The sequence below is a fragment of the Pontixanthobacter luteolus genome, assembly GCF_947494915.1.
Lineage (GTDB): Bacteria > Pseudomonadota > Alphaproteobacteria > Sphingomonadales > Sphingomonadaceae > Pontixanthobacter > Pontixanthobacter luteolus.
Window position 1 is genome coordinate 395036 of the sequence record NZ_CANLWR010000001.1, and the last position, 461373, is coordinate 856408.

Below are 461373 nucleotides of genomic sequence, written 5' to 3' on the forward strand. Positions count from 1 at the left end.
AACGCCCGCCGTACCGCCCTCCGATGTCGGCTCGGCGGGAACGGGTGTGGCGGGGATAAATGTCTCCGCATATGCGCGTTTCAGCGATGCCGAAATCGGCTTCAGGCCTGGAAACGCAGCGGATATTGTCGACGTCAGGGCAGCAGAAGCCATCATCAACTGGACAACGTTCGGAAACGGTTCGCCCGGCGGTGAAGTCAGCTTCCTCGGCGAAGGGGCCAAGCTGGGCTTCACCAGTGAACTGTCGCAATACACGGTTCTCAACCGAGTGTTCACGCCCGGCTTCGACAGCGCAATCCGGATTGATGGCAGCGTCAGCAGCTCGGTCGCGGGTGGGGCAGCCGGAGGAAATATCTGGTTCTACAGCGCTGGCGGGATCATCGTAGGATCGACAGGCGCGTTTGATGTTGGCAGCCTTGTCCTGACCACCAGCCAGCTCGACACGATTTCCGGCAATGGCGGGGGCATGCGGTTCAGCGGTGTGAATACGCCTGGCAGCGCGATTGTGATCGAAGCGGGCGCTGATATCGCGGCCACCGGTTCGCTTGCTATCGTCGCCCCGCGGATCGAACAGCACGGCACCGTCGATGCAGGCGGTTCGGTTGCCTATGTCGCCGCTGAACAGGCGCAGTTGACCATCGATAATGGCCTGTTCGATATTGCCGTTCTGGTGGGCAGCGAAGATGCCAATGGCATCGTTCATACTGGTACGACCACGGGCCCGTCGGCAAATGTCAGCGGCGCGCCGCGCGGTATCACTATGGCCGGAATCTCGAAAAATTCGGCAATGACCATGCTGGTGGGCGGCAGCGTCGGCTATCAGGCGGCAAGCGCTGCCTCGGTTGATGCGAACGGGCGAATAGTGCTTTCCGCTGGGGATAGCGATTCCATCAACGTTATCGACGCCGACCTGTCGGGTAATGTGAGCGTCACGGCTGGTCAGTCGATCCGCTTTGGCGCGAGCTCAGGCCAGTCAGCTTCGGCAAACGGCGATGTTTCGCTGAAGGCAGGCGTTGAAGGGAAGTCTGGCGGCACGATTGATGTGTTTTCCAATGGCGATCTGAATGTCGGCGGCAATCTCTCGCTGGATACCAGCGTTTCCGGCAATGGCCCGGTTACGCGCGGCATGGTCGATATATCCGTTACCGGCGCGGGCTCTACTTTGGCAGTCGGCGGTGATCTGGCGGTTGATGCAAGTACATCGGGCGCGGTCGGTGCTGCGTCCGGCGAAGAAGTGCGGATTTCTGCATCCGGCACCGGGCTATCTGGCGGCTTGCTCGTCGGCGGCAACATCGCGATTGGCACCTCGGCTGCGGCGGGTTCGGAAACCGGTGTAACCAGGGCGGGCGGTGTGACGGTTTCCATACAGGACGCTGCACTCAGGTTCTCTACCATGGTGGTGGATAGCAAGGCTTCGGCCAACGGCTCTGCCTTGGGGCAGACCGGTGCGGGCCGCGATTATCAGGGCGGTAGCTTTACCCTGAACCAATCAGGGGATGCCGAAATTGCCGGTGATGCGCTGATCATTGATGCCAGTGCTGCGGGCGTCGATGGTAAAGGCGGCATGGGCGCGGGCGGCAAGCTCGAACTGAACATTGGCGGAGGGGACCTTACCCTATCCGCGATCGACCTGATCAATGCGGGTATCGGCGGAAACGGTTTGCGCCAACTGGATGAAAGTGCGGCACCCGCCGACTATCTTGGTTTCACCGATTCAGACGCGTTCTATTCTGCTTCAGGGCGCGGCGATCTGATCACACCAGTGGAAATCGCACATGCGACCGGCCTGCCTTCCGCAGGTGATGGCGGTGACGGTATCGGCGGCGATATGACCTTCAATCTGACCGCAGGGTCGGCGACCGTTCTGAACTTCACAGTCAATGCAAACGGCATCGGCAGCGAAGGCGCAGCGGGAACCAGCGGCAGTACGAATGGCGGCGCCGGTGGCAACGGGATCGGCGGCACGGCCACCTTCAATGCGATTGGAGGCACACTGAATGTCACCGATACGCTAACGGTGACCGCGACCGGCAATACGCTGGAAATTCGCGGCAATGGCGGCTCAGGCTCCGGCACAGATGGCGGCGCTGGCGGCCTTGGCATTGGCGGCACGGCGATCTTCAATCTGGATGGGGATGCGGTGGTCACTGCCGATATCATCACGGTCGATGCGACTGCGTATGGCGGCAATGGCGGATCGTCGGATGTCTTCTTCTTTACTCTGACTGCGGGCTTCGATCCGGCCAATGATGCAGGTTCGGGCGGGGATGCCATTGGCGGCACAGCTACATTCAACGACATCGCCGGAACGCTCAGTTTCAACAATCTGTTCGTCGCAGCAGAGGCTTTCGGCGGAAACGGCGGGAATGCGCAGACCGGCGACGGGGTGTCATCAATCGGTGGTGCCGGCGGCGATGCCGTTGCAGGAGATGCCTCGATCAATCTCAATCGAGCGCTCGATAATTTGCAAAATTACGTCGCGATTGCCCGGTCGCTTGGCGGCACAGGGGGCAATGGAGATATCGCGGGCGTTGGCGGCGATGCCTTTGGCGGGAATGCGTCGATCAATGTGAACGATGTTTCCGTCCGGGTGAATTCGTTCTTTATCGATACTCTCGCCGTTGGCGGGGCCGGCGGATCATCCATTCTGTTTCAGGGAACAGGTGCAGCCGGCGGCAGCGGTACGGCGGGCACATCGTCGATCAATATCAGCGGCGCTGCGGGTGATTTCAGCACCTTCGGCGTAAACACTATGAGCGCGAGCGGTTTCGGCGGCACGGGCGGTGTCGGCGGGCCCAACACCCTTGATTTCGGAACCGGCGGCATCGGCGGAGTTGGCGGTGATGGCATCGGCGGAACCGTATCCATCCAGGTGACTGACGGGGCTTCTGCCAATCTGGTTTTCGATGACGAGATCGCCGCAAATGCCAGGGCTGGCAATGGCGGGGCAGGCGGCGATGCGTCCTTTACAGTGGGCGGCGTCGGCGGTGATGCAGGCAACGCGACCGGCGGTCAGATATTGATCGATGTGCTGGGCGGCTCGACCCTCGATCTGTCATCAGCATCCGGCACGTTGGCGCTCGGTACTATTGCGAGTGGCGGCAGCGGCGGAGATGGCGGGCTTGCTGGTTCAGCGGGACGGGCATCGCCAGGTTTGAACGGGAACGCTACAGGCGGGCTGATACGGCTTAACACCGCGGGAACTGGCTCGGTATTCAATATCGGCGGCAGCCTGATCGCCGAAGCGCGGGCTTTGGCGAGTCTCGACAGCCGGGCAGATTCCGTGGCCGGATCGGCATTTGGCGGTGACGTGATTGTGCAAGTCGGCAGCGGTGCGAGCTTCGCTGGCACAAGCCTGGTGGCAGATGTGACTGGCCGCGGCGGCGCAGGCGAAAACTCCAATGGTGATGCGGAAGGCGGCCTTGTCACGGTTTCAGTGACGGGCGGATCACTCTCGCTGTCCGATCTGGTGATCGATGCCGGCGCAGATGGCGGTGCCTCTGTCGGGGACACTGGCGGTAACGGGAGCGACGGCGGCGCTGCAACGGGCGGTCTGGTGAACGTATCCGCTGACTCAGCTTCCACCTTCATCCTTGGAAATCTGGATATCTCAGCCAATGGCTTCGGCGGAAGCGGGGCAGACAACCCCTTTGGCGGTATCGGCGGACAGGGCGGGGCAGGGATCGGCGGCGCTGTTTCCATCAACCTTGCAAATGACCCATCGGTGGGTTCCGTTTTCATTGACGCTGAAGGGCAAGGCGGTGCGGGCGGCGCTGGCGGGTTCGGCGCGAATGGCGGCACTGGCGGAACGGGGCGCGGCGGGACAATTGATTTCTCTGCTGCCGGTAGCGGGGCGATGTTGTCGTCGCTGATCTCGCTAAACCTGAACGCCGCAGCATTTGGCGGCACCGGTGGCCGGGGCGGAAATGGCGATACGTCCTCTGTCGGCGGCACGGGTGGGACGGGCGGCCTCGCTTTCGGCGGTGCTGCGCGTTTCGCAGTGTCAGGCGCTGGCGCGAGCTTCGAATTTGATCCCTTCATTGTCCTGATCGGCGCCGATGCGACCGGCGGTGCTGGCGGATCGGGCGGCGACAATTTCCTCGGCTTCACAGCGGGTAATGGCGGAATTGGCGGCGGCGCGACCGGCGGTGAAGTCGCGATTATCGCCGGAAGCGGTAGCTCTGTTTCGTTGATCCAACCATCGACAGACCCGTTCGGCTTGCGGGCAAACGGCACGGGCGGTGCCGGGGGAACTGGCGGTAATCTAGATCTTACCAATGGCGGCACGCAAGGGTCGGGCGGAGACGGCGGAATCGGCACGGGCGGCTCGCCGGTGCTCAGGTCGGTTGGCGGGACGATCTCTGCAGGCGATGTCGAATTGACCGCACTGGGGATCGGCGGAAACGGTGGTTTCGGCGGCGATGATGGCAATGCGACGCTGGGCCCGCAGGGTCTTGGCGGGGGCGGTGTGGGAGGCACGCCGACGATCGAGACTTTCGACGGTAGCCCGGGCATCATCACGCTCGGTAATGTGCTGCTAGACGCGACTGCAATTGGCGGTGCGGGCCTGCTCATCGGAGCAACGGCAGGCGGACAGATTACGATCACCGATGGTTCGGCGGACCCGGCCGGCCTGATCACGATGGGTTCGCTGACCGCGATTGCAACAGGAACGGCGGCAGCGCCGGGCACGCCGTCGCTGACCATCGAAAGCAGTTCAGGACCTATAACGGTGCTGGGCGATGTAGACGCCGATGTCGCTGGTGACATTATCTTCAATTTCGACGGCGATGGACAAATGCTGGTCGGCGGTTCGACCACGCTCAGTGCCGGCGGGGATATCCTGCTCACCCATACGAACAATCCACTGACCGCAACATCAATAGACAGCGCTGGCGTTTTCATCGCTTCGGCTGGTGGCAACTTCGATTTCCAATCCGGATCGATCATCAACGGGTCGGGACTTGTTTCGATCACCGCACAGAGCATCACTTTCTCTGATGTTCTTGCCGGAACCAATATCATCCTGAACGCTACGAATGGCGATATCACCGGCCTCGCCGATATGGTTGCGACCGGTTTTATCGATCTGGATGCAACTCAGGCGATTTCGGTTCTTGATGCGGATGCCGCGACCGGATTTACCGCCGATGCGGGCGGCGATGTCGCATTTGGTACAGTCATCAATTCGGATGGCAATCTGACCGTTAATGCAGGCGGATCGATCAGCGGCGTTTCTGCGATCAACGACGCTCCGGTCGGCAGCGCATTCTTCGATCGAACGGTGCTTACCGCAGGCACGGATATCACGCTTAGCGGAACCGCGCAGTCGGTCGATGATGGCGTTTTCATCAATGCGGGCGGGAATATCAGCGTTGCAGTAATCGACGCAGCTGACAGCATTCAGGCTATCGCAGGCGGGACTCTGTCCGTCGGAACGGCGGCCAACACCAACGCCTTCGATGGTATCTTCCGTGGCACCTCGATCAACCTCGACAATGCTGACATCCAGCAGTTCCTGACCATCGATGCGACGGCAGGCGACATCACCGGTACCGGTGCCATCAGCGGCGGGGCGATCGTCAATATCGACGCAACCGGCGGCATTGCCTTCGGAAGCCTGACCGGCACCGGCTCGATTGATGTCAATGCGGGCGGCGATATCGTTGGCGGTGACGTAAGCGGCGGCGCGCTGACTACATTCGACACGCCGGGCAGCATTACATTGGGTGATGCGTCGGCCAGCGGATTTGGCTTGCAAGTGCGCGCAGGTACGAATGTCGATGTCGGCATTGTTTCGACGACTGGCGGGGTGGCCAGCCTGAACCTCCAGGCAGGCGGAACGGTTGATTTCGTTTCGGCCAATTCCGCGTCCCTGCTCGATATCACCGGCACCGCGATCAATGGAGGCGATGTCCTGGGCGATGATCAGGTCGACGTGATCGGCGACAGCGTAAATGTCGGCACTGTCCGCTCGCTGAGCGGTTTCGTTTTCGTGCGCGGTCTGGCGGGTGACGTGATCGTGGGCGATGTGACGTCCGACAGCTTCGGCGTCACCATCAGTGCGACAGGTTCTGCGACAACCGGTGCACTTATAGGCAGCGGCACGGGGGTCACCACCGGCGGCGATGCGAATATCGCCTCGGCATTCTCACGGTCCAGCCTTACCTGGAATATCGGTGGAGATCTGACAGCTGGCGACATAACCGCCTTGGCGACCAGCCCCGGCATGGGCGTGACCGTGGGCGGCGATGCGATTGTAGGCGATGTCAGTTCCAACGGGCTTCTGAACTGGGATGTCGGCGGAGCGCTGACGGGCGGTAATTTCTTCGGCAACAGCCTGACCACGCTGGATGCCGCCTCGGTCGATCTGGCTTCGGTCGATACGAACAACTCGGGCACGGTCACAACGACATCTGGCGATGCGTTGATTGGCAGTATCTCGTCACGCTTGAGCTTCAATGTCTTCTCCGCCGGATTGGCGGATATCGACCTGGTCCAGCCGACACTGGATTCGCTGATCCGGGGTACTTCGGTGATCGTTGGCGATGTTGCGACAGGGCGCAATCTGCGCCTCGATGCAACCGCAGGTTCGGCAACCATTTCCGGCACCGTTTCGACCGGTGGATTGCTGGATATCGATGCAACCGATTCCATTTTGATCAATTCAGCAACCCCGATCACGGCGGGCGGTATCATCGACCTCGATGCCGGGGTTGATATCAATTTCCAGTCGCTCACCTCGACCGGCACATTCAATGCCAATGCTGGGGGTGACATCACATTTAGCGCTGCCAATTCTTCCGCAGGAATGAATTTCGTCGCTGGGGGGAGTATTCTGGGCGGTGCCATTGATACCGGCGGTGCTGGTGACACGACATTTACCGCAGACGCTGCGGTCGTGCTGGATGATATCGTCACGCGCATTCTCACCATTTCGGCGGGTACGGACCTGACGGTTGGCAATGTGGATGCGATCGGCAGGGATATTCGCGGCATTGCGATCGACCTCGATGCAAATGGCACCGCGAGTTTCGGTGCGCTGACATCCGGCCGCGGCATCAATATCAACGCCGTGTCGATAGCTGGCGGTGATATCGTCTCAGACAATGGCGTGACAATTTCTGCGAGCGACATTGCGGTGGGCTCGGTCGCTGTGATCGAGAATGGCGGTATCCTGCTCGATGCGTTGATGGGCGATCTCGTCTCCGGCGATCTGACCAGCACAACCTTCGGCATTGTAGCCAGATCGACGGAGTCGGTGACAACCGGCAACCTTCTGGTCAACGGCACCGCAAACGCTTCCGACATAACTGTGTCCGCGGGGACGGATGCGAACATTGGCGATGCCACTGCCGGTAACGGCCTCAGCATTACCGCTGGCGGCAATCTTGTGGCTGGCAATCTGTTTTCGAACCTTGTCAGCCCGGGCACGCCGATCAGCGTCGGCGGGGATGCCGCAATTGCTTCCTTCGATGCCTCTGCCGGCTCCGGGGCGATTTCTGTCGGCGGCGCGCTCACCGGCGGCTCCTTCAGTGCCAATGGCGTTCTGACGATCAATGCAGGCTCGGTCGATATCGCTTCGGCGGTATCGGATACTCAGTCCGTTACCATTGATGCTGCATCGGGTGATGCTCTGGTCGGAAATACAGATTCTGCCTTCAGCACTGCAGTTACTGCGGCAGGGCTGGCGCAGGTCGGCAATGCCGTAACGGGCACTGGCTTTACGATCCGCGGGGCGAGTGCGTCTCTCGACTCCGGGTCAATCACCGGCGATCTGGTATGGGAAGCAACCGCAGGCAATATCGATGGCAGCGGGGCGATTTCGGTTGGCGGCGCGATAGATCTGGATGCAACCGGGAACATCGGTTTCGGCTCGCTCAATGCACAAGGTGGAGCGTTCACTGTCGATGCTGGCGGCGACATCGCATTCGGCGGCGCAAGCAGCAACGCCTCCATCATTTTCAACGCAGGCGGAGCCGTGAGTGGCGGTGATTTGACGGCGACCAATGCGGTAACCGTGGGCGCCAATTCGATTGCGCTCGGCGATGTTGCCGCTGGGAATATCGCGCTTACCAGTGCGACGGACCTGCTGTTTAATCTTCTTTCATCGCCCAATGCGATTTCGCTCAGCGCATCGAACGGCCTGATCGGTGCGAACACCGGTGCCGGGGACATTGAAAGCGGCGGCGATGTGACGCTGCTTAGCCAGTCGATTGATGTCGGCGATGTAACTTCTGGCGGGGCGGTGGATGCAACTGCAACAGCCGGTGATGCTGGTTTCGGTGTCGTCGACGCGGCGACATCAATTACCATCGCCGCTGCAGGGACCCCCATGGTTGGCGGTATCATCACAGGCGGAAATGCGAGCATAACGGGCGATTCTGTTACGCTTGGCGCTAGTGATATCGGCGGCAGCCTGCTGCTCGACGCTCAGGCCGGTGATATTCTGTTGCAGCTGGACGGTGCGGAGCAAATACGGGTCGGCGGTGCCACGACGCTCAATGCCGCTCAGGATATTACGGTCGTCCACACCAACAACGCGGCTGGAACAATTTCGCTGGATAGCGGCTTTGGCCTCATTGGCAGCGCGCAAGGCAATATCGACGCGCAGCAGGGTTCGATCCTGTCGGCGATCGAGATCATCCTGCTTTCAGGCGGTTCTTTGACTGCGGACGATTTACGCGCAGCGGCGGCGATTTCCATCCAGTCGGGCGGCAGCGTGTTGCTAAACAATGCACTCGCCACCGGCCCGCAGGGGATTTCAAACCTTCGCGGCATTTCGATCGACGCTGGCCTGAACCCATTCGGCAGTTCGGCATACGATAATCTTGCCAATGTCAGGATTACTGGCGCCGTCGACTCCTATGCCAGTGTTTCGATCCGGTCAGGGGGCAGCACGATCTTCGAGGCCGGATCGTCTACGGCCGCGAACGACCGCATTTTCGTACAGACCGGAGATGACATAATCGTCGGGACAGGTGCCGCGCTTACGAGTGCGCGCAGCCCCCTTAATGCGCCCGACCCAGCCGATCCATTCAACGGGGTGGGGGCGATTGATCTGGATGCAGGTGGTCTGACCAATCTTCTCAGCATTCCGGCAACACCGTTGGCGTCGATCGTGATCGACGGCACTCTGAACGCAAACGGTGCGGCGATCATTGCGACCGGGAATGCGATTGACGGGCTCGACGGCGATTTCATCGCCAGTTCGATTGCGCTGGATATCAACGACGCGCCAGCGGACGGGGTGACGCAAAGTGATGATGCCGGGCTGCTTTCAGCCAACTGCCTTCAGGGCAATATCTGCATCGGAAACATCGAAGCCGACAACGTCATAGAGATCGGCCAGCAGAGCAATAACGACGTAATCCAGTTGATTATCGAGCAAGGCAGCGTCGATGCCAACGACATCCTGATCACGACCCGGAACGACATCGTTATGGGCACGAACGGCATTGCAACCCAGCTGAGCGCCGCCAACCTGTTCAGTGCGACCAGCATTTCCGGCAATGTGAATTTGTTCGATGCCGATATTTCCAGCACGCAGATCATCATTGACGCAGCCGGTAGCCTGCTGGGCAATGCCGCGCTCACCAGTTCCGGCGATATCGGAATTACCGTAGGCCTGGACGTTAACGCTGCCTCGCTTGTCGCTGGCGGCGAGATTACCTCTGCTGCCGATGTCGGCGAGGTGCTGGAAGGCTTCTTCGCTGTCCCGGGCAGTATCCGCGTGGGCACGATTTCGGTCGGCAGTGGAAATCTCGACTTTTCTGCAGGCGGCGACATTGTAGTGGGAACAGTTACCGTTCCGGGCTCGGATATCCTGTTTGCAGCTGGCGGCCTGGCGCAATTGGACGCCGCCAATTCCGCGATCAATATCTCGCTTGATGGCGGCTCGGTCATATTCGGTGATGTCAGCGCTGCTGGAAATATCAGTGCGGTTTCGGCCTCATCTATCGACTTTGGCGCTCTTGTCGCTGGCGGGGCGATCGATCTGGCCGCTGACGGGGCAATCGCCGGAACAGGCATCGATGCCGTGGGCGATGTTACGATGATAGGATCGTCAGCCTTGATTGCCGAGATACTCAGCGGCGGAACGATTTCCATCGGTGCCTCTGCCGGGGATATTGATGTCGCCAATATGATTGCCGACGGCTCTATCTTCCTGGATGCGGACGGAAACATCTTCGCTGACCATGCGGAAGCCGGCGTAGATTTCATCGCGACTGGCGGCGGGGACATTACCACCGGCCTCAATTCGATAATCACCGGCGGCGATATCATCATCAATGTCGACAATATCGTCGATCTGGGCAATTCGAGCGCCGGCGGCCTGATCGATGTGGCTGGCAGTCAGATCGACTACGTATCTCTGACAGCTGGCGGCACGATCGACCTGCTCGCCCGGATTACAGGTAATACCGTGCGCGGTGATGGCAATATCACCGGGGTCACGACCAGTGCAGGCGGCGGGGCAAGCAGCATGACTGCCGAAACCGGCTCGATTGCCTTGACCGGATCGGCGATTATCGGCGGCAGCCTGTCGCTTGATGCAGCTGGCTCGATCAGCCTCACGTCTGGCGACATTCAGGGTGGGGCGCTTTCTGCCGCTGCCGGTCAGAGCATCGCGTTCGATCAGGTGTCGGTCGCAGGAAACGCCGATTTCCTTGCAGGCACTTCGATCGATTTCACATCCATCGACGCTGGCGGCGACGTCAGCATGATTGCCAGTTCCGGCGGCGTGACGGGGAGCAGTATTTCAGCAGCCGGGTCGGTCACAATTTCAGCCGATCAGGCGATCGTCCTCAACACGCTTTCCGCCGCATCAGCTGCGTTGCAGTCGGTGAACGGGGCAATCTCTGTCGATACCGACATAATCCTCGATGATTTGCTGGTTGCCCAAGGTAGCGAGGTATTCCTTCGATCCGCCCATGATCTGGCAGTGCAGGCTGACGCCAATAGTGGCACTGTCGACATTGAAACCACGGGCGATCTTGATGTTCGCGGTTCGACCGCACCCGGAAACATCTCTCTGGTCAGCACGGGCGGTTCGGTCACGGTGTCGCAGCAGGTCAATTCAAGCGGCGGTGACATTGTCATCTCGGCAGTACCGGATGTGACTGTGCTGGCGGACGTTATTGCTGCCGGTAGCCTGCAAATCGATGCAAGCGGGCTGGTCGACATTCAGGCAGTTGCCAGCGGAATTCTGGTCGATATCATTTCTGCCGATATCGCTGTCGGCAGCGACGCAGCGATTGGCCAGAGTGACCGCACGACAGGCATTACTTTCACCGCCAATGCGGATGAAGCCGTTCTGGGCGGAGCAGGCGGTGTGACCGGCGTGTACGAACTGGACAATGATGAATTCAGCCGCGTGTTCAGCGGCGGGATCGTCACCCTCAACGCGGTCGGTTCCAGCACGGGCGGTTCGTTCGTGACCATCGATGATCTTGATGTTGTCGCAGGCGTCGGCAGCGATCTGAGCGGCTCCAATATCGGCCAAGATGGCGGCCTTGTGGTTATCGCCGGTGATATCGCAGTGGAAGGCTCCCTCTCGATTAAAGATGCGACGTCTGCAACCTTCGTGGAACTCGATGCCCTCAACCTGATTACGGTGGATTACGAGGCCGGTAATATCGGCATCACCGATACGGACGGATTGTTCGGCGGCACAGTCTCGCTGATCGCCACATCGGTCGAAGCCATCAGCGATAGCGCGCGTTCGGATATCTCCGGCCTCTCATTGCCGGAAGTCGACGAACGGCTTGGCCAGAATGACGGTTTGGTGCGGCCCGATGGGTTCTTCCAGGCAGGCACAATTCTGTTCGAAGTGGGCGAAAGCTTGCTGATCCAGAACACCGGTGCCGGAACTGCGTTTGATGACAGGCGTGGTTTCGTTGCGGACAGCGTTATCGTGGTGGGGAACAGTAGCACCGATCCGGTCGATATCGTGATCAATGGGATCGTCGCAGACGAAACGGGTGTCGAAGCCCTGGCGTTGATTGATTTGACCGATGTCGACCCCGCTGCGCAATCCACGATCAACGGCTGCCTGATCGCCGATCCTTCGACCTGCGTAAACATCATCGTCGATCCCGAATTTGATGATCCGAACGACAGCCCGATCCGCGAACTGATCGAAGACCAGATCGAACCCGACAGCCCAGCGGGCGACACCATCGTGTCGATGGTAGTGGAATTCAGGACGGATCCCGAACGTTCGCCTGATCCGCTGCTGGATGAGCCGGTAACCGGTGCGGGCAACGAGGATTTCTGGTTCATCGAGGCGGAAAAGTGCGAGCAAGGCGATGCGGAGCAGTGCCCGGCTGAATAGAATGGCGGGACAAGTGGTGGCTTGACCCGGTCGGCCCGCCGTGTGCATGGCACCGGCCATGAAAGACGCCCCGCTGAAACTGTTCAACAGCCTGACCCGCAGCCTCGAAACATTCGAACCCGTCCATCCGGGCGAGGCGCGTGTCTACAGCTGCGGACCCACGGTCTACAATTACCAGCACATCGGCAATATGCGTGCCTATGTGTTCGCCGATACGCTGGGCCGGACGCTCCAATGGAAAGGGTACAAGCTCACCCACGTCATCAACATTACCGACGTCGGCCATCTAACCTCGGACGCAGACGAGGGCGAGGACAAGATGGAACGGATGGCGGCTCGGGAAGGCAAATCAGCGTGGGATATCGCAGCATTCTATCAGGAAGATTTCGAGCGAGACCTTGCGCGCCTGAATGTTCAGCCAAAGCAGCACCCGCGCGCGACAGAGTTCGTCGACGCGATGATTGCCTGGGGCAAAAATATCGCAGACAAACACTGTTACGAACTCGATAGCGGGCTGTATTTCGACGTCTCTACGGTTGACGATTACGGGCGGTTGGCACGCGCGGTGACCGAAGACGGCGAAGGCCGCATCGACACGGTCGAAGGCAAGCGCAACGCCGCTGACTTCGCTATCTGGCGCAAGACCCCGGAAGGGGAAACGCGGCAGATGGAATGGGACAGCCCATGGGGCCGCGGCGCGCCCGGCTGGCATCTCGAATGTTCCGTCATGGGCGAGAACCTGCTCGGCTTTCCGTTCGACATCCACACCGGCGGGATCGATCACCGTGAAATCCACCACCCAAATGAGATCGCGCAGAACCAGGCCTATTGCTGCACCAATGGACTCGATAACGCCGAAAACAGCGGCGCACGCATCTGGATGCACAACAACTTCCTGGTCGAACGATCAGGAAAGATGTCGAAGTCTTCGGGCGAATTCCTGCGTCTGCAATTGCTGATCGACAAGGGGTATCACCCGCTCGCCTACCGCATGATGTGCCTGCAGGCGCATTACCGCAGCGAACTGGAATTTTCATGGGAAGGGCTGGGCGCTGCACTCACCCGTCTGAAGCGGATGCTGATTGCCGCAGAGCGGCTGTCCGATACGCAGCCGGGCGATCCATCCCACCCGAAATTTACCGCCATCCTCGAAAAATTCGATGCTGCCATCTCCGATGATCTGAACACCCCGATTGCCCTGACCGCGCTGGAAGAGGCGTTGTCAGTCAAGAAAGTCGATGCCGGGGTGAAGCGTGCGGCGATCGAACGGATGGATGCCGTTCTGGGGCTGAAACTGTTCAGCCTCGCGCGCACCGACCTGCGGCTCAGGCCAGCAGACGCATCTGTCACAGAAGCCGAAATCGAAGCGGCAATCGAGCGGCGCAAGACCGCTCGGGCGGACAAGGATTTCGCCACATCCGACGCCATCCGCGATGAAATGGCGGCCAAGGGCGTGGACCTGATGGACGGCGATCCGATTGGCTGGGAATGGAAGCTGGGTTGAAGCCGTTCGGTCAAACTAGCGCGTACGCGCGCGTCTGATCCAGCAATTGACCGAAAAACGCGCGTTTGAAAAGGCGTCACCCGGAACAGATACCGGCAGAACTGCATGGGGCGTGAAAGACGGGAACACCACCAATCGGTCATGAAGCGGGATGGTCAATTGCGGCGCGGCATCGCCCCTGATCGGTGCGATTGCCAATTCGCCGCCGGAAAATCCCGACGGTTGCCGGTAAAAATAATAGACCGCACTGAGCAGGCGGTCGGTATCCGAAAACTTGCGTGTTTCGTCGGTGAAGGTGTCGATATGCCGGGTAAAGAAACACCCGTCGCGGTGCGCGGCCATGTCACATTCGATGGTCGGGTCCGCTATTGGCATCAGCCCGGCCAGGCTGAAACATTTCTCCAGATTGTCCGATATGGCGGCGCGAAATTCGCGGCCAATCTCGCCTAGGTCGCCGGGATAGTGCCAGCTGCGCCGCACTGATCGGTCACTGGAGCTTTCCTCGCTGGATGTAGTTACCCGGGTCGGCGCAAAACTGTTTTCTTGCAGCAGGGCAAATTCGAGAAATCGAGCTGACATTTCTGGGCCGAGAAACCCGTCGATTGTGCCGAATTTCGTGAACAGAGAGCTTTCCGTACTCACGCTGGATCTCGCTTCTTACTTGACGCGGACGCCCTGCCGCTGCTCCGGTGTGCTGCAAGCATTGGAGGCTTCCCCAGTATGACTATTGCCGTTCTCAGCAGCCTGATCCGCCCCATGGTAGAGCCGCACCTTCCAGACAGTGTGGAAGCCCACTTTTACACGTCGGTCGCGGAAATGCACGAGCTGGCACCGAAGGCGGAAATCGGCTGGTTCGATCTGGAAGACCAGAAGCCCATGATCGAAGCCGTCAAGCTGGCGAAAAATTTGAAATGGCTCAATTCAATTTACGCCGGGCTCGATTTTCTGCCGCTCGACCTGCTGCACGAACGCGGAACGAAGATCACCAACGGCATCGGCATCAATGCGATCGCGATTGCCGAATATGTCGTGATGGGGATGCTGAACATCGCCAAGGATTATCGCACCATCGTTCGTGCGCAGGATCGTCACGAATGGCTGATGGACGCGCCGGGCAAGATCGAGCTGGCCGGGACACGCGCGCTGCTGCTGGGCTTTGGCGGCATTGGCAAGCAAGTGAAGCCGAGGCTCGAAGGGTTCGGTGTGGAGGTTGTGCCGGTGCGCCGGTCGGGCGGCGGTGGTGCGCTCGGGCCCGATGAATGGCGCGACAAGCTGGGCGAATTCGACTGGGTGATCCTGGCTGTTCCCGCAACCAGGGAAACCGAGGGCATGATCGGTGCGGAAGAATTTGCGGCGATGAAGGAAACCGCAGTCCTGGTAAACGTCGCCCGGGGCACAGTGGTGGACCAGCCGGCGCTCATCAACGCGCTGCAGAAGAAATCAATCGCATCGGCAATGCTCGACGTAACCACGCCGGAACCGCTGCCGTCGGACCATCCGCTATGGGGACTTGAGAATGCCCATATCACGATGCACCTTTCCGGACGCGCGCAGAATTCCATGTTCCGGCGATCTGCCGAACGCTTTGTCCAGAATCTCCAAGCCTACGTTGCAGGCGGTGAGATACATCCCGTGTTCGATCCGGTTCTCGGTTACTGACACAGTGGGCAAGGCAGTGACAGGCTGCCGCGGGTTGGATAGTAATGCTTAAGTCAGGCTGCTCCGGCACGGATCGGGGATGCCAATGGTCGCGCAATTCATCACACGGTGCCCACCCGGGCATCGTCAGGGGGGACGACCATGACCGACACGAAGAAAGCTTCTGATCTTTTCATCGAATGCCTGGAGGAAGAGGGCGTTGAATACATCTTCGGCGTGCCGGGGGAAGAAAACCTCGATTTTCTGGAATCGCTTTCATATTCAAAGACCATCCAGCTGGTCCTGACGCGGCACGAACAGGGTGCTGGCTTCATGGCGGCGACATATGGCCGGCACACAGGGAAAACCGGTGTCTGCCTGGCGACACTTGGACCGGGTGCGACCAACTTCGTGACCGCTGCGGCTTATGCCCAGCTTGGCGGAATGCCGATGCTGATGATTACGGGTCAGAAACCGATCAAGAAGTCCAAGCAGGGCCGTTTCCAGATTCTCGATGTGGTCGACATGATGGGACCGATAACGAAATACGCGCATCAACTGGCCGCTGGGGACAACATTCCCAGCCGCGTGCGCGAGGCATTCCGCCTTTCCGAAGAGGAAAAGCCCGGTGCGACCCATCTGGAATTCCCGGAAGACATCGCGGAAGAACACACATCCGCGCAGCCGCTGAAATCCTCTGTCGCACGGCGTCCGTCGGCCGAGCACAAGGCGGTGCGCCTCGCGGTGGAAGCACTGGAAAAAGCTAAGGCCCCCATTCTGATCATCGGTGCCGGTGCGAACCGCAAGATGACCGGCCGGATGCTGCGCCAATTGATCGAAAAAACGGGCATCCCGTTTGTCTCAACCCAAATGGGCAAGGGCGTGGTCGACGAACGGCATCCGCTGTTCCTCGGCTGTGCAGCACTTTCGGCAGGGGATTTCTGCCACCGCGCAATCGAGGATGCCGATTGTATCGTCAATGTCGGGCACGATGTGATCGAGAAACCGCCATTCTTCATGCAGCAAGGCGGAGCCACGGTGATCCATGTTTCGATGAACACCGCAGAAGTCGATCCGGTGTATTTTCCCCAGATCGAGGTGATTGGGGACATCGCGAACGCGATCTGGCAGATCAAGGAAGATATCGTACCGCAGGGCAAATGGGATTTTGCCAAAATGCTTGATTACCGCAAGGCGGAAGAAGCGCACACGGCACCGCTGGCGGATGATACACGCTTCCCGATATTCCCGCCTCATCTGGTGCAGGAAATCCGCGAGGCGATGCCGGAAGACGGCATCATCTGCCTCGACAACGGGGTCTACAAAATCTGGTTTGCGCGCAACTATACCGCGTATCTTCCCAACACGGTGCTGCTCGATAATGCCCTCGCGACGATGGGTGCAGGCCTGCCATCAGCCATGATGAGCGCGATGCTGTATCCCGACCGCAAAGTCATGGCGATATGCGGCGACGGCGGGTTCATGATGAACAGTCAGGAGATGGAGACCGCGGTCAGGCTTGGCCTCAACATGACCGTTCTGATCCTGCGCGATGATGCATACGGTATGATCCGTTGGAAACAGGCGAATATGGGTTTCAAGGATTTTGGGCTGACTTACGGCAACCCGGACTTTGTCCAGTATGCGGAAAGTTATGGCGCAAAAGGGCACCGGGTCGAAAGCTCGGAGCACCTGAAGGAACTGCTTGCCCATTGCCGCGACACGCCCGGCGTCCATCTGATCGACTGCCCTGTCGATTATACGGAAAACGACCAGATCCTGAATCACGACATCAAGGAACTTTCCGCAAAGCTCTAGGATTGTCGCGTTAAAGGAGGCCGAAAATGGTCAAGCTCAAGGATACATACCCGCTCTACCTCAACAACAAGGCAGCGCAGCCTAACACCGACCTAGAGGTGACGGATAAGTTCACCAACGAGGTGGCGTTCCGTACTGCACTCGCCACGCCGGATGTGATTGATGAAGCGATTGCAGGTGCTGTCCGTGCGGCAGAGCCGATGGCAAAAATGGCCAGCTACGAACGGCAGGATGTGCTGCAGCACTGCGTGAAGCGGTTCCGGGAGCGGTATGACGAGTTGGCCTATTCGCTGTGCGTCGAAGCGGGCAAGCCGATCAACGATGCCGAGGGAGAAGTCGACCGTTTGATCGACACCTTCAAAATCGCGGCGGAAGAATCCGTCCGCAATTTCGGAGAGGTGCAGCCGCTCGACATCTCTGCGCGCGCCAAAGGGTATATGGGCATGTGGAAACGCGTGCCGATCGGTCCGTGCAGCTTCATCTCGCCGTTCAATTTCCCGCTCAATCTGGCGGCCCACAAGATCGCACCGGCGATCGCTATTGGCTGCCCGTTTGTGATGAAACCGGCCAGCAAGACACCGCTAGGCGCGATCATCATGGGCGAGGTTCTGGCAGAAACCGATTTGCCGGAAGGGGCGTTCTCGATCCTGCCCGCCAGCCGCGACGGGGCTGATCTGTTCACGACCGACGACCGGCTCAAGCTGCTCAGCTTTACCGGTTCGCCCGGAGTTGGCTGGGACCTGAAGGCGAAGGCCGGCAAGAAACCCGTGATCCTGGAACTGGGCGGCAATGCCGCCGTTGTGGTCGACAAGGATGCGGACCTGGATCACGCGCTGGAGCGGATCATTTTCGGCGCATTCTACCAGTCCGGACAAAGCTGTATCGGCGTGCAGCGCATCATCATTCACGAAGATGTTTATGACGAATTTCGTGACATGCTGATCGGGAAGACGAAAAGCCTCGTTTCCGGCGATCCGAAAAACCGTGACACATTTATCGGGCCGATGATCTCCGAAGGTGAGGCCAAGCGGCTCAAGGGCTGGATCGACGACGCGGTAGAAGCCGGCGCGACGCTGCTGTGCGGCGGCGAACGCGACGGCAACATGCTGCAGGCTACCTTGCTGGAGAATGTCGATACATCTTGCGACGCATACCGCGAAGAGGCGTTCGGCCCGATGGCGCTGCTGAGCAAGTTCTCCGACTTCGGCAAAGCGTTGAAAGAGGTCAACGATTCCAAATTCGGTTTGCAGGCCGGCGTCTTCACGCGCGACATACACAAGGTGCTCGATGCGTGGGACGAACTCGATGTTGGCGGCGTGGTTGTAAACGACGTGTCATCTTACCGCGTCGACAACATGCCCTATGGCGGGGTCAAGGATTCCGGACTGGGCCGTGAGGGCATCCGCTTCGCGATGGAAGACATGTCCGAAATCCGCAACCTCGTCATTCGCCGCGAGAGCGCGGGCTAGCCGTCCAGCAGCAACAGCAGTTCGCATTCAACCAGCATCCGCGGTTCAGGCAACTGGCTGTGTTCAACACTGGTGATTGCCGCGTCAGCGACCAGCTGGCCGTAAAGGGTGAACTCGTGATCGGGCAGGGCGGCGACGAAGTTTTCGCCCGCTTCGACTGCGGCATCGCCTGCAAAGACCAGCTGCACGGCGTGCCGGGTGCCGGAAAACGTGATGCTGGCCCATCCGCGTTCCTGATGGTGGGTAACCTCGCCATACCCTTCGGCAAGGACCAGCAACGCAGTGCGCAGCCGTTCACCGGGACCGCGCCGTGCCCGGCGTGGTGACAATTCGACCCGCTTTTCTGCAAACATGGTTTCAGCCGACATGAGCATGCTCCTGGTCATAGCTGCGGATGAATTCCTGAACCCGGCGTTCCGTGTCGCTGCGGGGGATGCGACCATTGCGAAGGTCAAGCACGAAGCGGGGATCATGGGTTGCCAGGCGACCGAATTTGGTTGCGGGCATCCCGGTTTGACGAAGGAATTTCTCGATATTGCGGATTAGCATGCGGGTCCTCTGCGATTGGATTGCACGGGTGAATCGCGGGTGCTGAAAGGCAGCGATTCGGCTGAATGCCCGAGTCGTCGCCGCCGAAATCCTACTTGTCTAGGAAAAATACATCGTGTAGGTAGGAAAAAATCGGCAATGAGGACAAACTATGTCGGACGCACGGGATCGCTTACTGGAACTATCGCAAAGCAGAGGCAGCTCTCTGGCTCGGCTGTCAGAGATGATTGGCCGAAATCCAACATACCTTCAGCAGTTTATCCGAAAAGGTAGCCCGCGAAAACTGGAGGAGGAGGATCGGCGAGAATTGGCCGAGTTTTTCGGAGTGGCCGAATCGGAACTGGGAGGGCCGGAGGAAAAATCCTATAATCCGACTCGCCCATTGCCTCTCCAGAGCGATTGGGTCGATGTGCCGCGTCTTCCGCTGAGTGCGTCTGCCGGGCCGGGCCGCGCGGCGGGAGCAGAGATCCCGTTCGACAATTTCAGGTTCTCTCGCAAATGGCTGCGCGAACAGGGTCTGGACGGATCGTATCTCTCCGCAATCGCGGTCGAAGGCGATTCGATGGAGCCGCTGCTCCGCGCCGGGGATGAAGTCCTGGTCGACCGGTCGCCCAAGCCGTTCCGCGACGGTATCCATGTCGTCCGGTTGGACGACAGCCTGTTGGTGAAGCGTGTTGCCTCGCAAGGCGGGGGGCGGTTATCGCTGTTGAGCCAGAACCTGTCCTATCCGCCAATCGAAGTGCGGGCGGAAGATGTCGAGATTATCGGCCGGGTGGTGTGGAAGAGCGGGAGGCTTTGACATGGGGGTACGCTACGATGCGATCGGCCTGGATTACGCCAAGCTGCGTCAGCCCGATCCCCGCATTGCTGCGGCGATCCACTTGGCATTGGGCGGCGTGCAGACGATCTTAAACGTTGGTGCGGGTGCGGGCTCTTATGAGCCGGAGGACAAGGACGTCACAGCGGTCGAGCCTTCATCAGAGATGATCAGTCAACGTGCAGCATCAGCCGCGCCGGCCGTGCAGGCGAGCGCCGAAAGTCTGCCCTTTGCCGATGACAGTTTCGATGCATCGATGGCGATTCTGACCATCCATCACTGGTCCGATCAGCAAGCGGGGCTGGCGGAAATGCGCAGGGTTACGCGGGGGAACATCGTGCTGCTGACCTTTGACCCTGCATTTCGCGGCTTCTGGCTGACCGATTATTTTCCCGACCTGATCACTCTGGATGAAGGGCAGATGCCCGCAATGAATGACTATGAGCGGTGGCTCGGGCCCGTCGAAATCTCTCCTGTGATGATCCCGCATGACTGCACTGACGGTTTTTTGAGCGCGTATTGGCGGCGCCCTGCAGCGTATCTGGATGACCGTGTCCGGCGTGCCATGTCGTCATTCTGGGCGCTTGGCGATGTCAGCGAACAATTGGCGGCGCTGCGTGCCGATCTCGAATCGGGCGTGTGGGAAGGGCGCTACGGTTCGCTGCTGGCGAAGGACGAAATCGACTGCGGTTACCGTCTGGTAGTGGCGAGACCCTGATCTACCGCCGTTGACCTAGCCGTGCATGGGGCACGGCGCTGGGGCTGGCGCGGTGGGGGACTCATACTGGAGCCTGCGGTGGGACTTGCATCATACCTCTGCAGCCGCCACATCACCACCATGACTGAAGCATCCGCAATCCCCCCGATGAAAGCCGCCATTATGCCGGTGACACCGCTGCAGCAGAATTGCTCGCTGATCTGGTGCACCAAGACAATGAAGGGCGCTTTGGTCGACCCGGGCGGTGATCTGGAGAAACTGAAAGCGGGCGTTGCGAAAGCCGGGGTGGAACTGGAGAAAATCCTGATCACGCACGGCCATATCGATCATTGCGGCGAAAGCGGTGTGTTGGCGAAGGAGCTCGGCCTGCCGATCGAAGGCCCGCATGAAGCTGACCGGTTCTGGATTTCACGGCTTGGCGAAGATGGCGCGAAATACGGCATTCGCGGGGAAGTTTTTGAACCGGATCGCTGGCTGGACGATGGCGACACGGTAACCGTGGGCGATCTGACGCTCGAGGTCATTCACTGCCCCGGCCATACGCCCGGCCACGTGGTTTTCTTTCACCGGCCGAGCAAGTTCGCGGTGGTTGGCGATGTGCTGTTTCAGGGATCAATCGGCCGCACCGATTTCCCGATGGGCAACCATCAGGACCTGATCGATGCGATCACGCAAAAACTGTGGCCGCTGGGCGAAGACGTGACGTTCATCCCCGGCCACGGCCCGGTCAGCACCTTCGGTCACGAACGCAAGACAAACCAGTTCGTCAGCGATTACGCCCTGAGCTAAGCAGGTTTAAATTACCCTCGCAGCAATCAGCACCGCAGCTACCGACAGGCCGAGAAGGGTGAGCATCGTGATCGCAACGCCGATCATGCGCGGTTTGCCGACTTCTTCATTGTCCATACCGACCGTGTGCGCCACGCGTCCAAGAACATAGAATGCGGCAACATAGCCGAGCCACTGCGCGCCTTTGCCCGATAATTCGATTCCGGCGATCAGAAACAAAATGAACGGCGCGCTTTCAACGAAATTGAGCTGTGCGCGCATCCTGCGGACCAGATGCGGATTGTCGCCGTCACCATGCGCGATGTGCGCCTTTGCGCGAATTTGCCCGGTGCGGACCATCATCCACAGGGTCAGAATGCCAGCGGCGGCGGCTGTGCAAAGTGTTACTGGTAACAGCATTGGTGGTCCCTCTCTCATGCCCCGAAATGCAAAAACATCGGTGCAGCGGTGCTAGTGAGAATGTGCAATCGTTGCAATGCGCGGGTTGCATGCGCGCCAATATGGGTTATAGGGCGCGTCTTCCCGTCATGGCCGGGCCTGATTCCACGCACTTGTGCGCGGATGTGGCTTCGCCTAGAGCGGCTTTAACAAACTGCAGTTTATCAAGGAACAGGTGCCGCTATGGCTGTCCCTAAGAGAAAAGTATCGCCGCATCGTCGTGGCATCCGTCGTTCGCACGATTCGCTCAAGCCGGAAGCATTCCATGAATGCTCCAACTGTGGCGAGCTCAAGCGTCCGCACAATCTGTGCAACGCTTGCGGCCACTACAACGGACGCGAAATCGTCGCTGTCGGTCTTTAAGACCGTTTTTCGGAGATTGCGCTCATGAGTCTGCCGCGTATCGCTGTTGATGCGATGGGCGGCGACGAAGGCGTGCGCGTGATGATCGACGGCGCTGCCGAGGCGCGCCGCCGACATGACCAGTTCCAGTTCCTGTTGGTAGGTGACGAGGCGCGAATCAAAACCGCTCTCGATCAACATCCCAACATGCGTGGGGCATCCGAAATTCTGCATTGCGATGATGTGGTGGGCGGTGATGAAATCCCCACCCAGGCGCTTCGCCGTGCCAAGACCACATCGATGGGTCTTGCGGTGAATGCCGTCAAGCAAGGTGATGCCGGCGCTGCAGTCAGCGCGGGTAACACCGGTGCATTGATGGCGATGAGCAAGCTTGCCTTGCGCACGATGCCTGGGATCGATCGTCCGGCTCTTGCTGCGGTCATGCCCACTCTCGAAGATGATGATGTGATCATGCTCGACCTCGGTGCGAATACCGAGGCTGACGCACGCAACCTTGTTCAGTTCGCGATCATGGGCGCTGCGTATTCGCGGATTATCCTGGGCCGCCAGCCGCGTGTACGCTTGCTCAATATCGGCACGGAAGAGATCAAGGGTTTCGACCGTCTGCGCGACGCGGCCAGTGAGTTGCAAGCAGCGGCACCGGGGCTGGATTTCAGATTTGATGGCTATGTCGAATCGGACAAGATCAATCGCGGCGAAGTCGACGTGGTGGTTACCGATGGATTCTCCGGTAATATCGCATTGAAAGCGATCGAAGGAACGGCACGGTTCGTTACTGACCTGCTGCGCAACGCCTTCACCAGTTCGCTGCGGTCCAAGATCGGCTTTCTCGTTTCGCGTCCCGCGACCGAATTGCTGAAACACCACCTTGATCCGAACAACCATAATGGCGCGGTATTCCTGGGGCTGAACGGCGTTGTCGTGAAAAGCCATGGCAGTGCAAATGCCGCAGGTGTCGCGAACGCGGTCACTGTCGCCGCGAAACTGCTGGAAGACAATTTGACCCACCGTATCACCAGCGATCTGGCTGAGCTGCAGGCACGCCGCGCAGATGAAAGCGCCGGTGAAAGCGCCGCCGCAAAGTGATCCGTTCAGTCATCATCGGAAGCGGTTCGGCCCTGCCGGGACGTGCTGTCACCAATGCCGAATTGGCAGAGCGAGTGGACACGAGCGACGAATGGATCGTCGAACGAACCGGTATCCGCCAGCGTTACATCGCGGGTGAGGGAGAGACCACTTCTACTCTCGCGACAAAGGCTGCGGAAAAGGCAATGGAAGCTGCCGGTGTCGCGGCGAAGGACATCGATCTGATCGTGTTGGCCACTGCCACGCCCGACCAGACTTTTCCCGCCACCGCCACACAGGTTCAACATAATCTGGGCTGCAATGGCGGGATCGCTTTCGATGTCGCGGCTGTGTGTTCAGGTTTTCTCTATGCCATGGCAACTGCCGACTCGATGCTTCGTACAGGCATGGGCAAGCGTGCTCTGGTCATCGGCGCTGAAACATTCAGCCGTATTCTCGACTGGGAAGACCGGACCACTTGCGTATTGTTTGGCGACGGTGCCGGTGCGCTCGTTCTAGAGGTGCAGGACGTGGACGATGGCGGCCCTGGCATCATCGATACAAAACTGCATGCCGATGGCGCCCATAACCAGCTGCTTTATGTTGATGGCGGGCCGTCAAGCACCGGAACGGTCGGTAAATTGCGCATGAAGGGCCGCGAAGTGTTCCGCCATGCAGTGGTCAATTTGGCCGATGTTCTCAAGGAAGCACTCGCATCGAGCGGCTTCACGCCGGGCGATATCGACTGGGTGGTGCCGCATCAGGCAAACGCGCGGATACTCGATGCGACTGCTCGCAAACTCGGGCTTCCGGCGGAAAAAGTGATCGTCACTGTTGACCAGCACGCCAACACCTCAGCCGCATCCGTACCGCTCGCGTTCGACGTCGGCATCCGCGATGGCCGGATCAAAAAAGGCGACCTCGTGATGTTCGAGGCGATGGGCGGCGGCTTTACTTGGGGTGCCTCTCTCGTCCGCATGTGAATGAAAATGCATTTTCTGGCTAAGATAATTTGCCTGAATGCGATTTTCTGGTTACATATTAAGCCATAAGATAAAAATTTCCGGGTCGCGTCCGGTAAGGGAGTGAGCGAATGTCTCGATCAGTGAGCACACTGACAAGGGCCGATCTCGCCGAAACGATCAATCGCAAGATGGGATTTTCTCGGGCGGAATCGCTCGATCTGGTGGAATCAATTCTCGCACATATGTGCGAAGCCATGTCAGATGGTGAAAATGTGAAGATTTCCGGTTTCGGAAGCTTTATTCTGCGCGACAAGAAGGAACGTGTTGGCCGAAACCCGAAAACGGGTGTCGAGGTGCCGATTACTCCGCGCCGCGTCATGACCTTCCGCGCAAGCCAGCTGCTTAAAGAACGAATAGCCAAGGGATAAAAAATGAGCGCGCAATTCGAGGATGGAAAAGACGAAGGCGCGCTTCGTACCATTGGTGAAGTCAGCAAGGCGCTGGGGATAAAGACTCACGTCCTGCGTTATTGGGAACAACAGTTTCCCATGCTGGAACCGCTCAAACGAAGCGGCGGCCGGCGATATTATCGCAGCGAAGACGTCGAGTTGATCGAAACGATCGACCGGCTGGTCAATCATGAAGGTTACACTCTGAAGGGCGCCAAAAAAGCCATCAGGGATGCCTCGAACAGCCAAGCGAAAACTACGGACGGCACAGAAGCGGTAGATGATTCTGGCGCAGACATTCCCGGCACCGCCGACACAACCGGTGTCGATTCGCGCGCAAACGATGGCGGAACTGCGGAAACGGAGAGCAGTATAGTGACTTCGACGCCCCCTTTCATGTCCAGCGCTGACAGCCCCATCGCGGTGGACGGCGGCGTAGGGGATTTCTTCGGTAAGCCGGCGGAGAGCGAAGCGGAGCAAGACACCGCGTCGCCGCAAGAATCGAATGAGCCCCCGGCGGGAACGCCGTCGCTGACCAAGACCGAGCCCCAAACGCATGCCGACGCCATACCGCGCGCGGAAATTCTCGCGAAATTGAAGGTGTTGAGGGCAAATCTGGCCGACGCACTCGCGGCCTGATCCTACTCCGCAGCGAGCAGATTTTCTGCCGCACCCAGATCCACGCTGACTAGCCGGGATACGCCCTGTTCGATCATGGTCACGCCAAACAGGCGGTGCATACGGCTCATGGTCACGGCGTTGTGCGTGACAATCAGATAGCGAGTGTCGGTCTCAGCCGCCATCGCATCCAGCAAATCGCAGAAACGGTCGATATTGGCATCGTCCAGCGGCGCGTCGACTTCGTCGAGGACGCAAATGGGTGCCGGATTGGTCAGGAACAGCCCGAAGATCAGAGCGATCGCGGTCAGCGCCTGTTCGCCGCCTGAAAGCAAGGTGAGCGATTGCAGCTTCTTTCCGGGTGGCTGGGCATAGATTTCCAATCCTGCCTCAAGCGGATCGTCGCTGTCGATCAGCGCCAGATGCGCCTGCCCGCCATTAAACAGCCGCGTGAACAGGCGCTGGAAATGCGTATCAACTTGTTCGAACGCAGCCTTCAGTCGTTCGCGCCCTTCGCGATTCAAATTGCCGATTGACCCGCGTAGCCGGTTGACGGCCTCGTGTAGTTCCGCCTGCTCCGCCGCGCTGGAACCGTGTTCCTGTTCGATCTTTGCCAGTTCTTCCGTGGCGACCAGATTGACCGGACCAATGCGCTCGCGGCTGGCGTTCAGCTTCTCGAGTTCTTCGCCCTCAAGGCCGGAATTTCCAACCTCATCTGATTCGAAACCGAATTTCTGTGCCAGCATTGGTGGCGGGCACTGGAACCGCTCGCCCGACACGCGGGCCATTTCAGATCGGCGCGCTTCCTCGCTTTCGGCGCGCGCAGCCAGGCCGGCCCGCGCTTCGCGTGCGGTTGCCAGCGCTTCGTTCACTTCGGCAAAGCGGCGGTCGGCTTCTTGTGCGGTTTCCTGGGCCTCAGCCACAGCAGCCTCCGCATCGGCAAGCTCCTGAGTCAATCTGGTGCGCACTGTGTCGCCCTGCTCAATTTCGCGCATCAGGCCTTCCGGCTTGGCCGCGAACACCGCTCGCTCTTCCGCTATCTCTTCGAACCGCCGGGCCATATCAGACAGACGCTGAGCCGCTTCGCCGGATCGGGTCTGCCAATTGGCCATGTCGCTGCGCTGCGCCGCTGTTCGTTCGCGGGCAACGGCGAGCGCCTGATCATGGGCGGCGAGCGTTGCGGTGGCTGCCTGCAACGCGGACCGTGCAGCCTCGTGTTTCGCGCGAGTCGCCTCGAGGGACGCTCGCCCGGTTTCAGGATCGGGCAGGGCGGATTTCCGATCTTCGGCTGCCTTCAGGTCCTCTTCCGCCTGTCTTTGCTGGTCGGCAAGTTCGGACCTCGCCGCTTCAAGCTCTTTCAGCCGGAAAGCGATCCTTTCGCGGGCGGTCTCGGCCTGATCCAGTGCGCGCAGGGCCTGCCGCTCTGCCTCGGAAGCTTCGGCGACATCGCGTTCTGCCGCCACAAGTGATTGCTGCAATTCGGTCAGTTCACTCTGCGCCTCGGCCTGTGCCTTCTTTGCCTGCTCGGCTGCCTTCCGCTTTTCCGGTATTTCCGCTTCGAGTTGTGCAAGCCGGTTTTCAGCCTCAAGCCGCGCGGCTTCTGCAGCGCCTTCCCCGCGTGCCACGAAGCCATCCCATCTCCGCAAATGTCCGCCGAGGGTTACCAACCATTCGCCCGGGCCAAGTTCCCGCCCGTCATCAGTGTCCGTGACATGGACCAGAGCGAGGCGAGCCGCCAATTGATCAGGGCACGCGGTCACATATTTAACGAGGCTGTCGTTCACCGGTTTCGGGGCTGCTCTGCCAGTCCAGAAACGCCCTTCGCTGCCCGCATCGGGGCTGCCGAGAGGTGCCTTGGCATCACGCCCGAGCACCGCGGCAACGGCCCGTTCATAGCCCGGCTTCGCGCGTACTTCGTCGAGTGCGGTGGGCAGCCCGCTACGCTGTGCCCGCTGCCGTTCGCGCGCGTCACGGTCCCGCACGAGCGCGTTCAGTTCCCGCTCGATACCGGCCAGCTCCGCCTTGGCGCTGGCCAGGGCGCTGCCGGTTTCATCGCGGGCTGTTTGCAGCGCCTGTTTGCTGGCGCGCATATCCTCCAGCTTGTTTTTCAGGCGAGCGACATCCTTGCCTGCATCCTCGGCATTGGCTTTTGCCTCCAGAACCGCCTGCTCCGGGTCGCCAGATGATGAAAGGGCAGCTCGTGCTTCTTCCTGCCGCGAGGTTTCGGCACGAACGCGGTCCACGCGGCTGCGGGCCTGAGTGATTTCAGCTTCGGCCACCCGCCATTCTGCCTCGACCCCCGCGTGATCGGCAGTTGCCTTCGCAAGCGCCAGTTCGGCGCTGCGACCAGCGCGTTCTGCATCTTCCAGAGTCGCTGCAAGTACCGGGCGACGTTGTTCATCTGCGGCGAGGGTTTTTTCGTTGCCGGAAAGCTCTTTCTCCAACCGGGCGAGCGCCTGTGCGGCATCTTTGGTCAGCCGGTCGGCATCGCCGCGATCTTCTTCCAGCCGCGCCTTTTGCCGGTCGAGATCGGCGAGCCGCTGCTCAGCCGCTTCCAGCTGAGAAGTGAGCGCGGCCATCCGGTGCCCGTGCGCGCTGGCGTCGTCGCGGCGGTCGGCCTGTTCCTCGCGTGCTTCGGCGAGCACCTTGGCTGCTTCATGCTGCGCTTTCTGGACTTCGGCGCTTTCGCCCTTTGCCACATTCACGCGCTGTTCGGCAGATTCGGCCTGCTTGCGGGCGGCATCTGCAGCCGCGGCGGCATCACGCCAGCGCGCAAACAGCAGGCGGGCTTCGGCCACGCTGATCTGTTCCGTCAGCTTCGTATAGCGTTCAGCCTGCTTCGCCTGTCGCCTGAGCGAAGCCATTTGCGAATCGAGGCCTGCCATCAGGTCTTCGAGGCGTTCGAGATTCTTCTCTGTGGACCTGAGTTTGCTTTCTGCATCGCGCCGGCGAACGTGCAGACCTGCGATGCCCGCTGCCTCTTCCAGCATCTGGCGGCGTTCGGCAGGTTTGGCGGCAATGACTTGTGCGATCTTGCCCTGACTGACCAATGCGGGGCTGTGCGCGCCAGTGGCGGCATCGGCGAAGGTAAGCGAAACGTCCTTCGCCCGCACATCGCTGCCGTTAACGCGGTAAGCGCTGCCGGCTCCGCGCTCGATGCGGCGCATGACCTCCAGCTCTTCGCCGAAATCGTCCTCCGCATGAAGGACGACCTCGGCAAAATCGCGCTGCGGGCGGGTTTCGGTGCCCGCGAAGATCACGTCTTCCATCCCGCCGGACCGCATGGATTTGGGCGAATTTTCGCCCATGACCCAGCGGATCGCCTCAAGCAGGTTGGATTTGCCGCACCCGTTTGGTCCGACAACACCGGTCAGCCCCGGTTCGATGCGCAATTCGGCTGGCTCTACGAAGCTTTTGAAGCCACTGAGCTTGAGCCGCTTTATGAGCATCGCTGGCGCTTTCCCCCCTCTTCGTAGCTACGTGCCCTTAGCGAGCGCCGGCACGTTGCAGCTCAGGTTCGATCTGAGTCCAGGAATTGGCGTCAAGCTTGCGCCCGTTGATGAAGAATGTCGGCGTACCGGTCACATCAAGTTCGTTCGACTGGGTCGTCGAATTCTCAGCGATCTGCTTGTACTTGTCGGCATCTGCGAGGCACTGGCGCGCTTGATCCGTGCTGAGGCCGCGAGCCGCGAAGAAGTCGTAGAAACCGCCGATTTCCGCCAATTGTACAAGTCGCTGATCTTCAGGAAGAGTGAGCGATTGCTCGACCGCTTCGGCGTTGTCGAAGATTGGCTGGAGCACCTGCTGGAGGTTCGTCCAGACCTGATCCGATAGCGGGTGGAAGCTTTCTTTCGCCCCGCAGCGGACCATCGTTGCCAAGGCAAGATCGTGCGGCCCGTGGATCTGGTTGCGCAGTTCGAAACTGACCCGGCCTGTGCTGACATATTCCGACTTCAGCTGTTCTGCGCCGTTGGCCGCGAAGGCAGCGCAGGCAGGGCAGGTAAGCGAAGCGTATTCGATGACCTTGATCGGCGCGTCGGGGTTGCCGAGGATATAACCATCCGATTCCGACACGTTGACGATGTCGGTCCATTGCTGACCAGCCGGAGCCTCGATTGGGGCGATGGGCTCTGATGTAGCCGCGCCGCCTTCAGGCGCGCTGTCACAACCGGCCAGTCCCAAAGTGAGCGGGGCTGCGAGCGTTGCAAATGCCAGCTTGCGGAAAGTCGTGGTCGTCATGTCAGGTTCCTCTTGCGAATGGGAAGGCTATACGATGGGGGGGAAGGGTAAAGCAGGCAGGGGCGCTATCCACAGCTTCTCCCCCGTCTTATCCCTCAATAAAGCGTGTTGAGATGCTGTTCCAGCGGCTGCCAGCCATGCACATTTTCCAGCAGTGCTCCGTTAACCACGAAGCTGGGTGTGCCGCGCACGCCGAAATCGGTCATGTCCTTTTGCGTATTCGAGCTGAGCCTGTCGGCCAGGGCCTGATCGCTGAGGCATTTGTCCAGTTCCGGCCGGCCATAGCCGCGGGTTTCCATCATTTTGTAGAAGCCTAGCGCAGATGCCATCGACTGCCTGCCAGATGCGCTGCCGTTCAGCCATTGGGCCAGTTGGGCATCCGATGCCTTGCGCGCTTCGCCAAGCCATGCGCTCTGCTTGGTCATGAACATGGTGTGGTTCTGCAGGAATTTGCTGTTGTCGCCGCATTGCACCAGCATCGTCGCCGCGAGATCGACGTCGTTGCGGATGAATGACCGCACTTCGAATTTCATCTTGCCCGGCCCGATATAGGCTAGCTGTAGCGGTGCCTCGCCCTGAATGGTGAAGTCGGCGCAGTGAGGGCAGGTGTAGCTGACGAATTCGATCAGGTGGACATCGGCATCGGGATTGCCGATTTCGTATCCGCGATCAGTCTCGACGACATTGGTGTTCCAGTTGCCATTGGCACCAACGCTGAGGAATGCTGCCACCACCAGGCCGGCTGCACGAACAATCTGCTTCACAAAAATCCCCTATCTCTCATTTTCCGCCTGGTTTCCCAGACTGCGGGCAAGCGATTCCAGAACGGTACGGAGTTCCGGGTCACCCACATCGCGCAGACTTTCCCCGAGTTCCATGGGGATCGGCTTCAGCGACGGCGGTGCACTGCTGCGCCTTTCATCAGACGGAGGCTTAACCGAGCCTTGCCGGATTTTGACCTTGGTAACTGCCTGATACCCGAAAAACCGGTTCACCCGCTCCATGATTTCCGGGATCACATGCTGGATCAGCGGGGCATGGGCGGGCAAGACGACAAGCTGCAGGATGCCGTTTTCCTTGTCACCGGGCGGAAAGCGGATCGCCTCGGGCGCGCAAACCTTTGCATGGTGCGGGCCGACAATTTCGGGCCAGCGGGTGACGACAGACGATTGCACAAAGCCGAACCGGCGAAACGCGGTGCGACCGATTTGCGGCATCAATTCGGAAATGGGTTTGGCCGCGCCGCCACGGGGGCGTTCGTATTTCTGGCCATATTTCGCTTTTCCGGCCCTCGGCTTCGCGGATTTCAGTCCGCCAGCTTTTGCAGCGGCACCTTTTGCCTTCGAAGAGTCGCTATCCCGTTCCATCGTGCGGCAGGCCATGCCATAGCCGCGGCGTGACTGCCAGCATGGATATGATCGGAGGGGAGCTGCTCGCATGGTATGACCGCCATGCGCGTGATTTGCCGTGGCGCGCGCTTCCCGGGAAGCCGGCGCCGGACCCTTACCGGGTCTGGCTGTCCGAGGTGATGCTGCAGCAGACAACCGTGGCGGCGGTGAAGCCGTATTTCGCGAAATTCACACAGCGCTGGCCAACCATAGCCGATCTCGCGGCGGCGCCGGAAGAAGAGATCATGGCTGCCTGGGCGGGTCTGGGATATTATTCGCGCGCGCGAAATCTTGTGAAATGCGCACGCGTTGTCGGTGAGGCCGGAGCGTTTCCCGAAACCGAGGCTGGTCTGCGCGAACTGCCCGGGCTTGGCGCTTATACGGCGGCAGCGGTCGCTGCGATCGCGTTTGGTCGGCGGGCTGTAGTGGTTGATGCCAATGTCGAACGGGTGGTTTCCCGCCTGTTTGCGATTGACGAGCCTTTGCCGGGCGCACGCAAGGCCATCCGCGAAAAAGCCGACGCGATCACGCCTGATGCCCGCGCAGGTGATTTTGCGCAGGCGATGATGGATCTGGGATCGGGAGTGTGTTCGTCGCGCAATCCGGTTTGCAGCCTTTGCCCTCTAAATGCGCATTGCGAGGCCCGCAAAATCGGGGAGCCAGAGAGGTTTCCGGTCAAGGCACAGAAGAAACCGAAGCCGAACCGGACCGGGACCGCATTCTGGATTGAGTGCGCCGGTCATGTCTGGCTTGAGACCAGGCAGGGGAACGGCATGCTCGCCGGAATGCGCGCGCTACCCGATGATGGGTGGACTGCACGAAGCGATGGCACTGGGCAGCCGCCCGTAGACGCTGACTGGCAAGCAGCAGGTTCCGTACGCCACACATTCACTCACGCACATCTGGAACTGTCTGTGAAAATCGGCCAGGTCGACGCCGCCCCTGCAGACCGCGAAGGGCAATGGTGGCCCTTAGGCGAACTTGGCGAAGCGGGCTTGCCGACGCTGTATGCCAAGGCCGCACAGCTTGCCTTAGCCGGGCGTTAGCCAGCCCTTGGTCAGATGATGCCGCCACCAAGGCTGAGGCGGATGACCGCGATGATGAACACGATCAGGCAGAAATTGCGTCCACCATTGCTCGATGAAAGTGCGCCGATGCCTGCGCCAAGCACGGCAATGGGCAGGACGATCCAATTGCCCCACCCAAGCAGCGGGATGGCTGAAGGTATAGCGAGAACAAGGGCGACGATCCCGATGAGGATAGAGATGATATTGAACATGTGTGTTATATAAGTAGCACACTTCGCCTGTTCAAGGGTGAAAAGCATGCAATTGACCGTTCAGGATCATTCCCCCAAACAGCTGCAAAATATATTTCCAACAGAGGATCCGGCCATGGCGTTTCGCAATTTCAACGATCAAGAATTTTCCCGCCGTTCTTTGCTGCGGGGCGGCGCATGGCTGGGTGCGGGTGCTGCCCTTTCCGCGCTGCCGATGGGTCGCATGGCATTGGCGCATGGCGGCCATTGGCCCAATGTGTTGGCGACGGTGGAAGACTACGTTGCATCGGGCAAGGTGGCCAATATGGTGGCAACGCTGGGCTGGGGGCAGAACGCGCCTGACGTGATTGCGCGCGGAACGCTTGCCTTTGGCGGCAGCACCGAAGCCGATACTGACAGCCTGTATCGCATCTATTCCAACACCAAACCTGTCACCGGCATGGCCACGATGATGCTGATCGAAGACGGCGAAATTACATTGGACACGCCGCTTTCCGAAATCCTTCCTGCGTTCGCAAACATGCAGGTGCAGAAGGAATATGACGGCAGCATAGGTGAAGAAAACCTCGAACCTGCCAAGACGGAAATCACCATCCGCCATATGCTGACGCATACTGCTGGCCTTGGTTACGGGATCATCCAAAAGGGTCCGATCAAGGATGCATACGAGCAGCATGGTCTGATCCCGGGACAGGTCAGCAGGTTGCCGATACCTGGTTTGGGCCGCGGCAATCCGGTCGACAGTCTTGAGAAATTCGCAGATGGTCTGGCAAAGCTGCCGCTGGTTTATCAACCCGGCACAAAATGGAGCTATTCGGTTGGTCTCGACCTATTGGGTCGGGTGATCGAAGTTGTCTCGGGTATGCCGTTCGATCGTTTCCTGAGCACCCGCCTGTTCGAACCGGCGGGGATGAACAGCACATATTTCCGCGTACCTCAGGCACAGGTCGGCCGTCTGACCACCAATTACGGGATCATGAACGGCACTCCGCTGCCGATCGATCCGGGCATGGCCTCGATCTATCTCGACAAGCCTGCCTTCCCATTCGGCGGTGCAGGGCTGGTCAGCAGCCCGGCAGATTTCGACCGGTTCCAGCGGATGCTCGTTGGCCTTGGCGAGATCGATGGAGAGCGGGTGATGAGCGAAGAGGCTGTTCGCCTTGGCACCAGCAATATTCTGCCAGAAGCTGTCGATCTCAGCGGTACTTGGGTGGCGGGCCAAGGGTTCGGTGCTGGCGGCCGTGTCACCGGGTCAACCTATGGCTGGGGCGGTGCTGCCGGAACCACCGCATTCTGTGATATCGAGAGCGGACTTCGTGCGGGCAACTTCACACAGTACATGCCAGCCGAATCTTATGGCATCCAGCGGGAATTCCCCGATCTGGTGCTGAAGGATCTGGCAGTTCTGCAGGGCGCATAATCCAGTGATGACGAAACCGATTGCATTCACCGGTTCGCGTTTGGACCGGGCTGATAATCTGCGCGCTGATCCCGAGGCGATTGCCGGAATGATGAACTGGCGCGCACGGCTCCTCAAACTCGACGGGCTGATGCCGGAAATCGGAGATGCAGGCGAGCTGGTGTGGGGAACGCTGGCCGACGCAGCAGAAGATGCGGAGCTGGTGTTTCTGGGGCTGGACGATGGGAAGCCATGCTTTGCTGCCGTCCCTGCGCAAGGCGATGCGAGCCCGCGTATGGCGAACCCGAATCTGTGGGCAATCATGGCCACGCTCAGCGCCGATGATCTGGCGATCTATGGCGGCGCGCGCAGTATAACGGACTGGCACGCACGCCACCGGTTCTGCTCTGCATGCGGTTCCGACACGTCGATCGCCAAGGGCGGCTGGCAGCGAAATTGCGGATCGTGCCAGACCCAGCATTTCCCCCGGACAGACCCGGTCACGATCATGCTGGTGGAACATGATGCGAAGCTGCTTCTTGGCCGCGGCCTCGGCTGGCCGGAACGGGCGTATTCGGCGCTTGCCGGCTTTGTCGAGCCGGGTGAAAGTATCGAGGAAGCCGTGGCTCGCGAAGTCCTTGAGGAAACAGGCGTGGTTGCAGGCAATGTGGAATATATCGCCAGCCAGCCTTGGCCGTTCCCCTCGCAACTGATGATGGGGTGCTATTCGACTGCAGAGGCGCCTGAAATCACGCTCGACACCACGGAGCTGGCCGATGCCCGCTGGTTTACGCGGGAGGAAGTGCGTGCAGCGATGAACGGTGATGCAGGCGCGCCGATAAATACGCCGCCGCGTCAGGCAATCGCGCATCACCTGCTGAACTGGTGGCTCAACAAGGACCCGCAATGACCGATCAGACACCGCGCAAAATGACCATCGACATCTATTCCGACGTGATGTGCCCGTGGTGCATCATCGGCTACGGCCAGCTAAAAAACGGGCTGGCTCAACTGGAAGGTGAGATTGAGGCGGAAATCCGCTGGCGGCCGTTTGAACTGAATCCGGATATGCCCCAGCAGGGTGAAGAGCAGGCCGAACACATCGCCCGCAAATATCGCCGGACTGCGGAAGAAACGCAGGCCGTGCGCGGTCAGATGCGCAGCGTGGCGCAGCAGGCGGGGGTGTCTCTCGACTATGACGGTGAAGGCGAGGCACCGCCCGCGATGATGTGGAACACGTTCGACGCGCACAAGGCGCTGTCATGGGCACTCCACACTCACGGACCGCAGGCTCAGCACCGGCTGAAACTCGCGCTGTTCGAGGCGCATTTCAACAAGCGGCGCAATATCGGCCAGCGGCAGGTTTTGCTCGATGTTGTTGCTGAAACCGGCCTGGATCGCACGGAAGCGGAACGGGCGCTGGATGACGAACAGATTGCCCGGCATGTCAGGGCCGAAGAGGCGCAGGCAATGGATCTGAATATCACCGGCGTTCCAGCGATGATTGTTGACGGAAAAATGTTGATCCCGGGGGCGCAGGCACCAGAGGTTTACGCCAATGCGCTGCGCAGGGTGGCCGCGAAATTTCCGGCCAGCGGTTAAAGCCGTTTCGAGGCCAGTTTAAACCAGCCCCAGCTTGCGCAGCTTGTTCTGCAGTTTGCCCGGCAGCACATCGCCGCTCTGTTCGTTCTCGGCCAGATCGCGCGGGGCCTTGTCTTCTTCCATATATCGCCAGCCCTGATGGGCCCTCTTGTACCGTGCCTCAACCAGGATAAGTCGCGGTTCAAGGATGATGTTCCAGCGCCCGTCGTCGCGCTGGCGGAATTCCTTGATCGGGCTGCGGGCGCAGATCGAATGATCATGAATCCAGTAAAGCGATCCGCCCTTCATTTCCTCATGCCGCTTGGGCAAATAGCGCGTGGTCATTACCGCGCCGTCAGGCTGCCCTTCGACCCAGGCGCGCAGCGTGTGAATACTTTCACTGCGATAGGCGATCTTGGTCATGTTTAGCGGCATCAGTTCGCCAGGCCGGCGGCCACCGCCAATCCAAGGAATGCAAAGAAGCCCATCGAATCGGTGATCATCGTAACGAACACCGAACTGGCAACCGCGGGGTCCTGCTTCAAACGTTCGAAAATCACCGGAACCATCACCCCGGCAAGACCGGCGGTCACCACGTTGATGACCATTGCCAGCGCGATTACGGCGCCCAGCATCGGGGTGAATATTGCACCAGTTGCCAATCCGATCAGAACAGCGATGGTCAGCCCGTTGAGGATGGCAACGCGCAGTTCGCGCCACAGAATGCGCATCGTGTTCGCTTCGGTCAGCTGGTTCATCGCGATCGCGCGGACCGCCACGGCCATTGTCTGGGTGCCGGCATTACCGCCGATGCTGGCGACAATCGGCATCAGGATGGCGAGTGCGACCAGTTTCTCGATGGCAGCGCCGAAATAGGCGATGATCAAGCTGGCGATCAGCGCAGTGCCAAGGTTGGCGATCAGCCAAGTGACGCGGGAACTATACGCTTCCCGAATAGGTTCGTTGATGTCGCCGTCGCCCGCACCGGACATCAGCAGGGCGTCTTCGCTCGCCTCTTCGGAAATGATGTGGACGACGTCATCCACCGTCATCTGACCCACCAACCGTCCGCTTTCATCGACCACGGCGGCAGAAATCAGTGCGTATTTCTGGAACATCAACGCGACTTCTTCCTGATCAAGGCTGACCGGGATCAGGGTTTGGTCGCGTTTCATCACGTCGGAGAGGGCGATATTCCGCGGTGTGCGCAGGATCCAGCTCAGCTGACAGGTGCCGACCGGGTGATGCTTGTGATCGACGATAAAGACTTCGTAGAAATCATTGGCGAGATCGACGTTTTCGCGCAGGAAATCGATCAAGCCCCCCACGGTCATATGCTCAGGCACCGCCACAACTTCGTGGCTCATCAGGCGGCCGGCGGTTTCTTCCGGATACGCCAGCGCGCTTTCGATCGCGACACGATCTTCATCGTCCAGCTCGGCCAGAATGGCTTGCTGGTCATCCTCGTCGAGATCTTCGATCAGCTGGACGGCATCGTCGGTGTCCAGCTGTTCGGCGATTTGCGCTACAGCCTCGGCTGGCAGCGCTTCCATCATGTCTTCGCGGACGTAATCGTTGAGTTCCGCGATGACGTCGCTGGACATCAGGTCGGTAATCGCCTCGGCCAGCGTATGCCGGTCATCACGGTCGAACAGTTCCAGCAAGTCGGCGATGTCGGCCGGGTGTAGCGGTTCCACCAGATCGTAGACCCGCGACTTGTCTCCTTCGTCCAGCGCATCGCGCACCGAACGGACATAGTCAGCCTTCAGGGTGTTTTCCTCGTCGAGACGTTCATCATCGATCCGGTCATCGGGACGCGCGCTTTCTTCCGCCGGTTTATCGGCGATCATCAGCTCTTCATCGTCCTGATAAGTCTCGTTCCCCATGCCGCTCGTCTAAGGGGGCGGGGGTGAAAAGCAAGCCCAGCATCCCCCGGGCGGGTGACATCGGCGCATGAGTGTCTATATCGGGCGCAATTCAGAAGGAGATACCAAGAATATGGCCGATCAAAAGCTTACCCTCACTCTCGATTCCGGCGACGTAGTCATCAAATTGCGTCCTGACCTGGCACCGGGTCACGTTGAACGCATTACTGAACTTGCCAAGGACGGATTTTACGACGGCGTGGTATTCCACCGCGTGATCCCCGGCTTCATGGCCCAAGGCGGTGACCCGACCGGCACCGGCATGAGCGGCAGCGACAAGCCTGATCTGAAGGCGGAATTCAGCGCAGAACCGCACGTGCGCGGAACATGCTCGATGGCTCGCACTCAGGTTCCTGACAGCGCGAACAGCCAGTTCTTCATCTGCTTTGACGATGCGCACTTCCTCGACGGTCAGTACACCGTCTGGGGCCAGGTAGAGAGCGGCATGGAACACATTGACGCATTGCCAACCGGCGAACCGCCAGCAAATCCGGGCAAGATCGTGAAAGCGACCGTTTCGTAAGAGACAAGGATCGGGATAGGGCGCACGCCGGATGGTAAAACGTACTATCGCAGCGATGCTGGGTGTGTTGCTGTTAAGCGGCTGCATCACGCCCTATCCCGACCTCACTCAGTCGCGCAGCCCATGCCGGATGGAGCCGGGCGGCTGGTGCGAATTCGTGCGGGAGGCGGCGGTAGAGAGCTATCCCTATGCGATGCTCGCTTCCAATTCATACCAGGATGGTGACCAATACGGAGTCCTGCACCCTGCTTTCCTGAGGCGCGAAGCGAGCGAGAACGACGATAGCGGGCTCGCTTACTCGGTGTTCGACCGGTACCTGATCGAAAATGGGGAGCGGACTGAACTGCTCGCCCGAGTCATCGCTTTTCGCGGCACAGAGTTCGGTTCTACTTCAGACATATTTTCCGGCTCGCTTGGCGAAAGCCAGCGCGAAGGCGCACGCATGGTTTACGCTGCGGAGCGGGCTGCGCTTGATGCCGAGCAATATCAGGACATTCCCATCGAAGTGACCGGCCATTCGCTCGGCGGTGCACTCGCTACTCAGATCTCGATCGATAACAAGAGCGTTCGCGCCTACGTTTTCAACACGTCGCCATTCTTCAGCGGCGATCCGATGCAGAATGACATCAGCAGGTTGGCAGTGGCCGAACGTGGTGAATTTCTGCGCATTCTGCGGCAATATAAAGCTCCGCCTGCTGCCGATGTCTTTGTGATCAACTGCAACCCGTCTGCCAGCGCGGGCGAGAAACACAGCATCCGAAAACTGGCGGACTGCCTAACCTGGATCGCAGCGTATGAGGACCCGCTGGCCTACGGGCTGCTGGAAGCGGACGATGATCCGATTTCAAAACCAGAGGTCGAATGCGGTGAACCAAGCAAACCCCATCCGGGAGCTGGCTTCCTCCGAACCGACCCATGCGTCCATGCGCCGATGACACCGCCCAAGAAAGGCGGCTGACTATTACAGGCCAGCGCGTACCAGCCAGTCGTGAAACAGGCGTACAGGTCGGCTTTCCAGCGCGGTCGGTTTGCAGATAAACCAGTAGCTATAAGGGCTCTCGACCTCTGCATCGAACAGTCTTGCCAGACGGTTATCGGCCGCGCGTTTCATATGGTCGTCGTGCATGATGGCGATCCCAAGGCCTTGAGCCGCAGCCTCCAGCATTAGCTGCCCTGAATCGTAATGATCGATGGCCGCGGGTTCCAGCGCTTCAATACCCAGTTCCTGCTTCCATGCCTCGAAACTCGCGGGCAATTCATTATGGATCAGGAAGGTCTGCTTGGCGAGCTTGTCGATGTCGGGGTTGGTGCCCAGCATCTGGGCCGCTTCCTTGCTGCAGATCGCGTGCACCATGTTGTAGTCTAGACGGACCGCATGAAGCCCGGCTGCCGGGCCGCGTGACAAGATGATCGCTGCATCGAGCGTGTCACCCACCCGGTCTTCCAGATGCGGGCCGGTGTCGATGTCGATGTGCAGCAAAGGGTGGCGTTTGCGCAGTTCACCCAGATGCGGGAACAGGCGCTGGCTGCCGAACAATGGCAGGACGCCAAGCCTCAATCGCAGCAGCGAGATGTTTTCCGACTGGTTTTCAATCGCCAGCGCCAACGCCTCCAGGTGAGGGGCCACGGCGTCATGAAATGCCTGTCCTTCGTCGGTCAGCTGCATTGCCTGTTTTGCGCGGGTGAACAGCTTCTTGCCGGTGAATTCTTCCAGATTGGCTATTCGGCGCGACAGCGCCGACGGGCTGAGGCCAAGCTCTTCGGACGCGGCGCGCGCCGAACCGAGTCGCACGGTGCGCATGAACGCTTCCAGTGCGCGAAGCGGCGGTAAACGGCGGGTGGGCATGTTTTTCTCCTGCTTACGCCGCCAACGCGTGAGCTAGACTTTTGTTGCAAAAAATCGAAGTAAGCCTGAAATCAGTTCGCGTCGGGCGCGTCGGGTGCATCAGGAGCAGGGTGAAGCCGGAGCCGTTTGACGTGGGTATCATCGGCCGCGGTCACTTCGATATGCCAGCCGCTGGGATGTTTCACGATTGTACCGACCGGCGGGACCTGTTCTGCCAGGATGAACGTAAGTCCGCCCAGCGTATCGACCGATTCCTCGACTTCCCCGAGGCGCGGATCGACCCGTTCGGCCACATCGTCCAGCTCAGCGCGGGCATCGCAATCCCACATACCCTCGCCGATCGGGGTGATCAGTTCTTCGGGCAGGTCATCGTGTTCGTCTTCGATGTCGCCGACGATTTCCTCGACCAGATCTTCGATGGTGATGATCCCGTCGGTACCGGAAAATTCATCGACCACGATCGCCAGATGCACCCGGCGCGCGCGCATATCGGCCAGAACGTCCAGTGCGCCGCGCGATTGCGGTACATAGAGCGGCTGACGCATCAGCGTGGTCCAGTCTTTCGGCGGCGGTGTCCCTTTGGCAAGAAACGGGAAGATATCCTTGATGTGGATCATCCCGATCACCTGATCCAGTTGTCCGCGATAGACGGGCATGCGCGAATGGCCGTTTTCGGAAAACACTTCGATCAATTCATTCCAGCTTATGTCAGCCGAAACCGCCACGATCTCGCCGCGCGGGATCGAAACATCATCGGCGTCGTGTTCGCTGAAATGCAGCAGATTGCGCAGCATTTGCCGCTCGACCCCGGACAGGTCGCCATTGGCGCTGCTGTCATCGTCATCCGACGGATTCTCATCCTCATGCTCGTCGATAGCCTCTTCGAGCTGGGCACGCAGCGAGCGGTCGGTTTCTTCACCGCCGAAAATTTTCTTGATGGCGGGCCACAGCCCGTTGCTACTGTCCGCGTCTCCGGCGGAATTGTCGATATCGGGCATGGCCCTTCGTGGGTACTCCTAAGCGTAACCTGTCAATGTCGGTCCCCATATGGGTCCGCTATCCCCATAGATGCAAGAGCCGCAATCTCCAATGCTTCCATTGCATCGGCATCTTCGGGGGAAATTTCGTGGTCATGGCCCGCGAGATGCAGCAATCCGTGAATGATCAGGTGGGCCGCATGATTCTCCAGCGCGATGCCTTTTTCAGCTGCTTCGCGGGCGCAGGTTTCATACGCCATTGCGAGATCGCCCAGCATGACTGGCGGGCCATTCTGATCCAGACCGATCAGTTCCTCTCGTTCCAGCATGGGGAAAGACAGGACATTGGTCGGTTTGTCACGTTGCCGCCATTCGCGGTTGAGCGTGTGAACCTCTGCATCACTGGTGAACAGGAGGCTTGCGGTCAGACGTTCATTGGCGAGTTCCGGTGCCTGTTTGGCGGCAGACATGCTGCAGCGTTCAGCCAGGTCTTCCCAAGAACCGTTGGGCCAGTCTTCAAGATCGATATCGAGGTCCATGGCGCGTCTTAAGCGCCCGTTCCTTCATACGCGTCGACTATCCTGCCCACGATCGGGTGGCGCACGACATCGGCTGCGGTGAAGCGGGCCACGGCGATGCCTTCGACCCCTTCCAGCCTGCCGACTGCATCGGCTAGCCCGCTCATCCGGTCCCCACCGGGAATGTCGATCTGCCTGGGGTCACCGCACACGACCATCCGGCTGTTCTGCCCGAACCGGGTCAGAAACATCTTCATCTGTTCCTTGGTCGTGTTCTGCGCCTCGTCGAGGATCACGAACGCATCGGCAAGCGTACGGCCGCGCATGAAAGCGATAGGCGCGATTTCGATTTCGCCGCTTTCGATACGCCGTTCCACCTGCTCTGGCGGCATGCAGTCATACAAAGCATCATAGAGCGGGCGTAGATAGGGGTCGACCTTGTCCTTCATATCGCCGGGCAGAAAGCCCAGCCGCTCGCCAGCCTCTACCGCCGGGCGCGACAGGATCAGCCGCTGCACGCTGCCGGTGATCAACTGGCTTACAGCCTGTGCCACTGCGACATAGGTTTTACCCGTGCCCGCAGGACCGAGCGCGAAAATCACATCGTCGCGCGCCAATTGCCGCATGTAATGCGCCTGTGCTTTGGAGCGGGGGACAATAGTCTTGCGGCGCGTGCGGATCATGATCGGCGGCGCGTTTTGGTCCGCGTCCACAATGCCGTCGAATGTCGGTTCGTTGGTCATGGCGATGATCGATTCTATCGCACCGCTATCAAGATCCTGCCCCATCGCCAGCCGGTCATACAGGGCCTGCAGGACGTCGCGCGCTCTTGCGACGCTGTCTTCGGGGCCTTCGATATGCAGGGTATCTCCGCGGGCGGAAATGAATACGCCTAACCGGTTTTCCACCTGAACCAGGTTCGCATCGAACTGTCCGAACAGGGGGACCAGCAACGACTGGTTGTCGAACGACATGTCGATCTGGGCGCGGCGAATTTCGCGCTGTGCGACCGGGTCTGGTGACAGAGCCGGATCAGTGGCCCTTGAGGGTTTACGTCCCATGCATTCCTTTCATCTCTTCCTTCCGAATGTAGGATGATATCCGCCGGAGGCAAGCTGGCTGGAAACAATCAACGGTGGAAAGCGTCTTTCAAGTGTAACCGATTTCATCACGGACAAATCACAGGATCAAGAACCATGAAGAACCAGATTTCTAGCAGGGTGTTGGCAGTGTCAGCGATGCTGTGTGCGTTCGGGCTTGCCGGCTGCGCTGAACCTGCGCCAGTGACCGGCGATACGGCGCGACAATCCGGCCCGATCGAAGTGGCAGCGGATACCGATCGTTTGGTCGAAGCGTTCCTGCGATCGGAATATCCCGATACCGCAACCGTGCTCTACAGCTATGGCAGGGCTGATCTGGACGGGGTGGGTGACGATGAATACCTGGTATATGCCGGCGGCCCGATGATGTGCGGCAGCGGCGGCTGCAACCTGCTGGTCCTGAAAACCGCGGATGATGGATTCACCAAGATCGGCAGCCTTACTGTCAGCCAATTGCCTGTCGGCGTTTTGAGCACATCGACAAATGGCATGAAGGATCTGGGCGTCAGCGTTTATGGCGGCGGGCAAGAGCCCGGGATCATGAAGGTGCCGTTTGACGGGGCCAAATATGCGTCAAACCCCACGGTGGAACCCGCGACGAAGGTTGGAAGTATCGATCTGGTAATCATCCCCGAGGGGGAACTGAAGCCGGTCGCTAGCGCCGAATAATCAGGCGACGATTTCACCGGCGAGCGAATTCTGACCTGCCTGGATCAGCTTTACCTCGATCAGGTCGCCGATATCTGCGTCGCCAGTGAAGTGAACCGATTGCAGCCACGGTGATTTGCCCAGCCATTGACCGTCCAGCTTGCCGCGCCGTTCGACCAGAACTTCGCAGGTTTTGCCGATGCTGGCCTCATTGAACGCCTGTTGATCGCGGCGAAGCGCGGCCTGCAAGCGTTGCAGGCGTTCATCCATCACCTGCGGTTCGATCTGGTTTTCCATCGTCGCTGCAGGTGTTCCAGGGCGCGGTGAGTACTTAAAACTGTAGGCCTGCGCGTAACGCACCTGATCGACGACCTTGAGCGTGTCTTCAAACTCGGCATCGGTTTCGCCGGGAAAGCCGACGATGAAATCGCCCGAGAGCGCAAGGTCTGGCCGCGCGGCGCGAAAACGCTCCAGCAAATGCAGATAGCTTTCCGCGGTATGGCTGCGGTTCATGGCTTTCAACACGCGGTCGTTGCCGCTCTGAACCGGCAAGTGGAGATAGGGCATGAGCTTGCCGACTTCGCCGTGGGTGTCGATCAACTCGTCATCCATGTCGGCAGGGTGGCTGGTCGTGTACCGGATACGCTTGAGATCGGGGTCTTTCGCGAGTTCGCGGATCAGGCCGGCCATGCCCAGTTTGCGGCCCCTGTCATCCTCGCCCGTCCATGCGCTGACATTCTGGCCCAGCAGGGTGATTTCCTTCGCACCCGCTTCTACCAGTTTCTTCGCTTCGTCGACCAAGGCGCTGTAAGGGCGCGAAATCTCGGCCCCGCGGGTATAAGGGACGACGCAATAGGTGCAGAACTTGTCGCAGCCTTCCTGAATAGTCAGGAACGCACTTGGGGCCGATTTGCGGCGTTTGGGCAGCGCGGCGAATTTCGCGTCGGCTGGCATATCGGTGTCTGTCGAGCGTTTGCCTGCAACCGCATCGTCGATCATGCCGGGAAGCCGGTGATAAGCCTGCGGACCGACAACCATCGACACGGCAGGCGCGCGCGCCATGATTTCTTCGCCTTCAGCCTGTGCAACACAGCCGGCCACCGCAATCATCGGGGCCTTTTTCTGGGTCTTGCCCTTGGTAAGACGGCCGATGTCCGAATAGACCTTCTCGGCGGCTTTCTCGCGAATGTGGCAGGTGTTTAGCACCACAAGATCAGCGTCTTCGCCCTCGGGCGCTTCGGTAATGCCTTTTTCTGCCAGCATTTCCGCCATACGTTCGCCGTCATAGACGTTCATCTGGCAGCCGAAGCTTTTGACCCGGTAGGTCTTGGGAGACGCGGTTTTTTGCATGAGCGCGCACTTAGCCGCAGATGGCCTGCAATTCAACGATGGTCGGATTTTGCGATGCGCTTTTGTTTCGCTAAGGATTCTCCATGAAAAATGTCAGAAAAATCGCGCTTCTCGCGCTGTTGGCGTTTGCGGTTCCGCTTCACGCTCATGCGCGGGAGAATGCCGCCGCGCTCAGCCCTTCCGAGCAGCTGGAATTGATCAGTTCATGGGAAGGACGCTGGCAGGTTGCCGAAACGCCCGCTCTTGAGATCGTCTTTGAATAAACCGCCCGTGGGAGCGTGATGGTTGAAAGGTGGGAGACAGCCTCGGGGCTGCATTCGATGACCGTTTATCACTTGGACGGTGATGCGCTGGTCGCGACCCATTACTGCCCGCAGGGTAATCAGCCGCGCCTCGAAAGTCGTGCAGGAGCGGACGGACAAATCCGCTTCACATTCCGCGATGTTACCGATCTTGATGCGGGAGAAAGCCACACCCACGATCTGTGGTTTGCCCAGGCCGATGACGGCACCATCCTTCGCTCTGAGGTCTATCGCGGAGAAGGCGGGCTGCAAGAACCGGGACGCTACACGCTTAGCCGGATGCCTTCCGGGGAATAGCCGGCAAGGGATTATTCGATCGGGATATAATCCCTCGGTGCGGCGTAGCGTACAGGCACTACATCGTGCTTGAACTCACGTAGAGGCTTGCCCAGCGAGGTCAGGAGGGCCGCTTCGATGGCGGCTCGGGCGCGTGCGCCAACGGCTTTGCGCCCGCGGAATTCTTCAGGACTGAAGGGTTCGAGAAAATGAAGCTTTACTTCGAAGCTGCCCTTGCGGGCCAGAATTCGTTTCGCGTTGTTGATCCCGCTTTCCTCACCGATCCAGCCGATTTCCTCGCCAACATCGCCGTAATCGATCAGCACCGGCTGGACGAGCACATCCTTGGGCGGCGGCTCCAGCACGCTGAGCATCGACGTTTTGAACGGCAGCAATGACTGGCCGTCAGTGGTGGTGCCTTCCGGAAAGACCGTGACCGACCAATTGTCTTCGAGCGCCTCGCGCAGGGCGTTGATCTGTTCGGCGACGCCCAGCCTGTTTTCGCGCTTTACATGGACTGTTCGGTTCAGGCTGCATAGCCATCCGATAATCGGCACTTCTGCCAGTTCGGCCTTGGCGACGAACGCGGTCCCGCTTGCCCCGGCCAGTGCGAGTATGTCGATCCAGCTGACGTGGTTAGCGATGTAGAAAACGTCGCGTTTCAAGTGCGCGCCGATCGGCTTTACACGTGCGCCCGCGATCCATCCGGCAAAGCGCAAGAACAGCATCGGGAACGGAGAACCGTATTTGAAAATGCGATAGAGATAATGCAGCGGCACAAAGATCAGAAGCAGCAAGAGGAGACCGGCAAGCCTGGATCCGAACCGCAACCAGCCGGCGGCGGAAAGCGGAGTGTCTTCCCCGCGCTCGGCAGCGGCGCGAAGCTCCGCGTTCATCAGTTGGCCTGGTCTTTCGGACGCCCCAGTTTCACACCGTAAAGTTCCATCCGGTGGTCAACCAGGCGGTAGCCCAGTTTTTCAGCGATCTGTTTCTGCAGGGCTTCCAGTTCCGGATCGACGAATTCGACCACGTCACCGCTTTCCACATCGATCAGGTGATCGTGATGGGCCTCTGGTGCCGCTTCGTAGCGGGCCCGGCCATCGCCGAAATCGTGCCGGTCGAGAATGCCTGCTTCTTCGAACAGCCGGACGGTGCGATAGACTGTGGCGATGGAGATCTTCGGATCGATCGCGGACGCGCGTTCGTGCAGCAATTCCACATCGGGATGATCGTCGCTTTCCGACAGGACGCGCGCAATGATCCGGCGCTGTTCGGTAATCCGCAAGCCGCGTTCGGCGCATAGCTGTTCGAGGTCGATACGTTGCTGCAAAATCTATCCCTGATTGCGGTTGAACATGTGAAAAACGCCCCTGACCCTTAGTAGGGCGGGGCGTTCTTCTCAAGCATGACCGGATGATTAAATCACAGCGCTGCTATCGTGCGACCGTTCAGGCGGCTTTTTTCTTGCGTCCGCGCTTTTGACCCGGCTTGCGGCCCAGGCCAATTTTCTTGGCAAGGTCGCGGCGGGTTTCAGCGTAGTTTGGTGCAACCATCGGATAATCTGCGCCCAAGCTCCAGCGAGCGCGGTATTCGTCGATGGTCATGCCGTGTTCGGTCATCAAATGACGTTTCAGCATTTTCATCTTCTTACCGCAGTCGAGACAGACGATGTGGTCTCTCTTGACTGATGAACGGATCGAAACCGCTGGGTCCGGCAGTTCTTCGACAGGGTCCTCATCCTGTCCAAGTCCGGCCAAAGCACCATAAACGGTGGTTATCAGCGAAGGCACTTCGCCCACGTCGACATTGTTATTGCTCACGTGAGCAGCAACGATGTCTGACGTGAGCGTTATTAGCGTCTCCGTCATATCGTCTTGAAAATTATCCATTGGTGTCCTCATCATGTGTGCGACCACAGTATTATCTGCTATTGCAGGTAGACTCTTTATGAACCAACCGTGCATGTCTTTCAAGCGTGGTTACGCGACATCGCTAATAGTATCGTAACCAAAATGGGGCTGTTTTACTTAGAGTGTACGCGCAAATGTAATCGCGTCGATCTTGTCGCCATTATCCATTGAATAGTAATTCTTGCGGGTTCCGATCTGCTCGAACCCATGCGATTCATACAGCGCCCTTGCGGGGTTGTTCGCCCGCATCTCCAGAAAGATACGTTCCGCTCCGCGCTTTCGGGCCTGATTGGCGAAGATATCCAGTAAACGTTTGCCAAGTCCGCGTCCGCGGTGTTCGGGACGCACCGCGATAAGCAATAATTCTTCTTCGCCCGGTGCGATCTTGATCAAGGCAAAGCCGGCTGCGGGTTTGCCTTCTTCAGGCGTCCCGCCTTTCTCCCCAACCAAGGTGTAGTCGGTATGCGGCAATGCCAGCGAGCTGGAGATCTGGCGGCGGTTCCATGCCTCGCCCCATCTGGGTTCAAAGGCCGCCTCCATCACCTCCATGATGCGGTCGATATCGTCCATCATGCGGGAGCTTTTCCACCCGGCAGTTTTGCATCCGGCGCTCTGCCATAGAGCGGGGCGGTGTCTGCCGACAGCAAGCCGTTGGGCAGATGCAAGGAAAAGCGCGCGTCGGGCAGAAACTGCATGGCGTATCCGGTTCCGCGCAGGTCGACCATTTGCTGGGCCTGCGATCCGGCAACCAGCGGAATATCGAAGCGGCTGGCGGCATCGTCCGGCTTGAGCGATGCGTGGCCCGATTCCGGATTCAAGTCAGCATCGAACGGCTGGACGAACCATTCGCCGTGGCCGCCGCTCATGCAGGAAAGAACACGCTGCTTATTGCTTTCTGCGATGGCCATTGCCGCCACCAAGGCCAACGTGGGATAGGATTGTATCTCTGCCTGCCAGGCGAAAGCGAGCGCACGCGCGACCGCGATACCAATTCGCACTCCGGTGAAGCTGCCTGGTCCGCGGGACACCAAGATTCGTTCCGCCTTGCCCTTGCCGGGCAGGGCGGAAATCATCGGGACAAGCCGTTCAGCATGGCCGCGGCCAAGTTCGCGGTGATCGTGCGCGGCAAGCGAGCTGCCATCGAACAGCGCCACAGAGCACGCCTCCGTCGCGCATTCTATCGCCAGTGTTCGCATGATCGCGCCGTCAGCCCCGTCTTGAATTGATTAATTGTCTGGCCGCGTTGGCATGATGCGGCACAAGGGTGCAAGGGCAAAGAGAAAGGGCCCGGTCATGCCGGGCCCGGTGAATTACGCCATGCGGTTGAACTTGCCGAATTCCGGCCGCGGGCTGCGTTCGAAGATGGTCGACGGATCCCCATAACCGAGCGAGCAGATGAAGTTCGATTTGACCTTCGGATCATCACCGAAAAATGCGTCGTTCACTGCATCGGCGTCATAGCCGGACATGGGGCCGCAATCGAGACCGACCGCGCGCGCGGCCAGGATCAGATACGCGCCTTGCAAGGCAGAATTGCGAAATGCGCCTTCCTTGCGGCCTTCTTCGTCACCTTCGAACCAGCTCTTCGCATCGGTGTGCGGGAACAGCCATGGCAATTCTTCGTGGAAATCAATGTCGTAACCGATGATGACGGTAACCGGAGCAGCCTTGATCTTGTCTGCATTGCCTTCCGAAGCGCATTCGGCCAGCTTGGCCTTGCCTTCTTCGGATGTGACCCAGACAAACCGGCCTGGCTGCATGTTGGCCGATGTCGGCGCCATCTTCATCAGATCATAGATATGCCTGATCTGTTCCTCGCTCACTTCCTTGTCGAGCCAGCCATTATAGGTCCGGGCTTCGTTGTAGAGTTGATCGAGAATGTCGCCGCCAAGGACGTTATCATGGAATTGTTTGGTCATTTAAGCCCCTTGAAGTCTGTTGGTCGTGCCTGAATTCAGGCTGCACGGACTTCAACGACTTCCGGCACATAATGTTTCAGCAAACCTTCGATGCCGTGTTTCAGCGTGGCAGTCGAAGACGGGCAGCCTGAACAGGCGCCCTGCATCGTGAGATAGACGATGCCGTCCTTGAAACCGCGATAGGCAATATCGCCGCCATCACCGGCAACAGCGGGCCGGATGCGGGTTTCCAGCAGTTCGTGGATTTGCGCGATGATATCGGCGTGTGCCGGATCGTCTTCCACAACCATTGATTCTTCTGGCGGAACGGAAATGCCAGCCGCGCTTCCGCCGGTGAACAGCGGTGCCTCGGATACGAAATGGTCGAGCAAGATCGATACGACCTGCGGTTTCAGGTCGGACCAGTTCACACCTGGCGCGGCGGTTACCGAAATGAAATCACTGCCGAAAAATACATTCACGACTTCGCCAGTATCGAACACTGCCTGTGCCAGCGGCGATGCTTCGGCGGCCTCGGGGCTGGCAAATTCGCGGGTGCCGCTGGCCATGACCTGCTGGCCGGGCAGGAATTTGAGGCTGGCGGGGTTCGGTGTGGTTTCGGTCTCTATGAACATGCCAGCGATGTAGGGACCGGCGCCGCGACTAACAAGCCGCACCGTGACAGCGTTTGTTGCAGCCTATTCACTATCGCTTCATCCCTGCCGCCTCTATATGCAGGATATGACAAAATTTTTGCGTGCTGCACGCCATTTCGCGCTTCTTCTTCCGCTTCTCTATCTGGCCCCGCAGGCTTCCGCGCAGCAGAGTGCGCAGGAGCAGGGTGTTCAGACTGCGGCAGAGGCGGGGACAGAGGCGGCGGCCCTGTCGTCGCTGCCTGCGCCAAAGGCGGTGCAGATCGGCAGCGAAACACCGTGGATATACGAAGGCAGCGATGTCCCGCGCGATACCGAGTGGCTTTTCGGTGAAATGGATAACGGCCTGCGCTATGCCACGCGCGAAAACGGAGTGCCGCCCGGCCAGGTTTCCATCCGCATCCGGATCGATGCAGGGTCGCTCCACGAAGAAGACAGCGAGCGCGGCTTTGCCCATCTGCTCGAACATATGAGCTTCCGCGAAAGTAAATATCTGGCGCAGGGCGCAGCGATACCGACCTGGCAGCGGCTCGGCGCGTCATTCGGCAGCGATACAAATGCCGAGACGACACCGACGCATACAGTCTACAAGCTGGACCTGCCCGCCGCGACCCCCGCATCGGTTGAAGAAAGCTTCAAACTTCTCGCCGGGATGATGCAGGAGCCCGTGCTTTCGGAGGAAAATCTGGCGCTCGACGTGCCGATTGTCCTTGCGGAAATGCGCGAACGAAGCGGAGCGTCCATTCGCGCATTCGAAAAATCGCTCCAGACGCGTTTTGCCGGGCAGCGCCTGGCCAACCGGCTGACGATTGGCACGCGCGAAACGCTGAACGGGGCAACCGCTGAAAGCATCTCCGCATTTCATGACCGCTGGTACCGTCCAGAGAACGTCGTGATTTCGGTTGCCGGTGATTTCGAGGCGGAAACATTCGCTAGTCTGATCGAGAAATATTTCGGCGACTGGGAAGGCAAGGGGCCGCTGACTCCGGCGCCAGATTTTGGCGATCCTGTCGCCCCCGCCGGTGCCGATCCGGAAAACCCGGTTGGCGAAGTGGCGGTGATTGTCGAACCGGACTTGCCGCGTTCGATGACCTATACGGTCATGCGTCCATGGCGGCCGGTACAGGACACGATCGTGTACAATGAAGGGTTGCTGATGGATGCGCTCGCGCAGGCGCTGATCAATCGCCGGCTGGAAGCACGCGCACGGGCGGGCGGTTCCTATCTATACGCTCAGGTCCGGCAGGAAGATGTCAGCCGGTCTACAGATTCAACCTTTGTCGCTTTTGCCCCGCTGACTGGCGACTGGCAGTCAGCCTTGAAGGACGTGCGCGGCGTGATCGAGGATGCGTTGGCCGCCGCCCCGAGCGAGGAAGAAATTGCCCGCGAGTTTGCCGAATTTGAAAAGATCTACGAAAGCCAGGTCGAACAGCGCACGGTGATGCAAGGTTCAAAGCTGGCCGATGACATCATCAATGCGGTCGATATTCGCGAGGCGGTTGCTGCGCCGGAAACCGTGCTGCAGGTGTTTCGCGGAATGCGTGAACGGATCACACCCGAACGCATTCTTGAGCGGACACGAGCACTGTTCGAAGGCGACGTGATCCGCACGACTTACATAACGCCCGCCGCAGACGAAGCCACCGATGCCGCCGTTCGCGCCGCGATGCTGCAGGAAGTGGCACCGAATTCCGACGTCCGGCTCGCTGCGGAAACGCTGTCGTTCGCAGACCTGCCGCCAATCGGGGAGCCGGGCACGATCGTGTCGACGGGCCCGCTTGGGGTGCTTGGCATCGAGCGGATCGAATTTGACAACGGCACACGCGCCTTGCTCTGGCCCAATGACGGGGAGCCGGGCAGGGTTTCTGTAAAAATGCGCTTCGGCGCCGGGATGCGCGCCTTCGATCAGGAAGACGCGCCGTATATCTCGCTCGGGGAAAGCGCGCTTGTCGGGCAGGGCTTCGGAGAGCTTGGTCAGGAAGAACTCGACCGCATTTCGACCGGCCGGGTCATGGGTTTCGATTTCGCGGTTGAAGATGCGGTGTTCAGTTTTTCCGCTCAGACGCGCAATGCCGATCTGGCAGATCAGCTGTACCTGTTCGCCGGAAAGCTGGCGATGCCGCGCTGGGATGCGAACCCCGTCAACCGGATGAAAGCAGCGCAGCGCCTGAGCTATGAAAGCTATGCCGCGAATGCAGGCGGTATCCTGACCCGCGATCTGGAATATTACCTGCGCAACGAAGATGCCCGGTTCAAGACCTTCACCCCGACCGAAGTGGATACAACCACGCCGGAACGCTTCCGCGAAGTGTGGGCACCGCTGCTGTCGCAAGGCGATGTCGAAGTCATTATTTTCGGCGATTTCCAGCGAGACGCTGCGGTGGAAGCGCTACGCAACACAGTCGGCGCGCTGCCCCAGCGGACACCGATCCCGGCGGAAATCGCCAGCCGCGTGCCGACATTCCCGGCGGCGGGTGAGGGTACGAAGATCATCACTCATCGCGGTGATGCGACCAGTGCAGCCGCAGTGGTGGCGTGGCCAAGCGGGGCCGGTGTCGAACAGCTGCGCGAATCCCGCCAGCTGGAAATACTCACCGACCTGTTCAACAACCGTTTGCTTGATGCGATGCGCGAGCGTGCGGGGGCCAGCTATTCGCCGAGCGTGAACGCCAGCTGGCCAGTCGATCTGGATGCTGGCGGCAGAATTATGGCGCTGGCGCAGCTTAAGCCAGAAGACGTGCCGGTATTCTTCGCCGCGTCCGATGCAATTGCCCGCGATCTGGCGGTGAACCCGCCAACCGCTGACGAGCTGGCGCGCGTGACCGAACCGCTGAAGCAATTGGTGACGCGGATCATGACCAGCAACCAGTTCTGGCTGTACCAGATCGAGGGGTCGAGCAAGGACCGGCGCAAGCTGCTATACCTGCAGACACTGCTGAGCGATTACAGTCAGACAACGCCCGAACGGATGCAGGAGTTGGCGCAGAAATACTTCGCCAATCGGCCCGCATACCGGCTAGCCATACTGCCCGATGGTCAGGAATTGGCTGGCGGAGGCGCGGCACGGGCTGCGGAAATCACCGGGCGCTAATCCCGTCTGGCCAACTGCCGGGCCGGCGAAGCAGCGCTTGGCCGGGCTGAATGTTTCTTGCGCTTGCGGTCGATGCGGCTTTGCTTTTGTATGCCGCGTCGCCTAATTCGCGGGCAGATGGGCGCATTACCGCACCGATATTTTGATGAAAGACAGGTTTAAAGTGGCACAGAACTGGACCCCCGAAAGCTGGAAGGCGCACGAGGCACGGCATCTGCCGCGCTATAACGATGCGCAGGCGCTGGCGGATGCGGAAAAGACCCTGTCCACCTATCCGCCGCTGGTGTTTGCTGGTGAAGCGCGCGCGCTGAAAGCCGATCTGGCCGATGTCGCGCAGGGCAAGGCGTTCCTGCTGCAAGGCGGCGATTGCGCTGAAAGCTTCGCGGAATTTCACCCGAACAACATTCGCGACACCTTCCGCGTGCTGCTGCAGATGGCGGTTGTCCTGACTTATGCGGGCAAGGTTCCGGTGGTGAAGGTCGGCCGCATGGCGGGCCAGTTCGCCAAGCCGCGCAGCAGCGATACCGAGACGAAGGACGGCATCACGCTGCCCAGCTATTTCGGCGATAACGTCAACGGCATCGAATTTGACCCGGCGGTGCGCACCAATGATCCCGAACGCATGGTCCGCGCCTATTCGCAAGCGGCCGCTACGCTCAACCTGCTGCGCGCCTTTGCCAGCGGCGGTTACGCAAACCTGCGCCAGGTTCACAAATGGACGCTTGATTTCATGGGCCGCAGCCCGTGGGCGGACAAGTTCGCGCAGACTGCCGACCGGATTGGTGAAGCGCTTGATTTCATGGAAGCGTGCGGCATCGACCCCGACACCGTGCCGCAATTGCAGCGCACCAGCTTCTACACCAGTCACGAGGCGCTACTGCTCCCTTATGAGCAAAATCTGACCCGTCAGGATTCGCTGACCGGTGACTGGTACGACACCAGCGCACACATGGTGTGGATTGGCGACCGGACCCGTTTCGAAGGCAGCGCGCATATCGAATTCGCGCGCGGCATCGGCAATCCGCTAGGCATGAAATGCGGCCCTTCGATGGAGCCTGACGTTCTGCTGAAGCTGCTCGACACGCTCAACCCTGCTCGGGAAGCGGGCCGGATCACGCTGATCAGCCGCTTTGGCCATGACAAGGTGGAAGCCGGGCTTCCCCGGCTGGTTCGTGCGGTGAAGGCCGAAGGGCATCCGGTCGTGTGGAGCTGTGATCCAATGCACGGCAATGTCATCAAATCGGACAGCGGTTACAAAACCCGCCCGTTCGACCGTATTCTGAGCGAAGTGAAAGGCTTCTTCGCCGTGCACCGCGCAGAAGGCACGCACGCTGGGGGCATCCATATAGAGATGACCGGACAGGACGTGACCGAATGCGTCGGCGGCGCAGTTGCGATCACCGACGAGGCGCTGGGCGACCGTTATCACACGCATTGCGACCCGCGCCTCAACGCGGCGCAGTCGTTGGAGCTGGCTTTCCTGCTGGCTGAAATGATGACGATGGAAGCCGGGCAATCGCAGGCAAATGCAGCCTGATCGCATTTAAATTCGGTTTCGCTCTGAAATCTCGGAAAGAAATTTCCTCTCGGGCCTTTAATAAGTAGCCCTTTCCCGCCAATGTGGGAGGGGACCGGACGCGAGAGGAGGGCCCTGTGCCGCAGCCCGAGACCGCACTGCCGAACGCGGCAGGCGATACGATTGGTGAACAATATCGTGCGACTCGCGCGCTGACACAGGCATTGCTTGAGCCTTTGTCAGAGGCCGATGCCACCCTGCAGTCGATGGAAGATGCATCGCCGGCGAAATGGCACCTTGGCCATACCAACTGGTTTTTCGAGACGTTCCTGCTGCGTGACCACATGCCGGGTTACACGCTGTATAACGAGCGCTGGCCGTTCGTTTTCAATTCCTATTACGAGGCGGAGGGTGAACGTATCGCGCGGTTCTCACGCGGTATGCTGTCGCGCCCCACGGTCCCGCAGATACTGGGCTGGCGTGCGCAGGTGGACGATGCAATCGAACCGATGCTGGATGACCCGCGTTTTGCCGATCTGATCGCGCTCGGTATCGCACATGAACAACAGCATCAGGAATTGCTGCTGACCGACATCAAACACGCGCTGTTTCAGAACCCGCTTGGCCCCGCGATGCTGGACCATGCGGGGGCAATGCCCGCAGCGAATCCGCAGGACGGCTGGGATGCGCACCCTGGCGGGATCGCTCTGATCGGGCACCCCGATGACGGCCCTTCAAGCGGCTTCGCCTATGACAATGAAGGTCCGCGCCACAGGGTTTTGCTGGAACCGTTTGCCCTTTCGCGGCGGCTGGTCACCAACGGGCAGTGGCAGCAATTCATCGATGATGGCGGCTACCGGACTGCTTCCTTGTGGCTATCCGACGGTTGGGGCTGGGTTCAGGAAAATGCGATCTCTGCACCGCTTTACTGGCACGGCGATCAGCATTTTACCCACTACGGCTGGCAAGGCCGTGATTCGGACGCTCCCGTCACCCATATCTCGTATTACGAGGCCGATGCCTTCGCCACTTGGGCAGATGCGCGTTTGCCGACCGAATTCGAATGGGAAGCGGTCGCACGCGGGCAACATGCCGACAGCGCACCGGCGCATGATTCGGCGGGCGGTAACCAACTCGGCTGCCTGAACCATCTGATACCAGAGGGGAGGCCGGGCCTGTTCGGCGATTGCTGGCAATTCACCCGCAGCGCCTATCTGCCATATCCCCGCTTTCGCCCGGCAGAAGGTGCAATCGGCGAATATAACGGCAAATTCATGAGCGGGCAGTTTGTCCTGCGCGGGGCCAGCTGCGCCACGGCGCGGGGCCATTCGCGGGCATCATACCGCAATTTCTTTTACCCGCACCAACGTTGGCAATTCACCGGCTTGCGGCTCGCAAAGGACAATTGATGACTTCTACCAAGGGTCTTGCGCTCGTCGATCTGGACGAAACCGGCATCGACAAGGCTTTCCGCAGCGACGTGCTGGAAGGACTGTCGCAGCCGCAGAAAGCCGTCCCTGCGCGCTGGCTGTATGACGATGCAGGCTCGCAGCTGTTCGAAGATATCACCAAGGTGCCGGAATATTATCCGACCCGCGCCGAGACCGAGATTCTCCGCGATCGCGGGCAGGATTTTGCCGAGGCGATCGGGAGCGGCCGGGCGGTTGTCGAATTCGGTTCGGGCAGTTCGGTCAAGACGCCCCTGCTCCTGGAGAGCATTTCGCCCGCCGCCTATGTCCCGCTCGATATAGCGGGCGATTTCCTGCGTGCGGCAGCGGCGGATCTGTCTGCAAAGTTTCCTGGCCTGCCGGTGTTCCCGGTCGAGGCTGATTTCATGCGGCGGGTCGAATTGCCGGAGGAGGTCGCAGACATGCCCAAGATGGGCTTCTTCCCCGGATCGACCATCGGCAACATGGTCCCTCGTACTGCGGTCGATCTGCTTCGGACCATGCGTGACACGCTGGGTGAAGGATCACAGCTTTTGATCGGTTTCGACCTGATAAAGGACCGGCAAGTGCTGAAAGCGGCCTATGATGACGCCGCCGGAGTGACCGCAGAATTTAATCTGAACCTTGCGCGCAGGATCAACCGCGAATTGGACGGCAATCTGGATGTTGCCAGTCTGAAGCATGAGGCGCGGTGGAACGATGATTTTGCGCGTATCGAAATGCACCTGGTGGCGCAGCGCGACATGGAATTCGAAGTGGCCGGGCGCAAATTCACTCTGAGACGCGGCGAAACGATACACACCGAGAACAGCCATAAGTTCGGCAAGCGCAGTGCCAACACATTGTTGCTCGCTGGCGGCTGGACGCCGGTATCGAGGTGGCTCGACAGCAAGGAACGCTTTTCGCTGATCCTTGCAGAGGCCAGCATCCCGCGCAGCGCGCCATGACCGAACCGAAAATTGCAATTATCGGGGCGGGAATGGCTGGCCTGGCTTGCGGAACCGCGCTCGCCAGCCATGGTTTGCAGCCACATCTGTTCGACAAGGGCAGGGGCCCCGGCGGGCGTATGGCAACGCGCCGCGCAGGTAATGATGGTGAACAACTGCGCTTCGACCACGGCGCGCAGTATTTCACCGATAGCGATCCCGCATTCACGGCCACCATCGGCAAATGGCTGGCCCTGGGAGTTGTCGCACCTTGGCCAGCAGCGGGCAGCAACGCCTATGTCGGTGTGCCGGGAATGAACGCGCCGCTTAAATTCATGGCCAGCGAGCTAGATGTCGACTGGTCGACGCGGATCACATCGCTGACCGCCCAGCAAAACGCATGGCAGGTAGAATTCGAAGATCGGACCGAGACGTTCAGCCATTGTCTGATTGCGCTGCCAGCCGAACAAGCGGCCGATATTCTTGTCGGTGCAGCGCCGCAATTTTCAGCGCAGGCCGCTGCGTCCGTGTCGGAGCCATGCTGGGCGGTGATGGTGTCTTTTGCGCAGCCGCTACCGATAGAGCAGGATGCAATCGCAGACAGGCAAGGGAAAGTCTCCTGGGCGGCGCGCAACAGCGCCAAACCCGGGCGCGGCACGGGCGAATGCTGGGTCTTGCATGCATCACCGGACCATTCGCGCGCCATCCTGGAGCTCGATGCCGATCACGCGGCAAAACAATTGCTGCAAGAATTCTTCGAGCAGCAGGGTATCGAGCCGCAACCAGCCGAGTTTTTGACCGCGCATCGTTGGCGCTATGCCAAAGCGCAGCGACCAGCCGGCGACGGGCCGCTCGCGTTATGGGATGCGGATGCCCGGATCGGTGCGGCAGGTGACTGGCTGGTCAAGCCGAAGGTAGAGGGTGCATGGCGTTCAGGGCGTGCATTGGCTGAAATGGTCATCGCTTCGCTGTGACCGGACCCACCACAGCAGACTGGCAACCTGGCCGGATTGGCCGCCGTTCATGGACCAGTAGCATTCCGGTGCCTATATCGCCCTGATGGATAACCCGGGCGCACTGGCAGAGATATGGAATTCGGCGGCCGCCGTAATCCGGTCGGTTCCGCGATCGGGCATATTGGTTGCGACAATTGCCGCGCTTGCTGGCGGGTGGATCGGATCTATCATGATTCGCCAGCGCGTTCCCACTGGGCGCCTGATACGGACAGCCAGCACTCTCGTGCTCACAGTCATATTGGTGACGATAGTCCTGCAGCTATCCCGCTTCGATCCGCGGCTCGAAATGGCGCTGCCCGATATGGGCTTGCCTCAGCAGGTCGTGGAAGGCGGCGAAACACGGATACCGCTCGCCGCAGATGGCCATTACTGGCTCAAGGCGGAAGTGAACGGGGAGCCGGTCAATTTCATGATCGACACCGGTGCGACGCTGACCGCAGTGTCTTCAAAGGTTGCGGACCGCGTGGGGCTGGAGCCGCGCCGGGGCGGAATTCCGATAACGCTGAACACCGCAAACGGAACGATATCAGCGCAGATTGCGACCATGGATGAACTGCGTTTCGGCAATGTCGCTGCGCGCGGGCTGGATGCCGTTATCGCCCCCAATCTTGGCGACACCAGCGTGATCGGTATGAACCTCCTGTCGCGGCTGAAAGGCTGGCGGGTTGAAGACGGCACGATGATCCTGACCCCGAACAATCCGCAGCCGGTTCTGAAAACCGCAGCACCTTAAAAGTTACCGCGCTTGCAGCAATGAGCGGGCTGGTGCATCACCCTCGCATGAAAAAACTCAGCTTCCTTCCCCGCCTTGCGCTGATCCTCGCGCTTCTGTTGCCTGTCTGGTTCCTTGTCGCATCGCTTGGTGCGAAATTCGGGCTCTGGAGCAAGATGTTTGGCTTTGCGACGATGACCGCAGGCATCGGCCCGATGGCCGCGTTGGCGATTGCCGGGCTGGGTGTCGTGGCACTGATCGTGTCGCTGGTTGTCAAACCGCGCAAAGGTTGGCTGGCATCACTGATCGCCATCGCCATACCGCTGGCGGTGCTGGCCGGTTTCAACCAGCTTCGCACGCAGGCGGGTTCGGTTCCGTTCATCTATGACGTGACGACCGACACGTCCGACGCGCCCGTTTTCTCTGCAGAAATGATGGCCGCGCGGGCGGAGGCTGATGCCAACGAAGTGCTCGACTACAGCCGCCCACTTGGCGAGTACGACAAATGGGCCGAGAACGAGGATCTGTCGGGCACTACCGCAGCCCAGGTGATCGCAAATGGTTATCCGGATCTGGAAACGCTGAGAGTGCCCCAGTCCGCCGAAGACGCTCTGGTCGCAATCGAAGCAGCCATGAAGATGCGCGGATTTGACGGCGTAAAAGTGGATCAGGAAACGGGCACCGTTGAAGGGACCGATGAACTTTTCTGGTACGGTTTCCAGGATGATGTCGTCGCCCGTGTCCGCGAACGTGCGGACGGGGTGCTGATCGATTTCCGCTCCGTCTCGCGGCTTGGCACCAGCGATCTAGGTGTAAATGCCCAGCGGATCGCGGATTTGAGCAGCGCGGTGAAGGATCGTCTTTCCAAGGATTATCCATCGACCAGCGAGATTACCATCGAAATGGATGGCGAATCCGCTGAAGACGATGTTGCGGAAGAGGCCGAGGCCGAAGGCGCCGCAGCAGAATAATCCTCAGCCAAAGCCTGCGAGGGCCGTTGGCGGCAGCGATTGTGATTCAGGAAGAAATGGCTGGGGTGGCAGGGATCGAACCTGCGAATGCCGATACCAAAAACCGGTGCCTTACCACTTGGCCACACCCCAGCAGCCCTAGCAGGTGATCCTGCGTTGGGCGCGCCCCGTATAGCGCGACAAATCTGTAAGGGAAGGGGGCAATCTCAAACAATTGCCACCTTTCCTGACTTCAGGCCGCTTTACCCGCGAAATCGCTGGCAGAGTGGCGGTTGGGAACACGCGTGTTTTCATCGCCCCAACTGCGGTTGACCATTTTTGCTCGCTTGACCGCGGGGCGGTTCATGACCTCATCGGCCCAGCGCCCGACCGCTTCGTATTCGTGGATCGACAGGAAGGTTTTCGCCTCGTTGTAAATCTCGCCAGTCGTGAAGGGCGCCAGCCATGGGGCTGCGGCCATATCGGCGATGGTATATTCGTCGCCCGCCAGATACCGGTTTTCCTTCAGGCGGTTATTGGCGACATCGAACAGGCGCTTGGTTTCCATGGAATAGCGGTTGATCGGATATTCGTATTTTTCCGGCGCGTAGGCGTAGAAATGGCCGAACCCGCCGCCGATGAATGGTGCGCTGCCGACCTGCCAGAAAAGCCAACTGAGCGTTTCCGCACGCGCCGCCGCGTCCGTCGGTAAAAATTTTCCGAACTTTTCAGCCATATGCATCAGGATGGCACCGCTCTCGAAAACCCGGATCGGGGCGGGGCCGGAGTGGTCGACCATTGCCGGGATCTTTGAATTGGGATTGATATCGACAAACCCGCTGGTGAATTGTTGGCCCTCGCCAATATTGATGATCCAGGCATCGTATTCGGCGTCCGAATGGCCGGCTTCCAGCAGTTCTTCGAAAATGATGTTGGCCTTCACACCGTTGGGCGTGGCCAGTGAATAAAGCTGGTGGGGATGATCGCCTTTGGGCAGATCTTCCTGCCGCTGGGCGCCTGCGGTTGGCCGATTTATGTTGGCGAACCGGCCGCCGCTCTCACTGTCATAGGTCCAGACTTCGGGCGGGGTGTAGGTTGGGTCTGCCATTGGAATTCTCCTGCTTGTCCAGCGTGCTGTTCGTTCGAATTGGTGGCCGGGTTACGGAACCGCAAGCAAGGCGGCGGGTTATCTTTCCATGTCAGCCGAGAAGCTCATCTATGTCGACGATAGCCTGCCGGGTATCACGCGCAAGGGCGCCGGCCGCGGCTGGGCATATTATGATTCCAAGGGCGGATTGATCCGCGACCGTGCGGAGAAAACCCGCCTCAACGCGATTGCGCTGCCGCCGGCCTATGTCGATGCGTGGTTCTGCCCAGCCCATAACGGGCATATTCTCGCGACGGGTTATGACGACAAGGGCCGCAAGCAATACCGTTACCACCCTGATTTTCGCGCCCGGAAAGAAAGCGAGAAGTTCGATGGCTGTATCGCCTTCGGGAAACTCCTGCCTCTGGCGCGGAAGAAAGTGGCCGAAGATCTGACATCGGCCGGGATGACCAAACAGCGGGCCATTGCCAGTGTCGTCAGGCTGCTCGATCTGGGCTTCGTGAGGATCGGGAATGACCGGTATACGAAACAAAACAAGAGTTATGGTGCGACAACACTAAGGCAGAAACACGCCGAAATTGACGGCAGCACTGTGCACCTGGAATACCGGGGCAAGTCCGGTCAGGAACGCGAAATCGTGGTCGAGGATGATGAGTTCAGACAGGCGATCGAGGAATTGCAGGACCTGCCGGGTCAGGACCTGTTTCAGTTCGTGGACGATGATGGCCAGCGCCATCCGGTCGGCTCGTCAGATGTAAATGCCTATCTGCGTGATGCGATGGGCGAAGACTTCACAGCGAAGAGCTTCAGGACGTGGCATGCGAGCGTGATGGCGTTCGAGGTGCTCGCTTGTGCGAAAGAGAAACTGACGATCAAGACGGTGATTGAAACCGTCGCAGACAAACTGGGCAATACACCCGCCGTTACGCGCAGCAGTTATATCCATCCTGCCGTTATCGATGTGATCGAGTGTCAGGAAGAATGGCGCAGCCGTCTGGAGCTGCCGCGCAAAACCAAATACCAGTCCCGCGAAGAGCGGGGTCTGATCGCGTTTTTAGAAGAAGCGCCGTCTTGCGAGGAATCACTTGCAGCGTAGTATCCTTTAGGGATACCTTGCCGTCATGCATTTGGCAGGTCAGAAAATCCGTCAATGGAGGGAGGCCCAGTCGCCGCCCCTCAACGCCGAGGAATTCGGCCAGCATTTTGGCGATCCCAAACCGTGGCCCAGCCGCACTGTGTATGGCTGGGAAACCAAGGGCAAGATTGCCCGTCCGGCGGTCCAGATGCGGCTTGCCGAACTGGGAATTTGCCAGCCATCCGATTGGCTCACTGCAGCCGCGCCGTCCCGAAAAACCGAAAGTCCTTCATCGATGAACACTTCTTCGCCCGGCAAAAGCGATGCCCATCCGTTTTTCAATGCGCATTCGCACGGTTTCGTGCGCATCGCGACCAGTACGCCGCAAGTGCGGACGGCGGATGTGGCTTTCAATACGGAAGCGATCTTGACCGAGGCGAGGCGCGCGCACGAGGCGTCTGTGGATCTGGTGGTCTATCCCGAGCTGTGCGTCTCCAGCTACGCGATTGACGATCTTCATCTGCAAGGCGCGCTGCTGGATGCGGTTGAGCAAGCCGTGGACCGGATCGTGACAGAATCGACCTCGCTTTCGCCAGTTCTGCTGATCGGTGCCCCGCTGCGGCGCGGGGGCAAGATCTACAATTGCGCGCTGGTTGTATGCAGCGGCCAGCCGTTGGGCGTAATCCCCAAGAGCTTCCTGCCGAATTACCGTGAGTATTACGAGAAACGCTGGTTTGCCCATGGGCGCAGTGTTCAGGGGCAGGAAATCACTGTCGCGGGGGTCAGCGTGCCATTCGGGACCGACCTTATTTTCAGCGCCTCGAACCTGCCAGGATTCCGCCTGTTCGTTGAAATCTGCGAGGATTACTGGAGCCCGAACCCGCCCTCGACATTGGGAGCGCTGGCGGGGGCGACGATTTTGGCGAACCTGTCAGCATCCAACGTCACGATAGGCAAGTCGGACGAACGCCATATGCTTGCCCGCGCGCAATCGAGCCGGGCGATTGCCGCCTATGCCTATTCCGCCAGCGGACACGGCGAAAGCACGACCGATCTTGCGTGGGATGGTCAGGGCATGATCTATGAATTGGGGGACTTGCTGGCGGATAGCGAGCGTTTCAGCCTGGATTCGCAGCTTTGTATCGCCGATGTCGATTGCGACCGCATCCTGGCCGAAAGAATGCGCAATCAGACATTCAACGATGCCGCAGAGGCGCAGGATTGCCCGGAAAACTGGTTCAGGACGGTGACGTTCGAATGTGCATCGGTCGGCGCTGATATCGGATTGCAACGGCCTATTCGCCGTTTTCCCTTCGTGCCCGGTCGCGCACACAAGCTGGATGAGGATTGCTATGAAGCCTTCAACATCCAGGTCGATGGGTTGATGCGGCGGATGACCGCGACCAAGGCGAAGTCGATCGTGATCGGAATATCCGGCGGTCTGGACAGCACCCATGCGCTGATCGTGGCTGCGAAGACATGCGACCGGCTCGGCCTCGACCGTTCGATGATCCGTGGATACACGATGCCCGGCTTCGGAACTTCGGACCATACGAAATCCAACGCGTGGAAGCTGATGGAAGCGATGGGCATCACGGCGGAGGAAATCGATATCGTCCCTGCCGCGACCAGGATGCTGGAAGATATCGGCCATCCTTTCGCCGATGGCGAACCGGTTTATGATGTGACGTTCGAGAATGTGCAGGCGGGCCTTCGCACCGATTACCTGTTCCGTCTGTCGGGCCACCATAACGGGTTCGTGCTGGGGACCGGGGACCTGTCGGAACTGGCTCTGGGCTGGTGCACTTACGGCGTTGGCGATCAGATGAGCCATTACGGCGTCAATGCCGGGGTTCCCAAGACGCTGATCCAGTATCTGATCCGCTGGTCGATCCAGACCAGCCAGTTTGACCCCGCAACCGATGACGTGTTGCAGGCAATCCTCGATACCGAGATTTCGCCGGAACTTGTCCCCGCTGACGAACAAGGCGGAATGCAGAGCACGGAGGAGAAGATCGGCCCATACGAGCTCAACGATTTCTTCCTGCACCACATCATCCGCTGGGGGCAGAAGCCGAGCAAGGTCGCCTTCCTTGCCTATCACGCGTGGAAGGATGCGCAGCAGGGGCAATGGCCCTGCGACTTCCCCGAAGCGAAGAAGAACGAATACGATCTGGCGGCGATCCGTTTCTGGCTGGAAAAATTCCTCTGGCGTTTCTTCCAGTTCAGCCAGTTCAAGCGCAGCGCGCTGCCAAACGGGCCGAAAGTCAGTTCGGGCGGGGCCTTGTCACCCCGCGGCGACTGGCGCGCACCCAGCGACGCAGTTGCCGATGTATGGCTGGCGGAAATGCGCCGCGGCGTGCCGGAGAGCTAACTCCGCCACGCCGCCCAGCGATTGGCCGGGACATTTGCTGATTGGCCGGGGCATTTGCAAATTGGTCCAGGTCCGGCCTTATACTGCCATCGTATCTACACGCTGGTGCGCTTCGGCGATCTTTTCTTCGCCGCCTTCGCCCATGATCGCATCGGCAGCGACGATCTCCACATCGTGAATACCCAGGAAGCCGAGGAAAAACCGCAGCCACGGGGTCATGAAGTCCATTTCGCTGCCGACCGGGGTGCCGCCCGATGCGATCGCAAGATAGGCTTTCTTGCCTTCAAGCAGCCCCTTGGGGCCTTCCGGCGTATACTGGAACGTCGTGCCTGCACGGGCGACCAGATCGGCCCATGCCTTGACCGTGGCCGGGGCGCTGAAATTGTAGATCGGAACGCCAAAAACGACTGTGTCCGCAGCCTTCAGTTCGTCGATCAGCGTATCGGCGATGGCGGCGAGTTCATGCTGGCTGCCAGTGCGCTCTGCATGGGGGGCAAGGTTGGCAGCGAAACGGTCTGCATCGACATAGGGGATGTCGTTTGCGCTCAAATCACGCGTGACCACGGCGGCGCCGCTGGCGCTGGCAAGCCGCTCTGCCAGCTTGGTGCTCAGGCCGCGAGATACGGATTCGTCGCCGCGAATGCTGGCGGTGATGTGCAGGATATTGGACATGAAATTACTCCGTGTGGGTTGGCCCCGCCCCGATCTGAGGGGGAGGGTGCGGAACGGGGCCTGGGGGTGTTTGAGGGGAACCGGCTAAGCGGCGCGATCAGGCGGCGTCGACCAGCACCAGCTCGCTATCTTCGAGTGCGGTGATCGTGATGCTGTCTTTCCGGGTGATTGCGACGCCGTCCCTTGCGTTGGCCTCCACGTCTTCGATCCGGATCTTTCCGATTGCCGGAACCAGATAAAGGTGGCGGTCGGCAGAGGCGTTGTATGTTACGCTTTCGCCGGCTTTGACAGTGGCGCCCAGAACTCTGGCGTTTGCGCGGATCGGCAAGGCATCGTCATTCGCATGCCCTGATGCCAGCGCCACGAATTTCCCGCTTCGATCGCCCTTTGGAAACTGCGCAGCGCCCCAATAGGGTTCGCCGCCGCGTTCGTCGGGGATGATCCAGATCTGGAACAGCGTCGTGTCTTCATCCTCGCGGTTGAATTCTGAATGGCGGACTCCGCTGCCGGCGCTCATCACCTGAACATCGCCAGCTTCGGTCCGGCCTTCATTGCCCATGCTGTCGGTATGGGTGATCGCGCCGGTTCGGACATAGGTGATGATTTCCATGTCGTTATGCGGGTGGGCAGGGAATCCGGTTCCGGCCTGGATCTTGTCGTCATTCCAGACACGCAGCGCGCCCCAGTGGACCCGCTCAGGATCGTGATAGCTGGCGAACGAGAAATGGTGATGCGCGTCGAGCCAGCCGTGATTGGCCGCGCCCAGTGTGTTGAATGGCCGTAATTCGATCATGGGAAGTCTCCCGTTGTTTTCCGTTACTGGACAGATAGCGATTGCGAGCGGTGCGGATAAGTGAGATAAAAAGTACCGAAATGTTCGAATAATCAGAACAGGGTGTGATTGTGAAACTTGGTGAGCCAACTATCGATCAGCTCCGCGTGTTCCTTGCGGTGGCCGAACAAGGCAGTTTTGGCGGCGCGGCCCGGCAAACGGGCAAGGCGGTTTCGGCGGTCAGTTACGCCATTGCGCAGATCGAGGCGCAGCTGGGCGTTACACTGTTCGAACGGGAAGGGTCGCGCAAACCGGTGCTGACCGATGCAGGCAAGGGTTTGCTGGTCGAAGCGCGCAATGTCGCGGACGAAGTTGACGCCTTGCTGGCAAAAACGCGCAGCCTGCATTCTGGCCTGGAAAGCGATGTCTCGCTGGTGGTGGACGTCATGGTGCCCGGCGAAGTGACCGCTGCGGTCTTGCGTGAATTCCGCACGATGTTCCCGACCGTGTTCCTGCGCCTGCATGTGGAGGCTCTGGGCGCTGTTGCCGCCTGCGTTCTGTCAGGCGATGCGAAGCTTGCGATTGCCGGACCGGTAATCGGCGATCACGATGAATTGGAACGGCAGGCTATCGGACAGGTGGAACTGGTGCCCGTGGCGGCACCGGGCCATCCCCTCACAGATCCCGAAATTGCTCCGGGCGAAAGCCGCAGACATCTGCAATTGGTGCTGACTGACCGTTCGCCGCTGACCGAGGGACGTGAATTTTCCGTTCTCAGTCCGGAAAGTTGGCGGCTGGCCGATCTGGGCGCGAAACATTCGCTTCTTAAGGAAGGAATCGGTTGGGGCAACATGCCGCGCCATGCTGTTCTGGACGATCTTTCCAGCGGCGCGCTGGTCGAACTGGATTTGCCGGAGCGGCCGGGCGGTTTCTATCCGCTCAGCGCGATGTGGCGCCGTGACGCACGGCCCGGCCCGGCGACAAGCTGGCTGATCGACGCGATGCGGGAGAGGCTGGGGGCTTTCTGAAGTCAGTCCGCAATGCAGCGATAATATTCGCTGACGACAAGTTGCGAATCCGGATAACCATCGACCGGCATTGTTTCGAGGTGAAGCGTGCCCTCGGAAACGGGCTTACCTTTACCCTTGCAGGCCCTTTTTGCGAGCTTGCGCAGCATCAAATGCGCTTTTATCTGTTTTCGTATGCTGGCGTTTTCGCCAAGATGAGCTGTCACCTTGATACGGTCGTCATCGACGACCTCTGCTGCTGGCAGTGAAGCCAGCAATAACAGCGCCGCCGCAGCTTCGATCAAAGCTTCATCACCCAGCCGTGGGAGTCGTCCACCGTACCGCGCTGGATGCCGACCAGCTTTTCACGGATCTTGCTGGTGATCTGGCCGGGGCCTCCGCTGCCGATGGTGAACTCTCCGTCACGGCCAGCCACAGTGCCAACCGGTGTCACCACGGCGGCTGTGCCGCAGGCCATCGTCTCCAACAGTTTGCCGCTCTTCGCGTCATCGCGCCACTGGTCAATGCTGTAAGGTTCCTCGCGAACGGTTAGCCCCTCTTCGCGCAGCAGCTGGATCAGGCTGTTGCGGGTGATGCCGGGCAGGATCGTGCCGGTCAGCGGCGGGGTGATCACGCTGCCATCTTCCATCACGAAGAACAGGTTCATTCCGCCCAGTTCCTCGATCCATTTGCGTTCGACCGCATCGAGAAACACGACCTGATCGCACCCTTGCGCGATAGCCTCTGCTTGCGGCACCAGACTGGCGGCGTAATTGCCGCCCGTCTTGGCAGCGCCTGTCCCGCCTGGCGCGGCGCGGACATAATCCTGTGCGACCCAGATCTTGACCGCCGGCACACCCGATTTGAAGTAATTGCCCGCGGGGGAGGCGATCACGATGAACTTGTATTCCTTGGCCGGGCGCACACCCAGAAACGCTTCGGATGCGAACATGAACGGGCGCAGATACAGCGATCCGCCTTCCACGCTCGGGAACCAGTCCTTGTCGATTGCGACCAGCTGGCGGACCGCCTCGATAAACAGGTCTTCGGGCACGTGCGGCATGGCCATCCGGTCTGCGCTGGCATTGAAACGGCGCGCGTTTTCTTCAGGGCGGAACAGCGCGGCACTGCCATCGGCGTGCTTGTAGGCTTTCATCCCTTCGAAGATTTCCTGCGCGTAATGCAGCACCGATGCAGCCGGATCGAGGCTGATGTTCTGGCGCGGGCCGACCACGGCGTTGTGCCACCCTTTACCCTCCACATAGTCGATCGTGACCATATGGTCGGAGAACAGCGTACCGAAGCCGGGATCGGCCAAGGCTGCATCGCGCTGAGCAGCAGGTGTCGGCGAGGGGTGGGGAAGCGTCTTGAAGTCCATTCCGTCCGGTTAATCGCGCAGGTCCGGCAGGGCAAGCGCTCTGTGATTGAACCAGAAGAAGATTGCGTTTTGCGAACGGTGAGGGCGCAAAGAGAATGCCGGAAATGAGAAGGGCGGCCCTCGCCCGTAGGAGGTGCCGCCCTTAACATGGTCAGCGGCCGGAAGTGCCGCCCACGAGTACCTTTATCGGTTAGGAATGCTTACCGATAATGCCTCGCGTGGAACTTTACCGACCCCCTTGCTGAACCATGAGACATCGGATCACCTCCTTTCGCGCTTGAAAGCCAGAACCCGCGTTTCACCGGGGGTCCAAGACCGCGTTCGCCGCTGATCTTGGGTGTAATCTGAGTCTTTTCAGCCGCGAACACAAGGCTTGTATTATTCTTTTTCCACGTCAGAATAATGCGCTCCGCCGACGGGTGTCAGCGGCAATCCTCCACCACCCGCGTAATTTCCGGCCAGGCAGGCAGGTAAAGCGTTTCAAGCCCGCCTGTTTCGACAGCGAAGCGGCCGCGGCTGAGCGCAATCGCATCCAGCAATCGGTCGTTTGCAGGAACCGTCGCGGCAACCAGCGCCCTCTGCCCCGGGACCGGCTGGGCAATCAGCAATCGTTGCGCGGTTTCCGTACGGATTCGCATCGGCGTGCTAGCGGCATTTGTACCCCGCCGAGCGAGCGATATTGTGCGCTGCATAACGTCGCACCGAATGATGAACGGCGCGGTGTTTTCTGTTCCGCTTTGGGCGAATACCGCCATGGTCTCATCCGGGTCCTGACCATAGGTCCAGTCACCCTCTGTCTGCGGAGCATCAAGCCAATTGTCGTAAGTTGGCTGCGCGATTGGCTGCGGCGCGGCGCGGGCTGGCACGGGTGCCTGTGTCGCGGCCGGTATAGGTGACGGCTCAGGTTCCGGCACAGGTACACAGCATGCGGCAGTAAACAGGGGCAGGGCGGCAAGGGCACGCAGATACTTCACAGCTTCTCCAGACAATCTCGGTTTTGTCGGTTGATACGGTTTCTTATCCCTACAATGCGCGCTAACGGCATTTGGGTCCATAGAACTGACAGAGGTCATGCCGAAAAAACGCCGTCTCGATCAAATGCTTGTCGACCGGGGCCTGGTCGAAAGCCGCACCCGTGCGCAGGCGCTGGTGATGGCCGGACTGGTTTTCTCAGGTGAGACCAAGCTGGCCAAGCCTGGTCAGCAATTGCCGGAAGATGCGCCGCTCGACGTTCGCGGGCGCGATCATCCCTGGGTCAGCCGCGGCGGCATCAAGCTTGCCCATGCGCTGGAAGAATTCGGTCTCGATCCGGCTGGCGTCACGGCGATGGATGTGGGCAGCTCGACCGGGGGCTTCACCGATGTGCTGCTGCAAAACGGCGCGGATCACGTTATCGCGGTGGACAGCGGGACCAATCAACTCGCGTGGAAGCTGCGGCAGGATGATCGGGTGACCGTGCTTGAGCAGACCAGCGCGCGGATCCTGACGCCGGAAATGGTGGGGCGCAGCTATAGCTGGGTGGTTTGCGACGCATCGTTCATATCGCTGCGCAAGGTTCTGGAGGTGCCGCTCAAGCTGGCCGATGCCGCGTGCCAGCTAGTCGCGCTGATCAAGCCGCAGTTTGAAGTCGGCCGGGAAGAGGTTGGCAAGGGCGGCGTCGTGCGCGACGATAAATTGCATCAGCGGGTCTGCGACGAAGTTCGCGACTGGCTGGCAGGTGAAGGCTGGCAGATTGACGGCATCACACGCAGCCCGATCACCGGGCCGGAAGGGAATGTAGAATTCCTGATTTCGGCGCGCCGGTCATCCTGACAATCCCGCATCGCTATCCCGCTGCGGTACAGCGCAAAGCGGGGCATTGCGGCATGGGCCATGCATCGCCACTATCCGGCAAAACCGAATCGATTTGGGAAACTTGATGACCGTACTCGCTTCCAAGGGCCAGTTGAGGGCCAGCTTCTTGCGCTGGGCATTGTTCACTGTCCCGGCCATAGTCTTGCTGGGGTTTCTTTCAGGCCAGTTCGGCGGAAGCCCGAATTCGCTCTGGTTTCAGGGCCTGATCAAACCGGACATATTCCCTGAACCCAAATGGTTCGGGATCGTGTGGACCATCCTGTATGTGATGATCGGCATTTCGCTCGCCCTGATCTGTTCGGCCTGGGGCGCGCGCGGGCGAACCGCCGCCCTGATCGTGTTTGCAGTACATTTCGCACTCAACCTTTCGTGGACGCCGGTTTTCTTTGGTGCCCATCAGCTCAGCATCGCGCTGTATGTGCTGGCTGCAGTGGTCGTGACGTTGCTGGTGGTCATGGTGCTGTTCTGGCGTGTCCGGCGGCTCGCGGCACTATTGCTGATACCGTACCTTGCATGGGTGTGCTTCGCCACGCTGCTCAATTACGAGTTCCTGCGACTGAACCCCGACGCGGATGGGCAGGACCCAAATCGCGCGGTCCAGCGAATAGAGATCTAGACTTGTAAGCCGGGCACGAAAGCGCCAAATAGCGCCCATGCAAAGCCAGAATCCGATGATCGCCGATTTCGTCAAACTCGCCAACAGCGCGGCGGGCACCTTTGCGGGTATGACCCGTGAGGCCCGCGAAAGTGCGCGTGAACGTTTGAAAGAAGCAATGGGCGGAATGGATTTCGTCAGCCGCGAGGAATTCGACGCGGTGAAAGACATGGCTGCCAAGGCCCGCGAAGAAAACGAGAAACTGGCTGAACGGCTGGCGGCTCTCGAAGCGAAACTGGCCAAGTAATTTGCGCAAGGTCCGCGGCCTCTTGCAGGCGCGGCCGACCTCCGACAAACCAGCGCAATGAACCTGCGCGCCTCTGCCATTTTCTTGTCTGCTCGCCCGCACGGCGAAACGGCGGTGATCGGGCGCTTCCTGACAGAGCATTACGGGATGGTCGCCGGGTATATTGCCGGTGGACGCGGGCGGCAGCTGCGCCCCGTGGTCATCCCCGGCAATCTGGTGGAGGTCGAACTGCGGTCGAAATCCGACAGCCAGTTACCGTTCGCGAGACTGGAATTACTCCAGAGCCGCGGCCCCTGGCTCACCGAACCGTTACCCGCTGCGGCAATCAATTATGCCGCAGCGCTAACCGCCACGGTCCTGCCCGAGCGAAACCCCTATCCGGCGCTTTACGAGGCAATGTCCGGGCTTCTCGACGCAATTTGCAATGCTCCGTCCGCGCGCGGCTGGCTGGGGGCGATGGTCGTTTACGAAACGCTGCTGCTGCGCGATCTGGGATATGGCGGCGGGGCTGCCCCGGTATTCGCGGATTTCGATGATGCATTTGCCGCATTCGACCGATTGTTTAAGCCGATAGAGAAACACTTGCTTGTCGGGACATACGGCGATGTTATGTCCGCGCGGAACCTGTTGAGGGCACGCCTTGCCAGGATTGCGGGACACACTGACACATGAAAATTGCGATTTTTCCGGGTGATGGAATTGGCTCTGAAGTAACGCGCGAAGCTGTGCGCGTGCTTGAGGCTCTGAAGCTGCCCGGATTGACGCTGCTGGAAGGTGATGTCGGCGCGGCGGCCTATCACAGGCATGGCCGCCCGCTGCCTGCTGAAACGCTGGATATGGCAAGGGCCAGCGATGCCATATTGTTCGGCGCTGTCGGCGATCCGTCATGCGACAATCTGGAGCGGCATCTTCGACCGGAACAGGCTGTGCTGGGCCTGCGATCCGAACTTGGGCTGTTCGCCAATTTGCGCCCGGCAACCGTATTTGCAGGGCTGGAGGACTTGTCCGGCCTGCGCCCCGAACTGGCGCGGGCAATCGATCTGTTGATCGTGCGCGAGCTGAACGGCGACGTGTATTTCGGCGAAAAGGGTATGCGCGAAACCGCCGACGGCCAGCGCGAAGGGTGGGACATGATGTCCTACAGCGAAGGCGAGGTTCGCCGGATCGCCCATTCCGGTTTTCTCGCCGCGCGCAAGCGGGGATCGAAACTGTGCAGTGTCGACAAGGCCAACGTACTTGAAACCAGCCAGCTGTGGCGCGACGTGATGATCGAGGTCGCTGCTGATTACCCCGACGTCGAGCTCACTCACATGTATGTCGACAACGCCGCGATGCAGATGGTGAAGAATCCGGGGCAATTCGATGTCGTCGTTACCGGCAATCTGTTCGGCGATATCCTGTCTGACCTCGCAAGCATGTGCGTCGGCTCAATCGGGCTTCTCGCCAGCGCTTCTCTGGGCGAGCGGCAGACCGAATACGGTACCTTCGGACTGTACGAGCCGATCCACGGCAGCGCGCCCGATATTGCCGGGCTGGGGAAGGCCAATCCAATGGCGACGATCCTGTCGGTGGCGATGATGCTGCGCCATTCCTTCGGAGACGAGGATCAGGCATGCAAAGTCGAGACGGCCGTGGCCCGGGCGCTTTCCGATGGCGTGCGCGGCGGCGATCTGGGAGGCGATCTGGGCACAGAGGCAATCGGGGATGCGGTGCTGGAGCGGCTGTGACGCTGCAACTGGCCATTATTCTGCCAACCCTGAACGAGCGTGAGAATCTCGCTCCGCTGATCGATCGTATTTCTGCCGCAATGGGCGATACCGGTTGGGAAGCGATTATCGTCGATGACAACAGCGAAGACGGAACCGCTGACGAGGCGCGCGTGCTCGCCCGTTCTGACCCGCGCATCCGTGTCATCCAACGAATCGGGCGCCGCGGTCTCGCATCTGCCGCAATCGAGGGGATTTGCGCCACTGCGGCCCCCTATGCGGCGATTATGGATGCCGATCATCAGCATGATCCTGCGCTGCTGCCGCGAATGCTGACGTGTGTGGCGGGCGGTGACAGCGATGTCGCGATCGCTTCCCGCTATGTTGAAGGTGGCAGCACGGCCGGCCTTTCCAGCGCCCGGCGGGAAAAGGCATCCGGTCTTGCCAACTGGATGGCGCGCCGGATCACCGGCACCGAACTGACCGACCCGATGAGCGGGTATTTCTTGATGGAAAGCGCCCGCTTCCGCGCAGCCGCACCGTCGCTTTCAGGTATCGGGTTCAAGATATTGCTCGATGTTCTCGCCACGTCGCGCGGTGCGCTGTCGGTGAAGGAATTCCCGTTGGAGTTCGGCCGGCGAAGGGCAGGCGAAAGCAAACTCGACCGGGCGGTTGCGTTTGAGTTTCTTGTCGGACTTTACGAGAGATTTTTCGGCAAAATCATTCCCACCCGGTTCGCCATGTTCGGCACTGTCGGCGCGCTGGGTGTTCTTGTGCATATGGCAGTGCTTGCAAGCCTGTTTCCCGGAATGACCGCGACATTCTGGAAGGCGCAAACGCTGGCCGTGCTAGTGGCCATGAGCTTCAATTTCTGGCTCAACAACTGGCTGACCTATCATGATCAGCGGCTGCGCGGGTTATTGGCGGTGCTGGCTGGCTGGGCCGGGTTCTGCCTGACCTGCGCGGTTGGGGCATTCGCAAATGTTGCGGTAGCTACGTTGCTGGAATCGCGCGGGCTCCACTGGGTACTGGCCGCGTTGACGGGAATCGTGATCGGCGCGGTGTGGAATTACGCGCTGTCCAGCCGCTTCGTATGGGGCCGCTTTTAACGCCAGCCCTCCAGCCACATCCATGCTGTGAAGCTCTGCTTGCCCGGCAATTCCGCTGCGCTGAGAATGGGATGGAAATACACGAACACCGCTACGCTCGCACCAAGCACTGCAAAGGCGGGCCACTTCCAGCCTCTCTCCTTCAATTCTGCCAGCGCCAGGGCCAGCGCGGCCAGAAGGAACGCGCTTGGCAAGAAATAGTGATAGTAAAACTGGATCGGCTTGTTGACGACGATCCACATGCCAAGACTGACTGCGAACATGAGCGCAACTGCCAGCGCGTCCCATCGCTGGCGGGTCAGCCCGGTCCAAACGCTCCATGCCAGAGCGGGCAGGCCAAGCAGCATCGTCAGCGGATTTCCGATCAGCAATACACCGCGCTGTGCCCCGTCGACCGCTTCATATAGATACCAGATCGCGCGTTTGTTCAGCACCCAATCCATCCAGTTCGACTGGTAGGGATGCGGGGTGACGACTGAGCTTTGCATCTCCAGGATCGTGCGGTGAAGCGCGATGAAACCGCCCGGCTCCAGCGGCTGCTCAGGCGCGAAAAACGCTGGCAGATACGTTGCCGAGTATACTGTTAGCGGCACAGCGCCCAGCCATACGGCAGCTTCGAGCAAGGAAATGCCCGGCACCGGCAACCCGCGCTGGCTTGTCAGCAGACGCCGGCGGCCCGCGCTTGCCCTGAGGGCCAGGAATGCAAGTCCGGGGATCATCGCCAGGATCACCACATTCCATTTGGACGCCATTGCAAGACCCAGCGCAACGCCAGCGGCCGCAAGCCTTTTTCGGCCAGTCTCCGGCTCTCGCATCGCGGCAACGCATTGCCACAATGCAAACGCGAAAAAGCCAACCATGAATATATCAAGCATCGCGATCCGCGAATGGACGAAGAGCGCAAATCCTGTGGCAAAGAGAATGCCGTAAGCGATCGAGGCAAACCGCGAGAAGCTGGCGAACCACAGCGCCCGCATCGCCGAATACAGCGTGAGCGTGCCGAATATCAGCGAGGGCAGGCGCCAGCCGGTCGGGTTGTCGCCGAAGACCGCAATACTGACAGCGATAATCTGTTTGCCCAGCGGTGGATGTTCGCGGTTCAGCCAGGCGCCCGATTCCAGCCATCCGCGAGCTGCGGGCAAGTAGTGAACCTCGTCAAAATAGGGTATGCTTGGCACGGTCAATCTGACGAGGCCGAGCAGAAAAAAGCCAAGGCAAAGCAGGGCTGTCCAACCGACTGGATCGGAATCGGAAACGTGTCGGTGGTTCATCGCACTCGATTAGTGCGCGCCACAGAATGCCGCAAGACTGCTTGTTTGACGCAATCATCCAATAACCCTTTGCCCGCTGAACGTAACAATCGGGCGATAACAATTACGCGGCGAGAAGACCGCATTCGGGAGAGCATCGAGCGAAACGCGCATCCAATGCGCTGTGAAATGAGGGTAATAGCCGTGATTAAGCCGTTGATGTGTCTGGCAAAGGGGCACAGTGTGAATCGCAATAGAGTGTGGCACGATGGCCGGAATTACCGCAGCCGCTGCACGGTTTGCTCGAGACCTCTGCTCCGCGATCACGGCAACTGGCGCAAATTCGACCTTCAGGAGGACGCCAGCGAGGCGCGCGAATTGCATCCGAGAACCGGCGAGATCGCATGATCGGTGCGGTGTGGGAATGAGCATCGCGAAATTGTAGGCGCGCATCCGGTTGCGGCCTTGCAATAGGAGAGTTTGCAGCAGGTGCGGCAGCCAGACCTCTTGCAGCCGCTGAAATTTAGTTTGCTTGCGGGGCCGGTCGCTGCCGCTTAAGCCGCGCAATATGAAAAAGACCACCGGCACAGATCGCAAAATCACTCAGGCATGGCGCCCCGCAACGCAGGCAATCCGCGGCGGAACATGGCGCAGCGAACACGGCGAAACCAGCGAAGCACTGTTTCTGACTTCGGGTTACACCTACGATGACGCAGCAACTGTTGCGGCCCGGTTTGCTGGTGAGCAGGACGGGATGACCTATTCCCGGCTGCAGAATCCAACCGTGGCCATGCTGGAAGAACGGATTGCGCTGATGGAAGGCGCAGAAGCATGCCGTGCGCAGGCCAGCGGGATGGCTGCGATGACGGCGGCGCTGCTGTGCCAGCTATCAGCCGGCGATCACTGCGTCGCGGCTAGGGCTGCGTTTGGTTCGTGCCGCTGGCTGGTGGATCACCTGCTGCCGCGTTTCGGCATCGAAACCACCGTTATTGACAGTGCGGACAATGCTGCCTGGGAGCAGGCGATCCGCCCCAATACAAAAGTGTTCTTCTTCGAAAGTCCGGCCAATCCGACGCTCGACATTGTCGATCTGGACTTTGTCTGCGGCCTCGCCAGTTCGCGCGGGATTACCACGGTTGTCGACAACGCCTTCTGCTCGCCTGCGTTGCAACGGCCAATGGAATTCGGGGCCGATGTAGTCGCATATTCCGCGACCAAGCTGATGGACGGGCAGGGCAGGGTATTGGCCGGTGCTGTGTGCGGGACCGATGAATTCATCAATGAAACCCTGCTCCCGTTTCAGCGCAACACCGGGCCGAATTGCGCGCCGTTCAACGCGTGGGTCGTCCTGAAGGGGCTCGAAACGCTCAGTCTGCGGGCGCACAAGCAAAGCGAGAATGCGCTCACGCTGGGGCAGTTTATGGAGGACCGGATTGCGCAATCGGGCGGGACCATGCTGCATCCCGGACTTGCGAGCCATCCGCGCTACGATCTGGCCGTGAAACAGATGGATGCCTGCGGGCCGATTTTCAGCTTTGTGGTGGAAGGGCGGAAACAGGCACATGCAATCCTTGATGCGCTGAACCTGATCGACATTTCCAACAATATTGGCGATGCCCGCAGCCTGATGTGTCATCCGGCGAGCACCACCCATGCTGGAATGAGCGCCGAGGAAAGAACGGAGATGGGCGTCCAAGAAGGGATGCTGCGGATCAATGTCGGGCTGGAAGATGTGGAAGACCTGATCGAAGATATGGACCAGGCGATGAAAGCTGCGGGCCTTTAGGGAGTTGTCGACGTGAGCAAGACCATTGAAATGATTTTCGATATTGTCAGCCCGAACGCGTATTTCGCGTATTACCCGCTGAAGGATACCGCCGCGAAACACGGCGCGGCGATCGAGATTACCCCGATCTTCCTTGCCGGAATGCACAAGCTGACGGGAAATGCTCCGCCGTTCATCCGCGACGCAGAGGTTAAAGGCAAAAACGAGTACGCGATGCTCGAAATGAACCGGTTTATTGCAAATCACGGCATGACCGATTGGAAAATGAATCCGAAATTTCCGTTCAATTCGGTCATGCTCCAGCGATTGCTGTGTGCAGTCGATAATGAAGAGCGCCTCAAGCTTCTCGATATTCTGCTGCCTGCGGTGTGGCATGACGGGGTCGATCCAACCGATCCAGAGGCTATCGGCCCGGTGTTGATGGATGCAGGCTACGAAGCGGCAGAACTGCTTTTGAAAACGACCGACCCGGCAGTGAAACAGGCTTTGATGGATAACACCGACAAGGCGGTCGAGCGCGGTGCATTCGGCATCCCGACCTTTTACATTGGCGAGGAAATGTTCTTCGGCAAGGAACGCCTTGGTCAGATCGAGGATGAACTCGCCGGCTAGCCTTCCAGCGGGGATCCGGCGTTTTCCAATTAAATTTGGAGCGCACGGGCCACGGTGATCGCGCGTGAAGTCTGTCCGCCGCCGGTGAGCATATCCATATTGCGCCGGGTCCGACCTGGCTCGCGGCACGACAGGGCGACCGCTTCTAGCGCCAGCCCTTCGTCCAGCGTCATTTTCGGGGCGCAGCAATTCGCAATAATGAAGTGCGGTATTACCCGATATCAGTAGACGACACCTTCCAGCCCCTTGCCGCCATCGGCGATAAATTCACCGATCCGGCTTTCGAGAACAGGCAAGGGCACCGATCCCATCGCTAGGATCACGTCATGAAATTTTCGAATGTCGAAATCGTCGCCCAGCGCCGCTTCCGCCTCGCCCCGCAAACGGCGGATCTGCATTTCGCCAAGCTTGTAGGCGAGTGCCTGACCCGGCCAGCTGATATAGCGGTCGATCTCGGTACCGACCTCGTGCCGCGACAGGGCGGTGCGGTCTGCAAGATATTCAACCGCCTGATCACGGCTCCATCCTTGCGAGTGAATACCGGTGTCGATCACTAGCCTGGCTGCGCGCCACATTTCGTAGGAAAGCCGGCCGAAACGTTCATAAGGCGTCCGGTATATGCCCATCTCCTCGCCGAGGAATTCGGTATACAGCCCCCAGCCTTCGCCCATGCCCGAGAAGTAAATGCTTCGCCGGAACTCGGCGGTTTCCCCTTGCTCGCGCTGAAACGCCGCCTGAAAGCTGTGGCCCGGCGCACATTCATGGATTGTCAGTGCGGGAATGTTGTAGAGCGGCCGCGACGACAGGTCGTGCGTGTTCATCAGGCAGCTCTCATATCCCCCGCGGCCCGCAGTGTAGAACGGGGCAATGGCGTCAGGCACAGGTCGAATGGTGAAGCGGTGCCGCGGCAGAAAACCGAAATATTCGCCCAGCTTCCCGTCAACCCGCTTCGCCACATAGGCCGATACACCCATCAATTCCTCGGGCGTACGGGGGATGAATTGGGGATCTGTGCGCAAGCGCTCGTTGAATTCCGAGATGCTGCCTTCGAAAGCCAGTTCCTGCATGATTGCGCGCATGGCCGCTTCGATCCGCGCCACTTCATCAAGGCCGATTGCATGGATCTGGTCAGCTGTCAGGTCGAGCGTCGTGTACTGTCTGATTTGCTGGGCGTAATACGCCTCTCCGTCAGGGAATTTCTCCGCCGCGATTGTGCCGCGCGCATTGGGGAAATAGTCGTCGCGAAGAAACTTCAGCAAGTTGGCGTATGACGGCGCAATTGCCTGTTCAATTGCGGCGCGCCCTGCTTCCTTCAGCCGCTTTCGGTCCTCTTCAGCGAAACGATCGGGCATCTGTTCGAATGCGGTCCAGAACGGGTTCTGCGAATAATCTTCCGCAGCGTAGGGGACTAGCGACGCATCGCGCCCCTCCAGCGTGATCCTGGGGACTGAGAATCCGCGTGCAAGCCCGGCTTTCGAGTTGGCAATTTGCTCATCGAAATAACGCGGCACCTGCCGCATCCGGGCGATATACGCGTCATATTCCTCGACCGACTGAAATCCGGTGCGCGGGTTGAGATAACTCCAGAAGTTGGAATCGCTGTCGAAGGGCATTTCCCATTCGGCAAAACGGGCATCTCCGATCTGTTCGGTGAGCACGCTACGAAGGACGGCTGCGTTGACCTGTTCTTCGGGTGACAGCGATGCATGACCAATCTGATCAAGCCGTGCCAGAAAGTCGGACACCGCGGCGGCGCGGCGGCGCATTTCCGCCGGTTTGACCGAAGGCAGCGTCCCGCCGCGTGTGTAGTCACCGTCTTCGGATTTGGTAAATCCCCACTCCGTCATCCTCCAATCGTGATATTCACCGTAAAGCATCTGGAGCGCCGCATCGGCATCGGTTTGCTGCGCGCTGGCGGCTTCGGATGCCCGCTCCTGCGAGTAGGCAAACGGAGCGGCGGTCAGATAGAGTGCTGCTGCAAGCGAGGCGGAAAGTGACTTCATGAACATGGTCTCCCTATCCGGACTGTCTAGCGGCGCCAGAACGACTTTCAAGCGACAGGGCACAGTCGGTCATCCTCCCCTGCCGCTGGTGGGCGGTTGTGCATCGCAGCATAAACGCCTAGATGGCGGGCGAACTATTGGCGGGCACTTCGCGCGCATCCAGCAGAATTTGGACTGATTATGACTGTAGACCGCAGCTTCGCGGCCACTTTTCGGCGTGACTGGCTCGCGCAGCCCAAGGCGGATATCCTGGCGGGTATTGTCGTTGCGCTGGCGCTCATTCCAGAGGCTATCGGCTTCTCCCTGATTGCCGGTGTCGACCCGAGTGTCGGCCTGTATGCTTCGGTTGCGATCGCGATGATCATCGCGCTTACCGGCGGCCGTCCGGGGATGATTTCCGCCGCGACTGCCGCAGTGGCCGTGGTGGTCATTCCGCTGGTCCGGGATTACGGGGTGGAATACCTATTCGCGGCGACAATCCTCATGGGTATTTTCCAGGGTATCGCCGCGCTGCTGCGGCTTGACCTGGTGATGCAGTTTGTCAGCCGCAGCGTGATTACCGGCTTTGTAAACGCTCTCGCAATCCTGATTTTCCTCGCCCAGATACCTCAGCTCGATCCGACGGCAGAAGGCGTCACCTGGTACACCTATGCATTGGTGGCTGCTGGCCTTGCGATCATTTATGGCTTCCCGCGCCTGAGCAAGGCTGTGCCAAGCCCGCTGGTCGCGATCGTTCTTCTGACCATGGTTGCAGTGTTCTGGAACCTGCCGGTCAACAATGTCGCCGGTGAAGGCAAATTGCCCGACGGCCTGCCGACATTCGGCATTCCCGATGTCCCGCTTAGCTGGGAAACGCTGCGGATCATCGCCCCCTATTCGCTGACAATGGCTGCCGTGGGTCTGCTGGAAAGCCTGCTTACCGCGCAGATCGTTGACGATATGACGCACACGGAAAGCAACAAGCAGCGTGAAAGCTGGGGTCAGGGCGTCGCCAATATCGGCGCTGCGTTCTTCGGCGGTATGGGCGGCTGCGCAATGATCGGACAGTCGGTGATCAACGTCGCATCGGGTGGCCGCGGCCGTCTGTCGACATTTGTCGCAGGTGCTTTCCTGTTGTTCCTGCTGACCGTGCTTGGCCCCTATGTTGGCAGCGTGCCGATGCCTGCGCTCGTTGCAGTGATGATCATGGTGTCCATCGGTACTTTCAGCTGGAATTCCATTCCCAATCTGCGCCGCCATCCGCCAACCTCGTCAGCTGTCATGCTGGCCACGGTGATCGTGGTCGTGTGGACGCACGATCTTGCGATGGGCGTGCTTGCCGGGGTCCTGCTTTCGGGGATATTCTTCGCCGGCAAGGTTCGCACCATGTTCGACGTCGAACGCGTGCGACGGCCGCACAGTGCAGTGTACAAGGTTACCGGGCAGATTTTCTTTGCCAGCGTTGACCGGTTTATCGATGCTCTGGGGCCGGAAAGCCAGTTTGAAGATGCCGCCCATCATGTCGTAATCGACGTGTCCGGCGCGCATTTCTGGGACATTTCCGCCATCGAGGCGCTTGAAAAAGTCGTCGACAGGATGCGCCGCAATGGCCGGCATACTCGTATCGTCGGGCTGAATACGGCCAGTGCGGACCTGTTTGACCGCTTCGCACTGGAGGACCGCACCGGCCTGGAAATCGGCCTCGCTCCGCACTGATCTTGCTGGCCGGTTTATTCCGGCAGATAGGCCTGTTTGGTTTCCGTCAATGTGACAGGCGGAACCGGCAGGAAACTGATGATCGGATCGACACGGTAGCTGATCGATACCTCGCCGTAATCCGCACCATTGCTGGTGCCGCGTTCGAATGTGAGTTCGGTGATGTTGTCTGCCTTCATCGCGACGAGCTCGTCACGCACCTCGTCCAGTACCTCGGTTTCGGTTGCGTCGGGATTGACCTTGGCAAGGCGGATGCCTTCGCCAGCGGCATGACGAAGCGCGCCTGATGTGTGCAGGGTAACGCCCATCTGAACCATGCCGATCATCAGCGTTGCCAGCACTGGCAGTGCAAAGGCGAAATCAATCGTGCTTGAACCATCCCGGTTCGTCAGAAGAGTTCGCATCACTGGAACCTTACCAGGCTGTCGCCGCTGACCGAAACCGCCTGATCGAACGCCTTGACGCCAAGAACCCTGGCAAAGCCGCTCCAGTCGAATTCAGTATCCACATCGCTGGTGATGTTGATGTTGACGAAGCGGGCCGGAACCTGCCCCGATGGGCAAACCGATGTGAAATCGGATTGCTTCGTGCCGTTGCATTCAAGGAATATCTGCACCGTCACATCGTTTTGCGAAACTCCGGCTGCTTCTGCGGCCTCGGCTTTCAGCGTGGCGCCATTGCTGGCCAGCACATCGCGGCGCGCCAGTGCGAAATCGGTTGTTCGCTGGGCTGCCTGTTCGAAATCGATCTTGGTGCCGATCAGCCGTGATGCATCGACCATGCCGAGGCTGAGGAGGACGAGAAAGGGCAGGGCGAGGCCCAGTTCCATGGCTCCGAAGCCGGCGCGGTCATTGCGCAGACGCTTTGCGAGTGAGAGGATGCTCATGCGGTTTACTCCACTACCCGGACAATGCGCGAGCGCGTGTCCAGATTATCGATATCGCTCGGGCAATCATTGTCGAGCGAACTTGTCCCGGAGAAATTCACCCGCTGTGCCACCAGTAGGAGACAATCGGCATGCTGGCCGGCATTGCCGTTGAACCGAACATCACCGTTCGGAAAATAGACGATGCCGTTGAAGTTCAGATCCGATCCGCCGTTGATCGTCGTGGTGGTGTCCGAACCCATCGGGTCCTGAAAAATCAATACGCCGTGCCAGTCAGCATCCTGCGCCTCGGTAGGAGCGGTAAGGTCCAGCTCCGCGCCGCCATTGATCGACATGGTGGCGACGTTCGCGCTGGTCGTTCCGGTCAGAATGAAGGTTACGCCTTCACCAAATACGCGCGCCTGCGAATTCACCGAAAGACTGCCGCGGTCGATTATGTAGACGCCCGGGTTCAGCGTAACGTCGCCCTTTAGCGCCATCCCGTTGCAATAGCGGCCCGGGTTGAGCGTGACCGTCTGGTTCGGCTGGATATTGAGATTGTTTGCAGTGCACCCCGCCGGTGCTGAGGGAGATGTAAGGTTGCGCGATGCGAGCGGGTCCCTGACGGGCAGTCCGTAAGGCAGCAGGTCGGTGCCGGACGGAATATTGGTGTCGTCATAGCTGATCCCGCCAACGCTGCTGATCGGGTCGGAAACCAGATAGCTGCTTCCGCCCAGGGTTACCGCCGAATTGCCGCGAGAATTGGCCGCAGCGCCGCAGCCAAGGTTCACATTGGCATTACCCTGAACATCGATCCCGACGCCGCTTTCCGCCAGTGCGATGACGCAGTGTTCAGCGCCAGCAACAATCGCTGCGACGGAGCGCACGCGGATGGTCGGCGGAGCAGTGACGAACAGGCTGGAGAACGGGAGCGACTGGCTTGTAGTGGCAATCACTTCGACTGCGCCGGTATCGCCTGCGAAATTCCCACTGGCCGGAGGGCTTGTCAGGCTGGATATGGTGAACGCATCGACAAAATTGCGGTCGATGGCATCGGTCGCGGGGGCGGTGATCGCGGCGCCGCTGCGAAGGCTGTAGGCCCCGGCCATCGCGCCCGAATCCACAGCTTGCTGCAGCTGGCGTTTCCACAGATACCATTGCACCGTGTCGACACCCATGCCCGCCGCACCGACCATGGAAGTCGCGCCGATTGCGGACACCATCAGCACGTTTGCGCTCTTGTCTCGAACCAGTCTTTGCAACTGTTTCAGCATAATGCTGCCCCTTGCTCTTGCCCCTGAAATTGCGCGTCTGCGCACTCCTGTGTGGTTACAATCCGGTAAAGAGCACCCGAATTGCTAAATATTTCGCAGCAGCAATGGTTCACCGGATTTTAACCATCCCGGGCCGTGGTTAGTGCGCGGGCGACGTCAATAATGCGCTTTGGCGCTTTGCTGTGGATCGTGGTGGTTAATCGCGAACCGGATCAGGTTCACACCCTGCCGCAGCGCTTGCATCGCAAAGCAGCAACGTTTCTGCCGAGTTGTCTCCAATGCTGAGGGTTGCGCGAGTTTTTCGAGCCATCGCTGTCGAAATCGGCCAATCCCCCTGATCGGCGGCAATCGAAATGTGCGGTGCGAAACTCTTGTTTGGTTACAGTGTCTTGCCACTGGCGGTGAGCTATGTTTAGTCTCGTGCCATTGAATTTCGGGGGAACTATGATTGGCGGGTTGAATAAATGGCTTCTCGGCGCTGTGCTGCTGAGCGGTTCACAAGTGGTTTGGGCGCAAGAACAAGAAGCCGCTCAAGTCTCAGCCGGGCAGGCTGAGGCTGGGGCACCAGACCAGTCGACTTCTTCAGCCCAGCCAGCAGTGCAGACTGATCCGCCGGCTGCAACGCAGGAGGGTCGGCCGCCGATCATCCCGACAGAACTGTTTGCCCAGTACAACAATTTCAATGGGGCGAAGCTTTCACCCGATGGCAGCTCGGTGGCATTGCAGACCCGCGTGACTGGGAACCCGGTGATCGTAATCATCGATGCCGCAACAAAGCAGGCAACCGGGAGATACGGCCTTGGAGAAAAGGCTCAGATCGAATGGTTTCGATGGGCGGGAAACCAGAAAATCCTGGTCTCGATTTCGTTCATTCACGATTATTTTGGCGACGAGATGCGGTATACGCGGCTGTATGCGCTTGATCTGCAATCGGGAACGACGGCGTTCGTCGGTCGGAGGACCGGTGCGGTAATCGGTGACGATGTAATCTTCGTTGCAGAGGATGGCTCCTACGCATTGGTTTCGATGCAGCGCACGCCCTATGACTATCCCTCGGTTTACCGTCTCGAACTGGAAGAGAATGGTGACGAAGATGACATCCAGAGCCCGAAACAGGGAATCTGGAACTGGTATGCGGACGAAGACGGTGTGGTGAGAATGGGCACGGGCTGGTACCGTAAACGGCTCAGGGTCTATTACCGCAAAGGACCGGATGACAGCCTGAAACTGATCGGCAAGATCAAGGCTGGCGACGAGGACGAAAAGTTCTGGGACATTTCCCAGATCGTCAGCGGGTCCGACGAAGGTTACGTTCTGCAAGAAGGCGATGATGGCCGCATCGGCTTGCGGCTGTTCAATTATGCTACCCGTGAAGTGGTCGATACGTTTTACGAACATCCTGAGTGGAACCTCGATTCGGCCATACTCCGGGACGGTAAACCGGTTGCGGCCTATTACACTGACGACCGTGACCGGGTCGTATGGTTCGATGAAAAGACGGACAAGCAGTACAAAGCCATCGGTAAAGCTTTGCCGGAAGATGAAGTCTGGGTGACTTCGCGCGCAAAGGACGATTCGCGGTTGTTGATATGGGCTGGTGGGGAAGCCGATCCAGGGGCGATTTACATATACACTCCTGAAGAAAAGCGGATCGATCAATTTGCAGAGATGCGCCCGAAACTGAACTTCCGGTTGCTTGCCAAACCAAAGCCTGTCGAATTCAAAACGCGTGATGACAAGACAATGCGGGCATACCTTACCCTGCCACGCGGGCGAGATGCCAAAGGATTGCCTTTGATCCTGCTGCCGCATGGCGGGCCTTATGGTGTCCGGGACAAACTTCGGTACGACGACGATGTTCAGCTCCTCGCCAACCGTGGATATGCGGTGCTTCAGCCGAACTTCCGCGGCTCTGACGGATACGGCAAGGAATTCTCCGAACTTGGCAAAGGCCAGATCGGGCGAAAGATGCAGGACGATATCGACGATGCAATGGATTGGGCGGTCGCAGAGGGCATTGCCGACCCGTCCCGTGTTTGCGTCGTGGGAAGCAGTTACGGCGGTTACGCTGCAATGTGGGCGGTAATCCGTAATCCGGAACGCTATCGCTGCGCGGCCAGCTGGGCGGGGGTGACCGACTGGGACAGCATGCTCAAATATGATCGCCGCTTCCTCAGCCGAAAAGGCAGCAAGAGCTGGCGCGCGAGGATCGAGGGTGAAGACGGATTCGATCTGGATGCGGTATCGCCGCTGGAAAATGCGGGCCGCATTAACCGCCCGCTGCTGATCGCGCACGGTGAAGACGATAGCGTTGTACCCTTCAGCCAGTTCAAGAAGATGAGTAAGGAAGCGGCGAAGGCGCCGATGCCGCCAGAAACCCTTGTGATCGAAGATGAAGGGCACTCGTTCTCGTCATCAGAGAACATCAAGGCGTGGTATGACAAGTTGATCGGGTTTCTTGAGACGCACAATCCCGCAGATTGACGGGCGGCTGGCGGGCGCGTGATCGTGACAGCGCTAAGGCCGCAAAATTTCCCACAAGCGGGCAATTGCAGTTCGGCGCGGGTATGGTTACCTTGGGTTAGCCATGAAAGAGCTTTTCCAGCACGCTGCCATAACCGACGATATCGCTGTTCGCGTTGCGGTTAATTTTCTGCCCGAACAATCGCACCCGGAGGCGGGTAAATGGTTCTGGGTCTATCATATCCGGATCGAGAACGGTTCGGACCGCACCGTGCAGCTGCAGTCCAGACACTGGCGCATCACCGATGCTCGCGGGATGGTCAATCATGTCGACGGCGAAGGGGTGGTCGGAGAAACCCCGGTCCTGAAGCCCGGCGAGTCGCACGATTACGTGTCTGGCTGCCCGCTTACGACACCGAGTGGTACGATGGAGGGGTTTTACACTTTCAGCACCCCGCAAGGTGACCAGCTTGAGGTCCGGATTCCGTTCTTCCCGCTGGCTGCTCCGGCTACGGCTGGCTGAGCGTCACACGAAACAAAAAGGGCAGCGGTTTCCCGCCGCCCTCCCTTTTTAGCACGTCGCGCCCATCAAGGCTGTGCGGCAGTGACCATCTTTCCGACGCTGTCCCACTCTGGCCTGGGCGACCAGTTGCGGTTCGCGCCGAGATAGGATTCATGATCCAGTTCGAGGAGGCCGATGATGGTTTCGGCGACGATCCTCGCGCCCACCGGCCCCAGGCCTTCGCCCTTGGTTCGGTTGCCGCCCGTTTCAGCGCGCCCGATCTCCTGCGCTTCGACCAGCAGATATAGCCAAAGCGGAATGCCCTCGCGCGGCAAGCCAAAGCTTTCCACCTTGTCGCGAACCTTGTCGAGCTCACTATCGGGTCGTCCCATATGGATGGCAATCTTGTCGCCGCCGGGAAGCAGGAAAGTATTGCCGCGCAACAGATTGCGGGTGGCCAGCGAGTTGACATCGTCGGGATCGATGAACGGCAAGGCTAGCAGGATCGGCGCGAGCTTCGCATCAAGTTTGTCCGCTTTCTGCACTGATCGATTTGCTGGCGTGTCGAACAATTCATGGAAATCCACCACCGCATCTGCGCTGGCCAGCGGTTTGAAGCCGCCGCCCAATACGCTGCCGAACAGATCGTGCTGTGCGCCGCTTTTCTGGAGCTGGATTTTTTGCGGGATCATCGAATGGCCGAACCGGTATGCTGCCACCGAAAACTCGACCGGGATGTAGGGATGACCGCCGCAGTAATATTGCCGCCCACAAGCCAGGATGTCGTCCACCACGGGCGCACCACAAATCGAATTGAGAAAGTCGTTCACGACATTCCATTGATAATGCCAGGTCGTCTCGATGCGGGCTTCTTCGAACAATTCGCCGCGGCTCAACCCTTCGTGTGTATGCAGGTCGTCGCAAACGTGGTTGTGAAAGCGGATCATCGCCAGTTGCAGCTGGCTGATCACGCGGTTTTCGTCATTGCGGGGGTCGCCGATGATCGCCCGGCCATTTGCCGCGCGGGCAAGGTCGCTATCGGCAAGCCCGCCGGTGCCGCTGTCAGCCCCGGTCAGCAGTTTCGCCCCGCGAAAATCGTCGTCTTCGTCGGTGTAGAGATATGGCTGCGCTTCCGGCCCAAGCCCGTAGATGCAGTCGAGGTCCAATGTCGGAGTGCGCACATTGGGAACTTCGCCCGGATCGTCCACAACCCGCTGGAAGCTGGTGGACGCATCAAGCGTGATGTCGTGATCAACGAACTGGCCGAAGAATATCTGGCCGACGTCAACTCCCTTCGTCCGCGATTTTTTCGTCCCTGCATCCATTGGGCCTCCAGCGGCCCCAACGGCCTGAAGTTTCGCAGGATGAACATAGGAGGGTGGAATGTCAGGGAACATGCGCCCGAACCGGTCTTCCCGAGAAGGAACTCCTTGCCCCCGGATGCAATACTTTTGCAATCCGACGAGTTCCATCATGCCGTGGTGGTCTGAACGAGACATATTTCTCTCCTATGTTTAATTTCGAATTAACTACGTTATCGTGCGACTCCACTTTTATTACTTTTGCGATTCTTTATTTTGGATTCGTTTTATAATAATAGGAAAAACTCGACAAAGCCAAATTCTTGTCGGCGGCCCGTCTTGCAAACCGGTTGTGTTGCCAATTCGTGCCGGGGATTGGTGCATCGGCAAATCGCACGGTTGCAGCAGGCGCAACCTGCGCCTAAATCGCCTACACTATGAAGCGCACCCATCTGCCACTTAACGCCCTGCGCGTTTACGACGCCGCGGCCCGGCATCTCAGCTTTACCCGTGCAGCAGATGAGCTTGCGGTCACGCCGGCGGCGGTCGGCCAGCAAATCCGCGCGTTGGAAGATCATCTGGGCACGGTCTTGTTTCGCCGCACCAGCAAGGGGCTGGAGCTTACACCAGAAGGCTGCGCCGGACTGGATGCGCTGCGTGAAGGTTTCCTGAAATTTGAAGAGAGCGTGCAGGCGATGCAGGCCGGTCAGGCGAGCGACAGCTACACCATCGCTGCGCCCCGCGAATTCTACGCACAATGGCTCGCTCCGAGGCTTGCGGCATTTCGCAAGGAAAACTCGGAAACCCGTTATCATCTCGTGGAGGATGAGAACGCCGATTTCACCGAGGCAAATCTTGATGTGGCGATCCGTCTGGTCGACGGGCCCGGGGATCTAAATGGGGTAGAGCTTGCCCCGGCAAAGCGGGTGGTTGTTTCCACCGATGGCGCGCCCGATGACTGGATCGACTGGCCAGGTGCCCCGCTGCCCGATGGCGCGGCGCCGACGGTCGAAGTCGGTAATGCCGGTCAGGCCCTATCCAGCGCGATGGCCGGGATGGGCAAGGCGATCTTGCCCTATCTGCTGGTTTCCGAGGCTGTCGATGCCGGGAGGCTGGACATTCTGGAGGGGCCGGACGAGGGCCGCAGAGCGTACTGGATGGTGGCACCTGCGCCGCAATGGCGCCAGAAGAAGGTCAAATCACTGGTCGAGTTTCTGACCGGCGGCTGACCGTTACTCTCCCTCGACGCGGTCTTTCTCCGTGTCTTCCTCAAATTCCTGCATCACCGTATCTGCATCGCGCATATCTTCGCTCGTTGCATCTTCGGCCTCTTCGTTCTTGGCACGGGCGCGGTCCCAGTCGAGGCACATGCGTGCCAGGATCGGGCGGTGGTCCGAACCGACGGGGCCAAGGACCTGCATTTCGTCGATCAGGAATTCATCTGTCACGAACAGGTGATCCAGCGGCCAGCCAAGCCATGTCATGTCGGCGGGGAAGGTGGCGTAAGTGCCGCGCCCGATACGGGGGTCGATGAACTGACCAATTTGCATGAACAGGCGGGTCGTGTCGGACCATGCAACATCGTTGAAATCACCGATTGCAATGACCGGCATTTTCGCGCCGCGTGCTTCGCGCGCAGCCACTACCAATTCTGCGTCGCGTTCTTCGGTATCCTGACCGGGCTGGGGAGGGCGGGGGTGCAAACCAACCAACCGGAATTCCGATTCGCCAAGTCCGATCGTCGCCATCACGGACGGCGTGTCTTTCTGGGCAAGGTCGCGGATCGCGGCGTCTCGCATTGGAAGGCGGCTAGCGAACATCAGGCCGTATTTGTTATCTAGCGGCTGCGATAGTACTTCGGGGTAGCCTGACAGTGCCGGCTGGACAGCATCGGCCCACGCCTGATCGGTTTCCATCAGCAAGACGATGTCGGCATCAATCCGCTCGATCAGGTCGATCGTGCGGCCATATTCACGATTATCCTGCAGTACATTTAGGGAGAGGACGGAAAAACACTGGGCCGTCGCAAGAGTTTCTGCATCCGCGCGGGCAACCTGTGTCGCGGCGATCGGGCTATACGGATATATCCGATAAGCCTGATATGCCGACAAAGCGATCAGTGCCAGCGGGAACCATGGCCGCCAATGGCGATCGAAAATCCATAACAGACCGCCGATAATGAGCATGGCAAAAAGGATTTGCAAACGGGGGAAATCCCACGCCCGGATCCACCACTGATTTGAATCGGTCGTGCTTAGAAGCACGCCGATGATCAGCAATGCGGCTAGAGCGCGCAAAACCCATATTCCGGTCGTCTTCAGTCCCGAACGCGTATCGCGGCTCATGCAATTCTCCCCTGTTGCCTACTAGACGCCGAACCACGGAACTGGTTCCGCGATGGGGGCCGGGGATCAGCCCAATACGTTGAAGACTTCGGCGATGCCAGGCGGGTCGCACTCAAGCCGCAGGCGCTCGACTGCTTCGGCGATGTCAAAGGAGTATGTGTTGACCGCGCCGTCGCGGGCAGTCAGCTGCCCGCCAAGCGATTTGGTAAAGTCGATTGCGCTGGCGTTTTCGGACAGGGTGTTGGCGGTAAAATCGGTCAACCCTTCGCCCGCAGCATCAAGAAGAATGGTGGCAGTCAGAAGTTTGCCAAGGCCCAAGCCGTGAAATTCGTCGAGAACCGCGACCGAGAATTCGGCGCATTCGGGGTGATCTTCCGAACGGAAGGCGTGAACTGCGCCGATGGCAGGCTTGCCTTCTCTGTCCGATGCAATCGCACCCCAGGCCAGATGGTCATGGCCGTCAACATCCAGAAGCCTGTCTATCACCCAGTCGGGCGGGGTGCGTGCGCCGGAAAAAAACCGCAGATAGAGCGAGCGGGCAGACATTTTGCCAAGGCCCTCGCGCATCAACATCAAATCTCCGGGCCCGGGGGTTCTGATGCAAACCGGTGTCCCGTCCTCCAGCCTTGTGTGGATGGTTGCAGAAGAGGGCAGGGCCGAAGTCATGGTGACATCAGGTCTAGCACGCATCGCACCATCAGCAGAGTAAAAAGCAAGCCGCAGACAGTGTCTTGGCGCATGTATCTGAAGACTAGGGACAATCCCTGATTTCGCAGGAAGGGCAACAAACGGACACTCGCTCCGAACCCAGAGTAATGGAGTAAAACCAGATGAGACCGATTGCCGTCGCCCTCACACTCGCAATCGCTGCCACGCTTCCGGCAGCGTGCCACCACGATGTTTACGGCCGTGGTACGCTCGTCTGGTCGAGCTATCCCTATTATGGATGGTATGATGGATATTCCGGCACGTTCTATGACGGTTACTGGGGCGTAGACGGATATTTCTGGTACCGTTTGACGCCGCAGGCGCGGCGCTATCGCAAGGACGAACGGCGTCATTTCCGCCGGGAGAACAGGGATGGCAATCCGAACTACAAGCGGTTCGAACGGCGCATGAACCCGCCGCGCGATGGCACGCGCATGCCGAACTATCCGCGGGGCAAGAACCGTCCTGGCAATTGACTGGCGGTACCTGGAATTGCAATGCATCCGGCAAGCGGGCCGAACGTGGAGGGCTCCCGTTCCTCGCGCTTGACGGATGCAGCGCAAGTCCGTAAAGGCCCGTCATCCGATGTGCGCATCCTCCACCGAGTTTACGCCACACCGGGTAGATAGAGCTGAACATTGCCGGTTTAGCCTCGGGGGCCTGTCGCTTATGCGATGAGGCTCTTTTCTATTGAGCGAACACCGTCCTTCCGGATGCGTTCGTTTCGGGGCGGCCGTCAAAGTAACCCGGAGCCGTTCGGCCCAGGTGGAGTGTTTCAGCTCGCGCGGATTTGCCGTCTGCCTCTTTATATGGGGTGTACGCGGCGCGCGCGAGTTTTTGCATTCTTACCGGTCCGCTGGCTTCACAATTCAGGTGAAGAGTACTTCATGCCGACTATTAACCAGCTGGTCCGCAAGGGCCGCGTTCCGCAGAAGGCCAAATCCAAGGTCCCTGCGATGGAACAGAACCCGCAGAAGCGCGGCGTTTGCACCCGTGTTTACACGACTACTCCGAAGAAGCCGAACTCGGCGCTTCGTAAGGTTGCCAAGATCCGTCTGACCAACCAGCGCGAAGTCATCTCCTACATCCCGGGCGAGGGCCACAACCTGCAGGAGCACTCCGTTGTGCTTATCCGCGGCGGCCGTGTGCGCGACCTTCCCGGTGTGCGTTACCACGTCCTGCGCGGCGTGCTCGATACGCAAGGGGTCAAGGATCGCAAGCAGAGCCGTTCGAAGTACGGCGCCAAGCGTCCGAAGTAAGGTTTAGGCGCGGTGCCAGCGCGTTCTTCGATCCGGTTGCCTGACATCAGGTGGCTGGCGAAGCAGGCTGGATCCGCAGGGCGGCCCTGAACAGGGTTGCTGCACTCCGAAGGAGTTTTATAATATGTCACGTCGTCGTCGTCCCGAGAAACGGGTCATCCTGCCCGATCCCAAGTTTGGTGATCAGGTCCTGTCGAAGTTCATGAACAACCTCATGCTCGACGGTAAGAAATCCACTGCCGAACGTATCGTTTACGGTGCGCTCGATACGGTCGAAGCGAAAGCCAAGGCCGATCCTATCCAGCTGTTCCATGATGCGCTGAACAACATCAAGCCGCAGGTGGAAGTACGCAGCCGCCGTGTTGGTGGTGCAACATACCAGGTTCCAGTCGAAGTTCGCCCCGAGCGTGCCCAGGCCCTGGCTATTCGCTGGCTGATCGGTGCGGCTCGTGGCCGCCCTGAAACGACCATGTCGGCACGCCTTTCGGGCGAGCTGATGGATGCGTCGAACAACCGCGGCAATGCTGTGAAGAAGCGTGAAGACACGCACCGCATGGCAGACGCCAACCGCGCGTTCTCGCACTACCGTTGGTAATCGGATCGGGCAGGGCGTGCTCGCCATGTGGCGGGCCGTCTTAAACTGGTCACAAACGTAACTATATAGGGAACCAAGGGCTGCATCAGGCAGCCCGCCCTATCATTCCTTGAGGTATCATCATGGCCCGCGAATATCCGCTGGAACGCTATCGTAATATCGGGATTATGGCGCACATTGACGCCGGTAAGACCACTACGACCGAGCGCATTCTTTATTACACCGGTAAGTCTTACAAAATCGGCGAAGTGCATGACGGCGCTGCGACGATGGACTGGATGGAGCAGGAGCAGGAGCGTGGCATCACGATTACCTCCGCTGCTACCACCACCTTCTGGTCGGCCGAAGATGGCCAGGGCCCGAAGCACCGGATCAACATCATCGACACCCCCGGGCACGTTGACTTCACCATCGAAGTCGAGCGTTCGCTCCGCGTGCTCGACGGCGCGGTTGCAGTTTTCGACGGCGTTGCCGGCGTTGAACCGCAGTCCGAAACCGTCTGGCGTCAGGCTGACAAGTACGGCGTTCCGCGCATGTGCTTCGTCAACAAGCTCGACCGTACGGGTGCAGACTTCTATTACTGCGTGCAGTCGATCATCGATCGTCTCGGCGCGAACCCGCTGGTCCTCTATCTCCCGATCGGCGCGGAAAGCGACCTGCAGGGCGTAGTCGACCTCGTGAACAACCGCGGCATCGTCTGGGAAAATGACGGTCTCGGCGCGACGTTCAACTATGTCGACATCCCTGAAGACATGGCCGACAAGGCTGCTGAATATCGCGAAAAGCTGATCGAAACTGCTGTTGAGCAGGACGATGACGTGATGGAAGCATACCTCGAAGGAAACGAGCCCGACGCAGCAACGCTGAAGAAGCTCATCCGCAAGGGTACCATGGCGCGCGACTTCGTTCCCGTGCTGTGCGGCTCGGCGTTCAAGAACAAGGGCGTTCAGCCTCTGCTCGACGCCGTTGTCGATTACATGCCTTCGCCGCTCGACGTACCTGCGATTAAGGGTGTTCTGCCTGATAGCGACGAAGAAGATACGCGCCCGTCCAGCGACGACGCGCCGTTCTCGGCTCTCGCATTCAAGATCATGAACGATCCGTTCGTCGGTTCGCTTACCTTCACGCGCATCTACTCTGGCCACCTGGCCAAGGGTAGCGTGCTCAACTCCGTCAAGGAGAAGAAGGAAAAGATCGGCCGTATGCTGCTGATGCATTCCAACAACCGTGAAGACATCGATGAGGCATTTGCCGGCGACATCGTCGCTATTGCAGGCCTCAAGGAAACCACCACCGGCGACACGCTGTGTGATGCTTCCAAGCCGATCATTCTCGAGCGTATGGAATTCCCCGAGCCGGTTATCGAGCTTTCGGTGGAGCCGAAGACCAAGGCCGACCAGGAAAAGATGGGCGTAGCCCTGAACCGTTTGGCTGCCGAAGATCCTTCGTTCCGCGTTACGACCGACCACGAATCGGGCCAGACGATCATCAAGGGTATGGGCGAGCTTCACCTCGACATTCTCGTTGACCGTATGAAGCGCGAGTTCAAGGTCGAGGCTAACGTCGGTGCTCCGCAGGTTGCTTATCGTGAATCGCTCGGTCGTGAGATCGAAGTCGACTACACGCATAAGAAGCAGTCGGGTGGTACCGGTCAGTTCGCACGCGCCAAAGCCAAGTTCATCCCTGGTGAACGGGGTCAGGGCATTGTGTTCGAAGACAGCATCAAGGGCGGTAACATTCCTAAGGAATACATCCCGTCCCTCGAGAAGGGTATTCGTGAGCAGGCCGATAGCGGCTATCTCATCGGCTTCCCGATCATCGACTTCACGATCCACGTCTATGACGGCGCGTATCACGATGTTGACTCCTCCACCGTGGCCTTCGAAATCTGCGGTAAGGGCGCGATGCGCGAAGCAGCGGAACGTGGCGGCATCAAGCTGCTCGAGCCGGTGATGAAGGTTGAAGTCGTAACTCCCGAGGATTACCTCGGCGATGTTATCGGCGATCTCAACTCGCGTCGTGGCCAGATCCAGGGCACCGATACCCGCGGTAACGCTCAGGCGGTCGAGGCATTCGTGCCGCTGGCCAACATGTTCGGCTACGTGAACGAGCTCCGTTCGTTCAGTCAGGGCCGGGCCAACTACTCCATGCAGTTCAGTCACTACGACGAAGTGCCGCAGGCGGTTGCGCTCGAAGTTAAGGAGAAGCTTGCTTAAGGGCGAGCGAGTGTCTAAGGGCGGCGCCTGTCTTGGCGGGTGCCGCCGATTCCCACATTTGTATTAGTCATAGACTTAGAGGTTATTGAAAATGGCGAAGGAAAAATTTGAGCGGAATAAGCCGCACGTAAACGTCGGCACCATTGGCCACGTTGACCACGGCAAAACTACCCTGACTGCAGCGATCACCAAGGTCCTCGGTTCGGCTGTTGATTTCGCAAACATCGACAAGGCTCCGGAAGAGCGCGAGCGTGGTATCACCATCTCGACCGCTCACGTTGAGTACGAAACCGACGCGCGTCACTACGCACACGTCGACTGCCCGGGTCACGCTGACTATGTTAAGAACATGATCACCGGTGCTGCCCAGATGGACGGCGCAATCCTGGTTGTTAACGCAGCTGACGGCCCAATGCCGCAGACCCGCGAGCACATCCTGCTTGCACGTCAGGTCGGCGTTCCGGCTCTGGTCGTTTACATGAACAAGGTTGACCAGGTTGACGACGAGGAAATCCTCGAGCTCGTCGAACTGGAAGTTCGCGAACTGCTCAGCGAATACGGCTTCGACGGCGACAACATCGCCATCGTTAAAGGTTCGGCTCTTGCCGCTCTCGAAGGTCGCGATCCTGAAATCGGTGAAAACTCGATCAAGGAACTGATGGACGCTGTTGATGCGAACATCCCGCAGCCTGACCGTCCGGTCGACAAGGACTTCCTGATGCCGATCGAAGACGTGTTCTCGATCTCGGGTCGTGGTACCGTTGTTACCGGCCGTATCGAAACCGGCGTTGTGAACGTTGGCGACGAAGTCGAAATCGTCGGCATCAAGGACACCACCAAGACGACCGTCACCGGCGTCGAAATGTTCCGCAAGCTGCTTGATCGCGGTGAAGCTGGCGACAACGTTGGTGCACTGATCCGCGGCGTTGCCCGTGAAGATGTCGAGCGTGGCCAGGTTCTCGCGAAGCCGGGTTCGGTTAATCCGCACACTGAATTCAGCGCAGAAGTCTACGTCCTTTCGAAGGACGAGGGTGGCCGTCACACGCCGTTCTTTGCGAACTACCGTCCGCAGTTCTACTTCCGCACCACCGACGTCACCGGTGAAGTTATTCTGCCTGAAGGCACCGAAATGGTCATGCCTGGCGATAACGTAACCATCGACGTCAAGCTGATCGCTCCGATCGCTATGGACCAGGGTCTCCGCTTCGCTATCCGCGAAGGTGGTCGTACTGTTGGTTCGGGCGTTGTTGGCGCAATCAAGAAGTAATTCGTTACTTTCCAGAAAGCGCTCGGCGGCCAATCGGTCGCCGGGCGTTTTCTTTTGCAGCCCAAGTCCGAAACCGACGGTAAAAACACGTGTCGGGGGTTGCAACGTCGGGGTGTTGGCCATATAGCGCGCCTCAACGAACGAGATTCGTCTCACATTCGGAATTAGTTTTGATCAGTGGCCCTGCTCTCCCTCGGAGACGGGAGAGGGCGGGTCTCTGGTTTTTGTTGTTTGCTCTTTCTCATTGGTAGTTGGACATGGAAGCCCAGAATATTCGCATTCGCCTCAAGGCGTTCGATCACCGCGTACTCGACCAGGCAACTGGCGAGATTGCAGACACCGCTCGCCGTACTGGCGCGCTTATTCGTGGCCCCATTCCGATGCCGACGAGAATTGAGAAGTTTACCGTGAACCGCGGCCCGCACATCGACAAGAAGTCGCGCGAGCAGTTCGAGGTACGCACTTACAAGCGGCTGCTCGACATTGTTCAGCCGAACGCCCAGACCGTTGACGCGCTTATGAAGCTCGACCTCGCTGCTGGCGTAAACGTGGAAATTAAGCTCGCTTAACTTTCCGGTCCCGGTTCTGCCGGGGCGAAGACTTAGGGATACCGCCGGATCTGATCCGGGTCTGCGTCCCCCGTCTCGCAAACCCAGGGCTTTTCCTGGGGGAGCACTCAGCCCGGACGGGGCGACGCATCACAAAATGGGCTGGCACGCACCCGGGGATGGGCCTCTGGTGCCTCTGTGTTAGGAGTTTTGACGATGCGCACTGGCGTGATCGCAAAGAAGGTTGGGATGACCCGCCTGTTTCAGGAGGATGGACGTCACGTTCCCGTGACGGTTCTTGCTCTTGAAGATTGCCAAGTCGTTTCGCACCGCACCGCTGACCGCGATGGTTATTTCGCGCTTCAGGTTGGTTCGGGCGAAGCCAAACAAAAGAATGTTGCAAAGCCTCAGCGTGAGCACTTCGCGAAAGCCGAAGTTCCGCTGAAGCAGAAGGTTGCTGAATTCCGTGTCGACTCCGAGGAAGCTCTGCTTCCTGTTGGTGCTCGTATCTCGGCTGAGCACTTCGTAGCTGGCCAGAAGGTCGACATCACCGGTCACACGCAGGGTAAAGGCTTCGCCGGCGCCATGAAGCGTTGGGGCTTCGGTGGTCTGCGTGCTACTCACGGTGTCTCGCTCTCTCACCGTTCGCACGGTTCGACGGGTAACCGTCAGGATCCGGGCCGCGTGTTCAAGGGCAAGAAGATGGCTGGTCACATGGGTGACCGTCAGCGCACACAGCAAAACCTTGAAATCGTTCGTACCGACGCCGATCGCGGTCTTCTGTTCGTCAAGGGTTCTGTCCCTGGCCACAAGAACGCATGGCTCGTCGTTCGCGATTCCGTGAAGCTCAAGATGCCTGAAGATCTGCCGTTCCCCGGTGTGATGCGTCGTAACGAAGCGGAATTCGCTTCGGAAGATGCAACCCCTGGTCTGGTTGAGAGCGCAGCTGAGCACGAAGTGACACCCGAAGTGACTGCCGAGCAGCAAGAAAAGCTGATGGCTGAGCAGGAATCGGGCGCTGATACTGAAACCCCGAAGTCGGATGAAGGCAACACGCCTGCAGACGACGCTGGCAAGGAGGGCTGATCCGATGAAGGTGAAGGTCCAGAAAATCGACGGCGGCAAGGCGTCCGGCGAAGTCGAGCTCAATGATGCCGTTTTCGGTGTCGAGCCGCGCGCTGACATCCTGCACCGTGTTGTAACATGGCAGCTTGAAAACCGCCGTGGCACTGCACGTCCGACGCGTGAACGTTCCGACGTTAACCGCACGGGCAAGAAGTACGGCAAGCAGAAGGGTGGCGGCGTTGCCCGTCACGGTGACCGCGGCGCCCCGATCTTTATCGGCGGTGGTAAGGCTCACGGTGCTCGCAAGCGTGAATTCGAGCAGTCGCTCAACAAGAAAATCCGCGCTCTCGGCCTGAAGATGGCTCTGTCGAGCAAGGCGAAAGGCGGCCTCGTGGTCGTTGACAGTCTGAAGCTCAAGGACGCCAAGACACAGGTTCTCAAGGGTCACCTCGACAAGCACGGTTTTGCCGGCAAGGTCCTGGTGATCGACGGTGAGAGCGTCGAAGACGGTTTCCGCAAGGCAGCTGGTAACCTCCCGGGCGTCAACGTGCTCCCGGCACAGGGTGCCAATGTCTATGACATTTTGAACCACGACACGCTGGTCCTTACGACCGACGCTGTTGAAAAGCTGGAGGCGCGCTTCAATGGCTAAGAAGCAAGAAATCGACGCGCGTCACTACGACGTTATCCTCGCTCCTCACATTACCGAGAAGTCGACCCTGCTGTCTGAAAACGACGCAGTTGTCTTCAAGGTAGCGAACGATGCCACTAAGCCGCAGATCAAAGAAGCGGTCGAGGCTCTGTTCGACGTGAAGGTCAAGGGTGTGAACACCTTGGTTCAAAAGGGCAAAGTCAAGCGCTGGAAGGGTCGTCCTTACAAGCGTAGCGACTTCAAAAAAGCGATCGTAACACTGGCAGACGGCGGCTCGATCGACGTCACCAGCGGTCTCTGAGGCGTAGAGAAGAACTATGGCACTCAAGAATTACAAACCGACAAGCCCCGCCCGTCGCGGCTTGATCCTCGTCGACAAAACCGGCCTGTACAAAGGCAAGCCGGTCAAGTCGCTTACAGAGGGCAAGCGCAAGACCGGTGGACGCAACAACAAAGGTCATGTCACCTCGCGTGGCATCGGCGGCGGTCACAAGCAGAAATACCGCTTTATCGACTTCAAACGTCGTAAGTGGGATATGGAAGCAACCGTGGAGCGGATCGAATACGATCCTAACCGCACAGCTTTCATCGCTCTGCTCAAGTACACCGACGGTGAACAGGCTTACATCGTTTGCCCGCAGCGTCTCGCTGTTGGTGACACGGTTATCGCCGGCGAAAAGGTCGATACGAAGCCTGGCAATGCCATGCTTCTGGGCCAGATGCCGGTCGGCACCATCTGCCACAACGTGGAGATGAAGCCGGGCAAAGGCGGTCAGATCGCACGTAGCGCGGGCACCTATGTCCAGCTCGTCGGCCGTGACCGCGGCATGGTTATCGTTCGCCTCAACTCGGGCGAGCAGCGTTACCTGCGCAGTGACTGCATGGGTACGGTTGGCGCGGTTTCGAACCCCGACAACCAGAACCAGAACCTGGGCAAGGCCGGTCGTCGCCGCTGGATGGGCATCAAGCCTCTGACACGTGGTGTTGCGAAGAACCCGGTCGATCACCCTCACGGTGGTGGTGAAGGCCGTACTTCGGGTGGCCGTCATCCGGTTACCCCATGGGGCAAGCCGACCAAGGGTGCTCGCACTCGCAAGAACAAGCAGACGGATAAGATGATCATCCGTTCGCGTCACGCCAAGAAGAAGAGGTAACCGAGATGGCTCGCTCCGTCTGGAAAGGTCCGTTCGTAGACCTCCACCTGCTGAAAAAGGCAGAAGATGCACAGGAAAGTGGTGGCAACAAGCCGATCAAGACTTGGTCGCGTCGTTCCACTGTCCTGCCGCAGTTCGTTGGCCTGACGTTCAACGTCTATAATGGTCAGAAGTTTATTCCGGTGTCCGTGAATGAGGACATGGTCGGTCACAAGCTCGGTGAATTCGCGCCAACGCGCAACTTCCCGGGCCACGCTGCCGACAAGAAGGGTAAGCGCTAATGGGTAAGGCAAAATCCCCGCGCCGTGTTGGCGAAAACGAAGCACTGGCTGTTGGCACCACCATCCGTGGTTCCGCGCAGAAGCTTAATCTTGTTGCTGAACTGATCCGCGGCAAGAAGGTCGAAGATGCACTTAACATCCTCACCTTCTCGAAGAAGTCGATGGCTCGTGACGCTCAGAAGGTTCTGTCTTCGGCAATCGCCAATGCCGAGAACAACCACGACCTCGACGTCGACTCGCTCGTCGTTGCAGAGGCCAGCGTCGGCAAGTCGATCACAATGAAGCGTTTCCACACACGTGGTCGCGGCAAAAGCACACGGATCCTCAAGCCGTTCAGCCGCCTGCGTATCGTGGTTCGCGAAGCAGAGGAGGCGTAAGCCATGGGTCAGAAGAGTAATCCGATCGGCCTGCGTCTGCAGATCAACCGCACCTGGGACAGCCGCTGGTACGCCGAAGGGCGCGACTACGCACAGCTGCTCAAGGAAGACATCGAAATCCGCAAGTACATCATGGACACGGTGCCCCAGGCAGCGATTTCCAAGGTGGTGATCGAGCGTCCGGCAAAGCTTTGCCGCGTTTCGATCTATGCAGCCCGTCCCGGTGTTATCATCGGCAAGAAGGGTGCGGACATCGAGAAGCTGCGTTCCAAGCTGGCAACCATGACCGACAGCGAAGTGAAGCTGAACATCGTTGAAATCCGCAAGCCGGAAATCGACGCGAAGCTCGTCGCTCAGGGCATTGCCGATCAGCTGATCCGCCGTGTTGCTTTCCGCCGTGCCATGAAGCGCGCCGTTCAGTCCGCTCTGCGTCTGGGTGCCGAAGGCATCAAGATCGTTTGCGGTGGCCGTCTCGGTGGTGCTGAAATCGCTCGCGTCGAATGGTACCGTGAAGGCCGTGTTCCGTTGCATACACTGCGCGCGAACGTCGACTATGCCGAAGCCGAAGCGCTGACCGCATATGGTATCATCGGCATCAAGTGCTGGATCTTCAAAGGTGAGATTCTGGCGCACGACCCGACCGCACAAGACCGACTGATGATGGAAGCTCAGACTTCCGGCGTCCGTCCGGCTCGCTGATAGAATTCGAGAGTAAGCAACATGCTGCAACCGAAAAAACATAAATATCGCAAGGCCTTCAAGGGCAAGATCCACGGCGATGCGAAGGGCGGCACCACGCTGAACTTCGGCTCCTATGGTCTGAAAGCTCTTGAGCCCGAGCGTATCACTGCACGCCAGATCGAAGCTGCGCGTCGTGCGATTACCCGCCACATGCGCCGTCAAGGCCGTTTGTGGATCCGTGTATTCCCCGACGTGCCAGTGTCGAAGAAGCCTGCCGAAGTCCGTCAGGGTAAAGGCAAGGGTTCGGTCGAATATTGGGCAGCTCGGGTTAAGCCCGGCCGCATCCTGTTCGAGCTGGACGGCGTTCCCGGCCCACTGGCTGCTGCTGCTTTCGAGCGCGCTGCCATGAAGCTGCCAATCAAGACCAAGGTCGTTGCCCGTCTGGGTGACACCTCGCACCTGGAGGGTTGATCATGAGCAAGATCGAAGATCTCCGCACCAAGTCCGATGACCAGCTTGACGCTGACCTCACCGAACTGAAGCGCGAACAGTTCAACCTGCGTTTCCAGGCTGCAACTAACCAGCTGGAGCGTCCTGCGCGGATTAAAGAAGTCCGCCGCGCGATCGCCCAGATCAAGACGCTGCAGACCGAACGGTCCGCAGCGACTGCGAAATAAGGAGGCCACGATGCCTAAACGTATCCTCGTCGGGACCGTAACCTCCGACAAGACTGACAAGACCGTGACCGTGAAGGTCGAGCGGAAGGTGAAGCACCCCCTTTACGGGAAGATCATCCGTCGTTCGAAGAAGTATCACGCTCACGACGAAGAGAATGCTTACAAGATGGGCGACACCGTCCGGATTGAAGAAACCAAGCCGATTTCCAAGACCAAGACCTGGAAGGTTATCGACACGGTTCAAGCGAGCAAGGGTGTCGCTGTTGAAGCTGACATCGAAGTCGAAGCGGCTGCTGGCAGCACTTCGTAAGACGTTTTTTGGAACTGCAGGACTGGTTTCTGCAAGCCGATTGAGAAGGAACTGAATCCATGATTCAGATGCAATCTAATCTAGACGTCGCGGACAACAGCGGCGCTAAGCGCGTCCAGTGCATCAAGGTGCTGGGCGGGTCGAAGCGTCGTACCGCGAGCGTCGGCGACGTAATCGTCGTTTCCGTCAAGGAAGCGCAGCCACGCGCAAAGGTCAAAAAGGGCGACGTTCACCGGGCTGTGATCGTCCGTACCCGCAAGGACGTTCGTCGTCCCGACGGTAGCGTGATCCGTTTTGACGGCAACGCGGCTGTGCTCGTCAACAAGAGCGAAGAGCCAATCGGCACTCGTATCTTTGGCCCCGTGGTCCGCGAACTTCGCGGCCGTGGGTTCATGAAGATCATCTCGCTCGCTCCGGAGGTGCTCTAATGGCCGCCGCTAAGATCAAGAAAGGCGACAGCGTCGTCGTACTCTCGGGCAAGGACAAGGGCCGTACCGGCACCGTCCAGAAGGTCATGCCGAAAGAAGGCAAGGTCGTCGTCGAGGGCATCAACATCGCTGCCCGTCACCGCAAGCCCAGCCAGGAAAACCCGCAGGGTGGCATCGATCGCTTCGAAGCGCCGATGCACCTCGCAAAGGTTGCCGTGGCTGATCCGAAGGATGGCAAGCCGACCCGCGTCCGTTTCGAAGAACAGGACGGCAAGAAGGTCCGCGTTGCTGTAAAATCCGGAGAGAAAATCGATGGCTGATTACACACCTCGCATGAAGCAGCGTTTTGACGACGAGATCGTCAAGGCGATGACTGAAAAGTTCGGTTACAAGAACCGTCTCGAAGTCCCCAAGCTGGAAAAGATCACGCTCAACATGGGCGTTGGCGAAGCCAGCCAGGACAAGAAGAAGGTTGCGACCGCTGCTGAAGAAATGGCTCTGATTGCCGGCCAGAAGCCGGTTATCACGAAGGCAAAAAAGTCGATCGCACAGTTCAAACTGCGCGAAGGCATGCCGATCGGTTGCAAGGTTACCCTGCGCCGTGAACGTATGTACGAATTCGTAGATCGTCTTGTGACGGTCGCGATGCCCCGCATCCGTGACTTTCGTGGTCTGAACGCCAAGTCGTTCGATGGCCGCGGCAACTACGCGATGGGCCTGAAAGAACAGATCGTCTTCCCCGAAATCTCGTACGACAAGATCGAGACCGTTCGCGGGATGGACATCATCGTAACTACCACCGCGAAAACCGACGAAGAGGCACGCGAACTGCTGCGTCTGTTCGGTTTCCCGTTCCCTGCCGAAAAGCAGGACGAAGAAAAGGCTGCGGCGTGAGCCGCTAAGGAAGAGAGCTTAAGTCCATGGCGAAACTGAGTTCCATCAACAAGAATGAGCGTCGTAAGAAGCTCGTCAAGAAGTACGCGGCGAAGTACGCGAAGCTTAAGGCGATTGCTGATGACAAGTCGCTCGACGAGAGCGAGCGTATGATCGCACGCCTCCAGATGGCTGAAATACCCCGCAACGCGAACCCGACCCGGGTCCGCAACCGCTGTGCAACCACTGGCCGCCCGCGCGGCTACTACCGGAAGTTCGGCCTCAATCGTATCGAACTCCGGAATCTTGCCAACCGTGGCATGATTCCCGGCGTTACGAAGTCGAGCTGGTAAGGATCTGACAGATGGCTATGACCGATCCACTGGGTGATATGCTCACCCGCATCCGCAACGGCCAGCGCGCGAAGAAGGACTCCGTCCTGTCGCCTGCGTCGAAGCTGCGTGCAAATGTTCTCGAAGTGCTTCAGCGCGAAGGCTACATCCGTGGCTATTCCGAAGACGAGAGCGGCAAGCACCCCGCACTGCGGATTGAACTGAAGTATTTCGAGGGCGAGCCTGCGATCAAGCATGTTGCCCGCGTTTCCAAGCCTGGCCGCCGCGTCTATTCGGGTTCGAAAGAACTCCCGATCGTACGTAACGGTCTGGGCATCACCATCGTCTCGACACCTCGCGGTGTGCTTTCGGATAACGAAGCGCGCAACGAAAATGTCGGCGGCGAAGTGCTTGCGGAGGTCTTCTGATGAGCCGCATTGGTAAGAGGGCTGTTGCTATTCCGGGCGGTGTTACCGCCAATATCGAGAATGGCACACTCAGCGTGAAGGGGCCCAAGGGCACCCTGTCGATGGGTCTGGCCGAAGACATCGAATACAAAGTCGAAGGCGACGAGATTTCGGTACTGCCGGCGAACAAGTCGCGTCGTGCCCGGGATTTCTGGGGCATGCAGCGTACGCTGGTCTCGAACCTCGTCCAGGGCGTCACCGAAGGTTTCAGCAAGACGCTTGAAATCACCGGCGTTGGTTATCGTGCACAGGCGCAGGGCCAGAAGCTCAAGCTTCAGCTCGGCTTCAGCCACGATGTCGACATCGACGTTCCGCAGGGTCTGGATGTGAAGACACCGGATCAGACGACTGTAATCATTAGCGGTATGGACAAGCAGGCCGTTGGCCAGCTTGCCGCCGAAATTCGCCGCTGGCGCAAGCCTGAGCCGTATAAGGGCAAGGGTATCAAGTACCAGGGCGAATACGTCTTCCGCAAGGAAGGGAAGAAGAAGTAAGATGGCAAAACTATCTCTCTTTGAACGCCGCCGTCGCCGTGTTCGTACGGCACTGCGCAGCCGCGCTGGCGATCGTCCCCGTCTGTCCGTGCACCGCACCGGCCGTCACATCTACGCTCAGATCATCGACGACAAGGACGGACGCACTGTTGCATCCGCTTCGACTCTCGGTGCGAAGAACTCGGGTGCGAACGTCGATGCTGCTGTAACGGTCGGCAAGGATATTGCTGCTGCTGCCAAGAAGGCCGGCGTCACCACTGTCGTGTTCGATCGCGGCGGTTTCCTTTTCCATGGCCGCGTCAAGGCGCTGGCCGATGCCGCCCGTGAAGGCGGGCTGGAGTTCTGATCATGGCTGACGAAAAGAAAACGCCTGAAGCCGAAGCAGCCAAGACCGACGAAGTGAAGGTCGAAGCAGCAGCGGTTGAAGAAGCAAAGGTCGAAGCTACTCCGGAAGCTGAAAAGGCTGCCGAGACTGTCGAAACTCCGAAGGCCGACGCGCCGCCGGAACCGACTGCTCAGGCACCTTCGGGTTCCGATGCTGCACCTCGCGAGCGTCAGGGCCGCGGTGGCCGTGACAACAATCGTGGTGGCGGCGGTGGCCGTGGCCGTGGTGGTCGCGACAACCGTCGCGGTGGACGCCGTGAAGAAGAAGATGATGGCATCATCGAAAAGCTGGTCCACATCAATCGTGTCTCGAAGACGGTTAAGGGTGGTAAGCGCTTCGGTTTCGCCGCTCTCGTAGTGGTCGGTGACGGCCAGGGCCGGGTTGGCTTTGGTCACGGCAAGGCACGTGAAGTGCCGGAAGCCATCACCAAGGCGACTGCAGCTGCAAAGAAGAAAATGATCCGCGTCGCTTTGAAAGAAGGTCGCACGCTTCACCACGACGGCAACGGCCGCTTTGGTGCAGGCAAGGTCACTGTACGTTCGGCTCCGGCCGGTACCGGTATCATCGCAGGTGGTCCGATGCGTGCAGTCTTCGAAAGCCTCGGCGTTGCCGACGTTGTGACCAAGTCGGTCGGCACGTCCAACCCGTACAACATGATCCGCGCCACTTTCGACGCGCTGGCCAACCAGACTTCTCCGAAGTCGGTCGCTCAGCGCCGGGGCAAGAAGGTCGCTGACCTTCTCGGCCGTGGTGGCGCAAGCGAGGCAGAGGCAGAAGCCGACGCCGCAGCTGTAGCGGAGTAAGACAGATGGCTGACAAGAAAACCATCAAGATCAAGCAGATCGGTTCGCCGATCCGCCGCCCTAAAGACCAGCGCCAGACGCTGATCGGCCTGGGTCTGAACAAGATGCACAAGGTCGTCGAACTGCAGGACACCCCTGAAGTTCGCGGCGCGGTAGCAAAGCTGCCGCACCTTGTTGCAGTCGTCGATTGATCTAAACTCAATTGATTTAGGCGGCCCGGTCTTGTACCGGGCCGTTTCCATTCAGCGCGAACAAAAGCGAAAGCGAGTGCACACTCATGAAACTTAACGATCTCAGAGATAACCCAGGCGCACGTAAGGTGCGTACCCGTGTCGGCCGTGGTATCGGTTCCGGCAAGGGCAAGACCGCTGGCCGAGGCCAGAAGGGTCAGAAATCCCGTTCGGGTGTTGCCGTAAAGGGCTTCGAAGGCGGCCAGATGCCGCTTCACATGCGTCTTCCAAAGCGCGGCTTCAACAATCCGTTCGGCAAGGACTTTGCCGAAGTGAACATCGGGATGATCCAGAAGTTCATCGACGACAAGAAGCTCGACGCCAAGAAAGACATCGATCACGCAGCCCTCAAGGCTGCCGGTCTCGCTCGTGGCGGCAAAGACGGTGTTCGTCTGCTCGGCAAGGGTGAAATCAAGGCAAAGGCCAAGTTCATCGTGAACGGTGCATCCAAGGGTGCCATCGAAGCGGTTGAAAAGGCTGGCGGCTCGGTAGAAGTTCTTCCTGCTCCGAAGCACGATGGCGGCCAGGGCGACAAAGCGCCCAAGGGCAAGGCTTTCGAGCGTAAAGACGGTAAGAAGTCCAAATAATCAGGTTAAATAGGGGGCGGGGGTTCGACATCGTGCGCCTCGCTCCCTATGTATCCTCCTCAAGTCGGGCCAACCACATTGAGGACCCGGCGTTTGACCAGGATTTGTAAGTTCTCATGGCATCACGCGCCGACAATATCGCGAGCAATCTAAGCCTCGCCAATTTCTCGAAAGCCACCGAGCTCAAGAACCGTATCTGGTTCACAATCGGTGCGCTGATCGTATTCCGTTTCCTCAGCTTCGTTCCGCTGCCCGGTATTGATCCCGTGGAGCTTGCGGCATTCAACGAACGCACGCAGGGCGGGATCCTCGACATTTTCAACACCTTCACCGGTGGTGCGCTCGAAAATATGAGCCTCATCGCGTTGGGTGTGATGCCGTATATTACGGCATCGATCGTGATCCAGATGGCGGCGTCGCTGCATCCCGCACTCGCGGCCCTCAAGAAAGAAGGGCAGACCGGACGACAGAAGCTGAACCAGTACACGCGCTACGGCACCGTGCTGCTATGCTCGATCCAGGGTTTCTTCATTGCGCAGAACGCTGTCACTCAAGGGTTCGCGGTAACCGGCGATCAGCTATTTTACATCGTCGCGATCATCAACCTCGTTGGCGGCACCATGTTCCTGCTGTGGCTGGGTGAACAGATCACCTCGCGCGGGATTGGCAACGGCGTTTCGCTGATCATCATGGCGGGCATCGTCGCCCAGTTCCCGAGTTTTGTCGCCAACATGTTTGAAGGCGGCCGTACCGGTCAGATTGGCCCGGCAATTATCGTTGGCTTCGTGCTTATGGTGGTCGGCCTGATCCTGTTCATCTGCTTCATGGAACGTGCGCAGCGCCGTCTTCTGATCCAGTATCCCAAGCGGGCCAGTGCGCGCGGCATGATGCAGGCAGATCGTTCGCACCTTCCGCTCAAGCTCAACACCGCCGGTGTTATCCCGCCGATTTTCGCCAGCTCGCTCTTGCTGCTTCCGCTGACGATCACTCAGTTCGCCGGTACCAACCTGGACACCAGCACCAGCGCAGGCGGCTTCATGCAGCAGGTGCTTCAGTATCTGCAGCACGGACAGCCACTGTACATGACGCTGTATGCTGTCGGCATCATCTTCTTCTGCTTCTTCTACACCGCGGTTGTCTTCAACCCCGAGGAGACTGCGGAAAATCTGAAGAAGAATGGCGGTTTCATCCCAGGCATCCGTCCGGGCAAACGCACGGCCGATTATCTCGATTATGTACTGACCCGTATCACGGTCGTTGGTGCGCTGTATCTGACACTCGTCTGTGTTCTTCCGGAATATGTGATCGCCCAGACAGGCGTGCCATTGTTCCTGGGCGGGACGAGCCTGCTGATTGTCGTGAACGTAACTGTGGACACGATCAGCCAGATCCAGTCTCACCTTCTTGCGCACCAGTATGGTGACCTTATCAAGAAGGCCAAGCTGAAGGGGCGGCTGCGCTGATGGCGCGGCAATCGCCGGCAACACAGACACTAAGCTAACAGGGGTTTCTGCGTGAACATCATTCTTCTGGGGCCTCCCGGGGCTGGCAAAGGAACCCAGGCTAGCAGCCTAGAATCGCGCCACGGCATGCTTCAGCTGTCGACCGGCGACATGCTGCGTGAAACCCGCAAGGCGGATACGGAACTGGGGCGTCAGGTTGCTGACGTGATGGATTCCGGTGCGCTCGTCTCAGACGAGATTGTTTCGGCAATGATCGACGCAAAACTGGCAGACATGCCAGAGACCACGGGCGCAATCTTCGACGGTTACCCGCGGACCGAGGCGCAGGCACTTTCGCTGGACGAGATTCTTTCCAAGCATGGCCGCACGCTCGATCACGTTATCGAGCTTGAGGTAAACGAAGACGCGCTGGTTGACCGGATTACCGGACGCTACACCTGCGCTAAATGCGGCGCCGGTTATCATGATCGCCACAAGCTGCCTGCGACAGAGGGTGTTTGTGACAAATGCGGCTCGACCGAGTTCAAGCGGCGCGCCGACGATAATGAGGAAACGGTGCGCACCCGGATGCAGGAATACCGGGCCAAGACCGCCCCGATCCTGCCAATCTACGAAGCGCGCGGCATTGTCAGCCGGGTCGACGGAATGGCGAGTATCGAAGATGTCACCGCAGCGCTCGACGGGATACTGAAATAGAGCTGGTCTGACGCAGGCTTGGCCTGAAACAGGATTGAAGCTGGTCCAACACCCCTTTTCAAGCATTGCTCGCCATGGGATAGGGTGCGCATGCAAGGGGTTATCATGACACGTTTTCTGAAAATTGCGGCTTTGGGCGCGCTGGCCTTTTCTGCGCCGGCGCAGGCAGAGGTGATCGCTGAAACGCAGGGCGCCTTCGTCACTCGCGACAGCCAGACGGTTTCGGCGGATTTGCGCGAGACCTGGATGCTTCTGATCTCCCCCGCTAAGTGGTGGAATTCCGCGCACACATTCTCCGGCGAGTCAGCGAATATGACCCTCACCCCGCAGGCTGGCGGGTGTTTCTGCGAGCGAATTCCGGCAAAGGAAACTGCATCCACCATCGGCCTTGCGGGAAGCGTCGAGCATATGTCGGTCGTGCTGGCTATCCCGGATCAGGCGCTGCGCATGGAAGGCGCGCTCGGGCCGTTGCAGAGCGAGCCGGTCAAGGCCGTGTTGACCGTCACCCTGTCCGAAAGTGACGCCGGGACAAAGATTGATTTCGAATATGCAGTTGCGGGTTTCATGAGGTTCGAAACGGCTGCCATCGCCAAGGCGGTGGACGGCGTGATCAGCCAGCAGCTGAACGGGCTTTCTGAACAACTGGGGCCTGTCGCAGCCGCGCCTGAAGCGGAAGATGAAGCCGTCGCGGAAGACGGGGCTGAAGCTGCGGACAGCGGTGATGCTGACGAAAACCCTGCCGAGGAAGCTGCAGAAGATCCCCGCATTTCGGTGGATGAGGCGTTTGGCGATCTCGACCCCGGCAACTGAAAGTGCGCGAAATGCTTGGATGAAGCGGATCGTCCGCTAAGGTGCCTTCCAGGAGATTGATGCGAGTCGCCGCAAGACGCAGACAGCATTCATTTCTAGGTCGCAAAATTCTGGTTTCCGGATCGATCGATCTGGACGCGATAGGGGGAGAGTAGCGACCATGGCTGTATCTGATCACGTAGACCTTTCGACTTTCATGGAAGGCGTGAAGAAACGCAATCCGGGCCAAACCGAATTCATCCAGGCGGTCCAGGAGGTCGCGCAGGACGTTTTCGACTTCATCGACGACAAAGAGGAATATCACGCGGCACAGATCCTGCGGCGGATTGCAGAGCCAGACCGCGTGGTCAGTTTCCGCGTGTGCTGGGAAGATGACAACCATTGCATCCGTGTGCAGCGCGGTTGGCGCGTCCAGAACAACAATGCGATCGGCCCTTACAAAGGCGGCATCCGGTTTCATTCCAGCGTCAATGAAAGCGTGCTGAAATTCCTCGCATTCGAGCAGACCTTCAAGAACTCGCTCACCGGCTTGCCGATGGGCGGGGGCAAGGGCGGTTCCAACTTCAACCCCAAGGGCAAGTCCGACAGCGAAGTGATGCGTTTCTGTCAGTCGTTCATGACGGAACTCTACCGGCATATCGGGCCGGACACCGATGTCCCCGCTGGCGATATCGGCGTCGGGGGGCGCGAAATTGGCTACATGTTCGGCCAGTACAAACGCATTACCAACCGCTGGGAAGGCGTTTTGACCGGCAAGGCAATCGAATATGGCGGCTCGCAGATGCGGCCTGAGGCGACCGGTTACGGCGCGGTTTATTTCCTGCAGAACATGCTCAAGCATAAAGGTGAGGATGTAGAAGGGAAGACCGCTGTCATCTCCGGCTCCGGCAATGTCGCCACACACGCGGCGGAAAAGATCGTCCAGCTGGGCGGCAAGGTTCTGACCCTCTCGGACAGCGGCGGCTTTATTTACGATCCCGACGGCATCGATCAGGAAAAGATCGACTGGGTCAAAAACCTGAAAAACGTCCGGCGCGGGCGGATCAGCGAATATGCTGATCACTTCACCAATGCCTCCTTCCACGAAGGCAAGCGGCCATGGGATGTGACCTGCGACGTGGCGCTGCCGTGTGCCACGCAGAACGAACTCAACGAGGCGGAAGCGCGCGAGCTGGTATCCAATGGCGTTCAGGCGGTTTCGGAAGGGGCCAACATGCCCACCACGCTTGAAGGCGTTCATGTGTTCCACGATGCCAAGATCATGTATGGTCCGGGCAAGGCCGCCAATGCTGGCGGCGTCGCTGTTTCGGGCCTGGAGATGAGCCAGAATTCGGAGCGCATCAGCTGGAACCAGGAGCGCCTCGGCGACATGCTGACCGAACTGATGGAAGGCATCCACGGCAAATGCGTTGAATATGGCGACACAGGCGATGGCTATGTCGACTATGTCAAAGGGGCCAATATTGCAGGCTTCAAGAAGGTTGCCGACGCGATGTTGGCATTCGGTGTCGTCTGACACTTGCGAGCTGGTTTGAAGCGCCGGATTTTTGACCGAACGGACCATCTGGGGTAGGGGGCTTGCATTATCCGGACGCAGCCCCATCTGGTGTGCCTGGCCCGGGTTTGTTGTGCCTTAGAAGGTGTTTGCCTGTTGACCTAACAGGCGAATCCATTTAAGCGCGCCCTCATTCGGCAGTTTCGAATCCGTCCGGCAGGCAGCAGCCTTCATTCTGCGCCATCCGGACTTTTTGCGTTAGCAAGTTCGAGGCGGCTGAATAAACAACGCTATGAGATAGAGGCACGCCCTTTTCCGATACGCGGAAAATCAGTGTGATCCTCTGTGGAGCATGGAGAAGTAAGTGGCTCGTATTGCCGGGGTAAACCTCCCCACAAACAAGCGTGTAATCATCGCGCTCACCTATATTCACGGGATTGGCCGCACAACGGCTGTCCGCATCGCTGACAAGCTTGGCATCGATCACGCCCGCCGGGTGCAGGATCTTTCGGACGCTGAAGTCCTTTCGATCCGTGAAACGATTGACGCCGATCTTCAGGTCGAAGGTGACCTGCGTCGCGAAACTGCGATGAACATCAAGCGCCTGATGGACCTTCGGTCCTATCGCGGCCTTCGTCATCGTAATGGCCTGCCTGTTCGCGGCCAGCGTACGCACACCAATGCCCGTACCCGCAAGGGTAAGGCGAAGCCCATCGCGGGCAAGAAGAAGTAAGCGCGTTTTCCGCAGCTTACACAGTCTTCTTCCAGAAAATAGGAAACCGAAATTATGGCACGCGAACCAGGTCGGGTTAGAAAACGCGACAAAAAGAATATTTCGAGCGGCGTCGCGCACATCAACGCCAGCTTTAACAACACCATGATCACCATCACCGACGCGCAGGGCAATGCTATCAGCTGGTCCAGCGCAGGCGCGATGGGCTTCAAGGGTAGTCGTAAATCGACACCTTATGCTGCTCAGGTCGCAGCAGACGATGCTGGCAAGAAGGCCGCCGAACACGGCGTCCGTACGCTGGAAGTTGAAGTGAAGGGTCCGGGATCGGGTCGTGAGAGTGCACTGCGCGGCCTTGCTGCTGTAGGTTTCACGATCACTTCGATCCGTGACGTAACGCCGATCCCGCATAACGGGGTCCGGCCTTCCAAGCGTCGCCGCGTCTGATCTGAACCTGCCTGGCGGCCCTGCGGGGTCGCCAAGTTTTTCCGGACCGGACGCGTTGGGGTTAGGCACTCAACGCTTCGGTCCAGCCCGCATCTGAACCAGGGGAATTTCATGTCCGTCAACACCAAGAACTGGCAGGAACTTAAGAAACCCAACACCCTCGAGATCAAGGAAGGCGGCGACAAGGCTCGCAAAGCTACCTTTATCGCAGAACCGCTAGAGCGCGGTTTTGGCCTGACACTCGGTAACGCGCTTCGTCGCGTTCTGCTGTCGAGCCTGCAGGGTGCCGCTATCACCTCGATCAAGATCGAGAATGTCCTTCATGAATTCTCGTCGCTCGCCGGCGTTCGCGAAGACGTGACCGACATCGTTCTGAACGTAAAGCAAATCGCTCTCAAGATGGAAGGCGAAGGCCCCAAGCGCCTGCAGCTTTCCGCAACCGGTCCGGCCGAAATCAAGGCTGGCGATATTGCCGTTTCCGGCGACATCGAAGTGATGAACAAGGATCTCGTGATCTGTCACCTCGATGAAGGCGCGACCTTCAACATGGAACTCACCGCCGACGTTGGCAGTGGCTATGTTCCAGCTGTTCAGAACCGCCCGGCCGACGCGCCGATCGGCCTGATCCCGGTCGACTCGCTTTATTCGCCTGTCCGTCAGGTCAGCTACAAGGTCGAGAAGGCCCGTGTTGGTCAGGAACTCGACTTCGACAAGCTGAGCCTGAACGTCGAAACCGATGGCACTGTCACTCCTGAAGACGCGGTGGCTTATGCTGCGCGCATCCTTCAGGACCAGCTGACGCTGTTCGTCCACTTCGAAGACGGTATTCCTCAGCCGCAGAGCGCGATGATCGGTCACGCTGCTGCACCGCAGGAAGACGATGCCAACCAGCTCAACCGCTACCTTCTCAAGAAGGTCGACGAGCTGGAACTGTCGGTACGTTCGGCCAACTGCCTCAAGAACGACAACATCATCTATATCGGCGATCTGGTCCAGAAGACCGAAGCCGAGATGCTGCGTACGCCGAACTTCGGCCGCAAGTCGCTCAACGAGATCAAGGAAGTGCTTTCCAGCATGGGTCTGCGTCTCGGCATGGACATCCCCGGATGGCCGCCAGAGAACATCGAAGAAATGGCCAAGAAGCTCGAACAAGAGCTGCTCGGTTAAAAGGTTCCGGCGGCGCACCTCAAGCGCCGCCAGCTTTGGGGTACCTCAAACGGCCCCTCATCGAACTGAAGGAAGAATATAATGCGTCACGGAATTTCGCAGCGTAAGCTGAGCCGTAAATCGGGCCACCGTAAGGCCCTGTTCCGCAACATGTCGGCTGCGCTGATCAAGCACGAGCAGATCATGACCACGGCCCCTAAAGCCAAGGAACTGCGTCCTTACATCGAAAAGCTGATCACGCTGGCAAAGCGTGGTGGTCTTTCGAACCGCCGCCTCGCGCAGAGCCGCCTGCTTGACGAAACACAGCTCAAGAAGCTGTTCGACGTCCTGGCAGAGCGTTATTCTGATCGCGAAGGTGGTTACACCCGCATCATCAAGGCCGGCATTCGCGCCTCTGACAGCGCTCCTCTCGCAGTGATCGAACTGGTCGACCGCGACGTGGACGCCAAGGGTCAGGATAGCGGTCCGGTCATGAACGCTGTCGAAGAAGAACTCGAAGACGCGTAAGAGCGAACTTCAAACCAGATCACCAAAGGGGGCCGGGCGGTAACGCTCGGCCCTTTTTGTTTGCACCAGTTAAAGCCGCCTGCACTTTGTGTTGACAATCCGACCGTTCAGGCAGACATTTCTGTCATGACAGAAATTAATGCCGAGTCGCGTTTGTCGCCTGCCATCGCCAAGTTCGTGCTTCATTGGGGCGACCTTGGCGGCCAGTGGGGCGTCAATCGCTCAGTCGCGCAAATCCACGCGCTGCTGTTTATTTCCGACGCACCGCTAACTGCGGAAGATATAGCGGAAAAGCTCTCGATGGCACGGTCAAACGTTTCCAATTCGCTGCGCGAACTGCTTGCATGGAAGTTGATACACCGCGTGCCCATGCTGGGCGAACGGCGCGATCATTATGCGGCTGAGGGTGACATCTGGGAAATGGCCACCCGCATCGCCCAAGGGCGCAAGGAACGAGAGATCGATCCTGCAGAAGCGGCGCTGCGCGAATGCAATCAGGAAGCCCAGCACGATCCTCAAGTCAGCGCGGAAGCGCGGCAAAAACTGGAAGGTATGCTTAGCTTCGTAACCACCATGTCGAGCTGGCACGACGAAATGCTCAGGGTGCCAAAGCCGGCATTGATGGCACTGATCAGGATGGGTTCGGGAATAACGCGCCTGATCAACTGGGGAAGCAAATCAAAAGACAAATAGGCTCTTGAGAATTGGGGAAGAGCGATGGTGGCAAGAAACAGACAGCGTTGGATCAGTCGAGGTCAGCCGGAGGTACTCCCCGGGGTACCGTCGAAAGCCGCATACGATGCAAGATTTCGCCGTTTGTTGCCTGCAAGCGACTGGGCGCAGCTCCCGGAATTGGTGCGGCGGCGCTTCTCCAAGCGTCTGGGTGCATCACAAACCGCACTGTATAAGGGCCATGTGGTCGAAACCCGCCATTCGCGGCTTGGCTGGTTGCTGGCGCAGGTATGCCGGGTAATCGGGGCACCGCTGCCTCTTTACCGGGATAACGATGTTCCCGCTGTCGTAAGCGTGAGCGAGGATGCGCAGAGCGGGGGGCAATGCTGGACCCGCATATACGGACGCAGGGACGGTTTCCCGCAGGTCATACACAGCGCAAAACGCTTTGCCGGGCCGACCGGGCTGGAGGAATATCTGGGACGGAAACTGGGCATGGCCTTGTCGGTCAGTGCAGGGGTAAACGAACTGGTGTTTCGCAGCGCGCATTATTTCCTGATGCTGTTCGGAAGGCGTGTGAAGCTGCCGCACTGGATGGGGCCGGGCAGAACCGTGGTGCGGCACCGCGATCTGGGAGAGGGGCGGTTTGCCTTTGATCTCGACGTGATCCACCCGCTGTTCGGAGAACTGGTGCACCAACATGCGGAGTTTCAGGATGTCTGAGATGCCCAAATCGCTACGAGTGCTCATAATCGGTGGCAGCGGCGTTTTCGGGAGCAGGCTTGCGGAACTGGCGGCGCAAGAACCCGGAGTTTCGCTAACCCTCGCCGGCCGCAATGTGGACCGGCTTGGAAAGATCGCCAACGCTTTGGTGCCGCAGCCTTCGGTGCTTCGGCTGGACCGGGATTTGATCGAACCGGGCGACCTGGAACCGTTCGACCTGGTGATCGATGCAGCAGGTCCGTTTCAGGCATCAAGGCCGCAAGTCATCGCCGCAGCGCTGGGTTCGGGCACCCCCTATGTCGACCTTGCCGATGGTCGGCGGTTCGTAGCCGATTTTCCTTCTTTCGATGATGCCGCCAAGCGCTGCGGAGTGCCGCTGATTACAGGGGCGAGTTCGATCCCCGCACTATCGCACGCGGTGCTGGACCGCATGGTGAGCAGGTGGAGCGTGGTTGAGGACATTCGAATAGGGATATTCCCGGGCAACCGCGCGCCGCGCGGCCTGTCGGTTGTGCAAGCGATCCTTTCCTATGTTGGAAAGCCGGTAAAGGCATTCCGGGAAGGCGAATGGCAGCAAGTCCCTGGCTGGGGCCTGACCCACAGCGAGCAAATCCCGGGAGGCGGAAAACGCTGGGCCAGCGTATGTGATACACCTGAACAGGATTTGCTGGTCCAGCGTTACAGGCCGCGCCGATCAGCTGAATTTTTCGCCGGGCTGGAATTGGGCCTGCTCCACCACGGTCTCGCGATGCTGTCCATGCCTGTCCGCTGGGGCTGGATCGCCAGTCTGCGCCCGTTTTCGAAAGCGATGCTGGCCGCGGCCAAACTGTTCCTGCCATTCGGGTCGGATAAAGGCGCGATGATCGTTTCCGCAAGCGGAGAGGACCAGATGGGGCGGCCGATCAATGCACGGTGGAGTCTGGCTGCAAGTGGCAATCGCGGACCTTTTGTGCCTGTGCTTGCCGCGCTTTGCATGATCCGCAGGTTTCGCGATGGATGGCCGCCTGAACCCGGCGCGCATGTGTGCGCCGGGTTGCTGTGCCTTAGCGAGTTCGAAGATGATATGGCCAAGCTGGGGATCGTGCACCGGTTCGAGGAAACGCATGGCAAGCCGGCGGATGTTTTGACAGGCGGGGCGAAGGCCGCTTAACTCCTTCGATGATCCGTCAAACCCTCGCAGCCAGCGTGCTGCTTATCGCCGCAAGTCCTGCCGCTGCCCAGAGCCAGCAGGAAGCACTGGATGCCCGTTATGACCGGGCGCTTGCCGCCGGATACAAGGCGCTGTTCCTGTGCGGCGCGATCGCCAATGCAGACCGCGTTGGCCAGGACCGCCTTGCAGAGCATGTCGAGCATTGGGAACTGACCGGTATTCAGGCGCCGCTTGATGACATAATCCGCACGCTGCCGCATGAAATTGTTACCGATCCGAACGGTGTCGTCGATCATGTCACGGTCACCTGGGCCGACGACATGCCGCCGCGCGTCGCAGAATATCGCGGCCGTGCCGGCTGCGCGATCATGCCGCCCGGCACGGTTCCCGAAACCGACAGTAATAGTTTTCCCAAGTACGGGGACGCGTTGATCCGCAATTGGCACACCCGCATCAATACTCCGGTACGCAGCCGTCTGGAGGCCGCATTCACGGACGATTACGGAAAGGGTGCGCGCACCACATCCGTTATCATCGATCAAGGAGGGCAGGTGGTCGATGAAATGTCCGCCGAGGGGTTTGGCCCGTTCATGCCGCAGCGGACCTGGTCGGTTGCCAAGAGCATCGCTGCAACACTGGTCGGCATGGCGGTTCAGCGGGGCGAAGCGGATGTGCACGCGTCGGCAGGTCTCGGTGCGGGTGAAGGCGATCCTCGCGCGGCGATCACCATTGACCATCTGCTGCGGATGGCATCGGGTAGATATTCGGACACCGCAGGCAACCGGACCGACCCGATCTATTTCGGGGGTGCAACGGTTGATGAACGTGCGGCGAACTGGCCGCTGATGTACAAGCCCGGCACGGTTTACCGCTACGCCAATAACGATACGCTGATGGCTGTTGCAGCGATCAAAAGCAGCGTGACCGCCCCCACTGTGACCGAGCAGCTGTGGGATATCGGCATGACGAATACGACGGCAGAGGCTGACTGGCAGGGCAACTTCATCCTTTCCAGCCAAGTGTGGGCCAGTCCGTTCGATCTGGTGGAGCTCGGCAGGCTTTACCTGAACGACGGTATGCGGGGTAACAGTCGCGTGCTGCCCGAAGGGTGGAGAGACTACGTGTCCGCCCCATCGGGCCCGCAACCCGAAGGCCGGGCGTTTGGTTATGGTGCCGGGTTCTGGCTGTTTAACAATTCACCGGGTGTTCCAGCCGATACCTTTGCTGCGATGGGCAATCGCGGACAGTACGTGGTGATCGTACCGAGCCGTGACGTGGTGATTGTACGGCGCGGAGAAGATCCGGTCGGAAGCAGGTTCGATATCGCTGCATTCACGCGGGATGTGTTGGCAGATCTGGACTAGTGTCGGCGCGTTCACATAAGTAGGCACTTTCCTGAACATTTGCTGCAAGGGTGAGTCAGGGTCCTCTCACAGGGAATCATCTAAACCACGTTTGAAGCCGGGGCACTACCGTTCCGGAAACAAGCGAGGAACTTCTCATGAAGACCATTTCCAAAGCACTTGCAGGAACCATCGCCGCAGGCGCGATGGCAATGACTTCTGCAGCACCCGCTGCAGCACGCGACCGCCACAATGATGGCATTTCCGCCGGCGAAGTAATCGCCGGAGCGGTAATCCTTGGCGGTATCGCTGCTGTCCTGTCGAGCGGCAAGAACGACCGATATCGCGACCGCGACTACCGGTATGACGACCGTCGCGGGTACAACCGCAATTACTACCGCGGGCAGGGTAGCCGCCAGGCAGTCGAAAAATGTGTCCGTGCAGTCGAGCGTGACGCACGCCGCGCAGGCTACCGGTTTGCCGACGTTACCCAGATCCGCGATGTCGACCGTGAACGGCGCGGCTGGGAAGTGAAGGGCCGCTTGGTCGTCGATGGCCAGCGTGGCTACGGCTACCGTGACAATTATCGCTATAACGACCGGCGCAATGGCTATCGCGATAGCCGCTATCGCGGGGATACCGGCAAGTTCAGCTGTGATATCCGCAGAGGCCGGGTCGTAGATATCGACTACAGCGGCATTCGGGGCCTGCGTTGATCGCCAGCCCGCCCAATTAACCACCGGCAGACGGTTCAGGCTGACGCAAGCCTGGACCGTCTAGTCATGTCCAGCACAGTGGCGGCCGGGTGCTGCCCGTTTCAAATCAGGGGGTATTGATTATGACCCGTTTCAAGACTTTTTCCGCCGCAGCGGCGCTTACCGCATCGCTTGCAATGGCAGCTTCTCCGGTTGCTGCAGCGAATATCGGTGTACAGCCGGCCGCCGTTTCGATCCCGGTCGATGATGGCTGGAGCGAAGCGGAGGAAAGCGGCGATTATTACCGCCGATACCGCCACCGCCGGCACCGCGGCGTTGATGCCGGAGACGTTATTGCCGGTGTTCTGATACTGGGCGGGATTGCAGCTGTTGCCAGCGCTGCTTCCAATAACAGCCGGAATGAGCGTCGCTATCCTGCGCCTCCGCCCCGTTACCCCGATAACGATCGCCGTTCAAACAGCGGTCAGGGTATCGACCGCGCCGTGGACATGTGCCTAAGCGAGATCGAACGCGACGTGCGGGTCGATAGTGTCGACAGCGTGGACCGTTCGGGTGATGGCTGGCGTGTGACTGGCCGGATATACAATGGCGAAGGTTTCACCTGCCGTATCGGCAATGACGGCGCCGTCGATGGTATCACGTATGGTGGACGCTCGGCTGCTCTTGGCGGGGCAATAGAAGATCGCCAATGGAGCGATGATCGCTACACTTCCGCACGTGCGCGCAGTGATAGCGGCAATGCGCCGGTCTATTCGGATGACAAACTGCCCGCATATCCGGGCGGACCAATCGACGGCGATCAGGACGAAGACGGCGAAACCTACGGCGGCTAAGCGGCCCTAGATATCGTCAAGACCTTCCCTGCCTTCGCGATATGAGGGCAGGGCAAGGTTCCAGCGGATTGCCGCGCTGCGCAGCAGGAAACCGGCCGCAGCAGCCACAACCCAGGTCACGCCGTCGGGCGCGTTCGCCAATGTGCCCGCGACACACAGGCCAGCCGACAGGGCGGCAGCGGTGACGTAAAGTTCTGGTCGCATGATGATTGATGGCCTGCCTGCTACAACGTCACGGATAATGCCGCCCGCACAACCGGTTATGATCCCCATCAACACCGCAGGTATTGGCGGAATGCCATACGACATCGCTTTGGCAGAGCCGAGTACGGCATAGGCGGTCAGCCCCGCACCATCGGCATAATCGAGCAGTTCACCATCCCACCAGCGGGTCGGAGTCAACCACGCGATGAGCGCGGTCCCGAGGCATATCACCGCGACCCATGCGTCGGCGACCCAGAACACCGGCGCGTCGATCAACAAGTCGCGGATCGTGCCGCCGCCAACGCCTGTGACCAGCGCGAAAAAGCCCATTGTCACGAAGGTCTGCCGTTCTTTTGCAGCCAGCAGCGCCCCCGATAGCGCGAATATCGCCACCCCAAGCAGATCCAGCAGGTTGATGACCGGCGTCAGGATTGCCTCATCAACGGGCATGTCAGGCCTTCACCCCGGCCTTGCGGCGGCGAAACATAAGAACGCAGCCCAGCAGTGCGCCGATCACTCCGAGCAAGGCAAACAGGATCAGGATTGGGTGCGAGGTGTCCTCGCGTGTTTTCAGGTCCATGATGTGAAGGCCCCACATGAAATCAAACACCCGCCACCAGCGCGTGCGAACCGCTGCGATTTCGCCGGTTTGCTCGCCGATGTAGACGTGTGTTCCATCTTCCAGCACGATTTGCCAGGCAGGCATCGGCCGGCGAAAATCGAATGGCACCTGATCGGCAGGGAACAGGGTTGAGCTAACGATTTTTTCGCCGCCGATGATCTGTTCTTCGGCAATCGCCCGGGCTTCGATTTCGGTTACCGCAGTTATCAGCGTTCCGCCCGGTCCGTAGCGCTGTGAAGTGCCGTCCATGTATTCGATGATCGTGACCGGCTGTCCGCCCAACATCATGGTCCGGACGGATTTGACGGGGCGTTCCGGATCATCAGGTAGTGAAACCGCGATATTGGTGTCTGCGGGAAGCGCCTGTTCCGCCACAGGCTGGCGCAAGTGATTGCCGCGCACTTCATCGATCGGCTTCGCGACCATGAACAGGCCGGTCAGCGTCCACATCAGGATTGGCACACCGACCAGCCAGCCAAGCCAGATGTGCCATTTTGCAAACCGCTGCATCCAGCTTTTGCGTGCCATGCGATTCCCCATTGCGGTGCCTAGCGGTGAAGTGTTTCACCAATGGCACGCGCCGTAGCAATGCAGTCCAGATCGGACCAGCGCGGACCAATCACTTGTACCCCGCTGGGCAAGCCGGCACTCTCGCCAACCGGCAGAACCGTGCTGGGGAGGTTGGGGAACGTAGAAATCCCGGCCCATGCGAACACCTCAGCAAAGTCGCGGGTCTTTCCATCGATAGTGACTTTGCGGTCCCTGACCGGTGTGTCGTCATGTTCGAACGCGACAATTGGCGCGGGCGGGGCGATAACGAAATCATATTCGGCAAACAGATTTGCCCAAGCAATTTCAGCTTGAGCCTGTGCATCGAGCAAATCGAACCAGTCGGTGGCGGATGCGCGTTTTCCGTCGGGTCCGGGCGCGCCGCGCGCCATGGCGATGCCGAGCATTTTCATATAGCTGCGATGCTGGGCGGAAAGATCGGGCAGCAGGGCGCTGACCTCGTCGATCTGAGCACCGGCGCGGCGCAGTTCAGCCACCGCTTCCATCATCGGGCCGCGTACGGACGCATCGACCGGACTTACGTCCTGATCCGCCACAAGCAGAAAACGACATTCCATGAGGCTTTTGCCGCTCTCGCTCAGCGGCAGCGTTGCTGTCAGACGAATCAGCGCGTCCAGATCGGCAGCGTTGCGGGCGATTGGCCCGGCAATGGAAAGGACTCCATCATGGGCATCCTTTCCCGCCATGGCCGGATGGTCGTGGCCCTGCTTGCTGATCAGGCCCCAGCTAGATTTGTGGCCCCACACACCGCAGAAATGTGCAGGCACGCGAACCGATCCGCCAATGTCCGTCCCATATTCGCACGGCACCATCCCGACTGCGACCGCTGCTGCGGCTCCGCCAGAGGATCCACCCGGGCTGCGCGCGGTGTCATGCGGATTGCGTGCACGGCCATAGACCGGGTTGTTTGACTGCCAATCCGACAGGTCCGGCGGGACGTTGCTTTTGCCGAGCAGGATTGCACCAGCCGATTTGAGCTGCGTGACGACCTTTGCATCGCGCTTCGCAATGTTGCCCGCGAATTGTTCATGGCCCCAAGTCGTTGGCAAGCCGGCAACGTCGAAACTCTCCTTGATCGTCATGGGCACGCCGAACAGAGGCTGCGCGTTCCCGGGCGAGCTGCCCGACAGAGATTTCGCTGTTTCTCGCGCGCGGTCGAAATCTCGCACCGGAACGGCATTGATCGCTTCGTCCAGCTTTTCGATCCGCGATATGGCTGCGTCGACCGCTTCCAGCGGCGACAATTCGGATCGTGCGATCATCGCTGCGAGTTCAAGAGCGCCGGGTTCCTGTGTCAATTTCGGGTATGCCATGGTCCTCTCCCCATTTGTCGCGCCATCGTGGCATGACTTGCCTTGCGCGCAAAGCGGGGAAATTGAGAGGCTGTGTCAGCTGGCCCGAGCGGCATCCCCGATGCGAGGGATAAGCCCAAGTGCCAACGCATATCCCAAGATGGGCGCGGCACCGTATCCGATGAGCACGCTCGGGTAATGGGATAGCACGGACATGATCGAAAAGCCGAACAGGGATCCCGCCAGTGCGGCTCTGCTGCGCCGGTCCTGGGGCAATGCAAACAGCATCAAGCAGAAACTTGCCAGCAAGGCCGCAATCAGAAGGAGGGCAACCAGGGATCCCGTCTGCGCCAGGGTTACCAGCACCCTTTCGACAAACGGTTGCGGCGGCAATTCCCCGCGCAGGGCCATGACGATGCTGGCAAGGAAACCGATGATGCAGGTCACGCCAATGCGCCAGTCACGCGCGGCATCGTGCAGGCCAACCGCGGCAAAGACTACGGCAAAACCCAATGCAGCATCGGGTTGCAGCATCGCTGCCAGCAAGGCCGCCAGAAGCATGGGCGGGGCAAAATCATCGTCCTGCGCGGCAAGCACGGCGATCGCCGGAAACAGCAGTGCGCCAGCGTTGAGCGTAAACGGACCGGCTGGAAGCCAGCGCGCAATCCCGTTCACATAGGGGCCGCTTATCAAAGGTATGAACAGCGCGAATAGCAGAGCGCAAATGAGAGTTCGGCGCAGTCTGGACCCTGCTGGAGCGCGCCCCACCATTATCCAGATGCCGCCCATGATGAGCGCAACGCTGTTCGTGATGATGTAGGTTTGCGGAGCTCCGGCAATCGCCAAGTAGATCAGCCCGGCACCCACCGGCAGGAGGAGCGCAAGCAAGGCCGGAATGCGGTGTCCTGGCCTTGCTTGCATATCCTGTGCCTTAAATGTGGATCGGCTTGCCGGTGACCGCCATCGCCGCCTCTTTCAAGGCTTCGGCGTGGGTCGGGTGGGCGTGGCAAGTGTAAGCAATGTCTTCCGACGTGGCGCCGAATTCCATCGCCTGCGCCGCTTGTGCAATCATCGTTCCGGCCAGGCTGGCAACGATGTGCACGCCCAGAACACGGTCGGTTTCCGCGTCGGCAACGACTTTCACAAAACCGTCGGTGTCGCGGTTCGCCTTCGCCCGGCTGTTGGCCATCATCGGGAATTTCCCGACCTTGACCGTGTGGCCAGCTTCCTTCGCCTCTTCTTCAGTCATTCCGACATCGGCGAATTCCGGCATCGTATAGACTACGCCGGGAATGACCGCGTGGTTCACGATACCGGTTTGTCCGGCAACATTTTCAGCGCAGGCGATGCCTTCGTCTTCGGCCTTATGCGCCAGCATCGGGCCGGGTATTACGTCACCGATTGCCCAAACGCCGTCGACCTTGGTGCGGAAATCGTGGTCCGTTTCGATCTGCCCACGTTTGTTGGTTTCGAGACCAATCGCGTCGAGGCCCAATTTGTCGGTGTTGGGACGGCGGCCGATCGATACCAGCACATGGCTCGCGTCGATGGTTTCTGCGTCTCCGCCAGCGGCTGGCTCGACAGTCAGGGTGACTTTCTTGCCCTTGACGGTCGCGCCGGTGACCTTGCTCTTCAGTTTCAGGTCCATGCCCTGTTTCTTGAAGATCTTGCCCGCTTCCTTGCGCATGTCCTTGTCCATGCCCGGCAGCAGCATGTCGAGATATTCGACCACGGTCACCTTCGCGCCGAGGCGCCGCCATACAGAACCGAGCTCGAGACCGATCACGCCGCCGCCGATGACGACGAGATGTTCGGGAACTTCGGAAAATTCGAGAGCGCCGGTCGAATCGACGATCCGGCCCTTGTCATTGTCTACCTCGACACCGGGCAGCGGGGTAACGCTGGAACCGGTGGCGATGATGATGTCCTTGGCAGTGACGGTTTCGCCGCCAACGGTAACCGAATGCGCATCCTTGAAGGTCGCATGGCCCTTGATCCAGGTAACCTTGTTCTTCTTGAACAGGAATTCGATACCGCCGGTCAGTTCACCGACTGCCTTGGTTTTCTCGGCCTGCATCGCGCCCAGATCCAGCTTGGCTGTCGCTTCGATGCCCCAGGTTGCAAAATGCCCGCCGGTCGCTTCCTCGAACAGTTCGGATCCGTGCAGCATCGCCTTGGACGGAATGCACCCGACATTGAGGCACGTGCCGCCCAGAGTCTCGCGGCTTTCCACGCAAGCAGTCTTCAGGCCAAGCTGCGCCGCGCGAATGGCGGCGACATAGCCGCCGGGACCGGCGCCGATAATCAGACAATCGTAATCGTATTCAGCCATAATTCTTTCCTCAGAGATCGATCAGCATCCGTGTCGGATCTTCGATCGCTTCCTTGATAATCTTGAGTGCGGTCACAGCTTCACGCCCGTCAATCAGGCGGTGGTCATAGCTGAGAGCGATGTACATCATCGGGCGCACGACCACTTCGCCGCCCACCACCACAGGGCGGTCTTCGATGCGGTGAAGGCCGAGAACGGCGCTTTGCGGCGGGTTGATGATCGGTGTCGACATCAGCGAGCCAAACACGCCGCCATTGGAAATGGTGAAGGTGCCGCCCGACATGTCGTCCATCGTCAACGAGCCGTCGCGTGCGCGCTTGCCGAAATCGGCGATGTCTTTCTCGATCTGGGCGAAGCCCTTCTTGTCGACATCGCGAACGACAGGAACGACGAGACCATTCGGCGCGCTGACTGCGACCGAGATATCGACATAGTCGTGATAGACGATTTCATCGCCATCGATCTGCGCGTTGACCGATGGAACATCCTTCAGCGCGAGATGGGCGGCCTTGGCGAAGAAGCCCATAAAGCCAAGCTTGATGTCGTGCTTCTTGGCGAACAGATCCTTGTACTTCGTCCGCGCCTCGATGACAGCGGTCATGTCCACATCGTTGAATGTGGTCAGCAGCGCGGCTGTATCCTGTGCGCTTTTCAGACGTTTCGCGATGGTCTGACGCAGGCGTGTCATTTTAACGCGCTCAGTGCCGCGAGCACCGGCCTGCGCGGGTGCGGGGGCTTCGCTGGCAGTGCTGGCCGCTGGGGCCGGAGTATCGCCCTTGGCCTTCGCCGCGGCGATCACGTCTTCCTTGGTCAGGCGGCCATCCTTGCCGGTGCCCTTGACGGTGGAGGGGTCAATCCCGTGTTCCAGAACCGCGCGGCGGACCGCAGGCGAAAGGGTCTGCGAGGAATCGCTGGACGCCGCGTCGCTGCGCTCTTCCTTGCCTTCATCGGCTTGCTGTTCCTTGCGCCCGGCTTCCTCGCCTTTCGCCGCAGGGGCAGCGCGAGCGGTCACAATCGCAATAACTGCGCCAACTTCGACGGTATCGCCGACTTCAGCTTTCAGTTCCTGCATGACGCCGGCAATCGGGGAGGGGACTTCGATCGCGACCTTGTCGGTTTCCAGGCTGGCGATTGGTTCATCCACGGCAACCGCGTCGCCGGGCTGTTTCAGCCATTCGCCGATGGTACCTTCGGTGACGGATTCGCCGAGAGTGGGGACTTTGATTTCAGTAGCCATGTTTGTTTTCCTCAGCCCTTCTTCGATTTGTTGGGGCGTGAAATTGTAACTTTCGCTGTTTCGCCGACATTGGCGAGATCCAGAGCGAGGCTGGTCAACGCGTCCTGCTGCGCCTCGTGACGTTTGGCGAGGCCGGTGGCGGGCGATGCCGCGACTTCGCGTCCGGCATAGATCGGCCGCAGGTTTTTGCCGGCAGACTGGGCGGCTTCCTCGATCAGGCGATCAACGAAGAACCACGCGCCGTTATTTTTCGGCTCTTCCTGACACCAGACGATTTCCTTGAGGTTCGTCATCCGCTTCAGCCGAACCGCGAGGGGGTCGCCGGGGAAAGGATAGAGCTGTTCGATACGCACGATCGAAACATCTTCAACACCGTGCTTGTCGCGCTTCTCGATCAGGTCGTAGGCAACCTTGCCCGAACACAGCACGAGCCGGCGGATTTTCTCATCTGGGATTTCGGCCGTATCCGACTTGATCCGCATGAAGTGATGCTCGCCCATGAATTCATCGGCACTGCTTTTCGCCATCGGATGACGCAGCAGGCTTTTGGGGGTCATGATGACCATCGGCTTCCGGAACGGGCGCAACATCTGGCGGCGAAGAACGTGGAAATAATTCGCTGGGGTGGTGATGTTGCAGACCTGGATATTGTCGTTCGCACACAGCTGCAGGAAGCGTTCAAGCCTTGCGGATGAATGTTCCGGCCCCTGGCCTTCATAGCCGTGCGGCAGCAGCATCACGAGGCCATTGGCACGCAGCCATTTGGCCTCGCCGCTGGCAATGAACTGGTCGATCATGATTTGCGCGCCGTTGGCGAAATCGCCGAACTGTGCCTCCCACAGAACCAGTGTCTTGGGGTCGGCCATGGCAAAGCCATATTCGAAACCGAGCACGCCGTATTCCGACAGCGGGCTGTCATAAACCTCGAACTTGCCGTGCGGCAGCTGGCACAGCGGGATGTATTTCTCCTCGCTGTTCTGGTCGATCCAGACGGCGTGACGCTGGCTGAAGGTACCGCGGCCCGAATCCTGGCCGGAGAGGCGGACACCGAAACCTTCGGTCACGAGGCTGCCGAATGCGAGCGCTTCGCCGGTGGCCCAGTCGAACCCTTCGCCGGTTTCGAACATATCGGCCTTCGCCTTGAGCACACGGCCGAGTGTCTTGTGGATCTCGTGATCGCCCGGAACGGTGGTCAGCGTGCGGCCCAGGCTGTCGAACAGTTTTTTGTCGATCGCGGTTTCGACGTTGCGGCGGGCGTTTTCCGGGTCGGCGGGTTTGTTCAGACCGGCCCAGCGTCCGCCGAACCAGTCGGCCTGGTTGGGCTCGTAAGTCTTGGCAGCGTCGAATTCGTCCTGCAGCAGGCTTTCGAATTCTTTGCGCAGCTGCGTATCCGTGCCTTCTTCGATTACACCTTCGCCGATCAGCTTGTCGGAATAGATCTGGCTGACTTTGCGGTGCGAACGGATCGCGTCATACATCAACGGCTGGGTGAATTTCGGTTCGTCACCTTCGTTGTGGCCAAACCGGCGATAGCACCACATGTCGATCACGATATCGCGTTTGAAGGTCTGGCGATATTCGACCGCCAGCTTGCATGCGAAAGTCACTGCCTCTGGATCGTCGCCGTTGACGTGCAGGATGGGTGCCTGAACGCCCTTTGCAACGTCGGACGGGTAGGGTGAACTGCGCGCGAATTTCGGGCTGGTCGTGAAGCCGATCTGGTTGTTGATCACGAAATGCAGACAGCCGCCGGTGTTGTAACCGTTGACGCCGGAAAAGCCGAGGCATTCCCATACGATGCCCTGGCCGGCAAAGGCGGCATCGCCGTGGATCAGCACAGGCAGCACTTCGGCGTGTGCCGCAAGGTCGTCGCGGATCGCCTGCTGTGCGCGGGTCTTGCCCAATACGACCGGGTCGACCGCCTCCAGATGCGAAGGGTTGGGGACCAGCGACATGTGCACATCGATCCCGTCAAACGCACGGTCGGTGCTGGTGCCGAGGTGGTATTTCACATCGCCCGAACCGCCGACTTCGTCAGGCGTCGCACTGCCGCCGGAAAATTCATGGAAGATCACCTTGTAAGGTTTGCCCATCACGTTCGCGAGAACGTTCAGACGGCCGCGGTGGGCCATTCCGTAAATGATCTCGCGCACGCCGGCACTGCCGCCATGTTTGATCACGGCTTCCAGTGCCGGGATCATGCTTTCGCCTCCATCGAGGCCGAAGCGCTTGGTGCCGACATATTTCTTGCCAAGGAAGTTTTCGTATTCCTCGCCCCGGATCACCGATGCCAGGATCGCCTTCTTGCCTTCCGGGGTGAACTGGATGGTGTCTTCGGGGCTTTCGAACTTGTCCTGCAGAAACCGCCGTTCTTCAGTGTCGGTGATGTGCATGTATTCAAGGCCGACATTGCCGCAATAGGTCCGCCGCAACACGTCATAAAGGACGCCGACCTTGACCCATTCGTAACCGAAGACGCCGCCGACATAGACTTCCTTGTCTTCCTGCCCGGCGAACCCGTGCCATTCCAGCGTCAGGTCTTCGGGCGTGTCGCGGTGGCTGAGGCCCAGCGGGTCCAGGTTCGCCGCAAGGTGGCCGCGCACACGGTACAGCCGCACCAAGAGCATCGCCCGGATGGAGTCTCCGGCAGCTTCCTCGACCGCCTTGGGGTCGGTCGATTTGCCCGCTTTTGCTGCGGCCTTTTCAACCACGATTTTCATTTGCGTCGGATCGAGCGCCTGCGTCAGGTCCTCGTCAGACCCGGCCATCGTGTCGAGCCATGACGGGTTGCCCCAGGATGGGCCCGCCTGTGGTTCGGTTGCCGGATCACCGGGAGAGAAATCGTGGTTTTCGTTACCCATTGGGGTCACCTTTGCCGCCGGAAGTTCCGGCATGGAAATTCAGGTGATGGGGCGCTCCCGGGGAGGAGAAAGCGCCCGCATCAAATCAGGCCAGTTCTTTCAGCATCGCGTCGAGCGTTGTGCCGAGTTCGCTGGGGGAGGGGGATACGCGAATGCCCGCAGCTTCCATTGCTGCGATCTTGTCTTCCGCGCCGCCTTTGCCGCCCGATACAATTGCACCGGCGTGGCCCATGCGGCGGCCGGGAGGCGCCGTGCGGCCGGCGATGAAACCGACTGTCAGCTTGCTGCGGCCCTTGGCTGCTTCGTTCTTGAGGAATTCGGCTGCTTCTTCTTCTGCGCTGCCGCCGATTTCACCGATCATGATCATCGATTTGGTTTCTTCGTCATCCAGAAACAGGTCGAGCACGTCGATGAAGTTGGTGCCGTTGACGGGGTCACCGCCAATGCCGACTGCGGTGGTCTGGCCCAGGCCAACCATCGTGGTCTGGTGCACGGCTTCGTAAGTGAGCGTGCCCGAGCGGGAGACAACGCCGACGCTGCCCTTCTGGAAGATCTTGCCGGGCATGATGCCGATCTTGCATTCTTCAGGGGTCAAAACGCCGGGGCAGTTGGGGCCGATCAGGCGCGATTTGGAGCCTTCGAGGGCTGCTTTCACCTTGACCATGTCGAGCACCGGAATGCCTTCGGTAATGGCGATGATCAGTTCAACCTCGGCATCGATCGCTTCGCAAATTGCGTCCGCTGCGAAGGGAGGCGGAACGTAGATGCAGGATGCGGTCGCGCCGGTTTCAGCCACGGCTTCGCGCACGGTGTTGAAGTTGGGCAGGCCGATATGCGTGGTGCCGCCTTTGCCGGGCGTCACGCCGCCAACCATCTTGGTCCCGTAATCGAGCGCTTGCTGGGTGTGGAACGTGCCGGTTTCACCGGTCATCCCTTGGGTGATGACCTTGGTGTCTTTGTTTACGAGAATGGACATTTATTCGGCTCTCTCTTCAGAATTTACAGCAGCGCCATCAGAGCGTGAGGGCGATCTGCCTAAGATCATTATGTAAGGCGAAGGGGTAGGCAAGTGGTCACGCAAAGCAGAGGTCACTGGCAGATAGGAAATCGATGTCTCGCGGTGGCCCGGAAAAAGCCCGGGGTCCCAAATGGCCATGTGCATTCCTGGTTCGTCGATCACCTTGGTCGGGATCGCCTTCGCGCCCAATCCGGCGAGTTCTTTGCCGCGGAAGTCATCTGTCGGCTCGAAAGTCACCACATGGCAATCTAGCACATGCGCGCCGCCAGCTTTGGTTCTGCTCAACATCGTAAAGACGTGAGGAACGGCTGGTTTCGCGAATGCTCCGGCTTCGAGGTCGTAGCCCTCGCGATCCGAATGCAGACTTGTCATTGCAGCAAGTCCGTCATGCCCCTTTATGTCGGCAGGGCTCCATCCGTTCGCTTCCAAGGCCGAAAGGACATTTGCCTCAGCCTCCAAGTCCGCGCAGTTCTCGACAAAAGCCTGCACTACCGCAGCCACCGGAACATTTTCCGCCCCTTCTGCAAGCGCAGCACTGGCACCGGTGAACGATGCCAACACAATTGCGACTGCAGAAAACATGGGGCGGAAGTGCTTATGCAAGCGAGCTATCCAGCCCCTTGCACGCTTCGAGCAGTTCCTCGACCGCATCGACGCTGACCTGGAAGCCCTTCTTGGCTTCGTCGTTCAGTTCGATTTCCACGATCCGCTCAACGCCGCCGGCACCGATCACGATGGGAACACCGACATACAGGCCGTCTACGCCGTACTGGCCTTCGAGATAGGCAGCGCATGGCAGAACGCGCTTCTTGTCCTTGAGATAGGCTTCCGCCATCTGGATCGCGCTGGTCGCAGGGGCGTAATAGGCAGAGCCGTTGCCGAGCAGTTTGACGATTTCGCCGCCGCCCGAACGGGTGCGCGCTACAATCGCGTCCATTTTCTCCTGCGTGGACCAGCCCATCTTGATGAGGTCCGGCACGGGGATGCCTGCAACGGTCGAATATTCCAGGATCGGAACCATGGTGTCGCCGTGGCCGCCCAGAACGAATGCAGTGACGTCTTCCATCGACACGCCGAATTCGTCAGCGAGGAAGTGACGGAAGCGTGCGCTATCCAGCACGCCTGCCATGCCGACCACCTTGTTATGCGGCAGTCCGGAAAATTCGCGCAGTGCCCAAACCATCGCGTCGAGCGGGTTGGTGATGCAGATCACGAATGCGTCGGGGCAGTTCGCCTTGATGCCTTCGCCAACGGCCTTCATCACTTTCAGGTTGATGCCGAGCAGATCGTCGCGGCTCATGCCGGGCTTGCGCGGAACGCCAGCGGTAACGATCACTACGTCAGCGCCAGCGATGTCGGCGTAATCGGTTGTACCCTTGAGATTGGCGTCGAAGCCTTCGACGGGGCCGGACTGCGAAAGGTCCAGCGCCTTGCCCGCAGGCATGCCCTCTGCAATGTCGAACAGGACGACATCGCCCATTTCCTTCATCGCTGCGAGGTGGGCGAGAGTGCCGCCGATCATACCGGCGCCTACGAGGGCAATCTTATTGCGGGCCATAAAGGGAAGAGTCCTTCAATCCATGCGGGACCGTTCAAGAACCGAACCGGATGGCGCACCCACGTCCCGCGGGAAAGTCACGCCCGGCCATTACGGTTGCCGAACTAGGCCGCTGAACAGCCGAATGCAACCGCCAATCCCGGAGAGCTGCCAACTATCTTTGCAAATAGTTCGCAATTGCATTAACACTCTGTTGAGCGCGCAATAGCAGAGCCGGGACGGCCCGAGTTCAACTAATGGATTCATGGCAGCCGGTAAGGTTCCCGGCGTTCGGCTCAAGTTGTGGGTGGTGCGGCGTAATGTGCCCGTCAGGCGATGGCCTGGCGTGCCTGTCCGTCTTCGTCTTCCTGAGCCAGCAGCATGGCGGCCAGATAGTCGGGCACGGCGCGGCTGAAATAGTAACCCTGACCCAGCGTACAGCCGGCACTGCGGACCGAGCGGACCTGTTCGATCGTCTCAAGCCCCTCGGCGACGATCTCCATTTCCAGCTTGGAGCCGAGTTCGGCCACCGCGTGGATAATCGCGTCCGTTTTCTTGCCGACATCGGGGCCAGACACGAAGCTTCGGTCGACCTTGATCTTGCTGAACGGGTATTTCTGGATGTAGCCGAGCGAGGAATAGCCAGTCCCGAAGTCGTCCAGTGCGAAGCGAACACCGATGGAGGACAATTCGGCAATGAAGCTTTCCGTGGCACCGTGATCGTCGAGGAACAGGCTTTCGGTCACTTCCAGTTCGAGGCGTGACGGGTCGAGCTTCGCCTCGCGCAGGGCGTTCATGATGCCCAGTGCGGCACCGGGTGCCTTGATCTGCAGCGGCGAAAGGTTGACCGCTACCGTAACATGGTCCGGCCACTGCGCGGCGGCTTTAGCAGCCTGCGCGGTAATCCAGTTGCCGAGCGTGACGATCACGCCGGTTTCCTCGGCCACGGGGATAAATTCGTCCGGGCGCAATTCGCCTTTTTGCGGGTGGAACCAGCGGATCAGTGCTTCGAATGTGCGGATCCGGCCAGTTTCGAGATCGACAATCGGCTGGAAGAAAATCGACAGTTCGTCGCGCTGGATTGCAATCCGCAATTCAGCCTCAAGCTCGCGTCGGCGGGCAAGATCGCGGCTCATCGATTTGTCGTAGAAACAGGTCTGTTTCCGGCCGTTTACCTTGGCATGATAGAGCGCCAGATCGGCGTTTTGCATCAAGGTATCGGCATCGACCCCGTCGTCGGGCAGCAGGGCGATGCCAATGGAAGCGTGGATTTCCATCCGCTCTCCATTGATACGAACCGGACGCATGATTTCCGCGTGAATTTCACTTGCCAGACGCTCGCTTTCACGGCGGTCGGCGACTTCGCAGAAGACGATGAATTCATCACCGCCGAAACGCGAAACGCTCGCGCCATCGGGTGACACCTCGGTCAGACGGGCAGCGATTTCTGTCAGAACCTTGTCCCCGACCGGGTGACCGAGCAGATCGTTCACTTCCTTGAACCGGTCGAGATCCAGCCAGAACAGCGCCAGCATCTTGTCGTCGGCCACATCCATCAGCTTTTCGACCATGTCATGGTTGAGCCCGGCCCGGTTGCTGAGGCCGGTCACTACGTCAGTGCGTGCAAGGACGCGCATTTTCTCTGCCAGCCTTGCGCTGGTTTCGGCCGAGCCGATGGAATCGCGCAAAACCTTGAAGACGTTCATGGTGATGGAAGCCATGGCCGGGATCAGCAGAAGCATGTTCAGGGCCAGGAACAGGAACGGCAACGTCCCGATAATCAGTGCTGCCACGAACACCGGGAACACGACCAGCAGCAGCTGGCCCAGTGCAATGACAGGGCGGCCTGCATTGCGGGCGCAGATTCCCACGCCGTAACACATGGCGTTGGCGATCATCAGGACTTCCACCGCCGCGCCGGCTTCCATGACCAGCGTCATGGCGGCAACGCAGCCAATTACGAAAGCATAGCTGAACGCGCCGACTTCGTAGACCACCTCGAGCTGGCGCGTACTGCGCCCTTGGTCGTCGGGGGAAAGGCCGAGTGCTGCAACAACGCGCGCTATCGCGATCACGCTGAGGATCATGCTCGCGATAAAAATCGAAGGGGAATCGCTGACATATGCCGCAATCGCGGTAGACACGATCCCGTTTATGGCGCCGATCGCAAGGCTGGTTGGCTGGGTGTACAACGTACGCACGAGGGTACGCCGGACGCGCTCCGAAAGCGCATCGTTACGCCGATGACGTTTGAGGAGTTTCTTGAACCCCGTTACAAGCGCAGTCGTTGCCATGACGTCTGCAATAGACAGAACACGTCACCGTTTAGTTAACGCCCGGCTAACGAGGCGCAAACGGCGCTAACACTGTAATGATATTAGAGAAATTGCTGCTGTTTGGCGATCGCGTCTGCCATACGCCGGTCGAGCGTACGGCAAACGCCGAGCCAATGCTCGTAGGTTTCCCGGTCACCGGCGAAAAAGGCATCCTCTGCCAGCTTGCGCGCTTCGGCTGCTGCGGCAAGGCCGTGCTTGGCAAAATGGCGCAAGGCAGAGTGCAGCAGATGGTCGCTCCCGGCGGTGTCACCATTGTCATTTGCAGGCGAAACCGCATCCCGGCGGGTTAATGCGCGCGCAACGGGCGACAACGCGGCAGTTCGGGCAGCGGCAAAGTGAACGGTCATCGGGGCTGAAACCTTGAATTGTTTGCTTGGGCGTTGGCAGCCCTTTACGCCCAAGGCGCTAAAGCCTGGTTCGAAATCAAGGTTTCGGAGGCGTTAACCTGCTGGCAGAGCGCATTTTTCTCACCCTATTTCGGCTCGTTGATCCAGCGCCCGCTATTGGCGTATTCGGGTTTGATGCCGCTGCTCTCAGGCAGGTTCTCCGCCTCGAACAATGCTTCTCCGCCGCGCTGGGTCACTTCGCGCGAATAGGTTGGTGCAGGGGTTTTCGCGCGCTGCCCGGTATTGTTTTCAGCGAGCGCTTTAAGCCGCGCCTGTTCATAGGCCTTAGCCAGAGCGACCGGGTCAGCCGCTTCGCTGGAACCGGCATCTGCCGCTTGCGCGGTTTTGGATGCACGCGACGAAGCCGCAGGTTCTACCCCGGCATAGCGGGCAGTGAACGCGTTGGGTTTCCCGGCGAGACCTTTCCAGCGATAGAAACGGTGCGCGCCGATCGTGCCGATATGATCGAGGCTGGGCGCCCAGTACGGATAGATCCAGACTGTGTGATAGTGCGTTGCCAGGCCGACCGGATTGTAGACCGATCCGGACAAGGCATCCTGCGCCACCCGCTGCGCCCGGGCCCAGGCACCTGCGCCCGGTGTGCGCTTCATCGAACCGTCGCACGTAAAGCTGAACTGGCAGCCGGTTTTGCGTTCCGAACCCTGAAAAACAACGCCGCACACGCTGTTGGGATAACTGGGGTGGGCGACCCGGTTCAGCACCACCTGCGCCACGGCGCGCTGGCCGCCGATCGCTTCCGATGCGGCCTCGTAATAGATCGCGTTGGTGAGGCATTGCAGCGCACGGGCCTTGCTCAGACCTGCTCCGCTAGAGAGGAACGCGCGTGCAGCCGGACCTGCATTGCGCGATGCGGCCAGTTCGGCTGCCTGCGTTTCGCCTGTACCCGACATGTCGAACAGAGCCAGCGACTTGTCACCCAGATCGGGGACATATCGCGGAGCGTCTTCGAGGTAATAAAACGCAGAGCCGGGAAAACTGCTGCCGCCCTGTTCGAACGGCATGGGTTCGATGTTGGCATATTCAGCGGCCGTTTCCGGTGAGCCAAGTTCGCTCCAGTCAACCGGCGCAGCAAAAGCGGGCACGCCAATGGCCGCTGCCAGCACAGCGATCCTGCGTCCGCGATGCCGGGTTCCGATCAGCGCGCCCAACCGGTCCCACGCCCGCGCGGCCAGGGGCTTGCGCTTGCTGCGCATACGCGCCTGAAAGCGGGCGGTGCGCTGTTCGGCAGAAAAGGCGGGCTTATCGTTCAATCGGCTTCCTGGATTACCTTGCGCAAACGGCGCGCTTTGCGCGTACCGACAGGCTCGGCGCTGCGCCACGGATCAATCCGCACCGTCCCTTAGCGGTACAGGCTGCAAGACGCAGTTAAGCGCCGTGCTGAATAATTGATTACCGAGCAGTCAGCAGCATGAAGGCTCTGGTTGCATGGCTGACCGCGGCGGAGTATCGGGGCCGCGACGTCATGGGTTGCCGCGCGTAAAGCGGGCCTAAGAGGGAAGGATGTGCGGGGTGTGTCCCCAAATCATCCGCTGCCCCCGCAACTGTGACCGGGGAGCGCTGTCTCCACAATGCCACTGGCCACGCTCGCGCGGCTGGGAAGGCGGAAGCAGCGCAGCGATCCGGGAGCCAGGAGACCTGCCGATGATGGTCGTTCGAGCCGGCGGGCGGGGTGTACCGAGGGCAGGTGGGAAAGTGCGAATTCGCGCGCTTCCTCCGTCATGAGCGACTTCGCTTGTGATAGGAGTAACCATGCGTAAATATCTGTTTATAGGCGCTTCCTTGTCGTCTGCTGGCTGGGCGATGGCCGCGCCCGCCGCAGCCCAAGAAGTCGGCGAGGGGTGTAGCGGGGTTGTCTACGAAGATGGCCAGCCGGTGTCGTTTGTGCAGGGCTTTTGCCGCGCCGCAGAAGATGTGATCACGGTCACGGCAACCGGCACTCGTTCGGAAATCGAAGATACCGGGCAGGCGGTTACGATTGTCAATCGCAGCGAGATCGAGGATATCCAGGGCGCTGATCTGACCCGCGTGCTGGAGCGTGCGCCCGGCGTAACCTTCAGCCGCAATGGCGGGGCCGGAAGTTTCACAGGTGTGCGTGTTCGCGGTGCAGAGGCAGAACAATTGCTGGTGGTTGTCGACGGGGTTCGCGTGGCCGATCCCGCGTCCCCGGCAGGCGGATATGATTTTGGCAATTTGCTGTCGCAAAATGTTGAAAAAATGGACCTGCTGCGCGGTTCGAACAGTACGATCTGGGGGTCTGACGCAATCGGCGGCGTGCTGGCGGTAACCACTCGCAATCTCGACGGTGTCACCGCAAGCGCTGAATACGGATCGCGCGAAACGCTCTCTGCATCTGCCACGGGCGGGGTGTCAGGCGACTGGGGCAGCTTCGGAGTGGCTGGCAGCTATTACGATACCGAAGGATTCTCTTCGGCGGCCAGCGGCACGGAGGATGATGGTTTCCAGCAATGGGCGATCGCATCACGCGGGCGGGCCAATGCAAGCTACGCGGTCTCGCTGTTTGCCGGCGGCAGTTACAGCGAAGGCGATCTGGAAATTGACGGGACCCCGGCACCATCCTTTGTCCTGACAGACACTGACGAATTCCAGAAAACCCGGCAATATTCGGCATTTGCAGGGGTATCTTACGACAGCGGACCGTTGTTCCTGAAAGGGGCCTATTCGCTGGCTGATACCGAGAGGCGCAATTTCAATCCGGCGTTCGGCACTGCCCCCGGCTTCACCAGCGACGGCCATTCGGACCGGGTCGAACTGCGCGGTGAATGGCGTGCGATCGGCCCGCTGATCGTAAGCTTTGGCGGGGAAAGCGAATGGACCAGCTACATCACCAATTTCGATGCACTGCGGCATGATACAAGGATCAGCGGCGCCTACACGCAGCTGGGGATCGAGTTTGGCGGTATTTCGGGCCATCTGGGTGTCCGGCATGATGATCATGCGCGTTTCGGCGGCGCGACCAGTTTCGGCGCTGATCTGAGCTATGAAATCGTGCCTGACATCCGCCTGCGCGCCAGCGTGGGCGAGGGGTTCAAGGCGCCGACATTGTTCCAGCTGTTTTCCGATTTCGGCAATCAGGCTCTTGAGGCCGAACAGAGCACCAGCTTTGACCTAGGCATTGCCTGGAACGACCGAAACGACCGGTTTTATGCCGGGGCTACTCTGTTCAAACGCGACAGCGAAAACCAGATCGAGTTCGTCTCCTGCTTTGGATCGACCGACCCGATCTGTAACGACCGGCCATTCGGCACGTATGACAATGTCGGCAGGGTCCGCGCGCAGGGGCTGGAAATGGAACTCGGGGCAAACCCGTCCGACCGGTTCGGCGTTCGTGCAGTGTATTCGCTGACAGACACCGAAAACCGCACACTGGGCAGCGTCAATCAGGGCAACGCTTTGGCCCGCCGCCCGCGTCATGCCGTCACGGTTTCCGCCGACTGGTTGACGCCAATTGCGGATTTCACCCTGGGCGGTGATGTGCGCATGGTGAGCGACAGTTTCGACGATGCGGGTAATTTCAACCGCCTTGACGGATACCAGCTGGTCACCTTGCGGGGGAGCTTGCCGATAGGAAACAAGGTGGAGCTCTTCGGCCGGGTCGAAAACCTGTTCGACCAGCAATACCAGACGGCGCTCGGCTACGGCTCTCCCGGACGCGGCGCGTTTGCCGGGGCGCGGACGCGGTTCTGATGCGGCTGGCCCCGCTTTTGCTTGGCATGATGCTGGCGGCGTGCGCGCAGCCGGCATCTGTCAGCGGGGACGCGGCTAACGCTGCGCCGAAGATTGTCAGCCTCAATCCTTGTACCGATGCCATTCTTGCCGAAGTTACGGAGGCGGGTCAGCTGCTGGCGATCTCGCACTACAGCCATGATCCTGCGGCGAGTTCCATGGACCTGAAGCTCGCGCGGCAATTCGCGGTAACTGGCGGCACGGTGGAGGAGATCATCTCGCTCCAGCCGGACATCGTGGTGGCGGGCAGTTTCCTTGCTCCGTCCACTCGCACCGCGCTGGACGATCTGGGTATTCGGGTCGAGACCTTCGGCATGGCAGCCGATGTGGAACAGAGCATCAACCAGGTCCGCACGCTCGCCGGAATTGCCGGGCAAACGTCGCGCGGGGACCAATTGGTTGCGCGTATCGAGGCTGCGCTGGCTGCCGGGCAGGGGGATGCAGACGGGCAAATACCCGCAGTGCTGTGGCAACCGTCTGGTATCGTGCCGGGCGAGGGGACGTTGATCGCCGACCTGATGCGCCGCGCCGGTTTCTCCAGCCATAGCCAAGCATTGGGCATGGGGCAGGCGGATTATCTCTCGCTTGAACAGCTGCTTGTAAGCCCGCCGCGCGTGTTGCTGATCGCAGGGCAGGAACGTTCGCAGGCGCATCCCGCGCTCGACCGGCTGAGCGAGGTGCACCGGGCCAGTCTGGCTGCCTCAATGCTGTATTGCGGCGGGCCGACGATCATCGCGGCGTCGCGCAGGCTCAAGGCCATACGGGACGAGGTTTCATGAGCCGGGCCAATGCCATGCTGCTGCTGTTGCTGCCCGGAGCATTCGTCCTGTCGCTGTTTGCAGGCCGGGTCTGGCTCGATTTTTCCGCCACGCCGAACGCCATGGTTATTATCGCTGAACTGCGGCTGCCGCGTGCATTGCTGGCGGTGATCGTCGGTGCTGGGCTGGGTTCCGCAGGCGCGGCGATGCAGGGATATCTGCGCAATCCGCTGGCTGATCCGGGTCTGTTCGGCATTGCCCCCGGCGCCGCGCTGGGCGCTGTCGCCAGTTTCTGGTTCGGTTACGCGGCCAGCGCGTGGCTGCTGCCGCTGTTCGCACTTGCCGGGGCCTCCGCCGCGATGGGGCTGCTCGCGCTGATCGCGGGGCGCACGGGCGGGATTGCCCTGTTCACATTGGCCGGCATGATGATCGCGAGCCTTGCAGGGGCGTTTATGAGCCTCGCCATCAGCCTAGCCCCCAATGCCTTTGCGATGAGCGAAATCGTGACTTGGCTGATGGGCGCGCTAACCGATCGCAGCTGGCGCGAGGTCTATCTTGCCGCGCCGCTGACCGCCGCCGGGATCGTGTGCTTCTGGATGGCCCGAAAGGACCTCGACGCGCTGATCCTGGGCGATGCCGCAGCACGGTCGATGGGGATGCGGCCGGGCGTTTTGCAAGCGTGGCTGATCGTCGGCGTCGGGCTGACCGTGGGCAGCGGCGTCGCTGTGGCCGGGATTATCGGTTTCGTCGGGCTGATCGTGCCGCATCTGGTGCGCCCCTTTACCGACCGCCGCCCGTCTTCGCTGATCATACCGAGCGCGCTGGCCGGGGGGCTGCTGGTGCTGGTGGCGGACAGCGCGGTGCGCATCCTGCCGCTGGTGACCGAGCTGCGGCTGGGGATCGCGCTGAGCCTGATCGGGGCGCCGTTCTTCCTGTGGCTGCTGCTGAAAATGCGCCGCGGCCATGCAAGGGGAATGCTGTGAGCCTGGGCGCTGAAAATCTTGGAATTCGCGGCCGGCTGGAACCACTTTCGGTCATGTTCGAGGAGGGGCAGGTTACTGCCATCTGCGGGCCGAACGGGGCGGGCAAGTCGACCCTGCTGGCGGCGCTTGCCGGATTGATCGAGCCAGCCTCAGGCAAGGCGATGCTCGATGGGGGAGACCTGAAGAACCGCCTCCCGCGTGAACGGGCGCAGCAAATCGGTTATTTGCCGCAAGACGGCGAGACGGCGTGGGATGTATCGGTTCGCAATCTCGTCTCGCTTGGCCGGCTTCCTTATGGTGACGAGGCGCCCGAGATGGTTGATGCGGCGCTTGAAGCTCTCGGTCTCAAAGCCCATGCGAACAGGCCGGTCTCAACACTTTCAGGCGGTGAGAAAGCGCGCGCTTTGCTGGCCCGCGTTCTGGCCGGACAGCCGCGCTGGGTCCTTGCCGACGAACCGCTCGCCGCGCTCGACATTGGTCACCAGCAGGCCTTGCTCAGCTATCTGAGGCAGACAGCCGCCGCCGGAACCGGGGTGATCATGGTGCTCCACGACCTATCGCTGGCGATGAACCATGCAGACCGGGTGCTGGTGCTGGACCGCGGCAAACTGGCCGCTGACGGTGCACCCGAAAACGCGCTCGCCACCAGAGTGGTCGAGCGCGTCTGGAATGTCTCGGCAAATTGGGCGGGTAGTCCGGGCGAACGCGCGCTGATGGTGCGCCCGCCCGGATCAGCCTGATTTACTTCGAAACAGTATTCGCCGGCAGCTTGCCATCCGAAGTGGTGGCAGCATCGGCAGCAGAATCGTCTCCGGTCAGGCCGCGCGCAACCAGCATCGGGGTCACGTCCGGCTGACGACCGGCGAAGTTTTCGAACATCTTGAAATAGTCCATTGTTCCGCCGCGGCTGAGGACGGTGGCACGGTAGTGATCGCCGTTCTCACGGGTCAGACCGCCATTGTCCATGAACCATTGACGGCTGTCACGGTCCAGCATCTCGGTCCACAGATAGCTGTAATATCCAGAGCTGTAGCCGGTCGGGCTGGAGAAGATGTGGTTGAAATAGCTGCTGCGATAACGCGGCGGCACCAGGCCGATTTCAAGGCCTAGTTCTTCCAGCGAGTTACGTTCGAACGCGTCGACATCTTCGGGCGTCTTGATCGCAGCGGCTTCTTCTGCGCTCAGCGCGTGCCATTTCATGTCGAGCAGAGCCGCTTCGACGACTTCACCGAAATCATAGCCCTGGTTGAACTTGGCCGCGCGTTCGATCTTCTCGATCAGTTCCGCCGGAATGGTTTCACCGGTTTCGTAATGCTTGGCATAGTTCGAAAGGATTTCGGGGTGGGTCGCCCACACTTCGTTCACCTGGCTGGGATATTCGACGAAATCGCGCGCCGTGGCGGTGCCCGAAATCGAGGCGTATTTCTGATCCGCGAAGAAGCCGTGCAGCGCATGGCCGAATTCATGGAACAGGGTGTTCACATTGTCGAAGCTGACCAGCTGGACTTCGCCTTCGGCAGCCTTAGGAATGTTGAGCACGTTGTAGATCACCGGCTTGGTGCCGTTGAGATAGCTCTGATCCACGAAATTGCTCATCCATGCGCCGCCACGCTTGGACGGGCGCTGGAATGGGTCGAAATAGAAGATGCCCAGTTCGCTGCCATCACGGTCGAACACGGTGTAGGTGCTGACGTCAGGGTGATAGACCGGCAGATCGGTGCGTTTCTGGAATGTCAGACCGTAGAGTTTTTCTGCAGCGAAGAACACGCCGTCTTCCAGTACCTTGTCGAGCTGGAAGTAAGGCTCAACCGCGCTTTCGTCGAACGCGTATTTTTCAGCCTTCACCTTTTCGGCATAGCGATACCAGTCCCATGGCTTCACTTCGAAATCGCCGCCCTCGGCAGCGATCTTCTCGTTGAGCAACGCAGCCTCGCGGCGCTGGGTTGCGGCCAGTGCGGGAACCATCTGTTCCATGAAATCAAGCGCAGTCTGCGGCTGTTTCGCCATGCGGTCATACATGACGTAGCTGGCCCAATCGGGCTTGCCGAACAGCGCGGCTTTCTGGGCGCGCAGCTGGGCGATCTCGGCGATCAGCATACGGGTGTCGTATTCACCCGGCTGGTCATTACGGTCAACGCTGAGGCGGAACAGCTTTTCGCGGGTCGCGCGGTTTTCCAGCGCCGGCAGCGATGGCTGCTGCGTGGTGTTCTGCAGCGCGATAGCATATTTGCCTTCCATGCCCTTCTCAGCAGCCAGCTTTGCAGCAGCTTCGATCGCGGCAGGCGACAGGCCGGCCAGCTCTTCTTCGCTATCGACGATCAGCGCGCTGGCAACGGTGCCTTCGCGCACGCGGTTGCCAAATTCATTGGTCACTTCTGACAGCTTGGTGTTGATCGCGCGGACCTGATCCTTCTGCTCTGCGGTCAGCATGGCCCCCGCCTGGACCATACCTTCGTAGGTGTCTTCCAGCAGGGCCGCGTCTTCAACCGTCATGCTCATCGCAGCACGATTGTCGTAAACCGCTTTGACCCGGGCAAACAGCACGGGGTCCAGCGTGATCGCATCGGAGTGGGCCGAAAGCTTGGGACCCATCTCGGTCTGGACGGCATTGAGCGTGTCGTTGGTGTTGGAACCGGTCAGCGCGAAGAATACGCGGGCCACGCGGCCCAGAATTGCGCCGGATTGTTCCAGTGCGACAATCGTGTTCTCGAAAGTCGGTGCATCTGGATTGTTCTTGATCTGATCGATCTCGGCGCTGTGAATTGCCATCGCCTGTTCGAACGCCGGACGGTAATCATCATCCGAGATCTTGCTGAAATCGGGCGCTTCGAACGGCAAAGTGCTTTCAGCGGCGAAATAGCCTGTCGCTTCGGGCACGGCATTTTCTGCAGGAAGTGCGGCGGTGTTGGCACTGGCCATTTCGTCGCCTCCGTTGGCTTGTGAACATCCTGCGAGCAATGCGCTCGCAGCGACTGCGGCCATAAGTTGGGCCTTCATCTGACTCTCCATATTTTCTGGGTAGGTGCAGCAGGGATGGATTCCCCGCGCGGTCCATTGCAACCCCTGATAACTGACATTGCTTGAACCGGAGATTGACCGAAATTGCAAACTAAAGGCGGAAAGTCGGTCGAGGCAGGAACGCCGTTTGTCGAACGGGCGGGGGCGCCCTGCTGAATTACGCGCGACCGGCAAACGAGCTGCCAAGTTCTGTTTAACCAGCATTTTTCGCGGCTGGACAAGGCCGGATTTGGCCGCCAAATGAGCCTCCGTTTTTCTCCATGGGGTCGCATCCATATGTTCAGGAACGTTTTTCCTTGCCTTGCCGCTGCGGCGATTTGTGCAATTTGTCCGCCGCTTGCGGCCCAGGAAAACTCCGGGGGCGCTGCTGCTGAGGCAGCAGGCGTTAGCGCGCCAGCCGCGCAGGACGTTTACACGCTGAGCCCGGCGGAACTGTTCGAATTCGCAGAACAAGCGCGTGCTGCCGGGAATTTCGATCTCGCGGCGAAGGCTTACACCGCTCTTACCGAACTGCCGGATATGCCGCTGCGGAACGAAGCGCGTTTTCGGCACGCAATGATGCTTGCCGATCAGCAGCAGGACTATCGCGGTGCGGCTGTGCTGCTGCGCCAGATACTCGACGAACAGCCCGATACCGCGCGTGTGCGGGTAGAGCTGGCACGGATGCAGGCGATGATGGGCAATCTTGGCGCGGCAGAAAAGGAACTGCGGGCGGCGCAGGCGGCGGGCCTCCCGCCAGAGGTTGAGCGGCTGGTTCGTTTCTATGCCAGCGCGCTCAATGCCCGCAAGTCATTCGGGTTCAATGTGGATTTCGCGATCGCGCCGGACAGTAATATAAACCGCGCGACCCGGTCCGATACGCTTGGCACGATCATCGGTGATTTCGAATTGTCCGATGATGCGCAGGAAAAGTCGGGCGTCGGTATCGCTGCCCGCGGGCAGGCCTATCTCAAGACCGGATTGGCGAAAAACGCAGAGGTGCTTGTTCGGGCCAGCGCGAATGGCCGGTTCTACGAGAATGGCGAGTTCGACGATTATATCGCGGCAATCCAGGCTGGTCCGCAGATTTCCATCGGCAAAGACCGTCTGGACATCGCCGCCACGGCCAGCTGGCGCTGGTTCGGGCGCGATCCCTATACCGTATCGTATGGTGCGACCGCGAATTACCGTCACCCGCTGGGCAAACGGGCGCAGCTGAACGTGCAGGGCGCGGCGATCCGCACGAAAGACCGTCTCAACGATCTGCGTTCGAACGATCGATACCAGCTTGAAATCGGTCTCGACCGTGCATTTACCAGCAAGTTCGGCGGCGGGATTAGCCTATCGGGCTATCGCGCGGTCGCCAACGATCCGGGGTACTCAACCGCAAGCGGTAGTCTGAATACCTATCTGTTCCGCGAATTGGGCCGGACAACGGCGGTGCTGCGCGCAGGCTATGACCGTCTCGAGGCCGACAAGCGGCTGTTCCTGTATCCCAGGCGGCGGGTCGATGACCGGTTCAGCGCGAGCCTGTCCGGCACGTTCAGGGATTTGAGAATTGGAGCGTTCGCGCCGCTCGCCAAAGTGAGCTTCGAACGGAATTTCTCGACCGTGGAAATTTACGACTATCAGCGCCTAGCAGCGGAATTCGGGGTGGCTGCTGCATTCTGATTGAATGATGACGCTATGGTACAATGAGACCTTTGCTTTCCAGACTATGACTGACCGAATTACCGTGAATGCGGGGCAGAGCGTTCGGCGCACATGCCATCCTTTCCGGTCTATGATTGCGGGCGGACCTTGCGCCGCCCAGGGTTCTGGGGAGCAAAAACCATGAAGAATTACAGGGTCGCACTGCAGGCTACGGTCTGCGCAATGTCGCTTACACTGGCTGCTTGTGGCGGCGGAGGCGGCGGAACAGTCAGTACGCCGCCCCCGACAGGCGGTGGTGGTGGTGGCGGCACGCCAACGCCAACCCCGACACCAACCCCGACTCCCCCACCGAGCAGCGGCAATTCGGACCTGCTCGGCACATTGCAGAGCGAGAACTTCACCAACACCGCGACGCGCGCATCCCTAACTGTCAACGGCACGAACCGCACTGTGTCGCAGCAAGCGATCACCGCGCAGATCACCTACAACGCCAACGACAGCAGCTACCAGTTGGTGACACCGACCGGCACAATCACCTTCTCCGCCAGCGATATCGACAATGCGCAAAGCAACACCGGGTCGATTGTTTATGTGAAAACCAATGGAGACCGGACGGATTCGCTGACCCTGACGCGGCCGGGCACATCCGGCCCGATTACCTACCAATATGTCGGCAGCGCGTTTTGGCAGCGCACAGAAGTTGGCACGACATCTGGTGCGGGTTCGATTGATTCGATTGTCTACGGTGTGGAAACCCCCAATGCAGACGTGCCGCGCACCGGATCTGCTGACTATGCTATCGACCTGATTGGCGCGATCACCACGGGCGACAATGTCTCGGGCCTTGCGGGTACCGGTACGGCCAGCGTTGATTTCGCCAGCGGCAATTTGGTGTTTATCGGCAGTCTGACGCTCGCACCGTTCCAGAACGGAGCCAGCTCTTTCAGTGGACAGGCAAGTCTTTCTGCCAGCGCCAACAGTTTCAGCGGCGTATTCACCCTGCAGGATTTCGGTCAGTTCGACGGTGCAATCGCCGGGCGCCTGTTCGGCCCCGGGGCAGAGGAAATCGGAGCTGCATGGTCCGCCCAGAACGGCGACAATAGCCGCGTTGCCACCGGCACCATCATGGGCCGGCGTGATGAAACGCCGCCCAATTCCCAGTTCAACCCGAACGGCAACATCCTGACCAACAGCCAGTCGTTCTCGATCCAGGAACGCGTGCTCGATTTTGCACTGAACGGATCGGTTGGCGGGCAGCAGCCAGCTGGCAGTTTCTCTGCCCAGAACGTGACGCAGAGCGCGTTGCTGCTGCGCTATGACGCAGACCGTAACGAATTCGTGTTCAGCGCTGACGACACCACGGCGGTGTATTCGGTACAGAACCAGCGGTTCGAAACGCTCGGCCCGCAGGACACCGCGAGTTTCGATTCTGGCGGTCTGACCTATGTCCAGGCCGGTGCCTGGCGCCTGTTCAGCCCGGATCAAAACCCTGACTATCGCTATTCCTTCTTTACCTACGGCTTTGCGACACCGGCGGGTGATGTGCCGACCACCGGCAGCGCGGCCTACCGTCTCAGCTTTGGCGGAACAGCGGTCGATAACGACATCGCCAATCCGGTCCGGATCAGCGGTGATGGTGTCCTTCGTGTCGATTTCGGCTCGATGACGCTCGACCTGTCCGGCGGGCTGACCTTCGAAGAACAGATTTTCTTGTCCGGTGTACCGCAATTTACCGGCTCGGGTTCGCTTTCCGGCACAGGCGCAATCGGATCGAGCGCGCGCGATTTCTCCGGCACCTTGGCCTTTGACGGGCTGGGCAATTACACCGGCACATTCGACGGCTTGTTCTACGGCCCGAATGCACAGGAAGTCGGCGCGACCTGGGAAGCGAGGGATGGGACCGACCGCGCCGCCGGAACATTCATCGGTGAAGAAGATGACAGCATCCTCTCCAGCGATCAGACGCTGGCCGGTGCGACCGAGCCGCTCGACATGGTGGGCCGCCGCCTGCGGGCCGGCATTTACGAAGGCGAAGCCAGTATTTCCTTCGATCCGGCCAACGGGCAATTCGTTTTCCGAACAGAAAACTTTGCCGCGCCGAACGAGCAAGAGGTTATCACGCTGTCCGATGCGAATATCGTGGCGGCCGAATCCACTGCTTCGCGGACCTATTACCGGACGACCGGCAACACTGCGGTCGAAGGGTTCATCTTTACACCGGGTGCGAGCAATCCCGTACTTGAACTGACCTATTCCTCGTTCGCGCAGCTCAACCTGCGGGAAAGCAGCGCGCAGGGTGACCGTAACGAAAGCTACTACTTCGTGTTCGGTGTCGAAACGGCTGCGGCGGCGCTGCCAAAGGCGGGATCAGCAAGCTATTCGGGCATCGTGTTCGGTGACGGCGAAAACTCCGCAACCGGCTATGTCGGGGAAATAGGCGGAACCAGCTCTCTAACGGCCGATTTTTCCGCTGGTTCTCTGGTGATGACGCTGGACATGAGCCAGGCTGATGCGGCCAATACATTCATCGGCACTGCGATTTTCGACGGTAGCATCGCCACCAATGGCTTCTTCGGTTCGACGCAGCAAAACGATCCGTTCCGCGGCAGCATGAGGGGGCATTTCTTCGGCAGAGATGCCGCGGAATATGGTGCCGTGTTCGACGTGCTGCGTGATGACGCAAGCGGCCGGTCAACTTTCAGAGGCGTGTCGGTCGGCAAGAAAGACTGATCTTCGCGTATCCGGATTGCAAAAAAGAGGGGAAGGCATCGCTGCCTTCCCCTTTTTTTGTTTCCAGTTTAGGCCGCCTCAGGCCGTCATTCGCGGATCTTCATACGAACCGTTCAGGAAGATATTTGCACGTCTTTCGCTGCGATAGATCAAGCCTTTTGCGGTCGCGCCGCCTGCGGAATGATAGTGCAGTTCATCGGCTATGGATTGATGGTCGCCGGCTGAAATAGCCTCGTTCAACTTTGGGCTACGCTCTTGCGAGACGCTTCCCTGTCCCACGTTGAACACAAGATCGACCAGCGCATCGAATTCGTGTTGGAAAAGCGGAAGATCGCCGACAAGGTCGCTAACTGTTTTTTCGGCATGTTCAAGATCCGCTTCGAGCAGTTCCATGACCCGTTCGTCCGAGATGGTATCGCCCAAGCTGAGTCCATCCGACGCGGTCACGAGGTGGCCGACGCCAACAGTCAAATTGCCCGCAACATCGCGGTACACGTCGTGCCGGACGCCTTCCTCCTCCATCATGGCGCGCTTGAGTTCCGCACTGGCTCTCATGGAGTCGGTTTGCGTGCGTGTCTCGATCATCCATGCCTGCTGCGCCGAGCTGCTAAACCGGGGTTCTACCGCGCCACTTGCTGCGGCCTGTATCCCGGCTGCGCTGACGGACATCGCGAGCGCGATCTTGCGCTTGCGCATATGAACCCGTTCGCCTTTCAATGTGCGGGCCAGCTTGGCTTGCCGGCGGCGCCTGCGGCGGTCTTTCAGCCGGGTAATAAGCGGTGCGATACCTTGCCGGCGGTTCTCGAACCGTAATCTGGGCAGGATTTGCGGGGCTGGTGATCTGGTCTTTGACGGATAGGCGATCACGCATTCTCTTCGATGGTGATGTTTGCATCGTCCAGAAGCGGTGCGCTGAATTCTGTGTCCCGATCCTGACCGGAATCGGCTTGCGGTTCCTCCGGGTTTTCGGATGGGCTTCTGTACGGGGTGATATAGCCATATGGCATCTGGGTGTACCTTTCTATTGGGCGTTGCGTCCAGTTCTGCGACCTGATGGGCGAACCGGGAAAAACGCCGCGTTTACATTCATCTAATCAACGGGCGGGCGGGGTTATCGGTCCACGCTTCAGCGTTCGTCAGCCACGCTTCAGGCGTTGGCGCACTGATCGGTTGCGTCATTGCCGGACCGATTCCTTGCCCTGAATGGAAGCAAGTTAACCCGTCAAGCGCTCAGCCGAGCACTTGAACATTTGCAGAACATCGGGTTAAAGAGCGCGGTATTCACCAGTCCACTGGACTCTCTCTCACCCAATACCCACTTGGCAGGTCATGGCTCTCACAAAAATTTCAGTCCGCGGTGCTCGTGAGCATAATCTCAAGGGTGTCGATATCGACCTGCCGCGCGATGCGCTGATCGTGATTACGGGGCTGTCGGGCTCCGGCAAATCCTCGCTCGCATTCGACACGATCTATGCCGAAGGGCAGCGGCGCTATGTCGAGAGCCTGAGCGCTTATGCGCGGCAATTCCTGGAAATGATGCAAAAACCCGATGTGGAGCACATTGACGGTTTGTCGCCGGCCATTTCCATCGAGCAGAAGACCACTAGCCGCAATCCGCGTTCGACCGTGGCGACTGTAACGGAAATCTACGACTACATGCGTCTGCTTTGGGCGCGCGTGGGTGTTCCGTACTCGCCAGCCACGGGCGATCCGATCGAGGCGCAGACCGTGTCCAACATGGTCGACCGGGTGATGGAACTGCCCGAAGGCACGCGGCTGTATTTGCTTGCGCCGGTCGTGCGCGGCCGCAAGGGTGAATACCGCAAGGAACTGGCCGAATGGCAGAAAGCGGGCTTCACCCGTGTGCGGATCGACGGGGAGCTTTACCCGATTGAGGAGGCGCCCGCGCTCGACAAGAAGTTCAAGCACGACATCGAAGTGGTGGTGGACCGGCTGGCGGTAAAGGAAGGGCTGGAAACGCGCCTTGCCGACAGTTTCGAAACCGCGCTGAAGCTGGCCGACGGGCTGGCCTATGTCGACCTAGCCGATGGTACGGTGCCGGGGCGCGAGGACGAAGACGCTTCCGGCGGCCAGATGAAAGGCGCCGGGCTGCCCGCCAACCGGATCGTGTTTTCAGAGCGGTTTTCCTGCCCGGTCAGCGGTTTTACGATCGAGGAAATCGAACCGCGGCTGTTTTCGTTCAACTCCCCTCAGGGCGCGTGTCCGACGTGCGATGGGCTGGGGGAAAAGCAGTTGTTCGACCCGCAGCTGGTAGTCCCCAACGAAGAACTCAGCCTGAAAAAGGGCGCGGTGGTGCCGTGGGCGAAAAGCAATCCGCCATCGCCCTATTACATGCAGGTGCTCGGCAGTCTGGCGAAGGCCTATGAATTCGATCTGACCACTCCGTGGAAAGATCTGGAGCCGGATCAGAAGATGATCATCCTGCACGGGACCGGCGGCAACCGCGTGCCGCTGACGTTCAAGGACGGGCGCAAGGAATACACCGTTCACAAGGCGTTCGAAGGGGTGATCGGCAACCTCAATCGCCGCCTTCTGCAAACCGAAAGCGCGTGGATGCGCGAGGAACTGGGCAAGTTCCAGACCAGCCAGCCATGTGAGACCTGCGGCGGCGCACGGCTCAACCCGAAAGCGCTGGCGGTGAAGGTCGGTCCGAAAGACAACCCGACCGACATCGCCGAACCGACCCGGATGAGCGTGTCCGATGCGAAGGACTGGTTCCTCGCCCTCGACAGCAAGCTGAACCCCACGCAGAGCCAGATCGCCAAGGCCATCCTGAAAGAGATCAACGAACGGCTGGGTTTCCTCGACAATGTCGGGCTCGATTACCTCAACCTCGACCGGACCAGCGGTACGCTGAGCGGCGGGGAGAGCCAGCGCATCCGCCTCGCCAGCCAGATCGGCAGCGGGCTGTCGGGCGTGCTGTATGTGCTCGACGAACCCAGCATTGGCCTGCACCAGCGCGACAATGACCGGCTGCTGGAAACGCTCAAACGCCTGCGCGATCTGGGCAATACGGTGATCGTGGTGGAGCATGACGAAGACGCAATCCGCCAGGCCGATCACGTGGTCGATCTGGGCCCCGGCGCCGGTGTGCGCGGGGGCGAGGTGGTGGCGCAGGGCACACTCAAACAGGTGCTCAAATCCAGGAAGTCGCTGACCGCCGATTACCTGACCGGACGGCGCGAGATTTCGGTGCCGAAGCAGCGCCGCAAGGGCAACGGCCACCAGTTGACCGTGCACGGCGCGCGGGCCAACAACCTCAACAACGTAACCGCCGCCATCCCGCTGGGCACGTTCACCTGCATCACCGGCGTATCGGGCAGCGGCAAATCCAGCTTCACCATCGACACGCTCTATGCCAGCGCCGCACGCACGCTGAACGGCGCGCGGGTGATCGCGGGCGCGCACGACAAGGTCACCGGCCTCGAATATTGCGACAAGGTGATCGAAATCGACCAGTCGCCCATCGGCCGCACCCCGCGCAGCAACCCGGCGACCTATACCGGCGCCTTCACCAATATCCGCGACTGGTTCGCCGGCCTGCCGGAGGCGCAGGCACGCGGTTACAAACCCGGCCGGTTCAGCTTCAACGTGAAGGGCGGCCGGTGCGAGGCGTGCCAGGGCGACGGGCTGATCAAGATCGAAATGCACTTCCTGCCCGACGTGTATGTCACGTGCGAGGAATGCGGCGGCAAACGCTACAACCGCGAAACGCTGGAGGTGAAGTTCAAGGGCCTGTCCATCGCCGACGTGCTGGACATGACGATCGAGGATGCGGAGGAATTCTTCAAGGCCGTGCCCCCGATCCGTGACAAGATGCACATGCTGAACGAGGTTGGCCTCGGCTACGTCAAGGTCGGCCAGCAGGCGACCACCCTGTCAGGGGGCGAGGCGCAGCGGGTGAAACTGGCTAAGGAACTGTCCAAACGCAGCACCGGCCAGACGCTCTATATCCTCGACGAGCCGACCACCGGCCTGCATTTCGAAGACGTCCGCAAACTGCTGGAAGTGCTCCACCGGCTGGTTGACCAAGGCAATTCAGTCGTGGTGATCGAACACAATCTGGACGTGATCAAGACCGCCGACCACCTGCTGGACCTCGGCCCCGGCGGCGGCGTTCGCGGCGGCGAGATTGTCGCGCAAGGCACGCCGGAGGAAGTTGCGAAGGTGAAGGGAAGTTACACCGGGCAGTATCTCAAGCCGATGCTGGCCAAGAGTGCGGAGCGGGAGGCGGTGGAGTGAGTTTTGACCCCGACGCGTTGCTTGCCGCGATGCCAAAGCGCGAAATTCGCCCTATTCCCGAAGGAGTGCGCATTTTGAAGACGCGCCCAAGAGCGGTTCCGACCGAGAGCGCGATGGGGCAGCCACAAGAATACAACGGCTTCACTAAGCGCGAACGCTACCGGATAGCGGACCTTTCCGTATGGCTGGCGAAGGTCGGCGCGACTGATCGTCCAAGGACATGCGACATTTGCGGTGGAGAAGCGCGAGACGAGCATGCCGAGAACTACTATGACCTGAGCGGCTGGATCGGACTGTGCATTCCGTGCCATCGCAACGCTTTGCACAAGCGCTTCGATAAGCAGTCAAAGTGGTTTGATCTATTAGACCGCCATCAACTTAACGATAATCATTGGGCGCGCCTCTTGTCTATGCAACCGTTTGATATAGCGGCTCTTATGCGAGACAGAGGCATAGTGGAACCCTGTCGGGAAGACTTCGCTTAACTTGTAACGGTTTGCCGAGTGTTGGCGCGCTTGCTTACTTCGGCCAAGTTTCCAGATCATAAACCCAACTGTCGAAGCCCGGACACTCTTCTCGGATTTTTGGAATGCCGATTGCAGTAGCGCCTTGATTGCCGAACAGCAAATGCACCTGTTCGACTGGAAGAACCCCTGAAGGCGGGGCAAGCCGCCGGGAAACCCGATCTTAACTTTGCCAGCGCATCCTTCCCGGCGTAATATCGGAGCTGCTTGGGAGGGCACACACGATGAAATGGCTGGTATTAGTCGGGGCCGCAGTGATCGGCTTCCTGGTTGCCTTCAGTTTTACCGCGAGCGACGAGATCGGGGCGGAGGTGGACAAGCGGCTGGACGAGGATTTCGTCTCGCGATGCGTCGCCCGCGCACAATTCCCCGCTGAGCTGGAGGCCAAGGCCCCGCAAATCTGCGGCTGCATGAAACGCGAATTCGACAATCGCGGCCTCAAGCTGACCGACGCCTTTGGCGAAAAGCAAGCGGAGATGCAGAAGATCACACAGCGGTGCGCGCGGAACGCGATGTGAGGGCCGTTTGGTGCCGGTTATGGTGAGCGAGCACAATCTCGACGCCATCAAGACCGCCGACCACCTGCTGGACCTCGGCCCCGGCGGCGGCGTGCGCGGCGGCGAGATTGTCGCGCAAGGCACGCCGGAGGAAGTTGCCAAGGTGAAGGGAAGTTACACCGGGCAGTATTTGAAGCCTATGTTGGCGAAGAGTGCGGAGCGGTAGCGAGAGGCGGCGGAGTAACGTAATGTCCAGTTGAACTGGTGGTCTTAAGCGCGCACGGAGAGGCCATAGAGATTGCCATCTCGCGAACCCCGCAAGTGTTCTCTTAGTGCACGCTTTTATTGGTTGCTTCAGATTTGAAGCTTTCTGGCAAATTCTGAGGGGCGCTGTCGGATGGCTCTATCAAAGCTTCGCCGAAGATTTCATGAAATGCTTCTCGGACCTTTTCATCCTCGCGAACCCAATCGAAAACTGGCCATTCCCTGATATCATTCTTTTGGATGTCGCCGGAAGAGACTGCATTGGGAAGTAGTTTGCACACCTCCTCGACGTCTTCATTTAGAGACGCCAAACAGATTTTAAAATCAAGAGATGTGGCACTCCAATCAAGCTCTTTGAGCACCGAGTGACATTTTTCTCCTTCACCCTTCTTTTTGTAAGCATTGGCCAGATTTACATACATCTGGCGAAGTGCTGCATCAGAGACGCCATCTCTTGGCTGACGGTGAAGCGCGAAATCGAGAAGTTTTATCGCTAACAAGAACCGTCTCTTGGTTATATGGGTATATGCTGCGAATGACAGCGCAGAAAAGGCTTCACTCGGATCTTCCCCTAATTTGCGCCACGCCACAAATGAAAGGATCGTGAGAAATTCCGTGAGTATGTCTACCGATTTATGTAAATATGAGGTAGACAGCTTGAGGTGAATTCCTAACTCAAGGTCTTTGGCGGGATACTTGGCTTGCCTGATCTTCTTTAAATATTCTTCCGAAGCAAATCCGTTGTTGTGCGCATAGGCGTTTCTCCGTTCGAAAATCTCTATGAAGTTTGGCCATCGCTCATAATGACTCACAATTTTTGTCTCTATGAGATTTTCTAAATACTCTGCTTGTTTCTTATGTGATCCTCTCAGAAGATTGCTGATTTCGTCGTCAATCAGTCGCGAGCGCGTTGTTTCCAGGTCGCTGAGGTTGAACAATTCGCGATAGGAAATAGTTTTCTCGCTGGATTCCAGCTTTGCCGGATTCAAAGTTAAAAGCTGCCTAGCAAAGTCGCCAATAATGCTGTCGAACGTCGCGACCAAAGAAAGAAGTATCGACGAAGGTAGTATCTTCATTCCTTCGTCTACTTCTTTCATATCGAAAAGATGCTTTTGGATATAAGTGAGGTGCTCTTGGGTAATCTCGTAAGTTTCATAATCTTCGCCCGATTCAACTTCATTACCATGCTCTTTCACTAAACCATAAATCTGGCCTTCAAGCCCTGCTGATTGTAGCCCGTAGCGAAAAATGGTCGTTAATTCTATGAGTTGATGGTACGGTGAGATTGAACCATCAACCGAAGATAATGTTGAGTAGCAGACTGTCTCGACAGTTAATTCGGAGACATTCTCTTCTTCGGTGTTCGTCTTATCGTCCTCACTCTCGTCTTTTTCATGGTCAGTGCTTACGAAGAGAAATTCGTCATCAGCTCTTTCGGAAAATGCTTTAGCAGTTTCTAAGTCGGTGCCGGTCTTTGCGCCGATGAGACGACCATTCTTTCCCCTCTTAAAACAAATGAACATTTTGTCTGACTTTGCCACAAAATTAGCCTCGCATTACAAGCCCTCAAATCTGACAAGGGCGACATTGCATCGCAAGACACAAAATTGCTCAATCCCCGAAAACTCCCGCGCGTTCTGTACTTATACTGTCCTACATCTCGCTCCCCGGATAAGTAACCTGGTTCACTCCAAATTCAGAGGTGAACCATGAGCGCATTTATTTGTTTAGCGTCAAGCGCCGGCGCTCACGTCCGTTCTCTTGGCTTTCGGCCTGACCGGCCGGGGGGGCCGGGGGCAGTATACTTAACTACGCACCCGCCTTCCCTCTGCCCATCGACCAGTTCTCCTGCATCCGTACCTTGGGGTTGGGGGCGCACCAGATTTCGCCGCTTTCGTCCAGCGCGGTGACCCAGATGAGATTGTGTTCCGGCCCGTAGTCGATCACCGCCAGCGCCAGCCCCTTTCCACGGTCGATGACGGTCACGGGCAGCGGCGGATTGAGTTGGGTGAACATGGGCGTGCGATCCTGCGGGGCGAGGGGGCAATTCCCTGTCGCACATAGCCAAACGCACCATCGCGATTTTCGGCACCCGAATTCCGCCAGTAAGTGCGCGCTGTCCTACACTCCCATCGCTGTATAAATAGCCCGGTTCCCCTGATCACAAGTCACACAGGTGAACCATGAACGCATTTATTTGTTTAGCCTCAAGCGCCGGCGCTCACGTCCGTTCGCTTGGCTTGCGGCCTAACCGGCCGGCGGGCGGTCGCCCTTGCGGCGCTCCGCGCCGGGCAGCGCCAGCAGGAAGCGTGGGAGGTGTCGCATGAACGCTCTCACTACCATCACTCCCGCCCCCACCGCTGGCCCGCACGGGGCGGGGGGCACTATTCTTACCGCCCGGCGCAAGGCGGACTTTCTGGGCAGTCTCCAGCTGTCGGGCAATGTCCGGCTGGCGTGCCGTGCGGCGTCGGTCTCTGCGCAGACGGCCTACCGGGCGCGGCGGGCTTCTGCAGCTTTTGCGCGGGCGTGGGATGCGGCTTTGCTGGCGGCGCGTGATCATGCCGAGCAGGTGCTGGCCGACCGCGCGTTGAACGGGGTGGAGGAGCCGGTGTTCTATCACGGGGAGGAGATCGCGCGGCGGCGGCGCTATTCAGACCGGTTGCTGCTGGCGCACCTTGCGCGGCTCGACCGGCTGGCTGAACGCGCCGAAGTGGCGGCGGCCTTGCCCCAGCTTGACGAACAGATCGCCGCCTTGCGCCAGGGGGAGGAATTGCCGGAAACCGGGCCGCACACCCTCTCGGAAAATCATCATCAGGACAGTGTTCCATGTGTTCCAAGCTGTAGGGTTTCCCCTCGGCAAACCAGCGCGCCGGCGTTGGGGGCGGGGGTGCAGGCACAATGCCCCGATTGCGGCGGGGCGTGCGCCAATCCGCGTGCCAATCTGGGGCCGCGTGACTGCCAGTGGCTGGGCAACCGGTTGCAGCGGATGGAAAATGCCCGCCCGCGCGGCGCGGCGGCCCCTCATGCCATGGCCTTGTCCCCGGAAACGCAGCCGGGCGATGTCGAATATCTCCAGCTCGAAGCGTTCGAGGCCGGGGTGGGGGAATGGTGGACCCTGTGCAGCGAGGATGATCTTGCGGCGCGGCTGCGGGGCGGGGCGGCCGCGTCCGGCTAGCGGGCGGTCCAATGCGCGTGTGTCGCATTTCGCCAATAACAAGGTGAATATCAGCTTACCATGGTCCCCGGTCGCGAGTCGAAGATGAGGTGACTTGCCGGGGGGACAACACAACAGCGCAACGTCACCTGTCTGCACTCGCATGATAGGAGGACACTATGAAAAAGACTATTTTGGCCGCATTCGCGGTATCAATGACTGCAGCAATTGGCACCGCGCCGGCGGCGGCGAAATCCGATAATGCCGCGCTGGTAATCAACCAGTCGAGCTGCGGCGGGATTGTGGAGGTCGACGGTCAGCCGGTCGCGATCCAGACCGATGACGGCGCGACACGCGTCATCACCAGCAGCGGCAACGCCATGCTGGTGTGCAACATGGATGTTGTCGACGGTCCGGAACTGACGAAAGCGGTCAAGCTGGAAGGCTTTGGCTGCAACTTCGAAGGCGGCTTCACCCGCGACACGCGCATGGTGATCACGCCCAGCGGCAAGGCAACCGCCGTTTGCCGCGTGCGCCCGGAATAAGTGCAGGTCGGCTGGCCGGGCGGTAATGCCTGGCTGGCCGCACTCACCCCGTGCACAGGCTCGAAACACTGAACAAGGCGGCAGTGTCCGCCAATGAGGCTGCCAGCCCCGCTGCCAATGCGCGGCGCAGGGTGAATGCGGCCATGCTGGGCGGTGTGGCGCTGGCCGCGATGTGCTGTCCCGCTGCGGCTCTGGCGCAGGAGGCGGTTGAGCTTCCGCAAGGGACGCAGGCAGAGCCCGAACAGTTCGAAGTAACGCCCTCCGCCGAAATCGGCGCGGCGTGCGGGACCGGCGCAGGCTTGCAAATTGGCGCTGGCGGCGGATTGGGGCAGACGCTCTGCCCGTATGCCGACACCTCGGCGGGGCTGGATGTCGCGAGCCGCTTTGACTTGCCCGGCGGCGATATCCGCGTGAGTGCCGCGTTCGCCCGCGGAACCGACGAAAGCCTCACGCTCGACCGGCAGATGCAGTCATACCGCCCAGGCTTTGTGCGCGAAGGCACGCTGGCCTCGCTGGGCATGAAAAGCTCGCTGTTTGACGAAAACCTCAAGATCGAAAGCGAAATCGGGTGGAGCCGCAATTGGGAAACACCGATCGCTGCCACCGTGCAGAGCCCGGCGCGTGAAAACCAGACGACCGGATTTGCTCAGGCGCACAAGATCGATGCAAAGCTGATCGACGGGCGCAAACTGGGCTGGACGGTTTCCGCCGAAATGCGTCGGGCCAGCGATGACTACCGCCTCGACCACGTATCACGCTTTGACCGACTGTTCGCCGCGCCGGGCTCGAGCGACCGGATACGCACCACATTCCGCGCTGGCGATGTCAAGGTGAAGGCGTCGTTCAATTCCAGCCGGTTCCAGTTCACCCGCTCGCAAAGCAGGAAGCTAAGCCTGAGTTATGCCGGTGTCGGAATAGGCTTTTCGCAAAGCGACCGCGCTTCGATCCCGAATGAATTTGTCACGATTTCGCAGTCGCGTTCGCGCTCGCAGCGGATCAATCTGGAATTCGACCTCTATAGCGTGGCACCGCTGCTGGCGATGGAGGATACCGGGTTTAAGTCGTTCCTGCCGAAGCATTTTTCGGTTGGTTTCGAAACCCGGCACGGCATGCGTTTCGGCTCTGCCTCGCCGGCGACATCGGTTCGCAAAAGCCTGGACGTAATGGGCCTGTGGACCACGCCAATCGGCGATAGCCTGGTCAACTTCACTTCGGAAAATACCGCCGACCAATTGCGCGGCGATAGCAGCAGCACACAGTTTCTGGTCTCTCACAGCTTCAATCTGGGTGATTGGGCCATCTCCGGCGATGCCTTCGTGGTGGATCAGCGATCTTCAGTGGGTTCCGGGGACCAGAGCGCATTCTACAGCGCCAGCGCTTCTTACCGAAGTAAGGGCGGGCCGAAAGTGGAATTGCGTTTGGGGCAGGATCAGCTGCAATTCGGCGATGGCGGAAATGATTTTACGCTGAGAGATAGCAGCGTTCAGGCCGAATTGCGCATCGACATGTCACCTGTCCTGCAGCGCAAATTGCAGCGTGATGATATGCATCTCGCGCTGGAGATGCAGGTCAACCTGAACAATTCGGACTATGAAGTTCGCTATCTTGACGAGGTGATCGACGCCGGGAGCGACGGGTTCAGCCGCAAGGGAGTGATGCTCACTTTCGCAATGGATTTGCGATAGCCTGGCGAGGCTTAAGGATTCAGAACTTCCAGTTCCACGGTACCGTGTCCCCGTTTGATGAGGCCGATCTCCGTCGCTGCAGCACGGCTGAGATCAATCGTTCTGCTACGTGCGAAGGGCCCTCGGTCGTTTATCCGGACGGTGACTGACTTGCCATTTCGAGGGTTTGTCACGCGCACCTCGGTCCCAAAAGGCAACGTTCGGTGCGCGGCTGTGAGAGCGTTCATGTTGAAGCGTTCGCCATTGGCTGTCTTGCGGCCATGAAAGCGACGTCCGTAATAGGATGCAACGCCCGAACCAAGGGAACGTGCGTCCTTCGCTTCCTCTATCTCTAGCGGCGGGTCGATTTGAGTGAGGTCAACCACGTTGCCTGATGGGTCGGGTGCTGGCGGGAGGTCTTCGAAGCGGGCGAAGCGATCTTCGAAAATCTCGTCGGAGACCGGGGAGAAACCCGGGTCGGCCATTGCCGGGCCGCCGAGCGAACCACAAACCGCTAAGGCGGTGACGAGCGATGCGGCGATGAAGCGGCCGGCGGCGCTCTTCTTTGTCAGAACCCTCTGCATGTGGGGCTTTTACACTGCGGGGAATACCAAATCTGCCTCAAAACAGGCAATTTGTCGCGTTTTGGGCTCCATCCGGCGACTCTTGGCAGCCCGAAAAGCAAATGGGGCCGGTATTGCTACCGACCCCACTCTTACCGAAGCGTGGGCTTTCCTGATGACCGGTCTTGCGACCTATCTTCTGGAAAGCACTTGGCTTCCGATGTTTTCCCGGACCTACTTTCAGCCTTCCGGCCTGCCTTCGGTTCGGTTCTGTCACCGGCGCTCGCACCGGCATCCGGTTCCTTCCGATTTCGCATTCCATCCGAAGATCGTCTGCGTTTTCTTCCGGTTCCGCAGCCTTCAACCCCATAATGGTTCGCCATCTCAAACGAGAATACCTTTGCCGAAGCTCTGGCATGCTCTTCGATTTTGAACCGGAGTTTCCGGCCCGCAGCGGCTTGCTATCGCGTCTCTTTCAAACGGTGTACTTGCTTCCGGTCGAAACCTTCTGCAGGTATCCCTCAAGAGCCGCGCGGACAGTCGCCGCTACCTCAGAATGGTTTGAAATTTTCTTCGTTTTCAGGTCGTTAGACCGTCAACCGAGGAAGCTTTCTTGCCCTTCCGATGACTTAAAGCTGCTCCTCGAAAACGAGTCGCGCAAGAGATCACTGGCCGAGTTATCCACTTTGTCCAATATTCCCTGTGGACATGGGTGGAAAACTCAACAGCTCGTCGCAAGTTTACCTGTCTCGCTTGGCGAGCAACCGCAAACGCAGCGCGTTCAGCCTGATGAAGCCTTCGGCGTCCTGCTGGTTATAGGCGCCGGCATCGTCTTCAAACGTGACGTGCCGTTCCGAATACAGCGAGTTCGGAGATTTCCGGCCGACAACGTCTGCGTTGCCCTTGTAGAGTTTGATGCGAACGGTGCCGCTGACTTTTTCCTGGCTGAGGTCGATTGCCGCCTGCAGCATCTCGCGCTCGGGACTGAACCAGAAACCGTTATAGATCAGCTCCGCATATTTCGGCATCAGCTCGTCTTTGAGGTGAGCTGCGCCGCGATCCAGAGTGATCTGTTCGATACCCCGGTGGGCACGTGCGTAGATTTCGCCGCCCGGCGTTTCGTACATCCCGCGTGACTTCATGCCGACAAACCGGTTTTCGACCAGGTCGAGCCGGCCAACACCGTGTTTGCGGCCGAGATCGTTCAGTGCGGTCAGCAATGTAGCCGGGCTCATCGCCTCGCCATTCAGTGCCACGCCATCGCCGGCTTCGAAATCGATCGTAATGTATTCCGGAGTGTCCGGCGCGTTTTCCGGATTGTCCGTCCGCGAATAGACGTAGTCGGGTGTTTCCTCCCACGGATCTTCCAGCACTTTGCCTTCCGACGAAGTGTGAAGCAGGTTCGCATCGGTGGAGAAGGGGCTTTCGCCGCGCTTGTCCTGCGGAACCTTGATCTGGTGCTTTTCTGCCCATGCGATGAGCGCGGTCCGGCTGGCCAGATCCCATTCGCGCCACGGAGCGATTACAGTAATGTCGGGATCAAGCGCATATGCGCTCAGTTCGAAACGCACCTGATCGTTGCCTTTTCCGGTCGCACCGTGGGCGATCGCATCAGCGCCGGTTTCACGTGCGATTTCGATCAGACGCTTCGAAATCAGAGGGCGCGCGATGCTGGTGCCAAGCAGATAATCCCCTTCGTAGCGGGCATTGGCGCGCATCATCGGGAAAACGAAGTCGCGCACGAATTCTTCGCGCAGGTCTTCGATAAAGATATGCTTGTCGGGGATGCCCATCGCACGGGCTTTTTCGCGGGCCGGTTCGATTTCCTCACCCTGTCCGAGATCGGCTGTAAAGGTAACCACTTCGCAGCCACGCTCAACTTCCAGCCATTTGGCAATTACGCTGGTGTCGAGGCCGCCACTATAGGCCAGAACCACTTTTTTTACGTCGGACATTGTTCAACCTTCATGCAATTTGGGCTGGCGGGTATCAGCCCCGCCACCGCGCTGCAATGAAGAAGCGCTAAGGGCGGGTGAAGCTATGGGGCCATGCGCTTTCGATCGCCACAAATCCAACAGCTTGGAACACATGGAACACAGTCCAGAAGCAAGTTTCCCACCGCTGCGCGCACTCGTGATCTGCAATCTGAATGGCTTGGCGGAGACGGCATTGCTGAAGGTGTTAGCGCAGGACATACGCTGCACGTATCGCCTTGATCAGGAGTAGGAAAACCGGATTTGCTTGCTATATCCCGCGGTGCGCTGCGGAATTGTTGGCGCGCCAGAGGGGGTTTAAGCATATGGCGGGACTTTGGGCCAGGGCGCGGGCGATGGCCGAGCAGGCACCGCCTGAACGCAACCGATATGTCGATTTCCTGCGGGCGTTCTCTATTCTGGCAGTCGTGATCGGACATTGGCTGGTTGCGGCACCGTATCTTGATGAAAGCGGAGCGGTGCAGGGCGGCCATTTGCTGGGCATCTTGCCGTGGAGCCAGTGGTTGACCTGGGGTTTTCAGGTCATGCCGATCTTCTTCCTCGTTGGCGGATATTCCAATGGAGTCAGCTGGGCCGCGACCCGCGCGAAAAACGGTCACTATTCGGATTGGTTCGCCAGCCGCGTGCAGCGCCTGATCAATCCCGTGTTTCCGGTCTTGCTGGTCTGGGGCATTATCGCGTTTTTCGGCACGCAATTGGGAATCGAGCGCGCGATTGTCCGAATGGCGACCGAACTGGCGCTGATCCCTGTGTGGTTTCTGGCGGTTTATCTGCTGGTGACCGCCTTGGCACCGCTCACATATGCGTTCTGGCGCAAGGCGAGATTGTGGAGCTTTGCGTGGTTGGCGGCGTGCGCTGCACTGATCGATATTCTCACGCTGTTCTACGGCGTGCCCTATGTCAATTTCCTGAACTTCCTGTTCGTTTGGGTGGGAATCCACCAACTTGGTTATGCTTGGCGCGAGGGAAGGTTCGACAGCAGGGCCACGGCGCTTTTGTGGTTCCTTGGCGGGTTGGCGCTGCTCTTGCTGCTCGTTGGCATTGGCCCGTATCCGGTCGCGATGATCGGGGTTCCCGGGGCGGAAATTACCAATTCGATGCCGCCCACAATCGCTTTGATGGCGCTTGGTATCATGCAGACGGGCCTCGCGCTTTCTTTCGAAAAGCCCGCACGGCGGATGCTTGATAGAATTGGCATCTGGACCGGGGTGGTCCTGATGAACGGGATGATCATGAGCATCTATCTGTGGCATCTGACCGCATTTGTGCTGGTGATGATTGCTGCCTGGCTAATGGGCGGGGTTGGGCTCGGCGTTGAACCCGGCACCGCAGATTGGTGGCTGGCACGGCCAATCTGGTTTGCCCTCTATATTGCGGTGACGCTGCCGCTGATCATGATTTTCGTCAGGTTCGAACGGGGTAGCGGGCCGGCCAAGCGGGATTATCCGGTGCCGCACTGGCGGCTGGTCCTGGGGCTGTTGTTGATCTGCCTTGGTCTGGCGATGATCGCAGCGATCAGCATCGCCAGCCCGGATGGTGTGACCGGGGTCAGGCTGTGGGTGGTGGCCCTGCCATTTCTGGGCGCGGCTTTCGTCGGTTTCGGACCCGTCTACCGGATGGTCAAACGAACCAGAGCGTGATCTCAGGCAGCTGAATTCGCTAGCGCAGACCGCGTCCGGTATCGCCGTTGCAGGGCATCTAGCCCCATCGTGAGAAAACGCCGGGCATTTCGGTCATAGAAGCGTTCGAGCAGCCATGCCGCGATGACGCATCCGGCCAGAACCCAGATGGTTGCAACCTGATATCGCTGCGCCAGGCGGAGCAACGGGAAGTGAATGACGTAGAATGCGTATGACATCGAACCGAGCCAGATGGCGGATTTGGGCTCTGGCACCTGAATGCTCGCACCCAGTATCGTGATTGCCGGAAATACGAAAAATATGGCGATAAGGTCGGGCATGACAGGGCCTGCCGGCATCATCAGCAAGGGGACAGGCAGCAGGGCAAGCGCATAACCCCAGCCACTGGTTCTGATCCTCTCAGGCTTGAAGAACGCGCCAATTCCAACCCCAAGGGTGAAACCGAACATCACCCGCGCCACACCGGGCCAGAACGTTTCCCACCGAAATCCGAGATTGGCGTCGCCATGGAACTGCACGCTGGATGCAAGCGCGATGCCCCCGATCAGCACAAATGCAATGCCGATGGGTTTGCCAAACCGGAAGAGCAGGGCGAATGCGATGCTGGCGAACACCTCTAGCAGAAGCGACCAAAGCACCACGTTTTCGAAATAGAGCAGATTGGTCCCGGTCGGAACCAGCAGCAAGACCCACCACGACCCGCCTTTGACGAGCAGCCCGATCGCCGCGCCCGCCAGCATCAGCGGATACAGGCGAATTATCCGGCGAATAATAAAATCACCGATCTGATTCCAGTCCCCGAGGCGGTCCGAATAGGCCCGATAAAGCACGAATCCGCTCAACATGAAGAACAGATCAACCGCCAGATATCCGCGCGGAACCACTCGCTCTGCATGGAAAAGCAGCACGGCTATCGCGGCGAGACCGCGAAATAAATCAAGGGTGACAAACCTTTGCGGCAAGTGAACCGACTTTCCTCATGCGACCTGTTATACGAGCGCTTTTTTCAGCCGGCACATTTGGGGCCTGGCTGCGGCTCGAGTGATTTCAGGAGTAGCCGGTCTTAGTTAATTTTCCGCATTGGGAAGGGCGCGGGCAGGCTGGGTCAGCAACGCGCTTTCGGCCTGAGCCATGTAATCGCGGGTCAGCGGCAATGCATGGCGGCTACGGCAAAACTGGATCTGGTAATTGCACATCCCGCCCCCCTCGAACGCAGCGGTGGCACCGGATAGGTAAAACAACCACATGCGAAGAAAGCGCTCGTCATACATCTGGGTAATGCGGTCGCGGTTCTGCAGGCACCGCGCATACCATTCGCGCAAAGTCTTGGCATAATGAAGGCGCAGCGTCTCGATGTCGCTCGCGATCAGGCGGTATTTCTCGCTTGCCGCCAGGGTCTCGGACAAGGCCGGGATATAACCGCCAGGAAATATGTATTTGCGCGTGAAAGCATCGGTAACCCCGGGGCCGCCCATGCGTCCGATAGTATGCAGCAGCATCACGCCATCGGCCTTGAGCAGGTTCGCGCAGCAGCGGAAAAACGTGTCGAATTGCGGCCGCCCGACATGTTCGAACATTCCGACTGAAACGATCCGGTCGTATTTCTTGCCCCGTTTCGGCAATGTCCGGTAATCCGCCAGCTCGAAAGTGACCAGGTCTTTGACCCCTGCCTGTGCTGCCCGCAGTTTTGCAAGCTCCAGCTGCTCCTCGCTCAGCGTGATCCCGCGCACATAGACATTCGCGTGACTGGCCAGATAGATTGCCATTCCGCCCCAGCCGCAACCGATGTCGAGCACTTCCTGACCGGGCGACAGGGCAAGTTTGGAGGCAATGTGAGCCAGCTTGGCGGTCTGGGCCTCGTCCAGGGTCATGTCGTCCGATGGCCAATAGGCGCAGCTGTATTGCATATGTTGCCGGTCGAGCATGAGGCGGTAAAGGTCGTTGCCGATATCGTAGTGATGCGCGGCATTGCGCTTCGCCGCACCTGACCCGTTCAGCGATTCCATTGCGAAACCGAGCCTGTTGCGCAGGCGCCGCAAAGTGCTTGGCTTGCCCAAAGCCCCGCCGCGATCCCATGGTGCATTCGCGCGCAGCAATTGGACAAGGCCCATTATGTCACCGCGGTCCACATTCATGCGTCCGGCCATGAATGCTTCGGCAGCGCCGAGACGGGGATCAACGATAATGTCACGCGGCACCTTATGATCGGTCAGATGGATCGCGATGTCGGGGTAGTCAGGGTTGAGCTGGCCGAAACTGGCAGTATCTTGGTCGGCAAAGGTCACGTCCAGCCGCCCCATGGTCACGCTCTTGTTCAGAAAGGCGGTCATCAACTTCTTCGACATCGATGCGGATCCTTTGGCGGCGGCGCATTTGCTGTGATTTGAATGCGTTGGTTAACGCCGCAATCGATGTGCTGCGCTCCGGTCATTTACGTAGCCATCGTGTCCGGGAGGTAGGGGTTGCTGCAAATACTAGGCGCGCTACTCTGCCGAACGGGAAGAGGAGCAGGGAATGAGCGACGCCAAAACCGCACCGACCGATGTAGCGCCTGAAGAGTACATCGCCGCAGTGCAGCCTGACGCGAAACAGGAAGATGCGAGGCGGCTGGACGAGATATTTCGCCGAGTTACGGGCGAAGCTCCGCGAATGTGGGGCCCGTCGATCATTGGCTATGGCAGTTACAGCACCAAGTATGCCAGCGGGCGCGATGTCACATGGATGCGGGCCGGGTTCAGTCCGCGCAAGGCAAAGCATTCGCTGTATCTGATGGGCGGTTACTGCGATGAGCAGGCCGGAAAACGCCGCGACGAACAGCTTGCGCGGCTGGGAAAACATTCGCGCGGCAAGAGCTGCCTTTACATCAACAAGCTGGCTGATGTGGACCAGAGCGTTCTGGAAGACATTATTGCAGAGGATTGGGCAGTCATGAACCGCCTCTATCCAGAATGACCGGTCAGATACCCGCGTACCACTGATATCCGGAGCGATCTTCCCAATAGCCGCCTTCGCCGTCGCCAATATCATCGAGACTATCGACCAGTTCGATCGCGGTAAGATATTTGGCGTGCTTGTAACCCAGCTGGCGTTCGATCCGCATCCTTAGCGGCGCGCCGTTTTTGACCGGCAGCGGCTCTCCATTCAGCGCGTGTGCGACGATGGTTTGCGGGTGATAGGCATCGACCATGTCGACGCTCTCGTAATACCGGCTGCCCGCTAGCGTGTCCGCACAGCGAAAAACAACGAATTTCGCACTGTCCTGAACCCCGGCAGCCTCCAGTATCGTCGATAGCTGTGGGCCGGTCCATTCACCGATCGCGCTCCATCCCTCGACGCAGTCATGGCGGGTGATCTGCGTCCTTTGCGGCAGACGGCGTATGTTATCGAGGCTGAGCGACATCGGGTGGTCCACCAGTCCGCGAACCTCAAGCCGCCAATCCGCGAAGCCGGTATCAATTGCAGCCGCATATTCAGGCGTGTCGACGGTGCGTGATCCGTTGCCGCGAAAATTCGGCGAAATATCGGCTTTCGTATATTCGCGGGCGAGGGCCATCCTGTCTGATAGTGAGCGATGGATCTTGCGGTGCCATTTCTCGGCTGAATCGAGCATCGAACCGCCGATTTTGGTGTCGGCCACTTTCGAACAGGCGCCCAAAAACAACAGGCCCATTCCCGAGAGCACGCCGCGCCTACCGATAGAACCGTTCATGGCGTATCCTCCGGTCCGGCTGTTCCGCCGGTGATCATGTCACGAAGCTGCCCGATCGGGCCGGACAGGATGACCAGCAAAACATGGACGAGGAAGAATGCGAAAATCGCCCACGAAAATATGAAATGGATTGAGCGCGCACTCTGCCGCCCGCCGAACGCATCGACCAGCCATGGGGCGCTCGGTTCGAAACCCGGGCTGATCGCCAATCCGGTCAGGATCATACCGGGTAAGAACACCCCCAGCACGAGGCCGTAGGCAAGCTTTTGCAGGAAATTATACTTCCCGCTTGAGTGATCGAAATTCAGTTTGAGGTGCTGCACGATGTCGCGGCGAATGGCCGCTGGTTTCCATTCGCGCCGCGTGGTCCTGATATCGCGCCAGAAATGCCCGCTCACCAGCATGGCGGCCCACATCACCAGCAGCCCGAATGCAAACGGCCATGCCATCAGGATGTGCCAGTCGCGCGCCGCCGCAAGGTCGTAATAGCCCGGGATTGTGGCCCAGCCGGGAAAGCGGATGACAGAGGCCCAGGCATCGGTGGGCTCGAACCCGTAATTGCCCCAGTAAAGATACCGGTGCGCGTTCGAAATGTTCAGGCCTGACATGAACAGCACGATCACGCACACCACGTTCAGCCAGTGCCAGATGCGGGTTACCAGGCCGTGGCGCTTGCGTCCCGGCTGCATCATTCGGCGCGCTCTTCGCGGGCTAGGTAGATCACATCGCGCGGCTGGTTCAACAGATGCTGCCCGCTGTCGATAAACAGCGTCTGGCCCGAAGCGAGATGGCCTTCCGCCAGAAACAGCATGGCATCGGCAATTTCCGATGCGCCGGTTTTCCGTTCAAGCAGGTTCATCACATGCGAGCGTTCTGTTTCTTCTTCGGTCTGATCGTGGCTGGCCAGGATCGCCCCGGGGGCAAGGCCATAGACACGGTCATCAGGGCCAGGCGCACCTTGGGCCAGCATCGGGATGGTGGCAGAAAGGGCGTGCTTGCTCATCGTATAGCTGAAGAAATCCGGATTGGGATTTTCTAGCTTTTGATCGGTCACATTGATCACCCTTCGCCCGGCATCTGACCGCGCATATTCCAGGAATGCCTGTGCCAGCCTTGCCGGTGCCTTGGCATTGATCCGCATAACCCGGTCATACGTTTGGGAATCGAGGGCGGTTACATCATCATTGCGAAATATCGCGGCCGAATTGACCAGCACACGCCAGTCACCCAGCTGCTGCGACAAACGTTTGATCAACGCAACCCCTGCGTCGCTATCGGCCAGATCGCAGTGGATCGCCTCGGCTGACGGCAGCTCACTGCTCAGGGCCTCGGCCTCTTCAGCCGAGCTTCCATAATGGATGACCACATGCCATCCGGCGTTCCCGAATGCCCGTGCGATTTCCGCGCCAATGCGTTTGGCTGCTCCTGTAATCAATACGGCGGGCCGGTTCATGGAATTCTTCCACCATAGTTTGATTGCCGTGGGAAGGGGGCAAACGAAAACTCCCCGCAGCGGGCAAAGCCGCCGCGAGGAGCAATTCGTTCACAGACGGGCCTGAAACGGCCAGCCGGACTTAGCGGCAGCGCAGCTCGCCACGGTCAATCTCGCGCCCGATCAGGCCGCCGCCAACCGCACCGATGATTGCACCAAGGGTCTTGTCGCCCCGGCCGGCCAGTTCCGAACCAGCCAGCGCGCCGACGCCTGCGCCGATAATCAGACCGGTCGTGCCGTTGTCGCGCTTGCAGTAATAGCGGCCATTGTCGCCGCGCCATACCCGGTCGTTGCGGCTCAGGCGGCGCGGTTCGTAGTAACGCCCGCGGTCATCATAAATGCTGGCGCGGTCCTTGGCGCGTTTGCCATATGCCTTGGCGTGCGCGGGTGGATCGGCCAGAGCCGGGGCAGATATGGGCAGCGTCAGCGATGCTGCGGCGATTGCGATCATTGTCTTTTTCATTGCATGGCCTTTCCGGTGATATGCTTGTGCCTATCGTAACGGGCGGGTTGGCAATCAGGTCCACAACGCCAGATGAACGGCGCTGCTGTGGGCGGACTCTGCGCCGAAATGAGCCGCTAATCCGACCAGTCGTGAAAGGAAGGGCGGCTCAATGCGCGATCCGCGCGGCCATTTTCTCGCGTAATTTGGGTGTCAGTGTTTTCAAATCCGCGAGTTGTTCGATGTCGCTATCGCCAAAAGCATTGGGATTGCCCCAGATCGCTGAAAAGGCGCGTTCCACAGTCCAATCACTGCATCCAGTCACTACCCTTCGGAGTGCGTCCCCCGCCTCGGCGGTCCCGGCTTCGATCACGCGGAAATACCAGCCGCATCGGCCCGACTTCAGGATGGTGGCAACCATGTTTTTCTGCCGGAACCGGTGCTCGATTTTCCAGCAGGGTTGGCGGGGCTGGCTGATTTCAAGGAGCGCGCTACCCAAGCGGAACCGGTCGCCAATATGGACCGCATCTTCGGTCAGTCCGCTGACGGCCAGGTTGCTGCCGAATGCACCAGCATCGTTCAGCAATGGATGGTCGCCGATTTCACCGCGCCAGAAATCATTGTGGTCCAGTGGATACAGGTGAACCGCCATGTGCGGCCCGCCATGCACCTTGGTGTCGGCCTGCTCATCCGCTTCCAGCCCGAGTTCGGTGATATGCTGCGGCCCGGTGAGGGGGAGCTTGGCGATCGCGCTCATTTCTTCGCCGCGAAAGGGGCGGGATTTTCCGGCGAGCAGATGCGTGACTTCAACTTCCATCGTCTTGTCTCCCCTCTTTATCCTCCCCGTGGCGTGCGGCGTCAGATTTCGTTCTTGCACACCGTCAGGGCCAGCCAGTCACGCTGGACCCCGTCGCAGCCTCCGCCTTCATAGCGTTCGGTTTCTGCGATGATAAAGCCTGCATCCTGGTAGCGGCCCACAAGCCAATCTGCATCGGGCAAATTGGTCCACCGGCCCAGCTTGTCTCGCCCTTCGCCGGGATGGTCAGCATCTCCGAGCTTGAAATTGGCGAAGTGCCAGCCGCCTGGTTTCAGCGCCGTCAGGATTGATTGCAAAATTTGGGGAAGGCTGGCTCTCGTCGCATGGAGCAGGCTGGCATGGGCCCAGATCGCGTCATATTCAGATACGGCACTAATCTGATCGAAACGCAGCTGGCGTGCATCGATGCCAAACCGCTCTTTCGCTTTTTTGATCATTGCTGCTGCGCCATCGGTCGCGTCGACATCGAACCCACGTTCGGCCATCCGGCTGGCATCGCGCCCGGCGCCGCAGCCTAGTTCGAGAATTCGTGCGCCTTCGGCCAGCCGATCGAGGAATGGGTCGAGGTGGCGGTGGTGAAATTCGCCGGTAGACGCTGTGTAGTAAGGCGCCTGACGCTCGTAATAGGCGAGAGTCGCCTCGTCGCTCACTCGCCGGACTGAGCCTCGGCCGATGCGGCCTCCTCAGCCTCACGGTCGCGCTGGGCGCGGCTCTTTTTCTCCGCGCTGGTTTTCAGCTGGCCGCAAGCCGCATCGATGTCGCGTCCGCGCGGGGTGCGCACTGGCGCGCTGATCCCGGCCTCGAACACGATGTTGCTGAAGCTCCTGATCCGGTCCGGGGCGGAACATTCATACGGTGCGCCGGGCCAGGGGTTGAACGGGATCAGGTTTACCTTGGCAGGAAGGTCGTAATGCTTGAGCAGGCGGACCAGTTCGTGCGCATCTTCGTCGCTGTCGTTCTTGTCCTTGAGCATCACATATTCGAAGGTGATGCGGCGGGCATTGGACGCGCCGGGGTAGGCTGCGCACGCCTCCAGCAGTTGTTCGATCCCATACTTCTTGTTGATCGGTACGATCTCGTCGCGAACTTCCTTGGTCACGGCGTGAAGCGATACAGCCAGGTTCACGCCGATCTCTTCACCGCAGCGTTCCATTGCTGGAACCACGCCGCTGGTCGACAACGTGATGCGGCGCTTGGACAGGGCAAGGCCTTCACCGTCCATCACCAGTTTCAGCGCATCGCGCACATGATCGAAATTGTAGAGTGGTTCGCCCATGCCCATCATCACGATGTTGGTCAGGAGACGCCCGTCAGCACGGTATTCGGTTTCGCTTTCGTCGTCGCCAATGTCCATCCGGCCCTTTGGCCATTCGCCCAGTGCATCGCGTGCCAGCATGACCTGGCCGACAATCTCGCCGGGGGTCAAATTGCGCACCAGCCGCATCGTGCCAGTGTGGCAGAAACGGCAATTGAGCGTGCACCCGACCTGGCTGGAAACGCACAGCGTGCCGCGTGTTTCATCGGGGATGAAAACCATTTCGAACTCGTGCCCATCGTCGGTTTTAAGCAGCCATTTGCGGGTGCCGTCGGACGAATGCTGAGCCTCGACAATGTTGGGCCGGCCAACGACGAAACGCTCGTTCATCCACGGGCGCATGGTCTTGCCGATATCGGTCATGGCGTCGAAATCGGTAACGCCGCGGTGGTAGAGCCAGTGATAGACCTGCTTCGAACGCAGCTTTGCCTGCTTCGGGTCCAGACCGGCTTCTTCGAACAGTTCGCGGATGCGCGCCTTCGGCAGGCCAAGCAAGTCGGTACGTCCGTCGCTGCGCGGGGTGATGTCGCGCGCGACAGGAACGGGATCAACTTGCCCCGGAATCGACATGAGTGCTGTATCGGCCATGAGAGGGCGCCATATAGTGCGGCTGGGACGGTTTTGCCAGCTTTGCGATAAGCGGGCGATCAGCGGATGCTGGCGCAGCCTACTGTGGCGGCATCCATCGCGGTTGCAGCGCCGTCCATATCGTATGTATTCGAGAAATTCCGGCCGCTCGCATCGCGGCTGCGGACGGTCATGCGCCGCGAAGACCGCATCGCCGCGACGATGGCTGCATCCATGGTCTTGTCGCGCGCCCAGGCATTCGCGCCGGAACCGGTAAGCTCAAAACTGCTATCGCCGACGCTGAGCCTGATCGGCGCATTTTCAGCAATGTTCCGGCTGAGCCGCAGATGCACCTGGCCGCGTACATTACGTTTTGGCCATGTGCCGATACTTGCATAGGGCTGCTGGTCGCGCTGCAGCGTGCTGGGGGCGGCTTTGGCAATGGCATAGCAGCGCGGCACACCGGGGTCCCGGAATGCACCCCAATCGGCAAAAATGCCCAGGCTGTCCCTTGCAGAAACCGGAGCAGCCAACGCCGCAATGGCCAGCACGATCATGACGCGGTGGTTGATCACGAAGCGATAGTGTCCAACTTCGCGGGATAGTCAATCGCGACGACTTCCCATTCCTTGTCCCCTGCCGGCAGCTTGACCGTGCGCAGGTCGCCCAGCGCCGCCCCGCGTAGCGCGCGCGCCATGGGTGAACTCCATCCTATCAGGCCATCGCTGGCGTCCTGTTCGTCGTCACCGACAAGGGTCACAGTTCTGCGATTGTCGTCCTCGTCCGCCAATTCCACCACGGCCCCGAAAAACGCGCGTGTCTTGTCCGGCTGGTCTGCCGGATCAAGCACACGCGCGTCTTTCATCCGGCGTGAGAGGTGCTTTAGCTCGCGGTCGATCTCGCGCATCCGCTTGCGGCCATACAGGTAATCGCCGTTTTCGCTGCGGTCGCCATTACCGGCGGCCCAGCTGACGATCTCCACGATCTCGGGCCTTTCGGTGCCGAGCAGATGGTCATAGCGCGCCTTCAGCGCAGCCATTCCGGATGGCGTAATCGGATTGTTGCCGGGTTTCACCGAGCTATCTCAGTTCAGATAGGTCTCTAATTTGCGCGGCGTGCCATAGCGCGCCTTGTCAGGGTAGAGATGTTCATAGACGACTGCGTTTTCGAGCACCCGTTGCACGTAGTTCTTGGTTTCGTAGATCGGAATCTGTTCAATCCAGGTGATCCAGTCGACACTGCCGGTCCGCGGATCGCCATTCCTGCGCAGGAACTTGTTCACGTTGCCCGGACCCGCATTATAGGCCGCAATCGCCAGCGGATAGGCGCCATCATAATAGGCGAGCATCCGCGCAAAATAGGCATCACCAAGCTGGATGTTGTAGCTTGGGCTGTCGATCAGATTGGCCGACATGTATTGCATACCCAGCTTTCCGGCCTGTTCGCGGGCGGTGCCCGGCATCAGTTGCATAAGCCCTCGCGCACCGGCGTGGCTGATGGCGTTCTGGGCAAACTGGCTTTCCTGCCGCGAGATCGCGTGAACCATCGTCCAGTTCGTGCCCGGAGGCGTCTGGAGTGTGGGGAAACCCTGGGCGACAAATTCATCATGACCGTCTGCCGCAGCCGCTTCTGCAACGTTTACGGCAAGATCGCGCCGTCCGGTTTCGCGGGCCAGATCAGCCACCAGCGCATGCTCAGCCAGTGTATCGGCCTGCTGTGCAACCGCGCGGTAGAACTGGATACCGGTGCGCCACGGGGCACCGCGGGAAACCTCACGCACTGCATTGGCCAGCGGAGATGCGCTGAATGCAGCGGCTTGTTCTCTGGTTGGTGCAGCGTTGGCGTTATTTGCAAGGGCAGGGACATCGCGGCCCAGCTTGTTCAGCGCAAGCAGGCCATAGAAACGGTCGGGATAGCTCGCGGCCATTTCGTAATACCGGTTGGCGCCGTCAATATCGCCCGCACGCTGTGCAGCCAGACCTGCCCAATAGAAACCTTTCGACCGGGTCTGCGGCGTTTGTGCGGCAGCACCATAACGGTAGAACAGCGGTGCTGCAGAATCCGGATCGCCCAGCTTCCACATGGCGTCGGTTCCGCCAAGCCACATGAGCGACGTGTAATCGTCGCGGATGCGATAGCTCAGCGTGCTGATGTCGGCGCCCTGTACGAACATATCGTCGACCTTAGCCGCGATTTGCTGTGACTGGCGCGCATTGCCGGTACGGGCAAGGCGCAGCATCTCAGTCAGCAGGCTTTCGGAATCGAACGGAATTTCGCTGAAGCTTTGCCGGCTCGCAAGAAGGTTCACCGCAGTGCTGCCCTGTCCCGAGGCGCGGAGATGGCGGATGCGGTTGTAAAGATAGCCCGGGTCGCGGGCGGCCTCTGCCGGAACAGCGATGCCCACACTATCGGGCTCTTCCCGTTTCAAATAGGCAAGGCGCGCCATGTAGAGGTCTTGCTTGCCCGGCGAAACCTTGGCGATCTGGCGCCGTGCGCTCTCTACATCACCCTGCCAAAGCAGCGCATCCATCCGCGCATCGTGGTCGGCCTGTGTGAACTGCGATCCGAAAAGCCCCTCCAGATAGGCGGAGGATGGTCCGGACATTTCACCGCCGCGCCACGCCTCTAGCGCAACTTCGCGGGCTTCCGTTCGTCCAACGGCAGAAAGGGCAAGTGCGTACCGCGCCTTCGCGCTGTTGGTCAGCGGCGGCATTGCGTCGAAATAGGCGACCAGCCGTTCCGAGCTGACAGGTTCGTTGTCCAGCGCATCTTCTGCACGGATGCGCAATTTCGCTTCCTGCGGAAAACCGGGATAGGCGAGCACGAAACCGGCATAGTCATCGAAACCCATCCGGTCGTTGCCGATCAGGAATTCCCACCGGTCGATAGCCTGGGCCATTCGGGTTGGTGCCTTGGCCACCATTTCTGCGCGGGCTTGATCCCAGCTGCTTGCAGGCTGGGCAAAAGCGGGGGCAGACGCGGTCAGCGCCGGAACGGTGAGAAGTGCGATTAGAGGCAGTCGTTTGAGGTCCATGCTGGACATAGTAGGGGGCGGCTCCTTATCAGGCGCTGAATGAAACGCCTGTGCGCAGGGAAAGTTCGAATTTTCTTTCGATTCTTTTGCGCCTTTAGATGGGATTACGCAAATGTTCTCGGGTTCAATTCCGGCTCTGGTGACACCGTTTCGCGATGGATCGATTGATGAGGCTGCTTTTCGCAGGCTGGTCGACTGGCAAATCGAATCCGGCAGCAAGGCATTGGTGCCCTGCGGCACCACCGGCGAAGCATCGACGTTGTCCAATGCAGAGCATCACCGGGTCATTGAAATTTGCATCGAACAGGCGGCTGGCCGCGTTCCGGTGATCGCGGGTTGCGGCAGCAATGATACGCGCAATGCCCTGTTGCATATGAACTTCTCACAGAAAGCTGGCGCTGCGGCGGGGCTGTGCGTTGCCCCATATTACAATCGGCCAAGTCAGGCGGGTTTGATCGCGCATTTCAGCTTCCTCGCAGAAAACAGCGACTTGCCGATCGTTCTGTACAATGTGCCGAGCCGGACGGTCACCGATATCGAGGATGAGACCGTTGTTGAACTGGTCAGCAAATATCCTGACCGGATCGTCGCGATCAAGGATGCCAGCGGCGACCTTTCGCGCGTGGCCGACCACCGAATGGGTCTGGATGCGAATTTCTGCCAATTGTCGGGCAATGACGAGTTGTGGCTGCCGCATTCCGCAGCGGGCGGGGCAGGCTGCATTTCGGTAACCGCCAACGTGGCGCCCGCCCTTTGCGCCGAATTTCACGAGGCAATTGCTGCGAATGACCTGGTGAAGGCGCGCCAGATCAACGACCGGCTGTTTCCGCTCCATTATGCGATGTTTTCCGATGCCAGCCCGGCGCCGGTCAAATATGCGCTGACCCGCGTACATGACTGGGTGGAATGCGATGTGCGCCTGCCGCTGGTGAATGCCAGCGATGCCAGCCGCAAGGCAGTTGACGAAGCGCTCGAACATGCGGGGTTGGTTTAGTGGGGACTGCTCCCTACATGCGCACCCATCATGGCACGTCCCAAACCTGAAACCTTCGACAAGCATAAGGTGGTCGCCGAAAACCGGCGGGCGCGGTTCGATTATGCGGTCGAGGACAAGTTCGAAGCGGGTCTTGCTCTGCAAGGCACCGAGGTAAAGGCCCTGCGCGCCGGCGAGGCGACGATTGCCGAAAGCTATGCCGAGGCGAAGGATGGCGAAGTCTGGCTGATCAATGCCAACATCCCCGAATACAGCCACGGCAACCGGCTCAACCACGAGCCGAAGCGGCCACGCAAGCTGCTGCTCAACCAGCGCGAAATCAACAAGTTGATGGGCGCGGTCGAGCGGAAGGGCATGACGATGGTGCCGCTATCGATTTATTTTAACAAAACCGGCCGTGCCAAGGTCGAGCTGGGCCTCGCCAAGGGGCGCAAGGCGCAGGACAAGCGCGAATATATCAAGGACCGCGACTGGAAGCGCGACAAGCAGCGCGTGCTGCGCGAAAAAGGCTGATCCGCGCGCTGGTCTTTCCGGGTTCAGGTACCCATATCGCCTGACATGACCGCTTCGCCGAAAATCCCATCTGGACCCTTGCGCTTGCGCGGGACCGGGCGCATTGGGCGCCCGCACAAATGGTAAATTTTCGCTCCAAGACTTTCCTTGCGGACATTATCCGCAAATACACGCCGACGCGTGAGGAAATGGCGCGCAACAAGTACCTTGCGCCGATCGCACATCGTTTTCTTGCGCCGGAACTGTGGCGGTTTACGCGCCGTTCCGTCCCACGCGGGGTGGCGCTGGGCGTTTTTGCCGGCTTCATCATTCCCGTCGGACAGATATTCCTCGCCGCGTTCCTGGCCTTGCCGGCGCGTGCAAACGTACCGCTTTCCGCGCTTGTGACCTTCATCACGAACCCGTTTACCTTCCCTCTCTGGGCTGTCGTTGCCAACCGTATCGGCAGCTTCATCCTGAAGATTGACAAGGTGGCAACTGGCGGGGCCGCTGAAACCGAGATGGCCAGCGGCCGTTGGGCGTGGCTGATCGAATTGTTCGAAGGCGCGGGCGTAACTGTCTTGGTGACGATCTTCGGTTTTGTCGTGCTCGCGGTTATCGGTGCGGCGCTCGGATATCTGATCGCGGGCCTCATTTGGCGGTTCGTAGTTGCAAGAAAGCGCAAGAAGCGGCTTAAAAGGATGGAAGCACGGCTGGACGAACGTCTTGGGGCTTCAGAAGGATGACAAAATCGGGGGAGGCGCAATTGCTGCGCCAGGCTGACGGCACGCTGGATAACCGCTCACTGGTTTACATCGCGGGGTTGGCGCTGGCCTTTGTAATCAGCACCGCAATCTTGTGGCTCGCCAGCGGCAGCACCGTGCTGGCCGCGGTGTATGGCGGCGGCGTGCTGACGCTGATCGCTGCGGTATTTGCCTTTGGCCGGCTGCAGACTGCACCTGCCAGTGAAGAGCTCGCGCCGCCCGACTGGTCGGTGACCGTCGCAGCAATCGAGCAGGACGGTGTCGCGGTCGCGGTGACCGACCGTGCCAACCGCCTGACCTGCGCCAACACTGCATTCAGCGATTGGTTCGGCACCGGCATTGCCCCGCCGAACCTTCCGCTTGACCGTCCATCGCTGGAGGCGCTGACGCGAACCGCGCGCGAGGCATGGCGCGATGGCAAGGCCGATGCTTCGGACCTTGTTCGAACCGACGGTAATCTAGGCTGGCACGCGCAGGCTGAACGCGCCGGGCGCGGCGATGACTATCTTATCTGGCGGTTCACCAGAGTAGATGGCGCGGATACATCAGGCGCGGTGCTCGACTGGATTGGCGGGCTGACCGGGCAATTGCTTTCCCGCGCCGGGATCGAGGCTGCACTTGTCGGAAATGACGGCATAATCATTGCTGCCAGCGCGGGATTTGCCGACCGTGCGGCAGGGGATGCTTCAGCCACTCTGGCCGGTCAGGAATTCGTGACCTATCTGCGCACTGACGACCGCGACCGGATCTTTTTCGCGCGAGAGGGGCGCAAAGGGCCGCCGCAGCAACTGGTGCAGGTGCCGCTGCACGACCCGGCTGTGCCGTCTCCTGCACTTTCGGCCGGGGGGCGCGATGCATCGCTGATGCTGCTGATCGAAAGCGGCGTTGGCATCGGTGCCGGCGGCGAACCTGCCAACACCGCAGCGACCCCGCAATTGGAGGCGCTGCTGGGTGCCTTGCCGCTAGGGCTCGCGATGACTGATCGGGACGGGCGCTTCCTGTTCGGCAACAATGCTTTTCTGCGCGCCGTGGACCGCGACGGTCAGGGCGTACCGCAATATCCCTCCGACCTGGTGGTGCGCGAAGACAAGACGGCGCTTTCCGACGCGGTTCGCCGGTTCGGCAAGGGGCCGGCCAGCAATGGCGATATGGCGATCCGCCTGAAAACCCAGCCCGATGACCCGGTTTCGCTGGGCCTCGCCGGTGTGCGCGGATTGGGAGAAGCGGCAGTATTGCTGAGCCTGACCGATTCCACCGAGGAAACCCGTCTCAAACGCCAGGTCGCGCAGGCTACGAAAATGCAGGCCGTTGGCCAGCTGGCGGGCGGCGTGGCGCATGATTTCAACAATGTCCTCACCGCGATTATCGGTTACTGCGACCTTATGCTGTTGCGTCACACGCCGGGCGACAGCGATTATGACGATATCCAGCAAATCCGCGCGAATTCGAACCGCGCTGCCAGCCTGACGCGGCAGTTGCTGGCCTTCAGCCGCCAGCAGACGCTGCGGCCGCAAGTTCTGCAATTGCCGGATGTGCTGAGCGAGGTGAGCCAATTGCTGCGCCGCCTGATGGGCGCCAAGATCACCTTCAAGGTGCGCCATGACCGCGATCTGGGGCCGGTTCGTGCGGACCCGCAGCAATTGGAGCAGGTGATCGTCAATCTGGCGGTCAATGCACGCGATGCGATGCAGGCCCGCGGGGATGGCAGCGGCGAATTGTCGATGGTTACGCGCCGTGTGATGGCCAAGGACGTGCGCAAGATGGGTTCGGAGATTATCCCGGTGTCGGATTACACCGTGCTCGTCGTGACCGACACAGGGGGCGGCATTCCGCCAGAAGCGCTCGGCAAGATATTCGAACCGTTCTTCACAACGAAGGAACAGGGCAAGGGCACCGGCCTAGGTCTGTCGACGGTCTACGGGATCGTCAAGCAATCCGGCGGGTTCATTTTCGCAGACAACATTGCGGGCGCCGATGGGCGGCTCAGCGGTGCCCGCTTTACGATTTACCTGCCGGTCCACCACGGCGCAGTTCCGCAAAAAGCAGAAGCCAACCCTGAAAAACCGGCCAGCGAATGGTCCGGCGGGGGACGCGTATTGCTGGTAGAGGACGAAGACATGGTTCGCGCGGTTGCAGAGCGTGCGCTTACCCGCTCCGGATACACCGTCACCACTGCAAGCGATGGTGAGGAAGGTCTGGCCGCGATAGCAAATGGCGGCGAGTTCGACCTGATCCTGTCGGATGTGGTGATGCCCGGAATGGACGGCCCAACCATGGTAAAGGCACTGCGCAAGACCAATCCCGATATGCCTGTGCTGTTTATGTCCGGATATGCAGAAGAACAGCTGCGCCGCGAGATTAATGTCGAAAACATGCATTTCATAGCTAAGCCATTCAGCGTGCAGGAAATTAGCGAGTGCGTCGGGTCTGTCATGGGCAAGATTTCCTGACCAGAACCGAAAATTATTGTTGAGCGGCCTTGCATTATTTGAGCTCTTGCGAGAGTTTCGTGTCAGGCCAGCGCCGCTTCTAGCGGAAGAATTGGCAATCATCGGGTTGTGATCACCACTACTAAGGGGGATTAACTCGATGAAGAAATTGAAGATCACTTTCGGCGCGGCAGCATTGTCGCTTTCCATGACATTACCGGCAACTTCTGCGAATGCGCAGGCGTCTGAACCTTTCATCGGCCAATTGGCGATGGTGGGGTTCAATTTCTGCCCTCGCGGCTGGGCCAATGCGGATGGCACTTTGCTGTCAATCAACCAGTATCAGGCACTGTTTTCGCTTTTGGGCACGCAATATGGCGGCGATGGCCGGACCACGTTCGCGCTGCCTGATCTTCGCAGCCGTGTCCCGATCCACACTGGCACCGGGCCGGGCCTTTCCACCTATCCGCAAGGTTCGCGTGGCGGAGTTGAGCGTGTCGTACTGACCGGCGCCGAAGTCGGCCCGCATACCCACACAGCGTTGCTAAGGGCTGAAGGTCAAACTGTGGCTGATTCCAGCAACCCGGCTGGGAATACTCTGGCGCGCGGCGCGCAGATATATTCGAATAACAGCGCGCCCGACGCGGCGGATGCGCTGCACCCACAATCGATTGCCGTGGCAAATGGGGGTGGCGGACAGCCGCATTACAATGTCCAGCCCTATCTGACGCTGCGCTGGTGTGTTTCGCTGCAAGGCATATTCCCATCGCGCAACTGACGCAGATTCTCAGACTAACACTCGTCACAACCAGTTTTCAGGAGACGGTCAGATGACCTTCAAGAAACTATCGATGATTGCCGCAGCAACTGCTTCGTTGGCTTTGCTGCCTACCACCCAGGCAAACGCGCAAGCAGGAGGCACCCAGTTCATTGGCCAGCTGATGCTAAATGGATCGACCTTTTGTCCGCGTGAATGGGCAAATGCGGACGGCCAATTGCTGCCGATTTCGCAGAACACGGCGTTATTTTCCCTGCTCGGGACGATTTACGGCGGCGATGGCCGGACCACTTTTGCGCTGCCGGATTTGCGCAGCCGCGTGCCGATCCACACTGGCACCGGGCCGGGCCTTTCCACCTATCCGCAAGGTTCGCGCGGCGGAGTTGAGCGTGTCGCACTGACCGGCGCCGAAGTCGGCCCGCATAGCCACACAGCGCTGCTAAGGGCTGAAGGTCAGACTGTGGCTGATTCCAGCAACCCGGCCGGAAATGCCTTGGCTCGCGGCGCGCAGATATATTCGAATAACAGCGCGCCCGACGCGGCGGATGCGCTGCATCCACAATCGATTGCTGTGGCAAGTGGGGGCGGCGGACAGCCGCATTACAACGTCCAGCCTTATCTTACGCTGCGTTGGTGCGTCGCATTGCAAGGCATCTATCCGTCACGCAATTGATCACGCGGAATTGGTAAAAGTGAGGGGCGCATTGAGCCATGCGCCCCTCATGAAATTGTTCCGACTGAGCGTTTCGGTTCGGAGCGCGCACGAAGTTTGTTCGGGTTGTATGAAACCGACAAAATGCTGCCCGCGCCTTGTGGTTTGCGGGTCCTCCAGTACAAATGTCTGACGAGATCGGGGAACTCGGCTTCGATCTTTTATCGATTTGATGGGGGAACATCATGAAACGAATAGCAAAACTGGCTGTAATCGCGTCAGCGCCAGCAGCCCTGATGAGCACTGCAACTCCGGCCAGTGCGGGTGTAGACGAATATCTTGGTGAGCTGATGCTTGTCGGCTACAATTTTTGTCCCCGGGGCAGTTTTGAGGCGAACGGTGCGTTGCTGCCCATCGCGCAGTGGCAGGCGCTGTTTTCCCTATACGGCACGACATTTGGTGGTGACGGGCGTACCAGTTTCGGTCTTCCCGATTTGCGCGGCAGGTCACCGATTGGCCAAGGTTCAGGCCCCGGTCTTCCCACTGTTCGGTGGGGTGAAAAGAGCGGTTCGACCAGCTTCACTCTGAACATTACCCAGATGCCTTCGCACAATCACACTGGCGAAGTTCGGTCCGAAAACGCGGTTCAGGCGGACACCGGCAATCCTGCCGGCAACGCCATCGCGCGTTCGACCCTGACGATCTATTCGAACAATTCCCCGCCAACCGCTGCAGGTGCGATGCATCCGGGCACTTTGTTCATCAACAACACTGGCGGAAATCAGCCCGTTAACAAGCGTAGCCCGTATGTTGGCATGCGTTACTGCGTGGTGAATTCGGGCGTCTTCCCGTCGCGCAATTGACGCGCCGCAAAGGCACTCGCTGAACGCACAGCCCGCAGCTTGGTTCTGGCGGGCAACCAATTGATAAGGTATTTTCCATGAAGAACATTCTTAAAATCGCAGCACTGGCCGCAGCACCTGCTGCCTTGCTGTCCGCGCCAACACCGGCCGCAGCGGGCACCGATGAGTACATCGGTGAACTGATGCTGGTCGGATACAATTTCTGTCCGCGTGCAAGCGCCGAAGCCGCAGGGCAGTTGTTGGCGATCAGTTCGAACACTGCGCTCTTCTCGCTCTATGGGACGATCTATGGCGGCGATGGCCGTACGACTTTTGCCCTTCCCGATTTGCGGGGCAGGGCAGCAATCGGACAGGGTTCGGGTCCAGGTCTTCCGACCGTTCCACAGGGTTCACGCGGCGGTTCGACCAGTTTCACCCTGAGTGTTGCACAGATGCCGTCGCACAATCACACAGGTGAAGTCAGGTCCGAAAACGCGGTTCAGGCGGACACCGGTAATCCTGGCGGCAACGCTCTCGCCCGGTCAACTCTGACGATCTATTCGAACAATTCCCCGCCGACCGCGGCAGGTGCGATGCACCCGGGCACCTTGTTCATCAACAACAATGGCGGAGGTCAGTCTGTCAGCAAGCGCAGCCCGTATCTCGGCATGCGCTACTGCGTCGTAACTCAGGGTATCTTCCCTTCGCGCAACTGATTTAGTGAACTGGTAGGAGGCGCGGCGATGTTCGCGCCTCCACATTCTTTGCATTATATCAATTCGGTTTTGAGCTGGACGGCAACCTGCTGCCCAAAACCCCTTTGCTTGCCTGAACGGAGCGCTTATGAAATTTCTAAAATCAATCATACATGTTGCGGCAATTGGAACCGCCGCCCAGCTTGGGGCAGCACCTGCCGCAGCGCAGTCAGAAATGTATCTTGGTCAGGTATTCATGTTTACCGGCTCATTCTGCCCGGCGGGCAGCGTGGAAACCAGCGGACAGGCATTGCCAATTGCTCAGAATGCTTCGCTGTTCTCGGTCATGGGAGTTCAGTTCGGCGGTGATGGCCAGACCAGTTTCAACGTGCCCGATCTGCGCGGCCGTATGCCGATGCATGCAGGCGCGGGCCCGGACCTTTCCGGGCGCAGCGTCGGTGAGACCGGAGGGGCTGAGAACTTTCAACTGATCACCGATAACATCCCTGCGCATTCGCATCCGGCCCAGCTACTTTCCAATGCGACAGTGGCTGCCGATTCCGGAAACCCCAGCGGAAATGCCCTCAGCCGTTCGACCGATGCCGATATCTACACCAATGTAGAAGCACCGGTCGCCGCCAATGCGCTGCACTCTGGCTCGGTAGTGATTGGCAATACCGGTGAAGGGGAACCGGTTATGGCGATCAGCCCGTACACGGTCCTGCGTTTCTGTGTCGTCACACAAGGGCCGTACCCGCCGCGCCCCTAACGTTCAGGTGGCAATCAGGAAAGGGCGTGCAGCTTTGTTTGCATGCCCTTTTTTGTGGGAGGTCAGTCGATTGACTACGGCCCGGGAATTGGAGAAGGTGCTGCGATACTACGCGGGCTTGACCCGCAAACAGGGGAAGGGATCGAACATGCGGACTGCACGGAAGTTTAGCTGCGGAATTGGCCTGATTGGTTTGATGGCAGCTGCGGCGGGTGCTGCGCAATCGGTCCCCGATCCAGACGAGACCGCACAGGGCGATGTTTCGGTCACGATTTACCAGAATGGCCAGTCGCTGGTGCAGGACATCCGGCAACTCGATATTGCACGTGGCCGCAGCCGGATCGAGTTTCCCGATGTGTCGGCCCAGATCCGTGCTCAAACCCTGAGTTTTGCCGCGCGCGACACTGCTATCATCGAACAGAATTTCGACTTCGACCTGCTCACCCCCGGCAAGCTGATGGAAAAAGCCATTGGCCAGACGATCACGCTTGTACGCACCAACCCTGCAACCGGCGCAGAAACACGCGAGAGAGCAAAGATCCTCTCCACGGCTGGCGGCGTGGTCGTGCAAATCGGCAACCGGATCGAGGTGCTGCGTGATGACGGTTTGCCTGTCCGCGCGGTGTTCGACCGGGTGCCGCCGAACCTGCGCGCCCGCCCGACGTTATCGGTCAATGTCGAAAGCACCCGTTCCGGTGTGCGCCCGGCAGCGATCCGCTATCTGACGCCCGGCCTTGGCTGGACCGCAGACTATGTTGCGCTGTTCGATGATGGGGACAGCACCATCGATATGCAGGGCTGGGTCACGCTGACAAACACGACCGGTACGACGTTTCACAACGCCGACACATTGCTGGTTGCCGGTAGCCCCAATGGCCGGTTCGGCGGCGGGCGCAGCCAGCGCAATATGGTGCGTGCCGGGACTGAGTCTTCGGGCCGCGAGCAGGTCGGAGATTTCTATCTCTATCCAATCGATGCACGAACGACGATTGCCAATCAGCAGACCAAGCAGGTCAGTTTCCTCGACGTGCAGGGCGTAACGGCGAAAAAGGTCTATCGGCGGACGGTTAATTGGCTGAGCAATGACAGCAATCCGCAGAACGTTTCGAGCGAGATATCCTTCAACACGTCTAGCCAGGGCGGGCTGGGCGATGCCCTGCCAGCAGGCACAGTCCGTTTCTATCAGCGCGACAGCCAGGGCACTCCGCAATTTATCGGCGAGAACACCATTGGCCACACGCCGACCGGCAGCGAGCTTTCGCTTCGCACCGGCGATGCGTTTGACATATTTGTTCAGGCCGAGGTGGAAAAACGCGAAGAAATAACCTCTGGCGAGTGGATCAAGACCCGGCGTTATGTTGTCTATCAGGACGGCAACGAAACCGCGCGTCTTGATGAAGAGAGGCCCGAAAAGTATTGGCAAACAACCATGCGTTACACGATCACCAACGCGAAGGATGAGGCTGTCGAGCTCGATCTGGTGCAGGCTGGACTCGATCGCGGCTGGTGGTCGCGCGACTACCGCATCGTCAGCGAAGACGAATCCGGGGTCCAGATCAATGCCGACCGGCGAAAATGGGTCGTGCCGGTTCCGGCCAATGGTGAACGCGAGTTCCGCGTAATTTTTGCAACCCGGTATTAAGGGCACAGAGCCGTGGCCCGGACATTGTCTTTCCTGGCATCATCTTTCCTCGCGCTGCTCGGCGCCTTGGCGCTTGTGGTCGCATCACCGGCTGGCGCGCGCCAGATAGTCGAAGCGTCAGAGCCCTCCGATATATCGGTCACCATGTACCGCGATCCCGACCGGGGTGCGGATGAAGCGATGGACGGTGATTGGCCGGAAGGCTTCGCCATGATTTCGGAGGTCCGGACGGTAACTTTGCCGCAAGGGCAATCGACTATCCGGTTCGAAGGCGTGGCAGAAGGGATGGTTGCGGTCACCGCGATTGTTACCGGTCTGGCGGGCGGCACGATCGAGAAGAACCGCAACGCGGACCTTCTTTCCCCTGCGGCGCTGCTCGATGGCACACTGGGCAACCGGGTCCGGATCACGCGTACAAACCCTGCGACAGGTATCAGCGCCTCGCAATCCGCCATCGTCCGCACGCGTGCCGATGGCGGCCTCGTGCTTCAGACAGGCGATGGCTTCGAAGCAGTGCGGTGTTCGGGCCTGCCGGAAAAGCTGACTTTCGATAAAGTGCCAGCGGGCCTTTCCGCGCGCCCGGTTTTCAGCATCGACACGCGCGACGATACGGGCGGCACATATCAGGTCACGCTGACTTATCTGGCTTGGGGCTTTGACTGGGAGGCGCATTATGTCGCCACGCTGGACAGGTCAGGTGCCAAGGGCGCGGTTGGCTTGCGGCTGCTGTCGTGGCTGACGCTGCTCAATGACAACGGGCAGAGTTTTAATGACGCAAACCTGATGGCGGTCGCCGGGACGCTGAACGTTGAAAGCGATTTTCAAAGCCTCTCAGATCCGCCGCAGGCGCGCCCGATGCGTCTGACCTGCTATCCGCTGGGCAGCACCGGTGATGGCACTCCGATCCGCCAGATGATCCCGTCTCCGCCTCCTCCTCCTGCTCCGCCAATGTATGCATCCGATACAATCGTGGTGACCGGATCACGTGTCCAACGCAAGATGATGGAATCTCCCCTCGCGCTTGCAGCAATCGGGATGCAGGCGGGCGAAGAGCAGTTGGGCGATCTCAAACTGTACCGCGTGCCGGAAAGGGTGAGCGTTTCAGCGAAGGGCCTGAAGCAGGTCGCGTTCCTGAATAAGGACAAGGTTCGCGGGGAATTCTTCTACCGGACAGGCTGCGCACCCTTTGACTATTTTGACGACGAGCTCGAACCGGCAGAATTGATGTTCTTTACCAAGAACGATGATGAGCATGGGCTGGGTGTGGCAATGCCGATGGGCGGTTTCACCCTGTTCGAACCATCCTCTGCCGGTGATCTGTTGGTCAATGAACAGACGATCCGCGATTATGCCAAAGGTCAGGAGATCGAACTTACTCTGGCGCAAAGCACCAATGTGTTTGCTGAATGCTCTGCGACGACACGAGGCGACCCTGATACCGGCAAATGGCATAATATGAAGGCCAAGATTTCCAATGCCAATTCAGAGCCGGTTCGCCTCCGTCTCGTGCTGGGCGCAGCTGGCCAATGGGAAACCCGCCGAACACCTGCGAAGGTCCGGATCAAGGACGGTGCGCAGATTATGGAAGTGCGCGTGCCGGCGGGTAAAACCCGTGAGTTCAGCTGGCAGATCCGTGCGCCCGGTGCCTGACGCACCTTTGCAATTTCTGACCTGAAGATTTGTAAAGTGCGGTAGCCCGGGCGAATAAGCACCGCCGGGCGGCTCGGAAAACGGCCTTTCACAATAAAAATTCGTTCCCCCCTTGTTCTACCGGAACAAAGTGGGTACATACTCCAACAGTTGATGAGTTTATCACCGACCTAGGCAACCGATGGAGCGCATGTCATGGCAGCAAGTCTAAAGCTGGTAGAACGTAAGGAAAAGAACGTGGACCGTCAGAAGGCGCTCGACGCGGCACTCGCACAGATTGACCGCGCATTTGGTAAGGGTTCGGCGATGAAGCTGGGCTCGAAAGAGGCGATGAACGTCGAATCGATTTCGACCGGTTCGCTTGGTCTCGACATTGCTCTTGGCATCGGCGGTTTGCCGAAGGGGCGGGTCATCGAAGTTTACGGGCCGGAAAGCTCGGGCAAGACCACTCTCGCGCTGCATGTCTTGGCAGAAGCGCAGAAGGCTGGTGGCACCGTTGCATTCGTCGATGCAGAGCACGCCCTGGACCCGGTTTATGCCAAGAAGCTTGGCGTCGATATTGATGAGCTGATCATTTCTCAGCCCGATACCGGTGAGCAAGCGCTGGAAATTACCGACACGCTGGTCCGGTCGAACGCGATTGATGTTCTGGTCGTCGATTCGGTTGCGGCGCTTGTGCCCCGGGCCGAGATTGAGGGCGAAATGGGCGACAGCCATGTCGGTTTGCAGGCCCGCTTGATGAGCCAGAGCCTGCGCAAGCTGACCGGCTCGATCAACCGTTCGAAGTGCATGGTGATCTTCATCAACCAGCTGCGCATGAAAATTGGTGTGATGTACGGTAACCCGGAAACCACCACCGGCGGTAACGCGCTGAAATTTTATGCTTCGGTACGCCTCGACATCCGCCGCACGGGTCAGATCAAGGACCGCGACGAAGTCATTGGCAACTCGACCCGCGTCAAAGTGGTCAAGAACAAGGTCGCACCGCCATTCAAGCAGGTCGAATTCGATATCATGTACGGCAAGGGTATTTCCAAGACCGGCGAGATTCTCGATCTGGGCGTCAAGGCCGGACTGGTCGAGAAATCGGGTTCGTGGTTCTCCTATGACTCGGTCCGCATCGGACAAGGGCGTGAGAATTCGAAGAATTTCCTCGATGAGAATGTAGAGATGCGCGACAAGTTGGAAGCTGCGATCCGCGGCCGCACCGACGAGGTCGCCGAAGAGATGATGACAGGCCCGGACACGGAGGCCAGTGACGAGGACTGATCACAATCTCTTCAAGCGGACGACCAGTTGGGAGCTAGATCTCCAGCGTCCGGGAAAATGGATAACCGGTGCGGTGCCTTTCTGGCCCGCGCCGGTTTTTCTTTGTTGAGATACGCAATTGAGGCATCGAGCGAGTAAGATCATTCGCAGCGTTACTTTCCGTTAGCGATGCCAGTGGGTTGACGCGGAAGATAAATCGCTGTGCAATCGCCGCAGGAGAATGTTGATGTGGCGGGGCGCTAAGAAATGACCAGCAAAAGCGATTGGCAGACGCGAGTAGGCGTCTCTTGGGCCTCTGAATGGGAGCGCACCGACCGAAGCTTCGGCGTGCTCACCGACCAGCTGATGGCCAAGCTGAGCGAACGCCCGATCATGCGCGCTCTCGATATCGGATGCGGAGCCGGCGAGATGTCACTGGCGCTTGGCCGCGGCCATCCGGGTGCCGAAATTGTCGGCGTCGATGTCAGCGAGGAATTGATCGAGGTCGCCCGCCATCGCGGATCGCGGCTGGGCAATGTGTCCTTCGAATTGGCCGATGCGGGAGAATGGCAACGCGATAATTTTGCGCCCGACCTGCTTTTTTCCCGTCATGGGGTGATGTTCTTTCCCGATCCGGTTGCCAGTTTTTCACACCTTGCAAGCATCGCGGCCCCCAACGGTAGGCTGGTGTTTTCTTGCTTCCGCGCGCTGGAGGACAATCTGTGGGCAGAACGTATCGAAAGCTTCTTGCCACCGGGCACAACCTATCCGCCAGATCGCTTTTCACCTGGTCCATTCGCATTCGCGGACCAGTCGCACGTTGATGGCGTGCTGCGCGATGCCGGCTGGATCGACATCAACTTCATTCCGGTCGATTACGCCTATATTGCGGGCACTGGTCCGGATGCGGTGGAAGATGCAGCAGAATTTTTCCAGCGTATCGGGCCTGCGGCGCGGGCATCCCGCAATCTGGACACGCATGACCATGCCCATTTTCTGGCCCGCATGCGGCGCTTCCTCGCGAACAATGTCGTAGATGGTATCATTGCCCTTCGTGCTGGCGCATGGATCGTCAGTGCCCGGCTTGCTCGTGGATAAGGTGGCCGATTTTCGGAACGCGGAGCAAACCGGGCGTTTATCGGCTTGTCGCTGATGCGCTGAGACCCTAATTGCAGGCCATGCAATCGACCAACGACATTCGCCGCTCTTTCCTCGATTATTTCGGGGGCATGGACCATGCCGTCGTGCCCAGTGCACCATTGGTTCCGTATAACGACCCTACACTGATGTTCGTGAACGCGGGTATGGTTCCGTTCAAGAACGCTTTTACCGGGCTCGAAACACCGCCGGCACCGCGTGCGACAAGCTCGCAGAAATGCGTTCGCGCAGGCGGAAAGCACAACGATCTCGACAATGTCGGTTACACGGCGCGGCATCATACGTTTTTCGAAATGCTGGGAAATTTCTCTTTCGGCGATTACTTCAAGGAACAGGCGATCGAGAATGCCTGGAACCTGTTGACGAAAGAATGGGGCCTGCCAGCGGACAAGCTGACTGCCACCGTCTATCATACCGATGACGAGGCGTTCGACCTGTGGCGCAAGATTGCCGGACTGCCCGAAGAGCGCATCATCCGGATCGCGACCAATGATAATTTCTGGTCGATGGGCGATACCGGTCCATGCGGACCGTGCAGCGAGATTTTTTATGATCACGGCGAGCATATCCCGGGTGGCCCTCCCGGATCGCCCGATGAGGATGGCGACAGGTTCATCGAGATATGGAATCTCGTTTTCATGCAATTCGATCAAGGCGCAGATGGAGAACGCTCGCCTCTGCCGAAACCATCGATCGACACGGGCATGGGGCTGGAGCGGATCGCTGCGGTCATGCAGGGCGTGCATGACAATTACGATACCGACACATTCAGAAGCCTGATTGCTGCATCCGAAAGCCTGACCGGCGTAGCCGCCTCTGGCGAACATCAGGCGAGTCACAGGGTCATCGCAGATCATTTGCGGTCGACCGGTTTCCTGCTCGCCGACGGGGTTTTGCCATCGAATGAAGGTCGCGGTTATGTTTTGCGGCGCATTATGCGCAGGGCCATGCGCCACGCTCACATTCTGGGCGCGAAACAGCCGCTCATGCACCGCCTGGTGCCGGAACTGGTTGCCGAGATGGGACAGGCCTATCCGGAACTGCAACGCGGCCAGGCTTTGATCGAGGAAGTGCTGGAGCGTGAGGAAACACGCTTCCGCCAGACCTTGGATAAAGGTCTGCGACTGCTGGACGAAGCCACCGGCGACATGGCCGAAGGCGACGAGCTGGACGGGGAAACTGCGTTCAAGCTCTACGATACGTTCGGCTTCCCATATGACCTTACCGAAGATGCCCTGCGCACACGAAATATTGGCGTCGATCGCCCCGGCTTCGATGCCGCGATGGAGCGTCAAAAGGCCGCCGCGCGCGCCGCATGGAAGGGTTCTGGCGACACAGCTTCGACGGAAATCTGGTTCGACATTGCGGAACGCGAAGGCAGCACCGAATTCACCGGATATACCGCGACCACGGGCGAGGGCCGGGTTGTCGCGCTGGTCAAGGATGGGGCAGAGGTGCAATCCGCTGGCGAAGGCGAGACGGTGACCGTGCTTACTAACCAAACGCCATTCTATGGCGAAAGCGGCGGCCAGTCCGGTGACGTTGGCAGCATCTGGACACCAGAAGGCCTGAAGACATCTGTTTCCGACACATCCAAGCCACTCGGCCGGTTGCACACCCACCAGGCCACAATCGACGCGGGTGAAATCGCCGTCGGTGATACGGTCCATCTTGATGTAGATGCTGATCGAAGAGACCGGATCAGAGCAAATCATTCTGCCACGCATCTCATGCACGCCGCGCTCCGCAATCGCCTTGGGGAACACGTTACGCAGAAGGGGTCGTTGGTTGCCGAGGACAGGCTTCGCTTCGACTTCTCGCATCCCAAACCTATGACTGCGGAAGATATCGCTGCGATCGAAGCAGAAGTGAACGCAGAAATTCGCGCGAACGACCCGGTCCAGACCAGATTGATGAGCCCTGATGATGCGGTCGAGGCAGGAGCTCTTGCCCTGTTCGGTGAAAAATACGGCGACGAGGTCCGCGTTCTTTCCATGGGGCGCAAGACTGATGGAGAACGCAATTTCTCGGTCGAGTTGTGCGGCGGAACGCACGTGAACGCGACTGGCGATATCGGTGTGTTTCGCATCGTGTCGGAATCGGCGGTATCGTCAGGTGTGCGGCGGATAGAGGCGCTAACCGGTGAAGCAGCGCGAAACTGGTTGGTCGACCGTGAAGAGGCACTGAAAGAAGTCGCCGGCACGCTGAAAACATCGCCTGACGAAGTGGCCGGCCGGGTCGCGGCGCTGGTTGATGAGCGCAAATCGTTGGAAAAGGAATTGGCCGAAGCCCGTAGGCAGCTCGCGCTTGGTGCGGGTGGGGCCGGCGCTGGCCCGGCTGACGAAGAGATCGCTGGTACGAAGTTTTCCGGTCAGGTTCTGGATGGTCTCAATCCAAAAGAGCTGCGCGGACTGCTGGATGAAGCAAAGTCGAGGCTTGGCTCGGGTGTCGCTGCCGCAGTGGCAGTGAACGATGGGCGCGCGACATTTGCAGTTGCGGTCACTGACGACCTAACCGGCCAGTTCGATGCGGTTGCACTGGTCCGTGCCGGTGTCGAAGCATTGGGCGGGAAGGGCGGCGGGGGCCGCGCCGATATGGCCCAGGGCGGCGGACCAGACGGAAGCAAGGCCGAGGAGGCGCTTGCTGCCGTACGGGCCCAATTGGCTGCCTGAGATCAGCCGGAAGCGTTTTCGGTTTCCGGCTCGCTACCACGAGAGACGTCGTGGCCAATGTTGCGGTCCTGACGGCCACTGCTGCTCACGCTGCCGTGGCTTTCGTCCTGAACGTTCTGAGGTTTGAATTTCTCGTCGTTCGAAACCGGCTTCGATGGGTCTTGCTTGCTGCTCATTGAAAATCTCCTTCGATTTTTCAACGGACTGGAGCAAGATTGGTTTCGAGATAGTCAGCTTTCGGCGGTCGAAGTCCTGAGTTTCGGCTTGTAATCCAGAGCGCCCTTTTCTTCGATCTGGGCGCGAAATTCGTCCCGCTTTTCGTGAATTGACGCGATTACCGGACCCATCGCAACGCCGATATCGACCAGCACAGCCTCTGACAATTGAAGCGAGCTTTCCAGCGTTTCCGGCACTGCGTGGCTGGCGCCGGCGCGGTAAAGCTGGGCTGCGTGCTCCGTGTCGCGGGCGCGGGCTACGATCAGTAGATCAGGGTGCTCCTTGCGCAGCTTGCGCGTGAGTCGTTCAGCCAGAACCGGTTCGTCCATGGTCAGGACCACTGCGGGGGAACGGTCCACGCCGAGCCTTGTCATCGCGTCGCCGCGGGCCGCATCGCCAAAGGTCGCCCGGTAGCCCTTGCGCTTGGCCGATTCGATCAGATCGGCATCGGCATCAATGGCGATATAGGGCTTGCCGTGAGCATCCAGCATTTGTGCAATCAGCCGTCCGACACGCCCCGCGCCGATGATAATCACAGGCGGAGTCGTATGGTCGACATCTTCTAGTTCTGGCGCTGGTTCAACCCGCCTCGCGATCACACGGCCCAGCCGGGCAAGCAGCGGAGTGATGGTGAGGCCGATGGCCGTTACGATTTGCCAGAACTGCGCGGTGCCCGGCTGGATCAGCATGGCTGAACTCGCCGCAGCAAGGACGATCAAGGTCGTTTCCGACGGGCTGGCCATCAGAATACCGGTTTCTGCCGCAGTGCTCCTGCGCGCGCCCATCATCCGCAGCAGCGACCCGGTGACAAATGCCTTGAAGGTCAGCACGCTGACGACCGCGACCAGAATTGGCCACCAATTGGACCAGATCGTGGTCAGGTCGATGCTCATCCCGACGGTGATCAGGAAGATACCAAGGGCGAGCCCCTTGAACGGCTCCATGATCCCTTCGACCTCGCCGTGATATTCGGTCTCGGCAATCAGCAGGCCAGCAATGAGCGCGCCGACGATGGGCGAGAGGCCAACCACGGAAGTCGCTAGACTGGCACCGATGACGACGAGCAGGCTGGCGGCGAGAAACAGTTCCGGGCTTTTGGTGCGGGCAGCTTGCGCAAACAGCCGGGGCAGGGCCACACGGCCGATGACGAGCAAGGCAGCAACCACCAGTCCGCCCTGCCACAGGGTAGTGATCATTCCTTCCCAACCTTCGCCCTGCGCATTGGGTGCCATCGCACCGAGAATGAAGATGATCGGAACGATCATGATGTCTTCGAACAGGAGCATGGACAGCGCAGCGCGCCCAACGGGTGACGATGTGCCGGAAATCGGCAAGACGATTGCCGTTGACGAGAAGGCGAGGGCAAAGCCCAGCGCCAGCGCGCCGGTCCAGTATTGGCCCATCATGGCCAGCGCAATCGCCAGCATGGAGCCGATAATGAGCAGTTCCAGCGCGCCCAGGCCGAACACCAGCTTGCGCATTTGCCACAGGCGCTTGAAGGACAGTTCCAGCCCGATGGTAAACAGCAGCAGGATTATCCCGAATTCCGCGTAAGGCTCCAAAGCCTCAGGGTCGGTTATAGTCACGTAAGAGAGCCAGGGTGCGTCGAAGACCAGCTTACCCAGCCCGAATGGCCCAACGGCAATCCCGATCAGGATGAAACCGATCACCGGAGTAATCCGGAAACGCGTGAACACCGGGATGACAAGCCCGGCAGCGCCGAGAATCACCAGCGCGTCACCCATTGACGAAGTATCGAGTTCCCCAGCCATTGCTGCAGCTTACCGTGCGCTTCTGCCTATGTCACCGCAAAGCTGCGGCTTAGCCACCGCCTGCTGAGTGTGTTCCGATCGGTGCGCGGCGCGGCTTCGTGCGGCCCGGGTGATCGCCAGCCTCATCCCATTCGATGCGGTAAAGGTCGAACCTTCTGTCTGCCAGGTTCCGGACCGTTCCTTCGGCCCGCGCCCAGCTAAGATCGGCGAGGTTGATATCGCTGATGGTCAGCGTTTCCACATTCTCGCTCGCTTCCGCCGCGATGCCATCGCGCGCAAACGGGAAATCGCACGGGGTGAGGATGCAGCTCTGTGCGTACTGGATGTCCATGTTCGCGACGTTGGGCAAATTGCCGACATTGCCGGACAGGACGACGAAGCACTGGTTTTCAATCGCGCGGGCCTGGCCGCAATAGCGGACCCGCAGGTAACCCTGGCGGCTATCGGTACAGAACGGCACGAAGATGATGCGCGCGCCTTCGTCGGCTAATCGGCGCGACAGCTCGGGAAATTCGCTGTCATAACAAATCTGGACGCCAATCGGGCCGCAATCGGTCTGGATCACATCAATGCTGTCACCGCCCTTGATGTTCCACCAGTAACGCTCGTTCGGGGTGGGGTGGATCTTTTCCTGTTCGTGCACCGATCCGTCGCGCAGGCAGACATAGGCTACGTTGTGAATATCGCCGTCTTCCATCCGTGTCGGGTGCGATCCGGCGATGATGTTGATGTTATATCGCATGGCGAAATCGGAAATATCGGATTTCAGGCGCGGCGTGTATTCGGATAGACGCTCGATCGCCTCGACCGGGGACAGTTCCTTCTTCTCGAAACTGAGCAGCATAAGCGTGAACATTTCCGGAAAGACAATGAAGTCTGCCTCGTAGTCGCTTGCAACATCGACGAAATATTCGATTGCACCCATGAACTCGTCGTAATCCTTGACCGCACGGGCCTGCAATTGACAGGTCGCAACACGGACAGCCTCGACACCGCGGGGAAGGCGTTTTTTCACTGGTTGGTCGCGGTCCACGTAAGGGTTGCGCCATACCATCATCACTGCATTGCCTTCCGACCTCTTGTCTTCGGGCAGATAGTTTTCAAGAATGCGTTCCGGCTCGAAACCATTGGCGAGTTGGAAACGCAGGACCGGATCGTGGATCTTGGCGGCCAGCACCTGATCCAGGTAATCCTGCGGACTTTCGGCGCGGTTGGTCTTGCGCCTCCGCGCCCGTGAATAACCGGGCATCCTCCCGCCGAAAACGATCCCGGTGAGGTCTTTTTCCTCTGCCAGTGCGCGGCGTTCTTCATACAGTCTGCGCCCGATGCGGACGCCGCGAACCTTGGGGTCTACGCACATCTCGTAGCCATACAGCCAGTCCCCGGTCGGATCGTGGCGACTGCCATAACCGTTGCCGGAAATCTCGTCCCAATTATGGTCGGCGAACACCACCGGTTCGGGAAGCTGCATCGACGCGCAGTATCCGACAACCTCGTCATCCAGCAGCGCGATGAAGCAGCCTTCGGGGAAGTTGTTGATCTGGCCCCGGATTTCGCCCTGGGTGTAGGGGGGCAGCTCTGTATAGGCTCGGCGGATCAACGCAGAGATTCCTCGCACGTCCTTCGCCCGGGCGTTGCGGATTTCCAGACGACGCTTGCCAAACTTTTCGGCTGTTTTGCGGGGCTTCTTGGTGCTTGGCGCTGATTTGCTGGTGGTCACAGAATTCTTTCACTTTTGGGCTGTCTGATACCGAACCGCCATTAGCAGACGAATGTTCCCGCGCACAGCGAAGCCGGGCGCTCGTTTGGTCCGCGCACAAAAAAGGCGGGCACCGGATCATCCGGTACCCGCCCTCTGATTTGATGGCAGTGGTGCTTAAGCAGCCATTGCCTTTTCGAGGTTGTTCACAATCGCCTCGAAGAACTGTTCCGTGGTCAGCCAGTTCTGCTCCGGGCCGATCAACAGCGCGAGATCCTTCGTCATCTGGCCGCTTTCGACGGTCTCGATGCAAACGCGCTCGAGCGTCTCGGCAAATTCGACGACTTCTGGCGTGTTATCGAACTTGCCGCGATACATCAGGCCGCGTGTCCACGCGAAGATCGATGCGATCGGGTTGGTCGAAGTGGCCTTGCCTTCCTGATGCTGGCGATAGTGGCGCGTCACGGTACCATGGGCGGCTTCTGCCTCTACCGTCTTGCCGTCGGGCGTCATCAGAACCGAGGTCATCAGACCCAGCGAGCCAAAGCCCTGCGCGACGATGTCGGACTGAACGTCGCCGTCATAGTTCTTGCAGGCCCAGACGAACTTGCCGCTCCATTTCAGAGCTGCTGCGACCATGTCGTCGATCAGGCGGTGCTCGTAGGTCAGGCCGTGCTTGTCGAAATCAGCCTTGTATTCCGCCTCGAACACTTCCTGGAACAGATCCTTGAAGCGGCCATCGTATTTTTTGAGGATGGTGTTCTTGGTCGAGAGATAGACCGGCCATTTGCGGTCAAGCCCGTAGGCGAAGCTTGCGCGGGCGAAATCGCGGATCGAATCGTCGAGGTTGTACATCGCCATCGCGACGCCGCTCGATTCGAATTCGAACACTTCGAGGTCGATGTTCTTGCCGTCTGCACCTTCGAACACGAGGCGCAGCTTGCCGGCACCGGGGATGAGGGTGTCGGTCGCACGGTACTGGTCACCAAATGCGTGACGACCCACGACGATCGGGTCGGTCCAGCCGGGTACGAGGCGCGGCACGTTGTCGATTACGATCGGTTCACGGAAAACCACACCGCCCAGAATGTTGCGAATCGTGCCGTTTGGCGAACGCCACATTTTCTTGAGGCTGAATTCCTCAACGCGGGCTTCGTCCGGGGTGATGGTCGCGCATTTCACGCCGACGCCGTGTTCCTTAATCGCATTTGCTGCGTCCACGGTAATCTGGTCGTCAGTTTCGTCGCGCTTCTCGATCGAGAGATCGTAATATTTCAGATCGATATCAAGATATGGCAGGATCAGTCGCTCGCGGATCCACTGCCAGATGATCTTGGTCATTTCGTCGCCGTCGAGTTCGACAACGGGGTTTTTCACGGTGATTTTCGCCATGTGCTTCCTGCTACCTTTTCAAGAGTTGGCCGCGCTTTAGCAGAGGAGGCACTAGAGGCAAGGTTAGGCAGCCGAAAACACGAAAGGCGCCGCACATGCGACGCCTTTTGAGATGATGGTGGGCGTAGAGAGAGTTGAACTCCCGACCCCTGCAATGTCAATACAGTGCTCTACCACTGAGCTATACGCCCGCACCATCAAAATGCTGTCGAAACAGCAGGAGCGCCCTCTAGCCGCACCGAACAGGCCGCGCAAGAGGGTGAAAGGGATAAATTCGCGTTAGAGGCTGGCGGCTGCCGCATCCTCGAAAACGCGCTCAACCTCCAGCACGAGATCGCGCAGGTGAAACGGCTTCGAAAGAACCTTGGCGGTCGGCTGTTCGCGGCTTGCTTTCAGCGTCACCGCGGCGAATCCAGTGATGAACATCACTTTGGTCCGAGGGCTTACCTCGTTGCAGCGCTGGGCCAGTTCGATCCCGTCCATTTCAGGCATCACGATGTCCGACAGCAGCAGGTCGAAATGCTGTGTTTCGAGCAGCGGTACGGCCTCGGTACCGCGATCGACGGAAACCACCTCGTATCCGGCTTTTTCCAGAGCGCGTGCAAGGTAGCCGCGCATGGCTTCTTCATCCTCGGCCAAAAGGATTCGCAGTGCAGATGTATCCGTCATTCGAGGGCGTTTAGCCCAATTGGCTTAAGAAATCTTTGGCATTCGGCCAATTGGCCTGCTTTGACACAAATGTTTTGATGGTTCAGCACAGCGACCTGAAAACATGACCATCGAGGTTTCGGCCTGGCCGGCCCGCGATGCTTTTAGTCGAACCGCGCGAAAGGTGCGAAAAACAGTGATTCCAGGGACGAGAAAAGCTGCATTTTCGCTTTCCATGACCGACGATGTTCCGATTCCGGTTGTAGTGGCCGTGCCGCACGCCGGGCGTACTTATCCAGAAAACTTGGTTCAGCGGATGAGGCGTCCCGAATATTCGCAGGTGCGGTTGGAAGATCGTTACATCGATCATGTCGGCACTGCGGCTGCACGCCAGACGGGGGCAGGGCTGTTGCTGGCTCATGCCCCGCGCGCCATGCTCGACCTCAATCGGGCCGCCGACGACATGGACTGGGAAATGGTTGCTGGCGGTGCGAGCAGCCCCGCAAAACACTCAATCGCCAATCGCCGCGCACGAAGCGGACTGGGCTTGGTGCCCCGGCGTCTTCCCGGACTGGGGGAGATCTGGACAGGTCAGATGGAGCGTGCCGAACTGGATGCGCGGATCACCAACATTCATTCACCCTACCACTCGGCATTGGCGGAGATGCTGGAACGGGTCAGAGACAAATGGGGCGCGGCCTTGCTGGTTGACCTTCATTCGATGCCGCCTCTGCGCAAGATGCATGAGGATGATCGCGCGGCACAATTCGTTATCGGTGACCGGTTCGGGGCCAGCGCAGACGACCGGATTGTCGCCGCCGCACTTCAGAACCTGGCAGATCAGGGCGCCATTGTTGCCCATAACCGCCCCTATGCCGGCGGATACGTACTGGATCGGCATTCGTCCCCGGGACGCGGGATTCACGCCATACAGCTGGAAGTTTGCCGTTCGACCTATCTCGATGGTTCTTTGACTACGACAACAGACAAGCTTCCTGAAGTCGCATCGGTCGTTGCGTCACTTGTGCGGGTTCTGGGCGAACTGGTTGCCCGACTGGGCCGTTCAGGCGCGCTGCCGCTCGCCGCCGAATAAGCCTTTCAGACAAGAAAAAACCACCTCGTGCAAATCGCACGAGGTGGCCAAGGTTCAGGGAGGGGGCACGCCGTGGCGTACCCATCCGGATGGCTATGAGGGGGGAGTGCCATCCGAATACTGTCCAAATAGTAAGGGGGCCGAAGCTCTTCAACCCCGGCCCACCTTCAAAATTGTATCAGTTTGTCGTGCGCTCAGGCGCCTGCAGCGGGTTCAGTCGCAGTCGGTAATTGCGGGCCTTTGCCCTGGCCGGTTTGGCGGGCAAAGATCGAACGCATCAGGTCGAGCGACATCATGTGGGCCTGCGACAAGGCAAGCATGCCGTTCTTGTTCCATTCACGAACCAGATCACCGCGAAGATCGGCGAACTTTTCCTGATTGATCATCTGGAAACCGCGATAAATGAACGGTTTGTCGGGACTATCATTCAGCGCAATCGAGATTTCGCCATCCATTAGCAAATCGTGCTTTTTCAGTTCGTCGACGAAAGCCTTGGTGCGCTGGCCTGCGCCTTCGAAATGTTCGCAGAACTGTAGAATACCCTGAGTGGTTTCAGACGGCTTGCCCTCGCTGTCGAACAGAGCTGTGCCTTCTTCGTACTCGCCCACCGCACCAACGGTCGGGTCGAAACAAAGCGACAGTTCTTCACTGTCGGGCTTCAGCTTGGCCAGCATGAACGGATAACGGCGAATGTAGGCAGGAAGGTAAATCGGGTCGGTCACCTTGCCGCTGTCGTCGACAAATACGTTTACACCTTCATTCAGGCCCATGAGGGCCAGTGGAAGTGGATTTTCGCCTGACGAAAAGACGATCGGAAAATAGCGCTGCGCCTGAACAAACTCATCGACGGTCAGCGGGATTGCGTGCGCACTCTTCAGCCACTCGGCGGAATCCATCGGACGGCTCTTCCAGTTCGCGTGATCGCGGCTGTTGAGCGGCATGAGGTCTTTATAAAACAGGGGCAGTTGGGGCTGCGGCGCGCTCGCCATGGACATTCTCCGGTAGATCTAATCAAGAAAACAGATGTCTGGTGGACGACCAGTATTCGAGCGCCCTCCCATGTGAAGCGCGCGCTTTAAGGGTTCGTGCCCGAGCGCGCAAGCGGAACAAGTTTTCCGGGATTGAACAGACACTGCGGATCAAGCGCATTCTTGATCGTTTGCATGAGCGAGATCGAAACCGGGTCTCCAAGTCGTTCCAGTTCGGCAAGTTTCATTTGTCCGATACCGTGTTCAGCGCTTATCGATCCGCCCCATTCGGTAACAAGATCATGGACGAAGCTGCTGATTTTCTTGCCTTCTGCTTTTTCCCATTGCCCGGGAACCGCGTTAGGCGGGGCGATCACATGAAAGTGGACGTTGCCATCGCCAAGATGCCCGAATGCCACAGCCTTGGTATCTGCGAAGCGTTCCTGAACCGCGGGCAGGGCGGCCGCGACAAAGTCCGCCATTTTGTCCACCGGAACTGAAATATCGTGTTGCATCGCCGGCCCGATTGCGCGTTCGGCAGAAGAAATCGAATCGCGCAAATGCCACATCTGTTCGGCTTGGGTTTCGCTGGCTGCGATGGTTGCGTCTTCAATCAGACCGAGTTCCAAAGCGCTTCCCAGAATGGTCTCTGCCAAATCGGGCAGAGCATCAGCCTTGTCCTTTGGCGCGGCGAGTTCGATCAACGCGTTCCACGGGTGCATTTCTGCCAGGGGAGCCTTCTGCTCGGGTTGATGGTTGAGGACCGCCTGTAAACTGTGCTGCGGAATGACTTCGAATCCTTCGAGTTGTTCGTTAGCCTGATCCTGGAAGTGCAGTAGCAATTTGCGCGCATCCAGAATGCTGGAGAGGCCCGCCCACATGACGGCGCGGCCGCCGATTTCGGGGAGCAAACGCAGAGTTGCCGCAGTCACAATCCCCAATGTGCCTTCCGATCCGATCAAAAGCTGCTTCAGATCGAACCCTCGATTGTCCTTTTTCAGCGGGGTGAGCGAATTGAAAATCTGCCCATCGGGCAGCACCGCTTCCAGTCCGGCGACCTGCGCGCGCATGGTCCCGTGGCGCAACACCTGTGTGCCCCCGGCGTTGGTCGAAATAAGCCCGCCAATGGTGGCTGAGCCCTTACCGCCGAGCGTCAACGGGAAACGAAGCCGCTTCGCCTCTGCGGTTTCGTGCAAGGTCTGCAGGATCACACCCGCATCGCAGGTCACACTGCGTTCTTCTTCGTTGAGCGCGCGAATCGCATTCATTCGGCGCAGGCTGAGTATGATCGACTTGCCGCCTTCATCAGGGGTGGCGCCGCCAGACATTCCGCTGTTTCCGCCTTGCGGCACAATCGCGATGCCATGCTTGGTGCATACCCTGACAAGTGCAGCCACTTCTGCGGTCGATGCAGGAGAGGCCATTGCCAGCGCCGAACCGGAATATCGGCCGCGCCAGTCGGTCAGCCAGGGTTCCATGTCCTCGTAGTTGGAGGTCAGGCCCTTGGGTCCGAGTACAGAACCTGCTTCGCTCAGGAAGTGATCGAACTGGTGAGGATTCTTTTCTGCCATGCTGCACTCTATTGCACAGCGGATACAGTGCGCACCACCATTTGCATGGTTTGCGTTTCCAATTAAGCCAACATTCAAGCTTCGCAGGTATAGAGGGCACACACACCGTCCTGCCAGTAAGCAAACATGGGGCGGATTGGGGAGTTACCTGACTGATTTATGCCAAGCCTGACCGTCTTGATAGCGCCATTGGTGCTTTTGCTGCCCGGTGCAGCCAGCGGTGAAGCTGCGGGTGATCAGCAGGCGCTTACGCCTCAGGCTCAGAGCGGCCAACCGGTATTCAGCGATGACTGGCTCGGGCTGGAGGATGCAGGCGCGATGCCGATCCAGCGACAGGTTCGAATCCAGCAGCGGGTTATCATCCGGGTGTCTCCGCGCAGCCCCAGCGTGCGTCAGAACCTGATGGCGGACCTGCCCCAGCGTGAACGCCCTACAAAAGTCGTAGAACGCAAGATTGGCAAATGCGTTGATATGAGCAGCATCGCCGGCGTTCAGCCGACGCGCGATAACCGGCTGATGCTATACATGCGCGACCAACGCATGATTGCGGCAAATTTGGAAAAAGCGTGCTCTGCGCGTGACTTCTATTCCGGCTTTTATGTCGAGCCTAGCAAAGATGGGCGGCTTTGCATCGACCGGGACAAGCTGCAATCGAGGACCGGGGCGAAGTGCGAACTGAGCCGAATCCGGCAATTGGTTGCTGACTAGGCAGGCTCGCCGCTCTGGCTCCATGCCGCTCCAGTGCGGCAATTCTTGACTTTTCGCCGCCTTGCGCGCAGAGGCTGCGGCGGTTTTACGCTTGGGCACAGTGCCTTGGCGGAAACGGGCACCATGCCCTCGTTTATCCGGATAATCTATGTCATTTGCCGATCTCGGCCTTTCCGATGAGTTGTTAAAAGCGGTCGAAGAGGCCGGCTACACCGAACCTACGCCGATTCAGGAGCAGGCTATCCCTGCCATCCTGATGATGAAGGACCTGATTGGCATCGCCCAAACGGGTACGGGTAAAACCGCAAGCTTCGTCTTGCCGATGATCGACGTGATGGCTGCTGGCCGCCGCCGCGCACTGATGCCGCGGTCGCTCATTTTGGAGCCGACCCGCGAACTGGCTGCACAAGTTGCAGAAAACTTTGAAAAGTACGGTGCAAACCACGATCTGAAAATGGCGCTGTTGATCGGCGGCGTGCAGATGGGCGACCAGTTGAAGGCGCTGAACGAAGGTGTCGATGTCCTGATCGCAACTCCGGGCCGATTGATGGACCTGTTCGAGCGCGGCAAGATCATGCTCAACGGCTGCGAACTGCTGGTAATCGACGAAGCGGACCGGATGCTCGACATGGGCTTCATCCCTGATATCGAATTCATCTGCGACAAGCTGCCTGAAACCCGCCAGACGATGCTGTTTTCGGCAACCATGCCGCCGGTTATCAAAAAGCTGGCTGACAAGTTTCTGACTAACCCGAAACAGATCGAAGTGAGCCGGGCCGGTAACACGAACGAAAATATCACTGCGTTCAGGGTCAACGTCAAACCGCGCCAGAAGCGCGAAACGCTCGAATGGCTGCTGCGCAACGATCATGTCGATACGGCGATCATCTTCTCGAACAAGAAGACGACCGTTCGCGAATTGAACAAACAGCTTCAGCAAAGCGGGTTCAAAAGCGGCGAGATCCACGGGGATATCGATCAGGCGACACGTCAGAAAGAACTCGAAGGGTTCAAATCGGGCGATATCAATATTCTGGTGGCCTCGGATGTTGCTGCACGCGGCCTCGACATCAAGGGCGTCAGCCACGTATTCAATTACGATACGCCGTGGCACCCCGATGATTACGTCCACCGCATCGGCCGCACAGGCCGGGCAGGGGCAAAAGGCCGGGCTTTCACCTTTGTGACAGACGCCGACGCAGAAGCGATCGACAATGTCGAGAAGCTGACCAAGAGCAAGATCAAGGTCTTCGGCAAGGATGATGTCCGCGTAGAGCTGACTGAAGCGCCCAAACCGCCGCGTGCGCCAAAGCCGAAGAAGGACGATGTTGGCGCTCCGAAGGAAACACGTTCGAGAAAAAGAGCTGACAGCGACGATCGCGAAGCCAAAGGCCGCAAAGAGGCACGGGACGAGCAACCCAGAAAGCCGCGCCGCGACAAGGCAGATCGCACTGATAAGCCGAAGTCACGCCGCAATTACCGCGACGAGGATTCCGAGCCGGTACCCGCGGGCGAGTGGAATGGTCCCAAACCTGATTTCCTGAGTGTAGGGTTCGACTGACAGCTTAATCAGCTTCAGGATTGAAATTCTGCCGCCTTGGCTGGCGTGATGCATGCCTGCCAGTCGCAGCATGGCGACTGCGCAAGCAGCATGTATCAATCCGCTAGCGTCACGAAACTGTCGATGACCCGCTTGGTCCCAGCCTGTTCGAAATTGATTTCCAGCTTGTTGCCTTCTTGCGACATGACCGTGCCGTAGCCGAATTTGTCGTGAAACACTCTTGCGCCCAGCGCGATGTCCTGACGCGGTTTGGCGGCAAAGCTGGCAGCACTGCGGCGAGGCTCCTTAACCACGGCCGGCTGCTTGCTGTACCCACTGGAAAGCGCGCGCTGGAAACCCGGACCGCGGGTCTGGCTGCGCGCATTGCTGACATGGGCAAACGGATCGTCTGCTTCCGACCAGTTTGCGCGCCACAGCGACGCGCCGCCGGTCATGGTGGTTTCCTGATCGATATGTTCGTCAGGCAGTTCTTCGATGAACCGGCTGGGTATCGAACTGGTCCATTGGCCGTAAATGCGGCGGTTGGCAGCGTGCAGGATGGTGCAGCGCCTGCGCGCCCGAGTGATCGCAACATAGGCGAGCCGGCGCTCTTCCTCGAGACTGGCCAAGCCGCCTTCGTCGAGGGAGCGCTGCGAAGGGAATACACCTTCTTCCCAGCCGGGCAGGAACACGTTGTTAAACTCAAGCCCCTTCGCCGCGTGCATCGTCATGATGGTAACCTTTTCCTCGTCTGGAGAGGCATCATTGTCCATCACAAGGCTGACATGCTCGAGGAAGTCGCCAAGCGTTTCATATTCTTCCATCGCCCGTGCGAGCTCTGACAGGTTCTCGATCCGGCCAGCCGCTTCGGTTGAACGTTCGGCCTCCAGCATGGCGCTGTAGCCGCTTTCGTCGAGAACTGTCCGCAGCAGTTCCGACGGTGTGACATTCGGTTCCATCTCGCGCCAGCGGAGGAAATCGCGCATCAGCGCGGCGATGGTGTTTCCGGCACGCTTGGGCAATTCGTCGCTGTCAGCGAGTTGCAGAGACGCAGCAGCCAGGGGCAAGTTCGCCGCCCGCGCATATTGATACATTTTTTCCAGCGTTTTCGCGCCGAGCCCGCGTTTAGGCTGATTGTATATTCGTTCGAATGCCAGATCGTCTGCCGGCTGAGCAATCACCCTCAGATAGGCGAGCGCATCGCGGATCTCGGCCCGTTCGTAGAAACGGAAACCGCCGATAATCCGGTAATTCAGACCAATCTGGATGAAGCGGTCCTCAAATTCGCGCGTCTGATATTGTGCGCGAACAAGGATTGCGATCTCGTCGAGCGGCGAACCTTCACGTTCTAGACGCTCGATCTCTTCGCCTACGCGGCGAGCCTCCTCTGGCGCATCCCAGACACCGATCACGCGCACTTTGTCGCCGTTGGGAATTTCGGTCCACAAAGTCTTGCCCAGGCGCTGGCTGTTGGCATCGATAAGGCCCGATGCAGCCGCCAGAATCTGAGGGGTGGAGCGGTAATTCTGTTCCAGCTTGATCACTTTGGCGCCGGGAAAATCGCGGTCGAAACGCAGTATGTTGGCAACTTCTGCACCGCGCCAGGAATAGATCGACTGGTCATCATCGCCGACCACGCAGATGTTCTTGCGTTCCTGAGCAAGCAGTCGCAGCCACAGATACTGGACTGCGTTCGTGTCCTGGTATTCATCGACCAGGATGTATTTGAAGCGTTTGCGGTACAGATCCAGCACATCGTGGTGCTGGCGGAAAATGTTCAGCACATGCAGCAGCAGGTCGCCGAAATCGCACGCGTTCAGCGCTTTCAACCGGTCTTGATACTTGCGGTAAAATTCCTGGCCGCGTCCGTTCGCATACGCCTCGTTATCGACTGCATCGAGATCGCCGGGATTAAGTCCGCGGTTCTTCCATTGATCGAGCAGACCGGCCAGCTGGCGCGGCGGCCAGCGTTTCTCGTCCAGCTCCGCATCGCGGATCAATTGCTTGATCAGGCGCAGCTGGTCGTCGGTGTCGATGATGGTGTAATTGCTTTGCAGGCCAACCAGTTCGGCATGGCGGCGCAGCATTTTCGCAGCAATTGAATGGAAGGTGCCAAGCCAAGGCATGCCTTCCACCGATGGTCCAATATGCTGCCCGACGCGCTCACGCATTTCGCGTGCGGCCTTGTTGGTGAACGTGACGCACAGAATTTCACTCGGCCACGCCTTGCGCATGGCGACCAGGTGCGCCAGCCGCGCGGTCAATGCAGCGGTCTTGCCGGTTCCAGCACCGGCCAGCATCAGGACCGGTCCTTCGGTGGTGAGAACAGCATCCTTCTGGGGCGGGTTCAGACGTGCCGCATAGGCGGGGATATCGCCATTTTGGGTGGGCGCAGAAGGGGGAAGATGGTCGGTCATGGAATGGTGAACAGCTAGGGAACATCGACCGCAACTGCAAGTGTCCAGATGTGCCCTGACTTTCCCTGTTCGGAACCGATTTGGCCCGCCTCCGTTGACCCACCATCAAACGAAATTACCCAAGAGGTATTGAAATGAAGAAGTTTTTTCTCGCAGTAGTGGCCGTTGGCGTAACGATGACAAGCGGCAGTTTCGCTATGGCCAACCATCACGGCACCGATGCAAAATCTCCTGAAATCGTTGAGCGCAACGCCCGGGGCGTGGCCACCAAGGTGAAGATCGAAGGCAAGGTCTATGCAGTATGCATGGACGGAATGACCGATGGCTGCATCAATCCGCGTGCGGCGGGTCTCAAATGGGGCAACCGTCCGCTAGATTACTGGCCGGGCAAGCCTGCCAGCCAAATGGACTGAAGGTTCGTCGCGCACGCACCGGCTTTTGTTCGGTGCTGGTCGCAGACAGAGGGCGGTCGTGCCATGGCGCGGCTGCCCTTTTTCATGCGCTGTCACAGGGCGGTGAGCATGTTAAGCTTTGCGAACAGAACAAGTCCATCTGGCGCAGTATATGATCTACCGCCGGCTTAGGCTTCACTCAGGCGCAGAAGCGTGATTTTTGCCTTGCCGACCTTGCGTTCGACATCGATCTCGAAATTCTTGACCGAAACGTCTTCTTTCAAGCCTGTTTCAAGTGCGATCCAAGTTGCCTCGTTGATCCAGCCCTGTCGTTGCATCTTGTCGAGGGCCACCATGCCCGCACCTGTATCATAGGGCGGATCAAGCATGATCAGGTCGAGCGGTTGCCGCGCAGATCCCAGACCCATGACTGATGCTGCCCTGACGTCCGATTTTTCGCGGGCGCCGAAGGCGGCGATATTGGCGCGAATGGCTTTGAGCGCCTGTTCTTCCTGTTCGACAAACAGGCAGTGCGCCGCGCCGCGCGAAAGCGCCTCCAGCCCGAGCGCGCCAGACCCTGCAAACATATCGCCCACTGAAAGACCCTCAAAGGTGCCGAGGCGGCTTGTGAGCATGCTGAACAGGGTTTCGCGCGTGCGATCCGCAGTCGGACGCGTCGTTTCCCCTTTGGGAGCGGTAATTTTGCGGCCACGCCATTCGCCAGCGATAATTCTCATTTTCGCTTGGTCTCACGTGCGAGCTGCTTGCGATAACGTTCCACGTCGGACTGTTTGATCTCGGCAACCGTGCCGCGTTTGATATCGCCCAGAATGAAGGGACCATATGCCGTGCGCATGAGCCGGTTCACTTCGAGACCGAAATATTCGAGCACATTGCGAACTTCGCGGTTCTTGCCTTCGGTCAGAGTCAGCTCGATCCACTGGTTACGCCCGGTCCGGCGCTCGAGATTGGCGTCGATCGGGCCGTAGTTGACGCCTTCGATCGTGATGCCGTCCATCAGGTCTTCCAGCTGCGCCTGGCTGATGTCACCAAATGCGCGGGCGCGATAGGTGCGCGGGATCCCGCTGCTGGGCAATTCCATCGCCCGCTTGAGTTCGCCGTCATTGGTCATCAGCAGCAGCCCCTCGGTATTGAGGTCGAGCCTGCCGACAGGCATCACCCGTGGCGCGTCCTTGGGCATGGCGTTGACAAGCGCATCGTAAATCGTCCCGCGGCCGCTGAAATCACGCTCTGCAGTGAGCAGTCCCGGGGGCTTGTGGAAACAGAACAGGCGTGCCGCTTCGGGCTTGCCCACTGGCTTCCCGTCAACCGTCACGCCCTTCAGGTCCGGAATGATCGTGGCGGCTGTTTCCAGAACCTTGCCGTCGATGGCAACGCGGCCATCGCCAATCATCCGCTCCACCTCGCGGCGGCTGGCAACGCCGGCACGGGCCAGCAGCTTCGCAATCCGGTGCCCTTCCGGCCGATCGCCACTGTTCGACGAATCTTCGGATTTGGGCGGGGTGGGGGTGATTTTGACCATGGCGCGCGGTTAGGCGTTCAATTCGCCGCGCGCAATGCTTCCTGCACCGTTTCGTGGAAGCGCAGGATGCCCGTTTCCAGCGTGCCCAGCGTAATCTGCGGCACTGCCCCTGTCTCGAGACCCTGCTGGCCCAGTTCGGCGGCACGGAAATCCTCGCTCGCAAAGACCCCGCCGTCGAGCAGCGCCCAGCTTCGTTCCCAATGATCGCGGGCCTTTTCGGTCGCGGGCTTTTCCGGGATCAGCATAAAGTCTTCGACCAGTGTCCGGTTATGCGCCTGCGGCATCAGAACCATCACATTCACATAGTCAGGGCTGGGGATGATGATGGTGGCGGGCAACAATTGATAGGCAAAGGTGATCACCCGCCGCAGCGCTTCCATGTCAGTCAGATCGACATGGTCCAGTTCTTCCTTGCGGCCAACGGCAGAGCGCGCGTGCGGGCCGATATGATCGCCCGACGTTATGCCGTCCTTGAAGAACGGCCCGATCGTTTTCGCGTGCAGCCGCGTCACATGGTAACTTTCAAGGAAGGCATCCATGATCAGTTTCCAGTTGCCGGCGACATCGTGGGTTTTCCGCCGGAACAGGTGCAAATCGTCCATCCCGAATGCAGCGAAATCTTCGCCCAGAGTTTGGGCGTCGCTGAAATCAGCGCCTTCAACGGGCGAGAACCAGATTAGCCCGCCCGCTTCAAAGCTGGGCAATTCGATCAGCGAATGTTCCGACTTCTCGAAGCCGGGAAATGTGTCGGGCCGGGGAAGGGCCAGCAGCTTCCCGTCCAGCTTGTAAGTCCAGGCGTGATACGGACATACCAGCCGTTTCGCGCACTGTATTTCCGTGCCTTCCACCAGCCGAGTGCCGCGGTGGCGGCAGACATTCAGGAAAACATGCGCCTTGCCCTCTGCGTCGCGGGTGATCAGCAGCGGGCGGCCTGTCTGGTCGTGCGGCACAGCCATTCCGGCTTCCGGTAGCAACGCGGAGGGCGCGATAACCTGCGGCAGCCGGCCGAAAAGAGCGGTTTTCTCACGCTCCCAATGATCCGGATCGGTATAGACCGACGCTGGCACATGGGTGACCCCTTGTGTTTCGCGTTCTTCCTCCCTGACGATAGCCTCGGCCAGCGCCAACTGGCTGTCGGTGGGGCGGAATTTGCGCGGCTTGGTTCCAATCTCGTTCATGGCATTTGCCTCTATTGGCTTTCCTATTCGGCGAACCTAGCTAGTGTCGCACGAAATCGCGATAAGACAAAGAGGACGCAGGATTCATGGCCGCAGCACAAGCGAACGATAAGCCGGGTTGGCGCAGGGTTCTGGCGGCGCTCGGCAATCGCAAGGCCGGGTTCATGCTGCTGTTCGGTTTCGCGGCCGGCCTTCCTTATGCGCTGTTGCTGGGCACCTTGTATGCGTGGCTTTCGGATGCAGAAGTTGATCTGGAAACGATGGGCGTGTTCTCGCTGATCGGTCTTGCCTATGCCTTCAAGTTCCTGTGGTCCCCTGCGCTTGACCGGGTGGATATCCCGCTGCTGCGGCGGCTGGGAAAACGCAAACAGTGGATCGTCACCGCGCAGATCATGCTCGGGATTTTCCTCGTCGTGCTGTCGACGCTGAACCCGCAAACAGCGCTCGGCTGGTTTTCGCTGCTTGCCGGTTTGGGCGCGTTCGCTTCGGCCACGCAAGACGTCGTGATTGACGCCTGGCGCGTCGATGTCGCCGATGAAGTCGCGACAATCGATATCCTGTCGACTGTGTATCAGATGGGGTACCGGATTGCGGCGCTGGTCGGCGGCGCGCTCGCCCTGTTTCTGGCAGAACGGACCAGCTGGCCGACAGTCTACCTCACCATGGGGGCGATCCTGCTGGTTGTCGGTATCGCCGGCCTGTTCGCGCCTGACACAGACGCATCGGTAATCGAAACCAACGAAAGCGACCCGCATGGCCTGCGCGAGGCAGGTCAGCTTAGCCCACGCATTCGCTTCATGGCGCTCGGCGCGGTCGGCCTGTTGTGGGGCTGGGCGCTGATTACGGTTGGCGTATTCATGGTCCGCTCGCTTGCCAGCGATCCCGGCGCGCGGCCGGATTCGGTGGCGTTCATTTCCACCATGGGGCCGCTGGTGGTTGTGGCGACTGTGGTCGTTCCATCGCTGATCGCGGCATGGCTGGTACGGATCGAGAGAAAAGGCACCAACCTGCTCAAGCAGGCGGCACCTGCGACCTCGGCAGCGGACCGGATGCTCGATCACCTTTACCGAGCACTTGTTCTGCCGCTGACCGATTTTGTCGGCCGGTTAGGCTGGGCGCTGGTTATCGTATTCGCTCTCGTGCTGACTTACCGGATTACCGACGCAATCTGGGGCAGCTTCGCTTATCCCTTCTACCTCGGCGAATTGCAGTACACGAAGGATGAAGTTGCTGTTGCTTCCAAGTTCTTCGGCGTCGGTGCGCTGATGCTCGGCCTCGCGCTGGGCGGTTATCTCCTCACCGTTTTGGGGCGGATGATGACGCTGACGCTTGGCGCGTTTCTGGCCGCTGCGACCAACCTGCTTTACGCCGATCTCGCGCGCGGGGGCGCGGTGATGCAAGCGGTGAGCGATGCCAGCGGCTTCACCTGGCTTGTCTCGGAGCTTGGCGGCGATCCGCGGCTGGCGAAATTGATGATGGCCATCGCGGGCGAGAATATCGCTGTGGGGATCGCTGGTGCGGCCTTCGTCGCCTATCTCTCCAGCATTGTGGCAAAAGGCTATAGCGCGGTGCAATACGCGCTCCTTTCCTCACTAACTCTTTTGGTGGGCACGTTGGGTCGCGGTGCGCTGGGCAAGATGATTGAGGATCAGGGATATTTTGACGTGTTCATCCTGACGACGCTGATCGGTTTCTTTGCGGTCGCGCTGTGCCTGGTCGAATGGTGGCGGCAGTCGCGGCTTGGCAAGGCTGCGGGTGTTGTTGCGCCCGGCGGCTGATCAGGAAAATCAATGAATAAGGGACCGAAATGCCCGGAATGCGGTAAGGCAGCGCCGCTGCGCCTGCTCGTCTGGGGCTTGGGGAAACCCTATGATTGCGAACGCTGCGGAACATCGTAGGTCGTCGCCAGAGCGCACGAGGCATCTTATGCAATCGGCGCGTTCGTACTGTGGACTTTCGCGAGCAGCAAAATGCCGTCAATTACGGGCAAAATCGCGCTGTTTATCGGGCTGTTTCTGGCGGTCGGGCTTATCAGCTGGCTGACGATGAAGCCGCGTAGGGTCGATTAATCCAGCCTTTCCCGGTTCATCCGCAGCACGTCTCCGGCAAGATAGAGCGACCCCGCAATCAACACCGGCAACCCGTCGTCAGGCAATGCGTTGAGCGCATCTTCCAGCGAAGCGGCCTGCATGATGTCCGCGCCGTATGAGGCAGCTGGCTGGTATTCATGAGTGGAAATCGGCACCGCAGTCACGCTTGCGATGGATGGGGCAAGCGGGCCCAGAATAGCCTGCGGGTCTTTCCCTTCTATCATGCCCAGAAGCAGATGAACCCGCTGCCCGGCAAAATGCGCAGCCAGCGCCTTGCCGGCATCCGGGTTGTGTCCGCCGTCCAGCCATACTTTGCGGCCACTGCAAAGCGGGCCGGGTGCAAGCAATTGAAGTCTGGCAGGCCATTTCGCATTTCGGATACCCGCCGCCAACGCGCCGCTGGCTACGTTCACCCGGTCCTGATGACGAAGCATGGCAATTGCCAAGGCCGCATTGTCCCCCTGATGCGGGCCCGGAAGTTGTGGCAAAGGTAAAACCAGCTCGCCATGCCGGTCTGCGTAATGCAGCGCGGTTTCGCTGATGCTCGAATGCCAATCCCTGCCGCGCATGGATAGCGGCGCCCCGGCGGCGAGTGCGGCACGTTCGATTTCCAGTGTCGCTTCTTCAGGATAACTCTGCGTGATCAGCGATGTGCCCCGCTTGGTAATGCCTGCCTTCTCGAAAGCGATACGGGCGAGCGGCACTTGCGGCACGCCTTCCTCCGGTGCGAGCAGAAATCGCTCGTGATCGATCCCGAGAGCCGCGATCCCGCAGGCCGCCAGCGCCTCCGGCTCCAGAACGTTGGTTGCGTCGAACCTGCCGCCGAGGCCGACTTCCACCACGCACGCATCGGCTGGCGTCCGGCTGAATGCGAGGAAGGCGGCGGCGATGGTGACTTCGAAGAAGCTCGGGTTCAGCCCTTCTGCTACATCGAGCACTTCCTCCAGCAGCGCGGCCAGCGGATCGTCGGCAATCAGTTCGCCCGCCAGCCGGATACGCTCGTTATAGCGCACCAGATGCGGGCTGGTGGTCATGTGAACGCGCTTGCCATCCGCCTCAAGCATGGCGCGCAAAAAAGCGCAGGTGGAGCCTTTGCCGTTGGTCCCGGCAACATGAAAAACAGGCGGCAGACTGCGGTACGGATTGCCCAGCCGGTCCAGCAGGCATCGTATCGTATCGAGCCCAAGGCGTCCTTCGGGCAGCGACAGACCCGCCAGCCGGTCAAGCTGGGCCTGAACCGCCGGATGATCCGACTTGCCGAAATCCTTCATGGGCCTGTCAGGCGGCTTTCGCGCCTTGCAGATAATCGAGCAGCGTCGCCAGCGTTTCGCGCAGTTCATGGCGGTGGACGACCATGTCGACCATGCCGTGCTTGCGCAGATATTCTGCGCGCTGGAACCCCTCGGGCAATTTCTCGCGGATCGTATCCTGGATCACGCGCTGGCCCGCAAAGCCGATCAGGCTGCCCGGTTCCGCAATCTGGACATCGCCGAGCATTGCGTAACTGGCTGTAACGCCGCCCGTGGTCGGATCGGTCAGAACGACGATATAGGGCAGGCCGGCCTCTTTCAGGCGGCGTGTCATCACGGTCGCCTTGGGCATCTGCATCAGGCTGAGAATGCCCTCCTGCATCCGCGCACCGCCAGCAGCTGTGACCACGATATAGGCGCAGCCGCGGGTCAGCGCGCGTTCGGCGCCCTGACAAAATGCGGTGCCCACGGCCATGCCCATGGAACCGCCCATGAAGTGGAAATCCTGCACGCCGACGACAGCATCGTGGCCTTCGATCTGGCCGGAACCGACGCTGAATGCATCGCGGTGCGGGTTCTTCGCACGCGCTTCTTTCAGGCGGTCGGTATATTTCTTTGAATCCTTGAACTTCAGCGGGTCTTCCTTGACCTCCGGCTGCTCCAGCAGGTCGTAGCCCATGTCGAGAATCAGGTTCAGGCGTTCATCCGCGCCAATCCGGCCGTGATAATCGCAGCGCGGGCAGACCTTGTGATTGTCGGCAAATTCCTTTGCAAAGAGCATCTCCTGACATTGCGGGCATTTGACCCACAGATTGTCATTGGTTTCGCGCTTTGCGCCAAACGGGAGCGAGTTGCGGACGCGGGTGAGCCAGTTCATTTCTATTCCTTAGCGAGCCGAATGTACGGCATCTGCGAGAGCCGAAGTCAGCTCCCTTAGCGCGGCCGGAGCATCTGCGCCATATTTGCCGACAAGTTCCACCAGTGCAGAGCCGACGACAACCCCGTCTGCAACCTTGGCAATGGCGCTGGCCTGCTCGGATGTACGCACACCGAATCCGACTGCGATCGGCAAATCGGTTGACGCCTTGAGCTTGCCGACTGCTTCTTCGATGGATGCGGTGGCCGCCTGCTGTTTACCGGTAATACCGGCGACGGACACGTAATAGACGAAACCGTCCGACCCCTGAAGCACTGCGGGCAGACGTTTGGCATCGGTGGTCGGGGTTGCAAGGCGTATCGGGGCGATACCCTTGGCGCGCAGGGCAGGGCCGAGCGCTTCGTCTTCCTCCGGCGGGATATCGACGCAGATCACTCCGTCCACCCCGGCCTTGGCGCATTCTTCCGCAAACCATTCCGGCCCGCGGCGGATCATCGGATTGGCATATCCCATCAGGATCAGCGGCACGTCCGGATGACGGAGGCGGAACTGTTCGGCCAGCGCGAAGATATCGGCGGTGGTTGTCCGGCGGGCCAAGGCGCGCAAATTCGCAGCCTGAATTGCCGGACCGTCGGCCATCGGATCGGTGAACGGCATACCAAGCTCGATCACATCCGCGCCGCCCTCTACCAGAGCATCGAGATTGGCAGCCGTGTCGCCGTCGCCAGCGGTGACGAAGCAGACGAGGGCGGGCGAGGAGAACGCCTCTGAAATGCGGGTCACTTGCGAATTCCGAAGACTAGAGTCCAAATAAAGAAGAACACACCGAAGACGATTCCATATTCGAGCGGGCTCATCACGACGCCTTCAGCATTTCGGACCAAACTCCACGCCCAGAAGCCCAAGAACGCAAGAAATCCCGTGATTATTGCGCGCCAGGCTGCCCGTTTGAAATTCAGGCTCATATCTCCACCCCAAGCGCCTCAGCGACAGTGAAGATGTCCTTGTCGCCGCGTCCGCACAGGTTGGCGAGGATGATCTGATCATCGCGCATTGTTTTTGCGCGCTCGGCCACTGCATGGATCGCGTGGCTGGGCTCCAGCGCGGGGATGATACCCTCGGTACGGCACAGCAGCTGGAATCCTTCCAGCGCTTCCTTGTCGGTCACGCTGGTATATTCGACCCGGCCGGTATCCTTCAGCCATGCGTGTTCGGGGCCGATGCCCGGATAGTCCAACCCTGCGCTGATCGAGTGGCCTTCGGTGATCTGGCCGTCTTCGTCCTGCAGCAGATAAGTCTTGTTGCCGTGGAGCACGCCGGGCGCACCGCCGAGCAGGCTGGCGGCGTGTTCATCACCGTCGAGGCCGTGCCCGCCGGCTTCAACGCCGAGCATCTTTACATCTGCGTCGTCGAGGAACGGATGGAACAGGCCAAGTGCATTCGATCCGCCGCCGATGCAGGCCACCAGCAGATCGGGCAGGCGATTGATGCGGCTGAGCATCTGTTCGCGCGCTTCCTTGCCGATCACGCTTTGGAAATCGCGGACCATTTCGGGATAGGGGTGCGGGCCTGCTGCGGTGCCGATGATGTAGAATGTGTCATGCACATTGGCGACCCAGTCGCGCAGCCCTTCGTTCATCGCGTCTTTCAGGGTCGCGCCGCCGCTGGTTACGGGGATCACTTCCGCGCCGAGCAATTTCATGCGGAACACGTTTGGCGATTGGCGCCGGACATCTTCCGCGCCCATGTAGATGACGCAGGGCAGGCCGAAACGCGCGCATACGGTCGCGGTGGCAACGCCGTGCTGGCCCGCGCCGGTTTCCGCGATGATCCGCGTCTTGCCCATGCGAATGGCGAGCAGGATCTGCCCGATGCAATTGTTGATCTTGTGCGCGCCGGTGTGATTCAGTTCGTCACGCTTGAACCAGATTTGCGCGCCGCCAACCGCCTCGGTCAGGCGTTCTGCGAAATACAGCGGGCTGGGCCGGCCGACGTAGTGTTCCAGCAGGTCGTCGAACTGCGCCTTGAAAGCCGGATCGGCCTGGGCAGCGCGGTATTCACACTCCAGATCCAGGATCAGCGGCATTAATGTCTCGGCCACATAACGGCCGCCATAGTCACCGAAATGACCGCGATCGTCGGGCTGGTTGCGGAAGGAATTGGGGGCGTTCATGGCCCCCGATTGGCAGAGCATTGCGGGCCTGTCCAGCATTCACAGGGCGCATTATTTCTTTACGCCCGATGAACCTAATGTTGCACAAGCGCCACATAATCAGAAACTTAGACTAACCAATAATTTGTCAGTTGAAGTTCATTTTTCGCTGACTATTTGACCTTTCCCTGCCGTCGACCCCCAATTTCGGCGGCATGATTGAAAGGATTTAATATGCGTAAGACTGCAATTGTACTCGGTGCGATCGCTGCGGTAGCAGTAGCTGCTCCGGCCTCGGCCAACGAAGCTCGTGTTGAAGCTCGCGGCGGTATCGCCTGGGCAAACGGCGAAGAAGAAGCTGTTGCCGGCGTTGCTGCTGGTTATGACTTCGACCTCGGTGCTGGCGAAGACAGCTCGCTGTTCTTCGGCGTTGAAGGTTCGGCTGACAAGCTGCTGGTTGATGGCGCAGACGTAGTCTGGGGCACCACCGCACGTCTCGGCGCCAAGGTTGGCACCGGCGGCAAGATCTACGCAACCGGCGGTTACACCTTCGGTGAAGGCGAAGACACCCCGCACCTTGGTGCTGGTTACGAGCAGACGGTTGGCGACAGCGGTCTCTACCTGAAAGCTGAATACCGTCACTTCTTCAGCGATTTCGTTGACGTGAACACTGCCGTAGTCGGTGTTGGCGTAGCTTTCTGATCCTGGTCAGAAATACGATGGAAGGGCGGTCCGTTCGGGCCGCCCTTTTTGTATCGGCTGCCGGGCAGGCGTGAGGGGTTGGAAAGCTCAGCCTGCTTTCGCTGCGGCACAGAACGCAGCGATTTTCGCAGCGTCCTTGATACCGGGCGCGCTTTCCACGCCGGATGACGTATCCACCAGCGGCGCCCCGGTTTGCGCAATCGCATCGGCAACATTTTCCGGTGTCAGTCCGCCGGCGAGGCCCCAAGCGGCGGTATGCTCATGATCTGCGAGCAGGCTCCAGTCGAAACTGGTGCCATTCCCGCCGGGCAATGCTGTTGCCGGCGCATCGAACAGCAACCGGTCGACCTTGCCGACATAGCGCGCCGATTTCTTCAGCGTCGGCTTATCTTTCACGCCGAGCGCCTTCCACACTTCGATGTTCACCTGTTTGCGCACCAGCGCGCACCATTCTGGCGTTTCCGTTCCGTGAAACTGGATCACCTCGGGCTTGATCGCCTCGATCGCGGCGGAAGTGGTTTCGATGTCGGCATTGACCAGCAGCAGCACCACTTTGGCGCGCCCCCTTGCCATTGCGCGAAGCCGTGACGCGTCAGGCAACTCGATGTGCCGGGGGCTGGGCTGATAATGAACCAGTCCGACATGTGTCGCGCCCGCATCCAGCGCGGCCTGCATGGTATCGGGCGACGAAAGCCCGCAAATCTTGATCAATTGTTCGCGCATGGTGAGAGGCTTTAAAGCGTTGCCTCGATATCGCGTGCCGCCTGAACCGGATCGTCGGCACGGCTGATGGGCCGACCGATCACAAGCACGCTGGCGCCATCGTCGCGCGCCTGTCGCGGGGTGACGACGCGCTTTTGATCACCCACTGCCGATCCGGCGGGACGCAACCCGGGGACCACGAAGAAACCGTCTTTCCATTGCTTGTGCGCCCCGCCAACTTCCTGTCCGGAGCAGACGATGCCGTCGATACCTGCGTCGTGCGCCAGTTCGGTCAGGCGCATGACGTGATCGTGCGGTGTGCCGCCGACCCCGGTACGCTTCAGATCCTGCTCGTCCAGACTGGTGAGCATGGTTACAGCAACGACTTTGGTGTGTTCCCCCGCCGCTGCCTTGGCATCTTCCAGCATCGCGCGCCCGCCACTTGCGTGCACGGTTACAATCGACGGTTCGAGGACGTGGATCGCCTGCATCGCACCAGCGACAGTGTTCGGAATGTCATGCAGTTTCAGATCGAGAAAAATGGGCAGGCCGACCTGCGCTATCTCGTGGACGCCATGTGAACCGTGAGCGCAGAAGAACTCCAGCCCCAGCTTCAGCCCGCCAACATGATTCTTGACCCTCGCGGCGAGGGCTTTTGCCGCATCGAGTTGCGGCAGATCGAGCGCGAGATAGACGGGATTTGTCATGGCTTGGTGGTGCTATCCGCGGTGAATGCAGGGGCGGGTTCGACCGGCGCGGCAGCGGTGCCGGACGGTGAAGCCGCCTCAGTTGTCGTCGTAGCCGGAGGAGAGGACGGCGAAACCGCAGCCGATCTGGCGGCGTTTTCCAGCGTCTTGATCCGCCGGTTCATGCGCCATTTGGTGCCGCGGTGGAGCAGCCATGTCGGGATCATGCCAAGCAGGAAGGAGATGATGACCAGCGCGGGCACCTTCGTTTCCAGCACCAGATTTTCCCAAATCGTGACTTCCACCGGCTTCCAGTTGAAGAAGGAAAACGCCAGCAGTCCCACAAACAGCAAGACCCAGAGGATGGTGCGAACGACCTGCATTTCAGTACTCCGTCAGATTTTCGGCAGATGCTAGGCTGCTGAGCCGCGATTGGGAAGGGTGAGCGGGTTGCCCGCCGATCAGCCGAACACGCGGCTGAAAATGTGGTCAACTTGCTTGAAGTGATAGTCGAGGTCGAATTTCGCCTCGATTTCCTCATTCGAAAGCGCCGCTGTCACTTCCTCATCCGCTTTCAGCAGATCGAGCAAGGCGAGCGCGCCATCCGATTCCCAAACCTTCATCGCGTTACGTTGAACCAGACGATACGCGTCTTCGCGGCTGACCCCGGCCTGCGTCAATGCCAGAAGCACGCGCTGCGAATGGATCAGACCGCCCATGCGGTCCATGTTCTTCTGCATCCGCTCAGGATAAATCAGCAGCTTGTCGATTACCCCGGTCAGCCGCGCGAGCGCAAAATCGAGCGTGATCGTCGCGTCGGGGCCGATGAAACGCTCGACCGAGGAATGCGAGATATCGCGTTCGTGCCACAGCGCCACGTTTTCGAGCGCTGGCATGGCATAGCCGCGAATCATCCGCGCCTGACCGGTGAGGTTTTCGGTGAGGATCGGGTTGCGCTTGTGCGGCATCGCGCTCGAACCTTTTTGGCCGGGTGAGAAATACTCCTCAGCTTCCAGAACTTCAGTGCGTTGCAGATGGCGGACCTCGACCGCGACACGTTCGATCGATCCGGCAATTACCGCCAGCGTGGAAAAGAACATTGCGTGCCGGTCACGCGGGATAACCTGAGTCGATATCGGTTCGATTTCCAGGCCGAGTTTTTCTGCGACGTGCGCTTCAACGCTCGGGTCGATATTCGCAAAAGTGCCTACGGCGCCGGATATCGCGCAAGTGGCGATTTCCGCACGCGCGGCGATAAGGCGTTTCTTGCAGCGATCGAATTCTGCATAGGCCTGCGCCAATTTCAGGCCAAATGTGACCGGTTCTGCATGAATGCCATGGCTGCGGCCAATAGTGGGCGTGTACTTATGCTCTTCCGCGCGGCGCTTGATCGCGGCCAGCAGGTGGTCGAGGTCTTCCAGCAGAATGTCGGCAGATCGGGCCAGCTGCACCGCCAGCGTCGTGTCCAAAACGTCGGAGCTGGTCATGCCCTGATGCATGAAGCGCGCCTCGTCACCGACCTGCTCGGCGACCCAGGTCAGGAATGCGATCACGTCATGCTTGGTGACCGCTTCGATGGCATCGATGGCGGGAACGTCGATTTCCGGGTTGGTCGCCCACCAGTCCCACAGGGCCTTGGCGGCACTTTTCGGGACCACACCCAGCTCGCCCAGTTTTTCCGTCGCATGCGCTTCGATCTCGAACCAGATGCGATAGCGGGCCTCCGGCTCCCAGATTGCGGACATTGCAGGGCGGGAATAACGGGGGACCATGATCGACTCCGGTGATGTTGCGGGCAGTTACGCGGCGGCTAAGGCGCGGCATGGCGATTGGCAAGGGGAGCGGGCCTGTTTGCACACGGCAGATCGTCTGCGCGCTTTAAATCAGACCTTTTGCCCTCAGCGAGGTGTGTCCTTCGCGGCCAATAATGACGTGATCATGTACCGTAATGCCCAGCAACCGGCCAGCCTCCGCAATGCGATTCGTTATCTGGATGTCGGCGCGGCTCGGCTCGGGATTGCCGCTCGGGTGGTTGTGGACCAGTATCAGTGCGGTTGCACCGATATCGAGCCCGCGGCGGATAACCTCACGCGGATGAATGGCTGCCTCGTCTATCGAACCGTCGCCGACGTGATGATCGAGGATCAGGCGGTTCTGTGCGTTCAGGAACAGCACGCGCACCCGCTCCACCGTCAGATGCGCCATGTCGATGGTCAGGTAATCGAGCAGTGCCTGCCAGCTTCCCAGCACAGGTTTCTGGGACACCTCGTTGCGGGCCATCCGCCGCGCCGCCAGGGCCACGCTCTTCAAAGCGGCAGCGCTTGTTTCGCCTACGCCCTTTACGTCCTGCAATGCCCCGGCATCGGCGTTGAGCACGCCAGATAGCGATCCGAACCGATCGATCAGCGCCTTGGCCACCGGCTTGGTATCGCCTTGCTTGATCGCAGCGAACAGCAAATATTCGAGCACTTCGTAATCGGCGAGCGCTTCTGCGCCCCCTTCAAGCATCCGTTTTCGCAGACGGCTCCGATGGCCCGCAGCGCCATGTTTTCCTGCGTTTTCGCTCATTTGCGGGCCATTCCACCTTTCAAGTGCTGCCATGCTGCATTGCCTTTGCAGTCGCTTGCGCGCAAGTAGCAAGCAATGCCGCAGCTCCCCGAACAGGAAACTGATACGCAAGACGACACGGCTATGGACAAGCCGCGAAACCTGCTGCGTAAAATCGCTGCGATTGCACTGGTTATCCTGCTTGTGGTGGTCGGGTATACGTGGACGGTGCGCGAACAGATTGCGCGTGACCTGATTGCCGAACAGCTCGCAGGGATCGGGGTGCCAGCGACCTACGATGTAACGGAAATCTCGCCCGAGCGGCAGGTTCTGACAAACATAGTTGTCGGCGATCCCGCGCGGCCCGACCTCACCATCGAGCGTGCCGAAATAACCTTGTCTTATGGGCTGGGCGTTCCGGAAATCGGCCGGATTACACTGGTCAGACCGCGCCTCTACGGATCGTACACCGACGGAGAGCTCTCGCTCGGCAGCCTCGATCCGGTCATCTTCGCCGAATCGGAAGAACCAGCGGGTCTGCCAGCCTGGGATATCGACCTGATTGACGGGCGGGCACTGTTCGAGACCGATTTTGGCCCGGTCGGCGTGAAGGCTGAGGGGCAGGGGCAGCTGGATAACGGGTTCACCGGCATGATCGCCGCCATCGCTCCGCAGGCTGATATCGCCGGGTGCAGGGTTGCGCGTGCAACCGTCTACGGCGACCTGACGACCACCAGCGGCAGGCTAACCTTGTCGGGGCCGGTGCGAGCAGCTGCTCTGAATTGTCCCGAATATTCCGGGTCAATCAAGGATGTGTCCATCGCCACGGATATTACGTTTGATGCAGATATGGCCGGTTTCGATGCCGATGCCTCAATTGCGTCAGGTGCCTTTGCCGGGCCGGGTATAGCCGCAGCCGGGATCGCGGGCCCGCTGACCGTCGCCGTGCGGGACGGGACGATCAATTCGCGTTTTAATCTCGCTGCAAAATCTGTCGCAAACTCCAATGTCCGCGCCGGTGAATTTTCACTGGAAGGCGGGCTACGCGGACGTGATCAATTCGCGTCGCTGGATCTTGATGCAGAATTGTCGGGTTCGCAGATAAATATCGGCCGCGGCTTCACCGCTACCTTGGCAGAATATGAAAAATCCGCCGAAGGAACCCTGGCGGCTCCCTTGTTGGCGAAAATTCGTTCTGCCCTTGGCCGAAAACTCGTCGATTCCAGCTTCACTGCAGCGATCAACTCACGCAAAACTGGCGATATCATTTCGTTGTCTCTGCCGCAGGGTTCGGTGCAGGGTAAATCCGGTGAAACTCTCTTGTCGGTCAGCCAGGTGCAGATCGCCAGCACGGCAGAGCGCACGCCGCGTATGTCAGGTAATTTCCGCTTCGGTGGCGGCGAACTGCCGGTTCTGGTCGGGCGTATGGAGCAGGCAAATGGACGGTCCATTTTTCGCCTGAAGATGGCCGAGTATTCGGCGCAGGGAAACTCGCTTGCCATACCTGAACTGGTGGCAACGCAGGATCGCAGCGGGGCACTCGGATTTTCCGGTAGCGTGCAGGCGACTGGTCCATTGCCAGGCGGGGAAGTGCGCGGCCTGCGTTTGCCGGTTAGCGGAAGCTGGAGCTCTGCGGGCGGCTTGTCCCTCTGGCGGGGGTGCACGCAGATCGGCTTCGATACGCTCGCGTTCGCCAATCTCGAGCTGAGAGGACAACAGATCGCGCTTTGCCCGGCGAGTGGCAGGCCGATTGTCAGCTACGGCACCAACGGTCTTAATTTCGCCGCCGGTGCTCCGTCATTGAATATAGCGGGCACGCTTGCCGACACAGAGATTCGCATTTCGAGCGGCGCAGCAGGATTTGCTTATCCCGGCGCGGCATCTGTAAAAGATCTGTTGGTGTCGCTCGGTCCGCAGCAGGAGGAAAACAGGTTCGCAATTTCCGAGCTGAAGGCCGTTTTGGGCGAGGATATAACAGGGTCGTTCTCAGGGGCCGAAATTGCGTTGTTTGCGGTACCGCTCGATCTGAAAGACACCACAGGGGAATGGTCTTACACGGGCGGTGTATTCGAAATTGGCGGCGCTTCATTCGAATTGGTCGACCGGTCCGAAGAACCCCGGTTCAACCCGCTCATGGCGCGGGATGCGGCGCTTTCACTGGAAGACAGCGTTATTCTGGCCGACGCGCTGCTGCGCTATCCAGGCAATGAGAGCGAAATTGCCGAAGTCTCGATCCGCCACGACCTGACTACCAGCACCGGTTTTGCCGATCTGAATGTGCCCGGCGTGCTGTTCGACGAAGAATTACAGCCCGTCGATCTGACTCCGCTGGCGCTTGGTGTGATTGCCAATGCCAGAGGCAGCATCACCGGCACCGGACGGATTGACTGGAATTCGGACGCAGTGACCAGCTCCGGCCGTTTCTCTTCCGAATCGCTCGATTTTGCGGCCGCGTTTGGCCCCGTCACAGGCGCGGCTGGAACGGTTGAGTTCATCGATTTGCTCAGCCTAACTACCGCCCCTGATCAGAAAGTGCGGGTGGCCGCGATCAATCCAGGCATCGAGGTGAATGACGGCGTGATCGGTTTCAGCCTGCGTGATGGCCAGTATCTGGGCGTGACGGGCGGCGAATGGCCGTTCATGGGTGGCACGCTGACCTTGCGCCCCGTCGATCTCAATTTCGGGGTCGCGGAACGCAGGCGATATGTACTCGAAGTGGAGGGGCTGGAAGCGGCTCTGTTCGTCGAGAATCTCGAACTCGGTAATCTCGCCGCAACCGGCACTTTCGACGGGCAATTGCCGCTGGAATTCGACGAACTGGGCTTTGGCGAAATCAAAGGCGGCTTGCTTATAGCGCGCGCGCCCGGCGGTAACATTTCGTATGTTGGCGAACTGACCTATGAAGACTTGTCAGCCTTCGCGAATTACGCCTTCGAAACGCTGAAGAGTCTCGATTACGACGATATGCGGATCGAGATGGACGGCCCACTGACCGGCGATATTGTCACCCGTATCCGGTTCGACGGCGTGCGGCAGGGTGCAGGGACCAAGCAGAATTTCATCACCCGCCAGATCGCCGATCTGCCGATACGCTTCAACGTGAACATCCGCGCTCCGTTCTACAAACTGGTGACCACGCTGAAATCGATTTACGACCCGTCCACCGTGCGCGATCCGCGCGAACTGGGCCTGCTGGAAGATGACGGTAAACGCTTCATTCCTGCGGGGGCACCTCTGCAACCGGCAGAGCCTGTCTTGCCGCCGCCGATCAATCCGGTGCTGCAAGGCCGGGCGATCAAACCAGATGACATATCAGACAACGCACTGGGCGATGAAGAGCCCATTCAGACATCAGACAGCGAGGATGTGCCATGACGCATTGTAAATTGACCTTGTCCGGCGCGGCTGCGACACACTGCGTCATGCAGTATAAGCGCAGAGCAGGGGCAGGGGGCCGCATCGGTGCGGCGATATTGTTGGCGGGTTCGACCCTGCTGGGAGGGTGCATCAATGTGAATGCCCCGTCCGAGCCGATCGTGATCGAACTCAACATCAATATCCGGCAGGAAGTGATTTATCGACTGGCGGAAGATGCCAGCAACACGATTGAAGAGAATGCGGATATTTTCTGATAAGATCCGCAGCACAAGGATGAGCAAATGAAGAAGTCAGTTTCTATCGCAATTGCAGCTGCCCTGGCACTGGGCGGCATCGCGGGAACGGCTTACGCCCAGCGCGATCCGGCCTATGCTTCGGCGCGCGCTTCTGGCCAGATTGGCGAAAAAATGGATGGCTACCTCGGCATCGTGGGCGGCTCCAATCCCGCGCTGGAAGCGATGGTGAAAGATATCAACATCAAACGCCGCGCGGTCTATGCGGAGAAGGCGCAGGCCGCCAACGCAACGCTGGAGGAATACGCCCTGACCGCAGGCTGTCTTGCGATCGCGCGGACGGTTCCGGGGGAAAAATATCAGGCACCTGACGGAACGTGGCAAACCCGCACCAGCGCACCGCCGCTGCGCGACAGCCGCTGCCCGTAAGCCCGTATCGGGGCACGATGTCCAAAAACCTGACATAATCGACCGATTGGGACCCCACACCGGTTGACTCGATTATACCCCCCGCCTAAGGGGGCCTCGCCCTTGGCGGGCAGCTTTTTGCCCGTGCCGCGCAACCTCAATTAAGGAGCAAGGCATGAGCGACGAGAAGCCCGTACGGGAACCCATCGCCGAGGATGCGCGCATTGATGCGCTCGAAGCGCGGTTAAAAGCCGCGAGAGAGCGCGAAAATGAACGCAACCGGCCGCAGCAATCGGGTACCGATGCGAATTATCGCAGTGGAAACCGGGTGCTTGCGGATTTGCTTGGTGGGATTCTCGGCGGTTTGGTGATTGGCGGAACCATTGATTATTTCGCCGGATCATCGCCCTGGGGTCTGTTGGTGGGGTTGTTCCTCGGAATAGCCGTCGCCTTCAGGAACATTTTCCGAATGGCGAACACGCAATCGGACGACGCGCCCAAGGGCGACTGAGTTCGAGAAGCTAGTGTTCTTTTACGCGTAGGGACGTTTCAGACGTGGCAGCCGAAGAAGGCAAAGTCGATCCGATGCACCAGTTCACCATCGAACCCTTGTTGGGTTCGAATGGCTGGGAGCTCGCAGGATTCAATATCGCGTTTACCAACAGCGCGATGTGGATGGCGATCACAACTGTTCTGCTGACGATTTTCGTCGCGGGCGGCATGAAGCGCGAGCTGGTGCCTGGGCGCTGGCAGATGATGGTGGAAACCTTCACCGGCTTCATCGACGACATGCTGGAAGCGAATATCGGCAAGGCCGGGCGCAAATACGTGCCCTATATCTTCTCGCTGTTCATGTTCATCCTGTTCGCGAACATTCTGGGTCTTCTTCCGCTGGGCGTGATCGGTCTTCACCCGTTCACCTTCACCAGCCACTTCACCGTGACCGGCGTTCTCGCCATTATCAGCTTCGCGATCGTTCTGGTCGTTGGATTCTGGAAGCACGGTCTCAAGTTTTTCACCCTGTTTGTGCCGCACGGTACGCCGCTGGCGATGATCCCGGTCATTTTTCCGATCGAGCTGATCTCGTTCCTGGTGCGTCCGTTCAGCCTTGCGCTGCGTCTGTTCGTTGCGATGATGGCTGGTCACGTTCTCCTGAAAGTCCTGTCGAGCTTCGTGATCGACGGAACCAACGCCGGTGCAGGCTTTGCCGCTCTGGTTGGCGTGCCGAGCTTCATTCTGATGGTCGGCATCAGCGCGCTGGAAATTCTGGTCGCTGGCATTCAGGCCTACGTTTTTGCGCTGTTGACGTCGCTGTACATCAATGACGCTGAAAATCTTCACTAAGTTACTGATCAACTTTTAGAAATTTACCTAAGGAGCAATACAATGGAAGCAGAAGCAGCAAAGCTCGTTGGCGCGGGTCTCGCAGCTATCGGTGCCGGCATGGCCGCTATCGGTGTGGGTAACGTATTCGGCTCGTTCCTTGAGAGCGCGCTTCGTAACCCTGGCGCAGCAGACGGCCAGCAGGGCCGCCTGTTCATCGGCTTCGCCGCAGCTGAGCTTCTCGGCCTGCTGGCGTTCGTCGTCGCGATGATCCTGATCTTCGTCGCCTAACATATCAATCGGTGGGCGGGGACGGCCAAGGCCTGTTCCCGCCCGCGATTGTTTCTATTCGTCGACACCTTTTAAGCGTCGGGACCTGATCCAATGCCTCAGATAGCGCAAATCATGGAAACCTATTCCAGCCAGATTTTCTGGCTGCTGGTGACCTTTGGTTTTGTCTTCTTCGTCGTAGGTCGCGGTATGGTTCCGCGGGTTATGGACACCGTATCCCAGCGTGACAGCCAGATTGCTGGTGATCTCGCTGCAGCTCAGGCTGCTCGTGACAAGGCCGATGATGAAGAAGAAGCCTGGCGCAAGCGTGAGAATGAAAATCGCGCCCAGGCCCAGGCAGTAATTGCCAAAGCGAAAGCCGATGCTGCTGCCAAGAGCGAGAAGAAGCTCGCGGCTGCACAGAAGCGTATCGATACGAAGCTTGAGAAAGCCGATGTCGAGATCGCCGAAGCGCGCAATGCCGCAATGACCGAAGTCGAGAGTGTGGCTGCAGAAGCCGCTCAGGACATCGTCAAGCAGCTCGCCGGCGTCAAAGTGACTGCAGCCAATGCCAAGTCGGCAGTCAAGAAGGCTATGACCAATGTCTAATGCACCCGAAGTCTTCACCACGGTCGATATTCCAGAGTCGTTGGGTCCGACGCTGTGGGGCATGGAACCGTACCAGATCGTTTCGATCTCTATGCTGGTCCTGATCCTGGTGATGGTGTGGAAGAAAGTCCCGGGTATGATTACCGGCGGGCTGGATGCCAAGATCGCCGCAATCCGTGAGCAGCTGGACGAAGCCAAGAAGCTGCGCGCTGAAGCAGAAGCGCTTCGCAACGAATATTCGGCCAAGATCGCCAATGCTGAGAAAGACGCAGAAGCGATGATGGAGAACGCTCAGAAAGAAGCGGACTCGATCATGGACAAGGCCGAGCAGGACAGCAAGGCAATGGTGGAGCGGCGCAAGAAAATGGCGGAAGACAAGATCGCTGCCGCAGAGCGTGACGCTGTCGATGACGTGCGCAACAGCGCTGCCATGGCCGCGACCGCTGCTGCACGGGAGCTGATTGCCAAGAAGCATGACGCAGACGCTGATAGCAAGCTTGCGGACCAGGTCATCGCTGGTATCTAACTGGCAAGACTAAGTGTCGACGAAAAAAGGCGGCCTCTCGGGGCCGCCTTTTTTGTGTCATGTGCCGGGAGTAAGTACCACTTTGCCTACCAATCCTCGCCGAGCCATAGCCTCAAACGCCGAACGCCATTGAGACAGTGGCACGATCCGATCGATCGGAGGCGTAATCAGACCGGAACTGGCAAGTCGCCCCACTTCGTCCGCAATCCGTTTGCCGCGCTCGGGAAAGCGCCGCGCATATTCGCCCGCGCGCACGCCGACGACTGAGAAACCCTTAATCAGGGGAATATTCGTGGCGATATCGGCGATCCGCCCGCCCGCAAATCCGACCACCAGCAATTTGCCGCCGAATGTCACGCAGCGGGTGCTTTCATCAAAAACGTCCCCTCCAACGGGATCGCAGACGAGATCACATAGTTTGCCGCCGGTGATTTCTGCCACCTTCTCGCGAAAACGGCCTTCCGAAACGATCACCGCATCGGGAGCGTAGAGCCTTTTGATCGCAAGGACTTTGTCCGGAGAGCCTGTTGCCGCGATGACTTGGGCGCCCAGTGCTTTTGCGAGGTCGATCGCTGCGAGCGCCACTCCGCCGCTCGCGCCGTGAACCAGAACCCATTGCCCTGCGGTGAGGCCGCCCAGTTCCACCAATGCGGTGTAGGCGGTATTATACGCCGCGCCGAGCGCCGCCGCCTGGGGATAGTCGAGCCCTTGCGGGGCGAGCCGCAAACTGGTCTCGGGCACTGAAGCGTATTCTGCCATCGCGCCGGTCTTCGCGCCACCGATAACCCGGTCACCTGCGGAGAACCGGCTTTCCTTCCCCGCTGCTACAACTTCGCCTGCAAGCTCCATACCGGCGGTGAAAGGCGGCTCTGGCTTGAACTGGTAATCACCCTTGGTCATCAGCAAGTCGGGGAAGTTCAGCGATGCCGCGTGGACCTTCACGAGGACTTCGCCAGCCTTTTGCGCTGGCACGGCGATGTCGACTAATTCGCAGCCGGAAAGGTCGTCGCTAAGCGATGTGACTTGCAGCGCCTGCATGGTGATCAAAAACTGTCCTTGCCTGCACGCAAGGCGGCAAACGTTTCGACCGGATCTGCGCCGCCCCATTTTTGCATTAGCGCCGGATTATCCGCCCGCAGGAAGGGATTGGTAGCTAGCTCAAGTTCGAGCTTTGTCGGCACTGTCGGTTCACTCTTCGAGCGCTTGCGTTCTATCTCGGTTGCATATTCGGCCAGAGCCGCATTGTCCGGATCGGCGTGCAGAGCGAACTTCGCATTGGCGGCGGTGTATTCATGTGCGCAGTAGAGCATCGTTTCCGGCGGCAGAGCCTTGATACGCTGCAGGCTGTTCCAGAACTGTTCCGGCTCGCCTTCAAACATCCGCCCGCAGCCCAGCGCGAACACGGCGTCGCCGACGAAGGCCGCGCCTGCTTCGGGCATGTGAAAAGCGACATGGCCGTTCGTATGGCCGCCAACGTCGATCACTTCCGCGTTCCAATCGCCCATCGTTACGGTGTCACCGTGCGACACCACCCGGTCGATCGGGCTCAGCTTCTCCACTTCCTGCGGTGCGATGATGGCGCAGCCTGTGGCATCCTTGATCGCCTTGTTCCCGCCGGCATGATCAGGGTGCCAATGAGTGTTCCAGATTTGAGTGATCGTCCACCTTTTGGCCTTTGCCTGTTTCAGGTATTCCTCGCCATCGGGTGTGTCGATGCACACGGTTTCGCCGCTGGCTGGGTCGTGGACGAGATATCCGTAATTGTCGGACAGGCACGGGAACTGATGGATTTCTATCATCCCGCGATCCTACGCAGGGATGCGCGGCGAGGGAAGGGGGCGCGGCTGACTGGCACCGTTCGGGCCAGACACGGAAAAGCCCGCCAACTCTTTCGAGCGGCGGGCTTTCCCAATTTAGTCAAAGCTGTCGGAGAAAGACTTAGTCTTCCTTGCCCTTCAGAGCTTCGCCGAGAATGTCGCCCAGCGATGCGCCCGAATCGGACGAACCGAACTGTGCCACTGCTTCCTTCTCTTCAGCGATCTGACGCGCCTTGATCGAGAAGTTAGGCTTCTTCGAACGGTCGAAACCGGTGACCATTGCGTCGATCTTGCTGCCGGTCTGGAAGCGATCGGGACGCTGTTCGTCACGGTCACGGCCAAGGTCCGAACGCTTGATGAAGCCGGTCGCGCCATCGTCGCCAGCCTGCACTTCGAGGCCGCCATCGCGAACTTCGAGGACAGTCACGGTGACTACGTCGCCACGCTTCAGGCCGCCACCAGCGGCGCCTTCTGCCGATGGTGCACCCTTTTCAAGCTGCTTCATGCCGAGGCTGATGCGTTCCTTGTCGGTGTCGACATCGAGAACGACTGCCTGCACTTCTTCACCCTTGCGGTGGAGAGCCAGAGCGTCTTCGCCCGAGATGCCCCATGCGATGTCGGACATGTGAACCATGCCGTCCACATCGCCTTCGAGACCGATGAACAGGCCGAATTCGGTAGCATTCTTGACTTCGCCGGTGACAGTCGAGCCAACGGGGTGCTTGTCTGCGAATTCTTCCCACGGGTTGCCCTGGGCCTGCTTGAGGCCGAGCGAGATGCGGCGCTTTTCGCTGTCGACTTCGAGAACGACAACATCGACTTCCTGCGAGGTCGATACGATCTTGCCCGGGTGGACGTTCTTCTTGGTCCAGCTCATTTCCGAAACGTGGACCAGGCCTTCGATGCCCGGTTCGATTTCGACGAATGCGCCGTATTCGGTGATGTTGGTGACAGTACCCTTCAGCTTCGCGCCAACCGGGTATTTCGCACCGACGCCGTCCCATGGATCGCTTTCAAGCTGCTTCATGCCCAGGCTGATGCGCTGGGTTTCGCTGTTGATGCGAACGATCTGGACAGTAACAGTCTGGCCGATTTCGATGACTTCGCTCGGGTGGTTGACCCGCTTGTAGCTCATGTCGGTGACGTGCAGCAGGCCGTCGATGCCGCCGAGGTCAACGAACGCACCGTAATCGGTGATGTTCTTGACGACGCCGTCAATGACCTGGCCTTCAGCCAGTTCGCCGATCAGTTCGCTGCGCTGTTCAGCACGTGTTTCTTCGAGGATCGAACGACGCGAAACAACGATGTTGCCGCGGCGACGGTCCATCTTGAGGATCTGGAACGGCTGTTCGATATCCATCAGCGGAGTGATGTCGCGAACCGGACGGATGTCGACCTGCGAACCGGGCAGGAAGGCCACGGCGCCGTCGAGGTCGACCGTGAAGCCGCCTTTGACGCGGCCGAAGATGCGGCCGTTTACGCGAGCGCTTTCGCCGAATTCGTTTTCGAGCTTGTCCCATGCAGCTTCGCGGCGTGCGCGGTCGCGGCTGAGCATTGCTTCGCCGTCTGCATTTTCAACGCGGTCGACAAACACTTCGACTTCATCACCGACCGACAGGCCGTGATCGTCTTCACCGCGGGAGAATTCTTTAAGGTCGATGCGGCCTTCGCTTTTGAGGCCCACGTCGACAACGGCCTTGCCGTTTTCGATTGCAGTGACAGTGCCTTTAACGACGCGGCCTTCGAAACCACCGTCTTCTGCACCGCCAAGCTGTTCGTTAAGAAGCGCTTCAAAATCCGAGCGCGTAGGATTGGCTGAAGTTGCCATAGGTTAGGGTTTTCCTAATACTGTATTTTACCGGCCACCAGGTTGTTTCCCGGGGTCTTTTCTCCACCGCGGCGGAATTGCCTTGGTGGGCCAAGAGGGCCGAACTCTTTGCCGTGCCGAATGCAGCAGCAAAGGCCTGCCGGACAAAAATGCCCGCCAGACGAGCGCGCGCCTAGTGCAGGGGCCGCGCAAAAGCAAGCTTTTTACGCCTGCAAGTCCTACAGAATGGAACACATGGAACACTGTACAGGTGGAAACATTTGGCGGTCTGTTCTGCGTCCGCTGCACCGCGCGAAGATCAGGTGTAACGAACGGACAGGCCGGTGGGGCGGGAAGGCTGGGCATCGGCGCAGTTAGGCGCGCGATACTGGTGTAGGACAGCGCAATGGCCCGCTGTGGTTATTCGGCGCGGGCCTGTGCAATGGCATCGAGGGCAGCGGCGAAAGCTTCTTCGATGCCAAGCTGCGATGTGTCGATGACATAGGCATCGCTGGCAGCCACGAGCGGCGCGTCCTTGCGGTTTGTGTCCCGTTCGTCGCGCCGGCGCAGATCGGCGGCTATCTCTTCCAGAGTGATGGAAGCTCCGCGTTCCTGCATTTCCTTGAACCGGCGCTGGGCGCGGGCATCGACGCTGGCTGTGATAAACAGTTTCACGTCGGCATCGGGTGCGATGACTGTGCCGATATCGCGCCCGTCGAGCACAGCACCGCCATCTTGCAGGGCGAATGCACGTTGGCGCTCGAACAATGCCTGACGAACGGCGGGATGAACCGATGCCCGGCTCGCGAGGCTGCCGGTCGCTTCATTGCGCAGGACCGGGTCTTCGAGCAGTTCGGCCGGGAAATCGACCGCAGCCAGCGCATCAGCGGCATTGTCGGGATCGCCGCCATTAAGCAAGGTCTGGCGCCCGACTGCGCGATAGAGCAATCCGGTGTCCAGATGCGGCAGGCCAAAATGGGCGGCGATGCGTTTCGAAATCGTCCCTTTGCCTGACGCGGTAGGGCCATCGATGGCGATGATCATTTCGATTGTCTCCGTGCCACGATCGCTTTGGTCAGGCCCCAGATCGCAACGCTGATCCAGATCGCTTCCAGAACCAGCGATGGCAGGTTGGTGTGTACCAGCAAAGATACCGCCAGCAGTGTTGCGCCAACCAGATTGGTGCCGTGCAGAATGAATGGATCGGGCGAATCCTTGGCCGTCAGATAACCATAGGCAGACACGATCATGATCATGCCGACGAACCCGACCAGCGTGGCCCAGTCGAGCGGAGGCAGAGCCATTTCAGTCACGTGCGGCCTGCGCCAGCAAGGTTTCGAATGCGGGGAAGCTGGTGGCGATCGGGCGGGTGTCGTCAACCTCGACCCCGGCGCTGCTCGCGATACCTGCAACAGCCATGCTCATCGCGATCCGGTGATCGAGGTGGGTGGTGACCGGTTCTCCCGATGTGCCGGGCAGGGGCGCGCCGCCAGTGCCGGCGATGATCAGGCCATCCCCTGTTTCCTTAACCCGTGCGCCTGCGGCGGTAAGCGCAGCGGCCATTGCTGACAGGCGGTCGCTTTCTTTCACCCGCAATTCTTCCAGTCCGTTGGTGGTGGTCACGCCGCTGGCACAGGCAGCTGCCACGAACAGGATGGGGAATTCGTCGATCATGCTCGGCGCGATCTGGGGGTCGACCTCGATACCTTTCAGTGCGGAGTGTTTGACGCGCAAATCGGCGACAGGCTCGCCGCCGATTTCGCGCTCATCCATCAATTCGATCGAACCGCCCATCTGTTGCAGCACGCCAATCAGGCCGGCGCGCGTGTCGTTCAGTCCGACATTCTCGATTGTCAGATCGCTGCCGGGGGTGAGCAGGGCTGCGACGATGAAGAATGCGGCTGATGACGGGTCGCTGGGCACAGTGATGGTCTGCGGCTTGAGTTCAGCCTCGCCGCGAATACGTATGTGCCGCTCGCCTTCCACCAATTCCACGCTCAGATCTGCGCCGAATCCTTTTAGCATTCGCTCTGTATGGTCGCGGGTGGGGACAGGTTCGATCACCGTAGTCACGCCCGGAGTGTTCAATCCGGCAAGCAGCACCGCGCTTTTCACTTGCGCAGAGGCGACCGGCAGTCGGTAAGTAATCGGTACGGCAGGAAGGCTGCCTTTCATCATCAGGGGCAATGTGCCGCCGGGGCTTGCTTCGAAGCCGGCGCCCATCTGGCCCAGCGGATCGATTACGCGGCCCATTGGCCGACCGGAAAGGCTCGCATCGCCGGTGAAGGTTGCGGAAATCCCGTGACTGGCGACCAGTCCCATCAACAACCGAGTCGAGGTTCCGCTATTGCCCATGTCCAGCGCCTGATCCGGCTGCAACAGCCCGCCAACGCCTACGCCGTGGATCGACCATTCGCCGTCGGACGTTTTCTCGATTGCCGCGCCCATCGCGCGCAGCGCATCGGCGGTTGCCAGCACATCGTGCCCTTCCAGCAGACCGCTGACGCGGGTTTCGCCGACCGCCAGCGCGCCAAACATCAGCGCGCGGTGGCTGATCGATTTATCGCCGGGTACGCGGATGGTGCCGGTCAGCGCTCCCATCGGTGAAAAACGTTTCGGGGTAGGGGTGTCAGGCAATGTTGGGCTTTCGAACTGGGTGTCTCTGAACAAGCGGGGCTTTGACACTGCGATTGCCCTATGGCAAGGCGCGCCCGCACTGATTCAGGCCTTGTTTTCTCCAAGCGCCGAACCCAATAAGCATACAGCAGTTTTCGCTCCGGACTAATCGTTCGGACAGCATTTAAGGATTTACAATGGTCAAGCCAGAATGGGGCACGAAGCGTACTTGCCCGAAATGCGGCACCCGCTTCTATGATCTGGGCAAGGATGATCCCGCCACCTGCATCGAATGCGGTGAAGAATGGGATCCGGAGCCCGTCCTCAAGACGAAGCAGCCGATTCCGTTCGAAGACGCTGACAAGAAGAAGGGCGCAGAAGCAGACAGCGATCTGGCCGATGACGATGATGATCTGGGCGATGTGGACGAGGAAGAAAACCGTCCCGATTCCGACGTCGACCTCGGTGACGACAGCGAAGACCTTGCCGTTTCCAAGGGCAAGGGCGACGATGAAGCGCCCGAGAGCTAATTACGTACTTGCAATAGGGGGGCGTCCTGAATAAAGGGCGTCCTCCCGCACTTCGGTGCAGGTGACATCGATGGTTAAGGGGCCTTAGCTCAGCTGGGAGAGCGCAACACTGGCAGTGTTGAGGTCAGCGGTTCGATCCCGCTAGGCTCCACCATCGAAAACGAATTCAAGTCGGTTTTCTCAATGAACTCCGCACGCTGGCCAACGAGGTTTCGTTCGCCGGCGTTTTTGGCATTTGGCGCTGTGGCCCCCATATCGGGGCTGAACAGTAAAGAGGAGTGAGCGTATGTTCGACAGTCTGTCTGATCGCCTGACCGGCGTATTCGACGGCCTGCGCGGCCGCGGCGCGCTCAAGGAACAGGACGTTCGCGATGCAATGCGCGAAGTCCGTATCGCACTTCTCGAAGCTGATGTTGCCCTGCCGGTTGTCCGGCGTTTTGTCGACGCGGTGACCGAGAAGGCCATCGGGTCCGAAGTCCTTAAATCGGTTACCCCCGGCCAGCAGGTCATCAAGATCGTTTCCGACGAACTGGTGCAAATGCTGGGCGGCGAAGAAACCGTCGGCCTTGACCTTGAAGCCAAACCGCCGGTCGTCATCATGATGGTCGGTCTGCAGGGTTCGGGTAAAACCACTTCGACTGCCAAGCTCGCAAAATTCATCCGCGAGAAACACGGCAAGAAGGCTCTGATGGCCTCGCTCGACGTCAACCGTCCTGCGGCCCAGGAACAGCTTGCCGTCCTGGGCGAGCAGATCGAATGCGCGACGTTGCCGATCGTTGCCGGCCAGCAACCGGTCGACATTGCCCGCCGCGCGCTTGAATCCGCGAAACTTCAGGCCGCCGACGTGCTGCTGCTGGACACCGCAGGCCGTCTGCACGTCGACGAAGCGCTGATGGCCGAGATGAAGGCCGTGTCCGCGATCTCCGCCCCGCAGGAAGTCCTGCTGGTGGTCGACAGCCTGACCGGCCAGGATGCCGTGAACGTCGCGAAAAGCTTCACCGATGAAGTGCCTCTGACGGGTGTGATCCTGACCCGGATGGACGGCGATGCCCGCGGCGGTGCGGCGCTGTCGATGCGCCATGTCACGGGCAAGCCGATCAAGTTTGCTGGTACCGGCGAGAAGCTCGACGCGCTGGAGGCATTCCACCCCAAACGCGTTGCCGACCGCATTCTGGGCATGGGCGATGTCGTCAGCCTGGTCGAAAAAGCCGCGGCGACGATCAAGGAAGAAGATGCCGAAGCCATGGCCAAGCGCATGGCCAAGGGGCAGTTCGACCTGAACGACCTGCGCACGCAGCTGAAACAGATGACCCAGATGGGCGGTCTGGGGATGCTCGCGGGCATGATGCCGGGCATGAAGAAAGCCAAGGCCGCACTCGCGAACAGCGGAATGGACGACAAGGTTCTGGTGCACATGGATGCGATCATCGGATCGATGACGCCCAAGGAACGCGCCAACCCCGCGCTGCTGAATGCGAAACGCAAGAAACGCGTTGCCGCCGGATCGGGCCTGCAGGTGCAGGACGTGAACCGGCTCCTGAAAATGTATCAGGAAATGAGCCGCGCGATGAAACAGATCAAAAAGATGGGCGGCCTGAAAGGGCTGGGCGCGCTGTTCGGCAAAGGCGGCATGGATGCCGCGATGCCGGGTCTTGGCGGGCCTGGTGGAATGGGCGGCGGAATGGGCGGGGGCGGCCTCCCTCCCGGACTACCCGGCCTCGGCGGACCCAAGAAGCGATAGAATTTCAGAACACCATAACTTCATTTTAATTCAGAATATTAAACTCGAAAGGTAAAATACCATGGCAATTGCACTCCGTCTCTCGCGTGGTGGCGCGAAAAAGCGTCCTTACTACCGCATCGTGGCTGCTGACAGCCGCAAGCCGCGCGACGGTAAGTATCTGGAGCAGATCGGCACCTACAACCCGCTGCTCGCCAAGGATGATGAAAAGCGCGTAACGCTGAACGAAGACCGCGCCCGTTACTGGCTCGGCGTTGGCGCACAGCCTTCGGACCGTGTTGCACGTTTCCTCGACGCTGCCGGCGTTCGTGAGCGCGAAGCACGCAACAACCCGAACAAGGCGAAGCCGGGCGAAAAGGCGACTGAACGCGCTGAAGAAAAGGCTGAAAAAGCTGCTGCAGCTGAAGAAGCGAAGAAGGAAGCTGAAGCCGCTGCCAAGGAAGAAGAAGCTTCCAACGAAAACACTGCAACCGGTTCGGTCAAGTCGGAAGAAACCGCTGAAGCTGTTGCCGATGCGGCTGAAACCACTGACGGCGACACCGCTGAAGACAAGGCAGCAATTGCCGAGCAGACTGCAGAAGCCGGCGTTCCAAACGACCAAGCTGACGACACTGCTACCGAAGACAAGGGCGAGTAATCTCTCCCATGCAGGACAAGCCCGTCACGCTCGCTGCCGTAACCGGTGCGCATGGCGTGACGGGCGAAGTCCGTCTGAAACTGTTCGGCGAAGGCATCGCCCAGCTGAAACAGTATAAGAGCTTCAACGACGGGGCTCTCACTCTCAAGAAAATCCGCGACGACAACAAAGGCGGCGCCGTTGCGCGCTTTGCCGAAGTGACCGACCGCAATGCGGCGGAAAAACTGCGCGGTACGGTCCTGACAATCCCGGTTTCGGCATTGCCCGAACTGGGTGAGGGCGAATATTACCACGCCGATCTGCTGGGCCTTGCCGCCCATTCCGAAAGCGGCGAACCGCTGGGGACGATCTGTTCCGTCGAAAATTACGGCGCGCAGGATGTGCTGGAGATCGAACGACCTTCGGTTGACGGAAAGCCCGGCAAGAAGTTCATGATCCCGATGAACAAGGCAGCGGTTGTCGAATGGGACGACACACGCCTTGTGGTCAGCGACGATTTCGCCGACATATAGGCCATGAGCCACACCCTGCCCGTCGCCATTATCCAGGCCGCGCCGATCCCGCTCGCGATTGGAGATGGTATCACCAAAGCGGTGGAACTGGCCGAACGCGCGATCAAAGATGGTGCGAAACTGGTGGCTTTCGGGGAGACTTTCCTCGGCGGCTATCCGGTATGGCTGGATGAGGCACCCGGCGCGGCTTTGTGGGACCATTCCGGCACGCGGGCGCTGCACCGGATCATGCTCGAAAACGCGATTGTCGCGAATGACGAGCGACTCCTTCCGCTGCAAGAGCTGTGCGACGAACATGATGCCTGCATCTCTATCGGCGCGCATGAGCGGGTACGGCAGAGCCTTTACAACAACCAGTTGATGTTCCGTCCGGGTCAGGACCCGTTGCCGCACCGCAAGCTTGTGCCAACCCACGGCGAACGGCTGATCTGGATGCGCGGCGATGGCTCGACGCTGGGCGTGCATCAGGCCGAATGGGGCAATGTTGGCAATCTGATCTGCTGGGAACACTGGATGCCACTCGCGCGCGCCGCGATGCACAATCTGGGTGAGGCGGTCCATGTCGCGGCATGGCCGACTGTGCGTGAGGAATATGCGCTAAATTCGCGGCATTATGCGTTTGAGGGCCGGTGTTTCGTGCTGGCCGCTGGCTTGGTGCAGACGAAAGAGCAGGTGCTTGACGGATTGGAGCGTGCTGGCGGCGATGCTGATGCCAAAGCACTGCTCGAAGCCATAGATGCCGATGTATTGAACAAAGGCGGCAGCTTCGTCGCCGCACCGGATTCGCGGGTTATCGCGCAAGCAGGAGAGGGCGAAGAAACGCTCCACGCCGAATTGAATCTGTCGGAAATCGGAGGCAATCTGGCCTCGCTCGACACGGACGGCCACTATTCGCGGCCCGACGTGTTTGAGCTGAGCGTAGATACTCTGGCGAAGGACGGGGTGACATGGAGCTGATTTATAGCATCGTATATTACGCAAACACGCCACTGGTGTCGGCTGGATTCGTGCTCTTTGTTTTTCTCCTGACTCCAAACCTAGGAGCGTCGGCACGAGCAATTGTAGCCAGTTTTGCTGCATCTTTGATCAATGTTGGCCCAGGTCTCTTGTACAATTTGACCGAAGATCCCGGATCAGATGCTCATCCAGTATTCTACTTTGCGCTTTTCTGGACTCCATCCTTCCTATTTGCACGGCTCGTTAGCTGGCTGCTTTCCCGAAAGCTTGCCCCATCGGACGCGGAGCCATTCGAATGACCTTCGCCGCCACCATCCTCACGCTTTACCCCGAGATGTTCCCCGGGCCGCTGCGCCTGTCGCTTGCCGGCCGTGCGCTGGAGGAACAAAAATGGTCGCTCGACACGATCCAGATCCGCGATTTCGCGACCGACAAGCACAAGAACGTAGATGGCACGCCCGCTGGCGGCGGAGCGGGAATGGTGCTGAAAGTTGATGTTCTGGCGGCGGCGGTCGATCATGCGAAGCGGGTGCAGCCCAAGGCTCCGATCCTCGCCATGACCCCGCGCGGAAAACCGATTACTCAGGCGCGCATTCGCGAACTGGCAGCAGGGCCAGGCGTCACAATCCTGTGCGGCCGGTTCGAGGGATTTGACGAACGGATTTTCGAAGGGCGGGAGATCGAAGAGGTCGCTGTCGGCGACATTGTTCTGTCGGGCGGAGAGCCTGCGGCATTGATGATACTTGACGCTTGCATTCGCCTGCTTCCCGGCGTAATGGGCGCGGCTTCTAGCGGTACCGAGGAATCCTTCGAAGAAGGGTTGCTCGAATATCCGCAGTATACCCGACCTCAGGAATGGGAAGGGCGCACGATCCCCGAAGTGCTGCGATCGGGGGATCATGCGAAGGTCGCAGACTGGCGCAAGCAAATGTCTGAAGATCATACACGGTTACGCAGGCCGGACCTTTGGGATCGCTACAGTGGCGATCGGGACCAGCCTGCCTCTGGCGCGCGGCGAAAAGATAAGGACCAGGGCAAATGAACCTGATTCAAGAACTCGAAGCCGAAGCAATCGGCGCACTGGGGAAGGACATCCCCGAATTTCGTGCTGGTGACACCGTCCGCGTTGGCGTGAAGGTTGTCGAAGGTACGCGTGAACGTGTCCAGAATTTCGAAGGCGTTGTCATCGCCCGCTCCAACCGCGGCATGGGCAGCAACTTCACCGTTCGTAAAATCAGCTTCGGTGAAGGCGTGGAACGTGTGTTCCCACTCTATTCGCCGATCGTGGACAGCATCACCGTGGTTCGCCGCGGTATCGTGCGCCGCGCGAAGCTGTACTATCTGCGTGGCCGTACCGGTAAGAGCGCTCGTATTGCCGAGCGCCGGATGAACGCCCCCAAGGCGTAAGTCTCGCAATATCGAATTGAAGAAGGGCGGTTCCTGCGGGAGCCGCCCTTTTTCGTTGGCGAACCCTTGCCTGACATGGCACGCGCGTTAGGACACCGGAATCCGAAAGAGAGAGGTCGTCCCTTGATATGCGTTTACTGCTCGCTGCTGCCGCTTCGCTTGCCCTTGTCGCGCCGATGCACGCCGGAGCCCGCCCGATGAGCGCGGAGAGGGGCGATCCGAAGGACGGTGCGGCAAAGCTCAGCTTCGAACGCGTGTTCGCGTCACCATCGCTTGACGGGTCCAGCCCGCGCAAGGCGAAGCTTTCGCCAGACGGCCGGTATCTCACCCTGCTGCGCAATCGGGAGGACGACCGGGACCGCTATGATCTGTGGGCCTATGACCGCGAAAGCGAAGAATGGGCCATGCTGGTCGATTCGGAAAAGCTCGGTTCCGGGCGTGAACTGTCCGAAGATGAAAAGATGCAGCGCGAGCGTGCGCGTGTCGGCAATCTGAAGGGCATAATCGATTATCAATGGACCTCGGACGGGGCGGGCATTCTGGTTCCGCTGGACGGCGATCTCTACCTTGCCGATCTGAACGGCGAAGCGAGCCGGCTGACCGATACCGAGGAAAGCGAACTCAACCCCGCGCTGAGCGAGACCGGCAAGTACGTCTCCTTCGTGCGGGAACGGCAATTGTGGGTCGGAGAGGTCGGCGCGGCGGCCAATCCGGTCACTCCCAAAGAAGGCGATACGATCCGCTGGGGCGAGGCGGAATTTGTCGCACAGGAAGAAATGTCGCGGCTCACCGGGTATTGGTGGAGCCCCAACGACAGCCGTATCGCGGTCCAGCGGACCGATGAAAGCCCTGTCGGCATCGTCACCCGCGCTGCAATCGGCGCGACCGGAACGAAGGTGTTCGATCAGCGCTATCCGGTCGCTGGCAGCGACAACGCGATCGTGGAACTGTTCGTGATGAACCCCGATGGCAGTGACCGGGTGCAGGTCGATCTGGGATTGGACCGAGACATTTACGTCGCCCGCGTGGACTGGGCACCTGATGGAAGCGCGCTCTACGTTCAGCGGCAGAACCGCGCCCAGACGGTGATGGACATGCTGCGGGTCGATCCGGCGACGGGCGAAAGCGCGGCTGTGTTCACGGAAAACGCCGCGCGCGAGGATTACTGGATCAATCTGTCGGACAATTACAAATTCCTGAAAGGCAGCGATCCGCGTTTGCTGTGGTGGAGCGAGGTCGATGGTTTTGGCCACCTCTATCTGCGGGGCATCCCTGAAGGGGAAACTGTGCAACTGACCAGCGGTGATTGGGTGGTCAGTGCGTTGGTGGGTGTCGATCAGGACCGGAATATCGCCTATTTCACTGCGAACCGTGACGATCCTCTGGAACAGCACGTATATTCGGTCAGTCTGACGGGCGGGCCGATCACCCGTCTTACCGAACGCGGCTATACCCACAGCGCGACTATGGACAAGGACGGGCAGACGCTCCTGGTGACCCGTTCCGGCCACAATCAGCCCCCGCAAACCTATATTGCCGACGCAAAGGGCGACCGGCTTGCATGGGTGGAAGAAAACGCACTCGGGCCGGATCATCCTTACAGTGACTTCCTCTCAGGTCACCGTCCCGCCCGGTTCGGTACGATCAAGGCCGCAGACGGAATCACGGACCTGTTCTGGAAAATGGTCACGCCAGAGATGGAGCAGGGCAAGCAGTATCCGGTCTTCTTCTATCACTATGGCGGACCCGGTCCCCAGATCGTGACAAAGGGCTGGGACGGTGCGCTGCAGCAGGCGGTTGTCGATGCGGGCTACATCTGGTTCGAACTCGACAATCGCGGAAGCGCCAATCGCGGGGTCGACTTCGAGCAGCCGCTTTACCGCGCAATGGGCGGGGTCGAGGTCGCCGATCAGAAGGCTGGTGCCGAGTACCTCAAATCGCTCGATTTCGTCGATCCGGCCAAGATCGCGCTCTATGGCTGGTCGTATGGCGGATACATGACGCTAAAACAGATGCAGGCCGATCCGGGGCTGTATGCGGCGGGCATTTCGGGCGCTCCGGTGACCAAGTGGGAACTGTACGACACGCATTATACCGAACGCTTCATGGGCGATCCGCGCGAGGTGCCGGAAGCTTACGAGAAAGCCAGCGCCATTCCCGATGCGACCAGGATCAGCGATCCTTTGCTGCTGATCCATGGCATGGCGGATGACAATGTCGTGTTCGAAAATTCATCCGAACTCATCGCTACCCTGCAAGAGGGCAACGTGCCTTTCGAGATGATGCTTTACCCTGGTTACACGCACCGCGTGGCGGGTGAGAATATCAGTCCGCATATGTGGAATACGATCTTCGCATTCCTCCAACGGCACGGCGTTACTCCGCCCGAATAGGTTCTAGCTGAGCCATTCCAGGATGAGCGCGGCGACCCTGTCCGGAGCCTCAACCTGTGGGTAGTGGCCGATTTGCGGCAGCAGGTATGCGTGCGCTTCGGGTACGCATTCCACCCACCGGTTGAAGGCGTGCTCGCCCGACACCGGATCCTTCGCACCGTTAATCAGGCCGACCCGTTTCTCGGCATTTTCCAGCGCCGTGATCCAGCGCGTTTTATGTTCCTGCCTGTCGCCGATGTAATGAAGCAGCTTGTGGAAAATGCGGTTGCCGTCCTGCTCCGCGATCAGAGACCAGAATTCGTCCAGTTCCTGTTCGCTGGGTTTGGTGTCGGGGCCGAACACAGCTGAGAAGCTTTTTCCGAAACCTTCGCGTTTCAGCAATCTGCTGACCAGAAAGCCAAGCGGCGATACGCCCAGCTTCTGGATCGGGCGGGCGCGGTGCTGGTCGGGGAATATCCCGCCATTCAGGAAGACCATGCGGCCAAGTCCCTCTGCGCCGGATTGCTCCTGCTGGCGTGCGAGCATCTCCTGCCCGACCGATACGCCGTAATCATGCACCACTGCATCGAATTGATCGACACCGATATGCTTGAGCAGGGCCAGCTGCATGTCGGTCTGGCGGTGGATTGAATAGCCGGATTGCGGCTTGTCCGAGAGGCCAAAGCCGATCATGTCGGCGGCGATCAGCATATGGCTGCGTGATAGCCGGTCCCACACCGGTGCCCAGTCCCATGAAGCGGTGGGAAAGCCGTGCACCATTAGCAGCGGCTTGCCTTTGCCCGCAGTCCAATAGGCGATCTTCAGCCCTTCAAACTCGAAATGCTTCGCGCTTTGGCGCCATTGATCGATAGACAGAGTGATTGTTGCCTCCAGTGTGACAGCGCAATCCCCCATTGCTTGCTTCCGTCTAACACGAATGCTGCTAGAGGGGCAGCGTAGAATTTCGATTTAGGAGAATAGGTTTGGGTTATCGGGTGGCAGTCGTCGGTGCGACAGGCAATGTCGGACGCGAAATGATGGCAATCCTTGCAGAGCGCGAATTTCCGATTGATGAAATCGCAGCTGTTGCCAGCTCACGCTCGCACGGGACCGAGGTGGAATTCGGCGACACCGGCAAGATGCTCAAATGCAAGAATATCGAGCATTTCGACTGGTCCGGCTGGGATATCGCCCTGTTTTCCGCAGGCAGCGGCCCGGCCAAGGAATACGCCCCGAAAGCGGCGGCAGCAGGCTGCGTGGTGATCGACAATTCGTCGCTCTACCGGATGGACCCGGACGTTCCGCTGATCGTGCCTGAGGTGAACCCCGATGCGATCGATGGTTACACCAAGCGGAACATCATCGCGAACCCCAACTGCTCGACCGCGCAGCTGGTTGTCGCGCTCAAACCGCTGCACGATGCCGCCACCATCAAGCGCGTCGTCGTATCGACGTATCAGTCTGTTTCCGGTGCAGGCAAGGCCGGCATGGACGAGCTGTTCCAGCAGAGCCGCGCGATTTTCGTCGGTGACCCGCTGATGCCGGAAACGTTCACCAAGCAAATCGCCTTCAACGTCATTCCGCACATCGATGTGTTCATGGATGACGGCTCGACCAAGGAAGAGTGGAAAATGATGGTCGAGACGAAGAAGATCCTCGACCCCAAGATCAAGCTGAACGCCACTTGCGTCCGCGTGCCCGTATTCGTCGGTCATTCGGAAGCGGTGAATATCGAGTTTGAGAACGAAATTTCTGCCACGGAAGCACAGGATATCCTGCGCGAGGCGCCGGGCATCATGCTGATCGATAAGCGCGAAGACGGCGGGTATGTAACCCCGGTGGAAAGCGCGGGCGACGGTGCGACCTATATCAGCCGCGTGCGCGAAGACCCGACGGTCGAGAACGGTCTGGTACTCTGGTGCGTATCCGACAACCTTCGCAAGGGTGCGGCGCTGAACGCGGTCCAGATTGCCGAATTGCTGGGCCGGCGGCACCTGAAGAAAGGGTAGGCCATTGCGGCTCACCTTCGGAGTTCTTGCAGCGTTTGTCTTGTCTGGTTGCGGAGACCAGCGCGACGAACGCCTGCATAATCAGCCCGAGCCGAAAAGTGAGCGGGTGCAGGCGGTCGATATAGAACAGGAAACCTTTGTTCTGTCCGGCGACGGACTAGCCGCGGCATGGAGCACATCCGGCCTCCCTTTCGGTGCGGCAAGGACCGAGGTGGATGCCCTGCTTAGGCCCGTGCTCGGGTCCAGCCTTTCAAACTCGACCAATTCGGAATGCGGCGCTGGGCCCATAGCGAGCGCAAGCTATCCCGGCGGTTTGACCGTCAACTACCAGGAAGACAGGCTCGTTGGCTGGTTCCTTGCAGATGCTGAACAGGCCGGCCCGCTGCGGGTGGCAAGCAAGTTTGGAACCGAAAACACCGTGAGCGACCTCAGGTCCGGGCTGGACGGGTTCGAGATGGTCGACGGCAGCACTTTGGGGAATGAGTTCACTTCAGACATGGGCATCGGCGGTTTTCTGGACGAAAACGCGGTCGACATCGATGCATTCTATGCCGGGACCAATTGCTTCTTCCGCTGAACAGCGCAAAAAGGGAGGCATGACCTTACAAGCCCAGCTCTATTTCTCGTTCCGCTCGCCCTACAGTTATCTGGCGATTGGCCGTTACCGTGCTTTGGCCGACATGTTCGATGTCGAAATCGATTTGCGGCCTGTATATCCGCTGGCCGTGCGCCAGCCCGATTTCTTCGAACGCAACCATCCCAACTGGCTGGGCTATACCATGCGTGACATGATCCGCGTGGCGCAATTCCACGGCATTCCATTCGGCCCGCCGAAACCCGATCCTATCGTGCAAGACATGAAAACCCGCACGATTGCGGAAGATCAGCCGCATATCTACCGCATCACCCGTATGGGCCAGGCCGCCGCGCGAGAGGGTAAGGGGCTTGTGTTCGCAGACGAAGTGGCCCGCTTGATCTGGGGCGGGGCAGAAGGCTGGAACAAAGGCGATCATCTGAAAAACGCCGCTGAGAAGTCGGGTCTCGACTGGGATGCGCTGACCCGGACAGTTAAAGAGGATGCCGAGGCTCTGGATGCGGAAATCGCCGCCAACCAAGAAGCCCTCGAAGCCTCAGGCCATTGGGGTGTCCCCACGCTGGTATTCGATGGGGAGCCGTTCTTTGGGCAGGACCGGATCGAGATGGTCCTGTGGCGCATGAACGAAAAAGGGCTTGCCGAACGATGAAAGGCGGACTGACCGGCGGGTGCAATTGCGGCGCTGTGAATGAAAGTTACAAGCTTGAACTTGCGGCCCATTTCCGGGTTCGCAGCAAGCAACCGTGGCTGCAATTGCCCGAGGAAATTGCGCAAATGGAAACCCAGCCTGAAGACGCGGCTGGATGGACTGAATCTTTGGGAGGTCCGATTTGACCGCTGCTCTGTCTACCCGGGTAAACGCCTTCGACGGCACCCAGCTTGCCGTGCACCGTATGGCCCCGGAAACAGGCGGGGGCAGGCCAGTCGTCTTGTTGCACGGTCTGTTCTCAAATGCAGACATGAACTGGATCAGGTTCGGCCACGCGCAAAAGCTGGTCGATGCCGGGTTCGAGGCAATCATGCCCGATTTGCGCGCTCACGGGATGAGCGGTGCGGCGCATGATCCGGCAAGTTATCCGGAAGACGTATTGGCCAGGGATGTTCACACTTTGGTCGAGGCTCTGGAACTGGAGGATTACGATCTTGTCGGATTTTCTCTCGGCGCGCGAACATCGGCGCGGGCAGTGATTTCGGGACTTGAGCCGCGCAGACTGGTCTTGTCAGGCATGGGGCTAGAAGGGCTTTCCGGCTGGAACAACAGAGCTGCCTTCTTCATCGATGCAATCGACCGTTTCGACGAGGTAAAGCGCGGCGATCCTGCATTCATGGCGGTCAGTTTTATGAAAACCATGAAGGTGGACCGGGTTGCGGCGCGTCTGCTCTTGCAATCGGTGGCCGATACCTCGTCGGACGAGCTGGCCAAATTGGCCATGCCGACCATGGTTTTGTGCGGGGACAAGGACAATGACAATGGTTCAGCCACGCGCCTGACAGAGGTTCTGCCCGATGCACGTTATGTCGAAATTCCGGGTACCCACATGAGCAGCGTCACTGAAGGCGCGCTTGGCGATGCGCTGGTCGATTTTCTGACATGAAACATTCCAAGCTGCGCGCCGCATTCCTAACGCTATGGGGACTTGGTCTGGTTCTGTTTGGTGTCACGATAATTCTGGGGCTGCCGCTGGCGGTTTCAGCCGTTCCCGGCGGGATACTGGATCATCAGGCGGCAGGAACCGCCGCTGAAGTGGACCGAATTCAGCACGAATGGCGGCTGGCAGCATTGTGGAACCGTGCAGCGCTGGCGATGATGTCCGATCTGGTGTTCATTGGTATTTACGGCATCGGCAGCGTTCTTGGCGGGCTCTATTTCTTCCGATCCGGGCGCGGCGCAGTTCGGTGGATTGGCGGGGCAGTGCTGCTTGCGGGGGGAATATTCCTTGCAACCGACTACATTGAAACGATCAGCCAGTTTTCACAGCTTATGCGGTTTGAAGGCGATGATGCGAAAGCCGCGCTTGCAGCAACTGTTCGTCCCGTAAAGGTTGCCGCGTGGATTGCCACGTTTGCTGGCATCCTTGCGGCCCTTGCAATTCGTCGATTTCAGCGCCGAGCCAGTTGATTAAACCTCGCGGCAGGTTCACAATCGTCTCAACTGAAACCGGTTTGAGAATTGGGGACTTTTGACATCATGAAATTCGCATCCGTCGCGCTATCCGCGCTCGCTATCTCGCTCGCCACTCCCGCCATGGCAGATCACCATGCCGAAGCACCCGAGATGGCTGAGCAGACTGCCTTTCCGATGACGCCCGAAGGGGCGGCCGAGTTCGTGGCAATGGCCGAAAGCGATATGTTTGATTACATCGTCGAAGCGAGCAAGATTTACTGGATCAACGCCACCTATATCACGCAAGATACCGATGCGCTGGCTGCTGCCTCCGGTGCAGAAGGCACCGAAATGTCAGTCAAATATGCGCTGGAAGCTGCGAAATACGCGACCATCGACGGGCTCGATGCAGAAGTTTCACGCAAGCTCGACATGCTTCGCAACGGCATTGTCCTGCCAGCACCGACGACAGAGGGCGCTGCGGTTGAACTCAACGAAATCGCGACCCGGCTCAACAGCCAGTACGGCAAGGGCAAGGGTACGCTGAACGGCGAGGAAATCAACGGTTCCGACATTGAAGCCGAAATGGGCAATGTCGAGCGGACACCAGAAGAGCTCGCCGAAATGTGGGGCAGCTGGCACACCAATGTCGGCGCGCCGATGAAAGACGATTACGCCCGCATGGTCGAGATCGCCAATGAAGGCGCGGCGGAGCTGGGCTTTAGCGATGTCGGCGCAATGTGGCGATCAGGCTATGATATGCCGCCGCAGGAATTCTCCGCCGATCTGGAACGCATGTGGCAGGAGGTTAAGCCGCTTTACCTCTCGCTTCACACCTATGTCCGTAACAAGCTGAACCAGCATCACGGCGATGCTGTGCAGCCTGCGACCGGCCCGATCCGTGCCGATCTGCTGGGCAATATGTGGGCGCAGGAATGGGGCAATATCTATCCGCTAGTCGCGCCGGAGGGTGCCGGCGATGTCGGCTACGACCTGACCGATCTCATCGAGAAAAAGGGCTACAGCGAAGTCGACATGGTCAAAGTGGGCGAGCAATTCTTCAGCTCGCTCGGCTTCGAACCGCTGCCTGATACCTTCTACGAACGCAGCCAGTTCACCAAACCGCAGGACCGCGAAGTCGTGTGCCATGCAAGCGCGTGGGATCTCGACAACAAGGACGACATCCGGATCAAGATGTGCATCAAGAAGAATGCCGATGACTTCATCACGATCCATCACGAACTGGGCCACAATTATTACCAGCGCGCCTACAAGGAACAGGACTTCCTGCATCTGAACGGCGCAAATGATGGCTTCCACGAAGCTATCGGTGACATGATCGCACTGTCGATCACTCCGGAATATCTCGTGCAGATCGATATGCTCGACCGGGAAGACGTGCCTGGCGCCGACAAGGATATCGGTCTCCTGCTGCGTCAGGCGATGGACAAGATTGCATTCCTGCCGTTCGGCCTGCTGGTCGACAAATGGCGCTGGGGTGTGTTCGATGGTTCAATCGCGCCGGAGCAGTACAACGAGGCATGGCACGGCCTGAAAGAAGAATATCAGGGCATCACTCCGCCGGTCGACCGGCCTGCGGATGCGTTCGATGCCGGCGCCAAATATCACATCCCCGGCAACACGCCTTACACACGCTATTTCCTCGCCCGCATTCTGCAATTCCAGTTCTACAAGGCAGCCTGCGATCAGGCCGGATGGGAAGGGCCGCTGCACCGCTGTTCGTTCTATGGCAACGAGGAAGTCGGCAAAAACCTGAACGCGATGCTCGAAATGGGCGCTAGCAAGCCTTGGCCTGATGCGCTGGAAGCCTTCACCGGCGAAAGGCAGATGAGCGGCAAGGCGCTGGTCGAATATTTCGCGCCGCTGCAGGCATGGCTCGACGAACAAAACGAAGGCCAGCCTACCGGATGGTAAGGCGACCCTTGCGGGATGCGGGGGCAGGGCGCTGCATTGCGGCAGCCCTGCCAGCCGTGCTGCTGAGCGCGTGCGCCCCGGCGACGCTTGTACCTGCGCATGATGCGAATGCTTCGCGCGATACGCTGTATGTGACCAATAAGCGCGGCAACGATTTGTCGGTCATCGATCTGGAAAGCGGCAAGGAAATGCGCCGGGTGGAAACCTGCGCCAATCCGCATGAGTTGGCGCTATCTCCCGATGGCGTTCACCTTGCTGTCGCCTGCTATGCAGGTACCCGCGTCGATATTCTTGCCACTGCCGGTCTTGAAAAAGCTGCGAGCATCGAATTGGGCGAAAATGCGCGTCCCCACGGGATCGTCTGGCATGACAATGGCGATATCTACGTCACCGCAGAAGGCCGCAAGTCGATCTTCCGGGTGAAAGGCCCGGTCGACCCGAAGCCGGAAACGTTCGAATTTTCTACCGGCAAGGACGGCAGCCACATGCTCGCCGTATCGCCCGATGCGCGTCATGCATGGACGATGGATTTGGGCAGCGGCACGATCACGCTGGTCGACCTGATCACGCGCCGCGCGCCGCGCAGTGCCATGGTTGGGGTAGAACCGGAAGGGATCGATCTGTCGACCGATGGAACGGTCCTGTGGGTTTCAGCGAGAGGCTCAGACACGGCGCTTGAGCTGGAGCCGATGACGCTGAACGTGCGCCGCGAAATCAATGTAGGGCGTTTCCCATTGCGGCTTGCGATACGGCCCCAGGGCGATGTCGCCGTCACTTCGAACCTGGCCGACGGCTCGCTGACTGTGATCGACGTCGCAACGGGCGAGCCTGTCCGTACGATTGCCGTTTCAAGCCCGGAGGAGGCGCAAACCCGGTTTCAGGTCACGATCCTGTGGTCGGATGATGGACAGCGCGTTTACGTCGCTGAAACCGGTACAGATACCGTGGCTGAAATCGACTATGCTTCAGGCACCTTGCTCAGGCGCATCAAGGTAGGCGACGGCGGGGACGGTTTGGCGATCCTGTCTGCGGGGGCACATGGCGCAGATTGATCCGAAAAAAGCCGTGGTCGGCTGGCGTGAAATGGTTTCATTGCCGGACCTTTCAGGCCATCGGATACCGGCAAAGATCGACACCGGCGCACGCACGTCCAGCTTGCACGCAACCGACATCGAACGCTTTGACCGCGACGGACACCGCTGGATCCGCTTCCAGCTGGACGTAGGCGGTGGGCAAAGCGAGGCGGTTACCGTAGAGGTACCGCATGCGGACCGGCGCACCGTGACCAGTTCCAATGGCGAGGCGCAGGAACGCTATGTCATCAAGACGGACCTGCAGATCGGGTCCGAACGGTTTGCGGCCGAATTCAGCCTTGCTGATCGCAGCGACATGAAATTCCCGATCCTGATTGGCAGAACCGCGCTGCGCCGCCGGTTCCTCGTCAATTCAGGCAGAAGTTACCTCCAGTCCAGCGCGGAAGAGCGCCAAAGGATTCTCAAATGAAAATTGCAATGCTCGCTCGCAACCCGAACCTTTATTCGCACAAGCGGCTGGTCGAGGCGGCCGAGGAACGCGGGCACACGCTCGACATCCTCAACACCACGCGCTGCACCGTCAACATTGCCAGCCACCGTCCGACTGTCATGTACAAGGGTGAAACGCTGGGCAAATATGATGCGGTTATCCCGCGTATCGGTGCGTCCATCACGGCATACGGTCTGGCGGTTCTGCGCCAGTTCGAGATGGGCGGAGTGTGGCCGCTCAATGAAAGCGTTGCCATCGGGCGGAGCCGCGACAAATTGCGCAGCACGCAGATCATGGCAAAATACGGTCTGGGTTTGCCGCTGACAGCCTATGCCAATGATCCCAAGCAGGCTGAGCAGATTATCAAGGCGGTCAACGGCCCGCCGGTTGTGATCAAACTGCTCGAAGGTACACAGGGCATCGGCGTGGTGCTGGCCGAAACGCTGAAGGGCGGGGCGTCCATTATCGAGGCATTCCGCGGCGCGAATATCGCCATCATGGTGCAGGAATTCATCAAGGAAGCGGGCGGATCGGACATTCGCTGTCTGGTCGTGGGCGGCAAGGTTGTCGCCGCTATGAAGCGGCAGGGCGCAGAGGGCGAGTTTCGCAGCAACCTCCACCGCGGCGGCAGCGCGCAATTGATCAAGATCACGCCGGAAGAACGCAGCACCGCTGTGCGCGCGGCGAAGGTAATGGGCCTGAACGTGTGCGGCGTCGATCTGCTGCGCAGCAATCATGGCCCGGTGATCATGGAAGTAAACTCCTCACCCGGCCTGGAAGGCATCGAAAACGCGACCGGCAAGGATATTGCTGGTCAGATTATCGAATTTATCGAGGGCAATGCGAAGGCGGGTAAGACCAAGACGAAGGGTAAGGGGTGAGGTTTTACCTTTTTCTTTCAGCGGTAATTGTCTCCGCAATTCCTTTTGCAGCGCAGGCGAATGCGGGTTCTGATCGCGCCAGCTGGCTTCAGCTAGTGTACGAGAGATCATCGGTGAGTTCCGATGGCGGCTCAAACAGCAGCTCCAGCGGCCAGCAGTCTTTGATCGAAACAGTCATGCGGAACACTGATGACGGTGTTGTGCTCCGGTATGATTTGCCGCGCGATGAGGCGGGAAATACCAGAACAAGATTTTGGTATTTTCCGGCGGATGTTCTGGAAAGGCCTGACGGATCGCTCGAGTTGCTTGATGTCGACAGCGTCAAATCCCGAATCGACCAGTGGTTGACGCAACGGAACATTCCGCGAGAAGCATGCGGCCTTTGGCCCCACGGTGGCGGGTTCCCTTATCGGGTCGATTGTGATCCGGATTCGATATTGGACCAGATTGAAGCATTCGACCTGCGTATGCCACGTCTGGAAGCCGGTGCTGAATTTTCACACCCTATGGCGAGCTCTCCCGGCATATTGGAGCGATTGGCTGCGGCGCGAACAGGTTACTTTGTAGCTCTGTCGATTGATCAGCAGAAAGCCCGCGCGGAAGAAGCAAATAATGCCTTGATCCTTGCCCAAATGCTCGACGAAGATCTATCGCGCGAGCAAGCAGAAAGTGACGCTGCACAGACCGATTTCCAGGGTTCGATCCGGATGGAGTTTGATCTGGAACCTACAGGGTCGGTCATAAAGATGTCGATGCGCACGAATGCTGTCGTCACAAATCCTGACGGGACTCGCGAAACGAAGACATCGTTGGTGACGGTTGAGCGCCACGATGTGGAAGCCGCCAAGGCACAGTTTGGGTATTAGTTTGAGATCTACCTAAACGGCGGTTCGTTAAACGCGCGCAATTTCCGTGAGTGCAGGCGGTTGCCTTCTTCGCGCAGAAGGTTGCAGGCGGTCACGCCGATCTGGAGGTGGGCGCTGATCGCTTCCTCGTAGAACTTGTTGGCTTGGCCCGGCAACTTGATCTCGCCGTGCAGCGGCTTGTCCGAAACGCATAGCAGCGTGCCGTAGGGAACGCGGAAGCGGTAACCCTGCGCGGCGATGGTGGCGCTTTCCATGTCGATGCCGACAGCGCGGCTGAGCGACAGCCGCTTTGCGCTGGTGGTGTAGCGCAGTTCCCAATTGCGGTCGTCCGTGGTGACGATGGTGCCTGTGCGCATCCGCTTTTTCAGGTCCGCGCCGTGTTCGCCGCTGACCTGCTCTGCCGCGCCGGCCAGCGCCTGCTGAACCTCTGCAATTGCGGGCAGGGGAATTTCGGGCGGAAGTACCGGGTCAAGCACGTGATCGTCACGCAGATAGGCGTGGGCCAGTACGTAATCGCCGATCTTCTGCGTGGGCCGCAGGCCGCCGCAGTGGCCGATCATCAGCCATGCCTCTGGCCTCAGGACCGCGAGGTGATCGCAGATGGTTTTTGCGTTGGATGGGCCGACGCCGATATTGACCAGCGTGATACCGCTGCGGCCTTCACCTACCAGGTGGTAAGCAGGCATCTGGTGCTTGCGCCATGCCGTATCCGACAGCTGGCTAGCGGCGTTCTGCGTGGCTTCTTCCAGATACAGGCCCCCGGCACCGGCCAGCGCCGTATAGCCGTTTTTGCCCAGCTGTTTGCCGGCCCAGTCAACGAATTCATCGACATAGCGGTGATAGTTGGTGAACAGGATAAAACGCTGGAAGTGGTCGGTTGCGGTGCCCGTGTAATGCGCGAGGCGCGCCAGCGAGAAATCGGTCCGCAGCCCGTCGAACAGTGACAGCGGGATAGTTCCGCCGCTTTCGTCGATCTCGATCCCGTCGGCCAGTTCATCGCCGATGTCGGCCAGTTCTGTCGAGGGGAAATGGCGGGCGATTTCCTGCGGGCTGATCCCGGCCAGCTGCGCCGCGACATCGCCGTCGAGCACATAGGGAAACGGAATTTCCTGCTTGGAAGGGCGTGCCTCCAGCTCGATGTCGTAATCGCTGCCGATCAGTTCCAGTTGCTCGCGCAGATAGCCGGCAAACATCGCCGGGCGCGTCACAGTGGTTGAATAGGTGCCCGGCGCGTTGAGGCGGCCGAATGCGCGGCTGCGGTCTTCGGGCTGATCGCCGCCCATGAAGCGCATGACCAGTTCTGGATAGGAATAGCTTCCGTCCTTGCGGCGTTCCTTCGAGGGCAGCGAGCCATCGCGCCCAAAGGCCATCACGTCAGCGCGCAGACGCGCGACGGAGGCGGCATAAAGTCGTTCGAGTTCGGATAGGATAGTTTCAACTGTTTTCATCGCTGGGAGATAGCTCCTTCTGTTCTGTTTTTCAAAGCCAGCCGGATTTTACCCTGCTGTTACAAAAAAGGCGCGGGTCCCGAAGGAGCCGCGCCTCTTTGTTGTCTTGCCAAAGGCAGGAAGATCAGTCTTCGGACTTTTCTTCTTCGACTGCTTCTTCCTCGGCTCCGGCTTCAACGCCTTCGTCGAGCATGTCGGCAGGGATTTCGCCCGGCTCAAGGCTCGGGTCACGGTTGCTGGCATTTGCTGCAGCCGCTTCCTCGATTTCCTTCTGCTCGTCTTCGAACATCTGGGCCAGAACGTCGACGCCCTGGCTCTGCAGTTCGGCTTCGTCGTCACTGCGGGCAACGTTTGCCTTCACGATGACTTCGACTTCCGGGTGCAGACGCACGATCACGTCGAACATGCCGATCGTCTTGATCGGCGCGCTGAGGATGATCTGCTTTTTGTCAACGTTGTGGCCCTTTTCGGCCAGACCGTTGAAGATGTCGCGAACCGATACCGAACCGTACAGCTGGCCGGAGTTCGACGATGCGCGGATCAGAACGATCTCGGTGCCGTCGACTTCGGTGCCGGCTTTCTCGGCTTCGGTACGCTTCTCGGCGTTTTCTTTTTCAAGACGCTCACGGTTTGCTTCGAAGACCTTCTTGTTGGCTTCGTTAGCACGGAGGGCCTTCTTGTTCGGCAGCAGGAAGTTGCGTGCATAGCCGTCTTTGACGGTTACGACGTCACCAATGGTGCCGAGCTTCTCGATGCGTTCGAGGAGAATGATATCCATGTTCTTTCTCCCTTACTTCACGATGTACGGAAGCAGGCCGATGTGGCGTGAACGCTTGATCGCCTTGGCGAGTTCGCGCTGCTTCTTTGCAGAGACTGCGGTGATACGGCTAGGGACGATCTTGCCACGCTCGGACATGAAGCCCTGCAGCAGACGTACGTCTTTATAGTCGATCTTCGGGGCATTCTTACCCGAGAACGGGCAAGATTTGCGGCGGCGGAAAAACGGGCGTGCCATCAGTTGCGCTCCTCACGATCGGACCGGCGCTTCTTGTCGCGGTCGTTCTTGCGCATCATTACGGACGGGCCTTCTTCATGCTCGTCGACCTTGATGGTCATGTAACGAATGACGTCTTCGTTGATACGGGTCTGACGCTCGAGTTCGGCAACAACGGAGCCGGGGCCCTCGATGTTGAGCATTACGAAATGCGCCTTGCGGTTACGGTCGATCTTGTAGGCAAGATTCTTCAGGCCCCAAGTTTCGGTCTTGGTGACTTTACCGTCATTAGCTTCGATAATCTCGGTGGCCGTAGCGGCCAAAGCGTCGACTTGAGACTGGCTCAGATCCTGACGCGCGAGAAAGATATGCTCATACAGAGCCATCTTCGCTTCCTTCACAATGTAATGCCGATCGCTGGCTGATCCGCACCATTGCGGGGCCCCTCCGGCTTTCTTCAACACCGCCACTTTCGCAGCGGATGGGCGCACATAGCCGGACTGGTCCGAAAAGCAAGTCCGAAAGCGCGACGAACACCGCGCGGACACATTCTGGCGGGTAGCAAAAGCGCCGATCAATCCCGGGCCCAGGGCCAGAACTGGCTCCGGAAATGGTTAACAAAATCAGCGCAGCATGTCCGATCAATACAATAGGTATTCCTACGAATCGGGCAGAGGGGAATTGTTCAAGGGTTCTACGACGGGATTTCACAGGCAATGACGTTCAGGATTGTCGCATTCGACAGGGACGGAATCGGTGCTGCCGGCACTGCATATCTGATGCACAAGCTTGACCCGGAAGGGCAGCTGGTTGGTGCAGCAGATATGTTTGCCGGCAATGCGATGGGCGCGATCACTGCGCTGGCCCTCGCAAATGGTGTCGAAATCGCCGAGATCATGAAGTTCTATCGCCAGAATGCCGAGGCCATGTTCGGTAACATTGCGGAGAACGCGAAATATTGTCACCAGCATATGATCGCCGAACTTGGAAAACTGTTCGGTGCAGCGCGCTTGTCCGAAATGCCGCGCTCCGGTGCAAAACTGATGGTCAGTGTCGAGCGCCAATCCGACCCTGAGTCGAACCAGTGGGCTACGATCGAGATAGGCAATGGCCGTCATGACCGGTTCGGCGAAATGTTGCTGAGCGATCTGGCTGCTGCGGCATGCAGTGCGCAGGGCTATTTCGAACCCCACATTCTCCAGCCGATGGATCACCCTGCGCGTGGGCGTTTCCGGACCTCGCAATCGTCGGAATGCAATCCGTCCGCTGCCGCGATGTGCTATGCCGAGGAACATTTCGGTATAAGTCAGGACGAATTCGAAGTGCTGTCGATCGGGCTAGAGAACGAGGGGCGGGCACAGAACGATAGTCAATCCGGAGAAGGAGAGCGTAGCTGGGCCTGGCCGTTCTCACGCATCACCCGCTCGATGTTCCGTAAGGCAGGCCTCCACACAGTTGACAGCAATTGCCGAGTTTCTGCCCTGGGCGAAAAATATGTCCGGCTTCAGGCGCAGGCGTCAAAGCCATGTGGGTTTGATGATTGGCAGGAACTTTCGGCAGTATTCGACGCCATCGATAAGTATTGCAGCACGGAAGAATTCAGCCGCGCGCGCCGCCGTTTGCGCGCAAGCTGGTTGCCGGCAAAATCAGCAATTCCTGTCCCACGACGGAGCCTGCATCAAGAATTCCGCTAAGATAAGCGGGTGGCGAAGCAGGGAACTGCCTAGCTTGCCGGGACCAAATCGGCTTTAAGCCGTTCTTCGATAAACTGGATTCGGAGAACAATGTGCCCGGCGGACTGGTAGCCCTTCTAGACGACGTTTCAATTATCGCCCGGACGGCGGCTGCTTCCATCGATGATATCGGCGTTGCTGCAAGCAAGGCCGGGACCAAGGCCGCCGGTGTCGTGATCGACGATGCCGCAGTGACCCCGTCCTATGTGACCGGGCTCAGCCCGGCGCGTGAACTGCCGATCATATGGAGCATCACCAAGGGCAGCTTCCGGAACAAGTTGCTGATCCTGCTGCCCGGTGCGCTGTTGCTCAGCGAATTTCTGCCTTGGGCTATCATTCCGATCCTGATGCTGGGCGGCGCCTACTTGTGCTATGAAGGCGCGGAGAAAGTGATCGAAAAACTTGGCGGTGCCAAACATGGCAAGACCGTCGAGGACCCGATCACCGATCCGGTCGCATTCGAAAAGCAGCGAATTGCAGGGGCGATCAGGACAGATCTGATCCTGTCGGCTGAAATCATGGCGATCGCACTGAACGAAATCGATCTGGACGATATTTTTCAGCGCGGTATTGCGCTTGCCGCCGTGGCAATCGCGATCACGATTGTGGTGTACGGCGCAGTCGCACTGATCGTGAAGATGGACGATGTCGGGCTACATCTCGCACAGCGATCCTCAGTCGCGGCGCAAAATATCGGCAAACTGCTCCTTGCGGCGATGCCCAAGCTGCTGATCGCGCTGTCATTCATCGGGACCATTGCGATGCTCTGGGTGGGCGGCGGAATTATCCTGCATGGCCTGAAAGAGCTGGGCATCGAAGGCCCGGAACATGCGGTCGAGCTTGCGCAGCACGCGGTCGAGGGTGCGACCGGCGCATTATCCGGCATTCTCGGCTGGCTGACATTCGCAAGCCTGTCTGCGATTGCCGGGCTGGTGCTCGGAGCAATCCTGGTGTTCATCCTGCACAAGGTGATCAAGATGGGCCATGAAGAGGTTGCTCACTGATGCAGGATTGGCGTCCGACGCTCTATACTTGCCAAGGGTCTCGGGGCCTTCGGGCGACATGGGCGGCGGCAGAGGCGGGGGCGGACCTGGACCTGCACATGTTGCCATTTCCGCCGCGCTTTCAGGCGCCAGAATACCTCGAAATCAACCCGCTGGGCACGATCCCGATGCTGGTTGATGGCGGTAGCAAGATGACGGAAAGCTGCGCAATCGCGCATTACATCGCGGTAAAAAGTGGGGCTGATGCGCTGGTGGTTGGCCCGGACGAGCCGGACTATGCCGAATATCTCGATTTCACTTACCATGCCGATGCCACCATCACGTTCCCGCAGACGGTTTACCTTCGCTTCGCGCGCTTCGAGCAGGGCAAGGGGCTTGAGGAGGCCGGGCACGCATATGCCAAATGGTTCGGTAAACGGTTGGTGAAGGTTGAACAGCGCCTGGAATCGCGCGAATTTCTGTGTGCAGACCGCTTCACCGTTGCCGACATTTGCGTCGGCTATGCACTTTACCTCGCGAACCGGATTGGCCTTGCTGAGTATCTCGGCCCGGGTGTTGTAGACTATCTGACAGCCATGACCCGGCGTAGCGGTTTTCAGAAAGCCTTGGCTCTGGAAGAATCAGCGTCGAAGGATGCCGGAACCGGCCCTGCCATCGGCTAGAGGGCTTTCAGCAGGCTTTCCGCAAATCCGGTCAAGGTATCGTCGCGTGCACCCATAATCACGATCCGGTCGCCCGGCTTGGCGATCGACTGGATCAATTTGGCGCAATCCTCGCGCGTCGGGACATGATCAGCCAGTCGCCCGCCATCCTCGATCATTTCAATGATCCGTTCACTACCGACGCTGCGGTCCACCGTGCCGCCGAAATAGACGGGATCGCACATGATCGTGATATCTTCCGGCCCCAGTTCGGCCACGAAGGTGTCCGCCAGTTCATGCCCCATTTGCCGAAGCGGGCCGTATCCGTGGGGCTGGAAGAACGCGATCACGCGTCCAGGATGGCTTTTCAGCGTCCGCAGCGTTGCCGCGCATTTTTCAGGGTTATGGCCGAAATCGTCGATCACGGTGATACCGGATTCGCTCGTGCCGATGACGTTGAAGCGGCGGGCCAGGCCAGCAAATCCGGCCAAAGCAGTCACAGCTTTGGCAACCGGGACGCCAGCAGCGATTGCCCCGGCAATAGCAGCCAGCGCGTTGGATAGATTGTGCCTGCCGGGCATGTTCAGGACGAGGGGGTGCTCGCTTCCATCATGCCGGTCGATCACGGTCGCCGCCTGGCGCACAGGTCCGTCCGCGATGCTGCCAGGAACGATGCCGATTTGCGCCTTGTCCTGATCGATCCCGAAAGTCAGTGCCTTGATTGCACGCGGCAGTAACGCCAAAGCTTCGGCATTGTCAGCATTGATGACCGCGACCCCGCTGCGGGCGAGGAAATCGCCGAACAGGGCGCGCAGTTCCTCCATGCTTTTGTGATCGAGGCTGACGTTGAGCAGTATGCCAACTGCGGGACGGTAAAGCGCAATCGACCCGTCGCTTTCGTCAACTTCGCTTACAAAAGCGCCGGGCCCGCCGACGATCGCGCTGGCGAATGGACGGTCTTCGCTGACGAAATTCTTCATCACCGCGCCGTTCATGACCGTGGGATCGCCGCCCGTTGCGTGCAGGATCCACCCGAGCATTCCCGTTACGGTGGACTTGCCGCTGGTTCCGGCGATGCCGATCCCCGCACCCGACGTGTTGAACAGGATCGACAGCAATTCCGCGCGTGTCATCCTGAGGCATCCAAGCTCTGCGGCGCGCACCACCTCAGGCACTGTGTCTTCGACCGCGGCGGAAGCGACCAGGATCTGATCGCTGCAGGTAATACCGCTGCCGTCCTGCGGAAACAGAGTGAAACCCTGCTTCTCAAGCGCGGCAAATTTTTCCGGCGAGCGGCCCTGGTCGCGGCTGCGATCAGAGCCCGATACGCTGGCCCCGCGCCCTTTCAGAATTTGCGCCAAGGGCAGCATTCCGGACCCGCCAATGCCGCAAAAAAAGAAAGGACGGTCCAGCAGTTCTTCGTAAGTGGGGAATTCGCTCATGCAGCGTGCGGTATGCAGTTGTGTGACGGCTTGCAAGCTGGCTAGATGCATCAATGATACGAATTGCGATTTGTGCACCGGGCAAACGGCTCGAGCAGGATAGGGCGGACGCTGTGCGCGACCTGCTGGCCAGTGATGACCAGGTAGAACTGGTGTTTCACCGGCAATGCTTTGCACGGCACGGCCATTTCGCAGGTGATGACGCGGCCCGGCTGAATGCTTTTCTGGAATGCGCGAATGATCCGTCTTTTGACGCGGTCTGGTTTGCGATGGGCGGATACGGTGCCAACCGCATTGCTGCGCAGGCAATACCGCAACTGACGCACGCTGCGCATTCGAAGAGCTATCTTGGTTATTCCGACAATGGCTATTTGCTCGCCGCGCTTCACAAGGCTGGAATCGGCCAGAGCGTTCACGCACCTCTGGTTGGCGACATCAGGCGGACCGGCGGGGATCGGGCGATATTGAGGGTCATTGACTGGTTGAAGGGCGGCACAGGCGGGCTGGAACCTTCACTGGACAGCACCCCGGCGGCGGCGTTCAACCTGACGACGCTGGCCATGCTCGTCGGCACGGAATTGATCCCCGATCTAAGCGGCCATGTGGTCATGGTCGAGGAAGTGTCGGAACATCTGTATTCGGTCGACCGCCTGTTTTTTCATATCACGCAGCATCTGCGCGGTATCGCCGGGCTGCGGCTTGGCCGGATATCCGAGGTGCCCGAAAATGACCGCCCATTCGGGGCCAGTCCGGAGGAAATAGCGCGGTATTGGTGCGAAAAGGGCGGTATTCCCTTCCTAGGCAATGCGGAGATCGGCCATGACGCGGACAACACAATCGTGCCCTTCGGACTTGCGAGATCCGCCAACGCCGAATAGGCGCGAGGCACGAACATCGGCGCGCCTTACAATCAATCGGCAGCGCGAAGAGGGGATCTGAATAATGCGAGCTTTTGTATTTCCCGGACAAGGCAGCCAGAAAGTCGGCATGGGCACTGAACTGGCTGCGGCCAGCGCCGCCGCGCGCAGCGTGTTTGAAGAGGTCGACGATGCATTGTCGCAAAATCTCTCCACCATCATGCGTGACGGGCCGGAAGAAGAATTAACTCTGACCGAGAATGCGCAGCCGGCGATCATGGCCAATGCCATCGCCACTCTGCGCGTGCTGGAGCAGGATTTCGGCATTTCGCTGGCTGACAATGCTGGCTGCGTGGCTGGACACTCGCTGGGCGAATACAGTGCGCTTTGTGCCGTCGACGCGTTCTCGCTTGCCGACACAGCGCGGTTGCTCAAACTGCGCGGCAAGGCGATGCAGGCGGCAGTTCCCGTGGGGGTCGGCGCAATGTGCGCACTGCTGGGCGCCGACGTCGAGAAGGCGCAGGCGCTTGCAGATGCAGCCGCTGAGGGTGAGGTATGCGAACTGGCGAACGACAACGACCCGACGCAGGTCGTGCTTTCCGGCCACACTGGCGCGATTGAACGCGCGGTCGGACTGGTGAAAGATCACGGCATCAAGCGCGGCGTTCCGCTGCCCGTCTCCGCGCCGTTCCATTGTTCGTTGATGCAGCCTGCAGCCGATGCCATGGCAGAGGCGCTATCCGAAACGCCGCCACAGGATCTGGCCGTGCCGCTCTATGCCAATGTTACTGCCTCGCTGGTCGATGATCCGGCGCAGGTTCAGGAATTGCTGGTGCAGCAGGTGACCGGGCGGGTGCGCTGGCGCGAGAGCGTGATGGCGATGCGCGCAGCCGGTGCTGAACATTTCGTGGAACTCGGCGGCAAGGTTCTCGGCCCGATGATCGGGCGGATCGACCGTGAAGCCAAAGTCTCCAGCGTCATCACGATGGAAGATATCGAGGCACTTGCCGGAGAACTGTCATGAAATTCGGACTTTCCGCGGCCCTGACGGCCTGCATTGTAGCTCTGCCGGCCACGGCCCATGCGGCCGAAAACCTCGATTGCGCGATTGTCGTCAGCGGCGATGCTGAAGCAGAAAAACTGGACCGCTACGTCGAAGAATTCAGTTCTGAGACCTTTGACGAAGACCTGATGTCGCAAGGCGTAATGGAAGTATTGGCAGGTCAGATCGAAGCATGCGCAGCGGAAAATTCGTGGTCCGAGCAAGCGTCGGAAATGGCGTTCCTGTATTCGATGTCCTTGCTGAACGAACGCGGCATGCGTCAATCCGCACCGATCGCTGCTGACATTCTGCGCCAGATCGACAACGATATTCCCGCATCCGAGAGAGATCGTTTCTGGGCGATTGCACAGACAATCGCCGGGGATATCACTGAACTGGGCGAGGCGGTAATGCCTGACGACGATGACATCGTTTTTCTGGGCGAAATCCTCGAGCGGCTTGACCCCGGCGGCAGCGAGAGCACCGATGAAGATGTTGGCGCGCTGATGACCATGATCATCCTCAAGCGGCAGGCCAAAAACCTGTTTGCAAATTTCTAACTGGAGTACCGATCCCGTGTTCAATCTTTCAGGCAAAACCGCACTCGTCACCGGAGCCAGCGGAGGCATCGGTTCCGCAATCGCCATCGCCCTCGCAAAGCAAGGGGCACGCCTTGCCTTGTCAGGCTCCAACGGCGACAAATTGCGCGCCTTCCGCGAACAGCTGAACGATGAGATTGGCGGGGATCACGTCGAAATCACTTGCGACCTGTCGAACACGGAGAGCGTCGAACATCTGGTTCCGGCGACCGTCGATACGCTGGGCAAGATGGATATTCTGGTCAACAATGCCGGGATCACGCGCGACAACCTCGCCATGCGGATGAAGGACGAGGAATGGGATCAGGTGATGAAGGTCAACCTCCAGGCGGCCTTCCGCCTGATGCGTGCGTCGGCCCGTCCGATGATGAAGGCGCGGCAAGGGCGTATCATCAGCATTACCAGCGTGGTGGGTGCCACCGGCAATCCCGGCCAGATGAACTATGCAGCGGCGAAGGCGGGGCTTGTCGGAATGTCCAAGAGCCTGGCTCAGGAACTCGCAAGTCGAGGCGTGACGGTAAACTGCGTCGCGCCGGGCTTCATTCGTACAGCGATGACCGACGAATTGCCTGATGCGCAGAAGGACGCGCTGAATGCACGTATTCCGATGGGCCGTATGGGCGAAGGCGAAGATATCGGCGCTGCGGTTGCATATCTGGCGTCTGACGAAGCCTCCTATGTTACCGGGCAGACGCTGCACGTGAACGGCGGCATGGCGATGCTGGGCTGAGCGAACGGGCGGCAGAGAGGTTTTATCCCCAAGGAATCGGGGTTTCCCCCTCTATAACCTTGCCCCGAGGGTCTCCACCGCTAAGGATAATGATGACTTTACCGGCGCAGGCTGGCGATTCCGGCCACCCGCGCGCAATAGGGAATTGAGACGCGATGAAGGCCACAATCGAACGCGCTACGCTGCTGCGCTGTTTGTCCCACGTTCAGTCGGTGGTCGAACGCCGCAACACCATTCCGATCCTGTCGAATGTGCTGATCGAGGCTGATGAAGCCGGATCGGTCAAAGTGATGGCGACCGACCTCGACCTGCAAGTGATCGAGAACATGAGCGCTGCCTCTGTCGAAAGCGCTGGCGCGATCACGGTATCTGCTCACCTGCTGTTCGATATCGCCCGCAAGCTGCCGGAAGGCAGCCAGGTCGGTCTGGAAACGGCTGAAAACCGCATGGCGATCAAGGCGGGGCGCAGCCGCTTCTCGCTCCCGACCCTGCCGCGTGATGATTTCCCGACAATCGTTGAAGGCGATCTGCCGACCAGTTTCGAGCTTCCGGCGAAGACGCTGGCGGAACTGATCGACCGCACGCGTTTTGCGATCTCGACAGAAGAAACCCGTTATTATCTGAACGGCATTTTCCTGCACGTGGCGGATGATGACAAACCTGTTCTGAAAGCTGCCGCAACCGACGGTCACCGCCTCGCGCGGTTCACCATCGACCAGCCAGAGGGCGCCGAAGGCATGCCTGACGTGATCGTCCCGCGTAAGGCGGTGGCTGAGCTGCGCAAGCTGCTGGAAGAAGCGCTGGACGGGAACGTGCAAATCGACCTTTCGGCCAGCAAGATTCGTTTCACGCTGGGCGGCGAGGGCGGCGTTGTTCTCACCTCCAAGCTGATCGACGGGACTTTCCCCGATTACAGCCGTGTCATTCCCACGGGTAACGACAAGCTGCTGAAAATCGATCCGCGTGCCTTTTATTCAGGTGTCGACCGGGTTGCGACCATCGCGACCGAGAAAACTCGCGCGGTCAAGATGGCCCTCGAAAATGACAAGGTCATCCTCTCTGTCACGAGCCCGGATAACGGGACTGCGACAGAAGAAGTCGCTGCGGAATACGGTTCGGATGGGTTCGAGATTGGCTTCAATGCCAATTACCTGAAGGACATTCTCAGCCAGATCGACAGCGATCAGGTTGAACTGCACCTGGCCGATGCGGGCGCGCCGACCCTGATCCGCAAGGATGACAAGAGCCCGGCACTTTATGTCCTGATGCCGATGCGGGTGTAAGCCGTTGACAAAGCCGGTCCAGATATTCGGACCGGTCGTTTCGACTTACGTCAGGATCATCCAGATCGTCTGCGAAGAGGCAGGCCTGCGGCACGACGTTGTGCCGACACCTGCCAATTCGCCTGACAACCGCCATCCTTTCGGCAAGGTGCCCGTGGTCCATCTGGACGGGCACAAGATGTACGAGACGGCTTCGGTAGTGAACTATATCGATAGCGCGCATAATGATGGCGCTTTGCAGCCCTCCGATCCGCTGATGCGGTCGGTGAGCGAGCGGTGGATCGGTATTGCCAATTCCTACCTCTTCCCGCTGTTCGAACACGGGCTGGTGATGCCATACATCATGCACAGATATGCCGGCGAACCGCTCGATACCAAGCGGATTTCGGATAGTTTGCCTGGCATCGCGAAAACCTTGTCATTTCTGGATGTTGAATTGCAACGCGATGGTGCGTGGACCAGTTGCGGTTTCTCGATGGCGGACATTTTCCTCTACACGGTGCTGCGCGGTGTGCAGCTGACACCCCACGGTGCGGCCGGGATCGCACAGATGGAACGTTTGCCGCAATGGATGGAAGAGTGCCACACGCGCGCATCGATGGCCGCCACCGCGTGGCCGATGGAAAGCGGTTCTACTGCAAGTTAGGCAGATTGGCCCTCGCATGACGGGTTTCTAAACGCTACGCTCTCTGAAAATTCCTAGGAGAGACCGTATGAAGCATTCCGTCCATGTTAACCGCGAGAAGCTGACCGAAGCAAAGACGGTTGAACTGCCCAAGATGGATTTGCCGGACGGTGCCGTTCGCCTGAAGGTTCAGAGCTTTGCAGTGACTGCAAACAATGTGACCTATGCCGTTGCGGGTGACCGGTTCGGCTACTGGAATTTCTTCCCTGCCGAGGGCGAATTCGGCATCGTTCCGATGTGGGGGCATGCGGTGGTCGAGGATTCTGCCCATCCGGATTTCAAGGTGGGGGAACGGGTGTACGGTTACCTGCCGATGGGAACACACCTGACCGTTATGCCGGGCAAGGTGAGCAAGCACGGTTTCATGGACATGGCGGCGCATCGGCAGCCGATGAGCCCGATCTACAATCAGTATAGCCGCCTGGATGCAGACCCCGAGCATGATCCCGCGAAAGAGAATGAGCGTATGATCTTCGGCCCGTTGTTTAAAACCGGCTTCCTGATCGAAAGCTTCATGCGGCGCGAAAACTGGCATGGTGCAGAGGCCGTTATCCTGACCAGCGCATCATCGAAAACCGCGATGGGGCTGGCAAGCGTTGCCAAGAACAGGTCGCCGAAAATTCGCCGGATCGGACTGACATCGAAGGGCAATGTCGGCTTCGTCGAGCAATCCGGATTGTACGATGAAGTGATCGCCTACGACAATCTGGACAAGATCGCGCAGGTTCCGTCGGTATCGGTTGATTTTGCCGGCAATGGCGAATTGCTGGCACAATTGCACAATCATCTGGGCGAAAACCTGAAATATTCCTGCCTCGTCGGTGCCACCCATATCGAGGCTCGCGGCGGCACCATGGACGGATCGGGGAAACTCGCCGGACCCGAACCGATCCTGTTTTTCGCCCCGGATCACGCCGTTGCGGCGGTCAAGGAACTGGGCCCGGAAGGCTTCGGCAAGGAAATCGCCAAAAGCTGGCAGCAATTCCTGAGCGATGTCGGTACCGCGATCGAGATGGACGTGCGCGAGGGCATCGATGCAGCGCGCGAAGCGTTCGTCACGATGCTGGGCGGATCGGTCGACCCCGCCAAAGGGATCGTGATCCACCCCTGATTGAACGTTCTAGATGTCGACCACGATCTTGCCGAAATGCTTGCCGCTTCCTTGATGGCGGAAGGCATCGGTCAGGTCGGCCATTGCGAAGTGATCTGAAATTACCGGAGCGATCCCGTTGGCTTCGATAGCAGCAATCATGTCGATCTGGTGCTTGCGGCTACCGACGGTCAGGCCCTGAACTTTCAGGTTTTTTGAGAACAGCAGGGCGGTCTGCACCGGACCGGCAAAGCCGGATAGAACCCCGATCAGTGCCACATGACCGCCGATGCGGGTCGCCAGCATTGACTGGTCCAGAGTGCCCGATCCGCCCACTTCGACCACGCAATCTACCCCGCGTCCGCCGGTCAATTCCATCGCTTTCGGTCCCCAGGCTTCGGTTTCCCTGTAATTGATGACCTGGTCTGCCCCCAGCGCCTTGACCCGTTCCAGTTTCTCGTTCGACGAACTTGTGGCGATCACATTCGCGCCCGCCGCCTTGGCCAGTTGCAGCGCGAAGATTGACACACCGCCGGTGCCCTGAACCAAAACCGTGTCGCCGGGCTTCAATGCATAATCAACGAACAGCGCGCGCCATGCGGTCAATCCGGCGCAGGTCAGCGTTGCTGCCTGCGCGGCATCGTATCCCTTGGGCGCGCGGGTGAACCAAGTCGTCGGCGCGACAACCACTTCGCGTGCGTAGCCGTCGATCCCATCACCCGGCACCCGGGTGAAGGCGCTTTGCGGCGGGGTGCCATCGAGCCAGTCCGGGAAGAAGGTTGAAACAACCAGATCGCCGACCTTGTATTCGTTCACACCGTCTCCGACAGCTTCGACGATCCCGGCTCCGTCAGACATCGGTATCCGCCCTTCAGCGGTGGGGATCATCCCCTTGACCACAGCATAGTCGTGATAATTCAGCGATGATGCCTTGAGCGCTACGCGAATTTCGCCGGGGCCGGGGGCACCCGGATCGTCCATCTCCACGAGCGTGAGTGTATCGAGCGTAGAGGGCGCGGAACCTGTGCGAATGGCTTTCATCGTCGGTCTTTTCCTTCTCAAACCAGTGGGTGTCGGGATGGGCGTATTGTTTGCGTGATCAAGTCGTCAGACGGCTTAATCGTCAGCGATTGCGTAGTGGAAGTAGCCGTGATGCTGCGCACGGTGTCGGGCTTCCATCCTGCTCTCGGTGTCCTTTTCGGTAGGGATGATGCACCAGCCGCCACCTCGGCCCAGCACGGTATCGATTCCTTGCGCGAGCACCTCGGGGCCGGGCTGGGCACGCCAGAGATCGCCCGCCGCTTCCGGCGCGCTACGGGCACCACCGTATCGATCCGGACGTGCCTGTGCGGCGTTCCAGATTTGCGTGTTGAGCATACCCGGGCACAAAATCGTTACACCGATGCCGTCCTCGGCCAGTTCAGCGCCAAGCGCCTCCCCGATTGATGCCGTCATCTGCTTGGTCGTTGAATATAGCGTGTAAGGCCCGCTGACCGGCGTTACCGATGCCGAACTGGCGGTCACTCCGACATGCTTCGCGCCGGTTTTTGCGCGCAGCACGGGCAGCCATGCCTGAGCGGTATTGATCGGTCCGTAAACGTTGACGCCCATCAGCCAATCGATCGTTTCCGGCTTGGCCTTGCTGACCGTATCGGCGGTGCCAACACCTGCATTTATCCAGAGAAGTGAAGGCTCCACGCCCTGGGCAATCAGCTTTTCAGCGACCGCGAATGTTTCATCGCGGTCGGACACATCGCAGCCCCTTCCGCGGCTACCATCACCGCAGAGCCGTGCAGTCTGCTCGGCTTCGAAAGCATCGATGTCGATGGCGCAGATCCGCATGCCCTTGGCCGCGAAATGCTGGGCAAGGAACCGGCCAATTCCGCGCCCGGCACCGGTTATGACAGCCCAGTCGCCTTTGGAAGGCGAATAGGCAGTCATTCGGCGGCTTCCGCCAATTCTGCCCGCTGCGGCCCCCGGATCAGGCCGCCCGGTGTTTCGCCGGTCCACTTGCCATCCTTGAAAGTGACGGTGCCGTTCTTGATCGTGGCGACATAGCCGTCAGCTTTCTGCAGCAGGCGCTTCCCGCCTGCTGGCAGATCGAATGCGAGCCACGGCTTGCCCAGCTTGATCCTGTCGAAATCGATGATGTTGATATCGGCCAGATAACCAGGGGCAAGGATACCGCGATCTTCAAGGCCATAAAGGCGCGCCGTATCCCAGCATTGCCGCTTGATTGCATTTTCCAGGCTGATGCGGTCGCCGCGCTTGCGATCACGGACCCAGTGTTCCAGCATGAAGGTCGGGCTGGCGGCGTCGCAAATCGTCCCGCAATGCGCGCCGCCATCGGACAGCGAATTTACCGTGTCGTCGGCGTGCTGCAATGGATGCAGGAAGTCGAGATTGCCGTCGGCATAATTCAGGATAGGCAGGTATATAAAACCCCTGCCGTCATCGGCGCAAAGCATGTCGTACGCATATTCCTGCGGGTCTACGCCCTTTGCATTCGCGCGTGCGTTAACGCTGGCTGTTTCATCCGGTTCGTAATCGAAATCAGGATCCATTTCGTACTGCAAGGCCCAACCTTGGGTGATGACCATCAGCACGCCGAGGATATCCTTGGGAGCTTCCGAGTAATCGTTCGCCTCCGAAAGCAATTGCCGCTTGAATTCAGGGTCGAGCAGCTTCGCTTTCTGCTGTTCCCAGGGAAGGTCGGCTATCTGTTGCCAGCTTGGCCGGTAGACGAACGGATTTACGGTGCCCTGCCATGCCATGATGATGCCGTTTCCCCGCAAGGCGATCTGGGCCACGATGTTTGCACCATTATCGTTTTCCGCTCGCATCGCCGCGATCTGTTCCTTGAGCGGCATTTCCTTCGCGATCGATTCCAGCGCGGCGAAAGTCACCGGCAGACCGGTTTCGCGGCTGAGTTCGCCCATCCAGCCGAATTCATTCCAATCGCGCTGGAGGTCGCTGGCCATTTCGAACACACCGTGCCCGGCGCGGCCCATCGCGCGTCCGATTTCGACGAGTTCCTCTGCCGTGGCTGTCGTGCCAGGTACCAGTTCACCATCGATCGATTTGTGCAGAACCGTACGGCTGGTCGAAAATCCCAGAGCGCCTGCCTCAACGCCCTCTTGCACGATTTCCGACATACGCTTGATGTCTTCATCGGTTGGTACTGCGCCGGGCTGTTCGCGGTCTTCCAATACGTAGGCGCGAACAGCGCCGTGCGGCACATGGGTGCCGACATCGACAGCGCGGGGCATTTTTTCCAGCGCGTCGAGATATTCGGGGAAGGTTTCCCAGTCCCAGGTCATCCCTTCGGCCAGCGCGGTTCCGGGAATATCCTCAACCCCTTCCATCAGGCTGATCAGCCATTCGTGCCGGTCAGGTTTGGCCGGGGCGAATCCCACGCCGCAATTGCCCATCACCACGGTTGTGACGCCGTGCCAGCTCGACGGGGCCATTTCCTGATCCCAAGTGGCCTGGCCGTCGTAATGTGTGTGGATGTCGACAAATCCGGGGGTCACGATCATTCCGGCAGCATCAATCTCTTCGGCCGCGTCACCGCGAATATCGCCAATTTGAGCGACTAGCCCATCCTTGACGGCGATATCGCCAATAAAGCGTTCTGCGCCGGTTCCATCGACGATTGTGCCGCCCCGGATGATCAGATCGAATGATGCCATGGTCTCTCTCCCATTTTTATTTGCAACTGTTTTAGCATATCAGATCGCGGCCCGCTATACGGGACAGATGGATCAGGAATTCAGCTGGCAACCCGCGCCCGATAGCGGAATCACGATGCAGTGGGTCGATGCGAACGGCCTAAGGTTCGAAGTCGCTGAGGCGGGAAACGGGGATCGGCTGGCGCTGTGCCTGCATGGTTTTCCGGAGCTGCATTACAGCTGGCGTCACCAGATTCCAGGGTTGGCGGAATTGGGTTACCGGGTGTGGGCACCCAATATGCGCGGGTATGGCGCAACTACCAGGCCTGAAGATGTCGGCGCTTACCGGCTGGATGTGCTGGCCGAAGATGTCGCCGCGCTGATCGACGCAAGCGGTGCCAGCGAAGTCACCTTGATTGCCCACGACTGGGGGGCACTGGTCGCCTGGCATTTCGCCATCAAGAAACTGCGCCCGTTAAAGCGGCTAATTATACTCAACGTTCCGCATCCCAAATGTTCGGAGCGCGAACTGCGTAAATGGCGGCAATTGCGCAAGAGCTGGTACATTTTCTTTTTCCAGCTGCCGTGGCTGCCCGAAAGGCTCCTCTCGCGCAATCGGGCAGAGCCGATCGTTCAGGCGTTTCGGCGCTCGGCCATCAACAAATCGCGTTTCAGTGACCGCGAGCTCGCCCCCTATCGCGCGGCGGCGAATAAGCCGGGTGCGATCCGTGCAATGCTCGCTTACTACCGTGCACTTCTGCGCTTTCCCGATGTTCGGGAAATTGGAGATGGCAAAGTGAACACGCCCACATTGGTCCTGTGGGGCGAACAGGATGTCGCCATCGACATCCACTGTCTCGACGGGTTGGAGGAATTTGTGCCTAATCTGACCGTGCGCCGTTTCCCCGATGCATCGCACTGGGTCCAGCAAGACGTGCCTGATGAAGTGAACGCTGAATTGAAGGCCTGGCTCAGCTAGTTTGCCGCGCTGATCATTGCCTCGATATCGATAAATTTCTCGCGCGGTGATCCTTCACGTGCGGCGGCGGCCTCGGCTTCTTCGATCTTCTTCCAGTCCTGGAAGGTTACCACGTCAAGGCCGCGTTCCTTGACGAGTTCGTCGAACCCGCTGCGTCCCTTGCGCTTCGCGGGCCCAAGCAGCCCGGCATCAATATCCTCTGCGATCTTTTCAATCAGGCCGAACCCGTCCGGACGGTTTGTTCCGATCGTGCCTGATGGCCCGCGCCGTGCCCAACCGACGCAGTAAAGGCCGGTCAGAATACGTCCCTCGTCATTGGCGAAGCGGCCGGCCCTATCGTCGAAGGGTACCCCTGTAATAGGCGAGGTGCGATATCCGATGCACGCGACGACGACGTCTGCGGGGATCGAATAGCTTTCGCCGGTTCTGACCGCGCGGCCTGCTTTCACTTCGGTTCGCTCCACCCGAACGCTCTCGACCTTGCCGCTACCTTCCATCGCAACGGGGCTGGCGAAGAAATCAAACTCGATCTCGATCTTCTTTTCCGCGTGCATGTCTTCCGGGATCGCTGCAAAACTGCGTAGTTGGGTGACAGATTTCCTCAGGCCAGGCTCCAGCAGGGCATCTTCTGCTTCATCCGGCAAGTCTGAACGGTCGACGCGGGGCGAGGCCCGTTCCAGATTTCCAAGCTCGCCCAATTCCTTCGGCGTCATCATGATCTGATGCGGCCCGCGCCGGCCAAGGATGGTAATCTTTTCAATCCCCGAGTTGATCAGTTTCTGGAGCGCGTGGCCGACGATGTCGCTGCCTGAAAATTCCGTTTCGGTTTTGGCCAAAATCCGCGCCACGTCGAGCGCGACGTTGCCCATGCCGATGACCACCGCGTGCTTTCCCGACAGATCGGGATCGAGCCGGGCGAATTCGGGATGGCCGTTATACCAGCCGACGAAACTGGCGCTCCCATAGACATTGGCGAGGTCTTCGCCCGGAAGGCCCAGCATCTTGTCATTGGGCGCGCCGGTGGCCAGCACGACAGCATCATAAAGTTGCTGTAACTCGGCCACTGAAACGTCTTTACCGACGGTAACATTGCCGACGAACCGAACATTCTCGGTCAACGCGGTTTTCTCGTACCTGCGTGACACGCCCTTGATCGACTGGTGATCGGGCGCGACACCCGTCCTGATCAATCCATACGGGACCGGCAATTGGTCGAACACATCGACGCGGACATCATCGCCCCATTGTTTCTGCGCCGCTTCGGCAGTGTAATACCCTGCCGGCCCTGAACCAATAATCGCGATGTGCGGCATAACTTCTCCCGTTTATCGGCGCGCTTTGATCATGCCGCAGCTGACAGGTCATCTCCGTGAGGTGCATCAAGGAAGTTCTTGATTTCAATCACGCTTTCATCCTTGTGGCTGAGCAGGAACAGATGCCCGCCGCCTGCCATCACCACCAGTTCGCTGTTGGGGATCAGGCTTTTCAGGAACTTGCCGTTGATCAACGGGACAATTTGGTCATCGTCGCCCATCAGGATCAGCGTTTCCTTGCGCATGAAGGGCAGGGCGGGCGCGCTGGTCCAGCCGATCATGGCGAGAAGTTGGTACATATATCCGCGCGGACTGGGGGGTGACAGGCGGTCGATATGCTCGTTCTTGCCTTCGTCCACACCGAGCTCGTTGCCCAATGCTCCGCCGTATAACGTCTTGAAATGTTTCGCCATGTAGTCTGCGTCGACATAGCGGCGAGGGTTCGCCATCTTGGTCAATGCAGCGGGATTGCCGGGTACCATCAGCATTCCGGCGCTGGTTGCAACCAGGATCAAACGGCGGGTTCTGCCCGGGTGCTGGATCGCGAAGTGCTGGGCCATGCCGCCGCCCCAGCTGATGCCCATCACGTCCACAACATCGAGATTGTAACGGTCAAGAAGCTGGGTAGCGGTCCACGCCATCGTGATGGTGTTGTAGGGAATGACCGGATCTGGCGAACCGCCGACACCGGGCATATCGAACATTATGAACCCGCGATCGCTCATGGCTTCGGCCAAAGGTGCAACGGCTTCAATGTTTGCACCAATACCGTTGAAAAACAGGATCGGCGGATGGTCGCTTGGTTTGTCAAGGTTCCAGCGTGCAACTCGCAGCTTTCTGCCGCCCACGCTTTCCATCGTCACTTCGGCCGAGGCCATAGGATCGCTCAAGCAAAATTCCTTTGATAATTCAGAAAGATAATTCTTAGACCTCTTCGGAAACGTAAAGTCCCGGTGCAGGATCAAGTGGCTTGTACTTGGTATTGCCAAGCTTCTTGGGAGCCGCTTTCTTCTTGCCCGAGCGCTTGGTTACCCATTCTGCCCAGTATGGCCACCAACTACCCGCAACTTCCTCTGTTCCCTGAAGCCATTCATCCGCAGTTGCTGGCAGCTTTCCGCCGCCTTTCTGGACGAAATACTTGGCCTTGGGATTGCCGGGAGGGTTAAGGATCGCCTGCATGTGCCCGGATTGGCTGAGGACGTAGGTCACGTCCTTGGAGCCGAACAATTGGGTCGAACGATAGGTCGCCTTCCACGGGGTGATGTGGTCAGTTACACCGCCCAGAATGAACAGGTCGCTCTTGACCTTCGAAAGGTCGACCTTGTGATCCACCATTTCGACTTCGCCCTTGCGGGTGAAGGCCAGTGTTTCGAATGCCGTCAGGAAATCGCCCATCAGGCTCGCGGAAAGGTTGGTCGCGTCGGCATTCCAGAACAGCACGTCGAATGCGGGCGGGTCATCGCCGAGCAGGTAGTTGTTGATCACGTAATTCCAGATCAGGTCATTCGGCCTGAGCCAGGCAAATCCGCGCGCCAGATCATCTCCCTTGATCACGCCCTTCTTCGCTGCACGGCGGCGAGCCAGTGCCATGCCGTTTTCGCTGACCAGCGATCCGGCTTCGATATCGTTCTGCTTGGGGTGAAGCACGCACACCATCAGGGTCAGCGCGCCGAGCAGGTCGTCCCCGTCGGCAGCCATCTTGCTGGCGACCATCGCAGCGGTTTGCCCGCCCGAACAACCGGCCGATACGTTAACTTTCTTTGACCCTGTGATGGCTGCGGCCGCTTCCATCGCTTCGCGGCAGGAACGGACATAGTCGGCCATATCCCAATGGCCCTGTTCCTTGGTCGGGTTACGCCACGAAATCACGAATGTTTGGATGCCGTTGTCGACCTGCCATTTGACCACGGATTTTTCCGGGCTGAGGTCGTTGATATACATCTTGTTGATCTGCGGCGGGATCGTCAGCTGCGGAATTTCGTAAACTTCGTCAGTCGTCGGAGCGTAATGGATAAGTTCCATCATCTCTGTCCGCAGAACCACAGAACCTTTTGAAATCGCGACATTTTCGCCCAGCTTGAACGGACGCTTGTCGACCTGGCTGACCATCCCCTTGTTATGGACCATGTCGTTATAGGCGTTCTTCAGGCCCTTGATGAGGCTGAGCCCGCCGCTATCGACGAGCCGTTTTTGCGCGGTCGGGTTACCGATCAGGGTGTTGGTCGGTGCCAACCCGTCGATAATGATGTTGGAAATGAAATTGGCCCGGTCCCGCTCAAGATCGTCAAGTTCGAGATCGTCGAGCCAGCTTTTCATGCCTTTCTGTACGGCGAGATAATACTGCGCGCCGGCCCTCAGGAACGGATTATATTGCCATGCGGGATCACGGAAACGTTTGTCCTTCGGATCGGGCGCAAGATCGGATTTGCCGGTCATGATCTTGATCATGTCCTGGCCCATCTCTTGAGCGTGCTTCATGGACCGAACCGGATCAGAGGCAGTTTCCCGTAATAACAATGCGATAGCGCCGACAAAATCTTCTCTGGCGAGGCCAATCATTGGCCCCAATGCGGTTGTCGACTGGGCTGCTTCGTCTTCAAGCTTCGTGCCGTTGGCCATGTGCTCTCCTGATACTCTGTTCTGTTTTGCATTTCATGCACGGCAGCCGCTGTCTTGGCAAGCGAACGGATGGCGGCTTTGGCCCCTCTCGTAAATCGTCCGTCTGGTTAACGGTTTTTCAAAACGGATTTGGCATGGCCGAGGCATGGGCGTACTCCAACCGCAAAAGCGGCCTGAAAATGGTGAACAAACGGTGCGTGAAAGCGCACCCGTTCGCGTGCGCCCTGCCAATGCGGACCACAGCAGCGCAAAGCCGAATAACGAGCAGAAACAAGCCCACACTGCCGACCGCCGTTCAGATGGTGAGCGGCGTAATCCCCTGCGGCGGAGCAAACAATCTCCCCCGCGGCAGGAATCTCTCGACCCCCCGATAATTCCCGGCCCCTGGTGGTTTGTATCTCTGGCGCTCGGCTTGAGCCTGTTTATTGCAATGGGCATCACTTGGTCGTTGCCATCGCGCGAAATTCTGGTTTCGATCAGTCCGGCGGTTGGCATCAGTGTTCTGTCGCTAAAGCTGGCCAAGATTGAACGGGCAGGACGAGAGACGCCGAGCTATTACAAGCCCCTTGCCTGGGCTACAATCGTCGCGCCGATAGGACTTTTCGCCGCATCGCTCGTTCTGTGGAACCAGCACGCCGGGCTGGGTTGGCCATGGATTGTGGCCGGTATCCTGACAATGAACACTTTGTGTTTCAGCTTGCTGACCGACCGCCCGGTACAGCAAGTCAGCTGCCTGCTGACGTCATGGGGTACAATTGCCGTGCTCGTAGGCAATGCCGATGCTATCGGCGCGCTGATCCTCGCCTCCCTCACGACGATGCTGATCGGTCATTATCAGATCAAAGTGAACCGGGCGCGGCTGGCTGTGCAGCAGGTTCGCGCCCGAGAACAAAACCGCGCCGAGGATATTCTGCGCGATTACGAAGAAACAGGACAGGGCTGGTTCTGGGAGACTGATCGTCGGGGTCTGTTGACCTATGTTTCGCCGTCTGTCGTACGGGTCACTCAAAAACCTGAATCGAGAATACTCGGCAGGCCGTTTGCCGATCTGTTCGATCTGGGCGATGACAACCGCGATGGCGAACGGACCCTGACCTTCCATCTCTCAGCGCGGTCTTCTTTCCAGGAACTCGGCGTGCGTGCAGCCACGCCCGGCGAAGAACGCTGGTGGTCCATTAACGGACGCCCGGCCTATGACAGCTTCCACAACTTCGTAGGTTTCCGCGGTTCGGGTACCGATCTGACCGAGAAGAAGCGCAGCGAGGAAAGCGTGACCCGCCTGGCGCAGTACGATTCGCTTACCGGGCTCGCCAACCGGTTCCAGATGCAGCAGACGCTGGAAAAGATACTTTCTGCCCCGCAGGAACAGCAGCGCGAATGCAGTGTTTTCCTGCTTGATCTGGACCGGTTCAAGCACGTCAACGATACGCTTGGTCATCCGGCTGGAGACGCTCTGCTCAAGCAAGTTTCACAGCGGTTGGAACGGGCGGTTGGAAGTGATGGCCGCGTCGGCAGGTTGGGCGGCGATGAATTCAAGGTGATCATTGCCGGACGAACAGAGAGAGAGCGTCTCGCGCAGCTCGCCCAGCAAATTATTCACTCGCTTTCGCAGCCCTATTCGATCGAGGGCCAGCGCGTGGTTATCGGTGCATCTATCGGTATCGCCGTCGCGCCTGATGATGGCCTGACCAGCGAATCGATAATCCGCAATTCCGACCTTGCCCTGTATGCGGCTAAGGACGGCGGACGCGGGCGGTATCACTTCTATTCCAACGACCTGCATTCTGCAGCAGAGGAACGCAGTGCGCTGGAGCAGGATCTGCGTGACGCCATCGCCAATGGCGATCTCCAGCTGTTTTATCAGCCTGTTGTGAATGCAGGGGATGATACGCTGAGCGGTTTCGAGGCCTTGCTGAGGTGGAACCACCCGAAGCAGGGCTGGCTGTCCCCTGCGCGGTTCATCCCGATTGCAGAAGATACCGGCCTTATCGCTGCAATTGGCGAATGGGCAATTCGGACGGCTTGTGACGATCTTGCCCGGTGGCCCGAACATATTCGGTGCGCGGTCAACGTCTCGGCTTTGCAGTTCTCGAACCCGCAATTACCGTCGATCATCACGAATGCGATTGCGCGCGCACGGATTGATCCGTCCCGCCTCGAACTGGAGATTACCGAAACGGTATTCCTGAACGACGATGAAGGCACCGATGCGATGTTCACGGCGCTGAAACGCGTAGGCGTACGTCTTGCTCTCGATGATTTCGGTACCGGCTATTCATCGCTTGGCTATTTGAAGAAAGCTCCGTTCGACAAGATCAAGATCGACCAGAGTTTCGTCAGGGGCGCGACCGAGCCTGGTAGCCGCAATGGTGCGATCATCACCTCGATAACGAGCCTCGCCAAGTCACTGGGGATGGATACGACCGCAGAAGGAGTGGAAACGCTGGATGAGCTTGATCTCGTCCGGTCCCTGGGTTGCAGTCATATTCAGGGCTACATCTATTCAAAGGCTGTGAGCTGCGCCGAAGCGACCAAGTTCGTTCTTGCCGGTGGCCGCCTGACTGCGCGCGGACCAAGATCTTCACGTGCGCCGCGCCAGACGATGCTGCGCAAAGTCATGCTCGAAAGCGGCGGCCACTATTACAACGGCACTATCCGGAACATGTCGGTCGGGGGTGCCATGATTGAAGGGTTGTGGAATGTCCCACCCGGCACGGAATTCAACATAGCCTTTTCCGAAAGCGTGATCCTGACCGCACGATCGATTTGGGGACAGGACGACCGGATGGGTGTAAAATTCGCCAAGCCGGTCGACATGGAAAAACTTGGCGCGATGAAGCCGACAATCCATCGTTCAGCACAACCGATTGAAGAAGAAGCGAGACGTTCCGCATGATCCGGCTATTGCATCTGCAAGGCAGTCGCCATGGGTAAGAACGGGTTCCTCGGCCGGTTCAGCGTGGGTGCTGGCAGCGGGCATGGCCTGATGCCCATGGGCAGGGCCGACGCCGCGCAGCGACTTGCGCTGCTGGACAATTTTGAAGAGCTGGGCCTCGGATGGTTCTGGGCGACCGATCCGCGCGGCCGCTTGGTATATCTGTCCGAGAGCGCGGCACGGACTCTCGGAAAAGAGAGTTCGGAGATTATCGGAACGCAGCTTTCCAGCATGTTCGTGTCGGGCAAAATAGACGATCAGGATAAGGTCGAAAGGCCGTTGCCGTTCCTCATCAGCGCGCGCCAGTCATTTGCTGACCTCTCGGTTTGCCTGTTGGTGGATAGCGGGCGAGAAACCTGGTGGGCGATTTCGGGGAAACCCCAGTTCGGCAGTGGCGGCGAGTTTCTCGGATATCGCGGCGGCGCGAAGGATATAACCGCCGACCGCGAACGAGACAGAGACGCATCGCGGCTTGCGAAATTTGATACGCTTACGGGCCTTGCCAATCGCCATACGATGGAAAAGCGCCTCAGCACGACGTTGACCGCTTACCAGTCCGCCAAACGCAGCTGCGCGCTGATGATGCTCGACCTCGACAGGTTCAAGCAGGTGAATGACACACTTGGCCACCCGGCCGGCGATGAATTGCTGAAACAGGTCGCACAGCGGCTTCAGACAATCATCAAGGACAAGGGTGAGATTGCGCGTCTGGGCGGCGATGAATTCCAGATCATGCTTCCGGATATGGATGATCGCGGCAAGCTCGGTGATTTAGGCCAGCGGATTATCCAGATGATCTCTCAGCCTTACTCAATCGACGGTACAAGAGCGATTATCGGCACGTCGCTGGGCATCGCCATCGCCCCGTATGACGGGCTTGCCTCTGAGGAACTGGTGAGCAGCGCAGACCTGGCGCTCTATGCTGCCAAGGGCGGCGGACGCGGGCAATTCCGCTTTTACTCTAGCGATCTGAAAGACGGGGCGAGGGCGCGAAAACAGATCGAGGAAGATTTGCGTGACGCCTTGCAACACGAGCAGTTGCAACTGCATTATCAGGCGCTGGTCAAGGCGAGCACCCGTCAGGCGAAGGGTTTCGAGGCGCTGATGCGCTGGCACCACCCGGATCGCGGCTGGATCAGCCCGGCACAATTCATTCCGATTGCAGAAGAAACCAGCATTATTGCCGAAATCGGGGAGTGGGCACTGAAGCGCGCATGCATGGATGCAGCGCAATGGCCGGATGGCATTACTGTTGCAGTCAACGTGTCGGCCGTCCAATTTTCCGATGAAGACTTTCCGTCGATTGTAGAGCGTGCGTTGAGCCAGTCGGGCCTTGATCCGAAGAGGTTGGAACTCGAAATTACCGAGAGCGTCTTCATGTCGGACCCGTATGCGACGAAGCGGATGTTCGCCCAGCTCAAGGAACTGGGCGTGCGGCTGGCACTTGACGATTTTGGTACCGGATATTCCTCGCTCGGCTACCTTCGTGACGCGCCTTTCGACAAGATCAAGATCGACCAGAGCTTTGTCCGGGGCGCAACCGAACAGGGCAATAACAATTCTGCAATCATCACCGCCATCGTCAGCCTTGCCGGCGCTCTCAACATGGAGACAGTCGCAGAAGGCGTGGAGGCGATGGACGAGCTGGAACTCGTCACAGCACGCGGTGCAGATACGATCCAGGGTTACATTTTTGCCAAGGCAATGCCGCAAAGCGACGTGTTGGAAAGACTCGGCTCGGGATCGCTGGAATTCGAACCGGTCGGCCCGGCACGGCACCGTGCAGATCGAAAAACGGTATTTCGCAAGATTGGCGTGATCCATGAGGATCACCGCTACGATGCCGTTCTTCGAAATTTGTCGAAAACCGGTGCCATGATCGAAGGGCTGCTCGACGTGCCAACGGGCACCAAATTGGTGCTTGATCTTGGCGGGGGGCAATTGGCAGTTTGCACCGTGCGCAGATCGAACGGCGCATCGCAGGGTCTGGAATTTGAAATGGCGTTGGTAAGCGACGGGGCAGACGGATTGTGCACGCGTCACCGTGTCTCCCCTTACGCCTTGGCCGCTGCGGGTATGCCCTTGGCCGCGCTGCCAGCTGGAAACTACCCTTTGATCAAGAACCAGCATGCCGATGGGACACCGTCTATACCGGCTTTCATGCAGATCGATTTGTCGAAAGCCAGCTACGGAAGCTGACGCTTTTGCTCATCCGCTACCAAAAAGCGCGGACGAGCACGCAATAAAGCTGACATTGCTTTGCTTCGTCGCTATTTGCGCGGGCGATGACTGAACTTTCCAAAATCCGCAATTTTTCCATCATTGCCCATATCGACCATGGCAAGTCGACGCTGGCCGACCGGTTGATCCAGTTCACCGGCGGGTTGACCGACCGCGAGATGTCCGAGCAAGTGCTTGATAACATGGACATCGAGAAGGAGCGCGGCATCACCATCAAGGCCCAGACCGTGCGCCTGCACTACACCGCGAAGGATGGCGAGACCTATCAGCTCAATCTGATGGACACGCCCGGCCACGTCGATTTCGCATACGAGGTTTCGCGCAGCCTGGCCGCGTGCGAAGGCGCGCTGCTGATCGTCGACGCCGCACAAGGGGTCGAGGCGCAGACGCTGGCCAATGTCTACCAGTCGATCGAGCATGACCACGAAATCGTGCCCGTCATCAACAAGATCGACCTGCCCGCCGCCGAACCCGAAATGGTCCGCAAGGAAATCGAGGATGTCATCGGCCTCGACGCGTCCGAAGCGGTGCTTGCCAGCGCAAAATCGGGCATCGGGATCGAGGATATCCTGGAACAGGTGGTCAAGAAGATCCCCCCGCCCAAGGGTGACCGCGACGCCCCGCTCAAGGCCAGCCTGGTCGACAGCTGGTACGATCCGTATCTCGGCGTCGTCATCCTGATCCGCGTGATCGACGGGGTTGTGAAGAAAGGCCAGCAGGTCAAATTCATGCAGGGCGGGACAGAGCACCTGATCGACCGCGTCGGCTGCATGCGCCCGAAGATCGAACAATTGCCCGAACTCGGCCCCGGCGAAATCGGTTTCATCACCGCGCAGATCAAGGAAGTCGAACAGGCCCGCGTGGGCGACACCATCACCACGGTGAAGGGCGGGGCGACCCAGCCGCTGAAGGGGTACAAGGAAGTGCAGAGCGTGGTGTTCTGCGGCCTGTTCCCGGTCGACGCCGCCGATTTCGAAAAACTGCGCGAATCCATCGGCAAGCTGCGGCTGAACGATGCCAGCTTCACGTTTGAAATGGAAAGCAGCGCCGCGCTCGGCTTCGGCTTCCGCTGCGGCTTCCTCGGCCTGCTGCATCTGGAGATTATCCAGGAACGCCTCAGCCGCGAATACGATCTGGACCTGATCACCACCGCGCCCAGCGTCGTGTACCGCATCCAGCTGAACAAATCGAAGAACGACGATGCCCGCACGATAGAGCTGCACAACCCCGCCGATTATCCCGATCCCAGCCGGATCGAGAGCATCGAGGAACCGTGGATCAAGGCGACCATCTACACGCCCGACGAACATCTCGGCGCAATCCTGAAACTGTGCCAGGACCGGCGCGGCGTGCAAACCGACCTGACCTATGTCGGTGGCCGCGCGCAGGTGACATACGAATTGCCGCTGAACGAAGTGGTGTTCGATTTCTATGACCGCCTGAAATCCATCAGCCGCGGCTATGCCAGCTTCGATTACGAACAGATCGGCCTGCGCGAAGGCGATCTGGTGAAAATGAACATCCTGGTGAACAACGAACCGGTCGACGCGCTATCGATGATCGTCCACCGCAATGTGGCCGAGGCACGCGGACGCGGAATGTGCGAACGCCTGAAAGACCTGATCCCGCGCCATTTGTTCAAAATCCCGATCCAGGCGGCCATCGGCGGCAAGGTAATCGCCCGCGAAACGATCAGCGCCATGCGCAAGGACGTGACCGCCAAATGTTACGGCGGCGATATCTCGCGCAAAAAGAAACTTCTGGAGAAACAGAAGAAGGGCAAGGCCAAGATGCGCGAATACGGCAATGTGAGTATTCCGCAGGAGGCGTTTATTGCTGCGCTGCGGATGGGGGAAGAGTAGGACAAACTCATCCAAAATAGTGGAAAATCTGTTTTATTCGGTTGAGTGTTGAACGCTTTGAAGTAGAACATTATCAGAACAAACCTGAGGGTTGATATGCGAATTGTCTCACTTTTCAGCGGCGCTGGCGGTCTCGATTTGGGGTTAATCCAAGCAGGGCATGAGATCGTATGGGCTAACGATTTCGACGAAGATTGTGTCAAAACATATCGGAAGAATATTGGCGACCACATCGTCCATGGTTCGATTGAGAATATTCCGTCTAGCGAAATCCCCGATGCCGATGTCGTGGTCGGCGGCTTCCCATGCCAAGGCTTCTCACAAGCCAATATGCTCCGCTTTGAAGAGGATGAGCGTAATCGGCTTTACTTAGAATTCTTCCGCATCATCAAGGACAAGCGACCAATGTGGTTTCTTGCCGAAAATGTGCGCGGTATTCTGAGCCTTGCTGGGGGTAAAGCAATTGAGAAAATCGAAAGCGATTTCGCGGCTGCAGGCTACCGTGTCCAAAAGCGATTATTCAGTACGGCCAACTATGGTGTGCCGCAAACCAGAAATCGCGTCATCATTGCAGGAACGCGAAACGATTTGCCACTGTCGTTCGATTATAAATACCCAGAGCCAACACATTCGAAAAAACCTGTCGGCAATCAACTGCCTTGGGTGAGTATCGGAGAAGCATTGGCACATTTGCCCGAACCCGAAGCTGCGCCAGAAATTCCTAACCATGAATATTCGAAGTATAAGGTTACTAATCGTAATTTCACAGGACACCGCACCACAGATGCAACAAAGCCTTCTCCTACCATTTTAGCACGGGGGAACGGGAAGGGAGGGGTGTGCGCTATCCAGCACCCCAACAACCATCGGCGTATGTCGATACGCGAACAGGCTATCATCCAAACCTTCCCTGAGGATTTTGAATTTGTTGGACGAATGAACTCTTGCTACCGACAGGTAGGCAATGCCGTTCCAGTGCTTTTTGGCAAGCACTTGGGCGATGTTTTGAACGAGTATAAGATTAGCGATAGGCTGGCATTATGAAAATAATTTCACTTTTTAGTGGGGCAGGAGGTCTCGACCTTGGCCTCATTCAGGCTGGACATGAAATTGTCTGGGCGAATGATATTTTTATTGATGCTGTCGAGACCTATAAACTCAATATCGGAGATCATGTTGATATTCGCGATATATCCGATATTCCGTCTAGCGAAATCCCCGATGCCGATGTCGTGGTCGGCGGCTTCCCATGCCAAGGCTTCTCGGTCGCGAATTGGGGAAGAACGGTCGGCGATAGCCGTAACCGCCTTTATCGAGAAATGGTGCGGGTCGTGTCCGAAAAGCGACCGCGATTCTTCGTTGCGGAAAACGTCAAGGGTCTAGTGTCACTAGGTAAAGGGGCGGTTCTCGAAAATATCATAAAAGACTTCACCGAGGTGGGATATCGCACCTGCTGGAAAGTTCTAAACTCCGCCGACTACGGCGCACCCCAGAAGCGGATGCGTTTTGTGATGCTAGGGATTCGAGAAGACTTAGACGACAACGGCGTTAGTTTTCCTCCTAAGGCTACACACCAGTCTCCTGACGCAAAAGAGAAGCAAGCTGGTCTAAAAAAATGGCTGACAGTTGGTGAAGCGTTAGCGCACATTCCTGAGCCTGAAAATGCCCCGCACATTCCGAACCATGAATACTCGAAGTATAAGCTGCGCTTTAATGGTCATTTAGGACATCGCAGAATTGACCCCAACTTACCCGCTCCAACGGTTACAGGTCGTGGCGACGAAAAGGGCGGAGTAGTCGTATTGCACCACCCCAATAATCATCGGCGTATGTCCGCGAGGGAGTTGGCAGCGGTTCAATCTTTCCCCGATGACTTTGTGTTTAAGGGAACAAAAACTTCTGCCTATCGGCAGATAGCGAACGCCGTTCCCCCTAAATTGGGGCTAGCCATCGGCAAAATGCTGGCGGCCAATGAAGCTTTAGCCGAGTGCGAGTTCGAGGCCGCTGAATGACCGCCCCTGCGAAACCCTTTGATACCTATGCATGGAAGTGGTTGAGTTTTGCTCCTACTGAAAATTTACTGCAGGTTCCTGTTTTTCTTGGAGTTTTGCGTGCGTTGTCGCGTCACGAAGGTGCCGCTAAGAGTTCCAATGAAGTATGTCAGGAGCTTCAAATGCTGGAAGTCCAGCTTGACCGCTTTCTAATAAACGACCGTGGACAGAGAATTACTTTAGCTCGGGATGAACGCCGTAACCTCTTCAGAAATTCTGGTCAGTATTGGACCGGCACAGGGTTGTTGAAGCCACTTCGCGGAGTTGTAGAGTTAACACCGCTTGGTCGCAGAGTGGCAAGTGGCCAAGTCACGAGTGATGAGTTTGCAGCACTCATGGTTCGGAACACTGTGCTACCCAACCCACAAACCTATTCCGACGCAGAAATAGCGAAGTGGAGAGAAGCGGGCCTGCGGATAAAGCCGTTTGAGCTGATATTATCCATCATGGACAAGCTGGGGCGTTCTTCGGGGCTTTCACAAGCATATCTCACGCCGAACGAGCTTATCGAAATAGTCATCCCTTTGGCGGGAGCTAAAGCATCTCCCGATAAGATCACGGAAGCGGTAGCGTTGTATCGCATTGGGCAGCTCGACATTTCCGATTTCCCCGATTGTGCGCCAGAGGCAAATGACAAAAGATTGGCAAGGGAATTTCTGCTTTTCCTCGAAAACTTCGGCATTTGCCAGGCAGATGAAAACGCAAGCCGCTATGAACAGCGCTTCATGCTCGATGCGGTCTTTGCTCTGGCAATAGCTCCCGATGAACAAGTCTCGTTCCTCGAAGATAGCCAACGCACCGACGACGAAGTGGACACTTCTAGGGATTCCGAAATTCCAATTATTATTGAACGGCGGCGTGTGGCGACCAGTCTTATCCGACGCCCCAATCAAAGCCGTTTTAGAAAAGACGTGTTGCGAGCTGCTGAAAATCGGTGTGTTCTGACACAAGAATCAACATCCGATGTAATCGAAGCCGCTCACATTATCCCGGTGGGGCATGGTGGCACTGATGCCGTAGGCAATGGGCTATGTATGCGGGTGGATATTCATAGGCTTTTCGATAATGGTAAAATACGCATCGCTCCTGATGGTGCGGTCAAACTCAATGAGCAAATTGCCGAAGCACTAAGCTACCGGGATTTGCCGCAAAATATCAATTTCCCTAAGAATGTCGGCTTGGAAAATATCGAGTGGCGAGTGAAGTATTTGTAGAAGCCCAAACTCACTCCCACCCATCATCCTTGATCGACCGCCAGCGCGGGTTTTCCTCTGCGGGCACCTCCAACGCCTTGCGTTTGCCCCAGCCGGGCGGGGGTAGGGTGGGGGTTTCCTCCGGTCTGCCGCCTCTTTTGCGCAATTGCACGGCGCGTTCGATCTCGGCTTGTTCTGCGGCGATATCCGCTTCGCTGGCGAGGTGGGCGGGCATCTGAACCCCGCGTTTCAGGTCGCGGGCGCGCAGTTCCTCGTATCGGCGGTAGGTTTCGCGGGTTTCGGGCGACAGGGTTTTCCATTCGGCGGCGCGGCGGGCCTCTATGCTCTGGCGCAGTTCTTCCAGCTTGGCATCGATGATCTGGCGGGCGCGTTGGGCGGCCTCCATCCTGTGCTGCGGGCTGGCGGGTGCCTGATCCGCATTCTGGCCTGCGTGCTGCTCAGCCTCCCATTCCTTGCGCCATTCCTGCCGCCACTGTTTTTTCAGCCGCTTCAGTTCCATCTTGCCGACCGCGTTCAGCGATTTGGCGCTGCCTTCCGCGAACCGTTCAGGCGCGCGGTTCCTCAGCATGAACATCAGCAGCCGGTCGTTCACCACGCGGCGGGTGCCGACCAGCTTGCCATAGGAATAGACCGGCACCTCCACCCCGTTCAGTGCGCGGTCCATCGCGGTGTCCTCTATCCGCTGCACGCCCAGATCCAGCGCGGCCTGCCATGCGGCGCGGAAGCTTTCGGCGCCCGGCTGGCGGCGCAGATAATATGCGCCGGGCTGGCTCATATCCACCGCCTTGCACGCGGCGTGGACGCTGCCGGTGTCGGCCAGCGCCTCGATAAAGGCGCGCTGGCGCTGTTCGGTCCAGCCGTCATGCCGGTTGCCCTGGCGCGGGACGGGGGTGAAATCGGGCAGCTGGCCGGCATTGTGAAGGGCGAGGGGCGATGTGCGGGAGGTGCGGGGATCGGTGCGGCGCGTCATGCGCGGGGGCAAAGCACGGCGCGCAGTGTGTAGGACAGCGGTTTGTGCAGGCGGGCTGATTTCCACGTCTTTGCGCGCGGGCGGCCCAGACTTCACTTGGCGTTCAGAAAGCCAGTGGCTATAGGCAGCGCATGATTACGACATCGCGCCGCTCGCTCAAGTTGACCCTCACTGCAGCCATGGTTGCCGGTTCCACCCTGCTCAGCGGGTGTGCGGCGTTTGGCGGCGGCGGGGACGACGGCACCGATACAGCCTATGTCGCGCGCGATGTGGAATCGCTGTATTCCGAGGCGAAGCGGCGGCTGGAAAGCGGCAACACCAAACTCGCCGCGGCCCTGTTTGACGAGGTGGAGCGTCAGCACCCTTATTCGCCGTGGGCCCGCCGCGCGCAGCTGATGAGCGCGTTCTCCTATTACTCGGCCCGCGATTACAACAAGGCAGTGGCAAGCGCGCAGCGTTTCCTGTCGATCCATCCGGGTAACAAGGATGCGCCCTATGCCTATTACCTAATCGCTCTCAGCTATTACGAGCAGATCAGCGATGTGCAGCGCGACCAGAAAATCACCGAGCAGGCGCGTGTCGCGCTGACCGAAGTGAACCGCCGTTTCCCGCAGAGCGAATACGCCGCCGATGCGCGCCTCAAGCTTGACCTGGTGAACGACCACCTCGCGGGCAAGGAAATGGAAATCGGGCGGTATTACCAGCGTTCGGGCCGCTGGCTCGCGGCGCAAATCCGGTTCCAGAACGTGGTCGACAATTTCCAGACCACCAGCCACGCACCCGAAGCGCTCTACCGTCTGACAGAAAGCAGCCTCGCGCTGGGCATCCCTCAGGAAGCGGTGAAATATGCCGCTGTTCTCGGTGCAAACTATCCGGGCAGCGAATGGTACGACAAGGCCTATGACCTTGTGCAGGACGAGGCCCCTGGCGCAACCGCCGGCTAAATAGCCGCACACGCCCGTTTTTATTGCATTGCAGGCGCCGCGAAAGGCGCCTGCTCGCTTGGCTCAGGTCGGCGCGCGCAGGCCGGTAACGGCCCGCATTTGCGGCAGGTTGCCCCCGGTTATCGACAGGCGCTGCCCGCGCGCTTGCATTTGCCCCTTGGCCCGATAAACACGACCCCAGAGGACGCGTCTGCATTCTTATGACGCTGGGGTCGCATTGAACTATAAAATTCGAGAATCGCTCTTTGGCCTGATTTGTGCCGCCGCGCTTGCGTTTGTGCTTGGTGCGGCAATTTTTGTGCCAGGCGCATCTGCACAAGTGGTGCCATCGGTCCTCGAAGAACTGCGGCTGGTTACGCAGGACGAAGGCTCCGCCAAATTCATCCTGCGCTTTTCGCCCGCCGAACCGCGCGTCGCCACCGTCGACCGCGACCCCAATCGCCCGGAGCTGGTCATGGCGACCACGCTCAAGACCGGCCGAATTGCCTCGCGCCAGACCTATCGCGGGCTGGTGCGATCGCTCCAGTTCGAGACGCAGGGAAGCAGCCTCGTATTACGGTTCAGCACTGCATTGCCTTCCACGATCCGGGCAGAACGTATGGGCGCAAACTCTATTCAGGTCAGCGTCGACCGGGTTTCCGAGGAAGAAGTGCTCGGCAGCCGGCCGATCGGTTCTGCCGGCGAGGATGTCGTTCCGCAGCAGGAACTCAGCCGCGGACCGATCGATGCCTATCAGCCGGGCGATGCCTATGAGCTGGTGTTCCTGAAATATGCGGATGTTTCCGAAGTGGTCGGGCTGCTGGCCGAGGGTGTTGAGATTTCGCCCAACGATGTCTTCATCCGGCGCGAGCCGGGCTTTGGATCGCCTGCCGCCAACCAGCAAACAAGCTATATCGGTGCCCCGCAGCAGGCAGAGCGTGAAAGCGTTCCCTTGGGGAAGAATTTCGGCAACGGCCTGGCGGTCGACCGCCGGCTGAACGCGATCTGGATAACCGGCACGCCGGACAGGATCGACCGGGTGAAACGTCAGATCGAGCTTATCGACGTGCCCGTAGACAGCGTGATTCTGGAAACACAATTTGTCGAACTGACCGAAACCGGGGCGCGCAATCTGGGGCTCGATCTGAACAATCAGAACGGCCAGATCGGCGTTGGCACGCTGACGACTGGATCATTCCTCCCGTTTGGCATCGATCCGAACGATGTGCTGCCTTCGGGCGTGCTCCAGGCTGCGATTTATGCGCAGATCCAGAAGGGAGAGGGGCGCATTGTTTCCCGTCCGCGCATCGCCGCACAAAGCGGTTCGACGGCAAAGATCATCACCGGAGACGCGCTGCCCATCCTGACATCCATCCAGCTTTCGGGCGTCAACGGCGTTTCGCAGCAGGTGCAGTATGTTAATGTCGGCGTGACCCTGCAGATCGCGCCGCGGGTCAGCAGCGACGGTTACATCACGTCCAAGATTTACGGCGTCGTTTCCAGTGTGACCGGCTTCTCGCAAGGCTATCCCACCATCAGCCAGCGCGAGGCAGAGACGAGCGCTTCGGTACGCGACGGGGAAACTTTCGTCATCGGCGGGCTGACGCAGGAAAACGTCCTGACCACCAAATCGAAGGTTCCTCTGCTGGGGGATATACCGCTGGTGGGAAATCTGTTCCGGAACGAACGTTCGACCAGCACGAAGACCGAACTCTATATCGTCATAACCCCGCGGATTGTGCGCCACCGGCGTTTCGAAGATCAAAGGTCAACGGGCGATTCAGTTGAACAGGAATTGGAGCCAGAGACGGCCGGATATTGAAGCAGTAAGTCGCTGCCCTCCTGAAAAATACAATATTTCCGATTGATCCGCCTCTGGTGAAGTTTAGCCTTGCTTGGCATTTGCCGATATACTGGCATCGTTACTTGTCCGTAAACTATTGCCTCGATTGATTATTCACGGTTTTCCAAATTAATTTGGAATTAAGCGTAATTTACACTCGACAGGGAAATATTCTTCGATACGTTCACTGACTTCAGCCGTTCCGGGTCGCGGGCGGTTGTAGGGACTGAAAACGTACTGGAGGGTACAATAATGAACTTCAAAACTCTCGCCGTGGTCGCGGCGTTGCCGCTAGTTGCGATGGCTACGCCGGCGCAGGCTCAGAAGGCGGGCGACAAGATCGCCAACAGCTATATCTGCGTATTCAATGGCAAGGTATCTCGCGGCAACGCCCGTGCAGAAGCGCAACGTTCGGCACAGGCCGAACAGGCCCAGCTCAAGCATGTCTACAGCGTCGCCCTGCGCGGCTTCGCGGTCAATGCCGCGCCGCAGGCGGTTGCCAACATGCAGCGCAACAACGCCAACATTGCCTATTGCGAGCAGGACCAGGTCGCCACGGCGATCCAGTTCCGCGGCCAGAAGGGCAAGCCGGGCGGCGGCGGCGGCGGTAGTCAGCCGGCGCAGGAAACTCCGTGGGGTATCGCCCGCGTTAACGGCGGCGGCGCAGGTAACTTTGCAACCGCATGGGTAATCGACAGCGGCATTCAGCTCGATCATCCCGATTTGAACGTCGATCTGGCTCGTTCGGCCAGCTTCCTCAGCCGGGGCGATGCGAATGACCAGAACGGTCATGGAACCCATGTTGCCGGCACCATTGCTGCGATTGACAACAATATCGGCGTGATCGGTGTTGCGCCGGGTGCACCGGTTGTCTCGGTTCGCGTGCTTGACCGCCGCGGTTCGGGTTCGTTCTCAGGCGTCATCGCCGGGATCGATTATGTCGCGCAGTATGGCCGTCCGGGCGATGTTGCCAATATGAGCCTTGGCGGCGGTGTCAGCGATGCGCTGGATACGGCAGTCGTCAACGCAGCAGCTGGCGGTGTGCGTTTCGCACTGGCTGCCGGTAACGAAAGCGACCACGCAAACAACCATTCGCCAGCCCGTGCAAATGGCCCGAACGTGTTTACCGTTTCGTCCTTTGCGATTGGCGATAACTGGTCCAGCTTCTCCAACTTCGGCAACCCGCCGGTTGATTTTGCTGAGCCGGGCTCGTCGATCAAATCGACCTGGACCGGTAGTGGTTACAACACCATCTCCGGCACCTCGATGGCCACCCCGCATCTCGCAGGCATCTTGCTGCAGGGCGCGGTTGGTAACGGTGGCCGCGTGAACGGCGATCCAGACGGCAATGCCGACACGATCGGTGTCGTAAACTAAGTTAGCCGAAAAGCTGAATTGATCGGGGCGGTCCATGCGAAAGCGGGCCGCCCCTTTCTTATGTCAGGCAGCTAGTCTGACCGGGCGAAAAGATTGTTTGCAAACCGTCCTTGGCATCGTGACGCGCGGTTTTCATTCGGCTACAGCTTGCAGGGTCTATGCTGACCCAGCTTTCCATTCGTAACATCGTGCTGATCGAGGCGCTGGACCTGCAATTTGCGGGCGGTCTTGGTGTGCTGACCGGTGAAACCGGGGCTGGCAAGTCGATCCTGCTAGATGCTCTTGGCCTCGTGCTCGGCAACCGTGCCGATAGCGGTCTTGTTCGTGCCGGCGAAGAACAGGCCAGCGTAACGGCCACGTTCGAATTTGCAGCGGTACCCAAATCGATATCGCAGGTGCTGGACGATGCCGAGGTAGAGATCGAACCGGGCGAACCGCTGATACTGCGCCGCCGGGTCAAGGCCGATGGTGGTTCCAAGGCATTCGTAAACGACCAGCCGGTTGGCGTGGCACTGCTGCGCGAAATGGCGGGCGCGTTGGTCGAACTGCATGGTCAACATGATGATCGCGGCCTCGTAAACCCACGCGGGCACCGGATGCTGCTCGATCGATATGCCGGGGCAAACACCGGCGCTGTCGCGGCAGCATGGGGCGAATGGCGACAGGCGATGTCTGCGCTGGAAGAAGCCAAGGCTTCGATCGTCCAGGCAAAAGAAGATCAGGATCTGCTGATCGCGCATCTCGCCGAACTGACCGAACTGCAGCCCGAAGTGGGCGAGGAAGCGCGCCTGGCCGGATTGCGTGCCGACATGCAGAAGGGCGAGCGGCTGCAGGGCGAACTGGAAGATTTGCGCAAGGTTTGGGACGGGTCCAACTCGCCGCTTGCCTCGCTGCGCAGTGCCGCACGCAAGCTGGACCGGATTGCGGAAGAACATCCGCTGTTGTCCGATGCGCTGGCCTCGCTCGATCGTGCGGTGATCGAGGCGGGGGAGGCAGAGGAAAAGCTGACCGAAGCCGGTTACCAGCTGATCCACGATCCAGCCGCTCTTGATGATGCGGAAACACGGTTGTTCGAACTGCGGGCGGCAGCGCGCAAGCATCGCTGCGACGTCGACACGCTGCCCGAACTGGCGCGTGAAATGCGCGCCCAGCTTGACGCCATCGAAGGCGGGGAGGCTGGCATTGGCGCGCTTGAAAAAGCGGCTGGCGCAGCGGGCGATGCCTACCGCGAAAAGGCAGGCGCATTGCACGAAGCGCGGGTTAAAGCTGCGGCCAGGCTGGACAAGGCGGTTGCTGCAGAACTGGCGCCGCTGAAACTGGATGCCGCACGGTTTAAAACTTCGGTTGAACAATTGCCGGAAGAACGCTGGGGCGCGAGCGGGATGGACGGGGTGGAATTCCTGATCGCGACCAATCCGGGTGCCGATTTCGCCCCGCTGGGCAAGATTGCATCGGGCGGCGAGCTGTCCCGCTTTATCCTGGCGCTGAAAGTCGCGCTGGCGGAAAAAGGCGGCGCGGCGACAGTGATCTTTGACGAGATCGACCGCGGGGTCGGCGGCGCGGTGGCCAGCGCTATTGGCGACCGGCTGGCACGGCTGGCGTCCGGTGGGCAATTGCTCGCCGTAACGCACAGCCCGCAAGTGGCCGCCCGGGGCGGTGAACATTACATGATTGCGAAGTCATCCGAGGGCACCGTTACCCGGACCTCGGTCGGCTTGCTGGATGCGGGTCAGCGCAAGGAAGAAATCGCGCGAATGCTGTCGGGTACCGAGGTGACCGATGAAGCACGGGCGCAGGCAGACAGGCTTTTGGAAGGGGTGTAAATGCCGGACATCACCGAAGCCGAAGCCGCCAATGAACTCATGCGTCTGGCCAGACAAATTGCGCGGCATGACGAACTGTATCATGCCAAGGATGCGCCGGAAATTTCCGATGCGGAATATGATGCGCTGGTGCGCCGAAATGCCGAACTGGAGGCGCAGTTTCCGCATCTTGTGCGGCCCGACAGTCCCTCGCAGAAGGTCGGGCACCAGATCGCAGCATCACCGCTTAGCAAGGTCCGCCACGAAGTTCGCATGATGAGCCTCGACAATGCATTCGCGGACGAGGAAGTGGCGGAGTTTGTCGCCCGTGTCCGGCGGTTTCTTGCATTGCCAGAGGACGCGGCGATCGCCTTCACAGCGGAGGACAAGATCGACGGGCTATCCTGCTCGCTGCGCTACGAAAACCGCAAGTTGGTGCGCGCGGCGACCCGCGGGGACGGGCAGGTTGGCGAAGATGTGACGCCCAACGTTGCGCATATCTCCGACATACCGCAGCAATTGCCTGCCGACGCGCCTGACGTATTCGAAATTCGCGGCGAGGTTTACATGGCGCGCGCCGATTTTGCTGCACTGAATGCGGCGCAGGAGGCAGCCGGGGGGAAATTGTTCGCCAATCCGCGCAACGCAGCTGCCGGTTCGCTGCGCCAGAAAGATGCCAGCGTCACGGCGAAACGCCCGCTGAAATTCTGGGCGCATGGCTGGGGCGATGTGTCGCAAGTGCCGGGCGCGACGCAGGTCGATGTGGTGGAGCAGCTGGCCAAGTGGGGCGTGCCGGTTTCACCGCTGTTCCAGCGCTGCGAAACTCTCGACCAGATGTTCGCCGCCTACGCTGCGATTGCGGCGGCGCGCGCTGACCTGCCTTATGAAATCGACGGAGTTGTCTACAAGGTCGACCGGCTCGACTGGCAGCAAAGGCTTGGTTTTGTGACCAAGTTTCCGAGGTGGGCCATTGCCCGCAAATTTCCTGCCGAACAGGCCGAAACCACGCTCGAAACCATCGACATCCAGGTTGGCCGGACAGGGAAGCTGACCCCGGTCGGCCGCCTCGCGCCGGTGCTGGTCGGCGGGGTCACGGTGACCAACGTAACGCTGCACAACAAGGACGAGATCGAGCGACTGGGCGTTCGGCCCGGTGACCGGATCAAGGTCCAGCGCGCCGGCGATGTTATCCCCCAAGTGGTCGAGAACCTGACCCGCGATGAACAGCGCGAACCCTATGTCTTTCCCGACCATTGCCCAGAATGCGGCAGCGAAGCCGTGGCGGAGGAGGGCGAGGTCGATGTGCGCTGCACCGGCGGGCTGATCTGCCCGGCACAGCGGACCGAGCGGCTGAAGCATTTCGTCAGCCGAGCGGCGCTGGATATCGACGGGCTGGGCGAGAAAACCATCGACCAGTTCTTTGCGCTTGGCTGGCTGGAAAGTCCGGCAGATATATTCCGCCTGCACCAGCGCAAGGAAGAGATTCTCGCGCTTGAGGGGTGGCAGGACAAGTCTGTGGAGAAACTGTTGGCATCGGTGAAAAACCGCCGCCAGCCCGATGCTGCGCGGCTGTTGTTCGGCCTCGGCATTCGGCACGTAGGCGCGGTGACCGCACGCGATTTGCTGAAATATTTCCACGAATTGCCCGCAATCCGCGATGCCGCGCAGAAAGCCCGCGCCGGTGACGAAGAAGCCGCCAGCCTGCTGACCAGTATAGACGGGATCGGCGGCGCGGTGGTCGAGGCATTGGGCGATTTTTTCCATGAACCGCATAACGTTGCGGTTTGGGAAGACCTGCTGAGCGAAGTCAGCCCGCCGCGTTACGAAGTTGAAACGCTGGACAGCCCGGTGGCCGGCAAAACCGTGGTGTTCACCGGCAAGCTGGAAACCATGAGCCGGGACGAGGCCAAGGCACAGGCCGAACGCTTGGGGGCGAAAGCTTCCGGTTCTGTCAGTGCCAAGACCGATCTGCTGGTTGCCGGACCCGGCGCGGGCAGCAAGCTGAAAAAAGCGCAGGATCTCGGGATTGAAACGATTGACGAAGCAGGCTGGGCCGAAATCGTAAAGGCCGCAGGCTGACGGATATTGTCGCAAGGGGGAATACATGCAGATCTCAGAAGCACAGAGCGATCTGAGCCGCGCCTATACGGGCGGCGGACCGGGTGTAATCATCTCGGGCCTGATCTGGACGGCGGCCTGGCTTGCTGAAACGCGCGCCGGGATCGCGACCGGATTTGGAGTGCTCTTTTTTGGCGGGATGCTGATCTATCCTGCGGCGCTGCTTGTGAACCGCGTGTTTCTGAAGCGCGCGAAGGAATTGGCAGGCAATCCGGGCGGGCCACTGGTGATGGAATCGACCATCGCGATGATCGCCGGTCTGTTCGCGGCGTGGCTGTTTCTGAAATATGACCCGGCGCTGGTCATGCCGCTGTCGGCGATCATGGTCGGGACGCACTATTTTGCGTTTAGAACCGCCTATGGAGACAAGCTGTTCTGGCTGCTTGCTGCGCTTGTCACGGTCGCAGGCTTTGCAGGGATTTACAGCTTCGTACCGCTTCCCGGCGGAGTGACATTGACGGTCGCGATTATCGAAGTGCTGTTCGGCGTGTTCCTGACATGGCGCAATCTTCGATGAGGCGGAGGGCGCGAAACAGCTGATCGCTGATCTCGCGTCCGAAAACCGCTGCAAATGCCGTGCCGGCAATAGCTCAAGCGTAAGAGCATCTGGCGACGACCGGCTGGAAAGTATTGGGGGCGGGCGGATTTGGAATGCAAGTTCCAATGATCCCCTGTTTAAAGCCAGACTTGGGATCTATGGTCACGCAGAACTTGCCGAAGGTTCGATCCTTGGCAATCCGGGATGAAAGGGCTGAACAGCTAGTGCTTACCGAAACACATCCGCAGGCGCTCCGAATTGCTGGCTTGCTACGCGAACGCGGGGAGAAGATCGCTGTGGCCGACGGGGCGACAGGCGGGCTGATTGCGGCCTCGCTGCTAACCGTGCCGGGTGCGCTGGATTTCTTTGTCGGGGGCGGGGTGGTCTATTCCTTCCGCGCGCGGGACGTGCTGTTTGCCCAGCCGCGCGAAGCCTATCAGGGGATGCGCGGCGCGAGCGAGGAATACGCATTGCTACAGGCGCGGTCCATTCGCGACAATTTCGGGGCCGATTGGGGCATCGCCGAAAGCGGTTCGGTAGGGGGCAGCACACACCCGACTGGCGCCCCCGCCGGGCGCAGCTGTGTCGCCATCGTCAGCCCGGATGCAGAATTCGTGTCAGTATCCGAGACCGGCAGCAACGACCGGATTGCCAATATGGAGGATTTCACCCGCGCCGCATTGGCTGCGCTCGAGAAAGCACTGGCTGGCTGAACGGCTGACTGCCGGGCGGGTTGAAGGACCCGCCTCAGTCGTTGGGCATCAGGTGAATCTCGCGAATGGCCGAGGTTTCTGGCTGCTCGACCGCGAACATCACCGCGTTTGCGACATCTTCGGGCTGGAGTTTTTCCGGCTTTGGTTCGTCGAAGAACGGCGTGTTGACCATTCCCGGCGAAATCACCGTGCAGCGCCCGCCGAATTCGCGCATTTCCTCTGCCAGATTACCGGCAAATCCGTGCACGAACCATTTGGTCGCGCTGTAGATCGAGCCTTTGAAATGTTCGCGGCCCGCCTTGGAGCCAGTGACGACGAAATGTCCCTTGGTCTTGCGCAGTTCAGGCAAGGATGCGTGAGCCGTATAAAGCACCGCGAGAATGTTCAGGTGGATCATGTCGTGCCATTCGTCGGGATCGCCCTTTTCCACGCCGGGTGTGTTTACCCCGGTGCCAGCATTGGCAAACACGGCATCGAGGCCGCCGAATTTTGCAACGGTCTGGTCCACTGCGTCTTTCACCGCAGCCCGGTCTGTCACATCGCATTCGACAGCCAGCGCGCAATCGCCGATTTCATCCGCCAGCTGGTCAAGCTTGTCTTTCGAACGGGCGAGCAGGGCGACGTTCCAGCCTGCTTTGGCAGCGGCGCGTGCGGTGGCGGCGCCGATGCCGGTGGATGCGCCGGTGATGAGAAGTGTCTTGGTCATGAAAAGCTCGCTGGTTTGATGTGATCGGTTACATCATCAAACCCTGCGGGCGGCTGCGGTTCCTGATCCTGTGCTGCGAAGGCGCGGGGGAACCTAGTTTACGGCGGCTTCGCCCGTAACCGTTTCGCCCTGGCGGCTGGTGACCTTGCGGAATTCTTGCCTGTAGCGCGGATGCTCGGTTCCCATCCAACGGTCCCACCATGTGAAATACAGCCCGAAATTGTAATTGCCGCTGGAATGGTGGAGGTCGTGATGCGTGGTCGTGTTCCACCACTGAGTGACGCGGTTATCGACCCAGCCGCGCGGATAAATCTCGATGCCCGCATGGCCAATCACGTTGCGGATGATCATGTGCCACAGGAACAGGAAGATCGCGAAACCGACATAGGTGATGCCCAGCAAGCTGGTTGCGAGCAGGAACAGGGGCACGAAGGCAGCCTCCGTAATCGCCTCCCAAGTGCTGAAACTGTAGGCTGCCCACGGCGTGGGGGTGCGCGATTTGTGATGATGCAGGTGGGTCGCCTTGAACAGCTTACGGTGATGCAGGCCGCGGTGCATCCAATAGAAATACGCATCATGCGCGATCACCATCACCGCGGTCTGCCAAGCCAGGGTGAGAATCGAGAATTCCTGGATCGTGAAGTTGACCAGCCCGTATTCGCGCATAACCAGCGTGCTGATTGTGGTCACTCCGAAGAAGAACACCGTGCGGATGGAGGAGAAGAACTCGCGCGTGTAATCCTGCCGTTTCGCCCGGCGGTTCTGGATACGGCGGACTTCCAGCCAACGCCCGCCTGCCCACAGGATCGCGGTGAGCACGCCCGCCGCGATCAGGTACCGCGACAGGTCGAAATACATCGCGTGCATCATGTGCTCGCCGATTTTGCTTAGAAGTGTCTGCTGCGCCGCGTTCATTGATTGCTCCTGCAGGCATCCTGCGCGGTTAATCCTGAAAACTCAATGAAGAACGCCGGTCTGGCAGTTGCGGCGACGTTCATCGTTCCAGCGGCGGAACCCATTTCATCACCCCGGCGGCAAAGGGTGTCCACCAACCGGTCCTGATGCCGGCCTGCGCCAGAGTGTCGCTGACCCACTGATTGCAGGTGTTGCCGATGTGATAGGTGCCCGGTGCATCATAGAACACGTCCTGCCCGCCATAACCGGGATATCGCCCGCGCTCGGCAACAGGCAGGACGTTCTTCTCCACCGCGCCGACAAGGCGCGCATATTGCGCGCGGCTGATGGTCAGCGGGCGAATGTTGGATGCAGGGGCGGGGCGCACATAATGGGCGATATGCAGCAAACCATCACCGCCGGTTGCCGCGCCGATGACCGTGGACGGCGTTATGTCGGCCCATGTGGGCGTGTTTAGGAAAACCTCGCGCTCTCCCCAACTAGCAGAGACGTGGGTGTAACCGGCCAGATCGAATTTCAGATCGCTGGTCGGGAAATGGGTGCGCCAGTTCTTCTGATCGGTGATCGCCGGCATCACGATTGCGGTGTGGACACCGTTGGTCTCGATCAGGATTGTCACCCCGTCATCGGCCTCTTGCCAATCGGCGTTGCGGGGGACGGAACTGCCGATCCAGGCGCTGGCCATGAACAGCCCGGCCACCAGCGCAAGCCAGGCGGCGGAGTTGCGCGCTATGCCTAGGGCCGTTTTCAGCCGGTTGTCCGCTTGCGCAGCCACAATATTGACCAATCCCCGTTTACCAGCCGCTTGGCGAGGCGGAAGCCTGCGCGCCTGTAAGCCCGCCGCACGGTTTGTTCCTGTTCGGTCAGCAATCCGGCCAGCAGGATATGCCCGCCAGCAGGCACGCTGGCTGCAAAGCCGGGGGCAAGTTCCACCAGCGGCCCGGCCAGAATGTTCGCGATCAGTACATCGTATGGGCCGCGCGCCTGCAGCAGCGGATGCTCCATCCCGTCGGCTATGATCATGGTCAATTCGCCCGCGCGGTGCCCCATGACAAAACCGTTCGCTTCCGCATTGCTTTCCACCACACCGGTGCAGACCGGATCGATATCGCTGGCGGTCGCGTGGGCGCGGGGCCACAGATCGAGCGCGGCAAAGGCCAGCAGTCCGGTGCCGGTGCCGATGTCCGCCACATTGCGCGCGGTTACGCCGCTGCTTTTCATCAAGGTAAGCATCGCGAGACATCCGGCGGTCGTTTCATGCTGTCCGGTGCCGAAAGCCTGGCTGGCGGGGATCACGAAACTGGTCAGGTCCCCGTCTTCGCTGGGCGGGTGATCGGGGGTGTGGACGTGGAACCGGCCGGCGGTGATCGGTTCGACCCCCTCCTGACTAAGCGTCAGCCAGTCCTGATCGTCCAGTTTCTCGACCGAAAGTGCGGGGGCCTGACCGGCGAACAACGCCTTGATCGCCTGTTTGTCGGCGGCGCCGGGCCTGCGCGGATACCACGCCTCGAGCATCCAGTCGTCGGGTTGATCGTCTGCGATTTCGCATCCGGATAGAACCACTTCGGGGTCCCAGTCGAGCGCGTCGTCATGCGCCAGCAAAGCGCCCTGGATCAGCGGCTTCTTGCCGTACGCGGTGACCTTCCAGCTATCCGCCATTTGGTGCGCCCATTTCGCTGTCCAGCCGTTCATCGAGGCGCGTATTGATGCTGTCGGCATAGCGCTGGCAAGCTGACGGATCGACAAGCCCTTTGCCGCTTTCGATCTTGCGCACCATGTCACTTGCGGATGGATGCGGGGTCAGCAGAATCTCGCAATCGAGCGCGGCGACACGGCCCAGCGCTTGCCGGTAATTGCCAAGATAGGCTGCGTGGTCGCTAAATTTGTAACCCTCGCGGCTGACGGGGGACAGGCTGTCGGCATAGACGATCGACCGGCAATCGCTCCCCTCGCATGATCGCCATGCCCAGCTGAGCGCGCCGGGGCTGTGGCCCGGCGTTTCGATTGCGGTCAGTTCAAGGCTGCCCAGCGTGATGACCTCGCCGTCCAGAACCAGAGTGTTGGCTGCGACCGGGGTCATCGGCTCGTGAGTGCCGTATTGCGGGTCATCCTCCGAAATGATGCCGCTGCCGAGCACCTCTGCCGCTTCCAGCGAGGTTACGACGCGCGCATTGGTCAGTGCCTGTATTGTCGCATGGCCGCCGACATGGTCGAAATGTTCGTGGCTGTGCAGCAGAATATCGATTGCTGCCGGATCGATGCCGAGCGAACGGATATTCGCCGCGATGAGATCTGCGCCCGCCTCTGTTCCGCTGTCGATCAGAATGTGGCCCTCGTCACCCGTGATCAGGATCGCCGAGATCCCGCAGGTACCCACATAATAGGTTCCGCCGTGAATCTGAAACGGTGGGGCGGGCTTGTCCCAATTGTCCCACCGTTCGCATTCAGCCGCCCAGGCGGCCTGGTCAGCGGGAATCTCCGTCAGGGCAGGAGAGTTGATCGCCGATGCGTTAGCGCATGAGGCGAGCAGGGATGTTCCTGCCAGAAGAGCGAGCGAGGCGAGTTTAGCGTACATAGCTGGCACCATTGGCATCGATTGTGGTCCCGGTCATGCTTTCCGGTGCGTCGAGCGCACAATAAACCGCGATATTGGCGATTTCGTCAGGCTGCGCCACACGGCCTAGGGGTATGTCTGCGAGCAGGCCGGGGCCGCCGCGGCTCTCCAGATAGTCGCCGGCCATCGCGGTGTCGGTAAATCCGGGCGTGATGGCAAAGCTGCAAATCCGGTCCTTGGCATAGGCGCGTGCGATGGTCTTGTGCATCGCCAGCATTCCGCCCTTGGCAGCTGCGTAATGCCAGTGTGTCGGGCTGTCGCCGCGGTGGCCAGCGCGGCTGGCGATGTGCACGATCCGGCCCGGAACGCCGCGTTCCTGCCAGTGGCGCACGGCAAAGCGCGAAAGCTGCGCGGATGCAGTCAAATTGATGCGCAGTGTTTCCTCCCACGCGTCGAGCCATTCGATATCCGAACAATCGAGCGGGCATCCCTTGAATAGTCCGGCATTGTTGATCAGCACATCGATGGTGCCGCCGGATTTTTCCAGCGCTTCCTGCCACAATATCTGCGGTGCAGGCGGCTGGGCAAAGTCCGCGCCGATGGTGCCGGAACCCGATGCCTTGCTGGCGTGGCCGACAACGTTGATCGATTCTGCAGAGGGTCTTGCTTCAAGCTGGCTGCGGATCGCCGCGCCGATGCCGCGGCTCGATCCGGTAAGTAAGATGTGCGTCATGCAAACCCTATCCGAAAATTTGCAAGGGAAGTCCACGCTGTCTGCCTTGTTTCATGCACACATTGCGCTAAGGGGATGGGCTCACGTCGCGCTGCACAGGCGATGCGCGGGGCAAACAGGGACTTACCGGATAGGCTTATGTCGAACAGACCACTCTCACCGCACCTCTCGATCTGGAAATGGGGCCCGCACATGCTGGTCTCGATCCTTCACCGCGTTACCGGTGACGGGATGGCGATTGTCGGCCTTGGCATCTTGCTCTGGTGGCTCGGTGCGCTGGCCAGCGGCCCGGAAGCCTATGCGACTTTCCAGGGCTGGGTCTGGGCCGATTTCGGCGCGCTGAGTTTTAGCGGTGCAGAGATCCTGTCCTCGATCGTGAAGATCCTGCTCAAAGTCGTGCTGATTGGCCTGTCCTGGGCATTCTTCACGCACCTTTGTTCCGGTCTGCGCCACTTCGTGCTGGATATCGGCGCGGGGTATGAACTGGACGCAAACCGCATGTGGTCCATCGCCAGCCCGATCATCGCCATTCTGCTGACCGCCGCCTTCTGGGCCGCGATCATCCTGCTCTGAGGAATTGAACCATGGGTAACGGAACCTCCATCGGTAAAGTGCGCGGGCTCGGCTCTGCACACGAGGGCGCGCATCACTGGCTGGTCCAGCGCTTCACCGCGATCGGCAATGTCGTGCTGAGCATCTGGCTGATGGCCAGCTTCATCCTGCTGCCTGACCTGTCTTACGAGACGGTCAGTTCCTATCTGGCGGGACCGATCCCGGCGACTGCGATGGTGCTGCTGATCATCAGCGTATTCTGGCACGCGCGCCTCGGTCTGCAGGTTCTGGTCGAAGATTACGTTCACACGGCGGGCAACAAGTTCGGCGTGCTCGCACTTCTCAATCTCGCAACGCTTGGCGGAGCCGCATTCGGTATCTTCTGCGTTGTCCGTCTCGCTCTCGGAGGAGCCGCATAAATGGCTGACGCCGCATCACAAGCACCGGCTTACAAGATCATCGACCACCTCTATGACGTCGTCGTCGTGGGGGCTGGCGGTTCGGGCCTGCGCGCCACCATGGGCAGCGCGGAAGCCGGTCTTAAGACCGCCAATATCTCCAAGGTTTTCCCGACCCGTTCGCACACGGTTGCAGCGCAGGGCGGCATTGCTGCCTCGCTCGGCAACAACACGCCGGACCATTGGTCGTGGCACATGTACGACACCGTAAAGGGTGCCGATTGGCTGGGCGACCAGGACGCAATCGAATATCTCGCGCGGGAAGCGCCAGCGGCGGTTTACGAACTGGAGCACGCAGGCGTTCCGTTTTCGCGCAATGAAGACGGCACCATCTATCAGCGCCCGTTTGGTGGCCACATGCAGAACATGGGCGAGGGGCCTCCCGTCCAGCGCACCTGTGCCGCAGCCGACCGTACCGGTCACGCCATGCTGCACGCGCTGTATCAGCAGAGCCTGAAATACGATGCGGACTTCTTCATCGAATACTTTGCGCTCGACCTGATCATGAACGAAGGCCGCTGCGTCGGCGTGATCGCGATGTGTCTGGACGATGGATCGATCCACCGTTTCCGTGCGCAGAACGTCGTGCTGGCAACCGGCGGTTATGGTCGCTGCTATTTCACTGCGACCTCCGCACACACCTGCACCGGTGATGGCGGCGGCATGGTGCTGCGCGCCGGACTGCCTTTGCAGGACATGGAATTCGTGCAGTTCCACCCGACCGGTATCTACGGCGCAGGCGTGCTGATCACCGAGGGTGCCCGCGGCGAAGGCGGTTACCTCACCAACTCCGAAGGCGAGCGTTTCATGGAACGCTATGCCCCGTCGGCCAAAGACCTCGCATCGCGCGATGTCGTCAGCCGTTCGATGGCGCTGGAAATGCGCGAAGGACGCGGTGTTGGCCCCGATGGCGATCACATTTATCTGCACCTCGATCACATCGATCCGAAGGTTCTGGCAGAACGTCTGCCGGGCATCACCGAAAGCGGCAAGATTTTCGCCGGTGTCGACCTGACCCGGCAGCCATTGCCGGTAACCCCGACAGTCCATTACAATATGGGCGGTATCCCCTGTAACTATCACGGTGAAGTCGTGACCATCGGCGCAGACGGAAACCCCGATACGGTGGTTCCGGGCCTGTTTGCTGTGGGCGAGGCTGCCTGTGTTTCGGTGCACGGCGCAAACCGCCTCGGTTCGAACTCGCTGATCGACCTCGTGGTGTTCGGCCGCGCGACCGGTCACCGCCTGAAGGAAATTACCAAGGCTGGCGCGGCGCAGGCCGAACTGCCCAAGGACAGCGCCGACCTGGCGCTTGGCCGTCTGGATCATTTCCGTCACGCGGATGGCGGATCGCCAACTGCGGAAATCCGTGCCGACATGCAGAAGACAATGCAGAAACACGCTGCCGTTTTCCGTGACAGCGCGCTGATGTCTGAAGGCGTCAAGCAGCTCGCCGACACCTACAAGAAGATGGACGACATCAAGGTGTCGGATCGTTCGCTGATCTGGAACAGCGACCTTATCGAAACGCTGGAACTCGACAATCTGATTGCTCAGGCAAGCGTGACCATGTCATCGGCTGAAAACCGCAAGGAAAGCCGCGGCGCCCACGCGCACGAGGATTTCCCCGATCGCGATGATGCCAACTGGATGAAGCACACTGCAGCCTGGTTCAACGGCTGGGGCGGTAAGGGAGGCGAGGTCAAGATCGACTACCGCCCGGTCCACGAATACACGCTCACCGACGATGCGGAATACATCAAGCCGAAGAAGCGGGTATACTGATCCTTGGCTAATCGCTTGTCTGATGCTGCCCACACGGCAAACATGTCGTGAAATCGGGCAGGAAGGCGGCGCTTGAAAAACGCCTTGCTGGATACTGGCGGATGGAAGTCGCGAATGCCGTGTTCATTCCGTCAGCAATGCTGTTTGTTGCTATCTCGGAGGACACCCGGATCGGGCTCTTGTCGGGCATCGCAATCATCCCGATGTCCGTGCTGCTGCTGCTAGGCGGGTTTTACTGGCGCGGCAAAATGTTGAAGATGCAAGGCAGGCCCGGCCCTCTTCGCCAGGTCCTTGCATGGGCGGACAGGCTGCAATGGATCCTGCTAATCTTGGTGATAGCGGCAGGTATCGCGGTCGCGGCGGCGTGGGTATCACCTGCCATTTCAGCGTCGCTTGCTGATCGCATATGCGCCACGATAGCCGCGGTTCTGGCCGGGCTCGAATACATCAATTACTACCACCGGCAGCTCCAGCATTTCGATCATTTTTCAGATTTGAAAAAGCTTTTCTCGGGCCAGGGCTTTCGCCCTGCGCAAATGGCTGTCGACCTCAAGCGTTTCCGCATAGCAGGCTAACACCTCATGTCGTTCGACGAGCGGCAATGTGCGTTCATCCAGGCTTCATGTTTACAGACGTAGTCGTAATGGCTACAGATGTAATCGAAGAAGGGAGACGGTTACGTGGCGTTGCCGAAAGATGAAAAGCCCGAACGGATAAGCGAAGCCGAACACGCGGTGATGGAGGTGCTGTGGGAACGCAGCCCGCTGACCGCGACCGAAGTTTGCGATGTGGTCTGCGAGCAGCGCGACTGGAGCCTGGCGACAGTGAAGACGCTGCTATCACGTCTGGTGGCGAAACAGGCTGCGGCAACAACCCCCGACGGGCGCCGCTTCCTCTATTCACCGGCAATAGAGCGCACCGCCTATACCGGCGCAGAATCGCGCAGGCTGGTTGACCGGTTATTTGGCGGCAGGGCAGCGCCCCTGTTTGCACAGCTGGCCGAGGCTGAAGCGCTGAGCGAGGATGATCTCGCTGAAATGGAAGCTCTGCTGAAGGAGCTGCGCAAATGACCGGCGAATTTCAGTCGTTTCTGTTCGACACGCTCGTTTGGACCGCTGCGCTAATCGCTCTGGTCCTTGTTCTTCGCAGGCCGGTGGCGCGGTATTTCGGCCCGCACGCGGCCTATGCCTTGTGGTTTCTGCCACTGGCCCGCCTTGTCCTGCCGCCCATCGTGCTGCCCGCATGGCTGGCACCAGCCGAACCGCTGCCGGCGGCAGAAACGTCGCAAGGCAGTTTCACGTTTATTCCGGCCGGCCCGGCAGAGGCATCGTCTACGTTGGCAGCGGCCTCCGCACCGATTGACTGGTCGCTGCTGGTGCTGGGCATCTGGCTGCTCGGGGCTGCGGTGTTTCTGGTTGTCCGCTTCGGATTCTATTTCCGGATGCGTGATGAATTGCTGGAAGATGCGCGCCCGGTGGGAGAGGCTGGCCGCATCCGCCTTGTCGAAACGCCTGCGACCAAGTCCCCTGTCGCATTCGGCGTTTTCGACAAGGTCGTGGCGCTCCCCACCGGTTTCATGGCGCGCAGCAATCGCAGGGAACGCGATCTGGCGCTGGAACACGAGTTTGCCCATCACGGTGCGCACGACCTGCTGGTGAACGTGATGATCCAGCCGCTGTTTGCGCTGCACTGGTTCAATCCGCTCGGCTGGCTTGGCTGGCGTGCAATGCGCCGTGATCAGGAAGCCGCCTGCGATGCCCGCGTCATTGCGTCTCGCGGGGAGGGCGAAAAAGCCGCCTATGCCTCCGTGATCGCCAGTTTCGCGGCCAGCGCCAATGCGCCGCGTCCGATTTCACTCGCTGCACCGATGGCCTGTCCGGTCATTGGCGAAAAAAGCATAATCCATCGTCTGAGGAGCCTGACTATGTCTGATATTTCAACCCGCCGCCGCATCGCAGGGCGTGCGCTGATCGGTGCCGCACTGGTGGCGCTGCCGCTTACTGCATCGGTCAGTTACGCAGAATCGATAACCACGCCGAACCCGCCGCCTGCGCCGGTCGCACCGGCTGCGCCAGCGGCCCCGGCGATTGGCGGGATCGCTCCGCCTGCGCCGCCGGTTCCTCCAGCACCTCCTTCGGCGCTGGCTCTGCAAGCCGGACCTGAGGCGGCAGATGATGGAAAGCACGTTTACGTGATCCGCGAAGTTGAAAAGGACAAGAACGGCAAGGACGTCGGCCGGGAACGCAAGGTTATTCGCCATATCGAAGGCGATCATGAACTCTCCAAAGAAGAACGTGAGGAAATGATACGCGAATTGCGCGAAGAGCTGAGCGAAGTTGATGTCGAGATCGAAGAGGCGATGAAGACCTATCGCGAAGTGATGATCGAACTGCAGGACGAGAAGGGCGACATGACCAGGATCGAAGCCGACTGCAAAGCCGGCGGCGGTGCGGGCGAGGTCACCGGCAAGGATGGTCACAAGATCGTAAAGCTGTGCACCAGCGAGATCATGGCAAATGCGCTGACCGGCCTGAAAGAAGCGCGCAAGGCCATCGCGTCAAACCCGGAAATGCCCTCTGAAATGCGCGCGGAAGTGCTGAAAGCGCTTGATGAGAAGATCAAGGCCTGGAAGGCAAAAAGCTGACCGCAGCATCAGCAGGAATCAAAAAGGGCGGGGGTCTGACCTCCGCCCTTTTTGTTTGACCGGACTGAACAGATACAGCCCGCAATCACTGCGACTTCCAAATCTCAGAACGGGTTGTTCGGATCAGGAGTGGTCACTGCCTCGGTGTTCGCATCGTCATCATATGCAACCTCGTCATCGCGGTCGATTGCGATTTTCATGAACGCAGGGCGCGCGGGATAGGGGCACTCGCGCGCTTCACCCAGACCTTTCAGAAACCCGCGGCGGATTGCGCCGGCAAGGATTGCTTCCTGAAAATCGCGCTGCCGATCGGCTGCCCCGGACACCTCGCGGATAATGCCGCGAAACGGGATGAGCGAGCCGACCGCGCTTTTTGCGACCTTGCCGACCGTCAGATCGCGGCGGTCATCGATGGCAATATCGAGATCGTCGCCCAGCACCCGGTCGAGCCGGGTCACTTCGTCCCTGATGGCATCGCAGTCGATCAGCTTCTCGCTCGCGTAAGGCGCGATCACAGCGTCTTTCAGAGCCTCCGGAACCTCGTCCTTCATCAGGTTGAGATCCTGGATTGGCGTTGTTGCAACGTCGCGCACATCAGGACTGCGGCCGGTTACGACCTCGTCCTGATCCTGCGCGGCAGCAGGCGCGGCAAGGAACGAGCTGGCGAGCAATGCTGCCGCCAGCCCGCGCTTAACTGAGTTCGACAATCCGGTCACACTGTGTGTCATCTGCGCTCTTAAGTCCTAACTGTAGTGCCTGCATCCGTTGCTGGCTGGTTCCGTGAGTGAATGCCTCTGGATTGACCCGTTGGCCTGAATTGCGTTGCAGCGTATCGTCGCCAATGGCGCTCGCCGCTTTCAGCCCTTCTTCCATATCACCCGGTTCGATCAGGTTGCGGTTCTTGCCCGCCCATACGCCAGCATAACAGTCGGCCTGCAGTTCCATCAACACCTGAAGCTGGTTTGCATCGCGCGGATTGCGCTGCTGCAAACTGCGGATCTGGGCGGAAACGCCGGTCAGCGTCTGGATGTGATGCCCGTATTCATGGGCAATCACGTAATAGCGGGCGAAATCGCCTCGAGCGCCAAGCTGCCTGTCCATCGTGTCGTAGAACCGCGTGTCGATATAGATGCCCTGATCGGCAGGGCAGTAAAACGGGCCCATGCCGCTGCTGGCAGCGCCGCAGCCGCTGGTGAAGCGGTCCGACGTGGCAAACCGCAGCATCGGCTGCTGAAACGGCACGCCTGCCTGTTGGAACACTGGCTGCCAGGTGGAATTGAGCGAGCTCAGCGCGTTGCATGTTTCCATCGAATACTGGTTCGAGGTGCAGATTTCCTCTGCCGACTGGCCGGAGCCTTGCTGTTCGATCTGGCCGGTCTGGTCCGCGCCGCCGAGTGCGCCGATCGTCTGCATCGGGTCCACCCCGAAAACCAGCGCTGCGATGATTGCGATCACGATCGTACCGCAGCCGACCTTTCCGCCGCCGCCGCCGGGAAAGCGGCTGCCGCCGGTGGTGCCGACATTGATGTTGTTCGTGTCGAAGCGATTAAGACGCATTGAATTCCCCTCAAGTCGGCATCCGGTGCCGATAGTGCTGGACAGCCGCGGTGCTGGCCGCAAATGTCCGTTCGAACTTATTGTCCCTATTTACAGAACCCGCGGAGTTTTCAAATGTTCCTTTCCGGCAAACGTGCGCTGATTACTGGTTCAACCTCTGGCATCGGTCTGGCCATTGCCCGTGCATTTGCCGCCGAGGGTGCAGAGGTCGTCCTCAATGGCTTTGGCGATGCAGATGAGATTGCGAAACTTTGCGATGAACTGGGCGCCTCGCATGTCGGGGCGGACCTGCTGACGGCGGAGGGCTGCGCGGAATTGATGGAGAAGGCTGGCCCGGTCGATATCCTGGTAAACAATGCCGGGATGCAGCATGTTTCGCCGGTCGATGAATTTCCGGTCGACAAATGGAACGCGATCATCGCGCTGAACCTGACTGCCGCATTCCACACCTCGCGGCTGGCTGTGCCGCACATGAAGCAAAAGGGCTGGGGCCGGATCATCAACACTGCCAGTGCGCATTCGAAAACCGCATCGCCTTTCAAAAGCGCCTACAACGCGTCGAAGCACGGGATCGACGGGTTTACCAAAACGATCGCGCTGGAACTGGCGCAGACGGGCGTCACCGCGAATTGCATCAGTCCCGGTTATGTCTGGACCCCGCTGATCGAAGGGCAGATTCCCGATACGATGAAGGCGCGCGGATTGAGCCGGGACGAAGTCATCAATGACGTCCTGCTGGCGAAGCAGCCGACCAAGAAATTCGTTCAGCCTTCGGAAATCGGAGCGCTGGCAGTGTTCCTGTGCCGGGAAGAAGCCGGAAATGTTACCGGTGCGAACTGGAGCATCGATGGCGGCTGGACCGCTGAATAGGGGCGATACGAGAGCATAAATGGGGGCGATATTCCGTCTGGTTGCCGGCATGGCTGCGCTGTCCGCATTGTCGGGCTGTGTTGCCACGCGCACTGCCGGGCCGGATCCACTGGCGGCGGAAACTATCGAAGCCGATCTGCGCGATCATATCTCCATCCTCGCCAGCGATGAATTCGAAGGGCGCAAGCCCGGCACGGAAGGGGAGCGCAAGACGCTGCGCTATCTGGCCGAAGCGTGGCAGGCGGCCGGTCTCGTTTCTGCAACCAATGATCCGGCACATCCGTGGTTCGCCCCGGTCGACCTGGATTTGCGAGCGCCTGAAAGCAGCTCTGCCAGATTTTCGCGCAGGGGCAGATATCTCGCCTATCCCGAAAGCCGCCTGAAACTATTTACCGCCGCTCGCCGCGCCTTGATCGAAGATGCGCCCGTGCTGTTCGTCGGCCCGCTTGGCGGATCGCTGGAACAACCCGAGTTGACCGGTCGCGTTGCCGTGCTGTTTGCCGAAAACGATGCCCGTGCCGGCCAGCGTGAAGCGTTGGTGGCAAACGGGGCCGCTGCGGTGCTCACCATCTTCACTGACAACGCCCAGTTCGAAAACGAAGCGTTGGCGCGGGCCAATGGCGGGTTCCGGCTGACCGGCGAAAGCGACGGCGCGGTAGTCGATGGCATCATGGCGATGGACGCGGCAGAGGCGCTGTTTGGCGGTGAACGGGTCGCGGCGCTGCTGGAGCAGGCGAGAAGGGCGGATTTTCGCCCGATGCCGCTCGACCTCAAGGCTACATTGGAGGCGCGCTCCACACCCGGCACGGTCCGGACGCATAATCTGATTGCCAAATTGCCGGGTTCGGACCCCACGGCTGGGGCAGTAATGCTGCTGGCCCACTGGGATCATTTCGGGACCTGCGGCGATGAAAGCAGCACTGACCGCGTGTGCAACGGCGCGGTCGACAATGCCAGCGGTCTCGCGGTTCTGACCGAGCTGGCCAGACGGCTGGCAAAAGGCGTGCGGATGGACCGTGATGTGTATTTTGTCGCCACGACGGCAGAGGAATGGGGCCTGCTTGGCGCGCGCGCTTTCACCCGCGATCCGCCGCTGCCGCTCGAATCGATTGTTGCTGCATTCAATATCGACACCATTGCCCTCGCTCCCGCCGGAGGGCCGGTGGCGATTGTCGGGCAAAATCTGACTACGCTCGACAGGGAAGTGGAAGGTGTCATCAACAGTGCCGGACGCAAGGTCGAACAGCGCGACTATGCCGCGCGCTTTGTCCGGCGGCAGGATGGCTGGGCGCTGTTGCAAAGCGATGTGCCCACGTTGATGATATCCAGCGCGTTTGCGCGGCCCGACCTGATGCAACGCTATACGGCAGAACGGTATCACCGCGCCAATGATGAAATCGGCGCGCTGGAGCTTGGCGGAGCAGCGGAGGATGTCCTGCTGCATATGGCTCTGGTGCGTCATTTCGCGTCGAAGGTATCGCACCCCTGAGTAGAGGCGGGCGCCGGGTCCAGAGTGCAGCTTTGATGAAACAGCTGCCCCGGAATAGGCACGAAGGCGGATAATTCGCTCGCCCCCTCTAGCGAGTGTCACAATCCATCGTTACATGGACCGCCACTAAAACGCTCCCGGCGATTCCCGGGACACAGCGCGAATGGTTCGCGCAACAGATTTGAAAGTGGCGATTATGGATATCCCCCTCGGCCTGACATTCGACGACGTTTTATTGCGTCCGGCCGAAAGCGACATTCTGCCCAGCATGGCAGACACCAGCACAATGCTGACCCGCGAAATCGGTTTGAACATTCCGATCCTGTCGGCGGCGATGGACACGGTGACAGAGGCGGACATGGCGATCGTCATGGCGCAGCTGGGCGGCATTGGCGTGCTGCACCGCAATCTTGAAATTGACGAACAGGCTGCGGCAGTGCGGGCGGTAAAACGCTATGAAAGCGGCATGGTGGTCAACCCGATCACGATTACGCCTGAGGCGACGCTGGGCGATGCGCAGGCGATCATGACGCAGCACAACATCAGCGGCATCCCGGTTGCAGACCGCGACGGCAAGCTGGTGGGCATCCTGACCAATCGCGATGTGCGGTTTGCGGAAAATCCGCAGCAGCCGGTTCGCGAACTGATGACGACCGAAAATCTGGCGACCGTCCCGCTCGGCACCGGCGAAGAAGCGGCGCGGCGCCTGCTGCACCAGCGCCGGATCGAGAAACTGATCGTCGTTGACGAGGCGTATCACTGCATTGGCCTGATCACGGTCAAGGATATCGAAAAAGCGGTCAACTATCCCGATGCAACCAAGGATGCAGCTGGCCGCTTGCGCGTTGCCGCAGCCACCACGGTTGGCGACAAGGGTTTCGAACGGACAAGGGCGCTGATTGAAGCGGAATGTGATGTCGTGATCATCGACACTGCGCACGGCCACAACAAGGACGTGGCGCGGGCGGTCGAGCGGGCGAAGAAAATTTCCAGCTCGGTCCAGATCATCGCCGGTAATGTTGCCACGGCAGAAGCGACCCGTTCGCTAATTGATGCTGGCGCGGATGCGGTGAAGGTCGGGATCGGTCCCGGGTCGATCTGCACAACCCGCGTCGTCGCCGGTGTCGGCGTGCCGCAGCTGACCGCGATCATGGAAAGCGCGGAAGAAGCCGCGAAGTCGGGCGTCCCGATTATCGCCGATGGCGGTCTGCGGACCTCTGGCGATGCGGCCAAGGCGGTTGCCGCGGGTGCATCGACCGTGATGATCGGTTCCATGCTGGCAGGCACGGCAGAGGCACCTGGTGAAACGTTCCTGTATCAGGGCCGCAGCTACAAGAGCTATCGCGGAATGGGCAGTGTCGGCGCAATGGCGCGCGGCAGTGCCGACCGGTATTTCCAGGCCGACGTGTCCGCGCTCAAACTGGTTCCGGAAGGGATCGAAGGTCAGGTGCCTTACAAGGGACCGGCAAGAGACGTGGTTCACCAGCTTGTCGGCGGGATCAAGGCTGCCATGGGCTACACCGGTTCGGCGACGATCCCTGACCTGCGCGAACGGGCCAAATTCGTCCGCATCACGGGTGCCGGGCTGAGTGAAAGCCACGTCCATGACGTTGCAATCACCCGCGAAGCACCGAATTACCCGACACGGTAAGGCAGCTGCATGATCGAACTTATTCCCCTTATGGTCCTGATCCTGGGCTGGCACCCGGACAGACCCGGGGAAATCGATCTCCAGCGTCCTGAAATTCTTTTTGAAACAGCCGCCGAATGCGAAAGCGCGGCAGGAAAAATGGTGCACCAGATGAACGAACGCGCAGCCAGTCAAAGCGGTGCCCGATACGAATTCAGATGCCTGCCGGCGCCCCGCGCTGACGAGTTTGAGGAATTGTTCCGCAGCCAGCCAGAGCGCGGAGAATGACGCCCGCTGCACGCGTCCAGTCAGCGATTGGTATTCTCGACAATGTCATCGATGCAGCCCAGAACCGCGGCGCTCCGGCTGACCGGATCATTGCGGAATGGGCCCGCGGCAATCGTTACGCCGGTTCGAAGGACCGCCGGGCGATCCGCGAACTGGTTTATGGCGCGATCAGGGCATGCGGCCCGGTTCCGCTTAGCGGGCGCACGGCCATGCTGCGCCTTGCTGAACTCCAGCCGGAAATAGCCGAATTGTTCGACGGGTCGAATTACGGCCCGCCTGCAATCGGCGAGGGTGAGGGAGCTGCCACTGGCGGCGCCGCGCCCCCATGGGTCGTGCGGCACCTCGCCAAATCCGACATCGCCGGGCCCGAAGCGGAGGGGCTGCTTGGGCGCGCTCCACTCGACATCCGGATAAACACGCTGAAAGCCGCCCGCGATACGATCGAATTGCCAGAGGGCGGTGAGCCGCTGCTTGCCCCGAACGCCCTGCGTTACGAATCCGGCACGCAGGTGGAACAATGGGATGCCTACCGCGACGGAAAGGTGGAAGTTCAGGATCACGGCAGCCAATGGGCCTGCACCGCTGTGCGCGCTCAGCCGGGCCAGACCGTGATCGATCTGTGTGCCGGGGCAGGGGGCAAGACACTGTCGCTTGCTGCGTCGATGGAAAACACAGGCACGCTGATCGCCAGCGATACAGACCGTGGCCGCCTCTCGCGCCTTGCCCCTCGCGCTGAAAAAGCCGGGGCAGGGATGATCCAGTCGGTCCTGCTCAATCCGGGCAAGGAACTGGAAGCACTCAGCGAATTTCAGGGCAAGGCGGATACCGTGCTTGTCGATGCACCGTGTTCCGGCACTGGCACCTGGCGCCGCAATCCGGAGGCGCGCTGGCGGCTGGGCAAGGCCGAATTGCTACGGTTTGCAGAGATCCAGTCGCGGCTGCTTTCGATCGCCGCGCAGCTGGTGAAGCCAGGCGGGCGGATTGTCTACGTGACCTGTTCGCTGCTTGATGAAGAAGGCAAGGACCGCATCGCGGCATTCCTCGCTGCAAATCCTGGATGGAGCGCAGACAAGCTGGAATTGCCGATTGGGCGTGCCCACGGTGAGGGAACCCGGCTCACTCCGTATCACGACGGTACGGACGGATTTTTCATCGCTAGCCTGACTTCTCCATGTTAACTTGATGAGCCATGGCAGACACCGAAACACGCGAATCGCCTGCCTTTAAGGAGTTACTGATGCGCTTTGGACCAGCCGCACTTTCACTTTCGCTCGCTCTCGGCCTTACCGCCAGCATCGGGCAGGCAGACGACCGTGCACCCAATCCGCGCGCGGCAATGTTGATTTCTGAAGGAAAGTCTGCGCTGGCAGCCGGTCAGCCGCAAAAGGCGATCGACGCGTTCGAGGCTGCCCTTGCTGTCGATCCGGCACACACGCCGATTTACCTCGATCTGGCAGAGGCCGCCCGCCGCGAAGGGCTGCAGGGCAAGGCGATCCGATATTACCGCGATGCGCTGAAACGCGACCCTGAAAACCTCGCCGCCATTTCGGGCGAGGGCGAGGCTCTGGTCGAAAAGGGCGCAATCGAAAAAGCCCGGCTCAACCTGTCAAAGCTGAAATCGCTGTGCGGCAATGGCTGCGAGGAAGCGGAAGAGCTTGCCACGGCGATCTCGCGCGGGCCGCAGCCTCAGGTCTTACGGGCAGAGGCGGTCATGCCCGACGCGCAGGTTACGCAAAACTAAATGAGGCTCAGGAGCGCAGGCCGCTGATCGGCCCGTGCTTGCCTCGCTGGCTGCCTGCTGTGCGCCTTACCTGTCAGATCAGGTCGCGAAATTCGTCCAGCACGGTCCGGTATACATACCGTTTGAACGGTACGATGACGTCCGGAAGCAAATCCGGTTCCAGCCATTTCCATTGTGCGAATTCGGGCGGATCGTGCGCCTCCAGATCGATATCGGCGTCGCTGCCGGAGAACCGCGCGAGGAACCACACCTGTTCCTGTCCGCGATACCGGCCCTTCCACAGCTTGCCGATCAGATCATCCGGCAAATCATAGCGGATCGGTTCACGTGTTTTCTTAAGCAAGGTTACCATGCTGCCGGAAACGCCGGTTTCCTCTGCCAGCTCGCGCAATGCCGCCTGCTCCAGGTCTTCCCCCGGATCGACCCCGCCCTGAGGCATTTGCCAGAACCCGGAGGTGTGATCCGTTCCGTGCCGGCTGTCGAGCCGTTCTGCCACGAACACCATGCCGCTGGCATTGACCAGCATCACCCCAACGCAGGGGCGATAAGCTGTCGGCAGGGAAGTCAGGTCATTCATGAATAATGGCGCTCCATCATGTTTTTCATAGCTGCGATCAGATCGTGAGTGTCTTTCTGCGCGCTGGGTATCGCCTTGCGAAGATTGGTGAAACCGTGAATGTTGCCGTGAAATTCCAGATAGGTAACATCTGTGCCCAAGCCAATAAGCTTGGCCGCATATTTGCGGCCTGAATCGCGCAGCGGATCAAGGCCCGCAGTGCACAGCACGGTTGGTACGCGGGCCGGGCTTTCTTCCAGCATCGGGAAATTGCGGACATCGTCCTCCGCGCCGCGATATTGCTCGTGGAACCACGCCATTGTCGATGCGGTCAGCAGAAATCCTTCAGCGAAATCGGCGTGGCTCTGATCACTGGTGACTTCGCTTGCCACAGGATAGATCGGCACCTGCATCACCACTGGAACATCTGCCGGATTGGCCGCCAGCGCATTGGCGGTCACAATTGTCAGGTTCCCGCCGGCACTGTCGCCCATCGGGATCAGGCCGGTTGGTTTGCGGCCCAGTTCGTCAGGCCCGCTGGCCACCCAGCGCGTTGCTGCTTCGCAATCGTCCGGCGCGGCGGGGAAGGGTGCCTCCGGTGCTAGTCGGTAATCCACCGCGACCACGGGTAAATCCATCTCCGCTGCGATTTCGGTGCACAGGGCGTGATGCGATTCAAGATTGCCGATCACGAACCCGCCGCCGTGATAGAACATGATGACCGGGCCGGGCTCCCTGTTTTCGCGGGCATCATATAGCCGCAGCGGAATGTCGCCTGCCGGACCGGGGCAGGTAAGGTCCTTGATAACGGCAAGATCGCGCGGATCGGCTTCCACCAGCGCGCCCATCGCGATGTATCCCGCGCGGCCTTCGTCCAGCGGAACCTGTTCCATCGGCGGCCCACCCATTTGTTCCAGCATCACCAGAAGCGCTTTGACATCATCGCGCACGAATGGTTCGGTGCCGCTCATTATCTTTCTCCCGATTTGTATCTGGTTGCAGGGTCTAACGCTGATGCAGAGTTTTTCCACTCGACTTTTTGCCAATCTAGGAGAAAAACTTCATTGCGGGAGCAGGTTCCGGAGCATAGGTGCCCCACAGCCTATACGGGCCTGACGAAATAAGGCGCGCAGATAACGCGCACGAAAAGGAATATTGATGGCTACTCAAGCCGCGGAAAACCCCACCACAGCACCCGATGCGGTCGTCGTACGTTTCGCCGGAGATTCCGGTGACGGGATGCAGCTGACCGGCGGGCAATTCACGCTTTCTACCGCGCTGGCTGGTAACGATCTGGCGACCTTCCCCGATTTCCCGGCGGAAATCCGTGCGCCGCAGGGCACGCTGTTTGGTGTGTCGGCGTTCCAGATCAATTTCGGCAGCCGCGAAATCAACACCGCCGGCGATGCCCCCGATGTTCTGGTTGCCATGAACCCGGCGGCGCTGAAGGTGAATATCGCCGCGCTCAAGCCAGGCGGGCTGGTGATCATCGACACGGGCGAATTTACCAAGCGTAATCTCGACAAGGCGAAATACGATGTCTCGCCGCTGGACGACGGCAGTCTTGCCAAATGGGACGTTCTGGCATTCGACATTTCTGCACTCACGATCGAGGCGGTCAAACCGTTCGGTCTGGGCAACAAGGATGCGCTGCGGTCCAAAAACATGTGGACCCTTGGCCTTGCGCTGTGGATGTTTGACCGCGACCGCGGCCCGATCGAAGATTGGCTGAAGGCGAAGTTCAAGAACAAGCCTGAAATTGCCGACGCCAATATTGCCGCGCTGAATGCGGGCCATGCTTACGGCGAAACCGCCGAGCTTTCGGGCCCTCTGCACAAGGTGCACATCGATCCGGTCAAGAGCGAGCCGGGCCTCTACCGGACCATCACCGGCGCGGAAGCGATTTCGCTGGGTCTGGTGGCAGGTGCGCAGCTGGCTGAGTTGCCGATGTTCTTTGGCGGCTATCCGATCACCCCGGCCAGCGCGATTCTGCATCATCTTGCGCGGCTGAAGGAATTCGGTGTCACCACCTTCCAGGCGGAAGATGAAATCGCCGCTATCTGCGCCTCTATCGGTGCAAGTTATGCCGGCCAGCTGGGTGTTACCAGTTCGTCCGGTCCGGGCATTGCGCTCAAGACGGAGGCTATGGGCCTTGCGATCATGACCGAATTGCCGCTGGTCATCGTCAACAGCCAGCGCGGCGGCCCGTCCACCGGCCTGCCGACCAAGACCGAGCAGAGCGACCTGTATCAGGCCGTATATGGCCGCAACGGCGATGCGCCGATGCCGGTCGTGTCCTGCCGCAGTCCCGGCGATGCGTTCGAATGCGCTATCGAGGCGTGCCGTATCGCGGTCGAGTACATGACCCCGGTCATGCTGCTGACCGATGGCTACATCGCAAACGCGGCAGAGCCGTGGAAAGTCCCCGATCCTGCGGGTTATGAGCCGTTCCCGGCCAAATTCCTGACAGAGAAGAACGGCGAGGAGCTGCTGCCATACAAGCGCGACGGCAAGGGTGCACGCCCGTGGATCAAGCCGGGCACGCCCGATCTGATGCACCGCATCGGCGGGATCGAGAAAGCGGTAGATACCGGCCACATCGATTACGCGCCGGACAACCATCAGGCGATGACCGATGCCCGCGTTGCCAAGGTGCTGGGCGTGAAAGTGCCGGATCAGGAAATCGATCTGGGCGAAGCGGGCGGCAAGCTGGCCGTGGTCGGCTGGGGTTCGACCTATGGTCCGATCCATCAGGCCGTAAACCGCGCACGGCGAAAGGGCCTCGACGTCAGCCAGATCCATGTTCGCCACATCTGGCCGTTGCCGGGTAATCTGGGCGAACTGCTGAAGAGTTATGACCACGTGCTGGTGCCGGAAATGAACACCGGCCAGTTCAAGACTGTGCTGCGCGATCAGTATCTGGTCGATGCGCAGCCGCTGACCAAGACCAGCGGCCAGCCTTTCGCAATTGCCGAACTGGAAGACGCCATCGGCAAATATTTCGACGATATTCCCGGAAATCAAGGCGGAGAGGTTGCGGTCAATGAAGCCCAGCTTCCCAGCCCGGAGTTGGACGCATGAACGCACCCGTAAAGATCGAGACCACGCTGAAGGATTGGGAAACGGATCAGGAAGTCCGCTGGTGCCCCGGATGCGGTGACTATGCCATCCTGAAGGCGGTGCAGCGCACTTTGCCTCAGCTTGGCGCGGACCCGTCGAACACCGTGTTTATCAGCGGCATCGGCTGCTCCAGCCGGTTCCCTTATTATATGGAGACATACGGCTTCCACACGATCCACGGCCGCGCACCAGCGATCGCAACGGGTGTGAAGCTGGCTAATCCGGATCTCGATATCTGGCTGGTGACAGGCGACGGCGATGGTCTGTCCATCGGCGGTAATCACATGATGCATGTCCTGCGCCGCAACGTGAACATGCAGATCATGCTGTTCAACAACGAGATTTACGGTCTGACCAAGGGGCAGGCATCGCCGACCAGCCGCGAAGGGACCAAGAGCCCCTCGACTCCGATCGGTTCGTATGACCGCCCGGCCAATCCGTGCGCCTTCGCCCTTGGCAGCGGCGCCCGTTTCGTCGGCCGTGGGTTCGATGTTTCGAAAAATCTGCCCGATGTTCTGAAGGCAGCGCACGCCCACCAGGGCGCGGCATTTATCGAGATTTTCCAGAACTGTATCGTCTATAACAAAGACGTGTTCGAAGATTTCGCTGCGCCCAAGGGTGCAGGCGACCGGCAGCTGTGGCTGACCCACGGCGAACCGATGCTGTTCGGCGATCCGAAGACCGGTTTCGACAAGGGTATCGCGCTCGACCGTGACAAGATGGCGCTAACCGTGGTCGATGTCGCGGATGGCGAATGGGAAGCTGCAGGCGTGTTGGTGCACGATGCAACCAATCGTCCGATGGCGCATCTGCTGGTCGAAATGCCGTTCGGCCCGTTCCCGATGGCGCTGGGCGTGATCTATGACGATCCTGCGCCGACCTTTGAAGCAGCCGTAATCGAAGAACGCTCGCGTGCATCTGCTGGCAAGGAAGCGAACCTCGCCAAATTGCTGGGCAAGGGCCAGACGTGGACTGTCGATCCGAGCGAGGGCCACCCGACCGATTGATCGGGTGTGATCGTTGGATAATCTAACCCACTCGCTGGTCGGGGCCTTGCTGGGGCAGGCCGGGCTGAAACGCAAAACCGGGCTGGCGATGCCCGCGCTGATTATCGGCGCGAACCTGCCCGATGTGGATGCCGCGTGCTTCTTCTGGCTGGAGGGTGTGGAGCATCTCGGTTTTCGTCGCGGGATAACGCACGGGCCGCCCGCGCTGATCCTGCTGCCGCTGTTATTGGCGGGGCTGCTATGGGGTTTCGACCGCTGGCAGGCGAAGCGCGGAAAACGGCCCGAAAGCCGCCTGCCGGTGAATTTCAAATGGCTGTATCTGCTCAGCTTCATCGGATGTCTGACGCATCCGGCGCTCGACTGGCTCAATGTCTACGGCATCCGCCTGCTGGAGCCGTTCTCATCGCGTTGGTCCTACGGCGACACGCTGTTCATCATCGATGTATGGCTGTGGGCGCTGATGGGCGTTGCCACATGGTTCTCGCTGCGGCGGGAGAAGCGGAGTGGGGAGTGGAAACGTCCGGCGCGCCTCGCGATAGCCGCAGCGCTAATTTACATCGGGCTGAACGGCGCATTTTCCAACATCGCCTGGCGCGGTTCGCATTCCCATTATGCATTCGGCGCGGATGCCGAAGTGATCGTTAGCCCGCTGCCCATCGCTTTCTGGCAGCGCGAAGTGATCGTGCGAAAACCCGAAGGGGTATGGCAGAGCGCAATATACACTTTCGCTCAGGGGACAACGCAGCTAAAACCCGTCTCGACCTCGGTCTGTGTGCCTGAGACTATCACGCGCAATTCGGAGATCGACGCTTTCCTGTTCTGGTCCCGTGCACCTTTCGCCGAACGAATTGAAGATGGCTCGGTCGTGTTGCGCGATGCCCGCTTTTACGACCCGCGCGCCCGGGACCGTTTCACCGCCGCTCTGCCCGATGTGAAATGTGAGGAACTTCCTGCGCGCTAGACGGGTTCTGGTCGCATGACCAAACCGCAAATCGTGTGGCTTCGCCGCGACCTTCGTTTTTCCGATCAACCGGCACTGTTCGCTGCGGCTCAGGCCGGGCCGGTCATCCCGGTGTATGTGCTGGACGATGAAGCGGCGGGCGACCACGCCTATGGCGGCGCATCGCGTTGGTGGCTGCATCATTCGCTGGAAAGCCTGTCCAGAAGCTTTGGCGCGCGCAATTCGCGCGTTGTCTTGCGGCGCGGCGATGCGGTGGAACAACTCGTCAGGATCGCCGAAAAAACCGGCGCGGAAACCGTCCACGCCAATCGCCATTACGAACCCTGGTGGCGCAAGGCGCAAGGCAGACTGGCGGACAGGCTCGACCTGCAATTGCACGATGGATGCTACCTGTTCCCGGCTGGCCATGTGACGACCGGATCGGGCGACCCCTATAAAATCTACACCCCGTTCTCGAAGGCCATCCTGCAACAGATGCCGCCGCGCGATGACTTGCCGGAGCCGGAGACGCTGCATTCGCCTGATAAATGGCCTGACAGCGATGATCTGGCCGATTGGGGCCTGCTGCCGACTAGGCCCGACTGGTCGGGTGGTCTGGATGATTTTTGGACCGTGGGCGAAGATGCCGCGCATGAACGGCTGGAATGGTGGGACGATCACGTCGCCGATTACGACGAAGGCCGCAATCTGCCGTCGAAAGACGGATCATCGCGCCTGTCGCCGCATCTGCATTTCGGGGAAATCAGCCCGGTGCAGATATGGCACCGGTTCAAGGACAAACGCAGTCAGGGCTGGAAAACCTTCGAGAAGGAGCTGATCTGGCGCGATTATGCGCAAAACGTGATCTGCCAGTTTCCGGCCTATCCGAAGGAAAGCTACCGCGATGGCTATGACAGCGGGATATGGCGAAACCCCAATCGCGGACATCTGATCCAGGAAGATCTGGAGGCGTGGCAGCAGGGGCAAACCGGTTATCCCATCGTCGACGCCGGTATGCGGCAGCTGTGGCAAACCGGCTGGATGCACAACCGCGTGCGGATGATCACGGCGAGCTTTCTTGTGAAGCATCTGCTGATCGATTGGACCCACGGCGAACGCTGGTTCTGGGACTGTCTGGTCGATGCCGATTACGGATCCAACGGTGTGAACTGGCAATGGGTCAGCGGCACCGGCGTCGACAGCAATATGTTCGTCCGGATCATGGCGCCGCTCAGCCAGTCGGACAAATTCGATGCAGCGGGCTATATCCGTGAATACGTGCCTGAACTGGCAGATTTGCCCGATGCGAAAATCCACGATCCGGAAGAACATGGCTGCAAGCCCGAGAATTATCCTTCCAAGATAATCGGCCACAAGGAAGCCCGCGAAAGGGCGCTTTCCGCCTACCGCGAAATGAAGGGTGATTAGCGGGGGCGGCTCTTGCCCCTGCATCGGCAGCGCGGCATAGGGCGTGCATGACTTCGCAGGATATCGGAAGACCGCAGGGTATCGGCAGAGGGCGCGAGCTCATCAAAGGCGGTTCGCGTTTTGAACGCAAGCCGGGCCTGTTAAGCCGCCTGATCGCTCCCGGCTTTCACAAGATAATCGACCGGATTGATCGCGGGCTGGTGACAGGATCAATCACCGGCAAGCTGCCAGATGGCACCACCCGCGTACTTGGCGGACGTGCGCCGGGAATTGATGCGGAGATTACGCTGCATGATTGGCGGGCGCTGATACGGCTGGCCACGAACGGATCGATCGGCTGGTATCAGGGCTGGGAAGCCGGCGAATGGGAAAGCGCGGACCCCGTCGCAATTTTCGCGATTTTCAACCAGAATGCGGTGTCGCTGGGTGAAACCGGCCGCGCAAAGGGTCCGTTTCGCTGGGCAGCATCGTTCACCCACTGGCTGAACCGGAACAGCAAGGAAGGTTCGCAGCGCAACATCCATGCGCATTACGACCTCGGCAATGATTTCTACGCCGAATGGCTGGACCCGACGATGAGCTATTCCTCGGCAATCTTCGCCGCAGATGGCGATCTGGAGGCGGCACAGCGGCACAAATGGGATGCGCTTTCCGCGCGGCTTGGCAATCCGGAAACGCTGCTGGAAATCGGGTGCGGCTGGGGTGCGCTGGCCGATCATTTCGCCGTTCAGGGCGCGGACGTAACCGCGATCAGCCTGTCGGACGAACAGCTTGCATGGGCGCGCAAGCATCAGAATTCGGCGATTGAATTTCGCAAGCAGGATTACCGCGATACCGCTGAGCAGGTCGATGCGATTGTCAGCGTTGAGATGGTGGAGGCGGTGGGCCGCGAATACTGGCCCAGTTTCTTCGACTGTATCGCGCGCAATCTGAAACCGGGCGGCAGGGCGGCGATCCAGTACATCACGATGAACGATGAACTGTTCGATGCCTACGCCGCCAGCGCCGATTTCATTCAGGCCTATATTTTCCCCGGCGGGCTGCTGATCCGCAACAGCGAGTTTCAGCGGCTCGCAAGCGAGCGCGGCCTCGAATGGCGCGATCAGAAAGATTTCGGTCTGGATTACGCTGAAACGCTGAAAATCTGGCGCGAACGTTTCGACCTTGCAGCCAGGGAAGGTCGCTTGCCCGCCGGGTTTGACGAACGGTTCACACGGCTGTGGCGGTACTATCTGATGTACTGCGAAGGGGGCTTTCGCGGTGGCGGCATCGATGTGAGCCAGGTTACGCTGATAAAGAAATAAGCCGGCTTTGGGGAGGAACAGGCAATGAAGAAATGGATTATCGGGCTGCTGGCGGTGCTGGCAATCGGCGCTGGGGGCTTCTGGCTTTCGCTCGACAAGGATACGCGCAGCGTTCTGGCAAACATGCCGACCGACAGGAATGTCCTGTTCTGGTCGGTCGATGAACGCGATGCCGCATTCCGTGCGCTGGATGCGATACCGGTGTTGTCAGAAGCCAGAGTGATCGAGGCCGGCGACACAGTCTATCCGCTGCCCAAAGGCGATCCGATCGATCTCGATTTCGATGTCGATGCCTATATGGAAAACCAGCGCACGTCCGGCCTCGTCATTATTCATGACGGCAAGGTGGTGATGGAAAAATATGGTCTGGATTTCGGGCCCGAAGGCAAATGGACCAGTTTCTCCGTCGCCAAGAGCCTGACCTCGACGATGGTTGGTGCAGCGGTGAAAGATGGTGCGATCAAGAGCCTGGACGACAAGGTCAGTGCCTACATCAAGGGCCTGGAAGGATCGGCATATGACGACGTGACCATCCGTCAGCTGCTTACCATGACATCCGGTGTGCGATGGAACGAAGACTATACCGATCCGAAATCGGACGTGGCCCTGTTCAATGAACACAAGGCTGAAGACGGTCTCGATGCTACGGTCAGCTATATGCGCAAGCTGCCGCGCGAGGCACCGGCGGGCGAGAAATGGGTCTACAAGACCGGAGAGACCAATCTGATCGGAGTTCTCGTCAGCGAAGCCACGGGTAAACCGCTGGCCGAATATCTGTCCGAGAAGGTCTGGAAGCCGTTCGGGATGGAACAGGATGCGACCTGGCTTCTGGGATCAACGGGCCATGAAATCAGCGGCTGCTGCATTCAGGCATCGACTCGCGATTTCGGGCGATTCGGTCTGTTCATCCTCGGCGGCGCGATTGCGGATGGCAATAGAGTCGTGCCCGATGACTGGCTGCCAGCGGCGACAACCAAGCAGGCTGATATCGGCGCGCCGGGCCGTGGCTACGGCTATCAATGGTGGACCAATGATGACGGCTCGTTCGCGGCGCAGGGCATCTTCGGCCAGGGCATCTTCATTGATCCTGCCCGCAAACTCGTGATTGCATCGAACAGCAACTGGCCCACGGCGACCGATTACGACGGTGTCGGGGCAGAACGTGAGCGGTTTTACAAGGCGGTTCAGCAGGCGCTGACCCCTGCGCCCGAACCGATTGCCGCAAATTGAGCTGAAAACATGAGAAGCGAGCCGCCCGGGTGACCGGCTCGCTTCCGTGTTCCGCACCTTGGGCAAAGCTGCGGACGTTTGATTGTGTTTGCTTACAGCGTGCTGCGATACACCGTGGACGGGCTGTAACGCTGCAGGATGTTATCGTGCACGATCGGGCTGAGCAGTTCCATGAATGCGCAGCCGACGATCGAATTGTCCCACCAAACGACCTCTGCCTGAAGCGATTCGAGGCCGGGGAGGGATATCCAGCACACCTGACCCGGATGCATCCTGCTGATTGCTGCGGCTGAAAAACCGGAAATCGACAGATCGTGGACCACGGTTTGAAACGCGCGCCCCCCTGATGCACGCAGCTGTGCCGGGATGATCATCTTGGTGCGCGGCGCGCAGCGATCTTCCTGCGCTGCCATTTCGTAGCTGTCGTGGCTCTCTACCAACATTCGGGTACCCTTGCGACTTGAGGACTTGTTCAAACCTTACCGGCGGATCTCCGGTCAGGCTTTGCACAAAGTGGCTTAAGCTGGTTACGCGCAGGTTATGCAGAAAGGTTAAGAGGGATTTACCACCCGTTCGCGGTGGCGGGTTGCGAAATCATCGAGCAGCATCTGCACAATGCGGTCGCCGACCACGGTCGGTGACTTGACCGTTTTCGGGTCTTCGCCGGGATATGCCTTGGCCCGCATTCCGGTGCGAGTCGCGCCCGGATCGACGATCGCGACGCGCACATTGCCGATTTTCTCGACTTCCTGGGCATAGCTGTCGAGCAGCGATTCGAAGGCTGCCTTGGTCGAGCCATAGGCCGCCCAATATGCCCGCGCATCCGACCCGACACTGCTGGTCAGGCCGATAACGCGACCGGCATCGGCACGTTTCAGCATCGGATCGAAACTGGCCAGCAAAGCCTGCGTTGCCAGCACGTTGACCGTAATGGCCTGGCTAAACTGTTTCTGATCGATCTGTGTAACCGGTGTGAGCGTCGGCAGGTAAGCTGCCGAAATCACGAGGAAGTCCAGCTTGTCCCACCGCCCTGAAATGGCAGAGGCCAACCGGACGATCCCGTCAGCTTCGGTCAGGTCGACCGGCGCAATCGTCGAACTGCCGCCAAGATCGTGAATCTCGTCCTCGACCGCTTCGAGCGCTTTTACATCGCGCCCGGTCAGGATTACGTGCGCGCCAGCCTTTGCCAGCGCCTTTGCCGCTTCTGCACCGATCCCGCGGCTGGAGCCGGTGACCAGCGCCAACTTGCCTTCGAATGGCTTGCCAGATGTCATACCGAAACCTTGTCGAAGCTCAGCTGCGCATCTTCCTGATCGCGTGCGTTCAGATCGGTCAGCGGGGTCGGGTAATCGCCGGTGAAACAGGCATCGCAATATTGCGGGCAAGCTGAATTGCGCGGTTTTTCCCCGACAGCGCGGTACAGCCCATCAATGGAAACGAATGCCAGGCTGTCTGCCTTGATGAAGCTGCGCATGGGTTCAACATCCATGCGCGCGGCCAGCAATTTTGAACGTTCCGGCGTATCGACGCCGTAGAAGCAGCTGTGCGCCGTTGGCGGGCTGGCGACGCGGAAATGCACTTCGCTGGCGCCGGCATCGCGCATCATCTCGACGATCTTCATCGAGGTGGTGCCGCGCACGATCGAATCGTCGATCAGGACGATCCGCTTGCCTTCAACGAGGCCGCGATTGGCATTGTGCTTGCGCCTGACGCCGGAATGGCGGGCACCGTCGGATGGCTGAATGAATGTGCGCCCGACATAGTGCGAGCGGATGATGCCGAGTTCAAACGGTATGCCCGATTGCTGAGCATATCCGATTGCCGCCGGAACGCCGCTGTCTGGTACCGGTACCACCAGATCGACGTCGCAAGGGCTTTCGATCGCGAGCTGTTCGCCAATCGCCTTGCGAGCCGAATAGACCGAACGGCCATCGAAAATGGAATCGGGCCGGCTGAAATACACGTGTTCAAAGATGCAGGGGCGGGCCGGGTGATCGCCAAACGGGCGGATCGACTTGATTTCCCCGTCGAAATCGACGTGAATCATCTCGCCCGGTTCGACCTGACGAACAAATTCCGCGCCGGTCACATCAAACGCGACGCTTTCGCTGGCGAACAGGATGGTATCGCCCATCTTGCCCATAACCAGCGGCCTGATGCCCAGCGGATCGCGGCACGCGATCATCCCCTCGGGGGTCATCACGATCAGCGAATATGCACCTTCGACAAGGCGCAGCGCGTCAATCAGGCGCTCAATCATCGAGGGATAGCGGCTGGTCGCCACCAGGTGGATGATCACTTCGGTGTCGGAGGTCGACTGGAAAATAGCGCCGCGGCGGACCAGATCGTCGCGCAGTGTCTGCGCGTTGGAAATGTTGCCGTTATGGGCAACGGCAAAACCGCCACTGGCCAGATCCGCATAAAGCGGCTGGATATTGCGCAGGCCCGATCCGCCGGTCGTGGAATAACGCACGTGACCTGCGGCCATGAAGCCGGGAAGCTGTGACAGCGCCTCTGCGGTCGAGAAATTCTCCGCCACATGGCCAATGCCGCGCACGGTGAAGAAGCTGTTGCCGTCGAAGCTGGAAATCCCGGCGGCTTCCTGTCCGCGGTGCTGCAAGGCATGGAGGCCAAGCGCGGTGACTGTCGAGGCGTCTGACGCGTTGATTGCGCCGAAAACGCCGCACTCCTCGCGAAGTTTGTCGCCGTCGTCGTCCAGAAACGGGTGAGTAAGGTTCATTTGGTGACCGCCCGATGCGTGTTCGAAACATGCGCCGAGTATCGCGCATCACGGGGCGCTCAATGGCGATGTTACGGGCTGATTACAAGGCCCGAATACACCGGCTCTGTTGACCTGAACCTGTGAAGTCCCGGTTTAATGAAGGGATTTCATTGCAGCGACAGGAAAGCCACCCTAAACATCCGCGCAACGATCAACGGGAAAAGCTCAGCACCTTGCTCCTCTCACCATTCGAATGGACTATCACGCGGCGCTATATGATGCCGGGCAAAGGGGAAGGCTTTATTGCCCTCGTCGCCGGTATCAGCGTGGGCGTGGTCATGCTCAGCGTCGCATTGCTGGTTGTGGTGATGAGCGTGATGAACGGTTTCAGAGGCGAATTGCTCGACCGTTTTGTCAGCCTGAACGGCCATGCGATCATCCAGGCCTACGGCGGGCGGCTGCAGGACTGGGAAGAAATCCTGGAAGAGGTTCGCGATACGCCCGGCGTTGTCAGTGCATCCCCGCTGATCGAGCAGCCTCTGCTGATGACATTCAACGGTCGGGTGGAAGCGGTGAATGTGCGCGGCAATACGCAGCAGGATATCGCGAAGCTGGGTGAAAATCTGGTGCAGGGCAATCTGTCGGCAATTACACCCGAATCCGGCAAGGTCGCGATCGGTTCGCGCCTCGCAATGAATTTGGGCGCGCGAATTGGTGATACGGTGACTGTGCTCAATCCGCAGGGTAGGGCAACCCCGTTCGGGACAGTGCCCCGCCAGGTCGGTTATGAAGTTGCTGCGTTGATCGAAACCGGGGTTTACGATTTCGATCAGGTATTCGTGATCATGCCGATCAAGGATGCGCAGACATTGCTGCTGACCGGCGATTCCATCGGTCTGATCGAAGTCGAAACCACGGATGCGGAGGATGTTGGGCGTATTCTTGCCCCGCTGGAGCCGAGGCTGCAGGGACGGGCGGTCATCAATGACTGGCGTACAATCAATTCAAGCATTTTCGAAGCGCTTGAGGTGGAACGGGTCGCAATGTTCTTCGCGCTGTCGATGATTGTCGTGGTGGCGGCGTTCAATATCCTTTCCTCGCTCGTCATGCTGGTGCGCGCCAAGACACGCGATATCGCGATCCTGCGAACCATGGGCGCGACGCGCCGCAATATCCTGAAGATATTTGTCACGACCGGCACGGTTATCGGGGCATTCGGCACGCTTAGCGGCCTGGCCCTTGGCTTTTTGATCCTGTATTTCAGGCAGGGTATTTCGGGCGGCATACAGGCGATGACCGGCGCCACACTGTGGGACCCATCTGTCAGGTTCCTCACCGAATTGCCCGCGCGGGTCGATCCCGCCGAAGTGATCGGGATCTGCCTGCTGGCAATGGGCCTAAGTTTCCTCGCGACGCTGTATCCGGCGCTGAAGGCATCCGGCACTGATCCCGTACAGGTGCTTCGTTATGAGTAACTCGGTCGTGAAACTTACCGGCCTGACACGGTCCTTTGAACAGGGCGGTGTGCGGATCGATGTTCTGCGCGGGGTCGATCTGACCATTGAGCCGGGCGAGATCGTTGCGCTGCTCGGCCCGTCTGGATCAGGCAAGTCGACAATGCTGCAGGCAGTCGGGCTGCTCGAAGGCGGTTTTGGCGGCAAGATCGAAATTGCGGGTATCGATGCCAGCGCTCTGCCGTCAGATGGCCGGACAGAAGTTCGCCGCAATCATCTGGGCTTCGTTTACCAGTTCCATCACTTGCTGCCCGATTTCAGCGCGGAGGAGAACGTAATCCTGCCGCAGCTGGTCCTCGGCAAACCTCAGGCGGAATGCGAGACGCGGGCACGCGAATTGCTGACCGCACTGGGTCTTGGCCACCGGCTCGACCACCGGCCCAGCCAGCTATCAGGCGGGGAACAGCAGCGTGTCGCGGTTGCGCGCGCGCTGGCCAACAGCCCGCAGCTGGTGCTGGCAGATGAACCCACTGGCAATCTGGACGAAGCGACCGCCGACAAGGTGTTCGATGAATTTCTCGCGCTGGTTCGCGGGCAGGGCAGTGCAGCAATTGTCGCCACGCATAACGAGCGGCTTGCTGGCCGAATGGACCGCGTTTTGCGCCTGCACGACGGAAAATTGGAATAGCCGGACCTGAACAGGGTTTTGTTCGTTGGTCTGATGAAGGAGTATTTCCATGACAGACCATCCATCCACTTACCGCGCCGACCCTGAAAACGTCGGCAAAATCGACTGGGACGACCGCGCATCTTTGCACCTTAAAGATGACGGTGACGGTGTGCTCGACAGCATGAAGCGCCTGCGTAGCGGGACGTTTGCAGAATTGATCTCGCAAGTGATGGCCATGCCGGCGGAAGATCGTGAAAAATACGTGATCGAAAAGGCAGGCGACCGTGAATTCAGTGCCGGCGAGATTGAAGGGCTGTCAAAGCGGGATGACTTTCCCGCCTGACCGCAGCCTGTCGGCGCAGTTCAAGCGTTGGTAGTTTCCCGCTTGCCCGTTCCGCTAGGTCGTGGACTGAGAGGGGCAGGAGGGGAATGCCATGATTACATCGATACTCACCGCCGTTCTGCTGCAGTCAGCGCCGCCCGCTACGAATACAAACCCGCCATCTCCGCCGCCGCCCTGCGCCAGCGAGGAACATGGCGGGTTCGATTTCTGGGTCGGAACCTGGGATGTCTATCCGACCGGCTCTGACAGCATGGTCGGGCAAAGCCGAATAGAGCGCACGCATAATGGCTGCGCCGTGATAGAAAACTGGATGCCAGCCAACGGGCGCACAGGATCGAGCCTGAACCACTACGATCCGGCGTCCGGACAATGGCATCAGAAATGGGTCGGTTCGGGCGGCGGCGCTGTTGAATTCACTGGCGGTGTTACCGGCGGCAAGATGGTGCTGACAGGAAACTGGCCAAGCCCGCAAACGCCGCATCAATTGATCCGCATGACATATACTGCCAATGACGACGGCAGCGTGCGGCAGTTTGGTGAAGGATCGACCGATCACGGGCTGACCTGGTCGGCCAGTTTCGACTTTATTTACAGGCCCCGACAGCGGGGCGGACAGGAAATATCCGAATGACAAAAATTGGCGATTTTCAGGTCAAGAAGTCCGACGGCAGCGACCTCGACCTTTCCGACAAGCAGGGCAAGGTTCTGCTCGTGGTCAACACCGCAAGCAAATGCGGGTTCACCCCTCAGTATGACGGGCTTGAGGAACTCCACAAGAAATACGCTGATCAGGGTTTCGAAGTGCTCGGGTTCCCGTGCAACCAGTTCGGCGGTCAGGAACCGGGCAATGCCGAGGAAATCGACCAGTTTTGCAAGGTCAATTTCGGAGTAACTTTCCCTCTGATGCAAAAGGTCGAGGTTAACGGTGACAAAGCCAGTCCGCTATTCGACTGGATGAAATCGGAAGCGCCCGGGTTAATGGGCAGCAAGACCATCAAATGGAATTTCACGAAGTTCCTGATCGACCGCGAGGGCAATGTCGTCCGCCGTTATGCGCCGCAAGACGCGCCGGCAAAAATCGATAAGGATATCGCCAAGCTCCTGTAACCTTTCAATCGGCTGGCCCGTATTACCGGGCAAATTGCAGGAGGGCTCATGCTCGTCGCTATCAATCAGTGGTTTCTTTCTCTTGGCGCCGAATACGGCGTGAATCCGTATATTTTCGGCGCGATCTACGTTGGCGCGATTCCGTTCTTCCTCCTTTCGATTGCGTGGCTGATCCGCCGCGCAAAGGCGCATCGCTCAACCGTCGTTCCCACGCTATGCGCGGGCTTCTGTTTCGTGTCTGCATATCTCTATCTGGCGATTGCAGGGCGCAATATCCCCGTATGGGTATGGATATTCCTTGCCGCGCTGGTGGTGTACGGCGCGTGGTCGACGATCCGCGACACGCGCAAGAAAATCGCTGCTGCAAAATCCGAGGCTGGCTGACCGAATTCTGGCTGCCCGCATCCCGGTGGCTGCACACGGGTAAAACTCTGTGGAGAAAACGGGGCTGCCGGCCCTTCCGAATCGCGCATAAAATCTTACTTTGCAGGGATGCCATTTGCTCCCTTCGTTCCCCTGCGGATTTTATCGTCCTACTCCATGCTGGAGGCGGCGATCGATCCGAAGCAGATTGCGAAACTGGCTAAGGAACGAGGGTTTCCCGCAATCGCAATTTGCGACCGCAACGGGCTGTACGGCGCAGTCATGTTTGCCAAGGCGTGCTTCGATGAAGGTATCCAGCCCATCATCGGAACGCTGCTGGGCGTCGCCCGCGACGCGGAAGGCAAGCAGGTCGATTACCTGCCGCTGTTTGCGCAGGATGAGACGGGTTATGACAACCTTTGCCATCTGGTCAGCAAGGCTCACCTGGATCGCCCGCTCGAGCATGAACCACACGTCCGCCTGAGCGATATTGAAGGGCACACTGGCGGTCTGATTGCGCTCACCGGTGCAGCCGAGGGTGCGGTCTCACGTTTGCTGGGCGAGGGGCAGCAGGAACATGGCGAGGCGATGCTCGACCGGCTGCAAAAGCTATTTCCGGACCATCTTTATGTCGAACTCGCGCGGAAGAATAACCCGGTGCAGGATGCGGCTGAAGATGCCCTGATAGAGCTTGCCTATCAGCGCGATCTTCCGCTGGTGGCGACCAACCCTGCATTCTTCGCTGAACCGCATGTCTTTTCTGCGCATGACGCCATGCTATGCATCGCCGCGTCCACGCAGATCGATGCGGAGGAGCGGCCGCGATCCAACCGCGAGGCATTTGTCAAATCGGCGAAGATGATGGAGGAGCTGTTCGCAGACCTTCCTGAGGCGACCGCCAATACGCTGACGATTGCCCGCCGCTGCGCCTATGCGCCGCCCAATCGAGATCCGATTTTGCCCAGCCTTGCAGGCGATCTGGAGGGGGAGGCTGCGAAGCTGGCGGAAGACGCGCGCAAGGGTCTCGAAATGCGGCTTGAACCCTATGGGGAAATGTCGGCCGAAGAACGCAAGGTTTATGAAGACCGGCTGGAATTCGAAGTCGACATCATCGTCAAGATGGGTTTTCCCGGATATTTCCTGATCGTTGCCGACTTTATCAAATGGGCCAAGGATAATGGAATTCCGGTGGGGCCGGGTCGTGGTTCCGGTGCGGGTTCGCTGGTCGCGTGGGTGCTGACCATCACCGATCTCGACCCGATAAGGCTGGGGCTGCTGTTCGAACGTTTCCTCAACCCGGAACGCGTTTCCATGCCCGACTTCGATATCGATTTTTGCGAAACGCGGCGCGGCGAAGTGATCCGTTATGTGCAGAACAAATACGGCCAGGATCATGTCGCGCAGATCATCACCTTCGGTAAGCTGAAGGCGCGCGCCGTGCTGCGCGATTGCGGGCGGATTTTGCAGATGAGCTACGGACAGGTGGACCGTCTGTGCAAGATGGTGCCGAACCATCCGACCGATCCGTGGACCTTGCCGCGTGCGCTGAACGGCGCTGCTGATTTCAAGCGCGAATACGACAATGACAACGAAGTGAAGCGGCTGGTCGATCTGGCGATGCAGCTGGAAGGTTTCCCGCGCAACAGTTCGACCCACGCGGCAGGGGTCGTGATTGGCGACCGCCCGCTTGCGCAGCTGGTGCCGCTATACCGCGATCCGCGATCAGATATGCCGGTAACGCAGTTCGACATGAAGCATGTCGAAAGCAGTGGCCTGGTGAAATTCGACTTTCTCGGTCTGAAAACGCTTTCGGTTCTGCGCAAGGCGACAGACCTGCTCGAGAAACGCGGGATCGAGGTCGATCTGGGCTTGCTGGCCTGGGATGATCCGGCGGTTTTCGACTTACTTAAGGCGGGTAATACGGTCGGCGTGTTCCAGCTGGAATCCGAAGGGATGCGGCGAACGCTGACCGCGGTGAAACCGACCAAGTTCGAAGACATTATTGCGCTCGTCTCGCTGTACCGCCCGGGTCCGATGGATAACATCCCGCTGTTCGGCAAACGCAAGGCTGGCGATGTCCCGATCGAATACCCGCACGAAAAGCTCGAAGGCATTCTGGCGGAAACATATGGCATCTTCGTGTATCAGGAACAGGTCATGCAGGCCGCGCAGATCCTGGCCGGATACTCGCTTGGTGATGCAGACCTTTTGCGCCGTGCAATGGGCAAGAAGGTCCAGGCGGAAATGGACGCCCAACGCGTGCGCTTCGTCGACGGGTGCAAGGAAGTGTCCGGTATCGAGAAAGCCAAGGCCAACGAACTGTTCGACTTGATCGACAAGTTTGCAGGCTACGGTTTCAACAAATCACATGCTGCGGCTTACGCCTTGCTCGCTTACCAGACAGCGTGGCTGAAGGCGCATTATCCCGAGGAATTCTACGCCGCATCGATGTGCTTCGACATGCACCAGTCGGAAAAACTGGCCCTGTTTGTTGACGATGCCCGCAGGCACGGGATCGAAGTCGCACCGCCGGACATGAACCGCTCCGTCGCTGAATTTACGGTTGAACGCACAGATGACGGTTACGCTGTGCGCTATGCCCTCGCAGGGATTCGCAATGTCGGTGAAAAAGCGATGGAGTCCATCGTTGCGGAACGCAGTGCGAATGGCTGGTTCGACAATCTGAAAGACCTGTTTGAACGCCTACCGACCGGCTCGATGAACCGGCGGCAGTTAGAAGGTCTGATCTGCGCCGGCGCGCTCGACCGGCTGGAGCCGAACCGGGGTATGCTGTTCGAAAATGTCGAGTTGTTGCTCGCCACCGCCGAGGCAGCAACGCGCGAACGCGAGAGCGGACAGGGAGGGCTTTTCGCCGGTGAAGACGCATCTTCCGATACGCTGCGGCTAAAAGATGCGCCTGAATGGTCACGCCCTGAGCGCATGGCGCGCGAACGCGAAAATTTCGGGTTCTATTTCAGCGCCCATCCAGTGCAGCAATACTGGACCATTGCCTCTGCAAACGGCGCACGCACCTTTCAAAGCCTGATGGAATCGGGCGCGCCGCCGGGCGGACGCCAGCAGGCGGTGATGGCTGCGATGGTGGAAAGCGTGAACAAGGGCAAAACGCGCCGCGGCAAGGATTTTATCCGCGCTGATTTTTCCGATTCCACCGGGCAGTTCAGCGCCGCCTGTTTCGAAGAATCGCTGGTTGAGAATTTCCAGAAATGGGCCGCGGAAAGCACCTGCATTCTGCTGAACGTGGAACTCGATTCGCCGAGCCCCGATGAACCGCCACGGGTAACCGTGCGCGGCGGACGTCCTCTGGAAGAAATCAAGGGCGGGTCGCGCATGTTGCTGCGGCTCGACCTGCTTGATGCCTCGGCGCTACATGACCTGAAACTGGAACTGACAGCGGGGACGCCGGGCCACGGCGAAGTGCTGATCAGGCTGAAAACCGGCACCGAGAATGAACCGCTCATGCGTTTGGGGCGTGATTATGCACTGGACGGTGAACTGGCTGAACGCGTGGCGCTGATCGAAGGGATCGATCAGGTCGAACTGACGACGCGGCGCGGTGCCTCACACCTCCGGCTGGTCGCCTGATTTTTCTGTCATGCCGGGCGCTGGCCGCGCAAAAACCACGGAAAATTTCGCAAACAGGAAAATGATGCAGGGCACCAGCATCGTGTTCCAGATGTCGTGAACGCTGCTGCGGAGAAACGCATAGCCTTCGTATGTCAGGTTGTATGCGATGTCGGCAAATTCGCCCGCGATAGCCACGGCCAAGACCAGCAAGAGCGGGCGCAATTGCCATGCTTTCCAGCCAAAGAGTGCGCAACCAGCCAGGAACACGCCCACCGCAACATAAATGTGCAGCGCATCCTTGGCGAGGCCGGTCCAGTCGACCAGCCAGATTTTCAACTCGTTTATCAATTCCATTGAGCGGCTTTAGACCGATTGCCTTGACTGGCAAGCGCGGGCATGAAGGCACAAACATATTTGGAGAGGATGCTTATGTTGGGAGCCATGCAGGACTGGACCATGCGGATCACACACGTGATCGATCACGCTGCGCGTGAGGCAGGGGACCGCGAAATCGTGTCGCGTTGGGCAGATGGCAGCGAGACGCGAACGAACTGGTCCGCTGTCCGCACCGATGCGTTGAAGATGGCGCAGGCGCTGCAAGCGCTCGGCCTGCAAAAAGGTGACAAGGTCGCCAGCATGGCGATGAACCATTCGCGCCACCTGGTCAGCTGGTACGGCGTCGCCGGAATGGGCGGCGTGCTGCACACGGTCAATCCGCGTTTGTTCGACGACCAGCTGGAATACATCGTCAATCACGCCGAAGATAAAGTGCTGATCTACGATGCTGCGTTCCAGCCCATCGTCGACCGGATGAAGGATCGCTGGACCACCGTCGAACATTACATCTGCTTTGATTCAGGTGAACATGCCCCGGCTTTTGAAGACTGGATCGCAGAGCAGGACGGCGATTTCCAGTGGGTCATGGGTGATGAACGCGACCCGTGCATGATCTGTTACACCAGCGGGACAACCGGCAACCCCAAGGGTGTGCAGTATGAACACCGCTCGACAACCCTTCACGCACTCGCAGGCCTGCAACCCTCGACCTTCAATTTCAGCGCATCTTCGGTGATGCTGCCGGTCGTGCCGATGTTCCACGCGGCCAGCTGGGGTCTGCCCTATGCCGGCGCAATGGCAGGGATCAAATTCGTGTTCTCTGCCGTAAACGATCCGGCTGTGCTGCATGAATTGATGGAACGCGAAGGGGTGACCGACAGCGCCGGTGTGCCGACCGTGTGGCTGGCCCATTTCCAGTATTGCGATGCGCAGGGGATCGATCTGCCGAAACTGAAAGCGGCCACGATTGGCGGTTCTGCCTGTCCGCGCTTCATGATCGAACGGCTGATGAAGAACGGCACCCGCGTGCAGCATGCATGGGGGATGACCGAGACCAGCCCAATCGGAACGGTTGGCGGCCCGACGCATGATTGGGACCAGCTGACTTTCGACGAGAAGGTCGACAAGACCGCGATGCAGGGCCGCCCGATTTTCGGCGTGGAACTGCGTACGGTGGATCTGGACGACACGACCACCGAATTGCCGCGCGACGGGAAGACTTCTGGTGCGCTGCAAATTCGCGGCCCGTGGGTTGTAAAGCGCTATTATAAGGCGGAAGAAGACGCGGCGAGCCCTGAGGGCTGGTTCGACACAGGCGATGTGGGCATCATCCATCCGGACGGAACGCTGCAACTGACCGACCGCACCAAGGACGTGATCAAGTCGGGCGGTGAATGGATCAGCTCGGTCGAGCTTGAAAACGCCGCCGTTGGCCATCCCGACGTTGCCGAGGCGGCTTGTATCGGTATGCCGCATCCGAAATGGGATGAACGGCCAGTGCTGTTCGTGGTCCGCAATAGCGGCTCTGACGTTTCGGCCGACGACATCCTCGGGCATCTGGAGGGTCAGATCGCCAAATGGTGGATGCCCGATGCGATCGAATTCGTGGACGATATCCCGCACACCGCAACCGGCAAGATCAGCAAGAAAGACCTGCGTGACCGCTTCAGCGATTACAAACTGGCCGACGCTTGACGCGTGAGCAAGCTAATCCTGTTGAACAAGCCGTTCGGTGTGCTTTCGCAGTTCACCGGCGGCAAGGATGGCGTGGATGACACGCTGGCGCATCTGGTCGATGTGCCGGACGTGTATCCTGCTGGCCGGCTGGACAAGGATAGCGAAGGGTTGCTGCTGCTGACTGATGACGGGCGGCTGCAGGCACGTATCGCAGAGCCGCGATACCGGGTGGAAAAAACCTATCTCGCGCAGGTGGAGGGGGAGCCTGACGAGGCGGCTCTTGCGGCTCTGCGAAGCGGGGTCATGCTGAAAGACGGGATGACAAAGCCGGCAAAGGTGGAGCGGATTGATCCGCCAATTCTGTGGGACCGCGACCCGCCAATCCGGGTGCGCAAGAATGTCCCCGACAGCTGGATATCGCTGACCATCTCGGAAGGCAGGAACCGCCAGGTCCGGCGGATGACAGCGGCTGCAGGATTGCCTACGCTGCGTCTTGTCCGTTGGAGCGTTCGCGAATGGACCGTCGAGGGTCTCGCCCCCGGCGAATGGCGTGAATTGCAGGTTTGAGGAGACCCGACATGGCACATTACATCGACCCCACCAAAACCGGCTTTCAGGCATTTAAGGAGCTGGCGCGGGATGAGCCGATCGAAATGCTCAACCTGCTCCTGTTTCGCGAAAAGGCGGAATATCCTGAAGGTCACGAACATGCGGGGAAAGGCTGGTCGGGCCGCCGTGCTTATGAGGAATATGGCAAGACCAGCGGTCCGATATTTCGCCGGGTCGGCGGCAGCATCGTCTGGCGGGGCACATTTCAGGCGATGGTGACAGGCCCTGAAAGCCGTGAATGGCACGACGGATTTGTTGCGCGCTACCCCAACAGCGCCGCCTTCTTCGAAATGATCAAGGACCCGGAATATCAGCTGGCGGTAGCAAACCGCACGGCGGCACTCATTGACAGCCGCCTGATCCGCTTCAAACCAGGCACAGCGGGTGAGGGGTTCGGGTGACGAGTGAAGTCGCTTCGCAGTAACGCGTAACCGCAACCCTCAAAGCAACCGCATCTGTCCGCCGGTTTCCGGCCGTCTGAAAGCGGAGCAGTCCAGTTCCAGTTTGGCGCCGCTGATGCCAGCCTTCTTGCAGGCAATGCGAAAGCGGGTGCGTAGCAGGTCAGCCCATACGCCGCTGGGTTTCATCCGGGTAAAGAATTCGGGATCGTTATCGCGGCCTGCGCCGTTCTTGGAGCGGATCGAGCGGACGATGCTCATCACTTTGCCCGCGCGGTCGGGGTAATGCACACTGAGCCATTCGCGGAACAGCGGAGCCACCTCGTGCGGAAGACGCAGGGGTATCCAGCTTGCCGACTGGACACCCAGCGAACCGGCGCGTTCGAGGATGCTTTCCATGAATTCGTCGGTGATCGCCGGGATCACCGGGCTGACCGAACAATGGGTCGGCACGCCGGCCTGTTCAAGCGTGCCGAGTGCCGCCAGCCGTTTCGTAGGGGCCGCCGCGCGCGGTTCCAGCAGGCCGGACAGTTTCGGGTCAAGAGAGGTCACGGAAATCGACACTGCCACCAGCTTGTGCCGCGCCATTTCGGCCAGAATGTCCAGATCGCGCAACACTCGGTCGCTTTTGGTCGTGATCGTCACCGGATGCCGCGCGTCGAGGCAGATTTCCAGCACCTCCCGTGTGATCCGGTACCTATTTTCAATCGGTTGGTAGGGATCGGTGTTAGTCCCCATCGCGATCCATTGCGGCTTGTATCTGGGCTTTGCCAAAGTTTCCCTTAGCAGCCTGGCCGCATCGGGTTTGGCAAACAGTTTGGTTTCGAAATCCAGACCCGGCGACAGGTCGTGATAGGCGTGGGTAGGGCGGGCAAAGCAATACACGCAGCCGTGCTCGCAGCCGCGATAGGCGTTGATCGACCGGTCAAACGGAATGTCGGGCGAACTATTGAAGCTGAGGATCGTCTTGGGAAATTCCTCGGTCACGGTGGTGCGCAGCTTTTCCGGCGGCCCGTCGAGCGTCTCCACCGCGTCGCGCCAGTCACCGTCCGTTTCGCGCTGTGCCAGACCGAACCGGTGCGGGACGAGCGCCGATTGCGCACCTCTGCCTTTGGTGTATTCCATGACTGGAACATACAGAGAACAAAGCGGGTTGTCGATCTGGATCAGTCAAAGCGCGGTCGAATGTCCGCTCTCAGGCATTTGCTCAAAATCAGCGATTGGCCAGTGATGGGTGGGAAGCGGACGTTAGGTTCGTCCCCAGTTAAAATGAATTTTCAGGCACAGACCCAGCGGCGTCATCGACCGCAGCTCCTGCTGAATCTGCCGCCCCGGTCGGTCCACTCCTAGATTTCTTAGTTTCTAAAGAGCGGCTCGTCTCAATCTTTCCCGTTCTCGCATCAACAATGATGAAACGCGCCATCTCAAGTTCTTCCCAGATAATGGCGCTAAAGTTGTTGTCGTCGAGCGGCTGCGTTGTGTCGAGGGCATCAATGCCACGAGCGATTGTGGATCGATTGAGGTCGGGAAAACTTACGAACACGAAATCGAAGACTGGTCTTTCACCACGCATTCCAGTCTTGATCAACGCGACCCGGCCAATTTCACCGATAGCCTTCTCTTGATAGACTAGGGCGGTTGGATCATCAGCAATTCGCACTACATTTCCTGTATTCATCGAAACATAGCGCACATCACGAACGGCATCTGGGTCGTCGGGAACGTCGGATTTGTAAACGGTTATGGCTCCTTCCGATGTTTCAACCTCCTCGCCCCTTACGAGAGACTCTTCGGTTGGGGTCTCCCATTCTCTGTAGTCATCGAATTCTTGAACATCTCTCCAAGTATAAAATGAAATTACCGCTGCTGCCACGACCACCCAAGTCAAGACAATCGCTAGTGCGACTTGATTGTAACGCCGGAGTAAACGAGCAAAGCGCATTTGGTCACCTCAAACGGGGTTCGATGTTTGTGTTCGCACGATGCTGGAGATGGCGCAATTCTTAAACCATTGTTGCCGGTTCCCCTAGACAAGAACGTCCGCAATCGGGTCGTTAGCCGAATGTCTGCTTTTGGCGCGACAGCAGTACAAGCGGTCGGTATTCTAGCCGGCGGCGGCACAAGGGCATACGTCGCCAGATTTGCGGAAAGCGGACGCTGCTTGCATGAGCCACATTTATCTTTGCCTGATGCCTTAATTCATCCATAAACGGCATATGCCAAAGAAGCAGGCGCATAACATGGTGTTACGGCGGTTGGGCCAGAGCCTGCGTGAGCAAGACTGGTTCGAGGCTGGCATTGAGTTTTTCATAGTCATTGTTGGTGTGTTTCTTGGCCTCCAGGCAGCCAACTGGAATGAGAAGCGGCTCGCACGCGAAGATGAAAGAGCCATCATAGAACGCTTGCACGAAGAGACCGACAATCTGCTCGAAGCTGTTCGGGCCGAAGGTGCTGGCTTGCAATCACATGCTGACGATTTGGTGAGCGCGCAGCCCATGTTGTTTTCAGCCGAGCCGGAACGAGCGTTGACGCAGGGCGAGTGTCTGGCGATCCTGTCATCTCATGTTTATCGCAAGCCTCTCGACGAGCTTCCTATCCTGGATGAGTTACTGTCGACTGGCCGGTTTGACCGGCTGCAGAACAGCGATCTGAAGCAATTACTGCGCGCCTATATACAGTTTCGTGATCGCGAGCGCGGGACCCATGAAGAGCGGACCAATGAGTTGTTTCGTCTCTACAGCCGCTATCCAGAACTTGTCCGTGTAGGGGTCACCGCAATCGGCAATGAACAGGGGGCGTCGGGCCGTTTCGAGCTGCTGAGCGCGAACGATTATAGATGGAACCAAAGCTGTGACGCCAGGGCAATGCGACGAAGCCAGCCGTTCCTGAACGATCTTTTCGACAATATGGCACGCAGCGGCAATGTCCTGATTGCTAACAAAAAGCGGGAAACGATGCTGATACAACTGCGCGAACGCTTGAGCGATTTGCTGAATTCCTGACCTACCTATCGCTTTGATCTGCGATGCGAGGCCGACGCGGGCCGGGACGAGCGCGGATTGGCGCCTCTAGCTCCGACCCGATTCCTCTCCTGTTCTGTCACGCGAACAAACGTGGAGCATGACAATTGAACCGACGGCCCGGAAAATTCCGGTCAATCGAGCAGCCCGATGGAGCGAAGGCGATTTTCTTCCTTGTTGCGCGATATTTCTAGAGTGAGTTCGCGCGATTGCGCCAGCGGCGGATGGTGGCCGACGGCTGAGATTGCATCCTGCGGTTCACGGGTGTCGAGCCAGGTCATGGCTTGGGGAAGGGTTTCTGCTGCCTCGCGCACCAGTTCGCGGCAGGCAGCTTCATCCTCTATGATCAGGGTATAATCGAACCCGCCAAGAGTGGCCCTGAATTTTTCGCCATTCAACCGCCACATATCGATCATCCGGCTGACGGATGCGCGGTTGTCGAACGGCAGGTGCAGCATCTGGATTTCTTCGGTCGGTATCCGCTGCTCGTCCCAGTGAGTGAGCGGACCGTTCCTGCACCAGCCGACCGTGTAGCCGAAGCTTCCGCCATATTTAGCCGTCTGAATATCGAAGAAATGGATTTCCGTATCGGTGATGCGTTTGAATTCCGGGTATTTCCCTTCAAATCCGTATTTCGCCAGTTCGGGTTCGATAATCTCGCGAATGGCCTTGCGCACAAATTTGTTGGAAGGGCGCTTAGCCATGGTCAGACCTCTTGAAGGCGGGGCATCAGGTCGACAAAATTGCAGGGGCGGTTGCGGCTGTCGAGCTGCTCTTGCAAAATGCCGTCCCAGCCGTCTTTTACTGCGCCGTTGGATCCGGGCAGGGCAAAGACATAGGTCCCGCGCGCCACGACGGCGCAGGCCCGGCTTTGAATGGTGCTGGTGCCGATTGTCGTGAAGCTCAGCCAGCGGAACAGCTCACCGAACCCGGGAATATCCTTGCCGCCAATGCGCTGCAGTGCCTCAGGCGTGACATCGCGCCCGGTCAGGCCGGTGCCGCCAGTGGTCACGATTGCATCGATTGCCGGATCATCGATCCAGTTTTCGATTGCGCGAACCAGCGTATCGGCATCGTCTTTGACGATAGTGCGCTGGGCCAGATTATGGCCTGCGTCTGCTATCCGCTGTGCAAGAATATCACCCGAAGTGTCATCGGCTTCGGTGCGCGTGTCGGACACCGTCAGCAGCGCGATATTGACGGGTTTGAAAACCAGGCTTTCGTCGACCGCCATCGTGCGCGGTCAGTTTGAAGAGCTGAGGCGGACCCCGGTGCTGCCCGACAGTTCCGGGAAGGTGGGCCACATTCCCTGTGCCAGCGCCTTGCGCGTTTCGGATGCGCCGCCAGCCTGGCGTTCGTACATCCAGTAATTGCGCATCACGATCGAGACATAGCCGCGTGTCTCCCAGTAAGGGATGCTTTCCATGTAAAGCAGTGCATCGCCCTGATCGCGGATTTCGCTGTTCCACCGCGTGACCGGGGTGAGACCCGCATTATACGCAGCCATGATTTTCGGCAGCAGTCCCTGTGTGGCGCTGCTATCGCGCAGCATGGCGAGGTGTTCCTGCCCGAACGCGAGGTTGATTGCCGGTTTTGACAGGTCGCGCGCATCGCCGCGCACGCCCAGCTTCGCCCGGTGATCGCGGGCTGCGGCCGGCATGATCTGCATCAGGCCGCGCGCCCCGGCAGGGCTGACAACGGCCGGGCGGAAATTGGATTCCTGCAGCGTGTGTGCATAGGCAAGTGCGGGGTCGACTTTCCAGCCATTCACCGGTTGCCAGCGCGGCGCGGGATATCTTAGCGCAGGCTCTGCACTGGCACCGCGCGGCGCATTGTGTGCCATCCACAGCTGCGTCGACGGAACGCCCAGTTCGCGGGCAAGCCGCGACAGGGCACCGTATTGCGAGGCATCGCCGATGCGTGCCTGATGCCGCAGCACTTCGTCGGCCAGATTGTCCTCGCCGATCTCTGCCAGCGCGACTGCTGTGCGGACATTCGCCTCCCCGCGAAGGCGCTGCCAGTCCTGCAGGTCGAAATCGGCGTCGGAGTGCGATTTGGGCAGGGCCTGACCCAATTGTTCAAGCGCCAGCATTCCGTATAGGGTTTCATCGAGGCGCGCTGCTGCGCGCAGCTGCTCGGTGGCTTTTTCCGGTGCGCGGCACCGCACCAATGCCCGGCTGCCCCAATATCGCGCAGCGGCGGTCAATTCCTGATTGGTCGAACCGATCGCGGCCCGTTCGAAAGACGCTGCCGCCGTCTCGCAATCATTCAGACGCCATGCCGCAAGTCCGGCTACCCAATTGCCTTCTGCAACCCACGGGCCGCTGGCATCGTTCACCGTCAAGGCCATGGCGAGAGCGGATGGGTCGTTATTCTCGATGTAATAGCTGAACGCCACACGCTGGCGCCATTCGGCACGGGCAGCACTGCTGAGCGAGGCGTCGATCCCGTCGAGCAGTTGCCGTGCACCGTCAGGATCGTCGTTCTTGATCCGATCAAGAATGCCCGCGCGGATCGAACCGGGCATTGTGCCATCGTCTATCGAACGTGGGCGGATCCTCTTGGAAGAATAAGGCTGGCGCGCAAAGCTTCGTTCGCGGGGGAGATTGTATGTCGCGTTTAGCCCGCGTTTCTCGCCCAGCTTGGTCAGTTGTTCTGCCTGAGGCAGGTAATTGCCGCTCGATAGCCAGTTGGAAATCTGTTCCGGCTCGACGCGCGGGCTGTTGGCATGGAGGTAATATTCTGCCTTCGCGACATCGTGCAGCGGACCGTCTGTGCGTTCTGCAAGCAAGGCATCGACGCGCGACCAGCGCTCATCATCGATCGCGGCGAACAGTTCGCGGTAATATTGCCGGTCGCTGTTGCTGAGCAGTTCGGGAACATTGCTCGATGCGGCGCGCGCCCGGAAATATTCAGCTGCGCTGCTGTTGGCGAGCGCGGGGGTTGCAGCACCGCAAGCGGTTGCAGCGGCGGCCAGTGCCAATGCCGTACGAAGTTTGCCGAAATCTTTCACGTCAACCATCCGTCCATTCGAGCCAGCGTTGCCAGAACCTCTGCCTGCGCGGTGCCGACCGCAGCAATTCGGGCAGGGACCCGACACCCAGTACAGGGATGCTGTCACCGTCATGGTTGAAATTGTGTAAAAGAGCAGCGCCTTGCGCCGTATCGTTGCCAAGAAGCGGTGGAATGTTGCGCCCGAAGGTCAGAATCCGTTTCGGCGCGACCAGTCCGACGTGATGCGCGAGCAATTCGCCGATGCCAGAACCGCGTAACCCGTCCCAATCGGGCATGGGCGTGTGGCGCCGCAGAACCGATGCGATGTAGATTTCATCCGGCGCAATCCCGGCAGCGCGGAGCATGCCCGTAATCAAGCGGCCTTGCGGACCCGACAGCAGGCTTTCGCTGTCATTTTCCTCCGGCTCGGCAACGATCACCATCAGTTCCGGCTTCGCGGACCCGCTGGGCGAGACTGGCGGATAGGCGCCGCCATCGTCGATCGACGGGTGGGAGGCGAACCATTGCTGGAAAGCTGGGAGTTCGGCCGGCCAAGAATTTTTGTCGCCCCCGATTTTCTTCGGCGGGGGCGGGGCAGGTGCCTGTTTTCGTGGTCTGGCTGGCTTGTTCTGGGCGCTGCCTTCTGCGGTTTCGGACTGGTTTTCAGTCAGCCACTCCGTAGCGTCATCGCCATAGTCATTGTCGACGCCGGCCTCTCTCCACCAATCGAGGGCGGCGGCAAATTCTTCGGCCAGAGTGGCACCGGATGGCGAAGGTTCAGCGTGGTCCATTTCTAGTCCGGGTCTTGACCTGCCTCGCCGCACTATTCAAGGGTTTCCGCACGTTTTGACACCACTGTACACGCGCAATTTGCGCAGAAGGACATAGACGGAATGAGCACCGAAACCACTGCCGAACCAATTGAGCGGGAATCGATGCCATGCGACGTAGTAATCGTCGGCGGCGGAGTAGCAGGTCTGGCGGCGGCAATCCGCCTTAAGCAGATCAACGAGGATCTCGAAGTTGTCGTCCTTGAAAAAGGGTCGGAAATCGGCGCGCACATCCTGTCGGGCGCGGTGGTCGATCCCAAGTCGCTGGATGAACTGATCCCCGAATGGCGCGACATGGATTGCCCGATGGCGGAAACGCCGGTGACGGATAATTGGCACTGGGTTCTCACCAAGGGCAAAAGCTATTCGATGCCGCACATCATGATGCCGCCGTTCATGTCGAACGACGGCTGCTACACCGGATCGCTTGGCAGCCTGACCCGCTGGCTCGGCGAACAGGCCGAAGGCATGGGGGTGATGGTATTCCCGGGCTTCCCGGCAGCAGAGGTGATGTTCGACGATAATGGCGCGGTGCGCGGCGTCATCACGCAGGATATGGGCGTTGCGGAAGATGGTTCGCACAAGGGCGATTTCCAGCCCGGTATGGAGATCGAGGCGAAATACACTCTGTTTGCAGAGGGTGTTCGCGGCAATCTGACAAAGCAGATGAAGGCGAAATTCGACCTTGAGGCGGATTGCCAGCCGCAGGTCTACGGCCTCGGCATCAAGGAATTGTGGGATATCGATCCTGCCAAACACGTACCGGGCCGCGTGATCCATACGCAGGGCTGGCCGCTGTCCGAAAGCGAGAGCTGGGGTGGGGGCTTCCTCTACCACCAGGCGAACGGTCAGGTGGCGCTCGGCTTTGTCACCGCGCTTGATTACAAGAACCCGTATGTCTCGCCATTCCAGGAATTCCAGCGTTGGAAAACCCATCCGGCGATCCGTGAATATCTCGAGGGCGGCAAGCGTGTCGCCTACGGGGCCCGTGCGATTAACGAAGGCGGTTGGCAGTCCGTGCCAAAGCTTGCATTCCCGGGCGGCGCGCTGATCGGATGTGCCGCCGGTTTCGTAAACGTCCCCCGGATCAAGGGCAGCCATACCGCGATGAAGAGCGGGATGCTGGCCGCAGAAGCCGCCGCTCAGGCAATCGCGGGCGGGGCAGAGAAGACCGAACTGGCCGATTACGACGCGAATGTGCGTGACAGCTGGATCGCCAAGGAATTGAAACTGGTGCAGAACGCCCAGCCAGCGGTCGCCAAATTCGGCGGCGATTTTGGCACTGTAATTGCCGGTATCGATATGTGGATGCGCCAGCTCAAAATCGGCTTGCCGATTTCGATGAAGCACGAGCCGGATTATGAAATGACTGGCCGCGCGGACCTGTATCAGCCGATAAACTATCCCAAGCCGGATGGTGAAATCAGCTTCGACCGCCTGACCTCTGTCGCATTCAGCTATACCAATCACGCAGAAGACCAGCCCAACCACCTGAAGGTGAAGGATTGGGAACTGCAGAAGGAAAGCGAGCTGAAAGTCTATGGCGGCCCGTCGACCCGTTATTGCCCGGCTGGGGTTTACGAGTGGCTGGAAGACGAGGGTACAGGCGAGATGAAATTCCAGATCAACAGCCAGAACTGCGTTCACTGCAAGACCTGCGATATCAAGGACCCGAACCAGAACATCAACTGGACCACGCCCGAAGGCGGCGGCGGGCCGAATTACCCGAATATGTAGTCGAAGTGGGGGAGCTGAAGCCTGCGGGTCGTGATGGATATCTGAAGCCAGGCGCAAGGGTGCGCCGTGATACCGGAATGGATGATGACCTTTCTTCGGAATTTGGCATAATTGTTCATTGCTTGTGGGCGGAAGAAATCGGGTGCTACGACTGCCTCGTTGGGATGTTTGGGGAAGGTTTCCCCGACCGAGAGCCTGAAGAACGTCCGGTCATTTTTCGGTACGCAGCTATCGGGATGACCGAACTTCCGGCTAGCTGAGAAAGCACACTATTCTTGCCACTCACAGAAACAGCCTATGCCAAGATCAACCTCGCGCTGCATGTCCGCAGGCGGCGCGAGGATGGCTATCATGAGCTTGAGACACTGTTCGCATTTGTCGATGCGGGTGATGTTCTGACCGCGCGGCTCTCCGATCAGGACAAGTTGACGGTCGTTGGTGAATTCGGCGGCCAACTGACTGATCCGTTTGATAATATTGTCGCAAAGGCATTGGGGGTATTGCCCCGGCCAAGCGGTCTCGACATCACCATGGAAAAGAATCTGCCTGTCGCGGCGGGGCTGGGCGGCGGTTCTGCAGATGCTGGCGCGGTGTTCCGGATCGTGCGCGAATTGCACGGATTGCCCGATGATTGGCAGACGCGCGCGGCGAAGCTTGGCGCGGACGTCCCGGCCTGTGTCGAGAGCGTGACCTGTATCGGTCGCGGAACCGGCACTGAACTGGAACCGGTCGAAAGCGATCTGACGGGAACGCCTGTCTTGCTCGTCAATCCGCGTGTTCCGCTTGCCACCGGCCCAGTGTTCAACGCGTGGGATGGTGAGGACCGCGGCCCGATGCCGCTTGGCACGGTATCCGATATTGCCCAGCAAGGCCGCAATGATCTTGAGGAGCCAGCGGTCCGGCTGTGTCCGCCAATCGCCGAAGTCCTGACGTCGCTTGCCGGAACAGACGCGTTTCTGAGCCGTATGTCTGGTTCAGGGGCCACGTGTTTTGCACTATACCGACATCATGACGCCATGCGTGAAGCCGCAGAAAAGCTGGCTTCCGATTATCCGCAGTGGTGGCAAATGTCCGGCAATTTAAGGTAGGGTATTCCAGCAATGATGATCGACGATCTTCCATATCGCCGCGTAGGCGAGCCGAAAGTTGGCGGCATCGTGTGCGTTGCCGATCATGCTTCCGCTTATGTGCCAGACGATATTGAGCTGGGCGTTGCACCCGAACTGCTGAAAACGCACATTGCGTACGATATCGGGACCGACGGGATCGCCGACCGCATGGGCCGCCGCCACGGGATCGCCGCGCATATCGCTACGGTCAGCCGGCTGGTGTGCGATCTCCACCGCACAGAAGATTCGCCCGCAGTGCTGCCGACATCCAGCGACGGCCACCTGATACCCGGAAATATTGGCGCAAACCTGGATTCCCGGCTGGAGCGTTTTCACCGGCCTTACCACGAGGCGCTGGCCCAGTGGCTCGATGATGCAAATCCTGAACTTATCGTTGCCTTGCATAGCTTTACGCCGAAACTTGAAAGCAAGATCGAGGACCGCCCGTGGGAAGTCGGGTTGCTGTATAATCAGGATGACAGCGCTGCACGCCACGCGATCCGCCTGTTTGGAGAGGAAGGACTGACCGTCGGCGATAATGAACCATATTCCGGCAAGGAACTGAACGCGACGATGGACCGTCACGCAGAGGCGCATGGCCGCAAATACATGACTGTCGAAATTCGTCAGGACCTTATCGGCACAAAGGCTGAACAGGCCCGCTGGGCGGGGCTGATTACCGACGTAGCCAACCGTGTAGCGCTGGCTCTCAAGGCAGAGGGCTGACACCGACCTCGCCAAGTACGCACGAGCTGCGTTCTGATCCTCCGCCAAGCCGATATGGCTCTGGCGCAAGAAATTCTGTTTCGTATCGGACTTCTGCTGGGTTAGGTTAGCTGGCAAGGCGTCTGGAAACAGACCAAACCCGTCGGAGCCCAAAATGCCAGCCTATAGATCCCGCACTACCACACACGGCCGCAACATGGCCGGCGCGCGCGGATTATGGCGTGCGACCGGCATGAAAGACGGCGATTTCGGCAAGCCGATCATCGCGGTTGTGAACAGCTTTACACAGTTTGTCCCCGGACATGTCCACCTCAAGGATTTGGGCCAGATGGTCGCGCGCGAAATTGAGGAAGCGGGCGGTGTTGCCAAGGAATTCAATACGATAGCGGTCGATGATGGCATTGCGATGGGGCACGACGGAATGCTGTATTCACTGCCGAGCCGCGACCTGATCGCTGACAGCGTGGAATATATGGTCAACGCGCACTGCGCCGATGCGATGGTTTGCATTTCCAATTGCGACAAGATCACGCCGGGCATGCTCAACGCAGCGATGCGGTTGAATATTCCCGCGGTGTTCGTTTCCGGCGGACCAATGGAAGCGGGCAAGGTCATGTTGAACGGCAAGACCAAGGCGCTCGATCTAGTCGACGCGATGGTTGCTGCTGCCGATGAAAGCTACACTGATGAACAAGTAACCGAGATTGAGCAGAATGCCTGCCCGACCTGCGGTTCGTGCTCGGGCATGTTTACCGCCAATTCGATGAACTGTCTGACAGAGGCGCTGGGCCTTTCGCTGCCCGGCAACGGTTCGACGCTGGCGACCCATGCCGACCGCAAGAGCCTGTTCCTGCGGGCTGGGCGGCTGATCGTGACGCTGGCGAAACGGTATTACGAGGAGGACGATCAAAGCGTCCTGCCGCGCTCCATCGCCAGCTTCTCTGCGTTTGAAAACGCCATGTCGCTGGACATCGCGATGGGCGGATCGACCAACACCGTCCTGCACCTGCTGGCCGCAGCGCACGAGGCAGGCGTCGATTTCACGATGGAAGACATCGACCGGCTCAGCCGCCGCGTTCCTTGCCTGTCAAAAGTCGCACCGGCCAAGGACGATGTTCATATGGAGGATGTCCACCGCGCTGGCGGGATCATGTCGATCCTGGGCGAACTTGAGAAAGCCGGGCTGCTCAACACCGCGTTGCCAACCGTTCACAGCCCGACACTGGCCGACGCGCTGGACGATTGGGACATTGGCCGCACACAGAACAACAAGGTGCGCGAATTCTTTGCCGCTGCGCCCGGCGGCGTGCCGACGCAAACCGCCTTCAGCCAGAGCAACCGCTGGCCCGATCTCGATACAGACCGCGAGAACGGCGTCATCCGCAGCGCAGAACATGCTTTCAGCAAGGATGGCGGACTGGCTGTGCTGTCGGGCAATGTCGCGCTCGACGGGTGCATCGTGAAAACCGCCGGCGTTGATGAAAGCATTCTGACATTCTCAGGCCCGGCGAAGGTTTATGAGAGCCAGGATGATGCGGTATCGGCAATCCTGACCGGTCAGGTGGTCGAAGGCGACGTGGTTGTTATCCGGTACGAGGGGCCACGCGGCGGGCCGGGGATGCAGGAAATGCTTTACCCGACCAGCTATCTCAAATCGAAGGGGCTGGGCGCTGCCTGTGCCTTGCTGACCGATGGCCGTTTTTCAGGCGGCACATCGGGCCTGTCGATTGGCCATGTGTCGCCCGAGGCAGCGGAAGGCGGGGCCATCGGCCTGGTAGAGGAAGGGGATATGATCGAAATCGACATCCCCAACCGGACCATTAAACTGGCAGTCGCCGACGCGGAACTAAAAAGCCGCCGGGAAACCATGGAAGCCAAGGGTGACGAGGCATGGCAGCCGGTAAAGGCGCGCCAACGGGCCGTGTCGCAGGCGCTTCAGGCCTATGCCGCAATGACGACCAGCGCAGCGCGCGGTGCTGTGCGCGACGTTTCCCAGTTGAAGCGGAAATAATCGAGGTGCGGGGCCGTATTCCTGCCGCCGCCGTGCTGTTGTCGCTGGCCTCTGCCTGCTCCCCCGCTGCCGAGCAGCCTCAGGCGGAAGACGGCGCACAAATGATCGAATGCGCGCTTGGTGAAGGCAGCAATTTCGGCCCGGACTGCCTCGTTGAACGCGCTGAAACAGACGGCAAACGGTTGCTGATCGTCAGGCATCCGGCGGGCGGATTTCGCCGTTTTGAACAGACAGACGACGGCCGCGGCATGGCAGAGGTGGACGGCGCCGATACTTCAATCCGCAGGATTGATGGTGAGATGCTTGAACTGACTGTCGCAGAAGATCGCTACCGTTTTCCGGTCCGGTTAAGGGGCGTCCAGTCGAGGGGCATGGATGGCAGCGCCGAATAACCAGATACTCACCGTCGCCCAGATGCAGGCGGCGGAACAGGCGCTGATTGCCGGCGGCACTTCGGTCGATGCACTTATGCAGATTGCCGGTCAGGGTGCGGCCGAATGGATATGGCGTATCGCAGCAGGGCGCAGCGTGACCGTTTTGTGCGGCCCGGGCAATAATGGCGGCGATGGCTACGTTATCGCTGAAACGTTACGCCGGCGGGGCCTGAAGGTTCAGGTGGTCGCGCCAAAGCCGCCGTCAACTGATGCGGCGAAGAATGCGCGCCAGGCGTGGCAGTTGCCGGTTGCCAGTTCTGGCAAGGGTGTGGACGGCGCGATCCTGGTGGATTGCCTGTTCGGTTCCGGATTGTCGCGCCCGCTGTCTCCCGAGCTTGCACTGCTTTTGCGCGATCTCGCTGGACGGCATGCCTACCGTGTTGCGATCGATTTGCCGTCGGGTGTTTCCAGCGACGATGGAAAGGCGCTTAACGACCACCTCCCGGAATATGACCTCAGCCTGTCGCTCGGGGCATGGAAATACGCGCACTGGACGATGCCGGCTTGTGCCAGAATGGGGGCGCGGCGTCTGGTGCCGATTGGTGTGTCCTCTGTGCCCGGCGCAGCAACGCTGATTGATCGGCCTGATCTCGGCCCACCTGCCAGCGACGCACACAAATACCGGAGAGGCCTTTGCGCTGTCATTGGCGGAGAGATGCCTGGGGCGGCGGTACTCGCGTGCATTTCGGCGATGAGGGGCGGGGCTGGTTATACAAAACTGCTATCCGAAAGTACCGATACTCAGTTGCCGCCTGATCTCGTCCGCGATGCGTCACCGCTTTCGGAGGCGGTTTCGGACCACCGGATTGATGCATTGCTGGTGGGGCCGGGCCTTGGCCGAAGCGATGATGCAGCAAATCGCCTTCGTACGGCGCTGCAGGCGGGATTGAGAACAGTTCTCGATGCCGATGCTCTGATGCTTCTGAAACCAGACATGTTGGGCAAGGACGGCACTTATATTGCCACGCCGCATTATGGCGAACTGGACAGGCTGTGCCACAGCTTTGCCGTTGTGGCGTCATCCAAGAAAGACCGGGCTGGTGCATTAGCCCGGGCAAGCGGCATGGTGGTGATTGCCAAGGGACCGGATACGCTGGTTGCCGCCCCCGATGGACGGATTGCGCTGGCACGCCCTGCAAGCAGCTGGCTCTCTGTTGCCGGATCTGGCGACGTCCTTGCAGGGATTGCGGCAAGTCGGCTTGCCGCCGGACGAAACCCGTTTGATGCCGCGTGCGATGCGGTGTGGCTGCACGGTGAGGCGGCAAGGTTGGCGGGCGGTCCGTTTACCGCGACAGAGCTTGCCGGGAAGGTGGCATCGGCCTACGCGGCCTGCCTGTGAACGAAATAACAACCCAGATTATTCGAATCGCCGCGAAAGGCGATGGCGTCACGGCGGATGGCAGGCATGTGCCCGGTACTGCGCCTGGCGACCTCGTTGCCTCTGACGGCAGCATTGAGCGCGGCCCGCATCATGTGGAGCCGCCCTGCCGCCACTTCGGCAATTGCGGTGGCTGCGAACTCCAGCAACTGGACGAAGCCAGCCTGACCGACTTTGCGACTTCGCGCGTGGCCAACGCAGCGGAGGGGCAGGGCATCGCCGTTGGCGAATTGCTGCCCACCCATCTGTCGCCGCCGAAAAGCCGCCGCCGCGCGGCCCTGCATGGATTGAACGCCAAGGGGAGACCGCAGATCGGTTTCCGCGAGGCAGGCTCTCACCGGGTGGTTGGCCTCAGCGAATGTCACATTCTGACCGAGCCGCTGTTCGCGGTCGTCGAAGCGCTACGAGCAGTGCTGGCGCGGCGCAAGGGCCGCTACGCAATCGATATTGAATTGACGCAAGCTGATCAGGGCGTCGATTGTTCGATCAAGAACCTGACCATTGAGGGTCTGCAAGAGACCGAGGCAATTCTGGATTTTGCGCGCGACCACAAACTTGCGCGGCTGACCCTTGATCAGGGATACGGACCTGAGACCTTGTGGGAACCCGAACCCATCACGGTAACGCTTTCAGGCGTTCCGGTTGCTTTCCCGAGCGGCGGATTTCTTCAAGCCACGGCTGATGGAGAGAAAGTACTCGTCTCTGACGCGAGAGAGTGGCTGCGCGGAGCATCGACGGTTGCCGATCTGTTCTCGGGCCTGGGGACCTTTGCTTTTGCCCTGTCCGCGAATTCAAAGGTATTGGCGGCCGAGGCGTCTCGCGACACCCATATGGCGTGCCAGATGGCGGCAAGATCCAGCGGCCGCCCGGTTCATGCCATTCACCGCGACCTGTTCCGCAATCCGTTGCAAGTGGATGAACTGAACCGGTTCGCCGGCATCCTGCTCGATCCGCCGCGGGCCGGGGCGCGCGACCAAGCCGATCTGATCGCGCAAAGCGAAGTCGAGCGTGTGGTCTATATCAGCTGCAACCCGTCAAGCTGGGCCCGCGATGCAAAACGCCTGATCGAGGGCGGTTACCGGCTGGAAAAACTGCGGCCAGTGGGCCAATTCCGCTGGTCGACCCATGTGGAGCTGGCCAGCCTGTTCGTGCGCTAGCGCCGACTGATCTCAGCCGCGCAGCACCGCAAGAACTTCCCGCTCCAACCATTCGCGTGCCTGCGGTTCGGCATAGGAATGCCCGGCACCTTCACAGCGCCGCACTTGATGATCATCCAATCTTTGCTGCCAGTGGCTTTCGAAGATTTGGGCCGTCCGGTCTTCTTCCGCCAGGAAAAACACCGCCGGTATTTGCGACGAGGCAAGACCTTCGGCCATGTCCTGCGCGAGGCTTGTCGGCTTCGCCTTCGGTTGAAGAGCCTGCTTCAAACCATTGGCAAGTTTGGAGAAGTTCACTTTTCCCGTCACCAGGCGCAGAATTTCGCGAGGGTTCTTCAGCTTCTCGGCATAGCGTGACCTTGTGGCCTCGGGCGTCAGGTCTCCGCTGTCTTCCTCTATCGTCCACGGATTCGACAAGATCAGTGCATCGCAGCCTTCGCCTTTGGCCAGCATAAGTGCGCTCGCTGCATCACAATTTCCAAACGCGACTACGCGGTTCATTTGCGGGCACATCGCGCGGAATGCTTCGATTGCTGCAACGATGTCCTTGCGGCTCTTTCGGAATCCCCGGTTTTCCCCGTCGCTGTCGCCAATTCCCCGGCGATCAAAGCGGAAAACTGGAAACCCGGCCCTGCATACAGCTTGCGCCAATTGTGCCTGGCCAGAAAATGCACCGCTCCTAATTTCATTGCCGCCCGATACGATCAACAATCCGGTCGATCCCGGCGCAGTGTCGAGAGTGCCGGCCAAGGTGCTGTTCTGGCACTCGAATGTCAGCGAAAGCCGGCTCATGATACGGCCACCCCGACCGCGACAATCGCAGCGATTGCATCGGCCTGTTCATGGTCCTCGTCCGGCTCGGCCCTGAGCCACAGGCCGCCGCCGGCGACTTCTGCCTGGGCAATCTCGGTCTGCGCGCCTGTGCCGGGTTTGTCCGCATCAGCAAGCGCTGCGAACAGTTCCGGGCCAATGCGCCAACCAGCGAGATTGATGCCGTCCTGACGGCCTGACGCCTCGATCCCGGCCAGGGTTTCTTCGCGTCCGGCCTCGCGCGCTGCGATTGACCGCGCGCGCATCATTGATCTGATTAGTGATTTTCCGCCTTGCGGGGCATATTGCCAGCCAGCCACGTCACTCGGCGCGAGCAGCGCACCGCTGCGGAATGAGAGAACATGCGTCGCATCGAACAATTTGCCTGCTTCGGCAGCGGCGTGTTGCCAATTTGCGAGTGTCTGGGTGTGCAGCGGCTGCAGACTGTCATTGCAACCCGGGAGGTCCGGCAAGAAGCTGTCGACGCCTGACATATCGAGCCGCCGCATGATTTCTACCGTCAGGCGGCGCAGCTTGTTGGCTTCGTCAAACAGCGCAGGCAGAACCAAAAGGCGCTTTTCCCGCATCTGGTTGAACACCAGCGCAGATTCCTCACTTGTGCCGCCGTCCGGCAGCGGCGCTTGCCATTGTGCAAAGCTGCGCACGTCAGCCGGCGACGATCTTTGCCTCGGCAAAGGCGAGCAGCCCGCCATAGGTTTCGAGCATTTCACCGTCGACATCGTCATCTTCGATGATAATTTCGAGCCGATCTTCCATCTCGGTCAACAGACCTGCAACCGCCATGGAATCGAGTTCAGGCAAATGCCCGAACAGGCCTGTATCGGCATCGAAGGTTTCAACGTGATCGGCATCCAGACCGAGCACGTCGCAAAGAATACCGCGCAATTTATCGTCGATTACCTGCCTGCTTGGGGCAAGGCCCGAAGCTTTGTCGGCAGAATCTTCGTTACTATCTGTCACGGGCTCGCCGGTCATTGCGTGCATTTCCCCTGCAATTGCGCGGCTGCCCTTAGCTTTGCCGGGGTGCAGGTGCAACCCGCCGGATTGCGCGCTTGATCAGGGCGGACCAACTGGCGCCCTGGCGCGGGTCGAGGCAGTCGATCCGGTAGCGCGGCCGATCTACCTCCATCCAGTCGCGCTTGTATGGATCATCGCCGGTTCCGAAATCGACCAGATCGACGCCGTCCTTGTCGATCACATGCTCGAACAGAGCAGCACTCAGCGTGGTTCCGGCAGACAGGTTCTTATGCTCTTCGAGATGCGCCAGCTTGTGGATATAGGCCGTGCCGGTTTCGACCGTCCAGAACTGCGCGGCGACAGCTTCGCCGTCTTTTCGCGCTATGGCGAGCCGCAGGCGCCCGGCATCGCCTTCCTGATGCGCGAATGCCTTGAGCAGAACGGGATCGCCTTCTTCCGGTTTCCAGCTGTGATTGTAGACTGCTTCATATTCCGACCATGCTGCCTTGTCGAAGCGGGTGAGTATTTCCCATTCCACCTTCTTCGCTTTTCGCTTGAGCGTGGTGCGCATTCTTCCCGGCCTGCCGGCCCAGTATTCTGCAAAACTGCGGCCATTGACCGGCAAAACATGGTTATGATCGCAGCGTTCGCGCGATACCTTCCAGCCGGCATTGCGAAACGCCAATTCGATCGATGATGCACTGCCGTCTTCGTCAGGAACGGGCCACATCGTCACTCTGTGCGATTTTTCGCGTAGCCCCGCGGCGATATGCTGGAGCAATTCGGGATCGTCCGAAAATAGCGGGCGCCAGCTGAAACTGTACCAGTTCACCAGACTTTCAAGCCTGCCGTTCGCCCGGGCCAGTGGCAGGGCTGCAGTCTGGAGCGGGCCGGCCGCAATTGCGACGCAGGGTTCTGCGCCTGCAATGGCCAAATGCGCGAACCATTCCATCTTGTCGAACGGAGAAAGCGCATCTTCCATCGTCCCTTGCAAGACGTTAACCGTGTCGTGATAGCTGACGCTGATCAAAACCGAATTTCCCTCATTGGAGCCTTGATGCCCGAATTGCCAAATCCCGAGCCGAAACCGCTCGATCATCTGACCGAATGCGGTGCAGATTCCGATCCGGCTTTGGTGCTGCGGAACCATACGCTTAGCTATAAGGACTTAAAGGACCGTGTCGGGCGTCTTAGCAGCTGGTTAAGGGATCGCGTGCCTGCGCATGGCGCGCGGGTCGCCAGCTGGGCATCCAAGGGTGAGCTAACGTGCCTGTTGCCGCTTGCAGCAGCGCGGGCCGGGCTCGTCCATGTGCCGATCAACCCACTGCTGAAACATTCGCAGGCGGCACACATTCTGGCCGATAGCGGCGCATCGTTGCTGCTGGGCACCGCCGCCAGGCTGGCGTCACTTCAAGCGGGAGATGTGCCGGACCAGTGCGAAATGCTTGATGAGAGCGAAGTCATCGCCGCACTCGATTCGGTCAGCGGCCCCATGCCGCCTTCACAGCAGAACCCGGACGATCTTTGTGCGATCCTGTATACCAGCGGTTCTACCGGGCGGCCAAAAGGGGTCATGCTCAGCCATGCGAACCTGTGGCTGGGCGCGGTGAGCGTCGCGGCCTATCTTGGCCTGCAGAGCGACGATGTGACGCTCGCAGTGCTGCCGCTATCGTTTGATTACGGACAGAACCAGCTGCTCAGCACATGGTTTGCCGGCGGTTCAGCGGTGCCGCTGGATTATCTCTTCCCGAAAGACGTTGCACGTGCGTGCGCGAAATACGGCGTCACGACGCTGGCGGCGGTTCCTCCGCTGTGGGTGCAGCTAACCGAAGTGGACTGGCCAGAGGAAGCCGCCTCACCGCTTCGCCGCCTGACCAACAGCGGCGGCGCTTTGACCACGGAGCTGGTCGATGATCTGCGGCGGATAATTCCCGGAGCGGACCTGTTTCCTATGTACGGACTGACCGAGGCGTTCCGTTCGACCTACCTCGAACCGGCCAAGGTGAAAACGCACCCGACCTCCATGGGCACAGCCATTCCTTTTGCCGAGATTATGGTCATCACCGACGCAGGGATGGTCGCGAAGCCCGGTGAGGAAGGCGAACTGGTCCATTGCGGGCCATTGGTGGCACAAGGATACTGGCAGGATCCGGAACGCACTGCAGAACGGTTCAAACCGGCACCGGCAGGGTCGCAGTATGGCGGCATGGCGGTATGGTCTGGCGACAGGGTCAAACGGGACGACGACGGGCTGCTCTATTTCATCGGCAGGCGCGATGCGATGATCAAGAGCGCTGGCAACCGCATCAGCCCGCAGGAAATCGAGGATGCAGCGCGGGCAACGGGGCTGGTTGCAGAGGCTGCTGCGTTCGGCATCGCAGACCAGCGGCTGGGGCACGCTATCCATCTGGTGGTCAGGGCTGCAACCGATGCAACTGACCCTCAGGAAAAGTTGGCGAAAGCGCTGGCGAAGGAACTGCCCAATTTCATGCAACCACACGTGATCCATTGGCGTGACACCATGCCGCTGAACCCGAACGGGAAACTGGACCGGACCGCCATTAAAACGGAGATCGAGGCATGAAGCCGCTTGGCCCAATCCCGCAAGGATACGAGACAAAAGACGGACAGCTGGCGATTGGCGGCAAGACGGCACGGGAATTGGTGGCAGAAGGCGGCGACACGCCTCTGTTTGTATATTCGCGTGAATTGCTGGACCGGCGCATGGCCGATCTGCGCGCCGCAATGCCGGATCGGATCGGCATCAACTACGCGATAAAGGCAAACCCGTTCGCCCCGGTGCTCGAACATATGGCTGGTCTTGTCGACGGGTTCGATATTGCATCCGGGGGCGAGCTTACAATGGCGCAAGCTGCTGGCCTTGACCCTGAGAAGATCAGTTTTGCCGGACCGGGCAAGCGCGATGCAGAGCTTGAGGCGGCAATCCGTGTCGGCGTGACCTTGAATGTGGAATCCGAAGGTGAAGCCCGGCGTGCGTTTGCAATCGGCGAACGCATCGGGGCAAACCCGCGCATGGCGCTGCGGGTCAATCCCGATTTCGAACTGCGCGGATCAGGCATGAAGATGGGCGGGGGCGCAAAGCCCTTCGGCATCGACCAGGATCGGGTTCCAGCCCTGGCAAAGGAACTGATCGGTGCGGGCGCGGAATGGCGCGGCCTGCACATTTTCACTGGCAGTCAGGCACTGAGTGCTGACGCGATCATTGAAGCGCAGGCAAATGTCTTGGAGCTTGCCGCTCAACTTGCGGATGAAATCGGCGAAGCCTTGCCAAAACTCAATATGGGCGGCGGGATCGGCATCCCTTATTTTTCCGGCGATGAACCGGTCGATATCACCGCTGTTGGCCGCGCGCTGGGCGATCGTATCGCAGATTTACCACCTGCGCTTGGCGATACTGACCTGTGCATCGAGCTGGGCCGCTACCTCGTCGGGGAAGCCGGTGTTTACCTGACAGAGATCGTTGACCGGAAGGAAAGCCATGGTTCGACCTATCTGGTGACCGATGGCGGATTGCATCACCAGCTGGCGGCGTCGGGCAATTTCGGCACGGTCGTGCGGCGGAACTATCCGCTTGCTATCGCTACGAAATTCGGTGCCGAACCAGCTGAAGAGGCGAACGTAGTGGGGTGCCTGTGCACACCGCTGGACCGGCTGGCCGACAAGGCGCATTTGCCGGTGGCCGAGGTTGGCGATCTGGTGGCTGTATTCTGCGCAGGCGCATATGGCGCTACCGCTTCTCCGTCGGCATTCCTTGGCCAAGGGGCGGCGCGCGAGATTCTCGTCTGATCGCGGCTCAAGGGCGGCGTTAACCTTTGCAGACAGGCTGTCCCGCTTTGGGACCAGCACATACTAAACGCCGTCAAACGCAAAAAGGCTAACGGTATATTCACCCTTTTTAGCGAGGAAGCATCCCACATCTGCGGGTGCGGAAGGTCAGGTAGCTCCTGCCTTGCGCGATTTGGCCCGTTCACAAGGCAAGGGATGCGCATCGATGCCGAATACAAAGTTTACCAAGCTGCTCGCGGGCAGCGCCATGGCTGCCCTGACATTGGCAGGCTGCACATCGAGCGGAGGCACTCAGCTTCCGCCCGCGTCGTTTGTGTCGATGCAGGAAGGTCCGGGCGAGGATTACATCATCGGCCCGCTCGACGAACTGACGATCCACGTCTGGCGCAACCCCGAACTGGGGGCTGAAAAGATTCAGGTCCGTCCGGATGGACGCATCACGACACCTCTGGTTACCGACATGCCGGCCACCGGCAAGACGCCGTCGATGCTGGCGCAGGACATTCGCCTACAGCTGTCGCAATATATTGAAGAGCCGCTGGTCTCAGTCATCGTGACCAAGTTCCAGGGCTCCATCAGTCAGCAGATCCGCATTATCGGCGCAACCGAGAAGCCCGCATCGCTTCCCTACCGCGCGAACATGACCGTGCTCGACGCAATGATTGCTGTCGGCGGGCTGTCGGAATTTGCTGCTGGTAACCGGGCCAAGCTGATCCGTTTCGACAAGAGCAAGGGCCGCCAGCAGGAATATGCGCTGAAACTGGGCGACCTGCTCAAGAAAGGCGATAGCCGTGCGAATGTTCTCCTGATGCCGGGCGATGTGATCATCATCCCGGAAAGCATGTTCTGAGGGGCACGTCAGCGAAATGAACGAAGTCTTCGAAGAACTGCGCGCAGCGATATTCACGGTCTGGCACCGGCGCTGGCTGGCGCTTGCCGTGGCATGGGGCGTTTGCGTCCTCGGCTGGCTGGTCGTGGCGATGGTCCCCAATTCCTATGAATCGCAGGCGCGCATCTATGTCCAGCTCGACGATGTCCTGGCCGACCAGCTGAAAATTGCCGGCGGCACGGAACGCGAGATTACCCGCATCCGCCAGACGCTGACCAGCTCAGTCAATCTGGAGAAGGTCATTCGTTCGACGAAGCTGGGGGATGACATCCAGACCCAGCGCGATCTGGAATCGGCAATCGAGGGGCTGACCAAGAAAGTCTCGATCAAGTCGGAAGAGGACAATCTGTTCGAGCTCAAGGCTGAGATCGGCGTTGGTGACCTGTCCGATTCAGAGAATGCTGCGCTGGCGCAGACCGTCGTTCAGAAACTGATCGACATCTTCCGTGAGGAGAACCTTGCCGGAAACAGGGGCGACGTTGCTGAAACACTCGTCTTCCTCGACCAGCAACTTGAGGATCGGAAGCGTGAACTGGAGGCTGCCGAACAGCGCCGCTTGGCTTTCGAAACCGAAAATCCCGACCTGATCGGCGGCACCGGCACATTGTCGGGCCGGATCCAGTCGATGCGCAGCGAAGTGCGCGGCGTCGAGGCGGATCTGGCCGCTGCGCAAAGCGCGCTGGCAGCAATCAACGGGCAGCTGTCCGGCACACCGCGCAACCTTGCCGGCAGTGCAGGGGGCGGCGCACGCGCTGCACTCTCCAACGCGCAAGGCCAGCTTGCGACCATGCAAGCCGGCGGCAAGACTGATAGCCACCCGGATGTCGTCGCGATCAGGAAACAGATTGCGATCCTCCGCGATCAGGCGCGTGATGAAAACCCAAATGCGACCGGTGCGACAAACCCCGCATACACTTCGCTTGTGTCGATCAAGGCCGAACGTCAGGCAAATGTCGAGGCATTGTCTGCCCGCAAGGCATCCTTGCAGGCAGAGCTTTCATCGCTGGTCGGTAGCCAGGCAAGCGAACCGGCAGTTGCTGCCGAAGCAAACCGAATCAGCCGCGATTACGAAGTGCTGAAAGACAAATATGACGAGCTGCTGCAGGACCGCGAGGAAATGAAGCTGCGCGGCCAGGTGGAAAACGAGCGCAGTTCGTTCAAGTTCGACGTGATCGACCCGCCAACTACCCCGCGCGCGCCCTCTGCGCCCAATCGGCCGCTGCTGCTAATCGGCGTGCTGCTGGCAGGGATTGCTGCTGGCGTCGGTGCGGCCTTTGCCATCGGACAGCTGCGTTCGACCTTCGCCACTTCGGCAAAGCTTGAACGGGCGCTCGACCTACCGGTGCTGGGCGCGATCTCGCTGACGATGACCGATACCGCCCGCCAGATCCGCGCAAAACGCATGAAGTATTTCTACGCTGGCTCTGCTGCGCTCGGGGGCCTGTGTGTCCTCTTGCTGGCAGCAGAATTCCTCCAGCGCGGCATGGTGGCTTGAGGAACAGGATATGACCGAACACACGAATATCCCGCTTCCGGGCGACGAGCCCGAAGATGGCAAAAAGGGTGAAGGCAGCGCCGAAAGTTCGCTGTTCGAACGGGCCAGCGGCGCGTTCGGCTTCGATCCGTTCAAGCCGTCTCCGATCAAGGGGAAACTGCCGGAACGCGAAATGAAGCGCGCAAAGGTCCGCGCAGCGCAGTCCGCAGCGACAGAGAAGAAGGCGGCCGAGGCACAGCAGCCACAGTCTGCACCGGCTGAGTCCGTTGAGCAGCCCACTGCAATGCCGGCGCAGGCGCTGCCCGTTCCGGTTCCGCCATCGGATATCGTGGTCCATCAGGACGTTGGATCGATTGCCCTTGCAGGCAAGAAATTCCCCGTCGACCGCGAGTTTCTTTACGAGCAGGGCCTGATCGTACCGGAAGGTGCCGTCACCGCGCTGATCGAGGAATTCCGGATCGTGAAGCGCCAATTGCTGAAAGCTGCGCAGGACCGCGGCACGGCATTGTCGCGCAGGGTACTGATCTGTTCGCCCCATCCGGGTGAAGGCAAGACATTCTGTGCCGCCAATCTCGCCATCGCCATGGCAGCCGAACGCGATAGCGAAGTTCTGCTGGTCGATGCGGATTTTGCGAAGCCTTCGATCCTGTCGACGCTTGGCCTGCCAAAGGGTCCGGGCTTCATGGACTGCCTGGCCGATCCATCGATCAAGCCGGAAGATCTCGTCATCGGAACGGACATTCCCGGCCTGTGGGTGCTGCCGGCGGGGAACCAGACAAATTCGGACAGCGAATATTTGTCCAGCGACCGGACACGCGAAGTGCTCGACCGGCTGACGATCGGTGCGCCCAACCGAATGGTCATCTTCGATACTCCGCCTGCGCTTTCGGCATCGCCAGCGGCGGAACTTGCCAAACACGTGGGCCAGGCACTGCTGATCGCACGTGCCGATAAAACCGGACAAAGCGCATTGGAAGATGCGTGCCAGCTGCTGTCGGCTTGCCCTGACATCAAGCTGCTTCTCAACGCTGCCCAGTTCAGCCCCAGCGGGCGGAACTTCGGCTCATATTATGGATATGGGGGCTAACCCGCCATGAAACGAATTGTCTTCACGAGCATGGGCGCTGTCGCCGCGATTGCTGCGGCATCACCGCTCGCCGCGCAGGATTACGGCGAAAGCGAAGGCCGCGATGAATCGCGCAGCATTGGCGCGGGAGCAGGTAGGGCGACGGTCGAGCCGTATATCGAGGTCTCGCAGATCGCAGTTGCCGAACTGTCGCCGGGCAATGACGTGGTAACATACACGCAGCTTGCTGCGGGCGTCGATGCGACTGTAACCGGACGTAATACGGGCGGCTCTGTCTCGCTGCGTTACGAAAAGAACATCGGATATGGCGACAACGCGCTCGATAGCGACACGCTCAGCGGTGTCGCGCGGGGTTATGCCTCTATCGTCCCGCGGACGCTGACGGTCGAAGCTGGCGCGCTGGCTGCACGCACGCGCGTCGACAGCAATGGCGGGGCATCCCTGAACCCGCTGATCGGCGAAGAGAGCGAGAGCAATATCTACTCGGTCTATGCAGGGCCAAACCTGCATACCAGCGCAGGCGATGTAGAGATCAACGCCAATTACCGCGCTGGCTACACAAAAGTTGAGCAACCGGATTCATTGGTCGTGACGCCAGGTGCGGACCCGGTCGATGTTTTCGATGACAGCCTCAGCCAGAGCGCAGGCATCCATTTGGCTACACGCCCGGGTGAACCGCTACCGGTAGGGCTTGGCGTTGGGGCCGGATGGAATCAGGAAGACGTTTCCAACCTCGATCAGCGCGTACGTGACATGTATGTCCGCGGCGATGTGACCGTCCCTGTCGGGCAATCGCTCGCGGTGGTTGCCGGTGTCGGTTACGAAGACGTCGAGGTATCCAGCCGCGATGCTGTGCGCGACGTAAACGGTGATCCGGTCATCGGAGATGATGGCCGGCTGGTTACCGACAAAAGCCAGCCGCGGATTATTGCTTACGAGACCTCGGGAATGATCTGGGATGCCGGTGTCATCTGGCGCCCCAGCACGCGCACCGCGTTCGAGGCGCATGTCGGTCGCCGCTACGATTCGACCACCTATTACGGCAGCTTTGCCTGGGCACCGGACAGCCGCAGCGCAGTCAATGTTTCTGTCTATGACACCGTCTCCGGGTTCGGCAATCAGCTGAACACTGCACTTGCGAACCTGCCTGCGGAATTCACCGCCAATCGCAATGCGCTGACGGGTGATCTGTTCGGCTGCGTCGCCGGAGCCGAAGCGGATGAAGGATCAAGCTGTCTCAACGGCGTGTTCTCGTCTGTGCGCGGTTCGGTGTTCCGTTCGCGGGGCGTGGCAGCCAATTATTCGACGACTGTCGGGCGTCTCAGCACCGGGCTGGGCTTCGGATATGACCGCCGGAAATTCATCGCTGCACCCGGCACCGTTCTCGCGGCGGCCAATGGTGTGATCGATGAAAGTTATTACGCGGCCTGGTATCTCTCGGGCAGTATCGACGCACGGTCGGCTTTCTCGACCAATGCGTATGCGACATTGGTCGAAAGCGGGTTCGATTCCGGCGGCGATGTAATGGCGGTTGGCGCGTCTGCTTCATACAGCCGAAGCCTGACGCCGCGGCTTTCCGCGCGTGCGGCAATCGCGCTTGATCACATCGATAGCGATGTCTCGATCGAAGATATCACCACCGCGTCGGCGCTTGTCGGCCTGCGGCTCGGATTCTGATTTAGGGGAAATGAAGAATGTTTGATGATTTTTATGGGCTGACCGGGCGACCGTTCCAGCTGACCCCGGATCCGAACTTCTATTTCGAAAGCGCGACGCATCGCAAGGCGCTGTCCTATCTCGGTTACGGGATGGCACAGAGTGAGGGCTTTATTGTCATCACCGGCGAGGTCGGCGCGGGTAAATCAACGCTGGTCGCGCATCTGATGCAAAAGATCGACCGGGAACAGATGACGGTCGGGCAGGTGGTCACCAGCAATCTCGATGGAGAGGAACTGGTCCACGTTGTCGCGCAGAGTTTCGGTCTTGAAGTCGAAGGGCACGACAAGGCATCAGCCCTCGGCGCGATCGAGAATTTCCTGCACGACGAAGCGCGTGAAGGACGGCGGACGCTGTTGGTCGTCGACGAATCCCAGAACCTTTCGGTCGAGGCACTGGAAGAATTGCGGATGCTGTCGAACTTCCAGCTTGGCTCACACCCGCTCCTGCAATTGCTTTTGCTGGGGCAACCGGAATTCAAGCAAATCCTGGCCGAAAGCACGGAGCTGGAGCAGCTGCGCCAGCGGGTCATCGCGGCGCATCACCTGCAATCGATGGAACCGGGCGAGATCGAGCCGTACATCAAGCACCGTCTCGAATGTGTCGGCTGGACCGGGAACCCCGATTTCGACCAGCGCGTGTTCAAGGAACTTTACGAAGCAACCGGCGGCATTCCCCGGCGCGTGAACCAGGTGGTTACCCGCCTGCTGCTGCTGGGCGCGGTCGAGCAGCGTACCCGGATCGACAACACCATGCTGAGCGCGGTGTTGAACGAAATGAGGGACGATAACACCTTTCCCGAGGCAGCACCGAAACCTCTTGAGAAAATTGCACCTGCGCCGGCGCCGGGCCCGATCAAACACGTTGCAGCCGCTCAGGCAGTGCCGCGTCCGAAGATCGAGGAATTGCTGGCCGAGCGTGATCTGCAAATCAACGAATTGCAGCAGGCTGTGGTGGAGCTTTCACGCGCCAGTTCGGCCAACGGCGATACGCGCGGACTTATGGACGAAGTCGCCCGGCTGGAAGCAAAGCTGGAGGAACAGGAACGTTCTGTGCGCCATGTTCTGACCATGCTGATCGAATGGATGGAAAGCGGGCAGCTCCCGCGTGAAGCGGCGTAAGGGGCCAGACCCGATGAAGCATTCGGCAATCGAGCCCGCTCCGATCGTCAACGGCCTGTCGGTCGATGTCGAAGACTGGTTTCAAGTCGGGGCATTCGAAAACGTTATCAACCGCAGCGACTGGGATGACCTGACGCTGCGGGTGGAAAATAACGTGCTGCGCATCCTTGATCTGTTTGCAGAAGCTGATGTTAAGGCGACATTCTTCACGCTGGGATGGGTCGCACAGCGCAATACGCATTTGATGCGCAGGATCGTGGAGGCCGGCCATGAATTGGCGAGCCACGGATACGACCATGCCCGGGTCTTCAATTTCACGCGTGCTGAATTTGCGGAAGACATCGCGAAGGCGCGGATGATCCTCGAAGACGCAAGCGGGGCAAAAATCACCGGTTACCGTGCGCCCAGTTTCTCAATCGATCACCGGACCCCGTGGGCGTACAAGGAACTGGCTGAGCAGGGCTATACCTATTCGTCCAGCGTGGCGCCGATCACGCATGATCATTACGGCTGGCGCGAAGCACCGCGTTTCGCGTTCAAGCCGCTGCCATGGTCCGATCTTATCGAAATTCCGGTGACCACAGCGATGCTCGGCGGCAAACGCGTTGCCGCTGGCGGCGGGGGCTTTTTCCGGGTTTTACCTTATGCGTTTTCGCGCTGGGCAATCCGGCAGGTGAACCGCACCGATCAGCGGCCGGCAGTGTTCTATTTCCATCCGTGGGAAATCGATCCGGACCAGCCGCGGGTGCCAAACGCCTCGGTCAAATCGCGGCTGCGCCATTATACCAACCTTGAGCGCATGGCGCCAAAGCTGGGCGAGTTGGTGCATGAGTTTGCCTGGGGCCGGATGGACGTAATCGCTCACCGCGAAGCTGCCTTGGCACAGGCCTTTGCCTGATGAACGCACCGTTTGCCCTTTCAAGCGAGACAGTCTCGATAGCCGATCTGCGCGATCCGGGAGAAGTGTCGCGGATCGAGGGCTTTGTTGCCCAGCAGGAAGGCAGTATCTTTCACCGGCCTGCCTGGCTTGGCGCGGTGGAAAGCGGCACTGGACACAAGGCTGCGGGAATCGTCGCTGAAAAATGCGGGAATATTACCGGCTGGCTTCCGCTTAGCGACGTTCATTCGCCGCTGTTCGGCCGCGCGCTGATATCCAGCGGTTTCGCGGTTGGCGGCGGCCCGCTGGCGGTCAGCGATGCCACAGCGCACCGTTTGTGCCGCGCCGCAGAGGAGCTTGCACTTCGCACCTCAAGCAGCGCCATCGAACTGCGCGGGCCCGGCGCGCCGCCTGAGTGGCATTGCCGGAATGATACGCATTGCGGTTTTGAAACAAGGCTCGCTGAAGATGATGAGGCGCAATTGCTGGCTGTGCCGCGAAAGCAGCGCGCGGAAATTCGCAAGAGCCTGAAGACCGAATTCGAGGTTGTAATCGGCTCGGACGAGGCCAGCCGTGCGGACCATTACCGTGTCTATGCGGCGAGCGTTCACGCGCTGGGAACACCGGTATTCCCCCGGTCTCTATTCGACGCGGTTCTTGATGCATTTGGTAGCGCGGCCGATATCCTGACCATCCGCCATCACGGGTTTGCCGTTGCAAGCGTGCTGTCGCTTTATCACTGCGGCGCGGTGATGCCGTATTGGGGAGGGGGCACATTCGCTGCGCGCGGTCTCAGGGCCAACGACCGGATGTATTTCGAACTGATGCTGCACGCCCGTCGCAAGGGCTGCGACAGTTTCGATTTCGGACGGTCAAAGACCGGTAGCGGGCCGTATTCCTACAAGAAGAATTGGGGGTTCGAACCGCAACCGCTGACCTATTGCAGCTGGACCGCGCCCGGGCAGGAACCGCGCGACCTCAGCCCGGCGAACGATGCGTACTCTGCAAAAATCGAGCTTTGGAAACGCTTGCCGCTTGCGCTCGCCAATCGAGTGGGGCCGTTCATTGCCAGAGGGCTGGCATAGTGGGCGATATTCTGTTCCTCGCCCACAGGATGCCGTTCCCGCCTGATCGCGGGGACAAGATCCGCTCGCACCATCTGCTCAAGGCGCTCGCTGAATTGTCCGATGTTCACGTGGGCTGTTTTGGCGATACCGACAGCGATTTTTCCCATGAGGGTGAACTTGCCGCGACCGCGAAAAGCCACTGTCTGGTTCGCAGATCCAAGTCGATGGCTTTCAGCGGTATCGAGGCGCTTGCAAGCGGCAAGCCGGTTAGCCTCACCGCCTTTGCCCACAAGGCGCTGAGCCGATGGGTTGCCAGCACGATAGAGCAGCACCCGATCGACACGATTTTCGTGTTCTCGGGCCAGATGGGCCAATTCATTCCAGACAGCTTCAAAGGGCGGGTGATTGTCGATCTGTGCGATGTCGATTCCGCCAAGTTCGAAGCTTACGCAAAAGAAGGATCTGTGCCGCGCAAATGGATCGACGCACGCGAAGGCAGAAAGCTTTCGGCGGTCGAAGAAGCTTTGGCCCACCGGGCGGACGCAACGCTGTTCGTCAGTCAGGCTGAGGCCGACCTGTTCCGGTCGAGGCTGCGTAATTCTTCCTGTGTGAACATAGCTGCGATACGCAATGGTATCGATACCACGTTCTTCGATCCTTCTGCTGTAACCGCCAATGCAGAACTTGCGCGAGTATCCGGGCCGAACTTCGTGTTCACCGGTCAAATGGATTACGCCCCGAATATCGCCGCTGCGGAAAGGGTGATTGCCAAGTTGCTTCCAGCAATCCGCCAGAAGCATCCAGGTGCCGCGTTCCATGTGGTCGGGCGCGCGCCGACCGACAGGTTGATGCGTCACGATGGCAAGGCCGGGGTCAAGATATGGGGTGAAGTTCCCGATGTCCGCCCGTTTCTGGCAGCTGCGGATGTCGTAATTGCGCCGCTGGAAATCGCGCGCGGAATTCAGAACAAGGTGCTGGAAGCGATGGCAATGGCGCGCCCGGTCCTGCTTTCGGCAGAGGCAGCAACCGGTATTGATGCGAGCGATGGCAAACACTTCCGGATCGGGACCTCCAACGACGCGTTGATCGCGGCTGCGCTGGATATGCTGGCCAACCCTGCGGCAACTGCCGAGATGGCATCTGCTGCGCGGGAATACGTCGCGCAGCACCAGAGCTGGCCGGCCATGCTTGCGCCGCTGTCCCTTCTATGTGAGGTGAGCGCCCAAGGAAAAGCGCGTGATGCAGCTTGATGGGCTGATCCAGCGCGAGGGTGGAAGGAAGCTGATTTCCTCCATTCCTGCGTGTTGGCAGGGGCCGTTGGTCCGGCTTGGTATTGTGTGGGCGGCAATTTTCGCGCTGACGTTCCGTGAATGGCAGGCGATGGCATCCCAGTGGTGGAATATCTCGACCTACAATCACATTCTGTTCGTGCCTCTGATCGTCGGGTGGCTGATCTATTCCCGGCGCGATGAACTTGCCAGAATAACGCCGCAGGCATGGCTTCCCGGGCTGCTGATGCTTGGCGCTACCCTGTTCGTGTGGCTGGTGGGTTCTCTGGCCGGAGTTAACACGGTCAGCCAGCTCGGCGCGGTTCTTGCGCTTCAGACGAGCATTGCCGCACTTCTTGGCCTGCGTGTCACAGTGGCCACTCTGTTTCCCTTGCTGTATCTCATTTTCCTGGTCCCGTTTGGCGACGAGTTGGTGCCGGCACTCCAGATGATCACTGCGGAAATGGTGATTACCCTCACGCAGTGGAGCGGCGTTCCCGCTGTCATCGACGGCGTTTTCATAGACACGCCAGCCGGCCTGTTCGAAGTGGCGGAAGCATGCTCCGGCGTGAAATTCCTCATCGCCATGATCGCGCTTGGGACGCTGATCTGCTATTGCTGCTTCAACAGCTGGAAGCGCCGAATAGTCTTCATGGTTTCGGCCATCGGATTGTCGATTGCTGCGAACAGCATCCGCGCCTGGGGCACGATTTTCATCGCGCAGTCGCAGGGCATCGAATTCGCCGAGGGTTTCGATCACATTTTCTACGGTTGGATTTTCTTCGCTCTGATTGTTGGTGGTTTGCTGGCCACTTCCTGGCGCTGGTTCGATCGCGATCCGGACGATCTTGGAATTGATTTACCCGGTGCACCGCAATCAAGCTGGTTTCGGCAGTTGTCAGTCGGAGCAATGTCAGGAAACAGGGCTGCCGTGTTTGCAGGCCTGTTGCTGGCCATCTTCGCATTCTGGCACACGGCTGGCTCGCGCGTAGAGGCGGCTGTTCCGGACCAGATCAGCCTGCCCGAACAGGTGGCAGACTGGAAACTGGTCGATTATTCTCCGTCTGTGGCGTGGCAGCCGCGCGCGAGCGGGGCGGATCACCGGCTGCTGGGCCGCTACCGCAACAATTCCGGACAGCACGTCGATGTATTCCTCGCGCTGTATTCCGCGCAGGAAGATGGGCGCGAAGCAAGCGCCTATGGCGAGGGCGCGCTCGATCCGGGCAGCGACTGGCGCTGGCTTGCACCCGGCACCGCGCGAACAGATGCCATCGCCGATTTTCTTTTCGTCTACGGCAAACACAAACGGCTGGCGGAAACATCCTACAGAACCGGCAACCTGCTTACCGGCAGCGCTGCCAGGTTGAAACTTGCGAACATGTTCGACCGGCTGACCCTGCGGGCGAGGCCGACAATGATGCTGATCGTTTCAGCCGAAGAACGTGAAAACCGCGAAGCCGCTCAATCCATCTCCGATTTCCGCCGCTCTGTCGGTGATCAAGGTGAATGGATGGACCGTATCGCGCGGCTGCGTTAGGGCGCGCGATATGTGCGGAATCGCCGGCCTTTTCCATTGCGGGACACCCAAGCCGGTCGATCCGGCACGCGTCAGCCGAATGTGCGACGCGTTGTTTCATCGCGGCCCGGACGGGTCCGGCATTTGGACCGGTCAGGGTGTAGGGCTGGGGCACCGCCGGCTTGCGATTATCGATCTTGAGGGATCGCCGCAGCCTATGCACGCGCATGATGGGAACGCGGTAATCGTATTCAACGGGGAGATTTACAATTTCCGCGAGCTGCGACGCGAACTCGAAGGGCACGGCGCAAAATTCCGCACTGATGGCGACACCGAAGTCATATTGGCCGCATGGCAGCGATGGGGCCCCGATTGCCTCGAAAAGCTGCACGGCATGTTTGCCTTCGCGATTTACGATCTGAACCGGAAAGAGCTGTTTCTGGCCCGTGACAGGCTGGGCGTGAAGCCGTTGTTCATGGCGCATTTGAGCGACGGCAGCCTCGCATTCGCGTCAGAATTGAAAGGGCTGCTTGCCCATCCGCTGCTTCGCCGCGAAATCGATCCGCTGGCGGTAGAGGATTACATGACCTGGGGGTACGTGCCGGATCACCGATCCATCCTCAAGGGTGTCGAAAAACTGCCTGCCGGTCACTTCTGCTTGCTGCGCCACGGGGAAACACCGGCGCCGCCGCGTCAATGGTGGGATGTCGATTTCAGCCAACGAAAATCGGGCAAAACCTCCGATCTTTCTGCGGAATTGCTGTTCAGGATGCGGGAAGGGGTGACATCCCGGATGGATGCCGACGTCCCGCTCGGCGCATTCCTGTCCGGCGGGGTGGATTCGTCGAGCGTGGTTGCGCTTATGGCTGAATCCAGCCGCGACCCGGTAACTACCTGTTCGATCGGGTTCGACGTCGCTGCACTCGATGAAACCGGCTACGCAGAGAAAGTGGCCGCGCGTTTCGGTACCGACCACCACAGCCGCATCGTCGACCCTGATGATTTCCAGCATATCGATGCCTTGGCCGGTATGTTCGACGAGCCTTTCGCGGACGCTTCGGCATTGCCGACATGGCGTGTCTGCCAATTGGCGCGGGAACACGTCACCGTTGCATTGTCTGGCGACGGCGCAGACGAGGCATTCGCCGGATATCGCCGGCAGGTTTTCCATGCGCGCGAAGAACAGCTTCGTTCGGTCTTGCCTTCAGCCTTGCGGAAACCGCTGTTCGGCGGCCTCGGCGCGATCTGGCCAAAGGCTGACTGGGCACCCCGGCCGCTGCGGGCGAAGTCGACCTTTCTATCGCTCGCCCAGGACGGTGCGGAAGGGTATGCACGGTCGCTCTCGGTCATCCCGCCGGAACTGCGGTTCGCCTTGTATGGCGACGATCTGAAGCGGGAACTTGGCGGCTACAGGGCAGAGGCACCGCTGATCAGAATGATGCGCGATGCCCCGGCCCGTTCGGGTCTGGACCGGGCGCAATATGCCGATCTCAAATTCTGGTTGCCAGGGGATATCCTGACCAAGGTCGACCGGACCAGTATGGCAGTCAGCTTGGAAGCCCGTGAACCGCTGCTGGACCACCGTCTAATCGAATTCGGTGCGCAGTTGCCGCACCGTGCCAGAGTCCGCGGTACGCAAGGCAAATGGCTGATCAAGCACACAATGGAACGCTATCTGCCCGAGGATATCCTCTACCGGCCGAAGCAAGGTTTCGTGACGCCGATTTCGGACTGGTTCCGGGGGCCGCTGGCCAGCGAAGCACGCGCAATCTGTTCTGCTGGCGGCCTGGCCGACACCGGCTGGTTTGATGAGCACGCGCTGGCGAAACTTGCCGACGATCACATTTCAGGGAAGTCGGATCACGGACGTATCCTGTGGCAATTGTTGATGCTCGGGAAATCGATAAAGCGTCTCGGCATTGGCCTGTAAGACTCGGAAAAAGAGTCAGAAATGCATTTTCCACTGCGAATTGCGAACCAGTCCAGAAAAAGGACATGAAAAATAATCGGTTGCCAAGCGAGTCGCGGCTCATGTAGCAAGTAGCTGATGAGGACCGAAACCACCCAATTATAGGGGTCGCTAATGGATCGGATCGAATCAGGGCTTGAACGAGGCGGGGGCGAATTGGACAGTATATCCTCTTCAGCAATGCCGTTAGGCGAGGGCGACGACCATCTGGTTGTCGAGAACTCGATCTATTCAGGCATTCCCGATGAGCTGTTTTCCCTGCAAGAACTCGACGTTCTTTATCAGGAGGAAACGCAGACGCTCTGGTCCTATATGCGCCCCAGCGGCAGGCCCAGCTTCACCCGCGCACTTCTGGGCGATTTCGAAAACTGGCAGAAACTGATCGCCAAGGGGTTCGGGCCGGGCAAGGTACCGCTCAAATTTCTCGTCTTAGGCAGCAGGGCGCCGGGAGTGTTCTGTTTTGGCGGCGATCTGTCGCTGTTCCAGCAATTGATCCGCAATCGTGACCGGGCGGGGTTGGAGCATTATGGCCACCGGTGCTGCGAAATCCTGTTCAATAACATGAACACGCTCGACATCCCGATGCTGACCGTCGGGCTCGTCGAAGGGGCCGCGCTTGGCGGCGGGTTCGAGGCCTTGCTTTCTTTCGATTACATTGTTGCTGAACGCGATGCGACCTTCGGGCTGCCGGAAATCATGTTCGGTCTATTCCCCGGAATGGGCGCGCATGCGTTTCTGTCTCGCAAGCTAGGCAGCGCGATGGCCGACCGCCTGATCGTTTCGAACGAAACCTATACCGCTGAACAGATGTACGATCTTGGTCTGGTTCACCACCTTGCCGAGAAAGGCGAAGGGCTGAGCGCGTGCAAGGAATTCATCAAGAAGTCGGAACGGCGCCATGCCGGAATGGTCAATGCGCGCAAGGCGATGAAGATTGCCTGGAAGCTGGAGCTTGCGGAATTGAACCGGATCACGGACCTGTGGGCCGATGCCGCGCTGCAACTCAGCGAACGCGACCTGAAAGTGATGAACCGCCTCGCATCGGCGCAGCAAAGACTGGCTGACGCCGCTTGATCAGTCGCCCATGCCATGGCCCAGGGCCATGTATTCATCGCTCTGCATTTCCATCAGGCGGCTGACCGTGCGTTCAAATTCGAAGCTGCCGTCACCTGACTGATAGAGGTTTTCCGGCACTGCTGCGGCCGTCACGAACAGCTTGACCCGGTATTCGTACAGCGCGTCGATCAATGTGACGAAGCGTGCTGCTTCGTTGCGGTCGTCAGGCCCCATCACCGGGATACCAACGATGATTACGGTGTGGAATGTGCGCGCGATGGCGAGATAATCGCTCGCGCCGCGTGCTTCCTTGCACAGCCGTTTGAAGCTGAAAACTGCAACCCCCTTCAGGGCGCGGGGCACGTGCAGGGTGCGCCCGCCGCCCAAGTCTATTTCAGACGAAGGCACATGGGCGCCGTCGTCCGGATCATAATCGGTCAGGCGGAAGAAAGCCTCGCGAACCTGGGCTGTGGCATCGTCTCCTAGCGGGGTGTGCCATGTATCGAGCCCGCCGATACGGTCGAGCCGGTAATCGGTGGGGCCGTTCAATGGAATTACGTCCAGCCGGTTTTCAATCAGGTCGATGAACGGCAGGAAGTGTTCCCGGTTGAGCCCGTCCTTGTAAAGATCATGCGGTGGGCGGTTGGAGGTGGTGACAATGGTCACACCTTCATCGACGATCAATGCCCGGAACAACCGGCTCATGATCATGGCGTCGGCGCTGTTGTTAACGACCATCTCGTCGAAACAGAGGCAGCGCAGGTTCTCACCCAGTTCGCGCGCGACATTGGGTATGGGGTCGCCCGGGTCGGCCTGCCTCCACGAACGCATCTTCTGATGCACTTCCTGCATGAAGGCGTGAAAGTGAACCCGGCGTTTTTCCTTGATCGCCAGAGCATCGTGAAACAGATCCATCAGCATGGATTTGCCGCGGCCTACACCGCCCCACATATAAATGCCGCGCGGCTGCGCAGGCTTCTTGCCTAAAAGTTTGCCGATGAAGCCGGTTTCGGCGCGATCGGCCAGTTGGTGGCGCAAAGCCGCCAGCTTGCGTGCCGCCGCCGCCTGTTCCGGATCGGGGCGCAGTTCGCCGGCGGCAACCAGTTCGTCGTAACGCGACATGGGCGAGCCGCTCATTTCCTGGGCGAGGCCTTGCGTACCAATCCGGAAAATGCCGCGACCAGATGATCTTCCTGGACCACTTCCCCGCGCATGAACATGAGCCTGCCGGTTTCGCGCATCACCTCCACCACCGCATCCAGGGGCTGGTCCATCCGGCCGGCTCCAATGAACTGGGTCGATAGTTCCAGCGTTACCGCCATCCCGGCCTCGCTTTCGCGCAACACGTGCATGGCGGAAAACAGCGAGATATCGATCAGGGAAAGGGTGATGGCCCCGTGGATCATATCCTGAAGGTTCGAATGCCTGCGTTCGGGCAGCATGCGCAGGCGGCATTTATTGCCTTCCTGACGCACCATCATAGGGCCCATCACTTGCGTGTTGAACCGGGTGTTGTCCTTCATATCCCATGTGTACCAGCCGGGCTGGTCGGGGACGGGCTTATACTCGAAGAAGTCGGGCGGGGCGCGCATCTGCTCAGCCAATTGCGGCTTAGATCGTACGCTCGGCCATCATTTTCTTGGTTTCGGCGATTGCCTTTGCCGGGCTGAGACCCTTCGGGCACACATTCGCACAGTTCATGATCGTGTGGCAGCGATACAGGCGGAAGGGGTCTTCCAGTTGATCAAGCCGCTCGCCCGTCATTTCATCGCGGCTGTCTGCCAGCCAGCGATAGGCCTGCAGCAGAATTGCCGGGCCAAGAAACTTGTCGCTGTTCCACCAATAGGATGGGCAGCTGGTCGAACAACAGGCGCACAGGATGCACTCGTACAGGCCGTCCAGCTGTTCACGCTGTTCCGGGCTCTGTAGCCGTTCCTTGCCGCTTGGCGTTGGTGTTACCGATTGCAGCCAAGGGCGGATCGACGCGTATTGCGCATAGAAATGCGTGAAATCCGGGACGAGATCCTTGACCACTTCCATGTGCGGCAGGGGCGTAATCCGAATTTCGCCCTTCATATCTTCGATTGCGGAAGTGCAGGCGAGGCCGTTCTTACCGTTCATGTTCATGGAGCATGAGCCGCAAATCCCTTCGCGGCAGGAACGGCGGAAGGTCAGCGTCGGATCGATTTCGTTCTTGATCTTGAACAGCGCGTCGAGAACCATCGGGCCGCACTGGTCGAGGTCGATCTCGAACGTGTCGTAACGCGGGTTTTCGCCGCTTTCCGGATCGTAGCGGTAAATCTTGAATTTCTTCACTCGTGCGGCGCCGTCGGCCTTGTAGTCACGGCCCTTGCCATTGATGCGTGAGTTCTTGGGGAGAGTGAAGGTCGCCATAGTCTGAAAAATCCTGATCTCGCTTGCGCCGCCTACTTACCTATTATGGCCGTCAACACAAGCGGCCTGCGGTTGATTTCCGATGTAGGAAACTTGCGCATCGGCTGCACCCTCAAAGAATCCAACATCGCTTGCGGATTTTGCACCGTGTCCGGCGGCATCCACCCAAGCAGGGAACAATGCGCCGGCACAGGGCGTCTATCGGGCATGACTGATGATCAACAAGCGAACGTAAACGAGTTCAGCTGCGCGGCAATTTTCGGCGCTTCCGGAGGGATTGGCAGGGCGCTGACTGAGAATCTGGCAAATAACGGCGTGACCGTGTGGGCCGGATCGCGAAGCGGCAATGTCCCGCAGGAAGGTGACGTGCGGCCTTTCGCGTTCGACCTTAATGACGAAGCGACTATCGAGCAGGCTGCTTCTCTGATGCAGTCCCGCCCGCCGCAATTGATCATCGCCGCGACCGGGGTTCTGACATTGGCCGATGGAACCGGGCCAGAGCGCAGCTATCGCGGCTTGCGCCCTGACATCATGGCGCAGGTGATGGCCCTGAACACCATTGGCCCGGCGATGATCGCCAAGCATATGTTGCCGCTGCTGGACCGCCATGAACGCGGAGTGTTCGCAGCAATTTCGGCGCGGGTGGGTTCCATCAGCGACAACGGGTTGGGGGGATGGCATTCCTATCGCGCCTCGAAAGCGGCCCTCAATATGCTGATCAAGAATTTCGCGATCGAACTGCGGCGTACCCACAAACAGGCAGTGGTTGCGGGGTTGCACCCCGGGACAGTCGATAGCGAGCTATCGAAGCCGTTTCAGGGAAACCTGCCTGAAGGACAGTTGACCGATCCCGCGGAGGCAGCGCAAAATTTGCTTGCTGTCCTGCGCGGCCTGACACCCGATAATTCCGGCGAAGTTTTTGATTTTGCGGGGAAGAGGATCCCCAGCTGATCAGCCCATCAATCCGTTACGGCGCAGACTATCGGCAAGGATTGTCTCGATCAGTTCTGCCTGCGTCCAGCCTGCAAGTACGGCAGAGCGGCCATAAACCTTTTCCGACCAGAGATTGCAGTTCAGGTTCACTTCGATGAAGTGCACTTCACGCGTTTCGCGGTTCACTCTGAATTCGAAACGCCCGTAATCGAACGGACGGTATTCGCCCCACAATTTGCGGGTGTAATCGTTGATCACTTCAGTCAATTCAGGATCATCGAATGCGTCGAGTGAGTACTTGTTGGTGCGGTCGACCAGATCGCGCTTTTCGTAATATGTTCTGAGATGCGACGGGTCCGCCTGCTCGAAAATCATGTGCGGCATGATCACAGGGTCGCCAATCGTGATGACCGGCACCTCCACATCGCTGCCGACAAGAAACGGCTCGACGATTGCATCGTGCTTGTCCGCGTGAATTTCGTCGATTGCCGATTTTACCCCGGCCCAATCGGTCGCATCATGCACGCCCCAGCTGGCGGATGAAGCATTCGGCTTGATCACATAGCGTTCTGCCTGCGGACACGCAGCCGGATCGATCGGCGCTCCCCGGCGATAGATCGTCCAATCCGCAGTTGGCACGCCGGCTACGACAGCGGCACGTTTTGCTAGATGCTTGTCATCAGACAGGCCGCGCAGGATCGGGCTTGCGCCAAGAAACGGAATGCCGTGCCGTGTGCAAAGGAGCGGGCCGAGCATTTCGGAGTTGAAAAATCCGGCCCGGTTCAGCAGCGGGAACACGAAATCGACCTCCGGCTTTTCGAACAGCACATCAAAACTGTCCGCCAGCATGAGGTCGAGGCCGAGGCTTTTCAAAATCTCCCGCGTTTCAACATGATAGAGCGCGTGGTTGCCATCGTCAGGGTGCAAGCCGCCATCCCACTTCGCATGTTTGGCGATAAAAAGGATACGCAAACGCTCTTTAGTTGCGGCGTCGATCTTGAGTGGTTCTAGCTGCGGCAAAACTCGATTAACCTCTTTTGCGGTGGTGCCGTCCCTTAGTTCTGCTAGGGGCCGTGGCCAAGTACAATTGTCGGGCCGATCCCTGAATGCTTGCTAAATATCCTGACCTCCATCCTGATTTTTCGGCCACTGATGATGTGCGCGATCTTGTTTCGCTGCTGTCCTCTGGCGGTGATGCCCGGATAGACCTCGATCCGGAAACCGGGCTCAATCGCTACATGTCCGCCCCTTATCCGCGGCGCGCGCTGGCATTTGCATCTTCCACCGCAAACGATCTGTCAGCCGACGCATTTCGTCATCTCCTGGCGCTGCGCGGCGCAGGAACTGTGGCTTATCGTGAACACCTCGCTGATCTGAGCCGCCGGATCAGGTCGGCTTATGATCTGGGCGAGGGGTGTGATGTCGTGTTCGCGCCGTCGGGAACCGACCTTGAATACGTTGCGCTGGCCGCTGTGCGCGGACGTCAGCCGAACGGAATCCACAATATTTTGCTCGGCGCAGATGAAGTGGGCCGGGGCTGCGTTCATTCGGCACATGGCAACTATTTTGCCCCGGAAACTGCATTGGGCAGGGATACCGAGCAGGGTGCCGATGTCGAAGGATTGGAAAATGTCAGCCTAGCCGACATTCCGGTCCGGTGTATGCAGGGGCAGGCGCGCACAAGCGCAGAGATGGCCGAGGCGATCCGTGTCGAGCTCGAGCTTGCCCGGCAAATGGGCCGTCATGCGCTGGTCCATGTTGTCCACGGGTCGAAAACCGGCCTGATCTTGCCCGAGCTAAGCGAAATTGACAGCCTGCGTTCCGAATTCGGCGATGCCTTCACACTGGTTGTCGACGCGTGTCAGGCGCGGATCATGTCTGACGCCGTTCAGGCCTATCTCGACCGCGGGGCGGTTGTTTTCCTCACCGGGTCCAAATTCATGGGCGGCGCGCCCTTCAGCGGCTTTGCATTGGTCCCTGATGCGACTGTCGCTCAAGCAGCAGAGCTTCCCAAGGGGTTTCGCAACATTTTCCGGCGGGCTGAATGGCCTGACAGCTGGCTCGGTGCAAGCGATCTGGAAGACAGCGAGAATCCAGGTCTGGCGCTTCGTCTGGAAGCCTCTGTGTTCGAACTGGAACGCTTTCAGCAGCTTTCCCTGGATCAGATAAAGCGGGTGATTTTCGCTTTTCAGCGGGCGTTGGAGGCGAAATTGATCCAGCCGTTCGGGTTCGAGCTCGTCCAGCCCCATAGTGATAATGATGGGGCGGAGGCGCGGGGACATCCGCTGGAAATGCTCACGCTGGCAACCCTCGATGTCAGCTCGCATCCTGCGTCAGAGTTCTTTGAAGGGGCAGAAAAACTGCACCGCAAACTCGCGCTGTCGGGCTTGAGGTTGGGGCAGCCTGTAAAGAGCGTGCGAACCGAAGAAGGCAAATGGGGCGGGACCTTGCGGGTCGGCCTTTCAATGCCGCAGATGGTCAGGCTCGCGGCATTGAGCGACGAGGCGCTCGAAACGGCGCTTGCGGAAGAGATTGGCCAGATCGGCGATGCCCTGAACGCTGAGCGGACGGTTAGCTGACCGGTTTCTGATGCGCGCTCAGGCTGCGGCTAAACGCCTGCCAGCTTTGCCGTGTCGAGGATTGCTCCGACAAATCCTTCGGGATCGTCTTCCTGAATGAAGTGACCCCCGCGAAGCGTCCGGTGCAGGTCATGCTTTGCCCCGGGAATTCGTTCCTGAAACGGGGTGAAGCCGCCCCTCGTGATGGGGTCCCTGTCGCTAAAGCAGCAGGTGAAAGGCTTTTCAAACTTTTCCAGAACTTTCCACGCTTCGAGTTGTGCGGGCACTTCGATGTTATCGCCCAGCGGGACCAGAGCGGGGAAAATGCGTGCTGCGGCCTTGCTGGCTCGGGTGTCGTAAGGGGCGTTGTAGGCCTGCACGACGCTGTCGGGCAGATCGGTCGTCGTCGCTCGCTGGATTATTCCGCCGATCGGGAAGACCGGACTCATTTTTGCGAAGGCGCGCCATTTGGCAAATGCTGGAGGTGGTTCCTGCCCCGCAGGCAAACCTCCGTTGGACAGGACAACCGCTGCGAACCTTTCCGGCATCGCGGCCACAAGCCTGAGGCCGATCAGCGAGCCCCAATCCTGGCAAACCAGAATAACGTTGTTAAGCCCCATCGCCTCGAACCATTCGCGCATCCACGCGACGTGACGCTGGTAAGTGAATTCGGACTTGGACGTTGGCTTGTCCGATTTGCCGAAGCCAATCAGGTCCGGCGCCAGGACACGGTAGCCAGCCTCCACCACCGGGCCAATCATCTTGCGGTAGAGGAAACTCCAGCTCGGTTCGCCGTGCAACATGAGGACAGGCGTTCCGCCTTGCGGACCTTCGTCCAAATAATGGAGCCGCAATCCGTCTTTCAGGATGTGATAGCGAGGATCGAAAGGATAGCCGGGAATATCGGCAAAGCGGGCATCCGGCGTCCGGTGAACCTTTGACATGGTAAACATCCTCCCCTTCCAGTATCATGACTTCGTGCGAGGCAGTTGGGAAGTGCAAAATGGGCCTACAGTCATGGTGGGATGAACACGGTGTACCGCGGGTCATAAAGTTCGCTTGCGGTGCTCCACAGATTATGAAGCTGCGTTCGCAGTTAGTCCCGATGGCTACAGGCGATGTCTTTGAGATCGGCTGCGGCGGGGGTATCAACCAACAATTCTACAATGCTGCTGCGATCGATTCTTATTGCGGAATAGATCCCGGCGCGAAGTTACTTGAATACACCAGACAGGAAGCGGAGAACAAAGGCTGGCAGGCCGACATCCGCGACGGGATCGGTGAAGACATTCCGTTTTCCGATGAAAGCTTCGACACTGTGGTGTGCACATTCACGATGTGCTCGGTGCAGGATCAGGCTCAGGTTGTGCGCGAAATGCGCAGAATTCTGCGTCCAGGCGGCAAGCTGCTGTTTCTGGAACACGGCCGTGCACCAGACCAGAGTGTGGCGAAATGGCAGGATCGGATCGAGCCGGTATGGAAGCCGATCGCAGGCGGCTGCCATCTGACCCGGCCCATCACCACCGCAGTGCGCGAGGGTGGATTTGAAACGGAGAGACTTGGCGAAAAATACGTTCCCAAAACGCCCAGGCCCGTCGGTTGGGTAGAATGGGGTGTGGGAACAAAGTTTGGTTCCTGAGCCCGCAACGGCGGGCTTAATCCTTGAACCGGTTGCGGCGATCCCATTCCTTCAGACCGGTCGTTTCAACCTCGTTAAGCAGCCACTTTGCGAACCAGTTTTCCGGAAGCAAGGCGACTGAACGATCCAGCAATGACCGGATCTGACCTTCGCTTGCGGCCGCCGATCTACTGCGCATGATTGCATATGCAAGTGCTGAGCAGCCATGCGCAAGTCCAGCATCGCACGCGTCAGAATAGAGGCCAGCCACCGGCAGCAGGCGGGCTTTGACATTGCCACCTTCGTACGGGCTGCCGCCGCCGAAATACTCATTCGGTGAATACATCGGACACTGCAGGCCGTCACCATCATTGCAGGCAATCGCGTACAAAGCATTGGCGCGGACCATATCCCGAGGAACGCCGTAACCGGTCCGGTAGTGAAATCCGAGATTGGTACAGCTGTCGAGATCTACATATCCGCAACCGATGTTGAGCCAATGGTTGGCGCGCACCGGATCTTCGATCTGCACCATGTTTCCATGACCATCAAATACCGCTGACAGAGTGAAGCAGGCACTGCCAGCGCTTCGCTCTCCTGAGACACAGGAGGCATCGAGGAGCGAGATACCTGCCGGGACATTTTTCTCTAATCCTTTGCCGTGCAGGTAATGCCCGGCAAGGTTGGCGCATGACCGCATCGAGCCAAGATCGCAGCCACGGTGAAGAAAACGAATTTGTTTGGTGAAATCCGGGTCGCTGCCAGAACTGGCAGCCTCAAGCGAACGGTTGAAGCACGCTTTCCCGCTACCGAGGTCGCAAGCCTTTTCGAACAGCTCACTTGCGCGCGCGTTGCTTCGTTTGACGCCTTCTCCATCACGGTAAACAACCCCGAGGTGGTAGCAGCCAGTCGCGTTATCTTCTTCACAAGCGGAGCGCCAAAGCTGGGTTGCTTCCCTCAAATCCCCGGCCATGTAGGCGTCTAGCCCAGGATTGTCAGAAGCTGAGACGCCCGCCGCCGGGATCAGGGCGGCTGCAATCGCAATTGCAGCATGCCTGAGGCGGCGGGCGCTCAATTTATTCTCCGAAGGTGCGCTGCCACCAACCGCCGCGTTTTTTCGCGGGCTTGTCGGTTTCTGCGGCAGGTTCCGGTGCCTGAGCCTTCTCTGCAGTGACGGGGACTGAAACAGCCGCAGCGTCCTCTGCCGGCTGCTCCTTCACCTTCTTGGCAGGTGCCTTGCGGGCAGCAGCTTTGCGGGCAGGAGCCTTCTTGGCCGGCTTCTCATCTGCTTTCTCAGCATCATCAGCTGCGGGAGCCTCGATATCCGCCTTCTTGCGACGCGTGCGCTTCGGCTTGTCTTCAGCCGGTTGCTCGTCCGCCGTTTCGTCGGATTTCTTTTTCCGGGTCCGCTTGGGCTTCGGCTTTTCTGCTTCAGCCGGCGCTTCCGCCGAAGCTTCAGCAGAGGCCGGAGCGGCCTTCTTTCTGCGTGTCCGCTTGGGTTTCTCTTCTGCTGCGGCAGCTTCTGCGGTTTCAGGTGAGCCATCCGGGCCCGCAACGACAGCCATATCCTGTTTGACCTGCTCGGAAACCTCGGCGAGGTTTTCCGCGTCGTCTGCAGTTATGTCATTGGATTGTTCGCTATCACCGCGACCACGGCCCCCACGGCGACCCCGGCCTCCGCGCCGACGGCGCTTCTTCTTGGGCTTGCCATCTTCGTCGTCTTCGCCATCGGAACGGTTCTCGTCATTGTCATCATCGGATGCGACCTGATCGGAATCGTCGTCGCCGTCATTGGCCTTGTTACGGCCACGTCCGCCGCGCCGGCGGCGCTTCTTCTTCGGCTTGCCTTCGTCGTCATTATCGCTTTCGTCGAAGTTTTCCTCGACTTCCTCTTCGTCCTCTTCGTCATCGACGATAGGATCGAACTTTGGCGCTTCGGTAGGACGAGGGCCAGAGCTTCTGACGGACATCTTCGCGCCTTCGTCTTCCCCTTCAGGAATGACTTCGACGGTCACGTTGTACCGGTGTTCAATCTCGGCAAGATCTGCGCGCTTGGCGTTTAGCAGGTAGACAGCGGCCTCGGTGCTCGCAGCAAGCTGGATAACCGTTCCCTTACCCTTTGCCGCTTCATCCTCGATCAGGCGAAGGGCGGAGAGGCCGGCGCTCGATGCGGTGCGCACCAGGCCTGTGCCATCACAATGCGGGCATTCGCGGGTCGACGCTTCGAGCACACCTGTACGCAAGCGTTGGCGGCTCATTTCCATGAGGCCGAAGCCGGAAATCCGGCCTACCTGAATGCGGGCGCGATCGTTCTTGAGCGCGTCCTTCATGGCGCGTTCGACTTTGCGGACGTTGGAATTGTATTCCATGTCGATGAAGTCGATCACGACCAGACCGGCCATGTCACGCAGGCGCAACTGACGGGCGATTTCCTTCGCCGCTTCGATATTCGTCGCAGTCGCGGTCTGCTCGATCCCGTGTTCCTTGGTGGAACGGCCGGAGTTGATGTCGATCGACACCAGGGCTTCCGTGGGATTGATCACCAGATAGCCGCCCGATTTCAACTGGACCATCGGGTCGTACATCGCGCGCAGCTGATCTTCGGCACCGTAGCGCTGGAACAGCGGGACCGGATCCGAATACGCTTTCACCCGGCGTGCGTGGCTGGGCATCAGCATCTTCATGAAGGATTTGGCGGATTTGTATCCGTCCTCGCCTTCGACAATCACTTCTTCGATCTCGCGATTGTAGATGTCGCGGATCGCCCTCTTGATAAGGTCGCTGTCCGAATGGATCAGGGCAGGGGCACTGGAACCCAGCGTGTTGTTGCGGATTTCGCCCCATAGACGGGCAAGGTAATCGAAATCGCGCTTGATTTCGGTTTTGGTGCGGCTGAGGCCGGCGGTGCGAACGATCAGACCCATCGATTTCGGCAGGCTGAGGTCGCCGACAATCTGCTTGAGGCGCTTGCGATCCTGCGCGCTGGAAATCTTGCGCGAGATGCCGCCGCCGTGGCTGCTGTTCGGCATCAATACCGTGTAGCGGCCGGCAAGGCTGAGATAGGTGGTAAGGGCAGCGCCCTTGTTGCCGCGTTCTTCCTTCACGACCTGCACCAGCAAGACCTGACGGCGCTGGATTACGTCCTGAATTTTGTAGCGGCGGCGCAGGGCCATACGCTTTGCGCGAACTTCGTCGACTTCTTTCGCACGGCTACGGCCCTTGTTTCCGCCCTGACGGCGGCCTTTGCCATTGCGTCCGCGGCGGCCGCGTCCACGGCCACCCTTGGATTTGCCGTCGTCATCGCCGTCCGATGATCCATCATCATCTTCGTCGTCATCGTTATCGTCGTCGCCATCTACATGGCCTTCTTCGATGGTGGCGACTCTGTCTTTTTCCGAAGTGTCGATTTCTTCCATGCCGTCTTCGGCAAGGTCTTCAGCCAAGGATCCAGCAGATTCGTCGTCAGCGTCGTATTCATCGCCGGGGACGTTGCCTTCATCTTCTTCCTCAGCGCGAAGGCGTGCTTCTTCTTCCGCTGCTTCGGCCTCTTCGGCGAGCAGCTGCTCGCGATCTTCCTTCGGAATCTGATAATAGTCAGGATGGATTTCGTTGAAGGCGAGGAAGCCGTGACGGTTGCCGCCGAAGTCGACAAATGCCGCCTGCAGCGAAGGTTCAACCCTCGTTACCTTTGCAAGATAGATGTTGCCTTTGATCTGCTTGTGTTCAGCAGATTCAAAGTCGAATTCCTCAATCCGGTTGCCTTTTAGTACCGCCACCCGGGTCTCTTCCGAGTGGCGCGCATCGATTAGCATGCGCGTTGCCATTGAATTTTCTCCATGCGCGACCGGGCGGCCCGGATTTCAGGACTTTGCCTGATGCCGTTCCGCCTATTGGGAGGCGCAAATATGTGTGTAGTCCGCTCGTTCTGTGTGACGATGCGGTGATGAAAGACCGGCTCGGGCGCTTATTCGCCCGCTTTACTGAATTGAGCCGGAGTGATGTGTCTGCGGAGCAGAGATCGCGCATTGTGTGCGCCGCCCGGTCCGCCCAAATCACGGCGCGGCCTTGCGGCAGCAACGTGTGGGTCGGGGAGAGGCTTCTCATGTCTGCATCAACCTGTAGTAATGCCGAAGCGGGGCCCCGGCGGTAATCGGCAATTATCATGTCCAAAACGCTGATTTCATCCGCAATCGGACTTCAATCGGCGTGAACAAGGCGAACCCTTGCCAACGCGTTCGTGCTAGCACCGTGGGTTTCTTGTCGCAACCATATTGCGCAACTTGCCCGCAACACCGTAACGATGGCGCGCAATGTCACTGCGGATGCAAATATGGTTAATTTTTCTTGCCCCGGTTCTGCTGGTCGGCGGGCTGTACGTATTCGGCCTGACATTACCTGTGCCGCACCTCGGACGCGACTATGTGGTGCGTTTGTTGCTGCCTGACTCCGGGGCCGAACTGGATTTGCCCGAAGTCCTCGGGCCTCAGGACATGTCGCGCCCATTGGTTGTGATCGACGCCGGCCACGGGGGCAAAGACCCTGGTGCCAGCGGTGCCGGCTACCGCGAAAAGGACGTGGTGCTCGGCCTCGCAGAAGCGCTGCGCGACCAGTTGATTGAAGAAGGCGGCATCCGTGTGGCTCTAACGCGCAGCGACGACACGTTTCTGGTGCTGGAAGAAAGGCCTGAAATCGCTCGCCGCCTGAATGCGGATCTCTTTATCTCGATCCATGCCGATTCCTCTGGCGAGGTTTCTGGTGTGCGCGGCGCGAGCATTTACACCCTGTCGGAAGAAGCCTCGAGTGAAGCGGCTGCGCGATTTGCAGAACGGGAGAACAGCGCCGACAGATTGAACGGTGTCCGCATCGAGGGGCAGAGTCAGGAAATCAGCGATATTCTGGTGGAACTTGCCCAGCGGCGCGTTCAGCAAAATTCGGCCGAATTTGCGGGCCTGATCGTGCGCGAAGGGATCGGTATTCTCCAATTTCATCCGCAACGCAGAAGAGCTGCCGCGCTGGCAGTTTTGCGTGCGCCTGATGTTCCTGCGGTGCTTTACGAATCGGGGTTCATCACCGATCCTGACGATGCGGACCGTTTGACGTCGGAAGAGGGCAAGAAAGGCTTTGCCGAAACCATGGCCCGAGCGATCAGGATTTACTTCGCCCGGCAGTCGGCAACGTAATCACCGGTCATCTGCGAGATACATTCTGGTGCGAGACAGAAATGCCGTGCTAAAGGCTGAAGCCAATTATGGTCGACACATCTAAATTCGAATCCATCAGCTACCGTATCCGCCGCGAAGCGAGCGGGGTGCTGAATTGGTTCAAGAGCAATTGGCGCGAGCGCCGCTGGTTCCGCTGGAGTGCCATCGGGCTGGGCAGTTTGCTGGTCCTATGGATCATTGTGTGGGCGTTGATCGCGCGGACATTGCCTGACGCGAATACGCTTCTGGATTACGAACCGCCGCTTCCTACAGTTGTCCGCGGTGTCGAGGGCGAGATCGTACACTCCTATGCACGTGAACGGCGTGTGCAGCTGCAATATGCCGATTTCCCCGAGACATTGATCGAGGCGTATCTGGCGGCAGAAGACAAGACATTCTTCAGTCATGGCGGGATCGATGCGGGCGGTTTGATCGGTGCTGTGTTCGATTATGTCAGCAAGCTGGGTTCTGGAGAGCGTGCGGTAGGCGGGTCGACCATTACCCAACAGGTTGCGAAGAATATCCTCCTCACCAACGAATATTCGGTGACCCGCAAGATCAAGGAATTGATGCTGGCCCGCAGGATTGAGGGCGTTCTGACCAAGGAGCAGATCCTTGAGCTGTATCTGAACGAGATCCCGCTTGGGCGGCGCAGCTTCGGCGTGCAGGCAGCATCACGGGCGTATTTCGACAAGGATGTGGGCGATCTGGAACTGCACGAGATGGCATATCTGGCGATCTTGCCCAAGGCGCCGGAAACCTACAGCCGGCAGAAAAACTTCGACCGGGCGATGGAACGTCGCAATTTCGTCCTGACGCAGATGGCTGCGAATGACTTCATTACCGAGAGCGAAGCCAACGCCGCGAAGGCGCTGCCACTTGGCCTTGTCATGCAGCGGTCCAGCAGCCAATCCGTCGATGCCGGTTACTTCCTTGAAGAGGTGCGCCGCAAGCTGATCGAGGAATTTGGCGAGACCGCCGAAGAGAGCAAGAACAGCGTCTATGCGGGCGGCCTTTGGGTGCGAACATCGCTCGATCCGGAAATGCAGATTGCAGCCCGCGATGCGCTTCGCCGCGGCATGATGCGATATCACGGCAACCGCGGATGGGGCGGGCCCATTGCAACCATCGACATGGATGAAGGCGGCTGGAGCAGCCAGCTTGCAAGCTCCTTCCTCGGCATCAATTACGAAGGCTGGCGCATCGGCGTTGTCACCAAACGCAGCGGAAGCAATGCGACCATCGGTTTTTCGGACGGCGAAGAAGCCCCGCTGAGCAACCTGCCCAATGCATTGAAGGCTGGCGATGTCGTTGCAGCCCAGAAATCCGGTGCCGGTTATCTGGTGCGGAGCTTGCCCGGGGTGTCGGGCGGCTTTGTCGCCCAGGACCCGCAAAGCGGGCGGGTGCTAGCCATGCAAGGCGGTTTCGACAGCAGACTTGGTTCGTTCAACCGGGCGACTCAGGCCAACCGGCAGCCAGGCTCCACCATCAAGCCATTCGTTTACGCAACAGGGCTGGACAACGGGATGACACCGGCCAGCGAGGTGCCTGACCAGACTTTCTGTTATTATCAGGGCTCTCAGCTGGGTGAAAAATGTTTTCGCAATTCCGGCGGTGGTGGCGGCGGCGTCCATACGATGCGTTGGGGGCTTGAACAGTCGCGGAACCTGATGACCGTCCATATCGCTATGGAAGCGGGCATGCCCAATGTTGTGAAGACGATCAAGAATCTCGAGATTGGCGATTATCAGCCATATCCGGCGTTCGCCCTTGGTGCGGGTGAGACCACGGTCATGAAGATGGTCAATGCCTATTCCGCGCTGGCCAACCACGGCCGCCTGAACGAACCGACACTGATCGACTATGTTCAGGACCGGCGCGGGAAGGTGATTTATCGCGCTGACAAACGCGATTGTACGGGCTGCAACATGGCCAAGTGGGACGGGCAGCCAATGCCCCGCCTGAAGCCGACCGGCAAGCAAGCGCTTGATGCGCGCACCGCATATCAGACTGTCCATATGCTTGAGGGCGTCGTCCAGCGCGGCACCGGAACGGTCCTCAGGGATCTTGGCGTACCAATGTTCGGCAAGACCGGAACCACGACGGGGCCAAAAGACGTCTGGTTCGTAGGCGGCACACCAGAAGTGGTCGCTGGCGTATACATCGGATACGATACCCCGCGTAATCTCGGGGGGTATGCGCAGGGCGGAACAGTCGCCGCGCCGATCATCCGGCAATTTTTCGGCGAAACAAAAGACAGGCTGAGCGGAGATCCGTTCGTTGCCCCGCCGGGAGTACGGATGGTGAGGGTCGACCGCATTTCAGGCAAACGTGTGTTTGACGCATGGCCGGGCAAAGAACCCAAGGCCAGCGTGATCTGGGAGGCTTTCAAGCCCGATACAGAACCACCACGGATCACGCGGCGCGACGAAATTGAAAGCAAGCGGAAGGAAATCCTGGCCCTAATTCGGCAGGGAAGTCAGGCCGCGAGCATTTCGCAAAACACTGCCAATCGCGAAGAAGTGCCGGAAAACTTCGCCGAAGAACAAGGCGGTATCTACTAATCAGCGGCGGCATCGCGCGGCGACATGCCCGGGCGCGCGCACCGCTGAACTTTACAATCCATGTCCGTCCGCTAAGCGGGCCGCGACTTTGCGGAGAAAAAATTATGCGTGCCGAAGGGCAGGCTCATATCGACCGGATCGAAGCTGCGCTTCAGCTTGTGCGCCAATCGCTTGATTGGGAGCGCGCTTTGCGGCGTCTCGACGAACTCAGTGCGCGGGTCGAGGACCCGACCCTTTGGGACCGTCCCAAGGAAGCGCAAACGATCATGCGCGAGCAAAAGCAGCTGCAAAGCGCGGTCGACACCGTGCGCCAGATATCTTCAGAGATGTCCGATGCTGTGGAATTCATCGAGATGGGTGAAGCCGAAGGAGACGAGGAAATCGTCAATGACGGGCTAGCCAGTCTGGAAAAGCTGGCGGACCGCGCCGATGCCGACAAGGTTCAGGCACTGCTCGCGGGCGAGGCTGATGCCAACGATACCTACATCGAAATTCACGCTGGCGCGGGCGGCACAGAAAGCCAGGATTGGGCCGAAATGCTCCAGCGCATGTATTCGCGCTGGGCGGAACGCAAAGGCTACAAGGTAGAATTGGTCGATTATCATGCTGGCGAGCAGGCCGGGATCAAATCGGCCACGCTGCTGGTCAAAGGCGAAAATGCCTACGGCTATGCCAAGACTGAAAGCGGTGTTCACCGTCTCGTCCGCATCAGCCCGTACGACAGCTCTGCCAGGCGCCACACCAGCTTCAGTTCGGTATGGGTGTACCCGGTGATCGACGATGATTTCGAGGTCGAAATCAACGAAAGCGACCTGAAGATCGATACTTACCGTGCGTCCGGCGCGGGCGGCCAGCACGTGAACACGACCGATTCCGCGGTTCGTATCACGCACCAGCCAACCGGGATTGTGGTCGCCAGCCAGAATGACCGCAGCCAGCACAAGAACCGCGCAACAGCGATGAACATGTTGAAAGCGCGCTTGTTCGAACGCGAGATGGCTGAGCGCGAAGCGGCAGCAGGTACCGAATACGAATCCAAAACGGATATCGGATGGGGCCACCAGATCCGCAGCTACGTGCTGCAGCCCTATCAGATGGTGAAGGACCTTCGCACGGGCGTGACCTCAACTGCGCCGGACAATGTTCTAGACGGCGCAATCGACGAATTCATCTCTGCCGCGCTGGCCCAGCGTGTGACCGGTGAAACCGTCGATGTTGAAGATGTCGAATAGGGTCTGCCCAGTGGCCTTGTGTCTGCCGCAGGGATTTGCACCAGCGGGCCGACGTGCCTAAGAATTCGCGGATGAAGTCTGCCTATCTCATCCTGCCGCTGATGTCTGCAATCGCAGCGCTTGGCGCGTGCAAGCAGGCGCAACCGGACCGGCCTGAAACTGCGAGGCAATTTCCGCTGCCTGACCGGCCCGTGTCCGATCTGGGGGCGAACCAGTTTTCGACTGAAACTGCCCGCGATGCAGCGGGGGAAGCGCAGAAAGTCATGGACCTGGCCGAAATCGAGCCGGGGATGACTGTCGCTGATATCGGTGCGGGCGAGGGGTATTACACCGTGCGCCTGGCCGAACGTGTCGGCAGTGAAGGGCGTGTTCTTGCGCAGGACATCGACGAGGATGCACTGGAAAGGCTTGGGAACAGGGTCGAGAAAGAACGGCTCGACAACGTTTCGATAAAGCTTGGTGCGGGGGACGATCCCCGTTTGCCGGAAAACAGTTTCGACCGGATATTCCTGGTCCATATGTATCACGAGGTTCAGGAACCCTACGCGTTCCTTTACCGTCTGTGGCCCGCCTTGAATGAAGGCGGGCAAGTGATAGTGGTCGATGTAGACCGGCCAACTGATCAGCACGGAATCAATCCGCTTTTGCTGTCATGTGAATTCAAGCGGGTCGGGTTTGAACTGGTGGCATTCAAGGATGCGCCGGAACTGGCAGGGTACTATGCACAGTTCAAAGCAGCGGCTACGAGGCCAGAACCTGAAGACATAAAGCCGTGCCGTGGGGATACAGCGGGCGCGGGAAACGCGGCGAAATAGGTCGCAATTCAAGGAAATGATTTACGATGGCTTTTAAGGGTTTGAGCCCGATTGTGTATGGCGGACGCGAAGTCTGGCCCGTGATCGAAGGCGGCAAGGGCGTTTCTGCGACCAATCACGCGAGCTCCGGTGCTTGGGCTGCTGCCGGCGGTATCGGTACTGTCAGCGCGGTGAATGCAGACAGCACAGATGAAAATGGCGATGTGATCCCGCAGGTCTACCCGCAGAAAACGCGCCGGGAACGCCATGAACAACTGATCCAATACGGTATCGATGGCGGCACTGAGCAGGTGCGCAAGGCCTACGACATTTCCAACGGGCAGGGTGCGATCAACATCAACGTCCTGTGGGAAATGGGCGGCGCGCAGGCGGTGCTCGAAGGTATCCTCGAGAATACCAAGGGCCTTGTAACTGGGGTCACCTGCGGCGCAGGGATGCCTTACAAGCTGGCCGAAATCGCGGCCCGCTATAATGTCAGCTATCTGCCCATCATCAGTTCGGCACGCGCATTCCGCGCATTGTGGAAGCGCAGCTATAACAAGGTGCCCGACCTGATGGCTGCGGTGGTTTATGAAGATCCGTGGCTGGCCGGCGGTCACAACGGGCTTTCGAACGCGGAAGACCCGCGCGAGCCGCAGGACCCGTATCCACGGGTGAAGGCATTGCGTGAGACGATGCGCAAGGAAGGCGTTTCCGAAGACTGCGCAATCGTGATGGCGGGCGGCGTTTGGGCGCTGCGCGAATGGGAACACTGGATCGACAATCCTGAGCTGGGCAAGATTGCGTTCCAATTCGGCACCCGGCCGTTGCTGACAGAAGAAAGCCCGATCCCGCAGGAATGGAAAGACATGCTGCGGACAATCGAGCCGGGCGATGTGTTCTTGCACAAATTTTCGCCAACCGGATTTTATTCGTCCGCAGTGAAAAACCCCTTCCTGTTCGACCTGATGCACCGCAGCGAACGGCAAATCGCTTTCTCGAAAGATCAAACTGCCGATCAAAGCGTACAGCTCGGTTTCGGCGGCAAAGGTGCGAAGCTTTGGGTTGCACCGTCCGATCAGGAACAGGCCCGCGTTTGGATGGGCGAAGGGCATACAGAAGCCCTCAAGACGCCCGATGACACGCTAGTTTTCGTGACCCCGGAAAAACGCGATGTAATCCGCAAGGATCAGACCGATTGCATGGGCTGTCTGTCGCATTGTGCGTTCTCGTCTTGGAAAGACCACGATGATTACACGACCGGGCGGCTCGCCGATCCGCGCAGTTTCTGCATCCAGAAAAATCTGCAGAACATCGCGCATGGGGAGCCGGTAGACGAGAACTTGGCCTTTGCCGGTCACGCCGCATACCGCTTTAAGCAGGATCCGTTCTATTCGAACAATTTCACGCCGACCGTGAAACAGCTGGTCGACCGGATCCTCACGGGCGACTAGCGCGCCCCGATAACTGAATGAATAACTGGCCCTGGCAGAATATCATGTTCTGTCAGGGCTTTCTCATTCTCTGGTCCGTTGCTGAATGAACCAAGCGATACCGGACAGCCTGAATTCAAGTGCGAGTCTTAGATCGGCGAGGCCGGTACGGCCCGGCCCGGAATAGCGAGGAACGAGAGCGTCCAGACGCGGCTCAATCCATTTCCCAGGCGCGTTCGCCATGGCTGGTGATGTCCAGACCTTCGCGTTCCTCATCGGCGCTTACCCGCATCGGGATTGCCACGGAAACCATCAGGGCCAGAATTGCGCTGACAACCGCGCTGAACAGTGCAACCCCGCCGACTGCGACAATCTGTGCGATCAGCTGGCTACCCATGGTCATACCCTCTGCATAACCGGTGCCGCCAAGATCGCTGCTGAGGAATACACCAAGCATGATCGAGCCGATGATTCCGCCAACGCCGTGCACGGCGAAGACGTCGAGCGAATCGTCAATGTGCAGCTTCTGCTTCACCAGCTGGATTGCGCCGTAGCAGACTACTGCTGCCGCGATACCAAACAGGATCGCAGCGCCAGGCGATACGAAGCCTGCGGCGGGGGTAATGGTAGCCAGTCCGGCAATCGCGCCGGTTGCCCAGCCGACGCTGGTCGCCTTGCCGACTGTGAATTTTTCGACCAGCAACCAGGTGAGCGCGGCAACGCTGGCTGCCACATGGGTGTTGATGATTGCAGATGATGCGTCGTCGGTGGCCGTCAGCGCCGAACCGCCATTGAAGCCGAACCAGCCGACCCACAGCAATGCCGCGCCCGCCATGGTCAGCGCCGGGGCATGGGGCAGCATCAGTTTCTGCGGAAACCCGTCACGCTTGCCGAGCAACAACGCGATGACCAGTGCCGAGACGCCGGCCGTCGTGTGGACGACAATGCCGCCAGCAAAATCGAGCGCTCCGAAAGCCGATGAAAGGATGCCGCCGCCCCACATCCAGTGGGCGACCGGCGCATAAACAACCAAGCCCCACAATGCGCAGAATGCCAGCACCCAGCCGAACCGCGCACGGTCCACCCATGCGCCGACCATCAGCGCAGGCGTAATCACCGCGAATGTCATCTGGAACAGCGCGAAGGTGCTTTCCGGTATGGTCAGCCCCTCGCGCACGTTGCCGAGATTGCCGAGCATCCAGTACATTCCATTGCCCAGCCAGCCATTGGAAACCTGCCCGAAGGCGAGGCTGTATCCGATCACCACCCACAAGACAGACGCGACCGCAGCGACCGCGCCGCACTGGATCAGAACAGACAGGAAGTTCTTGGCGCGGACCAAACCGCCATAAAACAGGCCGAGACCGGGCAGCGACATCATCAGTACCAGTGCGGCCGATGTGAGGATCCATGCGGTATCACCGCTGTCGCTTACAGCAATCTGCCCTGCATCCTGTGCGGAGACGGGCAAGGGCAGGGCGGCAAGCGTCAACAAAGGCGCGTAGAACGCCGCCTTGAAGCTGCGGAAATTCGGCATCGGTAGTCCCCTCTCGTTCCGGCGGTGCCGGACCAGAGGGCTGCTTATGATTTTTTCCGACTGAAAAACAACCCTGCGACGCAACGATTGTTCACAAGAATTGCTTTGATGGATCAAACCAGCGCGTCGAGCACCTGATCTGGCGGCCGGTGACCGTCTGTCCAGAAGCGGATGTTGGCGATGACTTTTTCGCCAGAAGCCTCCCGGCCTTCTGCCGTGGCGCTGCCAATATGCGGCAAGGTCATGACATTTGCGTGCTGGATCAGGCGCGGATCGACATTCGGTTCATCCACATAAACATCAAGCCCGGCGCCGGCGAGATGACCGCTTTCGAGGGCAGCAATCATCGCTTCCTGATCGACCAGATCACCGCGCGCGGTGTTGATGATACATGCGCCCGGCTTCATCAAGGCGAAGCGCCGCTCATCGAAAAAGCCGATCGTTGCCTCAGTCGCCGGGCAGTGTAGGGTGACGATATCTGACATTGCGATCAGATCATCGACATCTTCGACATATTTCGCGCCCAACATGCTTTCTATCGCAGCGGGGAGCGGTTTACGGTTGTGATAGGCGATCTGCAATCCGAAGGCTTTTGCCCGGTGGGCGACAGCCTGCCCGATCCGCCCCATGCCGATTATGCCGAGGGTTTTTCCCGATAGCTTACGGCCGAGCAAGCGCGACGGCGCCCATCCGGTCCACTGTCCGCTGCGGACCAGTTCGACCCCTTCGCGAATGCGGCGCGGGACACCGATGATGCCCGCCATGGCGAGATCTGCGGTGTCATCTGTGAAAACGCCTGGGGTATTGGTTACCATGATCCCGCGGTCACGCGCCGCTTTCAGATCGATATGGTCGGTACCGGCGCCGAAGCTGGCAATCAGTCCGAGCTTGTCACCAGCCTGCGCTATAAGGTCTGCGTCAATCTTGTCGGTGACTGTCGGTACCAGAACATCGCAGTCCTGCATTGCCGTCGCCAGCTGTTCACGAGTGAACGGGGTGTCATCGGTATTGAGGCGAGTGTCGAACAATTCGTCCAACCGCGTTTCCACCGAAGGCATCAGGTGCCGGGTAACGACCACGCGAGGTTTCCCCTCAATCCTGCGGCCGACTGAGTCCTTGCTGGTAATGTCACTGTTATGAGGCATGGTGTGAGCGCTAGGACGCAAGCGGGTAAATCGTCAAGCGACAAGAGATGATGGCTTGATGATGTGCCGCCAAAGGCTCTAACAAGACCAGATGCTTAGCCGGATTCTCCTGTCACTTGTGCTGTTCGCTGCATTTTGCGGTTCGCCGCTGCGCGCACAAGACCGTGACGTGCCTTACTGGGCGACGATCAAGACAGAAGAACTGAACATGCGCGTCGGCCCCAGCCGTGATTACCAGATCGACTGGGTCTATCGCCGCAAGGGATTGCCGATCAAGGTTGTCCGGGTTTCGGAAGGCTGGCGCCTGATCCAGGATATGGATGGCACGCAGGGCTGGGTGACATCCACACTGCTCAGCCCGCAAAGAGGCGCGCTGGTGGTTGGTGAAGGTACCACCGCGATGCGAGTGGAACCTGCCGAAGAGAGCCAGCTGAAATGGAACCTGGAGGCTGGCGTCGTGGGAATTCTGGGCGATTGTGAAGCAGGCTGGTGCGAGCTCGATGTGAAAGGCCATACAGGCTGGGTCAGGCAGGAGCGGCTCTGGGGTGCAAGCGTACCGTAAGGTTTCTTCAAATCGCATGCAAAAAGGGCGGCCCGAAGACCGCCCTTTTCATTATTCATCCCTGCACAGCTGAGTGTGCTGGAAAGATGCCGATTACGGGCGCTTCATCACGGTGACGGTTTCACCAGCGTCCGAAGTTGCGACCCAGCTGCCATCGGCTGCAGGCTCACCATCGGTCCAGCAATCAGGCGCCGATCCTTCTTCTGCTGAATTGAAGCACGTTTGCCCATTGGTCTGGACCATGGTTCCGCGCTCGACCTCGGTGCCGCCGGCACTGGTCGTCGTGTAATTGCCATCTGCATCGATGGTCGTCGTGCTGACAGAGCCGTCAGACGCGGTCACATCATAGGACCCGGCCATGCTCTCTTCAGCGGCCGCTTCTTCCGTCGCGACGACAGTTTCCTGTTCTGCAGGTGCCTCGCCTTGCGAACAAGCTGCCAGAATGGCGCAGCCAGCGATTGCGATAAGTTTCTTCATAAATCCCCTCCTTCGATTGGAATCCCGAAGAGTTATCACTGAATCGCCAGCTTGCCGAATCCTTTGGCAGGCAGATTGGTCAGAGCATCTCGACCGCGACCGCCGTCGCTTCGCCGCCGCCGATACAAAGGCTGGCCACGCCGCGTTTCTTGCCTTGCTGTTTCAAGGCATTGAGCAAAGTCACGATAATCCGCGTCCCGCTAGCGCCGATCGGGTGTCCCAGCGCGGTTCCGCCACCGTTGACGTTGATCTTCTCGTGCGGGATGCCGATGTCGCGCATGGCGAACATGGCGACACAAGCAAACGCCTCGTTCACTTCCCACAGGTCTACATCGTCGGCGCTCCAGCCGGCGTGCTGCAGCACCTTTTCGATCGCGCCGATCGGGGCAACTGTGAATTCCGAAGGTTCCTGAGCATGCGCAGCAGTTGCTATGATCCTGGCGACGGGTTTCTTGCCCGTTTCAGACGCGATGCTTTCACGGGTGAGAACAACGGCTGCTGCACCGTCAGAGATCGAGCTGGACGTTGCCGCCGTAATCGTGCCGTCTTTAGCGAAGGCTGGGCGCAGAGTAGGGATCTTGTCCGGTCGGCCGCGGCCAGGCGCTTCGTCGGTATCGACCGTCACTTCGCCTTTGCGGGTCGAGAAAGTTACCGGGACCACTTCATCGGCGAAGGCGCCCGTTTCAATCGCGGTGTTTGCGCGCTTGAGGGACTCAATCGAATACGCATCCATTTCTTCGCGGGTCAGCTGATATTCGTTGGCGGTATCCTGAGCAAAGGTGCCCATTGCGCGGCCTTCTTCGTAGGCATCTTCGAGTCCGTCGAGGAACATGTGGTCATACGCAGTGTCATGGCCAAGTCGCGCGCCAGAGCGGTGTTTTTTCAACAGATATGGCGCATTGGTCATGCTCTCCATACCGCCAGCGACAACGGTTTTGACGGAGCCGGATGCAAGCGCTTCGGCGCCCATGATTACCGTCTGCATGCCGGATCCGCACACCTTGTTTACAGTGGTTGCTTGCGCAGACTTCGGAAGCCCGGCCTTTATCGCAGCCTGGCGGGCAGGTGCCTGGCCCAGACCCGCAGGAAGCACGCAGCCCATGTAAACGCGGTCGACCTCTTCGCCCGATACACCTGCACGTTCGACCGCAGCCTTGACCGCAGTCGCGCCCAGTTCGGTGGCGGAAACATCGGCCAGTGCGCCTTGCATACTGCCCATCGGGGTGCGTGCGTAAGATAGGATGACGATCGGGTCGTTTGCGGAAAACTGGACCATGAATTTGCCTTTCATTGAGGTGTCTATTTGCCGCCGAGTTAGTGCGGGGGTGCCGCCAAATCAATCGGCTTGGCGCTCTGCGCCGCCGAACCGGCAAACACTTTGCTTGTCATTCCTGCCAAGCTGGTGAACAATCAGTGGCAAATAGATACCAATGGAGAGTGATAATATGGCCGGTGATCGCAAAGACGAACTGGAAGCAATCCTCAAAGCTCAGCGTGATGCTTTTACTGCGGCACGCCCGGAGGGGCTGGACAAACGCAAGGACCGTATCAAGCGCGCGATTGCTCTGCTCGTCGATCATGGTGAAGATTTGTGCCAGGCAATGAACGAGGATTTCGGCAATCGCAGCCGTGACCAATCGATGATGACCGATATCGTCGGCAGCGTGAATTTCGGCAAATATTGCCTCAAGCATCTCGACAAATGGGCCAAGCCTGAAAAGCGCAAGCCGACGTTCCCGCTCGGGTTGCTCGGGGCCAAGGCGGAATTGCGGTTTGAGCCAAAGGGCGTGATCGGCATTCTCAGTCCGTGGAATTTCCCCGTACAGCTTTCTTTCAATCCGCTAATGCAGGTTCTTGCAGCCGGCAATCGGGCGATGATCAAGCCATCTGAGTTTACTGAGAAAACGTCTGACATGATGGCTGAATTGGTTGAAAAATACTTCGCCCAGGATGAAGTCGCCGTAATTACCGGCAGCCCGGAAGTGGCGCAGGCGTTTTCGTCGCTTCAGTTCGATCATCTCGTGTTCACCGGATCGACCGCTACGGGCCGCAAGGTGATGGAGGCTGCGGCACGCAATCTGGTGCCGGTAACGCTGGAACTGGGAGGCAAGTCGCCGGTCGTGCTCGGCCATAGCGCCGATCTGGAGAAGGCGGGCGAACGCATCGCAATGGGCAAGATGATGAATGCAGGGCAGATTTGCCTCGCGCCCGACTACATGATCGTCCCCGAGGACAAGGAAGAGGCAGCCGTCGCCGCCGTTCAGCTTGGGGTGCACAACCAGTATCCGACCTTGCTGGACAATGACGATTACGCCTCTGTCGTGACCGACCGTCATTTCGATCGCTTGCAAGGCATGGTGGCCGACGCACGCGAAAAGGGTGCCGAGGTGATCGAGGTTAATCCAGGCGAGGAAGACTTTTCCAACACCAACAGTCGCAAGATGCCTCTGACGATCCTGCGCAACGTCAATGATGATATGCAGGCCATGCAGGAAGAAATCTTCGGACCTGTTCTGCCGGTGAAAACCTATAAGAATGTTGGAGAGGCCATTGATTACGTGAACGACCATGATCGTCCGCTGGGTCTCTACTATTTCGGGACCGACAAGGCAGAACGTGAGCAGGTTCTCCAGCAGACAATTTCCGGCGGCGTCACCGTCAACGATGTTATCTTCCATGTCGCGATGGACGACCTGCCGTTTGGCGGTGTGGGGCCATCGGGAATTGGATCGTACCACGGACCTGAAGGCTTCAAGGAATTCAGCCACGCGCGTTCAGTCTACAGCCAGCCCAAGATTGACGTAGCCGGAATCGCCGGGTTCAAGCCGCCTTATGGCAAGGCGACAAAGAAGGCGATTTCGACCCAGTTGAAGAAATGAGGGTTTCGGCGCTGCTGCTCGCACTCGCGGCGGCAGCCTGTACCTATCAGCCACCGGTTCAGCCGGGCATCCCGGTCGATAGGGCGGCCCCGGTTTGGCGTGCGGTTTCAACCAACACAGGAGCGGTTTCCGGTGAGGCCGAACTTGCTGAGCTGGCGCTGGCATATCCTGACAGCGCATCCGTCCATTTGCGGCTGCTGCAGGCATATTTCGGTGCAGAGAATGCGGCAGGGACGGTGCGAGAGGCGTTATGGCTGGCCGTGCGCGGATACTCTTTTAGCGAAGATGCACGCGGCAGGATCCTCGATTTAGCGGGTGAGACCGCCACAGCTGACAGGTTGAGCAGATTACTTGCGCAAAACGCCGTGCGGATAGAAAAGAGTGTTGCGACGGCATCCGTGCCAGATGACGTGTTACTGGTTGAAGGTGTGGCGGTGGATCCGCTGACCGGGGGCCTGATTGTGTCATCGGTAGTGTCACGAACTCTGGCAAGTCAGTCTGCTCCTGGTGTCTGGAATACTGTGTCTCCATCCGATGCCGGCAATCTTAGCGGTATGGTCTTTGATGTTCCGCGTGGAATGTTCTGGGTTGCATCGGGTGACCTGGGCATGATGCCGCAGGGGGATGAGCCATTTCGCGGCATTTACGGTTTCCGGCAGGGTGAACCGGACAATCCGATCCAGATCGCAGCGCCAGACGGCGTGAATCTTTCCGATGTGACAGTGGCCGCTGACGGTACGGTGTATGCTAGTGATCCGGTTGGCGGCGGCATCTACATGCTCGCGGGTGGCCGGATTTCAGAATTTGTTGCACCCGGCACCTTTCGCTCCCCGCAAGGTCTCGCAATCTCTGTTGATGGGCGCAGGATTTTCGTCAGCGACTACAGATACGGCATAGCTATTGTAGACTTGCAGACAGGTTCAGTCTCTCGTCTAGGATCGGCCCGGCCGATGATCCTCGATGGAATCGACGGAATCTGGCGTGTCGGTAACAGCCTGATCGCAATCCAGAACGGGATGATGCCGATGCGGATTGTGGAAATCTCTCTTTCGCCAAATGGCAATTACGCGACCGCTTTGAAGGTGCTGGAGCAGAACCATTCGGAGTGGTCAGAGCCGCTCGGTGGGTCAATTTACGGGGGCGCTCTTTACTACGTTTCCACGGGGCAATGGGATAAATTCCAGGCCGGCGGAACGCTGAAAGACGGGCTCTCGCCAATTCCCACGCAGGTGCGCCGCCTGCCCCTTTGATCGAAACGCAAGCTTTCTCGCCAAATTTGCAAGCGGCTGACCCTTGCACCTGCGCTCTGAGAGGCCTAGAGGCGGGCACGAATTTGAACCCTAGGATTCATGCGTGTTCGACCCATTACAATATCTTCCGATCCTGATTTTCCTGTTCATTGCAGCGGGATTGTCGGCTCTGTTCGTCTTTTTGCCGATGGGCGTTTCGCGTCTGACGGGCTCACACAGTCCCGATGCTGAAAAGCTGAGCGAGTATGAGTGCGGCTTCCCCGCATTCGAAGACCCTCGCAGCCAGTTTGATGTTCGCTTCTATCTTGTCGCGATCCTGTTCATCATTTTCGACCTGGAGGCGGCATTCCTCTTCCCGTGGGCAGTCAGCCTCGAATTCACCGGTTGGGCCGGCTGGATCACCATGATGACCTTCCTGCTCGAACTGATCATTGGTTTTGCATACGCGTGGAAAGTAGGAGCTCTGGAATGGGAGTAGATAACGCCATGACCGCAGCTCACATGCCAACGGCACAAGGCGGCGAGGTTCGCCAGCCAAACGCGGATTATTTCAACGCGCTTCAGACCGAGGTTAATGACAAGGGATTCCTGGTCACCAGCACCGAAGACCTGTTTGAATGGGCGCGTACCGGTTCGCTCTGGTGGATGACCTTTGGTCTCGCTTGCTGCGCAGTCGAGATGATCCACGTTAATATGCCGCGTTATGATATGGAGCGGTTCGGCGTCGCCCCGCGCGCGTCACCGCGCCAGTCCGACGTTATGATCGTTGCCGGCACTCTGTGTAACAAGATGGCTCCGGCTCTGCGCAAGGTCTATGACCAGATGTCCAATCCGAAATATGTCATTTCGATGGGCAGCTGCGCAAATGGCGGTGGTTATTACCATTACAGCTACAGCGTGGTTCGCGGGTGTGACCGTATCGTACCGGTGGATATCTATATTCCCGGTTGTCCACCGACGGCAGAAGCTTTGCTCTATGGCGTGATGCAGTTGCAGCGGAAGATCCGCCGTAGCGGCACGATCGAGCGTTAAGGGCGGTAACCAACATGGCTGTACTTCACTCCGCCCCCAAATTCGCCGCGAATGACGGTGTTCAGGAAACCCTCGCTGCGGCGATGGGTTCGATGCTGCTTGATGCGCGCGAAACGCACGGCGAAATCTCCTTCACCGTCAAGCGTGACAGCATCGAAGATGTCCTGCGTCTACTGCGCGATGACCACGCTTATCAGCAGCTCATGGAGATCGCTGGTGTCGATTTTCCTGGCCGCGAAGAGCGTTTCGAAGTCGTCTACATGCTGCTTAGCGTGACCAAAAACCACCGCGTGATGGTCAAGGTCAGCGCTTCTGAAGATACGCCTGTACCGACAGTAACGACGCTGTGGCCGAATGCTGGCTGGCTCGAACGTGAAGTGTTCGACATGTACGGCGTGCTGTTCGACGGAAACACCGATCTCCGCCGAATCCTGACCGATTACGGTTTTGAAGGACACCCGTTCCGCAAGGATTTTCCGCTTACCGGCTATACCGAACTGCGTTATTCCGAAGACGAAAAGCGCGTTGTCTACGAACCGGTGAAACTGGCACAGGATCTCCGTCAGTTCGATTTCATGAGTCCCTGGGAGGGCGCAGATTACGTTCTTCCAGGTGACGAGAAAGCGGATACCCCGCCGGTTGACGAGCCCAAGACAACTGAGAGCCCCAAGCAGACAGGTGCTGGGGCCAAAGCAGATGCCAAGGCGGCTGATAAAGTCAGCGATGGCGCGCCAGACAAGGAAAAGGGCGGCAAGGCTGCGAACCCTCCTGAACCGACAGAGGATCGCCCCGCCAAGAAAGCCCGCAAGGGCAAAACGACCGACACCAAGGCTGCTACCAAGCCGAAGGGAGGGGCCAAGTAATGGGCGTCCAACTCGAAGAATCGCCGACTACCGGTGATGAGGTCATCTCCAATTACACCATCAATTTCGGCCCGCAGCACCCTGCGGCGCACGGCGTTTTGCGGATGGTCATGGAGCTCGATGGGGAAATCATCGAACGGATCGATCCCCATGTCGGATTACTCCACCGCGGCACCGAGAAACTGATCGAGCACAAAACCTACCTGCAGGCGCTGCCGTATTTCGATCGTCTCGATTACTGCTCGCCGCTTTGCCAGGAACATTCCTACGTTCTCGCGATCGAGAAGATGTTGAATGTCGAAGTGCCCGAGCGCGCCCAGTATCTGCGCGTTCTGTTCGCCGAGCTGACCCGTATCTGCAACCACATGCTGAACATTGGTGCGCATGTGATGGATGTTGGTGCGATGACGCCGAACCTGTGGGTGTTTGAGCTTCGCGAAGATTGCATGAACTTTTTCGAACGGGCTTCTGGCGCGCGCATGCACGCGGCATGGTTCCGTCCGGGCGGTGTGCACCAGGATGTGCCGCTGAAACTGCTCACCGACATTGGTGACTGGGTCGATGGCCGCCTGCCGGAACTGTTCGGCGACGCGATGAGCCTGGTGCTCGACAACCGCATCTTCAAACAGCGTAACGTTGACATCGCGCATGTCGGCAAGGAAGACGCGCTGGCCTGGGGCTTCTCGGGCCCGATGATCCGTGCTGCCGGTATCCCCTGGGATTTGCGCAAGTCGCAGCCATACGATGTTTATGACCGAATGGATTTCGAAATCCCGGTTGGGACGAATTCGGATTGCTATGATCGCTTCGTCGTTCGCGTGAAAGAAGTCTACGAGAGCGCCAAGATCATCAAGCAGTGCCTTGCGGAAATGCCCGAAGGGCCAATCTGCTCGGACGACCGCAAGGTTTCCCCGCCCAAGCGCGGCGAAATGAAGCAGTCGATGGAAGCGCTCATCCACCACTTCAAGCTGTACACAGAGGGCTTCCATGTCCCTGCGGGCGAAGTCTACGTGGCGACAGAGAGCCCCAAGGGCGAATTCGGCGTCTATCTGGTCAGCGACGGATCGAACAAACCGTATCGCTGCAAGATTCGTCCGACAGCGTTCAGCCACCTTCAGGCGATGGATTTCATGTCGAAAGGCCACATGCTGCCGGATGCGACCGCCATTCTCGGCGCGATCGACGTGGTGTTCGGGGAGTGCGACCGGTGATTGCGGTGTCTCCAGTTTTCCTCGGTCTGACCAACTCATGCAGAGAGCAGTCTAATGGCTAATCGTCATCTCGCACCCGATACGCCTGAACTCCGCGCGCGCTGGGGCTCTTTCGCTTGGACGGAAGAGAACAAGGCGAAGGCGGACTACCATATCGCCAAATATCCAGCTGGCCGGCAGAAATCTGCGGTTATGCCGCTGCTAGATCTGGCGCAGCGCCAGGTCGGCGCGGAAACCGATACGCAGGGCTGGTTGCCGCTGCCGGTGATGGAATACATCGCCGATTATCTCGATATGCCGGTAATCCGTGTGGTCGAGGTTGCGACCTTCTATTTCATGTACAACCTTGTTCCCGTGGGCAAATTCCACGTGCAAGTCTGCGGAACCACCCCCTGCATGCTGCGCGGCAGCGATGATATTATCGCCGCTTGCAAGAAGCGCGGCATGGCCAAAGGCGAAGTTTCGGAAGACGGCCTGTGGACGCTGACCGAGGTCGAATGCATGGGCAATTGCGCCACAGCGCCAATGGTTCAGATCAACGACGGCAATTACGAAGACCTGACTGTTGAACGGCTCGATGCCGTTCTCGACGCGCTGGCCGCCGGTAAGGAGCCGAAGGAAGGCACGCAGGAGCCGGGGCGTCATACCTCCGAGCCGAGCGGCGGCCCGACCACTCTCAAGGATATGGTCGACGCCAATCATGATTACCGGAAGGAATGGTGATGGAGTTCGTACGGACCCGCAAATTATCGCGCATCGCCATGTCGCTTGGCAGTCTGTCGGTCATTGCCGGCGGCCTTACGATGTATTTCGGACCGGACGGCCTTGGTGACGGGATGATGATTGCCGGCTTTGCACTGCTGATTGGCGGCGTGGCTGCGCTCGCATCGACACCGGTTGGAGAAGACGAAGGTGATTGAGCGCACCGTGAATTCTTGCACTCGTAACGGGGTATTTTGCTGATGGGCAGCGTACTCCTGTTTGCGGCTGCTGGCCTGCTTGGCTTCCTCCTCGGCGCATATCTTGCCGCTGCAGGTGACAAACAAGTGGGTGTTGCGCTGATGGCGGCAGGTCTGGTTTTCCAGCTCCTTTCGCTGCGCCAATTGAAAATGCTGAAGAAAGGCGACGGCAATGCTCGCTGACAAGGATCGCATCTTTACCAACGTTTACGGTTTTCAGGACTGGGGCCTGAAAGCTGCGCAGAAGCGCGGCGACTGGGACAATACCAAGGACCTGATCGGCAAGGGTCAGGACGCGATTATCGAGGAAATCAAGGCTTCGGGCCTTCGCGGGCGGGGCGGTGCAGGCTTCCCCACCGGCCTCAAATGGTCGTTCATGCCCAAGGAAAGCAAAGATGGCCGTCCCAGTTTCCTAGTCATCAATGCCGACGAGTCCGAGCCCGGTTCGTGCAAGGACCGCGAAATCATCCGTCATGATCCACACAAGCTGATCGAAGGCGCACTGGTTGCCGGTTTCGCGATGCGTGCGCGGGCCGCCTACATCTACATTCGCGGCGAGTATATCCGCGAAGCGGAAACGCTGCAGAAGGCGATCGACGAAGCTTATGCCGCCGGATTGATCGGCAAGAATGCCAGCAAGTCGGGCTATGACTTCGATGTGTTCATGCACCGCGGTGCTGGCGCTTACATTTGCGGTGAAGAAACTGCGATGATCGAAAGCCTCGAAGGGAAGAAAGGCCAGCCGCGCCTCAAACCGCCATTCCCGGCCGGTGCGGGCCTTTATGGCTGCCCGACCACGGTAAACAACGTCGAAAGCATCGCGGTTGTGCCCACAATCCTGCGCCGCGGCGGTTCGTGGTTCGCTGGCTTTGGCAATGAAGGCAATCACGGGACCAAGCTGTTCCAGATCAGCGGCCACGTTGAAAAGCCCTGCGTCGTCGAAGAGGAAATGAGCATTCCTTTCCGTGAACTGATCGAAAAGCATTGCGGCGGCATTCGCGGCGGATGGGACAATCTGCTGGCGGTTATCCCGGGCGGTTCTTCGGTTCCGCTGGTTCCGGCAAAGGACATCATGGATGCGCCGATGGATTTCGATGGCCTGAAAGCTGTCGGGTCGGGCCTCGGCACGGCTGCGGTCATCGTGATGGACAAGTCGACCGACATTGTCCGGGCGATTTCGCGCCTCAGCTATTTCTACAAGCACGAAAGCTGCGGCCAATGCACGCCGTGCCGCGAAGGCACAGGCTGGATGTGGCGCATGATGGAGCGTCTGCGCACCGGCGACGCGGCAATCGAGGAAATCGATATGCTGCAGCAGGTTACCAAGCAGGTTGAAGGCCACACGATCTGCGCGCTAGGCGATGCCGCAGCGTGGCCGATCCAGGGTCTGATCAAGCATTTCCGCCCCGAGCTGGAGCGACGAATTCATGAACACAATGCCCAATTTGCGGAGGCGGCCGAATAATGCCTAAAGTCACCGTAGACGGACAGGAACTCGAAGTACCAGAAGGCGCAACCGTCCTTCAGGCTTGCGAGCTTGCGGGTAAGGAAATTCCGCGTTTCTGCTATCATGAACGGCTGAGCATTGCGGGCAATTGCCGCATGTGTCTGGTCGAGGTTAAGCCCGGGCCGCCCAAGCCGCAGGCAAGCTGTGCGCTCCCCGCGACCGAAGGTCAGGAAATCCGCACCGACAGCGAAATGGTGAAGACCGCGCGCGAAGGCGTGATGGAATTTCTGCTAATCAATCACCCGCTCGATTGCCCGATTTGCGATCAGGGCGGCGAGTGCGATCTGCAGGACCAGTCAGTCGCCTATGGCCGCGGCGGTTCGCGTTACAATGCGAACAAGCGCGCCGTGACTGAAAAATACATGGGTCCGCTGATCAAGACGGTGATGACCCGCTGCATCCACTGCACACGCTGCGTGCGTTTCTCGGAAGAGATCGCCGGCGTGGACGAAATCGGCGCGCTGTATCGCGGCGAAGACATGCAGATCACGACCTATCTCGAACAGGCCGCGCAGCATGAGCTGAGCGCTAACGTGATCGATCTGTGCCCGGTCGGTGCGCTGACCTCGCGCCCTTATGCGTTCGAGGCACGTCCCTGGGAACTGAAGAAAACCCTCAGCATCGACGTTTCCGATGCGGTCGGTGCGAATATTCGCCTCGACAGCCGCGGGCGCGAAGTCATGCGTGCGTTGCCGCGCGTCAATGATGACGTGAACGAGGAATGGTTGAGCGATAAGGGCCGCTACATGGTCGACGGCCTGACCAAGCGCCGGCTCGACAAGGTGTTCATGCGCAAGCGGGGCAAGCTGACCGAAGCAAGCTGGGAAGAAGCGTTCCAGGCTATCGCCAAGGCCAAGCCGGGCAAGTCGATTGCCGCGGTTGCGGGCGACATGGTCGATTGCGAAACGATGTTCGCTGCCAAGGCGCTGCTCGGCGCGATGGGCAGCAAATTGCTCGAAGGCCGCCAGACGGGCATGGACTACGATGTGTCCAATCTTGCTGCGGTCAATTTCAATTCGACTATCGCTGGCATCGAAACTGCCGATGCGATCCTGATTGTTGGAAGCAACATTCGCTGGGAAGCGCCGCTGGTCAATGTCCGGCTGCGCAAGGCAGTTAAGAACGGCGCCAAGATATTCATCGTCGGGCCGCACTGGGAAACAACCTTCCCGGCAGAATTTCTGGGCGAAGACCTCTCGGTTCTCTCCAAACTGCCCAAGGCGGCAGCTGATGCATTCAAGGGTGCAGAACGCCCCGCGATCATCATGGGCGGCGCGGCACTGGCCAAGGGTGCGCTGGGTGCCGGACTTGCCTTCGCAGACAAATTCAAGCTCGCTCGCGATGGCTGGAACGGCTTCAACGTGATGCACTTTTCCGCTGCGCGCATGGGCGGGCTGATGCTCGGCTACGCGCAGAAGGGCGGCATGGCCGATATCGCCAAGGCGAAGCCGAAGGTCGTGTTGTCTCTGGGCGCTGACGAAATGGATTTCGAACCGTTCGCAGATAGCCTGAAGGTCTATATCGGCCATCACGGCGACAAGGGCGCACACGCGGCGGACATCATTCTGCCGGCGGCATCCTACGCTGAAAAAGACGGTACCTATGTGAATACAGAAGGCCGTGTGCAGTTCGCCGAGAAGGCCGTTTTTGCGCCGGGTGACGCACGCGAAGACTGGACGATCCTGCGCGCGCTTGCCGATGCGCTGGGTGTGGATGTCGGGTTCGACAGCTTCGTGCAGCTTCAGTCCGCGATGATCAAGGCTGTGCCTGCGCTGGGTGAAGAAGGCCTCGCCGATTACGGCGCGCTGCCTAAAGTGGACAGCAAGGCCAAGGCAGAGGGCGAAATTTCTGCCTATCCGATCAAGGATTTTTATCTCACCAACCCGATCGCCCGTGCGAGTGCGGTGATGCAGCAATGTTCGGCTGAACTGCTGCACGGGGATGAATTGAAGGAGGCGGCAGAATGACAGGCTTGCCCGATCTGCTTCGCCGAATGCCATATATTATTTATGGTGCTGCTGCGGTGGTTTTTGTTTGGAATCTGGCCAATCAATGGTTCGGGATGGTTGACCTTGGCATGTACGGTACTCCGGGCATGGAGAGCGTGGCCGCGTTTCAAAAGTCGGTTGCATTGTATGGTGCGTTCGTTGAGGCAATCTACCTCGTTGCAAGCGGCGCAATGATCCATGTTCTCATCAAGATACATGACAAGATGAAAGCGACGGCAGAATGACCGAATTCTTCCAATCTCTCGGCATGAGCTACGAATGGGCGTGGGGAACCGCGACCATTTCCGGTGTTCTGCTGATCGCTTTGCCGCTGATGCTGGCCGTGGCGATGATCATCTATGTCGACCGCAAGGTATGGGCGGCGATCAACCTTCGGCGCGGTCCGAACGTGGTTGGTCCGTTCGGTCTGCTTCAGTCTTTTGCTGACGGCCTCAAGGTATTCCTCCAGGAAACCATTGTCCCGAGTGCGGCGAACAAGGGGATTTTCCTGCTTGCGCCGATCATCACCTTCACCGTGGCGCTGGTTGCATGGGCGGTGATCCCGTTTGATGCAGGTGTCGTGCTGGCCGATATCAATGTCGGATTGCTCTACATCCTCGCGATCAGTTCGCTGTCGGTTTATGGCGTGGTCATGTCGGGTTGGGCATCCAATTCCAAATACCCGTTCTTTTCCGCCATGCGTGCCGCCGCGCAGATGATTTCCTACGAAGTTTCGATCGGTTTCATCCTGGTGTGCGTGGTGCTCTACGCCGGCACATTCAATCTGAGCGGCATTGTCGAGGCGCAGCGCGGTCACGGGTTCGGCATCGTCAACGCTTATGTGTTCAACATCCTGCTGTTCCCGATGTGGATCATGTTCTTCATCAGTTCGCTGGCGGAAACGCAGCGCGTTCCGTTCGACCTCACCGAGGCGGAATCGGAACTGGTGGCAGGTTACCAGACCGAATACAGCTCGATGTCGTTCGCGCTGTTCTGGCTGGGCGAATACGCGAACATCCTGCTGATGTGCTCGCTTAGCACGATCCTGTTCTTTGGTGGCTGGTTGCCGCCTCTCAATATCGATCTGATCCCGTGGTTCGACATTCCGGGCATCGTCTGGTTCCTGCTGAAGACGTTCTTCTTCTTCTTTATGTTCAGCTGGGTGATGGCGACCGTTCCGCGCTACCGTTATGATCAACTGATGCGGCTTGGCTGGAAAGTCTTCCTGCCGCTGAGCCTGCTGTTTATTTTCCTGATTTCAGGCTATCTTATGCTTACGAGGTACGCGGCATGAGTTCCGTCGCCCATCTGATCAAATCATTCACCCTGTGGGAATTCGTCAAGGCGCATATGCTGACCTTGAAGTATTTCTTCAAACCCAAGGTGACGATCAACTATCCGTTCGAGAAGAACCCGCTGAGCCCGCGTTTTCGCGGCGAGCATGCGCTGCGCCGCTATCCCAACGGGGAAGAGCGCTGCATTGCGTGCAAGCTGTGCGAGGCGGTGTGCCCGGCGCAGGCGATCACTATCGAGAGCGAACCGCGTGAAGACGGCAGCCGCCGCACGACGCGCTACGACATCGACATGACCAAATGCATCTATTGCGGTTTCTGCCAGGAAGCGTGTCCGGTGGATGCTGTGGTTGAAGGACCAAACTTCGAATACGCAACCGAAACACGCGAGGAACTGCTGTACGACAAAGCGAAATTGCTGGCGAACGGGGACAAGTGGGAGCGGGCAATTGCCGCAAACCTTGAAGCCGATGCGCCGTATCGCTAACCGCCGCGGCTAACCGAGAAACTGGGGCTATGATACAAACCTTCGCCTTTTACCTATTCGCGTTTTTCGTGATCGCCAGCGGCGTATTCACGATAACTTCGCGCAATCCGGTCCACTCAGTCCTGTGGCTGATCCTTGCATTCTTCAACGCTGCCGGCCTGATGGTGCTGGTTGGCGCGGAATTTATCGCGATGCTGCTGGTCATTGTCTATGTCGGCGCGGTCGCGGTGCTGTTCCTGTTCGTGGTCATGATGCTGGACATCGATTTCGCGGAATTGCGGGGCGGCTTCATCAAGAACTTCCCGCTGGGCCTTGCCATCGCGCTGGTGCTGCTGGCCGAGCTGGTTCTGGGCATTGGGGCCTACCGTGCCGGATCATTGCAGCTGGGGGTCGCGGATGGAACGGCTGCAGGCTTGGCCGGTGAAAGCAACACGGCCAACATCGGTGTGCTGCTCTACAGCGATTACATCTTCCTGTTCGAAGCGGCCGGTATCATCCTGCTGGTGGCGATGATCGGGGCAATCGTTCTGACTTATCGCGAACGCCCGGATGGCGCACGCGGACACCAGAATATTACAAAGCAAAACATGCGCCGGCCTGAGGACGCAACAATCATGACGCGTCCGGAGATCGGCAAGGGGGTCGAGCTATGACCGGTATCACTGGAATCGGGATCGAGCATTATCTCGTAGTCGGCGCGATCCTGTTCGTGCTCGGCGTGCTGGGCATCTTCCTCAACCGCAAGAACATCATCGTCATTCTTATGGCGATCGAACTGATCCTGCTGTCGGTGAACATACAGCTGGTCGCATTCAGCGCCTTCCTGAACGACCTCGTCGGCCAGGTTTTCGCGATGTTTGTGCTGACCGTTGCTGCGGGCGAGGCGGCCATCGGGCTCGCCATTCTCGTGATTTACTTCCGTGGTCGCGGCACGATTGCCGTCGACGACGTCAACCGGATGAAGGGATAAGCACTCGTGCACAATTGGATTATCCCAATCGTCTTCTTGCCGCTGCTCGCCGCAATTATCGGCGGGCTTGGCAATCGCGCCCTCGGCAACACCGTGGTCAAGACAATCACCACCGGCGCACTGTTCATTTCGTGCGCGCTTAGCTGGCCGATCTTCTTGGCGTTCCTTAACGGGAGCATGACCGCCGATGTGGTCCCGGTACTCCAGTGGGTGCAGTCTGGCGATCTCACGTTCGACTGGGAATTGCGGGTTGATACGCTGACCGCGGTCATGCTGGTCGTGATCACCACGGTTTCCGCGCTCGTACACCTGTATAGCTGGGGCTACATGGATGAAGACCCGGATCAGCCGCGCTTCTTCGCCTATCTCAGCCTGTTTACCTTCGCCATGCTGATGCTGGTGACGGCCGACAATCTAGTGCAGATGTTCTTCGGTTGGGAAGGGGTCGGCCTCGCATCCTATCTGCTGATCGGTTTCTGGTTCCGCAAGCCGAGCGCAAATGCGGCGGCGATCAAGGCCTTCGTGGTCAACCGCGTTGGTGATCTTGGTTTCATGCTGGGTATTTTCGGTACGTTCCTGGTGTTTGGAACGACCTCAATCCCTGAAATTCTCGAAGCTGCGCCCGCGATGAGCGGCGCGAGCATCACTTTCATGGGCTACCGCCTGATGACCATGGATATCTTGTGTATCCTGCTGTTCATCGGTGCGATGGGCAAGTCGGCGCAGCTTGGCCTGCACACCTGGCTTCCCGATGCGATGGAAGGCCCGACGCCTGTTTCTGCGCTGATCCACGCGGCCACCATGGTCACCGCCGGTGTCTTCATGGTTTGCCGGCTGTCGCCGATGTTTGAAACGGCTCCGACAGCCCTGATGATCGTTACCTTCATTGGCGCTGCAACCTGTATCTTTGCAGCGACAATCGGCACGACCCAGTGGGATATCAAACGGGTGATCGCGTATTCGACCTGTTCGCAGCTCGGTTACATGTTCTTCGCCGCCGGTGTCGGTGCCTATGGCGCATCAATGTTCCACCTCTTCACGCACGCTTTCTTCAAGGCGCTGCTGTTCCTTGGCGCTGGTTCGGTCATCCACGCGATGCACCATGAACAGGACATGCGGTATTACGGCGGCCTGCGTAAGAAGATCCCGCTCACATTCTGGGCGATGATGTTCGGCACGCTGGCGATCACCGGTGTCGGTATCTACGATCTTCATGCCGGTTTCGCCGGTTTCTGGTCAAAAGATGCGATCATCGAAGTTGCCTATGCCCGCGGCACAGGCGTTGCGACCTTTGCGTTCTGGATGGGCGTGTTCGCTGCACTGCTGACCAGTTTCTACAGCTGGCGTCTGATGTTCCTGACGTTCTGGGGCAAGCCGCGCTGGATCGAGAGCGAGCATATCCAGCACACAGTGCACAAGACACCAGAAGAAGCAGGCGAGGACACCACGGGCGGCTATCATCCGCACGAAAGCCCGCTGACTATGCTGATTCCGCTGGGTGTACTTTCGATCGGCGCCATTGCGGCCGGTCAGATGTTTGCCGAAAGCTTCCTCGACAGCGCTGCATTCTGGAACGGTTCGATCTTCTATAACGAGCCTTTGATCCACGCCATGCACGCAGTGCCTTGGCAGGTGAAATACGCTGCGTTCTTCGTCATGGTCCTTGGCCTGTTCGGAGCCTGGCTTGCCTACATCAAGGACACCTCGATCCCGGGCAAGTTCGTGGAACAGTTCCGGCTCGTTCACCAGTTTGTCTACAACAAGTGGTACTTCGACGAGCTGTATAACTTCCTGTTTATCCGGCCTGCCTTCTGGCTTGGCCGCAAGTTCTGGGTCATTGGCGACCAGGGCATCATCGACCGGTTCGGACCGAACGGCGCAGCTTGGGTTGTCGTCAAAGGGTCTGCCGCTGCGAAGAAGCTGCAGTCCGGTTATCTCTATAGCTACGCGCTGATCATGCTGCTTGGCCTGATTGCCGCGATCACATGGGTCCTGATGTAATGGACGGCTTTCCGATCCTCACCGTAATGCTCGCAGTGCCGCTGATCGCGGCGATTGCCTGTCTGTTTCTGGATGCGGTGAGCGCCCGTTGGACGGCGCTTGGTGCAACGCTAATCAATCTCGGCCTCGGGATTGTGCTTTGGCTTGGATACGACATCGGCGGTGCGCAGTGGCAGTTTATCGAGCGTGCCGAATTGTTCGCGGGCTTCAGTTACGCCCTCGGTATCGACGGCATCGCATTGATGCTGATCGTGCTGTCTGTCTTCCTCATGCCGATCTGCATCCTCGCAAGCTGGGAAGCGATCCAGAAGCGAGTTGGCGAATACATGGCTGCGTTCCTGCTTATGGAACTGCTGATGATCGGCGTGTTTGCCGCGCAGGATATGTTCCTGTTCTACATCTTCTTCGAAGCCGGCCTGATCCCGATGTATCTGATCATCGGTATCTGGGGCGGGGACAACCGGATTTACGCCAGCTACAAGTTCTTCCTCTACACCCTGCTCGGGTCGGTTCTGATGCTGATCGCGATGCTGTGGATGGTGAACCAGGCGGGAACCACGGACATTCCCACCCTGATGAATTACGACTTCCCGCCGGCTGCACAAACGTGGCTGTGGCTCGCGTTTTTCGCCAGCTTTGCAGTGAAGATGCCGATGTGGCCGGTCCATACCTGGCTTCCGGACGCACACGTGCAGGCGCCGACGGCTGGCTCCGTCATCCTTGCCGGCGTGCTGCTAAAAATGGGTGGTTATGGTTTCATCCGCTTCAGCCTGCCGATGTTCCCTGAGGCAAGCGCGCAATTTGTGTGGCTGATCTTGGGCCTGTCGATGGTCGCAGTGGTGGTCACCAGCCTGATTGCCCTTGTGCAGCACGATATGAAGAAACTCATTGCCTACAGCTCGGTCGCCCACATGGCGATCGTGACTGCGGGTCTGTTCGCATTCAACGTGCAGGGCCTTGAGGGCGCGATGATCATGATGCTCAGCCACGGTCTGGTATCAGGCGCGCTGTTCCTGTGCGTCGGGATTATCTACGACCAGCTGCACACGCGTGAGATCGACCGTTACGGCGGGCTGGCGATCAACATGCCGAAATATGCGCTGTTCTTCCTGCTGTTCACCATGGCCAGCATCGGCCTTCCCGGGACCAGCGGTTTTGTCGCTGAGTTCCTGAGCCTTGCCGGTGTCTATGAGGTATCGAGCACAGCAACCTTTGTTCTGACCACCGGCATCATTCTGGGCGCAGGCTATATGCTGTACCTTTATCGGCGGGTTGCGTTCGGCGAGCAGAAGAACGCTGATGCGGCTGCGATGAAGGATTTGTCGGTTCGTGAATGGTTGATGCTCGGTCCAATCGCTGCGGCAGTGCTGTGGATGGGTATCTACCCTGAAAGTTTCCTCGCACCGATGCGGGCGGACATTGCTGCGCTCGATGCGCGCATTTCGCGCGCCGCGCCGCAAGGTGATGCGAAACTTGTTGCAGGCGAACCACGCGAAGGGATCGCCAACGAAATGCCTGAAACAGAGCATAATGCCGAAGGGGCGCACTAATGGAATTCGCTAACTCCTTCTATTTCACGGCGCCAGAAGTCGGCCTGACCGTTAGCGGGTTGATCCTGCTGCTGGTGGCTGCCTTTGTCGGTCAGAGGACCACCCGCCTGATCACCATTCTGGCGGTTGCCGCACTGTTCGGGGCCGCCGCCTTCACCGGTAATCTCCTGACCAATTCTGCGCTCGAGCTGGGCGCTGATGCGTGGGGCGGTCTGTACCGCATGGATGCGTTCGGCAGCTTCGCGAAGATCCTGATTTACCTGGCGACGATCGGTTGTTTGATCGTGACACCCAAATTCTTCGAACAGACCGCGGAATACAGAGCGGAATATCCGATCCTGATGCTGTTCGGCGCGGTTGGCATGGGAATGATGGTTTCCGCATCGGACCTGATGACGCTTTATATCGGTCTCGAACTGAGCAGCCTGTCATCCTACGTCCTCGCCAGCTTCATCCGCAGCGACATGCGTTCGGCAGAGGCGGGCCTGAAATATTTTGTTCTCGGCGCGCTGGCGAGCGGTATCCTGCTCTACGGTATGAGCCTGATTTACGGGTTCACTGGTTCAACCAGCTATACTGGCATCCGGACCGCGCTGGAGGGCGGGGTCTCGGCAGGTTCCATGTTCGGTATCGTATTCCTGCTGGCAGGTCTGGCCTTCAAGATTTCGGCGGTCCCGTTCCACATGTGGACGCCCGACGTTTACGAAGGCGCGCCAACACCGGTCACTGCGTTCTTTTCCACCGCGCCAAAGGTGGCCGCGATTGCCATGACGATGCGCATGGCGCTCGACCCGTTTGGTGGGCAGATTGAAATCTGGCAGCAGATCGTGATCTTCGCAGCGCTCGCATCAATCATTGTCGGTGCGCTTGGTGCAATCGGACAGGAAAATCTGAAGCGTCTGCTTGCGTATAGTTCGATCAACAATGTCGGCTTCATCCTTATTGGCCTTGCTGCCGGTACGGAGCAGGGCGCATCGGCGATGCTGGTTTATCTGGCGATCTATGTTGCGATGTCGCTGGGCAGTTTTGTCGCGCTCCTCATGCTTCGCGATAACGATGGCAATCAGCTGGAAACATTTGCCGACATTTCCGGCCTTTCGGTCACACGCCCCGCGCTCGCTTGGTGCTTGCTCGCTCTTATGTTCAGTCTGGCCGGCATTCCGCCGCTGCTCGGTTTCTGGGGCAAGTTCGTGGTATTCCAAGCGGCTGTCGAAGCGGACATGATCCTGCTCGCAGCAATCGGCATCGCGGCCAGCGTTATCGGCGCGTTCTATTACATCAAGTTCATCAAGGTGATGTTCTTCGATAAACCTGCCGATGTCGTTGTGGCTGAGAAGAGCAGCGCCCGCTGGGTCGTTCTGGGCCTTTGCGTCCTGTTCATCTCTCCGCTTGGATATCTGGCGACCTTGAAGCTCGGCGAATTCGCTGATCGAGCCGCGTCCGCGCTATTTTTCATCATCTGATGATCGCAATTGCGGGGCTGCCAGTTTGATCGAGTATCTGGCTGAAACCGGCTCGACGAACACTGATCTGGCCGACCGCCTCGTCAGCGGCACCCATGTTCCGGAAGGGGCGTGGCTTGTTGCAGACAGGCAGGTGTCGGGACGCGGACGGCATGGCCGCGAATGGTTCGACGGCGCAGGGAATTTCATGGGCTCGACCGTGGTCCATTTGGCCAGCTCCGATCCGCCTACCCCGACGTTAGCGCTGCTGGCCGGTCTGGCGCTGTACGAGGTTTGCGCGAACCTCGTGCCTGATCCGGCTGCGCTCTCGCTGAAATGGCCCAATGATCTGCTGATCGGCCGCGCGAAGCTGGCAGGCATTTTGCTCGAGAGGCAAGGCCAGTCGGTAATTGTCGGGATCGGAGTGAACCTTGCCGCGGCGCCGCCGATTGAGGGGAGGGAAACGATCTCTCTGGCAAAACTCGGTCCGGCGCCTGACCGCAACAGGTTTGCTGAGCTGTTGCAGCATCAGTTTGCAATCGAATTGGAGCGTTGGCGGTCTTTCGGGCTCGATCCGGTTCTCAAGCGTTGGCAGATTGCGGCCCACACCGTCGGCACGGCGCTTACCGTTCGAGACGACGGGGCGCGTGCCATCGGCGGCACGTTTGATGGTCTTGCAGAAGATGGTTCACTTTTGCTTCGCTTGGCGGATGGCACGATACGTGCCATCCACGCCGGCGACGTGATGCTAGGTTGAAGGATACAAAATGCTGCTGGTTGCCGATGTCGGAAACACGAATGTCGTTTTCGCCCTGTTCGACGGGGCCGAGATCAAGACACGCTGGCGAATTGCGACCGATCCACGGCGGACGGGGGATGAATACGCTGTCTGGTTGCTGCAATTGATGCAGGTGGAAGGCTACAGCCGCGAAGACATCACCCATATCATCTTTGCGTCGGTGGTTCCGCGCGCCGACCATAATCTCACGGTATTGTCTCAAAAGTATTTTGGGATCACGCCGCTAATCGCGGGTCAGGGCGATGCAGAGTGGGGATTTGAGATCGATGTTGACCAGCCCAACTCCCTGGGTGCCGATCGTGCGCTCAACTGTGTTGCCGCCCACGCCAAATATCCGGGCGATCTGATCGTTGTCGATTTCGGCACCGCGACAAAGTTCGAGGCGGTCGATTTCAACGGCACTTACAAGGGCGGGATCATTGCCCCGGGGATCAACCTGTCGCTCGACGCGCTGGTTGGCAAAACTGCGAAGCTTCCGCGCATCGCAATCCGCGCCCCGGAAACAAAAAGCGTGATTGGCCGCAATACAGAAGACCAGATGCTGATCGGCGTGTTCTGGGGCTATGTTGCCATGATGGAGGGCCTGATCGAAAAGATGCGGGCCGAGTTTGGCCGCCCGGTAAAGGTCGTTGCGACCGGCGGGCTCGCGATCCTGTTCAACGATAACACCGAGATTTTTGACATAGTGGACAATGATTTGACGATTCAGGGATTGGCTATTCTGGCCCAGCGCGCGGCAGACAAGCAGGGTGCTGCGTGAAGAAGGATTTCACTCCGGAAAAAGAGCTTCTTTTCCTTGCCCTTGGCGGGTCGGGCGAAATCGGCATGAACGTCAACCTCTATGGCTGCGATGGCCAATGGCTGATGGTCGATCTGGGCATGACATTCTCGGGCAATGAGTATCCCGGTGTCGATCTGGTATTTGCCGATCTCGAATTTATCGAGGAACGGGCAGACGATCTGGTCGGTATCGTGCTTACCCACGCGCATGAAGATCACATCGGCGCGGTGCCCTATTTCGCGGCCGATCTGGGCGTTCCGCTTTACGCAACACCGTTCACTGCCGAATTGGTCCGGCGCAAACTTGAAGAAGCCGGCCTGCTGGACACAGTGGAACTGAACATTATCGAGGGGGCGGACAGCTTTGCTCTCGGACCTTTCGATATCGGATACGTCCCTCTCGCACATTCCATTGCTGAGGGGCACGCGCTCCTGATCGACACGCCCTATGGCCGTATTTTCCACACTGGCGACTGGAAGCTGGACGAAGAGCCGATAATCGGTGATCCCACGACAGAAGAAGAACTCACTGAAGTAGGTGACGAAGGCGTGCTGGCGCTCGTCTGCGATTCGACCAATGTCTTCAACCCGAATCCGAGCGGCTCCGAAGGCGCGGTGTATCGCGGCCTGCTGGAAGAGGTTGGCAAGCACAAGGGCAGGCGTGTTCTGGTAACAACCTTCGCCTCCAACGTCGCGCGGCTGCACACCCTTGGCGAGGTCGCAAAAGCATGCGGGAGGCAAGTTTGTGTCGCAGGCCGTTCGCTCGACCGGATCATCGATGTGTCGCAGGACAATGGCTATTTGCTCGATTTCCCGGACCCGGTGGATTTTGACACGGCTATGGGCCTGCCGCGCGGTGAGGTTATGATCATCGCCACCGGCGGGCAGGGTGAGCCGCGGGCTGCCCTGTCACGAATAGCGGAATCGAACCATCCGCTCGAACTGGTCAAAGACGATGTTGTTCTGTTCTCCAGCCGACAAATTCCCGGCAATGAAATTTCCATCGGTAAAATTCAGAACCGGCTTGCCGATCGCGGTATAGTGATGGTTACAGACCGGCAGAGCGAAATCCACGTATCCGGGCATCCTGGCAGACCTGAGCTGGAGGCGATGTATAGCTGGCTTCGGCCTGAAATTCTGGTCCCGGTACACGGCGAGATCCGCCATATGAAAGAGCAGGCGCGTTTGGGCGCTTCATGCGGAATCCCTCACAACGTCTTTCAGAAAAACGGCGACATCGTAAGGTTGGCTCCGGGTGATCCGGGCAAGATCGCCGAGGTCATTTCAGGACGGCTCGTCCTTGATGGTGACATCATTGTTCCCGCCGATGGCGATTCGATCGTTATGCGCCGCAGGATTGCCTATAACGGGATCGTGATTGTCGCGCTCGACAGCAAGGGCAGAGCGGTAATCGACAGCGCGGGCCTGCCGCTTGATGAAGACTACGCCGACTTTGTGGTCGAGGCGAAAGCCGACATCGCTGCCGGACTGAAGCGGTTGAAAGGCAGCGCGCGCCGTGATCCTAAAGAAATTTCGGAAGCCGCCCGTCTCGCAGTCAGGCGTGCCGCCCAGCGCTGGAGCGGGAAAAAGCCGCAAGTCAAAGTCTTGCTGACCGGGGAATAGTTCGATGCAGATTACATCTATCATCGCAATCTATGCGCTATTCTGGGTGATGACAGCGTTCGTCATGCTCCCATTCGGCGTGAAAACGCATGATGAAGCGGGCATACCGAAAATACCCGGTCAGGCCGACAGCGCGCCAGCCAATTTCCGGCCGGGCAGGCACGTGATCATAGCGACAGCCATAGCTGCAGTGCTGACCGCACTGTTCGTGCTCAACTACATCTATGGCTGGATCGGCGCGGACTTCCTAAACCTGTTTGAGGACTTGCTCAGCACGCCCTCCTGAGTTGCTCAGTCGCGCAGCCGTTCGATTGCCTGCGCAAGCGCGACATACAGTTTACCCATGTCGGAACTGAGCAAGGTAACGCCAAGCGCATTACCATCGCGGGTCGACAGCATGGTACGCAGCATAGCTTCGAAATCATGGATGTACCGGCTGACGTTCTCGCGGAAATCAGCGTCATCGTCGTAAATCTGGGCGATGTCGCGCGCTTCCGTGTTGTCGAGCAGCCTGACCGCACGCCGGGTGAAGATGCCGCGGTCACCGCGCAAATATGACGCCCAGGCCGTGTCGCTGACATCGGTAGTGACCGCCTTTGATATATCGATTGCGTTTGAATTGAGGCTTTCGGTGATTAGCGCAACGCGGCGAGCGAAATCGTTACCAACTTGCTCTTCGGCCTGCTCACGGGCGCGGGCGACACGGGTCTCCAGATTACCGGCCAATTCATCGATCTTCGCCAGCTGATCGCGAAGCTGGCGGGCGACATCGCGTCCTGCATTGCTTGCATTGCTTGCCGCTTCCTCAAGCTGCTTGAGCGATCCGCGAGCAGCGGTGTCGATCGTGCGGCCCATGGCTTTACTGGTTTCGGCGGCGACAAAGCCGGCAACGTTTTCTGCGCTCTTGCGCGCCTCGGTCTCGATAATCTGCGGAGTGGTCCGGGCTGCTTCTTCGAGCGCGCTGATCGCGGACCGCAACTGGGTCTGTGCATTGCGCGACAGCAAGTCGCTCTCTTCATTGACACCCGACAGGCTGCTTCGCAAATCACCGACAATGCGGGTGGTTTCGGCAGTGGTTTCGACCAATTTTGCCCGCAACGTATCTATTTCAGCGATAGTATCGCGGCCGGTTTCCTGAGCTGCAATGACGTAGTTCGAAAGCTCTTCGCTCTTTCCGCCGGCAGCATCCACGATTGAACCAAGCTCGACAGCGCCTTGCTTTGCCTGCTCAAGCCGAGCTTCGGCCTCCGCGATAGCGTTCGGCAGGTCTTGCTGACTATGCTGTGTACTTGCCTGGATAAGTTCCAGCAGGCGCACGCTGCTATCGGTGAGGGCAGCAACCGCTTCGTCTACTCCGAAGAGAGTAGAGCGGCTGCGTTCGAGATTGCTCGCCAACGCATCGGCATTCTGCGCGACACGGGTCTGGGTATCGTCGCTGATCTCCGCAACCTCGCGTATTGCGGTACGGAGACTGTCGATGCGAGCGGCAATGCCTTCGCTGCGCTCTGCCAGCGTATCGGCATCGGCCAGCTGTTTTTCGCGCCGCTCGGCCAGTTCGTGGTCAAGCGCGGCGAGCTGTTTGCCGAGCGCCTCGATGGCTTTCGCTTCATCGGCTTCCATCGTCTCGCGGCGGGAATTGATCTTCTCCGTCAGCACGGAATCGCGGTGCGCGATATTGGCGTCGATTGCCTCTGCTTCGCTTGTCAGGGCCGCCAGTTTCGCATTGGCGGATTCCAGCGCACGTTGATCGATGCCCTGAATTTCGTCGATCGCATCGAGCAGTTGCTTTTTCAGCGTTTCAACGCGGTTCTGCCAAAGGTCGAGCGCCTTTGTCTCGGTTTCCTGAACCGAATTTCCGACGGTTGCAGCTTCATCGCGCATTGAATTGAGACGCAGGCGGAGAGATCGAAGGGCCTCTTCTTCCTCTTGATCCAGGCTCTCGCGAGTGGCCTTGAATTCCTCGGCCAGCGCATCTGCGCGGCGGCGGATCGCGGCGATGGCTTCCACCTCGCGGCTATCCAGTTCACCGCGAAACTCGTCACTCTTATCGCGCAGCGCACCGAAGCGTTCGTTCGCGATGGTTTCCAATTGATCGGTTTGCGCTTCGAACCCAGCTAGGGCACTGTTGATCTTCTCTTGAATGGAGCCAACCTGCGTTTCGCTTGCTTTGCCGAAATCATTGAGACGTTCGAAACCGATAACCAGTCCGGCGATTTGTCCGTGGGCAGTGCGGCCTGCAGTTCCGATCTGGTTCGAAACATCCTTCGCCGAATTGGCAATGACGGGCAGTTCGTCACGCAATTTACTCATGTTTTCGAGAGCGATATCGCTCACGCTTGCGATCGTATCGATCTGGCCGCTGTTCTCAATGATCAGCGACTGGAGATGTTCTGCATTGGTCGACAGGCGTTCGCTCGATACACGGCCGAGCGATTCCAATTCCCGTGACTGCGACGAAAGAAATTCGCGTGCGAGGCTGAGTTCCCGGTTAACCGTCTTCAGGCGCTCTTCCAGCAAGGCGGACTCGTCTGACAGGGTGCGCGCAACCGCGCCAAAGCGAGCAGCCTCGTGGCGGCTGTTGCGGATCGCGAGCATCCACAGGGACACTACCAGCAATACCGGAATGGCCCATGCGGTGATCCACCCGGTCCATTGCTGCGGCGTTCCGCCTACCAGAATGTCAGACTGGTTTGCCCAACCGTAAAAACCGGTCCAGCCTGCGATCGCCAAGACCGCGAGGGTGGGCACCAACCATCCAAATCGCGGGCCAGCAGCATCGGGATCCTGCCACTCTTCATAATATTCTTCTTCAAGCACGAGGCTATCTTCCGTCTCCATCGAGACAGTGTCCGACTGCGCATCTTGCGGCTCTTCGGGGCCAATGGCCCGGATATGGTTTCCCCCGGTCATTCTTGGAATCTACCACTTTTCCACAGGAGTGAAACCCCATCTTAACCCTGACGCGATTAGTTAATCTGCTTATGTTGTATGAAAACGGCAGTCTTGACGCGACTTTAGCAGCAGCAGCGGGGGAAGATCCGGCGCTGATGGCTGAATTACGCGGTGCATTCGCAGACAGTGTCGAGCGGCAGGTTGACTTGCTGAAACGATCACGATGCGACGCGAACTGGAACATTGCGGCTCTTCGGCTGAAGGGTGTGGCAGCCGGCTTTCACGCGGATGAGCTTATCTTGTTAGCCGAGGAGGCAATTGACTCCGCGCCGGGCGAACCCACGGTGATTCGCAAGATCGAAACCTTCCTCGGCAATTTTCGCACCACATAACCCGTGGACCAGGCTTCACGCTTGGTTGTTGACCCTTAACGCTCTAAACCTGCCCTCTTGATATTAAGAGGTTGCTGGTGCGCGTTGCATTGCTTTCATCGCTGGAATTGCTTGGCGCAGAGGACGAGGGCCGGCGTGCATTCATGCGCATTGGCGGCCGCAGCGTATTGCAGCGACAGATGGAATTAGCGCTCGCATTCGGCTGCGAGCGGATTGCGTGCCTGTCGGACAGCATTTCGCCTGAATTGATGGACTTGCAGTCATTCGCGGAAAGTCGCGGAACTCAGTTTCAGATCATCCGCGATGCGCGGCCACTGTCCGGGATGGTCAAGTCAGACGACAAGCTGTTGGTGATTGGTGACGGAGTGGTTTTCGACCAGTCCGTGGCTCATGAAGTTTTAGGGGAAGGGCGCAAAGTACTGACCTTGCCCGCCGACCGTGGCGTGCCGTTGGGTTTCGAACGGTTGGACCGTGACCGCGCCTGGGCCGGTGTGATGATCGCGGCAGGAGCCCTCGTTGAGCGGTTGGCAGATATGCCGCGCGATATCGATCCGGTTTCGACTTTGCTCAGGCTTGCCTTGCAATCGGGATCAATCACAGCAGAAGTTTCTGCCGAGATGCTCGCCGATGATAGCTGGGCGCTGGTCAACTCCTCAGGTTCGGCGGCCAAGTTCGAAAAACGCTGGCTTGCGAAAGCTGTCAAACCGGCATCGTTCGCTGCACCTACCAGTTCGATCGCAGACCGCACCGCCTTGTCAGTGCTCAAGCGGCATACCCGCCCGCAAAAGGCTGTTCGTGCGGGGGCGGCAATCTCCATTGCGTCCCTGATAGGCGCAGCGGCCGCCGGTTGGGCTGGATACCCCGTCGCCGGTCTCGGAATAGCCGCCATAACCTGGTTCTCGGGCCGTTTCGCCGGCACATTGTCGTCGATAGTCAGCGACGGGCTTGAAGCGACACGGCTCAATCGGTGGTCGGCCCCGGGCCTGTCGGTGGTGGTGGATGCGTTGATAATCATGTTGGCGCTTGCGACAGTTCCCCCATCCAAGAAGATTGCGGCATTTTTTGCGGTGTTCATGCTGCTCGGCTTGCTGCGTGTTCTGGCGGCGAAGACCAATGATTTTTCGGGTCCGAATCTGCGGGATTTCTTCCAAGACAGGGGGCTACTGCTGGCGATCCTGTGCACGGCGGCAGCTTTTGGGAATATTACCCTTATTTCTCAGGCGGTTGCAGCAATTCTCATGCTTTTTGCATTGGTGCGATCTTTGCCGTCGAGGATAACGCAGGTTTAACCATAGTGGGCTAAGGCAGCGGGATGAGCGATACAACCGCAAACCACGAAGCCGGAATTCCGGTCGAAAACGTACTTCGTGAAGAGCTCGCCCATGGCGATGCCGTGCTCGGTACAACTGCGCCTATTCTTGGGCATCTTGTCCTGAGTTCGGCAAATTCGCTCTTCAGTGACGAGATCGTTGCGCAGGTTCGCGGCATGGCCGCCAGCATCGCTTCTCAATTGCTTTCCGCACAGGCGAAAGCGGTCAATACAGAAGCCCTTGATGCCTATATCGAGCAGCGGCGCGATCCGTTGGTTGAAGCGCTCCTTTCCAAGAACGAGTTTCTGTTTCACCTGCATGCGCTGACAGTTGAACGCCAGTTGGCTGCACGGTTAGAATCGCGAAACGCAATCGATCTGGTGCTCTCACCGCTGTTGCAGGCATTGGTGTCTTCCGATGACGCGAATACATCGAGCACGGCAATGTCGGTGCTCGCTGCGCAGTCTCGTTTTATTCAGCATCAGCGGCGCATGGAATTGCCGCTGAATGAATTGCCGGGCGACATGTTCCATGCAGCGATCCAACATTGGCGCGCGCTGGATAACGGTGAGAATGAAGAAACCGCAGACCAAGTGGAAGAGCAGCTCAGAAGCGCATATAATGAAGGCGACGGACGGGCTGGATTGCTTGCGCGTCTGGTGTCAGGGATGGGCAGCGGGAGCCGGGCTGCGCTATCGATCAGCCATGCGGGGGTCGCAATTTTCTTGACTGCAGTCGCGCTCTCGACCGGTCAAAGCCGCGACCTCGTGGCAATGTCCACCTCGGATCGTCAGCTCGGACGGCTCGCTCTCGCACTACGAGCAACCGGATTAAAGCCGAGCGAAGTCGAAGAGCAGTTTGTGCATATCCATCCGGAAATATCGCTCCCGGAGGGTTTCGACATGCTTCGCGTGGACCGCGCAGCGCAGTTGCTTGCATCGTCAGACGGCTTTGGGGCCGCTTGATCCGATGAACAAACTTTCCGGAAATTTCATCGCCCGCGCGCGCACAGATGAGGCGGACAGGTTGGTCGAGGCTCAGGAGCCTCTGGCATCGCTCCAGCAGAATTGCGGCGGAGAAATTCCGGGCGACCTGGCGATTCCCGAACTGCGCGAACTGGTTCTGAAAGTCCGCCAATCCAACCTTAAGCTCGCACGTTCAATTAGCGCGTTCGATGGCGAAGATGTTGTCACTGCGTGGGTTGAAGTCACCCCTGCACGCAAGGACGGAGACGGCTGCTATATCGGTGTAGCAAACTGGCAGACCAGTCCGGTGCCCGAACAGAGCGAGGCGGCCAGTGCGGCCCGCAGACAGGCGGTCGACGAGTCAGTGGCCGAACTAAACGCTCGGCTCGATTCAAAACAGAACATTCTGACCGTCGAAAGTGAAGCACGTGATCTTGCTGATCTGACCGCTAGGATGCGTCATTCGCGCGGTACCCCATGGACCGATTTCGTGGAATTCCCGTCGAATACGCATGAGCAGCCTATGCATTGGCGCCTGCTGGACGGTGCGCAGTGCACTGTCGAAGGGTCCGACCGTATCTGGACGGCAAGTCTTGTTCCACTCGGGCGGCCCGAGCCGGGCAGTAGCGGTTTCGACCTGTATCTGGTTGCGGATCGTCCGCTCGTCGACCGGCGAAAGCCGCTCGCGGAGCCAAAGCCGGATACTATGCATTCGATCGGGCGAGATCTTTCACCGGTTCTGCGTCAGCCGATCGCTCGCATTATCGCCAATGCAGAAACGATCCGCTCTAAAATGGCGGGGCCGCTGTCGGAAGAATACAGCGGATATGCCGCCGATATTGCGACCGCAGGGCAGCACCTGATGTCGTTGATAGAGGATCTCGCCGATCTGGAAGTTGTCGAGTCAGAAGACTTTACCACCGCGCCGGATCAGATTGATCTAGCCGATGTGGCGCGACGCGCTGCGGGTATCCTCGGGGTGCGGGCAAAAGAACGGTCGATTTCGCTGAAAGCGCCGGGTCCGGAAATTTCGGTTCCTGCGACAGCTGAGTTCCGCCGCGCGCTGCAGATTCTGCTCAATCTGGTGGGCAACGCCATCCGCTATGCCCCTGAGGGTTCGGAAGTCGAGATTTCAGCAAGGCTGACCAAGTTTGGCGCGCAGGCCAGCGTTTCCGACGAAGGGAAGGGCCTGTCGGAGGAACAGCAAGCTGTCGTGTTCAAGAAATTCGAACGGCTTGGCCGCAGCGGAGACGGCGGTTCTGGCCTCGGTCTGTACATTTCGCGCAAGATTGCCCGCGCAATGGGCGGGGACCTGACAGTAAAAAGCGCGCCCGACAAAGGGGCGCGCTTCATACTGGATGTGCCGCCTGCCGAAGCAGGCTGACACTTCCATTCTGTTCTGATTACCGGTTGCCTACAGGCACGTAGTCGCGCTCGGTCGGGCCGGTGTACAGCTGACGAGGGCGACCAATAACCTGGCCTGGATCGGAGATCATTTCGTTCCACTGGGCGACCCAGCCGACTGTACGTGCAAGCGCGAACAGTGCGGTGAACATGGTCGTCGGGAAGCCGATCGCCGACAGGATGACGCCGGAGTAGAAGTCTACGTTCGGGAAGAGCTTCTTCTCTCTGAAGTAATCGTCGTTGAGCGCCATTTCTTCGAGGGCAAGAGCCGTTTCAAAGACCGGGTCGTTGACCTTGAGCGCGTCGAAGACTTCACGAACGGTCTTCTGCATCACTGTCGCACGCGGATCATAGTTTTTGTAAACACGGTGACCGAAGCCCATCAGACGGAACGGATCGTTCTTGTCCTTGGCACGCTCGATATAGTGCGGGATGCGGTCGGGAGTCCCAATTTCGCGGAGCATATTGAGCGCTGCCTCGTTCGCACCACCATGTGCCGGGCCCCAAAGGCAGGCAATGCCGGCCGCGGTGCAGGCAAACGGGTTGGCGCCGGAAGAACCTGCGAGACGGACGGTGGAGGTCGAAGCGTTTTGCTCGTGATCGGCATGGAGGATGAAGATCCGGTCCATCGCCTTCTCGACAGCAGGAATAACTTCGTATTCCTCAGCAGGAACGCCGAAAGTCATGCGCAGGAAATTGCCGGTGTAGCTGAGCGAATTGTCAGGCTGCAGGAAAGGCTGCCCGATCGAATATTTGTAGGCCCACGCCGCGATTGTCGGCATCTTTGCGATCAAACGGTGGCTGGAAATCTTCCGGTGCTCAGGGTCGGAAATGTCCGTGCTGTCATGATAGAAAGCCGAGAGCGCGCCAACCACGCCGCACATGATTGCCATCGGGTGCGCATCACGGCGGAAACCCTGATAGAACTGGCGCAGTTGATCGTGCAGCATCGTGTGACGGGTGATCGTGTAGGTGAAATCATCCAGCTCATCGCCCGACGGCAGTTCGCCATTCAGCAGCAGATAGGCAGTTTCCATGAAGCTGGAATGTTCAGCCAGCTGGCCAATGGGATAACCGCGGTGCAGCAGCACGCCTTCGTTACCATCGATATAGGTCAGGGCGCTTTCACAGCTAGCCGTCGACTTGTAACCGGGATCGAAAGTGAACGCGCCTGTCTGGCCGTACAGTTTCCTGATGTCGATTACGTCCGGGCCAGTGCTGCCCTCTAATACCGGGAAGTCGTAGGTTTGACCGCCGAAATCCAGTTTTGCCTGTTTATCCGCCAACATTATTCTCCTTAAACCGGGTTTCCGTGTGCGCCTTCACGACGCGGCTTGCGCGTCTATCCGCGCGAGCGATTCATCTCGTCCCAACAGGACCAGCACATCGAAAATCCCGGGTGACGTGGTCGTTCCGGTAAGCGCCGCTCTCATAGGCTGCGCCAATTTGCCGAGGCCCAGTTCGAGCTCCTCTGCAAGTGCTTTCGTAGTGGCTTCGAGAGCCTCGATTGTCCAGTTGTTTTCCGACTTGAGGCGCGAGGACAGCTTCCCGAGCAACAATCTTGCGTCGTCCGTCAGCAGCTTCCCCGCCTTTTCAGTCATTTCCAATGGCCGTTTGGCGAAAAGAAATGCCGATCCCTCAACCAGATCATTGATATTCTTTGCGCGGGTTTTGAGCACCGGCATGGCCTGAGCGAGCAGAGCGGCGTCTGCCTCATCGCCAATCTCGTCAGCGACCAGTTCGGCGAGCCGGGTGTCGTCCGCTTCGCGAATGTAGTGCCCGTTCAGGTTTTCAAGTTTCTTGAGATCGAAACGCGAGGGGCTTTTCCCCACTCCGTCCAGGGTGAAAAGTTCGATAGCCTCTTCGCGGGTGATTTCTTCCTTGTCACCATGACCCCAGCCAAGGCGCAGCAGATAGTTGAACAAAGCCTCAGGAAGGATGCCCATATCGTCGCGGTAAGCCTCAACCCCCAGCGCGCCGTGGCGCTTCGACAGTTTAGCGCCGTCGCTGCCGTGGATCAGTGGGATGTGGGCATAGGTCGGATCGCTCCATCCACCTTCAATCGCATCCATTGCGCGATAAATCGGCAATTGGCGAAACGCATTGTTCAGGTGATCATCGCCGCGAATGATGTGCGTGCAGCCCATGTCGTGATCATCGACCACCGCTGCCAGCATGTAAGTGGGCGTGCCATCAGCGCGCAGGATGATGTAATCGTCAACTTCCTCGTTGCGTACAGTGACCCGGCCCTGGACCAGGTCCTCAATAGCGGTTTCACCCTCGGTCGGGGTTTTCAGACGTACCGTGAAAGGTGCATCCTGCGGTGCTTCGGACGGGTCTCGGTCACGCCAGCGGCCGTCATAGCGCAGGGGCTGCTTGGCTGCGCGCTGTTCTGCGCGCATTTGCTCAAGCTCTTCCGTAGTCGCATAGCATCGATAGGCATGGCCGTTTTCGAGCAGCTTGTTTGCGACTTCAGCATGCCGGTCAGCGCGCGATGACTGGAAAACCGGTTCCTCGTCATAATCCAGGCCGAGCCAGTTCAGACCATCCAGGATAGCGTCGATTGCTTCCTGTGTGGAACGCTTGTGATCGGTATCCTCGATACGCAGCAGTGCCTTGCCGCCGTGGTGGCGTGAGAAGAGCCAGTTGAACAATGCGGTTCGCGCGCCGCCAATGTGCAGGAAACCTGTGGGCGATGGTGCGAAACGGGTCACCACCGTGTTGTCTTTGGCCGCGCTATTGCTTGCCATAACCGACTGTTTCCTTTCAAATAGTCCGCATGGCTGCCAGCGAAGTTCAAGTACCCTTTGATGATGAGTCAAATGAGCCGCCGGACGATGCCAATGCTGCAGTGCAGCGCCAATGGCTTAGCTGGCCGCAATTGTCCAGCATTGCAGCTGTTTTGGAACAATTTCTCAATCGCGCGGGCTTTGAGAAAGGCCCGTGGCTAACCGTCTGTTTCGCTATCGGTATCGCGCTGTGGTTCCAGTTGGAAAATTTTTGGGAATGGGGCGCTGTGCTGATCCTATGCTCAGGCGCAGCCATTGCCGCAACCTGCTGGGGTTGGAGGCACGAACGCCATCCGGTTTTGAGGCAATCTGCCATAGCGATCCTGCTGATGATCGCACTGGGATTGAGCGTGGTTTGGGCGCGGTCGGAGATCGTGGGGGCTGACGCCATCGAGCGCCCCCAAGTTACGGTTTTGACCGGAAGGATATTGGAGCGCGACGAACAGCCCGCGCGGGACCGGGTCAGACTGGTGCTTGCCACGCGCGATCCGGCATCAGGAGATGCTCTGAAAATCCGAGTAAACGTGCCGCAAAGTGCAGATCAGGCTGACTTGCTGGAAGGCTCTGTGGTGAGGCTGCGGGCGCGATTGATGCCTCCTGCGCCTCCGATGCTTCCCGGAGCGTACGATTTTTCGCGCACCGCATGGTTTGCGGGGCTTGCAGCGACCGGATCGGTTCTCGGCGACATTGCGGTGGTCGAGCCTGCGAATGAGACAGATGCCTTGGCCAGCACGCAGCGCCAACTTGCCAGTCATGTACGGAGCCAACTGGACGGATCGGCCGGCGCAATCGCTTCGGCACTGGCCAGCGGGGACCGCGGCTCGATCAGCGATGCGGATGAAGAGGCGATGCGCGATGCCGGGCTGACCCACCTGTTATCAATCAGCGGCCTGCACGTCAGCGCCGTGATCGCTGCTGCCTATCTGATTGCTATCAAACTATTAGCGCTATGGCCGTGGCTCGCACTTCGCGCGCGGCTTCCGCTCGTGGCAGCAGGTTTTGCTGCGCTAGCGGGTGTCGGATATACTTTGCTTACAGGTGCGGAGGTCCCGACAGTCAGAAGCTGCGTCGGGGCAATACTCGTGCTCGCGGCGCTTGCTCTTGGCCGTGAACCCTTGTCGCTGCGAATGGTCGCGGCAGCAGCGCTGTTCGTGCTTTTCCTTTGGCCTGAGTCTCTGGTTGGACCGAGCTTTCAGATGAGTTTCGCAGCGGTGCTGGCCATCGTCGCATTGCACAATTCCGCCCCGGTACAGGCCTATCTGGCTCCGCGAGAGGAATCATGGTTTTCCAGAAGTGGGCGGCGAGTGGTGATGTTGCTGGTTACCGGAATGGTGATTGAAATCGCGCTGATGCCGATCGTGCTTTTTCATTTTCACAGGGCCGGGGTCTACGGTGCATTTGCGAATGTTGTGGGCATACCGCTAACGACTTTCTTCTCCATGCCGCTGATCGGGCTCGCGCTCTTTCTCGATATTTTCGGGCTGGGCGCGCCGGCATGGTGGGCTGCAGGCAAGTCTCTGGATATTCTGATCGGTATTGCGCATTTCACTGCGTCGCAGCCCGGTTCTGTCAAGCTGATGCCCGAAATGGACGGAGGCATCTTTGCGTTGTTTGTGTCTGGCGGGATTTGGCTGGCGCTGTGGCGCGGGCGCGTCCGGTTGCTTGGTTTCGTCCCAGTGGTTCTGGCGGCAATGCTGTTTCTCGCAAGCCCAGTCCCCGATCTGCTTGTCTCCGGTGATGGCCGGCATGTGGGGGTTGCAGGCGAGGGCGACCGCTTGCTCGTTCTGCGCGAGAGCAGAAGCGATTATGCCAGAGACAACTTGCTGGAGCTGGCGGGGATGGACGGCGAGCCGGTACCTCTCGGTAAGTGGCCTGATGCAAATTGCAGCCCGGACTTCTGCGTCCTGCCCGTCACAAGAGAGGGGCGGACGTGGCAAGTCCTGATGGCTCGCAGCAACATCCGTATCGAGGAGCGAGCACTTGCCGCAGCATGCGACCGGTCGGACATTGTAGTAGCCGACAGATACCTGCCGCGATCATGCAAACCCAAATGGCTCAAGGCCGACAGACGGATGCTTGATCAAACAGGAGGTCTGGCAATCAATCTAACCAATGGGACCTATAACAGCGTGGCCGATGCGCAGGGCGACCATGGCTGGTGGCGAGGGGGGGCGGGACTGACCCGCTCCCTCATGCCGGTTGAATGAAAACTCAGTGATACCGGCGAAGCAAGCCGGCAAGTTTGCCCTGAACCTGAACCTGACCAGGCTGGTAAACCTGCGGCGAATGCGACGGGTTTGCCGGGTCAAGCCGGACCATTCCGCCATCGCGGTGCAGATATTTCAGAGTAGCTTCCTCATTATCCACCAGTGCCACGACGATCTCGCCATCCCGCGCAGTGTCGGTGCGTTTGACCAGTGCGAAGTCGCCATCGAAAATGCCTGCTTCGATCATGGAATCACCCGAAACTTCGAGAGCATAATGATCGCCTGGGCCAAGCAGTGCTGCTGGAACAGGCAGGCTGCTCTGCCCCTCCAGCGCTTCGATCGGTGCGCCAGCCGCAATGCGACCATGGAGAGGAAGCTCGATCACATCGTTCGCCGGTGCGGGTTGCGGCGCAGGAGCCGACCTTGTCCGTGATACGACATCATTTGCTGGCGCGGCTGCGGCGATGCCCGGCACCGCATCTTCAGGGTTCTTGAGAACTTCGAGGGCGCGCGCTCGATTTGGCAGCCGCCGAATAAATCCGCGCTCTTCCAATGCGGAGATAAGGCGGTGGACACCGGATTTGCTCTTCAGGTCGAGCGCTTCCTTCATCTCTTCGAAAGAGGGGGAAATTCCCGATTCTTCCAGACGTTTCTGGATGAACAAAACCAATTCGTGCTGCTTAGCCGTCAGCATGGCGCATGCTCCTCTGTCTCCCTTGTCGATCCGCTCGCTCAAATGCGAACGAATGCGGAACAATTAGGCAACCTTCTTGCTCTGGTCAAGCAATTCCGCCATTTTTGATGAAGTAGACCGGAACATCCGTTCCCGCTTTGAACGCCGGGGAATGCTCCGGCCTTTCAATCAGGATGTCTGAGTTGGCGAGTGCGGCCAAGGCGCCGCTGTCCTGATTTGAAAGCGGATGTGCCATGCCGTCTTGCATCACACCGCGTGTGAATGTGCGGCGGCCAACTGTCGCAGCAAGCGGCATCGCGCATGGGACCATCAGCGGTTTCGGAATGCATGCGTCTGCGCCGAGCATTTTTCGGATTGCGGGCAGCATAAACAAGAACCCGGTCACAAAACTGGACCCAGGATTGCCCGGCAACCCCAGGATGATTTGTGTGCCCCGACTGGCAACCATCAGCGGCTTGCCCGGCTTCATCGCGATCCGCCAGAAGTCGATCTTTCCGCCAACGGCATCAAGAGCTGGCCGGACCAGGTCATGATCGCCAACGGAGGCGCCCCCGCTAAACACCACCAGATCATGTTCGCTGACAGCCTCCAGTGCATCGGCCAGCGCTGACAGCTTGTCGGCCACAGGTTCGCCTCTGGTAATGCGGCAATGTTCGCCAGTTGCCAGCATTTCAAGCATGAGGCCGTTTGTCGCAGGAATGAGGTGAGGGGCGCAATCGCCGATCTCTGCTGTTAGTTCATCACCGCATTCGATTATCGCCACAAGCGGCGGTTTTCGGACCGTGACATGGGCCACTCCGGCCATGGCCGCGAGAGCCATTTGCGGGGCATCCAGGCGGGAGCCTGCATCCAATAGCGTCTCGCCTGATCGAAAATCCGACCCTGCATCGCGGAAACATCCAGGATCCACGGCTCGCGCGGTGCTCAGTGTCTCTGCATCAAGCTTGGCGTCTTCAACGAGGACAATCGCGTCTGTGCCGGACGGGGTATGCGCGCCGGTCGATATTCTCGCTGCCTGTCCCGCAGCGATCGGCCTCTTATACGGTGAACCGCAGCGGCTTTCACCGATTACTGTCCACGGGCCGTCACCGCAGACTGCAAAACCGTCCATCGCGGACAGCCGGGCTGCGGGCTGCGTCCTATTGGCGACCAGAGGCGCGGCAAGATAATTGCGATGCGCCTGCGCCAGTGGCACGGTTTCTGCCGCGGTAGGGTGGATGAGGTCCAGAAGGCGTCGTTGCGCCACATGTAGTGGCAGCAAGTCGCTCATTCCTGTGCCTTCCAATCGCCCGATTTTCCGCCGGATTTCTCAAGCAATCTGACCCCGCCGATGACCATCGTCTTGTCCAGGGCTTTTGCCATATCGTAGATCGTCAGCAGAGCTGCTGAGGTGGCGGTCAGCGCTTCCATTTCGACCCCGGTTTTTCCGGTCAGCCGGACTTCGGTGCGAGCGAAGATTGCGTCATCGAGAAACCGGAAGTCGATATCGACCGAACTGATCGGCAGCGGGTGGCACAGCGGTATGAGGTCGCTGGTCTTCTTGGCGGCCATAATGCCAGCGATACGCGCGGTTGCCAGAACATCGCCTTTCGGTGCGTTTCCATTCCTTACCGCTTCGAGAGCCATCGGAGACATGGTAATTCTGCCTTCTGCGACGGCGGCGCGCCTGGTTTCGGCTTTACCCCCCACATCAACCATATGCGCGCTACCGCTTTCGTCGAGATGGGTGAGCTTGCTCATTGCCGTTCCTTATCCTTCCAGCAACGTGAGGGTGGCGGCGGTGACATCTTCCTGACGCATCAGGCTTTCACCGACGAGGAAACAGCGTACCCTCGATTTTGCGAGGCGCTGACAATCTTCATGGCTGGAAATGCCGCTTTCCCCCACCAGAAGCGAGCCTTCAGGGGCGAGCGGGACCAAGCGTTCTGTGACGGCCAGATCTGTAACGAAACGCTTCAGGTCGCGGTTGTTTACACCGATCAAACGCGATTTCAGATTGGCGGCGCGTTCCATTTCCGCTTCGTCATGCACCTCGACCAGGACATCCATACCATGCTCGATCGCAGCGTGCTCTATTTCAGCCATCTGGCCATCTTCCAGCGCAGCGACGATGATCAGGATCGCGTCCGCGCCAAGGGCGCGCGATTCCGCGACTTGCCAAGTGTCGACCATGAAATCCTTGCGCAGTGCGGGCAAGGAACACGCTGAGCGGGCCGCGACAAGATAATCCTCGTGACCTTGGAAATAGGGCGCGTCCGTCAGCACCGAAAGACATGCCGCGCCGCCAAGTTCATACTGTTTTGCATGTTCGGCAGGGCGGAAGTCTTCGCGGATCAGTCCTTTTGAAGGGGATGCCTTTTTGATCTCGGCGATCAGTCCAAATCCGGCCGCAGACCTTGCTTCCAAGGCGGCGCGAAAACCTCGCGGCCTTGTTTGTTCTGCGGCGCGCTGTTCAAGCTCCGTCAAAGATATCGCAGCCTTGCGTTCAGCAACTTCGCCGCGCTTTACCGCGCATATTTCTTCGAGTTTGTTCACTTCGCCATCTCGATCCAGCGCGCCAGCAGTGTTTTTGCGCCGCCGCTGTCGAGCGCTTCTGCGGCCATGGAGGCGCCTTCTGACCAGTCTTCTGTCCGGCCCGCCACCACCAGTGCGGCAGCGGCATTGAACTGGACAGTTTCACGATAGGCGCTGTGGTCGCCATCCAGCAGCGCGGCCAGCGCCTTGGCATTGTGTGCCGGATCACCGCCGCGGATCGCCTCGAGCGGCGCGGGGTCCAAACCCGCCAATGCCGCATCGACGCGCTTCATGGCAAACTCGTTACCGGTTACATCGGCCAGTTCGTTCCCGCCGGCGAGGCTCAATTCATCCAGCCCCTCATCGCCCGAGACGATGAAAGTGCGCTCGGTTCCCAGTCTTGCGGCGGCTTCGCCATAGATCGACACATAGCCCGGGCGCGCGATACCGATCAGCTGGCGCTTCACGCCCACAGGGTTGGACAGCGGACCCATCAGGTTGAAGATGGTACGGCGGCCCAATTGTTTGCGAATTGGCTGGATACGCACCATCGCCGGGTGATGGTTGGGGGCAAACAGGAAACAGATACCGATTTCGGCCAGTGTCTTTTCCGCAGTGCGCCCCGCTGCGGCCATATCCAGCCCGAGGACTTCCAGAGTGTCGGCGACGCCGGAAAGCGATGAAATCGCGCGGTTGCCATGCCGTGCTACGGGTACGCCGCATGCTGCGACGACCAGCCCGACTGCGGTCGATACGTTAAGCGTGTGGTGGCCATCGCCGCCTGTGCCGCATACGTCGATCGCGTTGTCCGGACCGGCCACGGGAATGTAGCGAGCCCGCAGCGCCCGCGCGGCCCCGGCAATCTCGTCCGCCGTTTCACTGCGTTCGGTCATGGCAAGCAGGAAACGGGCGATTTCCTCGTCGCTCGCTTCGCCGTCGAGGATCCAGCCGAACACCTCTTCGGCTTCTGCTTCGTTCATATGCGGTACGGCGAGCGGCAGGTGCTTCATGAAAGGTCCTTCGGCATCAGGCCGCAAATACGCATGAAATTGGCAAGCAGGGCGTGACCGTGCTCGGTCGCGATGCTTTCCGGGTGAAACTGCACCCCGTGAATGGGTAGCGTCCGGTGGCGGAAACCCATCGCACAAACACCGTCGAGCCCAGGCGTTTCGCTGGTGGCGTTGACCACAAGGCTGTCTGGGATATCCTCGACAATCAGAGAGTGATAGCGGGTGGCAGTATAGGGTGAAGGCAACCCTTCGAACACACCGGTACCGTCATGACTAACCGGCGAAGTCTTTCCGTGCATCAGTCCGCCGCGCACAACAGAGCCGCCGAAATGTTGCCCGATCGACTGATGGCCCAGACACACGCCCAGCAGAGGTTTACTCGCCTCGGCGCACGCGGCAACAAGGTCCAGGCTAATCCCGGCCTCGGATGGTGTGCAGGGACCTGGTGAAATCAGGAAACCTTCAGCACCGGTCGCGATTGCCTCGCTCGCGGAGAGTGCGTCGTTGCGCTTCACTTCGACGTCCGCGCCAAGTTCCATAAGGTAATGGACGAGGTTGAAAGTGAAGCTGTCGTAATTGTCTATGACTAGGATCATGATCTGTCTGCCGCTACTCGCGGTGCTCAACGACAATCAAGGGGCCGATGGCTGCACCATTGTCCAGCCGCTTGCTTGCCGGGTCCCATAATTGGGAAACGTTCCCGTCAAGGAACAGGGCATTGGGCGTCTTGATCTCGTCCCGGAAATATCGTGCAAGAATACCGAAAGACACCGCTCCATCGGAGATGACGAAGTGCGCACGGCCTTCAGTATCCACTCCGACACCGTTCCGAACGGCCTTGGATGGGCCATCCTCTGCAATCTCAGGGTGCAATTTTCCAGCCACAACCAGCATCGGTCCGGATTGTGTGCCGAAGGCGGGCCGGTCACCTACATTTGAATAGAAATCGTTGGCCGTGCGGACTTCCCATTTACCAGCGGTGCCGAAGAAGACGCCATTGGGCTTGAGGTGGAAATTTCCGGGGCCATCGGCACGGTTCAATTCCTTCAGCCTGTCTCCGCCTTCGACGTAATAACCGATTGGCTTGCCTACCTTGTCAAACATTCCGCCATTCACGGCAAAAGCGACAAGGGCGGCATCCGCCGGGCGTCCAGCGGCAAGATTGGGGAGGCTGCGATACGGATCGCCGCCGTCTGGACCAAGATCCACGGTAATACGGTGTTTGGAAGGGTCTGCGATGCAATGGGTGAATGAAGCGCCTTCAAATGTCGTGCGTTCACAGTCCGACGATCTTGCAGTGGTGCCGGTTGTCTGCACGCTTTCATCTGCGACACCGCTGCCGATTTCTGTCCGCATCACAGGGGTGCCCTCTGGCTCCTGCTCGCAAGCAGAGAGCAGCACGGCAGATGCAAGGGCAAGAAGCGCTCTCATTGCCCGAACCCCGCTTCCTCTGCCACGCGAGCAGCCTCGCGTGCGGCGGCTATCAGTGCACCGGCTTTTGCCTCGCATTCGCGCTGCTCGTAAGCCGGGTCGCTATCGGCGACGATCCCTGCGCCGGCCTGAACATTCATCACGCCGTCTTTCACGACAGCAGTTCGCAGGACGATGCAGCTGTCGACCGACCCATCAGGCGCGAAGTATCCGACACCGCCGGCATACGCGCCGCGGGTTTCCGGCTCCAGTTCCGCGATAATTTCGCAAGCGCGGATCTTGGGCGCGCCGCTGACTGTTCCAGCCGGGAACCCGGCAAACATGGCATCGATCGCGTCATGTTCCGGGGCCAGATTGCCGACCACATTGCTTACGATATGCATGACGTGGCTGTACCGCTCCACCGTGAAGCTGTCGGTGACCTCCACACTACCCTGCGATGCGACGCGGCCGACATCGTTTCGACCCAGATCGAGGAGCATCAGATGTTCGGCCCGCTCCTTTGCATCGGCAAGCAGGCTCTTTTCGGCTTCCCGGTCAGCTTCCGGGTTTTCACCGCGAGGCCGGGTTCCTGCAATTGGACGGATCGTAACCTGGCCATCGCGGACGCGGACGAGAATTTCAGGGCTGGAGCCGACAACCGCAAACCCCGGAAGATCCAGGAAATAGAGGAACGGTGATGGATTGACCCGGCGCAGCGCACGGTAAAGCGCCAATGGCGGAAGCGGGAAGGGGCAGGTAAAGCGCTGCGCCAGCACAACCTGGAAAATATCACCCGCTTCGATGTACTCTTTTGCACGCAGGACCATCCGGGCATATTCGCCGCTGGCCATTGTCGGGGTCAGCTCCATTTCAGGGAGATCGACGGCAGAAACGGTTTCCCTGGCGGGTAAATTCAGCCTGCTCAGGATATCGTCGATACGGTCCGCAGCGCGTTCCAGCGCGCGCTCAATGTCTGAACCGTCCGCCCATAGCGGCGCGATTGCGAACAGCTCTTCAGTCAGGCCATCGAACACCAAAATTGCGGTCGGGCGTACGAACAGCATGTCCGGCAGGCCCAGATCGTTGTCCGGTGCGCGTGGCAATTTTTCCACCAGGCCGATGGTTTCATATCCAAAATAACCGACCAAGCAGGCGAGGGCGGGTGGCAGGGCATCGGGCACATCGATGCGGCATTCTTCGACCAGAGCGCGCAAGGCTGCGACGCTATCATCGCGTGCATCTGCAAAAGCATCGCGGTCATGCTTCCAGATGCGGTTGATCGATGCCGACGCGCCCGACGCCTTGAAAATCAGATCAGGGTCGAGTCCCAGCAGGCTGTAACGCCCGCGAATTTCGCCGCCTTCTACGGATTCCAGTAGGAAATCCCCGCGCCCCGGTTCGATCAGCTTGACCGCAGCGCCGACCGGCGTTTCGGTATCGGCGATGATCTTGCGCCAAACGAGCGCCGGCTTCCCCGCGCTGAGCTGAGCTCGCGCGGAATCGCTGTTCTCAAGGTCTGCTTTGCCGGCGCTGCTCATCGAAAGGTCATGAACAGATCAGAGATCGCCGCTGAGCTGCTTGCGCAGAGCCTCGATCGCCGCTTCGTTCTTGTCGATGCCCATTTCCTTGCTGATCGCCGTACGCAGCTGAGCGCCGTATTCGCGCCCGCTCTGGATGCTCAATTCGCGCTTCGTCTGCTCGAACAGCGGATCGTCGGTTGCGATCGTGCCAGCTTCGATGTCGTTAAGGTGAATGACGAACCAGCCGCCGTCCCGCGGGGCTTCAAGGCGTTTCGTGGTGCCTTCCGCCATGCTGAAGAACAGCGCGAGAGGTGCAGGCACCTGGCCGCCCATCTGGGCCAGCTGAGCGCGGGTCAGTTTTACCGCATCGGGCCGGGGCAGGGTTGTCTCTTCTGCCTGCGCCGCATCGGCAAGAGTATCGCCGCCTTCAACCCGCTTGAGAATGCGGTCAGCGGCAGCTTTCGCTTTTTTCGTGCCTTCGGAGAGTTTCCATGCGCCTATCACGCCTTGCTTGATTTCAGCGAGAGGGGCCGCAGCCGAATCCGTGATGTCGGAAACTTCAAAAACCAGATATGTCTGGCCGGGTACGATCTCGGCCAATTGTGGTTCGCTCTCATCCATTTGAAACGCCGTCTGCAGGGCAGGGGCCAGAACGTCAGGGATACGTTCTTGTGCAGTGCTGCCATAGACGATCCCCGCACCGGTCACCGGTTTAGTTGATACCAGCTCCAGGCTCATATCGTCAGCGACTTCGCTGAGCGCAGCGCCATCATCGATGCGTTCTTCGATCTCGGCAGCCAGATCGGCTAGTGCACGGCGGCGTTTGTCCTGCCGCAGTGCCGTGAGAATTTCAGGGCGTGCCTGTTCAAGGTTACGGCCAGCCTTGCGGTCGATCTGGTCGACCCGCGCAACATGGAAGCCGAGCCCGCTGCGTGCCGGAGCAGCGATGGCGCCCCGATCCGCGGTGAATACTGCCTGGGCGACTGCTGCCGATGCCTGCGCCGAAAGGTCAGCCCGGGTTACCGGTCCGATCTTTGCTGTCTGAAGGCCTGCTTCACGTGCGGCGGCTTCCAGCGAACCGCCTGCACTTACGCGTTGCTGAATCGCGGCTGCAGCCTGCTGGGTCGGGACGATCAATTGAGTCACGGTACGTGTCTCGCTTGGCGCATAGACCGAGCGGTTTTCTTCGTAATAAGCAGCGATTTCTTGTGCCGTTGGTTCTGCGCGGTCGCCCAGGGCGTCGCTGCTGAACGTTGCGTAGCGGATCACACGGCGTTCCGGACGGATATAGTCACCGCGGGTCTCTTCGTAGAATGCCTTCAGCTGCGCATCGGTCGGATCATTGGTCGGCGCGAATGCTGCCGCTGGGATAATGCTGATCGCACCTTCACGGCTCTCGCGAAGCAGCGATGCATAACGCACGGCAAATTTATCCGGGGTTTTTGCGCCGAAAGAGGCGGGAACGAGCAACTGACGAGCAAGCAGGCCAGCGCGAAGATCATCGCGGAAGAATGCTTCGCTCATGCCGCGCTGGCCCAGTGCAGCACGGTAGGTTTCTTCGTCGAAATTGCCGTCTGAACCGCGAAATGCCGGGATGTTGATGATTTCGCTGTTCACCAGATTGGTGCCTGCCCTCAGACCAAACCGTTCTGCAAATGCCGAGATGGCAAACCGCTCGGTCAGTTGATCCAGCACAGTTTCCAACCCGTCCTGCTCGACAAAGGATTGCATCGACAGTGTCGGGTTCTGCTGCCGGGCGTTATCCACAGCGGCTGACGCCGCACGGGACAAATCCGAAGCACTGATCTTATCGTCGCCAACTACGGCCACTTGTTCGCCCGAAGCGACCCCGCCACCGCCAAGCGTCGATACATCCGCGCTGGCAAAGGCGAAGGCGATAACCGCCAGAAACGCTAGGGTCAGGAAGATGCCCAGCTTGGACTGGAACATTTTGCGAATGAGGGAAATCATGCTTGGGTCTACATCCAGATTGAGAGCCGCCGATCTCGCATGCGGCTCTGGGAACAGTTTGGCCAAAGCCTTTATCGGCCCTGCGACCTCGCGGCAACAGGTTGCCAAGTCTTTTGACCTAAAGGAAAACTCCGTCTAGCGAACCTTGCGCTTAGCCCCATATAGTAGCGTGACCGATTCACCTTTACCCCCATATTCAAGTATTTCAGGAACTTAGCATGGCCGAGCGGCCCTATATTGTTGGCAATTGGAAAATGAACGGGACCCGTGCGATGCTTTCCGAAGTGCGCGCGATCGACCGTTCGTCGCAGCGACTGATGAAAGTGGAGGTCGCATTGGCCCCTCCGTACACACTGATTCACGCTGTCCATCGCGAAGTTGAACAGATCGGTGTGGGGGCGCAGGACTGCCACCCAGGCGTCGATGGTGCCAATACCGGCGACATCTCCGCATCGATGGTTGCAGACGCAGGCGCGAAATTCGTGATCCTCGGTCACAGCGAACGCCGCGAAAACCATAACGAAAGCAGCGAACTGATTCGCGCGAAAATCACCGCTGCCGTCGAGGCCGGAATGCGCGTAATTCTCTGCTGCGGCGAGAGCGAAGCCACAAGAGATGCTGGCGATGCCGAGGCGTTTGTCACAAAGCAGATCCGGGAATCGCTCCCCGATGTGCTCGACAATCCTACTGACCAGCTGACCGTTGCCTATGAACCGATCTGGGCGATCGGCACGGGCCGGACCCCCACACTGGATGATATTGCAGCGATGCATAGTTCGATCCACTCGACACTTGTCGAATTGTATGGCGAAGATCACGCAGCGCAGGTTCGCATTCTGTATGGCGGTTCGGTCAAGCCGGACAATGCAAAGGAATTGCTTGCAGTCGATGGTGTGGGCGGGGCTCTGGTGGGCGGCGCCAGCCTGGCGGCCGAAAGCTTCCTCGGCATCGTCCTTGCTGCCGCCGAGGCGCAGGACCAGTAACGATAGAGCAGCGCCTTGCCCTCGGGCTGTCTGGCGCTTACATGCTGCGGCAATCAACCAAGAGTAATCAAATATGTCCCTGTTTCTGTTTCTCACCGTCGTTCAGGCACTGATTGCCTTTGCGATGGTCATAGTCATCCTGATGCAACGCTCGGAAGGCGGCGGTCTGGGTGTCGGCGGGAGCCCGAACGGGATGATGAGTGCGCGCGGCGCTGCCGATTTCCTCAGCCGTTCGACAAAATGGCTGGCGATCGCGTTCGTGGTTTTGTCGATTGCCCTTGCAGCGATTGCGGTGGAATCCAGCGGCACGGGTGAAATTACATCCACCGTTGATCGTTCGGTTGCCGCTGGCGAAGCTGCACCGGCTGCCGCTCCGGTCGAAGCGCCTTCGGACGACCCGCTCGCGGACCTCGATAACTAATCTTTTTCAATAACACTTGTGGATGGATGCGCGCCTGCGCAGCAATGTGCTTGCGCCGACTCCGATTCCAGTCTTAAGGCCCAACTCCCATGGCGCGGTACATATTTATCACCGGCGGCGTGGTCTCCTCGCTCGGCAAAGGTCTCATGGCAGCAAGTCTTGCAGCATTGCTGCAGGCGCGCGGCTACAGTGTACGGATCAGGAAATTTGATCCCTATCTGAACGTCGATCCCGGAACCATGAGCCCGTATCAACACGGCGAAGTCTACGTTACCGACGACGGTGCGGAGACCGACCTGGATCTTGGTCACTATGAACGCTTCACGGGCGTGTCTGCCCGGCAGAGCGACAATGTGACCAGCGGGCGGATTTATCAGGACATTATCGCGAAGGAGCGCCGCGGCGATTACCTCGGCGCGACCGTACAGGTGATCCCGCACGTAACCGACGCGATCAAGGAATTCGCTGTCTCGGAGACAGAGGGGCTCGATTTCGTCCTGTGCGAAATTGGCGGAACGGTCGGGGACATCGAATCGCTGCCGTTTATGGAGGCAATCCGTCAGCTGCGGAACGAACTTGAACCGTTCCAGACGCTGAGCGTCCACGTGACGCTGGTGCCCTATATCGCCGCAGCGGGCGAGCTGAAGACCAAGCCGACACAGCACTCTGTGCGTGAACTGGCATCGCTTGGGATCAAGCCGGACGTCCTGCTTTGCCGCAGCGAACACGAAATACCCGAGAGCGAGCGGCGCAAGATCGCGCAATTCTGTAACGTGCGGCAGGAAGCAGTGATCCCGGCCCTCGATGCGCCGTCGATCTATTCCGTCCCGCTGCAATACCATCAGGAAGGTCTGGATACAGAGGTTCTCCGCGGTTTCGGGATTACCGACGCACCCGACCCGGACCTTTCGCGCTGGGATGATGTGACCGATCGGTTCTTCAATCCTGAGGGCGAGGTTACAATCGGCGTTGTAGGCAAATATGTCGGCCTGCAGGATGCGTATAAATCGCTGAATGAAGCGCTGATCCACGGCGGCCTTGCAAACCGGGTCAAGGTCAACATCCGCTGGATTGATGCAGAAGTCTTCGAAGAAGATGATGCTGCGATCGCTTCAAAGCTCGAGCCGCTGCACGGAATCCTTGTGCCCGGCGGGTTCGGTGAACGCGGAAGCGAAGGCAAAATTGCGAGCGTGCGTTTTGCACGTGAACGCAATGTGCCATTCTTTGGCATCTGCCTTGGCATGCAAATGGCATGCATTGAAGGCGCCCGTCTTGCCGGACACGACAAGGCATCTTCAACCGAGTTCGGCCCGACCGAGGAACCGGTGGTCGGCATCATCACTGAATGGATGGGCAAAGAAGGGCTGGAGAAACGCGCCGAGGATGGCGATCTGGGCGGTACCATGCGCTTGGGTGCCTATGACGCGAAACTTTCCCCCAACAGCCATGTCAGTGCTATTTACGGCGGGAAGACGGACATCTCCGAGCGGCATCGGCATCGCTACGAAGTCAACGCAGCTTACCGCGAATCACTTGAAGGTTGCGGACTGGTATTCTCGGGAATGTCGCCCGATGGGCTTCTTCCAGAGATCGTCGAACGGCCTGAGCACCCTTGGTTTGTCGGTGTGCAGTTCCACCCGGAACTAAAATCCCGGCCCTTTGAACCTCATCCACTGTTTGATGGGTTCATTGCTGCTGCGGTTCGTCAATCCCGTCTCGTGTAAATCTGGTTGCCGATTAAAACCCAAAAAACAAAGGCTTCCTATTCTCAAGATTTCGGATTGACCTTCATTTGGGTAATTTCAGGCAAGTCCAAAGCGTCCAAAATTGCGACGTGCACCACAAATCCGGGTCAAGACCCTTTATTTTCCTAGTGAAATCAAGCAAGGGTGACAGCGCGCGCTTCAATATGGGGTCGAAAGCGCTGCACGGTGGGTTATCCGAAATTTGGGCTTGTCCCGGATTTGATCGTCTTCTGCGACCCGGACGGTCAAATCCGGACGAGGCGACGCTTGTCGTCGCGGGGGTGGACTTTCGGGTCTGCCCCCAATTGATTCTGCACAATGAAAAGGCCCGCCATGCTTGACGCAGGACGGGCCTATATCAATTCGGAATGCGGCTGACTTAAGCGGCGTCCGCCTCGTCGCCATCATTCTTGACCACTTCCAGCGAAGCCTGGTTGTTCACCGAAATCTTTTTCGGTTTCATCGCCTCAGGTACCTCGCGCAGCAGATCAATGACGAGCAAGCCGTCTTCCAGCTTCGCGTCATCAACGCGGACATAATCGGCCAGTTCGAAACGGCGTTCGAAACCGCGGTTTGCGATCCCGACATGCAGCATGTCACCGCCATCTGCCTGTTCGTCTCGCTTCTTGCCCTGAATGGTGAGCAGGTTCTGCTGAGCGGTAATATCGAGGTCAGCTGGCTTGAAGCCCGCCACTGCAAGTGTGATGCGGTAATTGTCTTCGCCGCGACGCTCGATGTTGAAAGGGGGATAATTGTCGCCACCGGTCGTACGCGCCTGATTTTCAAGCAAGTCGAAAAGGTGGTCGAAACCGACGGTGCTGCGGCGGTAGGGTGTGAAATCAAATCGTGACATTGTATCAAATCCTCTGTTGAGCAATTTGCCAGCCGGGGACCCGTTTGAAACGGCGACCCCGAAGGTTGAAGTTCCGGCCCGTTGCGGCGCCGGAAACATGTATTATCTAGGGTCAAACGCAGCGCGTTCAAGAGGCTGCGCAATCGGCCTGACGGCCAGGAAAGAGTTTCACGATGACCGCACCAAAAGTCGATATATATACGAAGTTTACTTGCGGCTATTGCCACCGCGCCAAGCAGCTGCTTGCCAGCAAAGGCGTGGATTTCACTGAATTCGACATCTCGATGGGCGGCCCGGACAAGGCAGCCATGCTGAAGCGTGCCCCCGGTGCGCGAACTGTGCCGCAGATATTCATCGGTGACCGGCACGTTGGTGGTTCGGACGAGCTGGCCGCGCTGGAGCGTGCAGGGGAGCTGGATGCCCTTCTGGCGGGATAGAAACCTATGCACCGCATTTCGATCCTTCAGATGACTTCGGGCATCGACCCGGAAGAAAATGGCTCTGCAATTGTGGCAGCTGTCAAGGCGACCGCAGAAGGTGGCGGCAAGATGCTGTTCACGCCGGAAATGTGCGGGTTGCTGGATCGGAATCGGAAAAGGGCCGCAAAACATATCGTTAGTGAGGGGCAGAACGGCGTCTTGACGTCAGTCTGTCAGGCGTGTGCGGAGCACGGTGTCTGGGCGTCGCTCGGTTCACTGCCGGTTCTGGCCGAGGGCGGAAGGTTCGCCAATCGTGCATTTGTGATTGATGCCGACGGCGAAATCCGTGGCAGATACGACAAGATCCATATGTTCGACGTGGACCTTGAGACCGGAGAAAGCTGGCGGGAATCCAACGCGTATCAGCCAGGAAATGCGGTTTCGACGGTATACACACCGCTTGGGAAACTGGGTCTGACAATCTGTTATGACATAAGGTTTCCTGCATTGTTTCAAGAACTTGGCGGACAAAGATGCGATCTGATCGCAATTCCGGCAGCGTTCACGGTCCCGACGGGGCGGGACCATTGGCATATCCTGCAGCGCGCCCGAGCGATTGAAGCGAGCGCGTTTGTGGTCGCAGCGGCGCAGGTTGGCCAGCATGAGGATGGGAGGGATACATACGGGCACAGCCTGGTGGTCGATCCTTGGGGCAAAGTGATCCTCGACATGGAGCAGCGAGAAGGGTTGGAGTTTGCAGAACTGGACCTCTCCAGGATCGAAGAAGTCCGCCGGCAGCTTCCCAGTCTTGCCAACCGCCGCGATATCCCTAGGTCTGACGCACCATGATTGTATTCGATCTCCACTGCGGCGAAGGGCACCGGTTTGAAGGTTGGTTCAAATCGACCGGTGACTTTGTTGAGCAGGGCAAAAATGGCTATCTGATGTGCCCGGAATGCGGGAGCACCCAGATTGCAAAGGCACCGATGGCGCCGGCCGTGCCGGTGAAGGGTAATGCACGAGCGCCTGATCAACCAGCTACCGGTCAGTCGACTGGAAATGACAATGTTGCGCTTTCAAACAATAAGTTAGACCAGAAAGTTGTCAAAGTTCTTGAAAAGTTGGCGACGGCTCAGGCGCAGGCTCTTAAGGACAGCAAATGGGTGGGCAAGGACTTTGCGGACAGATCGCGTGCCATGCACTACGGCGAACAGAAGCAGCAACTGATCCACGGGGAAGCGACGGCGGAACAGGCGCAGGACTTGATCGATGAAGGGGTTGCGGTTGCACCATTGCCGTTTCCCGTCACTCCGCCGGAAGATTTGAACTGATTGCATCGTGCGTCTGAGAGCCTTAGAGGCAATTTTGGTCGCGCCCGTAGCTCAGTCGGATAGAGCACCAGATTCCTAATCTGGGGGCCACAGGTTCGAATCCTGTCGGGCGCACCATACCCTGCAAATCATCTCTTTAGAGCACCTGGCCAATCGGGCGGCCTGAGCGATCTGCGCGTGCGTTTTATGGCCGTTCTGCCGTTCGCGCTCGCTGCAGTCGGCGGTCCATGTGCGCAATCTAGCCTCGGTCCCTCAGTGGGTTCCGGATTCAGAGAAAATGCAAAGCGCTGATTTCCGGACAATTTATCCGGCATTCTGCAGCAGTGTTCAACCCAAGCATGGTTAACGCAATATTTGCCTTGTCCGTTAGGCCTCGCAGCGCGCCTGAACGCTAGATTAACCGCAGAATACCTAGGTTGAGGGTCTGACAATCTTAGCGAATGCTAACCAGTTGCTAACCTTCGTGTGGCAAATGCCCCCTATGGCAAAAGTACTTATTACGTCCGCAAGGGTTATTTCAGGCTCGATCCTCCTCGCAATCGCCGCACCGGCGCTGGCTGAAGGTGTGCCTGCCGGGACCCTCATCGAAAACACCGCGAGCGCGACTTACGACGCAGGCGGCGGCGAAGAGACAATCGATTCCAACACCGTGGTGCTTAGGGTCGATGAGCTTCTTGACGTCGCGGTCGCATCGCTTGATCCAGGGCCGATCCCTGCGACGACCGGTGACGCGGTGCTGACATTTTCGGTCACCAACACGGGCAACGGTCCAGAAGCCTACTTCCTGACCGCCAACCCGGCGCAGGCAGGCAACGATTTCGATCCGACGGTTGATGGCATAGCTGTCGATACCAACGGTAACGGCGTCTACGATCCGGGTGTCGACGAAATCCTCGTCGGTCCGGAAACAACCGCGATCCTTGATCCCGACCAGATTCTTACAGTGTTTGTGTTGCTAAGCGTTCCGGCGGCTGCGGTCGACCTTGATCAGGCTGATGTGGATCTGCTCGCTGAAGCGGTGACAGGCACCGGCACCCCAGGCACGACGTTTGCCGGGCAGGGCGAAAACGGCGGCGATGCCGTGGTTGGCCCCAACGGTGCAGATGATAATGCCATCGGCACGATCATCGTCGGCATCACTACAGTCGACTTGGTCAAATCAGCTTCTGTACTCGACCCGTTCGGCGGAACCACCGTCGTGCCCGGGTCGGTCATTACATATACAATAGCAGCCACGGTTACCGGCAGCGGTTCGGTTAACGGACTGCTGATCACCGACCCGATCCCGGCTGACACGACTTACGTCGCGTCCTCCCTCGCACTCGACGGCTCTGCACTGACAGATGCTGCCGACGCTGACGCCGGTGAGGCATCGGACGCGGCGGGCATCTCCGTAGACATCGGGACCGCTGCTGGCGGCACAGATTACTCCGTTACTTTCGACGTAAGCGTCGACTGAGAAGGAATAGAACAATGAAAACAGGTCGTATTTTCGGAATTTTTGCGGTCGCGGCCGCACTCGTATCCTCGCCGGTTTCTGCTCAGGCAGAACAGCAGGCGATGGTTATCAGTGGCGATGTAAAGGTCGTGAAGACTGTCACCGCTGATGATGGAACAGAGCAGACGGAACTGGCGGACACCAGCGTGGTGGTTCCCGGTGACAAGCTTCTGTTTCGCAACAACTACCGCAACCAGAGCACCGAGCCGGTTGAAAACTTCAAACTGACCAATCCGCTTTCGAGCGCGGTCGTGTTTGCGGAAGACAACGATCCGGCGCTCGAAGTTTCGGTTGATGGTGGCTCCACCTGGGCTGCGCTCGCAGAACTGACGGTAACCAATGAGGACGGTACAACGCGCGCCGCACAGGCTGGCGATGTTACCCACCTGCGCTGGACACTCAAGATGATCCAGCCGGGCGAAACCGGACAAGTCACCTTTAACGCATTCGTTCGCTGAGAAGCGGAGGGAAGCCGCCTAGTCCCGTGGGCGGTCGGGGAATCACGGGTCGCATAAGAAGGACCAATAACATGAAACGTACCAAGCAAATGCTTGGGGCGGTGAGCGCGACAGCACTCATTGCCTTAAGCGTAAGCCCGGCCTACGCGGCCGGGACGACGGCAGGCGACCCAATCGCCAACACCGTCACCGTCGATTACCAGGTCGGCGGGTTCAATCAGACCGCAGTTCAGGATACAGATACCTTCACGGTTGACCGCAAGGTTGACGTGACTGTGACTGAATCGGGCGATATCGGACGTACCGCTGTATCGCCTAATCAGACTGAGGCTGTGCTTCAGTTCGATATCCAGAACCTGTCGAACGACGTTGTCGACCTTGATCTCTCGACCGCTCTCGCAGCGGGCAACGATTTCACGCCGACTAACATTCAGATCTGGCAGGATAACGGCGACGGAGTGTTCGATTCCGCCACCGATACTCTCGTCACATATCTCGACGAGATGGCTGAGGACGAAATCCGTACTGTCTTCGTGACCGCTGACATTCCTGTTGGTGCGAACACCGGCGACGTGGCTGATATCACGCTCACAGCCGATGCACACGCAGGCGGCACAGCTGCTTCGCTGGGCGCTGAACTGACCGATACTGCCGGTGCAAATACCGCAGGTGTCGATACAGTTCTGGCTGACGGCGCAGGTGATACCGACGCGGCGAACGCCGGCGACTTCTCTGACACTGACGGCTTCGTCGTCACTGCAGCAGCCGTCACGGTTTCCAAAACCAGCGTCATCATCAGCGATCCGGTAAACGGCACCACCAACCCGAAAGCAATTCCGGGTGCAGTGGTCGAATACTGTATCGCAGTTTCGAACGGCACCGGCGCGGCAACTGCCACAGGCGTTACCGTAACCGATAACCTGCCGGTCGACCTCGAGATCGACGACGTGTTTGGTGTTTTCATCGATGGTACGGTGGACGGAACTGGCGCTTGCCAGGCTGACGGTGTTGATAATGCCAACAGCAACTTTGTCGACAATGCTCCGGGCACGCAAGACCAGGTAACGGGCACTCTCAGCGATATCGCTGCAGACGTAACCCGCACCTTGTATTTCCGCGCCACGATCAATTGATCTGCTGATTATTTGATCACCTAGCATGGTGCGTTTCATCCCTTCCTTGCGCGATTGTGCAGCAGTGCTCTTGGTAGCACTGCTGCATTTCGTCGTGCTTGGAGGGAGTGCGCACGCGCAGACAATTACCAATGTGGCGCGGGCCGACTGGAGCGATCCAGCCGGGCCGCGCACAACGGTTTCAAATCCGGTCGAACTGGCAGTTCTGCCGCCGCCGGTTACGATCATCACCTATGTTCCCGCACCGATTGACGGGGACATCATCAACTACAACCCGCCGTTTTGTAACGGTCAGACCGTTCGCGGGCTGTCCAGCACCCAATCAGGCGGAGTTTCGCTTCCGGTAAACCCGTCGAGCACCGTTCGCCCTGGCCAGGACCTGCTGTTCCGTGTCAGTGCTCCGCAAGCAAATACAGACGCTGGCGCTGTCGATAGCCTTGTCGCCGTCATCTACGGTAGCGATGGTGACGAAGAAGAGATCACCATTTACGAAACCGGCGAAAACACCGGCATTTTCATCGGGCAGATCCCGACCATCAGCGTTCCGCCCGCGGCAATCGTTCGGAATTGCGTGCTTAGCGTCCGCGCTGGCGATGCGATCAATATCGCCATCCGCCGTATCGGCGACAGCGACATCCTGATTTCAACCATTGTTGACGTTCTGGCAGATCCCTTCGGCGTGGTTTTCGACAGCGAAACAGGCGAAGCCGTGAATGGCGCGCGTGTCACGCTGGTCGACGCAGTGACCGGCCAGCCAGCGACCGTGTTCGCTGAAGACGGTGTCACGCCGTGGCCATCGACAGTTATCTCCGGCCAGCCGATCACCGACGCTGCCGGTAACGTTTATCCGATGCCTCCGGGTGAATACTGGTTCCCGCTGACCTTCTTGGGCAACTACCGCATCGTCGTAGAGCCGCCTTCGCCATACACCGCGCCTTCGGTTGCGACACCGGCGCAGATTGCCCAGCTCACCCGTCCAGATGGCGGCATATTCCGTATTCTTGACGCGTCTTATGGCGGGACATTCGAATTGAATGATCCAACCCCGGTTCGGATCGACATTCCGCTCGACCGCCCTGGCATCGCCGTCAGCCTGCAAAAGACCGCTTCGCGCAACACGGCCCAGCCGGGCGACGTCGTTTTCTATTCGATCATTGCCCGCAATCAGGATTCCGGCCGCATCAAACGCGATGTCACTCTGGTCGATACGCCGTCGCCCTGGCTCCGCCTCCGCAAGGATTCAATCCGCGTTGATGGTGCAGAAGCTGGCGATGTTGTCACCACCGCTGCTGACGGGCGCCAACTCACGATCTCGCTGGGTGATATTGCAGGCGGCGCACAGAAACGCGTTACCTATGCCATGGTCGTGCGGCCTGATGCCCCTCCGGGACAGGCAGAAAACCGCGCAACCGCAACCGACAGCCGCGGCAACACTGTTGCTGCAAGCGCGTATGTCGATATCCAGCGCGAAACCATTGCCGGACGCATGACCCTGATCGGGCGTGTCACCGCCGGAACGTGCGACCTTCGTGATGACCGTGTCGGCATTCCGGGTGTCCGCGTAACGCTCGAGGATGGCAGCTTTGCAATTACTGACATCGACGGGCGCTATCACTTCGAAGGCCTGGTGCCGGGAACCCACGTGGTTCAGGCTGCCGAAAACACGCTTCCCGAAGGCGGCAAGTTCGTTGACTGCTATCGTTCTACCCGCAGCACCGGCAGCACGAATTCGCGGTTCGCGATCGGGCAGGGCGGATCGCTGCTGGTTGCAGATTTCCATGCCGACCTTCCGGTAAGCTGGAAAGCAGAAGACCCGCTCGCTGTGGCGCAGCTCGCTGAAGAGCAAGCGGCAGAAGAGCTCGGCAATGTGGATTGGCTTGAACAGGGCGATGGCCCTGATGGCTGGCTCTTCCCTGAAATTGATTACAATCCGCGTACCCCGGCAATCCGCGTCGCCATTCGCCATCGCAAAGGCCAGAAGGCCGAGCTGTTCGTAGATGGCAAGCCGGTTAGCGCGACAGCATTCGACGGCATCAAGAGTGCCAGCGACGGCCCTTACGCTGTCAGCCTGTGGCGCGGTGTGCCGTTGGAAAACGAACAGACCAAGCTCACCGCCAACATCATCAACTCGCTTGGCGGTGTCTCCAAAGAGCTTGAGCGCGATGTGTATTTCACGTCGACCGCTGCCCGTGCCGAACTGGTGCGTAGCGAGTCCGTGCTGGTCGCCGACGGTACGGCCAAACCTGTCGTTGCGGTTCGCATCACCGACCGCAATGGCCGCCCTGTTCGCGCGGGCATCTCAGGCGAATTCATCATTAACGCGCCTTATCAGAGTGCGTCCCAGATCGCGCAGCAGCAGCTGCTCCAGCTTTCAGGCGGCGGCAACACCGGTGCCCGTTGGATGGTCGAGGGTTCGGACGGCATCGCCCGGATCGAGCTTGCCCCAACCATGGTCAGCGGTTCGGTCCGTCTCGACTTCCGTTTTGCTGACGGCGAAGTTACGCGTCAGCAGGAACTCGAAGCATGGCTGGAACCAGGCGATATCGAATGGACGGTCGTCGGCCTCGCCGAAGGATCGATCGGCGCGCGCACGGTTGCGGACAACATGGAACGCAGCGGCCGCTTCGACAGCGATCTTGGCGACAAGGCACGCGTCGCGCTTTATGCGAAAGGCCGTGTCCTGGGCAAATTTCTGCTGACACTGGCGTATGACAGCGCCAAGCAGCGCGACGATCAGCGTGTGCTGGGCCAGCTTGATCCGAATGCATATTACACTGTGTTTGCTGACACTTCGAGCCGCCGTTTCGACGCTGCATCGCGTGAGAAACTGTATGTCCGGATCGAAACTTCGACTTTCTACGCGCTGTACGGCGATTTCCAGACTGGTTTCGACCAGACCCAGCTGGCCCGCTACAACCGCACCGCAACCGGCTTCAAGGGTGAGGCGCGGGTGGGCGCAATCCAAGCACAGGCTTTTGCCGCCGAAATTGCCACTCGTTATCGCCGCGATGAAATCCAGGGTGCAGGCATCAGCGGACCTTACCGTCTGAGCAGCCGCCGGATCATCGCGAACAGCGAACGCATCGCAATCGAAACCCGCGACCGTTTCCGTTCGGAAGTTATCGTTGATCGCCGCGAGCTGACCCGTTTCATCGATTATGACATCGATCTGCTATCGGGCACGATCACATTCAGCGAACCGGTGCTGAGCCGCGACTTCGACCTCAACCCGCAATTCATCGTCGCGGATTACGAAATCGACGAGCTATCGGGCGGTGAGCTGAACGCGGGCGCCCGCGCGACATGGACCGACCCGTCGGGCAAGATCCGCATCGGCGCCACTGCAATCAGCGACAAGGGCGACGAAGCCCGCACCAATATCGGTGCTGTCGATGTTCGTGCCCGTCTTGGTGACACTACTGAAGTTCGCGCTGAACTGGCCATGAGCCGCAGCGAGGGCAAGACATCGACCGGATGGATGGTCGAAGCAGAACACCGCGCCGGCCCGGTTGATCTTCTCGCCTATGTCCGCTGGCTGGATGCAGACTTCGGTGTCGGCCAGGAAAGCGGCGCAGAACGCGGCCGCGCGAAGGTTGGCGTCGATGCCCGCTATGAATTCAGCGAACACCTGTCGGTTGTCGCAAGTGCATGGCGCGATGAAAGTCTGACCGACGACCGCAAGCGTCACGCGGTGCAGGTTCAGGGCAACTATCGCTCGGGTGACACCGACCTTCAACTCGGCATCTCGCACTTCAACGACCGTCTTGATGATGGTTCGCGGAACAAGTCGACCTTGCTCGAAGGCGGCGCGACTCACCGGTTCCTGAACAACAAGCTCGAACTCAGCGCCAGCACCAGCGTGGCACTCGACAAGGCTGAGTCGGTGGACCTGCCAGCGCGCCACCGCTTGACCGCTCGCTATGCTGTTATAAACGACGTTAAGCTGGTCGGCCTCTACGAGATCGCCGATGGCGAGAGCATCGACGCCCGCACGGTTCGTGCAGGTATCGAAGTTGCACCGTGGCAGGGCGGACGGATCGTCACCTCGCTGGGCCAGCAAGCTATCGGTGAATATGGCAATCGCAGTTTTGCGGCCTTTGGTCTTGCGCAGTCTTTGCAGGTTTCGCCAACGCTTATGCTTGATGCCACCGTCGATGGCAGCCGCACCTTGGGCGGCGGTGTCGCCGTTACCGACATCATCAACCCGGCGCAGCCGATCGCTAGCGGCGGACAGCTGGGCCAAGACGGATCGATTGTCGAAGACTTCACTGCGGTGACCTTCGGCGCTGCCTATCGCAAGGACCGCTGGAGCGCGACGGCACGGGCTGAGTATCGCGACGGTGAATTCGCCGATCGCAAGGGCTTTACCTTCGGCGCGATCCGTCAGCTGGGCGAGGGCAGCGTTGTCGGCTCCGGCTTCACCTGGACCAAGGCCGATGGCGACAATTTCGCATCGACTGAAATCTTCGATGGCGCGGTGGCTGTTGCGCACCGACCGGATAATTCCGAAATCGCGTTTCTCGGCAAACTCGAATTCCGCAGCGATCAGGTTACCAATGCCGTGGCCGGTGAAACTGGCCCTGCTGGCCGCACTGCGCTGACCGTAACCGGCGATGCCAAATCGCGCCGCATTATCGGCAGCCTTTCGACCAATTGGTCGCCGCGCGGATATGACGATCTCGGCAATATCGAAGGCATCGAATATCAGAACCGCCGTGATGAATTCGGTCTGTTTGTTGGCGCGCGGTATAACTTTGACCAGTTCGAGGGTTTCGATCTGGCTGGCTTTACCGCGCTGGCCGGCCTCGATGCCCGCTTTGGCATCGGCGAGAAGTTCGAAATCGGCGCCACTGCAACGGTCCGCGCCAACCTGACCGACAATGTCACAAGTTTCTCGTTCGGTCCGAATGTAGGCTTCTCGCCTGCCAAGGACACTCTGATCACGGTCGGCTACAATATCAGTGGTTTCCGCGACGATGATTTCTCGGCCGCTCGCAACACTGACAAGGGCATTTATGCAAGTGCCCGGATCAAGTTCGACGCCGATACATTCGGCTTCCTGGGGCTGGGCCGATGAGCGGCGCGGCTATAACAAGTTCATCAGAAGTTAGGGCCGCATTAACCATGCCGTTCTATCAATTCCGCATGTTCTGGCGGCAGGTTTTTGTTGGATGCGAGATTGTATCGGCGCGTATGCGTGCGGTCGCCGCTCATTGCGCCTTTTGGCTGCTGTTTGCCTTCCTTGTGATTGTTTCCAGCCCGGCTGCAGCGCAGTCTGTAACTGTCAGCAACACGACAACCGGTACGATAGACGGCACCACCACATGTTCACCAGCTGCGCCGCTTGTTCGCACATTCACAGTCGGCAGCAGCTTTGTACTCAGCGATGTGAATATCGGCGTCCTTGCCACACATTCGTGGAGAGGCGACATTCAGCTGACCTTGCAATCCCCGGCGGGAACGCGTGTGCAGCTTACCAATGGTGATACCACGAATGTCAACGGCGACAATTTCAACGTCCTGCTGGACGATGCGGCGGCAACGCTTGTCAATACAGACGGAAATTCCGTCAATCACTCTACCACTGCCCCGCCATATCAGAACACTTTCCGTCCGCGGAATTTGCTCAGCGCCTTTAACGGGCAGAATTCTGCTGGCACGTGGCGGCTTGAAATTTGCGACCTTTTCCCGGGTGCTGACAACGGCACGTTCCGGAACGCAACGCTATACCTGATGGGCCCGAGCGCTGACCTGTCGCTTTCCAAGTCCGTGAGCAATGCGACCCCGACTTCCGGTTCTGCGATCAGCTACACTCTTACCGTTTCAAGCGCCGCCTCGTCTTCGGGCACCGCAGCGGGCGTGCAGGTGCGGGACATTCTGCCGTCCGGTTTCACCTTCACAGGCGCGAGCGGGACCGGCGATTACGACGACGATACAGGGATTTGGATAGTTGGAAGCGTCCCTCCGTCGAGCAGTCGGTCAATCACCATTAGCGGCAACGTAAATGCATCGTCCGGGGCAACCGTAACCAATACGGCCCAGATTATCGCAAGCTCGCTTCCAGACCCGGATTCCACGGTCAACAATGGGGTGACCTCGGAGGATGATTACGCAACCCGCAGCTTTACAGTCAGCGGAACCCGCGTTGCCGGCACCCCGCCAACTGTAGTGTGCCCCAACGGTTCGGTGATCTTCGACTGGAATACGGTCGCATGGAACGCGGGCAATACGTCGGGCAGCTATCCGCTTGGGCCATTTGGAAATATCACCTTTGGGATCACCAACCCGGGCACTTGGTACAACAGCGCGACCTATGGCGGCCAATCACCTGCACGTCAGAACGTGATCAACGGCGGTTTCGGGACGGGCGAGTTTGCACTGTCGCAAATTGTCGATCTGCCAACCAGAACGTCAGAAGTTGTCACAACGATCAATTTGCCCGCTGATATGAGCCGCGCACAGTTCCGCATATTTGACGTTGATTTCAACGCCAACCAATTTGCCGATCGCGTCGAAGTGGTGGGTTATCTCGACGGGGCGACCGTCATTCCGGTGCTCACCAACGGCACTGCAAACTATGTCATTGGTAATCAGGCATTCGGCGATGGGGCCTCTGCGGATGCAGAGGCGAACGGAAATGTCGTCGTCACGTTCCAGAGCGCGGTCGACACGATTGTCATCAGGTACGGCGACTATGCAGCAGCGCCGAACGATCCCGGTCTGCAAGGTATCGCGCTGCATGACATCTCGTTCTGCTATCCGGTGTCGAACTTGAACGTGACGAAAGTTAGCTCGGTCATTTCTGATCCGGTCAACAATTCGACGAACCCCAAATCCATTCCGGGCGCCTTGTTCGAATATAATTTTACCGTCGGCAACCCGAACACATACCCGGTCCAGAATATCGTTCTGAGTGACATTTTCCCGGCCGACGTCAAGATGTGTATTGCTAGTATCGGCGGCAGCGGCCCAGTTGTATTTACCGATGGATCGCCAGCATCTGGCCTCAGTTACAGCTTTACGTCACTGACAAGCGACACAGATTCGTTGGAGTTCTCAGAGGACGACGGATTGACCTGGGGCTATTTGCCCATGGACGATGGCGAAGGGTGTGATGAGAATATCGACGCCTTGCGCATCCGGCCATCGGGAAGCTTGAATGCTGGCGGTACGGCCTCGTTCCGCGCGCGTTTCAAAATCCTGTAGAGGCCCGACTCAATCGTCGCGGCGGCAGACGTGATCAGTCGCCAAACTTCTTCCATCCGACATAGGACAGGGCAGCGCCCGCTCCTGACATGAGAACGAGCAATGCTGTGGTGCCGGCCCAATCGAACCGGTCATACACTGCGGTTCCGAGGAAGCTGCCGACGCCCCCTCCGATGAACATCATCACCACGTAAATCGTGGTTAGCCGGGTGCGCAGTTCGGGTGCCAGCGACAAAAACGTCATTCGACCAGTCACATCTACGCCCGGCCCGACAAGGTTGCCAATCACTAGCGGAATGCAAATGCCAATCAGAGAAAATCCAAGCGGATAGAGCAGGGCGAGGCCTGCAACCTGGATCAATCCGAAAGTCAGCCGGGCCTTTCGCGGCCCGACCATATCGGCCCATCGCCCAAGGCGAGGTGTGGACAGGATGCTGACTGCGGCGATGCCTGCAAGATAGCCGACGGTATCGACGCCATGTCCCATTTCGGGGCTTGTCAGATGCAATGCCAGACCCAGCCACAAGGCGATGAATGCGCCGAAGTTGAGCCCTTGGATCGCGCCTGAAAGGATCACTTCGCGGTGCGACTTGGCGAGCGAGCCGAGTGAGGAGAGTAGCTGGACGTAGGTGGAACTTGGCCGGGCAGCATCGGACCGTTTCTCTAGCAGGAACGGCAGCAGCGCGGTCACAATCACCATGAAACTGGTCGCGATCCAGTAGACGGTCCGCCACCCGTACAGTTCCGTGATTATGCCTGCGCCAACGCGGGCCAGCAAGATTCCGAAAATCACGCCGGCGGTGAGCAGAGCAGTAACCTGGCCGAGTTTTTCCGGCGGAACACGTTTCGATGCGTAGGCCGGCAACAGATATGGCGCGATCGTGAAAAACCCGAGCAATGTCGATCCGGCAACGAACAGAGTGAAGCTTGTGCCGAACGTCATGAGCATCAGCGAGCCAGTTTGGCCGCTGACAAACAGGATCATCAATTGTCGGTTCGAGAACCAGTCACCGAGAGGAAGCAGCAACAAGATGCCAATCGCGAGCGCAATCTGGTTAAGAGCAGGGACCAGCCCGATACGCGCGTTGCTGACTCCGAAATCGGCCGCCCCCTCCCCGATGATCGGGTGGATGTAATACGCATTGGCGGTCACAACTGCTGCGACAAAAGTCAGCGCATATTGCTGGCTACTGGTGAGGTAGCGCGTTTCGGCAGTCATGACGCGTCGCTTTCAAATCGCATGAGATGATTTCGCTAAGGCAAAATCGGGGCCTTCACCAGCCCCATCTCACAGCCGCCTGCTGATCGCGGGGGACTTGCCTCAGGCAGCTTCGCCGGGGCTCGTACCCATCGGCACGCGCTCCTTGAAAGTGTGCGTGATGTAAGGGAAGGGGATTTCAATTCCTGCATCATCGAGACCGCGCTTGATGGCACGAATAACCGCATCGCGGCTTTCATGACCATTGCGTGGTGACGATCCAGCCCACCAGCGAACGTTGAAATCGACCGAACTCGAATTGAACTCGCAAGCAAACACATCGATGCCTTTTTCGTTATCGACGGCATCCACGCTTTCTACAGCTTTGCGGATCACATCCGCCGCCTGATCCAGGTCAGTGTCGTAGGATACTCCGGCGAGCACTTCATGGCGTCGCTGCGAAACGTCGGTCAGTATCTCGACCGGGTTCTTGAACAGCATTGAATTTGGGACGAGCGTGACTTCGCCCGAAAGCTTGCGGACATAGGTTTCGCGCAGCGTAATGTGTTCAACCTTGCCGGTGATCCCGTCGCATTCGATTACGTCACCGATACGCATTTTCTCGCGCAACATGATAAGAACACCCGCAAGGAAATTCTCGAAGATATCCTGAAATGCGAAACCGATCGCAACTGCGCCGATGCCGAGACCCGCGATCAAGCTTGCCGGGGTCAGGCCTGGCATCATGACCGTCAGGGCGATCATCAGACCCAGAATCCAGATCGCCAGTTTCACCAGCGTATCGACCAGGTTTTTGAGGCTCGGCCGCATCTCCGTTTTGCCGATCAGTCGATCAGCAATCTTGACCGCAAATTTTGCGAAGATCCACGTGATCACCAGAATGACGAGCGCAATCGCCATGTTCGGCAGAGCGCGCACGATACCTTCGCCCATCTCGACCAACTGGTCCTGAAGGGTCGCGAAAGTGTTTACGGTTGTATCGAAGTTTTCGCCCGGAGCGACTGGTACGGTTTGCATGGAGTCCCCTGTTTAGACCCCTAACGCAAGTGCAACACACATGGTTCCGACAAGGTTTTCCGGCGGCGAATTTTGGCCGTCGATCCTAGCTTGCCGGCCTACTGGATGGAGGTCGAAAGCCCTCCAATGTGGCTATTCAGCCTTGTTTCCATGTTCCGATCGGGCGATTTCATGAAGCCAGTCCGCATGGCGAGGGGCCTTCTTGGTCTCGCTCCATTCGTCCAGCATCGGCATCGCGACTTTTTTCAGCTCGGCATATTGATCGTCGGTGCCGATATCTGCCGCGAGTTCGACCCGGTGACCGTTCGGATCGAAGAAGTAGATCGATTTGAAGATGCCGTGATGCGTTGGCCCCAATACATCAATGCCAAGGTTTTCGACATGCGCTTTGGCTGCCAGCAATTCCTCTTCCGAGCCTACGCGGAACGCGAGGTGCTGAACCCAGGCCGGCGTATTTTCATCACGGCCCATTTCTTTCTGATTGGGCAGCTCGAAAAACGCCAGGATGTTGCCGTTACCTGCATCGAGGAAGACATGCATGTAGGGGTCGTATTCACCGGTCGACGGGACATGATCCTCCGAAAATGCGGAGGTGTATTCCATGCCCAAAACCTTGCCGTACCATTCGACAGTTTCTTTGGCGTCTTTGCAGCGATAGGCGGCATGGTGCACGCCGCCCAGCTTGATGGGGTGGGGCGAATGATCATTCATTCGGCAGGCTCCATATTGTCGACCTTCAAGGCACCGCGGTTGATCTGGTCGCGTTCCATGCTTTCAAACAGAGCCTTGAAGTTGCCTTCGCCAAAGCCATCATCGCCCTTGCGCTGAATGAATTCGAAGAAAACAGGTCCGACCTGTGCTTCTGCAAAGATCTGCAGCAGCAAACGGGGCTGGCCGCCTTCCGTCGTGCCGTCGAGCAGAATCCCGCGAGCCTGCAGTGCCTCCGGGTCTTCGCCGTGGCCGGGCAGGCGTTCTTCGAGCATTTCGTAATAGGCGGTGGGCGGGGCGGTCATGAACGGAACGCCGAATTCTTTCAGCCGGTCCCAGCAAGCCACAAGGTCGTCACAGATCAACGCAATGTGCTGAATGCCTTCGCCGTTAAACTCGCGCAGGAATTCTTCGATCTGACCTTTGCCGCCTTCGCCTTCTTCATTCAGCGGGATGCGGATCTTGCCGTCAGGAGCCGTCAGGGCTTTCGAGGTCAGGCCGGTGTATTCACCCTTGATGTCGAAGAAACGGATTTCCTTGAAGTTGAACAGGCGCTCGTAATAATCCGCCCAATACGCCATGCGCCCGTTGTACACGTTGTGCGTCAGGTGATCGATAATCTTGAACCCGGCGCCTTCAGGATGCTTGTCGACGCCCGGTAGATATTCGAAATCAATGTCATAGATCGACAGACCTTCACCGTTTTCATCAGCATAGCGGTCGATCAGATACAGGATCGCCCCGCCAATACCGCGAATGGCCGGAATGCTCAGTTCCATTGGGCCGGGTTCGTTGGCAACCGGTTCTGCCCCCTGAGCGATCAGGTGATCATAGGCCTTGCGGGCATCTTTGACGCGGAAAGCCATGCCGCACGCGCTGGGGCCGTGTTCGCGGGCAAAGAACCATGCTGCAGAGCGGGGCTCGTAATTTGCAATCAGGTTGATACCGCCCTGGCGCCACAGATCGACGTCCTTGCTGCGATGGGTCGCGACATGCATGAAGCCCATGGCTTTAAAGACCGGTTCCAGCTGGCCCTTCTCCGGTGCGCAGAATTCTACGAATTCAAAGCCGTCTAGGCCAGCGGGGTTTTCAAAGAGATCGGGCATCTGGTCATCCTGAAATTGGTTTCAATAGAAACTATATAGCGGATACGGGCATGGTTTGTCAAAGTTCCGGCACGCAATCGGTGCCCTTCGGTCCATCGCAAAATTCGCGTGCAAGCAAGTTAACGCTTGAAACACTGAATCAACTATGATTCTAAGAGAATTATGACGGTTGAAGGACACAAGATCTCGCTCCCCAAGGAGCAGGTGACGCAGGGGCTGGCTTTGGCCGTGCTTCTGTTGCTTACCGGTCTTGCCATTGCAGGCCCGAGCGGACTGCTTGCATGGAGCGAGAATTCGCAGCTCCTCGACCAGCGCCATCAACAGATAGCCACTCTGACGGAAGAGCGTGACGCACTTCGCAACCGTGTCGATCTTCTCGACCCGGCCAATGCCGATCCCGACCTGGTCGGCGAAGAGCTGCGCAAGAACCTGAATGTCGTGCATCCTGACGAAGTCGTGCTGACTCTGCCCGCGCAGGACTGAATTTCCTTTACGATTTCGTATGCAGCGCGGTCTTGGGCCGTTGCGCTTGCGTCTGTCATGCGCCTATAGGCTGGTGAAAGGCATAAAGCCCTAGAACCGCCTCCCCAGGTAATAACAGTCGAGGATTTTCGCTTTGGCAAAATCGCCCCGGACCAGCAAAGCAACTGCAAAGAAAGCGCCAGCCAAGGAGCCGGCCACGAAAAAGCCAAAGGCCGCTGAGGCGGTGGCAACAGATGGGGATTTTGTCCTCCATAGTTTGCAGGATGCGCACGAAAAGAACCCTCGCTACGACGCGAGCGTCGAAGAGATGATGGAGTTCTATGAGCAGATGCTGCTCATCCGGCGCTTCGAGGAAAAGGCAGGCCAACTGTACGGCCTCGGCCTGATCGGCGGTTTCTGCCACCTCTATGTCGGACAAGAAGCCGTCGCGATCGGCCTTCAAAGCGCGCTGGACAAAGACAAGGACAGCGTGATCACCGGTTACCGTGACCACGGGCACATGCTCGCCTATGGAATCGATCCGAATGTGATCATGGCTGAACTGACGGGCCGGCAGGCTGGCATTTCGAAGGGTAAGGGCGGGTCGATGCACATGTTCTCGACCGAGCATAAGTTCTATGGCGGTCACGGCATTGTCGGTGCTCAGGTTGCGCTTGGCGGCGGATTGGCGCTGGCCCATCAATACAGCGAAGACGGTGGCTTCTGCCTCGCCTATTTTGGGGACGGTGCGGCAAACCAGGGGCAGGTATACGAAACCTTCAACATGGCGGCTCTCTGGAACCTGCCGATCGTGTTCGTGATCGAGAATAACGGTTACGCGATGGGCACAGCGGTCACCCGCAGTTCCGCCGAAACGGAATTCTATCGGCGCGGCACAGCGTTCCGCATCCCGGGCATGGACGTAAACGGTATGGACGTTCTGGCTGTTCGCGCCGCGGCGGAAGTGGCGTTCGACCACGTTCGGAGCGGCAAGGGGCCGGTACTGATGGAACTGAATACCTACCGTTACCGCGGCCATTCGATGTCAGACCCTGCGAAATATCGCACCCGAGAAGAAGTTCAGGAACAGCGGGATCACCACGATCCGATCGAGGCGATCAAGAAAGCCCTGATGGAAAACGGCAAAACCGAAGACGAGCTGAAATCAATCGACAAGGCGATCCGTTCGCGGGTCGCCGATTCCGCTGATTTTGCCGAAAACTCGCCAGAGCCGGAAGCGGCCGAACTCTACACCGATGTGCTGGTGGAGGAGTATTGAGCCATGGCTATTGAACTGAAAATGCCCGCGCTTTCTCCGACAATGGAAGAAGGCACCCTGGCAAAATGGTTGGTGAAAGAAGGCGACGAAATTGCGCCTGGTGACATTCTGGCCGAAATCGAAACCGACAAGGCAACGATGGAATTCGAAGCCATCGATGAAGGCACTGTTGGCAAGATCCTAGTTGAAGAAGGCACTGAAAATGTCGCTGTCGGCACCGTGATCGCGATGCTTGCCGGCGAGGGCGAGGATGCGAGCGACGTATCAGCTGCCTCAGCCGAGGCTCCAAAGGCAGCGGACGCAGCGGATGGTGAGGGCAAGGAAATTGGCCGCGAACCCAGTGAAGCCGAAATCACCAAGCCGGTGAAGGCTGAGCCGAAGAGAGATCCTGAAATTCCGCATGGCACGAATATGGCGATCGTGACGGTGCGCGAAGCCTTGCGCGATGCAATGGCCGAGGAAATGCGTCGGGACGAGCGAGTGTTCGTCATGGGTGAAGAAGTTGCCCAGTATCAGGGCGCGTACAAAGTCACGCAGGGTCTGCTCGACGAATTCGGGCCGAAGCGTGTGATCGACACGCCGATTACCGAATACGGTTTTGCCGGTATCGGTGCAGGCGCGGCGATGGGCGGTCTGCGCCCGATTGTCGAATTCATGACCTTCAATTTCGCGATGCAGGCGATTGATCACATCATCAACTCCGCCGCGAAAACGAACTACATGTCCGGCGGCCAGATGCGCTGTCCGATCGTGTTCCGCGGCCCCAACGGCGCAGCAAGCCGTGTTGGCGCGCAGCACAGCCAGAACTACGGCCCATGGTATGCGAGCGTTCCAGGCCTGGTGGTCATCGCACCGTATGATTCGTCCGATGCGAAGGGGCTGATGAAAGCCGCCATTCGCTGTGAGGATCCGGTCGTGTTCCTCGAAAACGAGCTGGTTTACGGACGCAGCTTTGAACTGCCTGAACTGGACGATCACGTCCTGCCCATCGGCAAGGCGCGGATCATGCGCGAAGGCAGCGATGTCACGATTGTCAGCTATTCCATCGGGGTCGGGCTTGCTCTGGAAGCGGCCGAGGAACTAGCTGGCGAGGGGATCGATGCGGAAGTGATCGATCTGCGAACGCTGAGGCCGCTGGATAAACAGGCAGTGCTTGACAGTCTGGCGAAAACGAACCGTCTTGTGATCGCGGAAGAGGGCTGGCCAACATGCTCAATCTCTTCGGAAATCATCGCGATTTGCATGGAGGAAGGCTTCGACCATCTCGATGCACCGGTTACCCGTGTGTGCAATGAAGATGTGCCGCTGCCCTATGCCGCCAATCTGGAGAAGCTGGCGCTTATCGATACGCCGCGGATCATCGAAGCGGTGAAAAAGGTCTGCTACGCCGACTGAATTCATTGGTCGCGGAACTGGCGGCGGACTGGAATTGTCCGCCGGCCAGGTCAGCGTGTAGGCGGCCTTCCTCCACTGGTTGCACCCCCGCCGCTCGATGCTCCGCCCGTGGTTGATCCGCCAGACGAGGTTGTCGAACCGCCCGACGTGGTGGTTGAGCCGCCTGACGTGGTGGTCGAACCGCCCGATGTTGTGGTCGAACCGCCCGAAGTTGTAGAACTACCGCTGCTGGTGCTGGTACTGCCGCCGGACGAACTGGAGGTGACGCCCCCGCCAAAATCCCATTCCCAGCCGCCACCTTCCGAGCGGGCTTCGGGCACGGATTTGTATCCGTCGTAGGTGTCACAACCTGACGCGGCGTCGGGGTTTGCCGGATCATACTGGTATATCTGAGTCAGATCGCGGCTGTCGCGAACGTTGAAGGCAGAATGCACCTTGATCAGGCGGTCGCTGATAAATGCATCGGTCACCAGCGGTTGATATTCGTAGAAAACTTCGACGAAAACGACAGCTTCGCCTTCCATTGCGATCACTTCCTGACCGGCCGGGCCCATGCCGGTGAAGCTAGGGTCGCCTTTGCCGGTGCCTTCATCACCATAGCCGGAGTTCACGTTCATCCGACCCTTGCAGCGCTGCCAGTGGATATACTGCTGGGTGCCTGTGGGGTCATCCGGATCGACTTCGAGACTGCTGATGATAACCCGGCCGAATTCATACAGGTCGATCGCTTCACCCGCCTGAATGTTGGAGCCGAGAAGCAGATCGTTCAGATCGGTTTCGTAAATCTTGCGGTCGGTCAGTGTGGATGTGTCGCCGATCCGCGAAGCGTTGTCGGCAATATGCATTGCGGTCTGGCTGATCTGCATATGCGTGACAGCCAGGTTCGCGGTCTCCAGCCCCCACAGACCAGCCGTCAGCATCATAGGCGCAGCCAGCGCAAATTCGGTCATCGCGACTGCTGCGGTATCGCCCTTGAGGCGGCGGAGCATACTGGTCATCGTACTCATACGCAGTTCAAGGTTTCCGTGGTGTCGGTATCAAGCGAATATGGCTGGTTGCGCAGCACGCTCGAGGCTTTGGTCGACACGGTTTCCGACACGCCGATGAACGGTGCCAAGGGGAACATTCTGGGATAGGTGACCGTGACTTCATACAAGACCGCATCGCGCGCGCCGCCCATGCCGGCGGTTCCACGATCCGCGTCCCATCTGCCGTTTTTGTTGGCGTCTTCGTAAGGTTCGCCATCATTGCAGGTGGAATCGCCGTTAAGGTCTGAATAGTCTTCCGGCTGCTGAACGTCGGTGAAATTCGCGTAGGCCGTGCGAGAGAAGCTGAGGTTGGCATTAGGCACCACATCGCGGACGGCGGCAGTCACCCTTGCATCAATACCGCTGGCAACAGCCCCTTCGATGGTTGAGCCCCGAGCTGCCTGCTGGATGGCACCATGCAACATCGTGTTCGAATACATGTTGTAGGACAGATCGAAGAGCCCGATCAGCATCAACGACAGCACTGGCGCGATCATTCCGAACTCGACAATCGATACGCCGCTTTCATTCTGGCGCAGGTCTTGGAGGCTGCGCCGTATCATTGCGACAATCTCAAATCGCCAACCGACTTTGCGATAGCGGTGAATGCGTCATTCAGTTCGGCCGCGTTCGATGCTTCGAAATATCGGCCTGCACCGGCACAGTCGATCATCGCCTGATTGGCGTTGGTGCCGAATGCGATCACCCAGACCGTGACGTTGCGCTTGCGCACTTCCGAACAGGCCACACCGAAACGGGCTTCGATGGTTTCCGCCAGTGTCAGTGACGCGTCGCTGTCCCACCGGCGCTGATCCAGGCCATCGACCCCGTATGCGCCATAAGCGAGATCGTAAGGCTCGGTCTGTCCATCGGTCAGAAACACGAGGTGGCGGCTTTTGGGCTCACCGGGCTGATCGGCATTTTCAGAGGCAAAGATGCCGGTTGGGGAAATCAATCTGGCGCCCCAGATCATGCCAATGTCGTGATATGTCGCGCCCATCGGTGCCAGCGTCGCGAGATAGGAATCCACTTCCTCAGCGGTCATTTCCTGCAGCTTTTGCGCCTGAGCCGGACAGTTTGAAAACCACCAGCTTCCCGACTGCGCGTACTCCTCGTCAGTGCGAACCTTGCGCGTAGTGAAATCGCCGGACCCGTTGTTGCGGATCGACCTAGAGTAGATGATCTCAGGATAGCGCGGTTTCCACTGCGTGTCGGGATCGCCTGCCGTCGGGACGAGATCTATGTCAAGGTCGAGGTTCTGGCTGAAATCTACGTTAGTATAGTCGGTGATCTGTGTGGTTGCGCGTTCTTCGATGCAGCCTGTGGTTTCCGAACGCCAGTTGGAGACGTCCTTGGAAAACTGGTCATATTCATAGATGATCTTGTCAAACGCAGGAACGAATGTGACCTTTTCGTAGGTCTCAACATAGTCCGTATCGATCGATTTTTTCACTTCGCAAGTCGTGCCGTTGCGCCAGGTGCCATAGCGCGTGCCGTTCTGGACACGCCGCGTATATTCGATCGTTTCGACGCCGGGCGGATCGATTGCGACATCGGTTGCCGTGGATTCGACTGTATCGGTATAGGTCCAATCGTTCGAAGGCTGCGCGCCGTCACACCGGTAATATCCCTCTTCATCGGAACGAACCGGCGGAACCCACGTGGCTTCATAGGTGGAGACAATAGTCCACGGCGTCCGCTCTCCGCTCACATACTGCCAGTTGCGCCAGATGGTCTTTGCAGCGACCGGCATGCGCAAACCGGTGTCTTCGCGTGTCTGGTAAAGCCATTGACTGGCAACCCAGCTGTCTTCCAGCAGATGCCCGACATTCACATTGGTCGCATAGGGTACAAAGCCGTAACGGACAACGGCAGCAGGTGCCTTCGCTCCTTCGATTTGGCCGTGGAAGCTGCGTATAGTTTGCTTAAGGGCGTCGATCCGTGACTGAGAGTCACCATCATTGGTTTTGCGCATCGACCCGGTGACATCGAGCACCATCATAATGTCGAGCGCGGTGACATTCAGCACGGCCTCGCATTCCACATCAACCGGCACGTTGTCGAACCCGAATACGTTCATCACACTGGTCGGAACGTCTGCCGATGCGGTGCCGGAAATCGCGAAATCGCCTTCCAGCGTCATGGTGAAATCGCGGTTGGCGCTGCCATACATTCCATCGCGGAAGTTCGTATTGAAGAAACGCTGGCCCATATCAGCTGTGCCCGCCGGAATCGTTCCCGTCACCGTCGGTTCGGTGCCGAACTTTTTACGGGCCGCCAGAACACCGGCGTCACAGGCCTGCTGCAGCCGCGCAGAAACCAGATACGCGCGGCCCATATCGACGCCGCTACCAACCAGCCCGAGCAGGGGCAGGATTGCCGCAGCCAGCAAGGCAAGCGTGTTGCCTGAGCGATCTTTGGCCAGCCGGCGAAGCACGCCGGAAGCCCTCGCAAAAGGAACATCTCTAGAGATCATTGCACTGCCATTACGCCGCCTGAGTAGCGATGCGGTGAATTGGTATGGTTAATTTGCGGTCAACTAATCCGATGTTTGCGGGGGGCAGAGCGGATTTAGAGATTGTTAAACCCTTGCCCCTATTTCGGCAGGGTCATGACAAAAGGCCGAAGTTCCATGAAGTACAGAGCAGATCCAATGCCGCAAGGTGTATTGCGGCTACTCAACGATAAGCGCGGTAACATCATGCCCATCGCTGCAATCGGTATGATTGCGATGGCTGGCATGGTCGGCGGCGGCGTCGATATCTCGCGCGCTTACATGGTCCAGAACCGTCTCCAGAATGCTTGCGATTCCGGCGTGCTCGCCGGGCGCCGCGCAATCGGTGACAACGGTTTCAACACTGCGGCCAAGAATCAGGCGGAAGATTACTTCGACACCAATTTCAACCAAGCGAATGAGGGCACTCGAGATACGAGTTTCGTCCCCACTGCGGCTGAAAATAACAACCGCGTGAACGGCATCGCGAAAACCACAGTCGATACGGTTGTGATGAACCTGTTCGGCTTTTCCAAGCTTGATCTGTCGGTCAATTGTTCGGCCTCGATGTCGATCGGCAACAGCGATGTTGTGATGGTGCTCGACACCACTGGATCAATGGACTGGACCTTGCTGGGCTACACGACATCCGACGAATCTGAAAAACGCATTTCCCACCTGCGTACGGCGATGAAGAATTTCTATGATACAGTAGAGGCATCACGCACGGGAACAAACGCACGTGTGCGTTATGGTTTCGTGCCGTACAGCACCTCTGCAAATGTCGGCCACCTGATCACTGATGTCAGCCCGGCATATCTGGTCGAGAACTGGACGTACCAATCACGCGAACCGCAATTTACCACGGAAGAAAACCAGACCCTCGTTGGATATGAAGCGCCGGTTTATTCGAGCGAAACCAGCTACAGCGATATCGACTATGGTAACTGGCGTTATTATTCCACCACCAGGTATGCGAAGACAAAAGACTGCCAGAATGCGCTGCCTTCCAACACTTCGTGGAACAATGACGGCGGCACAAGCAGCAGCACACTGACCGAGATTAACAGTTCGGGGCAGCGAGTGACATCGACGACTGTGTCGCAGCCTCAGGAACGCACGATCTACGATTGCTATCGGCAGAGCCGTGGCCGGTACTACATCATCCGTCAGGACCAGGAACGCGATTACAACGAAACCGACTACGCGATCGAGGATCCGATCTATACCACCACGTCTGTCTCCGTGTTCGACAAATGGGAATACAAGGAAGTATCCTACAACACCGCCGCCTACCGCGCGGGAGCTGCGGTTAACGTGCCAATGGGGACCGATGGCGCAAACGTGGCGACGACCTGGAAAGGCTGCGTTGAGGAAGCTTCCACCAAGGAGCAGGACAACTTCCATTATTCGAAGAACAGCGGCCTTGATCCGTCGGATGCTTACGACCTCGATATCGACCTGGTCCCGGATGCAAGTGACGACGACACGCGTTGGCGTCCGCTGTGGCCGGAAGTCTCGTATTACCGGACAACTGACTCTTCGGGGCGCTATTATTCCGCCAGCCCGCGTAGTGATTATGGCACGAAAACCTATGCCGCTTGTCCGGTAGAGGCACAGCTTCTGACCGAAATGAGCGAAAGCGAATTCGATGCGTATGCAGACTCGCTCCAGCCGGAAGGTTCGACCTATCACGACATCGGCATGATCTGGGGCGGACGGCTTTCCTCGCCTGAGGGAGTTTTCTCCGCCAATGTGACTGCGGCACCTGCCAATGGCAGTGCAGTATCACGCCACATCATCTTTATGACCGATGGTCAGATGTCCACCAGCAGCGGTGCCTACACGGCATACGGTATCGAATGGCATGATCGCCGGGTGACCGCGAATGGCTATGCCGACCAGAACCGCCGCCACGCGAAGCGTTTTCTGACTGTGTGCGAGCAGGCCAAGGCAAAGGGTAT

The 461373-nt window shown here is 59.2% G+C and carries 434 protein-coding genes, 4 tRNA genes, 2 pseudogenes and 1 riboswitch (2 of these 441 only partly in view); of the genes and pseudogenes, 274 read left to right on the forward strand and 166 right to left on the reverse strand.

The genetic code is table 11. The annotated features are described in order from the left end of the window. Together PO778_RS01880 and cysS are read left to right on the forward strand one after the other, a co-directional pair. Positions 1 to 12337: the 3' portion of a hypothetical protein gene (locus PO778_RS01880; protein WP_271438417.1), read on the forward strand. 392 nt of this gene lie to the left of the window's left edge; the window shows 12337 of its 12729 coding nt (coding positions 393-12729); the start codon falls outside the window, past its left edge; it ends in the stop codon at positions 12335 to 12337. A 58-nt stretch (positions 12338 to 12395) separates the two neighbouring features. Continuing rightward, positions 12396 to 13841 carry a cysteine--tRNA ligase gene (cysS, locus tag PO778_RS01885; protein WP_271438418.1) on the forward strand — a complete coding sequence of 482 codons (1446 nt, stop codon included), beginning with the start codon at positions 12396 to 12398 and terminating at the stop codon, positions 13839 to 13841. A gap of 15 nt (positions 13842 to 13856) precedes the next feature. On the opposite strand, the gene PO778_RS01890 is transcribed toward cysS, so the two are convergent. Next, a complete protein-coding gene (locus tag PO778_RS01890) occupies positions 13857 to 14483 on the reverse strand; it encodes a 2OG-Fe(II) oxygenase (protein ID WP_271438419.1) in 627 nt (208 codons plus the stop codon). A gap of 78 nt (positions 14484 to 14561) precedes the next feature. Here PO778_RS01890 and PO778_RS01895 point away from each other — a divergent pair, with 78 nt between their 5' ends. The 3 genes from PO778_RS01895 to PO778_RS01905 all read left to right on the forward strand — a co-directional run bounded on the left by PO778_RS01895 (position 14562) and on the right by PO778_RS01905 (position 18766). After that, positions 14562 to 15500, forward strand: coding sequence for a D-2-hydroxyacid dehydrogenase (locus PO778_RS01895; protein WP_271438420.1), 939 nt, complete (start codon positions 14562 to 14564; stop codon positions 15498 to 15500). A 141-nt stretch (positions 15501 to 15641) separates the two neighbouring features. Further along, complete coding sequence (locus tag PO778_RS01900; protein WP_160729424.1) at positions 15642 to 17297, forward strand: acetolactate synthase large subunit; 1656 nt, start codon at positions 15642 to 15644, stop codon at positions 17295 to 17297. Positions 17298 to 17323: 26 nt separating this feature from the next. Further along, entirely contained in the window at positions 17324 to 18766 is a 1443-nt protein-coding gene (locus PO778_RS01905; protein ID WP_271438421.1) for an aldehyde dehydrogenase family protein, read from the forward strand. Here the strand turns inward: PO778_RS01905 and PO778_RS01910 are convergent. Continuing rightward, a complete protein-coding gene (locus PO778_RS01910) occupies positions 18763 to 19134 on the reverse strand; it encodes a hypothetical protein (protein WP_271438422.1) in 372 nt (123 codons plus the stop codon). The two genes, PO778_RS01905 and PO778_RS01910, sit on opposite strands and share 4 nt — an antisense overlap. On the opposite strand from PO778_RS01910, the gene PO778_RS13675 reads away from it, so the two are divergent. From PO778_RS13675 to PO778_RS01930, 4 genes are all read left to right on the forward strand, one after another. Further along, positions 19133 to 19312, forward strand: coding sequence for a hypothetical protein (locus PO778_RS13675; RefSeq protein WP_438944371.1), 180 nt, complete (start codon positions 19133 to 19135; stop codon positions 19310 to 19312). The two genes, PO778_RS01910 and PO778_RS13675, sit on opposite strands and share 2 nt — an antisense overlap. 310 nt (positions 19313 to 19622) lie before the next feature. Continuing rightward, positions 19623 to 20114 carry a S24 family peptidase gene (locus PO778_RS01920; protein WP_333908172.1) on the forward strand — a complete coding sequence of 164 codons (492 nt, stop codon included), beginning with the start codon at positions 19623 to 19625 and terminating at the stop codon, positions 20112 to 20114. 1 nt (position 20115) lies between these two features. Continuing rightward, positions 20116 to 20850 carry a class I SAM-dependent methyltransferase gene (locus tag PO778_RS01925; protein ID WP_271438424.1) on the forward strand — a complete coding sequence of 245 codons (735 nt, stop codon included), beginning with the start codon at positions 20116 to 20118 and terminating at the stop codon, positions 20848 to 20850. A 147-nt stretch (positions 20851 to 20997) separates the two neighbouring features. After that, entirely contained in the window at positions 20998 to 21639 is a 642-nt protein-coding gene (locus PO778_RS01930; RefSeq protein ID WP_160730587.1) for an MBL fold metallo-hydrolase, read from the forward strand. Between the two features lie 6 nt (positions 21640 to 21645). Here the strand turns inward: PO778_RS01930 and PO778_RS01935 are convergent, their stop codons facing one another. Continuing rightward, positions 21646 to 22038, reverse strand: coding sequence for an MAPEG family protein (locus tag PO778_RS01935; protein ID WP_160729430.1), 393 nt, complete (start codon positions 22036 to 22038; stop codon positions 21646 to 21648). 222 nt (positions 22039 to 22260) lie between these two features. Between PO778_RS01935 and rpmF the strand changes: the two genes are divergently transcribed. The 5 genes and pseudogenes from rpmF to PO778_RS01960 all read left to right on the forward strand — a co-directional run. Then, positions 22261 to 22440: a 50S ribosomal protein L32 gene (gene rpmF, locus PO778_RS01940; RefSeq protein WP_160729431.1), complete on the forward strand. Its 180-nt coding sequence runs from the start codon at positions 22261 to 22263 to the stop codon at positions 22438 to 22440. A gap of 24 nt (positions 22441 to 22464) precedes the next feature. After that, entirely contained in the window at positions 22465 to 23526 is a 1062-nt protein-coding gene (plsX, locus tag PO778_RS01945) for a phosphate acyltransferase PlsX (protein ID WP_160729432.1), read from the forward strand. Next, positions 23523 to 24488 carry a beta-ketoacyl-ACP synthase III gene (locus PO778_RS01950; RefSeq protein ID WP_160729433.1) on the forward strand — a complete coding sequence of 322 codons (966 nt, stop codon included), beginning with the start codon at positions 23523 to 23525 and terminating at the stop codon, positions 24486 to 24488. The genes plsX and PO778_RS01950 overlap by 4 nt, the downstream gene beginning before the upstream one ends. Before the next feature lie 110 nt (positions 24489 to 24598). Further along, positions 24599 to 24898, forward strand: a complete 300-nt coding sequence (locus PO778_RS01955; protein ID WP_160729434.1) for an integration host factor subunit alpha — start codon at positions 24599 to 24601, stop codon at positions 24896 to 24898. 3 nt (positions 24899 to 24901) lie between these two features. Further along, positions 24902 to 25154 (forward strand): annotated as a pseudogene (locus tag PO778_RS01960) (MerR family transcriptional regulator); the annotation flags it as partial. Between the two features lie 406 nt (positions 25155 to 25560). Here PO778_RS01960 and smc read toward each other — a convergent pair. The 4 genes from smc to PO778_RS01980 all read right to left on the reverse strand — a co-directional run bounded on the left by smc (position 25561) and on the right by PO778_RS01980 (position 31143). After that, entirely contained in the window at positions 25561 to 28986 is a 3426-nt protein-coding gene (gene smc, locus PO778_RS01965) for a chromosome segregation protein SMC (RefSeq protein WP_271438425.1), read from the reverse strand. 37 nt (positions 28987 to 29023) lie between these two features. Next, positions 29024 to 29776 (reverse strand): thioredoxin domain-containing protein, encoded by a 753-nt coding sequence (locus PO778_RS01970; RefSeq protein ID WP_271438426.1) that lies wholly within the window; start codon positions 29774 to 29776, stop codon positions 29024 to 29026. A gap of 95 nt (positions 29777 to 29871) precedes the next feature. Continuing rightward, the gene (locus PO778_RS01975) at positions 29872 to 30540 is read right to left on the reverse strand and encodes a DsbA family protein (RefSeq protein WP_271438427.1); all 669 of its coding nucleotides are present in this window, start codon (positions 30538 to 30540) and stop codon (positions 29872 to 29874) included. A 9-nt stretch (positions 30541 to 30549) separates the two neighbouring features. After that, the gene (locus PO778_RS01980) at positions 30550 to 31143 is read right to left on the reverse strand and encodes a DUF721 domain-containing protein (protein ID WP_271438428.1); all 594 of its coding nucleotides are present in this window, start codon (positions 31141 to 31143) and stop codon (positions 30550 to 30552) included. 41 nt (positions 31144 to 31184) lie between these two features. Here PO778_RS01980 and PO778_RS01985 point away from each other — a divergent pair, with 41 nt between their 5' ends. Continuing rightward, entirely contained in the window at positions 31185 to 32210 is a 1026-nt protein-coding gene (locus PO778_RS01985) for an A/G-specific adenine glycosylase (RefSeq protein ID WP_271438429.1), read from the forward strand. Positions 32211 to 32221: 11 nt separating this feature from the next. Here PO778_RS01985 and PO778_RS01990 read toward each other — a convergent pair whose 3' ends face one another. Further along, positions 32222 to 32443, reverse strand: coding sequence for a hypothetical protein (locus tag PO778_RS01990; protein ID WP_160729440.1), 222 nt, complete (start codon positions 32441 to 32443; stop codon positions 32222 to 32224). Positions 32444 to 32558: 115 nt separating this feature from the next. Between PO778_RS01990 and PO778_RS01995 the strand changes: the two genes are divergently transcribed. The 3 genes from PO778_RS01995 to PO778_RS02005 are packed head-to-tail and all read left to right on the forward strand — an operon-like array spanning position 32559 to position 35444. Continuing rightward, a complete protein-coding gene (locus PO778_RS01995) occupies positions 32559 to 33863 on the forward strand; it encodes a serine hydrolase domain-containing protein (RefSeq protein WP_271438430.1) in 1305 nt (434 codons plus the stop codon). 7 nt (positions 33864 to 33870) lie between these two features. Next, positions 33871 to 34752: an NAD(+) diphosphatase gene (nudC, locus tag PO778_RS02000; protein WP_235903573.1), complete on the forward strand. Its 882-nt coding sequence runs from the start codon at positions 33871 to 33873 to the stop codon at positions 34750 to 34752. After that, complete coding sequence (locus PO778_RS02005; protein WP_271438431.1) at positions 34749 to 35444, forward strand: DsbA family oxidoreductase; 696 nt, start codon at positions 34749 to 34751, stop codon at positions 35442 to 35444. Before nudC ends, PO778_RS02005 begins: the two co-directional genes overlap by 4 nt. An 18-nt stretch (positions 35445 to 35462) precedes the next feature. On the opposite strand, the gene PO778_RS02010 is transcribed toward PO778_RS02005, so the two are convergent. Next, complete coding sequence (locus PO778_RS02010) at positions 35463 to 35858, reverse strand: DUF1489 domain-containing protein (protein ID WP_160729444.1); 396 nt, start codon at positions 35856 to 35858, stop codon at positions 35463 to 35465. Beyond that, complete coding sequence (mgtE, locus tag PO778_RS02015; RefSeq protein WP_160729445.1) at positions 35858 to 37309, reverse strand: magnesium transporter; 1452 nt, start codon at positions 37307 to 37309, stop codon at positions 35858 to 35860. Before mgtE ends, PO778_RS02010 begins: the two co-directional genes overlap by 1 nt. A 112-nt stretch (positions 37310 to 37421) precedes the next feature. Between mgtE and PO778_RS02020 the strand changes: the two genes are divergently transcribed. Beyond that, positions 37422 to 37871 carry a peptidylprolyl isomerase gene (locus PO778_RS02020; protein ID WP_271438432.1) on the forward strand — a complete coding sequence of 150 codons (450 nt, stop codon included), beginning with the start codon at positions 37422 to 37424 and terminating at the stop codon, positions 37869 to 37871. Between the two features lie 31 nt (positions 37872 to 37902). Then, complete coding sequence (locus PO778_RS02025) at positions 37903 to 38829, forward strand: alpha/beta hydrolase family protein (protein WP_271438433.1); 927 nt, start codon at positions 37903 to 37905, stop codon at positions 38827 to 38829. A gap of 3 nt (positions 38830 to 38832) precedes the next feature. On the opposite strand, the gene PO778_RS02030 is transcribed toward PO778_RS02025, so the two are convergent. The 4 genes from PO778_RS02030 to PO778_RS02045 form a co-directional block, all read right to left on the reverse strand. Continuing rightward, positions 38833 to 39717: a LysR substrate-binding domain-containing protein gene (locus PO778_RS02030; protein WP_160729448.1), complete on the reverse strand. Its 885-nt coding sequence runs from the start codon at positions 39715 to 39717 to the stop codon at positions 38833 to 38835. A gap of 71 nt (positions 39718 to 39788) precedes the next feature. Beyond that, entirely contained in the window at positions 39789 to 40715 is a 927-nt protein-coding gene (locus PO778_RS02035; RefSeq protein WP_271438434.1) for a hemolysin family protein, read from the reverse strand. A 32-nt stretch (positions 40716 to 40747) separates the two neighbouring features. Further along, positions 40748 to 41233: an rRNA maturation RNase YbeY gene (gene ybeY, locus PO778_RS02040; protein WP_271438435.1), complete on the reverse strand. Its 486-nt coding sequence runs from the start codon at positions 41231 to 41233 to the stop codon at positions 40748 to 40750. Between the two features lie 8 nt (positions 41234 to 41241). After that, the gene (locus PO778_RS02045) at positions 41242 to 42273 is read right to left on the reverse strand and encodes a PhoH family protein (RefSeq protein WP_271438436.1); all 1032 of its coding nucleotides are present in this window, start codon (positions 42271 to 42273) and stop codon (positions 41242 to 41244) included. Between the two features lie 135 nt (positions 42274 to 42408). On the opposite strand from PO778_RS02045, the gene PO778_RS02050 reads away from it, so the two are divergent. Then, the gene (locus PO778_RS02050) at positions 42409 to 42981 is read left to right on the forward strand and encodes a COG3650 family protein (RefSeq protein ID WP_271438437.1); all 573 of its coding nucleotides are present in this window, start codon (positions 42409 to 42411) and stop codon (positions 42979 to 42981) included. Here the strand turns inward: PO778_RS02050 and miaB are convergent, their stop codons facing one another. Continuing rightward, on the reverse strand, positions 42982 to 44310 hold the full coding sequence (gene miaB / locus PO778_RS02055; RefSeq protein WP_271438438.1) for a tRNA (N6-isopentenyl adenosine(37)-C2)-methylthiotransferase MiaB: 1329 nt from the start codon (positions 44308 to 44310) through the stop codon (positions 42982 to 42984). A gap of 83 nt (positions 44311 to 44393) precedes the next feature. On the opposite strand from miaB, the gene PO778_RS02060 reads away from it, so the two are divergent. Then, positions 44394 to 44573: a hypothetical protein gene (locus PO778_RS02060; protein ID WP_271438439.1), complete on the forward strand. Its 180-nt coding sequence runs from the start codon at positions 44394 to 44396 to the stop codon at positions 44571 to 44573. Positions 44574 to 44630: 57 nt separating this feature from the next. After that, the gene (locus PO778_RS02065) at positions 44631 to 44909 is read left to right on the forward strand and encodes a hypothetical protein (RefSeq protein ID WP_271438440.1); all 279 of its coding nucleotides are present in this window, start codon (positions 44631 to 44633) and stop codon (positions 44907 to 44909) included. An 11-nt stretch (positions 44910 to 44920) separates the two neighbouring features. Here PO778_RS02065 and PO778_RS02070 read toward each other — a convergent pair whose 3' ends face one another. The 7 genes from PO778_RS02070 to PO778_RS02100 form a co-directional block, all read right to left on the reverse strand. Further along, positions 44921 to 45784, reverse strand: coding sequence for a lysophospholipid acyltransferase family protein (locus PO778_RS02070; RefSeq protein ID WP_160729455.1), 864 nt, complete (start codon positions 45782 to 45784; stop codon positions 44921 to 44923). Then, positions 45784 to 46218: a Fur family transcriptional regulator gene (locus PO778_RS02075; protein ID WP_160729456.1), complete on the reverse strand. Its 435-nt coding sequence runs from the start codon at positions 46216 to 46218 to the stop codon at positions 45784 to 45786. Before PO778_RS02075 ends, PO778_RS02070 begins: the two co-directional genes overlap by 1 nt. Positions 46219 to 46336: 118 nt before the next feature. Further along, positions 46337 to 46777: a Ros/MucR family transcriptional regulator gene (locus PO778_RS02080; RefSeq protein WP_271438441.1), complete on the reverse strand. Its 441-nt coding sequence runs from the start codon at positions 46775 to 46777 to the stop codon at positions 46337 to 46339. Between the two features lie 138 nt (positions 46778 to 46915). Next, entirely contained in the window at positions 46916 to 47371 is a 456-nt protein-coding gene (gene rimI / locus PO778_RS02085) for a ribosomal protein S18-alanine N-acetyltransferase (RefSeq protein WP_160729458.1), read from the reverse strand. Beyond that, positions 47368 to 47994, reverse strand: a complete 627-nt coding sequence (gene tsaB, locus PO778_RS02090; RefSeq protein ID WP_271438442.1) for a tRNA (adenosine(37)-N6)-threonylcarbamoyltransferase complex dimerization subunit type 1 TsaB — start codon at positions 47992 to 47994, stop codon at positions 47368 to 47370. The genes rimI and tsaB overlap by 4 nt, the downstream gene beginning before the upstream one ends. 114 nt (positions 47995 to 48108) lie before the next feature. Beyond that, complete coding sequence (locus PO778_RS02095; protein WP_160729460.1) at positions 48109 to 48717, reverse strand: malonic semialdehyde reductase; 609 nt, start codon at positions 48715 to 48717, stop codon at positions 48109 to 48111. A 35-nt stretch (positions 48718 to 48752) separates the two neighbouring features. After that, on the reverse strand, positions 48753 to 49331 hold the full coding sequence (locus PO778_RS02100; protein WP_160729461.1) for a NifU family protein: 579 nt from the start codon (positions 49329 to 49331) through the stop codon (positions 48753 to 48755). Positions 49332 to 49437: 106 nt separating this feature from the next. Between PO778_RS02100 and PO778_RS02105 the strand changes: the two genes are divergently transcribed. The 7 genes from PO778_RS02105 (at position 49438) to PO778_RS02135 (ending at position 59029) form a co-directional block, all read left to right on the forward strand. Further along, positions 49438 to 52440: a M16 family metallopeptidase gene (locus tag PO778_RS02105; protein WP_271438443.1), complete on the forward strand. Its 3003-nt coding sequence runs from the start codon at positions 49438 to 49440 to the stop codon at positions 52438 to 52440. A gap of 163 nt (positions 52441 to 52603) precedes the next feature. Beyond that, positions 52604 to 53977, forward strand: a complete 1374-nt coding sequence (locus tag PO778_RS02110; protein ID WP_160730588.1) for a class II 3-deoxy-7-phosphoheptulonate synthase — start codon at positions 52604 to 52606, stop codon at positions 53975 to 53977. A gap of 116 nt (positions 53978 to 54093) precedes the next feature. Further along, the gene (egtB, locus tag PO778_RS02115; protein ID WP_438944372.1) at positions 54094 to 55365 is read left to right on the forward strand and encodes an ergothioneine biosynthesis protein EgtB; all 1272 of its coding nucleotides are present in this window, start codon (positions 54094 to 54096) and stop codon (positions 55363 to 55365) included. After that, positions 55365 to 56351: an L-histidine N(alpha)-methyltransferase gene (egtD, locus tag PO778_RS02120; RefSeq protein WP_271438444.1), complete on the forward strand. Its 987-nt coding sequence runs from the start codon at positions 55365 to 55367 to the stop codon at positions 56349 to 56351. Before egtB ends, egtD begins: the two co-directional genes overlap by 1 nt. Then, complete coding sequence (locus tag PO778_RS02125; RefSeq protein ID WP_271438445.1) at positions 56348 to 57304, forward strand: NAD(P)/FAD-dependent oxidoreductase; 957 nt, start codon at positions 56348 to 56350, stop codon at positions 57302 to 57304. The genes egtD and PO778_RS02125 overlap by 4 nt, the downstream gene beginning before the upstream one ends. An 85-nt stretch (positions 57305 to 57389) precedes the next feature. After that, the gene (locus PO778_RS02130) at positions 57390 to 58079 is read left to right on the forward strand and encodes a retropepsin-like aspartic protease family protein (protein WP_271438446.1); all 690 of its coding nucleotides are present in this window, start codon (positions 57390 to 57392) and stop codon (positions 58077 to 58079) included. Between the two features lie 47 nt (positions 58080 to 58126). Next, positions 58127 to 59029: a DUF1499 domain-containing protein gene (locus PO778_RS02135; RefSeq protein ID WP_271438447.1), complete on the forward strand. Its 903-nt coding sequence runs from the start codon at positions 58127 to 58129 to the stop codon at positions 59027 to 59029. A 57-nt stretch (positions 59030 to 59086) separates the two neighbouring features. Here the strand turns inward: PO778_RS02135 and PO778_RS02140 are convergent. Together PO778_RS02140 and yghU are read right to left on the reverse strand one after the other, a co-directional pair. Beyond that, positions 59087 to 59161 (reverse strand) — tRNA-Gln (locus PO778_RS02140). A gap of 100 nt (positions 59162 to 59261) precedes the next feature. Beyond that, on the reverse strand, positions 59262 to 60116 hold the full coding sequence (yghU, locus tag PO778_RS02145) for a glutathione-dependent disulfide-bond oxidoreductase (RefSeq protein ID WP_271438448.1): 855 nt from the start codon (positions 60114 to 60116) through the stop codon (positions 59262 to 59264). Between the two features lie 88 nt (positions 60117 to 60204). Between yghU and PO778_RS02150 the strand changes: the two genes are divergently transcribed. Continuing rightward, positions 60205 to 61212 (forward strand): DNA topoisomerase IB, encoded by a 1008-nt coding sequence (locus PO778_RS02150; RefSeq protein WP_271438449.1) that lies wholly within the window; start codon positions 60205 to 60207, stop codon positions 61210 to 61212. A 274-nt stretch (positions 61213 to 61486) separates the two neighbouring features. Continuing rightward, positions 61487 to 63565, forward strand: a complete 2079-nt coding sequence (locus PO778_RS02155) for an NAD(+) synthase (protein ID WP_271439327.1) — start codon at positions 61487 to 61489, stop codon at positions 63563 to 63565. Between the two features lie 78 nt (positions 63566 to 63643). On the opposite strand, the gene PO778_RS02160 is transcribed toward PO778_RS02155, so the two are convergent. After that, the gene (locus tag PO778_RS02160) at positions 63644 to 64237 is read right to left on the reverse strand and encodes an FMN-dependent NADH-azoreductase (RefSeq protein ID WP_271438450.1); all 594 of its coding nucleotides are present in this window, start codon (positions 64235 to 64237) and stop codon (positions 63644 to 63646) included. Positions 64238 to 64334: 97 nt separating this feature from the next. Next, on the reverse strand, positions 64335 to 65030 hold the full coding sequence (locus PO778_RS02165; RefSeq protein ID WP_271438451.1) for a pirin family protein: 696 nt from the start codon (positions 65028 to 65030) through the stop codon (positions 64335 to 64337). A 110-nt stretch (positions 65031 to 65140) separates the two neighbouring features. Between PO778_RS02165 and PO778_RS02170 the strand changes: the two genes are divergently transcribed. After that, the gene (locus PO778_RS02170) at positions 65141 to 66037 is read left to right on the forward strand and encodes a LysR family transcriptional regulator (protein ID WP_271438452.1); all 897 of its coding nucleotides are present in this window, start codon (positions 65141 to 65143) and stop codon (positions 66035 to 66037) included. Positions 66038 to 66039: 2 nt separating this feature from the next. On the opposite strand, the gene PO778_RS02175 is transcribed toward PO778_RS02170, so the two are convergent. The 3 genes from PO778_RS02175 to PO778_RS02185 form a co-directional block, all read right to left on the reverse strand. Beyond that, entirely contained in the window at positions 66040 to 66321 is a 282-nt protein-coding gene (locus PO778_RS02175) for a hypothetical protein (RefSeq protein WP_271438453.1), read from the reverse strand. Continuing rightward, positions 66318 to 67394 (reverse strand): branched-chain amino acid aminotransferase, encoded by a 1077-nt coding sequence (locus tag PO778_RS02180; protein WP_271438454.1) that lies wholly within the window; start codon positions 67392 to 67394, stop codon positions 66318 to 66320. The genes PO778_RS02175 and PO778_RS02180 overlap by 4 nt, the downstream gene beginning before the upstream one ends. 422 nt (positions 67395 to 67816) lie before the next feature. After that, positions 67817 to 68368, reverse strand: coding sequence for a hypothetical protein (locus tag PO778_RS02185; protein WP_271438455.1), 552 nt, complete (start codon positions 68366 to 68368; stop codon positions 67817 to 67819). A gap of 97 nt (positions 68369 to 68465) precedes the next feature. Between PO778_RS02185 and PO778_RS02190 the strand changes: the two genes are divergently transcribed. The 6 genes from PO778_RS02190 to PO778_RS02215 all read left to right on the forward strand — a co-directional run bounded on the left by PO778_RS02190 (position 68466) and on the right by PO778_RS02215 (position 72965). Then, positions 68466 to 69206: a TlyA family RNA methyltransferase gene (locus PO778_RS02190; RefSeq protein ID WP_271438456.1), complete on the forward strand. Its 741-nt coding sequence runs from the start codon at positions 68466 to 68468 to the stop codon at positions 69204 to 69206. Positions 69207 to 69312: 106 nt separating this feature from the next. Then, positions 69313 to 69864, forward strand: a complete 552-nt coding sequence (locus tag PO778_RS02195; RefSeq protein ID WP_271438457.1) for a TspO/MBR family protein — start codon at positions 69313 to 69315, stop codon at positions 69862 to 69864. Between the two features lie 37 nt (positions 69865 to 69901). Then, positions 69902 to 70150 carry an accessory factor UbiK family protein gene (locus tag PO778_RS02200; protein ID WP_160729476.1) on the forward strand — a complete coding sequence of 83 codons (249 nt, stop codon included), beginning with the start codon at positions 69902 to 69904 and terminating at the stop codon, positions 70148 to 70150. A 57-nt stretch (positions 70151 to 70207) separates the two neighbouring features. Then, positions 70208 to 70822 (forward strand): DNA repair protein RecO, encoded by a 615-nt coding sequence (gene recO, locus PO778_RS02205; RefSeq protein ID WP_271438458.1) that lies wholly within the window; start codon positions 70208 to 70210, stop codon positions 70820 to 70822. Further along, the gene (gene leuB / locus PO778_RS02210) at positions 70819 to 71877 is read left to right on the forward strand and encodes a 3-isopropylmalate dehydrogenase (RefSeq protein ID WP_271438459.1); all 1059 of its coding nucleotides are present in this window, start codon (positions 70819 to 70821) and stop codon (positions 71875 to 71877) included. The genes recO and leuB overlap by 4 nt, the downstream gene beginning before the upstream one ends. Continuing rightward, the gene (locus PO778_RS02215) at positions 71874 to 72965 is read left to right on the forward strand and encodes a glycosyltransferase (protein WP_271438460.1); all 1092 of its coding nucleotides are present in this window, start codon (positions 71874 to 71876) and stop codon (positions 72963 to 72965) included. The genes leuB and PO778_RS02215 overlap by 4 nt, the downstream gene beginning before the upstream one ends. Here the strand turns inward: PO778_RS02215 and PO778_RS02220 are convergent. Beyond that, on the reverse strand, positions 72962 to 74236 hold the full coding sequence (locus tag PO778_RS02220) for a phospholipid carrier-dependent glycosyltransferase (protein ID WP_271438461.1): 1275 nt from the start codon (positions 74234 to 74236) through the stop codon (positions 72962 to 72964). The two genes, PO778_RS02215 and PO778_RS02220, sit on opposite strands and share 4 nt — an antisense overlap. Before the next feature lie 54 nt (positions 74237 to 74290). Continuing rightward, entirely contained in the window at positions 74291 to 74803 is a 513-nt protein-coding gene (locus PO778_RS02225; RefSeq protein WP_271438462.1) for a hypothetical protein, read from the reverse strand. Between PO778_RS02225 and PO778_RS02230 the strand changes: the two genes are divergently transcribed. Together PO778_RS02230 and PO778_RS02235 are read left to right on the forward strand one after the other, a co-directional pair. Continuing rightward, positions 74784 to 76001 carry a trans-sulfuration enzyme family protein gene (locus PO778_RS02230; RefSeq protein WP_271438463.1) on the forward strand — a complete coding sequence of 406 codons (1218 nt, stop codon included), beginning with the start codon at positions 74784 to 74786 and terminating at the stop codon, positions 75999 to 76001. The genes PO778_RS02225 and PO778_RS02230 overlap by 20 nt on opposite strands. 12 nt (positions 76002 to 76013) lie before the next feature. After that, a complete protein-coding gene (locus PO778_RS02235) occupies positions 76014 to 76613 on the forward strand; it encodes a 2-hydroxychromene-2-carboxylate isomerase (RefSeq protein ID WP_271438464.1) in 600 nt (199 codons plus the stop codon). 29 nt (positions 76614 to 76642) lie between these two features. On the opposite strand, the gene PO778_RS02240 is transcribed toward PO778_RS02235, so the two are convergent. Both PO778_RS02240 and PO778_RS02245 read right to left on the reverse strand, forming a co-directional pair. Then, complete coding sequence (locus PO778_RS02240; RefSeq protein ID WP_271438465.1) at positions 76643 to 76786, reverse strand: hypothetical protein; 144 nt, start codon at positions 76784 to 76786, stop codon at positions 76643 to 76645. Positions 76787 to 76834: 48 nt separating this feature from the next. Then, the gene (locus PO778_RS02245) at positions 76835 to 78622 is read right to left on the reverse strand and encodes a DUF885 domain-containing protein (RefSeq protein WP_438944373.1); all 1788 of its coding nucleotides are present in this window, start codon (positions 78620 to 78622) and stop codon (positions 76835 to 76837) included. Between the two features lie 174 nt (positions 78623 to 78796). Between PO778_RS02245 and PO778_RS02250 the strand changes: the two genes are divergently transcribed. Then, positions 78797 to 80311: a SulP family inorganic anion transporter gene (locus PO778_RS02250; RefSeq protein ID WP_160729486.1), complete on the forward strand. Its 1515-nt coding sequence runs from the start codon at positions 78797 to 78799 to the stop codon at positions 80309 to 80311. Between the two features lie 14 nt (positions 80312 to 80325). Here PO778_RS02250 and PO778_RS02255 read toward each other — a convergent pair whose 3' ends face one another. The 3 genes from PO778_RS02255 to PO778_RS02265 are packed head-to-tail and all read right to left on the reverse strand — an operon-like array spanning position 80326 to position 82450. Continuing rightward, positions 80326 to 80715: a TadE family protein gene (locus tag PO778_RS02255; RefSeq protein WP_160729487.1), complete on the reverse strand. Its 390-nt coding sequence runs from the start codon at positions 80713 to 80715 to the stop codon at positions 80326 to 80328. After that, positions 80715 to 81197 (reverse strand): TadE/TadG family type IV pilus assembly protein, encoded by a 483-nt coding sequence (locus PO778_RS02260; protein ID WP_160729488.1) that lies wholly within the window; start codon positions 81195 to 81197, stop codon positions 80715 to 80717. The genes PO778_RS02255 and PO778_RS02260 overlap by 1 nt, the downstream gene beginning before the upstream one ends. A 5-nt stretch (positions 81198 to 81202) precedes the next feature. Continuing rightward, a complete protein-coding gene (locus tag PO778_RS02265) occupies positions 81203 to 82450 on the reverse strand; it encodes a pilus assembly protein TadG-related protein (protein ID WP_271438467.1) in 1248 nt (415 codons plus the stop codon). 444 nt (positions 82451 to 82894) lie between these two features. Here PO778_RS02265 and PO778_RS02270 point away from each other — a divergent pair, with 444 nt between their 5' ends. Continuing rightward, positions 82895 to 84934, forward strand: a complete 2040-nt coding sequence (locus tag PO778_RS02270) for an alpha/beta hydrolase family protein (RefSeq protein WP_271438468.1) — start codon at positions 82895 to 82897, stop codon at positions 84932 to 84934. Between the two features lie 103 nt (positions 84935 to 85037). Further along, entirely contained in the window at positions 85038 to 85436 is a 399-nt protein-coding gene (apaG, locus tag PO778_RS02275; protein WP_160729491.1) for a Co2+/Mg2+ efflux facilitator ApaG/CorD, read from the forward strand. Positions 85437 to 85501: 65 nt separating this feature from the next. Here apaG and PO778_RS02280 read toward each other — a convergent pair whose 3' ends face one another. Next, entirely contained in the window at positions 85502 to 86740 is a 1239-nt protein-coding gene (locus tag PO778_RS02280; RefSeq protein WP_271438469.1) for a peroxidase family protein, read from the reverse strand. Positions 86741 to 87153: 413 nt separating this feature from the next. Between PO778_RS02280 and PO778_RS02285 the strand changes: the two genes are divergently transcribed. Next, a complete protein-coding gene (locus PO778_RS02285) occupies positions 87154 to 87945 on the forward strand; it encodes a LysR family transcriptional regulator (protein WP_271438470.1) in 792 nt (263 codons plus the stop codon). Positions 87946 to 87948: 3 nt separating this feature from the next. On the opposite strand, the gene PO778_RS02290 is transcribed toward PO778_RS02285, so the two are convergent. Both PO778_RS02290 and PO778_RS02295 read right to left on the reverse strand, forming a co-directional pair. Further along, positions 87949 to 89061, reverse strand: a complete 1113-nt coding sequence (locus PO778_RS02290; protein WP_271438471.1) for an endonuclease/exonuclease/phosphatase family protein — start codon at positions 89059 to 89061, stop codon at positions 87949 to 87951. Positions 89062 to 89127: 66 nt separating this feature from the next. Then, the gene (locus PO778_RS02295; protein ID WP_235903577.1) at positions 89128 to 89628 is read right to left on the reverse strand and encodes a GNAT family N-acetyltransferase; all 501 of its coding nucleotides are present in this window, start codon (positions 89626 to 89628) and stop codon (positions 89128 to 89130) included. Positions 89629 to 89891: 263 nt separating this feature from the next. On the opposite strand from PO778_RS02295, the gene PO778_RS02300 reads away from it, so the two are divergent. From PO778_RS02300 to PO778_RS02495, 40 genes are all read left to right on the forward strand, one after another. Then, a complete protein-coding gene (locus PO778_RS02300) occupies positions 89892 to 90245 on the forward strand; it encodes a hypothetical protein (protein WP_271438472.1) in 354 nt (117 codons plus the stop codon). A 411-nt stretch (positions 90246 to 90656) separates the two neighbouring features. Further along, positions 90657 to 91028: a 30S ribosomal protein S12 gene (gene rpsL / locus PO778_RS02305; RefSeq protein ID WP_160729495.1), complete on the forward strand. Its 372-nt coding sequence runs from the start codon at positions 90657 to 90659 to the stop codon at positions 91026 to 91028. Positions 91029 to 91152: 124 nt separating this feature from the next. Then, complete coding sequence (gene rpsG / locus PO778_RS02310; RefSeq protein ID WP_160729496.1) at positions 91153 to 91623, forward strand: 30S ribosomal protein S7; 471 nt, start codon at positions 91153 to 91155, stop codon at positions 91621 to 91623. A gap of 122 nt (positions 91624 to 91745) precedes the next feature. Next, a complete protein-coding gene (gene fusA, locus PO778_RS02315; protein ID WP_160729497.1) occupies positions 91746 to 93839 on the forward strand; it encodes an elongation factor G in 2094 nt (697 codons plus the stop codon). Between the two features lie 91 nt (positions 93840 to 93930). Next, positions 93931 to 95106: an elongation factor Tu gene (gene tuf / locus PO778_RS02320; protein WP_160729498.1), complete on the forward strand. Its 1176-nt coding sequence runs from the start codon at positions 93931 to 93933 to the stop codon at positions 95104 to 95106. A 257-nt stretch (positions 95107 to 95363) separates the two neighbouring features. Beyond that, on the forward strand, positions 95364 to 95675 hold the full coding sequence (gene rpsJ / locus PO778_RS02325; RefSeq protein WP_006831877.1) for a 30S ribosomal protein S10: 312 nt from the start codon (positions 95364 to 95366) through the stop codon (positions 95673 to 95675). A 195-nt stretch (positions 95676 to 95870) separates the two neighbouring features. Then, positions 95871 to 96740, forward strand: a complete 870-nt coding sequence (rplC, locus tag PO778_RS02330; RefSeq protein WP_160729499.1) for a 50S ribosomal protein L3 — start codon at positions 95871 to 95873, stop codon at positions 96738 to 96740. 4 nt (positions 96741 to 96744) lie between these two features. After that, positions 96745 to 97371: a 50S ribosomal protein L4 gene (gene rplD / locus PO778_RS02335; RefSeq protein ID WP_271438473.1), complete on the forward strand. Its 627-nt coding sequence runs from the start codon at positions 96745 to 96747 to the stop codon at positions 97369 to 97371. Continuing rightward, positions 97364 to 97672, forward strand: coding sequence for a 50S ribosomal protein L23 (locus PO778_RS02340; RefSeq protein ID WP_160729501.1), 309 nt, complete (start codon positions 97364 to 97366; stop codon positions 97670 to 97672). The genes rplD and PO778_RS02340 overlap by 8 nt, the downstream gene beginning before the upstream one ends. Positions 97673 to 97688: 16 nt before the next feature. Further along, positions 97689 to 98525, forward strand: coding sequence for a 50S ribosomal protein L2 (gene rplB / locus PO778_RS02345; RefSeq protein WP_160729502.1), 837 nt, complete (start codon positions 97689 to 97691; stop codon positions 98523 to 98525). Between the two features lie 5 nt (positions 98526 to 98530). Then, on the forward strand, positions 98531 to 98806 hold the full coding sequence (gene rpsS / locus PO778_RS02350) for a 30S ribosomal protein S19 (RefSeq protein ID WP_160729503.1): 276 nt from the start codon (positions 98531 to 98533) through the stop codon (positions 98804 to 98806). After that, a complete protein-coding gene (gene rplV, locus PO778_RS02355; protein WP_160729504.1) occupies positions 98806 to 99183 on the forward strand; it encodes a 50S ribosomal protein L22 in 378 nt (125 codons plus the stop codon). Before rpsS ends, rplV begins: the two co-directional genes overlap by 1 nt. A 3-nt stretch (positions 99184 to 99186) precedes the next feature. Further along, positions 99187 to 99882, forward strand: a complete 696-nt coding sequence (gene rpsC, locus PO778_RS02360) for a 30S ribosomal protein S3 (RefSeq protein WP_160729505.1) — start codon at positions 99187 to 99189, stop codon at positions 99880 to 99882. 21 nt (positions 99883 to 99903) lie between these two features. Further along, entirely contained in the window at positions 99904 to 100335 is a 432-nt protein-coding gene (rplP, locus tag PO778_RS02365) for a 50S ribosomal protein L16 (protein ID WP_160729506.1), read from the forward strand. Positions 100336 to 100337: 2 nt separating this feature from the next. Continuing rightward, the gene (gene rpmC, locus PO778_RS02370) at positions 100338 to 100541 is read left to right on the forward strand and encodes a 50S ribosomal protein L29 (protein WP_160729507.1); all 204 of its coding nucleotides are present in this window, start codon (positions 100338 to 100340) and stop codon (positions 100539 to 100541) included. A gap of 10 nt (positions 100542 to 100551) precedes the next feature. Further along, on the forward strand, positions 100552 to 100851 hold the full coding sequence (rpsQ, locus tag PO778_RS02375) for a 30S ribosomal protein S17 (protein ID WP_160729508.1): 300 nt from the start codon (positions 100552 to 100554) through the stop codon (positions 100849 to 100851). Positions 100852 to 100910: 59 nt separating this feature from the next. Next, a complete protein-coding gene (gene rplN, locus PO778_RS02380) occupies positions 100911 to 101279 on the forward strand; it encodes a 50S ribosomal protein L14 (RefSeq protein WP_160729509.1) in 369 nt (122 codons plus the stop codon). After that, complete coding sequence (rplX, locus tag PO778_RS02385) at positions 101279 to 101599, forward strand: 50S ribosomal protein L24 (protein WP_160729510.1); 321 nt, start codon at positions 101279 to 101281, stop codon at positions 101597 to 101599. The genes rplN and rplX overlap by 1 nt, the downstream gene beginning before the upstream one ends. Next, positions 101592 to 102173 carry a 50S ribosomal protein L5 gene (gene rplE, locus PO778_RS02390; protein ID WP_160729511.1) on the forward strand — a complete coding sequence of 194 codons (582 nt, stop codon included), beginning with the start codon at positions 101592 to 101594 and terminating at the stop codon, positions 102171 to 102173. The genes rplX and rplE overlap by 8 nt, the downstream gene beginning before the upstream one ends. 26 nt (positions 102174 to 102199) lie before the next feature. Then, on the forward strand, positions 102200 to 102505 hold the full coding sequence (gene rpsN, locus PO778_RS02395; protein WP_160729512.1) for a 30S ribosomal protein S14: 306 nt from the start codon (positions 102200 to 102202) through the stop codon (positions 102503 to 102505). Positions 102506 to 102516: 11 nt separating this feature from the next. Then, on the forward strand, positions 102517 to 102912 hold the full coding sequence (gene rpsH, locus PO778_RS02400) for a 30S ribosomal protein S8 (RefSeq protein WP_160729513.1): 396 nt from the start codon (positions 102517 to 102519) through the stop codon (positions 102910 to 102912). Next, positions 102912 to 103445 (forward strand): 50S ribosomal protein L6, encoded by a 534-nt coding sequence (gene rplF / locus PO778_RS02405; protein ID WP_160729514.1) that lies wholly within the window; start codon positions 102912 to 102914, stop codon positions 103443 to 103445. Before rpsH ends, rplF begins: the two co-directional genes overlap by 1 nt. Position 103446: 1 nt before the next feature. Further along, positions 103447 to 103791 (forward strand): 50S ribosomal protein L18, encoded by a 345-nt coding sequence (gene rplR / locus PO778_RS02410; RefSeq protein WP_160729515.1) that lies wholly within the window; start codon positions 103447 to 103449, stop codon positions 103789 to 103791. Next, a complete protein-coding gene (gene rpsE / locus PO778_RS02415; protein WP_160730594.1) occupies positions 103791 to 104633 on the forward strand; it encodes a 30S ribosomal protein S5 in 843 nt (280 codons plus the stop codon). Before rplR ends, rpsE begins: the two co-directional genes overlap by 1 nt. 5 nt (positions 104634 to 104638) lie before the next feature. Continuing rightward, entirely contained in the window at positions 104639 to 104824 is a 186-nt protein-coding gene (gene rpmD, locus PO778_RS02420; protein WP_160729516.1) for a 50S ribosomal protein L30, read from the forward strand. A gap of 86 nt (positions 104825 to 104910) precedes the next feature. Further along, entirely contained in the window at positions 104911 to 105450 is a 540-nt protein-coding gene (gene rplO, locus PO778_RS02425; protein ID WP_160729517.1) for a 50S ribosomal protein L15, read from the forward strand. Between the two features lie 116 nt (positions 105451 to 105566). Beyond that, on the forward strand, positions 105567 to 106913 hold the full coding sequence (gene secY, locus PO778_RS02430; protein WP_160729518.1) for a preprotein translocase subunit SecY: 1347 nt from the start codon (positions 105567 to 105569) through the stop codon (positions 106911 to 106913). A gap of 51 nt (positions 106914 to 106964) precedes the next feature. Then, entirely contained in the window at positions 106965 to 107609 is a 645-nt protein-coding gene (locus tag PO778_RS02435) for an adenylate kinase (RefSeq protein WP_160729519.1), read from the forward strand. A gap of 105 nt (positions 107610 to 107714) precedes the next feature. Beyond that, the gene (locus tag PO778_RS02440) at positions 107715 to 108419 is read left to right on the forward strand and encodes an SRPBCC family protein (protein ID WP_160729520.1); all 705 of its coding nucleotides are present in this window, start codon (positions 107715 to 107717) and stop codon (positions 108417 to 108419) included. Positions 108420 to 108579: 160 nt separating this feature from the next. After that, positions 108580 to 109935, forward strand: coding sequence for an NADP-specific glutamate dehydrogenase (gene gdhA, locus PO778_RS02445; RefSeq protein WP_160729521.1), 1356 nt, complete (start codon positions 108580 to 108582; stop codon positions 109933 to 109935). 343 nt (positions 109936 to 110278) lie between these two features. Then, complete coding sequence (gene rpsM, locus PO778_RS02450; protein ID WP_160729522.1) at positions 110279 to 110647, forward strand: 30S ribosomal protein S13; 369 nt, start codon at positions 110279 to 110281, stop codon at positions 110645 to 110647. 54 nt (positions 110648 to 110701) lie between these two features. Next, a complete protein-coding gene (gene rpsK, locus PO778_RS02455; protein ID WP_115366457.1) occupies positions 110702 to 111091 on the forward strand; it encodes a 30S ribosomal protein S11 in 390 nt (129 codons plus the stop codon). Between the two features lie 111 nt (positions 111092 to 111202). Then, a complete protein-coding gene (locus tag PO778_RS02460; RefSeq protein ID WP_160729523.1) occupies positions 111203 to 112258 on the forward strand; it encodes a DNA-directed RNA polymerase subunit alpha in 1056 nt (351 codons plus the stop codon). An 81-nt stretch (positions 112259 to 112339) separates the two neighbouring features. Then, positions 112340 to 112765 (forward strand): 50S ribosomal protein L17, encoded by a 426-nt coding sequence (gene rplQ, locus PO778_RS02465; RefSeq protein ID WP_160729524.1) that lies wholly within the window; start codon positions 112340 to 112342, stop codon positions 112763 to 112765. A gap of 126 nt (positions 112766 to 112891) precedes the next feature. Then, entirely contained in the window at positions 112892 to 113458 is a 567-nt protein-coding gene (locus tag PO778_RS02470; protein ID WP_271438474.1) for a GbsR/MarR family transcriptional regulator, read from the forward strand. A gap of 162 nt (positions 113459 to 113620) precedes the next feature. Further along, complete coding sequence (locus tag PO778_RS02475; RefSeq protein ID WP_271438475.1) at positions 113621 to 114160, forward strand: DUF4166 domain-containing protein; 540 nt, start codon at positions 113621 to 113623, stop codon at positions 114158 to 114160. After that, positions 114153 to 115310: a saccharopine dehydrogenase family protein gene (locus PO778_RS02480; protein ID WP_271438476.1), complete on the forward strand. Its 1158-nt coding sequence runs from the start codon at positions 114153 to 114155 to the stop codon at positions 115308 to 115310. Before PO778_RS02475 ends, PO778_RS02480 begins: the two co-directional genes overlap by 8 nt. Positions 115311 to 115318: 8 nt before the next feature. After that, positions 115319 to 116674, forward strand: coding sequence for a serine hydrolase domain-containing protein (locus tag PO778_RS02485; protein ID WP_271438477.1), 1356 nt, complete (start codon positions 115319 to 115321; stop codon positions 116672 to 116674). Positions 116675 to 116811: 137 nt separating this feature from the next. Then, on the forward strand, positions 116812 to 117369 hold the full coding sequence (locus PO778_RS02490; RefSeq protein ID WP_271438478.1) for a hypothetical protein: 558 nt from the start codon (positions 116812 to 116814) through the stop codon (positions 117367 to 117369). A 122-nt stretch (positions 117370 to 117491) separates the two neighbouring features. Continuing rightward, positions 117492 to 118202 (forward strand): hypothetical protein, encoded by a 711-nt coding sequence (locus tag PO778_RS02495; protein ID WP_271438479.1) that lies wholly within the window; start codon positions 117492 to 117494, stop codon positions 118200 to 118202. A 6-nt stretch (positions 118203 to 118208) separates the two neighbouring features. On the opposite strand, the gene PO778_RS02500 is transcribed toward PO778_RS02495, so the two are convergent. From PO778_RS02500 to PO778_RS02560, 13 genes are all read right to left on the reverse strand, one after another. Next, the gene (locus tag PO778_RS02500; RefSeq protein ID WP_160729531.1) at positions 118209 to 118856 is read right to left on the reverse strand and encodes a trimeric intracellular cation channel family protein; all 648 of its coding nucleotides are present in this window, start codon (positions 118854 to 118856) and stop codon (positions 118209 to 118211) included. Position 118857: 1 nt separating this feature from the next. Beyond that, complete coding sequence (locus PO778_RS02505) at positions 118858 to 119556, reverse strand: PepSY domain-containing protein (protein ID WP_271438480.1); 699 nt, start codon at positions 119554 to 119556, stop codon at positions 118858 to 118860. A gap of 20 nt (positions 119557 to 119576) precedes the next feature. After that, positions 119577 to 120911 carry an amidase family protein gene (locus tag PO778_RS02510; RefSeq protein WP_271438481.1) on the reverse strand — a complete coding sequence of 445 codons (1335 nt, stop codon included), beginning with the start codon at positions 120909 to 120911 and terminating at the stop codon, positions 119577 to 119579. Between the two features lie 75 nt (positions 120912 to 120986). Then, a complete protein-coding gene (locus PO778_RS02515; RefSeq protein ID WP_271438482.1) occupies positions 120987 to 121811 on the reverse strand; it encodes a hypothetical protein in 825 nt (274 codons plus the stop codon). A 10-nt stretch (positions 121812 to 121821) separates the two neighbouring features. Next, a complete protein-coding gene (gene lpdA, locus PO778_RS02520) occupies positions 121822 to 123222 on the reverse strand; it encodes a dihydrolipoyl dehydrogenase (protein ID WP_160729535.1) in 1401 nt (466 codons plus the stop codon). Between the two features lie 10 nt (positions 123223 to 123232). Then, entirely contained in the window at positions 123233 to 124459 is a 1227-nt protein-coding gene (gene odhB / locus PO778_RS02525; RefSeq protein WP_271438483.1) for a 2-oxoglutarate dehydrogenase complex dihydrolipoyllysine-residue succinyltransferase, read from the reverse strand. Positions 124460 to 124470: 11 nt separating this feature from the next. Beyond that, positions 124471 to 127320 (reverse strand): 2-oxoglutarate dehydrogenase E1 component, encoded by a 2850-nt coding sequence (locus tag PO778_RS02530; RefSeq protein WP_271438484.1) that lies wholly within the window; start codon positions 127318 to 127320, stop codon positions 124471 to 124473. 85 nt (positions 127321 to 127405) lie between these two features. Next, positions 127406 to 128296, reverse strand: coding sequence for a succinate--CoA ligase subunit alpha (gene sucD, locus PO778_RS02535; RefSeq protein ID WP_271438485.1), 891 nt, complete (start codon positions 128294 to 128296; stop codon positions 127406 to 127408). Then, positions 128297 to 128920, reverse strand: a complete 624-nt coding sequence (locus PO778_RS02540; RefSeq protein WP_271438486.1) for a hypothetical protein — start codon at positions 128918 to 128920, stop codon at positions 128297 to 128299. A 13-nt stretch (positions 128921 to 128933) separates the two neighbouring features. Then, entirely contained in the window at positions 128934 to 129896 is a 963-nt protein-coding gene (gene mdh, locus PO778_RS02545; RefSeq protein WP_160729540.1) for a malate dehydrogenase, read from the reverse strand. Positions 129897 to 130204: 308 nt separating this feature from the next. Continuing rightward, positions 130205 to 132076, reverse strand: coding sequence for a putative bifunctional diguanylate cyclase/phosphodiesterase (locus PO778_RS02550; RefSeq protein ID WP_271438487.1), 1872 nt, complete (start codon positions 132074 to 132076; stop codon positions 130205 to 130207). A gap of 176 nt (positions 132077 to 132252) precedes the next feature. Continuing rightward, positions 132253 to 132558: a hypothetical protein gene (locus PO778_RS02555; protein WP_160729542.1), complete on the reverse strand. Its 306-nt coding sequence runs from the start codon at positions 132556 to 132558 to the stop codon at positions 132253 to 132255. Between the two features lie 125 nt (positions 132559 to 132683). Next, on the reverse strand, positions 132684 to 133868 hold the full coding sequence (locus tag PO778_RS02560; RefSeq protein ID WP_271438488.1) for a cell wall hydrolase: 1185 nt from the start codon (positions 133866 to 133868) through the stop codon (positions 132684 to 132686). Positions 133869 to 134065: 197 nt separating this feature from the next. Continuing rightward, positions 134066 to 134275: riboswitch (cobalamin riboswitch) on the forward strand. A 92-nt stretch (positions 134276 to 134367) separates the two neighbouring features. Here PO778_RS02560 and PO778_RS02565 point away from each other — a divergent pair. Genes PO778_RS02565 through PO778_RS02580 form a run of 4 tightly spaced genes read left to right on the forward strand, consistent with a single transcriptional unit; the run spans position 134368 to position 138843 of the window. Continuing rightward, positions 134368 to 136323, forward strand: coding sequence for a TonB-dependent receptor plug domain-containing protein (locus PO778_RS02565; protein ID WP_271438489.1), 1956 nt, complete (start codon positions 134368 to 134370; stop codon positions 136321 to 136323). Beyond that, positions 136323 to 137141, forward strand: coding sequence for an ABC transporter substrate-binding protein (locus PO778_RS02570; RefSeq protein WP_271438490.1), 819 nt, complete (start codon positions 136323 to 136325; stop codon positions 137139 to 137141). The genes PO778_RS02565 and PO778_RS02570 overlap by 1 nt, the downstream gene beginning before the upstream one ends. Then, on the forward strand, positions 137138 to 138103 hold the full coding sequence (locus PO778_RS02575; RefSeq protein ID WP_271438491.1) for a FecCD family ABC transporter permease: 966 nt from the start codon (positions 137138 to 137140) through the stop codon (positions 138101 to 138103). The genes PO778_RS02570 and PO778_RS02575 overlap by 4 nt, the downstream gene beginning before the upstream one ends. After that, positions 138100 to 138843, forward strand: a complete 744-nt coding sequence (locus tag PO778_RS02580; RefSeq protein ID WP_271438492.1) for an ABC transporter ATP-binding protein — start codon at positions 138100 to 138102, stop codon at positions 138841 to 138843. The genes PO778_RS02575 and PO778_RS02580 overlap by 4 nt, the downstream gene beginning before the upstream one ends. A gap of 1 nt (position 138844) precedes the next feature. On the opposite strand, the gene PO778_RS02585 is transcribed toward PO778_RS02580, so the two are convergent. Next, positions 138845 to 141100, reverse strand: coding sequence for a M3 family metallopeptidase (locus PO778_RS02585; RefSeq protein ID WP_271438493.1), 2256 nt, complete (start codon positions 141098 to 141100; stop codon positions 138845 to 138847). 261 nt (positions 141101 to 141361) lie between these two features. On the opposite strand from PO778_RS02585, the gene PO778_RS02590 reads away from it, so the two are divergent. Continuing rightward, positions 141362 to 142771, forward strand: a complete 1410-nt coding sequence (locus PO778_RS02590; RefSeq protein ID WP_271438494.1) for a surface lipoprotein assembly modifier — start codon at positions 141362 to 141364, stop codon at positions 142769 to 142771. Positions 142772 to 142933: 162 nt separating this feature from the next. Then, on the forward strand, positions 142934 to 145483 hold the full coding sequence (locus PO778_RS02595; protein ID WP_271438495.1) for a transferrin-binding protein-like solute binding protein: 2550 nt from the start codon (positions 142934 to 142936) through the stop codon (positions 145481 to 145483). A gap of 78 nt (positions 145484 to 145561) precedes the next feature. Here the strand turns inward: PO778_RS02595 and PO778_RS02600 are convergent, their stop codons facing one another. After that, positions 145562 to 146350: a lysozyme gene (locus PO778_RS02600; RefSeq protein ID WP_271438496.1), complete on the reverse strand. Its 789-nt coding sequence runs from the start codon at positions 146348 to 146350 to the stop codon at positions 145562 to 145564. Continuing rightward, a complete protein-coding gene (locus PO778_RS02605) occupies positions 146347 to 146490 on the reverse strand; it encodes a hypothetical protein (protein WP_271438497.1) in 144 nt (47 codons plus the stop codon). Before PO778_RS02605 ends, PO778_RS02600 begins: the two co-directional genes overlap by 4 nt. 322 nt (positions 146491 to 146812) lie before the next feature. Between PO778_RS02605 and uvrA the strand changes: the two genes are divergently transcribed. From uvrA to PO778_RS02625, 4 genes and pseudogenes are all read left to right on the forward strand, one after another. Then, positions 146813 to 149746 (forward strand): excinuclease ABC subunit UvrA, encoded by a 2934-nt coding sequence (gene uvrA / locus PO778_RS02610; RefSeq protein ID WP_271438498.1) that lies wholly within the window; start codon positions 146813 to 146815, stop codon positions 149744 to 149746. Then, complete coding sequence (locus PO778_RS02615; RefSeq protein WP_271438499.1) at positions 149743 to 150231, forward strand: hypothetical protein; 489 nt, start codon at positions 149743 to 149745, stop codon at positions 150229 to 150231. The genes uvrA and PO778_RS02615 overlap by 4 nt, the downstream gene beginning before the upstream one ends. A 263-nt stretch (positions 150232 to 150494) precedes the next feature. Next, positions 150495 to 150788, forward strand: coding sequence for a hypothetical protein (locus tag PO778_RS02620; RefSeq protein WP_271438500.1), 294 nt, complete (start codon positions 150495 to 150497; stop codon positions 150786 to 150788). A 16-nt stretch (positions 150789 to 150804) separates the two neighbouring features. Further along, positions 150805 to 150993 (forward strand): annotated as a pseudogene (locus tag PO778_RS02625) (excinuclease ABC subunit A); the annotation flags it as partial. A 103-nt stretch (positions 150994 to 151096) separates the two neighbouring features. Here the strand turns inward: PO778_RS02625 and PO778_RS02630 are convergent. Both PO778_RS02630 and PO778_RS02635 read right to left on the reverse strand, forming a co-directional pair. Then, on the reverse strand, positions 151097 to 152572 hold the full coding sequence (locus PO778_RS02630) for a hypothetical protein (RefSeq protein WP_271438502.1): 1476 nt from the start codon (positions 152570 to 152572) through the stop codon (positions 151097 to 151099). A 268-nt stretch (positions 152573 to 152840) separates the two neighbouring features. Next, positions 152841 to 153047 carry a hypothetical protein gene (locus tag PO778_RS02635; RefSeq protein WP_271438503.1) on the reverse strand — a complete coding sequence of 69 codons (207 nt, stop codon included), beginning with the start codon at positions 153045 to 153047 and terminating at the stop codon, positions 152841 to 152843. A gap of 307 nt (positions 153048 to 153354) precedes the next feature. On the opposite strand from PO778_RS02635, the gene PO778_RS02640 reads away from it, so the two are divergent. The 3 genes from PO778_RS02640 to PO778_RS02650 all read left to right on the forward strand — a co-directional run bounded on the left by PO778_RS02640 (position 153355) and on the right by PO778_RS02650 (position 156415). Further along, the gene (locus PO778_RS02640) at positions 153355 to 154206 is read left to right on the forward strand and encodes a hypothetical protein (RefSeq protein ID WP_271438504.1); all 852 of its coding nucleotides are present in this window, start codon (positions 153355 to 153357) and stop codon (positions 154204 to 154206) included. 158 nt (positions 154207 to 154364) lie between these two features. After that, entirely contained in the window at positions 154365 to 154730 is a 366-nt protein-coding gene (locus tag PO778_RS02645) for a hypothetical protein (RefSeq protein WP_271438505.1), read from the forward strand. 50 nt (positions 154731 to 154780) lie between these two features. After that, a complete protein-coding gene (locus PO778_RS02650) occupies positions 154781 to 156415 on the forward strand; it encodes a hypothetical protein (protein ID WP_271438506.1) in 1635 nt (544 codons plus the stop codon). 11 nt (positions 156416 to 156426) lie between these two features. Here the strand turns inward: PO778_RS02650 and PO778_RS02655 are convergent, their stop codons facing one another. Together PO778_RS02655 and PO778_RS02660 are read right to left on the reverse strand one after the other, a co-directional pair. Beyond that, positions 156427 to 156978, reverse strand: coding sequence for a septal ring lytic transglycosylase RlpA family protein (locus PO778_RS02655; protein WP_271438507.1), 552 nt, complete (start codon positions 156976 to 156978; stop codon positions 156427 to 156429). Positions 156979 to 157697: 719 nt separating this feature from the next. Next, a complete protein-coding gene (locus PO778_RS02660; RefSeq protein WP_271438508.1) occupies positions 157698 to 158912 on the reverse strand; it encodes an argininosuccinate synthase in 1215 nt (404 codons plus the stop codon). Between the two features lie 374 nt (positions 158913 to 159286). Here PO778_RS02660 and PO778_RS02665 point away from each other — a divergent pair, with 374 nt between their 5' ends. Continuing rightward, entirely contained in the window at positions 159287 to 160591 is a 1305-nt protein-coding gene (locus PO778_RS02665) for an acyltransferase family protein (RefSeq protein ID WP_271438509.1), read from the forward strand. A 2-nt stretch (positions 160592 to 160593) separates the two neighbouring features. Here PO778_RS02665 and PO778_RS02670 read toward each other — a convergent pair whose 3' ends face one another. Then, on the reverse strand, positions 160594 to 161553 hold the full coding sequence (locus PO778_RS02670; RefSeq protein WP_271438510.1) for an acyltransferase family protein: 960 nt from the start codon (positions 161551 to 161553) through the stop codon (positions 160594 to 160596). A gap of 105 nt (positions 161554 to 161658) precedes the next feature. Then, complete coding sequence (locus PO778_RS02675; protein WP_271438511.1) at positions 161659 to 162936, reverse strand: SAM-dependent methyltransferase; 1278 nt, start codon at positions 162934 to 162936, stop codon at positions 161659 to 161661. Positions 162937 to 163105: 169 nt separating this feature from the next. On the opposite strand from PO778_RS02675, the gene PO778_RS02680 reads away from it, so the two are divergent. Next, positions 163106 to 163543, forward strand: a complete 438-nt coding sequence (locus PO778_RS02680; protein ID WP_271438512.1) for a DUF1801 domain-containing protein — start codon at positions 163106 to 163108, stop codon at positions 163541 to 163543. Between the two features lie 4 nt (positions 163544 to 163547). Here PO778_RS02680 and PO778_RS02685 read toward each other — a convergent pair whose 3' ends face one another. The 10 genes from PO778_RS02685 to PO778_RS02730 form a co-directional block, all read right to left on the reverse strand. After that, a complete protein-coding gene (locus tag PO778_RS02685) occupies positions 163548 to 164300 on the reverse strand; it encodes a molybdopterin-binding protein (RefSeq protein WP_271438513.1) in 753 nt (250 codons plus the stop codon). Beyond that, positions 164297 to 164992 carry a cytochrome b/b6 domain-containing protein gene (locus PO778_RS02690; RefSeq protein WP_271438514.1) on the reverse strand — a complete coding sequence of 232 codons (696 nt, stop codon included), beginning with the start codon at positions 164990 to 164992 and terminating at the stop codon, positions 164297 to 164299. Before PO778_RS02690 ends, PO778_RS02685 begins: the two co-directional genes overlap by 4 nt. Further along, positions 164989 to 165753, reverse strand: coding sequence for an SDR family oxidoreductase (locus tag PO778_RS02695; protein WP_271438515.1), 765 nt, complete (start codon positions 165751 to 165753; stop codon positions 164989 to 164991). The genes PO778_RS02690 and PO778_RS02695 overlap by 4 nt, the downstream gene beginning before the upstream one ends. A 121-nt stretch (positions 165754 to 165874) precedes the next feature. Continuing rightward, complete coding sequence (locus PO778_RS02700; protein WP_160729564.1) at positions 165875 to 166255, reverse strand: glycine zipper 2TM domain-containing protein; 381 nt, start codon at positions 166253 to 166255, stop codon at positions 165875 to 165877. Positions 166256 to 166403: 148 nt separating this feature from the next. Continuing rightward, a complete protein-coding gene (locus PO778_RS02705) occupies positions 166404 to 167051 on the reverse strand; it encodes an MOSC domain-containing protein (protein ID WP_271438516.1) in 648 nt (215 codons plus the stop codon). 41 nt (positions 167052 to 167092) lie between these two features. Beyond that, positions 167093 to 167701, reverse strand: a complete 609-nt coding sequence (locus tag PO778_RS02710) for a class I SAM-dependent methyltransferase (protein ID WP_160729566.1) — start codon at positions 167699 to 167701, stop codon at positions 167093 to 167095. Further along, positions 167698 to 168954 (reverse strand): dual-specificity RNA methyltransferase RlmN, encoded by a 1257-nt coding sequence (rlmN, locus tag PO778_RS02715; RefSeq protein WP_160729567.1) that lies wholly within the window; start codon positions 168952 to 168954, stop codon positions 167698 to 167700. Before rlmN ends, PO778_RS02710 begins: the two co-directional genes overlap by 4 nt. Before the next feature lie 59 nt (positions 168955 to 169013). Next, positions 169014 to 169508 carry a hypothetical protein gene (locus tag PO778_RS02720; protein ID WP_271438517.1) on the reverse strand — a complete coding sequence of 165 codons (495 nt, stop codon included), beginning with the start codon at positions 169506 to 169508 and terminating at the stop codon, positions 169014 to 169016. Then, on the reverse strand, positions 169505 to 170008 hold the full coding sequence (gene greB, locus PO778_RS02725; protein WP_271438518.1) for a transcription elongation factor GreB: 504 nt from the start codon (positions 170006 to 170008) through the stop codon (positions 169505 to 169507). Before greB ends, PO778_RS02720 begins: the two co-directional genes overlap by 4 nt. A gap of 9 nt (positions 170009 to 170017) precedes the next feature. Next, a complete protein-coding gene (locus tag PO778_RS02730; RefSeq protein ID WP_160729569.1) occupies positions 170018 to 171976 on the reverse strand; it encodes a lytic transglycosylase domain-containing protein in 1959 nt (652 codons plus the stop codon). A gap of 103 nt (positions 171977 to 172079) precedes the next feature. Here PO778_RS02730 and dapA point away from each other — a divergent pair, with 103 nt between their 5' ends. The 14 genes from dapA (at position 172080) to alaS (ending at position 188752) form a co-directional block, all read left to right on the forward strand. Beyond that, positions 172080 to 172961, forward strand: a complete 882-nt coding sequence (gene dapA, locus PO778_RS02735) for a 4-hydroxy-tetrahydrodipicolinate synthase (RefSeq protein ID WP_271438519.1) — start codon at positions 172080 to 172082, stop codon at positions 172959 to 172961. Between the two features lie 30 nt (positions 172962 to 172991). Then, positions 172992 to 173474 carry an SsrA-binding protein SmpB gene (gene smpB / locus PO778_RS02740; RefSeq protein ID WP_160729571.1) on the forward strand — a complete coding sequence of 161 codons (483 nt, stop codon included), beginning with the start codon at positions 172992 to 172994 and terminating at the stop codon, positions 173472 to 173474. Between the two features lie 119 nt (positions 173475 to 173593). Next, the gene (locus PO778_RS02745; RefSeq protein ID WP_160729572.1) at positions 173594 to 174199 is read left to right on the forward strand and encodes a DUF2062 domain-containing protein; all 606 of its coding nucleotides are present in this window, start codon (positions 173594 to 173596) and stop codon (positions 174197 to 174199) included. Continuing rightward, a complete protein-coding gene (locus PO778_RS02750) occupies positions 174196 to 176667 on the forward strand; it encodes a hybrid sensor histidine kinase/response regulator (protein WP_271438520.1) in 2472 nt (823 codons plus the stop codon). The genes PO778_RS02745 and PO778_RS02750 overlap by 4 nt, the downstream gene beginning before the upstream one ends. Before the next feature lie 139 nt (positions 176668 to 176806). Continuing rightward, positions 176807 to 177424 (forward strand): phage tail protein, encoded by a 618-nt coding sequence (locus tag PO778_RS02755; RefSeq protein ID WP_271438521.1) that lies wholly within the window; start codon positions 176807 to 176809, stop codon positions 177422 to 177424. Between the two features lie 52 nt (positions 177425 to 177476). After that, positions 177477 to 178097 (forward strand): phage tail protein, encoded by a 621-nt coding sequence (locus tag PO778_RS02760; RefSeq protein ID WP_271438522.1) that lies wholly within the window; start codon positions 177477 to 177479, stop codon positions 178095 to 178097. Positions 178098 to 178321: 224 nt separating this feature from the next. Next, complete coding sequence (locus PO778_RS02765) at positions 178322 to 178939, forward strand: phage tail protein (protein ID WP_202391577.1); 618 nt, start codon at positions 178322 to 178324, stop codon at positions 178937 to 178939. 77 nt (positions 178940 to 179016) lie between these two features. Next, positions 179017 to 179634, forward strand: coding sequence for a phage tail protein (locus PO778_RS02770; RefSeq protein ID WP_160729574.1), 618 nt, complete (start codon positions 179017 to 179019; stop codon positions 179632 to 179634). A 127-nt stretch (positions 179635 to 179761) separates the two neighbouring features. Then, a complete protein-coding gene (locus PO778_RS02775; RefSeq protein ID WP_271438523.1) occupies positions 179762 to 180382 on the forward strand; it encodes a phage tail protein in 621 nt (206 codons plus the stop codon). 196 nt (positions 180383 to 180578) lie between these two features. Beyond that, positions 180579 to 182024 (forward strand): DUF4139 domain-containing protein, encoded by a 1446-nt coding sequence (locus PO778_RS02780; RefSeq protein WP_271438524.1) that lies wholly within the window; start codon positions 180579 to 180581, stop codon positions 182022 to 182024. Between the two features lie 12 nt (positions 182025 to 182036). Continuing rightward, positions 182037 to 183674: a DUF4139 domain-containing protein gene (locus tag PO778_RS02785; protein ID WP_271438525.1), complete on the forward strand. Its 1638-nt coding sequence runs from the start codon at positions 182037 to 182039 to the stop codon at positions 183672 to 183674. A 195-nt stretch (positions 183675 to 183869) separates the two neighbouring features. Next, complete coding sequence (recA, locus tag PO778_RS02790; protein ID WP_271438526.1) at positions 183870 to 184943, forward strand: recombinase RecA; 1074 nt, start codon at positions 183870 to 183872, stop codon at positions 184941 to 184943. Positions 184944 to 185189: 246 nt separating this feature from the next. Then, entirely contained in the window at positions 185190 to 186020 is an 831-nt protein-coding gene (locus tag PO778_RS02795) for a class I SAM-dependent methyltransferase (RefSeq protein ID WP_160729579.1), read from the forward strand. 80 nt (positions 186021 to 186100) lie between these two features. After that, complete coding sequence (alaS, locus tag PO778_RS02800; protein ID WP_271438527.1) at positions 186101 to 188752, forward strand: alanine--tRNA ligase; 2652 nt, start codon at positions 186101 to 186103, stop codon at positions 188750 to 188752. Between the two features lie 2 nt (positions 188753 to 188754). Here the strand turns inward: alaS and PO778_RS02805 are convergent, their stop codons facing one another. The 6 genes from PO778_RS02805 to cpdR form a co-directional block, all read right to left on the reverse strand. Then, complete coding sequence (locus PO778_RS02805) at positions 188755 to 188928, reverse strand: hypothetical protein (protein ID WP_160729581.1); 174 nt, start codon at positions 188926 to 188928, stop codon at positions 188755 to 188757. A gap of 54 nt (positions 188929 to 188982) precedes the next feature. Continuing rightward, positions 188983 to 190740, reverse strand: coding sequence for a cation:proton antiporter domain-containing protein (locus tag PO778_RS02810; RefSeq protein ID WP_160729582.1), 1758 nt, complete (start codon positions 190738 to 190740; stop codon positions 188983 to 188985). Positions 190741 to 190789: 49 nt separating this feature from the next. Further along, entirely contained in the window at positions 190790 to 192388 is a 1599-nt protein-coding gene (locus tag PO778_RS02815; RefSeq protein ID WP_271439328.1) for a bifunctional GNAT family N-acetyltransferase/carbon-nitrogen hydrolase family protein, read from the reverse strand. A gap of 228 nt (positions 192389 to 192616) precedes the next feature. Next, positions 192617 to 193831 (reverse strand): NADP-dependent isocitrate dehydrogenase, encoded by a 1215-nt coding sequence (locus PO778_RS02820; RefSeq protein WP_271438528.1) that lies wholly within the window; start codon positions 193829 to 193831, stop codon positions 192617 to 192619. A 116-nt stretch (positions 193832 to 193947) separates the two neighbouring features. Continuing rightward, positions 193948 to 194022: transfer RNA gene (locus PO778_RS02825), tRNA-Val, on the reverse strand. 88 nt (positions 194023 to 194110) lie between these two features. After that, positions 194111 to 194500 (reverse strand): cell cycle two-component system response regulator CpdR, encoded by a 390-nt coding sequence (gene cpdR / locus PO778_RS02830; RefSeq protein ID WP_160729585.1) that lies wholly within the window; start codon positions 194498 to 194500, stop codon positions 194111 to 194113. A gap of 214 nt (positions 194501 to 194714) precedes the next feature. On the opposite strand from cpdR, the gene PO778_RS02835 reads away from it, so the two are divergent. Next, positions 194715 to 195572 (forward strand): N-formylglutamate amidohydrolase, encoded by an 858-nt coding sequence (locus PO778_RS02835; protein WP_160729586.1) that lies wholly within the window; start codon positions 194715 to 194717, stop codon positions 195570 to 195572. A 194-nt stretch (positions 195573 to 195766) separates the two neighbouring features. Here PO778_RS02835 and PO778_RS02840 read toward each other — a convergent pair whose 3' ends face one another. After that, a complete protein-coding gene (locus PO778_RS02840) occupies positions 195767 to 196561 on the reverse strand; it encodes a SapC family protein (RefSeq protein ID WP_271438529.1) in 795 nt (264 codons plus the stop codon). Between the two features lie 86 nt (positions 196562 to 196647). After that, complete coding sequence (locus tag PO778_RS02845; RefSeq protein WP_271438530.1) at positions 196648 to 198111, reverse strand: FAD-binding oxidoreductase; 1464 nt, start codon at positions 198109 to 198111, stop codon at positions 196648 to 196650. A 159-nt stretch (positions 198112 to 198270) separates the two neighbouring features. Between PO778_RS02845 and PO778_RS02850 the strand changes: the two genes are divergently transcribed. After that, a complete protein-coding gene (locus tag PO778_RS02850) occupies positions 198271 to 198819 on the forward strand; it encodes a hypothetical protein (RefSeq protein WP_271438531.1) in 549 nt (182 codons plus the stop codon). Positions 198820 to 198967: 148 nt separating this feature from the next. Further along, positions 198968 to 200380: a DEAD/DEAH box helicase gene (locus tag PO778_RS02855; RefSeq protein WP_271438532.1), complete on the forward strand. Its 1413-nt coding sequence runs from the start codon at positions 198968 to 198970 to the stop codon at positions 200378 to 200380. A 95-nt stretch (positions 200381 to 200475) separates the two neighbouring features. Here PO778_RS02855 and PO778_RS02860 read toward each other — a convergent pair whose 3' ends face one another. Next, positions 200476 to 202776 (reverse strand): UvrD-helicase domain-containing protein, encoded by a 2301-nt coding sequence (locus PO778_RS02860; RefSeq protein ID WP_271438533.1) that lies wholly within the window; start codon positions 202774 to 202776, stop codon positions 200476 to 200478. A gap of 134 nt (positions 202777 to 202910) precedes the next feature. Between PO778_RS02860 and PO778_RS02865 the strand changes: the two genes are divergently transcribed. Beyond that, on the forward strand, positions 202911 to 203189 hold the full coding sequence (locus PO778_RS02865) for a hypothetical protein (RefSeq protein ID WP_271438534.1): 279 nt from the start codon (positions 202911 to 202913) through the stop codon (positions 203187 to 203189). A 167-nt stretch (positions 203190 to 203356) separates the two neighbouring features. On the opposite strand, the gene rsmD is transcribed toward PO778_RS02865, so the two are convergent. Genes rsmD through PO778_RS02880 form a run of 3 tightly spaced genes read right to left on the reverse strand, consistent with a single transcriptional unit; the run spans position 203357 to position 205889 of the window. Further along, the gene (gene rsmD, locus PO778_RS02870) at positions 203357 to 203905 is read right to left on the reverse strand and encodes a 16S rRNA (guanine(966)-N(2))-methyltransferase RsmD (protein WP_271438535.1); all 549 of its coding nucleotides are present in this window, start codon (positions 203903 to 203905) and stop codon (positions 203357 to 203359) included. Further along, positions 203902 to 204711, reverse strand: coding sequence for a pseudouridine synthase (locus PO778_RS02875; protein WP_160729593.1), 810 nt, complete (start codon positions 204709 to 204711; stop codon positions 203902 to 203904). Before PO778_RS02875 ends, rsmD begins: the two co-directional genes overlap by 4 nt. 17 nt (positions 204712 to 204728) lie before the next feature. Next, positions 204729 to 205889, reverse strand: coding sequence for an aromatic ring-hydroxylating oxygenase subunit alpha (locus PO778_RS02880; RefSeq protein ID WP_271438536.1), 1161 nt, complete (start codon positions 205887 to 205889; stop codon positions 204729 to 204731). Positions 205890 to 205975: 86 nt separating this feature from the next. Between PO778_RS02880 and PO778_RS02885 the strand changes: the two genes are divergently transcribed. Then, positions 205976 to 207667: an AmpG family muropeptide MFS transporter gene (locus PO778_RS02885; RefSeq protein ID WP_271438537.1), complete on the forward strand. Its 1692-nt coding sequence runs from the start codon at positions 205976 to 205978 to the stop codon at positions 207665 to 207667. 287 nt (positions 207668 to 207954) lie between these two features. Here PO778_RS02885 and PO778_RS02890 read toward each other — a convergent pair whose 3' ends face one another. The 4 genes from PO778_RS02890 to trpB form a co-directional block, all read right to left on the reverse strand. Then, on the reverse strand, positions 207955 to 209250 hold the full coding sequence (locus tag PO778_RS02890; protein ID WP_271438538.1) for a bifunctional folylpolyglutamate synthase/dihydrofolate synthase: 1296 nt from the start codon (positions 209248 to 209250) through the stop codon (positions 207955 to 207957). A 7-nt stretch (positions 209251 to 209257) separates the two neighbouring features. Further along, positions 209258 to 210106, reverse strand: coding sequence for an acetyl-CoA carboxylase, carboxyltransferase subunit beta (gene accD, locus PO778_RS02895; RefSeq protein WP_271438539.1), 849 nt, complete (start codon positions 210104 to 210106; stop codon positions 209258 to 209260). A gap of 9 nt (positions 210107 to 210115) precedes the next feature. Continuing rightward, a complete protein-coding gene (trpA, locus tag PO778_RS02900) occupies positions 210116 to 210889 on the reverse strand; it encodes a tryptophan synthase subunit alpha (protein WP_271438540.1) in 774 nt (257 codons plus the stop codon). A gap of 178 nt (positions 210890 to 211067) precedes the next feature. Next, positions 211068 to 212279 (reverse strand): tryptophan synthase subunit beta, encoded by a 1212-nt coding sequence (trpB, locus tag PO778_RS02905; RefSeq protein ID WP_271438541.1) that lies wholly within the window; start codon positions 212277 to 212279, stop codon positions 211068 to 211070. A 213-nt stretch (positions 212280 to 212492) separates the two neighbouring features. Between trpB and PO778_RS02910 the strand changes: the two genes are divergently transcribed. Beyond that, positions 212493 to 212960 (forward strand): outer membrane protein, encoded by a 468-nt coding sequence (locus tag PO778_RS02910; protein ID WP_160729602.1) that lies wholly within the window; start codon positions 212493 to 212495, stop codon positions 212958 to 212960. An 87-nt stretch (positions 212961 to 213047) separates the two neighbouring features. Here the strand turns inward: PO778_RS02910 and PO778_RS02915 are convergent, their stop codons facing one another. The 5 genes from PO778_RS02915 to radC form a co-directional block, all read right to left on the reverse strand. Beyond that, a complete protein-coding gene (locus PO778_RS02915) occupies positions 213048 to 213683 on the reverse strand; it encodes a phosphoribosylanthranilate isomerase (protein ID WP_271438542.1) in 636 nt (211 codons plus the stop codon). An 11-nt stretch (positions 213684 to 213694) separates the two neighbouring features. Next, entirely contained in the window at positions 213695 to 214369 is a 675-nt protein-coding gene (gene pyrF / locus PO778_RS02920) for an orotidine-5'-phosphate decarboxylase (RefSeq protein WP_160729604.1), read from the reverse strand. Further along, positions 214366 to 214731, reverse strand: coding sequence for a DUF1049 domain-containing protein (locus PO778_RS02925; protein ID WP_271438543.1), 366 nt, complete (start codon positions 214729 to 214731; stop codon positions 214366 to 214368). Before PO778_RS02925 ends, pyrF begins: the two co-directional genes overlap by 4 nt. A gap of 78 nt (positions 214732 to 214809) precedes the next feature. Further along, the gene (gene purB / locus PO778_RS02930; RefSeq protein ID WP_271438544.1) at positions 214810 to 216120 is read right to left on the reverse strand and encodes an adenylosuccinate lyase; all 1311 of its coding nucleotides are present in this window, start codon (positions 216118 to 216120) and stop codon (positions 214810 to 214812) included. A gap of 106 nt (positions 216121 to 216226) precedes the next feature. Next, entirely contained in the window at positions 216227 to 216949 is a 723-nt protein-coding gene (gene radC / locus PO778_RS02935) for a RadC family protein (RefSeq protein ID WP_438944374.1), read from the reverse strand. A 42-nt stretch (positions 216950 to 216991) separates the two neighbouring features. On the opposite strand from radC, the gene PO778_RS02940 reads away from it, so the two are divergent. From PO778_RS02940 to PO778_RS02975, 8 genes are all read left to right on the forward strand, one after another. After that, positions 216992 to 220270 (forward strand): intermembrane phospholipid transport protein YdbH family protein, encoded by a 3279-nt coding sequence (locus PO778_RS02940; protein ID WP_271438545.1) that lies wholly within the window; start codon positions 216992 to 216994, stop codon positions 220268 to 220270. Between the two features lie 47 nt (positions 220271 to 220317). Beyond that, entirely contained in the window at positions 220318 to 220527 is a 210-nt protein-coding gene (locus tag PO778_RS02945) for a YnbE family lipoprotein (protein ID WP_271438546.1), read from the forward strand. Positions 220528 to 220554: 27 nt separating this feature from the next. Beyond that, positions 220555 to 220935 carry a YdbL family probable chaperone protein gene (locus tag PO778_RS02950; RefSeq protein ID WP_160729608.1) on the forward strand — a complete coding sequence of 127 codons (381 nt, stop codon included), beginning with the start codon at positions 220555 to 220557 and terminating at the stop codon, positions 220933 to 220935. A 154-nt stretch (positions 220936 to 221089) separates the two neighbouring features. Beyond that, complete coding sequence (locus PO778_RS02955) at positions 221090 to 221425, forward strand: AtpZ/AtpI family protein (protein WP_160729609.1); 336 nt, start codon at positions 221090 to 221092, stop codon at positions 221423 to 221425. A gap of 74 nt (positions 221426 to 221499) precedes the next feature. Then, positions 221500 to 222258 (forward strand): F0F1 ATP synthase subunit A, encoded by a 759-nt coding sequence (locus tag PO778_RS02960; RefSeq protein WP_160730606.1) that lies wholly within the window; start codon positions 221500 to 221502, stop codon positions 222256 to 222258. Positions 222259 to 222300: 42 nt separating this feature from the next. After that, positions 222301 to 222528, forward strand: coding sequence for a F0F1 ATP synthase subunit C (locus PO778_RS02965; protein WP_027442220.1), 228 nt, complete (start codon positions 222301 to 222303; stop codon positions 222526 to 222528). Between the two features lie 93 nt (positions 222529 to 222621). Next, on the forward strand, positions 222622 to 223116 hold the full coding sequence (locus tag PO778_RS02970; RefSeq protein WP_271438547.1) for a F0F1 ATP synthase subunit B family protein: 495 nt from the start codon (positions 222622 to 222624) through the stop codon (positions 223114 to 223116). Beyond that, complete coding sequence (locus tag PO778_RS02975; protein WP_160729611.1) at positions 223109 to 223642, forward strand: F0F1 ATP synthase subunit B family protein; 534 nt, start codon at positions 223109 to 223111, stop codon at positions 223640 to 223642. The genes PO778_RS02970 and PO778_RS02975 overlap by 8 nt, the downstream gene beginning before the upstream one ends. Before the next feature lie 57 nt (positions 223643 to 223699). On the opposite strand, the gene PO778_RS02980 is transcribed toward PO778_RS02975, so the two are convergent. From PO778_RS02980 to aroA, 6 genes are all read right to left on the reverse strand, one after another. Then, positions 223700 to 224680: an NADPH:quinone oxidoreductase family protein gene (locus PO778_RS02980; protein ID WP_271438548.1), complete on the reverse strand. Its 981-nt coding sequence runs from the start codon at positions 224678 to 224680 to the stop codon at positions 223700 to 223702. A gap of 5 nt (positions 224681 to 224685) precedes the next feature. Next, positions 224686 to 225441, reverse strand: a complete 756-nt coding sequence (gloB, locus tag PO778_RS02985; protein WP_271438549.1) for a hydroxyacylglutathione hydrolase — start codon at positions 225439 to 225441, stop codon at positions 224686 to 224688. A gap of 139 nt (positions 225442 to 225580) precedes the next feature. Then, positions 225581 to 227287 (reverse strand): 30S ribosomal protein S1, encoded by a 1707-nt coding sequence (gene rpsA, locus PO778_RS02990; RefSeq protein ID WP_160729613.1) that lies wholly within the window; start codon positions 227285 to 227287, stop codon positions 225581 to 225583. Between the two features lie 399 nt (positions 227288 to 227686). Then, positions 227687 to 228310, reverse strand: a complete 624-nt coding sequence (locus PO778_RS02995) for a (d)CMP kinase (RefSeq protein ID WP_160729614.1) — start codon at positions 228308 to 228310, stop codon at positions 227687 to 227689. Then, complete coding sequence (locus PO778_RS03000; protein ID WP_271439330.1) at positions 228307 to 228570, reverse strand: CBU_0592 family membrane protein; 264 nt, start codon at positions 228568 to 228570, stop codon at positions 228307 to 228309. Before PO778_RS03000 ends, PO778_RS02995 begins: the two co-directional genes overlap by 4 nt. 1 nt (position 228571) lies before the next feature. Further along, positions 228572 to 229867 carry a 3-phosphoshikimate 1-carboxyvinyltransferase gene (aroA, locus tag PO778_RS03005; RefSeq protein ID WP_271438550.1) on the reverse strand — a complete coding sequence of 432 codons (1296 nt, stop codon included), beginning with the start codon at positions 229865 to 229867 and terminating at the stop codon, positions 228572 to 228574. Between the two features lie 212 nt (positions 229868 to 230079). On the opposite strand from aroA, the gene PO778_RS03010 reads away from it, so the two are divergent. The 9 genes from PO778_RS03010 (at position 230080) to PO778_RS03050 (ending at position 238059) form a co-directional block, all read left to right on the forward strand. Continuing rightward, complete coding sequence (locus PO778_RS03010) at positions 230080 to 230412, forward strand: TIGR02300 family protein (RefSeq protein ID WP_160729616.1); 333 nt, start codon at positions 230080 to 230082, stop codon at positions 230410 to 230412. A 78-nt stretch (positions 230413 to 230490) separates the two neighbouring features. Then, a tRNA-Ala gene (locus PO778_RS03015) sits at positions 230491 to 230566 on the forward strand. A 132-nt stretch (positions 230567 to 230698) separates the two neighbouring features. Then, complete coding sequence (ffh, locus tag PO778_RS03020) at positions 230699 to 232153, forward strand: signal recognition particle protein (protein ID WP_271438551.1); 1455 nt, start codon at positions 230699 to 230701, stop codon at positions 232151 to 232153. A 61-nt stretch (positions 232154 to 232214) separates the two neighbouring features. Continuing rightward, a complete protein-coding gene (gene rpsP, locus PO778_RS03025) occupies positions 232215 to 232790 on the forward strand; it encodes a 30S ribosomal protein S16 (protein WP_160729618.1) in 576 nt (191 codons plus the stop codon). Between the two features lie 8 nt (positions 232791 to 232798). After that, positions 232799 to 233302 (forward strand): ribosome maturation factor RimM, encoded by a 504-nt coding sequence (gene rimM, locus PO778_RS03030; protein WP_271438552.1) that lies wholly within the window; start codon positions 232799 to 232801, stop codon positions 233300 to 233302. 3 nt (positions 233303 to 233305) lie between these two features. Next, complete coding sequence (locus PO778_RS03035) at positions 233306 to 234259, forward strand: carbon-nitrogen hydrolase family protein (protein WP_271438553.1); 954 nt, start codon at positions 233306 to 233308, stop codon at positions 234257 to 234259. 295 nt (positions 234260 to 234554) lie between these two features. After that, the gene (gene trmD, locus PO778_RS03040; RefSeq protein WP_160729622.1) at positions 234555 to 235301 is read left to right on the forward strand and encodes a tRNA (guanosine(37)-N1)-methyltransferase TrmD; all 747 of its coding nucleotides are present in this window, start codon (positions 234555 to 234557) and stop codon (positions 235299 to 235301) included. Continuing rightward, on the forward strand, positions 235298 to 235666 hold the full coding sequence (gene rplS, locus PO778_RS03045) for a 50S ribosomal protein L19 (RefSeq protein WP_160729623.1): 369 nt from the start codon (positions 235298 to 235300) through the stop codon (positions 235664 to 235666). The genes trmD and rplS overlap by 4 nt, the downstream gene beginning before the upstream one ends. 128 nt (positions 235667 to 235794) lie before the next feature. After that, positions 235795 to 238059 carry a S9 family peptidase gene (locus PO778_RS03050; protein WP_271438554.1) on the forward strand — a complete coding sequence of 755 codons (2265 nt, stop codon included), beginning with the start codon at positions 235795 to 235797 and terminating at the stop codon, positions 238057 to 238059. Positions 238060 to 238062: 3 nt separating this feature from the next. On the opposite strand, the gene PO778_RS03055 is transcribed toward PO778_RS03050, so the two are convergent. Next, the gene (locus PO778_RS03055; RefSeq protein WP_271438555.1) at positions 238063 to 238953 is read right to left on the reverse strand and encodes an alpha/beta fold hydrolase; all 891 of its coding nucleotides are present in this window, start codon (positions 238951 to 238953) and stop codon (positions 238063 to 238065) included. A 68-nt stretch (positions 238954 to 239021) separates the two neighbouring features. On the opposite strand from PO778_RS03055, the gene PO778_RS03060 reads away from it, so the two are divergent. The 11 genes from PO778_RS03060 to PO778_RS03110 all read left to right on the forward strand — a co-directional run bounded on the left by PO778_RS03060 (position 239022) and on the right by PO778_RS03110 (position 247952). Further along, positions 239022 to 240047, forward strand: coding sequence for an aspartate-semialdehyde dehydrogenase (locus tag PO778_RS03060; protein WP_160729626.1), 1026 nt, complete (start codon positions 239022 to 239024; stop codon positions 240045 to 240047). Between the two features lie 40 nt (positions 240048 to 240087). Then, positions 240088 to 240624, forward strand: a complete 537-nt coding sequence (locus tag PO778_RS03065; protein WP_271438556.1) for an aspartate-semialdehyde dehydrogenase — start codon at positions 240088 to 240090, stop codon at positions 240622 to 240624. A 19-nt stretch (positions 240625 to 240643) separates the two neighbouring features. After that, positions 240644 to 241291, forward strand: coding sequence for a 2-hydroxychromene-2-carboxylate isomerase (locus PO778_RS03070; RefSeq protein ID WP_271438557.1), 648 nt, complete (start codon positions 240644 to 240646; stop codon positions 241289 to 241291). Further along, complete coding sequence (locus PO778_RS03075; protein WP_271438558.1) at positions 241288 to 241476, forward strand: hypothetical protein; 189 nt, start codon at positions 241288 to 241290, stop codon at positions 241474 to 241476. The genes PO778_RS03070 and PO778_RS03075 overlap by 4 nt, the downstream gene beginning before the upstream one ends. Beyond that, positions 241473 to 242237: an alpha/beta fold hydrolase gene (locus PO778_RS03080; protein WP_438944375.1), complete on the forward strand. Its 765-nt coding sequence runs from the start codon at positions 241473 to 241475 to the stop codon at positions 242235 to 242237. Before PO778_RS03075 ends, PO778_RS03080 begins: the two co-directional genes overlap by 4 nt. Beyond that, a complete protein-coding gene (locus PO778_RS03085) occupies positions 242234 to 242761 on the forward strand; it encodes a hypothetical protein (RefSeq protein ID WP_271438559.1) in 528 nt (175 codons plus the stop codon). Before PO778_RS03080 ends, PO778_RS03085 begins: the two co-directional genes overlap by 4 nt. 69 nt (positions 242762 to 242830) lie before the next feature. Continuing rightward, on the forward strand, positions 242831 to 244681 hold the full coding sequence (locus PO778_RS03090) for a M2 family metallopeptidase (protein ID WP_271438560.1): 1851 nt from the start codon (positions 242831 to 242833) through the stop codon (positions 244679 to 244681). Beyond that, positions 244675 to 245733 (forward strand): beta-propeller fold lactonase family protein, encoded by a 1059-nt coding sequence (locus PO778_RS03095; RefSeq protein WP_271438561.1) that lies wholly within the window; start codon positions 244675 to 244677, stop codon positions 245731 to 245733. The genes PO778_RS03090 and PO778_RS03095 overlap by 7 nt, the downstream gene beginning before the upstream one ends. Then, on the forward strand, positions 245720 to 246184 hold the full coding sequence (locus tag PO778_RS03100; protein WP_160729632.1) for an ATP-dependent zinc protease family protein: 465 nt from the start codon (positions 245720 to 245722) through the stop codon (positions 246182 to 246184). Before PO778_RS03095 ends, PO778_RS03100 begins: the two co-directional genes overlap by 14 nt. After that, entirely contained in the window at positions 246181 to 247086 is a 906-nt protein-coding gene (rimK, locus tag PO778_RS03105; protein ID WP_160729633.1) for a 30S ribosomal protein S6--L-glutamate ligase, read from the forward strand. Before PO778_RS03100 ends, rimK begins: the two co-directional genes overlap by 4 nt. Then, the gene (locus PO778_RS03110; protein ID WP_271438562.1) at positions 247083 to 247952 is read left to right on the forward strand and encodes a hypothetical protein; all 870 of its coding nucleotides are present in this window, start codon (positions 247083 to 247085) and stop codon (positions 247950 to 247952) included. Before rimK ends, PO778_RS03110 begins: the two co-directional genes overlap by 4 nt. 8 nt (positions 247953 to 247960) lie before the next feature. On the opposite strand, the gene PO778_RS03115 is transcribed toward PO778_RS03110, so the two are convergent. The 4 genes from PO778_RS03115 to rpsF form a co-directional block, all read right to left on the reverse strand. Continuing rightward, entirely contained in the window at positions 247961 to 249400 is a 1440-nt protein-coding gene (locus PO778_RS03115; RefSeq protein WP_271438563.1) for an AMP nucleosidase, read from the reverse strand. A gap of 124 nt (positions 249401 to 249524) precedes the next feature. After that, on the reverse strand, positions 249525 to 250178 hold the full coding sequence (gene rplI, locus PO778_RS03120; RefSeq protein ID WP_160729636.1) for a 50S ribosomal protein L9: 654 nt from the start codon (positions 250176 to 250178) through the stop codon (positions 249525 to 249527). Between the two features lie 12 nt (positions 250179 to 250190). After that, positions 250191 to 250415 carry a 30S ribosomal protein S18 gene (gene rpsR, locus PO778_RS03125; RefSeq protein ID WP_160729637.1) on the reverse strand — a complete coding sequence of 75 codons (225 nt, stop codon included), beginning with the start codon at positions 250413 to 250415 and terminating at the stop codon, positions 250191 to 250193. Continuing rightward, positions 250415 to 250780: a 30S ribosomal protein S6 gene (gene rpsF / locus PO778_RS03130; protein ID WP_160729638.1), complete on the reverse strand. Its 366-nt coding sequence runs from the start codon at positions 250778 to 250780 to the stop codon at positions 250415 to 250417. The genes rpsR and rpsF overlap by 1 nt, the downstream gene beginning before the upstream one ends. 330 nt (positions 250781 to 251110) lie before the next feature. On the opposite strand from rpsF, the gene PO778_RS03135 reads away from it, so the two are divergent. The 3 genes from PO778_RS03135 (at position 251111) to PO778_RS03145 (ending at position 253793) form a co-directional block, all read left to right on the forward strand. After that, entirely contained in the window at positions 251111 to 252088 is a 978-nt protein-coding gene (locus PO778_RS03135) for a patatin-like phospholipase family protein (protein ID WP_271438564.1), read from the forward strand. A gap of 92 nt (positions 252089 to 252180) precedes the next feature. Next, positions 252181 to 253131, forward strand: coding sequence for a DUF808 domain-containing protein (locus tag PO778_RS03140; protein ID WP_271438565.1), 951 nt, complete (start codon positions 252181 to 252183; stop codon positions 253129 to 253131). After that, positions 253131 to 253793: a glutathione S-transferase family protein gene (locus tag PO778_RS03145; RefSeq protein WP_271438566.1), complete on the forward strand. Its 663-nt coding sequence runs from the start codon at positions 253131 to 253133 to the stop codon at positions 253791 to 253793. Before PO778_RS03140 ends, PO778_RS03145 begins: the two co-directional genes overlap by 1 nt. Here the strand turns inward: PO778_RS03145 and PO778_RS03150 are convergent. Then, complete coding sequence (locus tag PO778_RS03150) at positions 253790 to 255214, reverse strand: glutamate ligase domain-containing protein (RefSeq protein WP_271438567.1); 1425 nt, start codon at positions 255212 to 255214, stop codon at positions 253790 to 253792. The two genes, PO778_RS03145 and PO778_RS03150, sit on opposite strands and share 4 nt — an antisense overlap. Positions 255215 to 255267: 53 nt before the next feature. Here PO778_RS03150 and PO778_RS03155 point away from each other — a divergent pair, with 53 nt between their 5' ends. The 7 genes from PO778_RS03155 to PO778_RS03185 all read left to right on the forward strand — a co-directional run bounded on the left by PO778_RS03155 (position 255268) and on the right by PO778_RS03185 (position 261521). Further along, a complete protein-coding gene (locus tag PO778_RS03155; protein WP_160729643.1) occupies positions 255268 to 256092 on the forward strand; it encodes an LD-carboxypeptidase in 825 nt (274 codons plus the stop codon). 64 nt (positions 256093 to 256156) lie between these two features. Further along, entirely contained in the window at positions 256157 to 257095 is a 939-nt protein-coding gene (gene fabD, locus PO778_RS03160) for an ACP S-malonyltransferase (RefSeq protein ID WP_271438568.1), read from the forward strand. After that, positions 257092 to 257673: a hypothetical protein gene (locus PO778_RS03165; RefSeq protein ID WP_271438569.1), complete on the forward strand. Its 582-nt coding sequence runs from the start codon at positions 257092 to 257094 to the stop codon at positions 257671 to 257673. Before fabD ends, PO778_RS03165 begins: the two co-directional genes overlap by 4 nt. Positions 257674 to 257689: 16 nt before the next feature. Next, positions 257690 to 258442, forward strand: a complete 753-nt coding sequence (gene fabG / locus PO778_RS03170; protein WP_271438570.1) for a 3-oxoacyl-ACP reductase FabG — start codon at positions 257690 to 257692, stop codon at positions 258440 to 258442. Positions 258443 to 258597: 155 nt separating this feature from the next. Next, the gene (gene dnaN / locus PO778_RS03175) at positions 258598 to 259725 is read left to right on the forward strand and encodes a DNA polymerase III subunit beta (RefSeq protein WP_160729647.1); all 1128 of its coding nucleotides are present in this window, start codon (positions 258598 to 258600) and stop codon (positions 259723 to 259725) included. A gap of 4 nt (positions 259726 to 259729) precedes the next feature. Further along, a complete protein-coding gene (locus PO778_RS03180) occupies positions 259730 to 260371 on the forward strand; it encodes a glutathione S-transferase family protein (RefSeq protein ID WP_271438571.1) in 642 nt (213 codons plus the stop codon). 67 nt (positions 260372 to 260438) lie between these two features. After that, positions 260439 to 261521 carry a DUF2855 family protein gene (locus PO778_RS03185; RefSeq protein WP_271438572.1) on the forward strand — a complete coding sequence of 361 codons (1083 nt, stop codon included), beginning with the start codon at positions 260439 to 260441 and terminating at the stop codon, positions 261519 to 261521. Between the two features lie 9 nt (positions 261522 to 261530). On the opposite strand, the gene PO778_RS03190 is transcribed toward PO778_RS03185, so the two are convergent. The 3 genes from PO778_RS03190 to PO778_RS03200 all read right to left on the reverse strand — a co-directional run bounded on the left by PO778_RS03190 (position 261531) and on the right by PO778_RS03200 (position 265192). Beyond that, the gene (locus PO778_RS03190) at positions 261531 to 262541 is read right to left on the reverse strand and encodes a zinc-dependent alcohol dehydrogenase family protein (RefSeq protein ID WP_271438573.1); all 1011 of its coding nucleotides are present in this window, start codon (positions 262539 to 262541) and stop codon (positions 261531 to 261533) included. 75 nt (positions 262542 to 262616) lie between these two features. After that, the gene (locus tag PO778_RS03195; RefSeq protein ID WP_160729651.1) at positions 262617 to 263441 is read right to left on the reverse strand and encodes an SDR family NAD(P)-dependent oxidoreductase; all 825 of its coding nucleotides are present in this window, start codon (positions 263439 to 263441) and stop codon (positions 262617 to 262619) included. Continuing rightward, on the reverse strand, positions 263438 to 265192 hold the full coding sequence (locus PO778_RS03200; RefSeq protein ID WP_271438574.1) for an N-acyl-D-amino-acid deacylase family protein: 1755 nt from the start codon (positions 265190 to 265192) through the stop codon (positions 263438 to 263440). The genes PO778_RS03195 and PO778_RS03200 overlap by 4 nt, the downstream gene beginning before the upstream one ends. A gap of 67 nt (positions 265193 to 265259) precedes the next feature. Between PO778_RS03200 and PO778_RS03205 the strand changes: the two genes are divergently transcribed. Then, on the forward strand, positions 265260 to 266150 hold the full coding sequence (locus PO778_RS03205; protein WP_271438575.1) for an alpha/beta fold hydrolase: 891 nt from the start codon (positions 265260 to 265262) through the stop codon (positions 266148 to 266150). Here the strand turns inward: PO778_RS03205 and PO778_RS03210 are convergent. The 3 genes from PO778_RS03210 to PO778_RS03220 are packed head-to-tail and all read right to left on the reverse strand — an operon-like array spanning position 266147 to position 270082. Then, entirely contained in the window at positions 266147 to 267463 is a 1317-nt protein-coding gene (locus tag PO778_RS03210; protein WP_271438576.1) for an FAD-dependent oxidoreductase, read from the reverse strand. The two genes, PO778_RS03205 and PO778_RS03210, sit on opposite strands and share 4 nt — an antisense overlap. A gap of 29 nt (positions 267464 to 267492) precedes the next feature. Next, entirely contained in the window at positions 267493 to 268353 is an 861-nt protein-coding gene (locus PO778_RS03215) for an alpha/beta fold hydrolase (protein WP_271438577.1), read from the reverse strand. Positions 268354 to 268387: 34 nt separating this feature from the next. Next, entirely contained in the window at positions 268388 to 270082 is a 1695-nt protein-coding gene (locus PO778_RS03220) for a PHA/PHB synthase family protein (protein WP_160729655.1), read from the reverse strand. Positions 270083 to 270227: 145 nt separating this feature from the next. Between PO778_RS03220 and PO778_RS03225 the strand changes: the two genes are divergently transcribed. From PO778_RS03225 to PO778_RS03250, 6 genes are all read left to right on the forward strand, one after another. Further along, entirely contained in the window at positions 270228 to 272978 is a 2751-nt protein-coding gene (locus PO778_RS03225) for an EAL domain-containing protein (protein WP_160729656.1), read from the forward strand. A 30-nt stretch (positions 272979 to 273008) separates the two neighbouring features. Beyond that, positions 273009 to 275216 (forward strand): putative bifunctional diguanylate cyclase/phosphodiesterase, encoded by a 2208-nt coding sequence (locus tag PO778_RS03230; protein ID WP_271438578.1) that lies wholly within the window; start codon positions 273009 to 273011, stop codon positions 275214 to 275216. 86 nt (positions 275217 to 275302) lie between these two features. Next, positions 275303 to 277120 (forward strand): translation elongation factor 4, encoded by a 1818-nt coding sequence (gene lepA, locus PO778_RS03235; protein ID WP_271438579.1) that lies wholly within the window; start codon positions 275303 to 275305, stop codon positions 277118 to 277120. A 96-nt stretch (positions 277121 to 277216) separates the two neighbouring features. After that, the gene (locus PO778_RS03240; RefSeq protein ID WP_271438580.1) at positions 277217 to 278164 is read left to right on the forward strand and encodes a DNA cytosine methyltransferase; all 948 of its coding nucleotides are present in this window, start codon (positions 277217 to 277219) and stop codon (positions 278162 to 278164) included. Further along, on the forward strand, positions 278161 to 279132 hold the full coding sequence (locus PO778_RS03245; protein ID WP_271438581.1) for a DNA cytosine methyltransferase: 972 nt from the start codon (positions 278161 to 278163) through the stop codon (positions 279130 to 279132). The genes PO778_RS03240 and PO778_RS03245 overlap by 4 nt, the downstream gene beginning before the upstream one ends. Continuing rightward, a complete protein-coding gene (locus PO778_RS03250; protein WP_271438582.1) occupies positions 279129 to 280385 on the forward strand; it encodes an HNH endonuclease in 1257 nt (418 codons plus the stop codon). Before PO778_RS03245 ends, PO778_RS03250 begins: the two co-directional genes overlap by 4 nt. A 10-nt stretch (positions 280386 to 280395) precedes the next feature. Here PO778_RS03250 and PO778_RS03255 read toward each other — a convergent pair whose 3' ends face one another. After that, entirely contained in the window at positions 280396 to 281355 is a 960-nt protein-coding gene (locus PO778_RS03255) for a hypothetical protein (protein WP_271438583.1), read from the reverse strand. 131 nt (positions 281356 to 281486) lie between these two features. Between PO778_RS03255 and PO778_RS03260 the strand changes: the two genes are divergently transcribed. From PO778_RS03260 to PO778_RS03290, 7 genes are all read left to right on the forward strand, one after another. After that, on the forward strand, positions 281487 to 282299 hold the full coding sequence (locus tag PO778_RS03260) for an outer membrane protein assembly factor BamD (RefSeq protein ID WP_271438584.1): 813 nt from the start codon (positions 281487 to 281489) through the stop codon (positions 282297 to 282299). Positions 282300 to 282597: 298 nt separating this feature from the next. After that, on the forward strand, positions 282598 to 284100 hold the full coding sequence (locus tag PO778_RS03265; RefSeq protein WP_271438585.1) for a type II secretion system protein GspD: 1503 nt from the start codon (positions 282598 to 282600) through the stop codon (positions 284098 to 284100). Between the two features lie 273 nt (positions 284101 to 284373). After that, positions 284374 to 285498: a S8 family serine peptidase gene (locus PO778_RS03270; RefSeq protein WP_271438586.1), complete on the forward strand. Its 1125-nt coding sequence runs from the start codon at positions 284374 to 284376 to the stop codon at positions 285496 to 285498. Between the two features lie 158 nt (positions 285499 to 285656). Then, complete coding sequence (gene recN, locus PO778_RS03275) at positions 285657 to 287321, forward strand: DNA repair protein RecN (RefSeq protein WP_271438587.1); 1665 nt, start codon at positions 285657 to 285659, stop codon at positions 287319 to 287321. Then, a complete protein-coding gene (ligA, locus tag PO778_RS03280) occupies positions 287322 to 289379 on the forward strand; it encodes an NAD-dependent DNA ligase LigA (RefSeq protein ID WP_271438588.1) in 2058 nt (685 codons plus the stop codon). It begins immediately after the preceding gene. Positions 289380 to 289404: 25 nt separating this feature from the next. After that, positions 289405 to 289935 (forward strand): DUF7010 family protein, encoded by a 531-nt coding sequence (locus tag PO778_RS03285; protein WP_271438589.1) that lies wholly within the window; start codon positions 289405 to 289407, stop codon positions 289933 to 289935. Between the two features lie 245 nt (positions 289936 to 290180). Continuing rightward, on the forward strand, positions 290181 to 290669 hold the full coding sequence (locus tag PO778_RS03290; protein WP_271438590.1) for a CinA family protein: 489 nt from the start codon (positions 290181 to 290183) through the stop codon (positions 290667 to 290669). Positions 290670 to 290703: 34 nt separating this feature from the next. Here PO778_RS03290 and PO778_RS03295 read toward each other — a convergent pair whose 3' ends face one another. The 6 genes from PO778_RS03295 to PO778_RS03320 all read right to left on the reverse strand — a co-directional run bounded on the left by PO778_RS03295 (position 290704) and on the right by PO778_RS03320 (position 295577). Then, entirely contained in the window at positions 290704 to 291375 is a 672-nt protein-coding gene (locus tag PO778_RS03295; RefSeq protein ID WP_160729667.1) for an SDR family oxidoreductase, read from the reverse strand. A gap of 93 nt (positions 291376 to 291468) precedes the next feature. After that, positions 291469 to 292290, reverse strand: coding sequence for a sterol desaturase family protein (locus tag PO778_RS03300; RefSeq protein ID WP_271438591.1), 822 nt, complete (start codon positions 292288 to 292290; stop codon positions 291469 to 291471). A 79-nt stretch (positions 292291 to 292369) separates the two neighbouring features. After that, positions 292370 to 293065, reverse strand: a complete 696-nt coding sequence (locus PO778_RS03305; RefSeq protein ID WP_271438592.1) for a DUF2459 domain-containing protein — start codon at positions 293063 to 293065, stop codon at positions 292370 to 292372. Then, positions 293038 to 293982: a 50S ribosomal protein L11 methyltransferase gene (locus PO778_RS03310; RefSeq protein ID WP_271438593.1), complete on the reverse strand. Its 945-nt coding sequence runs from the start codon at positions 293980 to 293982 to the stop codon at positions 293038 to 293040. The genes PO778_RS03305 and PO778_RS03310 overlap by 28 nt, the downstream gene beginning before the upstream one ends. Beyond that, positions 293939 to 294865 (reverse strand): subclass B3 metallo-beta-lactamase, encoded by a 927-nt coding sequence (bla, locus tag PO778_RS03315; RefSeq protein ID WP_271438594.1) that lies wholly within the window; start codon positions 294863 to 294865, stop codon positions 293939 to 293941. The genes PO778_RS03310 and bla overlap by 44 nt, the downstream gene beginning before the upstream one ends. Beyond that, the gene (locus tag PO778_RS03320; protein WP_271438595.1) at positions 294855 to 295577 is read right to left on the reverse strand and encodes an SDR family NAD(P)-dependent oxidoreductase; all 723 of its coding nucleotides are present in this window, start codon (positions 295575 to 295577) and stop codon (positions 294855 to 294857) included. Before PO778_RS03320 ends, bla begins: the two co-directional genes overlap by 11 nt. 138 nt (positions 295578 to 295715) lie before the next feature. Here PO778_RS03320 and sdhC point away from each other — a divergent pair, with 138 nt between their 5' ends. The 6 genes from sdhC (at position 295716) to PO778_RS03350 (ending at position 301016) form a co-directional block, all read left to right on the forward strand. Further along, positions 295716 to 296150: a succinate dehydrogenase, cytochrome b556 subunit gene (sdhC, locus tag PO778_RS03325; protein WP_271438596.1), complete on the forward strand. Its 435-nt coding sequence runs from the start codon at positions 295716 to 295718 to the stop codon at positions 296148 to 296150. A gap of 11 nt (positions 296151 to 296161) precedes the next feature. Continuing rightward, the gene (gene sdhD / locus PO778_RS03330; RefSeq protein WP_160729672.1) at positions 296162 to 296548 is read left to right on the forward strand and encodes a succinate dehydrogenase, hydrophobic membrane anchor protein; all 387 of its coding nucleotides are present in this window, start codon (positions 296162 to 296164) and stop codon (positions 296546 to 296548) included. Then, positions 296549 to 298372: a succinate dehydrogenase flavoprotein subunit gene (gene sdhA / locus PO778_RS03335; RefSeq protein WP_160729673.1), complete on the forward strand. Its 1824-nt coding sequence runs from the start codon at positions 296549 to 296551 to the stop codon at positions 298370 to 298372. A gap of 47 nt (positions 298373 to 298419) precedes the next feature. Further along, positions 298420 to 298947 (forward strand): hypothetical protein, encoded by a 528-nt coding sequence (locus PO778_RS03340; protein ID WP_271438597.1) that lies wholly within the window; start codon positions 298420 to 298422, stop codon positions 298945 to 298947. A gap of 105 nt (positions 298948 to 299052) precedes the next feature. Then, on the forward strand, positions 299053 to 299442 hold the full coding sequence (locus tag PO778_RS03345) for a BlaI/MecI/CopY family transcriptional regulator (protein ID WP_271438598.1): 390 nt from the start codon (positions 299053 to 299055) through the stop codon (positions 299440 to 299442). Next, positions 299439 to 301016 (forward strand): M56 family metallopeptidase, encoded by a 1578-nt coding sequence (locus tag PO778_RS03350; RefSeq protein ID WP_271438599.1) that lies wholly within the window; start codon positions 299439 to 299441, stop codon positions 301014 to 301016. The genes PO778_RS03345 and PO778_RS03350 overlap by 4 nt, the downstream gene beginning before the upstream one ends. A 104-nt stretch (positions 301017 to 301120) precedes the next feature. Here PO778_RS03350 and PO778_RS03355 read toward each other — a convergent pair whose 3' ends face one another. Together PO778_RS03355 and ypfJ are read right to left on the reverse strand one after the other, a co-directional pair. Continuing rightward, entirely contained in the window at positions 301121 to 301744 is a 624-nt protein-coding gene (locus PO778_RS03355; RefSeq protein WP_271438600.1) for a hypothetical protein, read from the reverse strand. Continuing rightward, the gene (gene ypfJ, locus PO778_RS03360; protein ID WP_160729677.1) at positions 301707 to 302573 is read right to left on the reverse strand and encodes a KPN_02809 family neutral zinc metallopeptidase; all 867 of its coding nucleotides are present in this window, start codon (positions 302571 to 302573) and stop codon (positions 301707 to 301709) included. The genes PO778_RS03355 and ypfJ overlap by 38 nt, the downstream gene beginning before the upstream one ends. A gap of 114 nt (positions 302574 to 302687) precedes the next feature. Between ypfJ and PO778_RS03365 the strand changes: the two genes are divergently transcribed. The 6 genes from PO778_RS03365 to PO778_RS03390 all read left to right on the forward strand — a co-directional run bounded on the left by PO778_RS03365 (position 302688) and on the right by PO778_RS03390 (position 308591). Then, positions 302688 to 303443, forward strand: coding sequence for a 3-hydroxybutyrate dehydrogenase (locus tag PO778_RS03365; RefSeq protein WP_271438601.1), 756 nt, complete (start codon positions 302688 to 302690; stop codon positions 303441 to 303443). Positions 303444 to 303462: 19 nt separating this feature from the next. Further along, positions 303463 to 304932 (forward strand): M28 family metallopeptidase, encoded by a 1470-nt coding sequence (locus PO778_RS03370; RefSeq protein ID WP_271438602.1) that lies wholly within the window; start codon positions 303463 to 303465, stop codon positions 304930 to 304932. A 196-nt stretch (positions 304933 to 305128) separates the two neighbouring features. Then, entirely contained in the window at positions 305129 to 306583 is a 1455-nt protein-coding gene (guaB, locus tag PO778_RS03375) for an IMP dehydrogenase (RefSeq protein WP_271438603.1), read from the forward strand. Between the two features lie 9 nt (positions 306584 to 306592). After that, on the forward strand, positions 306593 to 306850 hold the full coding sequence (locus PO778_RS03380) for a hypothetical protein (RefSeq protein ID WP_160729681.1): 258 nt from the start codon (positions 306593 to 306595) through the stop codon (positions 306848 to 306850). Beyond that, positions 306847 to 308028: an RsmB/NOP family class I SAM-dependent RNA methyltransferase gene (locus PO778_RS03385; RefSeq protein ID WP_271438604.1), complete on the forward strand. Its 1182-nt coding sequence runs from the start codon at positions 306847 to 306849 to the stop codon at positions 308026 to 308028. The genes PO778_RS03380 and PO778_RS03385 overlap by 4 nt, the downstream gene beginning before the upstream one ends. Positions 308029 to 308087: 59 nt before the next feature. Next, positions 308088 to 308591 (forward strand): tetratricopeptide repeat protein, encoded by a 504-nt coding sequence (locus PO778_RS03390; protein ID WP_271438605.1) that lies wholly within the window; start codon positions 308088 to 308090, stop codon positions 308589 to 308591. Between the two features lie 73 nt (positions 308592 to 308664). On the opposite strand, the gene PO778_RS03395 is transcribed toward PO778_RS03390, so the two are convergent. Together PO778_RS03395 and PO778_RS03400 are read right to left on the reverse strand one after the other, a co-directional pair. Further along, entirely contained in the window at positions 308665 to 309168 is a 504-nt protein-coding gene (locus PO778_RS03395; RefSeq protein WP_271438606.1) for an RNA pyrophosphohydrolase, read from the reverse strand. Next, positions 309165 to 310118 (reverse strand): alpha/beta hydrolase, encoded by a 954-nt coding sequence (locus PO778_RS03400; protein ID WP_271438607.1) that lies wholly within the window; start codon positions 310116 to 310118, stop codon positions 309165 to 309167. The genes PO778_RS03395 and PO778_RS03400 overlap by 4 nt, the downstream gene beginning before the upstream one ends. Before the next feature lie 187 nt (positions 310119 to 310305). Here PO778_RS03400 and PO778_RS03405 point away from each other — a divergent pair, with 187 nt between their 5' ends. The 6 genes from PO778_RS03405 to PO778_RS03430 are packed head-to-tail and all read left to right on the forward strand — an operon-like array spanning position 310306 to position 318176. Further along, on the forward strand, positions 310306 to 312228 hold the full coding sequence (locus tag PO778_RS03405; protein ID WP_271438608.1) for a 2-oxoacid:acceptor oxidoreductase subunit alpha: 1923 nt from the start codon (positions 310306 to 310308) through the stop codon (positions 312226 to 312228). Next, on the forward strand, positions 312225 to 313274 hold the full coding sequence (locus PO778_RS03410; RefSeq protein WP_271438609.1) for a 2-oxoacid:ferredoxin oxidoreductase subunit beta: 1050 nt from the start codon (positions 312225 to 312227) through the stop codon (positions 313272 to 313274). Before PO778_RS03405 ends, PO778_RS03410 begins: the two co-directional genes overlap by 4 nt. Positions 313275 to 313287: 13 nt before the next feature. After that, entirely contained in the window at positions 313288 to 314235 is a 948-nt protein-coding gene (locus PO778_RS03415; protein ID WP_271438610.1) for a metal-dependent hydrolase, read from the forward strand. A gap of 15 nt (positions 314236 to 314250) precedes the next feature. Further along, positions 314251 to 315642: a cryptochrome/photolyase family protein gene (locus PO778_RS03420; RefSeq protein ID WP_271438611.1), complete on the forward strand. Its 1392-nt coding sequence runs from the start codon at positions 314251 to 314253 to the stop codon at positions 315640 to 315642. 47 nt (positions 315643 to 315689) lie between these two features. Then, on the forward strand, positions 315690 to 316946 hold the full coding sequence (locus tag PO778_RS03425) for an SAM-dependent methyltransferase (RefSeq protein ID WP_271438612.1): 1257 nt from the start codon (positions 315690 to 315692) through the stop codon (positions 316944 to 316946). A 24-nt stretch (positions 316947 to 316970) separates the two neighbouring features. Then, the gene (locus PO778_RS03430; protein ID WP_271438613.1) at positions 316971 to 318176 is read left to right on the forward strand and encodes a serine hydrolase domain-containing protein; all 1206 of its coding nucleotides are present in this window, start codon (positions 316971 to 316973) and stop codon (positions 318174 to 318176) included. Between the two features lie 92 nt (positions 318177 to 318268). Here PO778_RS03430 and PO778_RS03435 read toward each other — a convergent pair whose 3' ends face one another. From PO778_RS03435 to purF, 3 genes are all read right to left on the reverse strand, one after another. After that, entirely contained in the window at positions 318269 to 318619 is a 351-nt protein-coding gene (locus tag PO778_RS03435; RefSeq protein WP_202391582.1) for a PilZ domain-containing protein, read from the reverse strand. A gap of 108 nt (positions 318620 to 318727) precedes the next feature. Next, the gene (locus PO778_RS03440; RefSeq protein WP_160729692.1) at positions 318728 to 319450 is read right to left on the reverse strand and encodes an SDR family NAD(P)-dependent oxidoreductase; all 723 of its coding nucleotides are present in this window, start codon (positions 319448 to 319450) and stop codon (positions 318728 to 318730) included. After that, positions 319447 to 320916 (reverse strand): amidophosphoribosyltransferase, encoded by a 1470-nt coding sequence (gene purF / locus PO778_RS03445; RefSeq protein WP_271438614.1) that lies wholly within the window; start codon positions 320914 to 320916, stop codon positions 319447 to 319449. Before purF ends, PO778_RS03440 begins: the two co-directional genes overlap by 4 nt. 215 nt (positions 320917 to 321131) lie before the next feature. Between purF and PO778_RS03450 the strand changes: the two genes are divergently transcribed. From PO778_RS03450 to dnaE, 7 genes are all read left to right on the forward strand, one after another. Next, on the forward strand, positions 321132 to 322373 hold the full coding sequence (locus PO778_RS03450; protein ID WP_271439332.1) for a lipoprotein-releasing ABC transporter permease subunit: 1242 nt from the start codon (positions 321132 to 321134) through the stop codon (positions 322371 to 322373). Next, entirely contained in the window at positions 322366 to 323040 is a 675-nt protein-coding gene (locus PO778_RS03455) for an ABC transporter ATP-binding protein (protein WP_160729694.1), read from the forward strand. The genes PO778_RS03450 and PO778_RS03455 overlap by 8 nt, the downstream gene beginning before the upstream one ends. A gap of 49 nt (positions 323041 to 323089) precedes the next feature. Then, complete coding sequence (locus PO778_RS03460) at positions 323090 to 323365, forward strand: hypothetical protein (protein ID WP_160729695.1); 276 nt, start codon at positions 323090 to 323092, stop codon at positions 323363 to 323365. 91 nt (positions 323366 to 323456) lie between these two features. Further along, positions 323457 to 323996: a hypothetical protein gene (locus tag PO778_RS03465; RefSeq protein ID WP_271438615.1), complete on the forward strand. Its 540-nt coding sequence runs from the start codon at positions 323457 to 323459 to the stop codon at positions 323994 to 323996. Next, a complete protein-coding gene (locus PO778_RS03470) occupies positions 323993 to 324472 on the forward strand; it encodes a glutathione peroxidase (RefSeq protein WP_160729697.1) in 480 nt (159 codons plus the stop codon). The genes PO778_RS03465 and PO778_RS03470 overlap by 4 nt, the downstream gene beginning before the upstream one ends. A gap of 48 nt (positions 324473 to 324520) precedes the next feature. Continuing rightward, complete coding sequence (locus PO778_RS03475) at positions 324521 to 324856, forward strand: hypothetical protein (protein WP_160729698.1); 336 nt, start codon at positions 324521 to 324523, stop codon at positions 324854 to 324856. A 108-nt stretch (positions 324857 to 324964) separates the two neighbouring features. After that, positions 324965 to 328438 (forward strand): DNA polymerase III subunit alpha, encoded by a 3474-nt coding sequence (dnaE, locus tag PO778_RS03480; protein ID WP_271438616.1) that lies wholly within the window; start codon positions 324965 to 324967, stop codon positions 328436 to 328438. Here dnaE and PO778_RS03485 read toward each other — a convergent pair. Further along, positions 328415 to 328774, reverse strand: a complete 360-nt coding sequence (locus PO778_RS03485; RefSeq protein ID WP_160729700.1) for a hypothetical protein — start codon at positions 328772 to 328774, stop codon at positions 328415 to 328417. The genes dnaE and PO778_RS03485 overlap by 24 nt on opposite strands. Before the next feature lie 75 nt (positions 328775 to 328849). On the opposite strand from PO778_RS03485, the gene PO778_RS03490 reads away from it, so the two are divergent. Genes PO778_RS03490 through PO778_RS03500 form a run of 3 tightly spaced genes read left to right on the forward strand, consistent with a single transcriptional unit; the run spans position 328850 to position 331443 of the window. After that, entirely contained in the window at positions 328850 to 330451 is a 1602-nt protein-coding gene (locus tag PO778_RS03490; protein ID WP_202391643.1) for a long-chain fatty acid--CoA ligase, read from the forward strand. A gap of 3 nt (positions 330452 to 330454) precedes the next feature. Then, entirely contained in the window at positions 330455 to 331000 is a 546-nt protein-coding gene (locus PO778_RS03495; protein ID WP_271438617.1) for a pseudouridine synthase, read from the forward strand. An 11-nt stretch (positions 331001 to 331011) separates the two neighbouring features. Beyond that, complete coding sequence (locus tag PO778_RS03500; protein WP_271438618.1) at positions 331012 to 331443, forward strand: DUF1330 domain-containing protein; 432 nt, start codon at positions 331012 to 331014, stop codon at positions 331441 to 331443. Positions 331444 to 331482: 39 nt separating this feature from the next. On the opposite strand, the gene PO778_RS03505 is transcribed toward PO778_RS03500, so the two are convergent. Beyond that, complete coding sequence (locus tag PO778_RS03505) at positions 331483 to 332565, reverse strand: PA0069 family radical SAM protein (protein ID WP_271438619.1); 1083 nt, start codon at positions 332563 to 332565, stop codon at positions 331483 to 331485. Between the two features lie 139 nt (positions 332566 to 332704). Further along, the gene (locus PO778_RS03510; protein ID WP_271438620.1) at positions 332705 to 333382 is read right to left on the reverse strand and encodes a hypothetical protein; all 678 of its coding nucleotides are present in this window, start codon (positions 333380 to 333382) and stop codon (positions 332705 to 332707) included. Positions 333383 to 333656: 274 nt separating this feature from the next. Between PO778_RS03510 and PO778_RS03515 the strand changes: the two genes are divergently transcribed. Continuing rightward, positions 333657 to 334442 carry a hypothetical protein gene (locus PO778_RS03515; RefSeq protein ID WP_271438621.1) on the forward strand — a complete coding sequence of 262 codons (786 nt, stop codon included), beginning with the start codon at positions 333657 to 333659 and terminating at the stop codon, positions 334440 to 334442. 152 nt (positions 334443 to 334594) lie between these two features. Here the strand turns inward: PO778_RS03515 and PO778_RS03520 are convergent, their stop codons facing one another. From PO778_RS03520 to PO778_RS03535, 4 genes are read right to left on the reverse strand one after another with little or no spacing between them, the layout of a single operon-like run. Further along, the gene (locus PO778_RS03520) at positions 334595 to 335164 is read right to left on the reverse strand and encodes a DUF4304 domain-containing protein (protein ID WP_271438622.1); all 570 of its coding nucleotides are present in this window, start codon (positions 335162 to 335164) and stop codon (positions 334595 to 334597) included. Positions 335165 to 335166: 2 nt separating this feature from the next. Further along, the gene (gene moaB, locus PO778_RS03525; protein ID WP_271438623.1) at positions 335167 to 335694 is read right to left on the reverse strand and encodes a molybdenum cofactor biosynthesis protein B; all 528 of its coding nucleotides are present in this window, start codon (positions 335692 to 335694) and stop codon (positions 335167 to 335169) included. 9 nt (positions 335695 to 335703) lie between these two features. After that, positions 335704 to 337482 (reverse strand): transglycosylase SLT domain-containing protein, encoded by a 1779-nt coding sequence (locus PO778_RS03530; RefSeq protein ID WP_438944376.1) that lies wholly within the window; start codon positions 337480 to 337482, stop codon positions 335704 to 335706. After that, entirely contained in the window at positions 337475 to 338245 is a 771-nt protein-coding gene (locus tag PO778_RS03535; protein ID WP_271438625.1) for a uracil-DNA glycosylase family protein, read from the reverse strand. The genes PO778_RS03530 and PO778_RS03535 overlap by 8 nt, the downstream gene beginning before the upstream one ends. 102 nt (positions 338246 to 338347) lie before the next feature. Between PO778_RS03535 and PO778_RS03540 the strand changes: the two genes are divergently transcribed. The 7 genes from PO778_RS03540 to PO778_RS03570 all read left to right on the forward strand — a co-directional run bounded on the left by PO778_RS03540 (position 338348) and on the right by PO778_RS03570 (position 346836). Next, positions 338348 to 340021, forward strand: coding sequence for an electron transfer flavoprotein-ubiquinone oxidoreductase (locus PO778_RS03540; protein WP_235903596.1), 1674 nt, complete (start codon positions 338348 to 338350; stop codon positions 340019 to 340021). 275 nt (positions 340022 to 340296) lie between these two features. Further along, positions 340297 to 341109 carry a 4-(cytidine 5'-diphospho)-2-C-methyl-D-erythritol kinase gene (locus tag PO778_RS03545; RefSeq protein WP_271438626.1) on the forward strand — a complete coding sequence of 271 codons (813 nt, stop codon included), beginning with the start codon at positions 340297 to 340299 and terminating at the stop codon, positions 341107 to 341109. A 15-nt stretch (positions 341110 to 341124) separates the two neighbouring features. Then, entirely contained in the window at positions 341125 to 341856 is a 732-nt protein-coding gene (locus PO778_RS03550) for an N-formylglutamate amidohydrolase (protein WP_271439333.1), read from the forward strand. A gap of 154 nt (positions 341857 to 342010) precedes the next feature. Next, positions 342011 to 343867, forward strand: a complete 1857-nt coding sequence (gene ilvD, locus PO778_RS03555; protein ID WP_271438627.1) for a dihydroxy-acid dehydratase — start codon at positions 342011 to 342013, stop codon at positions 343865 to 343867. 5 nt (positions 343868 to 343872) lie between these two features. Beyond that, positions 343873 to 344259 carry a hypothetical protein gene (locus PO778_RS03560; RefSeq protein ID WP_271438628.1) on the forward strand — a complete coding sequence of 129 codons (387 nt, stop codon included), beginning with the start codon at positions 343873 to 343875 and terminating at the stop codon, positions 344257 to 344259. After that, a complete protein-coding gene (locus tag PO778_RS03565; protein ID WP_271438629.1) occupies positions 344243 to 345640 on the forward strand; it encodes an NAD(P)H-hydrate dehydratase in 1398 nt (465 codons plus the stop codon). The genes PO778_RS03560 and PO778_RS03565 overlap by 17 nt, the downstream gene beginning before the upstream one ends. Further along, positions 345637 to 346836, forward strand: a complete 1200-nt coding sequence (locus PO778_RS03570; protein ID WP_271438630.1) for a class I SAM-dependent RNA methyltransferase — start codon at positions 345637 to 345639, stop codon at positions 346834 to 346836. The genes PO778_RS03565 and PO778_RS03570 overlap by 4 nt, the downstream gene beginning before the upstream one ends. A 12-nt stretch (positions 346837 to 346848) precedes the next feature. On the opposite strand, the gene PO778_RS03575 is transcribed toward PO778_RS03570, so the two are convergent. Genes PO778_RS03575 through PO778_RS03590 form a run of 4 tightly spaced genes read right to left on the reverse strand, consistent with a single transcriptional unit; the run spans position 346849 to position 349654 of the window. Next, a complete protein-coding gene (locus tag PO778_RS03575; protein WP_271438631.1) occupies positions 346849 to 347628 on the reverse strand; it encodes a hydrolase 1, exosortase A system-associated in 780 nt (259 codons plus the stop codon). Then, a complete protein-coding gene (locus PO778_RS03580) occupies positions 347625 to 348311 on the reverse strand; it encodes an alpha/beta hydrolase family protein (protein WP_271438632.1) in 687 nt (228 codons plus the stop codon). The genes PO778_RS03575 and PO778_RS03580 overlap by 4 nt, the downstream gene beginning before the upstream one ends. Before the next feature lies 1 nt (position 348312). Next, positions 348313 to 348642: an acyl carrier protein gene (locus PO778_RS03585; protein WP_271438633.1), complete on the reverse strand. Its 330-nt coding sequence runs from the start codon at positions 348640 to 348642 to the stop codon at positions 348313 to 348315. Positions 348643 to 348676: 34 nt separating this feature from the next. Beyond that, complete coding sequence (locus PO778_RS03590) at positions 348677 to 349654, reverse strand: GNAT family N-acetyltransferase (RefSeq protein ID WP_271438634.1); 978 nt, start codon at positions 349652 to 349654, stop codon at positions 348677 to 348679. Positions 349655 to 349681: 27 nt separating this feature from the next. Here PO778_RS03590 and PO778_RS03595 point away from each other — a divergent pair, with 27 nt between their 5' ends. The 13 genes from PO778_RS03595 (at position 349682) to PO778_RS03655 (ending at position 366510) form a co-directional block, all read left to right on the forward strand. Continuing rightward, the gene (locus PO778_RS03595; protein ID WP_271438635.1) at positions 349682 to 351208 is read left to right on the forward strand and encodes an acyl-CoA ligase (AMP-forming), exosortase A system-associated; all 1527 of its coding nucleotides are present in this window, start codon (positions 349682 to 349684) and stop codon (positions 351206 to 351208) included. Then, the gene (locus PO778_RS03600) at positions 351205 to 352431 is read left to right on the forward strand and encodes a pyridoxal-dependent decarboxylase, exosortase A system-associated (protein ID WP_271438636.1); all 1227 of its coding nucleotides are present in this window, start codon (positions 351205 to 351207) and stop codon (positions 352429 to 352431) included. Before PO778_RS03595 ends, PO778_RS03600 begins: the two co-directional genes overlap by 4 nt. Positions 352432 to 352636: 205 nt before the next feature. Next, positions 352637 to 353281, forward strand: a complete 645-nt coding sequence (locus tag PO778_RS03605) for an XrtA/PEP-CTERM system exopolysaccharide export protein (protein WP_160729723.1) — start codon at positions 352637 to 352639, stop codon at positions 353279 to 353281. Positions 353282 to 353297: 16 nt separating this feature from the next. Further along, entirely contained in the window at positions 353298 to 354815 is a 1518-nt protein-coding gene (locus PO778_RS03610; protein WP_271438637.1) for an XrtA system polysaccharide chain length determinant, read from the forward strand. A 10-nt stretch (positions 354816 to 354825) separates the two neighbouring features. Next, entirely contained in the window at positions 354826 to 355902 is a 1077-nt protein-coding gene (locus PO778_RS03615; RefSeq protein ID WP_271438638.1) for an AAA family ATPase, read from the forward strand. A 6-nt stretch (positions 355903 to 355908) separates the two neighbouring features. After that, positions 355909 to 357579, forward strand: a complete 1671-nt coding sequence (locus tag PO778_RS03620; RefSeq protein ID WP_271438639.1) for a preprotein translocase subunit YajC — start codon at positions 355909 to 355911, stop codon at positions 357577 to 357579. A 17-nt stretch (positions 357580 to 357596) separates the two neighbouring features. Next, entirely contained in the window at positions 357597 to 358739 is a 1143-nt protein-coding gene (locus tag PO778_RS03625; RefSeq protein ID WP_160729727.1) for an XrtA/PEP-CTERM system-associated ATPase, read from the forward strand. Positions 358740 to 358752: 13 nt separating this feature from the next. Continuing rightward, positions 358753 to 359637, forward strand: a complete 885-nt coding sequence (locus tag PO778_RS03630) for an XrtA system polysaccharide deacetylase (protein WP_160729728.1) — start codon at positions 358753 to 358755, stop codon at positions 359635 to 359637. Then, the gene (locus PO778_RS03635) at positions 359637 to 360701 is read left to right on the forward strand and encodes a FemAB family XrtA/PEP-CTERM system-associated protein (protein WP_271438640.1); all 1065 of its coding nucleotides are present in this window, start codon (positions 359637 to 359639) and stop codon (positions 360699 to 360701) included. The genes PO778_RS03630 and PO778_RS03635 overlap by 1 nt, the downstream gene beginning before the upstream one ends. Then, positions 360701 to 361933 carry a TIGR03087 family PEP-CTERM/XrtA system glycosyltransferase gene (locus PO778_RS03640; protein ID WP_271438641.1) on the forward strand — a complete coding sequence of 411 codons (1233 nt, stop codon included), beginning with the start codon at positions 360701 to 360703 and terminating at the stop codon, positions 361931 to 361933. Before PO778_RS03635 ends, PO778_RS03640 begins: the two co-directional genes overlap by 1 nt. After that, positions 361923 to 363488, forward strand: coding sequence for an exosortase A (gene xrtA / locus PO778_RS03645; protein WP_271439334.1), 1566 nt, complete (start codon positions 361923 to 361925; stop codon positions 363486 to 363488). The genes PO778_RS03640 and xrtA overlap by 11 nt, the downstream gene beginning before the upstream one ends. 10 nt (positions 363489 to 363498) lie before the next feature. Further along, on the forward strand, positions 363499 to 365397 hold the full coding sequence (locus PO778_RS03650; protein ID WP_271439335.1) for an XrtA/PEP-CTERM system amidotransferase: 1899 nt from the start codon (positions 363499 to 363501) through the stop codon (positions 365395 to 365397). A gap of 219 nt (positions 365398 to 365616) precedes the next feature. Continuing rightward, on the forward strand, positions 365617 to 366510 hold the full coding sequence (locus PO778_RS03655; RefSeq protein ID WP_160730622.1) for a crotonase/enoyl-CoA hydratase family protein: 894 nt from the start codon (positions 365617 to 365619) through the stop codon (positions 366508 to 366510). On the opposite strand, the gene zapE is transcribed toward PO778_RS03655, so the two are convergent. The 3 genes from zapE to PO778_RS03670 are packed head-to-tail and all read right to left on the reverse strand — an operon-like array spanning position 366511 to position 368886. Next, positions 366511 to 367629, reverse strand: a complete 1119-nt coding sequence (gene zapE / locus PO778_RS03660; protein WP_271438642.1) for a cell division protein ZapE — start codon at positions 367627 to 367629, stop codon at positions 366511 to 366513. Further along, positions 367626 to 368084 (reverse strand): PaaI family thioesterase, encoded by a 459-nt coding sequence (locus PO778_RS03665; protein ID WP_235903599.1) that lies wholly within the window; start codon positions 368082 to 368084, stop codon positions 367626 to 367628. The genes zapE and PO778_RS03665 overlap by 4 nt, the downstream gene beginning before the upstream one ends. Before the next feature lie 19 nt (positions 368085 to 368103). Next, on the reverse strand, positions 368104 to 368886 hold the full coding sequence (locus tag PO778_RS03670) for a succinate dehydrogenase iron-sulfur subunit (RefSeq protein WP_160729733.1): 783 nt from the start codon (positions 368884 to 368886) through the stop codon (positions 368104 to 368106). A gap of 207 nt (positions 368887 to 369093) precedes the next feature. On the opposite strand from PO778_RS03670, the gene PO778_RS03675 reads away from it, so the two are divergent. Further along, the gene (locus PO778_RS03675) at positions 369094 to 369837 is read left to right on the forward strand and encodes an SDR family NAD(P)-dependent oxidoreductase (RefSeq protein ID WP_271438643.1); all 744 of its coding nucleotides are present in this window, start codon (positions 369094 to 369096) and stop codon (positions 369835 to 369837) included. Here PO778_RS03675 and PO778_RS03680 read toward each other — a convergent pair whose 3' ends face one another. Further along, positions 369838 to 370791 (reverse strand): D-alanine--D-alanine ligase family protein, encoded by a 954-nt coding sequence (locus PO778_RS03680; protein ID WP_235903600.1) that lies wholly within the window; start codon positions 370789 to 370791, stop codon positions 369838 to 369840. Between the two features lie 134 nt (positions 370792 to 370925). Here PO778_RS03680 and PO778_RS03685 point away from each other — a divergent pair, with 134 nt between their 5' ends. Next, positions 370926 to 372398 (forward strand): hypothetical protein, encoded by a 1473-nt coding sequence (locus tag PO778_RS03685; protein WP_271438644.1) that lies wholly within the window; start codon positions 370926 to 370928, stop codon positions 372396 to 372398. A gap of 29 nt (positions 372399 to 372427) precedes the next feature. Here PO778_RS03685 and PO778_RS03690 read toward each other — a convergent pair whose 3' ends face one another. Next, entirely contained in the window at positions 372428 to 373321 is an 894-nt protein-coding gene (locus tag PO778_RS03690; protein WP_271438645.1) for a haloalkane dehalogenase, read from the reverse strand. A gap of 134 nt (positions 373322 to 373455) precedes the next feature. On the opposite strand from PO778_RS03690, the gene PO778_RS03695 reads away from it, so the two are divergent. Next, a complete protein-coding gene (locus PO778_RS03695) occupies positions 373456 to 374016 on the forward strand; it encodes a class I SAM-dependent methyltransferase (protein WP_333908174.1) in 561 nt (186 codons plus the stop codon). A gap of 16 nt (positions 374017 to 374032) precedes the next feature. Here the strand turns inward: PO778_RS03695 and PO778_RS03700 are convergent, their stop codons facing one another. Next, positions 374033 to 375070 (reverse strand): tetratricopeptide repeat protein, encoded by a 1038-nt coding sequence (locus PO778_RS03700; protein ID WP_271438646.1) that lies wholly within the window; start codon positions 375068 to 375070, stop codon positions 374033 to 374035. 1 nt (position 375071) lies between these two features. Then, positions 375072 to 377819, reverse strand: coding sequence for an Rne/Rng family ribonuclease (locus PO778_RS03705; protein WP_271438647.1), 2748 nt, complete (start codon positions 377817 to 377819; stop codon positions 375072 to 375074). Between the two features lie 486 nt (positions 377820 to 378305). Here PO778_RS03705 and PO778_RS03710 point away from each other — a divergent pair, with 486 nt between their 5' ends. From PO778_RS03710 to PO778_RS03730, 5 genes are all read left to right on the forward strand, one after another. Further along, a complete protein-coding gene (locus tag PO778_RS03710; protein ID WP_160729741.1) occupies positions 378306 to 379175 on the forward strand; it encodes an N-acetylmuramoyl-L-alanine amidase family protein in 870 nt (289 codons plus the stop codon). Positions 379176 to 379243: 68 nt separating this feature from the next. Next, a complete protein-coding gene (locus PO778_RS03715) occupies positions 379244 to 381760 on the forward strand; it encodes a penicillin-binding protein 1A (RefSeq protein WP_271438648.1) in 2517 nt (838 codons plus the stop codon). Between the two features lie 104 nt (positions 381761 to 381864). Then, entirely contained in the window at positions 381865 to 382992 is a 1128-nt protein-coding gene (gene prfB / locus PO778_RS03720) for a peptide chain release factor 2 (RefSeq protein ID WP_271438649.1), read from the forward strand. Positions 382993 to 383063: 71 nt separating this feature from the next. Beyond that, complete coding sequence (locus PO778_RS03725) at positions 383064 to 383807, forward strand: class I SAM-dependent methyltransferase (RefSeq protein ID WP_271438650.1); 744 nt, start codon at positions 383064 to 383066, stop codon at positions 383805 to 383807. Positions 383808 to 383833: 26 nt separating this feature from the next. Further along, on the forward strand, positions 383834 to 385240 hold the full coding sequence (locus PO778_RS03730; protein WP_160729745.1) for an NAD(P)H-dependent flavin oxidoreductase: 1407 nt from the start codon (positions 383834 to 383836) through the stop codon (positions 385238 to 385240). Between the two features lie 193 nt (positions 385241 to 385433). Here PO778_RS03730 and PO778_RS03735 read toward each other — a convergent pair whose 3' ends face one another. Together PO778_RS03735 and PO778_RS03740 are read right to left on the reverse strand one after the other, a co-directional pair. Next, the gene (locus PO778_RS03735) at positions 385434 to 386756 is read right to left on the reverse strand and encodes an ammonium transporter (protein ID WP_271438651.1); all 1323 of its coding nucleotides are present in this window, start codon (positions 386754 to 386756) and stop codon (positions 385434 to 385436) included. A gap of 113 nt (positions 386757 to 386869) precedes the next feature. Beyond that, positions 386870 to 387901: a 2-hydroxyacid dehydrogenase gene (locus PO778_RS03740; RefSeq protein WP_271438652.1), complete on the reverse strand. Its 1032-nt coding sequence runs from the start codon at positions 387899 to 387901 to the stop codon at positions 386870 to 386872. Positions 387902 to 387992: 91 nt separating this feature from the next. Here PO778_RS03740 and PO778_RS03745 point away from each other — a divergent pair, with 91 nt between their 5' ends. Further along, a complete protein-coding gene (locus tag PO778_RS03745) occupies positions 387993 to 388463 on the forward strand; it encodes an SH3 domain-containing protein (protein ID WP_271438653.1) in 471 nt (156 codons plus the stop codon). 93 nt (positions 388464 to 388556) lie between these two features. Here PO778_RS03745 and PO778_RS03750 read toward each other — a convergent pair whose 3' ends face one another. Next, positions 388557 to 388940 carry a hypothetical protein gene (locus PO778_RS03750; RefSeq protein WP_271438654.1) on the reverse strand — a complete coding sequence of 128 codons (384 nt, stop codon included), beginning with the start codon at positions 388938 to 388940 and terminating at the stop codon, positions 388557 to 388559. Positions 388941 to 389019: 79 nt separating this feature from the next. After that, positions 389020 to 390216 carry a thiolase family protein gene (locus tag PO778_RS03755; RefSeq protein WP_271439336.1) on the reverse strand — a complete coding sequence of 399 codons (1197 nt, stop codon included), beginning with the start codon at positions 390214 to 390216 and terminating at the stop codon, positions 389020 to 389022. 169 nt (positions 390217 to 390385) lie between these two features. On the opposite strand from PO778_RS03755, the gene PO778_RS03760 reads away from it, so the two are divergent. The 23 genes from PO778_RS03760 (at position 390386) to PO778_RS03870 (ending at position 411859) form a co-directional block, all read left to right on the forward strand. Continuing rightward, entirely contained in the window at positions 390386 to 391819 is a 1434-nt protein-coding gene (locus PO778_RS03760) for a coniferyl aldehyde dehydrogenase (protein ID WP_271438655.1), read from the forward strand. Further along, positions 391816 to 393069, forward strand: a complete 1254-nt coding sequence (locus PO778_RS03765; protein WP_271438656.1) for an SMP-30/gluconolactonase/LRE family protein — start codon at positions 391816 to 391818, stop codon at positions 393067 to 393069. The genes PO778_RS03760 and PO778_RS03765 overlap by 4 nt, the downstream gene beginning before the upstream one ends. A 103-nt stretch (positions 393070 to 393172) precedes the next feature. Beyond that, positions 393173 to 393547, forward strand: coding sequence for an NADH-quinone oxidoreductase subunit A (ndhC, locus tag PO778_RS03770; protein WP_271438657.1), 375 nt, complete (start codon positions 393173 to 393175; stop codon positions 393545 to 393547). A gap of 8 nt (positions 393548 to 393555) precedes the next feature. After that, entirely contained in the window at positions 393556 to 394101 is a 546-nt protein-coding gene (locus tag PO778_RS03775) for a NuoB/complex I 20 kDa subunit family protein (protein ID WP_160730624.1), read from the forward strand. A gap of 14 nt (positions 394102 to 394115) precedes the next feature. After that, on the forward strand, positions 394116 to 394964 hold the full coding sequence (locus PO778_RS03780; protein WP_271438658.1) for an NADH-quinone oxidoreductase subunit C: 849 nt from the start codon (positions 394116 to 394118) through the stop codon (positions 394962 to 394964). After that, positions 394964 to 396175: an NADH-quinone oxidoreductase subunit D gene (locus PO778_RS03785; RefSeq protein WP_160729755.1), complete on the forward strand. Its 1212-nt coding sequence runs from the start codon at positions 394964 to 394966 to the stop codon at positions 396173 to 396175. The genes PO778_RS03780 and PO778_RS03785 overlap by 1 nt, the downstream gene beginning before the upstream one ends. Before the next feature lie 54 nt (positions 396176 to 396229). Further along, entirely contained in the window at positions 396230 to 396898 is a 669-nt protein-coding gene (nuoE, locus tag PO778_RS03790) for an NADH-quinone oxidoreductase subunit NuoE (protein ID WP_271438659.1), read from the forward strand. Further along, positions 396898 to 397095 (forward strand): hypothetical protein, encoded by a 198-nt coding sequence (locus PO778_RS03795; RefSeq protein WP_160729757.1) that lies wholly within the window; start codon positions 396898 to 396900, stop codon positions 397093 to 397095. The genes nuoE and PO778_RS03795 overlap by 1 nt, the downstream gene beginning before the upstream one ends. 42 nt (positions 397096 to 397137) lie before the next feature. Then, positions 397138 to 397317, forward strand: a complete 180-nt coding sequence (locus PO778_RS03800) for a hypothetical protein (RefSeq protein WP_160729758.1) — start codon at positions 397138 to 397140, stop codon at positions 397315 to 397317. Beyond that, the gene (gene nuoF / locus PO778_RS03805) at positions 397307 to 398599 is read left to right on the forward strand and encodes an NADH-quinone oxidoreductase subunit NuoF (protein ID WP_271438660.1); all 1293 of its coding nucleotides are present in this window, start codon (positions 397307 to 397309) and stop codon (positions 398597 to 398599) included. Before PO778_RS03800 ends, nuoF begins: the two co-directional genes overlap by 11 nt. Beyond that, a complete protein-coding gene (nuoG, locus tag PO778_RS03810) occupies positions 398599 to 400608 on the forward strand; it encodes an NADH-quinone oxidoreductase subunit NuoG (protein WP_271438661.1) in 2010 nt (669 codons plus the stop codon). The genes nuoF and nuoG overlap by 1 nt, the downstream gene beginning before the upstream one ends. Then, complete coding sequence (locus PO778_RS03815) at positions 400605 to 400874, forward strand: hypothetical protein (protein ID WP_271438662.1); 270 nt, start codon at positions 400605 to 400607, stop codon at positions 400872 to 400874. The genes nuoG and PO778_RS03815 overlap by 4 nt, the downstream gene beginning before the upstream one ends. Next, entirely contained in the window at positions 400871 to 401923 is a 1053-nt protein-coding gene (gene nuoH, locus PO778_RS03820; protein ID WP_160729762.1) for an NADH-quinone oxidoreductase subunit NuoH, read from the forward strand. The genes PO778_RS03815 and nuoH overlap by 4 nt, the downstream gene beginning before the upstream one ends. Then, a complete protein-coding gene (gene nuoI / locus PO778_RS03825; protein ID WP_160729763.1) occupies positions 401920 to 402408 on the forward strand; it encodes an NADH-quinone oxidoreductase subunit NuoI in 489 nt (162 codons plus the stop codon). Before nuoH ends, nuoI begins: the two co-directional genes overlap by 4 nt. A gap of 29 nt (positions 402409 to 402437) precedes the next feature. Next, positions 402438 to 403061 (forward strand): NADH-quinone oxidoreductase subunit J, encoded by a 624-nt coding sequence (locus PO778_RS03830; RefSeq protein WP_271438663.1) that lies wholly within the window; start codon positions 402438 to 402440, stop codon positions 403059 to 403061. Further along, positions 403058 to 403378, forward strand: coding sequence for an NADH-quinone oxidoreductase subunit NuoK (gene nuoK, locus PO778_RS03835; RefSeq protein ID WP_160729765.1), 321 nt, complete (start codon positions 403058 to 403060; stop codon positions 403376 to 403378). The genes PO778_RS03830 and nuoK overlap by 4 nt, the downstream gene beginning before the upstream one ends. A gap of 6 nt (positions 403379 to 403384) precedes the next feature. Next, the gene (gene nuoL / locus PO778_RS03840) at positions 403385 to 405379 is read left to right on the forward strand and encodes an NADH-quinone oxidoreductase subunit L (protein ID WP_271438664.1); all 1995 of its coding nucleotides are present in this window, start codon (positions 403385 to 403387) and stop codon (positions 405377 to 405379) included. Beyond that, positions 405379 to 406929, forward strand: coding sequence for an NADH-quinone oxidoreductase subunit M (locus PO778_RS03845; RefSeq protein ID WP_271439337.1), 1551 nt, complete (start codon positions 405379 to 405381; stop codon positions 406927 to 406929). The genes nuoL and PO778_RS03845 overlap by 1 nt, the downstream gene beginning before the upstream one ends. Continuing rightward, complete coding sequence (gene nuoN, locus PO778_RS03850; protein WP_271438665.1) at positions 406929 to 408392, forward strand: NADH-quinone oxidoreductase subunit NuoN; 1464 nt, start codon at positions 406929 to 406931, stop codon at positions 408390 to 408392. Before PO778_RS03845 ends, nuoN begins: the two co-directional genes overlap by 1 nt. A 25-nt stretch (positions 408393 to 408417) precedes the next feature. Further along, on the forward strand, positions 408418 to 409128 hold the full coding sequence (locus PO778_RS03855; RefSeq protein ID WP_271438666.1) for a biotin--[acetyl-CoA-carboxylase] ligase: 711 nt from the start codon (positions 408418 to 408420) through the stop codon (positions 409126 to 409128). Positions 409129 to 409138: 10 nt separating this feature from the next. Then, positions 409139 to 409930, forward strand: a complete 792-nt coding sequence (locus PO778_RS03860; RefSeq protein ID WP_160729769.1) for a type III pantothenate kinase — start codon at positions 409139 to 409141, stop codon at positions 409928 to 409930. Beyond that, positions 409927 to 411573, forward strand: a complete 1647-nt coding sequence (locus tag PO778_RS03865) for a ribonuclease J (RefSeq protein WP_271438667.1) — start codon at positions 409927 to 409929, stop codon at positions 411571 to 411573. Before PO778_RS03860 ends, PO778_RS03865 begins: the two co-directional genes overlap by 4 nt. Before the next feature lie 4 nt (positions 411574 to 411577). After that, complete coding sequence (locus PO778_RS03870) at positions 411578 to 411859, forward strand: DUF1467 family protein (protein ID WP_271438668.1); 282 nt, start codon at positions 411578 to 411580, stop codon at positions 411857 to 411859. Positions 411860 to 411864: 5 nt separating this feature from the next. Here PO778_RS03870 and PO778_RS03875 read toward each other — a convergent pair whose 3' ends face one another. Further along, entirely contained in the window at positions 411865 to 414483 is a 2619-nt protein-coding gene (locus PO778_RS03875; RefSeq protein WP_271438669.1) for a coiled-coil domain-containing protein, read from the reverse strand. 71 nt (positions 414484 to 414554) lie between these two features. Between PO778_RS03875 and PO778_RS03880 the strand changes: the two genes are divergently transcribed. The 4 genes from PO778_RS03880 (at position 414555) to PO778_RS03895 (ending at position 418516) form a co-directional block, all read left to right on the forward strand. Further along, positions 414555 to 414857 carry an Hpt domain-containing protein gene (locus PO778_RS03880; RefSeq protein ID WP_160729772.1) on the forward strand — a complete coding sequence of 101 codons (303 nt, stop codon included), beginning with the start codon at positions 414555 to 414557 and terminating at the stop codon, positions 414855 to 414857. A gap of 77 nt (positions 414858 to 414934) precedes the next feature. Further along, positions 414935 to 416146 carry a hypothetical protein gene (locus tag PO778_RS03885; RefSeq protein WP_271438670.1) on the forward strand — a complete coding sequence of 404 codons (1212 nt, stop codon included), beginning with the start codon at positions 414935 to 414937 and terminating at the stop codon, positions 416144 to 416146. Positions 416147 to 416169: 23 nt separating this feature from the next. Further along, complete coding sequence (locus PO778_RS03890) at positions 416170 to 417132, forward strand: hypothetical protein (protein WP_271438671.1); 963 nt, start codon at positions 416170 to 416172, stop codon at positions 417130 to 417132. A 4-nt stretch (positions 417133 to 417136) separates the two neighbouring features. Next, a complete protein-coding gene (locus PO778_RS03895) occupies positions 417137 to 418516 on the forward strand; it encodes a sensor histidine kinase (protein WP_160729775.1) in 1380 nt (459 codons plus the stop codon). A gap of 19 nt (positions 418517 to 418535) precedes the next feature. On the opposite strand, the gene PO778_RS03900 is transcribed toward PO778_RS03895, so the two are convergent. Both PO778_RS03900 and gltX read right to left on the reverse strand, forming a co-directional pair. After that, positions 418536 to 419822, reverse strand: coding sequence for a citrate synthase (locus tag PO778_RS03900; RefSeq protein ID WP_202391650.1), 1287 nt, complete (start codon positions 419820 to 419822; stop codon positions 418536 to 418538). Positions 419823 to 419858: 36 nt separating this feature from the next. After that, entirely contained in the window at positions 419859 to 421286 is a 1428-nt protein-coding gene (gene gltX / locus PO778_RS03905; protein WP_271438672.1) for a glutamate--tRNA ligase, read from the reverse strand. Between the two features lie 29 nt (positions 421287 to 421315). Here gltX and PO778_RS03910 point away from each other — a divergent pair, with 29 nt between their 5' ends. Next, positions 421316 to 423532, forward strand: a complete 2217-nt coding sequence (locus PO778_RS03910; protein WP_271438673.1) for a ComEC/Rec2 family competence protein — start codon at positions 421316 to 421318, stop codon at positions 423530 to 423532. Between the two features lie 4 nt (positions 423533 to 423536). Here PO778_RS03910 and lexA read toward each other — a convergent pair whose 3' ends face one another. The 9 genes from lexA to PO778_RS03955 all read right to left on the reverse strand — a co-directional run bounded on the left by lexA (position 423537) and on the right by PO778_RS03955 (position 432654). Further along, positions 423537 to 424226 (reverse strand): transcriptional repressor LexA, encoded by a 690-nt coding sequence (gene lexA, locus PO778_RS03915; protein WP_271438674.1) that lies wholly within the window; start codon positions 424224 to 424226, stop codon positions 423537 to 423539. A gap of 85 nt (positions 424227 to 424311) precedes the next feature. After that, positions 424312 to 425496, reverse strand: coding sequence for a molybdopterin molybdotransferase MoeA (locus PO778_RS03920; protein ID WP_271438675.1), 1185 nt, complete (start codon positions 425494 to 425496; stop codon positions 424312 to 424314). After that, on the reverse strand, positions 425493 to 425966 hold the full coding sequence (gene moaC / locus PO778_RS03925) for a cyclic pyranopterin monophosphate synthase MoaC (protein ID WP_160729781.1): 474 nt from the start codon (positions 425964 to 425966) through the stop codon (positions 425493 to 425495). Before moaC ends, PO778_RS03920 begins: the two co-directional genes overlap by 4 nt. 9 nt (positions 425967 to 425975) lie before the next feature. After that, entirely contained in the window at positions 425976 to 426761 is a 786-nt protein-coding gene (gene trpC / locus PO778_RS03930; protein ID WP_271438676.1) for an indole-3-glycerol phosphate synthase TrpC, read from the reverse strand. Beyond that, positions 426758 to 427750 carry an anthranilate phosphoribosyltransferase gene (gene trpD, locus PO778_RS03935; protein ID WP_271438677.1) on the reverse strand — a complete coding sequence of 331 codons (993 nt, stop codon included), beginning with the start codon at positions 427748 to 427750 and terminating at the stop codon, positions 426758 to 426760. The genes trpC and trpD overlap by 4 nt, the downstream gene beginning before the upstream one ends. After that, positions 427747 to 428346, reverse strand: coding sequence for an anthranilate synthase component II (locus PO778_RS03940; RefSeq protein WP_160729784.1), 600 nt, complete (start codon positions 428344 to 428346; stop codon positions 427747 to 427749). The genes trpD and PO778_RS03940 overlap by 4 nt, the downstream gene beginning before the upstream one ends. A gap of 13 nt (positions 428347 to 428359) precedes the next feature. Continuing rightward, positions 428360 to 429181, reverse strand: coding sequence for a phosphodiester glycosidase family protein (locus PO778_RS03945; protein WP_271438678.1), 822 nt, complete (start codon positions 429179 to 429181; stop codon positions 428360 to 428362). Further along, positions 429178 to 430701, reverse strand: a complete 1524-nt coding sequence (gene trpE / locus PO778_RS03950) for an anthranilate synthase component I (RefSeq protein WP_160729786.1) — start codon at positions 430699 to 430701, stop codon at positions 429178 to 429180. Before trpE ends, PO778_RS03945 begins: the two co-directional genes overlap by 4 nt. A gap of 18 nt (positions 430702 to 430719) precedes the next feature. Then, positions 430720 to 432654, reverse strand: coding sequence for a peptidylprolyl isomerase (locus PO778_RS03955; RefSeq protein ID WP_271438679.1), 1935 nt, complete (start codon positions 432652 to 432654; stop codon positions 430720 to 430722). Between the two features lie 218 nt (positions 432655 to 432872). On the opposite strand from PO778_RS03955, the gene tpiA reads away from it, so the two are divergent. The 3 genes from tpiA (at position 432873) to pyrG (ending at position 435782) form a co-directional block, all read left to right on the forward strand. Then, positions 432873 to 433637: a triose-phosphate isomerase gene (gene tpiA, locus PO778_RS03960; RefSeq protein WP_271438680.1), complete on the forward strand. Its 765-nt coding sequence runs from the start codon at positions 432873 to 432875 to the stop codon at positions 433635 to 433637. Positions 433638 to 433716: 79 nt separating this feature from the next. Continuing rightward, the gene (secG, locus tag PO778_RS03965) at positions 433717 to 434058 is read left to right on the forward strand and encodes a preprotein translocase subunit SecG (protein ID WP_160730627.1); all 342 of its coding nucleotides are present in this window, start codon (positions 433717 to 433719) and stop codon (positions 434056 to 434058) included. Between the two features lie 89 nt (positions 434059 to 434147). Beyond that, positions 434148 to 435782 (forward strand): CTP synthase, encoded by a 1635-nt coding sequence (gene pyrG, locus PO778_RS03970; protein ID WP_160729789.1) that lies wholly within the window; start codon positions 434148 to 434150, stop codon positions 435780 to 435782. A gap of 400 nt (positions 435783 to 436182) precedes the next feature. Here the strand turns inward: pyrG and PO778_RS03975 are convergent, their stop codons facing one another. Beyond that, entirely contained in the window at positions 436183 to 436656 is a 474-nt protein-coding gene (locus PO778_RS03975) for an Hsp20 family protein (RefSeq protein WP_271438681.1), read from the reverse strand. Between the two features lie 173 nt (positions 436657 to 436829). On the opposite strand from PO778_RS03975, the gene grxC reads away from it, so the two are divergent. From grxC to PO778_RS04020, 9 genes are all read left to right on the forward strand, one after another. Next, positions 436830 to 437093, forward strand: a complete 264-nt coding sequence (grxC, locus tag PO778_RS03980; RefSeq protein ID WP_160729791.1) for a glutaredoxin 3 — start codon at positions 436830 to 436832, stop codon at positions 437091 to 437093. Between the two features lie 6 nt (positions 437094 to 437099). Then, entirely contained in the window at positions 437100 to 437924 is an 825-nt protein-coding gene (locus PO778_RS03985; RefSeq protein WP_271438682.1) for a carbon-nitrogen hydrolase family protein, read from the forward strand. Beyond that, positions 437921 to 438406, forward strand: coding sequence for a DUF1178 family protein (locus PO778_RS03990; RefSeq protein WP_271438683.1), 486 nt, complete (start codon positions 437921 to 437923; stop codon positions 438404 to 438406). The genes PO778_RS03985 and PO778_RS03990 overlap by 4 nt, the downstream gene beginning before the upstream one ends. Positions 438407 to 438446: 40 nt before the next feature. After that, positions 438447 to 438523 (forward strand) — tRNA-Arg (locus tag PO778_RS03995). A gap of 364 nt (positions 438524 to 438887) precedes the next feature. Next, positions 438888 to 439865: a DUF11 domain-containing protein gene (locus PO778_RS04000; protein ID WP_160729794.1), complete on the forward strand. Its 978-nt coding sequence runs from the start codon at positions 438888 to 438890 to the stop codon at positions 439863 to 439865. Positions 439866 to 439879: 14 nt separating this feature from the next. Then, positions 439880 to 440362, forward strand: a complete 483-nt coding sequence (locus PO778_RS04005) for a hypothetical protein (RefSeq protein WP_160729795.1) — start codon at positions 439880 to 439882, stop codon at positions 440360 to 440362. 71 nt (positions 440363 to 440433) lie between these two features. Next, positions 440434 to 441495, forward strand: coding sequence for a hypothetical protein (locus PO778_RS04010; RefSeq protein ID WP_160729796.1), 1062 nt, complete (start codon positions 440434 to 440436; stop codon positions 441493 to 441495). 64 nt (positions 441496 to 441559) lie between these two features. Further along, positions 441560 to 446572 (forward strand): hypothetical protein, encoded by a 5013-nt coding sequence (locus tag PO778_RS04015; protein ID WP_271438684.1) that lies wholly within the window; start codon positions 441560 to 441562, stop codon positions 446570 to 446572. Positions 446573 to 446619: 47 nt separating this feature from the next. Further along, complete coding sequence (locus PO778_RS04020) at positions 446620 to 448701, forward strand: proprotein convertase P-domain-containing protein (RefSeq protein ID WP_271438685.1); 2082 nt, start codon at positions 446620 to 446622, stop codon at positions 448699 to 448701. Between the two features lie 34 nt (positions 448702 to 448735). Here the strand turns inward: PO778_RS04020 and PO778_RS04025 are convergent, their stop codons facing one another. The 4 genes from PO778_RS04025 to hppD all read right to left on the reverse strand — a co-directional run bounded on the left by PO778_RS04025 (position 448736) and on the right by hppD (position 452751). Then, positions 448736 to 449920 (reverse strand): MFS transporter, encoded by a 1185-nt coding sequence (locus PO778_RS04025; protein WP_271438686.1) that lies wholly within the window; start codon positions 449918 to 449920, stop codon positions 448736 to 448738. A gap of 102 nt (positions 449921 to 450022) precedes the next feature. After that, complete coding sequence (locus tag PO778_RS04030; RefSeq protein ID WP_271438687.1) at positions 450023 to 450937, reverse strand: mechanosensitive ion channel family protein; 915 nt, start codon at positions 450935 to 450937, stop codon at positions 450023 to 450025. Positions 450938 to 451069: 132 nt separating this feature from the next. Then, positions 451070 to 451648 (reverse strand): VOC family protein, encoded by a 579-nt coding sequence (locus PO778_RS04035; RefSeq protein ID WP_271438688.1) that lies wholly within the window; start codon positions 451646 to 451648, stop codon positions 451070 to 451072. Beyond that, positions 451645 to 452751 carry a 4-hydroxyphenylpyruvate dioxygenase gene (gene hppD / locus PO778_RS04040; RefSeq protein ID WP_271438689.1) on the reverse strand — a complete coding sequence of 369 codons (1107 nt, stop codon included), beginning with the start codon at positions 452749 to 452751 and terminating at the stop codon, positions 451645 to 451647. The genes PO778_RS04035 and hppD overlap by 4 nt, the downstream gene beginning before the upstream one ends. A 162-nt stretch (positions 452752 to 452913) precedes the next feature. Between hppD and PO778_RS04045 the strand changes: the two genes are divergently transcribed. The 3 genes from PO778_RS04045 (at position 452914) to PO778_RS04055 (ending at position 455887) form a co-directional block, all read left to right on the forward strand. Next, positions 452914 to 453234 (forward strand): FtsB family cell division protein, encoded by a 321-nt coding sequence (locus PO778_RS04045; RefSeq protein ID WP_271438690.1) that lies wholly within the window; start codon positions 452914 to 452916, stop codon positions 453232 to 453234. A 133-nt stretch (positions 453235 to 453367) separates the two neighbouring features. Next, positions 453368 to 454492 (forward strand): pyruvate dehydrogenase (acetyl-transferring) E1 component subunit alpha, encoded by a 1125-nt coding sequence (pdhA, locus tag PO778_RS04050; RefSeq protein ID WP_438944377.1) that lies wholly within the window; start codon positions 453368 to 453370, stop codon positions 454490 to 454492. A gap of 3 nt (positions 454493 to 454495) precedes the next feature. Beyond that, the gene (locus tag PO778_RS04055) at positions 454496 to 455887 is read left to right on the forward strand and encodes a pyruvate dehydrogenase complex E1 component subunit beta (RefSeq protein WP_271438691.1); all 1392 of its coding nucleotides are present in this window, start codon (positions 454496 to 454498) and stop codon (positions 455885 to 455887) included. Positions 455888 to 455937: 50 nt separating this feature from the next. Here the strand turns inward: PO778_RS04055 and PO778_RS04060 are convergent, their stop codons facing one another. The 3 genes from PO778_RS04060 to PO778_RS04070 are packed head-to-tail and all read right to left on the reverse strand — an operon-like array spanning position 455938 to position 459391. Next, positions 455938 to 456894 (reverse strand): TadE/TadG family type IV pilus assembly protein, encoded by a 957-nt coding sequence (locus PO778_RS04060; RefSeq protein ID WP_271438692.1) that lies wholly within the window; start codon positions 456892 to 456894, stop codon positions 455938 to 455940. Then, entirely contained in the window at positions 456891 to 457478 is a 588-nt protein-coding gene (locus PO778_RS04065) for a TadE/TadG family type IV pilus assembly protein (protein ID WP_271438693.1), read from the reverse strand. Before PO778_RS04065 ends, PO778_RS04060 begins: the two co-directional genes overlap by 4 nt. After that, a complete protein-coding gene (locus PO778_RS04070; protein WP_271438694.1) occupies positions 457475 to 459391 on the reverse strand; it encodes a Tad domain-containing protein in 1917 nt (638 codons plus the stop codon). Before PO778_RS04070 ends, PO778_RS04065 begins: the two co-directional genes overlap by 4 nt. Positions 459392 to 459547: 156 nt before the next feature. Here PO778_RS04070 and PO778_RS04075 point away from each other — a divergent pair, with 156 nt between their 5' ends. Continuing rightward, positions 459548 to 461373, forward strand: partial view of a pilus assembly protein gene (locus PO778_RS04075; RefSeq protein ID WP_271438695.1) — the 5' portion only. The gene runs 157 nt beyond the window's last position; 1826 of the gene's 1983 nt are visible here — the first part of the coding sequence; its start codon is at positions 459548 to 459550; its stop codon lies off the right edge, out of view.

Excerpts from the sequence above, each read along its gene's own strand:
- PO778_RS03775 (WP_160730624.1), top strand. The coding sequence starts at position 393,556 with ATGACCGCAGCTCACATGCCAACGGCACAAGGCGGCGAGGTTCGCCAG.
- PO778_RS03600 (WP_271438636.1), top strand. The coding sequence starts at position 351,205 with ATGAAGCCGCTTGGCCCAATCCCGCAAGGATACGAGACAAAAGACGGA.
- PO778_RS02540 (WP_271438486.1), bottom strand. The coding sequence starts at position 128,920 with ATGTTTTCTGCAGTCGCAATTGTGTTGGCATCGTTCACCGGTGCCAGT.
- PO778_RS02705 (WP_271438516.1), bottom strand. The coding sequence starts at position 167,051 with ATGGAAGTTGAAGTCACGCATCTGCTCGCCGGAAAATCCCGCCCCTTT.
- PO778_RS02150 (WP_271438449.1), top strand. The coding sequence starts at position 60,205 with ATGTCAGCCGAGAAGCTCATCTATGTCGACGATAGCCTGCCGGGTATC.
- fabD (WP_271438568.1), top strand. The coding sequence starts at position 256,157 with ATGCGAGCTTTTGTATTTCCCGGACAAGGCAGCCAGAAAGTCGGCATG.
- grxC (WP_160729791.1), top strand. The coding sequence starts at position 436,830 with ATGACCGCACCAAAAGTCGATATATATACGAAGTTTACTTGCGGCTAT.
- tsaB (WP_271438442.1), bottom strand. The coding sequence starts at position 47,994 with ATGCGAACACTGGCGATAGAATGCGCGACGGAGGCGTGCTCTGTGGCG.
- ypfJ (WP_160729677.1), bottom strand. The coding sequence starts at position 302,573 with ATGCGTCTTAATCGCTTCGACACGAACAACATCAATGTCGGCACCACC.
- PO778_RS03225 (WP_160729656.1), top strand. The coding sequence starts at position 270,228 with ATGGGCGTACTCCAACCGCAAAAGCGGCCTGAAAATGGTGAACAAACG.
- PO778_RS02070 (WP_160729455.1), bottom strand. The coding sequence starts at position 45,784 with ATGAACGCGGAGCTTCGCGCCGCTGCCGAGCGCGGGGAAGACACTCCG.
- PO778_RS03870 (WP_271438668.1), top strand. The coding sequence starts at position 411,578 with ATGCAGATTACATCTATCATCGCAATCTATGCGCTATTCTGGGTGATG.
- PO778_RS03410 (WP_271438609.1), top strand. The coding sequence starts at position 312,225 with ATGAACGCACCCGTAAAGATCGAGACCACGCTGAAGGATTGGGAAACG.
- PO778_RS03300 (WP_271438591.1), bottom strand. The coding sequence starts at position 292,290 with ATGAACGCGGCGCAGCAGACACTTCTAAGCAAAATCGGCGAGCACATG.
- rplX (WP_160729510.1), top strand. The coding sequence starts at position 101,279 with ATGGCCGCCGCTAAGATCAAGAAAGGCGACAGCGTCGTCGTACTCTCG.
- PO778_RS02595 (WP_271438495.1), top strand. The coding sequence starts at position 142,934 with ATGAAGAATTACAGGGTCGCACTGCAGGCTACGGTCTGCGCAATGTCG.
- PO778_RS03050 (WP_271438554.1), top strand. The coding sequence starts at position 235,795 with ATGCGTTTACTGCTCGCTGCTGCCGCTTCGCTTGCCCTTGTCGCGCCG.
- PO778_RS03090 (WP_271438560.1), top strand. The coding sequence starts at position 242,831 with ATGAAATTCGCATCCGTCGCGCTATCCGCGCTCGCTATCTCGCTCGCC.
- PO778_RS03675 (WP_271438643.1), top strand. The coding sequence starts at position 369,094 with ATGACTGATGATCAACAAGCGAACGTAAACGAGTTCAGCTGCGCGGCA.
- PO778_RS02285 (WP_271438470.1), top strand. The coding sequence starts at position 87,154 with ATGAAGCGCACCCATCTGCCACTTAACGCCCTGCGCGTTTACGACGCC.
- rimK (WP_160729633.1), top strand. The coding sequence starts at position 246,181 with ATGAAAATTGCAATGCTCGCTCGCAACCCGAACCTTTATTCGCACAAG.
- PO778_RS03875 (WP_271438669.1), bottom strand. The coding sequence starts at position 414,483 with ATGACCGGGGGAAACCATATCCGGGCCATTGGCCCCGAAGAGCCGCAA.
- prfB (WP_271438649.1), top strand. The coding sequence starts at position 381,865 with ATGCGTGCCGAAGGGCAGGCTCATATCGACCGGATCGAAGCTGCGCTT.
- PO778_RS03985 (WP_271438682.1), top strand. The coding sequence starts at position 437,100 with ATGCACCGCATTTCGATCCTTCAGATGACTTCGGGCATCGACCCGGAA.
- PO778_RS03010 (WP_160729616.1), top strand. The coding sequence starts at position 230,080 with ATGGTCAAGCCAGAATGGGGCACGAAGCGTACTTGCCCGAAATGCGGC.
- PO778_RS03400 (WP_271438607.1), bottom strand. The coding sequence starts at position 310,118 with ATGAGCGGCACCGAACCATTCGTGCGCGATGATGTCAAAGCGCTTCTG.
- rimI (WP_160729458.1), bottom strand. The coding sequence starts at position 47,371 with ATGATGGACGATATCGACCGCATCATGGAGGTGATGGAGGCGGCCTTT.
- PO778_RS03185 (WP_271438572.1), top strand. The coding sequence starts at position 260,439 with ATGAAGCATTCCGTCCATGTTAACCGCGAGAAGCTGACCGAAGCAAAG.
- PO778_RS03975 (WP_271438681.1), bottom strand. The coding sequence starts at position 436,656 with ATGTCACGATTTGATTTCACACCCTACCGCCGCAGCACCGTCGGTTTC.
- lexA (WP_271438674.1), bottom strand. The coding sequence starts at position 424,226 with ATGCTGACGGCTAAGCAGCACGAATTGGTTTTGTTCATCCAGAAACGT.
- PO778_RS02565 (WP_271438489.1), top strand. The coding sequence starts at position 134,368 with ATGCGTAAATATCTGTTTATAGGCGCTTCCTTGTCGTCTGCTGGCTGG.
- nuoG (WP_271438661.1), top strand. The coding sequence starts at position 398,599 with ATGCCTAAAGTCACCGTAGACGGACAGGAACTCGAAGTACCAGAAGGC.
- PO778_RS02605 (WP_271438497.1), bottom strand. The coding sequence starts at position 146,490 with ATGCCATATGGCTATATCACCCCGTACAGAAGCCCATCCGAAAACCCG.
- PO778_RS02515 (WP_271438482.1), bottom strand. The coding sequence starts at position 121,811 with ATGCAAGCAAGGCCAGGACACCGCATTCCGGCCTTGCTTGCGCTCCTC.
- PO778_RS03430 (WP_271438613.1), top strand. The coding sequence starts at position 316,971 with ATGAAGAAATGGATTATCGGGCTGCTGGCGGTGCTGGCAATCGGCGCT.
- PO778_RS02485 (WP_271438477.1), top strand. The coding sequence starts at position 115,319 with ATGATCCGTCAAACCCTCGCAGCCAGCGTGCTGCTTATCGCCGCAAGT.
- PO778_RS03630 (WP_160729728.1), top strand. The coding sequence starts at position 358,753 with ATGAAGCATTCGGCAATCGAGCCCGCTCCGATCGTCAACGGCCTGTCG.
- rplD (WP_271438473.1), top strand. The coding sequence starts at position 96,745 with ATGAAGGTGAAGGTCCAGAAAATCGACGGCGGCAAGGCGTCCGGCGAA.
- PO778_RS03000 (WP_271439330.1), bottom strand. The coding sequence starts at position 228,570 with ATGGCTCTGCCTCCGCTCGACTGGGCCACGCTGGTCGGGTTCGTCGGC.
- PO778_RS03190 (WP_271438573.1), bottom strand. The coding sequence starts at position 262,541 with ATGAAAGCCATTCGCACAGGTTCCGCGCCCTCTACGCTCGATACACTC.
- PO778_RS03945 (WP_271438678.1), bottom strand. The coding sequence starts at position 429,181 with ATGAGAGCGCTTCTTGCCCTTGCATCTGCCGTGCTGCTCTCTGCTTGC.
- PO778_RS02885 (WP_271438537.1), top strand. The coding sequence starts at position 205,976 with ATGGCCGCAGCACAAGCGAACGATAAGCCGGGTTGGCGCAGGGTTCTG.
- trmD (WP_160729622.1), top strand. The coding sequence starts at position 234,555 with ATGACCTTCGCCGCCACCATCCTCACGCTTTACCCCGAGATGTTCCCC.
- PO778_RS03710 (WP_160729741.1), top strand. The coding sequence starts at position 378,306 with ATGTCACTGCGGATGCAAATATGGTTAATTTTTCTTGCCCCGGTTCTG.
- sucD (WP_271438485.1), bottom strand. The coding sequence starts at position 128,296 with ATGTCCATTCTCGTAAACAAAGACACCAAGGTCATCACCCAAGGGATG.
- alaS (WP_271438527.1), top strand. The coding sequence starts at position 186,101 with ATGCAATCGACCAACGACATTCGCCGCTCTTTCCTCGATTATTTCGGG.
- PO778_RS03270 (WP_271438586.1), top strand. The coding sequence starts at position 284,374 with ATGAACTTCAAAACTCTCGCCGTGGTCGCGGCGTTGCCGCTAGTTGCG.
- ligA (WP_271438588.1), top strand. The coding sequence starts at position 287,322 with ATGCCGGACATCACCGAAGCCGAAGCCGCCAATGAACTCATGCGTCTG.
- PO778_RS03365 (WP_271438601.1), top strand. The coding sequence starts at position 302,688 with ATGTTCCTTTCCGGCAAACGTGCGCTGATTACTGGTTCAACCTCTGGC.
- purB (WP_271438544.1), bottom strand. The coding sequence starts at position 216,120 with ATGGTCCCCCGTTATTCCCGCCCTGCAATGTCCGCAATCTGGGAGCCG.
- PO778_RS03635 (WP_271438640.1), top strand. The coding sequence starts at position 359,637 with ATGAACGCACCGTTTGCCCTTTCAAGCGAGACAGTCTCGATAGCCGAT.
- nuoF (WP_271438660.1), top strand. The coding sequence starts at position 397,307 with ATGCTCGCTGACAAGGATCGCATCTTTACCAACGTTTACGGTTTTCAG.
- pyrF (WP_160729604.1), bottom strand. The coding sequence starts at position 214,369 with ATGACAAATCCCGTCTATCTCGCGCTCGATCTGCCGCAACTCGATGCG.
- PO778_RS01925 (WP_271438424.1), top strand. The coding sequence starts at position 20,116 with ATGGGGGTACGCTACGATGCGATCGGCCTGGATTACGCCAAGCTGCGT.
- PO778_RS03795 (WP_160729757.1), top strand. The coding sequence starts at position 396,898 with ATGGAGTTCGTACGGACCCGCAAATTATCGCGCATCGCCATGTCGCTT.
- tpiA (WP_271438680.1), top strand. The coding sequence starts at position 432,873 with ATGGCCGAGCGGCCCTATATTGTTGGCAATTGGAAAATGAACGGGACC.
- rpsS (WP_160729503.1), top strand. The coding sequence starts at position 98,531 with ATGGCTCGCTCCGTCTGGAAAGGTCCGTTCGTAGACCTCCACCTGCTG.
- fusA (WP_160729497.1), top strand. The coding sequence starts at position 91,746 with ATGGCCCGCGAATATCCGCTGGAACGCTATCGTAATATCGGGATTATG.
- PO778_RS02035 (WP_271438434.1), bottom strand. The coding sequence starts at position 40,715 with ATGCCCGATATCGACAATTCCGCCGGAGACGCGGACAGTAGCAACGGG.
- PO778_RS01910 (WP_271438422.1), bottom strand. The coding sequence starts at position 19,134 with ATGTCGGCTGAAACCATGTTTGCAGAAAAGCGGGTCGAATTGTCACCA.
- PO778_RS03910 (WP_271438673.1), top strand. The coding sequence starts at position 421,316 with ATGGCTGCCAGCGAAGTTCAAGTACCCTTTGATGATGAGTCAAATGAG.
- PO778_RS03520 (WP_271438622.1), bottom strand. The coding sequence starts at position 335,164 with ATGGCTAAGCGCCCTTCCAACAAATTTGTGCGCAAGGCCATTCGCGAG.
- PO778_RS01955 (WP_160729434.1), top strand. The coding sequence starts at position 24,599 with ATGTCTCGATCAGTGAGCACACTGACAAGGGCCGATCTCGCCGAAACG.
- pyrG (WP_160729789.1), top strand. The coding sequence starts at position 434,148 with ATGGCGCGGTACATATTTATCACCGGCGGCGTGGTCTCCTCGCTCGGC.
- PO778_RS02750 (WP_271438520.1), top strand. The coding sequence starts at position 174,196 with ATGACAAAATCGGGGGAGGCGCAATTGCTGCGCCAGGCTGACGGCACG.
- PO778_RS02640 (WP_271438504.1), top strand. The coding sequence starts at position 153,355 with ATGAACGCTCTCACTACCATCACTCCCGCCCCCACCGCTGGCCCGCAC.
- smpB (WP_160729571.1), top strand. The coding sequence starts at position 172,992 with ATGGCACGTCCCAAACCTGAAACCTTCGACAAGCATAAGGTGGTCGCC.
- PO778_RS02660 (WP_271438508.1), bottom strand. The coding sequence starts at position 158,912 with ATGTCCGACGTAAAAAAAGTGGTTCTGGCCTATAGTGGCGGCCTCGAC.
- PO778_RS03320 (WP_271438595.1), bottom strand. The coding sequence starts at position 295,577 with ATGACGCACATCTTACTTACCGGATCGAGCCGCGGCATCGGCGCGGCG.
- PO778_RS03655 (WP_160730622.1), top strand. The coding sequence starts at position 365,617 with ATGCCGTTAGGCGAGGGCGACGACCATCTGGTTGTCGAGAACTCGATC.
- PO778_RS01970 (WP_271438426.1), bottom strand. The coding sequence starts at position 29,776 with ATGACGACCACGACTTTCCGCAAGCTGGCATTTGCAACGCTCGCAGCC.
- mdh (WP_160729540.1), bottom strand. The coding sequence starts at position 129,896 with ATGGCCCGCAATAAGATTGCCCTCGTAGGCGCCGGTATGATCGGCGGC.
- PO778_RS02530 (WP_271438484.1), bottom strand. The coding sequence starts at position 127,320 with ATGGGTAACGAAAACCACGATTTCTCTCCCGGTGATCCGGCAACCGAA.
- rpsQ (WP_160729508.1), top strand. The coding sequence starts at position 100,552 with ATGCCTAAACGTATCCTCGTCGGGACCGTAACCTCCGACAAGACTGAC.
- PO778_RS03735 (WP_271438651.1), bottom strand. The coding sequence starts at position 386,756 with ATGCCGAATTTCCGCAGCTTCAAGGCGGCGTTCTACGCGCCTTTGTTG.
- PO778_RS04010 (WP_160729796.1), top strand. The coding sequence starts at position 440,434 with ATGAAACGTACCAAGCAAATGCTTGGGGCGGTGAGCGCGACAGCACTC.
- PO778_RS02770 (WP_160729574.1), top strand. The coding sequence starts at position 179,017 with ATGAAGAACATTCTTAAAATCGCAGCACTGGCCGCAGCACCTGCTGCC.
- PO778_RS02265 (WP_271438467.1), bottom strand. The coding sequence starts at position 82,450 with ATGCTGAAACAGTTGCAAAGACTGGTTCGAGACAAGAGCGCAAACGTG.
- PO778_RS02130 (WP_271438446.1), top strand. The coding sequence starts at position 57,390 with ATGGATAACCCGGGCGCACTGGCAGAGATATGGAATTCGGCGGCCGCC.
- rpsP (WP_160729618.1), top strand. The coding sequence starts at position 232,215 with ATGGCAATTGCACTCCGTCTCTCGCGTGGTGGCGCGAAAAAGCGTCCT.
- PO778_RS04065 (WP_271438693.1), bottom strand. The coding sequence starts at position 457,478 with ATGATACGGCGCAGCCTCCAAGACCTGCGCCAGAATGAAAGCGGCGTA.
- PO778_RS02280 (WP_271438469.1), bottom strand. The coding sequence starts at position 86,740 with ATGGATGCAGGGACGAAAAAATCGCGGACGAAGGGAGTTGACGTCGGC.
- PO778_RS03760 (WP_271438655.1), top strand. The coding sequence starts at position 390,386 with ATGGCCGGTGATCGCAAAGACGAACTGGAAGCAATCCTCAAAGCTCAG.
- PO778_RS03355 (WP_271438600.1), bottom strand. The coding sequence starts at position 301,744 with ATGACACACAGTGTGACCGGATTGTCGAACTCAGTTAAGCGCGGGCTG.
- PO778_RS03725 (WP_271438650.1), top strand. The coding sequence starts at position 383,064 with ATGAAGTCTGCCTATCTCATCCTGCCGCTGATGTCTGCAATCGCAGCG.
- recN (WP_271438587.1), top strand. The coding sequence starts at position 285,657 with ATGCTGACCCAGCTTTCCATTCGTAACATCGTGCTGATCGAGGCGCTG.
- PO778_RS03940 (WP_160729784.1), bottom strand. The coding sequence starts at position 428,346 with ATGATCCTAGTCATAGACAATTACGACAGCTTCACTTTCAACCTCGTC.
- PO778_RS03500 (WP_271438618.1), top strand. The coding sequence starts at position 331,012 with ATGGCACATTACATCGACCCCACCAAAACCGGCTTTCAGGCATTTAAG.
- PO778_RS03260 (WP_271438584.1), top strand. The coding sequence starts at position 281,487 with ATGATTACGACATCGCGCCGCTCGCTCAAGTTGACCCTCACTGCAGCC.
- PO778_RS04005 (WP_160729795.1), top strand. The coding sequence starts at position 439,880 with ATGAAAACAGGTCGTATTTTCGGAATTTTTGCGGTCGCGGCCGCACTC.
- PO778_RS02810 (WP_160729582.1), bottom strand. The coding sequence starts at position 190,740 with ATGGCTGGGGAACTCGATACTTCGTCAATGGGTGACGCGCTGGTGATT.
- plsX (WP_160729432.1), top strand. The coding sequence starts at position 22,465 with ATGAGTCTGCCGCGTATCGCTGTTGATGCGATGGGCGGCGACGAAGGC.
- dapA (WP_271438519.1), top strand. The coding sequence starts at position 172,080 with ATGTTCTCGGGTTCAATTCCGGCTCTGGTGACACCGTTTCGCGATGGA.
- PO778_RS03705 (WP_271438647.1), bottom strand. The coding sequence starts at position 377,819 with ATGGCAACGCGCATGCTAATCGATGCGCGCCACTCGGAAGAGACCCGG.
- PO778_RS03435 (WP_202391582.1), bottom strand. The coding sequence starts at position 318,619 with ATGTTGGTAGAGAGCCACGACAGCTACGAAATGGCAGCGCAGGAAGAT.
- PO778_RS03665 (WP_235903599.1), bottom strand. The coding sequence starts at position 368,084 with ATGCGCGCCCCGCCCGACTTCTTCGAGTATAAGCCCGTCCCCGACCAG.
- PO778_RS02620 (WP_271438500.1), top strand. The coding sequence starts at position 150,495 with ATGAAATGGCTGGTATTAGTCGGGGCCGCAGTGATCGGCTTCCTGGTT.
- gdhA (WP_160729521.1), top strand. The coding sequence starts at position 108,580 with ATGGCTGTATCTGATCACGTAGACCTTTCGACTTTCATGGAAGGCGTG.
- PO778_RS02155 (WP_271439327.1), top strand. The coding sequence starts at position 61,487 with ATGAACACTTCTTCGCCCGGCAAAAGCGATGCCCATCCGTTTTTCAAT.
- PO778_RS02975 (WP_160729611.1), top strand. The coding sequence starts at position 223,109 with ATGTCTAATGCACCCGAAGTCTTCACCACGGTCGATATTCCAGAGTCG.
- PO778_RS02135 (WP_271438447.1), top strand. The coding sequence starts at position 58,127 with ATGAAAAAACTCAGCTTCCTTCCCCGCCTTGCGCTGATCCTCGCGCTT.
- PO778_RS02845 (WP_271438530.1), bottom strand. The coding sequence starts at position 198,111 with ATGGCAGAAAAGAATCCTCACCAGTTCGATCACTTCCTGAGCGAAGCA.
- purF (WP_271438614.1), bottom strand. The coding sequence starts at position 320,916 with ATGAACCTTACTCACCCGTTTCTGGACGACGACGGCGACAAACTTCGC.
- rpmC (WP_160729507.1), top strand. The coding sequence starts at position 100,338 with ATGAGCAAGATCGAAGATCTCCGCACCAAGTCCGATGACCAGCTTGAC.
- tuf (WP_160729498.1), top strand. The coding sequence starts at position 93,931 with ATGGCGAAGGAAAAATTTGAGCGGAATAAGCCGCACGTAAACGTCGGC.
- PO778_RS03380 (WP_160729681.1), top strand. The coding sequence starts at position 306,593 with ATGATCGAACTTATTCCCCTTATGGTCCTGATCCTGGGCTGGCACCCG.
- PO778_RS01995 (WP_271438430.1), top strand. The coding sequence starts at position 32,559 with ATGGCGTTTCGCAATTTCAACGATCAAGAATTTTCCCGCCGTTCTTTG.
- PO778_RS02665 (WP_271438509.1), top strand. The coding sequence starts at position 159,287 with ATGGCCGAGCAGGCACCGCCTGAACGCAACCGATATGTCGATTTCCTG.
- aroA (WP_271438550.1), bottom strand. The coding sequence starts at position 229,867 with ATGGGAGCGCTGACCGGCACCATCCGCGTACCCGGCGATAAATCGATC.
- rpsK (WP_115366457.1), top strand. The coding sequence starts at position 110,702 with ATGGCACGCGAACCAGGTCGGGTTAGAAAACGCGACAAAAAGAATATT.
- nudC (WP_235903573.1), top strand. The coding sequence starts at position 33,871 with ATGACGAAACCGATTGCATTCACCGGTTCGCGTTTGGACCGGGCTGAT.
- PO778_RS03385 (WP_271438604.1), top strand. The coding sequence starts at position 306,847 with ATGACGCCCGCTGCACGCGTCCAGTCAGCGATTGGTATTCTCGACAAT.
- PO778_RS03990 (WP_271438683.1), top strand. The coding sequence starts at position 437,921 with ATGATTGTATTCGATCTCCACTGCGGCGAAGGGCACCGGTTTGAAGGT.
- radC (WP_438944374.1), bottom strand. The coding sequence starts at position 216,949 with ATGGCAGCACTTGAAAGGTGGAATGGCCCGCAAATGAGCGAAAACGCA.
- PO778_RS02470 (WP_271438474.1), top strand. The coding sequence starts at position 112,892 with ATGACAGAAATTAATGCCGAGTCGCGTTTGTCGCCTGCCATCGCCAAG.
- trpB (WP_271438541.1), bottom strand. The coding sequence starts at position 212,279 with ATGAACGCCCCCAATTCCTTCCGCAACCAGCCCGACGATCGCGGTCAT.
- PO778_RS02080 (WP_271438441.1), bottom strand. The coding sequence starts at position 46,777 with ATGGATAATTTTCAAGACGATATGACGGAGACGCTAATAACGCTCACG.
- nuoN (WP_271438665.1), top strand. The coding sequence starts at position 406,929 with ATGGAATTCGCTAACTCCTTCTATTTCACGGCGCCAGAAGTCGGCCTG.
- dnaE (WP_271438616.1), top strand. The coding sequence starts at position 324,965 with ATGCCATTTGCTCCCTTCGTTCCCCTGCGGATTTTATCGTCCTACTCC.
- PO778_RS03475 (WP_160729698.1), top strand. The coding sequence starts at position 324,521 with ATGCTCGTCGCTATCAATCAGTGGTTTCTTTCTCTTGGCGCCGAATAC.
- smc (WP_271438425.1), bottom strand. The coding sequence starts at position 28,986 with ATGCTCATAAAGCGGCTCAAGCTCAGTGGCTTCAAAAGCTTCGTAGAG.
- PO778_RS02865 (WP_271438534.1), top strand. The coding sequence starts at position 202,911 with ATGAAGAAGTTTTTTCTCGCAGTAGTGGCCGTTGGCGTAACGATGACA.
- rplC (WP_160729499.1), top strand. The coding sequence starts at position 95,871 with ATGCGCACTGGCGTGATCGCAAAGAAGGTTGGGATGACCCGCCTGTTT.
- mgtE (WP_160729445.1), bottom strand. The coding sequence starts at position 37,309 with ATGGGGAACGAGACTTATCAGGACGATGAAGAGCTGATGATCGCCGAT.
- ffh (WP_271438551.1), top strand. The coding sequence starts at position 230,699 with ATGTTCGACAGTCTGTCTGATCGCCTGACCGGCGTATTCGACGGCCTG.
- PO778_RS02495 (WP_271438479.1), top strand. The coding sequence starts at position 117,492 with ATGACCCGTTTCAAGACTTTTTCCGCCGCAGCGGCGCTTACCGCATCG.
- PO778_RS02995 (WP_160729614.1), bottom strand. The coding sequence starts at position 228,310 with ATGATCATCGCCATCGATGGCCCTACCGCGTCAGGCAAAGGGACGATT.
- PO778_RS03245 (WP_271438581.1), top strand. The coding sequence starts at position 278,161 with ATGAAAATAATTTCACTTTTTAGTGGGGCAGGAGGTCTCGACCTTGGC.
- PO778_RS03890 (WP_271438671.1), top strand. The coding sequence starts at position 416,170 with ATGAGCGATACAACCGCAAACCACGAAGCCGGAATTCCGGTCGAAAAC.
- PO778_RS02970 (WP_271438547.1), top strand. The coding sequence starts at position 222,622 with ATGCCTCAGATAGCGCAAATCATGGAAACCTATTCCAGCCAGATTTTC.
- PO778_RS02250 (WP_160729486.1), top strand. The coding sequence starts at position 78,797 with ATGACTGTAGACCGCAGCTTCGCGGCCACTTTTCGGCGTGACTGGCTC.
- PO778_RS03620 (WP_271438639.1), top strand. The coding sequence starts at position 355,909 with ATGAAACGAATTGTCTTCACGAGCATGGGCGCTGTCGCCGCGATTGCT.
- PO778_RS02270 (WP_271438468.1), top strand. The coding sequence starts at position 82,895 with ATGATTGGCGGGTTGAATAAATGGCTTCTCGGCGCTGTGCTGCTGAGC.
- PO778_RS02875 (WP_160729593.1), bottom strand. The coding sequence starts at position 204,711 with ATGGTCAAAATCACCCCCACCCCGCCCAAATCCGAAGATTCGTCGAAC.
- recA (WP_271438526.1), top strand. The coding sequence starts at position 183,870 with ATGGCAGCAAGTCTAAAGCTGGTAGAACGTAAGGAAAAGAACGTGGAC.
- PO778_RS02775 (WP_271438523.1), top strand. The coding sequence starts at position 179,762 with ATGAAATTTCTAAAATCAATCATACATGTTGCGGCAATTGGAACCGCC.
- PO778_RS04000 (WP_160729794.1), top strand. The coding sequence starts at position 438,888 with ATGGCAAAAGTACTTATTACGTCCGCAAGGGTTATTTCAGGCTCGATC.
- PO778_RS01980 (WP_271438428.1), bottom strand. The coding sequence starts at position 31,143 with ATGGAACGGGATAGCGACTCTTCGAAGGCAAAAGGTGCCGCTGCAAAA.
- PO778_RS03485 (WP_160729700.1), bottom strand. The coding sequence starts at position 328,774 with ATGGAATTGATAAACGAGTTGAAAATCTGGCTGGTCGACTGGACCGGC.
- trpE (WP_160729786.1), bottom strand. The coding sequence starts at position 430,701 with ATGAGCAGCGCCGGCAAAGCAGACCTTGAGAACAGCGATTCCGCGCGA.
- PO778_RS02805 (WP_160729581.1), bottom strand. The coding sequence starts at position 188,928 with ATGAGCAGCAAGCAAGACCCATCGAAGCCGGTTTCGAACGACGAGAAA.
- PO778_RS02260 (WP_160729488.1), bottom strand. The coding sequence starts at position 81,197 with ATGAGCATCCTCTCACTCGCAAAGCGTCTGCGCAATGACCGCGCCGGC.
- PO778_RS02295 (WP_235903577.1), bottom strand. The coding sequence starts at position 89,628 with ATGCGCGAGGGCCTTGGCAAAATGTCTGCCCGCTCGCTCTATCTGCGG.
- PO778_RS03685 (WP_271438644.1), top strand. The coding sequence starts at position 370,926 with ATGCTTGCTAAATATCCTGACCTCCATCCTGATTTTTCGGCCACTGAT.
- PO778_RS02300 (WP_271438472.1), top strand. The coding sequence starts at position 89,892 with ATGAGACCGATTGCCGTCGCCCTCACACTCGCAATCGCTGCCACGCTT.
- PO778_RS03895 (WP_160729775.1), top strand. The coding sequence starts at position 417,137 with ATGAACAAACTTTCCGGAAATTTCATCGCCCGCGCGCGCACAGATGAG.
- PO778_RS04020 (WP_271438685.1), top strand. The coding sequence starts at position 446,620 with ATGCCGTTCTATCAATTCCGCATGTTCTGGCGGCAGGTTTTTGTTGGA.
- PO778_RS02855 (WP_271438532.1), top strand. The coding sequence starts at position 198,968 with ATGTCATTTGCCGATCTCGGCCTTTCCGATGAGTTGTTAAAAGCGGTC.
- PO778_RS02010 (WP_160729444.1), bottom strand. The coding sequence starts at position 35,858 with ATGCCGCTAAACATGACCAAGATCGCCTATCGCAGTGAAAGTATTCAC.
- PO778_RS02200 (WP_160729476.1), top strand. The coding sequence starts at position 69,902 with ATGCAAAGCCAGAATCCGATGATCGCCGATTTCGTCAAACTCGCCAAC.
- PO778_RS02745 (WP_160729572.1), top strand. The coding sequence starts at position 173,594 with ATGGTAAATTTTCGCTCCAAGACTTTCCTTGCGGACATTATCCGCAAA.
- PO778_RS02590 (WP_271438494.1), top strand. The coding sequence starts at position 141,362 with ATGAGCCTCCGTTTTTCTCCATGGGGTCGCATCCATATGTTCAGGAAC.
- PO778_RS03800 (WP_160729758.1), top strand. The coding sequence starts at position 397,138 with ATGGGCAGCGTACTCCTGTTTGCGGCTGCTGGCCTGCTTGGCTTCCTC.
- PO778_RS03740 (WP_271438652.1), bottom strand. The coding sequence starts at position 387,901 with ATGCCTCATAACAGTGACATTACCAGCAAGGACTCAGTCGGCCGCAGG.
- moaB (WP_271438623.1), bottom strand. The coding sequence starts at position 335,694 with ATGGCGGTCGACGAAAGCCTGGTTTTCAAACCCGTCAATATCGCGCTG.
- PO778_RS03695 (WP_333908174.1), top strand. The coding sequence starts at position 373,456 with ATGAAGCTGCGTTCGCAGTTAGTCCCGATGGCTACAGGCGATGTCTTT.
- PO778_RS03670 (WP_160729733.1), bottom strand. The coding sequence starts at position 368,886 with ATGGCGACCTTCACTCTCCCCAAGAACTCACGCATCAATGGCAAGGGC.
- PO778_RS03250 (WP_271438582.1), top strand. The coding sequence starts at position 279,129 with ATGACCGCCCCTGCGAAACCCTTTGATACCTATGCATGGAAGTGGTTG.
- PO778_RS03165 (WP_271438569.1), top strand. The coding sequence starts at position 257,092 with ATGAAATTCGGACTTTCCGCGGCCCTGACGGCCTGCATTGTAGCTCTG.
- PO778_RS02290 (WP_271438471.1), bottom strand. The coding sequence starts at position 89,061 with ATGAGCCGCGATACGCGTTCGGGACTGAAGACGACCGGAATATGGGTT.
- PO778_RS03860 (WP_160729769.1), top strand. The coding sequence starts at position 409,139 with ATGCTGCTGGTTGCCGATGTCGGAAACACGAATGTCGTTTTCGCCCTG.
- PO778_RS02890 (WP_271438538.1), bottom strand. The coding sequence starts at position 209,250 with ATGAAGGATTTCGGCAAGTCGGATCATCCGGCGGTTCAGGCCCAGCTT.
- PO778_RS02680 (WP_271438512.1), top strand. The coding sequence starts at position 163,106 with ATGAGCGACGCCAAAACCGCACCGACCGATGTAGCGCCTGAAGAGTAC.
- PO778_RS02945 (WP_271438546.1), top strand. The coding sequence starts at position 220,318 with ATGCAGTATAAGCGCAGAGCAGGGGCAGGGGGCCGCATCGGTGCGGCG.
- PO778_RS03595 (WP_271438635.1), top strand. The coding sequence starts at position 349,682 with ATGCCCGAATTGCCAAATCCCGAGCCGAAACCGCTCGATCATCTGACC.
- rpsC (WP_160729505.1), top strand. The coding sequence starts at position 99,187 with ATGGGTCAGAAGAGTAATCCGATCGGCCTGCGTCTGCAGATCAACCGC.
- PO778_RS02440 (WP_160729520.1), top strand. The coding sequence starts at position 107,715 with ATGACACGTTTTCTGAAAATTGCGGCTTTGGGCGCGCTGGCCTTTTCT.
- PO778_RS01895 (WP_271438420.1), top strand. The coding sequence starts at position 14,562 with ATGACTATTGCCGTTCTCAGCAGCCTGATCCGCCCCATGGTAGAGCCG.
- PO778_RS03650 (WP_271439335.1), top strand. The coding sequence starts at position 363,499 with ATGTGCGGAATCGCCGGCCTTTTCCATTGCGGGACACCCAAGCCGGTC.
- PO778_RS02255 (WP_160729487.1), bottom strand. The coding sequence starts at position 80,715 with ATGCGAACTCTTCTGACGAACCGGGATGGTTCAAGCACGATTGATTTC.
- accD (WP_271438539.1), bottom strand. The coding sequence starts at position 210,106 with ATGAACTGGCTCACCCGCGTCCGCAACTCGCTCCCGTTTGGCGCAAAG.
- PO778_RS01985 (WP_271438429.1), top strand. The coding sequence starts at position 31,185 with ATGGATATGATCGGAGGGGAGCTGCTCGCATGGTATGACCGCCATGCG.
- PO778_RS03465 (WP_271438615.1), top strand. The coding sequence starts at position 323,457 with ATGATTACATCGATACTCACCGCCGTTCTGCTGCAGTCAGCGCCGCCC.
- PO778_RS03460 (WP_160729695.1), top strand. The coding sequence starts at position 323,090 with ATGACAGACCATCCATCCACTTACCGCGCCGACCCTGAAAACGTCGGC.
- PO778_RS02030 (WP_160729448.1), bottom strand. The coding sequence starts at position 39,717 with ATGCCCACCCGCCGTTTACCGCCGCTTCGCGCACTGGAAGCGTTCATG.
- PO778_RS02240 (WP_271438465.1), bottom strand. The coding sequence starts at position 76,786 with ATGACGCTGGACGAAGGGCTGGCGCTAGAAGCGGTCGCCCTGTCGTGC.
- moaC (WP_160729781.1), bottom strand. The coding sequence starts at position 425,966 with ATGAGCAAGCTCACCCATCTCGACGAAAGCGGTAGCGCGCATATGGTT.
- PO778_RS02065 (WP_271438440.1), top strand. The coding sequence starts at position 44,631 with ATGACCGTTTATCACTTGGACGGTGATGCGCTGGTCGCGACCCATTAC.
- rpsH (WP_160729513.1), top strand. The coding sequence starts at position 102,517 with ATGGCTATGACCGATCCACTGGGTGATATGCTCACCCGCATCCGCAAC.
- PO778_RS03390 (WP_271438605.1), top strand. The coding sequence starts at position 308,088 with ATGCGCTTTGGACCAGCCGCACTTTCACTTTCGCTCGCTCTCGGCCTT.
- nuoE (WP_271438659.1), top strand. The coding sequence starts at position 396,230 with ATGGCTAATCGTCATCTCGCACCCGATACGCCTGAACTCCGCGCGCGC.
- rpsN (WP_160729512.1), top strand. The coding sequence starts at position 102,200 with ATGGCGAAACTGAGTTCCATCAACAAGAATGAGCGTCGTAAGAAGCTC.
- PO778_RS02955 (WP_160729609.1), top strand. The coding sequence starts at position 221,090 with ATGAGCGACGAGAAGCCCGTACGGGAACCCATCGCCGAGGATGCGCGC.
- PO778_RS03625 (WP_160729727.1), top strand. The coding sequence starts at position 357,597 with ATGTTTGATGATTTTTATGGGCTGACCGGGCGACCGTTCCAGCTGACC.
- PO778_RS03350 (WP_271438599.1), top strand. The coding sequence starts at position 299,439 with ATGACCGGCGAATTTCAGTCGTTTCTGTTCGACACGCTCGTTTGGACC.
- PO778_RS02045 (WP_271438436.1), bottom strand. The coding sequence starts at position 42,273 with ATGGGACGTAAACCCTCAAGGGCCACTGATCCGGCTCTGTCACCAGAC.
- PO778_RS02060 (WP_271438439.1), top strand. The coding sequence starts at position 44,394 with ATGAAAAATGTCAGAAAAATCGCGCTTCTCGCGCTGTTGGCGTTTGCG.
- PO778_RS03145 (WP_271438566.1), top strand. The coding sequence starts at position 253,131 with ATGCAGGATTGGCGTCCGACGCTCTATACTTGCCAAGGGTCTCGGGGC.
- PO778_RS03420 (WP_271438611.1), top strand. The coding sequence starts at position 314,251 with ATGACCAAACCGCAAATCGTGTGGCTTCGCCGCGACCTTCGTTTTTCC.
- PO778_RS02095 (WP_160729460.1), bottom strand. The coding sequence starts at position 48,717 with ATGACCAAACAATTCCATGATAACGTCCTTGGCGGCGACATTCTCGAT.
- rpmF (WP_160729431.1), top strand. The coding sequence starts at position 22,261 with ATGGCTGTCCCTAAGAGAAAAGTATCGCCGCATCGTCGTGGCATCCGT.
- PO778_RS03295 (WP_160729667.1), bottom strand. The coding sequence starts at position 291,375 with ATGACCAAGACACTTCTCATCACCGGCGCATCCACCGGCATCGGCGCC.
- PO778_RS03285 (WP_271438589.1), top strand. The coding sequence starts at position 289,405 with ATGCAGATCTCAGAAGCACAGAGCGATCTGAGCCGCGCCTATACGGGC.
- lepA (WP_271438579.1), top strand. The coding sequence starts at position 275,303 with ATGACTGAACTTTCCAAAATCCGCAATTTTTCCATCATTGCCCATATC.
- PO778_RS04030 (WP_271438687.1), bottom strand. The coding sequence starts at position 450,937 with ATGCAAACCGTACCAGTCGCTCCGGGCGAAAACTTCGATACAACCGTA.
- ilvD (WP_271438627.1), top strand. The coding sequence starts at position 342,011 with ATGCCAGCCTATAGATCCCGCACTACCACACACGGCCGCAACATGGCC.
- PO778_RS02835 (WP_160729586.1), top strand. The coding sequence starts at position 194,715 with ATGACCGACGATGTTCCGATTCCGGTTGTAGTGGCCGTGCCGCACGCC.
- PO778_RS03370 (WP_271438602.1), top strand. The coding sequence starts at position 303,463 with ATGGGGGCGATATTCCGTCTGGTTGCCGGCATGGCTGCGCTGTCCGCA.
- PO778_RS02220 (WP_271438461.1), bottom strand. The coding sequence starts at position 74,236 with ATGAACCACCGACACGTTTCCGATTCCGATCCAGTCGGTTGGACAGCC.
- PO778_RS03920 (WP_271438675.1), bottom strand. The coding sequence starts at position 425,496 with ATGAGCGACTTGCTGCCACTACATGTGGCGCAACGACGCCTTCTGGAC.
- rpsR (WP_160729637.1), bottom strand. The coding sequence starts at position 250,415 with ATGGCACGCCCGTTTTTCCGCCGCCGCAAATCTTGCCCGTTCTCGGGT.
- PO778_RS03035 (WP_271438553.1), top strand. The coding sequence starts at position 233,306 with ATGAGCCACACCCTGCCCGTCGCCATTATCCAGGCCGCGCCGATCCCG.
- gloB (WP_271438549.1), bottom strand. The coding sequence starts at position 225,441 with ATGATAGAAATCCATCAGTTCCCGTGCCTGTCCGACAATTACGGATAT.
- PO778_RS02575 (WP_271438491.1), top strand. The coding sequence starts at position 137,138 with ATGAGCCGGGCCAATGCCATGCTGCTGCTGTTGCTGCCCGGAGCATTC.
- PO778_RS02915 (WP_271438542.1), bottom strand. The coding sequence starts at position 213,683 with ATGCGCGAACAATTGATCAAGATTTGCGGGCTTTCGTCGCCCGATACC.
- PO778_RS03615 (WP_271438638.1), top strand. The coding sequence starts at position 354,826 with ATGACCGAACACACGAATATCCCGCTTCCGGGCGACGAGCCCGAAGAT.
- PO778_RS03715 (WP_271438648.1), top strand. The coding sequence starts at position 379,244 with ATGGTCGACACATCTAAATTCGAATCCATCAGCTACCGTATCCGCCGC.
- PO778_RS02125 (WP_271438445.1), top strand. The coding sequence starts at position 56,348 with ATGACCGAACCGAAAATTGCAATTATCGGGGCGGGAATGGCTGGCCTG.
- PO778_RS03565 (WP_271438629.1), top strand. The coding sequence starts at position 344,243 with ATGGCAGCGCCGAATAACCAGATACTCACCGTCGCCCAGATGCAGGCG.
- rplI (WP_160729636.1), bottom strand. The coding sequence starts at position 250,178 with ATGGATATCATTCTCCTCGAACGCATCGAGAAGCTCGGCACCATTGGT.
- PO778_RS03585 (WP_271438633.1), bottom strand. The coding sequence starts at position 348,642 with ATGACCGGCGAGCCCGTGACAGATAGTAACGAAGATTCTGCCGACAAA.
- xrtA (WP_271439334.1), top strand. The coding sequence starts at position 361,923 with ATGCAGCTTGATGGGCTGATCCAGCGCGAGGGTGGAAGGAAGCTGATT.
- apaG (WP_160729491.1), top strand. The coding sequence starts at position 85,038 with ATGAAAGAGCTTTTCCAGCACGCTGCCATAACCGACGATATCGCTGTT.
- secY (WP_160729518.1), top strand. The coding sequence starts at position 105,567 with ATGGCATCACGCGCCGACAATATCGCGAGCAATCTAAGCCTCGCCAAT.
- PO778_RS02950 (WP_160729608.1), top strand. The coding sequence starts at position 220,555 with ATGAAGAAGTCAGTTTCTATCGCAATTGCAGCTGCCCTGGCACTGGGC.
- PO778_RS02510 (WP_271438481.1), bottom strand. The coding sequence starts at position 120,911 with ATGGCATACCCGAAATTGACACAGGAACCCGGCGCTCTTGAACTCGCA.
- rplS (WP_160729623.1), top strand. The coding sequence starts at position 235,298 with ATGAACCTGATTCAAGAACTCGAAGCCGAAGCAATCGGCGCACTGGGG.
- PO778_RS03085 (WP_271438559.1), top strand. The coding sequence starts at position 242,234 with ATGAAACATTCCAAGCTGCGCGCCGCATTCCTAACGCTATGGGGACTT.
- recO (WP_271438458.1), top strand. The coding sequence starts at position 70,208 with ATGAACCTGCGCGCCTCTGCCATTTTCTTGTCTGCTCGCCCGCACGGC.
- rplB (WP_160729502.1), top strand. The coding sequence starts at position 97,689 with ATGGCACTCAAGAATTACAAACCGACAAGCCCCGCCCGTCGCGGCTTG.
- PO778_RS02980 (WP_271438548.1), bottom strand. The coding sequence starts at position 224,680 with ATGCAGGCGCTGCAAGTCACATCGCTTAGCGACGACCTTTCCGGCTGC.
- PO778_RS03785 (WP_160729755.1), top strand. The coding sequence starts at position 394,964 with ATGGGCGTCCAACTCGAAGAATCGCCGACTACCGGTGATGAGGTCATC.
- PO778_RS03150 (WP_271438567.1), bottom strand. The coding sequence starts at position 255,214 with ATGAGCGAATTCCCCACTTACGAAGAACTGCTGGACCGTCCTTTCTTT.
- PO778_RS03100 (WP_160729632.1), top strand. The coding sequence starts at position 245,720 with ATGGCGCAGATTGATCCGAAAAAAGCCGTGGTCGGCTGGCGTGAAATG.
- PO778_RS03135 (WP_271438564.1), top strand. The coding sequence starts at position 251,111 with ATGACGTTCAGGATTGTCGCATTCGACAGGGACGGAATCGGTGCTGCC.
- rsmD (WP_271438535.1), bottom strand. The coding sequence starts at position 203,905 with ATGAGAATTATCGCTGGCGAATGGCGTGGCCGCAAAATTACCGCTCCC.
- nuoH (WP_160729762.1), top strand. The coding sequence starts at position 400,871 with ATGACCGAATTCTTCCAATCTCTCGGCATGAGCTACGAATGGGCGTGG.
- PO778_RS02780 (WP_271438524.1), top strand. The coding sequence starts at position 180,579 with ATGGCAGCTGCGGCGGGTGCTGCGCAATCGGTCCCCGATCCAGACGAG.
- PO778_RS02755 (WP_271438521.1), top strand. The coding sequence starts at position 176,807 with ATGAAGAAATTGAAGATCACTTTCGGCGCGGCAGCATTGTCGCTTTCC.
- rplF (WP_160729514.1), top strand. The coding sequence starts at position 102,912 with ATGAGCCGCATTGGTAAGAGGGCTGTTGCTATTCCGGGCGGTGTTACC.
- rlmN (WP_160729567.1), bottom strand. The coding sequence starts at position 168,954 with ATGGCCGATACAGCACTCATGTCGATTCCGGGGCAAGTTGATCCCGTT.
- PO778_RS02965 (WP_027442220.1), top strand. The coding sequence starts at position 222,301 with ATGGAAGCAGAAGCAGCAAAGCTCGTTGGCGCGGGTCTCGCAGCTATC.
- PO778_RS03440 (WP_160729692.1), bottom strand. The coding sequence starts at position 319,450 with ATGACATCTGGCAAGCCATTCGAAGGCAAGTTGGCGCTGGTCACCGGC.
- PO778_RS02840 (WP_271438529.1), bottom strand. The coding sequence starts at position 196,561 with ATGGCGAGCGCGCCGCAGCCCCAACTGCCCCTGTTTTATAAAGACCTC.
- PO778_RS02245 (WP_438944373.1), bottom strand. The coding sequence starts at position 78,622 with ATGTTCATGAAGTCACTTTCCGCCTCGCTTGCAGCAGCACTCTATCTG.
- bla (WP_271438594.1), bottom strand. The coding sequence starts at position 294,865 with ATGTACGCTAAACTCGCCTCGCTCGCTCTTCTGGCAGGAACATCCCTG.
- PO778_RS02860 (WP_271438533.1), bottom strand. The coding sequence starts at position 202,776 with ATGACCGACCATCTTCCCCCTTCTGCGCCCACCCAAAATGGCGATATC.
- PO778_RS03515 (WP_271438621.1), top strand. The coding sequence starts at position 333,657 with ATGCCAAAGAAGCAGGCGCATAACATGGTGTTACGGCGGTTGGGCCAG.
- PO778_RS04070 (WP_271438694.1), bottom strand. The coding sequence starts at position 459,391 with ATGATCTCTAGAGATGTTCCTTTTGCGAGGGCTTCCGGCGTGCTTCGC.
- rplN (WP_160729509.1), top strand. The coding sequence starts at position 100,911 with ATGATTCAGATGCAATCTAATCTAGACGTCGCGGACAACAGCGGCGCT.
- PO778_RS03425 (WP_271438612.1), top strand. The coding sequence starts at position 315,690 with ATGACTTCGCAGGATATCGGAAGACCGCAGGGTATCGGCAGAGGGCGC.
- rimM (WP_271438552.1), top strand. The coding sequence starts at position 232,799 with ATGCAGGACAAGCCCGTCACGCTCGCTGCCGTAACCGGTGCGCATGGC.
- PO778_RS03490 (WP_202391643.1), top strand. The coding sequence starts at position 328,850 with ATGTTGGGAGCCATGCAGGACTGGACCATGCGGATCACACACGTGATC.
- PO778_RS02570 (WP_271438490.1), top strand. The coding sequence starts at position 136,323 with ATGCGGCTGGCCCCGCTTTTGCTTGGCATGATGCTGGCGGCGTGCGCG.
- PO778_RS01990 (WP_160729440.1), bottom strand. The coding sequence starts at position 32,443 with ATGTTCAATATCATCTCTATCCTCATCGGGATCGTCGCCCTTGTTCTC.
- PO778_RS02105 (WP_271438443.1), top strand. The coding sequence starts at position 49,438 with ATGACAAAATTTTTGCGTGCTGCACGCCATTTCGCGCTTCTTCTTCCG.
- PO778_RS01930 (WP_160730587.1), top strand. The coding sequence starts at position 20,998 with ATGAAAGCCGCCATTATGCCGGTGACACCGCTGCAGCAGAATTGCTCG.
- PO778_RS02585 (WP_271438493.1), bottom strand. The coding sequence starts at position 141,100 with ATGAAGGCCCAACTTATGGCCGCAGTCGCTGCGAGCGCATTGCTCGCA.
- PO778_RS02850 (WP_271438531.1), top strand. The coding sequence starts at position 198,271 with ATGCCAAGCCTGACCGTCTTGATAGCGCCATTGGTGCTTTTGCTGCCC.
- PO778_RS02685 (WP_271438513.1), bottom strand. The coding sequence starts at position 164,300 with ATGAACGGTTCTATCGGTAGGCGCGGCGTGCTCTCGGGAATGGGCCTG.
- PO778_RS03205 (WP_271438575.1), top strand. The coding sequence starts at position 265,260 with ATGGATCAGGAATTCAGCTGGCAACCCGCGCCCGATAGCGGAATCACG.
- PO778_RS01935 (WP_160729430.1), bottom strand. The coding sequence starts at position 22,038 with ATGCTGTTACCAGTAACACTTTGCACAGCCGCCGCCGCTGGCATTCTG.
- PO778_RS03530 (WP_438944376.1), bottom strand. The coding sequence starts at position 337,482 with ATGGTTGACGTGAAAGATTTCGGCAAACTTCGTACGGCATTGGCACTG.
- leuB (WP_271438459.1), top strand. The coding sequence starts at position 70,819 with ATGAAAATTGCGATTTTTCCGGGTGATGGAATTGGCTCTGAAGTAACG.
- PO778_RS02795 (WP_160729579.1), top strand. The coding sequence starts at position 185,190 with ATGACCAGCAAAAGCGATTGGCAGACGCGAGTAGGCGTCTCTTGGGCC.
- PO778_RS02730 (WP_160729569.1), bottom strand. The coding sequence starts at position 171,976 with ATGTCCAGCATGGACCTCAAACGACTGCCTCTAATCGCACTTCTCACC.
- PO778_RS02940 (WP_271438545.1), top strand. The coding sequence starts at position 216,992 with ATGCCGCAGCTCCCCGAACAGGAAACTGATACGCAAGACGACACGGCT.
- PO778_RS13675 (WP_438944371.1), top strand. The coding sequence starts at position 19,133 with ATGAGCATGCTCCTGGTCATAGCTGCGGATGAATTCCTGAACCCGGCG.
- uvrA (WP_271438498.1), top strand. The coding sequence starts at position 146,813 with ATGGCTCTCACAAAAATTTCAGTCCGCGGTGCTCGTGAGCATAATCTC.
- PO778_RS03955 (WP_271438679.1), bottom strand. The coding sequence starts at position 432,654 with ATGATTTCCCTCATTCGCAAAATGTTCCAGTCCAAGCTGGGCATCTTC.
- PO778_RS02505 (WP_271438480.1), bottom strand. The coding sequence starts at position 119,556 with ATGGCACGCAAAAGCTGGATGCAGCGGTTTGCAAAATGGCACATCTGG.
- PO778_RS01905 (WP_271438421.1), top strand. The coding sequence starts at position 17,324 with ATGGTCAAGCTCAAGGATACATACCCGCTCTACCTCAACAACAAGGCA.
- PO778_RS02655 (WP_271438507.1), bottom strand. The coding sequence starts at position 156,978 with ATGCAGAGGGTTCTGACAAAGAAGAGCGCCGCCGGCCGCTTCATCGCC.
- dnaN (WP_160729647.1), top strand. The coding sequence starts at position 258,598 with ATGAAGGCCACAATCGAACGCGCTACGCTGCTGCGCTGTTTGTCCCAC.
- PO778_RS04055 (WP_271438691.1), top strand. The coding sequence starts at position 454,496 with ATGGCTATTGAACTGAAAATGCCCGCGCTTTCTCCGACAATGGAAGAA.
- guaB (WP_271438603.1), top strand. The coding sequence starts at position 305,129 with ATGGATATCCCCCTCGGCCTGACATTCGACGACGTTTTATTGCGTCCG.
- PO778_RS03200 (WP_271438574.1), bottom strand. The coding sequence starts at position 265,192 with ATGGCATCATTCGATCTGATCATCCGGGGCGGCACAATCGTCGATGGA.
- PO778_RS03540 (WP_235903596.1), top strand. The coding sequence starts at position 338,348 with ATGAGCACCGAAACCACTGCCGAACCAATTGAGCGGGAATCGATGCCA.
- PO778_RS03610 (WP_271438637.1), top strand. The coding sequence starts at position 353,298 with ATGAACGAAGTCTTCGAAGAACTGCGCGCAGCGATATTCACGGTCTGG.
- PO778_RS03455 (WP_160729694.1), top strand. The coding sequence starts at position 322,366 with ATGAGTAACTCGGTCGTGAAACTTACCGGCCTGACACGGTCCTTTGAA.
- rpsL (WP_160729495.1), top strand. The coding sequence starts at position 90,657 with ATGCCGACTATTAACCAGCTGGTCCGCAAGGGCCGCGTTCCGCAGAAG.
- rplV (WP_160729504.1), top strand. The coding sequence starts at position 98,806 with ATGGGTAAGGCAAAATCCCCGCGCCGTGTTGGCGAAAACGAAGCACTG.
- odhB (WP_271438483.1), bottom strand. The coding sequence starts at position 124,459 with ATGGCTACTGAAATCAAAGTCCCCACTCTCGGCGAATCCGTCACCGAA.
- PO778_RS02025 (WP_271438433.1), top strand. The coding sequence starts at position 37,903 with ATGGTAAAACGTACTATCGCAGCGATGCTGGGTGTGTTGCTGTTAAGC.
- rpsA (WP_160729613.1), bottom strand. The coding sequence starts at position 227,287 with ATGGCAACTTCAGCCAATCCTACGCGCTCGGATTTTGAAGCGCTTCTT.
- nuoI (WP_160729763.1), top strand. The coding sequence starts at position 401,920 with ATGAGTTCCGTCGCCCATCTGATCAAATCATTCACCCTGTGGGAATTC.
- PO778_RS02820 (WP_271438528.1), bottom strand. The coding sequence starts at position 193,831 with ATGGCGAAAATCACCGTGAAAAACCCCGTTGTCGAACTCGACGGCGAC.
- yghU (WP_271438448.1), bottom strand. The coding sequence starts at position 60,116 with ATGGCAGACCCAACCTACACCCCGCCCGAAGTCTGGACCTATGACAGT.
- PO778_RS02700 (WP_160729564.1), bottom strand. The coding sequence starts at position 166,255 with ATGAAAAAGACAATGATCGCAATCGCCGCAGCATCGCTGACGCTGCCC.
- PO778_RS02675 (WP_271438511.1), bottom strand. The coding sequence starts at position 162,936 with ATGTCGAAGAAGTTGATGACCGCCTTTCTGAACAAGAGCGTGACCATG.
- PO778_RS03220 (WP_160729655.1), bottom strand. The coding sequence starts at position 270,082 with ATGGCCAACGGCACGAAGCTTGAAGACGAAGCAGCCCAGTCGACAACC.
- PO778_RS04025 (WP_271438686.1), bottom strand. The coding sequence starts at position 449,920 with ATGACTGCCGAAACGCGCTACCTCACCAGTAGCCAGCAATATGCGCTG.
- PO778_RS02005 (WP_271438431.1), top strand. The coding sequence starts at position 34,749 with ATGACCGATCAGACACCGCGCAAAATGACCATCGACATCTATTCCGAC.
- PO778_RS02460 (WP_160729523.1), top strand. The coding sequence starts at position 111,203 with ATGTCCGTCAACACCAAGAACTGGCAGGAACTTAAGAAACCCAACACC.
- sdhA (WP_160729673.1), top strand. The coding sequence starts at position 296,549 with ATGGCTGACGCCGCATCACAAGCACCGGCTTACAAGATCATCGACCAC.
- PO778_RS03210 (WP_271438576.1), bottom strand. The coding sequence starts at position 267,463 with ATGCCGCACATCGCGATTATTGGTTCAGGGCCGGCAGGGTATTACACT.
- PO778_RS03055 (WP_271438555.1), bottom strand. The coding sequence starts at position 238,953 with ATGGGGGATTGCGCTGTCACACTGGAGGCAACAATCACTCTGTCTATC.
- PO778_RS03255 (WP_271438583.1), bottom strand. The coding sequence starts at position 281,355 with ATGACGCGCCGCACCGATCCCCGCACCTCCCGCACATCGCCCCTCGCC.
- rplO (WP_160729517.1), top strand. The coding sequence starts at position 104,911 with ATGAAACTTAACGATCTCAGAGATAACCCAGGCGCACGTAAGGTGCGT.
- PO778_RS02765 (WP_202391577.1), top strand. The coding sequence starts at position 178,322 with ATGAAACGAATAGCAAAACTGGCTGTAATCGCGTCAGCGCCAGCAGCC.
- PO778_RS02760 (WP_271438522.1), top strand. The coding sequence starts at position 177,477 with ATGACCTTCAAGAAACTATCGATGATTGCCGCAGCAACTGCTTCGTTG.
- PO778_RS04060 (WP_271438692.1), bottom strand. The coding sequence starts at position 456,894 with ATGAGTACGATGACCAGTATGCTCCGCCGCCTCAAGGGCGATACCGCA.
- PO778_RS02555 (WP_160729542.1), bottom strand. The coding sequence starts at position 132,558 with ATGACCGTTCACTTTGCCGCTGCCCGAACTGCCGCGTTGTCGCCCGTT.
- PO778_RS02635 (WP_271438503.1), bottom strand. The coding sequence starts at position 153,047 with ATGTTCACCCAACTCAATCCGCCGCTGCCCGTGACCGTCATCGACCGT.
- PO778_RS01900 (WP_160729424.1), top strand. The coding sequence starts at position 15,642 with ATGACCGACACGAAGAAAGCTTCTGATCTTTTCATCGAATGCCTGGAG.
- PO778_RS02645 (WP_271438505.1), top strand. The coding sequence starts at position 154,365 with ATGAAAAAGACTATTTTGGCCGCATTCGCGGTATCAATGACTGCAGCA.
- PO778_RS02165 (WP_271438451.1), bottom strand. The coding sequence starts at position 65,030 with ATGATCGAATTACGGCCATTCAACACACTGGGCGCGGCCAATCACGGC.
- PO778_RS03690 (WP_271438645.1), bottom strand. The coding sequence starts at position 373,321 with ATGTCAAAGGTTCACCGGACGCCGGATGCCCGCTTTGCCGATATTCCC.
- PO778_RS03605 (WP_160729723.1), top strand. The coding sequence starts at position 352,637 with ATGCCGAATACAAAGTTTACCAAGCTGCTCGCGGGCAGCGCCATGGCT.
- PO778_RS03510 (WP_271438620.1), bottom strand. The coding sequence starts at position 333,382 with ATGCGCTTTGCTCGTTTACTCCGGCGTTACAATCAAGTCGCACTAGCG.
- rplQ (WP_160729524.1), top strand. The coding sequence starts at position 112,340 with ATGCGTCACGGAATTTCGCAGCGTAAGCTGAGCCGTAAATCGGGCCAC.
- nuoK (WP_160729765.1), top strand. The coding sequence starts at position 403,058 with ATGACCGGTATCACTGGAATCGGGATCGAGCATTATCTCGTAGTCGGC.
- hppD (WP_271438689.1), bottom strand. The coding sequence starts at position 452,751 with ATGCCCGATCTCTTTGAAAACCCCGCTGGCCTAGACGGCTTTGAATTC.
- PO778_RS02190 (WP_271438456.1), top strand. The coding sequence starts at position 68,466 with ATGCCGAAAAAACGCCGTCTCGATCAAATGCTTGTCGACCGGGGCCTG.
- rpsJ (WP_006831877.1), top strand. The coding sequence starts at position 95,364 with ATGGAAGCCCAGAATATTCGCATTCGCCTCAAGGCGTTCGATCACCGC.
- rpmD (WP_160729516.1), top strand. The coding sequence starts at position 104,639 with ATGGCTGACAAGAAAACCATCAAGATCAAGCAGATCGGTTCGCCGATC.
- PO778_RS04045 (WP_271438690.1), top strand. The coding sequence starts at position 452,914 with ATGACGGTTGAAGGACACAAGATCTCGCTCCCCAAGGAGCAGGTGACG.
- PO778_RS03405 (WP_271438608.1), top strand. The coding sequence starts at position 310,306 with ATGGCTACTCAAGCCGCGGAAAACCCCACCACAGCACCCGATGCGGTC.
- gltX (WP_271438672.1), bottom strand. The coding sequence starts at position 421,286 with ATGGCAAGCAATAGCGCGGCCAAAGACAACACGGTGGTGACCCGTTTC.
- PO778_RS03780 (WP_271438658.1), top strand. The coding sequence starts at position 394,116 with ATGGCTGTACTTCACTCCGCCCCCAAATTCGCCGCGAATGACGGTGTT.
- PO778_RS03075 (WP_271438558.1), top strand. The coding sequence starts at position 241,288 with ATGAAAGGCGGACTGACCGGCGGGTGCAATTGCGGCGCTGTGAATGAA.
- PO778_RS02160 (WP_271438450.1), bottom strand. The coding sequence starts at position 64,237 with ATGTCCAATATCCTGCACATCACCGCCAGCATTCGCGGCGACGAATCC.
- PO778_RS03240 (WP_271438580.1), top strand. The coding sequence starts at position 277,217 with ATGCGAATTGTCTCACTTTTCAGCGGCGCTGGCGGTCTCGATTTGGGG.
- ybeY (WP_271438435.1), bottom strand. The coding sequence starts at position 41,233 with ATGGACCTCGATATCGATCTTGAAGACTGGCCCAACGGTTCTTGGGAA.
- miaB (WP_271438438.1), bottom strand. The coding sequence starts at position 44,310 with ATGCAAAAAACCGCGTCTCCCAAGACCTACCGGGTCAAAAGCTTCGGC.
- PO778_RS03155 (WP_160729643.1), top strand. The coding sequence starts at position 255,268 with ATGATACGAATTGCGATTTGTGCACCGGGCAAACGGCTCGAGCAGGAT.
- PO778_RS02050 (WP_271438437.1), top strand. The coding sequence starts at position 42,409 with ATGAAGAACCAGATTTCTAGCAGGGTGTTGGCAGTGTCAGCGATGCTG.
- rplE (WP_160729511.1), top strand. The coding sequence starts at position 101,592 with ATGGCTGATTACACACCTCGCATGAAGCAGCGTTTTGACGACGAGATC.
- PO778_RS03535 (WP_271438625.1), bottom strand. The coding sequence starts at position 338,245 with ATGGACCACGCTGAACCTTCGCCATCCGGTGCCACTCTGGCCGAAGAA.
- PO778_RS02960 (WP_160730606.1), top strand. The coding sequence starts at position 221,500 with ATGCACCAGTTCACCATCGAACCCTTGTTGGGTTCGAATGGCTGGGAG.
- PO778_RS03395 (WP_271438606.1), bottom strand. The coding sequence starts at position 309,168 with ATGAATGACCTGACTTCCCTGCCGACAGCTTATCGCCCCTGCGTTGGG.
- PO778_RS02340 (WP_160729501.1), top strand. The coding sequence starts at position 97,364 with ATGGCTAAGAAGCAAGAAATCGACGCGCGTCACTACGACGTTATCCTC.
- PO778_RS02910 (WP_160729602.1), top strand. The coding sequence starts at position 212,493 with ATGCGTAAGACTGCAATTGTACTCGGTGCGATCGCTGCGGTAGCAGTA.
- PO778_RS03095 (WP_271438561.1), top strand. The coding sequence starts at position 244,675 with ATGGTAAGGCGACCCTTGCGGGATGCGGGGGCAGGGCGCTGCATTGCG.
- PO778_RS03230 (WP_271438578.1), top strand. The coding sequence starts at position 273,009 with ATGGGTAAGAACGGGTTCCTCGGCCGGTTCAGCGTGGGTGCTGGCAGC.
- PO778_RS04035 (WP_271438688.1), bottom strand. The coding sequence starts at position 451,648 with ATGAATGATCATTCGCCCCACCCCATCAAGCTGGGCGGCGTGCACCAT.
- PO778_RS02490 (WP_271438478.1), top strand. The coding sequence starts at position 116,812 with ATGAAGACCATTTCCAAAGCACTTGCAGGAACCATCGCCGCAGGCGCG.
- lpdA (WP_160729535.1), bottom strand. The coding sequence starts at position 123,222 with ATGGCTGAATACGATTACGATTGTCTGATTATCGGCGCCGGTCCCGGC.
- PO778_RS03815 (WP_271438662.1), top strand. The coding sequence starts at position 400,605 with ATGACAGGCTTGCCCGATCTGCTTCGCCGAATGCCATATATTATTTAT.
- sdhC (WP_271438596.1), top strand. The coding sequence starts at position 295,716 with ATGTCGAACAGACCACTCTCACCGCACCTCTCGATCTGGAAATGGGGC.
- PO778_RS03195 (WP_160729651.1), bottom strand. The coding sequence starts at position 263,441 with ATGACTGCCTATTCGCCTTCCAAAGGCGACTGGGCTGTCATAACCGGT.
- PO778_RS02195 (WP_271438457.1), top strand. The coding sequence starts at position 69,313 with ATGACCGTACTCGCTTCCAAGGGCCAGTTGAGGGCCAGCTTCTTGCGC.
- PO778_RS02690 (WP_271438514.1), bottom strand. The coding sequence starts at position 164,992 with ATGATGCAGCCGGGACGCAAGCGCCACGGCCTGGTAACCCGCATCTGG.
- PO778_RS03310 (WP_271438593.1), bottom strand. The coding sequence starts at position 293,982 with ATGAACGGCTGGACAGCGAAATGGGCGCACCAAATGGCGGATAGCTGG.
- rplP (WP_160729506.1), top strand. The coding sequence starts at position 99,904 with ATGCTGCAACCGAAAAAACATAAATATCGCAAGGCCTTCAAGGGCAAG.
- PO778_RS02695 (WP_271438515.1), bottom strand. The coding sequence starts at position 165,753 with ATGAACCGGCCCGCCGTATTGATTACAGGAGCAGCCAAACGCATTGGC.
- PO778_RS03505 (WP_271438619.1), bottom strand. The coding sequence starts at position 332,565 with ATGGAATACACCAAAGGCAGAGGTGCGCAATCGGCGCTCGTCCCGCAC.
- PO778_RS03550 (WP_271439333.1), top strand. The coding sequence starts at position 341,125 with ATGATCGACGATCTTCCATATCGCCGCGTAGGCGAGCCGAAAGTTGGC.
- PO778_RS03755 (WP_271439336.1), bottom strand. The coding sequence starts at position 390,216 with ATGGTCCAGTTTTCCGCAAACGACCCGATCGTCATCCTATCTTACGCA.
- PO778_RS03115 (WP_271438563.1), bottom strand. The coding sequence starts at position 249,400 with ATGAAAACAGTTGAAACTATCCTATCCGAACTCGAACGACTTTATGCC.
- sdhD (WP_160729672.1), top strand. The coding sequence starts at position 296,162 with ATGGGTAACGGAACCTCCATCGGTAAAGTGCGCGGGCTCGGCTCTGCA.
- PO778_RS02925 (WP_271438543.1), bottom strand. The coding sequence starts at position 214,731 with ATGCAGGTCGTTCGCACCATCCTCTGGGTCTTGCTGTTTGTGGGACTG.
- PO778_RS03470 (WP_160729697.1), top strand. The coding sequence starts at position 323,993 with ATGACAAAAATTGGCGATTTTCAGGTCAAGAAGTCCGACGGCAGCGAC.
- PO778_RS03730 (WP_160729745.1), top strand. The coding sequence starts at position 383,834 with ATGGCTTTTAAGGGTTTGAGCCCGATTGTGTATGGCGGACGCGAAGTC.
- PO778_RS03830 (WP_271438663.1), top strand. The coding sequence starts at position 402,438 with ATGATACAAACCTTCGCCTTTTACCTATTCGCGTTTTTCGTGATCGCC.
- PO778_RS02480 (WP_271438476.1), top strand. The coding sequence starts at position 114,153 with ATGTCTGAGATGCCCAAATCGCTACGAGTGCTCATAATCGGTGGCAGC.
- cpdR (WP_160729585.1), bottom strand. The coding sequence starts at position 194,500 with ATGACGGATACATCTGCACTGCGAATCCTTTTGGCCGAGGATGAAGAA.
- zapE (WP_271438642.1), bottom strand. The coding sequence starts at position 367,629 with ATGAGCGGCTCGCCCATGTCGCGTTACGACGAACTGGTTGCCGCCGGC.
- PO778_RS03845 (WP_271439337.1), top strand. The coding sequence starts at position 405,379 with ATGGACGGCTTTCCGATCCTCACCGTAATGCTCGCAGTGCCGCTGATC.
- PO778_RS02180 (WP_271438454.1), bottom strand. The coding sequence starts at position 67,394 with ATGGACTTCAAGACGCTTCCCCACCCCTCGCCGACACCTGCTGCTCAG.
- rplR (WP_160729515.1), top strand. The coding sequence starts at position 103,447 with ATGGCAAAACTATCTCTCTTTGAACGCCGCCGTCGCCGTGTTCGTACG.
- cysS (WP_271438418.1), top strand. The coding sequence starts at position 12,396 with ATGAAAGACGCCCCGCTGAAACTGTTCAACAGCCTGACCCGCAGCCTC.
- PO778_RS02020 (WP_271438432.1), top strand. The coding sequence starts at position 37,422 with ATGGCCGATCAAAAGCTTACCCTCACTCTCGATTCCGGCGACGTAGTC.
- PO778_RS02500 (WP_160729531.1), bottom strand. The coding sequence starts at position 118,856 with ATGCCCGTTGATGAGGCAATCCTGACGCCGGTCATCAACCTGCTGGAT.
- PO778_RS03880 (WP_160729772.1), top strand. The coding sequence starts at position 414,555 with ATGTTGTATGAAAACGGCAGTCTTGACGCGACTTTAGCAGCAGCAGCG.
- PO778_RS03575 (WP_271438631.1), bottom strand. The coding sequence starts at position 347,628 with ATGAGCCGGCTTTCGCTGACATTCGAGTGCCAGAACAGCACCTTGGCC.
- PO778_RS03745 (WP_271438653.1), top strand. The coding sequence starts at position 387,993 with ATGCTTAGCCGGATTCTCCTGTCACTTGTGCTGTTCGCTGCATTTTGC.
- PO778_RS03750 (WP_271438654.1), bottom strand. The coding sequence starts at position 388,940 with ATGAAGAAACTTATCGCAATCGCTGGCTGCGCCATTCTGGCAGCTTGT.
- PO778_RS02230 (WP_271438463.1), top strand. The coding sequence starts at position 74,784 with ATGAAAAAGACCACCGGCACAGATCGCAAAATCACTCAGGCATGGCGC.
- trpD (WP_271438677.1), bottom strand. The coding sequence starts at position 427,750 with ATGAAGCACCTGCCGCTCGCCGTACCGCATATGAACGAAGCAGAAGCC.
- PO778_RS03765 (WP_271438656.1), top strand. The coding sequence starts at position 391,816 with ATGAGGGTTTCGGCGCTGCTGCTCGCACTCGCGGCGGCAGCCTGTACC.
- egtD (WP_271438444.1), top strand. The coding sequence starts at position 55,365 with ATGACTTCTACCAAGGGTCTTGCGCTCGTCGATCTGGACGAAACCGGC.
- PO778_RS03070 (WP_271438557.1), top strand. The coding sequence starts at position 240,644 with ATGACCTTACAAGCCCAGCTCTATTTCTCGTTCCGCTCGCCCTACAGT.
- rpsF (WP_160729638.1), bottom strand. The coding sequence starts at position 250,780 with ATGGCTCTGTATGAGCATATCTTTCTCGCGCGTCAGGATCTGAGCCAG.
- PO778_RS02100 (WP_160729461.1), bottom strand. The coding sequence starts at position 49,331 with ATGTTCATAGAGACCGAAACCACACCGAACCCCGCCAGCCTCAAATTC.
- PO778_RS02880 (WP_271438536.1), bottom strand. The coding sequence starts at position 205,889 with ATGAACGAGATTGGAACCAAGCCGCGCAAATTCCGCCCCACCGACAGC.
- rpsG (WP_160729496.1), top strand. The coding sequence starts at position 91,153 with ATGTCACGTCGTCGTCGTCCCGAGAAACGGGTCATCCTGCCCGATCCC.